Origin of the sequence: Helicobacter sp. 11-8110 (assembly GCF_003288905.1) — a bacterium.
Taxonomy (GTDB): Bacteria; Campylobacterota; Campylobacteria; order Campylobacterales; family Helicobacteraceae; genus Helicobacter_D; species Helicobacter_D colisuis.
The window spans coordinates 1-461,373 of the sequence record NZ_NHYL01000001.1; the positions used below are offsets into that span (position 1 = coordinate 1).

428 protein-coding genes, 3 tRNA genes, 2 other RNA genes, 7 pseudogenes and 2 CRISPR repeat arrays (1 of these 442 only partly in view) are annotated in these 461,373 nt (G+C 33.9%); of the genes and pseudogenes, 215 read left to right on the forward strand and 225 right to left on the reverse strand.

Annotated features, from left to right (window positions below; translation table 11 throughout):
- Nucleotides 1-158 precede the first annotated feature (158 nt).
- Nucleotides 159-931: a CRISPR direct-repeat array (repeat unit 37 nt; unit sequence ATTAACAATATAAGACCCGATTAAAGGGGATTGAAAC).
- Nucleotides 932-975: 44 nt separating this feature from the next.
- Nucleotides 976-1,407: direct repeats of the CRISPR family, unit length 36 nt; unit sequence GTTTTAGTCCCTTCTTAAATTTCTTTATGGTAAAAT.
- Between the two features lie 151 nt (nt 1,408-1,558).
- The 6 genes from cas2 to CCY98_RS00030 all read right to left on the reverse strand — a co-directional run bounded on the left by cas2 (nt 1,559) and on the right by CCY98_RS00030 (nt 8,549).
- Nucleotides 1,559-1,918 carry a CRISPR-associated endonuclease Cas2 gene (gene cas2 / locus CCY98_RS00005; protein WP_242099836.1) on the reverse strand — a complete coding sequence of 120 codons (360 nt, stop codon included), beginning with the start codon at nt 1,916-1,918 and terminating at the stop codon, nt 1,559-1,561.
- 17 nt (nt 1,919-1,935) lie between these two features.
- Nucleotides 1,936-2,826, reverse strand: coding sequence for a type II CRISPR-associated endonuclease Cas1 (gene cas1, locus CCY98_RS00010; RefSeq protein WP_112056564.1), 891 nt, complete (start codon nt 2,824-2,826; stop codon nt 1,936-1,938).
- Complete coding sequence (gene cas9 / locus CCY98_RS00015; RefSeq protein WP_258438076.1) at nt 2,813-5,839, reverse strand: type II CRISPR RNA-guided endonuclease Cas9; 3,027 nt, start codon at nt 5,837-5,839, stop codon at nt 2,813-2,815. The genes cas1 and cas9 overlap by 14 nt, the downstream gene beginning before the upstream one ends.
- Nucleotides 5,840-6,030: 191 nt before the next feature.
- Nucleotides 6,031-6,699, reverse strand: coding sequence for a YgjP-like metallopeptidase domain-containing protein (locus tag CCY98_RS00020; protein ID WP_112056566.1), 669 nt, complete (start codon nt 6,697-6,699; stop codon nt 6,031-6,033).
- The gene (locus CCY98_RS00025) at nt 6,686-7,915 is read right to left on the reverse strand and encodes a hypothetical protein (RefSeq protein WP_112056567.1); all 1,230 of its coding nucleotides are present in this window, start codon (nt 7,913-7,915) and stop codon (nt 6,686-6,688) included. Before CCY98_RS00025 ends, CCY98_RS00020 begins: the two co-directional genes overlap by 14 nt.
- Nucleotides 7,902-8,549, reverse strand: coding sequence for a uracil-DNA glycosylase family protein (locus CCY98_RS00030; RefSeq protein WP_112056568.1), 648 nt, complete (start codon nt 8,547-8,549; stop codon nt 7,902-7,904). The genes CCY98_RS00025 and CCY98_RS00030 overlap by 14 nt, the downstream gene beginning before the upstream one ends.
- Before the next feature lie 151 nt (nt 8,550-8,700).
- Between CCY98_RS00030 and CCY98_RS00035 the strand changes: the two genes are divergently transcribed.
- Nucleotides 8,701-10,101 (forward strand): hypothetical protein, encoded by a 1,401-nt coding sequence (locus CCY98_RS00035; RefSeq protein WP_112056569.1) that lies wholly within the window; start codon nt 8,701-8,703, stop codon nt 10,099-10,101.
- A 117-nt stretch (nt 10,102-10,218) separates the two neighbouring features.
- Here CCY98_RS00035 and CCY98_RS00040 read toward each other — a convergent pair whose 3' ends face one another.
- From CCY98_RS00040 to CCY98_RS00050, 3 genes are all read right to left on the reverse strand, one after another.
- Nucleotides 10,219-10,788 carry a peptidylprolyl isomerase gene (locus CCY98_RS00040; protein ID WP_112056570.1) on the reverse strand — a complete coding sequence of 190 codons (570 nt, stop codon included), beginning with the start codon at nt 10,786-10,788 and terminating at the stop codon, nt 10,219-10,221.
- Nucleotides 10,760-11,689 (reverse strand): ribose-phosphate pyrophosphokinase, encoded by a 930-nt coding sequence (locus CCY98_RS00045; RefSeq protein WP_112056571.1) that lies wholly within the window; start codon nt 11,687-11,689, stop codon nt 10,760-10,762. Before CCY98_RS00045 ends, CCY98_RS00040 begins: the two co-directional genes overlap by 29 nt.
- Before the next feature lie 66 nt (nt 11,690-11,755).
- Entirely contained in the window at nt 11,756-12,310 is a 555-nt protein-coding gene (locus tag CCY98_RS00050; RefSeq protein ID WP_112056572.1) for an rRNA adenine N-6-methyltransferase family protein, read from the reverse strand.
- A 133-nt stretch (nt 12,311-12,443) separates the two neighbouring features.
- Between CCY98_RS00050 and CCY98_RS00055 the strand changes: the two genes are divergently transcribed.
- From CCY98_RS00055 to CCY98_RS00085, 7 genes are read left to right on the forward strand one after another with little or no spacing between them, the layout of a single operon-like run.
- Nucleotides 12,444-14,375, forward strand: coding sequence for a 6-hydroxymethylpterin diphosphokinase MptE-like protein (locus tag CCY98_RS00055; RefSeq protein WP_112056573.1), 1,932 nt, complete (start codon nt 12,444-12,446; stop codon nt 14,373-14,375).
- Nucleotides 14,376-14,410: 35 nt separating this feature from the next.
- Nucleotides 14,411-14,968, forward strand: a complete 558-nt coding sequence (locus CCY98_RS00060; protein ID WP_112056574.1) for an LPP20 family lipoprotein — start codon at nt 14,411-14,413, stop codon at nt 14,966-14,968.
- Nucleotides 14,935-15,435 (forward strand): hypothetical protein, encoded by a 501-nt coding sequence (locus tag CCY98_RS00065; RefSeq protein WP_112056575.1) that lies wholly within the window; start codon nt 14,935-14,937, stop codon nt 15,433-15,435. Before CCY98_RS00060 ends, CCY98_RS00065 begins: the two co-directional genes overlap by 34 nt.
- Nucleotides 15,436-16,128 (forward strand): methyltransferase, encoded by a 693-nt coding sequence (locus tag CCY98_RS00070; RefSeq protein ID WP_112056576.1) that lies wholly within the window; start codon nt 15,436-15,438, stop codon nt 16,126-16,128.
- Entirely contained in the window at nt 16,122-16,499 is a 378-nt protein-coding gene (locus CCY98_RS00075; RefSeq protein ID WP_112056577.1) for a YkgJ family cysteine cluster protein, read from the forward strand. The genes CCY98_RS00070 and CCY98_RS00075 overlap by 7 nt, the downstream gene beginning before the upstream one ends.
- On the forward strand, nt 16,483-17,784 hold the full coding sequence (locus tag CCY98_RS00080) for a hypothetical protein (protein ID WP_112056578.1): 1,302 nt from the start codon (nt 16,483-16,485) through the stop codon (nt 17,782-17,784). Before CCY98_RS00075 ends, CCY98_RS00080 begins: the two co-directional genes overlap by 17 nt.
- A gap of 13 nt (nt 17,785-17,797) precedes the next feature.
- Nucleotides 17,798-18,550, forward strand: coding sequence for an SDR family NAD(P)-dependent oxidoreductase (locus CCY98_RS00085; RefSeq protein ID WP_112056579.1), 753 nt, complete (start codon nt 17,798-17,800; stop codon nt 18,548-18,550).
- Nucleotides 18,551-18,609: 59 nt separating this feature from the next.
- On the opposite strand, the gene rsfS is transcribed toward CCY98_RS00085, so the two are convergent.
- Both rsfS and nadD read right to left on the reverse strand, forming a co-directional pair.
- Entirely contained in the window at nt 18,610-18,960 is a 351-nt protein-coding gene (gene rsfS, locus CCY98_RS00090; RefSeq protein ID WP_112056580.1) for a ribosome silencing factor, read from the reverse strand.
- Nucleotides 18,939-19,514 (reverse strand): nicotinate (nicotinamide) nucleotide adenylyltransferase, encoded by a 576-nt coding sequence (gene nadD / locus CCY98_RS00095; protein WP_112056581.1) that lies wholly within the window; start codon nt 19,512-19,514, stop codon nt 18,939-18,941. The genes rsfS and nadD overlap by 22 nt, the downstream gene beginning before the upstream one ends.
- Before the next feature lie 51 nt (nt 19,515-19,565).
- Between nadD and CCY98_RS00100 the strand changes: the two genes are divergently transcribed.
- The 6 genes from CCY98_RS00100 to CCY98_RS00125 all read left to right on the forward strand — a co-directional run bounded on the left by CCY98_RS00100 (nt 19,566) and on the right by CCY98_RS00125 (nt 26,577).
- Nucleotides 19,566-20,288 carry an A24 family peptidase gene (locus CCY98_RS00100; RefSeq protein ID WP_112056582.1) on the forward strand — a complete coding sequence of 241 codons (723 nt, stop codon included), beginning with the start codon at nt 19,566-19,568 and terminating at the stop codon, nt 20,286-20,288.
- Nucleotides 20,289-20,366: 78 nt separating this feature from the next.
- On the forward strand, nt 20,367-21,392 hold the full coding sequence (locus tag CCY98_RS00105; protein WP_112056583.1) for an LptF/LptG family permease: 1,026 nt from the start codon (nt 20,367-20,369) through the stop codon (nt 21,390-21,392).
- Nucleotides 21,393-22,115 carry a tRNA pseudouridine(38-40) synthase TruA gene (gene truA / locus CCY98_RS00110; RefSeq protein WP_112056584.1) on the forward strand — a complete coding sequence of 241 codons (723 nt, stop codon included), beginning with the start codon at nt 21,393-21,395 and terminating at the stop codon, nt 22,113-22,115.
- Between the two features lie 84 nt (nt 22,116-22,199).
- Nucleotides 22,200-22,769, forward strand: coding sequence for a DedA family protein (locus CCY98_RS00115; protein ID WP_112056585.1), 570 nt, complete (start codon nt 22,200-22,202; stop codon nt 22,767-22,769).
- Nucleotides 22,769-26,212, forward strand: coding sequence for a methionine synthase (metH, locus tag CCY98_RS00120; protein ID WP_181566519.1), 3,444 nt, complete (start codon nt 22,769-22,771; stop codon nt 26,210-26,212). Before CCY98_RS00115 ends, metH begins: the two co-directional genes overlap by 1 nt.
- A gap of 8 nt (nt 26,213-26,220) precedes the next feature.
- The gene (locus tag CCY98_RS00125; RefSeq protein ID WP_112056586.1) at nt 26,221-26,577 is read left to right on the forward strand and encodes a methionine-R-sulfoxide reductase; all 357 of its coding nucleotides are present in this window, start codon (nt 26,221-26,223) and stop codon (nt 26,575-26,577) included.
- A gap of 47 nt (nt 26,578-26,624) precedes the next feature.
- Here CCY98_RS00125 and CCY98_RS00130 read toward each other — a convergent pair whose 3' ends face one another.
- Entirely contained in the window at nt 26,625-27,185 is a 561-nt protein-coding gene (locus tag CCY98_RS00130; protein WP_112056587.1) for a hypothetical protein, read from the reverse strand.
- Between the two features lie 291 nt (nt 27,186-27,476).
- Between CCY98_RS00130 and CCY98_RS00135 the strand changes: the two genes are divergently transcribed.
- From CCY98_RS00135 to ychF, 3 genes are read left to right on the forward strand one after another with little or no spacing between them, the layout of a single operon-like run.
- The gene (locus tag CCY98_RS00135; protein ID WP_112056588.1) at nt 27,477-28,067 is read left to right on the forward strand and encodes a DedA family protein; all 591 of its coding nucleotides are present in this window, start codon (nt 27,477-27,479) and stop codon (nt 28,065-28,067) included.
- Complete coding sequence (locus CCY98_RS00140; RefSeq protein ID WP_112056589.1) at nt 28,064-29,488, forward strand: leucyl aminopeptidase; 1,425 nt, start codon at nt 28,064-28,066, stop codon at nt 29,486-29,488. Before CCY98_RS00135 ends, CCY98_RS00140 begins: the two co-directional genes overlap by 4 nt.
- A 9-nt stretch (nt 29,489-29,497) precedes the next feature.
- Complete coding sequence (ychF, locus tag CCY98_RS00145) at nt 29,498-30,601, forward strand: redox-regulated ATPase YchF (RefSeq protein WP_112056590.1); 1,104 nt, start codon at nt 29,498-29,500, stop codon at nt 30,599-30,601.
- A gap of 24 nt (nt 30,602-30,625) precedes the next feature.
- Here ychF and CCY98_RS00150 read toward each other — a convergent pair whose 3' ends face one another.
- Together CCY98_RS00150 and rpsU are read right to left on the reverse strand one after the other, a co-directional pair.
- Nucleotides 30,626-31,108: a hypothetical protein gene (locus CCY98_RS00150; RefSeq protein WP_112056591.1), complete on the reverse strand. Its 483-nt coding sequence runs from the start codon at nt 31,106-31,108 to the stop codon at nt 30,626-30,628.
- Nucleotides 31,109-31,267: 159 nt separating this feature from the next.
- Nucleotides 31,268-31,480: a 30S ribosomal protein S21 gene (gene rpsU / locus CCY98_RS00155; protein ID WP_005020782.1), complete on the reverse strand. Its 213-nt coding sequence runs from the start codon at nt 31,478-31,480 to the stop codon at nt 31,268-31,270.
- A gap of 176 nt (nt 31,481-31,656) precedes the next feature.
- On the opposite strand from rpsU, the gene ccoG reads away from it, so the two are divergent.
- Together ccoG and CCY98_RS00165 are read left to right on the forward strand one after the other, a co-directional pair.
- A complete protein-coding gene (gene ccoG, locus CCY98_RS00160) occupies nt 31,657-33,039 on the forward strand; it encodes a cytochrome c oxidase accessory protein CcoG (RefSeq protein ID WP_112056592.1) in 1,383 nt (460 codons plus the stop codon).
- Nucleotides 33,039-34,103, forward strand: a complete 1,065-nt coding sequence (locus tag CCY98_RS00165) for an AI-2E family transporter (RefSeq protein WP_112056593.1) — start codon at nt 33,039-33,041, stop codon at nt 34,101-34,103. The genes ccoG and CCY98_RS00165 overlap by 1 nt, the downstream gene beginning before the upstream one ends.
- Here the strand turns inward: CCY98_RS00165 and CCY98_RS00170 are convergent.
- Complete coding sequence (locus CCY98_RS00170) at nt 34,100-36,739, reverse strand: valine--tRNA ligase (protein ID WP_112056594.1); 2,640 nt, start codon at nt 36,737-36,739, stop codon at nt 34,100-34,102. The genes CCY98_RS00165 and CCY98_RS00170 overlap by 4 nt on opposite strands.
- Nucleotides 36,740-36,899: 160 nt before the next feature.
- Between CCY98_RS00170 and fliW the strand changes: the two genes are divergently transcribed.
- Both fliW and CCY98_RS00180 read left to right on the forward strand, forming a co-directional pair.
- Nucleotides 36,900-37,292, forward strand: coding sequence for a flagellar assembly protein FliW (fliW, locus tag CCY98_RS00175; protein WP_112056595.1), 393 nt, complete (start codon nt 36,900-36,902; stop codon nt 37,290-37,292).
- 6 nt (nt 37,293-37,298) lie between these two features.
- Nucleotides 37,299-39,323 carry an ATP-dependent helicase gene (locus tag CCY98_RS00180; protein WP_112056596.1) on the forward strand — a complete coding sequence of 675 codons (2,025 nt, stop codon included), beginning with the start codon at nt 37,299-37,301 and terminating at the stop codon, nt 39,321-39,323.
- Between the two features lie 2 nt (nt 39,324-39,325).
- Here the strand turns inward: CCY98_RS00180 and CCY98_RS00185 are convergent, their stop codons facing one another.
- Both CCY98_RS00185 and CCY98_RS00190 read right to left on the reverse strand, forming a co-directional pair.
- A complete protein-coding gene (locus tag CCY98_RS00185) occupies nt 39,326-40,699 on the reverse strand; it encodes a methyl-accepting chemotaxis protein (RefSeq protein ID WP_112056597.1) in 1,374 nt (457 codons plus the stop codon).
- Nucleotides 40,696-41,213 (reverse strand): annotated as a pseudogene (locus tag CCY98_RS00190) (PAS domain-containing protein). The gene CCY98_RS00185 and the pseudogene CCY98_RS00190 overlap by 4 nt, the downstream one beginning before the upstream one ends.
- 242 nt (nt 41,214-41,455) lie before the next feature.
- On the opposite strand from CCY98_RS00190, the gene mqnE reads away from it, so the two are divergent.
- Nucleotides 41,456-42,511, forward strand: coding sequence for an aminofutalosine synthase MqnE (gene mqnE, locus CCY98_RS00195; protein WP_112056598.1), 1,056 nt, complete (start codon nt 41,456-41,458; stop codon nt 42,509-42,511).
- 10 nt (nt 42,512-42,521) lie between these two features.
- On the forward strand, nt 42,522-42,980 hold the full coding sequence (locus CCY98_RS00200) for a phosphoribosyltransferase family protein (RefSeq protein WP_112056599.1): 459 nt from the start codon (nt 42,522-42,524) through the stop codon (nt 42,978-42,980).
- 23 nt (nt 42,981-43,003) lie between these two features.
- Here the strand turns inward: CCY98_RS00200 and CCY98_RS00205 are convergent, their stop codons facing one another.
- Nucleotides 43,004-43,453 (reverse strand): Fur family transcriptional regulator, encoded by a 450-nt coding sequence (locus tag CCY98_RS00205; protein ID WP_112056600.1) that lies wholly within the window; start codon nt 43,451-43,453, stop codon nt 43,004-43,006.
- 189 nt (nt 43,454-43,642) lie between these two features.
- On the opposite strand from CCY98_RS00205, the gene CCY98_RS00210 reads away from it, so the two are divergent.
- From CCY98_RS00210 to CCY98_RS08730, 27 genes and pseudogenes are all read left to right on the forward strand, one after another.
- Nucleotides 43,643-43,954, forward strand: a complete 312-nt coding sequence (locus tag CCY98_RS00210) for a DUF2325 domain-containing protein (protein WP_112056601.1) — start codon at nt 43,643-43,645, stop codon at nt 43,952-43,954.
- Between the two features lie 66 nt (nt 43,955-44,020).
- Nucleotides 44,021-44,713: a response regulator gene (locus tag CCY98_RS00215; protein ID WP_112056602.1), complete on the forward strand. Its 693-nt coding sequence runs from the start codon at nt 44,021-44,023 to the stop codon at nt 44,711-44,713.
- A gap of 111 nt (nt 44,714-44,824) precedes the next feature.
- On the forward strand, nt 44,825-46,759 hold the full coding sequence (locus tag CCY98_RS00220; RefSeq protein WP_112056603.1) for a PBP1A family penicillin-binding protein: 1,935 nt from the start codon (nt 44,825-44,827) through the stop codon (nt 46,757-46,759).
- Complete coding sequence (locus tag CCY98_RS00225; RefSeq protein WP_112056604.1) at nt 46,759-48,462, forward strand: ABC transporter ATP-binding protein; 1,704 nt, start codon at nt 46,759-46,761, stop codon at nt 48,460-48,462. The genes CCY98_RS00220 and CCY98_RS00225 overlap by 1 nt, the downstream gene beginning before the upstream one ends.
- A gap of 55 nt (nt 48,463-48,517) precedes the next feature.
- Nucleotides 48,518-49,477, forward strand: a complete 960-nt coding sequence (locus tag CCY98_RS00230) for a chemotaxis protein (protein ID WP_112056605.1) — start codon at nt 48,518-48,520, stop codon at nt 49,475-49,477.
- Nucleotides 49,478-49,620: 143 nt separating this feature from the next.
- Nucleotides 49,621-52,407 (forward strand): nitrate reductase catalytic subunit NapA, encoded by a 2,787-nt coding sequence (gene napA / locus CCY98_RS00235; RefSeq protein ID WP_112056606.1) that lies wholly within the window; start codon nt 49,621-49,623, stop codon nt 52,405-52,407.
- Nucleotides 52,408-52,412: 5 nt separating this feature from the next.
- Nucleotides 52,413-53,192: a ferredoxin-type protein NapG gene (gene napG / locus CCY98_RS00240; protein ID WP_112056607.1), complete on the forward strand. Its 780-nt coding sequence runs from the start codon at nt 52,413-52,415 to the stop codon at nt 53,190-53,192.
- Complete coding sequence (gene napH, locus CCY98_RS00245; RefSeq protein ID WP_112056608.1) at nt 53,189-53,995, forward strand: quinol dehydrogenase ferredoxin subunit NapH; 807 nt, start codon at nt 53,189-53,191, stop codon at nt 53,993-53,995. Before napG ends, napH begins: the two co-directional genes overlap by 4 nt.
- Nucleotides 53,992-54,516, forward strand: coding sequence for a nitrate reductase cytochrome c-type subunit (locus tag CCY98_RS00250; RefSeq protein WP_112056609.1), 525 nt, complete (start codon nt 53,992-53,994; stop codon nt 54,514-54,516). The genes napH and CCY98_RS00250 overlap by 4 nt, the downstream gene beginning before the upstream one ends.
- The gene (locus CCY98_RS00255; protein WP_112056610.1) at nt 54,513-55,031 is read left to right on the forward strand and encodes a 4Fe-4S binding protein; all 519 of its coding nucleotides are present in this window, start codon (nt 54,513-54,515) and stop codon (nt 55,029-55,031) included. Before CCY98_RS00250 ends, CCY98_RS00255 begins: the two co-directional genes overlap by 4 nt.
- Nucleotides 55,025-55,978 carry a nitrate reductase gene (locus CCY98_RS00260; RefSeq protein ID WP_112056611.1) on the forward strand — a complete coding sequence of 318 codons (954 nt, stop codon included), beginning with the start codon at nt 55,025-55,027 and terminating at the stop codon, nt 55,976-55,978. Before CCY98_RS00255 ends, CCY98_RS00260 begins: the two co-directional genes overlap by 7 nt.
- A gap of 9 nt (nt 55,979-55,987) precedes the next feature.
- Nucleotides 55,988-56,386 carry a chaperone NapD gene (locus tag CCY98_RS00265; protein ID WP_112056612.1) on the forward strand — a complete coding sequence of 133 codons (399 nt, stop codon included), beginning with the start codon at nt 55,988-55,990 and terminating at the stop codon, nt 56,384-56,386.
- A gap of 197 nt (nt 56,387-56,583) precedes the next feature.
- The gene (locus CCY98_RS00270) at nt 56,584-56,973 is read left to right on the forward strand and encodes an NAD(P)H-quinone oxidoreductase subunit 3 (protein ID WP_112056613.1); all 390 of its coding nucleotides are present in this window, start codon (nt 56,584-56,586) and stop codon (nt 56,971-56,973) included.
- Nucleotides 56,955-57,464, forward strand: coding sequence for an NADH-quinone oxidoreductase subunit B (locus tag CCY98_RS00275; protein WP_181566520.1), 510 nt, complete (start codon nt 56,955-56,957; stop codon nt 57,462-57,464). Before CCY98_RS00270 ends, CCY98_RS00275 begins: the two co-directional genes overlap by 19 nt.
- 9 nt (nt 57,465-57,473) lie before the next feature.
- Complete coding sequence (locus CCY98_RS00280; protein WP_112056615.1) at nt 57,474-58,274, forward strand: NADH-quinone oxidoreductase subunit C; 801 nt, start codon at nt 57,474-57,476, stop codon at nt 58,272-58,274.
- A 1-nt stretch (nt 58,275) separates the two neighbouring features.
- Nucleotides 58,276-59,505: an NADH dehydrogenase (quinone) subunit D gene (gene nuoD / locus CCY98_RS00285; RefSeq protein WP_112056616.1), complete on the forward strand. Its 1,230-nt coding sequence runs from the start codon at nt 58,276-58,278 to the stop codon at nt 59,503-59,505.
- Complete coding sequence (locus CCY98_RS00290) at nt 59,502-59,732, forward strand: NADH-ubiquinone oxidoreductase subunit E family protein (protein WP_112056617.1); 231 nt, start codon at nt 59,502-59,504, stop codon at nt 59,730-59,732. The genes nuoD and CCY98_RS00290 overlap by 4 nt, the downstream gene beginning before the upstream one ends.
- On the forward strand, nt 59,732-60,559 hold the full coding sequence (locus tag CCY98_RS00295) for a hypothetical protein (RefSeq protein WP_112056618.1): 828 nt from the start codon (nt 59,732-59,734) through the stop codon (nt 60,557-60,559). Before CCY98_RS00290 ends, CCY98_RS00295 begins: the two co-directional genes overlap by 1 nt.
- Before the next feature lie 2 nt (nt 60,560-60,561).
- Entirely contained in the window at nt 60,562-63,000 is a 2,439-nt protein-coding gene (locus CCY98_RS00300) for an NADH-quinone oxidoreductase subunit G (RefSeq protein WP_112056619.1), read from the forward strand.
- Complete coding sequence (nuoH, locus tag CCY98_RS00305) at nt 62,997-63,995, forward strand: NADH-quinone oxidoreductase subunit NuoH (RefSeq protein WP_112056620.1); 999 nt, start codon at nt 62,997-62,999, stop codon at nt 63,993-63,995. Before CCY98_RS00300 ends, nuoH begins: the two co-directional genes overlap by 4 nt.
- A complete protein-coding gene (nuoI, locus tag CCY98_RS00310; protein WP_112056621.1) occupies nt 63,992-64,621 on the forward strand; it encodes an NADH-quinone oxidoreductase subunit NuoI in 630 nt (209 codons plus the stop codon). The genes nuoH and nuoI overlap by 4 nt, the downstream gene beginning before the upstream one ends.
- Nucleotides 64,614-65,177 carry an NADH-quinone oxidoreductase subunit J gene (locus CCY98_RS00315; protein ID WP_112056622.1) on the forward strand — a complete coding sequence of 188 codons (564 nt, stop codon included), beginning with the start codon at nt 64,614-64,616 and terminating at the stop codon, nt 65,175-65,177. The genes nuoI and CCY98_RS00315 overlap by 8 nt, the downstream gene beginning before the upstream one ends.
- Complete coding sequence (gene nuoK / locus CCY98_RS00320) at nt 65,174-65,476, forward strand: NADH-quinone oxidoreductase subunit NuoK (protein WP_112056623.1); 303 nt, start codon at nt 65,174-65,176, stop codon at nt 65,474-65,476. The genes CCY98_RS00315 and nuoK overlap by 4 nt, the downstream gene beginning before the upstream one ends.
- Nucleotides 65,477-65,479: 3 nt before the next feature.
- Nucleotides 65,480-67,336, forward strand: a complete 1,857-nt coding sequence (gene nuoL / locus CCY98_RS00325) for an NADH-quinone oxidoreductase subunit L (RefSeq protein WP_112056624.1) — start codon at nt 65,480-65,482, stop codon at nt 67,334-67,336.
- A complete protein-coding gene (locus tag CCY98_RS00330; protein WP_112056625.1) occupies nt 67,321-68,859 on the forward strand; it encodes an NADH-quinone oxidoreductase subunit M in 1,539 nt (512 codons plus the stop codon). The genes nuoL and CCY98_RS00330 overlap by 16 nt, the downstream gene beginning before the upstream one ends.
- On the forward strand, nt 68,859-70,340 hold the full coding sequence (gene nuoN, locus CCY98_RS00335; RefSeq protein ID WP_112056626.1) for an NADH-quinone oxidoreductase subunit NuoN: 1,482 nt from the start codon (nt 68,859-68,861) through the stop codon (nt 70,338-70,340). The genes CCY98_RS00330 and nuoN overlap by 1 nt, the downstream gene beginning before the upstream one ends.
- Nucleotides 70,341-70,486: 146 nt before the next feature.
- A pseudogene (locus CCY98_RS08730) lies at nt 70,487-71,516 on the forward strand (type I restriction endonuclease).
- Between the two features lie 44 nt (nt 71,517-71,560).
- On the opposite strand, the gene CCY98_RS00345 reads toward CCY98_RS08730, so the two are convergent.
- From CCY98_RS00345 to CCY98_RS00370, 6 genes are read right to left on the reverse strand one after another with little or no spacing between them, the layout of a single operon-like run.
- A complete protein-coding gene (locus CCY98_RS00345) occupies nt 71,561-72,931 on the reverse strand; it encodes a sodium-dependent transporter (RefSeq protein WP_112056627.1) in 1,371 nt (456 codons plus the stop codon).
- A 43-nt stretch (nt 72,932-72,974) separates the two neighbouring features.
- Nucleotides 72,975-73,904 (reverse strand): hypothetical protein, encoded by a 930-nt coding sequence (locus tag CCY98_RS00350; protein WP_112056628.1) that lies wholly within the window; start codon nt 73,902-73,904, stop codon nt 72,975-72,977.
- On the reverse strand, nt 73,904-74,974 hold the full coding sequence (gene aroC / locus CCY98_RS00355) for a chorismate synthase (protein WP_112056629.1): 1,071 nt from the start codon (nt 74,972-74,974) through the stop codon (nt 73,904-73,906). The genes CCY98_RS00350 and aroC overlap by 1 nt, the downstream gene beginning before the upstream one ends.
- Nucleotides 74,971-75,645 carry a ribonuclease III gene (rnc, locus tag CCY98_RS00360; RefSeq protein WP_112056630.1) on the reverse strand — a complete coding sequence of 225 codons (675 nt, stop codon included), beginning with the start codon at nt 75,643-75,645 and terminating at the stop codon, nt 74,971-74,973. Before rnc ends, aroC begins: the two co-directional genes overlap by 4 nt.
- 2 nt (nt 75,646-75,647) lie before the next feature.
- Nucleotides 75,648-76,079, reverse strand: coding sequence for a ribonuclease HI (gene rnhA / locus CCY98_RS00365; protein ID WP_112056631.1), 432 nt, complete (start codon nt 76,077-76,079; stop codon nt 75,648-75,650).
- Complete coding sequence (locus tag CCY98_RS00370) at nt 76,054-77,106, reverse strand: tetratricopeptide repeat protein (protein ID WP_112056632.1); 1,053 nt, start codon at nt 77,104-77,106, stop codon at nt 76,054-76,056. The genes rnhA and CCY98_RS00370 overlap by 26 nt, the downstream gene beginning before the upstream one ends.
- A 121-nt stretch (nt 77,107-77,227) precedes the next feature.
- Between CCY98_RS00370 and dnaG the strand changes: the two genes are divergently transcribed.
- From dnaG to CCY98_RS00390, 4 genes are read left to right on the forward strand one after another with little or no spacing between them, the layout of a single operon-like run.
- Entirely contained in the window at nt 77,228-78,901 is a 1,674-nt protein-coding gene (dnaG, locus tag CCY98_RS00375; RefSeq protein WP_112056633.1) for a DNA primase, read from the forward strand.
- The gene (locus CCY98_RS00380) at nt 78,879-79,856 is read left to right on the forward strand and encodes a 7-cyano-7-deazaguanine synthase (RefSeq protein WP_112056634.1); all 978 of its coding nucleotides are present in this window, start codon (nt 78,879-78,881) and stop codon (nt 79,854-79,856) included. The genes dnaG and CCY98_RS00380 overlap by 23 nt, the downstream gene beginning before the upstream one ends.
- 17 nt (nt 79,857-79,873) lie before the next feature.
- The gene (locus CCY98_RS00385) at nt 79,874-80,488 is read left to right on the forward strand and encodes a nitroreductase family protein (protein ID WP_112056635.1); all 615 of its coding nucleotides are present in this window, start codon (nt 79,874-79,876) and stop codon (nt 80,486-80,488) included.
- A 52-nt stretch (nt 80,489-80,540) separates the two neighbouring features.
- Nucleotides 80,541-81,647: a methyl-accepting chemotaxis protein gene (locus tag CCY98_RS00390; protein WP_112056636.1), complete on the forward strand. Its 1,107-nt coding sequence runs from the start codon at nt 80,541-80,543 to the stop codon at nt 81,645-81,647.
- Between the two features lie 34 nt (nt 81,648-81,681).
- Here CCY98_RS00390 and CCY98_RS00395 read toward each other — a convergent pair whose 3' ends face one another.
- The 9 genes from CCY98_RS00395 to CCY98_RS00435 are packed head-to-tail and all read right to left on the reverse strand — an operon-like array spanning nt 81,682 to nt 88,104.
- A complete protein-coding gene (locus CCY98_RS00395) occupies nt 81,682-82,251 on the reverse strand; it encodes a flagellar FLiS export co-chaperone (RefSeq protein WP_112056637.1) in 570 nt (189 codons plus the stop codon).
- Nucleotides 82,252-82,304: 53 nt separating this feature from the next.
- On the reverse strand, nt 82,305-82,517 hold the full coding sequence (locus CCY98_RS00400) for a DUF5408 family protein (RefSeq protein WP_112056638.1): 213 nt from the start codon (nt 82,515-82,517) through the stop codon (nt 82,305-82,307).
- Between the two features lies 1 nt (nt 82,518).
- A complete protein-coding gene (locus tag CCY98_RS00405; RefSeq protein WP_112056639.1) occupies nt 82,519-83,346 on the reverse strand; it encodes a metal ABC transporter permease in 828 nt (275 codons plus the stop codon).
- Entirely contained in the window at nt 83,339-84,694 is a 1,356-nt protein-coding gene (locus CCY98_RS00410; protein WP_112056640.1) for an FAD-dependent oxidoreductase, read from the reverse strand. The genes CCY98_RS00405 and CCY98_RS00410 overlap by 8 nt, the downstream gene beginning before the upstream one ends.
- Nucleotides 84,691-85,443, reverse strand: coding sequence for a metal ABC transporter ATP-binding protein (locus tag CCY98_RS00415; protein ID WP_112056641.1), 753 nt, complete (start codon nt 85,441-85,443; stop codon nt 84,691-84,693). The genes CCY98_RS00410 and CCY98_RS00415 overlap by 4 nt, the downstream gene beginning before the upstream one ends.
- Complete coding sequence (locus tag CCY98_RS00420) at nt 85,433-86,764, reverse strand: SH3 domain-containing C40 family peptidase (RefSeq protein ID WP_112056642.1); 1,332 nt, start codon at nt 86,762-86,764, stop codon at nt 85,433-85,435. Before CCY98_RS00420 ends, CCY98_RS00415 begins: the two co-directional genes overlap by 11 nt.
- The gene (locus tag CCY98_RS00425; protein ID WP_112056643.1) at nt 86,758-87,099 is read right to left on the reverse strand and encodes a Spx/MgsR family RNA polymerase-binding regulatory protein; all 342 of its coding nucleotides are present in this window, start codon (nt 87,097-87,099) and stop codon (nt 86,758-86,760) included. Before CCY98_RS00425 ends, CCY98_RS00420 begins: the two co-directional genes overlap by 7 nt.
- A complete protein-coding gene (locus CCY98_RS00430; RefSeq protein WP_112056644.1) occupies nt 87,099-87,428 on the reverse strand; it encodes an AzlD domain-containing protein in 330 nt (109 codons plus the stop codon). Before CCY98_RS00430 ends, CCY98_RS00425 begins: the two co-directional genes overlap by 1 nt.
- Complete coding sequence (locus CCY98_RS00435; RefSeq protein ID WP_112056645.1) at nt 87,418-88,104, reverse strand: AzlC family ABC transporter permease; 687 nt, start codon at nt 88,102-88,104, stop codon at nt 87,418-87,420. Before CCY98_RS00435 ends, CCY98_RS00430 begins: the two co-directional genes overlap by 11 nt.
- A 132-nt stretch (nt 88,105-88,236) precedes the next feature.
- On the opposite strand from CCY98_RS00435, the gene CCY98_RS00440 reads away from it, so the two are divergent.
- On the forward strand, nt 88,237-89,454 hold the full coding sequence (locus CCY98_RS00440) for a glycosyltransferase (protein ID WP_112056646.1): 1,218 nt from the start codon (nt 88,237-88,239) through the stop codon (nt 89,452-89,454).
- Nucleotides 89,455-89,459: 5 nt separating this feature from the next.
- Here CCY98_RS00440 and CCY98_RS00445 read toward each other — a convergent pair whose 3' ends face one another.
- Nucleotides 89,460-89,891, reverse strand: coding sequence for a hypothetical protein (locus CCY98_RS00445; protein ID WP_258437716.1), 432 nt, complete (start codon nt 89,889-89,891; stop codon nt 89,460-89,462).
- Nucleotides 89,857-92,067, reverse strand: a complete 2,211-nt coding sequence (gene purL, locus CCY98_RS00450; protein ID WP_112056647.1) for a phosphoribosylformylglycinamidine synthase subunit PurL — start codon at nt 92,065-92,067, stop codon at nt 89,857-89,859. The genes CCY98_RS00445 and purL overlap by 35 nt, the downstream gene beginning before the upstream one ends.
- A 180-nt stretch (nt 92,068-92,247) precedes the next feature.
- On the opposite strand from purL, the gene ppsA reads away from it, so the two are divergent.
- From ppsA to purH, 7 genes are all read left to right on the forward strand, one after another.
- Nucleotides 92,248-94,671 carry a pyruvate, water dikinase gene (ppsA, locus tag CCY98_RS00455; protein WP_112056648.1) on the forward strand — a complete coding sequence of 808 codons (2,424 nt, stop codon included), beginning with the start codon at nt 92,248-92,250 and terminating at the stop codon, nt 94,669-94,671.
- Nucleotides 94,672-94,895: 224 nt separating this feature from the next.
- Complete coding sequence (gene serB / locus CCY98_RS00460) at nt 94,896-95,516, forward strand: phosphoserine phosphatase SerB (RefSeq protein WP_112056649.1); 621 nt, start codon at nt 94,896-94,898, stop codon at nt 95,514-95,516.
- A 9-nt stretch (nt 95,517-95,525) separates the two neighbouring features.
- Entirely contained in the window at nt 95,526-96,530 is a 1,005-nt protein-coding gene (locus CCY98_RS00465) for a transaldolase (protein WP_112056650.1), read from the forward strand.
- Nucleotides 96,531-96,596: 66 nt separating this feature from the next.
- Nucleotides 96,597-97,133, forward strand: a complete 537-nt coding sequence (locus CCY98_RS00470; RefSeq protein ID WP_112056651.1) for a 50S ribosomal protein L25/general stress protein Ctc — start codon at nt 96,597-96,599, stop codon at nt 97,131-97,133.
- 3 nt (nt 97,134-97,136) lie between these two features.
- On the forward strand, nt 97,137-97,709 hold the full coding sequence (pth, locus tag CCY98_RS00475) for an aminoacyl-tRNA hydrolase (protein ID WP_112056652.1): 573 nt from the start codon (nt 97,137-97,139) through the stop codon (nt 97,707-97,709).
- The gene (locus CCY98_RS00480) at nt 97,710-98,777 is read left to right on the forward strand and encodes an LptF/LptG family permease (RefSeq protein WP_112056653.1); all 1,068 of its coding nucleotides are present in this window, start codon (nt 97,710-97,712) and stop codon (nt 98,775-98,777) included.
- Between the two features lie 16 nt (nt 98,778-98,793).
- The gene (purH, locus tag CCY98_RS00485; protein ID WP_112056654.1) at nt 98,794-100,326 is read left to right on the forward strand and encodes a bifunctional phosphoribosylaminoimidazolecarboxamide formyltransferase/IMP cyclohydrolase; all 1,533 of its coding nucleotides are present in this window, start codon (nt 98,794-98,796) and stop codon (nt 100,324-100,326) included.
- Here the strand turns inward: purH and CCY98_RS00490 are convergent.
- From CCY98_RS00490 to secA, 3 genes are all read right to left on the reverse strand, one after another.
- Nucleotides 100,307-101,086 (reverse strand): SPASM domain-containing protein, encoded by a 780-nt coding sequence (locus CCY98_RS00490; RefSeq protein ID WP_250643966.1) that lies wholly within the window; start codon nt 101,084-101,086, stop codon nt 100,307-100,309. The two genes, purH and CCY98_RS00490, sit on opposite strands and share 20 nt — an antisense overlap.
- A gap of 89 nt (nt 101,087-101,175) precedes the next feature.
- On the reverse strand, nt 101,176-102,396 hold the full coding sequence (locus CCY98_RS00495) for an ABC transporter permease (protein ID WP_112056656.1): 1,221 nt from the start codon (nt 102,394-102,396) through the stop codon (nt 101,176-101,178).
- Complete coding sequence (gene secA, locus CCY98_RS00500; protein ID WP_112056657.1) at nt 102,393-104,951, reverse strand: preprotein translocase subunit SecA; 2,559 nt, start codon at nt 104,949-104,951, stop codon at nt 102,393-102,395. The genes CCY98_RS00495 and secA overlap by 4 nt, the downstream gene beginning before the upstream one ends.
- Before the next feature lie 126 nt (nt 104,952-105,077).
- Between secA and hemE the strand changes: the two genes are divergently transcribed.
- The 8 genes from hemE to CCY98_RS00540 all read left to right on the forward strand — a co-directional run bounded on the left by hemE (nt 105,078) and on the right by CCY98_RS00540 (nt 113,011).
- Nucleotides 105,078-106,097, forward strand: coding sequence for a uroporphyrinogen decarboxylase (hemE, locus tag CCY98_RS00505; RefSeq protein WP_112056658.1), 1,020 nt, complete (start codon nt 105,078-105,080; stop codon nt 106,095-106,097).
- A 79-nt stretch (nt 106,098-106,176) separates the two neighbouring features.
- Nucleotides 106,177-106,692, forward strand: coding sequence for a YqhA family protein (locus CCY98_RS00510; protein ID WP_242099522.1), 516 nt, complete (start codon nt 106,177-106,179; stop codon nt 106,690-106,692).
- A gap of 1 nt (nt 106,693) precedes the next feature.
- On the forward strand, nt 106,694-107,215 hold the full coding sequence (gene lolA, locus CCY98_RS00515) for a LolA-like outer membrane lipoprotein chaperone (protein ID WP_112056659.1): 522 nt from the start codon (nt 106,694-106,696) through the stop codon (nt 107,213-107,215).
- Between the two features lie 130 nt (nt 107,216-107,345).
- Nucleotides 107,346-108,629 carry a citrate synthase gene (locus CCY98_RS00520; protein ID WP_112056660.1) on the forward strand — a complete coding sequence of 428 codons (1,284 nt, stop codon included), beginning with the start codon at nt 107,346-107,348 and terminating at the stop codon, nt 108,627-108,629.
- A gap of 81 nt (nt 108,630-108,710) precedes the next feature.
- The gene (locus CCY98_RS00525) at nt 108,711-110,063 is read left to right on the forward strand and encodes a 3-deoxy-7-phosphoheptulonate synthase class II (RefSeq protein WP_112056661.1); all 1,353 of its coding nucleotides are present in this window, start codon (nt 108,711-108,713) and stop codon (nt 110,061-110,063) included.
- Nucleotides 110,064-110,295: 232 nt separating this feature from the next.
- Nucleotides 110,296-110,967, forward strand: a complete 672-nt coding sequence (gene hsrA / locus CCY98_RS00530; RefSeq protein ID WP_112056662.1) for a homeostatic response regulator transcription factor HsrA — start codon at nt 110,296-110,298, stop codon at nt 110,965-110,967.
- Complete coding sequence (locus tag CCY98_RS00535) at nt 110,946-112,247, forward strand: HAMP domain-containing sensor histidine kinase (protein ID WP_112056663.1); 1,302 nt, start codon at nt 110,946-110,948, stop codon at nt 112,245-112,247. The genes hsrA and CCY98_RS00535 overlap by 22 nt, the downstream gene beginning before the upstream one ends.
- 26 nt (nt 112,248-112,273) lie before the next feature.
- On the forward strand, nt 112,274-113,011 hold the full coding sequence (locus CCY98_RS00540; protein WP_112056664.1) for a hypothetical protein: 738 nt from the start codon (nt 112,274-112,276) through the stop codon (nt 113,009-113,011).
- Between the two features lie 17 nt (nt 113,012-113,028).
- Here the strand turns inward: CCY98_RS00540 and murI are convergent, their stop codons facing one another.
- The 4 genes from murI to CCY98_RS00560 form a co-directional block, all read right to left on the reverse strand.
- Entirely contained in the window at nt 113,029-113,808 is a 780-nt protein-coding gene (gene murI, locus CCY98_RS00545) for a glutamate racemase (protein ID WP_112056665.1), read from the reverse strand.
- 2 nt (nt 113,809-113,810) lie between these two features.
- The gene (gene rho / locus CCY98_RS00550) at nt 113,811-115,127 is read right to left on the reverse strand and encodes a transcription termination factor Rho (RefSeq protein WP_112056666.1); all 1,317 of its coding nucleotides are present in this window, start codon (nt 115,125-115,127) and stop codon (nt 113,811-113,813) included.
- A gap of 196 nt (nt 115,128-115,323) precedes the next feature.
- Nucleotides 115,324-115,926 carry a LysE family translocator gene (locus CCY98_RS00555; RefSeq protein ID WP_112056667.1) on the reverse strand — a complete coding sequence of 201 codons (603 nt, stop codon included), beginning with the start codon at nt 115,924-115,926 and terminating at the stop codon, nt 115,324-115,326.
- 16 nt (nt 115,927-115,942) lie between these two features.
- On the reverse strand, nt 115,943-116,854 hold the full coding sequence (locus tag CCY98_RS00560) for an aspartate carbamoyltransferase catalytic subunit (RefSeq protein WP_112056668.1): 912 nt from the start codon (nt 116,852-116,854) through the stop codon (nt 115,943-115,945).
- A gap of 153 nt (nt 116,855-117,007) precedes the next feature.
- Between CCY98_RS00560 and CCY98_RS00565 the strand changes: the two genes are divergently transcribed.
- The 10 genes from CCY98_RS00565 to xseA all read left to right on the forward strand — a co-directional run bounded on the left by CCY98_RS00565 (nt 117,008) and on the right by xseA (nt 128,935).
- Complete coding sequence (locus CCY98_RS00565; protein WP_112056669.1) at nt 117,008-118,339, forward strand: UDP-glucose/GDP-mannose dehydrogenase family protein; 1,332 nt, start codon at nt 117,008-117,010, stop codon at nt 118,337-118,339.
- Complete coding sequence (locus CCY98_RS00570) at nt 118,333-118,830, forward strand: hypothetical protein (protein WP_112056670.1); 498 nt, start codon at nt 118,333-118,335, stop codon at nt 118,828-118,830. Before CCY98_RS00565 ends, CCY98_RS00570 begins: the two co-directional genes overlap by 7 nt.
- A gap of 2 nt (nt 118,831-118,832) precedes the next feature.
- Nucleotides 118,833-119,561, forward strand: coding sequence for a TlyA family RNA methyltransferase (locus CCY98_RS00575; RefSeq protein ID WP_112056671.1), 729 nt, complete (start codon nt 118,833-118,835; stop codon nt 119,559-119,561).
- Nucleotides 119,521-120,396 (forward strand): bifunctional riboflavin kinase/FAD synthetase, encoded by an 876-nt coding sequence (locus tag CCY98_RS00580; protein ID WP_112056672.1) that lies wholly within the window; start codon nt 119,521-119,523, stop codon nt 120,394-120,396. Before CCY98_RS00575 ends, CCY98_RS00580 begins: the two co-directional genes overlap by 41 nt.
- Nucleotides 120,397-121,101, forward strand: a complete 705-nt coding sequence (gene cmoA, locus CCY98_RS00585) for a carboxy-S-adenosyl-L-methionine synthase CmoA (protein ID WP_112056673.1) — start codon at nt 120,397-120,399, stop codon at nt 121,099-121,101.
- Nucleotides 121,102-121,141: 40 nt separating this feature from the next.
- Nucleotides 121,142-122,260, forward strand: coding sequence for a succinyl-diaminopimelate desuccinylase (gene dapE / locus CCY98_RS00590; protein WP_112056674.1), 1,119 nt, complete (start codon nt 121,142-121,144; stop codon nt 122,258-122,260).
- A 224-nt stretch (nt 122,261-122,484) separates the two neighbouring features.
- Entirely contained in the window at nt 122,485-125,046 is a 2,562-nt protein-coding gene (alaS, locus tag CCY98_RS00595) for an alanine--tRNA ligase (protein WP_112056675.1), read from the forward strand.
- Nucleotides 125,047-125,064: 18 nt separating this feature from the next.
- Nucleotides 125,065-125,742, forward strand: coding sequence for a putative metalloprotease CJM1_0395 family protein (locus CCY98_RS00600; protein WP_112056676.1), 678 nt, complete (start codon nt 125,065-125,067; stop codon nt 125,740-125,742).
- Nucleotides 125,743-125,897: 155 nt separating this feature from the next.
- Nucleotides 125,898-127,688, forward strand: a complete 1,791-nt coding sequence (gene oadA, locus CCY98_RS00605; protein ID WP_112056677.1) for a sodium-extruding oxaloacetate decarboxylase subunit alpha — start codon at nt 125,898-125,900, stop codon at nt 127,686-127,688.
- Nucleotides 127,688-128,935 (forward strand): exodeoxyribonuclease VII large subunit, encoded by a 1,248-nt coding sequence (gene xseA, locus CCY98_RS00610; protein ID WP_112056678.1) that lies wholly within the window; start codon nt 127,688-127,690, stop codon nt 128,933-128,935. The genes oadA and xseA overlap by 1 nt, the downstream gene beginning before the upstream one ends.
- On the opposite strand, the gene CCY98_RS00615 is transcribed toward xseA, so the two are convergent.
- Genes CCY98_RS00615 through typA form a run of 3 tightly spaced genes read right to left on the reverse strand, consistent with a single transcriptional unit; the run spans nt 128,928 to nt 134,503 of the window.
- Nucleotides 128,928-130,319 (reverse strand): PhoH family protein, encoded by a 1,392-nt coding sequence (locus CCY98_RS00615; RefSeq protein ID WP_112056679.1) that lies wholly within the window; start codon nt 130,317-130,319, stop codon nt 128,928-128,930. The genes xseA and CCY98_RS00615 overlap by 8 nt on opposite strands.
- Nucleotides 130,320-132,692 (reverse strand): ribonucleoside-diphosphate reductase subunit alpha, encoded by a 2,373-nt coding sequence (locus tag CCY98_RS00620; protein ID WP_112056680.1) that lies wholly within the window; start codon nt 132,690-132,692, stop codon nt 130,320-130,322.
- Between the two features lie 11 nt (nt 132,693-132,703).
- Complete coding sequence (gene typA / locus CCY98_RS00625; RefSeq protein ID WP_112056681.1) at nt 132,704-134,503, reverse strand: translational GTPase TypA; 1,800 nt, start codon at nt 134,501-134,503, stop codon at nt 132,704-132,706.
- Nucleotides 134,504-134,666: 163 nt separating this feature from the next.
- Here typA and CCY98_RS00630 point away from each other — a divergent pair, with 163 nt between their 5' ends.
- The 5 genes from CCY98_RS00630 to CCY98_RS00650 all read left to right on the forward strand — a co-directional run bounded on the left by CCY98_RS00630 (nt 134,667) and on the right by CCY98_RS00650 (nt 142,597).
- On the forward strand, nt 134,667-136,376 hold the full coding sequence (locus CCY98_RS00630; protein ID WP_112056682.1) for a flagellar hook-length control protein FliK: 1,710 nt from the start codon (nt 134,667-134,669) through the stop codon (nt 136,374-136,376).
- A 13-nt stretch (nt 136,377-136,389) separates the two neighbouring features.
- Entirely contained in the window at nt 136,390-137,466 is a 1,077-nt protein-coding gene (flgD, locus tag CCY98_RS00635) for a flagellar hook assembly protein FlgD (protein ID WP_112056683.1), read from the forward strand.
- A gap of 10 nt (nt 137,467-137,476) precedes the next feature.
- Nucleotides 137,477-139,774, forward strand: a complete 2,298-nt coding sequence (locus tag CCY98_RS00640) for a flagellar hook-basal body complex protein (protein WP_112056684.1) — start codon at nt 137,477-137,479, stop codon at nt 139,772-139,774.
- A gap of 133 nt (nt 139,775-139,907) precedes the next feature.
- Nucleotides 139,908-140,708, forward strand: coding sequence for a DnaJ domain-containing protein (locus CCY98_RS00645; RefSeq protein ID WP_181566529.1), 801 nt, complete (start codon nt 139,908-139,910; stop codon nt 140,706-140,708).
- Entirely contained in the window at nt 140,708-142,597 is a 1,890-nt protein-coding gene (locus tag CCY98_RS00650; RefSeq protein ID WP_112056685.1) for a WG repeat-containing protein, read from the forward strand. Before CCY98_RS00645 ends, CCY98_RS00650 begins: the two co-directional genes overlap by 1 nt.
- 29 nt (nt 142,598-142,626) lie before the next feature.
- On the opposite strand, the gene CCY98_RS00655 is transcribed toward CCY98_RS00650, so the two are convergent.
- The 3 genes from CCY98_RS00655 to CCY98_RS00665 all read right to left on the reverse strand — a co-directional run bounded on the left by CCY98_RS00655 (nt 142,627) and on the right by CCY98_RS00665 (nt 144,417).
- The gene (locus tag CCY98_RS00655; RefSeq protein WP_112056686.1) at nt 142,627-143,688 is read right to left on the reverse strand and encodes a tyrosine-type recombinase/integrase; all 1,062 of its coding nucleotides are present in this window, start codon (nt 143,686-143,688) and stop codon (nt 142,627-142,629) included.
- 158 nt (nt 143,689-143,846) lie between these two features.
- Nucleotides 143,847-144,122, reverse strand: coding sequence for a type II toxin-antitoxin system YafQ family toxin (locus CCY98_RS00660; RefSeq protein ID WP_112056687.1), 276 nt, complete (start codon nt 144,120-144,122; stop codon nt 143,847-143,849).
- Nucleotides 144,115-144,417 carry a hypothetical protein gene (locus CCY98_RS00665; protein WP_112056688.1) on the reverse strand — a complete coding sequence of 101 codons (303 nt, stop codon included), beginning with the start codon at nt 144,415-144,417 and terminating at the stop codon, nt 144,115-144,117. The genes CCY98_RS00660 and CCY98_RS00665 overlap by 8 nt, the downstream gene beginning before the upstream one ends.
- 220 nt (nt 144,418-144,637) lie before the next feature.
- Here CCY98_RS00665 and CCY98_RS00670 point away from each other — a divergent pair, with 220 nt between their 5' ends.
- A complete protein-coding gene (locus tag CCY98_RS00670) occupies nt 144,638-145,090 on the forward strand; it encodes a DUF411 domain-containing protein (RefSeq protein WP_112056689.1) in 453 nt (150 codons plus the stop codon).
- A 14-nt stretch (nt 145,091-145,104) separates the two neighbouring features.
- On the opposite strand, the gene CCY98_RS00675 is transcribed toward CCY98_RS00670, so the two are convergent.
- Genes CCY98_RS00675 through sppA form a run of 3 tightly spaced genes read right to left on the reverse strand, consistent with a single transcriptional unit; the run spans nt 145,105 to nt 147,727 of the window.
- Nucleotides 145,105-145,998, reverse strand: a complete 894-nt coding sequence (locus tag CCY98_RS00675; protein ID WP_112056690.1) for a DMT family transporter — start codon at nt 145,996-145,998, stop codon at nt 145,105-145,107.
- A 20-nt stretch (nt 145,999-146,018) separates the two neighbouring features.
- Nucleotides 146,019-146,852, reverse strand: coding sequence for a formyltetrahydrofolate deformylase (purU, locus tag CCY98_RS00680; protein ID WP_112056691.1), 834 nt, complete (start codon nt 146,850-146,852; stop codon nt 146,019-146,021).
- Nucleotides 146,852-147,727, reverse strand: coding sequence for a signal peptide peptidase SppA (sppA, locus tag CCY98_RS00685; RefSeq protein WP_242099483.1), 876 nt, complete (start codon nt 147,725-147,727; stop codon nt 146,852-146,854). Before sppA ends, purU begins: the two co-directional genes overlap by 1 nt.
- A gap of 130 nt (nt 147,728-147,857) precedes the next feature.
- Here sppA and lepA point away from each other — a divergent pair, with 130 nt between their 5' ends.
- Nucleotides 147,858-149,660: a translation elongation factor 4 gene (gene lepA / locus CCY98_RS00690; RefSeq protein ID WP_112057064.1), complete on the forward strand. Its 1,803-nt coding sequence runs from the start codon at nt 147,858-147,860 to the stop codon at nt 149,658-149,660.
- Nucleotides 149,661-149,681: 21 nt separating this feature from the next.
- Nucleotides 149,682-150,422 carry a M48 family metallopeptidase gene (locus CCY98_RS00695; RefSeq protein WP_112056692.1) on the forward strand — a complete coding sequence of 247 codons (741 nt, stop codon included), beginning with the start codon at nt 149,682-149,684 and terminating at the stop codon, nt 150,420-150,422.
- Between the two features lie 60 nt (nt 150,423-150,482).
- Here the strand turns inward: CCY98_RS00695 and CCY98_RS00700 are convergent, their stop codons facing one another.
- From CCY98_RS00700 to CCY98_RS00715, 4 genes are all read right to left on the reverse strand, one after another.
- On the reverse strand, nt 150,483-151,829 hold the full coding sequence (locus tag CCY98_RS00700) for an anaerobic C4-dicarboxylate transporter (RefSeq protein ID WP_112056693.1): 1,347 nt from the start codon (nt 151,827-151,829) through the stop codon (nt 150,483-150,485).
- A gap of 9 nt (nt 151,830-151,838) precedes the next feature.
- Nucleotides 151,839-153,245 (reverse strand): aspartate ammonia-lyase, encoded by a 1,407-nt coding sequence (locus CCY98_RS00705; protein ID WP_112056694.1) that lies wholly within the window; start codon nt 153,243-153,245, stop codon nt 151,839-151,841.
- Between the two features lie 119 nt (nt 153,246-153,364).
- Nucleotides 153,365-154,717: an MATE family efflux transporter gene (locus CCY98_RS00710; protein WP_112056695.1), complete on the reverse strand. Its 1,353-nt coding sequence runs from the start codon at nt 154,715-154,717 to the stop codon at nt 153,365-153,367.
- Nucleotides 154,710-155,405, reverse strand: a complete 696-nt coding sequence (locus CCY98_RS00715) for a uroporphyrinogen-III synthase (RefSeq protein ID WP_112056696.1) — start codon at nt 155,403-155,405, stop codon at nt 154,710-154,712. The genes CCY98_RS00710 and CCY98_RS00715 overlap by 8 nt, the downstream gene beginning before the upstream one ends.
- 36 nt (nt 155,406-155,441) lie before the next feature.
- Here CCY98_RS00715 and CCY98_RS00720 point away from each other — a divergent pair, with 36 nt between their 5' ends.
- Complete coding sequence (locus CCY98_RS00720; protein WP_112056697.1) at nt 155,442-155,768, forward strand: rhodanese-like domain-containing protein; 327 nt, start codon at nt 155,442-155,444, stop codon at nt 155,766-155,768.
- Between the two features lie 3 nt (nt 155,769-155,771).
- On the opposite strand, the gene CCY98_RS00725 is transcribed toward CCY98_RS00720, so the two are convergent.
- The 6 genes from CCY98_RS00725 to CCY98_RS00750 form a co-directional block, all read right to left on the reverse strand.
- On the reverse strand, nt 155,772-156,230 hold the full coding sequence (locus tag CCY98_RS00725) for a low molecular weight protein-tyrosine-phosphatase (RefSeq protein ID WP_112056698.1): 459 nt from the start codon (nt 156,228-156,230) through the stop codon (nt 155,772-155,774).
- A gap of 15 nt (nt 156,231-156,245) precedes the next feature.
- On the reverse strand, nt 156,246-157,271 hold the full coding sequence (locus CCY98_RS00730) for an aspartate-semialdehyde dehydrogenase (RefSeq protein WP_112056699.1): 1,026 nt from the start codon (nt 157,269-157,271) through the stop codon (nt 156,246-156,248).
- A gap of 10 nt (nt 157,272-157,281) precedes the next feature.
- The gene (locus tag CCY98_RS00735; RefSeq protein ID WP_112056700.1) at nt 157,282-158,580 is read right to left on the reverse strand and encodes a sigma-54 dependent transcriptional regulator; all 1,299 of its coding nucleotides are present in this window, start codon (nt 158,578-158,580) and stop codon (nt 157,282-157,284) included.
- A complete protein-coding gene (locus tag CCY98_RS00740) occupies nt 158,580-158,990 on the reverse strand; it encodes a hypothetical protein (protein ID WP_112056701.1) in 411 nt (136 codons plus the stop codon). The genes CCY98_RS00735 and CCY98_RS00740 overlap by 1 nt, the downstream gene beginning before the upstream one ends.
- A complete protein-coding gene (gene gyrA / locus CCY98_RS00745) occupies nt 158,990-161,485 on the reverse strand; it encodes a DNA topoisomerase (ATP-hydrolyzing) subunit A (RefSeq protein ID WP_112056702.1) in 2,496 nt (831 codons plus the stop codon). Before gyrA ends, CCY98_RS00740 begins: the two co-directional genes overlap by 1 nt.
- An 88-nt stretch (nt 161,486-161,573) precedes the next feature.
- A complete protein-coding gene (locus tag CCY98_RS00750) occupies nt 161,574-162,257 on the reverse strand; it encodes a hypothetical protein (protein WP_112057065.1) in 684 nt (227 codons plus the stop codon).
- Nucleotides 162,258-162,351: 94 nt separating this feature from the next.
- Between CCY98_RS00750 and CCY98_RS00755 the strand changes: the two genes are divergently transcribed.
- On the forward strand, nt 162,352-162,831 hold the full coding sequence (locus CCY98_RS00755) for a peptidylprolyl isomerase (RefSeq protein WP_112056703.1): 480 nt from the start codon (nt 162,352-162,354) through the stop codon (nt 162,829-162,831).
- Between the two features lie 36 nt (nt 162,832-162,867).
- On the opposite strand, the gene CCY98_RS00760 is transcribed toward CCY98_RS00755, so the two are convergent.
- Both CCY98_RS00760 and acnB read right to left on the reverse strand, forming a co-directional pair.
- Nucleotides 162,868-163,884 carry a cytochrome-c peroxidase gene (locus tag CCY98_RS00760; RefSeq protein WP_112057066.1) on the reverse strand — a complete coding sequence of 339 codons (1,017 nt, stop codon included), beginning with the start codon at nt 163,882-163,884 and terminating at the stop codon, nt 162,868-162,870.
- A gap of 329 nt (nt 163,885-164,213) precedes the next feature.
- Complete coding sequence (gene acnB / locus CCY98_RS00765) at nt 164,214-166,763, reverse strand: bifunctional aconitate hydratase 2/2-methylisocitrate dehydratase (protein WP_112056704.1); 2,550 nt, start codon at nt 166,761-166,763, stop codon at nt 164,214-164,216.
- 233 nt (nt 166,764-166,996) lie between these two features.
- On the opposite strand from acnB, the gene cysK reads away from it, so the two are divergent.
- Nucleotides 166,997-167,914: a cysteine synthase A gene (cysK, locus tag CCY98_RS00770; protein WP_112056705.1), complete on the forward strand. Its 918-nt coding sequence runs from the start codon at nt 166,997-166,999 to the stop codon at nt 167,912-167,914.
- A 74-nt stretch (nt 167,915-167,988) separates the two neighbouring features.
- Here the strand turns inward: cysK and CCY98_RS00775 are convergent, their stop codons facing one another.
- The 16 genes from CCY98_RS00775 to mltG form a co-directional block, all read right to left on the reverse strand.
- Nucleotides 167,989-169,098 carry a Cj0069 family protein gene (locus tag CCY98_RS00775; protein WP_112056706.1) on the reverse strand — a complete coding sequence of 370 codons (1,110 nt, stop codon included), beginning with the start codon at nt 169,096-169,098 and terminating at the stop codon, nt 167,989-167,991.
- 84 nt (nt 169,099-169,182) lie between these two features.
- The gene (locus tag CCY98_RS00780) at nt 169,183-170,022 is read right to left on the reverse strand and encodes a S1-like domain-containing RNA-binding protein (RefSeq protein ID WP_112056707.1); all 840 of its coding nucleotides are present in this window, start codon (nt 170,020-170,022) and stop codon (nt 169,183-169,185) included.
- Complete coding sequence (locus CCY98_RS00785) at nt 170,022-170,573, reverse strand: hypothetical protein (RefSeq protein ID WP_242099467.1); 552 nt, start codon at nt 170,571-170,573, stop codon at nt 170,022-170,024. Before CCY98_RS00785 ends, CCY98_RS00780 begins: the two co-directional genes overlap by 1 nt.
- Nucleotides 170,574-170,834: 261 nt before the next feature.
- A complete protein-coding gene (gene fdhD, locus CCY98_RS00790) occupies nt 170,835-171,617 on the reverse strand; it encodes a formate dehydrogenase accessory sulfurtransferase FdhD (RefSeq protein WP_112057067.1) in 783 nt (260 codons plus the stop codon).
- A gap of 1 nt (nt 171,618) precedes the next feature.
- On the reverse strand, nt 171,619-172,566 hold the full coding sequence (locus CCY98_RS00795; RefSeq protein WP_112056708.1) for a formate dehydrogenase subunit gamma: 948 nt from the start codon (nt 172,564-172,566) through the stop codon (nt 171,619-171,621).
- Nucleotides 172,567-172,575: 9 nt separating this feature from the next.
- Nucleotides 172,576-173,205: a formate dehydrogenase FDH3 subunit beta gene (gene fdh3B, locus CCY98_RS00800; RefSeq protein ID WP_006655699.1), complete on the reverse strand. Its 630-nt coding sequence runs from the start codon at nt 173,203-173,205 to the stop codon at nt 172,576-172,578.
- A 10-nt stretch (nt 173,206-173,215) separates the two neighbouring features.
- Nucleotides 173,216-176,041: a molybdopterin-dependent oxidoreductase gene (locus tag CCY98_RS00805; protein ID WP_112056709.1), complete on the reverse strand. Its 2,826-nt coding sequence runs from the start codon at nt 176,039-176,041 to the stop codon at nt 173,216-173,218.
- A gap of 13 nt (nt 176,042-176,054) precedes the next feature.
- Nucleotides 176,055-176,249, reverse strand: a complete 195-nt coding sequence (locus CCY98_RS00810) for a twin-arginine translocation signal domain-containing protein (protein WP_005022838.1) — start codon at nt 176,247-176,249, stop codon at nt 176,055-176,057.
- A gap of 83 nt (nt 176,250-176,332) precedes the next feature.
- Nucleotides 176,333-176,935, reverse strand: coding sequence for a molecular chaperone TorD family protein (locus tag CCY98_RS00815; protein WP_112056710.1), 603 nt, complete (start codon nt 176,933-176,935; stop codon nt 176,333-176,335).
- A gap of 9 nt (nt 176,936-176,944) precedes the next feature.
- On the reverse strand, nt 176,945-178,483 hold the full coding sequence (locus CCY98_RS00820) for a 4Fe-4S binding protein (RefSeq protein ID WP_112056711.1): 1,539 nt from the start codon (nt 178,481-178,483) through the stop codon (nt 176,945-176,947).
- A gap of 252 nt (nt 178,484-178,735) precedes the next feature.
- Entirely contained in the window at nt 178,736-179,299 is a 564-nt protein-coding gene (locus CCY98_RS00825) for a 2-oxoacid:acceptor oxidoreductase family protein (protein WP_112056712.1), read from the reverse strand.
- Entirely contained in the window at nt 179,296-180,129 is an 834-nt protein-coding gene (locus tag CCY98_RS00830) for a 2-oxoglutarate ferredoxin oxidoreductase subunit beta (protein WP_112056713.1), read from the reverse strand. Before CCY98_RS00830 ends, CCY98_RS00825 begins: the two co-directional genes overlap by 4 nt.
- Nucleotide 180,130: 1 nt before the next feature.
- Nucleotides 180,131-181,258, reverse strand: coding sequence for a 2-oxoglutarate synthase subunit alpha (locus tag CCY98_RS00835; protein WP_112056714.1), 1,128 nt, complete (start codon nt 181,256-181,258; stop codon nt 180,131-180,133).
- A gap of 10 nt (nt 181,259-181,268) precedes the next feature.
- On the reverse strand, nt 181,269-181,580 hold the full coding sequence (locus tag CCY98_RS00840; RefSeq protein ID WP_112056715.1) for a 4Fe-4S binding protein: 312 nt from the start codon (nt 181,578-181,580) through the stop codon (nt 181,269-181,271).
- Between the two features lie 72 nt (nt 181,581-181,652).
- Nucleotides 181,653-182,600: a malate dehydrogenase gene (locus tag CCY98_RS00845; RefSeq protein ID WP_112056716.1), complete on the reverse strand. Its 948-nt coding sequence runs from the start codon at nt 182,598-182,600 to the stop codon at nt 181,653-181,655.
- 145 nt (nt 182,601-182,745) lie between these two features.
- Nucleotides 182,746-183,696 (reverse strand): endolytic transglycosylase MltG, encoded by a 951-nt coding sequence (gene mltG / locus CCY98_RS00850; protein ID WP_112056717.1) that lies wholly within the window; start codon nt 183,694-183,696, stop codon nt 182,746-182,748.
- A gap of 1 nt (nt 183,697) precedes the next feature.
- Here mltG and CCY98_RS00855 point away from each other — a divergent pair, with 1 nt between their 5' ends.
- Together CCY98_RS00855 and nth are read left to right on the forward strand one after the other, a co-directional pair.
- Nucleotides 183,698-186,208 (forward strand): DUF3971 domain-containing protein, encoded by a 2,511-nt coding sequence (locus CCY98_RS00855; RefSeq protein WP_258437768.1) that lies wholly within the window; start codon nt 183,698-183,700, stop codon nt 186,206-186,208.
- Nucleotides 186,209-186,220: 12 nt separating this feature from the next.
- A complete protein-coding gene (gene nth, locus CCY98_RS00860) occupies nt 186,221-186,877 on the forward strand; it encodes an endonuclease III (RefSeq protein WP_112056719.1) in 657 nt (218 codons plus the stop codon).
- A gap of 2 nt (nt 186,878-186,879) precedes the next feature.
- On the opposite strand, the gene CCY98_RS00865 is transcribed toward nth, so the two are convergent.
- From CCY98_RS00865 to CCY98_RS00885, 5 genes are all read right to left on the reverse strand, one after another.
- Nucleotides 186,880-187,701: a cysteine ABC transporter substrate-binding protein gene (locus CCY98_RS00865; RefSeq protein WP_112056720.1), complete on the reverse strand. Its 822-nt coding sequence runs from the start codon at nt 187,699-187,701 to the stop codon at nt 186,880-186,882.
- Nucleotides 187,702-187,822: 121 nt separating this feature from the next.
- Entirely contained in the window at nt 187,823-188,944 is a 1,122-nt protein-coding gene (gene trmA / locus CCY98_RS00870) for a tRNA (uridine(54)-C5)-methyltransferase TrmA (RefSeq protein ID WP_112056721.1), read from the reverse strand.
- Entirely contained in the window at nt 188,944-189,696 is a 753-nt protein-coding gene (fliP, locus tag CCY98_RS00875; protein ID WP_112056722.1) for a flagellar type III secretion system pore protein FliP, read from the reverse strand. Before fliP ends, trmA begins: the two co-directional genes overlap by 1 nt.
- 10 nt (nt 189,697-189,706) lie before the next feature.
- On the reverse strand, nt 189,707-190,537 hold the full coding sequence (locus tag CCY98_RS00880) for an OmpA family protein (protein WP_112056723.1): 831 nt from the start codon (nt 190,535-190,537) through the stop codon (nt 189,707-189,709).
- 17 nt (nt 190,538-190,554) lie between these two features.
- Nucleotides 190,555-191,319 (reverse strand): motility protein A, encoded by a 765-nt coding sequence (locus CCY98_RS00885; RefSeq protein WP_112056724.1) that lies wholly within the window; start codon nt 191,317-191,319, stop codon nt 190,555-190,557.
- Between the two features lie 123 nt (nt 191,320-191,442).
- Between CCY98_RS00885 and glmU the strand changes: the two genes are divergently transcribed.
- From glmU to CCY98_RS00920, 7 genes are all read left to right on the forward strand, one after another.
- Nucleotides 191,443-192,750 (forward strand): bifunctional UDP-N-acetylglucosamine diphosphorylase/glucosamine-1-phosphate N-acetyltransferase GlmU, encoded by a 1,308-nt coding sequence (gene glmU / locus CCY98_RS00890; protein ID WP_112056725.1) that lies wholly within the window; start codon nt 191,443-191,445, stop codon nt 192,748-192,750.
- A 41-nt stretch (nt 192,751-192,791) separates the two neighbouring features.
- Complete coding sequence (gene thiS / locus CCY98_RS00895) at nt 192,792-192,989, forward strand: sulfur carrier protein ThiS (RefSeq protein ID WP_112056726.1); 198 nt, start codon at nt 192,792-192,794, stop codon at nt 192,987-192,989.
- Nucleotides 192,990-193,052: 63 nt separating this feature from the next.
- Nucleotides 193,053-194,063 (forward strand): N-acetyl-gamma-glutamyl-phosphate reductase, encoded by a 1,011-nt coding sequence (gene argC, locus CCY98_RS00900; RefSeq protein WP_112056727.1) that lies wholly within the window; start codon nt 193,053-193,055, stop codon nt 194,061-194,063.
- Between the two features lie 128 nt (nt 194,064-194,191).
- The gene (locus CCY98_RS00905) at nt 194,192-194,791 is read left to right on the forward strand and encodes a metallophosphoesterase (protein WP_258437772.1); all 600 of its coding nucleotides are present in this window, start codon (nt 194,192-194,194) and stop codon (nt 194,789-194,791) included.
- Nucleotides 194,791-195,756 carry a chemotaxis protein gene (locus CCY98_RS00910; RefSeq protein ID WP_112056729.1) on the forward strand — a complete coding sequence of 322 codons (966 nt, stop codon included), beginning with the start codon at nt 194,791-194,793 and terminating at the stop codon, nt 195,754-195,756. Before CCY98_RS00905 ends, CCY98_RS00910 begins: the two co-directional genes overlap by 1 nt.
- 31 nt (nt 195,757-195,787) lie before the next feature.
- The gene (locus tag CCY98_RS00915) at nt 195,788-198,172 is read left to right on the forward strand and encodes a chemotaxis protein CheW (RefSeq protein ID WP_112056730.1); all 2,385 of its coding nucleotides are present in this window, start codon (nt 195,788-195,790) and stop codon (nt 198,170-198,172) included.
- On the forward strand, nt 198,172-198,663 hold the full coding sequence (locus CCY98_RS00920) for a chemotaxis protein CheW (RefSeq protein WP_112056731.1): 492 nt from the start codon (nt 198,172-198,174) through the stop codon (nt 198,661-198,663). Before CCY98_RS00915 ends, CCY98_RS00920 begins: the two co-directional genes overlap by 1 nt.
- A gap of 91 nt (nt 198,664-198,754) precedes the next feature.
- On the opposite strand, the gene CCY98_RS00925 is transcribed toward CCY98_RS00920, so the two are convergent.
- Nucleotides 198,755-199,831: a UDP-N-acetylglucosamine--N-acetylmuramyl-(pentapeptide) pyrophosphoryl-undecaprenol N-acetylglucosamine transferase gene (locus CCY98_RS00925; RefSeq protein ID WP_112056732.1), complete on the reverse strand. Its 1,077-nt coding sequence runs from the start codon at nt 199,829-199,831 to the stop codon at nt 198,755-198,757.
- A gap of 175 nt (nt 199,832-200,006) precedes the next feature.
- On the opposite strand from CCY98_RS00925, the gene CCY98_RS00930 reads away from it, so the two are divergent.
- Genes CCY98_RS00930 through CCY98_RS00940 form a run of 3 tightly spaced genes read left to right on the forward strand, consistent with a single transcriptional unit; the run spans nt 200,007 to nt 201,299 of the window.
- The gene (locus CCY98_RS00930; RefSeq protein WP_112056733.1) at nt 200,007-200,483 is read left to right on the forward strand and encodes an acyl-CoA thioesterase; all 477 of its coding nucleotides are present in this window, start codon (nt 200,007-200,009) and stop codon (nt 200,481-200,483) included.
- A gap of 32 nt (nt 200,484-200,515) precedes the next feature.
- Nucleotides 200,516-200,803: a hypothetical protein gene (locus tag CCY98_RS00935; protein ID WP_112056734.1), complete on the forward strand. Its 288-nt coding sequence runs from the start codon at nt 200,516-200,518 to the stop codon at nt 200,801-200,803.
- A 22-nt stretch (nt 200,804-200,825) separates the two neighbouring features.
- Nucleotides 200,826-201,299 (forward strand): tRNA (cytidine(34)-2'-O)-methyltransferase, encoded by a 474-nt coding sequence (locus tag CCY98_RS00940; protein ID WP_112056735.1) that lies wholly within the window; start codon nt 200,826-200,828, stop codon nt 201,297-201,299.
- On the opposite strand, the gene hypA is transcribed toward CCY98_RS00940, so the two are convergent.
- Complete coding sequence (gene hypA / locus CCY98_RS00945; protein ID WP_112056736.1) at nt 201,277-201,621, reverse strand: hydrogenase maturation nickel metallochaperone HypA; 345 nt, start codon at nt 201,619-201,621, stop codon at nt 201,277-201,279. The genes CCY98_RS00940 and hypA overlap by 23 nt on opposite strands.
- 104 nt (nt 201,622-201,725) lie before the next feature.
- On the opposite strand from hypA, the gene argF reads away from it, so the two are divergent.
- The 9 genes from argF to CCY98_RS00990 all read left to right on the forward strand — a co-directional run bounded on the left by argF (nt 201,726) and on the right by CCY98_RS00990 (nt 211,270).
- Entirely contained in the window at nt 201,726-202,646 is a 921-nt protein-coding gene (gene argF, locus CCY98_RS00950) for an ornithine carbamoyltransferase (RefSeq protein ID WP_112056737.1), read from the forward strand.
- Nucleotides 202,625-203,053, forward strand: coding sequence for a DUF2603 domain-containing protein (locus tag CCY98_RS00955; RefSeq protein WP_112056738.1), 429 nt, complete (start codon nt 202,625-202,627; stop codon nt 203,051-203,053). Before argF ends, CCY98_RS00955 begins: the two co-directional genes overlap by 22 nt.
- An 11-nt stretch (nt 203,054-203,064) precedes the next feature.
- Nucleotides 203,065-204,435 carry an oxygen-independent coproporphyrinogen III oxidase gene (gene hemN, locus CCY98_RS00960; protein ID WP_112056739.1) on the forward strand — a complete coding sequence of 457 codons (1,371 nt, stop codon included), beginning with the start codon at nt 203,065-203,067 and terminating at the stop codon, nt 204,433-204,435.
- 8 nt (nt 204,436-204,443) lie between these two features.
- Nucleotides 204,444-205,733, forward strand: a complete 1,290-nt coding sequence (locus CCY98_RS00965; protein WP_112056740.1) for a (Fe-S)-binding protein — start codon at nt 204,444-204,446, stop codon at nt 205,731-205,733.
- A gap of 55 nt (nt 205,734-205,788) precedes the next feature.
- Nucleotides 205,789-207,432 carry a methyl-accepting chemotaxis protein gene (locus tag CCY98_RS00970; RefSeq protein WP_112056741.1) on the forward strand — a complete coding sequence of 548 codons (1,644 nt, stop codon included), beginning with the start codon at nt 205,789-205,791 and terminating at the stop codon, nt 207,430-207,432.
- An 83-nt stretch (nt 207,433-207,515) separates the two neighbouring features.
- Complete coding sequence (locus CCY98_RS00975; RefSeq protein WP_112056742.1) at nt 207,516-208,664, forward strand: bifunctional 2-C-methyl-D-erythritol 4-phosphate cytidylyltransferase/2-C-methyl-D-erythritol 2,4-cyclodiphosphate synthase; 1,149 nt, start codon at nt 207,516-207,518, stop codon at nt 208,662-208,664.
- Nucleotides 208,665-208,674: 10 nt separating this feature from the next.
- Complete coding sequence (locus tag CCY98_RS00980) at nt 208,675-209,565, forward strand: response regulator (protein WP_112056743.1); 891 nt, start codon at nt 208,675-208,677, stop codon at nt 209,563-209,565.
- Complete coding sequence (locus CCY98_RS00985; RefSeq protein WP_112056744.1) at nt 209,543-210,727, forward strand: sulfate adenylyltransferase; 1,185 nt, start codon at nt 209,543-209,545, stop codon at nt 210,725-210,727. Before CCY98_RS00980 ends, CCY98_RS00985 begins: the two co-directional genes overlap by 23 nt.
- A 9-nt stretch (nt 210,728-210,736) precedes the next feature.
- A complete protein-coding gene (locus CCY98_RS00990) occupies nt 210,737-211,270 on the forward strand; it encodes a phosphatidylglycerophosphatase A (protein ID WP_112056745.1) in 534 nt (177 codons plus the stop codon).
- Here CCY98_RS00990 and CCY98_RS00995 read toward each other — a convergent pair.
- Entirely contained in the window at nt 211,260-211,895 is a 636-nt protein-coding gene (locus tag CCY98_RS00995) for a hypothetical protein (RefSeq protein WP_258437782.1), read from the reverse strand. The two genes, CCY98_RS00990 and CCY98_RS00995, sit on opposite strands and share 11 nt — an antisense overlap.
- Nucleotides 211,896-212,002: 107 nt before the next feature.
- Between CCY98_RS00995 and CCY98_RS01000 the strand changes: the two genes are divergently transcribed.
- Entirely contained in the window at nt 212,003-212,545 is a 543-nt protein-coding gene (locus tag CCY98_RS01000) for a hypothetical protein (RefSeq protein WP_112056746.1), read from the forward strand.
- Between the two features lie 55 nt (nt 212,546-212,600).
- On the opposite strand, the gene CCY98_RS01005 is transcribed toward CCY98_RS01000, so the two are convergent.
- The 15 genes from CCY98_RS01005 to CCY98_RS01075 all read right to left on the reverse strand — a co-directional run bounded on the left by CCY98_RS01005 (nt 212,601) and on the right by CCY98_RS01075 (nt 232,306).
- Nucleotides 212,601-214,460, reverse strand: a complete 1,860-nt coding sequence (locus tag CCY98_RS01005) for a menaquinone biosynthesis decarboxylase (RefSeq protein WP_112056747.1) — start codon at nt 214,458-214,460, stop codon at nt 212,601-212,603.
- A 26-nt stretch (nt 214,461-214,486) separates the two neighbouring features.
- Complete coding sequence (locus CCY98_RS01010) at nt 214,487-215,302, reverse strand: TIGR00282 family metallophosphoesterase (protein WP_112056748.1); 816 nt, start codon at nt 215,300-215,302, stop codon at nt 214,487-214,489.
- Between the two features lie 16 nt (nt 215,303-215,318).
- Nucleotides 215,319-218,333, reverse strand: a complete 3,015-nt coding sequence (mfd, locus tag CCY98_RS01015) for a transcription-repair coupling factor (RefSeq protein WP_112056749.1) — start codon at nt 218,331-218,333, stop codon at nt 215,319-215,321.
- Entirely contained in the window at nt 218,320-218,760 is a 441-nt protein-coding gene (locus CCY98_RS01020) for a polymer-forming cytoskeletal protein (protein ID WP_112056750.1), read from the reverse strand. The genes mfd and CCY98_RS01020 overlap by 14 nt, the downstream gene beginning before the upstream one ends.
- Nucleotides 218,679-219,608 carry a M23 family metallopeptidase gene (locus tag CCY98_RS01025; protein ID WP_112057069.1) on the reverse strand — a complete coding sequence of 310 codons (930 nt, stop codon included), beginning with the start codon at nt 219,606-219,608 and terminating at the stop codon, nt 218,679-218,681. Before CCY98_RS01025 ends, CCY98_RS01020 begins: the two co-directional genes overlap by 82 nt.
- 8 nt (nt 219,609-219,616) lie before the next feature.
- The gene (locus tag CCY98_RS01030; protein ID WP_112056751.1) at nt 219,617-220,744 is read right to left on the reverse strand and encodes a Mur ligase family protein; all 1,128 of its coding nucleotides are present in this window, start codon (nt 220,742-220,744) and stop codon (nt 219,617-219,619) included.
- The gene (locus CCY98_RS01035) at nt 220,737-221,912 is read right to left on the reverse strand and encodes a diguanylate cyclase (RefSeq protein WP_112056752.1); all 1,176 of its coding nucleotides are present in this window, start codon (nt 221,910-221,912) and stop codon (nt 220,737-220,739) included. Before CCY98_RS01035 ends, CCY98_RS01030 begins: the two co-directional genes overlap by 8 nt.
- On the reverse strand, nt 221,912-222,412 hold the full coding sequence (locus CCY98_RS01040) for an LptE family protein (protein WP_112056753.1): 501 nt from the start codon (nt 222,410-222,412) through the stop codon (nt 221,912-221,914). The genes CCY98_RS01035 and CCY98_RS01040 overlap by 1 nt, the downstream gene beginning before the upstream one ends.
- A 1-nt stretch (nt 222,413) precedes the next feature.
- Entirely contained in the window at nt 222,414-224,852 is a 2,439-nt protein-coding gene (leuS, locus tag CCY98_RS01045; protein ID WP_112056754.1) for a leucine--tRNA ligase, read from the reverse strand.
- Between the two features lie 9 nt (nt 224,853-224,861).
- Nucleotides 224,862-225,203 (reverse strand): DUF6394 family protein, encoded by a 342-nt coding sequence (locus tag CCY98_RS01050; RefSeq protein ID WP_112056755.1) that lies wholly within the window; start codon nt 225,201-225,203, stop codon nt 224,862-224,864.
- Between the two features lie 11 nt (nt 225,204-225,214).
- Nucleotides 225,215-226,186 (reverse strand): protein translocase subunit SecF, encoded by a 972-nt coding sequence (gene secF / locus CCY98_RS01055; RefSeq protein WP_112056756.1) that lies wholly within the window; start codon nt 226,184-226,186, stop codon nt 225,215-225,217.
- A complete protein-coding gene (secD, locus tag CCY98_RS01060; RefSeq protein ID WP_112056757.1) occupies nt 226,186-227,763 on the reverse strand; it encodes a protein translocase subunit SecD in 1,578 nt (525 codons plus the stop codon). The genes secF and secD overlap by 1 nt, the downstream gene beginning before the upstream one ends.
- 6 nt (nt 227,764-227,769) lie before the next feature.
- Nucleotides 227,770-228,039, reverse strand: coding sequence for a preprotein translocase subunit YajC (gene yajC / locus CCY98_RS01065; protein ID WP_112056758.1), 270 nt, complete (start codon nt 228,037-228,039; stop codon nt 227,770-227,772).
- 175 nt (nt 228,040-228,214) lie between these two features.
- Entirely contained in the window at nt 228,215-229,540 is a 1,326-nt protein-coding gene (gene nhaA, locus CCY98_RS01070; RefSeq protein WP_112056759.1) for a Na+/H+ antiporter NhaA, read from the reverse strand.
- Nucleotides 229,541-232,306: a RecB-like helicase gene (locus CCY98_RS01075; protein WP_112056760.1), complete on the reverse strand. Its 2,766-nt coding sequence runs from the start codon at nt 232,304-232,306 to the stop codon at nt 229,541-229,543.
- A gap of 133 nt (nt 232,307-232,439) precedes the next feature.
- Here CCY98_RS01075 and CCY98_RS01080 point away from each other — a divergent pair, with 133 nt between their 5' ends.
- The 5 genes from CCY98_RS01080 (at nt 232,440) to CCY98_RS01100 (ending at nt 240,332) form a co-directional block, all read left to right on the forward strand.
- Complete coding sequence (locus tag CCY98_RS01080; RefSeq protein ID WP_112056761.1) at nt 232,440-233,321, forward strand: DnaJ C-terminal domain-containing protein; 882 nt, start codon at nt 232,440-232,442, stop codon at nt 233,319-233,321.
- A 9-nt stretch (nt 233,322-233,330) separates the two neighbouring features.
- Nucleotides 233,331-233,696 (forward strand): helix-turn-helix transcriptional regulator, encoded by a 366-nt coding sequence (locus tag CCY98_RS01085; RefSeq protein WP_060661812.1) that lies wholly within the window; start codon nt 233,331-233,333, stop codon nt 233,694-233,696.
- Between the two features lie 304 nt (nt 233,697-234,000).
- Nucleotides 234,001-235,263, forward strand: coding sequence for an MFS transporter (locus tag CCY98_RS01090; RefSeq protein ID WP_112056762.1), 1,263 nt, complete (start codon nt 234,001-234,003; stop codon nt 235,261-235,263).
- A 100-nt stretch (nt 235,264-235,363) separates the two neighbouring features.
- On the forward strand, nt 235,364-239,230 hold the full coding sequence (locus CCY98_RS01095) for a TaqI-like C-terminal specificity domain-containing protein (RefSeq protein WP_112056763.1): 3,867 nt from the start codon (nt 235,364-235,366) through the stop codon (nt 239,228-239,230).
- Nucleotides 239,223-240,332, forward strand: a complete 1,110-nt coding sequence (locus tag CCY98_RS01100; protein WP_112056764.1) for a RelA/SpoT domain-containing protein — start codon at nt 239,223-239,225, stop codon at nt 240,330-240,332. The genes CCY98_RS01095 and CCY98_RS01100 overlap by 8 nt, the downstream gene beginning before the upstream one ends.
- A gap of 123 nt (nt 240,333-240,455) precedes the next feature.
- Here CCY98_RS01100 and CCY98_RS01105 read toward each other — a convergent pair whose 3' ends face one another.
- The 3 genes from CCY98_RS01105 to CCY98_RS01115 all read right to left on the reverse strand — a co-directional run bounded on the left by CCY98_RS01105 (nt 240,456) and on the right by CCY98_RS01115 (nt 243,634).
- On the reverse strand, nt 240,456-240,860 hold the full coding sequence (locus CCY98_RS01105) for a heme-binding protein (protein WP_258437797.1): 405 nt from the start codon (nt 240,858-240,860) through the stop codon (nt 240,456-240,458).
- A gap of 301 nt (nt 240,861-241,161) precedes the next feature.
- Nucleotides 241,162-241,635 carry a cyclic pyranopterin monophosphate synthase MoaC gene (moaC, locus tag CCY98_RS01110; RefSeq protein WP_006655633.1) on the reverse strand — a complete coding sequence of 158 codons (474 nt, stop codon included), beginning with the start codon at nt 241,633-241,635 and terminating at the stop codon, nt 241,162-241,164.
- A 10-nt stretch (nt 241,636-241,645) separates the two neighbouring features.
- A complete protein-coding gene (locus tag CCY98_RS01115; protein ID WP_258437800.1) occupies nt 241,646-243,634 on the reverse strand; it encodes an STT3 domain-containing protein in 1,989 nt (662 codons plus the stop codon).
- A 109-nt stretch (nt 243,635-243,743) separates the two neighbouring features.
- Between CCY98_RS01115 and CCY98_RS01120 the strand changes: the two genes are divergently transcribed.
- The 12 genes from CCY98_RS01120 to CCY98_RS01175 all read left to right on the forward strand — a co-directional run bounded on the left by CCY98_RS01120 (nt 243,744) and on the right by CCY98_RS01175 (nt 261,053).
- Nucleotides 243,744-244,772, forward strand: a complete 1,029-nt coding sequence (locus CCY98_RS01120) for an efflux RND transporter periplasmic adaptor subunit (RefSeq protein WP_112056767.1) — start codon at nt 243,744-243,746, stop codon at nt 244,770-244,772.
- A gap of 9 nt (nt 244,773-244,781) precedes the next feature.
- Entirely contained in the window at nt 244,782-247,901 is a 3,120-nt protein-coding gene (locus CCY98_RS01125; protein ID WP_112056768.1) for an efflux RND transporter permease subunit, read from the forward strand.
- A complete protein-coding gene (locus tag CCY98_RS01130; protein WP_112056769.1) occupies nt 247,891-249,150 on the forward strand; it encodes a TolC family protein in 1,260 nt (419 codons plus the stop codon). Before CCY98_RS01125 ends, CCY98_RS01130 begins: the two co-directional genes overlap by 11 nt.
- A gap of 97 nt (nt 249,151-249,247) precedes the next feature.
- Nucleotides 249,248-250,675 carry a hypothetical protein gene (locus CCY98_RS01135; RefSeq protein WP_112056770.1) on the forward strand — a complete coding sequence of 476 codons (1,428 nt, stop codon included), beginning with the start codon at nt 249,248-249,250 and terminating at the stop codon, nt 250,673-250,675.
- 77 nt (nt 250,676-250,752) lie between these two features.
- A complete protein-coding gene (gene hisC / locus CCY98_RS01140; RefSeq protein ID WP_112056771.1) occupies nt 250,753-251,850 on the forward strand; it encodes a histidinol-phosphate transaminase in 1,098 nt (365 codons plus the stop codon).
- Between the two features lie 10 nt (nt 251,851-251,860).
- Entirely contained in the window at nt 251,861-253,588 is a 1,728-nt protein-coding gene (gene fliF / locus CCY98_RS01145) for a flagellar basal-body MS-ring/collar protein FliF (RefSeq protein WP_112056772.1), read from the forward strand.
- Between the two features lie 2 nt (nt 253,589-253,590).
- Nucleotides 253,591-254,625, forward strand: coding sequence for a flagellar motor switch protein FliG (gene fliG, locus CCY98_RS01150; RefSeq protein WP_112056773.1), 1,035 nt, complete (start codon nt 253,591-253,593; stop codon nt 254,623-254,625).
- Nucleotides 254,618-255,487 (forward strand): flagellar assembly protein FliH, encoded by an 870-nt coding sequence (gene fliH / locus CCY98_RS01155; RefSeq protein ID WP_112056774.1) that lies wholly within the window; start codon nt 254,618-254,620, stop codon nt 255,485-255,487. The genes fliG and fliH overlap by 8 nt, the downstream gene beginning before the upstream one ends.
- On the forward strand, nt 255,487-257,364 hold the full coding sequence (gene dxs, locus CCY98_RS01160) for a 1-deoxy-D-xylulose-5-phosphate synthase (protein ID WP_112056775.1): 1,878 nt from the start codon (nt 255,487-255,489) through the stop codon (nt 257,362-257,364). Before fliH ends, dxs begins: the two co-directional genes overlap by 1 nt.
- Entirely contained in the window at nt 257,357-258,055 is a 699-nt protein-coding gene (locus tag CCY98_RS01165) for a VacJ family lipoprotein (RefSeq protein WP_112056776.1), read from the forward strand. Before dxs ends, CCY98_RS01165 begins: the two co-directional genes overlap by 8 nt.
- 3 nt (nt 258,056-258,058) lie before the next feature.
- Entirely contained in the window at nt 258,059-258,634 is a 576-nt protein-coding gene (locus CCY98_RS01170; protein ID WP_112056777.1) for an ABC transporter substrate-binding protein, read from the forward strand.
- Nucleotides 258,624-261,053 carry an MMPL family transporter gene (locus tag CCY98_RS01175; protein ID WP_258437808.1) on the forward strand — a complete coding sequence of 810 codons (2,430 nt, stop codon included), beginning with the start codon at nt 258,624-258,626 and terminating at the stop codon, nt 261,051-261,053. The genes CCY98_RS01170 and CCY98_RS01175 overlap by 11 nt, the downstream gene beginning before the upstream one ends.
- Here CCY98_RS01175 and recJ read toward each other — a convergent pair.
- From recJ to aspS, 11 genes are all read right to left on the reverse strand, one after another.
- The gene (gene recJ, locus CCY98_RS01180; RefSeq protein WP_112056778.1) at nt 261,038-262,618 is read right to left on the reverse strand and encodes a single-stranded-DNA-specific exonuclease RecJ; all 1,581 of its coding nucleotides are present in this window, start codon (nt 262,616-262,618) and stop codon (nt 261,038-261,040) included. The two genes, CCY98_RS01175 and recJ, sit on opposite strands and share 16 nt — an antisense overlap.
- On the reverse strand, nt 262,608-264,248 hold the full coding sequence (locus tag CCY98_RS01185) for a CTP synthase (protein WP_112056779.1): 1,641 nt from the start codon (nt 264,246-264,248) through the stop codon (nt 262,608-262,610). The genes recJ and CCY98_RS01185 overlap by 11 nt, the downstream gene beginning before the upstream one ends.
- A gap of 120 nt (nt 264,249-264,368) precedes the next feature.
- Complete coding sequence (locus CCY98_RS01190; protein ID WP_112056780.1) at nt 264,369-265,001, reverse strand: formyltransferase family protein; 633 nt, start codon at nt 264,999-265,001, stop codon at nt 264,369-264,371.
- 46 nt (nt 265,002-265,047) lie between these two features.
- Complete coding sequence (pseH, locus tag CCY98_RS01195) at nt 265,048-265,512, reverse strand: UDP-4-amino-4,6-dideoxy-N-acetyl-beta-L-altrosamine N-acetyltransferase (protein WP_112056781.1); 465 nt, start codon at nt 265,510-265,512, stop codon at nt 265,048-265,050.
- Nucleotides 265,513-266,262, reverse strand: a complete 750-nt coding sequence (locus tag CCY98_RS01200; protein ID WP_112056782.1) for a cytochrome c biogenesis protein CcdA — start codon at nt 266,260-266,262, stop codon at nt 265,513-265,515. It abuts the gene before it with no gap.
- Nucleotides 266,263-266,288: 26 nt separating this feature from the next.
- Nucleotides 266,289-267,563, reverse strand: a complete 1,275-nt coding sequence (locus tag CCY98_RS01205) for a TRAP transporter large permease subunit (RefSeq protein ID WP_112056783.1) — start codon at nt 267,561-267,563, stop codon at nt 266,289-266,291.
- A gap of 9 nt (nt 267,564-267,572) precedes the next feature.
- Nucleotides 267,573-268,184 (reverse strand): TRAP transporter small permease, encoded by a 612-nt coding sequence (locus CCY98_RS01210; protein WP_181566531.1) that lies wholly within the window; start codon nt 268,182-268,184, stop codon nt 267,573-267,575.
- 19 nt (nt 268,185-268,203) lie between these two features.
- A complete protein-coding gene (locus tag CCY98_RS01215; RefSeq protein WP_112056784.1) occupies nt 268,204-269,223 on the reverse strand; it encodes a DctP family TRAP transporter solute-binding subunit in 1,020 nt (339 codons plus the stop codon).
- 164 nt (nt 269,224-269,387) lie between these two features.
- A complete protein-coding gene (gene ppa / locus CCY98_RS01220) occupies nt 269,388-269,909 on the reverse strand; it encodes an inorganic diphosphatase (protein ID WP_112056785.1) in 522 nt (173 codons plus the stop codon).
- Between the two features lie 10 nt (nt 269,910-269,919).
- Nucleotides 269,920-270,492, reverse strand: a complete 573-nt coding sequence (locus tag CCY98_RS01225; protein WP_112056786.1) for an adenylate kinase — start codon at nt 270,490-270,492, stop codon at nt 269,920-269,922.
- A 9-nt stretch (nt 270,493-270,501) separates the two neighbouring features.
- Nucleotides 270,502-272,253: an aspartate--tRNA ligase gene (gene aspS, locus CCY98_RS01230; RefSeq protein WP_112056787.1), complete on the reverse strand. Its 1,752-nt coding sequence runs from the start codon at nt 272,251-272,253 to the stop codon at nt 270,502-270,504.
- A 192-nt stretch (nt 272,254-272,445) separates the two neighbouring features.
- Here aspS and flgL point away from each other — a divergent pair, with 192 nt between their 5' ends.
- The 3 genes from flgL (at nt 272,446) to CCY98_RS01245 (ending at nt 278,541) form a co-directional block, all read left to right on the forward strand.
- A complete protein-coding gene (gene flgL / locus CCY98_RS01235) occupies nt 272,446-275,088 on the forward strand; it encodes a flagellar hook-associated protein FlgL (RefSeq protein WP_112056788.1) in 2,643 nt (880 codons plus the stop codon).
- 351 nt (nt 275,089-275,439) lie between these two features.
- Nucleotides 275,440-276,012, forward strand: a complete 573-nt coding sequence (locus tag CCY98_RS01240; protein ID WP_112056789.1) for a cytochrome c3 family protein — start codon at nt 275,440-275,442, stop codon at nt 276,010-276,012.
- A gap of 12 nt (nt 276,013-276,024) precedes the next feature.
- A complete protein-coding gene (locus tag CCY98_RS01245) occupies nt 276,025-278,541 on the forward strand; it encodes a molybdopterin guanine dinucleotide-containing S/N-oxide reductase (protein WP_112056790.1) in 2,517 nt (838 codons plus the stop codon).
- A 257-nt stretch (nt 278,542-278,798) separates the two neighbouring features.
- Here the strand turns inward: CCY98_RS01245 and ruvB are convergent, their stop codons facing one another.
- Together ruvB and panB are read right to left on the reverse strand one after the other, a co-directional pair.
- Nucleotides 278,799-279,800: a Holliday junction branch migration DNA helicase RuvB gene (gene ruvB, locus CCY98_RS01250; protein WP_112056791.1), complete on the reverse strand. Its 1,002-nt coding sequence runs from the start codon at nt 279,798-279,800 to the stop codon at nt 278,799-278,801.
- A 9-nt stretch (nt 279,801-279,809) separates the two neighbouring features.
- A complete protein-coding gene (panB, locus tag CCY98_RS01255) occupies nt 279,810-280,616 on the reverse strand; it encodes a 3-methyl-2-oxobutanoate hydroxymethyltransferase (RefSeq protein ID WP_112056792.1) in 807 nt (268 codons plus the stop codon).
- Between the two features lie 108 nt (nt 280,617-280,724).
- Here panB and ssrA point away from each other — a divergent pair.
- Nucleotides 280,725-281,096, forward strand: a transfer-messenger RNA (tmRNA) gene (gene ssrA, locus CCY98_RS01260).
- A gap of 54 nt (nt 281,097-281,150) precedes the next feature.
- Here the strand turns inward: ssrA and CCY98_RS01265 are convergent.
- The 9 genes from CCY98_RS01265 to CCY98_RS01305 all read right to left on the reverse strand — a co-directional run bounded on the left by CCY98_RS01265 (nt 281,151) and on the right by CCY98_RS01305 (nt 288,122).
- On the reverse strand, nt 281,151-281,885 hold the full coding sequence (locus CCY98_RS01265; RefSeq protein ID WP_258437817.1) for a hypothetical protein: 735 nt from the start codon (nt 281,883-281,885) through the stop codon (nt 281,151-281,153).
- Entirely contained in the window at nt 281,882-282,469 is a 588-nt protein-coding gene (locus CCY98_RS01270; protein ID WP_112056793.1) for a YigZ family protein, read from the reverse strand. The genes CCY98_RS01265 and CCY98_RS01270 overlap by 4 nt, the downstream gene beginning before the upstream one ends.
- On the reverse strand, nt 282,469-283,122 hold the full coding sequence (locus tag CCY98_RS01275) for a CheB methylesterase domain-containing protein (RefSeq protein ID WP_112056794.1): 654 nt from the start codon (nt 283,120-283,122) through the stop codon (nt 282,469-282,471). Before CCY98_RS01275 ends, CCY98_RS01270 begins: the two co-directional genes overlap by 1 nt.
- A 1-nt stretch (nt 283,123) precedes the next feature.
- The gene (locus tag CCY98_RS01280; RefSeq protein WP_112056795.1) at nt 283,124-283,951 is read right to left on the reverse strand and encodes a protein-glutamate O-methyltransferase CheR; all 828 of its coding nucleotides are present in this window, start codon (nt 283,949-283,951) and stop codon (nt 283,124-283,126) included.
- Nucleotides 283,935-285,851, reverse strand: a complete 1,917-nt coding sequence (gene ciaB / locus CCY98_RS01285; RefSeq protein WP_112056796.1) for an invasion protein CiaB — start codon at nt 285,849-285,851, stop codon at nt 283,935-283,937. The genes CCY98_RS01280 and ciaB overlap by 17 nt, the downstream gene beginning before the upstream one ends.
- Nucleotides 285,841-286,668, reverse strand: a complete 828-nt coding sequence (locus tag CCY98_RS01290) for a DnaJ domain-containing protein (RefSeq protein WP_112056797.1) — start codon at nt 286,666-286,668, stop codon at nt 285,841-285,843. The genes ciaB and CCY98_RS01290 overlap by 11 nt, the downstream gene beginning before the upstream one ends.
- Nucleotides 286,669-286,683: 15 nt before the next feature.
- The gene (locus CCY98_RS01295; protein WP_112056798.1) at nt 286,684-286,905 is read right to left on the reverse strand and encodes a cation transporter; all 222 of its coding nucleotides are present in this window, start codon (nt 286,903-286,905) and stop codon (nt 286,684-286,686) included.
- A 31-nt stretch (nt 286,906-286,936) separates the two neighbouring features.
- Nucleotides 286,937-287,013 (reverse strand) — tRNA-Ile (locus tag CCY98_RS01300).
- On the reverse strand, nt 287,004-288,122 hold the full coding sequence (locus tag CCY98_RS01305) for an FtsW/RodA/SpoVE family cell cycle protein (RefSeq protein ID WP_112056799.1): 1,119 nt from the start codon (nt 288,120-288,122) through the stop codon (nt 287,004-287,006). Before CCY98_RS01305 ends, CCY98_RS01300 begins: the two co-directional genes overlap by 10 nt.
- A 94-nt stretch (nt 288,123-288,216) precedes the next feature.
- Here CCY98_RS01305 and CCY98_RS01310 point away from each other — a divergent pair, with 94 nt between their 5' ends.
- The 11 genes from CCY98_RS01310 (at nt 288,217) to CCY98_RS01360 (ending at nt 298,652) form a co-directional block, all read left to right on the forward strand.
- The gene (locus CCY98_RS01310; protein ID WP_242099391.1) at nt 288,217-289,233 is read left to right on the forward strand and encodes an RluA family pseudouridine synthase; all 1,017 of its coding nucleotides are present in this window, start codon (nt 288,217-288,219) and stop codon (nt 289,231-289,233) included.
- A gap of 100 nt (nt 289,234-289,333) precedes the next feature.
- Nucleotides 289,334-290,599 carry a fibronectin type III domain-containing protein gene (locus tag CCY98_RS01315; RefSeq protein WP_112056800.1) on the forward strand — a complete coding sequence of 422 codons (1,266 nt, stop codon included), beginning with the start codon at nt 289,334-289,336 and terminating at the stop codon, nt 290,597-290,599.
- A complete protein-coding gene (trmB, locus tag CCY98_RS01320; RefSeq protein ID WP_112056801.1) occupies nt 290,599-291,831 on the forward strand; it encodes a tRNA (guanosine(46)-N7)-methyltransferase TrmB in 1,233 nt (410 codons plus the stop codon). The genes CCY98_RS01315 and trmB overlap by 1 nt, the downstream gene beginning before the upstream one ends.
- On the forward strand, nt 291,831-292,499 hold the full coding sequence (locus CCY98_RS01325; RefSeq protein ID WP_112056802.1) for an ABC transporter ATP-binding protein: 669 nt from the start codon (nt 291,831-291,833) through the stop codon (nt 292,497-292,499). The genes trmB and CCY98_RS01325 overlap by 1 nt, the downstream gene beginning before the upstream one ends.
- On the forward strand, nt 292,486-293,292 hold the full coding sequence (locus CCY98_RS01330) for an FtsX-like permease family protein (protein ID WP_112056803.1): 807 nt from the start codon (nt 292,486-292,488) through the stop codon (nt 293,290-293,292). The genes CCY98_RS01325 and CCY98_RS01330 overlap by 14 nt, the downstream gene beginning before the upstream one ends.
- Before the next feature lies 1 nt (nt 293,293).
- Nucleotides 293,294-294,523, forward strand: a complete 1,230-nt coding sequence (locus tag CCY98_RS01335; RefSeq protein ID WP_112056804.1) for a peptidoglycan DD-metalloendopeptidase family protein — start codon at nt 293,294-293,296, stop codon at nt 294,521-294,523.
- Between the two features lie 70 nt (nt 294,524-294,593).
- Nucleotides 294,594-294,983 (forward strand): FlaG family protein, encoded by a 390-nt coding sequence (locus tag CCY98_RS01340; RefSeq protein WP_258437827.1) that lies wholly within the window; start codon nt 294,594-294,596, stop codon nt 294,981-294,983.
- A 12-nt stretch (nt 294,984-294,995) separates the two neighbouring features.
- Nucleotides 294,996-297,074, forward strand: coding sequence for a flagellar filament capping protein FliD (gene fliD, locus CCY98_RS01345; protein ID WP_112056806.1), 2,079 nt, complete (start codon nt 294,996-294,998; stop codon nt 297,072-297,074).
- 17 nt (nt 297,075-297,091) lie between these two features.
- Nucleotides 297,092-297,472, forward strand: a complete 381-nt coding sequence (fliS, locus tag CCY98_RS01350) for a flagellar export chaperone FliS (RefSeq protein ID WP_112056807.1) — start codon at nt 297,092-297,094, stop codon at nt 297,470-297,472.
- The gene (locus CCY98_RS01355) at nt 297,459-297,710 is read left to right on the forward strand and encodes a hypothetical protein (protein ID WP_112056808.1); all 252 of its coding nucleotides are present in this window, start codon (nt 297,459-297,461) and stop codon (nt 297,708-297,710) included. The genes fliS and CCY98_RS01355 overlap by 14 nt, the downstream gene beginning before the upstream one ends.
- Before the next feature lie 42 nt (nt 297,711-297,752).
- Entirely contained in the window at nt 297,753-298,652 is a 900-nt protein-coding gene (locus tag CCY98_RS01360) for a phosphatidylglycerol lysyltransferase domain-containing protein (RefSeq protein ID WP_112056809.1), read from the forward strand.
- A gap of 18 nt (nt 298,653-298,670) precedes the next feature.
- Here CCY98_RS01360 and folE read toward each other — a convergent pair whose 3' ends face one another.
- From folE to CCY98_RS01490, 26 genes are all read right to left on the reverse strand, one after another.
- Nucleotides 298,671-299,213 carry a GTP cyclohydrolase I FolE gene (gene folE / locus CCY98_RS01365; protein ID WP_112056810.1) on the reverse strand — a complete coding sequence of 181 codons (543 nt, stop codon included), beginning with the start codon at nt 299,211-299,213 and terminating at the stop codon, nt 298,671-298,673.
- Between the two features lie 9 nt (nt 299,214-299,222).
- The gene (gene htpX, locus CCY98_RS01370) at nt 299,223-300,146 is read right to left on the reverse strand and encodes a zinc metalloprotease HtpX (protein WP_112056811.1); all 924 of its coding nucleotides are present in this window, start codon (nt 300,144-300,146) and stop codon (nt 299,223-299,225) included.
- Complete coding sequence (truD, locus tag CCY98_RS01375) at nt 300,146-301,279, reverse strand: tRNA pseudouridine(13) synthase TruD (protein ID WP_112056812.1); 1,134 nt, start codon at nt 301,277-301,279, stop codon at nt 300,146-300,148. Before truD ends, htpX begins: the two co-directional genes overlap by 1 nt.
- 26 nt (nt 301,280-301,305) lie before the next feature.
- On the reverse strand, nt 301,306-301,821 hold the full coding sequence (locus CCY98_RS01380; RefSeq protein WP_112056813.1) for a peptidylprolyl isomerase: 516 nt from the start codon (nt 301,819-301,821) through the stop codon (nt 301,306-301,308).
- Nucleotides 301,822-301,836: 15 nt separating this feature from the next.
- Nucleotides 301,837-302,703: a tetratricopeptide repeat protein gene (locus tag CCY98_RS01385; RefSeq protein ID WP_112056814.1), complete on the reverse strand. Its 867-nt coding sequence runs from the start codon at nt 302,701-302,703 to the stop codon at nt 301,837-301,839.
- 15 nt (nt 302,704-302,718) lie between these two features.
- Entirely contained in the window at nt 302,719-303,243 is a 525-nt protein-coding gene (locus CCY98_RS01390; protein ID WP_112056815.1) for an OmpA family protein, read from the reverse strand.
- A 77-nt stretch (nt 303,244-303,320) separates the two neighbouring features.
- The gene (gene tolB, locus CCY98_RS01395) at nt 303,321-304,601 is read right to left on the reverse strand and encodes a Tol-Pal system protein TolB (protein WP_112056816.1); all 1,281 of its coding nucleotides are present in this window, start codon (nt 304,599-304,601) and stop codon (nt 303,321-303,323) included.
- Nucleotides 304,602-305,354 (reverse strand): energy transducer TonB, encoded by a 753-nt coding sequence (locus CCY98_RS01400; protein WP_112056817.1) that lies wholly within the window; start codon nt 305,352-305,354, stop codon nt 304,602-304,604.
- On the reverse strand, nt 305,347-305,739 hold the full coding sequence (locus tag CCY98_RS01405) for a biopolymer transporter ExbD (RefSeq protein ID WP_112056818.1): 393 nt from the start codon (nt 305,737-305,739) through the stop codon (nt 305,347-305,349). The genes CCY98_RS01400 and CCY98_RS01405 overlap by 8 nt, the downstream gene beginning before the upstream one ends.
- A gap of 21 nt (nt 305,740-305,760) precedes the next feature.
- Nucleotides 305,761-306,327: a MotA/TolQ/ExbB proton channel family protein gene (locus CCY98_RS01410; RefSeq protein ID WP_112056819.1), complete on the reverse strand. Its 567-nt coding sequence runs from the start codon at nt 306,325-306,327 to the stop codon at nt 305,761-305,763.
- Nucleotides 306,324-306,716, reverse strand: a complete 393-nt coding sequence (gene atpC / locus CCY98_RS01415; RefSeq protein ID WP_112056820.1) for an ATP synthase F1 subunit epsilon — start codon at nt 306,714-306,716, stop codon at nt 306,324-306,326. Before atpC ends, CCY98_RS01410 begins: the two co-directional genes overlap by 4 nt.
- Nucleotides 306,717-306,725: 9 nt before the next feature.
- Nucleotides 306,726-308,129 (reverse strand): F0F1 ATP synthase subunit beta, encoded by a 1,404-nt coding sequence (gene atpD / locus CCY98_RS01420; RefSeq protein ID WP_112057074.1) that lies wholly within the window; start codon nt 308,127-308,129, stop codon nt 306,726-306,728.
- Nucleotides 308,130-308,153: 24 nt separating this feature from the next.
- Nucleotides 308,154-309,038 (reverse strand): ATP synthase F1 subunit gamma, encoded by an 885-nt coding sequence (atpG, locus tag CCY98_RS01425; RefSeq protein WP_112056821.1) that lies wholly within the window; start codon nt 309,036-309,038, stop codon nt 308,154-308,156.
- Between the two features lie 13 nt (nt 309,039-309,051).
- Nucleotides 309,052-310,566: a F0F1 ATP synthase subunit alpha gene (gene atpA, locus CCY98_RS01430; protein ID WP_112056822.1), complete on the reverse strand. Its 1,515-nt coding sequence runs from the start codon at nt 310,564-310,566 to the stop codon at nt 309,052-309,054.
- A 21-nt stretch (nt 310,567-310,587) separates the two neighbouring features.
- Nucleotides 310,588-311,124, reverse strand: coding sequence for a F0F1 ATP synthase subunit delta (locus CCY98_RS01435; protein WP_112056823.1), 537 nt, complete (start codon nt 311,122-311,124; stop codon nt 310,588-310,590).
- 1 nt (nt 311,125) lies between these two features.
- A complete protein-coding gene (locus tag CCY98_RS01440; RefSeq protein WP_112056824.1) occupies nt 311,126-311,641 on the reverse strand; it encodes a F0F1 ATP synthase subunit B in 516 nt (171 codons plus the stop codon).
- Nucleotides 311,642-311,652: 11 nt separating this feature from the next.
- Nucleotides 311,653-312,078, reverse strand: a complete 426-nt coding sequence (locus CCY98_RS01445) for a F0F1 ATP synthase subunit B' (RefSeq protein WP_112056825.1) — start codon at nt 312,076-312,078, stop codon at nt 311,653-311,655.
- Nucleotides 312,079-312,142: 64 nt separating this feature from the next.
- Nucleotides 312,143-313,036 (reverse strand): ParB/RepB/Spo0J family partition protein, encoded by an 894-nt coding sequence (locus CCY98_RS01450; protein WP_112056826.1) that lies wholly within the window; start codon nt 313,034-313,036, stop codon nt 312,143-312,145.
- Nucleotides 313,036-313,821 carry an AAA family ATPase gene (locus tag CCY98_RS01455; RefSeq protein ID WP_112056827.1) on the reverse strand — a complete coding sequence of 262 codons (786 nt, stop codon included), beginning with the start codon at nt 313,819-313,821 and terminating at the stop codon, nt 313,036-313,038. The genes CCY98_RS01450 and CCY98_RS01455 overlap by 1 nt, the downstream gene beginning before the upstream one ends.
- Nucleotides 313,822-313,839: 18 nt before the next feature.
- Complete coding sequence (locus tag CCY98_RS01460) at nt 313,840-314,472, reverse strand: biotin--[acetyl-CoA-carboxylase] ligase (protein WP_112056828.1); 633 nt, start codon at nt 314,470-314,472, stop codon at nt 313,840-313,842.
- Nucleotides 314,472-315,374: a methionyl-tRNA formyltransferase gene (locus CCY98_RS01465; protein WP_112056829.1), complete on the reverse strand. Its 903-nt coding sequence runs from the start codon at nt 315,372-315,374 to the stop codon at nt 314,472-314,474. Before CCY98_RS01465 ends, CCY98_RS01460 begins: the two co-directional genes overlap by 1 nt.
- A 21-nt stretch (nt 315,375-315,395) precedes the next feature.
- A complete protein-coding gene (proB, locus tag CCY98_RS01470; RefSeq protein WP_112056830.1) occupies nt 315,396-316,172 on the reverse strand; it encodes a glutamate 5-kinase in 777 nt (258 codons plus the stop codon).
- Nucleotides 316,159-317,271 carry a GTPase ObgE gene (obgE, locus tag CCY98_RS01475; protein ID WP_112056831.1) on the reverse strand — a complete coding sequence of 371 codons (1,113 nt, stop codon included), beginning with the start codon at nt 317,269-317,271 and terminating at the stop codon, nt 316,159-316,161. The genes proB and obgE overlap by 14 nt, the downstream gene beginning before the upstream one ends.
- A 53-nt stretch (nt 317,272-317,324) precedes the next feature.
- Nucleotides 317,325-317,582 carry a 50S ribosomal protein L27 gene (rpmA, locus tag CCY98_RS01480; RefSeq protein WP_005021000.1) on the reverse strand — a complete coding sequence of 86 codons (258 nt, stop codon included), beginning with the start codon at nt 317,580-317,582 and terminating at the stop codon, nt 317,325-317,327.
- 21 nt (nt 317,583-317,603) lie between these two features.
- On the reverse strand, nt 317,604-317,918 hold the full coding sequence (gene rplU, locus CCY98_RS01485) for a 50S ribosomal protein L21 (RefSeq protein WP_172617271.1): 315 nt from the start codon (nt 317,916-317,918) through the stop codon (nt 317,604-317,606).
- A gap of 91 nt (nt 317,919-318,009) precedes the next feature.
- A complete protein-coding gene (locus CCY98_RS01490) occupies nt 318,010-318,384 on the reverse strand; it encodes a RidA family protein (RefSeq protein ID WP_112056832.1) in 375 nt (124 codons plus the stop codon).
- A gap of 79 nt (nt 318,385-318,463) precedes the next feature.
- Here CCY98_RS01490 and CCY98_RS01495 point away from each other — a divergent pair, with 79 nt between their 5' ends.
- Genes CCY98_RS01495 through mog form a run of 5 tightly spaced genes read left to right on the forward strand, consistent with a single transcriptional unit; the run spans nt 318,464 to nt 320,484 of the window.
- A complete protein-coding gene (locus CCY98_RS01495) occupies nt 318,464-318,787 on the forward strand; it encodes a hypothetical protein (protein ID WP_112056833.1) in 324 nt (107 codons plus the stop codon).
- An 11-nt stretch (nt 318,788-318,798) separates the two neighbouring features.
- Nucleotides 318,799-319,020: a MoaD/ThiS family protein gene (locus CCY98_RS01500; protein WP_112056834.1), complete on the forward strand. Its 222-nt coding sequence runs from the start codon at nt 318,799-318,801 to the stop codon at nt 319,018-319,020.
- Nucleotides 319,020-319,475, forward strand: a complete 456-nt coding sequence (locus CCY98_RS01505; RefSeq protein WP_258437847.1) for a molybdenum cofactor biosynthesis protein MoaE — start codon at nt 319,020-319,022, stop codon at nt 319,473-319,475. The genes CCY98_RS01500 and CCY98_RS01505 overlap by 1 nt, the downstream gene beginning before the upstream one ends.
- Complete coding sequence (gene mobB, locus CCY98_RS01510) at nt 319,472-319,957, forward strand: molybdopterin-guanine dinucleotide biosynthesis protein B (RefSeq protein WP_112056835.1); 486 nt, start codon at nt 319,472-319,474, stop codon at nt 319,955-319,957. The genes CCY98_RS01505 and mobB overlap by 4 nt, the downstream gene beginning before the upstream one ends.
- The gene (mog, locus tag CCY98_RS01515; RefSeq protein WP_112056836.1) at nt 319,954-320,484 is read left to right on the forward strand and encodes a molybdopterin adenylyltransferase; all 531 of its coding nucleotides are present in this window, start codon (nt 319,954-319,956) and stop codon (nt 320,482-320,484) included. Before mobB ends, mog begins: the two co-directional genes overlap by 4 nt.
- On the opposite strand, the gene CCY98_RS01520 is transcribed toward mog, so the two are convergent.
- The 14 genes from CCY98_RS01520 to CCY98_RS01585 form a co-directional block, all read right to left on the reverse strand.
- Entirely contained in the window at nt 320,481-321,233 is a 753-nt protein-coding gene (locus CCY98_RS01520) for a pseudouridine synthase (RefSeq protein ID WP_112056837.1), read from the reverse strand. The two genes, mog and CCY98_RS01520, sit on opposite strands and share 4 nt — an antisense overlap.
- A 4-nt stretch (nt 321,234-321,237) precedes the next feature.
- Nucleotides 321,238-321,609: a translation initiation factor gene (locus CCY98_RS01525; protein ID WP_112056838.1), complete on the reverse strand. Its 372-nt coding sequence runs from the start codon at nt 321,607-321,609 to the stop codon at nt 321,238-321,240.
- Nucleotides 321,597-325,112, reverse strand: coding sequence for a DNA polymerase III subunit alpha (dnaE, locus tag CCY98_RS01530; RefSeq protein WP_112056839.1), 3,516 nt, complete (start codon nt 325,110-325,112; stop codon nt 321,597-321,599). The genes CCY98_RS01525 and dnaE overlap by 13 nt, the downstream gene beginning before the upstream one ends.
- 74 nt (nt 325,113-325,186) lie before the next feature.
- Nucleotides 325,187-327,034, reverse strand: a complete 1,848-nt coding sequence (gene rpoD, locus CCY98_RS01535; RefSeq protein ID WP_112056840.1) for an RNA polymerase sigma factor RpoD — start codon at nt 327,032-327,034, stop codon at nt 325,187-325,189.
- An 85-nt stretch (nt 327,035-327,119) separates the two neighbouring features.
- Nucleotides 327,120-327,896: a carbon-nitrogen hydrolase family protein gene (locus CCY98_RS01540; RefSeq protein ID WP_112056841.1), complete on the reverse strand. Its 777-nt coding sequence runs from the start codon at nt 327,894-327,896 to the stop codon at nt 327,120-327,122.
- A complete protein-coding gene (gene xseB / locus CCY98_RS01545; protein WP_112056842.1) occupies nt 327,893-328,117 on the reverse strand; it encodes an exodeoxyribonuclease VII small subunit in 225 nt (74 codons plus the stop codon). Before xseB ends, CCY98_RS01540 begins: the two co-directional genes overlap by 4 nt.
- Complete coding sequence (locus tag CCY98_RS01550; RefSeq protein ID WP_112056843.1) at nt 328,114-330,501, reverse strand: flagellar functional protein; 2,388 nt, start codon at nt 330,499-330,501, stop codon at nt 328,114-328,116. The genes xseB and CCY98_RS01550 overlap by 4 nt, the downstream gene beginning before the upstream one ends.
- A 64-nt stretch (nt 330,502-330,565) precedes the next feature.
- Nucleotides 330,566-331,678 (reverse strand): metallophosphoesterase, encoded by a 1,113-nt coding sequence (locus tag CCY98_RS01555; RefSeq protein WP_112056844.1) that lies wholly within the window; start codon nt 331,676-331,678, stop codon nt 330,566-330,568.
- Nucleotides 331,679-331,680: 2 nt separating this feature from the next.
- Nucleotides 331,681-332,667 (reverse strand): hypothetical protein, encoded by a 987-nt coding sequence (locus CCY98_RS01560; protein ID WP_112056845.1) that lies wholly within the window; start codon nt 332,665-332,667, stop codon nt 331,681-331,683.
- A complete protein-coding gene (gene folP, locus CCY98_RS01565) occupies nt 332,667-333,797 on the reverse strand; it encodes a dihydropteroate synthase (protein ID WP_112056846.1) in 1,131 nt (376 codons plus the stop codon). The genes CCY98_RS01560 and folP overlap by 1 nt, the downstream gene beginning before the upstream one ends.
- 22 nt (nt 333,798-333,819) lie before the next feature.
- The gene (locus tag CCY98_RS01570; RefSeq protein WP_112056847.1) at nt 333,820-334,455 is read right to left on the reverse strand and encodes a DNA polymerase III subunit delta'; all 636 of its coding nucleotides are present in this window, start codon (nt 334,453-334,455) and stop codon (nt 333,820-333,822) included.
- 1 nt (nt 334,456) lies between these two features.
- Complete coding sequence (locus CCY98_RS01575) at nt 334,457-335,002, reverse strand: HobA family DNA replication regulator (RefSeq protein WP_112056848.1); 546 nt, start codon at nt 335,000-335,002, stop codon at nt 334,457-334,459.
- A complete protein-coding gene (locus tag CCY98_RS01580) occupies nt 335,002-336,207 on the reverse strand; it encodes an aspartate kinase (RefSeq protein WP_112056849.1) in 1,206 nt (401 codons plus the stop codon). Before CCY98_RS01580 ends, CCY98_RS01575 begins: the two co-directional genes overlap by 1 nt.
- Entirely contained in the window at nt 336,207-336,680 is a 474-nt protein-coding gene (locus CCY98_RS01585) for an RNA pyrophosphohydrolase (RefSeq protein ID WP_112057076.1), read from the reverse strand. The genes CCY98_RS01580 and CCY98_RS01585 overlap by 1 nt, the downstream gene beginning before the upstream one ends.
- Nucleotides 336,681-336,845: 165 nt before the next feature.
- Here CCY98_RS01585 and CCY98_RS01590 point away from each other — a divergent pair, with 165 nt between their 5' ends.
- The 3 genes from CCY98_RS01590 to ung are packed head-to-tail and all read left to right on the forward strand — an operon-like array spanning nt 336,846 to nt 338,475.
- Nucleotides 336,846-337,493: a TetR/AcrR family transcriptional regulator gene (locus CCY98_RS01590; RefSeq protein WP_112056850.1), complete on the forward strand. Its 648-nt coding sequence runs from the start codon at nt 336,846-336,848 to the stop codon at nt 337,491-337,493.
- Complete coding sequence (gene gatC, locus CCY98_RS01595; RefSeq protein ID WP_112056851.1) at nt 337,490-337,783, forward strand: Asp-tRNA(Asn)/Glu-tRNA(Gln) amidotransferase subunit GatC; 294 nt, start codon at nt 337,490-337,492, stop codon at nt 337,781-337,783. Before CCY98_RS01590 ends, gatC begins: the two co-directional genes overlap by 4 nt.
- Entirely contained in the window at nt 337,783-338,475 is a 693-nt protein-coding gene (gene ung / locus CCY98_RS01600) for a uracil-DNA glycosylase (RefSeq protein WP_112056852.1), read from the forward strand. Before gatC ends, ung begins: the two co-directional genes overlap by 1 nt.
- Here the strand turns inward: ung and CCY98_RS01605 are convergent.
- Genes CCY98_RS01605 through truB form a run of 9 tightly spaced genes read right to left on the reverse strand, consistent with a single transcriptional unit; the run spans nt 338,472 to nt 345,223 of the window.
- Nucleotides 338,472-339,266, reverse strand: coding sequence for an OmpA family protein (locus tag CCY98_RS01605; protein ID WP_112056853.1), 795 nt, complete (start codon nt 339,264-339,266; stop codon nt 338,472-338,474). The two genes, ung and CCY98_RS01605, sit on opposite strands and share 4 nt — an antisense overlap.
- Entirely contained in the window at nt 339,266-341,887 is a 2,622-nt protein-coding gene (locus CCY98_RS01610) for a hypothetical protein (protein ID WP_112056854.1), read from the reverse strand. The genes CCY98_RS01605 and CCY98_RS01610 overlap by 1 nt, the downstream gene beginning before the upstream one ends.
- Complete coding sequence (locus CCY98_RS01615; protein ID WP_112056855.1) at nt 341,888-342,070, reverse strand: hypothetical protein; 183 nt, start codon at nt 342,068-342,070, stop codon at nt 341,888-341,890. It abuts the gene before it with no gap.
- Nucleotides 342,070-342,459, reverse strand: coding sequence for a biopolymer transporter ExbD (locus CCY98_RS01620; RefSeq protein WP_112056856.1), 390 nt, complete (start codon nt 342,457-342,459; stop codon nt 342,070-342,072). Before CCY98_RS01620 ends, CCY98_RS01615 begins: the two co-directional genes overlap by 1 nt.
- A gap of 9 nt (nt 342,460-342,468) precedes the next feature.
- Nucleotides 342,469-342,936, reverse strand: a complete 468-nt coding sequence (gene exbB, locus CCY98_RS01625) for a TonB-system energizer ExbB (protein WP_112056857.1) — start codon at nt 342,934-342,936, stop codon at nt 342,469-342,471.
- Nucleotides 342,937-342,945: 9 nt separating this feature from the next.
- Nucleotides 342,946-343,404, reverse strand: a complete 459-nt coding sequence (smpB, locus tag CCY98_RS01630) for an SsrA-binding protein SmpB (protein ID WP_112056858.1) — start codon at nt 343,402-343,404, stop codon at nt 342,946-342,948.
- A gap of 2 nt (nt 343,405-343,406) precedes the next feature.
- Nucleotides 343,407-344,162 carry a 4-(cytidine 5'-diphospho)-2-C-methyl-D-erythritol kinase gene (locus CCY98_RS01635; protein ID WP_112056859.1) on the reverse strand — a complete coding sequence of 252 codons (756 nt, stop codon included), beginning with the start codon at nt 344,160-344,162 and terminating at the stop codon, nt 343,407-343,409.
- On the reverse strand, nt 344,163-344,393 hold the full coding sequence (gene csrA / locus CCY98_RS01640; RefSeq protein WP_112056860.1) for a carbon storage regulator CsrA: 231 nt from the start codon (nt 344,391-344,393) through the stop codon (nt 344,163-344,165). It abuts the gene before it with no gap.
- Nucleotides 344,387-345,223, reverse strand: coding sequence for a tRNA pseudouridine(55) synthase TruB (gene truB / locus CCY98_RS01645; protein WP_112056861.1), 837 nt, complete (start codon nt 345,221-345,223; stop codon nt 344,387-344,389). The genes csrA and truB overlap by 7 nt, the downstream gene beginning before the upstream one ends.
- A gap of 69 nt (nt 345,224-345,292) precedes the next feature.
- On the opposite strand from truB, the gene CCY98_RS01650 reads away from it, so the two are divergent.
- Together CCY98_RS01650 and hypD are read left to right on the forward strand one after the other, a co-directional pair.
- Nucleotides 345,293-345,745, forward strand: a complete 453-nt coding sequence (locus CCY98_RS01650; RefSeq protein WP_112056862.1) for a hypothetical protein — start codon at nt 345,293-345,295, stop codon at nt 345,743-345,745.
- 62 nt (nt 345,746-345,807) lie between these two features.
- Nucleotides 345,808-346,923 carry a hydrogenase formation protein HypD gene (gene hypD, locus CCY98_RS01655; protein ID WP_112056863.1) on the forward strand — a complete coding sequence of 372 codons (1,116 nt, stop codon included), beginning with the start codon at nt 345,808-345,810 and terminating at the stop codon, nt 346,921-346,923.
- Nucleotides 346,924-347,121: 198 nt separating this feature from the next.
- On the opposite strand, the gene groL is transcribed toward hypD, so the two are convergent.
- Together groL and groES are read right to left on the reverse strand one after the other, a co-directional pair.
- A complete protein-coding gene (groL, locus tag CCY98_RS01660) occupies nt 347,122-348,762 on the reverse strand; it encodes a chaperonin GroEL (protein WP_112056864.1) in 1,641 nt (546 codons plus the stop codon).
- Nucleotides 348,763-348,794: 32 nt separating this feature from the next.
- Nucleotides 348,795-349,052: pseudogene (gene groES / locus CCY98_RS01665) on the reverse strand (co-chaperone GroES); the annotation flags it as partial.
- A gap of 293 nt (nt 349,053-349,345) precedes the next feature.
- On the opposite strand from groES, the gene CCY98_RS01670 reads away from it, so the two are divergent.
- On the forward strand, nt 349,346-350,506 hold the full coding sequence (locus CCY98_RS01670; RefSeq protein WP_112057078.1) for a pyridoxal phosphate-dependent aminotransferase: 1,161 nt from the start codon (nt 349,346-349,348) through the stop codon (nt 350,504-350,506).
- 55 nt (nt 350,507-350,561) lie between these two features.
- On the opposite strand, the gene CCY98_RS01675 is transcribed toward CCY98_RS01670, so the two are convergent.
- Entirely contained in the window at nt 350,562-350,885 is a 324-nt protein-coding gene (locus CCY98_RS01675; RefSeq protein WP_112056865.1) for an SMR family transporter, read from the reverse strand.
- Between the two features lie 3 nt (nt 350,886-350,888).
- A complete protein-coding gene (locus CCY98_RS01680; RefSeq protein WP_112056866.1) occupies nt 350,889-351,239 on the reverse strand; it encodes a multidrug efflux SMR transporter in 351 nt (116 codons plus the stop codon).
- 185 nt (nt 351,240-351,424) lie between these two features.
- Between CCY98_RS01680 and aroB the strand changes: the two genes are divergently transcribed.
- From aroB to CCY98_RS01705, 5 genes are read left to right on the forward strand one after another with little or no spacing between them, the layout of a single operon-like run.
- Nucleotides 351,425-352,447, forward strand: a complete 1,023-nt coding sequence (gene aroB / locus CCY98_RS01685) for a 3-dehydroquinate synthase (RefSeq protein ID WP_112056867.1) — start codon at nt 351,425-351,427, stop codon at nt 352,445-352,447.
- Nucleotides 352,444-354,105, forward strand: coding sequence for a mechanosensitive ion channel domain-containing protein (locus CCY98_RS01690; RefSeq protein WP_112056868.1), 1,662 nt, complete (start codon nt 352,444-352,446; stop codon nt 354,103-354,105). Before aroB ends, CCY98_RS01690 begins: the two co-directional genes overlap by 4 nt.
- A gap of 9 nt (nt 354,106-354,114) precedes the next feature.
- Nucleotides 354,115-355,386: a tRNA (N(6)-L-threonylcarbamoyladenosine(37)-C(2))-methylthiotransferase MtaB gene (gene mtaB / locus CCY98_RS01695; RefSeq protein ID WP_112056869.1), complete on the forward strand. Its 1,272-nt coding sequence runs from the start codon at nt 354,115-354,117 to the stop codon at nt 355,384-355,386.
- Nucleotides 355,373-357,040 carry an ATP-dependent metallopeptidase FtsH/Yme1/Tma family protein gene (locus tag CCY98_RS01700; RefSeq protein WP_112056870.1) on the forward strand — a complete coding sequence of 556 codons (1,668 nt, stop codon included), beginning with the start codon at nt 355,373-355,375 and terminating at the stop codon, nt 357,038-357,040. The genes mtaB and CCY98_RS01700 overlap by 14 nt, the downstream gene beginning before the upstream one ends.
- On the forward strand, nt 357,027-357,350 hold the full coding sequence (locus CCY98_RS01705) for a hypothetical protein (protein WP_112056871.1): 324 nt from the start codon (nt 357,027-357,029) through the stop codon (nt 357,348-357,350). The genes CCY98_RS01700 and CCY98_RS01705 overlap by 14 nt, the downstream gene beginning before the upstream one ends.
- Here the strand turns inward: CCY98_RS01705 and CCY98_RS01710 are convergent, their stop codons facing one another.
- Nucleotides 357,351-357,686: a DUF5666 domain-containing protein gene (locus CCY98_RS01710; protein ID WP_112056872.1), complete on the reverse strand. Its 336-nt coding sequence runs from the start codon at nt 357,684-357,686 to the stop codon at nt 357,351-357,353.
- Nucleotides 357,687-357,852: 166 nt separating this feature from the next.
- Here CCY98_RS01710 and CCY98_RS01715 point away from each other — a divergent pair, with 166 nt between their 5' ends.
- Nucleotides 357,853-358,806: a tRNA-dihydrouridine synthase gene (locus CCY98_RS01715; RefSeq protein ID WP_250603292.1), complete on the forward strand. Its 954-nt coding sequence runs from the start codon at nt 357,853-357,855 to the stop codon at nt 358,804-358,806.
- Here CCY98_RS01715 and CCY98_RS01720 read toward each other — a convergent pair.
- Nucleotides 358,803-360,398 (reverse strand): methyl-accepting chemotaxis protein, encoded by a 1,596-nt coding sequence (locus tag CCY98_RS01720; protein WP_112056873.1) that lies wholly within the window; start codon nt 360,396-360,398, stop codon nt 358,803-358,805. The two genes, CCY98_RS01715 and CCY98_RS01720, sit on opposite strands and share 4 nt — an antisense overlap.
- Before the next feature lie 146 nt (nt 360,399-360,544).
- Entirely contained in the window at nt 360,545-361,867 is a 1,323-nt protein-coding gene (locus CCY98_RS01725; RefSeq protein WP_112056874.1) for an ATP-binding protein, read from the reverse strand.
- Nucleotides 361,868-362,003: 136 nt separating this feature from the next.
- On the opposite strand from CCY98_RS01725, the gene glyS reads away from it, so the two are divergent.
- From glyS to CCY98_RS01800, 15 genes are all read left to right on the forward strand, one after another.
- Nucleotides 362,004-364,046, forward strand: coding sequence for a glycine--tRNA ligase subunit beta (gene glyS / locus CCY98_RS01730; protein WP_112056875.1), 2,043 nt, complete (start codon nt 362,004-362,006; stop codon nt 364,044-364,046).
- Nucleotides 364,047-364,055: 9 nt separating this feature from the next.
- The gene (locus tag CCY98_RS01735; RefSeq protein WP_181566521.1) at nt 364,056-364,676 is read left to right on the forward strand and encodes a hypothetical protein; all 621 of its coding nucleotides are present in this window, start codon (nt 364,056-364,058) and stop codon (nt 364,674-364,676) included.
- 83 nt (nt 364,677-364,759) lie between these two features.
- Nucleotides 364,760-365,011 (forward strand): YfhL family 4Fe-4S dicluster ferredoxin, encoded by a 252-nt coding sequence (locus tag CCY98_RS01740; RefSeq protein ID WP_112056877.1) that lies wholly within the window; start codon nt 364,760-364,762, stop codon nt 365,009-365,011.
- Nucleotides 365,011-366,468: a Ppx/GppA phosphatase family protein gene (locus CCY98_RS01745; RefSeq protein WP_112056878.1), complete on the forward strand. Its 1,458-nt coding sequence runs from the start codon at nt 365,011-365,013 to the stop codon at nt 366,466-366,468. The genes CCY98_RS01740 and CCY98_RS01745 overlap by 1 nt, the downstream gene beginning before the upstream one ends.
- A complete protein-coding gene (gene waaC / locus CCY98_RS01750; protein WP_112056879.1) occupies nt 366,462-367,463 on the forward strand; it encodes a lipopolysaccharide heptosyltransferase I in 1,002 nt (333 codons plus the stop codon). Before CCY98_RS01745 ends, waaC begins: the two co-directional genes overlap by 7 nt.
- A complete protein-coding gene (locus CCY98_RS01755; RefSeq protein WP_112056880.1) occupies nt 367,460-368,368 on the forward strand; it encodes a lipid A biosynthesis lauroyl acyltransferase in 909 nt (302 codons plus the stop codon). The genes waaC and CCY98_RS01755 overlap by 4 nt, the downstream gene beginning before the upstream one ends.
- Nucleotides 368,365-369,441 carry a glycosyltransferase family 9 protein gene (locus CCY98_RS01760; protein ID WP_112056881.1) on the forward strand — a complete coding sequence of 359 codons (1,077 nt, stop codon included), beginning with the start codon at nt 368,365-368,367 and terminating at the stop codon, nt 369,439-369,441. Before CCY98_RS01755 ends, CCY98_RS01760 begins: the two co-directional genes overlap by 4 nt.
- Before the next feature lie 68 nt (nt 369,442-369,509).
- Nucleotides 369,510-370,721: an amidohydrolase family protein gene (locus CCY98_RS01765; RefSeq protein WP_112056882.1), complete on the forward strand. Its 1,212-nt coding sequence runs from the start codon at nt 369,510-369,512 to the stop codon at nt 370,719-370,721.
- Nucleotides 370,721-371,578: a mechanosensitive ion channel domain-containing protein gene (locus CCY98_RS01770; protein WP_112056883.1), complete on the forward strand. Its 858-nt coding sequence runs from the start codon at nt 370,721-370,723 to the stop codon at nt 371,576-371,578. Before CCY98_RS01765 ends, CCY98_RS01770 begins: the two co-directional genes overlap by 1 nt.
- On the forward strand, nt 371,578-372,801 hold the full coding sequence (locus CCY98_RS01775) for an aminofutalosine deaminase family hydrolase (RefSeq protein ID WP_112056884.1): 1,224 nt from the start codon (nt 371,578-371,580) through the stop codon (nt 372,799-372,801). Before CCY98_RS01770 ends, CCY98_RS01775 begins: the two co-directional genes overlap by 1 nt.
- 8 nt (nt 372,802-372,809) lie before the next feature.
- Nucleotides 372,810-374,174, forward strand: a complete 1,365-nt coding sequence (locus CCY98_RS01780) for a phosphomannomutase/phosphoglucomutase (RefSeq protein WP_112056885.1) — start codon at nt 372,810-372,812, stop codon at nt 374,172-374,174.
- Nucleotides 374,175-374,176: 2 nt separating this feature from the next.
- Nucleotides 374,177-375,181 carry a dihydroorotase gene (pyrC, locus tag CCY98_RS01785; protein WP_112056886.1) on the forward strand — a complete coding sequence of 335 codons (1,005 nt, stop codon included), beginning with the start codon at nt 374,177-374,179 and terminating at the stop codon, nt 375,179-375,181.
- A complete protein-coding gene (coaD, locus tag CCY98_RS01790) occupies nt 375,182-375,682 on the forward strand; it encodes a pantetheine-phosphate adenylyltransferase (RefSeq protein ID WP_112056887.1) in 501 nt (166 codons plus the stop codon). It abuts the gene before it with no gap.
- Nucleotides 375,666-376,250: a dTMP kinase gene (gene tmk, locus CCY98_RS01795; protein ID WP_112056888.1), complete on the forward strand. Its 585-nt coding sequence runs from the start codon at nt 375,666-375,668 to the stop codon at nt 376,248-376,250. Before coaD ends, tmk begins: the two co-directional genes overlap by 17 nt.
- On the forward strand, nt 376,238-376,810 hold the full coding sequence (locus tag CCY98_RS01800; protein WP_112056889.1) for a ComF family protein: 573 nt from the start codon (nt 376,238-376,240) through the stop codon (nt 376,808-376,810). Before tmk ends, CCY98_RS01800 begins: the two co-directional genes overlap by 13 nt.
- Here CCY98_RS01800 and CCY98_RS01805 read toward each other — a convergent pair.
- From CCY98_RS01805 to CCY98_RS01815, 3 genes are all read right to left on the reverse strand, one after another.
- Entirely contained in the window at nt 376,807-377,511 is a 705-nt protein-coding gene (locus CCY98_RS01805; RefSeq protein ID WP_112056890.1) for an SIMPL domain-containing protein, read from the reverse strand. The genes CCY98_RS01800 and CCY98_RS01805 overlap by 4 nt on opposite strands.
- A gap of 34 nt (nt 377,512-377,545) precedes the next feature.
- A tRNA-Arg gene (locus tag CCY98_RS01810) sits at nt 377,546-377,622 on the reverse strand.
- Nucleotides 377,623-377,667: 45 nt separating this feature from the next.
- Nucleotides 377,668-377,958 (reverse strand): HU family DNA-binding protein, encoded by a 291-nt coding sequence (locus CCY98_RS01815; RefSeq protein WP_112056891.1) that lies wholly within the window; start codon nt 377,956-377,958, stop codon nt 377,668-377,670.
- Nucleotides 377,959-378,193: 235 nt separating this feature from the next.
- On the opposite strand from CCY98_RS01815, the gene gap reads away from it, so the two are divergent.
- The 4 genes from gap to CCY98_RS01835 all read left to right on the forward strand — a co-directional run bounded on the left by gap (nt 378,194) and on the right by CCY98_RS01835 (nt 382,757).
- Entirely contained in the window at nt 378,194-379,189 is a 996-nt protein-coding gene (gene gap / locus CCY98_RS01820) for a type I glyceraldehyde-3-phosphate dehydrogenase (protein ID WP_112056892.1), read from the forward strand.
- On the forward strand, nt 379,186-380,454 hold the full coding sequence (locus CCY98_RS01825) for a glucose-6-phosphate isomerase (RefSeq protein WP_112056893.1): 1,269 nt from the start codon (nt 379,186-379,188) through the stop codon (nt 380,452-380,454). Before gap ends, CCY98_RS01825 begins: the two co-directional genes overlap by 4 nt.
- An 86-nt stretch (nt 380,455-380,540) precedes the next feature.
- Entirely contained in the window at nt 380,541-381,542 is a 1,002-nt protein-coding gene (gene pta, locus CCY98_RS01830) for a phosphate acetyltransferase (protein WP_112056894.1), read from the forward strand.
- Between the two features lie 9 nt (nt 381,543-381,551).
- Complete coding sequence (locus CCY98_RS01835; protein WP_112056895.1) at nt 381,552-382,757, forward strand: acetate kinase; 1,206 nt, start codon at nt 381,552-381,554, stop codon at nt 382,755-382,757.
- Between the two features lie 32 nt (nt 382,758-382,789).
- Here CCY98_RS01835 and CCY98_RS01840 read toward each other — a convergent pair whose 3' ends face one another.
- On the reverse strand, nt 382,790-383,563 hold the full coding sequence (locus tag CCY98_RS01840; RefSeq protein WP_112056896.1) for an ATP-binding protein: 774 nt from the start codon (nt 383,561-383,563) through the stop codon (nt 382,790-382,792).
- 8 nt (nt 383,564-383,571) lie between these two features.
- Nucleotides 383,572-384,933, reverse strand: a complete 1,362-nt coding sequence (locus CCY98_RS01845) for an MFS transporter (protein WP_112056897.1) — start codon at nt 384,931-384,933, stop codon at nt 383,572-383,574.
- A gap of 77 nt (nt 384,934-385,010) precedes the next feature.
- Here CCY98_RS01845 and rdgB point away from each other — a divergent pair, with 77 nt between their 5' ends.
- Nucleotides 385,011-385,628, forward strand: coding sequence for an RdgB/HAM1 family non-canonical purine NTP pyrophosphatase (gene rdgB / locus CCY98_RS01850; RefSeq protein WP_112056898.1), 618 nt, complete (start codon nt 385,011-385,013; stop codon nt 385,626-385,628).
- Here rdgB and CCY98_RS01855 read toward each other — a convergent pair.
- The 5 genes from CCY98_RS01855 to rplI are packed head-to-tail and all read right to left on the reverse strand — an operon-like array spanning nt 385,614 to nt 389,860.
- A complete protein-coding gene (locus CCY98_RS01855; RefSeq protein ID WP_112056899.1) occupies nt 385,614-386,609 on the reverse strand; it encodes a L,D-transpeptidase family protein in 996 nt (331 codons plus the stop codon). The genes rdgB and CCY98_RS01855 overlap by 15 nt on opposite strands.
- Nucleotides 386,610-386,620: 11 nt before the next feature.
- The gene (gene era / locus CCY98_RS01860) at nt 386,621-387,505 is read right to left on the reverse strand and encodes a GTPase Era (RefSeq protein ID WP_112056900.1); all 885 of its coding nucleotides are present in this window, start codon (nt 387,503-387,505) and stop codon (nt 386,621-386,623) included.
- Nucleotides 387,506-387,513: 8 nt separating this feature from the next.
- Nucleotides 387,514-388,836: an HslU--HslV peptidase ATPase subunit gene (gene hslU / locus CCY98_RS01865; RefSeq protein WP_112057080.1), complete on the reverse strand. Its 1,323-nt coding sequence runs from the start codon at nt 388,834-388,836 to the stop codon at nt 387,514-387,516.
- A 41-nt stretch (nt 388,837-388,877) separates the two neighbouring features.
- Nucleotides 388,878-389,414, reverse strand: a complete 537-nt coding sequence (gene hslV / locus CCY98_RS01870; protein WP_006655486.1) for an ATP-dependent protease subunit HslV — start codon at nt 389,412-389,414, stop codon at nt 388,878-388,880.
- Nucleotides 389,414-389,860, reverse strand: coding sequence for a 50S ribosomal protein L9 (gene rplI, locus CCY98_RS01875; RefSeq protein WP_112056901.1), 447 nt, complete (start codon nt 389,858-389,860; stop codon nt 389,414-389,416). Before rplI ends, hslV begins: the two co-directional genes overlap by 1 nt.
- Before the next feature lie 197 nt (nt 389,861-390,057).
- On the opposite strand from rplI, the gene CCY98_RS01880 reads away from it, so the two are divergent.
- From CCY98_RS01880 to CCY98_RS01930, 11 genes are all read left to right on the forward strand, one after another.
- Nucleotides 390,058-391,203 carry an MFS transporter gene (locus CCY98_RS01880; protein ID WP_112056902.1) on the forward strand — a complete coding sequence of 382 codons (1,146 nt, stop codon included), beginning with the start codon at nt 390,058-390,060 and terminating at the stop codon, nt 391,201-391,203.
- A 4-nt stretch (nt 391,204-391,207) separates the two neighbouring features.
- The gene (locus CCY98_RS01885; protein WP_112056903.1) at nt 391,208-393,484 is read left to right on the forward strand and encodes a dynamin family protein; all 2,277 of its coding nucleotides are present in this window, start codon (nt 391,208-391,210) and stop codon (nt 393,482-393,484) included.
- Nucleotides 393,477-395,522 (forward strand): dynamin family protein, encoded by a 2,046-nt coding sequence (locus CCY98_RS01890; protein ID WP_112056904.1) that lies wholly within the window; start codon nt 393,477-393,479, stop codon nt 395,520-395,522. The genes CCY98_RS01885 and CCY98_RS01890 overlap by 8 nt, the downstream gene beginning before the upstream one ends.
- Nucleotides 395,523-396,338, forward strand: a complete 816-nt coding sequence (locus CCY98_RS01895) for a J domain-containing protein (RefSeq protein ID WP_112056905.1) — start codon at nt 395,523-395,525, stop codon at nt 396,336-396,338.
- 1 nt (nt 396,339) lies between these two features.
- Entirely contained in the window at nt 396,340-397,029 is a 690-nt protein-coding gene (locus CCY98_RS01900) for a hypothetical protein (RefSeq protein ID WP_112056906.1), read from the forward strand.
- Complete coding sequence (locus CCY98_RS01905; protein ID WP_112056907.1) at nt 397,026-397,874, forward strand: NAD(+)/NADH kinase; 849 nt, start codon at nt 397,026-397,028, stop codon at nt 397,872-397,874. Before CCY98_RS01900 ends, CCY98_RS01905 begins: the two co-directional genes overlap by 4 nt.
- Nucleotides 397,874-399,424, forward strand: a complete 1,551-nt coding sequence (locus tag CCY98_RS01910; protein WP_112056908.1) for a DNA repair protein — start codon at nt 397,874-397,876, stop codon at nt 399,422-399,424. The genes CCY98_RS01905 and CCY98_RS01910 overlap by 1 nt, the downstream gene beginning before the upstream one ends.
- The gene (locus tag CCY98_RS01915) at nt 399,369-400,754 is read left to right on the forward strand and encodes an NFACT family protein (protein WP_258437864.1); all 1,386 of its coding nucleotides are present in this window, start codon (nt 399,369-399,371) and stop codon (nt 400,752-400,754) included. The genes CCY98_RS01910 and CCY98_RS01915 overlap by 56 nt, the downstream gene beginning before the upstream one ends.
- 10 nt (nt 400,755-400,764) lie before the next feature.
- A complete protein-coding gene (locus tag CCY98_RS01920) occupies nt 400,765-401,091 on the forward strand; it encodes a hypothetical protein (RefSeq protein ID WP_112056910.1) in 327 nt (108 codons plus the stop codon).
- A 77-nt stretch (nt 401,092-401,168) separates the two neighbouring features.
- Nucleotides 401,169-401,795, forward strand: a complete 627-nt coding sequence (locus CCY98_RS01925) for a superoxide dismutase (protein WP_112056911.1) — start codon at nt 401,169-401,171, stop codon at nt 401,793-401,795.
- A 264-nt stretch (nt 401,796-402,059) separates the two neighbouring features.
- On the forward strand, nt 402,060-404,738 hold the full coding sequence (locus CCY98_RS01930; RefSeq protein ID WP_112056912.1) for a calcium-translocating P-type ATPase, PMCA-type: 2,679 nt from the start codon (nt 402,060-402,062) through the stop codon (nt 404,736-404,738).
- A gap of 13 nt (nt 404,739-404,751) precedes the next feature.
- Here the strand turns inward: CCY98_RS01930 and CCY98_RS01935 are convergent.
- The 8 genes and pseudogenes from CCY98_RS01935 to rpmE all read right to left on the reverse strand — a co-directional run.
- A pseudogene (locus CCY98_RS01935) lies at nt 404,752-404,880 on the reverse strand (cytochrome c); the annotation flags it as partial.
- A gap of 30 nt (nt 404,881-404,910) precedes the next feature.
- Nucleotides 404,911-407,313: a heavy metal translocating P-type ATPase gene (locus CCY98_RS01940; protein WP_112056914.1), complete on the reverse strand. Its 2,403-nt coding sequence runs from the start codon at nt 407,311-407,313 to the stop codon at nt 404,911-404,913.
- A 7-nt stretch (nt 407,314-407,320) separates the two neighbouring features.
- On the reverse strand, nt 407,321-408,532 hold the full coding sequence (locus CCY98_RS01945; protein ID WP_112056915.1) for an LL-diaminopimelate aminotransferase: 1,212 nt from the start codon (nt 408,530-408,532) through the stop codon (nt 407,321-407,323).
- A 10-nt stretch (nt 408,533-408,542) separates the two neighbouring features.
- A complete protein-coding gene (locus tag CCY98_RS01950; protein WP_112056916.1) occupies nt 408,543-409,370 on the reverse strand; it encodes a hypothetical protein in 828 nt (275 codons plus the stop codon).
- Nucleotides 409,364-410,284 (reverse strand): hypothetical protein, encoded by a 921-nt coding sequence (locus tag CCY98_RS01955; protein ID WP_112056917.1) that lies wholly within the window; start codon nt 410,282-410,284, stop codon nt 409,364-409,366. The genes CCY98_RS01950 and CCY98_RS01955 overlap by 7 nt, the downstream gene beginning before the upstream one ends.
- Nucleotides 410,271-410,957, reverse strand: coding sequence for a 23S rRNA (guanosine(2251)-2'-O)-methyltransferase RlmB (gene rlmB / locus CCY98_RS01960; RefSeq protein ID WP_112056918.1), 687 nt, complete (start codon nt 410,955-410,957; stop codon nt 410,271-410,273). Before rlmB ends, CCY98_RS01955 begins: the two co-directional genes overlap by 14 nt.
- A gap of 35 nt (nt 410,958-410,992) precedes the next feature.
- Nucleotides 410,993-411,811 carry a 16S rRNA (cytidine(1402)-2'-O)-methyltransferase gene (gene rsmI / locus CCY98_RS01965; protein ID WP_112056919.1) on the reverse strand — a complete coding sequence of 273 codons (819 nt, stop codon included), beginning with the start codon at nt 411,809-411,811 and terminating at the stop codon, nt 410,993-410,995.
- Nucleotides 411,812-411,821: 10 nt separating this feature from the next.
- Nucleotides 411,822-412,025 carry a 50S ribosomal protein L31 gene (rpmE, locus tag CCY98_RS01970; RefSeq protein WP_005020629.1) on the reverse strand — a complete coding sequence of 68 codons (204 nt, stop codon included), beginning with the start codon at nt 412,023-412,025 and terminating at the stop codon, nt 411,822-411,824.
- Between the two features lie 161 nt (nt 412,026-412,186).
- Here rpmE and hisS point away from each other — a divergent pair, with 161 nt between their 5' ends.
- Nucleotides 412,187-413,488: a histidine--tRNA ligase gene (gene hisS, locus CCY98_RS01975; protein ID WP_112056920.1), complete on the forward strand. Its 1,302-nt coding sequence runs from the start codon at nt 412,187-412,189 to the stop codon at nt 413,486-413,488.
- Between the two features lie 18 nt (nt 413,489-413,506).
- Here the strand turns inward: hisS and tsaD are convergent, their stop codons facing one another.
- Nucleotides 413,507-414,508 carry a tRNA (adenosine(37)-N6)-threonylcarbamoyltransferase complex transferase subunit TsaD gene (gene tsaD / locus CCY98_RS01980; RefSeq protein WP_112056921.1) on the reverse strand — a complete coding sequence of 334 codons (1,002 nt, stop codon included), beginning with the start codon at nt 414,506-414,508 and terminating at the stop codon, nt 413,507-413,509.
- Between the two features lie 31 nt (nt 414,509-414,539).
- Nucleotides 414,540-415,157: a hydrogenase-4 component G gene (locus tag CCY98_RS01985; protein ID WP_112056922.1), complete on the reverse strand. Its 618-nt coding sequence runs from the start codon at nt 415,155-415,157 to the stop codon at nt 414,540-414,542.
- A 64-nt stretch (nt 415,158-415,221) separates the two neighbouring features.
- On the opposite strand from CCY98_RS01985, the gene CCY98_RS01990 reads away from it, so the two are divergent.
- The 12 genes and pseudogenes from CCY98_RS01990 to CCY98_RS02050 all read left to right on the forward strand — a co-directional run bounded on the left by CCY98_RS01990 (nt 415,222) and on the right by CCY98_RS02050 (nt 428,579).
- Nucleotides 415,222-416,280, forward strand: a complete 1,059-nt coding sequence (locus tag CCY98_RS01990; protein ID WP_112056923.1) for an agmatine deiminase family protein — start codon at nt 415,222-415,224, stop codon at nt 416,278-416,280.
- Nucleotides 416,281-416,338: 58 nt separating this feature from the next.
- Nucleotides 416,339-416,423 (forward strand) — tRNA-Leu (locus CCY98_RS01995).
- A 107-nt stretch (nt 416,424-416,530) separates the two neighbouring features.
- Entirely contained in the window at nt 416,531-416,944 is a 414-nt protein-coding gene (locus CCY98_RS02000) for a YbgC/FadM family acyl-CoA thioesterase (RefSeq protein WP_112056924.1), read from the forward strand.
- An 8-nt stretch (nt 416,945-416,952) separates the two neighbouring features.
- Nucleotides 416,953-417,201: a DUF493 domain-containing protein gene (locus CCY98_RS02005; RefSeq protein ID WP_181566522.1), complete on the forward strand. Its 249-nt coding sequence runs from the start codon at nt 416,953-416,955 to the stop codon at nt 417,199-417,201.
- A gap of 102 nt (nt 417,202-417,303) precedes the next feature.
- A pseudogene (locus CCY98_RS02010) lies at nt 417,304-418,038 on the forward strand (type I restriction enzyme HsdR N-terminal domain-containing protein); the annotation flags it as partial.
- Nucleotides 418,039-418,040: 2 nt separating this feature from the next.
- Nucleotides 418,041-419,522, forward strand: a complete 1,482-nt coding sequence (locus CCY98_RS02015; RefSeq protein WP_181566523.1) for a DUF2779 domain-containing protein — start codon at nt 418,041-418,043, stop codon at nt 419,520-419,522.
- Nucleotides 419,523-419,762: 240 nt separating this feature from the next.
- A complete protein-coding gene (locus CCY98_RS02020) occupies nt 419,763-421,424 on the forward strand; it encodes a DUF262 domain-containing protein (protein ID WP_112056927.1) in 1,662 nt (553 codons plus the stop codon).
- A 173-nt stretch (nt 421,425-421,597) separates the two neighbouring features.
- Nucleotides 421,598-424,883, forward strand: a pseudogene (locus tag CCY98_RS08735) (N-6 DNA methylase); the annotation flags it as partial.
- 285 nt (nt 424,884-425,168) lie between these two features.
- Nucleotides 425,169-426,329: a PLP-dependent aspartate aminotransferase family protein gene (locus CCY98_RS02035; protein WP_112056929.1), complete on the forward strand. Its 1,161-nt coding sequence runs from the start codon at nt 425,169-425,171 to the stop codon at nt 426,327-426,329.
- 9 nt (nt 426,330-426,338) lie between these two features.
- Nucleotides 426,339-427,112 carry a transporter substrate-binding domain-containing protein gene (locus CCY98_RS02040; RefSeq protein ID WP_112056930.1) on the forward strand — a complete coding sequence of 258 codons (774 nt, stop codon included), beginning with the start codon at nt 426,339-426,341 and terminating at the stop codon, nt 427,110-427,112.
- 1 nt (nt 427,113) lies between these two features.
- Nucleotides 427,114-427,830 (forward strand): amino acid ABC transporter permease, encoded by a 717-nt coding sequence (locus CCY98_RS02045; protein ID WP_112056931.1) that lies wholly within the window; start codon nt 427,114-427,116, stop codon nt 427,828-427,830.
- Complete coding sequence (locus CCY98_RS02050; protein WP_112056932.1) at nt 427,827-428,579, forward strand: amino acid ABC transporter ATP-binding protein; 753 nt, start codon at nt 427,827-427,829, stop codon at nt 428,577-428,579. Before CCY98_RS02045 ends, CCY98_RS02050 begins: the two co-directional genes overlap by 4 nt.
- 13 nt (nt 428,580-428,592) lie before the next feature.
- On the opposite strand, the gene CCY98_RS02055 is transcribed toward CCY98_RS02050, so the two are convergent.
- From CCY98_RS02055 to purD, 5 genes are read right to left on the reverse strand one after another with little or no spacing between them, the layout of a single operon-like run.
- Nucleotides 428,593-430,740 carry a polyribonucleotide nucleotidyltransferase gene (locus CCY98_RS02055; protein ID WP_112056933.1) on the reverse strand — a complete coding sequence of 716 codons (2,148 nt, stop codon included), beginning with the start codon at nt 430,738-430,740 and terminating at the stop codon, nt 428,593-428,595.
- Nucleotides 430,741-430,755: 15 nt separating this feature from the next.
- On the reverse strand, nt 430,756-431,433 hold the full coding sequence (locus CCY98_RS02060; protein WP_112056934.1) for a phosphoribosyltransferase family protein: 678 nt from the start codon (nt 431,431-431,433) through the stop codon (nt 430,756-430,758).
- A gap of 17 nt (nt 431,434-431,450) precedes the next feature.
- Entirely contained in the window at nt 431,451-433,586 is a 2,136-nt protein-coding gene (locus CCY98_RS02065) for an LptA/OstA family protein (protein ID WP_258437888.1), read from the reverse strand.
- A 9-nt stretch (nt 433,587-433,595) separates the two neighbouring features.
- A complete protein-coding gene (locus tag CCY98_RS02070; RefSeq protein WP_112056936.1) occupies nt 433,596-434,051 on the reverse strand; it encodes an RDD family protein in 456 nt (151 codons plus the stop codon).
- Entirely contained in the window at nt 434,051-435,310 is a 1,260-nt protein-coding gene (gene purD, locus CCY98_RS02075) for a phosphoribosylamine--glycine ligase (RefSeq protein ID WP_112056937.1), read from the reverse strand. Before purD ends, CCY98_RS02070 begins: the two co-directional genes overlap by 1 nt.
- A 371-nt stretch (nt 435,311-435,681) precedes the next feature.
- On the opposite strand from purD, the gene CCY98_RS02080 reads away from it, so the two are divergent.
- A complete protein-coding gene (locus CCY98_RS02080) occupies nt 435,682-436,179 on the forward strand; it encodes a c-type cytochrome (protein ID WP_112056938.1) in 498 nt (165 codons plus the stop codon).
- A 65-nt stretch (nt 436,180-436,244) separates the two neighbouring features.
- On the opposite strand, the gene CCY98_RS02085 is transcribed toward CCY98_RS02080, so the two are convergent.
- The 6 genes and pseudogenes from CCY98_RS02085 to CCY98_RS02110 form a co-directional block, all read right to left on the reverse strand.
- A complete protein-coding gene (locus tag CCY98_RS02085; protein ID WP_258437893.1) occupies nt 436,245-437,006 on the reverse strand; it encodes an AAC(3) family N-acetyltransferase in 762 nt (253 codons plus the stop codon).
- A gap of 47 nt (nt 437,007-437,053) precedes the next feature.
- Nucleotides 437,054-437,773, reverse strand: coding sequence for a hypothetical protein (locus CCY98_RS02090; protein WP_112056939.1), 720 nt, complete (start codon nt 437,771-437,773; stop codon nt 437,054-437,056).
- Nucleotides 437,773-438,003, reverse strand: a complete 231-nt coding sequence (locus CCY98_RS02095; RefSeq protein ID WP_112056940.1) for a phosphopantetheine-binding protein — start codon at nt 438,001-438,003, stop codon at nt 437,773-437,775. The genes CCY98_RS02090 and CCY98_RS02095 overlap by 1 nt, the downstream gene beginning before the upstream one ends.
- 1 nt (nt 438,004) lies before the next feature.
- Nucleotides 438,005-438,274 (reverse strand): winged helix-turn-helix domain-containing protein, encoded by a 270-nt coding sequence (locus CCY98_RS08565; RefSeq protein WP_258438088.1) that lies wholly within the window; start codon nt 438,272-438,274, stop codon nt 438,005-438,007.
- Nucleotides 438,251-440,971, reverse strand: a pseudogene (locus CCY98_RS08510) (DUF4910 domain-containing protein); the annotation flags it as partial. The gene CCY98_RS08565 and the pseudogene CCY98_RS08510, both read right to left, overlap by 24 nt.
- A gap of 9 nt (nt 440,972-440,980) precedes the next feature.
- Entirely contained in the window at nt 440,981-442,576 is a 1,596-nt protein-coding gene (locus tag CCY98_RS02110) for an ABC-F family ATP-binding cassette domain-containing protein (protein ID WP_112056941.1), read from the reverse strand.
- A 335-nt stretch (nt 442,577-442,911) separates the two neighbouring features.
- On the opposite strand from CCY98_RS02110, the gene CCY98_RS02115 reads away from it, so the two are divergent.
- The 6 genes from CCY98_RS02115 to CCY98_RS02140 are packed head-to-tail and all read left to right on the forward strand — an operon-like array spanning nt 442,912 to nt 448,585.
- Nucleotides 442,912-443,739, forward strand: a complete 828-nt coding sequence (locus CCY98_RS02115; protein WP_112056942.1) for a substrate-binding domain-containing protein — start codon at nt 442,912-442,914, stop codon at nt 443,737-443,739.
- A complete protein-coding gene (pstC, locus tag CCY98_RS02120; RefSeq protein WP_112056943.1) occupies nt 443,739-444,587 on the forward strand; it encodes a phosphate ABC transporter permease subunit PstC in 849 nt (282 codons plus the stop codon). The genes CCY98_RS02115 and pstC overlap by 1 nt, the downstream gene beginning before the upstream one ends.
- Nucleotides 444,584-445,414, forward strand: a complete 831-nt coding sequence (gene pstA / locus CCY98_RS02125) for a phosphate ABC transporter permease PstA (protein ID WP_112056944.1) — start codon at nt 444,584-444,586, stop codon at nt 445,412-445,414. Before pstC ends, pstA begins: the two co-directional genes overlap by 4 nt.
- Nucleotides 445,414-446,172 carry a phosphate ABC transporter ATP-binding protein PstB gene (gene pstB / locus CCY98_RS02130; RefSeq protein WP_112056945.1) on the forward strand — a complete coding sequence of 253 codons (759 nt, stop codon included), beginning with the start codon at nt 445,414-445,416 and terminating at the stop codon, nt 446,170-446,172. Before pstA ends, pstB begins: the two co-directional genes overlap by 1 nt.
- Before the next feature lie 41 nt (nt 446,173-446,213).
- Nucleotides 446,214-446,882, forward strand: coding sequence for a response regulator transcription factor (locus tag CCY98_RS02135; protein WP_112056946.1), 669 nt, complete (start codon nt 446,214-446,216; stop codon nt 446,880-446,882).
- Nucleotides 446,822-448,585: an ATP-binding protein gene (locus CCY98_RS02140; protein ID WP_258437899.1), complete on the forward strand. Its 1,764-nt coding sequence runs from the start codon at nt 446,822-446,824 to the stop codon at nt 448,583-448,585. The genes CCY98_RS02135 and CCY98_RS02140 overlap by 61 nt, the downstream gene beginning before the upstream one ends.
- A gap of 121 nt (nt 448,586-448,706) precedes the next feature.
- On the opposite strand, the gene guaB is transcribed toward CCY98_RS02140, so the two are convergent.
- From guaB to CCY98_RS02160, 4 genes are all read right to left on the reverse strand, one after another.
- Nucleotides 448,707-450,158 carry an IMP dehydrogenase gene (gene guaB, locus CCY98_RS02145; protein ID WP_112056947.1) on the reverse strand — a complete coding sequence of 484 codons (1,452 nt, stop codon included), beginning with the start codon at nt 450,156-450,158 and terminating at the stop codon, nt 448,707-448,709.
- Nucleotides 450,155-451,510 carry an Asp-tRNA(Asn)/Glu-tRNA(Gln) amidotransferase subunit GatA gene (gene gatA / locus CCY98_RS02150; RefSeq protein ID WP_112056948.1) on the reverse strand — a complete coding sequence of 452 codons (1,356 nt, stop codon included), beginning with the start codon at nt 451,508-451,510 and terminating at the stop codon, nt 450,155-450,157. Before gatA ends, guaB begins: the two co-directional genes overlap by 4 nt.
- Before the next feature lie 94 nt (nt 451,511-451,604).
- Nucleotides 451,605-451,702: signal recognition particle sRNA small type (ffs, locus tag CCY98_RS02155), an RNA gene on the reverse strand.
- A 90-nt stretch (nt 451,703-451,792) separates the two neighbouring features.
- Nucleotides 451,793-453,556 (reverse strand): TonB-dependent receptor, encoded by a 1,764-nt coding sequence (locus CCY98_RS02160; RefSeq protein WP_258437903.1) that lies wholly within the window; start codon nt 453,554-453,556, stop codon nt 451,793-451,795.
- A gap of 507 nt (nt 453,557-454,063) precedes the next feature.
- Here CCY98_RS02160 and zupT point away from each other — a divergent pair.
- On the forward strand, nt 454,064-454,933 hold the full coding sequence (gene zupT / locus CCY98_RS02165) for a zinc transporter ZupT (protein WP_005020897.1): 870 nt from the start codon (nt 454,064-454,066) through the stop codon (nt 454,931-454,933).
- A gap of 6 nt (nt 454,934-454,939) precedes the next feature.
- Here zupT and CCY98_RS02170 read toward each other — a convergent pair whose 3' ends face one another.
- The 6 genes from CCY98_RS02170 to CCY98_RS02195 all read right to left on the reverse strand — a co-directional run bounded on the left by CCY98_RS02170 (nt 454,940) and on the right by CCY98_RS02195 (nt 459,428).
- Nucleotides 454,940-455,533: a pyridoxamine 5'-phosphate oxidase family protein gene (locus CCY98_RS02170; RefSeq protein WP_112057084.1), complete on the reverse strand. Its 594-nt coding sequence runs from the start codon at nt 455,531-455,533 to the stop codon at nt 454,940-454,942.
- Between the two features lie 13 nt (nt 455,534-455,546).
- A complete protein-coding gene (locus CCY98_RS02175) occupies nt 455,547-456,527 on the reverse strand; it encodes an iron-sulfur cluster assembly scaffold protein (RefSeq protein WP_112056949.1) in 981 nt (326 codons plus the stop codon).
- 12 nt (nt 456,528-456,539) lie between these two features.
- Nucleotides 456,540-457,712 (reverse strand): NifS family cysteine desulfurase, encoded by a 1,173-nt coding sequence (locus CCY98_RS02180; RefSeq protein ID WP_112056950.1) that lies wholly within the window; start codon nt 457,710-457,712, stop codon nt 456,540-456,542.
- A 254-nt stretch (nt 457,713-457,966) separates the two neighbouring features.
- Nucleotides 457,967-458,707: a 3-deoxy-manno-octulosonate cytidylyltransferase gene (gene kdsB / locus CCY98_RS02185; protein WP_112056951.1), complete on the reverse strand. Its 741-nt coding sequence runs from the start codon at nt 458,705-458,707 to the stop codon at nt 457,967-457,969.
- Nucleotides 458,708-458,710: 3 nt separating this feature from the next.
- Nucleotides 458,711-458,962, reverse strand: a complete 252-nt coding sequence (locus CCY98_RS02190) for a zf-TFIIB domain-containing protein (RefSeq protein ID WP_112056952.1) — start codon at nt 458,960-458,962, stop codon at nt 458,711-458,713.
- Between the two features lie 73 nt (nt 458,963-459,035).
- A complete protein-coding gene (locus CCY98_RS02195) occupies nt 459,036-459,428 on the reverse strand; it encodes a hypothetical protein (RefSeq protein WP_112057085.1) in 393 nt (130 codons plus the stop codon).
- A 117-nt stretch (nt 459,429-459,545) separates the two neighbouring features.
- Between CCY98_RS02195 and CCY98_RS02200 the strand changes: the two genes are divergently transcribed.
- Nucleotides 459,546-460,751 (forward strand): 2,3,4,5-tetrahydropyridine-2,6-carboxylate N-succinyltransferase, encoded by a 1,206-nt coding sequence (locus CCY98_RS02200; RefSeq protein WP_112056953.1) that lies wholly within the window; start codon nt 459,546-459,548, stop codon nt 460,749-460,751.
- A gap of 31 nt (nt 460,752-460,782) precedes the next feature.
- Here the strand turns inward: CCY98_RS02200 and CCY98_RS02205 are convergent, their stop codons facing one another.
- Nucleotides 460,783-461,373 carry the 3' portion of a polyphenol oxidase family protein gene (locus tag CCY98_RS02205; protein ID WP_112056954.1) on the reverse strand. 87 nt of this gene lie beyond the right edge of the window, so the window shows 591 of its 678 coding nt (coding positions 88-678); the start codon falls outside the window, past its right edge — the gene reads right to left on this strand; the stop codon is at nt 460,783-460,785.

Sequence of the window (461,373 nt, forward strand, 5' to 3'; positions counted from 1 at the left end):
TCATTGTCAAAACCATGAAGTTACTTTTTGAAAATACCATTATATTTGCGAACTTTTTATAATAAAGAAAGAAAAAGTAAGTATTTATAAGACTTTTAGTAAAGTAAATTAATAATACTTGTTTTATTTCTCTATGGCAAAGATTGCTATTATTGGCTATTAACAATATAAGACCCGATTAAAGGGGATTGAAACTTTTAACTTCACCAGCAACTTCAGCTTCTTGTCTGCTATTAACAATATAAGACCCGATTAAAGGGGATTGAAACCTATTTCACTAACAGCTCTATTTGCCTCTTTTACTTATTAACAATATAAGACCCGATTAAAGGGGATTGAAACATAAGTATTATCCATAACATTTTAACTCCTTTATAATGAAATTAACAATATAAGACCCGATTAAAGGGGATTGAAACCTCATTAGACATTTCTATATTTTGTTCTTTTACTTTATTATTAACAATATAAGACCCGATTAAAGGGGATTGAAACCAAAGCGAAGTGTGTGATGAGCATCATTGCCTACCATTAACAATATAAGACCCGATTAAAGGGGATTGAAACAAATACATGTAAAATAATTTACCTAAAATTTCTTTTATTAACAATATAAGACCCGATTAAAGGGGATTGAAACGCTAATTGTAATCCTAGTATCACCTTCAATCTCTTCTTATTAACAATATAAGACCCGATTAAAGGGGATTGAAACTCTATTCATACCATTACACTCTATTTTGAGTGTAGCATTAACAATATAAGACCCGATTAAAGGGGATTGAAACTTATTTCTGCAGCCACCCTTTCAATGTAAGCGTTAACATTAACAATATAAGACCCGATTAAAGGGGATTGAAACATTTTTATCGTAAAGCCCTGTGAATAATTCTAATTAACAATATAAGACCCGATTAAAGGGGATTGAAATCTATTACTAATTATCTATATTACAAAATGTAGCAAACCAAATTCGTTTTAGTCCCTTCTTAAATTTCTTTATGGTAAAATAATTTTCTCTTCATAGATAATACACTCGCTGTTTTAGTCCCTTCTTAAATTTCTTTATGGTAAAATGCACCTTCCATTGATACATTTGCCACTTTTGTTTTAGTCCCTTCTTAAATTTCTTTATGGTAAAATATAATCGCATTTTGTAGCACTTTTGCTTAAGTTTTAGTCCCTTCTTAAATTTCTTTATGGTAAAATCTCCAACTATCTTGTATGTTGGATTTCCAAGTTTTAGTCCCTTCTTAAATTTCTTTATGGTAAAATTAAACATTGTTATAAGTAGGTCTATGAATGGTTTTAGTCCCTTCTTAAATTTCTTTATGGTAAAATTTATGCTACAGAAATAAACGATTTTGTAGCGTTTTAGTCCCTTCTTAAATTTCTTTATGGTAAAATAGATACCCCAAAAACCAAGAAATTCAGGGATTTAAGTAGAAAAATTAGTGAAAAATATGCTAAAATTTTGCTAGAGAAATTTAAAAAGGGACTAAAATAAGTGGTTTTCGGTAAGCCACGCAGGATTAAAATTCCTTTTAAAACCGAATCTTTATTTTATGCTTTCTTTAGAATATTTATAATCTTGTGTATTTTCATTCCATTCAAAAAGCGTTAAGTTTTTGTTATTATTTATTTGCTCATTGAAAGATGCTTCTCCTAAAAGTATTTGCATATTATCAAATTGCTTTTCTGTTATTATTAAAACCCTTATATTTCCACAAGGTGGTAAAATCTTTTCTATAGATTTTATGGTGCTTTTGGCAGACATTAACCCTTTGCAGATTCTTACATAAACGCTAAATTGCATCATAAAAAAACCAAGCTTTATTAATGCGTTTCTAAATTTTGTAGCATTTTTTTGATCTTTTTTGCTTTTTGTTGGCATATCAAACATTAGTAATATCCGCATAAATTTATCCTTCACCATTAGAATTTAACCTTTATGAGATTTTCATTTTCTAATAAAGCATTTTTAAAATTTTGAACATAGAAATTTATAGCTCTATTTAATGGGTAGGTTTTATTTTCTAATATTACTTCTTTTTGCAATATGTTGATTAGTTTTTGCTTATTTTCTTTGTCTAAAAATTCACAATCTTTCGGAGCTTTTAAATGCAATACATAAAAATCTACTAATGGTCTAAAAACTTCAATTAAATCATCGCAAAGATTAAAATCATTGTAGATATTATCATGTTTTATTCCATACCAAGGTAGAAGCCCACTTATGCAAACTGCTCTAATAATATTAGCCCTTACAATGGCATAACCATAATTAAGTGCAAAATTAATAAAACATATCTTTTCTCTTGTGAAGTCTTTTCCAAATAAAGTTTTAAAATATAAAATTGCAGCTTTTGCTTCTATATTCTTAGCATCATTTAGGGTAACATCTTTTGCTAATTTAAAAAGATCATCAGATTCTGTTGCATGATGAGCTTGTCTTAGGATATGGGCTTGATTGGAGATTTTATTTTTGATAATTTTTTGCCATAAAATCGCTTTTCTCTGCAAACTGACTTGTATTTGCATTTTGGCGACTTTTGCACTCATAAAATGCCCTAGAAATGGAGAAAATATCCCATTAATATGATGAAATTCATCACAAGTTAAAAGGATAATTTTATGTTTTGCTAAAGTGCTAAGCAGTTTTGAAGTAAGGGTTGCTTGGAGTGATTCTAATATAATGAAATTAATATCTTTAAGAAAAATTTTGGCTATATTTTTATCTTGTTGAATCACAAGATGTTCAAGTTCAAGGCTTAATTTAGCCTTGCTTGAAACCAAAATACTCTTAAAAGCCTCATCGTAAGCCATGTTTTTTTCTTGGTTGGATATTTTGTCTTGCTTCAGTTCTTGCTTCTTGAATCTCCCCTAGCGGTGTTACCATATATTTTTTAAAGACTTTTAAACCTTGTATTCCTATACCTCTTACTTCGACATTCCCTTCTTTGGCTTTTGGGAATAGGAGTTTTTGATTTTCTGTTAAATTTTCAAATTTATTGTCGTGTTTTTCTAGGGAGATACTTGCATTTGAAATATCAAAACCATTATAATAAGCAAATTCTGACTCTTGCATTTCCTTTTTTTGAACCAACACTAAATCTCCTTTGTATAAAGAAAAGCAAAATTCATAGGTTTCATCTATGGTTTTCCATTCTTTTTGGATTTTGTCTTTGTCTGTTCCAATGGTAACTACCTTATTGGGTAACACTCTTAAAGCAAAGTCCATTGTATAGATAGGTATTCCATAGAATTTATTATCCTTTGTAAAAATATCTAGCCTTACCATTCTGTCATTAACGACATATTTTGTCCCTATTTTTCTTACTTTGCCACATTCTAAGGCTCTTTTTAGTCCTTCTTGTGTTTTGTATTCCTTTAAAATATCTTGATAACTATAAAAAGTTTGCTCATGCAATGCGCCTTTTGTGTTTTTATTAGGCGGTTTGGAGACAAAGATTGAATCAAGCTTTTCTAGTATCTTAGAGCGATATTTTTCAAATCCAGTAAATTTGGATTGATTTTTGTATTCTTCGCTTGTAAGCTTTTTGGCATACAATTTTGCTTTTAGGATTTCTTGATTTTTCTTAAAGTCTGAAAATGCTTTGATAATGGAGTTTGTGCTATAAGCAATAATAATTGCATCTAAGGCGTGATGAAGGTGGTTGTTTCTATCTTTTTGTGAAAATCCCCAAGCGTGTCTTAGCACAGAAGTAAGCATTCCATTCATAGTTTGCACATGCGCTTTGCTTCCTTTTTCCCCACTTCTTAAGCTTATATCTTCATTATCACTTAGGGGTAAAAACTCTAAATACTCTTTTGTGTATTTAGCTATAAGGGAAGTGGCATATCTTGTGTCATTTAAATTTCTGCTGATAAATTCAATTTGATCTTTGTTTTTAAAATTTTCATCTAAGATTCTGATTTTCTTTTTGTAAGGAAGTTTTTGAGCTAAGACTTGAATCTTGCTCCATTTTTCTTGATTAGAACCAAAAGCTTCATAAGGGGTTTGATTTAATTTGAGTTGATTCTCCCTTACAAAAACTAAGACTTTATTATTATAAGAATCATCATAGCTTCTTGAATAAGGATAAATATGATCGACTTCCAATGCCTTATCTTCTTTTAAATCATCAATGGTAATTTTTTTGCCACTATAGGCACAAATTTCACCTTGTTCTCTCCAAAGTTTGATTTTTAGGATATTTTTTGCATTGGGTTTTAAGCCAAATTCTGTGCAGGTTTTTTCTGCATTGTCATTGATATTTTTGTTTTCTTTTTGTTCTTTTTCTATTTTATTTCTTGCTTCTTTGCTTAAACCCGCATCTCTTGCTAACTCAATGTGGATTTTATGCATTTTCCCATATTTTTTTAAAAGCCTATTTAAAACTTTTCTGTATTCGCTAATTGCACGATTGACAATAGGATTTGTGAGTTCTTGAGCAAAAATAGAATCATAAAAGGCTAGTAAAAATTCACTTTTTTGATTGCTAGTTTTAGCTTTCAAGCCTAATTCATTACAAGCTTCATCGTATCTCTTTCCCTTTTCCATTAAAGGTAGGATTTTATAGAGTGCTTTAAAGCTAAGATTAATATGATCGTTAAAATCAAGTTCTACAAGGGTGTTAATTTGGTTTTGTGATAGTGCATATTGTTCTAGTTGTTTTTTGAGTTGATTTTCATCTTTTATGAGTGTTATGTGTGTTGCAATTTCATCAAGAGTTTTTCTCTCTAAGTTGTGCTCTCCTAATGCTTTTTTAAATTCTTTTAATTTTTTAAATTCTATTAGATTAGTTTTTTCTACGCTTTCTTTATCGTATTTAAGCCCTTTGAATTTCACTTTTTCATCTAGATTTATCATTTTTCTAAGTTTTGTGTAGCTTAGACTTCCTTTGTCTAGAACTTCACTTAGAATCTGTGTAAGAATTTCATTAGAAAATATTTCTCCTGTGTCTTTTCTGATACTTTCTAAAGAGTTGATGATTTTTCCTAAGGCAATAAACTCCCAAGCACTATATGAATTCTTGCATGCTCTTTTTTCGTTTTCATAAAAAGTGCAAGAACCTACCAAGTGTGAAAAATCCTTTAGCGGTCTTTGATAAAAAGCTATCTCCAAAACTTCTTTGATAAATGTATCGCTATAGTTATGATAAGCTTGTTGCTTCTCTAAAATCAGCTTCAATTCTTTTTCTAAATCACTTGCTAAAATGGTATTGTAATAAGTTGTTTCCATATTGCCTGTTTTTTCGTTTTTCATTGTTTTGTTGCGGATATTTTTAAATTCCTTAGTTCCATCTCTTAGGTTTTCAAAAAGTTCTTTGTAGAGATATTCCCCAGCAGTTTGGTAGTGTTTAATCTTGTTTGAATTTTCTTTTATGGCGCTTAAAATAGCACCTTTTTCGTTATCTTGTGATGTCTTTTGATTTTTATTCATATAACCACGATGTTTGGCAATGTGTAAAATCACTCTTGCTAAATCTTCTTTGCTAATTGCTTGGCTTAGGGCTTCATATCTTAGTTTGTAAATGCTCTCTATCTTTCCTGTATAAGCCTTGGGTAAATTCCCATCTAAGGCTATGTAATCTCCATAGTGCAATCCAAATTCTTTAGAAATAATGTGTTTTAAAGAAAGAAGCCGACTTCTTCTTCTCCTTAATCGCACACGACTGCTTCTTGCATTTCTGCGTGGAAGTGCTAGGGATTCTTTGGTTTTTGGATTTTCTGCCTTAGTAAATAGTCTAACACCGCAATCTTTTAATTCATTATTTTCCACAAATGCCCAACCAATGGAATTAATACCAATATCAAACCCCAAAACTTTCATTATTAATCCTTTTTTGTTTTGTAATTTTTATCTTTTTAGATATTAACATAAAAATTAAAGGAAAAAAGCAATTGGGATTGTATTTACCTAAAAGTGATGAGAGCTTTGCTAATTTTGCACAAGTGTTAGATTCTTGCTATTATTAAAACCCTTATATTTTTACAAGGTGGTAGAATCTTTTTATAATATTTTTACTAAGCTTTAAAGATTTTTTGATACAAAAGAAGTAATAAATCCTGATGTTCTCTAAGCCAAATGTGAATCTTTTGTGGATTTTGATCGTGAGTGTTTATGAGATTCCAAAAATCTTTTTGGTGATTGGGGTAGCGAATATGAGCTAGTTCGTGGATAATAATTGAATTAATAAGCCATTTTGGTGTGAATGCAAGCCTTAGGCTAAAACGAAGATTTTTGGTTTTGTGGTAACAGCAAGCAAGTTGATTGTAGCTTTTGCCATATAAGATTCTATTAGGAAAAAGTCCCATTTGCGTAGAGAAAAGTGGTATTTGGACTTGAATATAAGAATCAAGCTCGTTTTGATAAAAATTTATCAAAGTTTTTTGTGCTTTTTGGATTGGGGAGTGGTGCAATTCTCTCCAAGCATTTTGGATTTCCACATTTTGGATATTCTGCCATTCTCCAAAAAGAAATATTTGATGATTAGGTAGCTTTAGATTTAGCCTTTGATTCCAAAGTTGTTGTTGTTCTTCTATCCAGCTTTGATTTTGCTTTAAAAACTCTAAACATTTCTTTTTGGTAAAGTGTTTTGGGGCACTAATTAGCAAGGTAGAAGAATCTCTAAAAGACATTCTTAGGTTTTTGTAATTGTGCTTTTGAATAATCTTAAGCTTAAAAGGAAGCATTAGAATTTACAAAGCGATTGTTAATGGGCGATAGGATTTCAATTTTATATTGAACTTGATTGTCCTTGATATTTTCTTTGAAATAATCCTTTGCGCTAGGGGTATTTTTGCGATAAAAATATTCAATCCCAAAAGCAGTGGCGTAATTAATCCAATCGTATTCTAAATCCACATTAAGCATTTTACTCTCTTCGCTTAGTAAATCATCTAAAGGTTGAATTGAGTTTGCAATATACATTTTTTTTCTATCTTTGGGTTGTGTGATGGAGAGAAGTGTTGGGCTGTAGTTGATTTGTGTGGAATAGACACCTTCAGTTGCGATGCTATAATAAGTGAGTTGTGAAAGGACAATGCTTGAATTAATCACAGGTGTATTAAGAAAAATTCGTGAATGCTCTAGTAAGGGCTTGAGTGTTCTTGCGGTTTTTGTAAAATTGGAATTATCTTTAAGATTAAAAGCAGTTGAATAAACAATGTTGGGATTATATTTTAAGACGCTTTGGTGGATTTGATTGCCTATGTAGCTAGAATCATAAAAACTAGCCGCTTTGCTTTGTGGATTAAATCTGGAGAGTTCTTGGATTTGCTCTTCATAGCTAATGCCCCCATAGATAATGTTTGGAAGTGGGGTGGTTGTGATTTGAGAGGAATGCACACTGGGTATAAAAATAGGGGTTTGAATTTTAAGTGTGTTAAGATTATTAGCGCCATTGTAAGTTAGAATTGCGATGATTTGTCGGTAACCTTTAGAGTGAATCGCATCAATAGCAACTTGCAGATCTTGTGCAGATTCGCTTTTGCTATCAAAGACTTCGAAGTTAAAGGGCTTGTTTTGGTGCAGTAGATAACTTAGAATCACATTAGTAGTTGAGGCTGAATAAGCACCAATGTCTTTGCGAGAAAATAAAAGTGCGATATTAAAAAATGATTGTTTGGAATTTTCAAAATAAGGAATTTGAGAAATATCTAAAGCACTCATTAGCGCATTAAGCGATTCAAGTAGGGTTTGATTTTGGTTGTCTTGTGTGAAATTAGCAATAAAAGAAAAGACTTGTCCTTGTTCTAATAATCTCTCCAAACAGCTTGTGTTGCATTTTTGGGTTTCAATATTTAAAATTTCTGTGCTAGGAGTGGGGAGAGGTGATGGGTATCTTCCACTTGCAAAAATAAGGCTTGGTAAAAGCCATAGCAATAAGATTTTATTAATTGTTTTCATAGAAATCCTTTTTGAGGGTTAAAAATTCCTTATGAGCTTGTATTTTAAACTCTGGTTGCCTTAAGAGCTGGGTGAGTGAAAAGGTCGGAAAAAGTTTTAAGCTGTTCCATTTGAGTAATTTGCCTTGTATGTTTTTGTAGGGAGTTTTGTCTTGAGTTAGGGCACTATAGACTTCTTCGCCTAAAATTACAATGATTTTGCTTTGAGAAAATTCTAATTGCTTAAGGAAATAGCCCATGCAGTTTTTAGCGCATTTATCTTGTGTATTTTTGGGAATCTCACATTTAAGAAGTGAGAGAATGGAGACTTCCTGCAATTGGAGTGCAAAGACATTTTCAATAATTTTTTTTAACATTAATGCACCTTTAGAGACAAAGCGCATTTGCAAATCTAAAAGAGGCATCATAGTTAAAAAAAGCAGTTTTGAGCATGGATTGCAAAGTCCTGTGTGTGGTGGGGAGAGTTTTTGTGGGCAGAGTTGGCATTCTTTGATGATTTGATTAAGATTCTTTGGGCTTTGGCTTGGGAATTGAGTTTGTAAGGGTTTTTGGAATTGCAAATTACAATAATTAAAACCAATGGATTTTAATAAATAAAGTTTTTGTAAAAGTAATGCCCTTTGAAGTGTTTGCACTTAAATCCTAAAATTTTGAAATAAAAGTAGAATTATAAAGTTAAAAAAATTAAAGGTAGATAATTTTTGAATAAGGAATAAAAATTGCTTGTAAAATGCCATAGGAACGAAATTTATTTCTCAAGGATAGAGTAACATTTGGGAGAAAACAATGTATTATATTGATGCACGAGGAAATTATTCTTCTTATATTAAAGGTGTAACTTTTTCACAAGAGATTCAGCAAAATTGGGCTTCAAGAAGCAAAGAAAACAAAAGACTAAGCACAACTTCAAGTCAAGATAAATATTTTGAGAAACAAAAATTAATGCAGGAGGCGATTTCGCAACTTAAGCAAAACGGAAGTATTTCGCCTAAAATTGCCAAAGAAATTAATGTAGAGGCTTTGAAAAATAGCTTAGAGAGTGCCAAAGAGGGGCAGTCTAGTGCATTATCAATGTTAGGGCAGGGAGGAGAATCGCAAGAAGCAGCAAAAAATAGTGTATTTGATTCTAAAAATGCAATCCCAAATCCACTTGCCTTAGATGAAGAAATGCAAAATAGCCAACACCTAGCAACACTTGATAAAATAGCATATGAGGCAAGTAAGGCTAAAGAAAAAGAAAAAATCAAGCAAGAGATTAAGGAAAGTCTTACAAGTAAAAATCAAGAATCTACAATGGCAACTTCCACTTCTGTGGGGGTATTTTTGGAAAAAACGATCGTTCAAACTAGCACAAAAGTTCCACAAAATGTGAGTGAAGAGGTCAAAAATGCTTATAATCCTCTAGAAATCAATGCAGAGGAGAGTGTGGAGGAGAATGCAATAAGCTTTATTGATGAGGTAAGTGGAAAAAAGGTTGCTATTCCTTTAAGTGAAGCAAATGCTAAAAAACTAAATGAAAAGTTTGGAAGTTTAGAAGCAGCAAGTGATTATGTAAAGGGTTGGTATTATGATGCTGCTTATGGTATGGGTTATTTAGAGGGCGATGTAGATGGTGATGGAAAAATTAGCTTAGAAGAGGGAATTCACTTAAATAGCCTTGTTTCTTTAAAAGATGGGCAATACCATTCTATAGCTGAGCAGATTCCAGGTAGTGTAGATGAACAAATGAAGTTCTTAGAACAAGTTGGTTTTATTGATAATTTGGGAGATTATATTAATCATTCTATCTCGCAAGATAGTAACTTAGATGGTGCTTTAAGTCTTAATGAAATTATGGGGGATAAAAATGAAATTATGCTTTTTCAAACTAGCAAAGATTCTAAAAGCCTAGATATTTTTGTGATACAAAAATTCAATCTTGAAGTTGAAAATATTGAGGAATCGCTTAATAATATTTTGCTAAATTTGGGTGCTAAAGAAGAAACAAAAGAGCCAAAGCAAGAAGAAAAAGATGAAGTCAAAGAAACACAGGCAAAAATTGCAACTAGTGATGAAGAAATTCAAGAATGGTTAGAAGTCGCTAGAGATTTACAAGATGAAAATTATTTAGATTCTTTGGAGTTTTCTAAGAGAGAGAATTTGCTTAAAAGTGATAAAATTTTACAAAATCTTTTATTGAATGTTTAAAATGGAAAATTATCAAAATCTCTTGATAGAAATTGTGTTTTTTGCTGTGGTAATGGGAATTTTATTGCTTTATAAAAGAAAGCTTAAATAGGGGAATTATTTAAGCTTTTTTGTGGATTATTGAATAATATAAGCCTTAATGATTTTTTGCTCTTTGAGGGGCTTGTCTTGAGAATTAGTGGGAGAATATTCAATTTTTCTTAGAGTTTTGAAGCTTTCTTCTTGATTGTCTTTGCTAATTTCTCCAAAGATTGTGTGTAGTCCATTTAAATGGGGTGTTCTTGTGGTGGTGATGAAGAATTGACTTCCATTGGTATTTGGTCCTGAATTTGCCATAGCTAAAATCCCCGTTCTATCAAAGGCATAGCCTTTAGCAATTTCGTCTTCAAAATCTTCTCCCCAAATGGATTCTCCACCACTGCCTGTTCCTGTTGGATCGCCACCTTGAATCATAAATTTGCGAATCGTGCGATGAAAAATTGTGCCATTATAATATCCATTATTAATATGTGTTACAAAGTTTTCCACAGCTTTTGGCGCCACTTCTGGGAATAAGTCTAGAGTAATTTTTCCTGAAGTTGTTTCTAAAATGGCTTGAATCTTTTTAGATTCTGCAGCATTGAGTGAAACTCCCAAAATAAAGTAGCAAAGAAAAAGCTTAAATAAAAAGTGAATTAACGCTTTCATTGTGATTGATCCTTCTAATAACTTCAGCAAACAAAGGTGCTACGCTTACGACTTTAATTTTTTCTATTTTTTCTTTAAGAGGGATAGTATCTGTAATAATAATTTCATCAAGGGAGCTTTCTTGGATTCTTTGGTAAGCAGGACCGCTAAAAACTGCGTGTGTGCCTAATGCAATCACACTACTTGCACCATTTTTCTTAAAAGCTTCTGCAGCCTTTATGATAGTCCCTGCAGTGTCAATCATATCGTCAATTAAGATGACATTTTTGCCTTCTACATTTCCAATAATATTCATCACTTCACTTTCATTTGCCTTTTCGCGTCTTTTATCTACAATAACAATTTCTAGTCCTAAAAGTTTTGCAAAGTATCTTGCGCGAGCTACTCCGCCAATGTCAGGACTAGCAATGATTGGGTTTGGGAAGTTTTTGGAAGCAACATAATTTTTTAACACAATAGAACCATAGAGATTATCCACAGGAATATTAAAAAAGCCTTGAATCTGCCCTGCATGTAAATCCATTGTAATAAGGCGCGTGATTCCAGCACATTGCAACAAATCCGCGACTAATTTTGCGCTAATTGGCACTCTTGGAGCAGCCTTTCTATCTTGTCTTGCATAGCCAAAATAAGGCATAATAACATTAATAGAACCCGCAGAACTTCTTTTGAGTGCATCAACCATAATAAGTAGCTCCATTAAATTATCATTAGTGGGCGCACAAGTGGGCTGAATCACAAAGACTTCTTTTCCTCTTACACTCTCACAAAGCCTAATATTAATTTCTCCATCGCTAAAACGCGTAATTTCAGCATTAGACAATTCCACATCAAGACTTTTTGCGACTTTCTCGGAAAACTCACGATGCGCATTCCCACTAAAAATTTTAAAATTTTGCATTAGATACCTTTGAAAAGATTTAAAAGTGTAATTATAGTCTTTTAAAATTTAAAAAACTAAGAAAAATTACTTTTTACAATAATAAACAAAAGCAGGTGGTAGATTATTCCAAATAATAGGGGAAGTTTTGACATGAGAAAAGTATTTTCGAAGTTTCTTTTTAAAGCTTAAGGCTTTAGGAGTGGGGAGCACATAAGCAAAGGTAGAAAAACTTCCTCCCTTTTTTAGGGCTTGATGAATATTTTTTAAAAGCAAATCTTGTTCTTTTGATTTAAGCAAACTCCATGGAATTCCAGAAACAATAACATCAAGATGTTGAATATCTTTATTGCGCATAATTGAAAGGATTCTGTTGGCATTTTTGTGTTCTATTTCAATATGGGGAAATTTTTCTTGGAGTTTTTTAACAAAGTGAGGATTAATTTCAATGGCAAAATAATGAGATTCTTTAGATTTGAGATTGAGAATCTTTTGAGTAAAAGCGCCTAAGCCTGGACCAATTTCGGCAATGTAATTTGCGTTTTGAAGATCTATGTTGCTAACTATAGCTTGACTTAGGGCTTGGGAACTAGAATAAAGAGAGCCTGTGTGCTTTGGGTGTTTTAAAAATTCTAAAAGCATTGATTGCCTTAATATTTATAGTGTAAAATTGTATTTTTCAGAAACTATGTTGTATTATAACAAAATTATTGTTATGAATTTGTCAAGAAAATATAAAGTTTTTAAAGTAAAATAATCTTCAAATGAGTAAAGAATGGGAATTATAGAATTTTTAGAAAAGAGTAGTTGTGAGGAGATTGAAGCATTTTGCTCTCAAAGATTTAAGGAAAATTTGAATTTTTTTCAAGTTAATTATCCTAATCTTTTTGCAGCTTTGCAAGAGCCCTTTAAAGAATATCAGCTCTACATTGGTAAAGAAGGCTTAAATATCATTAACACACTTAATAATTCTTTGATGTTTCCCTTAGATAAGGGTTATTCAACGATGCTTTTGGTGCATAAAAATTGTGCCTTTAATCCGCCAATTAATGAAAAGTGGAATCGTGTCTATGGTAGCGATATTTCTATAATGAATGAAGATTTTCCTTATAGTTCAATTTTGGTTAATGGAATTTTGGATTTTGTAGCCCAAAATGGCGGTGTTGATTCTTATCACTTGCCTTCAGATTTTTTGCCCAATATTAGTCTTTTTGGGCTTGGGGGTGGAATCTTCTTGCAAGCATTAGTGGAGAAATACAATAAATTTAACAATTTTTTTATTTTTGAAGAATCACTAGATTTGTTTAGAATTGCTTGTTTTTTTGTAGATTTTGCAACTTTATTTTACAAGACAGAAAATAAGGGTGGATACATTTTTATTGAAAGCTTGATGAAAAAAGATTATGCTCTAAGCTTTTTTTTGATGCGAAGAATCAGCACTTCTGTGATGCGTTTAGAATTAATGATGTATCAAACTCCTCTTAATATGAGTGCTCGATCTATTGTGCATGAATTGCACTTGCAATCTCTTAGGGGTTGGGGGACTTATGAGGATGAAATGATAGGAATTAGAAATAAAAAAAGTTTTCCACTTTTGCCTATGTTAGTGGAGCCAAAACGCATTAATGCTCCTATTTGCGTGATTGCTAATGGACCAAGTTTAGATTATTTACTCCCTTTTATTAAGACTAATCAAAATAAAATGATTCTTTTTAGTTGTGGAACAGCGCTAAAACCACTTTTGGCTGCTGGAATCAAACCAGATTTTCAAATTGAAATTGAAAGGCATCATTATTTGGGGGAGGTTTTAAGGGAAGCTCCACTTGGTGATATTCCCTTGCTTTGTGCTTCAGTGCTAACTAAAGAAGCTAAAGAATTAGCAAAAGAAATTTATTTGTTTGAAAGAGATGGTTCTAGTGCTGCAAATTTAAATGAGCCCAAATTTAAAGTCAAATTTACAGCACCGCTAGTGGGGAATGCTGGAGCCTCTTTGGCAAGTTATTTAGGTAGTGATGTAATTTTGTGTGGGCTTGATTGTGGGTATAAAAAGGGCGCTAAGAAACATGCCAAAAATTCTTATTATGGAGAAGAAAAAGAAGAGATTCCACAAGGCGCTTATCAAGTAAGGGGTAATTTTAGTGAGGATATTTATTCAGATGCTCTTTATTCCCTCTCAAGAAATGCGCTAGAAGAAGCCTTTAGAACCCTTAAGCCTTTTAATATTTTAAACTTAAATGATGGTGCTTATATTCAAGGGGCTACACCCATACATTATGAAGATTTTGAGTTAAAAGAAATCAACAAAAAGGAGGCTTTGGAGCAACTAAAATCACTTTTTAAAGATCCTAAAGCAGAGAAATTTTATACTAGAGATTCTCAGCTTTATATTTTTGAGATTCTTGCTTTTAAAAACACAATTGGAGATTTATTTAAAGCAAAAGTAAGTAACAAAAAAAGTCTTTTTAGTGCGGTAGATAAAATCTTTGAGGCAATCGCACAAACTTCCCAGAAAAATGCTTTTGTAGGGATTTTATTTGGAGGGACTTTAAGTCATTTTCTTTATCATTTGGTGTTGGGTAGTTTGCATTTGCCTTATGATAATATGGAAGATCTTTGGAGAAAAGCAGGAGAATTGTATGGTAAGGCAATGGAAAAAATGGTGGAGAATCTAAGGGAAACAATAATTGGAACGCAGATTGCTTTATAGGGTAATGTATTTTAAATAAAATTCAAAGGATTGAAATGGTAACAAAAAAAACGATTTCATTAGTTTTAGCAGGAATGCTTTTTGGGACAAGTTTGTTTGCTGCGCAAGTTAATACAGCTACAACTACAACAACTGAAGTTAGCCCTATTGGCAATGTAAGTTTGCAGACAAATAGAAATTCTAATGTGCCAACAAATTTACAAGGTATAGAAGTTGGTGGCGATGATATTGTGATTCCAAATGCACCTATTATCACACCTTCTAGTATTATTGAAATTAGCGCAATAGGTATGGGTGTTGCTCCAGAATCAACACTTTCTCCTGCACAAGCCTTAGCATTAGCTAAAAGAGCGGCAATTGTTGATGCATATAGACAGATTGGTGAGAAAATGTATGGGATCAGAGTAAATGCACAAGATACCGTTAGAGATATGGTATTAAAGAACTCTACGGTAAAAACTAAAGTAATGGCAGTGATTAGAAATGCTGAAATTATCGAGACTATTTATAAAGATGGTTTGTGCCAAGTTAATATGGAATTAAAGCTTGATGGAAAAAGATGGTATCGTATTTTAACAGGCGAAAATTTTTAATTTTCTTATTACTTGTAGTGCTTGGGGGGTGTGCTAAGCCCTCTTTAAGCCTAGAGAAAACTACTCCTAAAATTATCTTTTTTTCTACAAAAGATTTTCGATTCTATGATGCGGGATTGATAAAATCTTATTCTAATGGCGACATTTCTTTGGAAATTTTTAATGCAGGGCATTTACTTTTAGAATTTTTGGTTTTTAAGAATCGTATTTGCCTTAATCAACAATGTTATGCAAAAAATACGATAACTAGAAAACTTTTTGGCAATGATGGGTTATTGGAATTAGATTTTAAAGCCATTTTAGAAGGCAAAGAGATCTTAGGAGGGAAAAATAAAGTGGTTTTTAATGAAGGCTATGAGCAAAGAATAAATGATATAAATTATCAAATAACCTATCAAGTTACAGCCCAAATGATCTCTTTTAAAGAGCTTAATAGTGGCTTTACTCTTATTATTTCAGGAATCTAAATGCAAATTTATCAGCCCAAAGAGGGATATTGTTATAATAGTGATACTTTATTTTTGTATGATTTTGCATTAAAATCTCTTAAACCTAAAAAGCAAGTTTTGGAAGTAGGTTCTGGTAGTGGTGTGCTTGGACTTCTTTGTGCAAGAGAAGTGGAAATGGATTTAGCTATGATTGAGAAAAATCCCAAAATGCTAGAGCTGTGCCAACATAATCTTAGAGTAAATAAAATTAGAGCTAATTTGATAGGCGGGGATTTTTTAGAATATGATTTTTTAGATTTGAAGTTTGATTATATTCTTAGTAATCCTCCCTTTTATCATAATGGCGTGATTCGAAGTAAAAATAGTGATATTTGCCTTGCAAGATATGAAGAAAATCTACCCTTTAGCGCTATGGTTAAAAAAATAAATACCTTGTTAAAACCGCAAGGGGAATTTATTTTTTGCTATGATAGCAGGGAAAGTTTTAAGGTTTTTGGTATATTATTTGAATTTAAAATTAGACCCATTGTGGTGCGCTATGTGCATCCTAGAGAGAGCGAGGAAGCAACACTGCTACTTTGTAGGGCAAAAAAGAATTCTAAAAGTCAGATGCGAATCTTGCCTCCTCTTTTAACGCATTGGAATAATGAATTTTCAAAAGAAGTGCAAGAAATTTATAAGTGCGCTCATACTTGGAGTATTAAATGCTAAAGGCAGAGGGATTTTTATTTGATTTTGATTTCACAAAATGTCAAGAGTGCGGTGGAAAATGTTGCAAGGGAGAAAGTGGTTATATTTTTGTAACTCCAAATGAAATTCAAAAAATAGCAAAATCACTCCAAATGGATTTTGAGAGTTTTGCTCTAAAATATGTTAAAAAGGTTGGCTATCGTTATTCTTTAATTGAAAAAAAGGAAGCAAAAGGAGAAGGTTATGCCTGTATCTTTTTTGATGAAACAAAAGGACAATGTCAAATTTACGAGAATCGCCCAAAACAATGCATCAAATTTCCATTTTGGGATTGTTATAAAGAAAATTTTGAAACTTTGATAGAGGAATGTATCGGTGTTATTAAAAAATAAAATTTTAATTATTTTGGTAAGTGGAATCTGTTTGTTTTTAGTTTTGGTGGGTTGTTTGCCTAAAATGCAAATTGATTTTTCTAATAACACTTATAAGGAAGTTGAAAATTTAGAAGATATGTATATTATGCAAGCTTATGCAGCTTTGGATCTAAAGCTTCATGATTTAGCTAAAGAAAATCTAACTAAGGCTTATAAATTAACACAAGATAAAGCCTATTTAAAAGAAATCATTGGAATCTTAATGCTTAAAGAAGAGTGGAATGAGGCTAAAAAAATAGCTTTGGAATACCAAAAAAAATACCCTAAAGATGAGGAAATGCAGCAAGTATTGATTGAGATTTTAGGGAATATGGGAGACTTTAGAGCAGCTAATCAAGAGATTCAAGACCTACTCAAACAAGATAGAAGCGCTCAAAATTTAGAAATTGCATCTTCGATTTATTTTTTGCAAAATGATTATCAAAAAGCTATTGCCTATTTAAGAGAATCTTATTTGCTAAGTGGAAATGAACAGATTGCTAATAAGCTTGCTTCAATTTATTTACTTTTTTTGAAAGATAAAAATAAAGCAATTGGAGTTTATGAAGAACATATTAAAAAATATGGAATTTCACAAAATATTGGAGAGAGACTAGCTTTAGTTTATTTAGAAGAGAAAAAAGTTCTTGATGCAGCAAGAATCTATCAAAATCTCTATAAAGCAACTCACGATTCAAAATATGCTCGTTTTGTTTTAGAGATTTATTTTAAAGGTAATTATTTTAATCAAGCAAGAAAATTTTTGGAGCAAAATCCAAATATTCAATCAAGAGATGAATTTTTATTGGAAATTTATCGCCTTACAAAAGAACATAAAAAGGCTATAGCGCTATTGCAAAAACTCTATGCAGAAAATGGTAATGTAGATTATCTTGCCCTAGAAGCAATGTTGATTTATGAAAATGCGCAGAATCGCAATAACATAATACTTTTAAGGCAAGTAACTAATAAATTTGAAGAAGTGGTAAAAAAATCCAATAATGCTTTATATTGGAATTATTATGGATATTTGCTAATTGATCATAGTTTGGATATAAAAAAAGGGATGCAATGTGTGCAAGAAGCTTTGAAGCAAGAACCAAAGAATCCTTATTTTTTAGATTCTTTAGCGTGGGGTTATTATAAACTTAATGATTGCAAAAATGCTCAAATAGTTATAGGTGAAATTGCGCAAGAGGATATTCAAAAAGAAAAAGAGATTTCTGAGCATTTTAAATTAATACAGCAATGTAAAATTCAATAAAAAGGAGTGTAAAATGGTTGTTTTAGTAACAGGAGCTTCTGTTGGTTTTGGTAGAGAGATTGCAAAGATTTTTGCAAAAAATGGGCATAAGGTAATTGCTCTAGCAAGACGCAAAGAAAAATTAGAATCATTGCAAAAAGAAATTGGGAATTGTGCAATAATAGCTTGTGATATTTGCGATAGAGAAGCCTTGAAATTAGGATTAAAATCACTACCTAAAGAATATCAAGAAATTGATGTTTTAGTGAATAATGCAGGATTAGCATTAGGACTTCAGAGAGCAAGTGAATGTAATATTGAAGATTGGGATCAGATGATTGAAGTAAATATTAAGGCTTTGACATATATAACGCGTCTTGTATTGCCACAAATGGTGGAGAGAAAAAGCGGTCATATTATTACTATAGGTTCGATTGCTGGTAGATATCATTATCCTGGGAGTAATGTTTATGGGGCAAGTAAGGCTTTTGTGCGACAATTTGCGCTTAATTTGAGAGCAGATTTAGCAGGAACAAATGTGAGAGTAAGCGATATTGAACCTGGACTTACTAGTGATAGTGAATTTTCTTTGGTGCGATTTAAAGGGGATATAAAGCAAGTAGAAGCACTTTATAAAGATTCTAATGCACTTAAACCACAAGATGTTGCAGAGGCAGTTTTTTGGGTGGCAACTTTGCCAAAACACGTAAATATTAATACTTTAGAGATGATGCCAACTTCGCAAAGTTTTGCGGCATTAAATGTTTATAAAGATAACAAAGCCTAATTGACTTAAGATTAAAAAGCTTATAAGAAACTAGAATCTTAGATTGCAAGTAGCTTTTTTTAAGATTCTTGATTCTTTTGTGTTGCCATTTTAGAGAGAAATTCTTCTAAGTTAAATTTTTTGCGTTGATTTTCTGTGAAAATATGCACAATAATATCGCCTAAATCTGCAACAATCCATTCTGGATTTTCTTCATCAACATGGAAAAAAGTTTCATCTTTTTGTTTTAAATCTTTTTTTAATGAATCAAGCAAGGCAAGGGCGTGTTTATCTACAAAAGCAGTTGTGATGATAACATAATCTACAAAATAATCAGTATTTTTTAAATTAAAGACTTCAATATTTTCGCCTTTTTTATCTTCTAGGATTTGTATGATATTTTCTATAACTAGTTGTCTATTTTCTTGCAATGGAATTCCTTTAAAATATCTTGAGCAATAGCTTTTGGAATTGATTTTAGAATCTTAAAATCTTGCTTTTGCAAAGAATTTCTTACTTGTGTTGAGCTAATGGAAATAGTTTGCATAGGCAAAATTTTAAAATTAGAATCAATTTTGTAATTTAATCTTGGAATTATAACAAATTCTACTTGATTTTTTAATTTTTCGTAATGATACCATTTAGGGAGATTCTCTAGATTGTCTGCGCCAATGATGAGGTAGATTTTTTTTGGTTTATAGGTTTGTTGAATGAAGTTTATTGTTTCATAGGTTGGAGTTGGCTTGTTTTGTTGGATTTCAAAATCTAAAAGTGTGATGGGTAAAGTTAAATCTTGAACTAAAATCTTAATCCACTCTAGGCGTTTCTTCGGGGAAAAAAGGGATTGGCTTTTGAAGGGGTTTAAAAAAGCAGGGACAATAAAAAGTCTCTCCACTTCTAAGGAATTAAAAATGGTTTGTATGACTTTTAAATGCCCTAAATGTGGCGGATCAAAAGAGCCACCAAAAACTGCAATTGTTTGCATGAAATCCCCAAAAATTAATGTAAAATTGTAGCATATTTTAAGGTTGGTTGTATGGAGATTGTTTTTACTTTTGTTTTAGGTGCTATTTTTGGGTCTTTTGCTAATGTTTTGATTTTTAGGATTCCACAAAATATGAGTATTGTTTTACCTTTTTCTTTTTGCCCTAAGTGTAAGAAAAATCTTTATTTTGCAGATAAAATTCCTATTGTTTCTTATCTGATTTTAGGCGGGAAATGTCGCTATTGTAATGAGAAGATTCCTAAGTGGTATTTGCTTAGTGAAGTTTTGGGTGGAGTTTTTGGAGTTTTTAGTTTTTATTATTTTGGAATCTTGGGTGTGATTGGATTTTTCTTATTTTTATTTTTTTATGTTTTAAGTGTGATAGATTGGCAGTTTTTAGAAATACCTGATAGTTTAAATTTTTTAAATCTTGCATTGGCAATTTGTTTTGGTGGATTTTTTGGGGAATCTTTTTTTGTTAAAAAGCTTTTTGTTGAATCTTGCCTAAATGCACTTTTGTTTATGGGGTTTGCAAGTTTCTTGCGGTTGTTTATAGGGAGTTTATTGCAAAAAGAAGTGATGGGGGAGGGCGATATTGTTGTTTTTGGAACACTTGGAGCGAGTTTGGGTGTTTTGTTGGGGGGATTGTCTATTGTGATTGGGAGTTGTTATGGGCTTATATGGATTTTGTTAAGCAAAAAATCAATGTTGCCTTTTGTGCCATTTTTGTTTTTGGGATTTTGTAGTGCGGTTTTATTAAAATATGTATTATAATCTTTTGATGTTTTTTTGTAAATTTTTAGAGTATTTTGTGTAAAATATGGACTTTTAAAACTTAAATTAGGATATTTTTTGCGAATCAAAAATTATTTATTCCATAGCTTTGCACAAATTTTCTTTCCTATTTTCTTTGTGTTATTTTTCATTGCTTCTGTGGTGATTTTTATTCGCATTGCGGGTGTTACTTTTGTTGTGAAAATTAGCTTTTTTGAGCTACTTTCTTTATATTTTTATACTTTGCCATTAATGATTTTTTTTGTGATACCTTTAAGTTTTTTTGTGGCTTGCACGCTTTCTCTCTCAAGGCTTTCTTTTGATTATGAATTACCAGTTTTATTTGCTTTGGGAATGAATCCAAGTAGAATTATTAAGATTTTTTTACCCATTGCTATTTTAGTGAGCTTTTCACTTTTTATTCTTTCCTTGGTTTTAACTCCTTTAAGTGATACAGCCTATAGGCAGTTTTTAGAAGAGCGTAAAAATAGCATTAATATTAATCTTCAAGCAGGAGAATTTGGGCAGAAGCTTGGAGATTGGCTTGTGTATGTGCAAAAGAGTAAGGAAGATTTGAGCTATGAAGATATTGTTTTATTGTCTTTTGCCAAAGAGGGCGGAATGATCTTTTCGGATAATGCAAAGATTGTTAATCAAATGGGGGTTGTGGAGGCAATTTTAGAAAAAGGATCGATTTATCGCCCTAAGGAAGATTTTGTTGAGAAGATTTTGTTTGATACTTTGATAATTCGTAGTAGCATTACTGCTATTGATGAAGTGGATTTGGGAGTGATTGGTTATTGGAAGAGGGCTTTTTATGAAAATGAACGACAAAAAAAGACTTTAAGAAATTTAAGTATGTATGTTATAATGTCTTGTTTTCCGCTAGTTAGTTTATTTTTCTTTCCGCTTTTGGGAATAAAAAATCCGCGTTATCAAAAAAATTATACTATTTTACAAGCAATGGGAGTGATTGGGATTTTTTATGCATTAATGTATTTAATGGCAAATTATTTACCGCTTTTAGGAATGTTTATATTTCCAATAATATGGCTTTTGTTGGGTTATTTGCTTTTTGAGAGAGTGATTAAAAAGTATTATTAGATGATAAAAGTTGCAATGCGGATTGCTTATTATGGCGGAGATTTTTTTGGTTTTCAGCGACAAAAGGATCAAGTTACAATTTGCGGAGTCTTAGAAGAAGTTTTTAGAAGCATTGGGATTTTTGATCTTTGTGTGGGGAGTGGGAGAACCGATAAGGGTGTGCATGCTAGTGCGCAAGTTATTTCTGTTGATATTCCAGAGTTTCATAGGGATTTTGATAGATTAAAACAGCTTTTAAATACAAAACTTTATCCTAGGATTAAAATTAAGCAAATTTGGCAAGTAGAGAGCGGATTTCATGCGCGCTTTAGTGTAAAGAGAAGAGGGTATTGCTATGTGCTTTCTCAAAAGTATTCACCTTTTTGGGTTTTGTTTTCACATTTTTATCCTTTGAAAAATCCATTATTGGTGCAAGAATCTTTGAATGCTTTTAGGGGCGTTTATGATTTTGGAGCTTTTATGAAAAATGGTGGTAGTGGGTGTGAGAGTAGTGTGCGAGAGATTTTTCACGCAAAGCTTGTAAAAAGAGGAGATTTTTATTTGATTTCTTTTTGGGGAAATGGGTTTTTGCGCTCACAAATTAGGCTTATGGTTGGATTTTTGCTTGAAATTGATAAGGGGAATTTGGGAATAGAGGATTTAAAGAGACAACTTCTTGGTGAGAAAATCTTTAGTGTCCCTGCACCTTCTAATGGCTTATTTTTGAGTCGCGTGGATTATTAAAATGATAAGAATTGTTTTTAGTATTCACTAAAAACAATAAGGATTTGTTATAATTTAAAATTGATTTAAAAAGCAGAGGAAAAAATGCAAGAAACGATTGATTTAATTGTGAAATATGGCTATGTAATTTTGTTTTTGTATTCTTTAGGCGGTGGATTTGTGGCGCTTGTTGGAGCTGCTGTGCTAAGTTATGCGGGTAAAATGGATTTAATAGCAAGTATTGCAGTGGCAATTGTGGCAAATTTTTTGGGTGATTTATTGCTTTTTTATTTGGCGCGTTATCAAAAGCAAGGAATGATGCCTTATCTCTCAAAACATAGGAGAAAACTCGCTTACATTCATTTATTGATGCGAAAATATGGCTCAATTATTTTGATAGTCAAAAAATATATTTATGGTTTAAAAACGCTTGTTCCTTTTGCTGTGGCGCTAACAAATTACGGCTTTATGAAATTTAGCCTTTATAATGCTTTGGGTGCGATATTATGGGGTGTTAGCATTGGACTTGCTGGGTATTTTTTAGGAGAGGTGATTCTTAGGGGAATGGATTTACTAGGACAATATCCATATTTAGCGCCAATATTTATTTTTATTTTATTTGGTGGAATCTGGATTTGGCTCAAAAAAGTAAGCACAAAAAGTAAGGGAAAATAATGAAAATAAGATTGCAAGAGATTGTTAAGAAACAGGTTTTAATTATTGATGGAGCAATGGGGACGGAGATTCAAAAAAAAGAAAAGGTAGAATGGGGCAAAAATGCCAAAGGAGAGAGTTTGGCAGGTTGCACAGAAGCTTTAAATCTCTTTAGTCCTGAAGTAGTTAAAGAAGTTTATACAAGCTATCTTCAAGCAGGTGCTAATATTATTACGAGTAATACTTTTGGGGTTATGGAGTGGGTGTTGGCTGAATATGAAATGCAAGAGCACTCTAGGGAGATTGCTAGAATTGGTGTGCAATTAGCAAAGGATTGTATTAAAGCACACACGCCATTGGAGAATCAAAAAGATGCCCTATTTGTGGCAGGTTCTTTGGGGCCTGGGACAAAGTTACCAAGTTTGGGGCATATTGATTATGATTCTATGTTTTTGGGCTATTGTGAAGCTGTAAGAGGCTTTAAAGAAGCTAATGTGGATTTGGTGCTTTTAGAAACCGCGCAAGATCCTTTGCAGATTAAAGCAGCCTTGCACGCTATTAAAGAGATTGATGAGAATTTGCCCATTATGGTTTCAGCCACAATTGAAACAAATGGAACTATGCTTATTGGAACAGACATTGTAACTCTTTTTTATATTTTAGAGCCTTTTGAGATTTTTTCTTTAGGGATTAATTGTGGTTTGGGTCCAGATTTAGCAAAAAAATATCTAACAGAATTAAGCAGGGTTAGTAAATTTCCTATTTCTATTCATGCAAATGCAGGATTACCACAAAATAAAGGCGGAATAACTTATTATCCTATGGAAGCAGAGGAGTTTAGTGAGATTGAGAGTGATTTTTTGAATATTGCTGGAGTTGCTTTGCTTGGAGGTTGTTGTGGGACAACACCACGCCATATTTCAGCTCTTGTTGCTAAAACAAGAGGCAAGATTCCACTTTCTCCACAAGGAGAATATCAACCAAGTGTAGCTTCCTTGTTTGGAGCTTGTGAGTTGGCGCAAGAACCTGCACCATTGCTTATAGGTGAGAGATCAAATGCAACAGGTTCTAAAGCCTTTAGAGAATTGCTTTTAAAAGAAGATTATGAGGGAGCTTTAGGCGTTGGGAATGAGCAGGTTAAGCGGGGTGCGCATGTGCTTGATGTGAGTGTGGCATTTGCTGGTAGAGATGAAAGTAAAGATATGCAAGAGCTTATTATGCGATATGCCACAAAAATCCCTCTGCCTTTAATGCCTGATTCTACGCAAGTGAATGCTTTAGAGATTGGCTTAAAGCTAATTGGTGGGCGTTGCATTATTAACTCAGCAAATTTAGAAGATGGTATTGAAAAATTCGATAAAGTGGCTAGTTTAGCTAAAAAGTTTGGTTGCGTGCTTGTGTGCTTAACCATTGATGAGCAAGGAATGTGTAAAACTAAAGAGAGAAAAGTAGAGTGTGCCAAAAGAATGATGCAAAGAGCTATTGAGATTCATCATTTAAGAGAAGAAGACATTATCTTTGATCCACTCACCTTTACTATTGGTAGTGGAGATGAGGAATATTTCACAGCGGGGATTGAAACGCTAGAAGCTATTGCAGAAATTAGAAAGCTTTTTCCTAAAGCAGGAAGCACTTTGGGGCTTTCTAATATTTCTTTTGGATTAAGTAAAGAGGGTAGGGTTTGTCTTAATTCTGTTTTCTTGCATCATGCAATCAAAAAGGGCTTAAGCACTGCTATTGTAAATGTTGCGCATATTATTCCTTATGCAAGATTGGAGAGTGAGGATATAGAAGTTTGTGAGAATTTAATCTTTAACACTCAAAAAAGTCCGCAGGTTTTATATGATTTTATTAGCCATTTTGAAAAAAAATCTGGATTAGGCTTTGAAAAAACAGAAGAGGATTTTTCTTTGAGCACACAAGAGAGAATTGCAAAATATCTCATTGAAGGGGATTTAAGCGCAATGCAAAAGATTCTGCCAAGCGCAAAAGATGAGATTGATCCTGAAGTAATTGTCAATGAAATATTAATTGATGCGATGAAAGTAGTGGGCGAGAAATTTGGAAATGGTGAGATGCAGTTGCCTTTTGTTTTGCAAAGTGCAGAAGTAATGAAAAAAAGTGTGGATTATCTTAATGAATTTTTGCCTAAAAAAACTAATACACATAAAACAACTATAGTGATTGGGACGGTTAAGGGTGATGTGCATGATGTAGGCAAGAATCTTGTGGATATTATTTTAAGCAATAATGGATTTAATGTGATTAATATTGGCATTAAGGCAGAATTGGAGAAATTTTTAGAAGTCATTAAAAAAGAAAAAGTGGATTGTATTGGTATGAGTGGGTTGCTTGTAAAATCCACTTTGATTATGAAAGAAAATTTAGAAGAATTAAAAAAACTTGGAATCACAATTCCTATTATGCTTGGTGGAGCAGCCTTGAATCGAAACTTTGTAGATGAGTATTGTCGCCCTAATTATGATGGAATCATTTTTTATTGCAAAGATGCCTTTGATAGTGTAGCGGCAATGCAGATTATTCAAAGTGGAGATTTTAGTGATATTACATTGCCCTCTCAAAAAGGAAAAAGTGAAGATTCTAGGTTAGAGCAAAGAATGGCAAAAAAACTAGAAAAGTTAGAAGAAGTAAAACAAGAGATTTTTTACTCTATGGAATGTGAATTGACTTTTTCTTATCAAAGCTACAATCCACCATTTTTTGGAAGAAAAGCTTTAAAATTAAGTAACGATGAGATTCAAAGTATTTTTGAGTTTATTGATAAAGACTTGCTCTTTAAACACCGATGGGGTTATAGTAAGCTAAAAAAAGAGGAATATTTAAAGCTTAAAGAAAAGGAATTAGAGCCACTTTTTCAGTCCCTAAAAAATGAATTTATTGAAAAAAATATTTTTGCTCCTGTGGTGCTTTATGGTTATTATCATACGCGCACTAGGATTCCTGATGATAAAAAAGAGGGTTTGATTTTGGAGTTAAGTGATCGTGCAGATTTTAGTAATGCAGAATCTTTTTTATTTCCTAGGAGCACTAAAAAGCCTTATTTGTGTTTAGGGGATTATTTTAATAAAGAAGGTGATATTTGTGCCTTGCATTTAGTTTCAAGTGGATTAAACTTAGCACCTTTTGAAGAAAAACTCTATAAAGATAATCAATACCATAAATACTATCTCACACATGCCTTGGGTGTGGAGTTAGCAGAGGCTTTGGCTGATTTTGTGCATCAAAGAGTAAGGCGTGAGCTTGGATTAGGAGAGAAAGAGGGAGAGAGATATTCTTTTGGTTACCCAGCGTGTCCTGATTTAGCTTTAAATAAAGGCTTGTTTAATTTATTAAAACCACAAGAATTTGGCATTATACTTAGTGAAACTTATCAAATGAGTCCCGAGGCAACAACTTCGGCTTTGATTGTTCCACATAAAGAAGCGAAATATTTTGCAATTTAAGGATGAAAATGTATAAAAAACTAAATGAACAAGAGCAAAGGGTAATTCTCCATAAAGGCACTGAAGCACCTTTTAGTGGAAAATATGAGAATTTTTTTGAAAAGGGGATTTATTGTTGCAAACAATGTGGTAGCGCTTTATATGAATCTAAAGATAAATTTCATTCGGGTTGTGGTTGGCCTAGCTTTGATTCTTGTATTAAAGGGGCAGTTAGAGAGCAGCTAGATAAGGATGGCAGAAGAATAGAGATTGTTTGCGCAAAATGTGGTGGGCATTTGGGGCATATTTTTAGGGGAGAGGGATTTACTGCTAAAAATACTAGACATTGTGTTAATTCTATTGCTTTAGAGTTTCAAAGCGATTAATAAAATCATTATTTCTTAAGTAGATAAAAAATCTACTTAAGGTTTTGTTATTTCATATCGGCACTAAAAACAATTTCAACTAGAGGCCAACTTATGCCTTTGTGTCCTGGTGCAACATCGCTTAATGCTTTTAAGGCTTTGCTGCTATTTTTAAAGGCATGCAAATCAAGATCTCCCTTTGCCACAAGTTTGCCATCGTTAATTTTATAGGTCATAGGAACTAGGTCACTTTCCTTTCCGATGGTTACTTTAGCAGTAATTACGCCCATATCTTTACCTTCAACTACATTTTCAAAACTTACATGAATGTCTGAATTAGCATTTAAAACCTCAAAAAATGTCTGGACAATATTTGTAGTAATGATGCCATTATCATCGTGCATATCTATATCTTTTGTAGAAAGCACTGCCTTGGCATTTTTTAGTTGTGAGCTAATAGAAGAATTATCTTTTCCAAACATGAATTTACCAGTCTTAAAGACACCCTTTGTGCCTACCATTTCTGAAGTTTTATAGCCTTCAAATTCCACTTTTACACTCTCTGTGTCAATTCCATTTGCACAAAGAAAACTAAAGGCAGCTGATAGCAAAAACACATATTTTTTCATTTTTGAATCCTTTACATAAATTGAAATTAAGACTAATTGTATTTTTAAAAAACTTAAATAAAAACCAGTCTAAAACTAATTATATGCTATTTTACATTAAAATAGAATAATTTTTTATGGAGAAAAAATGTGTGAAATTTATTGTTAATGGCATTTTAAAACAAAATCTCTCATATAGAAAAAATATCAATTTACTTGCATTAATAGAATCTCTTTGGGTAATTTATATAACTGGGTTTATTAAGCAAAGTTTTGATAGAATCCAAAAATTTTTATTTAAAGATTTTTAAAATGGAAGCATTATTTACGCAATGGATTCAAGAGTATGGTTATATTATTTTGTTTCTCTGGAGTATTTTAGAAGGAGAGCTTGGGCTTATTATGGCAGGAATTATGTGCCATACTGGACATATGACAATTCCCATTGCAATTTTAGTAGCTGGATTTGGTGGGTTTGTGGGAGATCAGATTTATTTTTATATTGGGCGATATAATAAGCAATTTATCTACAAACAACTTAAAACTCAACGAAGAAAGTTTGCCTTTGCGCATTTACTTTTACAGCGTTATGGTTGGCCCATTATTTTTGCGCAGAGATATTTATATGGAATGCGAACAATCATTCCTATGAGTATTGGAGTAACACGCTATAGTGCTAAAACTTTTGCTCTCATTAATCTTGTTAGTGCGATGGTGTGGGCTGCTATTACAATTTTATTGGCTTATTTTTTTGGAGAGCAGCTTTTGGCATTGGTAAATTATGGTAAAGAGCATTATTATGTTGCTATTCCTTTTGCAATTCTGCTTGGAGGTGGTATTTATTATTATTTACATAAAGTTACGCAAAAAGTGGAGCGAAAAATTACAGGAGAGAAAAAATGAAAATCATAGCAAGTCAAAAACAAGGGGAAGTAAAAATCATACTTTTAAAGGACAGAGTGATTCCAAAAGATCTTAGCAAAGATGAAAAAAAGGAATTAGAGTTTTATGGTTTTGAGGGCGAAGGGAGTTGCTTAGTTGGTCAAAGTAAGAAGTTTTTTATAGGATTAGAAAAGTATGATTACGAATTTCCTAATGCCCTAAGCGATGCGATTGCCAATGCGATTTGTAGTTTAAAAAAAATGAAAATCAAATCGATTTCTATAGAAGTAGAAAAAGAAGAAGAGATTAAAAAAATATGCCTTGGAATCTTGCTTGGAGCTTATAGTTATGAAGAATTTAAAAGCAAGAAAAATGAAATAACTCTCAAAGAGGTTTATCTAAATTCGAATAAATTAGATGAAAAGATTTTACAAGAGCAGATTTTAGAATCAGAAATCTTGGCTACAAGTATAAATCATACTCGAGATTTGATTAATACACCACCTCAACAAGCTACTCCAGAATATATGGCAAAATACGCAGAAAATCTTGCAAAATCGATAGGCTTTGAATGTCAAATCTATGATGAAGAGTTTTTAAAAAAAGAAAAAATGGAAGCTTTTTTGGCAGTTGCAAGAGCAAGTGTGCATAAGCCTTATTTGGTGCATTTAAGCTATAAACCAAAGGATACCAAAGGACAAAAATTGCCTAAATTTGTTTTTGTGGGTAAGGGGCTTACCTATGATAGTGGTGGGCTTAGCTTGAAGCCTGGTGATTATATGACAACAATGAAAGCCGATAAAAGCGGTGCGTGTGCAGTTATTGGAATCTTAGAAGCTGTAGCAAAATTTGGAATTAAAGCAGAAGTGCATGGAATTTTAGGGTTGGCTGAAAATATGATTGGAGGTAATGCTTATAAGCCTGATGATATTTTAAGGGCTAGGAATCAAAAAACAATTGAAGTGCGCAATACAGATGCGGAAGGAAGATTGGTTTTAGCAGATTGTTTGAGTTTTGCAAGTGATTTAAAGCCGGATTTTCTCATTGATTTAGCGACTTTAACAGGAGCTTGTGTTGTAGGATTGGGCGATTATACAAGTGGAATCATGGGGTATAATAAAAAACTTCAAGAGGAGTTTGCCAAAGTAGCCTTTAGGGTTGGAGAATTAACAGGAATCTTGCCTTTTAACCCTTATTTAAGGAAACTCTTAAAATCTGAAGTTGCAGATTTATGCAACATTCCATCAAGTCGTTATGGAAGTGCAATTACTGCTGGAATGTTCCTAGGAGAATTTGTTGAAGAATCGCTTAAGGATAAGTGGTTGCATTTAGATATTGCAGGTCCTGCATATGTGGAGAAAGCTTGGGGGGTGAATCCTTTTGGGGCAAGTGGGATTGGAGTGCGCGCATGTGTAGAATTTATCAAAAGCAAAGTAAAATAAAGGATAAAAATGGGATTATCAATTGGGATTGTGGGGTTGCCTAATGTTGGCAAATCAACGACTTTTAATGCATTAACTAAAACACAAAATGCTCAAGCAGCAAATTATCCTTTTTGCACTATTGAACCAAACAAAGCTGTTGTGCCAGTTCCTGATAAAAGACTACAGGAGTTAGCTAAAATTGTAAATCCAGAACGCATTCAGCATTCAGTGGTGGAATTTGTGGATATTGCAGGTTTAGTAAAGGGTGCAAGCAAGGGAGAGGGGCTTGGTAATCAATTTTTAGCTAATATTAGAGAAACAGAAGTGATTTTACATATTGTGCGGTGTTTTGAGGATTCTAATATTACGCATGTAGAGGGAAGTATTGACCCTTTGCGCGATATTGAGATTATTGAAACAGAGCTTTTGATTGCAGATATGCAGACTTTGGAGAAACGCATTGAGAGGCTAACACGAATGGCTAAAAGTGGAACTGATAAGGAAGCAAAGGCAATGCTAGAAATCTCACAAATGCTTTTAGCGCATATTGAACAAGGAAATCCTGTAAGAAGCTTTCAGGATAAAGATGAAAGATTTTTTGCTTTGGATAAAGAATTGCGATTCTTGACTAACAAAGAAATTATCTATGGTGCTAATGTTGATGAGAGTGGTCTTGGACAAGATAATAAGATGGTAGAGGGTTTGCGTGAATATGCTAAGGAAAATGGTTGTGAGGTAATCAAGCTTTGTTCTAAGATCGAAGAAGAATTAGTGGGATTAAGTGATGAAGAGCAAGAAGAGTTTTTAAATGAGCTAGGAATTAAAGAGAGTGGTTTAGATTCTGTGATTCATTTGGGATTTTCTAAGCTTGGACTTATTAGCTATTTTACAGCAGGTGTAAAAGAAGTGCGAGCTTGGACAATACATAGAGGAGATAAAGCTCCTGTGGCAGCTGGTGTTATTCACAATGACTTTGAAAAAGGTTTTATTAGGGCTGAAGTTATTGCTTATGAAGATTTTATCAAGTATGGTGGAGAAACTAAGGCTAAAGAAGCTGGTGCTATGCGAGTTGAGGGTAAGGATTATGTGGTGAATGACGGAGATGTGATGCATTTTAGGTTTAATGTATAAAATACCAAAAAACAAAGGAGGAAATTAAAATCCTCCAAAGTATCTAACAGCGCTAATTTTTTTATCCACATTAGCAAGTAAATTACGATTTTCATCGCTTAAATTTGAGTTATCTAATAGATTTTGAGTGGTTTTGGAATCAAGATTGGGGTTGAGCTTGGAGAGAATATCGAATCCCATTTTTTCTTCCTTATTAAGAAGTTTATTTTCAAGCATAGCATCTCCAAGTTCTTCTAGATTCCCTGAAAAATTAGTCGCAAAATTTTGAATGGTAGATAATTCTTGACTAATTTCTAGCGTATCTTGTATTTGGCTTGGTGCATAGAAGTTGCCTTCTTGGTTAAATAAACTAGAATCTGTTTTGGAGACTTTTTGGGTGCCAAAAACAGAATCACTTTTTAATGGATTAGAATAGCCTGAAATGTTATTGTTCGCATTGTTATTTTGCGCATCGTACGATTGGCTTAAGAGACCCCACATTGAACTATTTTTATCGGTTATATTCATTTTATTTCCTTGAGACTAGAAATTTATATGTAAAAATAAAAGCAAATAGCATTCCATAAAATATTAAAAAAGATTGATAGAAGATCTGAATGGAATTTTTGGAGTTTAAAAGAAATCAATTAGTATAACTTTTGGGAGATTCCCAAAAGTTAAGTTAAATTAGAGCCTTGATTCGTAGCGTCTAAGCATATAAAGGCGTTTTAGCATTTTTTTGCGAGCGCTAATTTTTTGCTTTTTACGCTTTTCAGTCATTGGTTCAAAGAATCTTCTTGCGCGACTTTCAGTTACAACAAGATTTCTATCGGCTTGTTTCTTGAACTTTCTGTAAGCATCATCAAAAGATTCATTTTCCCTTACTTTTATTCCTGGCATCTAAATCACCACCTTACATATAAAATTTTGTTAGGAATAGTATTCTATCTAAAAATAGTTTGATTTGCAAGATTTCTAGCTATTTTCATAAAAGGTTATATATTAAATTGAGAATATTTTTAGCGCGTTTTGCGGTGAAATTGTAGTATAATATCCGCAAAAACAATGGAGTCTCTATGGAGTTACAATCAAATATTAAAGCGCATTTTTATCGCAAAAAGCGTTATTGGGTTTATCTCATAACCACTATCATGGTCCTTTGTATTCCTTTTATTAAGATTAATGGGAATCAAATTTTTCTTCTTTCTTTTGATCACAAACAATTGCATCTTTTTGGCATCGCTTTTGATATGCAAGAATTGTATTTAATGCCATTTTTGTTGATTTTGCTTTTCTTGATAATTTTTTTCTTGACAACTCTTGCAGGTCGTGTGTGGTGTGGTTGGGCTTGTCCTCAAACGATTTTTAGGGTTTTGTATCGAGATTTATTGGAGACAAAGATTTTAGGGTTGCGCAAAAGAATGGAGAATCGCCAAATAGATCCGGATATGTCTTTGGGAATAAATAAGCTTAAAAAGATAGTCGCTTTTGGGATTTGGGTAATTTTAGCATTGATTATAGCAGCTAATTTTATGTGGTATTTTATTCCTCCTAGTGATTTTTTTGCTTATATTCAAAATCCATTAGAGCATAAATATCTTTATATGTTTTGGCTTGGAATCGCGATTTTTTTGATTGCAGATATTATTTTTATTAAAGAGAATTTTTGTATTTATATGTGTCCTTATAGTCGTGTGCAAAGTGTTTTGTATGACAATGATACTATTATGGCAGTTTATGATTATAAGCGCGGTGGAGTTGTGTTTGATTCTAAGGGGATTAAATTATGGAAAAAGCCAGAAACTCCAAATGCTGAATGCACTGGTTGTGAAGCCTGTGTGAAGATTTGTCCAACGCATATTGATATTAGAAAAGGTATGCAACTAGAATGCATTAATTGCTTGGAATGTTCGGATGCTTGCACCAAGGTTATGACAAAACTAGGCAAACCAAGCTTGATTTCTTGGACAAGCCCACAAGCTATTGAAAAACAGCAAAAAGTTCGATATATGCGATTTAAAACCATTGCTTATCTTGCAGCATTAGTGATTGTGTTAGTAGGGCTTTTGTATATGAGTTCAACCAAAGAGAGTATGCTTTTAAATATTAACCGCAGTGAGCTTTATACAATGAGAGATAATTATAGAGTGGAAAATTCTTATATCTTTTTATTCCAAAATACTAATCGCAATGGATATGAATTTTATTTTGAAATAGAGGGTAATGATATGATAAAGATTAAACGCCCATCTAAGCCATTTTATATTAAATCTGGTGAGAAACTTAAGCAAGTTGTAGTGCTTTATACAGATGAAAATTTAGCCAAAGATTCTGAAAAAGATACTCATATTCCTCTAAAGATTAGGGCATATGCGCTTGATTCTGAAGAAAAAATTGAAGTAATTAGAGAGAGTGTTTTTATTTATCCGCCCAAAAATGTAATGAATAACGAGAAATAATGAAAGAATCTTTTAAGGGGATTTATTTTTTTTTCACAGCTTTTATTTTAACGCTTATTGCGTTGCTTAAGCTGTATTCTCCCTTTTTAATGAATATTTTAATAGCATTTTTGCTATTTATTGCAACACATAATATTTTTCAAATTATTTTCAAAAAAATAAAATCCACTTTTTTAACTTCACTATTAATGACCTTGCTTTTGCTTATTTTATGTTTTGTTCCCATCTTTTATGTGGCAATTAATCTAGCTTCCTTTGTGGGTAATATAGATTTGGCTAGTTTGCAACAATTTTTTACAGATATGCAAGTAAAAATATCAGTTGCAGGGAAGGATTTTTTGGAGTATTTACCTGTAGTCTTTCAGCAACAAATTAATGATTTATTAGCAAGTGTTAATAGTATTAATTGGGCAGAATTTTTCAAAAAAGCACTTAGTATTGTTGCAAAAATTTCTGCAAATAGTGCTTATTTTTTAAGTGATGCTGTTTTTATTATTGTGTTTTTGTTTTTCTTTTATTATTATGGCAATGCCTTAGGAAAATATTGCTTAGAGATTATTCCCATTGAAAAGCAGCAGATTAAAACTCTTTATGATGAAGTCAGTGCAGTTATTAGTGTAGTGTTTTATTCATCGATCTTATCTATGGTTTTACAAGGTGTGCTTTTTGGAATCTTAATGGCTTTTTATCATTACGATTCAATTCTTTTGGGTGTTTTTTATGGATTTGCTTCGCTTATTCCTGTGGTGGGTGGGACTTTAGTGTGGCTTCCAGTTGTGTGTTATGAAATATATTTGGGGAATATAACAAATGCCATAGTTATCACTTTGTATTCAATCATTGTTATTGCTACTCTTGCAGATAATGGAGTGAAGCCTTTTATGATTGCATTTATTAATCGAATTTTAATAGAAACTCCAGTGAAAATTAATGAAATGTTAATTTTCTTTGCTATTATTGCAGGATTATCTAGTTTTGGATTTTGGGGTATCGTATTGGGTCCTGCTATTACAGCGCTTTTTATTGCAATGTTAAGAATTTATCAAAATCTCTACAAGCACTAGTTTTGTAGAGAATTTAATTCTAGCTGTATTTTTTGAAATTTTTCTTGTTGTTCAACAAGGGCTTTTTGATTGCTTTTGAGCACTTGTTGTGGTGCATTAGCAAGGAATTTTTCATTATTTAGCATAGATTGTAATTTACTTATTTCTTTTTGGGTTTTTTCTAATTGTTTTTGTAATTTTGTGATAATTGGTGTTAAATCAATATCTTTTGTAGGGAGATAAGATTCAAGATTTTGTGTAATATCCACAACGCAATGAGGTATTTTTTTTGTTGTGATTTCTAATTCTTCAACTTTAGCAAGTTTGCAAACATAATTTTTAAAGGTTTGAATGAAATCTTGTGGTAGAATAAAGCTTCCTTTAATGTAGGCTTTTGGAATCTTTTGATTGGCTAGATCGATAGTGGTTTTAGCGCGGCGAATAGAAACAATAGAATTTAAAATTAATTCAAAGGTTTTGAAATTTTGTGTGTTTTGATAATGGAAGTTTGGATAGTTTTTAATCATGATAGATCCGCTTTCTTCTAGGGTGCTACCATCAAGCTTGTGCCACAAGTAATCGCTAATAAAAGGCATATAAGGATGTAATAAAAGCATTGATTCTTTAAAGATTGCACCTAATTCTACAATAGAATCTTTATCAGCTTTGCCAAGCTCAATACCCCAATCGCAAAATTCTCCCCACAAGAAACGATAGAGTGCATTTGCTCCATCATTAAAGCGATAAGCATCAAGATAGCCTCGCACTTCTTTTGTGGTGTTGCTTAGAAGTTCTGCCATATATTTCCCTAGTGGAGTTTTTGGTTCTCCTATTTCAGAGAGATTGGGGAAATTTTGTGTATTAAGAAGCAAGAAGTTAGCAGCGTTATAAAGTTTATTGGTAAAATTTTTGCTAATTTCAAGCTGATTGCTTGAGAGTTTTACATCTCTACCTTGCGCACAAAGAATTGCTAGAGTAAATCGTAAAACATCAGCGCTGTAGTTTTCAATTATTTCCAAAGGATCAATAACATTACCCTTGCTTTTGCTCATTTTTTGTCCATTTTCATCACGGACTAGGGCGTGGAGATAAATATCTGGGAAAGGTAGTTTAGAGAGAAGGTGTTCTCCCATCATTAACATTCTAGCTACCCAAAAAAATAAAATATCAAAGCCTGTAATCAAAAGAGAATTAGGATAAAACTCTCTTAAGTCATCTTTTTGCCACAATGTGCCCTCTCCCCATTCTCCATTTCCAAATCCAAGCGTAGAGAAAGGCCACAAAGCCGAGCTAAACCAAGTATCAAGCACATCTGGATCTTGATAAATTTGTGTGTTTTGGCATTGTGGGCATTTGGTTTGTGGATTTGTGCTTGCCCATTGATGATTGCAAGAATCACAATAAAACACAGGAATTTGATGTCCCCACCAAAGTTGTCTTGAAATACACCAATCGCGCAATTCTCTCATCCAAGCATTGTAATTATTTTTCCATTGTGGTGGGAAAAAGTTACTTATATTAGCATTAATTTTTTCAATGGCTTTTGCTGCTACTTCTTTTTTTAAAAACCACTGCTTAGAAATATAAGGCTCTACAACATTTCCACAGCGATAGCAATGTCCCACTTGATTCTTATAATCTTCAATTTTTTCAATAAAGCCTGATTCTTGGAGTTTGGCGATAATTTTTTCGCGTGCTTCTAGTCTTTCTAACCCTTTAAATTCACCAGCAAACTCATTTAAGATTCCATTTTTATCAAAAATAGTAATTTGTTCTAGATGATGTCTTTTTCCAACTTCATAGTCATTTGGATCGTGTGCGGGAGTTACTTTAACAGCACCACTTCCAAACTCCATATCAACATGGCAATCAGCAATAATGGGAATGGATTTATTAAGGAGTGGGAGTATTACTTTTTTGCCAATGAGACTTTTGTAGCGGGAATCTTGTGGATTGACCATAACAGCAGTATCCCCAAAGTAGGTTTCTGGACGCGTTGTAGCCACGATAATATAATCTTTAGAATCTTCTAAAAAATAGCGTAAGTGGTAGAGTTTTCCATTGTTTTCTTTGTATTCAACTTCAATATCTGATAAAGCACCATCGTGTGTGCACCAATTAACAAGGTATTTTCCTTGCACAATAAAGCCTTCATTGTAAAGTTTTACAAAAGCTTCTTTAACAGCATTTTGCAAACCCTCATCCATAGTAAAGCGGGTTCTGCTCCATGCAGGAGAACTTCCAAGTTTGCGCATTTGTTTTAATATTGCTCCCCCACTTTGTTCTTTCCACTCCCATACTTTTTGTATAAATTTTTCCCTTCCTAATTCCTCTTTTTTGATGCCTTGTGCTAGAAGTTGCTTTTCTACAACATTTTGTGTTGCGATTCCGGCATGATCAAGCCCTGCTTGCCAAAGTGTTTTATACCCATCCATTCGTTTATAGCGGACAATAATATCTATAAGTGTATGATTGAGCGCGTGTCCAATATGAAGACTTCCTGTAACATTTGGGGGTGGTAGCATAATACAAAAGTTTTGATTTTTTTGTATAGTGGCGTTGCCATTGATTTCAAAATAGCCAGATTTTTCACAAAAATCATAATATTGCTCTTCAATTTCTTTGGGGTTGTAGGTGGTATTTGTTTTTTCCTGCATAAAAGCCCTTTTGTTAATGATATAAAGTTGGAATAGTTTTTGCTAATGAAAAATAAATTTTGAATTTTACCAAAAAACTAGAGCTTTATAAATGGAATTTGAGTTTTTAGAGTTAAAAAAGTGGTAAAATGATAAAATTAATTTACAAAAGGAGTTTGATATGAAAGGTGAAAAGTTTATTGTTAAATCTCATATTTTAGGATTTGAAGATGTAAATGAAGTGGAGTTTGCTGAGATTGATGATGGAAGTTTGGCATTTTTGTCATTGAAAGGAAGAGATACTGAATTGCTTTTAATTAACCCTTATAAAGTGCGAGAGTATTCTTTTGAAGTTCCTGCAGGTATTCAAGCTTTGTTGGATATGAAAACAGATTCTAAAGTAAAAGTTTTTTGTGTGTTTGTGAGAGAAAAGCAAACTGAAATTCGCATTAATTTCCTAGCGCCAATTATTTTAAACTATGACAATCACACTTTAGCGCAAGTGATTCTAACAGCAAAAGATTACCCAAATTTTGGTGTAGCAGAATCAATTAAAGATTATATTAAAGAATAATTTAGATTGCCTCTCTCTAAGCTTAATGATCAACAAAGGGAAGCATCACTAGCTCCTAGTGGGCATAATCTAATCATTGCTTCAGCAGGGACTGGTAAGACCTCTACAATTGTAGGCAGAATCTCTCATCTTTTGGAAAGTGGGATTTTGCCTAATGAAATTTTGCTACTTACTTTTACCAATAAAGCCGCACAAGAGATGCTAAACAGACTGGAATTGAGATTTGATTCTAAAATTGTTAAACAAATTGAAGCGGGCACTTTTCATGCGGTGGCTTATCGTTATTTGAAAAATAAAAATTCAATCATTTTAAAACAACCAAGAGAGCTTAAGGTGCTTTTTAAGAGTCTTTATGATAAAAGAATATTTACGCATATCTCTCAAACTCCGCCTTATGGAGCGAATTATTTATATGATATTTTTTCTCTGTTTCAAAATGCAACAATAAGCGATGATTTTTTAACTTGGTTGCAAAATAGAAATTCAGAACAAGCGCCTTATGTGGAGATTTATTTGGATGTTTGGGAAGAATTTAAGAATCTTAAAAAAGAATATCATTATGCTGATTACAATGATTTACTGCTTTTTTATAAAGAAGAGGTAGCGCAAGATAAGCTTTGCTTTAAAGAGATTTTAGTTGATGAATACCAAGATACTAATCCATTACAAGATTCGATTTTGCAAACCCTTAACCCCCCATCTATTTTTTGTGTGGGAGATTATGATCAAAGTATTTATGCCTTTAATGGTGCAGATATTAGCATAATTGGGAGTTTTAAAGATCGCTATCCCAATGGAAATATTTATAGTTTAACAAAAAATTATCGCTCAACAGCTCCGATTTTAAACCTTGCTAATCGCGTGATTGAAAAAAACCCTAGAATCTATCCTAAAACTTTGGAAGTTGTTAAAACACAAAATTTTGGAATGCCAACTTTGCTTGTTTATGATGAATTATTTTTACAATATCAAGGTATTGCCAATAAAATTAAACTTTCTAATCGTCCTTATAAGGATGTGGCAGTTATTTTTAGAAATAATTCTAGTGCAGATGGAATTGAAGCAAGTTTAAGGGAAGTTGGGATTCCAACACGCAGAAAAGGTGGTGTTAGTTTTTTTGATTCTAAAGAAGTGGCGTATATTTTAAACCTTTGTTCATTGCTTTATAATCCTAAAGATATGATGTCTTTTATCCATGTTTTAAGTCATGCTAAGGGGATTGGAAATGCTATGGCAAAGGATATTTATGAGGCTTTGTTGATTTTGGGTGAAGGCAATGCTATAAAGGGGCTTTTAAAGCCAAATCAAAATATCAAAGAGCCATATAAAAAAATCACTCAAAATACTCAATTGGGGCTTTTTGATGAATTTTTTGCAATGGGGAATGTTGAGCGATTTAGCTACTTGGAGAGTGATTTTAAGCATAATTCTATTTTAAGCCATCCTAAGCTCACTAAAGAGGGGGCTGAATTTCTCGATTCGCTTTATTTCTTTTTTAGTAGTTTTAATATGGGCGATAAACCTGCTTTTTTGATTGGTAAAATCATTCAATTACCTATCTTTAAAAAGGTGGCACAAAAGTTAGCAAAAGAGCGCTCAATAAACAAAGATGGCAGAATCAGTGAAGAAAAATTTCAAGAATCGCTAGAGAGAATTGAAAGAAAAATATTTTTGTTGAGGGATTTGGCAAGCCATTATCAAGAAATTGGAAGATTTTTAAACGCTATGATGCTTGGTTCTAGCGAAATGAGTGAAGGGGAGGGCGTGAATTTGTTAAGCATTCACGCAAGTAAGGGCTTGGAGTTTAGTGAAGTGTATATTGTTGATTTAATGGAGGGGAGATTTCCTAATAAAAAATTAATGAATCAAAGTGGAAGTTTAGAAGAAGAAAGAAGACTTTTTTATGTAGCAGTAACACGCGCAAAAGAAAACCTATATCTTAGCTATGCCAAAAAAGATGTGATGAGAAATATTTCCTATGAGGGTTCAATTTTCCTTTATGAAGCTGGATTGCTTCATAAAGGTAATTGATTTTAGTTATTTTGCAAAAGGTTAATTACTTTTTTAGAATCATCTTCAATTTCATCAAAAGTTTGAATGATTGCATCAACACTTTCTTTGGTAAGCGGTTTTTTTAATTCTTCTAATGCAATGTTTGTATTTTGGATTAATTTTTCTTTTATATTGTTGAGAGATGATATATCTAGATGGATTGCTTGAATTTTCTCTTGATTATCTAGATGTTTGGAGATGGGGTTAATTTGATTAAAATTACAAGTTTGCTTTTTAAAATTAAAACTCAAATAAAGATTAGATTTATAGACAATATGCTCTAACTTTGAAACACTTAAAATGAATTTGTTAGAAAGATTCTCAAAAACTTCTTTGAGTGTTTTTGTGGTTTGTTCCATATAGCTAAAGATGGAATTAAAATGCATAATATGACTATGTGTTGAGTTTGCAAACTCTGAAACTTGTTTAAAATTGTCTTGAATACTAGCAATTTCTTGTTGCATAGTTTGCACCACAATAGAAATATCATTGGTAGCTTTATGTGTCTTTTCCGCAAGCTGTCTAACTTCATCAGCTACCACTGCAAACCCCCTTCCATGTTCCCCAGCCCTTGCTGCCTCAATGCTAGCATTGAGTGCCAAAAGATTGGTTTGATTTGCAATATCGCTAATGATTTCAACTACTGAATCAATATCTTTTGATTTTTGAGCAAAACTTTCGATAGTAATAGAGTTATCATTGATAATTGTCGTAAGCTCATCAATGGATTTAGTGATGGAAACAACATCCTCTTGAGAATTTTTTGCCGAAGTTGTGATGCTTGTTATATTTTCATCTACAATACTCATATTTTGTATGTCATTATCTAAATCCAAAGAAATTTTTGTTAAGTTTTCATTTTGACTGCCTAGGCTCATATCCATTAGAGATTTAGCAAGGAAATTAGAGAGATTTTCTTTGGCATTTTCTTCAATTTTCATTAAGGCTTTATTGATATTTTCAATATTTGCAGCAAACGCATTATTTAATCCTTGCGGAAAGGCTAAGCGATAATATTTGCCTTCTTGCGAACATCGAATGGCGGTAGAAATTTCACGCATAAAGGCTTCAAGATTATCAATGACACTATTAATATTATTAGCAAAAGTGCATAAGTCATTGTCTCCTTTGATATGGATGATTCTTGCTTCAAATTTTCCTTGTTGCCAAAGTGCTGATATTTTAATAATTCTTTGGAGAAAATTTAATCTTTTTATTAATTTAAAATAAATAAATATAAGAAGAATAGTTAAAACTCCAAAAGCAATAAGGCTAATAGATAAGCCAACAAAAATAGCTTCTAAAACTAATCCAATAATGCTTAAAAGAATAGAAATAATCAAGAGATTTTTCATCTATATCCCCCTGTTTTTCCTTTGTTTTGCAAATTAATAATGAATTCATCCCAAGTTATGTTATTTTCTTTTAGGAAATTTAAAGTGAATTGAATAGCTTGATTAACCCCTTGTGTTTTTTCTATTTCAAGAAGTTTGCTATAAATTTTACTGATAGTCTCTACGCCTTCTTTGCTTGGGCGTCTTCGCACAGAATAATAGCCTACCACTTCATCTTTTTCATCATAGGAGGGTGTAACATTGGCAAAGACCCAATAGGTTTTTCCTGTTTTGGAGAGATTGCATACAAAAGCAAAAAATTCCTTTTTTCTTTAAGAAAATCCCATAAAAGTTTGAATGCTGTTTTTGGCATTTGTGGATGACGAACAAGACTATGAGGTTTGTTTAAAAATTCCTCTTCTTTATATCCTCCATAGTGAATAAAATCTTTGTTGCCATAGGTTATTTTACCTTTTAAGTCTGTTTTGGAGGTAATGAGTGTATTATCTTTTAAAAAAAGTTCATTGGTGGGCATATAGATATTCCTTATAAGAATTTTAGTAAAAGCCAAAATTCTATAAAACAAAGAGTTAAAAGATAATTAAAAAATAATTTTTTAATTTATGTAATTTGCTAATGATTTAGGAAGTTTAGCATTTGATTATTTTTATATAGAATTATCTATTTTGATTTATTATTATTTTAAATAAAGCAAGAAACTTTGTGTATAATTCTATATAAAATTTTAGTTTTTGGTAACTCTGATAAAGGAAAAAAATGAGTAAAAATGAAATATTAAAGTCATTTTTAGTTCCAAAAGAAGCATTAAAGTTATATGATTTAGATATTTTTACTTTGGGAAAAATGGCAGGAGCTATCAGAGAAGAGTATTTTGGTAAAAAGACTTTTTTTAATTCCAATCGCCATTTAAATCCGACTAATGAATGTTCAGATATTTGTAAATTCTGTGCTTTTTCGGCACATAGAAAGAATCCAAATTCTTACACTTTAAGCAAAAAAGAAGCGTTAGATCAAGTTCAAATGGCAGTTAATAATGGTGCATTGGAGATTCACATTGTAGGTGCGCACAATCCAAAGTTGGATTTGGAATGGTATTTAGAGCTTTTTAGAACGATCAAAGAGAAATATCCACAAATTCATATCAAAGCACTTACAGGCGCGGAAGTTAATTTTTTGTCCAAAATTTCTAATAAATCTTATCAAGAAGTCTTGGAGCTTATGGTTGAAAATGGCGTAGATTCAATGCCTGGTGGTGGAGCGGAGATTTTTGATGAAGGAATTAGAGAAAAAATTTGCAAAGGAAAGGTGGATTCAATAAGGTGGCTTGAGATTCATGGGTATTGGCATTCTTTGGGAAAAAAATCTAATGCAACAATGCTTTTTGGGCATATTGAAAGTAGAGAACATCGAATTGATCACTTATTACGTCTTTATTATCAGCAAGAAAAATCTCAAGGTTTTAATGCTTTTATTCCTTTGGTATATCAAAAAGAGAATAATTTTTTGAAAGTTAAAAATTTTCCTAGTGGGCAAGAGATTTTAAAGACAATCGCCATTAGCCGAATCTTACTTCCTAATATTCCCCATATCAAAGCTTATTGGGCGACTTTAGGTTTAAATCTTGCGTTGGTGGCGCAAGAGTTTGGAGCTGATGATATTGATGGAACAATCCAAAAAGAAGCTATACAAAGTGCAGCAGGGAGTAAGAGTGCTAATGGAATTTTAAGAGATGAATTGATTTCACAAATTAAAGATTCTGGTTTTATTCCAGTTGAACGTGATAGTTTGTATAATGAGATTAAAATTTATTAAGGAGGAGATGATGCAATATTATAGTTATGAGATGTTTAAAGAGGATATAAAAGAATTGATTTTAAAAATTGATTTTAATCCCGATGGAATTGTGGCAATTTCAAGAGGTGGCTTGACAATGGCTCATTTTTTGGGAATCGCATTGGATTTGCGAATGGTATATAGTATTAATGCAGCTTCATTTTTCAATAGAGTGCAACAAGAAGTGAGAATTTCTAATATTCCAGAACTTTATGGAAATCAAAGGGTTTTAGTAGTGGATGAAATTATTGATAGTGGCACAAGTATGATAAAAGTTAAAAATATTTTACAAGAAATCAATTCCAATATTGACTTTAAAACAGCATCTATTTTTTATAAACCAACAGCAAGTTTTAAGCCGGATTTTTATTTGCGCGAAACAAAAGACTGGGTGGATTTCTTTTGGGAAGTGGATATTGTAAAAGAGATTAGGGAGCGTAATCTCTAAAACATAAGAATCTCTCTATAAAATTATTTTTTTAGGCAAGATTCACACACAACATACAAAAGCATATCGTGTCCTACAAGCTTTGTTTTGTGGGATTGTGCGACTTCAATTTGTAAATTCTCAATTTCTTCATTGCAGAATTCTTCAATTTTTCCACATTCTACACAAATAATATGATCATGGTGCAAACCACTTGCTATCTCATAGCGTTTGCCACTTTTATCTACTTCAATAGAATGCACAAAACCTTCTTTTTCTAAAAATGACAAAATGCGATAGATTGAGGAAATACTAGCGTTTTTACAGGTTTTTTTGATGGCAATAAAAATATCTTCAGGACTTAAATGTCCCCCATCCTCATAAATTACTTTTAGGATATACTCTCTTTGTTTGGAGTTTTTAAGATTGTTTTTTTTGATAGAAAGATGCAATCTATCTATAATTGTTTTAAGAGATTCTTTGTATTTTTTCATAATTAATTCCTTTTAAATAGTTTTATTCAGAATTTTAGGGATTATAGCAGAATCATAGCATTAAATCAAAAATAAAATGATATTTGTTTTTATTAATTATTAAGATAATAATGATTATTATTTTATTTTTATATCACAGGAGTGTAAATTTCGAAAATTTAGTTAATTTTTATTTTATAAGGATTTATCATGTCAATTTTGGTTATCGGTGGAGATGAAATTACTTCTATTAGGGCTGTTTTGAGTAATTTTGGTTGCAAAAAAGTTACACATTGGGATGCTAGAAAAGAGAGCATTAATCACAAAGATATTCCTCAAAATACAGATTGTTTGGTAATGCTAACTAATTTTTTAAACCACAACACAATGAAAAAATTTCGCAATGAAGCAAAAAAGAAAGAAATTCCTATTGTTTGCACAAAAAGAAGTGTGAGTTGTCTATATTGTGAATTTATGAAAACTTTTGGAAAAAATTGTTGTAATTGTGAGGGTAAATGTTGATATTTTAAGCCTTTTTTAGTATCATTTTTCCAGCTTAATTTTATTAATTTTTGGGAGAAAGAAATTATGTCTCCAGATTTATTAGAGCCGCTTGGTAGTCTTACGATTTTGATTGTTGAGGATGATGAGATTGCGCTTGATTTATTGAAAATGCCATTGGAGCGTAGGTGTCGTAAAATTCTAACTGCAAGCAATAGAGAAGAAGGCTTAAAGCTGTTTAAAAACAATGTGGTTGATATAGTAATAACAGATATTAACTTAGAAGGTAAAATTGATGGCATTACAATGGTGGAGTCAATGCGAAAAGTTAATTCCACATTTCCGGTTATTTTTATGACTGCTTATAGCGATGAAGAAAAGATTTCTCGAATTGTTGGACTAAATTCTGCTTATTTTATCAAAAAGGTAGTGGATTTAGAAGAGTTATTTGTTTTGTTGCTTTCCATCAACAAACAGCTTTGTAAAGAACAAATGATTGATTTGGGGCAAGGTGTGTTTTATCGCAGAAAAGACAAGTCTATTGTGAAGGGTTATGCAATTTTTGAATTAACTGAAAGGGAATGTCGCATTTTAGAATTGCTTATTAAAGCTGAAAATTTCCCAGTAACTTATGATGAATTCCGCAAAAAAGTTTGGAGAGGGCAGCAAATGACAATGGATTCTTTGCGTATGCACATCAATAATTTGCGTAGAAAGACTTATTATGATTTGATTAAAAATCACTCTAGAATGGGCTATAAAATTACAAAAATTCTCTAAAATACAAACAAATAGAGGGCTTTATCTCCTAGGAGTGCGCAAACTTTTCTTAAAAAAATGTATGCTAGAATCTTTTTGAAATATTTATCTTTTGTCTAAAATGGAATTTTAATGAAAATTTTTTTAAGAATCTTTTTTGCTTCATGCATTATCGCTTTTATTGCAATTATTATTTTTGTTTCACAATTCTACTATGAAATTCATAAAGACACTGACAAGATTGTGGAATACAATCCTCCCATTACAACGCAGATTTTTGATAGAAAAGGGCGTTTGATTGCTAATTTATTTGATAAAGAGTTTCGTTTTTATGCAAAATTTGAAGAGATTCCACCGCGCCTTATTGAAGCGCTTTTAGCCATAGAAGATACTTTGTTTTTTGAACACCCTGGGGTTAATTTAGATGCGATTATGCGCGCTATGTTAAAGAATATCAAAAGTGGTGGTTATGTGGAAGGTGGTAGCACTATTACTCAACAGCTTATAAAAAATGTTGCTTTAACAAGGGATAAGACTATTGAGCGCAAACTCAAAGAAGTGTTGTTGGCTTTTCAATTAGAGACAATTTTAAGCAAAGAACAAATTTTAGAGCGTTATTTGAATCACACTTATTTTGGGCATGGATTTTATGGAATCAAAACTGCCTCGCAGGGATATTTTCGTAAAGAAATGGATGAATTGACCCTAAAAGAAATTGCAATTCTTGTATCTTTGCCTAGAGCGCCTAGCTTTTATGATCCTACAAAAAATTATGATTTTTCTTTGGCAAGGGCAAATAATGTTTTGCAAAGAATGGAAGAGTTGGGCTGGATTAGTAAAGAGCAATTAGATAAAGGTATTGCAGAATCTCCAAAAGTGTATGATGATACTTTGACGCAAAATATTTCTCCTTATGTAGTGGATGAAGTGCAACGGCAGCTAAAAGATGTCGCTGATTTAAAAAGTGCTGGTTATAAAATTTATCTCAATATTGATTTGGATTATCAAGAGATTGCCCAAGAATCTTTACTTGTTGGATATGAGCAGATTTTATCTCGCCATAAAAATGATGAGAAAATACAAGAAAAACTCAATGGTGCTTTTGTTGCGCTTGAAAATAAAACAGGCAAGATTCTTGCATTAGTTGGTGGTGTAGATTATCAAAAAAGCCATTTTAATCGAGCAACACAAAGTAAAAGACAAATTGGCAGTAGCGTAAAGCCTTTTTTGTATCTTAGTGCTTTGAATTCGGGACTTGGACAAAACTATAGGATTCCAGATATTACAAGAACTTACGAATACAGAAATGGTGGTGTGGGCAAAAAATGGCAACCTAAGAATTATACGCCTAATATCAATGGTTATGTAACCTTAAAAGAAGCTTTGCGGAAATCATTAAATCTTGCAACCATTAACTTAGTGGAGGAAGTTGGGTTTGATAAGATTTATGGGGAAATTTTAAATTATGGATTTAGTAATGTCCCAAAAGACTTGACAATTTCACTCGGAAGTTTTGGTTCATCGCCTTTGGAGATGGCAAAAAATTTTATGGTATTTTCTAATTATGGTCGAGTGATTGATCCTAGATTAATAGATAGAATAATTGACAATCAAGGAAATACCACCTATTTTCAAGAGGAAATAACTGATTTAAACACTCCACAACAAAGTTTTTTGGTGGTGGATATGTTAAGAGATGCTGTGAGAAATGGGACAGGGAGACGAGCTAAGGTTAATGGAATTGAGCTTGCAGGTAAAACAGGAACAACAAATGAGAATGTTGATGCGTGGTTTTGTGGATTTTCACCTAGCATCGAAGTAGTGGTTTGGTATGGTAAAGATGACAATACTGCAATGGGAGCTGGAGAAACAGGGGGGATTGCACCTGCATCAACCTTTGCATATTTCTTTGAGCGGATTTTGACAATTGATCCTGGATTGGAACGAGAATTTAAAATACCAGAGGGTGTGAGAAGTCAAGTGATAGAGGGTGAAATGATTTATTATACCGATAAATCACCTTTGCGATACAATCCAAATAAAAATCAAAATGGGATTATTTTTTAATGAAGATTTTTTTAAGAAGATTTTATCCTTACATTAGGGAATATAAACTTTATTTTTTTTATGCTATTGTAGGGACAATTATGGTGGCAACTGCAAGTAGTGCTAGTGCATACCTAGTTAAGCCCGTTTTAGATGATATCTTTATTAAAAAAGATATTACTATGTTGCAGATTCTGCCTTTTTTTGTAGTTTTAGCTTATTTTACTAAGGGACTTGGCGCTTATATACAAACCTATTATATGAGTTTTGTAGGTCAAGACATTGTTAGGCGGTTAAAAGAGATTTTATTAAGTAAAATGCTAACTTTTGAAATGGAATTTTTTAATCGCTATCGCAATGGAGAGTTAATCTCTAGAATTACTGGCGATATTGGAGCGGTGCAGGGTGCGGTGTCAAATTACTTTATTGAAGGCATTAGAGAGAGCTTGACTATATTGGGGCTTGTTGGGGTGGTGATTTATCAAAGTCCTGAATTGGCTTTTTATGGGCTCGTAGTTATGCCTTTAGCGCTTTATCCTATCGCGCTTATTGCAAGAAAAATGCGCTATGCTTCTACAAAAATGCAACAAAAAAATGCTGATTTGTCTGCAAAATTAATAGAAATTTTTAATAATATTGAGCTTATTAAAGCAAGTTCGGGAGAAACCATAGAAAAAGAAGAATTTTCAAAACACAATAAGGAGCTTTTTAACCTTTCCATGAAAACGGTGCGTGTTTCAGAATTAACTTCGCCATTAATGGAAACTTTAGGGGCAATCGCAATTGCTGTGGTGATTTTTATTGGGGGGCATAAGGTTATTAATAATGAGATTTCCACAGGGGCGTTTTTTTCTTTTGTAACAGCACTTTTTATGCTTTATACTCCCTTTAAGCGCGTAAGTGGTCTTTATGCTAAAATCCAAGTAGCTTTTGCTGCAGGGGATAGAATCTTTGAAATGCTAGATAGAAAAGCCAAAATCAAAGATGGAAGTAAGATATTACAAGATGGAGTAAAAGAGATTATCTTTAAAGATGTGGATTTATTTTATGGAGAAAAACAAGCTTTAAGTAAAATTAATCTTACAATTCACAAGGGTGAGAGTATTGCTTTAGTGGGAAGTAGCGGAGGGGGTAAAAGTTCGCTTGTTAATTTGCTACTGCGTTTATATGAACCAAATAAAGGAAGTGTAAATATTAATGGCTGTAATATTCAAGATTTTACTCAAGCAAGTTTAAGATCAAAGGTGGCAATTGTTACACAGAGAATTTTTATTTTTAATGATAGCATTGCAAAAAATATCGCTTATGGAAGTGCCATAGATGAGACAAGGGTAAAAGAAGCTCTACATAGAGCTAGAATTTTGGATTATGTAGAATCGCTCCCTAATGGAATCCATACGATTTTAGAAGAGTTTGGGGCAAATCTAAGTGGAGGACAGCGACAGAGGATTGCTATTGCAAGGGCACTTTATAAGAACCCAGAGATTTTAATTTTGGATGAAGCCACAAGTGCGCTAGATAATAAAACCGAGGAGGAATTTAGAGATGCGCTTAGTGAGATTATCAAAGATAGAATCGTAATCATCATTGCTCACAGATTCTCTACAGTTTCTTTGGCTGATACGATTTATTTCTTTCAAAGTGGGAGAATTATTGCACATGGTTCGCAAGAAAAATTATTAAAAGAATGTGAATCTTTTAGGGAATATTACAAAAATCAGTAATTTTCTTATTTTAAATTATGTTATAATTAAACAAAATTTTAAGTAAGGCGCTAAAATGTCAAATCTATCAAATGTTGATCAAATAACCAATCTCCATAGAAATAATGAATTACAGCTTCTTTGTTTTAGGCTAGAAAAAGATAAAGATTTATACGCAGTGAATGTTTTTAAGATTCGTGAAGTGGTGAAATACCGAGGTGAAATTACGATTGTTTCTCACGGGGGGAGTTCGTTGGTAGAGGGGTTGATTACGATTAGAGAATTAACTATTCCGCTGATTGATTTGAAAAAATGGTTTTATTATGATTCAAGAGATAAAACAAAAAACCTTGAGCCTTATGGAATTAAACGAGAAGAGGGCGATGATGAAGTCATCATGATTTGTGAATTTTCTAAATGGACGGTGGGTGTTAGAATCTATGAAGCCGATCGGATTTTAAATAAAAAATGGACAGAGATAGAGCAAAGTGCAGGCATTGGGAATTCTGGATTAAATAGCAAATTAGTAAGCCGAACACGCTATTTTGATGGACGCTTGGTACAAGTGGTGGATATTGAAAAAATGCTAGTTGATGTATTCCCATGGATTGAAGATGAGAAGAATGATGAGATTGATAAAATCAAACAAATCGTAACAAGTAATGAAGTTTTATTAGCAGATGATTCTCCAAGTGTTATTAAAACAATGCAAAATATTCTTAATAAACTTGGTGTGAATTATAAAACTTTCCCTAATGGACAGAGATTGTTAGATTATATTTTTGCTAAAGATACAGATATTTCCAAAATAGGAATTGTGATTACTGACCTAGAGATGCCAGAGGCAAGTGGATTTGAGGTTATTAAACAAGTAAAAAATAATCCACTAACGGCTAATATTCCCGTTGTTGTTAATTCTTCGATGAGTGGGAGTAGCAATGAAGATATGGCGCGTTCTTTAAAAGCTGATGAATTTATCTCCAAATCTAATCCAGTAGAAGTGGAAGATGCCTTAAGACGCTTTATGATTAAATAATCTTTCTTATTCCAAAAGGGCTTTTAGCCCCCATAAATACGAAATATACAAATATATATATTGACTTAAATCAAATCTTTTATCTTCCTTAAGTGCTATAATTCTTTTGCATTAAAAATGCTAAGCAAATTAAGGAGGCATATATGGCGCAAACAAGACGCGAGTTTTTGAAGACAGCAGCAGCTGTTAGTGCGGCAAGTGTTGCAGGTATTGCAGTTCCAGCACCTCAAGCTTTGATAGCAAAAGAAATTGAAGGTGGTTGGAAATGGGATAAGGCAGTTTGTCGATTTTGTGGAACAGGCTGTGGAATTATGGTTGCTACTAAAGATGAGCAAATCGTAGCTATCAAAGGCGATCCAGCAGCACCCGTAAATCGAGGTTTGAATTGTATTAAAGGTTATTTTAATGCCAAAATTATGTATGGGCAAGATAGATTAACTCAACCTCTTTTGCGTGTCAATGCACAAGGTGAATTTGATAAAAATGGTCGATTCCAACCAGTGAGTTGGCAAAGAGCTTTTGATGTTATGGAACAAAAGTTCAAAGAAGCTTATAATGAGCTAGGTCCAACAGGAATTGGTGTTTTTGGTTCTGGGCAATACACGATTCAAGAAGGCTATGCGGCAGTAAAACTCATCAAGGGTGGCTTTAGAAGTAATAATATTGATCCTAATGCTCGACATTGTATGGCAAGTGCGGTTGTGGGATTTATGGAAACTTTTGGAATTGATGAACCAGCTGGTTGCTATGATGACATTGAATTAACAGATACTATTGTAACTTGGGGTGCAAATATGTCTGAAATGCATCCGATTCTTTGGGCTAGAGTTACTGATAGGAAACTATCTTCACCTAATAAGGTGCGCATTGTTAATCTTACTCCTTATTCTAATCGCACTTCAGATTTGGCAGATACAGAGATTGTTTTTACTCCACATACGGATTTGGCTATTTGGAATTATATTGCAAGAGAGATTGTTTATAATCACCCAGAATCAATTGATTGGAACTTTGTGAAAAAGAATTGTATTTTCACAACAGGTTTTGTTGATATTGGTTATGGTATGAGAACAGATATTAAACACGCCAAATACGATTCAAAAGAGCTTGATATAGCAGCAAAAGAGAAATCTAAAGTTTTAAGTGAGAATGAAGGAGTTACTTTACGCTATTTGGGTATGAAAGCAGGTGAAGTAATGGAAAATAAACACGCTGCTAGTGCTGGGAATCACTGGGAAATTTCCTTTGAAGATTTTAAAACAGCCCTAGAACCTTATACGCTTGATTTTGTTGCTAAAATTGCAAAAGGTGATTCAAAAGAAAGTTTAGAATCCTTTAAAGAAAAATTAAAAACACTAGCAAGTTATTATGTAGATAAAAATAGAAAAATCGTTAGCTTTTGGACTATGGGTATGAATCAACACACAAGAGGAACTTGGGTGAATGAGCAAAGCTATATGGTTCATATGTTGCTAGGAAAACAAGCTAAACCCGGAAGTGGTGCATTCTCTCTCACAGGGCAACCTAGTGCTTGTGGAACAGCAAGAGAGGTGGGGACATTCTCACATAGATTACCAGCAGATATGGTAGTAGGAAATAAAAAACACAGAGAGATTACAGAGAAAATTTGGAAACTTCCAAGTGGAACTATCAATCCTCAAATTGGGGCGCATTTTATGCAAATTATGCGCAATTTAGAAGATGGTAAGATTAAATGGGCTTGGGTGCAAGTTAATAATCCTTGGCAAAATACTGCTAATGCAAATCATTGGATTAAAGCAGCTAGAGAAATGGATAATTTCATTGTGGTTTCAGATGCTTATCCGGGAATTAGTGCAAAAGTAGCAGACTTAATTTTGCCAGTTGCAATGATTTATGAAAAATGGGGTGCGTATGGAAATGCTGAACGCCGCACACAACATTGGAAACAACAAGTCTTGCCACAAGGAAATGCAATGAGCGATACTTGGCAGATGATGGAATTTTCAAAACGATTCACTCTAAAAGAAGTATGGGGTGAAAAGAAAATCAATGATAAATTTACATTGCCAAATGTGCTAGAAGAAGCTAAAGCAATGGGATATAGTGAAGATACAACACTTTATGAAGTGCTTTATGCTAACAAAGAAGCAAAAAGCTATAAAACCGATGATAAAATATTGGAAAATGAATTGAACTCTGAAGTATTTGGCGATAAAAGACAAGTAATTGGCAGTGATGGCAAAGTTTTTGAAGGTTATGGATTTTTTGTGCAAAAATATCTTTGGGAGGAATATCGTAAATTTGGTATCGGACATGGACATGATTTAGCAGATTTTGATACTTATCATAGAGTTAGAGGTTTAAGATGGCCTGTAGTAGATGGTAAAGAAACACAATGGAGATTTAATAGCAAATATGACTATTATGCAAGAAAAGCAAATAATGGAGAGTTTGCTTTCTATGGAGCTTTTGCAAAAGAATTGCCAAGGGGAGATCTAAAATCGCCCAAAACAAGTGAAAAATATTCACTCAAAAACAAAGCAAAAATCTTTTTCCGCCCTTATATGGATCCACCAGAGATGCCAAATGCAGAATATCCATTTTGGCTAAGCACTGGTCGTGTGTTAGAACATTGGCATAGTGGAACAATGACGATGAGAGTGCCAGAACTTTATCGTGCAGTTCCAGAAGCATTGTGCTATATGAATCCAGAAGATGGAGAGAAACTAGGTATTCAGCAAAATGATGCAGTTTGGGTTGAATCAAGACGAGGAAAAGTCAAGGCAAGAGTGGATATGAGAGGTAGAAATCGACCTCCAATGGGCTTAGTGTATGTGCCTTGGTTTGATGAAAAGGTGTATATTAATAAAGTTTGTCTTGATGCGACTTGCCCAATTTCTAAGCAAACTGATTTTAAAAAGTGTGCAGTGAAAATTTATAAGGCATAAAATCTATGGAGAACAAAAATCCAAGAAGAATTTTCTTTATTCAAGCAGCACAAGCAGTCGCAATGACAATGGTGGGTGGATTAGTTTGGAGTGCTTTTTTAAAGGAAAGCAAAGCTAATCCTCTTATTTTACGACCACCGGGTGCTTTAGAAGAAAAAGAATTTTTAAAGCATTGTGTTAAATGTGGGCTTTGTGTTGAAGCTTGTCCTTTTGATACCCTAAAGCTTGCAAGCGCAGGAAGTGGGAAGCCCATTGGAACGCCTTATTTCATTCCACGAGAGATTCCTTGTGAGATGTGTCCTGATATTCCTTGTGTAGCTATTTGTCCTACAAAAGCCTTGGAGCCGAAGTTGGTGCAGAGTGATGGAATATGGGAGATTAATAAAGCAAAAATGGGTGTGGCTATTGTGGATAAAGAGCATTGTGTGGCTTATTGGGGGATTCAATGTGATGCGTGTTACCGCGCTTGTCCTTTGATAGGCGAGGCGATTAAATTAGAGTTAAAACGAAATGAGCGAACTGGAAAGCATTCTTACTTGCTACCTGTTGTTGAAAGTGAGGTTTGCACTGGTTGTGGTAAATGTGAAAAAGCCTGTGTAACACAAGATGCAGCCATTATTGTAATGCCTAGGGAAATTGCTTTGGGAGCAGTAGGCACAAATTACATTAAAGGCTGGGAAAGGCAAGATGAAAATAGATTGGAAAATGCGACATTGCACCATTTAAAAAAAGATAAAGAGAATTTGCAAGAAGTGCAAGATTACCTTAATAGTGGGGAGCTATGATGAAAAAGTATCGTTTTTTGGTCTTAAGACGCATTGCTCAAATTGGCTTATTGTGTTTATATGTTTTGGGTAATTATGCAGGGATTAAGATTTTGCAGGGCAATCTTAGTGGCTCTTTGCTTTTTGAGATGATTCCATTGAGTGATCCTTTTGCTATTTTGCAACTTTTATTTAGTGGAGCGATAGTTGGAATCAATGCTTTAGTGGGTGGATTAATTATTCTTGTCTTTTATGGTTTGATTGTTGGGAGAGCTTTTTGTTCTTATGTTTGTCCTATGAATCTAGTTACGGATTTGGCAAATTATTTGCGCAGAGTTTTAAATATCAGCTATGCACCGCTTTATTTAAGCAGAAGAATACGCTATGTTGTTTTGTTTTTGACTTTGATTCTCTCAAGCTTATTTGGAATGGCAGCTTTTGAAGCTATTAGTCCTATTGGAATGATTCATCGTGGAATTGTTTTTGGTATGGGCTTTGGAGCTTTTGCAGTGCTTTTAGTGTTTTTGTTGGATTTATTTGTTGTATCTCATGGATTTTGTGGTCATTTGTGTCCGCTTGGAGCTTTTTACTCGCTAGTAAGTAAATTTGCTTTTTTGAAGGTGAAATATGATTTGGATTCTTGCACACATTGTATGGAATGCAAAAAGATTTGTCCAGAAAAGCAAGTGCTTGGATTGATTGGAAAAGAGAGTGGAAAGGTTATAGGTGGAGAATGCACTCGATGTGGAAGGTGTATTGAAGTTTGTGGGGATAATGCCCTTAGATTTAATCTTTTAGATTTTGCAAAAAAGGAAATAAGATGAATTTTAAAACAATAATGATCGTGGGAGTAAGCGCACTCTCCTTAGCTTTTATTGGTTGCAAAAGTATGCAGGGTTATTCTGCTGAAGAAATAGGTTTGAGAAAAACGACACTTTTTAATGAGGAAGCACAAATTCAAGCTTATGATTATGAAGGTAAGGTAGCGGGTGAATCAGAACTAATTGAGCGTGCTTTTGAAAATGCCCCTCCTATGATTTCACACAATCTTGATGGAATGTTGCCTATTACAAAAGACAATAATTCTTGCACGGGTTGCCATTTGCCCGAGATTGCAGAAGCAGTAGGAGCAACAGCTATGCCTAAATCTCATTTCTATGATTTAAGAAATAATAAAGACTTGCATGGGGAAATGGATGAGAATCGCTTTAATTGTGTGATTTGCCACACAACACAAGTAAATGCAGCACCTTTAGTTGAAAATAACTTTAAGGCTGATTTTCGTCAAGAAAATAGTAATACAAAATCTAATTTGCTTGATGTTTTAAATGAAGGTGTGAAGTGAGAGAAAATCGTAGAGATTTTTTTAGCTTTTTATTAAAAGGTGGGAAGAAAAAGGAAGGTGATTTTTGGCTTCCACTCCCCCCTTATAATCAAGATAAATCTCTTTTTGAGAAAATGTGCAAAGATTGTAAAAAGCCTTGTGTAGAAGCGTGTGAAACAATTTGTCAAAAAGGGATTATAAAGGTGTGTGATGAAATTCCTTATGTGGATTTTAGCTTGGAGGGGTGCAAGCTTTGTGGTGAGTGCGCAAAGGCTTGTCCTAATGAAGTTTTAAAAGAAGAGAGTGAGAGTCATTGGAATTTTGAAGTATGTATTGATGAACTTCAATGTTTAGGTTATCATAAAACGATGTGTTATACTTGCAAAGAAGTTTGTCAAAGTGTGCTTGGGAGCCAAAAAGCCATTGATTTTATAGGAATGTTTTATCCTGTAATTAATAAAAATTGCATTGGTTGTGGGTTTTGTCTTGGTGTATGTCCAACTAAAGCTATTACTCTAAAGGAAAGAAAATGCTAAAAATAATTTTTTTATTCTTGTGGTTTTTGGGGAGTGCTTTTGCGGTAAATCCCTTTTATCAATTAAGTTTAAAAAACAATATTATTGATATGAATTATATAGATAATAGACTTTTTGTGGCAACAGATTTTGGTGAAGTGGTGGAGATTAACTTTGATTCTAAGTTCCAAAATATTTCCCAAAAAACCCTTATAGAGCTACCTCATATTAGTAATTTTTTTGGCGATTCTTATCCGCCTAAGGTGTTTTCTGTGGATTTTTTTGATCAGCGATTCTTGATTGATAGCGAGGGGAGTGATGGAAAAAAGAATCTTTTTATTTTTGAAGAAAAGCTGGAAAAATTACCTTTAGTCTTAAATGTCAAAAAAGCAGCTTTTGTAGATAAAGATAGGATTTTTTTAGGATTAATGAGTAATGAGATTGTATTGTATGACTTAAAAGATAAAAAAGTGATTTATCAAAAACAGCTTTCAGAAGCGACTTTTTCGGATTTTATTTTAAGTAAAGATAGGACAAAGTTTCTTGTTTCTTGTGAATCTGGAATCTTGTATTATGGGGAAGTTTTAAGTGGAGAAGTTTTGGAAGAATTAAGCGGAATAAATAAAGATAATGTTTATGAAGCCAAGATGGCTTCCACTTCAAATGGACTAGTTGTGATTACAGCAGGACAAGACAGAAAAGCAGGGGTGTATTTAAAGAATTCGCAAAGCTATGCTAAGGAAGCGGAGTTTTTGGTGTATAGTGTAGGGCTAAGTGCGAGTGGAGAGTTTGGGGCTTATATGAAAAATGAGATGAGCGATATTGTTATTTTTAAGATTTCAAGCAAAGAAGAGGTCGCTATTTTGCAGGGGCATAATAGCTTATTAAATAGTATTATTTTTGTGGATGACAAAAGAATCATAAGTGCTGAAGATGAAAAGAATATTTTGTTTTGGAAATTGCCTTAAAGGAAAAGTATGCAAAATGAGAAAATAGAAGATTTTAATGTTTCAAGTTTGGTGGTGATGTGTAAGGGGGGAGATATTCAAAGGCTTTGGGGGGAGATTGAAGAGATTCCACAGACACAATGTCATTACAAAGATGAGAGTGGTAAGATTGTTGTTACTATTGAATCAAGTAGTGTTGATGAAGAAATACGAACATTAAAAAAGATTGAAGGCTTAAAAGGTGTAATATCTACACAAATGATTTATGCTTATCATAATTTTGAATTAGAAGTTTTGCAAGAGAATATTCAAAGGCAAGAAGTGGTGCCTGAAATCCTTAAAAATGATAAGCTAAAAGCTGAAGAAATAGGATATAGCGGGGATGTTCAAGATAAAATTGATAGCATTTTAAATCCAAAAAATAAATAAGATTGCACTATTTGCAGTCTTAAATTATCTGTATTCTAAAATAATCAAAGTTAATTTTTTGTGTTTTTGTGGAGATTGAGAAAAAATAGAATATTGGCAAAACTTTAGTGTTTAAAAAAGTTAAACAGATAGATTCTTGTTCTTATTTTTAAGAAAAGTTTGATAATATAAAAGGATATTTTTTAGAAGGAATGTAAATGTTTCATTTGGATGTAGCGCACCCATATTTTGGTGTTTTTGTAATTTTTATTTTTACTTTTGCTCTTTTTTTGACTATGACATTTCTTTCTCGTTTTATAGGAAGAAAAATGGCAAGCAAAAATACACAAAAACTGAAATTAGCCCCTTATGAATGTGGATTGGCTCCTACTAAGCAGCCTAACCGAATCTCATCGCAATTTTATTTAATGGCGTTATTGTTTATTTTGTTTGACATTGAGATTATTTTTATGTTTCCTTGGGCAGTAGATTTTAAAATTTTGGGTATTTTTGGTTTTGTTGAGATGATTTTGTTTCTTTTGTTATTAGTTGTGGGATTTGTTTATGCATGGAGAAAAGGAGCATTGCAATGGCAGAGCATGAAGTAGATTATTTAAGACATAAGGGGCTTCCTATTGCGCTAAGCAGTGTGGATAAGTTAGTTAATTGGGGTAGAAGTAATTCGTTGTGGGCTATGACTTATGGGCTTGCATGTTGTGCTATTGAGATGATGGCAACGGGGGCTAGTCGGTATGATTTTGATAGATTTGGGACGATTTTTAGGGCTTCTCCAAGACAAAGCGATGTGATGATTATTGCAGGAACAGTCACCAAAAAACACGCACAATTTGTAAGGCGACTTTATGATCAAATGCCTGAACCTAAGTGGGTAATTTCTATGGGAAGTTGCGCTAATACGGGTGGAATGTTTAACACTTATGCCACTGTGCAAGGGGTAGATAGAATCATTCCTGTGGATATTTATTTGCCTGGTTGCTCACCGCGACCTGAAACACTGCAATATGCCCTTATGGTATTGCAACAAAAAATCCGCAAACAAAAAGCCAATCATAAAAAAATGCCAAAGCGGCTAATTTAGGGAATTAAAATGAGAGAATATAAGCCAAAAACTAATGCACAAAAGCAGGTTTATTACAAAGATCGTTTTTATGTTTCACCGCAGATTCCTAAAGAAAATATCACTGATGAATCGGTGCTAAAAGAGCTAAAAGCTCTAGAGGAAGTTTGCAGGGTTGCTGAAGCTTATGTAATGCGTGGAACTCCAATTGTTTGGGTGGAAGCGGAGATGATTTATGAATGTTTGGAAAAATTAAAAGCTTTGGGTTATGAAGTTTTAAGTGAAATGAGTGCTATGGATTATTTGGAGCAAAAGGGAGGATTTGAGATTTTTTATCAATTGCTTAATATAAAAGAAAAGAGGCGATTGCGCGTGAAAATATTCTTAAAAAAAGGCGAAAAAATCCAATCTGTTAGTGGGCTTTTTAAAAGTGCTAATTGGAGCGAGAGAGAAATGTATGATATGTTTGGAATCTTACCTCAAAATCATCCTTATCCAAAACGAATTTTAATGCCAGATGATTGGGTGGGTCATCCGCTTTTAAAAAGTTATCCTTTGCAAGGTGATGAAAACGCCCAATGGTATGAAGTGGATACGATTTTTGGTGAAGAATATCGTGAGGTTATTGGCAGGGAACAAAGAGATTCAGCTAGAATTGATCGCTACGATACGACAAGATTCTCGCGACTTGGTTATGAAGTTGGCTATGGAGAAGAGATTGATGGAAATAAAGAGAGAGAAAAGCCTATTTGCTACCAAGAAGAAGATGGAGTGCTTTTTGTATCCAAACTCGATCCTAAAAATTCCAAACAATTAGAAAAAAGGAAATAAAATGCAACAACCAAATAAGCTAATGCCTTTTTATGAAAATGTTGCTTTTGATAGAATTAGCGATAATGCGATGGTGTTAAATTTTGGTCCTCAGCATCCAAGTTCACACGGACAATTGCGGTTAATTTTGGAATTAGAGGGTGAGAAAGTTATTAAAGCAATTCCAGAAGTTGGGTATTTACATCGCGGAATGGAAAAAATGGCAGAAAATATGATTTATAATGAATTTTTGCCAACAACAGATAGAATGGATTATATTGCTGCAAGTTCAAATAATTATGCTTTTGCTTTGAGTGTTGAGAAGTTACTTGGAGTAAGTGTTCCTCGCAGGGCGCAAGTGATTAGAACAATGCTTTTGGAGCTTAATCGAATCATTTCTCATTTATTCTGGCTTGCCACGCACGCCCTTGATGTTGGAGCGATGAGTATTTTTCTTTATTGTTTTAGAGAGAGAGAATTTGGAATTGACTTGATTGAGGATTATTGTGGGGCTAGATTGACACATTCAAGTATTAGAATTGGGGGGGTTCCATTAGATTTGCCGCTAGATTGGTGTGATAAGCTTAAGGTATATTTGGATTCTTTGCCAAAACAAATTGCTTTGTATGAGGGGATTTTGAGTGAGAATCGTATTTGGAGGATGCGTTTAGAAAATGTGGGCGTTGTTAGTCCTGAAATGGCAAAGAGTTGGGGTCTTAGTGGAGTTATGTTGCGTGGTAGTGGAATAGAGTGGGATATACGAAAAGAAGAACCCTATGAGCTTTATAATGAATTGGAATTTGATATTCCAGTGAGTTATAGTAATGATAGCTATGGGCGTTATTTGCTTTATATGGAAGAAATGAGACAAAGCATTAGAATCTTGTATCAGTTGATTGAAAAATATAAAGAGACAGATTCTTTATTAATGTGTGAAGATGCGCGTTATTTTTCTGCACCAAAAGAGCAAATTATGACACAAAATTATTCATTAATGCAACATTTTGTTTTGGTAACACAAGGTATGCGTCCCCCTGTTGGTGAAGTATATGTGCCAACAGAATCGCCTAAGGGAGAGCTTGGATTTTTTATTAGATCTGAGGGAGAACCTTATCCTTATAGGGTAAAAATGCGAACTCCTAGCTTTTTTCATACTGGAGTTTTACAGGATTTATTGCCTGGGCATTATTTGGCAGATGTGGTAACAATTATTGGTAATACAAATATTGTTTTTGGAGAGATTGACCGATGAAGCGTTTTGATTTAAGGCATTTAAAGAATGATTTTGGGGGGCGTTTGGAAGAGATCTTGAAAACACAGCTAGAAATGGGGGAAGTAGGGATTTTTTTGTTTGAAGTCTTGGAATTTGAAAATGTGCAAAAAAGTGCGGATATTGTAGCAAAAAGTGGAAATGAATTGTTAAATTCCTTGCGTTTTAATGAAGTGGATTGGACAATTGTAGTAAAGAGGGTTTGTTAATGTTAAGAGAGTTTTTTGAGATTTATTGCCAAAATGGCGGAAAAATTACTCCCCTTAGTCAATATTTAAAAGAAGAGCAAAAAGGTGCAGCGGTTTTACTAGGCGGATTTATTTTGGATTTTTTAGACAAAATTCCAACTTTGGCAACACAAAAGAATGTTTTTTTATTAAGCCCTTTAAATTTTAATCCAAACTCCAATATAAAGCAGTTTTTATACGAAGTGGGTTGTGAAGAATCAGTTTTAGCTCTTTTAGCAGAATTCTTATTGCAAGATGAAGTTATCAAAAATCAAAGCTTTATTAAAGAGCTTGATATTGGATATTTGGCTTCAGAAATTAATTTGGCAGAAGAAGAAATTTTTGAGATTCAAAAAAGCTTTGGAGATAATTTGAAAAATACTTTAATTATCGGAAAAGATGTTGTTACTCATAAAAATGCTAACAATATTGCAAAGATACTTGCATTATTTTCACAAAGTAAATCTTTAGAAGTAGTTTTTTTAGAAGAAGAGAAGGTGTCTGTTTTGCCTCATTATGAAGAAATTTCTAAAATAGGAGAAGTTGGGAGTTTTGATGGTTTAGTCGCGTATTTACACTATGAACATTTAATAAAAACTCCCATACTAAAAGCTTCAAAACAATTTGGGTTAGTTGGAAAAGTAGGAAATGGGGAGAAAATCAAAGTAATTTTTGATAGTTTAGAGGCGTTAGAAGTGGAGTTTTGTGAAAATAAAGAGATTAAAGGAATGGTTGGGATTTTGTCATTACCTAAAAAAGAGAATTTTTGTTTTTGCTATCAAAAAATTAAGCTAGATAAGGTTATGTAATTATGGAAATGATTCAAATTAAAATAGACAATCGTGAAATACTTTGCAAAGAGGGCGAAACTATTTTAAATGTGGCACGCGCTAATAATATTTTTATACCTGCGATCTGCTACCTCTCTTGCTGTTCTCCAACTCTAGCTTGCAAAATGTGTATGGTAGAGGCTGATGGTAAGCGAGTGTATGCTTGTAATGCTAAGGTAAAAGAGGGTATGGAAGTGGTCGTAAATACTCCTGAGATAGAAGAGGAGAGAATTGCGATTATGCAAACCTATGATGTCAATCATCCTTTGCAATGTGGTGTGTGTGATAAGAGTGGGGAGTGTGAATTGCAAAATTACACACATTATGTTGGAGTAAGAGAGCAAAAATACGCACTCAAAGATGATTATAAAGCTTTTAATCATTGGGGGCAAACAGTTTATGATCCAAATTTATGTATTGTGTGTGAGCGATGTGTAACATTATGTAAAGATAAAATAGGCAAAGCTTATATTAAAACCATCAAAAGAGATGGGGAAATGCCTGATAAAGAATACAAAGAAACAATGCCAAAAGATGCTTTTGGAGTTTGGAATAAAGCAAAAAAATCACTCATAGGACCAAGTGGCAGTGGAGATTGTAAGGATTGTGGAGAATGTGCGAGTGTGTGTCCTGTAGGAGCTTTGGGGATTGGGCATTTTCAATATCAATCTAATGCATGGGAGCTAGAAAAGATTCCTAGCACTTGTGTGCATTGTGGAAATGGCTGTCCTTTGACTTATGAAGTCAAGCAAGAGAGCATAAGTGGAGAAAAAAGAAAAATCTATCGTGTTACAAGTGATTGGAACTTTGCAACTCTCTGTCCAGCAGGACGCTTGGCTTTTGAAACTAATCATCAAGAGATTCCTTATGAGACTTTAAAAAACAAAGACGCCTTTAATGCAACCATCGTAGCTTTTAAAGAATCAAAAACCATTCGATTTTTGGGGAATGTTACTAATGAAGAAGCTTTGATTTTGCAAACTTTAAAGCAGAGGTATAATTACCGCTTGGTGTGCGATGAAGTGTTTGCCTTTCAAGAGTTTTTGGCAGAATTTGCTAGTGGCAGTGGAAGTTTGGGCAAAGCCACGCAAAAAGAAATAACTCAAAGCACCTTTGTAATGTGTTTTGGTGGAGCAATGAGCTATGATATGCCAGTGGTAACACATAGCATTAATAATGCTATGAAGCAAAACAAAGGTGCTACTTTGGCATATTTTCATACGATGAGAGATTGTGTGGCAAGTGGGTTTGTTAAACCTGCAAATTTGGTAGAAGCATTTTATAAGCCTCAAAGTGAGGAAGCATTTGCGCTTTTGTTAGCTAGTATTTGTATCCCAGAGATTCCACATTCTCTAAAAGATCAAATCCAAAAATATGAGAAGAAAATCTTTAAAGAAATTATTCAAAGTAATGAAAAATCAGAAACAGCAGAGGAGATCAAAGAAAATAAAGAAATTCTAAGTAGCGAATTGGTGGAATATTGTCTTTTAGAAGAAGCTAATTGTGCTTTTAAAAAGGATAATCTAGAGTTTGATATTGAGGCTTTAAGGAAAATGGCTTTGAGTGCTGAAAATCCGATTTTGATTGTTGGGCTTGATGTGTATCGTGCAAAAAATGCTAAAAATATTGCTCGCATTTTAGCTTTGATTGAAAAATATTCAAAGTTTAAAATTATGCTTTTGCCACCTAGTCCTAATGCACTAGGAATCTCTTTGATTTGTGAGTTAAGCCAAGAAAAAGAAGGCTATACAATAGGCTATAACACAAAAGGAGATTTTAGAATCGGTACAGAAAGTGATAATGTGCTTATTATGCCTTATTTACAAGAACAAGAAGGAACTTTTGTTAATGTAGATAAGCGAGTTGTTCCGCTCTCTAATGCAATTCCCTACAAGGGTTATGAGCTTAATGACATTGCAAAAGAGCTTGGTTTGGACTTGGAGCATACCATTGACTACACGCAAGAATTGCCTATGCAAAAGGGTTTTAGATGTGTGGAGTATGATAGTTTGAAATATGGCTTTTTAAATGATGGGACAGAGATACGCGGTTATTTGCTTAACCCCTTAATTGAAGAAAAAGAGATTAAAGTAGAAGAAGTACGACTAGATCTGCTAGAATCCTATAATCTCTATGCAAGAGATGCTATGGCGCATTTTTCTAGAGAAACGCTTCAATCACAGCTTTTGTATTCTAAAAATGGATTACAGGTTTCAGAGGCTTTGGCAAAGAGCTTGGGAGTAGAATCAGGCAATCTTGTAGAAGTGATTTTTGATGATTCTAAGGTATTAGCAGTGGAAGTTGTTGTTGATAAAGAAATGGAAGGCGGAATTGCAGCGCTTGGAGTGTGTGGCTTGGAGAAGTTTGAATATTTCCCTCAAAGTCGTTATGCAAGAGCGCAAATAAAGGTTATAAAATGATGGGATTTGTGATTGAGACTTGTATTAAAGTTTTGTTGGTAGTTTTAATATTTTTTGCATTAGCAGGATTTTCAACTTATATTGAGCGTAAAGTTTTGGCTTTTTTTCAAAGAAGACTTGGACCTGCAATAGTGGGACCTTTTGGGATTTTGCAGATTTTAGCAGATGGAATCAAGCTTTTTACAAAAGAGGACATTGTCCCAAGTGGTGCTAATTCTTTGATTTTTAGAATTGCACCAGTGATCACTGCTGCTACAGCTTTTATTGCAATGGCTCCCATTCCATTTTTTCCAGAATTTGAGCTTTTTGGTAGGGTGATTCAGCCGATTATTTCAGATATTAATGTTGGTGTTTTGTTTGTGCTTGGAGTGGGAGCTGCTGGACTTTATGGACCACTTTTAGGGGGGATTAGTGCAAATAGTAAATATTCACTTTTGGGGGCTGCTAGGACAGCAATTCAGCTTTTGAGTTTTGAAGTAGTTTCTGGATTATCGCTTTTAGCACCTATTATGCTTGTTGGTTCTTTGTCGCTTGTAGATATTAATCAATATCAAAGCAATGGAATCACAAATTGGCTTATTTTTTCTCAACCTTTAGCTTTTGTTTTGTTTTTGTTTGCAGGCTATGCGGAGTTAAATCGAACGCCTTTTGATTTGTTGGAGCATGAAGCTGAGATTATAGCAGGGTATGCCACAGAGTATGCAGGAATGCGTTGGGGAATGTTCTTTATTGGAGAGTATGCAAATATGATTACTCTTTCATTTCTTGTTTCGTTGTTATTTTTGGGTGGCTTTAATCCGCTTTGGTTTATTCCTGGTGGGATTGCCATTATCTTAAAAGTAATGTTTTTTATTTTTCTGTTTATGTGGGTTAGAGCAGCATTTCCACACATTAGACCCGATCAACTTATGGGAATGTGCTGGAAAGTCTTGTTTCCTTTGGCACTTTTGAATATTTTAATTACAGGAATTGTTGTTTTAGGTGGTGGTCTATGAGTCGATATGTTAAATTGGTGGATCAAAATCCAAAGCTTAACTATACACAGAAGTTTGTAAAGTTTTGGAATCGTGCATTAAAGGGCGAGTTGTTTGTGGGACTTTGGTTGGTATTAAAGGAGCTTTTAAAAGCACAAATTCACACGGTGCAGTATCCACTAGAAAAACTACCCTTAAGCCCAAGGTATCGCTCTGTGCATGAATTAAAGCGATTATTGGAGAGTGGAAATGAGCGGTGCATTGGTTGTGGGTTGTGTGAAAAGATTTGTGTTTCTAATTGTATTCGTATGGAAACAGCTTATGGGGAAGATAAGCGCAAGAAAGTTTTAGAATATACCATCAATTTTGGTCGTTGCATTTATTGTGGGCTTTGTGCAGAAGTTTGTCCTGAGTTAGCTATCGTGCATGGCAAGCGCTATGAAAATGCAAGCGAACAGCGAGCCTCGTTTTCTTTAAAAGAGGATATGCTAACGCCTATGGACAAAATACTATCTGGCTTAGATAGTGAATATGAAGGAGTGGGAAGTGTTAGCATAGATGCTGATAAAAAAATCAAAGCAACTCCATTAAAGTATTTAGAAAAATTAGAGCAAAAAGATGAAGAAAAAGGGGTTGAAAATGTTTGAGGCTATTGCTTTTTATGTTTTTAGTGCATTAACTTTAGCAATGTTTTTGGTTGTGGTAAGCACAAGCAGTATTCTTTATGCTTTGAGTGCTTTGGCAGCAGGAATGATTTTTATTTCTGGCTTTTTCTTTTTGCTGGGTGCAGAGTTTTTAGGGGTTGTGCAAATTGTTGTTTATACAGGGGCTATTATCGTGCTTTATGCTTTTGCAATTATGTTTTTTGATGTGCAAAAATTGCAAACTGAAAGGGTTGAAAATCCTCGTGTTTTATTTTTATTAACAGGACTTAGCGCCTTACTTTTGGTAGTGGTTGTAGTTGTTCCCATTGTAAGTGAAAATCTCACTCAACTCTCACCACAGATTCCAATCAATGAAGAAATAGGAAATGTGCAGATGATAGGGTATATGCTTTTCACAAAATTCCTAATTCCTTTTGAAATTGCTGCTATTATGCTTTTGGTGGCAATGATTGCAGGAATTATTTTGGCGGGTAAGGGCATGCAGCATTCTCTTACTTTAAATGAGAGCGAAGAAATACAAGCAAAGGATAAAGAATGATTACACTAAATCATTATTTGATTGTATCGGTTTTAATGTTTGTAATTGGTGTGTTTGGGATATTAAGGCGCAAAAATCTTTTAATGTTATTTTTTTCAACAGAGATTTTGTTAAATGCGGTGAATATCGGCTTAGTTGCCATTGGGTATTACTTGGGGGATTTAAAGGGGCAGCTTTTTGCTTTTTTTATTCTTGCAGTTGCAGCAAGTGAAGTTGCTGTTGGGGTTGGGTTATTGATTGCTTGGCATAAAAAATATCATACGCTTGATTTAGATTCTTTACAAACAATGAAGGGCTAGAGTATGGAATGGATTTTATATATGGCTTTGTTTTCGCCTTTAGTGGGTGCATTTTTTGGGATTCCCTTTGCTTCAAAAAGTAAATTCTTATTTGTAGGAGTATTTGCAACTTTAATGCTAGGGGTTTCGTTTGTAGCCTCTTTAATGCTGTTTGTTTATGCTTTTCAAGGCGGAGTTTTAAAAGTCGTGCTTATGGATTGGATTGGGGCTGGGGGGCTTTATATTCCTTTTGGTTTTTTGATTGATAGTGTAAGTGCGACAATGGTGCTTGTAGTAACGCTTGTTTCTTTATGCGTTCATTTATATTCAATTGGTTATATGAAACACGATGAAAGTTTTAATCGCTTTTTTGTTTATTTGAGTGCTTTTGTGTTTTCTATGCTGATTTTGGTGATGAGCGATAATTTTGCTGGATTGTTTATTGGCTGGGAGGGTGTAGGACTCTGTTCTTGGTTGCTGATTGGCTTTTGGTACGGAAGAGATTCGGCTTCTTTTGCCGCCAATGAGGCGTTTATTATGAATCGGATTGCTGATCTTGGAATGTTGCTTGGAATCTTTTTAATTTACTGGGTGTTTGGCACTTTAAATTATGAAATTGTTTTAAGCAATATTTATGAAGCGCCTTATGGGATTTTAGTAGCAATTGGAATCTTGCTTTTTGTGGGTGCAATGGGTAAGAGTGCGCAGTTTCCGCTTCATACTTGGCTTGCCGATGCGATGGAGGGACCAACTCCTGTTTCTGCGCTAATCCATGCTGCAACAATGGTAACAGCTGGGGTTTATCTTGTGGTTAGAGCAAATCCCCTTTATGCGATGATTCCTGAAGTGAGTTTTGCTATTGCTTCTTTAGGGGCTTTTGTAGCTGTTTTTGCAGCGAGTATGGCACTTGTTAATAAGGATTTAAAGCGCATTATTGCTTATTCAACACTCTCGCAGTTGGGGTATATGTTTGTAGCAGCTGGGCTTGGTGCGTATTGGATAGCACTTTTTCACTTAGCCACTCACGCATTTTTTAAATCTTTGTTGTTTTTGGGAGCTGGAAATGTTATGCATGCTATGAATGATAAATTGGATATTACTAAAATGGGAGCTTTGTATAAACCGCTAAAATACACTGCGATTTTAATGATTCTAGCTTCAATTGCATTAGCAGGAATCTATCCTTTCTCTGGCTTCTTCTCCAAAGATAAAATTTTAGAAGCAGCTTTTGGAAGCGAAGCTTATGTGCTTTGGGGAATGTTGCTCGTGGGAGCATTTTTAACCGCTTTTTATAGTTTTAGATTGATTATGCTTGTATTTTTTGTGGAAAAAAGGCACGAAGAAACTCCACACGAAGCTTATCCTTATATGATTTACGCAATGATTCCACTTGGTATTTTGGCGGTTTTTAGTGGTTTGTTTGAATCAAATTTTCACCATTTTATCTTAAAGACTCTGCCCGATTTTGATTCTAATTTAAATCAAAAAGTAATATGGATTTTAATTGGAGCAACAACTATTATCGCACTTAGTGGAATTTTATTCGCGATTTTTAAATATAAAAATGGTGGTTTTTCTAAAAAGTGGGAAGAAACTTTTGTTTATAGACTTTTATCGCAGCAGTATTACATTCCTAAATTTTATGAAATTGTTTTTATACGTGGTTATGAAAAAATATCACAATTGATGTGGAGTATTGATAAAAAGGTGGTTGATTTTGTGGTGGATGCGATTGCTTATTTGTTAAGTGATAGTGGAGAGAAGTTGCGCGTGATTCAGAGTGGAAATCTATCTAAAATGTTGCGCATTATGTTTTTTGGGTTAGTGTTTTTGTTAGCACTTGTATTTGTTTATAGGGAGAACTTATGGATTACATTCTAACGCTGCTTATCTTTTTTCCTTTTTTGGGTGCTTTGCTTGCAGTTGGGATTAAGGAAAACCTAAAAGCTTATGGGGTTATGATTAGTTTTATTGAGTTGCTTTTGGTTTTATTAATGTGGTTTATGTTTGATAGTGAGATTGAGGGCTATCAATTTATAAACTTCTTCCCATTGGTGTCGAGTTTTGGTGTTAGTTATTTGGTTGGACTTGATGGCATTTCATTGTTTTTGATTGTTTTAAGCGCCTTAATTAGCTTTTTGGCTTTTATTTATCTTAATGAACAAAAAGAATTAAAAAAGCTAATCATTTCTCTTTTATGTTTAGAAGGTATTATGATAGGCGTTTTTTGCGCTTTGGATGTTATCTTGTTTTATGTTTTTTGGGAGCTTTCTTTGGTGCCTATGCTGTATATTATTGGTGCTTGGGGAAGTGAAAATAGGGTGTATGCGGCTGTAAAATTCTTTTTATATACCTTTTTAGGGTCGCTTATTATGTTGGTTGGAATCTTATTTTTAGCTTATTATTATTTTAATGTGAGTGGTATTTGGACTTTTTCGCTAATAGAATGGTATAGTTTTGGGGCGATTACAAAAGATGTTCAAATATGGCTATTTCTTGCATTCTTTTGTGGATTGGCTGTTAAAGTTCCAATGTTTCCTTTCCATACTTGGTTGCCTTATGCGCACGGACAAGCGCCAACAATTGGTTCGGTGATTCTAGCGGCAGTTTTGTTAAAAATGGGAACCTATGGATTTGTTCGTTTTTCTCTACCCTTGTTTCCTGATGCAAGTGTGTCTTTGATGATTCCTATGGCGATTTTGGCGCTAATTATGATTGTTTATGGATCATTGGTAGCTTTTGCGCAAAAAGACATTAAGCAGGTCATTGCTTATAGCTCTATTTCGCATATGGGTGTGATTATGATTGGAATCTTTGCGCTAAATTTAGAGGGGATTGCGGGGGCAATATTCCTTATGTTAAGCCATGGAGTGATAAGTGGAGCATTATTTATGCTTGTGGGTGTGATTTATGATCGGCGACATACCAAACTAATGAGTGAGTTTGGTGGATTGGCAAAGGTTATGCCAAATTATACTATGGTTTTTGGAATCATGATGATGGCTTCAATTGGGTTGCCACTTACAATGGGCTTTGTTGGGGAGTTTTTGTCTTTGTTAGGATTTTTTAAAGTATCGCCTATTATGACAGGAATTGCTGGGCTTAGTATTATTGTTGGAGCGGTTTATATGCTCTATTTGTATCGAAAGGTTTTTTATGGAGTTTCACGCAATGCCGCAAATCAGAAGTTAAAAGATTTGGATTCTAGAGAATTGAGTGCATTGTTACCATTGGTAGTTATTGTGATTTGGTTGGGGGTTTATCCAAAACCGCTTTTAGAGCCCATTAATAAAGGTGTGGAGAATATGTTTGCTGTGTTGTATTCGCATATTGATTTAGAAGAGACTAAAGATTTTTTTAATTTTGAAAGCTTAGAAAATCCCTTAACTTGGGAGGGTAAATAATGTTAGAGTCTTTTAGTATAACTTTTGGTGAGTTGAATTTTTTTAGCATTATCCCAATGGTGATTGCCATTGTTGGTGCGATTTTAATCATTGGCTTGGATTTGTATATTCAAAAGGCAAACAAACAACTATATGCGATGTTGGCTATTGTCTTTTTGGTTTTAGATTTGGGCTATGTTGTGTTGTTTGGTGGATATGGTAGGGCATTTTTTGATTTGGTGTTGATTGATGGAATATCTATGCTTGGGCAAATTATTATCTTAGTGGGCGCTATTTTGTTTTTGCCATTAACTCTAAGTTATAATAAATTCCATGAATTTCAATATCCAGAATATTATGCTCTTTTTTTATTGATGTGTGTTGGATTTCAATTTATGGTAAGCAGCGATCATTTAATTGTTATTTTTTTGGGGCTTGAAACAGCTTCTTTATCGCTTTATACACTCATTGCAATGCACAATCGTAAAAATTCCCTTGAAGCAGCGATTAAATACTTCACTATGGGGGCTCTCTCGGCTGCTTGTTTTGCCTTTGGTTCTATGCTTTTGTACGCAGCAAGTGGTTATTTGGATTTAGAAAATATTAAAAATGCCCTTGATTACAGCAATTATCAGCCGTCTTATTTGATATTAGCTGCAGTGGTGTTTTTTATTGCTGCTATTGGATTTAAGGTTTCATTGGTGCCTTTTCATACCTGGATGCCAGATGTTTATGAAGGATCTAATTCTTTCTTGGCAGGATTTATATCTGTTGTGCCAAAAATAGCTGCTTTAGTGGTGGCGATTCGGATTTTTAGCATTTTCCAAGATTTGATTTGGGTGCATAATATTTTTTATTTGCTTGTGATTGTAACAATGACTTTGCCTAACCTTGTGGCACTTGTGCAAAAAGATGTTAAAAGAATGTTAGCATATAGCTCTATTTCGCATGCAGGATTTGTTTTTAGTGCGATTTTGATTGCAAGTTTTCAGTCTTTTAGCGCACTTTTTATGTATTGGATTTTGTTTTTGTTTGCTAATTTGGGGATTTTTGCAATGCTTTGGATTACTAGAACTAAAGAGCAAAAATGGGATAAACGCTATGATCACCCTTATGAAAAATTTTCTGGACTTATAAAGCTTTGTCCTTTTATGGCGGTTATTATGGCTTTGTTTATGCTTTCACTTGCAGGAATCCCTCCCTTTTCGCTTTTTTGGGGCAAAGCTTATTTAATGAGTGCAGCCATTAATAATGGCTATTTATTTTTAGCAGTTGTAATGGCACTTAATAGTGCAATTGCGGCTTATTATTATTTAAAACTCATTGTGTATATGTTTTTTAAAGAGCCTCTTGTGGAAAATGGTGCAATCTATCTGCAAAATGTAACTTTGCCACTTAAAATAGTAGTGGGAATCGCTGTGGCTTGTGTTTGTCTTTCTAGTCTTTTTGTGGATGATATTTTGTATTCTGTTTATTATTTTTTAGAATCAAGTGCTATTTAAAATAATAGCATTGTGCAGGATTTGTTTGTAGTTGAAGATAAATAACACACATAGGGATTAAAAATATACTTTATGATTAAGAAAAAAATTATTTAACCGAAATATAAAGTATTTTTTTGTAGAATTTAGCGATCTTTAAGGTTAAAATGGATTTTGAAAATCAGTTAAGTGCAATTATAGAGACTATTTCAGAAAGAAAGGCGTTAGTTAATACAGAAGAAGCTACCAAGATGACTTTTATTATACCATTTTAAAAGCTTTAGGTTATGATGTTTTTAATCCTAGTATAGTTGTGCCAGAATATACGGCGGATATAGGGATTAAAAAAAGGTGAAAAGGTTGATTATGCAATATTTAAAGATGGTAAGCCATTTATCCTAATAGAAGCAAAGAATCATACAGAAAATTTAAATAATCATAATAATCAATTAGTGAGGTATTTTAATACAGATTCTAGTATTAAGTTTGCTATTTTGACTAATGGGATTGAGTATAGATTTTTTACGGATATTGAACAGCCAAATTTGATGGATAAAGCACCCTTTTTGGTTGTTAATCTTGAAAAACTAAAACCAAGAGATATTAATAATTTAAAGCAGTTTATCTACACAAATTTAAATTTAGATGAAATTTTAGATATTGCTATAAAAAAGAAGTATTATCGTGGTATTCAGGAGATTTTTAAAAGTGAAATAGAAGACCCTAGTAACGAATTTACAAGTTTCTTTGCTAAACAACTTACCGAAAAACGAATGACTACTGCTGTGCTAGAAGAGTTTAAAGGATATATTTCAAAATCTTTTAAAGAAATTATTAATGATTTAGCTTATGAAAAAATTACAAGCATTAAAAATAATCTTCAGTCAATTAATGATGATGAGCAGGAAGTGCAAGAGGAAGAGGCAAAGGAAATTAAGAATTGCAAGGCTTTTACATTGTTAAATCTATTTTGGGTAGCGCCAAAGTAGATTTAAATGATATTTCTTATAAAGATACTTTGAGCTATTTTGGGATTTTATATCAAGGTAAAGTTACTAAGTGGATCTGTAGGTTATATTTGACAAACACCAAAAAAGTATTAGTTTTCCAAATGGGCAAACTTATAATTTAGAGAAGTTGGAAGATATTTATAATTTAAAAGATGAAATTATGAATGCATATGAAAGTAGGAAGTAATGTTTTATAGGCAAAGATATTTGTAAATATCTTTGCCTATAAAATCAAATTTTTATCACAAATCCGCCAATAAAAATTGCAAGAATAATGGGTGGTATGATGTATTTGATGTAATAAAACCAAATAAGACTAAAAAGTGAGGATTTGGAAGAGTGATTATTGATTTCTTTAATCGCACTTTTATCTAAAACCCAGCCAACATATATAACAGAACCCAAAGCAGTAAGCACAAAGAATATATTTCCGCTGATAAAATCAAAATTGTCAAAGATATTTCTGCCAAAAATGATAATATCACTCCAAGGTCCATAAGCAAGAATACAAGGAAGATTCCCCAAAATAAAAACTGCTATTAGTGTAAAGCTAACTGCTTTATTGTGCGAGAGTTTAAATTTCTCTTCTAAAATACTAATGATAACTTGATAAATGGTCAATGAAGTTGTAAGTGCTGCAATTAGCAACAAAACAAAAAATACAATTGCAAAGAAACCGCCAAAAACCATATGTGAAAATGCAATGGGAAGGCTTTTAAAAACTAGTGAAGGTCCAGAATCAGGAGCTAACCCAACACTAAAGAGTGATGGAAAGATAATAAAACCTGCTAGGATTGCCACAAGTGTATTAATAATTCCAGTAATGCAAGCGGTTTTGACAAGTTTTTCATCTTTTCTAAGGTGAGAAGAAAGTGTAATCATAACCCCAAATCCAAGAGAAAGTGCAAAGAAAACTTGTCCCAAAACATACAAAAAGAGCTTTGGTGTAATGGCAGAAAAATCAGGAATGAGATAGAATTTAATCCCCTCCATTGCGTTTTCTAGTGTAATATTGCGCGCTATCATTCCCAAAAGACATAATAATAAAAGTGGCATAAGCCACTTAACAGATCTTTCAATTCCATCAATAATGCCTTTTTTAAGAATAATGTAGTTTATGACAACAAAGATTAAAGTGTAAAAGCCGATTAACCAAGGTGAATTTTCTATATTTTGAGAATAGAATTCTGAAGTGATTTCTTTTGTAATGGGGCTTGATAGATTAAGTCCAATATCCCCAAAAAAGGAAGTAAAAATATTAGCAATATAAGCAATAACCCAACCCCCAAGCACCATATAATAAGCCAAGATTCCAAAAGCACCTATGGCTCCCATATAGCCTATGATTTTCCACGCACTTTTGTTTGTGTTCTCTTCAAAGGCATCAATAGAGTTTTTGTGTGCCATTCTGCCAATCACATTTTCAACTAAGATAATAGGGATTCCAACTAAAATCATCGCAAGAATAAAGATAAGCACATAAGCGCCACCACCATTTTCCCCCACAAGATAGGGGAATCTCCAAGTCGCCCCAAAGCCAATAGTGGCACCTGCAATAGTTAGAATATAAGTGATGTGATTAGTCCAAGTTTGTCTTTGCATTTTTGTGTCTTTAAGAGTGAAATCTAGGCTATTATATAGGATTTTAGCTTGATAAAGTATAAAGATTTTTTAAATTTTGTAAAAATGAATCCCATTTTGTAGATTGGTTTAAAATCGCGATTCCTTGTAAGATTTGTTGTGCTTGTAAGTTTGGGTTTTCAATGGCTTTTAAATGACTAAGAAGTTGCGATTTAAGAGAATTGTGGTTTAGATTCCATACTTCTTGTATGGGTAAAATCGCTTTGGCATAGCTTGTGAGATTGGCATTTTGGTTGGGGGCGATTTCTAGTGCGATTCTTGGGGTTTGAGAAGCAATGATTTCCATTAAAGTTTGCCCGCAAGCACAAATGCAAAGATCCATTTTGTAAAATAAATCTGCCATTTCTTCTTGTGTTAATCCATAATATCCTTTTGCTTGGCTAGTGAGTTTGGTGTTTTTGTGGATATAGTGGATTTCATAATTGGGATTATATGTTGTTAGTGTTTCTATAATAAAATTAGTAAGATTTAAAATATCTTCACCGCCTAGTGTAACTAGAATCTTTTTTATTTTTGGGTGTGGAGATTTAATGGGTGTAGTGTTGAGCTTTTGCAAAAAGGGCTTTTGAAGAAGTCGATAATCTCCACCTAAGAGAAGTGTGTGGTTTGGATAATGAGATTGATAAAGCGTTTTTTGAGCATTAGGAGCGTTGTTTAGTAAAATTGCATTAGGGTAGGGCAAACGCAAGGTGTCATCAAAAAATAAGCAATGTGTGGCAAAGGTGGTTGCTTTTTGGTAAGATTCTAGCTCTAAAACATAAGAATCAATAACAATTAAATCGCATTTTTTTAACTCCAAATCCAAAAGACTAGCATCAAGCAAGTAAGCTTCAAATCCATTACTTTTTAGAATCTCTAAAAGTGCATTGCAACGGCTAAAATGCCCTAGTCCAATTCCAAATTTTTTGTCTGCAAAAAGGAGTGCTTTTGGCATTAATAGATTTTTTTAAGGTTTTCTAGCTTGGAAGTGGCGTTTAAAAGTAGCATATCTGCTAGAATCAAGGCTAGCATTGATTCACACACAACGCTACCACGAATGGCAATGCAAGGATCGTGGCGTCCTTTGATTGCGCAAATGTGTTTTTTATTTTGGATATTAATGGTTTCTTGAGGTATAAAAATGCTTGGTGTAGGTTTAAAATGTACTTTAAAGTAGATTTCCTCACCATTACTTATTCCGCCTAAGATTCCGCCACTATGATTGCTAGAAAAGCCATTTGGTGCGATAGAATCATTATGAAGTGAGCCTTGCATTTTTGAGGCTTTAGTTCCGCTACCAATCTCTACAGCCTTAACACCATTTAAACCAAGCATTAAAGCCCCAATAGCTGAATCAAGTTTGTAATAAAGTGGTTCTCCAAGTCCAATAGGGACATTAATAGCGCTAACTAATGCCACCCCCCCAATGCTATCGTGCGAGTTTTTAGCCCTTAAGATTGCTTCTTTTTGAGATTCTTCCTTATCTTTGTCTAAAGAAAAAATTTCACTCTCTTTGGCAAAATTAAAATCAATTCTTTGACATTCTATCTCCCCTATGCTAAAAATTCCACTTCTTAGCGTGATTCCAAACTCGTTTAAAAGGCATTTGGCAATCGCTCCCGCTGCTACCCTAGCAGAAGTTTCTCTTGCGCTTGATCTTCCGCCACCGCGATAATCTCTGATTCCATATTTATGGAAATAGGTAAAATCTGCATGTCCGGGACGAAAAATATCTTTTATATTAGCATAATCACTACTTTTATTAGCACTATTGTGAATGAAAAAACCAAGGGGAGTGCCTGTTGTTTTGCCTTCAAAAACTCCACTTAGAATCTGAACTTTATCAGCTTCTTTTCTTTGAGTAGAAAACAAATTTCTTCCCCCTTGCCGCCTTTGCATCTCTTGAGCAATAAAGTCTTCATCAATGGTTAAGCCTGCTGGAAGTCCATCAAGCACACCCCCAATCCCTGCTCCGTGGCTTTCGCCAAAAGTTGTTAGTTTAAGGGCTTCCCCAAAAGTATTCATTGTTTATCCTTTAAAATTTTAAGTGCAATTTTGGCGCAATTTTGCTGGGCTTCTTTTTTGCTTTTTCCTTTGGCTTTTGCGTATTCTTTGTTTTGAATAAAAACTCCCATAAGAAACTCTTTATTATGATCAGGACCTTTAGAATCAAGCACCACATATTCTGGCGTGATTCCAAATAAGGCTTGGGTAAGTTCTTGTAAGCTTGTCTTATAATCATAAAAAAGATTTTCTAAATCAATTTTTGGGTATAAAATATCTAAAATTTTCAAAACAATAGTTTGCACTTTTTCTAAGCCACTTTCTAGATAAATTGCCCCCACAATTGCCTCAAAGGCATTAGAGAGAATTGAATCTTTTTCTCTGCCATTGTTTTGTTCTTCAGAATGTGAGATATAAAGACATTCTCCGATATTTAAATGCCTTGCAATTTTTGCAAATGCTTTTTCATTGACCATTGAAGCGCGCATTTTGGAGAGTTCACCTTCAGGAGAATGGGGGAACTTTTTGTATAAAAATTCTCCAATAATCAAATCCAAAACAGCATCGCCTAAAAATTCCAATCGCTCATTATGGGTCGATTTTTTAGCACTCTTGTGAGTGAGAGCTTCTTGGAGCAGGTTTTGATTGGAGAAGTGATAGCCTAAATATCGCTGAAAATCATTTAAATTCACTTTTATTCCTTTTGATTTTTAAGTTTTAATGCTTCTTCTTTAGCAATTTTATCACAAAGTTCATTTTCTTTGTGTCCATTATGTCCTTTTACCCACGCCACTTGAATTTTGTGAAGTTTTGAAACTTCTAGATATTGCTTCCAAAGTTCTGGATTTTTGACATTTTTAAAATTTTTAATAATCCAGTTAGGAAGCCATTTAGAAAGCCCGTCTAAGACATATTTTGAATCACTAATCACTAAAACCTCGCAAGGTTCTTTGAGAGCTTTTAAACTAAAGATAAGGGCGGATAATTCCATTTGGTTATTGGTGGCATTTTCTGCACTACCTTTGATAATTTTTTCTTTGTCTTTGTAGCGCAAGATTCCACACCAGCCACCATAGCCTGGATTCCCCAAAGAAGATCCATCACAAAAGAGAGTAACGCGTTTCATCTTGTTTTTGCTTTAAGGTAATAATAGTCTTAGCACTTAGCAATGTGCCACAATGCGGACAAGTTTCAAAAGGTAATGGCATATTGGCTTTACAAGCTGTGCAATGATAGGTGAATTTTAAATCCCCAGTGTAATTTTTGTTCTTATTTAAAAGTGAAAGCACTTCTAGCTCAAAACTCTCTTTTTTGTTATCAGTGGTTGGGTAAAATCCTTTGGCTTCTAAAATATTTTGGAGTAGTTTGTTTTTAATAGGGCTAGTTGGGAGTTCATTTGGATTGCAATTCCATAAAATATCTAGTATTTCTAAAAGATTTGTCGAATTAAGATTTTGGATATTTTCCCAAAATAGGGCAGGGTGAAAGTCTTTTAAAAAAGAGAGTATGATTCGTGAGAGTTTGGGTTCTTTTTGAAAAAGCATTAGAATTTTTTTGATTTTATCTTGATTGTCATCTTTGTGAAAGATTAGAATCTTGACTTCTAAATAATGTCGATGCAGGGTTGTGCCACCTTCAATTTCTTCTAGGCAATCTAGGGCTTCTAGGGCTTCTTTGTAGAGATTCAAATCTTCATAGATTTTAATAAGGGATTTGAGAATCTTTTGGGAGCGTGGATAATGGTGTAAAATTTCCAAATAAATCTCTTTAGCCCTTAGGGGAAATCCTGCTTTATAATAAATATTTCCAAGCGATTCTAAAATGGGAATTTTATCAATGGGGTTTTTAATGTGATCTAGTAAAGTTGTATAAAGGCGAATGGCTTTTTCATAGTTAGCACCTTTTTGATACATATTTGCCATAAAAAGAATAGAAGGGATTGGGTTTTGGCTAAGAGCTAGGAATTCTTTGATTTCTTTATCAAAGCCAATATAATCAAAACTCTCCATAAATTTAGCAAGGGATTTATGTTGTTTTTTGCTGATGATATAATTCCAATAATAAGCAAAAAGACTAATAATTCCAATGCCAAAGATTAAAATAACAATCCCAAATAATGGATCGTGATAATCAATATTTTCTAAAAAATCCAAACTAAACCTCGTAAGAATAATAAGAATAAAATAATCTTGCAAGAATTATAGCAAAACTTATAAGGGGAATTTAGAAAAAGTTTAGTAAAATTTGATACTCTCTTAAGGACTAGGAAAAATTGTGATTGCAGAGCAAAGCATTGAAGCATTAAAAAATCAGCTTGATATTATTGAAGTGGTTTCGCATTATATTGAATTAAAGAAAATAGGGGCTACTTTTAAAGCTTGTTGTCCCTTTCATCAAGAAAAAACTCCTAGTTTTGTTGTAAATCAAAATAAAGGTTTTTACCATTGCTTTGGTTGTGGGGCAAGTGGAGATAGTATCGCTTTTGTGATGCAATATGAAAAGCTTAATTACAAAGAAGCTATAGAAAAACTAGCACAACTTTACAACTTTACACTAACCTATGAGAAAGATAAAAACTCTTTTCAAGAAGATTCTTATAGAATCATGGAATTTATGAAAGAGTATTATCAAGACTCACTTACAAAAGAAGTGGAGTCATACATTCAATCGCGCGGAATCACATTGCCCACGCAACAAAAATTTGAGCTTGGATATGCAGGTCAAAATTATGAGATTATGACTACACTCCAAAAATATTCTATTAATATTCAAGAAGCTTTGAATCTAGGCATTTTGGGTGCGGATAATGAAAATGGAGCGAAGCGGTATTATGCTAGGCTTACACAAAGGTTGATTTTTCCTATTCGCTCACCACAAAATAAGATTGTGGGCTTTGGTGGGCGCACTTTGGGGAATCATCCAGCAAAATACATTAACTCTCCACAAACTAAGCTTTTTAATAAATCACAGATTCTCTATGGATATCCACAAGCCAAAGAGACAATTTACAAAAAAGAAGAAGTGATTGTAACAGAGGGATATTTAGATGTTATCATGCTGCATCAAGCGGGTTTTACAAACGCAGTAGCTACACTTGGGACGGCTTTAACTAAAGAGCATTTGCCACTGCTTTCTAAAGGAAATCCAAAAGTGATTCTTGCCTATGATGGTGATAATGCGGGAATGAATGCGGCTTTTAAAGCAGCTTCTTTATTGTCTTTGGCTAACAAAGAGGGTGGTGTTGTGCTATTTGATGGAGGTTTAGATCCTGCTGATATGGTAAAAAATGGAGATATTGCAAGATTAAAAGAACTTTTTTTATCTTCGATTCCTTTTATTGATTTCGTGCTTGAGGGGATTATAAAGAAATATGATTTGGATAATCCACTTCAAAAAGACAAATGTTTGCAAGAAGCTTTGGGTTATTTGCAGCATTTTTCTTTGGTGATTCAAGAAGATTATAAGGGTTTTTTGGCGCAGAGATTAAAACTACCTAGTCATCTAATAAAAATCAAAAGAAATAATCAAAAAAAGCAGGTAAAAGAGCCAATTAGAGGTGAAGAGAGCTTTGATTTAGCAGAAAAGGCGATTATTAAAAGTGTGCTAGAGGATATGAATCTTTTAGAATTTGTGATGGATTTTTTAGAACCTGCAATGTTTTTAAACCAAAAGGAAGCTTATTTGAAGCTTTTAAAAGGAGAGTTAAAAGACCCTAGCTTGATTCGAATTTTGCTAGACAATAAGATTAAAGCTCAAGACAAAGAAAAATTAAAGCAACAAATGATTATGATTCTATACCAATACTATGAAGAACAAAAACAAAAGGTAATCAGCAAAAAACAGCTTTCTTTAAGGGAAAAGTCGTTTTTAATACGGAAATACCAAAAATATTTAGATAATTTAAAAAAAGGAGACTTGATCGTTTATGAAGGCTTTGGCGCTTTTTAGCGGTGGTTTAGATAGTTTATTAGCCATTAAAATTATCAAAGATATGGGCATTGAAGTGTTGGCTTTGCATTTTGATATAGGATTTATCGGAAAGAATGATAAAAGTGAGGCTTTGAGGGCTATTTTAGATCAAATTGAAGTGCCTTTAAAAGTAGTGGATATTAAAAGGCAATTTTTTGATGAAGTTTTATTTGAGCCTAAATATGGTTATGGTAAATATTTTAATCCTTGTATTGATTGTCATGGAAATATGTTTTCACACGCATTTTCTATGTTGGAGAGTGAGGGGGCAAGTTTTGTTATTAGTGGAGAAGTTTTGGGGCAACGCCCCAAAAGTCAAAGAGCTGAAGCACTTTTGCAAGTAGAAAAACTTTGCAATGCACAAGGATTGGTAGTGCGTCCTATGAGTGCTAAGCTATTACCTATTACCATTCCTGAACAAAAAGGTTGGATTGATAGAGAGAAGTTGCTTGATATTCACGGCAGAGGTAGAGAGAGACAGCTTAAGATGGTAGAAGAATATGGGATTAAAAACTTTGCAAAGCCTGGCGGTGGTTGTCTTTTGACTGAAATTTCTATTGCTAATAAAATCAAAGATTTAAAATCTCATAGAGAAATTGTGTTTGAAGATATGGAAATGGTAAAATATGGACGCTATTTTGTTTTACCTGATGGAGGGCGTTGTATTGTTGCTAGAAATGAGGAGGAGAATCATAAACTCTCTTTTGAGCATCCCAAAATGAGTAAGATTGAATTGATAGATTGTGTTGGACCTTTGGCATTGGTAGAAAAAAATTCAACAAAGGAGGATAAAGAAATGGCGATTGCTTTAGCGTTAGTGTATGGTAAGACTGAAGCTAATCAGACCTATAAGGTTCGATTTGAAGGGAATGAAAGAGAGGCTAAGCCTTTTATTTCTAGAGAAAAAGCGCAGAAATTTTTATTGCTATCTTAAAAATCAAAAGAGTAAATATGCAAAAAGAAGCTTTTAGTAAAATTATAAATCAGAGATACTCTTGCAGAGAATTCAAAGAAAGTCTTTTAAAGAGAGAAGATTTAGAGTATATCTTGGAAGCTGGGAGATTATCACCGAGTTCTTTGGGATTAGAGCCTTGGAAGTTTTTGGTGGTGCAGGATTCTAATAAAAAAGAGGAAATTTCAAAGATAGCTAATTATCAAGGGCATGTTAAAAAATGTGGAGCTATTATAATTATTTTAGCTAGATTAGATTTTGAAGAATATTTTATTCCTAAACTTCAAGCAAGAGGAATGAAAGAAGAAGAACTACAAAAGCGTATCAATCTCTATAAGCCTTTTATTGAAAGCATGAATGAAGATGAAAAATTGCATTATGCTAAAGAGCAAACTTATTTGGCTTTGGGGAATCTTGCTAATGCTGCTTGTGCTATTGGGCTTGGATCGTGTATTGTTGGTGGATTTGATTCTAAGGCTTTGGATTGTTATTTAAAGCTAGATACCACAAAAGAACGAAGTTCTATTATGTTGATCGTGGGAGAATATGAAAATAAAGCAATTTCACAAAAAGCGCGTTTTAGCAAAGAAGAGGTGATTACTTTTCTTGATTAGTGGATAATTGATTTTCTAAGGGGTAACTAAAAATTTAAAAAAGGAGTATAGGATGTTTGGGAGTTCTAAAAGGGAGAAGGAATTAGTAGCAGAGAATAGTGATCTTAAGCGCAAAATAGAGCAGTTAGAAAAAGCATTGCATCATTGTAGTTTAAAAAATGAAGAATACCAAAAAGCTCTAGGGAAACCACAAAAAGATGAAGAAAAGAGTGAAGTTTTTAATGAAATGTTTGGAATGATGACACAATCTTGCGCAAAAAATCTTAAGATATTGCAAGATGATTTTTCAAATTCTGTGGAGATGTTACAAGAATCAGAAAAAATCTCGTTTCAAAATTACAAACAAACACAATCGCTTGAAGAATTAATTGGTGGGACCATATCAAGTGTGGTAGAGAAGTTTAATAGCTTCCAGATGATGATTGCTCAAGTTTATCAGGATTTGGATTCGATTACTAATGTAATTAATCTAATTACAGATGTTAGCGATCAGACTAATCTCTTAGCGCTTAATGCAGCTATTGAAGCAGCAAGGGCAGGTGAGCATGGTAGAGGATTTGCAGTTGTAGCAGATGAGGTAAGAAAACTTGCAGAGAGAGCTCAAAAAGCAACAAAAGAGATTGAAATGAATATTCAAGTTTTACGCCAAAATTTCTCAGAGGTGCAGAGTTCTACAGAAGAAATCGTTAGCGATATGGATAATGTGAATGGAGAAGTTTTGAAATTTGCAGAGATAGGTCAAACTTCAATGGCAGTTCGAGAAGATGTGGCAAATGTTTTAGATACAACTTTTATTGCATTAGTAAAACTCGATCACTTGCTTTTTAAGATCAATAGTTACAAAGCAATTATTGAAGATAACAAAGAAATAGAATTAGCCACACATCGTGAATGTCGTTTGGGGAAATGGTATGATGCAGGAATTGGAAAAGAATATTTTAGTCAATTAGGTAGTTATGCTAGTTTAGAATCTCCACATTCTGGAGTTCATGATTCCTTTAGAGCGGCTTTAGATATTTTTAAAGAATCAGGATTGCAAAAAGGTAGTGAGATAATTAAATTTATTAAAGAGGGTGAAGTGGCTTCAGATAATGTAGTCTCTGTATTGGATAATCTTTTAAAAGAGAAAATGACAGAAAGAAAGAATGAGCACAAATAAGTTTAGAATATGAGGATTAAAACTCCTCATATTACTATCTAAAAAGACTCTTAAAAGAATTAGAATCAAAGTTTTCAAAATCGTAATTTTGTGTAGCGCCACCAAGTGGAAGACTTGCTTTTTCTATAAGTGAGCTGATTTTTGACATTTTTTCGCCAATTTCATTGTGTTTTTGCGATAAACTTTCCACTAAAGAATCTTCTTTGTTAATTTGGCTTGGCAAAGGTAGGGAGAGAGAGACATTTTCACCTGCAAGATTAAGTGTTAATTCTTTTCCAAAGAGTGGTTCGTTTTTGAATTGCGCTGCTTTTGCCACAGAATCAAGAGTATCAAGGTTTGTTGTATTGATTTCCATATCTTTAGCTTTTGCGCTTAAAGCATTTAGAGTAATATCGGCAATCTGCATTGCCCCAATCATTTCATTAGCGCCTTTGATTCCATCGCTAAATTTGCGTATTTCTAAAGCTTCTTTGGAGAGATTGGGTAATTCTTGTGTTTCTTGTGTTGTTTGCACTTGCGATTTTACTTCTGCTTCTTTTGGAAGTGAAGTTGGTTTTTGTGAGTAGATATTTCCTATTCCATAGGGATTAACAGATGTTAACATTGAAACTCCTTTTAAATTTTAAAGGACTAAAGCATTTTTTGTTCCAAAAAAACCTATTGTTTTTGCTGTTTTTCTAGTGCAAGTATTTTTTGTTCAAGTATTTTTTGATTTTTACTTAGATTGGCAGTAGCTGTGATTTGATTGAGTAAAACCCATAAGCTAAGTGTTGCAAAAATGATAGTTATCACGCAGCACACAAGAGCAATTTTGACAGCTTTTGTGGCGGTTTTGTTAGAATGATTGATTTCTTTATTTAAGTTTTCCATTTTAAAGATCCTTTTTGGGATAGAATTTGTTTAAAACATAATAAACAAGTGCTAATATAAAAGAAAAAAGTGAAAGTAAAATCACAATACTAGCACCTGCTTGAAAGTCATAAAAATAAGAAACACTAATACCGCCGAGTATGCAAACAAAAGAAATAAGACTAGAAACAAGCATCATTTTAACTAAGGAGTTGGTTAAAATTTCGCTACAATAAGCAGGAATGCTTAGAAGTGCGATGATTAAAATAATTCCTACAGAGCGCATAGTAATCACAATTCCAATGGCGATTAATATCATTAAGACTATGCTAAAAATATGAGTATGGATTCCTTGGAGTTGTGTAAATTCACTATCATAAGAGATTCCGATAATTACGCGGTAATTTAGCGCAATAAAGAGAATAAGAAAACAAGCAAAAATAACCATATATTGAATATCATTATGGGTAATACTTAAAACGCTCCCAAATAAATACCCCATAAAATCTTTATTATAACCAGGAGTTAGTTCTACAAGAATAATCCCTAAAGCCATTCCAAATGCCCAAAGCGATCCCACAAGTGCATCTAATCTCTCTTTGGCATAAAGTAACATATAAGCAAGAATAATCGCACAAAAGACACTAAAAAGTGTCGCACCTAGTAAAATAGGCAATCCCCAAAAAGCAGCAATCCCCACACCACCATAAATGCTATGGGCGATTCCACCAGAGATAAAAACCATTCTGTTGGTTACTGCAAGTGTGCCTATAATGCCACAAATAATGCTTGTAAAAAAAGCACCAATAATAGCATTTTGTATGAAGCTATACTCCAAGATTTCAGTCAATCAACCATCCTAAATCTTCTTCGTTTAATTCTTCTTTGATTTTATCCATTTTAATTTCAGCTTTAAGATATTCTGTGATTTCTAACATATCAATCAAAGCGTTTCTTAGACAGCTTGTAGCTCCAGGGCTTGGTGTCATATTAAAGGTAATACCTTGATTACTCTTGATTTTTTTCTCACCCAAAATAAGCTTTTTTTGTATTTTGTCTAAAACTTGTGGGCGGATTCCACCAAATCCAGATGCGTAAGACAATTCATGTAATTGAATAGAGGGGATAATTTTTTTGGCTTCTTCCCAAAAGTATTTTTTTCCAATGCTTGGAATCTCGTAGATAAAATTTCTAAGAATATAATTTCGGATTTCACTATCAGAAAGCAAATCCCACATAATTTTTGTAGTGGAACTTCCAAAGCCAAAAGATTTTAGAAAATCAACGAAAGTTCCGCTTTTAAAGCGTTCTAGCTTTGGCAATGCAAGGGCAGTTGGTCCTAATCTGTTTTTGCCCTGTGCTACCACATCAGGATCTCCATGGATAGCCGCAAAAGGAAGTTTTGGATTTTGGACTGTATAAACTTTACCTTGAAGTTTATTTCCAGGAATAAAATAAAAACTTCCAGATACAGGTAAGCAACCTAAATCTAATCCATAACCCATATTTTGAGCTAAAAGCAAAGAATGCGCACCAGCATTAACTAACACAAAAGAGGCTGTGATGGGCTCTTGTCCTTGTGATTGTATCGTGTAAGCACCATCGCCTTGTCGAATGATTTTGGTAACTTTGTGATTAAAAAGTGCTTTGTGTTCACCAAAAATACTTTGTTCTATCATATGGGTGGCAGTAGCACAGAAATTCATAGCACAGAAGCTTTTTCTTATTCCAGATCCAACAACAGGTTCAGGTCTATCGCTACCATCAAGCATTTTGATTACATTTGGCTCGATTTGCTTAAGTGTTTCTTTGTTAAAAAATTCCAATTCAGGATAGATTTCTTTAAACTCTTCGTGTCGTTTTGTCATAAACTCAACTTCTTTTTCGCCCACACCAATAGCCATTTTTTGGTATTCAAAAATACTTTTGTTTTGCAATTGATGATGAAAAGCGTAAGAGACAAGTAGCTTTGCACCCCTAGAGACTTTTTTTGCTTTTTCAAAAGTGTAGTTGGTTTCAATATCTCCTGCATGAATAGTTTGTGAGTTATTATTTCCACTTGAGCTTAATGTTGCTGGTTGAGAATATTTCTCTAGCAAAACGACCTTTTTTAAATTCGTATAATGTGTGAGTGCATAAAAAAGCGCACTACCTGAAATACCAGCCCCAATAATGGCGACATCATAAGTTTGTTTCATAAACGACCTCCTAAATTTAGATTTTGGGAATATTGAGATTGCAATAACATTTCCACTTCACAAAAATGTTCTTGGATACTTTGATCGCTTATTTTTGGAAGTTCGTGCTCTGTAACCTCGCGATTAACATATAAAACCTTTTTGGCATAGCCTAATAAAATTGAAATATCATGACTAATTATAATTATAGTCTTTTCTTTATTGATTTTTTGCAATAAATCATAAATTTCTCTTTGATTTTTTTGATCTACACTGGCTGTTGGCTCATCTAAGACCAAAAAATTTGGATTTCCACACAATGCTCTTGCAATTAAAACCCTTTGTCTTTGTCCGCCGGAGAGTTCTCCGATTTTTTTATGAGCATAAGCTTCCAAATGGAACTGCTCTAAAAGTTCTAAAGCAAGCTTTCTTGCGTTTTTGGGTAAGAATCCTCCCAAAAATCCTGGTTTTAAAAATCCCATCATAACAACTTCTAGAGTTGATATGGGAAAATGACGATTTAAAAAAGTGTTTTGTGGGACATAGCCAACGCGTAATATAGGGCTTTTAATAATCTTGCCTTCTGTTGGCTTTAATAACCCTATTAAAAGGCGCGCTAGTGTGCTTTTTCCACCACCATTTGGTCCAATAATAGCCCAAAAATCACCTTCATAAATTGTCCAATCCACATTATACAAGATTCGTTCTTTGGTGAAAGAAAAATTAACATTTTTATACTCAATTATTTTGTGAGAGTTACTATTTTGCATAATTAGCCTTATCAAATAGATTTCTCATTCCATAAATGCGTTTAATTAATAATGTATTTTGATTGATTCCCTTGGTATTTTCGCCAATGTTTAGTGGAGTAAGGGCAATTTTACCAATAATACTCCTGCCTTCTTCTCCATTTTGAAGTGTTTTTAAGCCCCAAATATCATGCAATACAAAAATCTCTCCACCAAAACTTCCCACATAAAGCATAATATGCCCTTTCATTCCAAGCAAAGTAGCAAAAGGAATGGCGTTGTTTTGGATAAAAAGCTTTTTTTGATTAGGATTCATTTGGCTTAAATCAAAATAAAGAGATTTATTTAAATTATTTGGGAGAATCTGAGCTTGTGAGTTTCTTTGGAGATAGAATCCAAAATTACCAAGAGTATCCCTTAGAAACATTGAACAATCGCGATTCCCAAACATTCCACCCCAACCATATTTCTCACCCATAAGATTTTGAGCAAGGGAAGCGTAATTTTTTGAGGAAAAAGGCATGGGAAATCTAGTAAAATCCTGGCTGTGGAGATGAATTTTTATTTTTTTGGCATAACCCCTTTGTGTGCGTGTAAAAATGAAACTCTCATAAGCTTTTTTTGTGCTTCCAAGCAAAGGAAGTAACATGCCAATACGAGCTGTTTCTAAAAATTCTTGGTGGGTGTTATAAATGGGAATATTATCTTTTTTAGCTACTAAAAATTCTTGAGTTTGCCTAAGTTCTTGAGTTTGCTTTTGATTTAAAATTGCAATATTAAGCACTTCTATCCATCCGCTAACAAAGCCACTCTCAACAAAAGCCCATTTTTTGGACTTAGAATAATGAGTGATGAGAATGGGCGTCCCTAAGTAAATATAAGAATTTTGCCAATAATCAAAAGGAAAGCCTTCTCCTGCTGTTTTGGGGTTAAAGAATCTTGGTTTATTAGTGGGCAAAACCCTAAGATTGCTAGATTTAGTTATAATGGCAGGTTGTTTTAAGCTAGGAAAGTTTTCAAAGTTTGCTTCTTTGGCTAATTCCTCGATTTCTGATAAAGAATAGGGTAGTAGATTCTCACCATAACCTAAATTTGTTAAGGCTTGTTGCAATCCCCATTGAGCTTGAATAGAATCATTTTTTGGAATTTTGCTAAAAGGGGAGAAAAACTGCTGTAAATATTTATTTTTAAGATTTTTTGTGGAGGGAGGCTTGAGTGCTTCAAGTGATTCATTAGAAATATATGACTGTAAATCTTGCTTGGGTAATTCAAGCTTGGTTAGTTTTGAAGCGCAGCCATAAAGCAGAGCTAGAAAAAAGATAAAAGTGAGAAATCTCACCATTTAAATTCCTCATATTCTTCTTCTTTAAAACCCACAATAACTTGATGATTAGCTTCAACAACTGGGCGTTTGATTAAATTGGGTTCTTTGATTAGATATTCTTTAATCTCTTCTTCGCTAAGATTCTTATCCTTTAGGGAAAGTTTTTTGTAAGTGGTGCCTTTAGTGTTAAAAAGTATTTTAAGTGGGACACTTTGGAGCCATTTTCCAAGTGTTTCTTTATTAGGTGGAGTTTTTTTAAAGTCAATAAATTCATAGGGAATCTTTTTTTGCTCTAAGAAATTTAAAGCTTTTTTAACGCTACCACAATTTTTGATTCCATAAACCTTAACCATTAAAAAATCCTTGTAAGAAAAATATAAAAAATAATTCCTGTAAATATACTAAAAACTGAATTTTTAAACCATAAAAAACATAAAATTGCAGAAAAAATTCCACCAAGTTCATAAAGCCCATAGGTTTCACTCCAAGGAGTGTTAAGCAAACTAAAAAAAATAAGGAGTGTCATAATAAAAAGCGGCATTGTATCTTGCAGGTATTTTAAAAGCTTATTATTTGTTGCATTTTTGAAAATAAAAAAAGGCAATAATCTTGTAAGGGCTGTCCCAATGGTAGCTGCTAAAATAGCGCCGATGAGATAAAATGTATCAAAATTATCTTGCATTTTCTATCCATTTTCTGCCAAAGAGCAAAATAAAGATTCCACAAAAAATGCTAAGGAGCAAAAAATATTGACTAGGGAAAATGATAAGTCCTATGATGCCTAATGATAAGCCTATATAAAAAGGTTTTTTATTAGGAGAATTTTGTAGAAGCGAAAGAGTTAAAACGCTAAAAAGAGCTGTTAGTGCAAATTCTACACCATCTGGCTTAAATCCTAAAGTATTTCCTAGAAAAATCCCGATTCCACACCCCAAAACCCAGTAGCAATGATCAAAAAAAGTAATGTAAAAATAACTTTGTTCTAGCTCTTTTAAAGAGAGATTAAAGGCGGCTTTATTGGCTTTTAAGACTGCAAAAGTCTCATCAGTTAAGCCAAAGAGAATATAATATTTGGTGATTCCAAAGTTTTTGATTTCATTGGTAATAGCAAGGGAATAAAAGAGATGACGAATATTTAATAAAAAAGAAGCAATGGCTATTTCTAGGAATCCAGCATAAGAAGCAATAAGAGAAACAAGTAAAAATTGCCCAGCACCTGTAAAAACCAAAATAGCAATTAAAACACCATAATACCAATCAAGCGATAATTCTTTGGAAAATAAAATACCAAAGGCAATTCCAAGGGGTAAATACCCCATTAAAACAGGCAATGATTGAATAAAACTTCGATAAAACACCTAAAAACCTCAAGAATTTATAAAAGAGCGCAATTATAGCAGAATTTATGCTCTAAAAAATATTCCATTTACGGAATCTTTAAAATTGAAAAATGTTTAAAAATATAGTAAAATCAACCTTTTGGAGAAGGAATGAAAAAGCACAAATTTGGGATTTTATTAGCAGCAACAAAAGATTCAAGCTTTACCTTAGGTGTTATGATTGCCAACATTAAGGATAAAATGGGTAGTTTTGTTGATGTTTTTTATATTGTTCATGATGGATTTAGCCCAAAAGATAAAGAGGCAATGGAAAGATTGGCTCAAGATAGCAAGGTGGTTTTTTGTGAATTCACACAACAAACTTTTTTAGATAATTTTAAAAAATTCAATCAGAATAATTTAAAAATTGATTTTTCTTGCTCTAGGGGTTTTTTGGGGCGTTGGACGCATATGGTGTATGCGTGTTTTGAAATTTTTAGATATTTAGAAGAATGTGAAAATATTTTATATTTGGATTTTGATATTTTGCTTTTAAAGGGATTAGAGCATTTACTTAAGCTTAAAGAATCAGGAATTACAATAGCAGCAGAAAGAGGCAAAAAGCAGCTTAAGGAAGTGTATCCTAATTATAATGGAGAGTTTAGGGATTTTAGAATCTACCGCTCACCGATTATCTTTGTAAATGATTCTTTGATTAATCCTGCGGAATGTTATGCTTTTGTTTATCAAAAGAGTATTGGAGTGGGACTTAATGATCAGGGGGTTTTGTCTTTGTTAATATTTGAAAAAAGTATTAAGGTAAAGGACTTGGGGAAAGATTATGTAGGGAGTGTATTGTGGATAGCTAATGATGATTCATATTTTATTCATTCTTATGGGAGAGAAAATCGATTTTGGAATAATCAGCTTTGTCATCAAATATGGAGAGAATGGGGTGAGTATTATGAGGTTTGGCTTAATCAAGGCGGTTTGCCTTATTTAAAGGGATTTGTTGCTAAGACAACTTATGGATATGAGAGAGTGCGATTTTCCTTAGCTTATAAAGTGGGTTATGCGATTGTGGAATGCTATTATCAAACAAGCAAAATAAAATATCTAAAATTACCCCTTAAAATAGCACAAGTGATTTTAAAGCATAAAAGAAAACTAAGAGAATATCGTAGAATCTGTAAAATATCTCCCCATTTAAGATTACCTATGTTTTGTCAATATGAGGATTACCAAAACGCTTTAAAAGAAAAACAAAGCATTCCTTACAAGCTAGGTGAAGCTGTTTTGGAGTTTTGTAAGGAATGGTGGAAATGTAATATTATAAAATTGTATCGCAAGATTTATCTTATTAAAAAACAGGCTGCGAAAAAATCCTAGCTTTTTTAAAAGGATTCATATCCTAATAAAATACATTTGTCAAAAAAGGGTAAAACACACATTGCGTAAAATTCTCCTCCAATGCCAATATCTTTGAGTGTTTCATAATATTTAATATCAAATTGAAGATGAGAGTTCCTTTTTGTTGAGATTCCAATACCACTTAATTCATTAAAATAAATAAAAGATGCAATTTTTTCATGAATTAAAACCAAGGAATATTGCACTGCCATTTTTTCTTTTTGATTTAAAAGATGATAAGAATCAATGCTTAAAAGGTTTCTTCCGCGAAATTTCACATAGTTTTTTTGTAGGCTTTGTGTATGGACTTGCTGATAAAAGTTAGCTAAATCCAAACAAAAAGCAGGATAAGATAAAATTGCCCCCAAAAGAGCAATTTTTCTAAAGAGTTTGAAGGATATCATCAAAGCTTTCAAAATAGATTCTTTTGGCTTCACTAAGTGTGATTGAAATATTGCCAATTTCAATCTTTTCACCCCCTAATGTCGCAATTTTTTCTAAATGCAAATTAGAGTTTTCAAGTAAATTTTGCAAAGTTGAAACATTTTTAGAATCTAGAGCAATTAAGACTTGCGTTGGGGATTCGCCAAAGAGTGCTTGATTATCAAAGGCTTTAACACTTTTACAACCAATATTGCCCTTGATGCAAGCTTTAGCTAGAGCAATGGCTAATCCACCTTGATAAATATCAACAGCTACTTTTAAGATTCCGCGCTCTTTTGCACTAGCTAATACACTCCATAAAAACAATTCATCGTTAAGATTGATAGATGGAATTTCACCTTTAATGCTATTGGCAAAGTATTTTGCAAAAAGACTAGCGCCAAATTGTGGAGTAGTATTTTTAGATTTGAGCAAATAAACTTCGGTGTCTTCTTGATTAAACTCACTGCCTAAGAGATGATAAATATCATCAATAACTCCAACTCCTGCAATACTTGGAGTGGGGTAAATATCGCTATTATTAGTTTGATTATAAAGGCTTACATTTCCGCTAACTACAGGAGTATTAAGAGTTTTGCAAGCTTCTTTAATGCCCTCACAAGCTTCCTTGAATTGCCACATTACTTCAGGATTTTCTGGATTTCCAAAGTTTAGACAATCTGTAATAGCTAGAGCCCTTCCACCTCTTAGAGCAATATCTCGACCGACTTTTGCAACGGCTTGTTTGGCACCTTCTTTGGGATTAAGGTAGCATAATCGGATAGGACAAGCCACGCTCATTGCTATTCCTTTGCCATTTTCTTTAACCCTAATTGCACTTGCGCCACCACTTCCAATTTTTGTTAGAGTATTAGTTTGAACTGTGCTATCATATTGCTCATAAACCCAAGCTTTATCGCTGACATCAGGACTTTGAAGGAGGGTTTTAAAAATTTCATTAGAATCTAATTTTTGGAGTGCTTCTTGATTAAGCGATTCTATTTTGTCAAGATAAGTTGGATTCTCACTCACAGGTCTTTTAAGAATCGGTGATTTTTCGCTCAAAGGAGCAATTGGGATTTCAGCGCATTTTTCATTATGCCAATATAGTTCCATTTTTCCACTATTAGTAACTTCACCTACAATAGCGCAGTCTAATTCCCATTTTGTAAAAATCTCTAAAATTTCTTTTTCGCAACCTTTTTTAGCACAAATCAACATTCTCTCTTGCGATTCGCTTAGCATTAATTCATAAGGTGTCATATTGGCTTCGCGGGTAGGGACTTTATCAAGATGCATGACCATACCACTTCCGCTACGCCCTGCCATTTCAAAACTAGAGCTTGTAAGTCCTGCTGCACCCATATCTTGAATCCCAACAATTAAATCTTTTTTAAATAATTCCAAACACGCTTCTAAAAGTAGTTTTTCAGTAAATGGATCGCCCACTTGCACGGTAGGACGCAAAGATTTAGAATCTTCATTAAAGCTATCAGAGCTCATTACCGCACCACCCAAACCATCGCGTCCAGTTTTAGAACCTACATAAATAACAGGATTCCCAATTCCTTCAGCCTTGCCATAGAAAATTTCATCATTTTTAACAATTCCTAAAGTGAAAGCATTAACCAAAATATTGCCCTCATAGCAATCTTCAAAGCTCATTTCACCACCAATAGTTGGCACCCCCATACAATTTCCATAACCTCCAATTCCTGCGACAACTCCGCGTAATAAATAGCGGTGTTTTGCCCCTGTGGAATCTTTTTTGGCGATATTGCCAAAGCGAATAGAGTTAAGACTTGCAACGGGTCTAGCGCCCATAGTAAAAATATCGCGCATGATTCCGCCAACTCCCGTGGCAGCGCCCGCATAAGGCTCAATAAAGCTAGGGTGATTATGGGATTCCATTTTAAAAACCGCCCCATAACCCCCACCAATATCAATAATTCCTGCATTTTCTCCTGGACCTTGGATAACCCAAGGTGCGCGTGTGGGGAATCCATTGAGATAAATTTTGCTAGATTTATAGCTGCAATGTTCGCTCCACATAGCAGAAAAAATCCCAATTTCTACCAAATTAGGCTCTCTTTTTAGGATATTGAGAATATTTTGATAGTCTTCTTGGGTAAGTTTATGTTGCCTTAGAATCTTTTCTAAATTTTCCATGCCTTTTCCTTAGTTGTTTTAAAGTGAGTATTTTTTACAAAAAAAACTTTTATAAATGGAAGTTTATCAAATTGTCCTTTAAAGTATGGATAAACTAAGATTGAGATAAAGTTATTTTTAGTAGAATAGTGAGTATTTTTTAAAAAAATGGTCTAAAAGGAATTAAGGAGAAAAGACAAAATGAAATACATCAAGTTTTTCAAGGAATTAAATAATAGAGATGTGCCTGTGGTGGGCGGTAAGAATGCAAGTATCGGAGAAATGTTTCAAGAGCTTGTGCCTATGGGGATTAAAGTGCCTAATGGTTTTGCAATTACAAGTGAGGCGTATTGGTATTTATTAGATAGTGGTGGAATCCGAGAAAAAATCAAAGAATTACTTGAGGGAATTGATGTAACAGAGATTGATGTTTTAAATGTGCGTTCTAAAAAGATACGCGATATGATTTTTGGCACTCCATTACCTGCGGACTTAAGGGAAGAAATTTTGGAGGCTTACAAGATTTTAAGTCAAGAATATAATATGGAAGAAGCCGATGTGGCAGTAAGAAGTTCGGCTACAGCAGAGGATTTACCTGATGCTTCTTTTGCAGGACAGCAAGATACTTATTTGAGCGTTCAAGGACAAACTGAACTTATTCATTATATTAAATCTTGTATGGCATCACTTTTTACCGATAGAGCGGTAAGCTATCGTGCTTCTAGGGGATTTGATCATTTTAAAGTCGCTCTTTCTGTTGGGGTGCAAAAAATGGTGCGATCAGATAAGGGAAGTTCTGGGGTAATGTTTAGTATTGATACAGAAACTGGCTTTAGAGATGCAGTTTTTATTACTTCAGCTTGGGGTCTTGGGGAGAATGTTGTAGGTGGAACTGTGAATCCTGATGAATTTTATGTTTTTAAACCAGCTCTGGAGTTAGGCAAACGACCGATTCTAAAAAGACAACTAGGGTATAAAAACATTAAAATGGTCTATGCTGCACCTGGCGCTAAACATCCTACTAAAAATATTGAAACTACAGAAGAAGAACTTAAAAGTTTTTCTTTGAGTGATGAAGAGGTTTTAACTCTAGCGCGTTATGCGGTTTTGATTGAAAAACATTATACAAAAGAGGCAGGAGAATACCGCCCTATGGATATGGAATGGGCAAAAGATGGTAATAGCGGTGAAATCTTTATTGTCCAAGCGCGACCCGAAACGGTGCAAAGCCAAAAAATGAAGAAACAAAATAATACTTTAGAAAAATACTTCTTTAAAGATAAAAGTGAAAAAGAGATTTTACTAAGTGGAAAAGCCGTGGGTGGAAAAATTGGAACAGGAAAAATTCGTGTTATTGATAATATTGCTAATATGGGCGAGTTAAAAAGAGGTGAAATTCTTGTAACAGATAATACTGATCCAGATTGGGAGCCTGCTATGAAAAAAGCAGCAGCTGTGATTACAAATCGTGGGGGTAGAACTTGTCATGCAGCTATTGTGGCAAGAGAAATTGGAGTGCCTGCGATTGTTGGCGCAGTTGGAGCAACAGAAAAACTAGAAACTGGTATGGAAGTAACGGTTTCGTGTGCTGAAGGGGAAGATGGATTTGTTTATAATGGAATCTATGAATATGAGGTTGAAAAAGTTGATTTAAGCTCATTAGAGCAACCTAAGACAAAAATCTATATGAATATTGGGAATCCTGAAAAAGCCTTTACTTTTTCTATGATTCCAAATAATGGTGTTGGGCTTGCAAGAATGGAATTTATTATTAATAACTATATTAAAGCTCATCCACTTGCGCTAATGGATTTGCATAATGGAAATAAAGAATTTGATGGTGTTGAGGGCGTAAAAGAGATTATGTCTGGTTATGCTAATCCTAAGGATTTCTTTGTAAAGAAAATTGCTGAGGGTGTGGGAATGATTGCAGCGGCATTTTACCCTAAGCCTGTTATTGTTAGGACAAGCGATTTTAAATCTAATGAGTATTGTCGTATGGTAGGGGGGAAAGACTATGAGCCACACGAAGAGAATCCTATGCTTGGTTATCGTGGCGCTAGTCGGTATTATTCTGAACAATACAGACAAGCTTTTGAGTGGGAATGTCAAGCTTTAGCAATGGCGCGTAATGAAATGGGATTTTCTAATATGAAAATTATGATTCCATTCCTTAGAACTCCAGAAGAGGGTAGAAGAGTTTTAGAGATTATGCGTAAAAATGGATTGGTGCAAGGCGAAAATGGATTGGAAATTTATGTTATGTGTGAATTGCCAGTGAATGTAATTATGGCAGATGAATTTTTGCAACTTTTTGATGGTTATTCAATTGGCTCAAATGACCTTACGCAATTGACTTTGGGTGTTGATAGGGATGGAGAGCTTGTTAGCCATGTTTTTGATGAAAGAAATCCTGCGCTTCTTAAAATGTTTAAAATGGCAATTGATGCTTGTAAAAAACATAATAAATATTGCGGAATCTGTGGGCAAGCACCTAGTGATTATCCAGAAATTGCAGAGTTTTTAGTGGAAAATGGAATCACTTCTATTTCATTAAATCCCGATTCTGTGATTGAAACTTGGGATCGAATCGTAAAACTTGAAAAGAAACTTGGAATCTCTTAATATACCTTTATAAAATGCACATTTTGTGTGTTTTATAAAAATTCTATCTTTTGCTTCTTGTGCTAAGTAAAATTTAAAGCAATATGTTAAAAAATAATTCTAGTGATTTTTTGTGGAGAAAACTTAAGAAAAAATATTATTAATAAGTTATTTTTTTATCTTAGATTGCTTTTATAATAAAAATGTATAATGTTTGGTTTTGAAATTTGCGCTAAAGGATGTTTTTGAAACTGGCAGTTTTTGATTTTGATTCTACACTAATGGATGGAGAAACTATAAATTTACTAGCAAAAGCCTATGGAAGTGAGCAACAAGTAAGCGAGATTACCAAAGAAGCTATGGCAGGAAAATTGGATTTTTACCATAGTTTAAGAAAACGCGTAAAGACTTTGGAGGGAATGCCACTAAAGCAGGTTTGTGAAGTTTGTGAAAATCTTACTTATAATCCTGGTGCTAAGGAAATTATTAGTTTTTTAAAGGAAAATGGTTATAAGGTGGTGGTGTTTAGTGGGGGGTTTGATGAAGGGGTGAGTGCTGGGCAAAAAGCACTTGGCTATGATATTCATTTTAGTAACACTTTGCATCACAAAGATGGACTTTTAACAGGAAAAGTTGGTGGAGAGATGATGTTTTCTTACTCTAAAGGGAGAATGCTTGAGAAGATTCAAGTTTTGCTAGGTGTGGATTCATCTAATACTCTTGTGGTTGGAGATGGGGCTAATGATCTTTCAATGTTTCAATATGCGCAAAAAAAAGTGGCATTTTGTGCCAAAGAAGTTTTGAGAGAGGCTGCAAATATCATAATTGATACAAAAGATTTGTCATTAATAAAAAATTATCTATAAGGAACAGCAATGCAAAATAATATTTTTTTTTCTTTGTGGTGTGATTTTATTGAAAGAGATTTTTTGGAAAATGATTTTATCAAAATGATTGAGGGTGGAATTATTGAAGGGGCGACAAGCAATCCTGCTATTTTTCAAAAATCTTTTTTAGAAGTGAGTTACAGAGAACAAAAAGAATCCCTAAAGGGCGAAAATCCAAAAGAGATTTATGAGGCTTTAGCAAAGAGTGATATTCAAAGGGCTGCAGAACTTCTTATGCCAATTTATACTAATAATACAAATGACGGCTATGTGAGTATTGAAGTAGATCCTAATTTGTGTCAAGATTCTAAGGGAACTATTGAAGAGGGTATTAGGTTGTTTAAAGAGATTGGCTATCCCAATGTAATGATTAAGATTCCAGCCACTAAAGCAGGATTTGTTGCAATGGAGGAATTAATCTCCCAAGGGATTTCGGTTAATGCGACTTTGGTTTTTACAAAAGAACAAACCATTGGATGTATGGAGGCTTTTAAAAGGGGGTATGAGAATTTCAAAAAAATAACAAAAAAAGAATCTAAGGATTTCCCAAGAGCGGTGGTGAGTATTTTTGTATCAAGATTTGATAGAAAATGCGATTCTATTTTAAAAGATAATGGCATTCCTGTGGCGACTTTGGGTATTAAAAATGCGCAATATTTGTATCGTGTTATTAATGATTATTCTTTGCCTTGCGTGAGAGCGCTTTTTGCAAGCACAGGTGTAAAAGATGATAGTTTAGAGTCCGTTTATTATATTAGAGAGCTTTATCATCAATATGCTATTAATACTGCACCATTAGCAACCATTGAAGCTTTTATGAAAGTTGAAGCCTTGGAAGAAGCTTATTTACCAAGCTATGAAGAATTAGAAGAATATTTTAAGGTGGTGGCAGATGCTGGTGTGGATTTACAAAAAGTTTCTAGTGAGTTATTAGAGCAAGGATTAGAAGACTTTAAAAATGCTTTTGCAAAAATTTTAGAGAGTTTGTCTTAATTTAAAAGAAGTTTTAAGAATTTTAGCTATAATTGCAGGTTTTATTTTATTTTTAAGGATTTTTAAATGTTAAGTGGAATAATTAGAGAGAGTATTTCAAAAGCAGATACAAAGGCTTTAAGAAAAAATGGTTATCTAATTGCCAATATCTATGGTAAGGGTAAAGAGAATATTCATTGTGCGTTTAAACGCAATGATTTTATCCGAGAAGTTAAAAACAAAACTGATTTGATTTTTGAAGTAGAAGTTGGCACACAAAAATATCCAGTTGTTATCCAAGAGTATCAAAAAGATCCAATTACTAGCGAAATTATCCATGTGGATTTGATGCTTGCACAAAAAGGTGTAGAAGCAAAATATTCTGTTAAGGTGAGAATCGAAGGTGTCGCAAAAGGACTTAAAAACAAAGGTGTTTTGATGATTTCCAAAAAACGCATTAAGGTTAAGGCTACTCCTGAAAATCTACCTAAAGATTATGAAATCAATGTAACAAACTTGGATGTGGGTGATGTTGTATTGGTGCGTGATTTACCGCAAAACAATGGTGTTAAAATCGTAGAAAGAGATGATGTTGCAATTGTTGGTGTGATTAAATCTCGCTAAGAAATGTTTTTAATTGTAGGCTTAGGTAATATTGGCGAGAAATATAAAAATAATCGCCATAATATCGGCTTTTGCGTTGTTGATTCTTTGATTGCTTCTTTAAATGCTACTAAGCAATCTAGTAAAGATTTCTTTGGGGAGCTTTATAAGGCTTCCCAAATCCTTCTTTTAAAGCCCTCAACTTTTATGAATCTTTCTGGAAAATCAGTTTTAAGTGTTAAAAATTTTTATAAAATAGACAAAATGCTTGTGATTCATGATGATCTTGATTTGCCTTTTGGGGCAGTGCGATTTAAATTTGGCGGAGGCAGTGGCGGACACAATGGCTTAAAATCCATTGATGAATTGTGTGGTAAAGAGTATTATCGTTTGCGTTATGGGATTGGAAAACCCCTTTTGAAAAATCAAGTGATTGATTGGGTTTTAGGGGATTTTAGCAAAGAAGAATCAATAAAAAATGAAGAAATAATTAAACATTGCATTAAACCAGCATTGGAAATAGCAAAATTAGAGAATCCAAGTGAATTGGCAAACAAAATTTCTAGTCTTTATACTTTAAATCCAAAAGATAAATAAATGAATTTATTTTCGCGTTATATTATTACTTTATATTTAAAGTATTTTTTTATTCTTTTTGTATCGCTAGAATGTTTTTTTGTTTTAATTGATTTGGTGAAATACCTTGATGAATTGCCACAATCTGCAAATTTAATAGTTTTGCTCATTTTTTATGATTTTGTCTATGCAAGCAATTATATTTTGCCTCTTTCTTTGGTGTTGGCTCAGATTGTCTTAGTGATTTCTATGTTAAGAAATTCGCAATTTACAGCATTTTTAGCACTTGGATATTCAAAGCTTAGAATCTTTTTACCTGTTTTTATGGTGTCATTTTTGATTACTTTATTATTTGTCTTACTAAATGCAACTCCTTTTGCTTATGCTAAAGAAAGGGTGGATTTGATTATTGAGCGCGGATATTTGGGAAGTTACAAAAATGATTTATTTATCAAATACAATGATAATTATATTTATTTTGAAAAAGTTTTTCCTCTTTTAAAGACTGCAGAAAATGTTAAGGTTTATGAAGTCTTTAATAAGCAAGTTATTAAAATTATTGAAGCACCTAGAGCTGTTTTTATTCAAGATAAATGGAGATTGGAGAATGCTAAAATTACCACTCTTGATTCTAATCTTGAAATAGGCAAGAATCCTCTTAAAATTGAAGAGCAAAAGACTTATGAAACACTACAAGGCTTTAAACCTAAGATTTTAGATAATATCTATGAAAAGCAAGGTAGTGTTTCTATTGTTGATGCATTAGAAGCAATTTGGCTTTTAAAAGAGCAGGGGGTTAATACTCAAAAACTTCGTAGCTCTCTTTATAGTCTAATATTTTTTCCATTTTTTGCTCCCTTGGTGATGGTGTGTTTGGCTAGATTTACTCCAAACTCTAATCGTTATGCAAATATGAGCGGTATTACTTTGGGAATGATTCTTGGAGTTTTGATTGTATGGGGTGTATTTTTTAGTTTTTCTAGGCTCTCTATGAGTGGTTTTTTATTGCCAGAAGTTAGCATTATTTTGCCTATTGGAATTTTGGGTTTAGTGAGCTTATGGCTATTTTTAAGGTTATTTAAAGAATAATTAAAAAGGAGAAAATATGACGGCATTATTAAGTGTAAGTGATAAAAAAGGTATTGTTGAGTTTGCAAAAGGGCTTGTGAGCTTGGGTTATGAGATTTTATCTACAGGTGGAACTTTGAAAATCTTAAGAGAAAATGCGATTGAAGCACTAGAAGTGAGTGAATACACACAAAGCCCAGAAATGTTTGATGGGCGCGTTAAGACATTGCATCCCAAGATTCATGGTGGAATATTGCATAGGCGCAATAATCAAGATGATAAACAAAAGGCTTTTGAATTTGGGATAAAAGACATTAGTTTGGTGTGTGTGAATCTTTATCCTTTTAAAGAAACGATTGAAAAAACAGAGGATTTTGGGGAAATTATAGAAAATATTGATATTGGTGGTCCATCAATGGTTAGGGCAGCAGCCAAGAATTTTGAATCAGTATTGATTGTAACGGATTGCAATGATTATGAAAGGGTGCTTGAAAAGCTTAAAGACAAGCAAAATACTTTGGAGTTTCGTCAAGAGTTAATGATTAAAGCCTTTGAGCACACAGCAGCTTATGATTGTATGATTGCAAATTACATGAATAAACGTTTTAATCATGGCTTTGGCAAGAATCATTTTATTGCTGGGAGACTTGTAAGTCCTACAAGATATGGAGAGAATCCTCATCAAAAAGGGGCATATTATGAATTTGGCGATTTCTACTCTAAGCACTTTAGGGCACTTAAAGGTGAGATTAGTTTTAATAATCTAACAGACATTAATAGCGCAGTTAAAATTGCTTCAAGCTTTGAAGATAAGCCTTGTGTATGTATTGTCAAACACGGGAATCCTTGTGGTTTTGCAATGAAAGAAAATGTTTTAGAATCATATGTTGCAGCTTTGAGGTGTGATAATATTTCTGCTTATGGCGGTGTTGTTGCAGTTAATGGCGAAGTGGATGTGGATTTGGCTAATGAAATTAATAAGATTTTTATTGAAGTGTTAGTGGCGCCAAGTATCACAGAGGAAGCTTTGAGTGTTTTTGAAAATAAAAAAAAGATTAAAATCTTTGTTTGTGGTGGAGAGAAACTTTGTTTTCCAAAAGATGGGCAAGATTTTAAACATATTGAAGGGGGATTTGTTTTACAAGAAGCAGATAGTGTAGCGGCTAATGAAGTAGAAAATGCAAAATGCGTTAGTCAAAAACAAGCTACTAAAGAGCAAATGAAAGATTTGGAAATCGCCTATAAGGTGGCAAGCTTAGTAAAATCAAATTGCGTAGTATATGTTAAAGATTCTGCTATGGTAGCTGTTGGAATGGGAATGACAAGTCGCGTTGATGCTGCAAAGGCTGCCATTAGAAAAGCAGAAGAAATGGGAATTGATTTAAGGGGTTGTGTGTTAGCAAGTGAAGCGTTTTTTCCTTTTAAAGACAGCATAGAGGAAGCTTATAAAGTTGGTGTGAGTGCTGTGATTGAGCCAGGAGGAAGCATTCGCGATGAAGAGGTGATTGAATGTGCAAATCAAAAAGGTATGGCACTTTATTTTAGTGGATTTAGACATTTTTTACATTAAGATTAGCAAGATAATCGGGGTAGTTGCAGTGCTGACAAAGCTCCTCGATTCTCATTCCATTTTTAAAACCTTCAACTAGCTTTTTTAGGCGTGGATTTTCTAGAATCTTTAGCATTGAATCTTGAAAGAGATTGCCAAAATTAATCACTCCTTTAGTATCAAAACAACAAGGCACTACATCACCATTGCACAAAATACCAAGTTGCTTACTACCACCATAGCAAAACCCATTTTGTGAGATTGTTTGAGATTCTAAGCTAACCCATTCAAAAAAAGGTTGCTCAAGTAGATGGATTTTGTAAGCTAAGCGCGTTTTTGGTGTTGTAATGGGAGTTTGAAAAAAATTATACAAAACTTGATAGATAGGGGAATTTTTAAGCGGTGGAGTAAAATCTTTTTTGAGATTCCAAAGCCTTAAATTAATAAATTTTTCACTTTTTATTGCTTGGTGCTTGAAGAGCAGAGCTAAGATAGAGCTAAGATAGGATTTAAGATTAATTTGTTTTTTTTGATAAAGAGAGCTTGTGAGTGAAATGTTAATTTGATGAACGCAAGAGTTTTGCAAAAGAAGATTGATTTTTTTGTTATTTAGGTAAAAACCGCTAGTTGTAATGTCAATTTTAAGTTGATAGGTTGTTGCGATTTTAAGATATGATTCAAGATTATCAAGTGTTAGTGGATCTCCCAAAATATGCAAAGCGCACAAATGTGTAAAAGGAGCAATTTCACTGCATATTTTTTCAAAATTTTTTAAATCCATAGAATCTTTGGCTTTGTTAGGTGTGCAAAAGGAGCAAGAAAGCCCACAAAAATTTGTGATTTCAATAAAAATTTTTTGAAAGGGCTTCACTATTCGTTACGCAAAACTTCCAAAGGATTAATTTGAGTAGCTTTTTTGGCTGGATAATAAGAAGAAAAGAAAACAATCGCAAAAGAGCCACACAAAATTGAAAATAAATCAAGTAAGGAAAGTTCTAAGGGTAGTTTTGAACTCCCATAAACATCTGCAGGTAGTGAAATAATAGGGAAGCTTGAAAGCAAGTAAAGAATGATAAAAGCCAAAATACTACCACAGATAATGCCGCTAACACCTATGAAATTTCCCAAATAAAGAAAAGTTTTTTGGATTTCTTTAGAGCTTGTTCCCATAGTGAGCAATAGGGCAATTTCTCGCCTTCTATTCATAACAGTCATCAAAAGAGAGCTGATGATATTAAGAGAAGCCACTAGAATAATTAGCATTAAAACAATAAATAGTGCGCGTTTTTCTAGTGCTAAGGCTGCAAAAAAGTTTCCATTTTGTTCCCACCAGCCAACGATTTGCATTTGTGGATATGATTCTTGGAGAGAAATAATATCTTTTTGTGGATTGTTGGAGTGAATGTGAATGCCATCATAAGTATTTTGAGGGAGATTTTTGATAATTTGCATTGCTTCAAGGCTGGTATAAATATAGCCCTTATCATAAGCAATCAATCCTGATTGAAAGAAGCCATCTACCACAAAGCGCTTCATAGTGGGGCTTAGTTGGATTGCATTGGGAATAAAATCAGTAAAAATCAAAAGTAAATTTGATTGATAATCAAGCCCATAAGAATCTTTAAGGCTTTTGCCAATAATCACACTAAAGATTTCTTTGGATTGATTTTGGTACTGTTGGGATTGGAGATAGGCTTCTTTAAAAATGGGATTAATTTTGCTTTCAAGATTAAAATCCACTCCAAAAACCATAGCACCTTCCATACGATTCCCTATTTTTGAAATTGCTTGAGTTTGGATAAAGGGGCTAAATTGTAGTTGCGGAAAATTGTTTTGCAAATCTTCTAAAGTTTTTTTGGTGATTTTTTCTGGACTACCTTGAATCATAGTGAGTGGATAATTCATAATAAAGAGTTTGCGCTCAAATTCTTTGTCAAATCCATTCATAAGTGCCATTGCAACAATTAAAACCATAACTCCAATACAAACCCCTAAAAATGCTAAAATAGCAGCAATAGAGATGAATGGCTGGTGTTTATTAAATCGTAAATAACGGAATAACAAAAAAGAAATGATTCCTTTTTGTGTCATTTGGCAAAAACTCCTTTTTTAGGACCACTCATTCCGCAACAATTTTTATATTTTTTACCACTGCCACAAGGGCAAGGCTCATTTCTAATGGGCTTCTTTTTAAAAATTGGGGGATTTTCGTGATTAGTTTTCAAGTTTTGATTGCTATTGTTAAGCTTTTGTAGAGCGTTTTTGGCTTCCTCTTCACTCTCTTGATTTGTTTTAAGCTGCACTTTATAAAGCATTTTAATAGTAGTGTATTTGATTTGACCTACTAATTCCAAAAAGAGATTGTAGCTTTCTTTTTTGTATTCTACTAAAGGATCTTTTTGGTTATATCCACGCAATCCTATGCCAGTTTTGAGTGTGTCCATCACATATAAGTGATCTCGCCATAAATTATCTAAAGTTTGCAAATAAACAAGCTTTTCAATTTCGATTCGAGTTTGACTATCTAAAATTGACATTTTCTTATCATAAATTTGCTTCATTTTTTCATCAATTAAGGTTTCAAAGTTATTGTTTTTTTGATAGGAATCTTTTAATTCTTGGATGTCAAGTGTTACATTAAAGTCTTCCAAAGCCATAGCGCAAAGCGATTCTAAATTATCAGAATCATTAAACACTTCAGCTTTTTCTAAAAGCATTGTAATAGCATCATGGCGATTTTCAATGATTTTATGTGAGACATCTTGTGTTGGGTTTAGCAATTCATTTCTTAAGCGATAAATAGCTTTTCTTTGTTCATTTGCGACATCATCGTATTCCAACAAATGTTTTCTAGCTTCAAAATGCATACTTTCAACTTTCTTTTGGGCATTTTCTACAGATCGCGTTACAAGCTTTGATTCAATATGCTCTCCATCATCAAGCCCTAATTTATCCATAATGTTTTTAATCTTGTCACTACCAAAAATACGTAACAAAGGATCTTCTAAACTCAAATAAAATTGACTAGTCCCAGGATCACCTTGTCTTCCGCTTCTACCGCGCAATTGATTGTCAATTCTGCGCGATTCGTGTCTCTCTGTCCCTATAATATAAAGTCCGCCAAGCTCCCTTACTTCATCATTGATTTTTATATCCACACCACGCCCTGCCATATTTGTGGCAATCGTTACAGCTCCCTTGTTTCCAGCATCTTTGATAATTTCGGCTTCTTGAGCGTGATTTTTAGCATTTAACACAGAATGTGGAATCCTTTTGGATTTAAGCAAATCGTGAATCTTTTCGCTTTTTTCAATGGAAGCTGTTCCAACTAAAATTGGTTGCCCCTTTTTGTTTAATTCAATAATTTTTTCTACAAGCGCGTTAAATTTCTCCCTTTCGGTTTTGTAGATTAAATCATTCAAATCCTTTCTTTGAATAGGAAGGTTTGTTGGAATTGAGACAACTTCAAGATTGTAAATTTGTAAAAACTCACTCGCTTCAGTTTGTGCAGTTCCTGTCATACCAGCAAGTTTTTGATAAAGCCTAAAATAGTTTTGATAGGTAATATCTGCAAGTGTTTGGGATTCTTCTTTGATTTTGACACCTTCTTTGGCTTCTAGGGCTTGATGTAATCCTTCGCTAAAACGTCTCCCTTCACTAAGTCTCCCTGTAAATTCATCTACTATAACAACTTCTCCATCGCGTAAGACATAATCTTTGTCTTTTTTGAAAAGTTTATTGGCTTTAAGGGCTTGATCTAGGTGATGAGCAAGAATCGCATTATCAACACTATAAAGATTATCAATTTCAAAAAGTTTTTCTGCGTGGTTGATTCCACTTTCTGTGAGTAGAATCACTTTGTTTTTTTCATCAATAGTATAATCTTCATTTTCTTTGAGCTTTAAGGCAACATTATTGGCAATTTCATAGTTTTTTAAGACGCGGTTTGCTGGTCCAGAGATGATAAGAGGTGTCCTTGCTTCATCAATAAGAATTGAATCTACTTCATCAACGATAGCAAAATAATGCTCTTTTTGCACTTTTTGATTAAAGTCGTATTTCATATTGTCGCGCAAATAATCAAAACCAAATTCATTATTTGTTCCATAAGTAATATCACAAGAATATTGAGCCAAGCGGTGCGAATCATCATAAATTCCACTTACAATTACTCCCACACTATATCCTAAAAATTCATAAAGTGGTCGCATTGTTTCTGCATCTCGTTGCGCAAGATAATCATTTACTGTTATGATATGCACACCCTTTCCTAGCATCGCATTAAGGCAAACAGGCAAAGTAGCAACTAATGTTTTTCCTTCCCCTGTTTTCATTTCTGTAATCTTACCTTCGTGTAAAACCATTCCACCAATAAGCTGAACATCAAAATGTCGCATATTTAAAACCCTTTTGCTAACCTCACGCGTGATTGCAAAGGACTGATAAAGAATTTTGTTCAACTCTTCTTGTGGATTCTTGGAAGCTTGGACTTGATTTTTGAGCTCTTGAAATGAATTTTTAAGCTCTTCATCACTTAAAGTAGCATATTTTGATTCAAGCTCATTGATTTTTTTAATTTGTCTTTTATAATGCCCAACTAACCGGTCATTTTTACTATTTAGAATCTTTTTAATTAGTGAAAACATTTACTCCAACCTTAGCTTCAATTTTTGTCTAAAGCTTTATAAAATAAAAAATAATTTCAAAAATTTTAGCATAAATGGAATTTTACTTAGATAAAATGCGAAAAATATTTTAGGTAAAGGAAAAAAATGATTTTTATTGATGCGTGTTTTGGTAGAGAAACCCCTTACACACCTGTTTGGTTTATGCGACAAGCAGGGAGATATTTAAGTGAGTATAGAGAAACAAGAAAGCAAGCGGGCGATTTTTTATCCCTTTGCAAGAATCCTAAACTAGCTTCAGAAGTTACCTTACAACCCATAGAGATTTTAGGAGTTGATGCGGCAATTCTTTTTAGTGATATTTTAGTGGTGCCAATGGAAATGGGAATGGAGCTTGGATTTTTTGCTGGAGAAGGTCCGAAGTTTGCACAAACTATTCAAAGCGATAAAGATTTAAAAGGGCTTAGTCAAGATTCGCATTTATCGCTAAATTATGTCTATGACACGATTTCAATGACGCGTCAAAAACTTGCTAAAGACAAAGCATTAATTGGATTTTGTGGAGCACCTTGGACTTTGGCAACTTATATGATAGAAGGGCAGGGAAGCAAGACTTATAATGAAACCAAAAAATTACTTTATTCTAATCCGCAATTTTTGCATAATTTACTAGAGTTAATTACACACAATCTCAAAAATTATCTTGAATCGCAGATTAAAGCAGGAGTGAATGCGGTAATGATTTTTGATTCTTGGGCAGCGGCTTTAGAGGAATCAATGTATTTGGAGTTTGGATTTGAATATTGTAAAAAAATCGCTTCTTTTATCAAGCAAAAATACCCAGAAATACCAGTTATTTTATTTCCTAAAGGAATTTCGGGCTATTTAGATAAAATTGATGGAGAATTTGATGTTTTTGGAGTGGATTGGAGCACTCCACTAAGAATTGCTAAAGAGAAATTGGGAGATAAATATGTTTTGCAGGGTAATTTAGAGCCTTGTAGAATATATGATGAAAAATCAATGCTTGAGGGCGCTAAGGAAATCTTAAATTTAATGCAAGGCAAAAGGCATATTTTTAATTTGGGGCATGGAATGCTGCCAGATTTACCACGAGAAAATGCCATTAAATTAGTCGATTTTATTCATCAATATCATTTTAAATAAAAACAATCCAATTGTAGAGGCTTCTTTAAGTGGATTGTCGCTATAATAAAATAATTTTAATTTGTAAAGGAATAGTATTTTGGAAGCATTGCGTATCATTTTTGAAAAGTTAATGTGGAATGCCCGTTTATTTATTATCTTTGCTGTCGTTCTATCTTTAATTGGAGCTATTTTACTTTTTGTTGTGGCAAGTGTGGATATTATCAAAGCAGCTAAAAATACTTTTTTGTATTATATGCATCTTTTGCCTGCAGGATCAGATATTCATACTATTTTGCTCAATACCATTATTATGGCAATTGATTTGTATTTAATTGCAGTAGTATTGTTAATTTTTGCCTTTGGATTATATGAGCTTTTTATTTGTAAAATTCAAATCAAAGATGAAAGTAGCTCTAAGGTCTTAGAGATTCATACGCTTGATCAACTTAAAGATAAATTAGCTAAAGTGATTGTAATGGCACTAATTGTAGCCTTTTTCTCTAAAGTTCTTAATATGGGAATGAAAAATACACAAGATATGTTATATTTTGCTATCTCTATTTTAGCTTTATCAATTGGTTTGTATTTTTTGCATAAAGATTCAAAGCATTAAAATGTTGTTAAGATTTTTATTGATATTTTTTCTTTACTTAAGCTCTCTAAATGCACAAGAAATTAAGGCATTACAATCTATGCAAGCCTATTTTACTCAAAGGCTTTTCACTCAAGACAACACCCTTCTTTATAAAGGAGAGTTCTTTGCTCTTGCGCCACATTTTGTGCTTTGGAAATATAAAAGCCCCATCCCCAAAGAGATTTATATTAATAAAGATTCAATGATTATCTATGAGCCAAAGCTAGAACAAGCTATTTATAGCACCTTAAAAGAGAATCTGGATATTTTAACCCTGATTAAAAAAGCTAAATTTATTAAAGAAAATCACTACATAGCAGAACTTTTGGGACAAAAATATTATTTATTCTTTGAGGAAGGCATTTTAAAGCAAATTTCTTTTGTGGATGCAGTGGGGAATTCTGTTGAGATTCTTTTTGAAAATATACAAACTAATCATTCAATTAATCCAGAAATTTTTAAATTCAAGCCAACAAGCAATCTTGATATTCTTTATAATTAACTTTTTAGTAGAAATGTGTAAAAAAATAGCAATAGCCTTTTTTTTCTCCCAAAAATTAATTTTTTTTTGACTTTTATCAAAAAGTGCATTACAATACTTAGTGACCAAGAAAATGATTTAAGGAGTGAATATGGCAACAATAACGCTAATCAATAACGAAACTGGTGAAAAATTTGATTTTGATTTAATAGAATGCACAAGAGGACCCAAAGCGGTTGATTTTAGTAAATTATTTGAAAGAACTAATATTTTTTCTTATGATCCAGGATATGGTTCTACCGCAGGTTGTGAATCAACTATTAGCTATGTTGATGGCAAAAATGGTAAATTGCTTTATAAGGGCATACCTATTGAAGATATTGTAAAAAAATATAAATTTACTGATGTTGCAAAGCTACTTATTACAGGTGAAGCCCCTAAAGATGAAAAGGAATCAAAAGAATTTGATTTGGAATTGCGACATCGATCATTTTTGCACGAAGGGTTGATTAATATTTTTAGTGCCTTTCCTGATAATGCTCATCCAATGGCAAATTTAAGTTCTGCAGTGGCAGCATTATCTACTTTTCATTTTGATCATAGGGATATGGATGATGAGGGAGACTATCAAACAATGGCGCGCAGAATCATTGCAAAAATTACTACTTTAGTAGCCTTTTCTTATCGTAATTCTATCGGAGCACCTTTGATTTATCCAGATATTGAGCGGGGTTATGTGGAGAATTTCTTATATATGTTGCGCGCTTATCCGGGTGGAAAGCTCAAACATACCTTAAATGGTAGTGAAGAGATTTCTGATCTAGAAGTTGAAGCGCTTGATAAAATCTTTATACTTCATGCTGATCATGGTCAAAACGCTTCAACAACAACCGTTCGTAATGTTGCCTCTACAGGTGTGCATCCTTATGCAGCGATTTCTGCTGGAATTAATGCACTTTGGGGACCTGCTCATGGTGGTGCAAATGAAAAGGTTTTGGTGCAACTTGAAGAAATCGGAGATGTAAAAAATGTAGATAAGTTTATCGCACGCGTTAAAGACAAAAGTGATCCATTTAGGTTAATGGGCTTTGGACATCGTGTTTATAAAAGCTATGATCCACGCGCAAAAGCAATCAAAGCACTCAAAGATGAGCTTAATCAAAAGGGTATTAAAATGGACGCAAGATTGAGTGAGATTGCCGAAAAACTAGAAGAAGTGGCTTTGAATGATGATTATTTCAAAGAAAGAAATTTATATCCAAATGTAGATTTTTATAGTGGAATTATTTTAACAGCACTTAAGATTCCAGTCGCATTATTTACGCCAATTTTTGTTATAGGAAGAATGCCAGGTTGGTGCGCACAAGTAATGGAACACATCAAAAATCCACACGCAAGAATCACACGACCAAGACAGGTTTATTTGGGAAAATAATTTAAAAATACCCTTAGGGTAAGGGCAATTTTATTTTGGGTTTGCTAAGATACGAAAATATTTTAAAACTAGGGAATATCAATGTCTAATAAAGAGTGGAACCCACAAAGTTGGAGACAAAAGATAGCGCTCCAACAGCCTATTTACAATGATTTAGAATTTTTAAAAAGCGTTGAAGAGCAATTAAGCAAATATCCTCCATTGGTTTTTGCTGGGGAAGCACAACGCTTAAAAAGTCATCTAGCTAAGGTTTCAAGAGGTGAGTCTTTTTTGCTACAAGGAGGGGATTGCGCAGAAAGCTTTTCCGACTTTAACGCTATAAGAATCAGAGATTTGTTTAAAGTGATTCTGCAAATGGCAGTAGTTTTGACTTATGCAGGGGCTTGCCCCATTGTTAAGGTGGGGCGTTTAGCAGGACAATTTGCCAAACCAAGATCAAGTGATACAGAAACAATTAATGGAATCACTTTGCCAAGCTATCGTGGTGATATTATTAATGATATTCAATTTACAAAAGAAGCAAGGGAAGCTGATCCAATCCGAATCTTGCAAGCTTACAATCAATCTGCTGCAACTTTAAATCTCATTCGTGCTTTCGCACAAGGCGGATTGGCAGATTTAAACCAAGTGCAAAAATGGAATTTGGATTTTGTTCGTGGAGCTTCAAGTGAGCGCTATAAGGAAATGGCAGATAAAATCACTCAAGCATTAGCTTTTATGGAAGCGTGTGGACTTAATTCAAGTAATACCCCAATTCTTCATGAAACTGAATTTTTTACTTCTCACGAGGCATTGTTGTTAAATTACGAAGAAGCTTTGACGCGTAGAGATCATTTAAGTGGTAAATGGTATGATTGTTCGGCACATATGCTTTGGATTGGAGAGAGAACACGCAATCTAGATGGTGCACATTTGGAATTTTTAAAAGGTGTAGAAAATCCCATTGGAGTAAAAATTGGACCTAATGCTACAAAAGAGGACATTTTAGGAATCTGTGAGATTTTAAACCCAAAAAATGAAGCCGGAAGATTGAATTTTATCATCAGAATGGGAGCTAATACCATCAAAGATAAACTTCCAAAACTACTTCAATCTGTTAAGGGCGAGGGTAGGGAGATTGTATGGAGCATTGATCCGATGCATGGAAATACAATCAAGGCTAGCAGTGGTTATAAAACGCGCACTTTTGATAGCATTTTAGAAGAAGTTAAAAGCTTTTTTGAGATTCATAAAAGTATGGGAACTTATGCAGGTGGAGTGCATTTAGAGATGACAGGTGAAGATGTTACAGAATGTATAGGTGGTATGCAAGCTATTACTGAAGAAAATTTAGGATGTAATTATAACACACAATGCGATCCGCGTCTAAATGCTAGTCAAGCTATAGAATTGTCATTTTTGATTGCCGATGTTTTAAAGAATCGCAAAATTTAAGAAGCGATGCTAATCAATAAAATGAGTAGATTGGAAATTTTGTTGATTGGCAAAAGCACTTGGATTTGTGTGAGTTAGTAAAAGTTTTTGCCATATTGGTTTGTTATCTTGGGAAAATAAGATTGGTAAAATATTTTTATTAAATTTTTATAAAAGTTTTTTTAAAAATAGCTAAATATTATGTTATAATTTTGGCAAACTTTAAAAATCTATTGAGAGATAAGGATATTAAATGCGAATCTTGATTATTGAGGATGAAATCAGTCTTAATAAAACGATGACAGAGGGATTAAATGAGTTTAATTACCAAACAGATGTGGCAGAGAATCTAAAGGATGGAGAATACTTCATTAGCATTAGAAATTATGATTTGGTTTTGGCAGATTGGATGCTACCTGATGGTAGTGGTTTAGAAATTATCAATCAAGTCAAAAGTAAGTCTCCACGCACTGCTGTTGTGATTATTTCTGCTAGAGATGATGCTGAAAGTGAAGTTGAAGCGTTAAGAGCAGGTGCTGATGACTTTTTGGCAAAACCTTTTGATTTTAATGTTTTAGTAGCTAGAATTGAAGCTAGATTGAGATTTGGTGGCACAAACTTAATTGAAATTGAAGATTTGATTATCAATCCTGATGAAGAAAAAATTACTTACAAAGGGCAAGAAATTGAACTAAAAGGGAAGCCATTTGAAGTTTTAACGCACCTTGCAAGGCATAGAGATCAAATTGTCTCTAAAGAGCAGTTGTTAGATGCAATTTGGGAAGAGCCAGAATTAGTTACACCAAATGTCATTGAAGTAGCAATTAATCAGATTCGACAAAAAATGGATAAGCCTCTAGATATTGCTACAATTGAAACGGTTAGACGAAGAGGTTATAGATTTTGCTATCCCAAAGGAGCGTAAGAGGTGATTATACGCGACAAATTACTATTTCCTTTGTCGTACTTTTAATTGCCTTTTCATCTGCGCTTTATAATTATCTCTACTTTAAGGTTTATGATAACATTAAAAATGAATTACAAGCTAAAGTGCAACATATTTTAGCAAATAATATTAATTATTCAACAAAACAAACTTTTTACATTCAAAGCACAAATATTTTAGAATCTTCTACGCTACAATTATCAATTATTCCACAGAAAATCACTAATATGCAGTATATAGAAGAAGAAGAATCAAAGCAAGTCTATTATTCTATTTTAAGTCCTTACAAAAATAATAAAGCCATTAAAATCACAAAAAATATCACTAAAGAAAAGAATTTCCTAGATTATTTATTTAATGCGATAGTTCTTTTGAGTTTTTTTGCTTTAATCTTGATTTTGCTTTTTGCTTTAGCGTTTTCTAGTATCCTTTATAAGCCTATTCAAAAGCTTTCATTTACCTTGCAAAGAATTAAAGAAAATGACCTTGAATTGCTTGATAGCAAAGAGCTTCCTTTAGAATTTCATCCTTTAGTTCTCTCTGTGAATAATCTTTTGGAGCGAATCAAAAATTACCTCGGCAGCCAAAAACAGCTTTTTATCGGTATTGCTCATGAGTTAAAAACTCCATTAGCGGTTATGAAAACTAAATGCGAAGTTACTTTGATTAAAGAAAGAGAAAAAAGCGCCTATATTGAAGCTTTAAAAGAGAATATTCATAGTATTAATGAAGCCAATGCAATTATTAAAACGCTTTTGGATTTAGGAAGACAAGAGAGTGCCCAGTTTGAAAAATCAAGCCTAGTAGATGTCAATAAAATACTAAAAAATATTGCCAATAATTTTCAAATTTTAAGCAAAAAAGAGGGTAAAAAATTTTTGGTGGAGATTCCACAAGAAGAAATAATGATTACTTTAAAACCAACGCTTTTAACACAAATTGTGCAGAATTTTTTGCAAAATGCTTTTAAATTCACGCCCCAAGGCAAAAGTGTGTTGTTAAAAAGTAGTTTTGATAATGAAGTTTTAAAAATTATTGTGATTGATGAGGGTTGTGGGATTGATTCAGAATTAGATGATATTTATGCACCATTTAGGAGAGCGGGTAATAAAAGTGGTGCTGGACTTGGATTGTTTTTGGCTAAAAATGCAGCCAATACGCTAGGTGGAAGTATTTCGTTACAGAATCGTTTAGATAGACAGGGTAGTATTGCCACTTTTGAATTAAGAATCAGTAAATCTTGGAACAGAAATTGCTAAATATCTTGTGAAAACAAGGAGTGTTTATGCGATGGATTATTTTATGTTTTTTTATTACCTTAGCTTTTGGGGCACCAAAGGTTGAATTTAAAAATTCTTGTGTCCCTCTCTCTCAATTTTCCAATGCTCAAAAAGAAATATTATTCCGCGCTTATTTGGCGGGTAAAAATGATGGGTTTGGCTATACGCTTGCAGCAATTGCGTGGCAAGAATCTTGTGCTGGAGAATATAAAATGAATTTTCAAGATCCAAGCGCAGGGATATTTCATGCCTATATTCCTGGTGTTATTAATCGTTATCCTAAATTAAAACAAAATGGTTTCACGCAAAATATGGTTGGTGCAATGTTGGTTGAAGATGATGAATTTGCCACGCAAATTGCCATTTCAGAATTAAAATTCTGGGAGAAACAACACAAAGGAAATTGGCGTAACATTATTAAATCTTATAATAAAGGCTATAGCTGGCAAAAAAATCAACACGCTAATTTTCAAGCAGAAAAATATTATCAAAATATTACAGCTAAAGTAAAACAACTCCAAAAATATTTTCATTTTGATTTTGTCTATGAGGCTGCCACTACTCAAAAAAGCAATTTAGAACGCCCTAGTAAAAGTGAAAAAATGAGTGAATATTATGCCAATGCCTCAAAAGAAAGTGATTTTATGCTTTTACCTATTTATCAAAGAGACAATGAATTTGCAAGTCCTCTAAAGCAGAAAAAAACTATTATTCAAGATTTTGAGTTAATGGAGAGCTATTAAGAATATGTCGGTTATATTTATTTGATTGTCTGAAGCCATAAGTCTGCTGTTTTCTTGAGCTTTTCTAAATTATCGCTCGCATAAAATGTAACTTTTGAATGGGTTTTAGAAGTTTGTAGTGTGTATTTTGTTTTAAGATATTCCATAATCGCAATCCCTGAATGAATTAAAATTGATTTTTCAAGCTTGGGGAATTGATTTTGAAAATAATTGGCAATTGCTTTAGAAATTAATGGAAAATGTGTGCAACCAAGAATGATTGCATCGGGCTTTTCTATGTAGTCTTTAAAATAATACTCCATAACTGATTCTAAAATTTTCCCATCAAAAATCCCTTCTTCTACAAGTGGAACAAAAAGACTTGTTGCAAGTCCATTTATACAAGAATAACCTTGATCTTTGAGTAGTGTTTGATAAAGTTGGCTTTGAATTGTGGCTTTTGTGCCAAGCACAAGAATCTTGGCATTTTTATTTTGTAGATTATTAGTTAATGCTAAAACTCCCGGTTCAATAACACCAATAATTGGATAATCTGTGGCTTTTTGCATCGCTCCTAAACCATGAGCACTAATGGTATTACAAGCTACAACAAGCAAATCCAATTTAAATTGTTTGAAAAAATCTAGAGCTTCTAGGGAGTATTGTATGATAGTTTCTTTACTTCTTGTCCCATAAGGCACTCTAGCAGTGTCGCCATAGTAGATAATTTCATCAAAAGCTTTGGAATCAATGAGATTTCCAAGAACGCTAATGCCACCCACTCCGCTATCAAAAACTCCAATTCTCTTTGGAATCATTTTTAATCCTTAGCGCTATCATTCATCATATTTAAAAATTCTTCATTATCTTTGGACTTTTGCATTTGTGAGTAAAGGAAAGTTAAGGCATCAATTTCATTATTCATTTGATGAATGGCATTGCGCAAAACCCATACTTTTTGAAGTTTGTCGTGTCCTAATAACAATTCCTCTTTTCTTGTTCCGCTTTTTAAAATATCCATAGCTGGATAGATTCTGCGCTCTGCAATATGTCTAGCAAGAACAATCTCACTATTGCCTGTTCCCTTAAATTCCTCAAAAATTACTTCATCCATTCTTGAACCTGTCTCAATCAATGCAGTTGCAATAATAGTAAGAGATCCACCTTGTTCGATATTTCTTGCAGCACCAAAGAAGCGCTTTGGTTTGTGTAATGCGTTGGCATCTACTCCACCACTTAGCACCTTTCCGCTACTTGGAGTTGCAGTATTATAAGCTCTTGCAAGGCGTGTAATTGAATCAAGTAAAATTACGACATCTTTGCCCATTTCTACCATTCTCTTGGCTTTTTCGACGACTAGTTCAGCCACGCGAGTGTGATTGTTAGCAGGCATATCAAAAGTAGAGCTATACACTTCACCCTTTACACTTCTTTCCATATCAGTAACCTCTTCAGGTCTTTCATCAACAAGCAAGACAATGAGTTCTATTTCGGGATGATTTTTTGTAATTCCATAAGCGAGTTCTTTCATTAGCTCTGTTTTACCAGTTCTTGGAGGTGCAACAATCAAAGCGCGTTGCCCTTTTCCAATAGGTGCAAAGAGATCCAGCATTCTTCCTGTGATTTTAAAGCTATTGTATTCAAGTCTGATTTGTTCTGTAGGGAAAAGTGGGGTGAGATTGTCGAACAAAGGACGATTCTTCATCTCTTCAGGAGATTGATAATTAATGGCTTCTACTTTTAAAAGCGCATAATACCTTTCTTGATCTTTTGGGGAGCGCACTTGCCCTGTTACAATATCTCCATTTCTTAGTGCAAAGCGCCGAATCTGCGTGCTACTCACATAAGCATCATTTTGAGATCCTGAGAAGTTTTCATCAATGGCGCGTAAAAATCCATAACCTTCGCCTGTGATCTCTAAAATCCCAGTAAAGAGAATAAAACCACCTTGACTAACTTGGGTTTTTAGAATCTCAAAAATTAAGTCCTGTCGCAAAAATTCTTGAGGATTTTCAATTCCAAGTGATTTTGCAATTTCTGCGAGTTTATTGATAGGCTTAGCCCTTAAATCTTCAATGGTATAGCCTTCAACGGGAGTGTGAGTTCTCATTTTTTGATCTTTTTTGTTTTGAGACATTTAAAACCTTTATTAAACGCAAAAACTTTGCAAATTTCAGCAATTTTAAAGATAAAGTGGGGATTAAAGTAATTCTTGGGTTTCCCTTAAAATGTAGTTTTCAAAGTTTTGCAGAAATGAAATTTAGATAGGGAATTTTATTCTAAAAGCTAAGAGTTGTCAAGATAGAATCTTATCTTTTAATGCTAGATTTGATTTATAAAAGTGGCAATATGGTTTGAAAGCTAGAATAAAGCAACCAAATTCCAAAGCATAGAAAAATAATACTACAAATTTTATCAATTTTATCAAAAAGGGTATTGGTAATAAAGCGCCTAAAAAATGTCCCCACAAGAATCACGCTAAAAAAAGCCAAGGAAAGTGCAGATAAAAGAATAATAAAGCTAACTTCTAAATTATTTTGAATAAAGGGCGAGATGATAGTGGCAAAAAATAAAAAGGCTTTAGGATTAGAAAGATTAATCAATAAGCCCTTTAAATAAAGTGAAAAACTTTTTTGTTGGCTTTGGGAAAAATTAATGTGATTTTTGCTCTTTTTAAATAAAAGATAAGCAAGATAGATGAGATAGATTCCGCCAATACTGCTGAGTGTAACTTGAATAAATGGGCTATTAAAATAGCTTGTAAATCCCAAATAAATTAAACCTAAAAAAATCAACCAACCGCTAAAGATTCCTAATAAACTAATCACTCCTTGCTTAAAACCCAAGGTAAGGGTGTTTCGTAAAACAAATAAAATGTCGGGTCCTGGGATTAATGCAGCTGTAAAACCAAGGACAAAAAGCAGAGCTAATTCCATAAAATCTCCAAATATTTTAAAAATAGGGAAAATTTTGGACTTTTGGTGTGTCACTTTGAGTGATAAGTGTTTCTAAGACAGCCATTCTTATTGCAACTCCATGAGTAACTTGTTCTAAGACTTTGCAACGCGGATCTTTTAGCATTTCATCACTAATATCAATATTACGATGAACTGGTCCTGGATGAAGCAAAATAATATCTCGCTCACCTAACATTTCTCTGGTGATACAATAATCATTAGCGTAGTCTTTTAAACTAGAATAAACGGGCAGATTGTGTCGTTCTGTTTGTGTCCTTAGGCTCATAACCGCATCAACCTCATCAATAACCTCTTTTAAATAAAGATGGTGCCTTAACTGATTTTTAGGGATAAAATGGGGTGGTCCTATTAGAATTACTTCCATGCCAAAACGACTTAAAAGCTCGATGTTGCTATTAGCAACGCGCGAACTTTTAATGTCTCCTACAATCGCGATTTTTTTTCCCTCTAAATTGCCCAAATGTTTTTTGAGTGTTAATAGATCCAAAAGAGCTTGAGTGGGATGAGCGTGTGCGCCATCACCTCCATTAACAATACTGCAAGAAACATAGCGTGAAAGAATATTTGGAACTCCTGAGCTTTTATGTCGCACAACAATAGCACTAGGACTCATTGCATTAAGATTGGCAGCGGTATCAAAAAGTGTCTCGCCCTTTGAAGTGGAGCTTCTTGAGACATCAAGTCTAACAACGCTACCGCCAAGTCTTTTGGTAGCAACTTCAAAGCTAGAAAGTGTGCGGGTGGAGTTTTCAAAAAAAATTGTGATAATAATATGATCTTTTAGAGTATTTCTTATTTTACCATCTAAAAATTGTTCGGCTAAATCCAAAATTTTTTGTATTTCTTGTTTGCTAAAATCAGTAGTTTCAATCAAATGTCGTGGCATTCTTACATCCTTGAAAAAAAGAATTGGATTGTAGCTTTTAAACTTAAAAATATAGGCTAGATTTTAACTTTAATTTCCTTTAAACTTCCTTTGTTTTGTGGGCTGTTTTATGATAGAATCCGCTCAAAATATTTGACTTTAGGGTTTATTTGTATGAATATTGCAGTAATTGGGACAGGTTATGTTGGGCTTGTAAGTGGGACTTGTTTTGCTGAAATGGGAAATAAAGTGTATTGTGTTGATGCTATAGAATCAAAAATTAAAGGCTTGAAACAAGGCAAGATTCCCATTTATGAACCTGGATTAGAAGAACTTGTGATAAAAAATTATCAAAGTGAAAATTTGCATTTTACCACTTCTGTGTGTGAAGCTCTAAAAAGTGCTGAAATTGTCTTTATTGCTGTTGGGACACCTATGGGTGAAGATGGTAGCGCGGATTTACACTTTGTAATGGAAGTGGCAAAACAAATTGGGCAAACTATGCAAAAGCCATTGATTGTGGTTAATAAATCAACTGCACCTATAGGAACGGCACAAAAAATTAAAAGTATTATTACAGAAGCACTCCAAGAGCGAAATTTGGAAATAAACTTCAGCGTGGCAAGCAATCCTGAATTTCTTAAAGAAGGTGATGCTATTAATGATTTTTTAAAGCCTGATAGAGTGATTATTGGAGTAGAAGATTCTTGGAGTAAAGAGATATTAAAAGAGCTTTATGCACCTTTTAGTAGAAATCATGATCGATTGATTATTATGGATATTAGGAGTGCTGAAATGACAAAATACGCTGCTAATGCAATGTTAGCTACTAAAATTAGCTTTATGAATGAAATTGCTAATATTTGCGAAGCAGTGGGTGCTAATGTCAATGAAGTGCGAGTGGGGATTGGCAGTGATAAGCGCATTGGATATAGCTTTATTTACCCTGGTTGTGGTTATGGCGGAAGTTGTTTTCCTAAAGATGTAAAAGCTTTAAGCAAGATTGCTTATGATGCAGGAATAAATCCTAGAATTATCAATGCAGTAGAGCAGGTTAATTTAAAGCAAAAAAAGATATTGGGTGATAAAATTATTAAGCATTTTGGCGAGGATTTAAGTGATAAAAGTTTTGGAATCTGGGGGCTTAGCTTTAAGCCTGAAACTGACGATATGAGAGAAGCTACTTCGCTTGTATTGATTAATGAGTTAATTGCGCGTGGAGCGATTGTTAAAGTATATGATCCAAAAGCAATGGAAGAAGCAAAGAATTTTTATTTCAAAGATACACCTAATCTTTTATATGCTAAAAACAAATACGATGCTTTAAACTCTTGTGATGCTTTGGTGTTAGTTACAGAGTGGAAAGAATTTAGAAGTCCTGATTTTTTGGAAATTAAGCAGCGATTAAAAGAAGCAATTATCTTTGATGGCAGAAATCAATATAATGCTAAAAGGCTTAAAGAGTTGGGATTTATTTATTATGAGATTGGAGTGAAACAATGTTAAAGGGAATGCTGTTTTTTGTGGTTTTGTTGTTTTTTGGGTGTGAAGCCAAAAAGAGCGGTTTGATACCCGAAAAATTAGAAGAATCTTATATACAAGCCACAAGAAAAACAGAGTTAATCGCCAAGGGAAACACTCAAGTGGTGGTTATCGCAACACATTTAAATGAATATGATTCTCAAAAATATTCAAGAGATGAGGGAGAAGTTTTCTTTTTGGATATTTATGAAGCCAATGGTAAAAGAAATATTTTAAAAAATGGTTATGAATTAACATTAAATAATGGCGTGAAACCTACAAAAATTATTCAATTAAAAAAAAAGGACTTAGAGGGATTAATATTGCAAAATGCAACGCAATGGGGGGAATATTATCGTATAGAGTTTCCAAAGCAAGATAAACGCACACAAGATAGATTAATGCTTATCTTATCTCACAAAGATTTTGGAGAAAACACATTAAGATTTGGTTTTAAAAAAATTACAAGACCTTAAACATGCGTTTAGACTTATTTTGTGTTCAACAGGGTTGGTTTTACTCTAGAAATAAAGCGCAAGAAGCGATTCAAAAAGGCGCTATTTGGGTTGATAATCGTGCAGTTTTAAAAAGTTCTTTTGAAGTTTTGGAAAATACCAAAGTTGAGTTGAAACAAGAAAAATACTTTGTTAGCAGGGCAGGTGAAAAGCTTTGGAATTTTTTAGAAAATAATCCCATAGAAATTACAAATAGTATTGTACTAGATATTGGTTCTAGCACGGGTGGATTTACGCAAGTAATGTTGCAAAAAGGTGCAAAGGAAGTTTATTGTGTTGATGTTGGCAAGAATCAACTTCATAAAGACTTAAGAGGGGATTCTAGGATTTATCTTTTTGAAGAAACGGATATTAGAAAATTCACCCCTAAAGAAAAGAACAAGATTTTTGATATTATTGTGTGCGATGTCTCTTTTATTCCCATTCAAAAAATCTTTCACTCTCTTAAAGATTTGATTGGAAATTGGCTAATTTTGCTTTTTAAGCCACAATTTGAAGTGGGAAAAGAAGCTAGGCGCAACAAAAGAGGAGTGGTGCTTGATGAAAAAAAGATACAAGAAGCCCTTTGGCAAACTATTATTTTTTTGGAAAAACAGGAATTAAAGGTTATTAAATATGAAGAATCTTCAGTTAGAGGAAAAGAAGGAAATATTGAATTTTTTATCACTTGTCAAAGAAAAAGAAAAAGCTAAGCATTTCACAAGCGTTGCTTTAGGGAAGTTTGATGGTATGCACATCGCTCATCAAGTAATCTTTAAGGCTTTAGATTATCAAGGAATGATTTTGTGTATTGAATCAAATAGGGGTGAATTGCTTCCTAAGCCTTATAGGGATTTTTATACACATTTTCCTATTTACCACCTTGCTTTGGATATTGTCAAAGAAAAAAATGATATTGAGTTTGTGGAGTTTCTTATGGAGATTCTGCCTAATCTCAAACAAATAGTGGTGGGATATGATTTTCGTTTTGGGAAAAATAGAAATTATTATACTTTTGATTTAAAAAAACATTTTAAAGGCGAAGTGATTGTAATTGGTGAAGTGTTTTATAAAAAACTCTCTGTGCATAGTGGATTAATTAAAGAATTATTGATTAATGGTAATTTAAAATTAGCCAATAAGCTTTTGGGGCGTGAATTTGAAATAAGAGGAAAGATTATCAGCGGACAGGGCATAGGAAAAAAGCAGCTTTATGCCACGATTAATTTAGAAAATGATGGTTTTTTGCTTCCTCAAGAAGGTGTATATGCAGGGTTTATTCAGCTAGGCAAACAAAGTCATATAGCTCCTAAGTATCCTGCAGTTATTTTTGTTGGAAATCGTATTAGCACTGATAAGAGCTTTGCAATTGAAGGGCATTTGCTAGGTATTGAATTAGAAGTCCAAGAAGCAGAAGCCGGTTTTTATTTTTATAGAAAGATTCGAGAAAATGAATATTTTGATACTTTGGAAGCATTAAAAGATCAAATCAAACAGGACATTAGCCAAGCCTATAAGCTCTTAAAAATCAAGCCAAAGGAAATTTAAATGGATAAGATTTTTACAGAATCACCACAAAAACAATTTGAATTTGATGAGAAAGTTGCAGGAGTTTTTGATGATATGCTAAGTCGCTCTATCCCGCATTACAAGGAAGTTTTATCTCTAAGTGCGGATTTTGCTTTAAAGTTTGTTAAAGAAGATTCAAACCTTTTAGACTTAGGGACTTCCACAGGTGCGATGCTAATAGAAATTGCCTCCAAGGCGGATTTTAAAGTCAATCTTTTTGGGATTGATAATTCTAGCTTTATGTTAAAACACGCTAGAAATAAATTAGAAGCTTATGGAATGCAAGCAGAGCTTATTTGTGGTGATATTTTAGAGGAAACTTTTCCTAAATGCGATTGTATTATTGCTAATTACACTTTACAATTTATTCGTCCATTGCAACGAGAAAAATTAGTCCAAAAAATCTTTGATTCGCTTAATGATGAGGGTGTTTTTATTTTGTCTGAAAAAGTGATTTGCGAGAATAAGCGGCTTGATTATGAGATGATTGATTATTATCTTAAGACTAAAAAAAAGCAAGGTTATAGTGACTTTGAAATCGCAAAAAAGCGAGAGGCTTTGGAGAATGTATTGATTCCTTATAGTGAAAATGAAAATAAAAAAATGTTGCAAAATTGTGGTTTTAAATATGTTGAAACCTTTTTTAAATGGGTGAATTTTGCGAGTTTAATTGCAATGAAATAAAAATTAAATAAGCTATAATCTAAATTTTAAAGGATTTTAAATGCAGAGTATTGAAATGTTAAAAAAGCTTGTAAGTTATCCTACTATTACTCCAAAAGAATGTGGAATTTATAAATACATTAAAGATTTTCTCTCTGATTTTAAGGTTTTGGAATTTGAAAAGGAGGGGGTAAAAAATTTATTTTTATACAAGGAATTTGGAGAATGCAAAACGCATTTGTGTTTTGGGGGGCATATTGATGTGGTCCCAGCAGGAGAGGGTTGGGAGAGTGATCCATTTATTCCTATGCAAAAGGGTGAGTATCTTTTTGGTCGTGGAGTGCAAGATATGAAAGGCGGAGTGGCTGCTTTTTTGTGTGCAATAAGGGAATTTGTAGATAAAAAAGGCTACTTTAATGGAATTTTATCTGTCTTGCTAACAAGTGATGAAGAAGGAGATGCGATTTTTGGAACAAAATATGTTTTAGAAGAATTACAAAAACTTGATTTACTTCCTAAATATGCAGTTGTTGCAGAACCAACTAGTGTTAATAGATTTGGGGATATGATTAAAATTGGTCGGCGTGGATCCATTAATGGAAAACTCACGATTTATGGAAAACAAGGTCATGTAGCTTATCCTAGCAAATGCATTAATCCAGTGGAGCTGATTGCACCTATCTTATCTAAAATAGCAGGTTTTAATATGGATAGTGGGAGTGAGGAATTTGAGCCAAGTAAAATAGTTATTACTGATATACGAGGGGGAATGGAAGTGGTTAATGTAACTCCCAATGATTTGAAAATAATGTTTAATATTAGAAATTCTCCCCAAACAAGCTTACAAGATGTAGAAACTTATCTAAAAAATATTTTAGGAGACATACCGCATTATTTAGAATTAAAACAAAGTTCAAAGCCTTTTTTGACAAATTCGAGTAACTTTATTGTAAAAAAACTTTTAGAATCACTGCAAAATACATTAAAAATAACACCCACTCTAAGCACAAGTGGGGGAACAAGTGATGCAAGATATTTTGCAGAATATGGTGTAAAAGTCGTGGAATGTGGAGTTTGTAATGATACGATTCATTCGGTTAATGAAAGAGTTAAAATAAGCGAGGTAGAGGAGCTAAAATCGGTTTTTGTTGAATTGCTACAAAGGTTTAATGGGGAATAAAAATGAACAATTTTAAAGTATCTTTAGAAGTTGCAAAGGGAAATAAAATATTTTATTTCGCTATTGGTTTAATTGTTGATGCAAAAAGGATTTAACAACATATTATTTGCTTGCTTGATTCTTGTGTTAAGGAAGTAAAAAACTAAAAAATTAAAGAAAGATTTTAATACAAAAAAAGTAGAATTGTGAAAATATTTCTTTATATATTTGTTAAAGGTTTCTATATGAAAAAAGATGTTCGTGCTTTATTCTTGGAGTTCTTTCAAAGCAAAGGGCATAAGGTTTATGAATCAATGCCTTTGGTGCCTGATGATCCCACTTTGCTTTTTACCAATGCAGGAATGGTGCAATTTAAAGATGTTTTTACCGGAAAAGTGCCTACTCCAATCCCAAATATTGCTACAAGTGCTCAACTTTGTATTCGTGCGGGTGGAAAACATAATGATTTAGAAAATGTCGGTTACACTTCAAGGCATCACACGCTCTTTGAAATGCTAGGAAATTTTAGTTTTGGTGCTTATTTTAAAAAAGAAGCTATTGCGTATGCGTGGGAATTTGTAACGGAAGTTTTAGGTTTTAGCAAAGAAGTGCTTTATGTTACGATTCATGAAAGTGATGATGAAGCGTTTGAATTATGGAAAGAACATATTGATTCTAGTCGTATTAAAAGAATGGGCGATAAAGATAACTTTTGGCAAATGGGTGATACAGGACCTTGTGGTCCTTGTAGTGAAATTTTTGTAGATCAAGGTGCAGAAAAATTCAATGGTCCAGAAGATTATTTTGGGGGTGATGGTGATCGATTTTTGGAGATTTGGAATCTTGTTTTTATGCAATATGAAAGAGATGTTGAAGGGAATTTAAAGCCTCTTCCAAAGCCAAGCATTGACACAGGAATGGGATTAGAGCGCGTTATGGCATTATTAGAGGGCAAGAGTAGCAATTTTGATTCTTCTATTTTTATGCCTTTGATTGCGAGAGTTGAAGAAATTGTTGGACAAAAGTATTTTTATGAAAGTGGCGCGAGTTTTCGCGTTATAGCCGATCACGCTAGAGCGGTTGCATTTTTACTTGCACAAGGTGTAAATTTTGATAAAGAGGGCAGGGGCTATGTGCTAAGAAGAATCTTGCGTCGTGCTGTTAGACATGGGTATTTATTGGGAATGAGAAAACCATTTGTCTATGAAGTTTTAGAAAGCGTGTGCGAGAATATGGGTAGTCACTATCACTATTTAAAAGAAAAAAAAGAAATCATAAAAACACAATGTAAAGCTGAAGAAGAGCGGTTCTTTGAGACTTTGGAAAATGGTATGAATCTTTTTGGCAAAGAGCTTGAAGCACTCAAAAAAGAAAAATCAAAGGCTCTCTTTAGTGGAGAAATTGCCTTTAAACTCTATGATACTTATGGTTTTCCGCTTGACTTAACACAAGATATGCTAAGAGAAAATAGCTTTGGTGTGGATATTGATAGCTTTGAAGCGTGTATGCAAAAACAAAAAGAGCAAGCCAAAGCAAATTGGAAAGGAAGTGGAGATAGTATTCAAGAGGGTGATTTTAAAGCATTGCTTTCAAAATTTGGAGAAAATGTTTTTATTGGTTATGAATGTGCAGAATCTAAATCCAAAATTTTAGCTTTGCTTGATGAGAGTTTTAAGGAAGTTAGAACCTTGCAAGGTAAGGGCTATGTGATGTTTGATAAAACACCGCTATATCCGCAGTCTGGAGGTCCTATTGGTGATAAAGGAAGAATCTTACAGCAAAATGAAATTGTAGCAACCATTACAGATACCAAAAAATACTTTGGATTAAATATTTCTATGCTAGAAACTCTAAAGCCTCTAGAAGTAGGGCAAGAAGTTTGGATAGAAGTAAGTAAAGACAGATTAGAGATTGCCAAACACCATAGTGCAACTCATTTATTACACAAAGCCTTAAGGGAAGTCTTGGGAGAACATATCACACAAGCAGGAAGTTTGGTTGAATCTAATCGTTTGCGCTTTGATTTTTCTCACCCCAAAGCACTAAGTTTTGAAGAGTTAAATAAAATTGAATCATTAGTAAATGAAAAAATCCTTGAAGCTAATCCACAAATTTGCGAAGTTATGGGTATTGAAGCTGCCAAATCCAAGGGGGCTATGGCACTTTTTGGAGAAAAATATGGAGAAAATGTAAGGGTTATTAGTTTTGGTGATTCAATTGAGTTATGCGGCGGTATCCATGTGGAAAATACGGCTAATATTGGAAGTTTTTATATTACCAAAGAAAGTGGTGTAAGTAGTGGAGTTAGAAGAATCGAAGCGGTGTGTGGTAAAGCAGCATACTACTATGGAAAAGAAGCTTTGAGTGAAATAGCCGCTGCAAAAGAGGTGCTAAAGACGCAAAATTTGCTAGAGGGTATCAAAAAGCAAAAAGAGCAAATTAAAAACTTAAAATCTCAAGGCGGTAATGCCAAAAGTGAAATTAATAATCTAAAAATCCAAGAGATTAATGGAATTTCTATGGTGATTCAAAGCTTTAGTGGTGGTAATATTAAGGAAATCATTGATGAAATTAAAAATAAATATGAAAAAGTGATTATTTTGCTTATTGATGATGCTGGTAAAATCGCTGCTGGGGTTAAAAATGCTCCTATTAAAGCAGGAAATTGGGTTAAAGAAGTCGCTAAGGTAATGGATGGTAATGGTGGCGGTAGAGATGATTTTGCCACAGCCGGTGGTAAGGCGCTAGATAAGATAGAAGAAGCACTAAAAAAAGCAAAAGAATTTGTGCTACAATACCTATCATAAAGTTTTCTAAGGAAAAAAATGCAAATAGGGAATTTTGGATTTTATTCACAAAACAATCTTAATGTTTGGAAAGAAAAAACAAATATTTCTCAAAATTTAGAAACTAGTTCAAAATTTAATAAAGATTCTAGTATTCAAAATACAAATGAAGACAAAGAAAAAAATAAAAATAAAAATACGCAAAATATCAATGGCAAAGAGCTTGAAGCTGATGAAGTGCAGTATGTGCGCGAACTAGAAAGCATTGATAGAAATGTTAAAGCCCATGAAGCAGCGCATATTGCAGCAGGAGCAGGTGTAGTTAGTGGGGGAGCAAGCTATGGATACACAAGAGGACCTGATGGCAAAATGTATGCTACTTCTGGAGAGGTGCCTATCTCAATAAAAAAGGGTAGCACTCCTGAGGAAACTATTCAAAATGCAAGACAGATTGTAGCAGCCGCTATGGCACCTGCTGATCCAAGTCCGCAAGACTATAAAGTCGCAGCTAGTGCTATGCAGATGGAAAGCCAAGCTCGAACAGAACAAGCTCAAGAACGAGCAAAAGAAAATGAGGAGCTTCTTAAAAAACAAGAAGAACAAAAACAGCAAGAGGATAAAAAAACATTTTTTAATGATAAAAAAAGAGAATACGCTCTGCAGATTTACACACAAAACCAAAGCGCCTATCAACCTAGAGTTGAAATTGCAGGATAAATATAATATACTTTTTAGCTTTTAATCCATTGTTTTAATAAAAGTTACATTTTAGCCTTTTTTTTGAAGTGTTTTTTAAGTATATTTTGCACTAAGCTAAATACAAAGAAAGAATATATATAATCTAGGAAATTTTAAATTTTGGGGATAGTGAGATGATAAAAATTACCGAAAATAGTCTAAGAGATGGGCACCAATCTTTGCTTGCAACAAGAATGCGAACAGAAGATATGATAGAAGCTGCTAAGATTTTTGAGCAAATAGGTTTTTATAGCGTAGAAGTATGGGGAGGTGCGACTTATGATACTTGTTTGCGCTACCTTAAAGAAGATCCTTTTGAGAGACTTGCTACTTTTAAAGAAATTTTCAAAACCACTCCCATTCAAATGCTTTTAAGGGGGCAGAATCTTATTGGTTATCGCCATTATGCTGATGATGTTGTTTGTGAATTTATTAGGCTTAGTGCGCAAAATGGAGTAGATATTTTTAGAATCTTTGATGCACTTAATGATATAAGGAATCTTAAAACTTCCATAGAAGAAGTTAAAAAGCAAGGCAAACACGCACAAGGTGCAATTTGCTATACTACTTCTCCTGTGCATACCATTCCAAATTTTGTAGAATTTGGCAAAGAACTTGCAAAAATGGGATGCGATTCTTTAGCTATTAAAGATATGGCAGGATTGCTTACTCCAAATATGGCTTATGAGCTTACCAAATCTTTAAAAGAAGAAGTGGGATTGCCTTTAGCGCTTCACACTCATTCTACAGCTGGTTTTGCATTTGGATCTCATCTTAAAGCAATAGAAGCAGGAATTGATATTGTAGATTTGTCCAATTCAGCACTTGCTGAGGGCACAAGCCATCCTTGCACACAATCAATGGTTGCCACACTCAAAGACACTCAATGGGATAGCAAATTAGATTTGTCTTTAATGGAAAAGGCAGCTGAAATCCTAAAGAAAAACCGCAAAAAATACAAAAAATTTGAATCACCTTATAATCAGATTGATACGCGTGTGCTTGTTAATCAAATCCCTGGTGGTATGATTTCTAATATGGCCAATCAATTAAAAGAGCAAAATGCTTTGGATAAAATGGATGAAGTTTTATTAGAGATTCCAAATGTGAGAAAAGATTTTGGTTATCCACCACTTGTTACACCATCAAGTCAAATTGTAGGAACTCAAGCTGTCTTAAATGTCCTTACTCAAACGCGCTACAAGACGCTTACCACAGAATCAAAAAATATTATCAAAGGCTATTATGGTAAAACTCCTGCACCAATTTCTCAAGAATTAATTCAAAAAATTAAAGCCGAAGGTGGAGAGATTATTACGCAACGCCCAGCAGATAAGCTACTCCCAGAAATGCCAAAAGCCATAGAAGAATCCAAAGGATTTGCAAAAAGTCCAACTGATATTATTTCTTATGCGATTTTTGGAGGAATTGCAAAAACCTTTTTAGAAGAGAGAAACCAAGGAAGTTTATTACCAGAAGCCTTAAGCACTTTTGAAGATGAGAATAATCCTATGCCAAAAGACTTTATGATTAACTTGCATGGAGAGAGTTATCATATAAAAGTTGAAGGAAGTGGTTCTAAAGATGAAGAAGTGAGACCTTTCTTTGTTCGCGTTAATGGGGATTTACGAGAGGTATTTATAACTTCTAATGAAATTAGCACAGAAAAAAGAATTAATAAAAATGGCGATTCTTTGCCACAAGCAAGTTTGCCTGGACATATCATCTCTCCAATGCCTGGGAATCTCACAAAATTAAGGGTAAAAGTGGGGGATATTATTAAAGAGGGTGATGTGGTAGCCATTGTAGAAGCAATGAAAATGGAAAATCAAGTTCTTGCCACAAAAGGTGGGGAAATCAAAGAAATCTATGCTAAAGAAGGGCAACAAATCGATGCCAATTTAGCCATTATGCTTGTGGAATAATGCAAACGCTAAGTGTTAGTGAATTAAACTCACAGATTAAAGGTTTGCTAGAAGCGACCTTTTTGCAAGTGAGCGTGTGTGGAGAAGTGAGTAATTGCACTTATCATTCTAGCGGACACATTTATTTTTCAATTAAAGACAAAGATTCCATACTCAAATGTGTGATGTTTAGGGGAAATGCGCGTTATTTAAAATTCAAAATTGAAGATGGTATGGATTTGACTTTAAATGGGGGTATTACTCTTTTTATTCCGCGTGGAGAATATCAGCTCAATTGTTTTAGCGCAACTCCAAGCGGAGTAGGTGAGCTTACACTAGCTTATGAACAACTCAAAAAAGAATATGAGAAAAAAGGTTATTTTTTAAACAAAAAACCTCTTCCAAAATTCCCCAAAAAAGTAGGGCTAATCACTTCTAAAAGTGGTGCGGTTTTGCACGATATGCTAAGGGTTGCAAACAAGCGATGGAATCTAGTGGAGTTTATTTTATTTGATACTTTGGTGCAAGGGGAGGGTGCTAAAGAAAATATTGTCAAAAATATTCAAATAGCCGATTCTTTAAATCTTGATTGCCTTATCTTAGCTAGGGGTGGTGGGAGTTTGGAGGATTTATGGGCTTTTAATGAGCCTTTGGTGAATGAAGCAATTTTTTTAGCAAAAACCCCTATTATCTCTGCCATTGGGCATGAGCCAGATGTAGTTTTGAGTGATTTTGTTGCTGATTTGCGCGCACCAACGCCTAGTGCTGCTATGGAAATATTATTGCCCGATAAAATAGAATGGCTTATGCGGCTTGATTCTATGCAAAAAATTATGGAAGATAAAATTAAAGGTTTTTTGGAGAAAAAAAATAAAAAACTAGAGTATTTGAGAGTTTTATTGCAAAAAAACTCTTTTTTTGAAAAAATTAAAAATCACAAACAGCAACTTTTAACTTTGCAAAAATTTCTTACACAAGCCATTGAATCAAAAATAATTCCGCATCGCTATGCTCTAGAATCAACCCCTTTAATTTTGGATCAAAAAATAACCAAAATTCTAACAAATAAGATTAATCAAATTACACTTTTAAAAACAAAACTAGAATCTAAAAATCCACAAAATCAAAAAAAGGGATATGTTTATGCGAGTTTTCAGGGCAAACCTATTTTGAAACTTAGCAAAATCAAGCCAAATTGTCTATTAACCCTAGAAGATTTGAGTGCAAGTGTGGAAGTTCAAGTTTTAAATAAAAAGCTTATTACTTAAAATTATCTTCAAACCAAGCAGCAATTTCACTTCGTATAGTTTGCTTAAGCGTGATTCCAGCTAGAAAATCAGAATTTTTAGCCTTATTTAGCAAAGTTACCAAGCCATTACGATATTTGCTTAAATAGGGGTGATCAATTTGTGCAGGATCACCTAAAAAAACAATTCTAGAATCTTCTCCCATTCTTGTCCCAACAAGTTTAATAGTTGCATTAGAAGCGTTTTGTGTTTCATCAAAAATTACAAATTTTTTAGCAATACTTGTTCCACGCAAATGCGCAATATCCATAACTTCAATATTATGTTTTTGAATAAAATATTCTGTTGCTTCCTTGTTTAATACGCTATTGGCGTTACCTTTGTATTCAATTCTTTTAGCCAAAGATTCTTTTTGCATTTTGGTAATCATAAAATTAATAGCGCTAAAGAGAGGATACATAAAATAATTTAATTTTTGTCCTTCATCACCTTTGCGAAATCCAAGTTCCGCTTCTTTGTCATTAGCAGTAATAGTATTTCGCATATAAACAATTCCATTAATTTCCCCCTTTTTTAGTAAATGCAATCCTGCTTGAAGTGCAATGAGTGTTTTCCCACTCCCTGTAGCGCCACTGCAAATAGTTACTTTGTTTTTAGGGTGAGTTAAAAGAGAATAGAGAAATTTTTGCTCTAAATTGATGGGATTAATATAAAGCTTATCTTCTAAAATTTTATCAAAATTTAATTCCACAAATTCATTATTCAGCTTCACTCCATAGTGTCTCTTGCCAGTTTCATAAAGAGAGTTATCGGTATTATCTTCTTCAGTGATTTCAAATAAACTCCAATTTTTAAGCATTAAAAATTTAGAATCTCTCTCCAAAGAATCTCTAATGGAATTTTTGTGTGCTTTAAAGGAATATAGAAAGTTAATATCTTGTGGATTGTCGATTCTATCGCGCATAAGAGATTGAGAAATAAGATTATTGGAAATTGCATAAACTTTAAGGGAAATGTCATTAGTCAATAAAATTAAATTATAATCTTTAGCGATTTCTAGAATCCTAGCATCATTAAGTCCATAATCTAGGGCGTAAGTTTTGTATTTTGGACGATGAATGATATGTAGGGGAATTTTAATATTATTAGATAAAAAAGAAATGCAATGAATCTTGTCTTGATTAGTAGCTAAAAGTTCAGAATCTTTTGATTCATCACTTAAAACATTCCTAAAAAATTCTCTTGCAAAAAAACCACTTTGATTATTCAAATCTTTCTTTTTGTCTAATTCACTTAGGGTAACATCGCAAATAGCAATATGATTCTCGCCATTTTGATAGAGAAAATAGAGATTTTCTATATCATCTAAAATGATAGAAGTATCAATAAGGTAAGTTTTATTCACTTATTGACAACCCTCACATTCAATGCTTCTATCAATTGCTCCAGTGCTAGTTTCTGCCTCAACGCTTTGGGATCTTAGATAATAAGTTGATTTTAGTCCCAATCTCCAAGCTAAGCTATAAATTTCATTAAGATAGCGACCACTTGCTTTATCTAAAGAAATAAAGATATTCATACTTTGCCCCTGATCAATCCATTTTTGACGAATTGCTGCAGCCTTAACAATAAGGGTTTGATCAACTTCATAAGCAGAAGTATAATAATTCCAATTTTCCAAACTAAGATTTGGTGCCACCACAGGAATTAATCCACTTAAATTTTCTTCAAACCATTTGCGCTTGTAAATAGGTTCAATAGTTTGAGTTGTTCCAACTAAAATAGAAATAGAGCTTGTAGGTGCGATTGCCATAAGATAGCCATTACGAATTCCTTTAGTTTTAACTTCCTCTCTTAAGTGATCCCAATCATAAACAAAGCCAAAAAGACCGCCTCTATCTACCAGTGCTTTTGCTTCAGAATTAGCTTTATCAAAAGGGAAAATTCCTTTTGACCATGAAGAATTTGCAAAATCATTATAAACACCTTTTTCTTGTGCAAGTTTGCAACTTGCATTAATTGCATTATAGCTAATCATCTCCATAATCTCATCAATTTTTTCTAGGTGCTTTTGACTACCCCATTGGATTTTACTTTCAGCAAGCATTTGCGCTTCACCCATTACTCCAAGTCCAATGGCACGAGTATCAAGGTTAGTTACTTTAACCTTGCGATTAGGATAAAAATTTAAGTCAATTACATTATCAAGCATTCTAATAGCCACAGGGACAATGCGTTCAATATCTTCTTTAGTATTGATTTTAGAAAGATTAATAGAAGCAAGGTTACATACAGCAGTTTTGCCATCTACAGATTCTCTTTGTGCGATGAATACCTTTTTGCCATTGATGCTATCTGTAGAAGTGATTTTATTAGATAGCTTAACAATACCACAATCTGTTCTAACTTCTTGATTCTCTTCATAATCCTCAATCGTGCCATCTTCAAATTCAATACGAATAAAACATTTATTAGGTTCAGTATTTTGAAAAATCTCTGTGCAAAGGTTAGAGCTTCTAATAATTCCAGTGTGTGAGTTAGGATTTGCCCTATTGGCATTGTCTTTAAAACACAAAAATGGAGATCCCACTTCAAAATAATTAGTTAAGATTCTTTTCCACAAATCTTTTGCTTTGATAGTTTCTTTGGGAATATCCGGATTATTTTCATATTCTATATAGCGCTTTTCAAATGCTTCACCATAAAGATTGGTTAAATCCGCACAAGTCAAAGCATCAAAAAGATTCCATAAACCATCTTCTGCAACACGCTTCATAAACAAATCTGGAATCCATAAAGCAGGGAATAAATCGTGAGTTCTGCGCCGCTCTTCTCCGCTATTTTTCTTAATATCTACAAAATCAAAAATATCACTATGCCAAGGCTCTAAATAGACTGCAATAGCACCTTTTCTAGTGCCTAGCTGATCCACTGCAATAGCAATATCATTAGTGATTTTCAAAAAAGGTATAACACCACCTGCGGCGTTTTTGTGTCCATCAATAAAGCTTCCCAAACCGCGAATCTTAGAGAAATCCCAACCAATTCCACCACCATATTTACTTAAAAGCGCCATTTCTTTATAAGAATCAAAAATTCCCTCGATATTATCAGGCGTGCTTCCAATATAGCAAGAGCTTAATTGGTGGCGCGGTGTTCGTGCATTAGATAGGGTAGGGGTGGCTGCCATCACTTCAAATTTTGAAAGTAAGTCATAAAATTGCTCTGCCCAATAAGTTGGATCTTTTTCGTTTTGTGCTAGAAACATTGCAATTGCCATAAACATATGTTGTGGCAATTCAATAGGCTGTCCTTTTTTATCTTTGAGCAAATATCTATCATAAAGTGTTTTGATACCAAGATAGGTAAATTGCAAATCTCTTTGAGGATCAATTTTTAAATTAAGCTTCTCAAGATTAAATTTTTCTTTCATTCCCTTGATGATTCGATTTTCTTTTTCACCAATCTCTAGATATTCTTTAAGGCTTTTATAACCATTAAATCCATTTACTCTATGATAAAGATCGTATAAAAACAATCTAGCCGCAACAAAAGTCCAATTAGGACAATCAATATCAATTTTATCTACGGCTGTCTTAATAAGCGTTTGTTGAATCTCTTCTGTGGTGATTCTATCGCGAAAATGTAATTTAGCATCAACTTCCAATTCACTTTGAGAAACCCCCTCTAATCCCACCACAGAATCGCGCGTATATTTTTGGATTTTGGTGACATCTAGTGGTTCGATTCTCCCATCTCTTTTAATAACTGTTAGCATACCTCCTTCCCCTATTTATTTTTTCTTTTTCTTTGTGTTGGATCAAGCACTTTTTTCCGGATTCGGATATTTTTAGGAGTAACTTCCAAAATCTCATCTTCTTCAATCCATTCCAAAGCTCTCTCTAAATTCAAATCCCTTGGTGGAGTAAGCTTAATAGCATCATCACTTCCGCTTGCACGCATATTAGTTAAATGCTTAGCTTTAACAGGATTAACATCTAAATCATTTTCCCTTGAATGCTCTCCAATAATCATTCCCACATATACTTTAGTTTGTGGTGGTATAAATAAGATTCCTCTCTCTTGAATATTTCCTAGAGAAAATGGAGTGGCTTCTCCATTTTCCATAGAGATTAAAGCACCATTATTGCGCGTTTCAACATTGCCACTAAATGGGCGGAATTCTAAGAAACTATTATTCATCACGCCTTCCCCTTTCGTGTCTGTTAAAAACTCACTTCTATAACCTATTAATCCTCTTGCAGGAATTTCAAATTCTAACCTTGTATAGCCTTCCCCCATTGGATTCATTGCTTTAAGCTCGGCTTTTCTGCGCCCTAATTTTTCAATCACACTTCCAGAATAATCTTGAGGTGTATCAATCACTAAAGATTCAAAAGGCTCACATTTTTGTCCATCAATTTCTTTAACAATAACTTCAGGGCGTGAAATACTAAACTCATAATCCTCGCGTCTTAGATTCTCTGCTAGAATCGTGATTTGTAGCTCACCTCTACCGCTTACCTTAAACTTCCCTTCACCAAGCTCTTCAACTTTCATAGCGATATTTGTTTGCATTTCTTTTTCTAGCCGCTCTTTGAGTTTATTAGCTGTAACATGCTTACCCTCTAATCCAGCAAAAGGCGAATCATTAACTGCGAAATTAACACTCATTGTTGGTTCTTCTAAATGCATAGGATCAAGTGGAATAGGGTTGTTAGGATCAACAATAGAATCACCCACATTAATAGAATGAAAACCTGCTAAAGCCACAATATCACCTGCTTGCGCTTCATCAATTTCGGTTCTTGCTAAACCATAAAAACCAATGAGTTTGGTAATTTTTCCTGTGATTTTCTCTCCATTGCTTTTTGCAAGCATTACATTTTCGCCTTTTTTAACTTTACCATTAAAGATTCTAGCAATCCCAATCTTACCTACATAATTATCATAATCTAAAGTAAAAATTTGGATTTGCAAAGGATTTTCTTTGTTTCCACTAGGAAGTGGCACATGCTCTAAAATTGCATCAAAAAGTGGTCCTAAGTCTTTTTTTTCATCTTCTAAGTTTTTGATTGCATAACCATCTCTTGCAGCAGCATAAACTACCGGAAAATCTAGCTGCTTTTCATTAGCTCCCATAGCAGCAAATAAGTCAAAAACTTCATCAATCACTCTATCTGGTTGCGCTGCTGGTTTGTCAATTTTATTTACAACTACAATAGGGCAAATTCCTAATGCAAGTGCTTTTTTGACAACAAACTTAGTTTGTGGCATTACCCCTTCTTGCGCATCTACTAGCAACAAAACACCATCAACCATTTTTAAAACACGCTCAACCTCTCCCCCAAAATCGGCGTGTCCGGGAGTGTCTATAATATTAATCTTGGTATCTTTATATCTAATAGCGGTATTTTTAGAGAGAATGGTGATTCCTCTTTCTTTTTCTATATCATTGCTATCCATTACGCGCTCATCGATTTGTTCGTGACTCGCAAAAGTCCCTGATTGTCTAAGCAATCCATCAACTAAAGTGGTCTTTCCGTGATCAACATGCGCGATAACTGCGATATTTCTTATTTCCTGCATACATTTCCTTAAACAATTGATTCTAAAAAGTTTTGGAATTCTAATTTAAAAATTCTTAATAAAAAATATTAAATTTTTGTAATTTAATAGTCTCTAAAAATGGAATATAAATTGCTTACTTAAAGACAATTAAATCTATTTTATGAATGGTTAAAGTTTAGCAATGATACCTACAATTAAAACAGAAAAAAGCGAACAAACAAGCCTTTTATCAAAACATTCCAAAGATAAAGAAGATAAAGGAGATTTTGCAGAACTTTTTGGTTTATTAACACAAACACCAAAAACAGAATTACCTAATAGCAAAATCTCTAAAGTTACTAATAAAAAAGAAGCTACAACGCAAAATGTAATGCTTCAAGAATCCAATCTTAAAAATACAGATAAAAAATTACTTAAAACTACACAAATTCCCAACCCTAAAAATCCAAAGGAATTATTAGAATTTACCAAAGCACAAAATATTCAATCTAGTGTAAAAACCCTAAAAGACATTACCCAAATAGCCAATAAACTTCAACTTAATTTACAAAAAATAAGCATAATAAAAGATGAAGCCAATAAAGAAGTTTCTATTAAAAATATCATCAATCCACAAGAAGTGCAAATTTCACAAAAATCTACAAAAACTTTGCCAAGCAAACAGGCAAATAACCTTTTAAATATGATTTTGCAAGATAAAGAGTTGCTATCAAAATCAAATAAAAAAACAGACACAACTTTAAACCCTAGCACAAAAGAAATAAAAGTTAAATCTACAATTTTAGATAAAGAAATATTGCCAAAATCTACCAAAAATGTGGAATCAAATAAAAAAGCAGACACAACTTTAAACCCTAGCACAAAAGAAGAAAGCGATAAAATTACATTAAAAGTAAATGATTCTAAAAGCAAGGGTGATGAAGTCATAACTGATTCTTTTAAGATTGATAAAGCCAACAAAGCATTAGATGCCAAAGAAAGCATTCAAAAAAATAATTTTAAGCAAGAAAATATTTTAGAGACTAAAGAAAAAATAGAGCTTACCCAAGAATCAAGAGAAAAAAATCAAATAAAAGCTCAAAAAATAGTTCAAGAAGAAAAACAATCACCAACAATTTTCAATAAAACAAAAAAAGACAAATTTGAAACTTCTTTTGGAAAACAATCTCAAAAAACTACCCAAGATTCAAGCAACAAATATGCTTTAGATGAAAAAGAGATTAAACAAAATGATGCCCAAAAAGTAAATTCTACTTCTATAGATCCTTCCAATATAGAAATGCAAAAAACTCAAAATTTCATAGACAACTTATTGAAAATCGAGATTCCGCAAAAAACAAAAATTTTAAAATACGAAGAGTTTGAAAAAGAAACCAAAGAGAAAAAAACAGAAAAAATGCACCAAGAAATTTACCAAAACATTTTGCAAAATCAAAATAATTTATTACTAAGCCCTAGAGAAACCTTTTTGCATTTTAGTGATAAATTAAGAGATGCATTGCAAAATTATAAACCACCTATTACTAAAATTTCTTTGGAGTTAAATCCAGAATCATTAGGTAGTGTAGAACTCACCATTACTAAAATGGGTGATAAGATTAATGTGCAAATTAGCTCTAATCAAAATGCCTTGCAACTTTTTATGCAAAATATACAAGATTTTAAAAATCAGCTTAACAATGTTGGTTTTAGCGAAGTTACAATGGATTTTAAAGATATGAGTGGTAATAGTTTTTCGCAAAATAGTGGAGGAAATTTTAGTGATTCTAGACAACAAAACCCTAAGCAACAGCAAAAAGGGAACGAAAATGGCTTACAAATTTATCAACAAGCCGAGGAAACCAATAGGGAAATTTCTCATTTGGATTTAAGCTTTTCATATTATGCTTAAAAAGGAGCACAAAATGGCCATTTCAAGTATGAACAACTATTTAAATTATGCCTCTAGCGCAACTGCAAGAACAGCACAAACCAAAACAGGTGAAAATGATACCATACAAAACAATACAAACACTGATAATTCTACAGACAATAGCACAAATACCGATAACTCCACAGATAATAGCACAGGCAATACTAATAACAATAACAATACTAATAACAATAACAATACTAATAACAATGGAAGTTCAGGTGGCAATGGTAATTCTGGGACAGGTGGTACAGGTGGAGTATTCCCCGGTGATACCCCTACTAAAGGGGAAGAGGATGATAACAATGGATTAGGCACAGAAGCCTTTATGAAATTGTTTTTAGAGCAACTTAAAAATCAAGATCCAACTGCACCAATGGAAACTCAAGAAATACTCACACAAACCGCGCAATTAACTCAAGTAGAGGCGCAAACTCAAATGAAAAATGCTATGGAGCAAATGACAACCACAATGCAATCCATGCAAAGCACCAATGAAAAAACAATTGAAGCGCAACAAAAACTAATTGAAACGCAAGAAAAAATGCTAGAAACAATGGGTGTTTTAGCAGGAAGCATTCAAGATAGCAGTATTCTTGGTGGATACAATACTGTTGGTATGATAGGTAATATTGCTGAAACCCCTTACACTGCCCTTAATGTAGAAAAAAATGAAGCCATTAAATTTGAACTTTATTTTGATGAGCCTATTGATCCAACCAAAGGACAACCAAAGATTACAATTACCGATAAAGATAATAATGTGATTCGAGAGATTGACTTAGCACAAAAAGATGAAAATGGAAATTACATTTACCTTAACAAAGAAGGTTATGTAGAATTTGAATGGGATACAAGAGATAGCAAGGGTGCTTATGTGGGCAAGGGAGACTATGTAGTCAAAGCAGAATACAACCTAGAACCCAACACTAATCAATACAAAGAAACTCAACTTGGGAGAGGTGAAGTGCAAAGTATCTTGTTTGATTCTGGAGTGCCTTATGTGAAGTTAGGAGATCACTTAACAGTGCCAATTATTCATGTAACTTCTTATTATAAAAAAGACTAAGGGGGAAGCAATGGTAGGATCACTTTATAGCGGAATCAGCGGAATTAAAACTCATCAAACTGGTATTGATGTAACTTCTAATAATATCGCCAATGTTAATACTACAGGCTTTAGAGCAAACTCTCCAGAGTTTAAAAGTCTTTTTTCAACATATTTAAACCACATTAACTCTAATTCTCCTGTGTCTAATGACTATAACTATGGGACAACAATTAGTTCTAATGCAATTAATACCAATGATGGAACTTATGTTAGTGCTGATGGAGATTTCAATGTCGCTTATAGCGGAAAAGGTTGGTTTGTTGTAGGTTTAAATAAAAATGGTGAATTTGATGTAAAAAACCCTAATTATACTGGAGCACAACAAAATTATTTTACTCGTGATGGTTCTTTTAGCTTAGATGGAGAAGGGTATTTGGTTAATTCAAGTGGCTATTATATGTATGGGATTAATTTGGGAAAAATAGCTGCTGATGGCGCTTTAACAGGTGTGAATAATCTTGAGCAAGATTATGCTAATTTGGGCGGTTCTGTGTTAGAACCCATTAGAATCCCAAAAGAAATGCACTATCAACCAACACTAACAACACAAGTTAATCTCTCAGTAAATCTAAACCGCGCTCAAAACCCTAAAGGGATTACAATTTTACAAGATGAAAATGGCAATTTTAGTATGGATAAATTCCTAGCACTTGATATGAATTCTCTAATGGATTCAAGCGGAAAACTACTAGATGCCAAAAATTACAAAGATATTACTTTTAGTATCGAACAAAATGGAGAAATAATAGATTATACTTTCACTTATGGCGCAGAGGGTGAAAACGGCTTTAAAACTACAGGCGAGCTAATCACACTCATTAAAGAAAAGACTGGACTTGACTTAGCTTTGAAGCTTGATGAGCTAGGGAATCCGAGTGATTGTTCTTTGTATCTTAGTAATAACACTATGCAAGAAATGAATTTAAGCATTAGTGGAAGGTTAGCTCAAAAACTAGGATTAAGCACCAATAATGAAACTCTAGAATCTGCTCTTCAATCTCAAATAGAGACTTTTAGAGATGACAAAAACTATCCTAATGGTGCTTATGTAAATTACAATGGAATCATTTTTCAAAGAAATGGAGAAGAGCAAGATGCAGGAAACCCTATTGATAATCCAGATTCTTGGACTTTAGTTGATTCTACTAAAGTAGCTAATTATAAAGAAAATTCGGAATACAATGAAGGAGACTTTATTGTTTATGAGGGCAAAATCTATCAAAGAACTGATATGCCAACTACTGAAGTAATGGACCCAGAAACAGGAGAACTTATTGCTCAAAATCCCGCAGAAGACACAAATGCGTGGAAAGAAATCGGAGAAAATACAAGAGGAATGATTACAGAATATGAAGCGGGGACTACTTATGAAGAAAATGCAATGGTTACTCTCAATGGAATTCTCTATCAAAAAACAAATGGAGCAGGTGATACAAATCCTTTAGAAGATGTAAGTGGCTGGAGAGTCTTAATGACTGATTCCCTAGATAGCACACAGCTTAATGTCGCTACTTATGAGACTAACACAGAAGTTTATAGTGATTCTGGTGAGAAGTTTATACTCAAAAGTCAATATGTTTTACTAGAGCAGGGCGATCAAACAGCAACTCCACCTATTAATGAAAGATGGGAAGTAAAAAGTGCAATCTATGATAGCACTGGCAAAACAATGATAAGCGAGAATCCAGTTTTTAGCGAAATCTCTTTCAACGCAGATGGCACTCCTAATGCCGCACCTTTTGAAGTCGCTTTTCAAAATGGCAGCATTCAAGTCAATCTAGCTCAAAGTGATGATGGAAAATTTTCTAGCAATTTTGCTTATACAGATTCAGCACTTAAATCTGCTACACAAGATGGAACATCTTCAGGAATTATGAATAATATTGTTATTAATGAAGATGGAATTATCTTAGTAAATTTCACAAATGGAAAAGTTGAACCTATTGGCAGAATAGGAATCGCTGCTTTTGTAAATGACCAAGGCTTGAGCAAAATAGGGGGAAATCTCTTCAAAATGAATGCAATGACAATCAATGGAGAAACTTCCGTAGTAAGCGGACCGCCTTTGTTAGCGTGGGAAGAAACAGGCAATACAAGCTTAAAATACGGACAAGTGCTTGATCATATGCTTGAAACAAGCAATGTGGATACAGGAACAGCACTCACTGATTTAATTGTCTATCAAAGAGGCTATCAAATGAGTGCAAAATCAATCACCACAGCCGATCAGTTAATGCAAGAAGCTATCCAGCTCAAACGCAGTTAATCCCTAAAGCAATGAAATAATAAAATTTTAAAATTTTATTATTTCTATCGCCCAAATCTTAGCTTTTATTTTCTCTCAAATATTAATGCAAATTTATGCTAGAATCACTTTTACAAGATTAAACTAAAGGCTTATTTTGTTTTTCAAATTCAAACTCCAAAATTACAAGCGTTGTGAAAATTGCTCTAAAGAAAGCCCAGAAGATGATGCGAAGTTTTGCATATTTTGTGGAAAAGAGCTAAATCACCCAGCCAAACAAAAGCTACTTTATATTTATGATAAAAATCCGGCAATCATAGCGGCATTTCTAGCCAAAATGGCAAAACTTGATAACGCTTCAATCTCACGCGATTTATCTAGATTCATCTCTTCCTTGCTTGATAAGATTGACTTGTTTTATTCCAAAGATTATGGCGATTTTAGAAGCTCTTATGCAGAGATTTTTGCACTTGAAAAAAGCGGTGGTAGAAGCATTAGCAAACTTTGTTCTTGTATGCGTATTTCAAGTCAGCAAGAAGTGGATTTTTTGATATGTATTTTGCTTGATCTTGCCTATTTTGACAAACAAATGAGTGATAGTGAAAACACCCTAATAGAGAGCATCATCATAGGGCTTGGACTAAATCTCATAGTTTTTAGAGAGCTAAAGATAAAATACGAGCAAATCTATCATTTTACTTCAAAAGAGCAGAATCGCCAAAAGCAAGAAAATGATTCTAAAATGACTTTAAAACAAGCCTATGAGATTCTAAAATCACGCGAAGATGATGACTTTGAAACAATCAAGAAAAACTATAGAAAACTCGCTAGAGAATATCACTATGACAATCTCTATTCTAAAGAACTTCCACCCGAGCTTTTAAAAATAGCCCAAGAAATGATGAAAAAGATTAATCTAGCCTATGAAATCATAAAAGAAGCAAGGGGAGTGTGATGCTTATTTGTAGTCGCTGTCATACCAGAAATTTGGATATAGCTAGTTTTTGCAAAGAATGCGGAAGTAATGATTTATACGATCCACAAGCAGAAGAAAAACGCGAAAAAGAAAGGCAAAGGCAAGAAGAGCTAAAAAGAGCAGAAGAAGAAAGACAAAGGATACAAGAAGCAAAAAGGCAAAAGGCTAGGGAAGAAAGAGAAAGAAGAATCAAACAAACCAAAGAATTTTTCAAACAAAATAAATATAAATTCTTAATTAGTGGCTTTGTTTTGGTTTTAGCGATTCTAGTGAGTTTGTATCAGTATTACTATGGCGGAAAATACAGCAGGGTTTATATGAGTAACCTTGAGAAACAATGCTACGCTAATGATGAGAAAAGCTGTGAAATGCTCCGCAATATCTACAAAGAAAAATGCGATGGGGGTGAAAAAGGGGCTTGTCTCAATGCCTTTATACGCAATCACAAAGATTTAAAAGCTATCAAAGTCAATGATAAGTGGAATCTTGTCAATGAAAACAACGAAACCATAGCTAATAATACAGATTTAATGCAAAGCTATGCAAGGGTTGAACTCAATGGGAAATATGGCTATATAGATAGAAATAAAAAAATTACAATTAAGCCAAAATTTGATTATGCTGGATCTTTTAGCGAAGGACTTGCGCCGGTTGAACTCAAAGGGAAATGGGGTTATATCGATAAAAATGGGAAATTTGCCATCAAACCACAATTTGATTTTGCTCGGGATTTTCGCGAAGGACTTGCTAGAGTTGAACTCAATGGAAAATGGGGCTTGATAGATAAAAATGGAAAATTTATTATAGAACCAAAATTTGATTGGATTGAGGATTTTAGTGAAGGACTTGCTAGAGTTGAACTTGATGGGAAATGGGGCTTAATAGATAAAAATGGAAAAATTGTAGTAAAACCAAAATTTGATGAGATTGGATATTTTCGCGAAGGACTTGCTAAAGTTAAGTTCAATGGAAAATGGGGCTTAATAGATAAAAATGGAAAAATTGTCATCAAACCGCAATTTGATGAGATTAGAGATTTTAACAAAGGACTTGCTGGGGTTAAGCTCAATAAAAAATGGGGTTTTATAGATAAAAGTGGAAAGTTTGTAATAAAGCCACAATTTGTTTTTAAAACTCCTTGGGACAATTGGAAAATGTTTAACGAGGGATTTATCGCAATTTATCTTAATAATAAATGGGGAGTAATAGACAGGAAAGGAAAGTTTGTAATAAAGCCACAATTTGATGAGATTGATGAATTTGGTATTGATAATTTTGATAAAGAACTTGCTAAGGTTAGACTCAATGGGAAATATGGTTATATCAATAAAAATGGGAAAGTTATCCTAGAGCCACAATTTGATGAGATTAATGAATTTGAGATTTATAATAAAGAACTCGTTGAGGTTAGACTCAATGGAAAATGGGGCTTTATAAATAAAAAAGGGGAAATTGTCATCAAACCACAATTTGATTTTGCTTGGGATTTTCGCGAAGGACTTGCTGTAGTTGAACTCAATGGGAAATGGGGCTTAATAGATAAAAATGGAAAAATTGTTATAGAGCCAAAATTTGATTATGTCAGTGATTTTCGCGAAGGACTTGCAGGGGTTAAACTCAAGGGGAAATGGGGTTATATCGATAAAAATGGAAAATTTGTCATCAAACCACAATTTGATGGTGTTAGTGGTTTTAGCGAAGGACTTGCTAGAGTTGAACTCAATGGAAAATATGGCTTAATAGATAAAAATGGAAAAATTATCCTAGAACCACAATTTGATGAGATTGGCGATTTCACACCCATTGGAATCCAAATCAATGGAAAATGGGGCACAATAGATGAAAATGGAAAATTCATCGCTGAATAAGGCTCTGTAAGCCTTATTTTATGCCACTATTACATTATTTCAGTGGTGGCTTTGAGCTTTTGTTTATCAAAGTGCGTATAGATTCTTGAAGTCTCTACACTTGCGTGTCCTAGGGCTTCTTGGACTAGCACCAAATCTTGGCTTTTTTGATAGAGCAGGGTAGCAAAGGAATGTCTTAGCATATGCGCGCCATTTTTCTCTTTACGGATTCCATTAGTTAGCAAAACCTGCTCAACAATGCGACTAACATAGGCTTGTGTGAGTTTTTTGCCTTTGTGATTACAAAAGAGCAAATCATTTTCAACTTCATTAGGGCGCGAATTAATCCACAAAGAAAAATCATTGCTAATGTTTTTTGCCTTTATCATCACAACACGCGGTTTATTGCCTTTGCCACGCACTTGAATCACATAAAAATCACCATCTAGTGTAATGTCTTTGATTTTGAGATTTAATGATTCTCCCACGCGGATTCCGGTGTAAATAATCACTTTTAGCAACAAGCGATTCCTAGCCCCTAAATCTTGGTGTTTAAAGGGATAAGTATCAATGCCTTTTAAGAATCTCTGCACTTCCTCTTCTATCATATAAGAGGGGAGTTTTTGTCCGCTTTTTCCGCGTAGTCCTCCCCAGTTTTTTAACTCAATCCTAAAGATATAAGAAGTGCCATCATCATCTTCATTTTGCTTATCAATAAAGCCAAAAAAGTTAATGAGCGCGACACGATAGTTTTTTTTAGTAGCATCTGATAGTGAGCTTGTATTGATAGTCAAAAACTCTTTAAGCGTTTCTTCATCTACTTCTTTTAATGAAGCCAAACCCAAATAATTCAAATATTCATACAGCTTTAATAGCGGAATAATATAAGTGTTGATTCCGATTAATCCTGCATTGCGACATTGTTTGCAGATTTCTTGGATTTCTTGAATGCTTTTAACGCCTTTACGCAAAGAATTAAGTGGCATAATAATATCTTTTTTGTTTTGCACTTGATGATTTGAGAGACTATTGAGTTTGCTATACACAAAGCGTTCAATCCAAAATAACAAGTTTTCTGCAAAATCATCTTTAAAGTCAATGGGATAACGCATATCTTTTCCTTAAGAATATTTTAAATCCTGATTCAAGCTTAATCTTAAGCAAGGTTAAGATTCATGGAAACGGGATTTTGTAAGATTTCTACAAACTGCAATTATATCAAAAGATTCTAATATTTTGTATTGAAAACTATAATTTTCAAACTTTTATTTTAATAGCCCTTAAATAAGTCTCGGTGTCTTCCTATTCGATAATAATTAACCTCTTTATTGTCTCTTTTGTAGATTAAAACCAAATCTCCAAAAATATGGCATTCTCTAAAATCTTTAAAATCTCCTTTTAATGCGTGATCTTTGTAAGCTCGAGGCAATATATCTAATTTTGCTAAATCCTCAACGCATTTTTTGATTGCTTCAATATCCCATTGCTGTTTTCTAATCAGCTTTAAATCTTTCATAAAACTATTTTGAAAAACTTGATTACGCATTTTCTGCCTTGATTTCTTTATCAATAGCATTGAGCAAATCATCAAAGTTTTTATAAGGTAAAGGTTCATTTTTAGCCAAAATCTCTTTTGTCGCCTTGGTTGGTTCTTTTGGCAAATATTCTTTCTTTCTTTTTTTTACATTAAGAGAGTTTTTTAGTTTTTCATTTAAAAACTTAAAAAGTTCATTGTTCTCTTTTGTTTGTAATTCTAGCTTTTTAGCTCTTTTCTCTACCAAAGAAAGTGCGTTAATTAATTGTTTTGGCGTGGCATTTTCGTATTTAGAATAATCATACATAGATAACCCCCTACTTACTTTTAGCACAATTATATACTATTTTGCCCTATTAATAAAATTATATTGCCAAAAATTACTTTTAAGATTCTCTGCCCTTTATAGAATCTTTTAAAATGTAATTTTCAAACTTTTATTTTTAACCGCTTCTCAAAGTGCCTTTTGCACTCTTTACTATTATTTCCAAAAAATGATAGAATCCGCAGAAAATTAAAGGCGCAAAATGAAAAATAAAAAACTCTTATTTTTAGCTTTTTTAGCACCACTTTATTTACTAAGCAAAGAAGTTGAAATCTATAGCAGTCCATTTTGTGGGTGCTGTATTAAATGGGGAGATTATTTACAAAACAATGGCTATCAAGTAACGCACCACAAAAATGGTGATTTTATGGCAGTCAAAGAAAAATACAAAATCGCACCACAAAATCAAAGTTGTCATACTGGCGTTATTGAGGGCTATGCCATAGAAGGACATGTGCCATTAGATGCAATTAATTGGCTTTTGGAAAACAAACCTGAAAATGTCGTTGGAATCTCAACACCAGGAATGCCAATAGGAAGCCCCGGAATGGAACAAGGTAATATGCAAGAAGAATATCCAGTTGTGTTGCTTTATAAAAATGGCGATTCAAAAGTTTTTGGAATCTATAAGGGCGAAACACTTATTAAAAAGTAGCTTTAGTCTAGTTTTTAGACCTGCCCTATTTTCTTTGGCTTGTGGATATTGATTAAATAAGTAGCAAAAATAGCTAAAATACCACCAAAAATCGTTAAAAGGCTTGGTATTTCTCCCAAAATCAAATAACTACTTCCTAAAGCCATTGCAGGAACTAAAAGCTGATAAGAACTAGCCCTAGTCGCACCAAGCTTAGCAATACCCATATAATAAATGCTTGTCCCAATGGCTGTTGAAAGCACAGCAACTACAAAAATCATAGACCAAAATTTCATATCATAATGAAAAATCTCAAGCATTTGCGGTTTGAAGAAAAACAAAGGCGAATAAAAAAGCATACTCAAAAAAGTAATATAGAAATTGATTGCCAAAGGATGAATGCGAATCCTTTGACAAACTAGAGTTAAAATCGCCCAATCCAAAGCACAGAACAAGAAAAATGTATTAAATTTACCAAATAACTCTTCAAAACCTCCAAGATCAAGCAGACAAATCCCAGAAATAATGCCAATTCCAAGCCCTAAAATTTCATTGGCTTTGATGCTTTTGTTTTCCTTGCGAGAAAAAAAGTAAGCTAATAAATATGCAAAAATAGGAATCAGGGTAGTAACAAGCACACCGCCCTTCCCTGCACTACCATAATTTAAGCCCATAAAAAAGAAAATAGAATATATCCCATTTAAACAAGCCGCTACCAATAAAAATTTCAAATTTTCTGTGTTAATCCGCAAAGGTACCTTCAATAACATAATCAAAGGAATAGAAGCAATAAAGGCAAAAAAGAATCTCCAAAAAGCTATAATATCTGCACTTGCATACTGCACTAAAACCTTTCCACAAGCCCAAGAACTCCCCCAAAAAGCCATTGCTATGACAATCAAAATAGAAAAGATAAGATTCTTTTGCACTTAAATTCTCTTTTATCTCTTTAAAACACAATCGTTTTATTGCAATAAACAAAAATTTTCTCTTCTAAAGCTAGATTTAGTGCCTTAGATAGCACGATTTTCTCCACATCTCTGCCGTGTTTTTGCATTTCTTTCCAATCCATTGTGTGATTGACTTTAGTAATATCTTGATAAATAATTGGACCCTCATCAAGCTCATTATTGACAAAATGCGCTGTGGCACCAATGATTTTTACGCCTCTTTCATAGGCTTGTTTATAGGGGTTTGCTCCCACAAAAGCCGGTAAAAAACTATGATGAATATTAATCAATTTCCCCTCAAACTCTTCAACAAAATTGGGGCTTAAAATCCGCATATATTTTGCCAAAATAATATAATCACTTGGATATTGTTTTAAAACTTCAATGATTTGTTTTTCGTGATCTTCTCTGCTTTTTCCTTCGTGGCTAATGCAGATAAAAGGCAAGTTAAACTTTTGACACAAAGGCTTTAAAACTTCATAATTAGAAATCACCGCCAAAATATTCGCATTTAGCTCATTGCTATCATAACGGATTAGCAAATCGCCTAAACAATGACTCTCTTTAGTGCAAAGAATCACAATTTTCTTTTTTTGGCAAGGAAGTATCTCTACTTGACTAGATTCATCATTAATAGCAGCTTTTATCTTTTGCTTTAAAATCGCAATTTCACACTCCCCCTCAATCTCGCTACGCATAAAAAAAAGATTATTTTCTTTATCAACAAATTCATCATTTTTTAAAATATTTAAATTAAATTGAAAAATAATCTGTGTAATTTGAGCAATCAAGCCTTTTTTATCTGGAGTTTGTATCTTTATAACAAAACGCATTAATACCCCTTTAACCACCCTAAAGATATATTATAAATACCTTCTTGAATACCAAGTGCAATATTCTCACCTATAATTTTTTCTAAATACATTTCCATTTCACTTTTTTGAAGCCAAATAGGATTTTGAATCTTGCCTAGCTCAAAAAGTATTTTTTGCGCTTCATAAATGCTTCCAATGCTATCTACCAATCCTAGCTTTAAAGCATTACTAGCACTAAACACCCTACCCTGTGCAAAATCTCCTTCTTTTGTGATTTCCAAATTTCTTGCAGCCACGACCTCACTTACAAACATTTCATATTGCTCTTTAATTAATCCCTTTAACATTTCTTCTTCTTGCTTATTCCAAGGACGCATAAAAGTTCCTGCTTCTTTGTAGATTCCAGCTTTTAGAATTTGTGTTTTGATTCCTAGTTTTTCTGCTAACTCACTTACATCTACTCCATTTAAAATCACACCAATAGAACCTACTAATGCACCCTTATTGGCAATAATTCTATCTGCCCACACTCCTGCTAGATAACTACCACTTGCCATAGAACCTTGCGCATAAACAACAATAGGCTTTTTGCTTCGTATCCTCTTAACCGCTTCTGAGATTTCAACACTTGGTGGAATAGTGCCACCAGGAGAATCAATAACTAGCAAAACCCCTTTAATATTAGGATTGTTTTCCAGTTTTGAGAGTTCTTCTAAAAAACTATCGCTTTGGATTATCATTCCTTTTAAATCAATCCTAGCTACATTTGCTAAGCTAGAATTCCCACTAGAACTTGGCATAAAAATCAAAAAAACAATCAATAAAAACACCAAAGCCTTAAAATATTTCATAATAAAATCTAAAGGTGCTAACAAGATTCTAATTATTTTCAATCTCACTTCCTTACTAAAAATTAAAGCAAAATTATAGCACCATTCTCAAATGAAATTAGATAAGATTCTAAGCCTTTTTAGCAAACTTTTGATAGAATTTTGCCCAAAACTTTATTTTAAAAGGTATGTTGTGAAAGATTCACTCTCCAAAATTCGTAATTTTTCTATTATTGCACATATTGATCATGGTAAATCCACTCTTGCGGATTGTTTAATTCAAGCTTGTGGAGCAATTTCTGAGCGCGAAATGAGTGCGCAAGTAATGGATACAATGGACATTGAAAAAGAACGCGGAATCACCATAAAAGCCCAAAGTGTAAGATTGAAATATTTTTACAAAGGCGAACCTTATATTTTAAATCTCATTGACACCCCAGGGCATGTGGATTTTAGCTATGAAGTTTCACGCTCACTTGCTTCTTGCGAGGGAGCTTTATTAGTTGTTGATGCCTCTCAAGGTGTGGAGGCTCAAACCATCGCAAATGTTTATATTGCATTAGAAAATAACCTTGAAATCATTCCTGTTTTAAACAAAATCGATTTACCAGCAGCTGCACCAGAGCGCGTAAAATCAGAAATAGAGCAAACTATTGGGCTTGATTGTAGCCACGCTTTAGAGGTTAGCGCTAAAGCAAATATTGGAATTACTGAATTGCTTAATAGAATCATTGAATTAGTTCCACCACCACAAGGGGATTTAGAAGCTCCTACTAAAGCTTTAATCTATGATTCTTGGTTTGATAACTATTTGGGTGCTTTAGCTTTGGTGCGTGTCTTTGATGGTTCAATCAAAGTTGGTCAAAACATTTATATTATGGGAAGTGGTAAGAATCACGAGGTTTTGGGATTGTTTTACCCTCATCCAATCAAACAAGAAAAAGCAAAAAGTATTCAATGTGGTGAGGTTGGGATTGTTGTTTTGGGATTAAAAAATGTTACAGATATAGCCGTCGGCGATACCATAACAGATTTTAAAAATAAAACCAAAGAACCTATTGCAGGATTTGAACCAGCCAAGCCTTTTGTTTTCGCAGGAATTTATCCCATTGATACAGACAAATTTGAAGACTTACGCGATGCGCTAGAAAAACTTAAACTCAATGATTCAAGTCTTAATTTTGAATCAGAAACCTCTGTGGCTTTAGGCTTTGGATTCCGTGTTGGATTTTTGGGACTTTTGCATATGGAAGTTATCAAAGAAAGATTGGAGCGAGAATTTGGGCTAGATTTGATTGCCACTGCTCCAACGGTTGTTTATGAAGTTACCCAAACCGATGGTGAGGTAATTATGATTCAAAATCCAAGCGAATTACCACCTGAACAAAAAATCGCAGGAATTAAAGAGCCTTATGTTAAAGCGACCATTATTGTGCCAAGTGAATTTTTAGGGAATATCATTACGCTAGTAAGCAAAAGGCGTGGAATCCAAAAGAAAATGGAATACTTACAAGAAACAAGAGTATTGTTAGAGTATCATATTCCTACTAATGAAATCGTAATGGATTTTTATGATAAATTAAAATCTTGCACAAAGGGTTATGCGAGTTTTGATTATGAGCCAATTGGCTATCAAGAGGGAGATTTAGTTAAGCTTGATATTCGCGTGGCAGGAGAAATTGTAGATGCGCTTAGCATTATCGTGCCAAAAAGCAAAGCTTATGAAAAAGGAAAAGAACTTGTAGAAGCTATGAAAGAAATTATTCCAAGACAACTTTTTGAAGTAGCGATTCAAGCAAGTGTAGGGAACAAGATTATCGCCAGAGAAACGGTTAAATCAATGGGCAAAAATGTAACTGCAAAATGCTATGGCGGAGACATTACTAGAAAACGAAAGCTACTTGAAAAACAAAAAGAAGGGAAAAAGCGTATGAAAGCCATTGGTAAAGTCAATTTACCACAAGAGGCATTTTTAGCAGTTTTAAAAATTGACTAATATGACTTAAGAGTCTTAAAAATGTTTATTTTAAAAAAAATTTATTGGCTTGTTTTAGCATTGCTAATTTGCGCTTGTTCATCTACAATCTACACTAATCGCACTCAACTTATGCTTCTTAATGAGCAGCAAGAAAAAGCCTTAGGGGAGCAAAGCGCTCTTGCAGTTTTAAAAGAATCAAAACTAAGTCAAAACACCACACAAACAGCTATGGTAAAACGCATAGGACAAAAAATTGCTTCTATCGCCAATCGCCCTGATTTTAATTGGGAATTTTATCTAATAGAAAACAAAGCCCAAAATGCCTTTTGTCTCCCAGGTGGTAAAGTTTTTGTTTATACGGGCTTAATGGAATTAATCAGCAACGATGATGAACTTGCTGTGGTGATTTCACACGAAATTGGGCATACAATTTTAAGACACGGCGCTGAACGAATGAGTATGCAAACCTTACAACAATTAGGTGGAAGTATCCTTGAAATCTTTGTTGGCACACAAAATCCTGAATACAATAATCTTTTTAATAAAGCTTATAATGTCAGCAGTAATGTTGGAATCATGCTACCCTTTAGCCGTCATCACGAGCTTGAAGCTGATGAAGTCGGAATCATACTTATGCAAAAGGCAGGTTACAATCCACAAGCCGCTTTAAGCTTTTGGCAAAAAATGTCTCAAGGCAACAAAGAAACTTCAGATTTTTTCTCCACACATCCAAGCGATACAAAAAGAATACAAGAAATAAAAAGAATTCTAGCAAAGTAGAGTGAGTTGTTTTTTTTATAGAGTATTTTCTATCCCGAAAAAATGGGGATAGAAAAATTCTTAAAAGAGCGAAACCGCTAAAAATCCGAGAATAACGCTAAAGACAATTGCCAAAACTCCCGGAATTAAAAAGGCGTGATTGAAAATATACTTTCCAATCCTTGTAGAACCTGTGTCATCCATCTGCACAGCACCTAGCAAAGTAGGATAAGTTGGAAGCACAAAAAGGGCTGAAACTGCTGCAAATGAAGCAACAAGCATATAAGAATCTCCTGGATTTGCCGCTGTAATTCCTAATGCTGCGACAACTACTGGAGTGATAGCTTTAGCGGTTGCTGCTTGAGAGTATAGAAGCATAGCCGCAAAGAAGAATATAACAGCAAGTAGTGATGGAACAGCCTTAACCCAATCACCAGCTAGAGTTTTAATCTCTTCTGTATAACCACCAACAAATGTATTACCAAGCCACGCAACACCCAAAACACATACGCACGCTACCATACCTGATTTGAATACGCTTGTATCGGCTACTTTGCCAACTTCAATTTTACAAAAGATTGTAATAAATGTAGCCACACCTAGCATAAAGCTCATAATAGCAGCATCTCTAGGGACAATGACATTTTCTATAAGAACCGGTTTGCCACCGACTTTTGAGATAGCAGTAGCATAAAGCACCACACAAAGCACTCCAATAATAAAGATTCCAACAGAAAGCTTTGCACCTTTTTTTAATTCCATATTTTGTGAGCCAATAGGAGCTTGAACTAATCCTTGAGCTAACCTTTCTTGATAGACAGGGTCTTTGCTTAAATCAAGATCAGTAAATAGAGTTATTACAAAAGCAGTTAGCATACAACCAATAAAAGTAGTAGGAATCCAAATTCCAAGTAAAACTGGATAACTCCAACCAAGTGGCTCTAACACACCACTCATATACACCACAGCCGCACTAACAGGACTTGCAGTAATTGCAATTTGACTAGAAACAACTGCAATAGAAAGTGGCGCTGATGGCTTAATGTTTTGTTCTTTCGCCACTTCAACAATAACAGGAATCATAGAAAACGCAGTATGGCCTGTCCCTGCAAGAATTGTTAAAAAATAAGTTACCGTTGGGGCTAAATAGTTGATGTATTTTGGATTAGAACGCAAAATTCTCTCAGCAATTTGAACCAAATAATCCAAACCTCCTGCAAGTTGCATTGCAGAAATAGCCGCAATTACAGACATAATAATCAAAATAACATCCCAAGGAATAGTGCCTGGTTTCATACCAAGACAAAGACCTAAGATAACAACGCCGATACCACCAGCGTAACCAATACCGATACCACCAAGTCTAATACCAACAAATATTGCACCCAAAAGAACAATAATTTGCAAAATCAACATAATCATTTCCATTAGCAGACCTTATTTCTTTGCTTTCATTTGTGGATTAAGCATATTTTTTGGATCTAATATTTCACTAATTTCTTCTTTAGATAAATATCCTCTCTCCAAACAAATATCTCCCACTGATTTTCCAGTTTGCAAAGCTTCTTTTGCAATACTTGCGGATTTTTCATATCCCAAAATTGGATTAAAGGCTGTTACAATCCCAATAGAATTAAGCACAGATTGCTTGCAAGCCTCAGGATTTGCAGTTAAATGCTTAATAGCTTTTTGCGCTAAAGTTTTCATAGCGTTTTCTAACACAACCAATGAATTAAAAAGCGCATAGGCAATTCCAGGTTCAAATGCGTTAAGCTCAAATTCTCCTCTCTCGCTACAAAGCATAATAGTTACATCATTGCCAATTACTTCATAGCAAGCTTCACCGACAGCTTCACAAATCACAGGATTTACCTTACCAGGCATAATAGAACTTCCAGGCTGCATTTTAGGTAAATTAATTTCGCCTAATCCACATCGAGGTCCTGAATTCATTAATCTTAAATCATTAGCAATCTTAGAAAGTCTTACTGCAGCAGTCTTTAAACAACCACTTACATAAACAAAATCAGCAGTGTCTTGAGTAGCTGCAATCAAATCTTCTGCAGGTCTAAAATTTACTCCAGTAATTTCTTGCATTTTTCTTTCAACAACATTTTTATAATCTGGATGGCAATTAATTCCTGTTCCAATTGCTGTTGCACCAAGATTTAAAACTTCCATAACCTCTCTTGCAGCTTTAAGTTTTGCAATATCACTTTTAATGTAACTTGCAAAGGCATTAAAAGTATTTCCCAAAGTAGTTGGCACAGCATCTTCAAGCTCCGTTCTTCCCATTTTAATATAATCTTTATATTCCTTAGCTTTTTTAAGAAGCTCTTCTTTTAATTCTTCCATTGCTTCAAGCAAATCCCCTAGCTTCTTATGTGCTGCAACTTTAATAGAACTTGGATAAGTATCATTAGTAGATTGCCCCAAATTTGTGTGATCGTTTGGATGAAGGTATTGATATTCACCTTTTTTATGTCCCATACTTTCTAGTGCAATATTAGTTAGCACTTCATTAACATTCATATTAGTAGAAGTTCCAGCACCACCTTGAATCATATCAACAACAAATTGCTCAATAAACTCTCCTGCAATCAATCTATCGCAAGCAGCCGCTAAAGCATCTGCCTTATCCGCATCTAAAACCCCTACTTCTTTATTAGCCAAAGCAGCAGCTTTTTTGACTTGTGCAAAAGCTTTAATAAAAAATGGATAGTCTCTTAATTTACGCTGTGTCATATGAAAATTATCTACTGCGCGATAAGTTTGCACTCCGTAATAAACATCTTCTGGTATTTCAAGCTCTCCTATAAAGTCGTGTTCTTTTCGAGTTGCCATAAACTACCTCCTAAAAAAATAATTTTTGAGTAAATACCTAACTCATGAAGACAATACTACTCTTACTTTTATAAACATTTTATTAATAATTTAAATTAATCAAAAACTTAAATTTTTTATTAATATTTGATTTTTAAAATCCCAAATCTTTGTTCATAAAATATAACTACCAAAGAAACAAAACTTGCACACAAAATCCCAAGAGGATAGGAAATAATCACTCCTATAAATCCATAAATTTTTGATAATATCAAAACAAAAAACAAAGCAAAAAATAAAGTATAGGAAAAAGTAATAATAAATGAACTTGTTGTTCTTTGAATGGATTGAAAGAAAATTGCACTGACAATATTAACCCCCAAAAGAACATAACCTAAAAAATAAATATCCATAGCTACTTTTACATCATTAATCAAACTAGGATCGCGCAAAACAATATTATCTTGCAAAAACAAAGGAACAATCAAAGGCGACAGACAATAAAAACTAATATAAAGCGCCACTCCTCCCAATAAACTAAACCCCAAACCAAAATAAAAAACTTCTTTTACTCTTTTAAAAAGCTTAGCCCCATAATTAAAACTTGCAATAGGCTGAATCCCTTGAGCCATTGATAATAAAATGGTAAAAGGTATGATACCTACATACATTAAAACACTATAAATCGCCAATCCCCTATCTCCAGCAATTCCAACAATAGTATGATTAAAAATTAACATCATCATACTTACACTAATTTCAGAGCTACTTTGAGGGATACCATTTTTGGTTGCCATCAAAATTGCATAAATATCAAAAGCTTTGATTAAAAATAAATCTCCCTTTTTGCGTAAAAAATGTTGTAATAAAATACACATTCCAATCCCATGCCCCAAAATTGTAGCCAAAGCACTTGAGTGAATCCCCCACTCTAAAACAAATAAAAAAAGATAATTTAAAACAATATTCATCAAAGCCCCAACTATCATTGCTATCATCGCCAAAATAGGCTGTTTATCATTGATGGCAAAAATATCAAGCATTGGGTGTAAGACAATAATAAAAGCCCCCAAATAAATAATCTCTGTATATTCTATAACCAAAGGCAATAAAGTCTCACTAGATCCAAGATACAAGGCAATCGTATCGCTAAAACAATAGAGTATGATTCCGCCCACCAAAGAAGTAAAAACTGCAAAATAAAAAACGGAGCTAAAGATGATTCTAGCCCTAAAAGGCTTTCCTTTTCCCAAAAAATAAGAACTCATCGCTGCAGCGCCTACACTAAAAAGCAATTCAAAGGCAATAAGGATGGGAAAAATGGGCCACGCAATCCCAATGGCAGCTAAGGCATTTTCGCCTAACTTTTTACCCACAAAGATTCCATCAATAGTGGAATAAGTTGATAAAGCTAGCATTGCAACCAATGAGGGTAAAAAATAAGTGAAAAATAATCTTGGAATTGTGGCTGTTTTTAAATCAATTTTACTCATTATTATTTTCCATAGCAAGTTCTTTAGCAAATTCTAATGAATTTTCTATGTCAATTTTAGGCGAAAGCAATATTTTTGCTTTTTCCCCTAAAAGTTCCTTTGCCACTTTAGCAGTGCTTTTACCAATACAAAGTGCCAAGTAGCTATCTCTCCAAGCATAATTTTTTAAAAAAGCCTTAAGACTTGAGGGGGCACTAAAAAAGAAAATAGAATCATCGCTAATTCTCTGTTTATCAACCTCAGGAATCGATAAAATTTTAGTCTCATACAAAATTGATTCACTCACCAAAATCCCTCCATTTCTTAAAATTTCTACGAGATTAGAAGCGACTTTTTTAGCGCGAATAAAAAGCACTTTTTTTTTCTGTAAAATCTCTACTAATTCCTTACCAAATAAATCCCCATAAGCAGTAGAAGCTACAAATTCTACCTTGCCACCAAAACTTTCCAACACTTTTTTACTTCCCTCTCCAATCACATAACAAGGCAGATTCTGGCATTCTTTAGGAGCAAAATGCTCTAAGGCAAAAACGGCATTTTTGGAAGTAAAAAGCAAACCATCTACTTCTTTAATCTTTTGTTTAAGCGCAGAATCTTCTATAAAGCAAATTTCTAAAAGCTCCAAATATTCCACTGCTTTGATTGTTTTATTTGTATTTTTTTTTGTGATATAATAAACTCTTTTCATTCTTTGATTCTAGCTAAAATTTCATAAAGGGTACAAATGTATATTAAAAATAAAAGCTTAGCTAAGCCAATTGATTTGCAAAATGATAAACTTGATAATTGCATCATTATTGACTTACGCTCTAGAGGATATTTTCTCATTAGTCATATTTCCAATGCGCTTAATCTTGTTTCTCTTTCGCGAATTGGTTTTATTGCGCAAGAAAATCCCGATAAAAGAATCGTGCTTTATTGTCATAGTGGAGCAAGCGCAGCGGATTTTGGGAGTAAATTAGTTGAGATGGGATATAAGAATATTTATTATTTAGATGAAAATTTCTTTAATCTCCCCAAAATGGGAATTTCTATTCAATACAACACTTAAAGACTAATCTTTAATCGTGCTATAAAGTGCTTTAATCGCCACTTCAAGCATAGTATAAATTTTCTCAAATCCTTCTAAATTTTTATAATGATAGGGATCAGGTATATCTTGACCCTCTAGCCCAAAATCTCCCATAAGTTTGACTTTTTCTTTTTTAAATCCCATTGAAAGCAAGTCTTGATAGTTTTGCCTATCCATTGCTACAATATAATCAAAAGAATCATCACCATAAACATTAACCCTTCGCCCTCTTAGCTGTGAAATATCAATTTTATATTTTTTGGCAATCGCAATAGAATAAGCACAGGGTGGTTCATCAATATGCCAACCACTTGTTCCTGCCGAATCAATCTTGAGATTCAAACCCTCTTTTTGCGCCAAATGCTTTGCAATCCCCTCTGCCAAAGGAGATCGGCAAATATTTCCCAAACAAACAAAAAGAATTGAATGGACTTTTTGCATCAATTTTTCCTTGATTTACTTTTGCATTTCTGCCCATTTTTGCGCAATTCTTACTGCATTAGTAGCTGCGCCAACGCGAATTTGATCTGCCACGCACCAAAGGTGTAAAATCTTTTTATCATAATTATCAACACGGATTCTACCCACATAAGTCTCATCAGTATCTGTTGCCAAAGAAGGCATAGGGTAAGATTTTTCTTTAGGACTATCAATGACAACTACTGATTCTGCTTTTCTTAAAACTTCTCTAGCTTCCTCTGCACTCACTTCTTGTTCAAAAGCAATGGTGATAGATTCGCTATGACTTCTTAAAACAGGCACACGCACACAAGTTGCACTCACTGCAAATTCACTATGCATAATCTTATTGGTCTCATTAACCATTTTCATTTCTTCTTTTGTGTAATCATTATCCAAAAACACATCAATATGTGGAATAAGATTAAGTGCAATTCGATGAGGGAATGCCTTTGGCTCTACTGAATCCATATTAAATTCAAAAAACTTCTGCATTTGCAAGACTAATTCCTCCATTCCCTTTTTGCCCGCACCTGAAACAGCTTGATAAGTGCTAACATCCACTCTTTTGATTTTAAAAGCATTGTGTAAAGGTGCTAGAACTTGCACCATTTGTATGGTTGAACAATTAGGGTTTGCGATGATTCCAACTTTCTCCCACAATGCAATATCCTGCGGATTTACCTCAGGCACAACCAAAGGCACATCTTTTTGCATTCTAAAATGACTAGTATTATCAATCACAACAGCCCCAGCCCTAGCGGCACTTGGCGCAAATTCCGCACTCACACTTCCACCTGCAGAAAAAAAGGCAATCTCAATTTCTTCTTCTTCAAAAACACTATGAGTAAGCTCCTTTACCTTATAGGCTTCATCTTTATAAGTAATTTCTCTCCCCACGCTTCTTGCACTCGCCAAAGGCACAAGTTTATTAATAGGAAAATTTCTTTCTTCTAGAATCTTAAAAATCTCTTCACCAACAGCTCCAGTAGCCCCAACAACAGCAACATTAAACTTTTTCATAAACAACTCCTTAAAAATTAATATGGTAATGTTTTATTTTTTCTAACAATACTTGCTTTTGCATTCCCAAAAGCTCAGCTGCACTATCTATATCCGAATCAGACACCTTTAGCGCTTCATAAATCAATTCTTCCTCTAAATTAGCGATTTTTTTAGCTCCACCACTTTCTCTAGAACTTAAAAACAAATCCTCAGGCATAATAGTGTCATCTTCACACAAAATCGCAGCCCGCTCCACAACCGACAAAAGCTCCCTAATATTTCCAGGCCACCTATAAGAAAGCAATTGTTCTTTTGCTCCTTCTCCCCATTTTTTCTTTCCCACTCCATATTGCTTATCTACTTCCTCTAGTTTCCATTCACAAAGCGGAATAATCTCCTCTGTCCTTTCGCGTAATGGTGGAATATGAATAGGAATTGTTTGTAGTCTAAAAAATAAATCTTCCCTAAACTCACCCTTTTTAATCTTTTTTTGAATGTCTGCATTAGTGGCTGCAATAAAGCGTATATCCACTTTAATTGGCTTACTACTCCCAAGTCTTACAATCTCTTTTTCTTGCAAAACGCGCAAAAGCTTTGCTTGGAGACTAGCAGGCATTTCTCCAATTTCATCTAAAAACACACTTCCGCCATTAGCACTTTCAAACTTCCCTGCTCTCCCTTCTGTTGCATCTGTAAAGGCACCCTTTTCATAACCAAAAAGCTCTGATTCAAGAAGATTATCAGGAATTGCTGCCATATTAATTGCAACAAAAGGCGCTTTTGCTCTAAGAGAATTATTGTGAATATAATTAGCAAACACTTCTTTTCCAACCCCGCTCTCTCCCAACAATAAAATTGATGCATCAGTTTTAGCAGCTTTATTTGCAAGCATTAGAGCTTTTTGCAATGCTGGAGAAGTGGAGATAAAGCTTTGCCCTTCAGCTTCTTCACTTTTTTTAGGGATTTTAGCGATTATTTCTTTGGCTTTTTTAGCACGATGAATCGCTGCCACCAGAGTTTCAATATCAAAAGGTTTAGTTAGAAAATCTTTCACTCCAAGCCTAATTGAATCAATTGCCTTATTTAAAGTCGCATTACCCGTGATAATCAAGGCTTCATAACGCCCATTTAATTCCCTTAAAAACTCAATTCCATCCATTTGTGGCATATTAATATCAGTGATAATTAAATCAATGCTATCATCAAGTTTTTTGAGTGCATCTTTAGCGTTTTTAAAGCTCACAACTTCAAATTCTTCATATTCACCAAGGGCAATCTCTAAAGACTTCCTCATATTAATATCATCTTCAACAATAGCTAACTTCATCACTTCTCCTTTTTATTTGCTACAAGATGATAGATTGTAGCAATCCCCCTTTCATATTCAACTTTAATGCGCGTTGCAGGGATTGATAAAAGGCTTACAAACTCGCCTTGATAATTAGAAGCTTTGCTTCTATCTTCTAGCTTCACACCCCATTTAAAAAAACATTCTAAAATTTCCTCTTTTGCAAAATCTAAAAATTCTCTTTCGCTTTTACTATTATGCACAATCTCGCATTTTTTATAAGGATTTTTAATTTTATCCAACAAATTAGCGCTCAACATTGCAGGAGAAAAATAATATTTTTCATTCAAAATAATTCCATTTTTAATAGCTACCCTATAAGAAAAGATATACTCTGCAGCCCCTGCAACAATACTGCAAATCATAATTCCAAAGAATATTTTATGCATTATTCCCCATTGTTAAATTCCAATAATCCATTATCCCCTTCTGGTAAATCTTCTTCTATTTCTTTTTCTTCTTTAGGGCATCTTGCAATAGAGACAACTTTATCATCATCTACATTAACGATAATCACACCACTTGTAGCACGTCCTGCTTTGCGAATTGTCTGCATATCAACACGAATCATTTTTCCGCTAGAAGTCAAGACCATTAAGTCCATATTCTCATCTACATTAACTACGCCCACAAGTTTTCCTGTCTTGCTAGTGAGCTTCATTGCAATAACACCCTTACCGCCACGATTAGTAATGCGATATTCATTAACTTCCGTGCGTTTTCCTATACCTTTTTCGCTAACACTTAAGATTTCTTCATTTTCGCTAGAAACCACGGTAGCACCGATTACATAATCTTCTGGAATCTTGAATTTAATAGCTGTAACCCCTCGCGCTACCCGACCAATCTCACGGACATTATCAACGCCAAAGCGCACACACATTCCTTCATAAGTAACCACAAGTATCTGCTGAATCTCTGGATGAATGATTTTTGCTGTTACAAGCTCATCATCACCATCAAGATTGATAGCCTTTACCCCAACACTACGAATGTTTTTAAATTCACTTAAATTAGTGCGTTTGATGATTCCATTTTTTGTAAAAAATGCAATAGACTTATCTTCATTAAAGTCTTTTGTTGTAATAGTAGCCATAATCTTTTCATCAGGTGCAAGGTTAATTAGATTCACCACTGCTTTTCCAATGGCGGTGCGACTTGCTTCTGGAATTTTATAAACCTTTAACCAATACAACTGCCCTTTGTTAGTAATAAACATAATCGTATCATGTGTGTCAGAGACAAAAAAGCTTTCAATAAAATCATCATCATGTGTATTAGCAGAAATTTTCCCCTTGCCTCCGCGATTTTGTTTTTCATAAGTCCTAACTGGCACTCTTTTGACATATCCACGATGACTCATTGTAACCACTACAGCTTCATTTGGGATTAAATCCTCCACATCAATACTCTCATAATCCTCTTCAATAGCTGTCAAACGCTTTGTGCTAAATTTTTCTTTAATTTCAAGCAATTCTTCTTTGATAATTTTATTAAGTAATTCCTCACTTCTTAGAATTGAGCTTAAATATTCAATCTCTTTAATTAATTCTTGATATTCATTTTCAATTTTATCTCTCTCTAAGCCTGTTAGGCGTTGCAAACGCATATCCAAAATCGCTTGTGCTTGTATCTCGCTAAGATTAAACTTCTCAATCAAACCCTCTTTGGCAACTTTTGGATCGCTACTAGAACGAATCAAGGCAACAATTTCATCAATATTTTCCAAAGCAATTCTCAAGCCCTCTAAAATATGCGCTCTAGCCTTTGCCTTTTCAAGTTCAAAAATTGTGCGCCTAATAACCACACTCTTACGATGAGAAATAAACAAACCAAGCAATTCCAAAAGTGTAAAAATCTTAGGCTCTTTATTGTAAATAGCAAGTAAAATAATCCCAAAAGTGCTTTCCATTGGCGTAGATTTAAAGAGATGATTAAGAACAATCTCGCTCATTGCTTCTCTTTTTAATTCCACGACCACCCTTATTCCATCTCTATCAGATTCATCTCTTACTTCTGCAATGCCTTCAATCACTTTCTCTTTAGCTAATTCCGCAATTTGCTCTACTAATCTTGCTTTATTGACTTGATAGGGTATCTCATCAATTACAATAATATCTTTTGTTTTAGTTTTTTCAATATGGATTTTAGCGCGAATCTTGATTCGACCACGCCCTGTTTCATAAGCTTCTCTAATGCCATTTCTACCATAAATGATTCCACCTGTGGGGAAATCTGGTCCTTCAATGAATTGTAAAATTTCATTCAACTCTGCTTTTGGGTAATCAATTAAATACACCAAAGCATCAATAATTTCATCAATTCTATGTGGAGGAATATTAGTAGCCATACCCACAGCAATTCCATTTGAACCATTAACAAGCAAATTAGGCAAACGACTAGGAAGAATATCAGGCTCTTTTAGTGTGTCATCATAGTTTGGGAGAAAATCCACTGTATCTTTATCAATATCCCTCAAAACCTCTTCGGCTGCTTGAGTCATCTTTGCTTCAGTGTAACGCATAGCTGCTGCACTATCACCATCAATACTTCCAAAGTTTCCTTGCCCATCAACTAATTCTAGGCGCATAGAAAAATCTTGCGCCATTCTTACTAAAGCATCATAAACCGCCGTATCTCCGTGTGGATGATATTTACCAATAACATCTCCAACGATTCTTGCAGATTTTTTGTATTTTGCTTTTGAAGTTACTCCAAGCTCATACATTGCATATAAAATTCTTCTATGAACTGGCTTTAATCCATCTCGTGCATCAGGCAAAGCACGCCCCACAATTACACTCATTGAGTAATCAAGATAGCTCTCTTTAATAGAGTCTTCAATATTTACATTCTGTATATCTTGGTTTAACAAATCAGACATTTATTCCCTTTTGCTTTATAAAAAAAGTTTTAGATTATATCCTTATTTAACTTTAATTCCGCTAATAATAAGCATTAGCATAAGTGCTTTATTGGCAATACTTTTTCTCATCTAAATAGAAATCTAAAATAGAAGTGGTTTGATGAATTTTGCAAATAAACTTTAAAATTTCTTGACCCCCCAAAACACTGCCCTTTTCTTGTATAATTCCTACAAATTTTTCTTCAGCAAACAAAGGCATTCCTAACATTTCTTCATTTTTGTCTTGAGGGAGATTTTTAATCGCCCCTAATATAGTTTGTTCAGTGGCAAAATTAGACCACTCTTGTTCATAAAAATACTCTATTTTTAAAGAATTATCCAAAGTCTTTAAATAAGAATTATTAAAAATATCAAAAGATTTTTCTCTAAAATTTAAAGCTCGTAAATTTGGCTCTGGAAGAATATTGCAATAAATATCTGTGAATTTTTGTGGCTTTAAAATTGCTAAGTCTAGATTAGAATCTAAAGCTAATATTTCTGCATGACTAAGACAGGCAACTACATAGCTAGGCGATTGGCTATCATAGAGTAAAATATCTTTTGCCTTAGATTCTCTATAAACTAAACTCGCACTTGTAATAATTAAACCTTCATTAATAATTAAGCCATAACCCTCTTTATAATCTTGTATTCCAAAAGAAGAAACAATTTTCAATCCGCTATCTAGCCACTTGGGTGATTGCGCATACAAATTTAACACACACAACAAACTCAATAATATCTTAAGCATATTAAAAATAGACTCCAAAATTATTTATCTTTAATTCATAAAATACTACAATAAAAACCCTTTAAAAACAAAAATTAAAATTCAAGGAATTAAAATGGAATTAAAAGAATTCAATCTTTCAAAGGAAGAATTAAAATCACTTCAAAATGCTATCATTCATACAGAAAAAGGTGATATGAAAGTAAAACTTTTCCCCAATGAAGCACCCAATACAGTAGCCAATTTTGCTTCTTTAGCTCAAAATGGATTTTACAATGGATTAAATTTTCATCGCGTTATTGCAGGTTTTGTTGCACAAGGAGGTTGCCCTAATGGCGATGGCAGAGGTGGTCCAGGCTATGCTATTAAATGCGAGTTACAAAACAATCCCCATAAACATTTAAAAGGAACACTCTCAATGGCACATGCTGGTCGTAACACAGGAGGCAGTCAATTCTTTATTTGTTTTGCTCCACAGCCTCACTTAGATGGAGAGCATACAGTGTTTGGGCAAATAGAAGATGAAGAAAGTTTAAAAGTCCTCGATTTAATTAAACAAGGAGATAAAATCCTAGGAATTGAAATTTGTCAATAAGCTAGAATCTAGCTTATTGATGATTTATCAGATTACTTAAAGCTCTGGCTTTGGAGTTTTATCTGTAGAAATAGGGAGCTGTGGATAAGTAACAACTGGTTTTTCACCTGTGAGAGATTTTAAGAATGTAGAAATTTTTTCTGCTTCTGCTTTAGAAATTTCAATTCCAAGTTGCACACTTCCCATTTCTTGAATTGCATCATTAAGAGACCAAATTGCTCCATTATGGAAATAAGGTGCTGTCTCAGCAATATTTCTTAAAGTAGGAGTTTTAACCATTCCATTAGCATCACCTTTGAAATCCCCTAAATTTGCAAATTTATATTGTCCAGCTACTTGGAAAGCCTGCATAGTTCCCCCCAAATTAATTCCATTATGACAAGCTGCACAACCTTTATCTAAAAATACTTGCAATCCCTCTTGCTCTGCTTTGGTTAATGCTTTTGTATCTCCCTCTAAAAATTTATCAAATCGAGAAGGTGTAATAAGAGTTCGCTCAAAATTTGCAATTGCATCAGCGATATTATCAAAAGTTACCCCTTCTTTTCCGTATATTTTTTTGAATTCATTTACATATTCAGGTAACGAAGCAATTTTTTCAACAGCAAGCTTTGCAGGTGTTGCCATTTCAGGCTCTGCTTCAATAGGTCCTTTGGCTTGATCAGCAAGTGTCCCTGCTCTTCCATCCCAAAATTGAGAAGCATTTAAGACTGAATTATAAACTGTTGGGGAATTTAAATGGTGTGGATTTACTGTCCATTTATGACCTACTGCTGCTGAAATTCCATCTGTTCCGCCCATTCCTAAATTATGACAGGTATTACAAGAAATAATTCCACTTTTAGATAAACGAGGTTCAAAATACAATTTTTTACCAAGTTCAGCTTTAGCTTCAGTAAAAGGGCTAAATTCCACTCCCATTTCTCGCAATACTTTATCGACCTCTTTTTGGTTTTTTGGTAAAGGTACCAATCCATTATCTTTTGCACTTTGAATCAAAGGATTAGCATTCAAAGTAAGACTACAAGCCACTAATACTGAAGATAATGACAAAAACCACCTCTCCATTTAATACTCCTTATAAAATAAAATTATGATTACCACTGCAATCCCAAAAATTTTATCTTTTTTTTTATTAAATAAAAATTAACAAAAAATAAAAGTTATCTTTTGAACTTTAAAGTCCAAAATCACAAAATAACAAAAATCATCGATAAAAAGGATGAACCCTTAAAAAAAGAAAGATAAAAAAACTTAAAAAGTATTTGCAAACATTTGTAACAATAAAGCAGAATCAACTTTGTTTTAAAAATAACCCTAAATATTAAATTTATTTTAAGGCAAGATAGCGATTCTTTAATACAATCTTGCCTTAAATTTTATTAATCTAGTTCCCAATTTTCCAAAAGATTAAAATTCAAATAACGATAAATTTGATTTTCCTTTCCTTGCAGTTTTTTAGGAATTAAATCCAAATATTCTTGTTTTGTTGGGATTCTTCCAAGCAATGCACAAAGTGCCGCCAATTCCGCACTCCCCAAATAAACTTTAGCACCTTTCCCCATTCGGTTATCAAAATTTCTTGTGGAAGTTGAGAATACAACTGCATTATCTCTAACACGCGCTTGATTTCCCATACATAAACTACAACCAGGAAGCTCAATTCGCGCTCCAGCAGCCCCAAAGACTGAATAATATCCCTCCTCTGTAAGCTCTCTAGCATCCATTTTTGTTGGTGGCGCAATCCAAAGGGTTGTAGGCACCATTCCCTCGCCCTTCAAAACCTCCCCTAAAGCACGATAATGCCCAATATTTGTCATACAGCTTCCAATAAAGACTTCATCAATACTATGTGGGCGATTTGGATCATTTAAAATTTCACTTAGCGTTGCCACATCATCTGGATCATTAGGACATGCTAAAATTGGTTCCGTAATTTCATCGAGATTAATCTCAATAACAGCAGCATACTGCGCGTTAGAATCAGCTTTTAAAAGCACAGGATTATCAATCCACTCTTGCATTTTTTGCGCTCTTCTTTTTAGAGTTGCACTATCTTGATAACCAGCTTTAATCATAGCTTCAATCAACGAAATATTGGATTTTAAATATTCAATAATGGGCTCTTTGTTTAAGGCAACCGTGCAAGCTGCTGCACTTCTCTCTGCACTCGCATCACTTAACTCAAAAGCTTGTTCAACTTTCAAATCTGGTAAGCCCTCAATCTCCAAGATTTTACCGCTGAAAATATTTTTCTTTCCTTTTTTTTCTACACTTAATAATCCTTGCTTGATTGCATAATAAGGGATTGCATTAACCAAATCTCTTAATGTGATTCCAGGCTGCATTTTGCCACTAAATCGCACAAGCACTGATTCAGGCATATCAAGTGGCATAGAACCAGTTACAGCTGCAAATGCTACAAGCCCACTTCCTGCAGGAAAACTAATTCCAATGGGAAAACGCGTATGCGAATCCCCACCTGTCCCAACGCTATCTGGCAATACCATGCGATTAAGCCAAGAGTGAATAACACCATCACCCGGTCTCAAAGCCACCCCACCGCGACTACTCATAAATTGTGGCAAAGTTGCATGGAGTTTAACATCTGCGGGTTTAGGATAAGCTGCAGTATGGCAAAAACTTTGCAATACAAAATCTGCGCTAAATCCTAAAGAAGCGAGTTCCTTAATCTCATCGCGTGTCATCGCTCCTGTAGTGTCTTGACTACCAACGGTGCTTACTCTAGGCTCACAATAAGTTCCCGGCAAAATCCCTTCAATTCCACAGGCTCTACCCACCATTTTTTGCGCAAGTGTAAATCCTTGTGTGCTCCCTTTTGGCACTTGAGGTTTTGCAAAAATTTCTTCTTTTGGCATTCCCAAAAACTCTCTTGCCTTAGCGGTTAATCCTCTACCAATAATGAGATTAATTCTGCCTCCAGCACGAATTTCATCAGCAAGTGTATTAGGCTTTAAATCAAATTTTGAAACTACCGCTCCATTTTTGCAAATCTCACCTTTATAGGGATAAATCTCTATAACATCACCTTCATTAAGCTCACTTACAGGTGCAACAATAGGCAAACAACCACTATCTTCACAAGTGTTAAAGAAAATTGGTGCAATGACACTACCAATCACCAAACCACCTGCCTTTTTGTTTGGAATATAAGGAATCTCTCGCCCCATATGCCATACTAAAGAGTTGCAAGCTGACTTTCTAGAACTTCCTGTCCCTACGACATCACCCACATAAACAAGCGGATATCCCTTCTTCTTAAGCTCCTCAATTCTACCAAAGGCATTTTGGGTGCGACTTTTTAACATAGCTTGTGCGTGCAAAGGAATATCGCTTCGCGTAAAAGCATCACTTGCAGGACTTAAATCATCAGTATTTGTCTCGCCATCAATCTTAAAAACTACAGCTGTAATCTTTTCTGCTAAAGGTTCTTTAGAGAGAAACCACTCTGCATTAGCCCATGATTTTAGCACTTCTTTGGCATAGGTATTACTCTTGCTTAGTGTTGCAATTTCATTAAAGGAATCATAAACAAGCAAAGTATGCTTTAAAGCCTCCGATGCTGCTTTAGCCACTTTTACTTCACGAGAATTTAAAGCTGTTACTAAAGGAGTAATATTGTAGCCTCCAAGCATAGTGCCAAGTAATTTTACTGCCAAAACTTTAGAAATACCACTAATATTGACTTCACCTTGCACAATCTGGTTTAAAAATTCTGCCTTAACCTTAGCTGCTTCATCAACACCCGGCGAAACACGATTAGACAATAAATCGATTAACTCCTCTTGCCTTTCGCCTTTTTTTAATAATTCAATCACTTCAATTACTTGTTCTTTTGTTAAAGGAAGTGGAGGAATATTTTGCTCTGCTCTTTGTTTGACTTGTTCTTGATATTCTGTGAAAAAACTCATTGACTACTCCTTAAAATACTTTTATAATATTCCAAAATCATACAAAAAAAATCTTAAAAAATAGGCAAAAAAAATTTAAACTTTCTTTTTTTGTCTCTAATGTTTGCTTTTGAAACAACTAAACACAAAAAATATAATCATCCATTGACAAAAAATATTTTTTTTTGTATAAATCAATACACTTATTTTAAGTATTTAATTTTTTTATTTTAGTATGTCTTAAGGAGTTTTTCATGAAGGTTATGCAGTCTATTAGTGAGGGTATAGGCAATACCCCTCTTTTGTTTATCAAATCACTTTCCAAAGAAAGTGGGGCTAATATTTATGGTAAGTGTGAGTTTTTTAACCCAAGTGGATCGGTTAAAGATCGGATTGCGCTTAATATGATTGAAAGTGCGATACGCGAAGGTAAGATCAATGAAAACACAATTCTAATCGAGCCAACAAGCGGGAATACAGGTATAGGCTTAGCCTCTGTGTGTGCAGCTAAGGGCATTAAGCTTATTCTTACAATGCCAGAATCTATGAGTATTGAGCGACGCAAGTTGCTTAGCGCATTTGGTGCAAAATTAGAGCTTACTCCAGCACCACAAGGTATGAAAGGCGCTGTGTCTCGCGCTTTGGAATTGCAAAAAGAGATTCCAAACTCTCTTGTATTGCAGCAATTCCAAAACAAGGCAAATCCTGAAGTGCATCGCAAAACTACCGCGCTAGAGATTTTGGAGGCAATGGATGGCAAGATTGATGTATTTGTGAGTGCAGTTGGGACAGGCGGGACTTTAAGCGGTGTAGGATCTGTCTTAAAGCAAAAAAATCCCAATGTAAAGATTATTGCCGTTGAGCCAATAAATTCGCCTGTTATTAGCGGTGGCGCCCCCGGACCTCACAAGATTCAAGGTATTGGAGCAGGGTTTATTCCTGAAACTTTGGATACAAGTTTGATTGATGAGGTTTTGCAAGTTGATGCAGAGTGGGCAGCACAAGAAGCAAGAAAAATTGCAAAAAATGAAGGTGTGTTGGTAGGAATTTCAAGTGGTGCAAATCTATGGGGTGCAAAAGAAATTGCTAAAAAATATCCTAATGCTAATATCGTAACGATTTTATGCGATACAGGTGAAAGATACCTTAGCACAGATTTATTTGAAGTATAATGCCGATTCTAAGATAGAGCAATCTATCTTAGAATCTAACCCCATTCTCCTAATAATGCCAAAATTTCTAGAATCTAAGCTTTTTGCTTACTTACAATATCAACGATAGTATCACCCACCATAAGAGCGATTTTTTCCATAAATTCTGCTGGAGAAGTAAAGCCTACGCACGAGCAATTAATTTCACCCAAGACATATTTATCCTTGCCTTGTGAATCTGTATCAAGAATAAAATCCGCTGTCCAAATAAGTGGTAAATCATAATTTCCTAGCTTGGATCGAATCTCTGGAAGTTGGGCTAAAAACCAATCAATAAGGCTCTGCCAATCTCTGGGTTCATCATAGCGATATTTTGCTCCACTAAAAAGTGTTGCAGAAAAGGCATCGCCACCTTCAGCTGGTTTTTTATGCACGACATATACAGGGGTTTTGTATAACATAAGGATTCTAATTTCCCCTTCTTTGATACGCGGTAAAAATGTCATATCCACAAGCATACCATTATCGCCTACCAAATAATGCTCACAAAAATCCATAAATTCTCCCAATTTTCGCTCTTCTGTGTGGTTATCTTTGGCTTCTGTGCAGATTATTTTTGTATCAAGCGGCAGTGAATTAACCTTGCCATAATCATTTGGAGATTCTAAACGCACACGCCAAATTCCCTCGCCTGTAGATCCACGATTTTGCTTTAGGACACGCTCACCCTTAGCTAGAGTTTTTGGAAATGTTTTTTTGAAATCATGTATATCACTCCATGTTATCCCAATGCGTTTGGCTTCTGCTGGATCATAATACGCATAGGTATCGCTAGGCACAAGCTCTGTATCTGCAAGTTTTGTGAGTGCATCTTTGGCTCCATAGCCTATCATTGCATCAGGATGAGGCATACCTACAAGCCCATCATCACAAAGCTTACGCAATACATCAAAATACAATTTTTCTTCCTTGAGATTCCCTGGATTGACGCGTGAGACATAGCCATCAGCAGTATTCTTGACATACTCATAGATTTTGTTGCGCTCTGTTTGGTCTCGCAAAATATCATCAGTAAAAAAGATAACTTCCGCATTCCAACCCTTGGCTTTGAGTGCATTAACCATAGGCATAGTATCTTTTCTATAACCATCAGGTCCTTTATCGCTTCCGCCTCTTGCTTCAAAAAACACAATGTTCTTTTTCATACCCTCTCCTTTTTTAAAGAATTGTTTCGTAGAATAGCAAAAATTATCTAAAATCTAACTCTATCTGAAAAAATTTATATTTTTTCAAACTTTTAGCCAAACTCCTTCTTTGGCTTTCAGTATTATTTTATCTTGTTCTATTAAGGAAGTTAAAGCTTTTTTAAAAGATTTTTTACTCATTTTAAAAATCTTTGCAATCTCTTTTGGATTGCTATCATAATGCATTTTTAAATGTCCTCCACTCTCTTTTAGCTTCTTTAACACTTCTTGTACTTCACTAGCAGAATCTTTTTTAGTCAAAGGTAGCTTGAGAGACAAATCACATTTTCCATTAGGATAGATTCTTTTAATATACCCTTCCCTTTTAACAAAAAATTCAATGCCACCAAATACTTCATTTTGATGCAAAAGCCCAAGATACTCTCCATTAATAACACATTCATAGCCCAATTCACTTTTTCTAAAAGGGAATATTTCTACCTTAGAAAAAGCCCTAAGTTCTTGATTATTACAATCTCTTAAGTCCTTTAAATAAGACTTAATATTCCCCTTAGCTATCAAACGCCCTTGTTTATCTGTGGTGATAAACACTAGCACTTGAGAATTTATACTAAATTTTTGTGGATTTTGAGTGGGCATAAATAAATCTTTGGCAATTCCTAAATCCAAAAAACAACCCAAATAATTCCTATCCACCACTCTTAAAACAGCAATTTCACCCCTTTGCGCTTTAGGCTTTAGCGTTGTGGCAATCACCCTCCCTTCTGAATCATGATACAAAAATACTTCAATCATATCATTTATTTTAGAATCTTTTGGCAAATATTTCTTAGGCAACAAAACCTCTTCATCTTTATCTTGTAAGTAAGCTCCAAATTCCACAAATCTAGCAAGCTTCAGCTTTTTAATAACACCAACTTCCATCAATCAATAATCTCCATAAAAGTTTCAAACAAACTTCTCCCTAAGGGCATTCCATAAAATTCAGAAATTTGCCACCCCACAACAAAAACCATAACCATAAAAACAATAAACCCTAGGCAAGTTAAAACAAGTAAAGCTTTAAACAATTTAAGATAAAAATTTTCATCCAAAGAATCATTGAGAACTTTGTGATAGAGTAGCCAGTCCATAAAAAATCCAAACCAAAAGCTAAAAATCATAAACAAAAGCACACACACTATGCCAAAAATCAACATTGAAACATATGGAGACCACAAAGAATCATTATAAGCATAAAGATTTGCTTCCCATAGTAAAATAGTATAGCCAATGTGGATTCCAAGCAAGATAAATCCAATTAGCAAAACTGCAAAAATAACTTGTATGATTTTTTCTGGTGTTGTAGAATATTTATTAAATTCTCCACGAATCTGTTTTTTAATCTCCTTATCGCTCTTTCCAGCGCTATACAAACCCATAATTTGGCTTTTTAGATTCCTAATCCATTCTTTGCGACTATGTATTTTTTCCATTTAAAATACCTTTAAATAATTTTCTACATGAAATCTTGCCCAAAAAATGCCAAGAATATCTTAACAATTCTAGAATCACCACTTTACTAAAGCTTTTTGGGCAATCAAAAATCCATAAAACAACTCTTGCCTCACCCTTTATTAAATTAAACCTAGAGCTATTTTGCAAACTTTCATTTGTTTTTTAAATTACTTTTTTACACTTCTATTTACTTTTTTTGGTTTTCTTTAAAAACACTCAAAAGTTATTATAGGGCTTTGTTATCTGATGATTCTGCCACTATGTGTATAGACATTTGCCTTTTTACCTCTAGCAAAGCCAATAAGTGTTACTCCTGTTTCTTGAGCAGCTTTAATCCCCATAAAAGTAGCCGCAGCCTTAGAAACTACAATAGGAATATTATGCATAACCGCCTTAACAATCATCTCCAAAGACAATCTCCCGCTTACAAAAAGTATAGAATCGTGCGTCTCAAAACCCAACATCCTTGCCTTGCCCATAACCTTATCAATTGCATTATGCCGACCAATATCTTCTGAAATAAAAATCTTATCTCCCAAAACCAGCATCGCCTTATGCACACAACCTGTTTTAGAAAAAAGCTCTGTATTTGTCTCAAAAAAACTTAAATGTTCAAAAATTTTTTCAGTCGTTACTTTATAGGGACTTTCAATAAATTTAGTAATGACATTGCCTTCTAAATTACCAGCAACACCAACGCAACAACCCGAAGTTAAAGTTTTTTCTCTAAAAAGACTTTTCAACATTTTTTTATCTATTTTTGCCTCTAATCGCACAGATTTTCCATCTTTTGCAATTTCAACATAATCAATACACGAAAGATTGCTAATCACGCCTTCACTTAATAAAAAACCAATAAAATGATAATCTTGCTCATAAGGGATACTCATTACAGAGAGTAATTTTTGACCATTAAGATAAAAAGCAATGCGCTCTTCTTTAACAACACAATCCTCTCTAGTGGAACTAAATCCACTAGGAGAAATTTGCTCTATCTGTAAATTTTGATAAAATTGATTCATCTTAGGCTTTATTGATTTCTTGATAATAATAGCTATGTAAAATAGCAATTTCTTCTTCACCCATATTTCCATCAATAATAGAGCTTAATGCGCCTTCAATAGCAAAAACAGCCATATAAATATGAGTAATCAAAAGTGCTATAATAAGAAATCCTATCACATTATGCACCAAAGCCATAATTCTTAGCGTTTCAATATCACTAAATTGGAAGAACATAAAAACACCAGAAATAATCATCATAAACCCACCAAGTGTGCAAACCCAAAACCACATTTTTTGACCAGCATTAAATTTACCAGCAGGAATAGGACGCTTTTCTTTGCTTAAATAACCTCCCATAATCATTAGCCATTTAATGTCATAAAGTTTGAAAAGTGCAGGTTTTACCCACATTAAAAACATCAAAATACCAAAAATTGCAAACAAAATCGTTACAATTCCATGCACATCTCTAGCAAATCTAACAAAGCCACCTCCGCCAAGTTTATCACCAAAGACCATAACCAATCCCGTTAAGCACAAAATTACAAAAGGGATTGCAGCGCACCAATGCACTATAATGTTATAACGCGAGAAAACTTTAATTTTTCGACCATGAGAAAATTTTTTCTGCCCTACAACAATAAAATGGGCTAAAAAAGCTAAAGGAACTAAAATAACAATAACTGCAAAAATAGTCGCAAAATAATGCCCTTGCAAAAGAGTGAAGATCTCACCCCAACCTGTAGCGTTTGGAGAATTCACTCCCCAGTCTTTAATTGCTTCTACTTCAGGTCCCCCATAAAGTTTTGTGTTCATAGGATTTTGCATTAAAGCATTATTTCCTTCAATCACTTCTGCATATTGCTTGCCTCCTTCTTGTGGAACGCTTGGATTTGCCGCCCATAAAGTCAAAGCAAATCCCATTAAAATTACAAAGATTCTAAAGAAATTTTTATAAGCTTTCATAGAATCCTCCTAATTTCCATAAGCGGTTTTCCACACATTTGGCACAGCATTTGGCATATTTTCGCCTCTCACGGTTGCACGATGCGTAATAATATTAGACACTTCTTCGCTACTTCCTGCTAAAAGCGCTTTAGTAGAACACATACTTGCACACATTGGCACTTTACCCTCAGCGATTCTATTTTGTCCATAAAGTCTGTATTCTTCTTCGCTGTTAGTTTCTTCTGGACCACCTGCACAGAAAGTGCATTTATCCATTGCACCACGACTTTCAAATACACCATTTTTAGGGAATTGTGGAGCACCAAAAGGACAAGCATACAAACAATAACCACAACCAATACAAGTCTTTTTATCGTGTAAAACAATTCCATCTGCACGGATATAAAAACAATCTACGGGGCAAACTTGCGCACAAGGTGCATCAGCACAATGCATACAAGCTACTGATACAGCGCTTTCTTTGCCTACTTGTCCTTCATTGAGCACAACAACTCTACGGCGATTAACGCCAACAGGCAAATGATGTGCCTCTTTACAAGCTACATCACACCCATGACATTCTATACATCGATTAGTATCACAATAAAATTTGATTCTTGAGAAATTTGCAAGTATTTCTTGATTAGTATTACTCATTTTTCACTCCTTATTGTGCTTTTTCAATTCGACATAAACCGCATTTTGTCTCTGGACAAGCAGAATTATAATCAAATCCATAACTTGAAATCATATTAGCTGATTCGCCGATAGCATAAGGCTTTGTGCCTTCTGGATAATTTTCAAGTCTTGATTTACCTTGATCTAAACCAGAGAAGTTTTGCGGTAACCAAATGCTGTTGTAATCTACTCTTGTAGAGATTTTTGCAGGCACTAAGATTCTAGCACCATTAGTTCCATAAATCCAAAGCTTATCACCATTTCTAATATTCATTTCAGCAGCTTTATCTGGATGAATCTCTGCAAACATTTCGCCCTCAACTTCAGCCAAATATTTTGCACTTCTTGTTTCTGCACCTGTTCCCATATGTGCCACAAGTCGCCCACTAAGCATATTAACTGGATAATCTTTTACCCAATCTTTTTCTGTTTGGCGAGAAATATACTTAATATTTGCTCTAAAGTGATTTTTCTTATCAGGAAAGCTTGGGTATTTGCTTACCAAATCTCCGCGCACAGAATGCAATGGTTCTCTGTGCAATGGAATTTGATCATACCAATTCCACACTTTTGCTCTTGCTTTACCATTTCCATAAGGACAAAGTCCTGCTTCAAGGGCTTTTTCTACTAGGATATTATTTCCAATTCCCATAGCAAAAGTAGTTCCTGCTACTGCTTGTTTTTCTTCTTCGGTGAGCTTAATGCCCAAAGATTCAGCATTTGCAGCACTTACAGGAGCGTACCCACCTTGGTGTTTAGCATTTGGCAGAGTTCTTTCAGTTAGCATACTTTGTCCATCTGGGCTTGTAACTCCCCAATTCACACGGAATCCCATACCACCACGCATAACTGGAATGTTGTCATCATACATCACAGGAGTTCCAGGATGCTTATCACTCCAACAAGGCCATGGCAACCCATAATAATCACCTTTAAATGGACCAGTTCCTTCCAAAGTTACTTTATCAAACATATGCCAATTTTCTTGGTGTGCTTTTAATCGCTCTGGGCTCATTCCTTGCAAACCAATACTGCGAATACTTTGGGTTAATTCTGTTGTTGCATCATCAGGCCAAATAAATTGATCTCTTCCTTTGGATTTTGCAATATCATACAATCTCCATTGATATTCTTTTAAGAATCCTAGTCGATCGGCTAAACCAAACAAAAACTCTTCATCAGGACGACATTCAAAAAGCGGTTCCATAACCTTACTTCGCCATTGATAACTTCTATTTGTCGCTGCTACAGAACCTGCTGTTTCCATTTGAGATGCTGCAGGTAGTATAAATAGATTATCGGTTCTATCGCTATAAATCGCCAAATCATTCACATAAGGATCAACAAAAACAACCAAATCAAGCTGATCCATTGCTTTCTTCTGTAAATCAAGCAAAGAAACCGTTGTCATACCAGAACCAATTACAACCAATGCTCTAAGCTTTGTTCCTCCATTATTTGCCATATTTTCTTCATCTAAAACACCAAATTTCCAAGTTGAATGCGCAAAACCTGTTGCACCCATCATTTCCTTGTTTTTAAAGCGCCCTAGCATCCATTCATAATCAACACCCCAGTGTTTGCAGAAATGTCTCCAAGCCGGCTCACCCAAACCATAATAACCAGGCAAAGAATCAGCAAGATTGTTCATATCTGATGCACCTTGCACATTATCATGACCTCTAAGGATATTTACACCCCCACCATTTTTACCAATGTTGCCTAAAAACATTTGCAAAATAGGCATAATTCTTGTATTAGAAGTTCCAACTGTGTGTTGAGTAAGACCTTGATTCCAAATCAAACTAGCAGGTTTAGCTGCTGCCATTTCTTCAGCAATATGTCTAATCTCATCTGCTGGGATTCCACAAATATCTGCTGCCACTTCTGGAGAGAATTTTTGTGCTTCTTTGATGATTTCTTCATAGCCATAAACACGCTCTTTTAAGAATTTCTCATCATAAAGATTTTTAGCAATAATGTGATTAAGTAATCCGTATGCAAAGGCTATGTCTGTCCCACTTCTTATGCGGTGGAATTCATCACATTTTGCTGCTGTTTTTGTAAATCTAGGATCAATACAAACAAGCTTAGCACCTTTTTCTTTGGCTCTTAAAATATGAACCATCGATACAGGGTGATTGACAGCTGGATTTGCACCAATAATTAAGATATATTTTGAAAACATCATATCGCCAAGATGGTTTGTCATTCCACCATACCCAAATGTATTTGCCACACCGGCAACTGTAGGGGAGTGTCAAACTCTTGCGCAATGATCTATATTATTAGTTCCAAAAAAAGCCGCAAATTTTCTAATGTAGTAGCTTTGCTCATTTGAACATTTTGCACTACCTAAAAACATAACCGCATCAGGTCCGCTCTCTTCGCGAATTTCTTTAAGTTTAGCAGCAATTTTATCCATTGCTTCATCATATTTTAATCGTGCCCATTTTCCATCTTTTTTCTCAAGTGGATAGCGCAATCTTGTTTCACTTCTTGCTCTATCAATCAAATCAGCACCCTTACAGCAATGCCCACCTTGAGAAACAGGGTGATCTTGTGCAACCTCTTGGCGAACCCACACACCATCAACTACTTCAGCAATGATTCCACAGCCCACTGAACAATGGGTGCAGATTGTTTTGATTTTTTGAGAGTTTGGATATTTTTCCTGTAACTCTTGAGTAGTTGCAGGACGCATAGTTTTTTGACTATCAGCACCTAAGGCTACACTAGCCCCAGCCAAACTTCCAAGTGCTGTCATTTTCAAAAATGCACGCCTTGTTTGACGTCTTTTTAATGTCTCACTCATAGCTTAACCTCCTTTATTTTGCAACAGAATAATACATATCCCATTGTTTTGTCTTTTGATAAAGAATCTCTGTCTTGGGCGACTTCCCACGAACCAGATTCTCACTGCTTCCCTTTTTGCTACAACCTGCTAATGCAACACTCACACCAGCGACAGCTATTGAAGTTTTAGTAGCGTTTTTTAGGAATTCACGCCTACTCTTCTCCATTCAAGCTCCTTAAATTCGAGATTTGGGATAATCCCAAAAAGACTTTTTTAAACAAAAAAGTCTTTGTGAGATTACTCATGCTTTTATGTATAAATCTCCTCTTCAAACTTCAAAAAGCTCTCTAAAATTCTTGCTAATGCCAAATAATACTTTGAATCTTCTCTTTCATTAATCTCCTTTACTAACTGAAAAAAAGCTTGATTAGCATACAAAAATACTTCTTTAGCCAAAGTTTCATCATCATTTTCTACAAGATATCTCATAAAGCCAAATAAAAAACCTAGATGCTCTTCTGTTTCTTTAAACTCTTTAGAATTCACACGAATATCACTTTTTTTAACAATCCCTCTCATTTTCAATAGGCTATCTCCACCCACACAACCCTCATAGTAATGCGATAGGTGCATTCCAACTTGCTTTCCCCCAAAAGGCAAGGCAAAAAGCCTAGAAAACTCTTCTTTAATATTTTCCATTCCATTTTGATTAATCTCATTCTCTAAAAGCAAAAAATCTGCTTCCACCACTTCATTCAAAGAAGATTGTTTAAGAATATTAATCTGTTTTTTAGCAACTGTAGCTCTATCTCCAAGCACTTCAAATACAAAGAATCCATAAAAAAAATCATAATATAAGATTCTTGCATTTTTTATGCTTATTTGCTCTTCTTTAGATAGTTTATTTAACATCTTTTACCCTTATTTTTCTGCAAAATGCTGCGCTACTTGATCTTGAAACATCACTTTTACTTTACAATCCGCACAACATTCAATAGTTCGTAATTTCTTAGGATTAGCACTAAAAGAAGCACTAAGCATTGTTTTGATTTTTTCAATAGATTTCTTTGTAGAGAAAGGCTTTTTGCATTCTACACATAAAAATGGTACATCTTTGGCAAGTTCCCTACTTTTAAAATAGCTTGATTCTAGTCTCATTCCCTCGCGGCTAACTTCCATAATCTTTTCAGGACAAGAATCAACACAATACCCACAGGTCGTGCAAAGCGAAGGATTAAACCGCAAAGAAAAATCATCACTTTTGGCAAAAATTGCATTCACATTACAAGCCCCAACACAAGACAAACACAAAGTGCATTTATCGGCTTCTATTTTTAAATCCCCATAAAATACCGGCGCAACACTCTTAGCAATCCCAAAATTATTGTCTTTTATCATGTATTGGATTCTTTGAGCAAACGATTCACGATGTGATCTTGAATAGCGATTCTTATACAAATATGTCTCAAATGTTTGGAGCTCTTTAGCACAGGTATTAATTTTCTCTAAAGAATCCACAACAACAATACAATCTCTTTTGTAAATTTGCTGTGTAATATTATTAACAAAACTAATTGCCTCACTACTCTCCCCAAACACTATCATTTCATTTTGAGTGGTTTGAAGCAACATCAACAAATCATTTTCATTTAAAATTTTCAAAGTAGGCAAAATAAGCGGTGTAAGACTACTATCTAATATGATTTCTTGATTAACTAATTCTTTGTAACTTGCCACATCACACAGAAAAACTTTATGACCTTGGTATAACTCCACGATTTCTTCCAAGCCCTCTTTGGGTAATTCTTCATATTCCAAAGAACTCGTAGGACATACCCCCACACAAGCTCCACAGGCTACACAATCTACAGGCGAAAACACAAGCTCCATCAAACTATCATTAGCTCCCACACCAAAAGTAGGACACGCATCTACACATTTAGTGCAATACTTTTCGCGTCTGTGATGATATTGACAAAAATCATCCCTATAACTAATGATTTCTTTGTAAGAATATTCTCCTAGATTCTGCTTTAAAGCACTCATTAGTGAATCAGGATTATCAAAATCAGCCACACTAAAAAATCCATTAAAACGCAAAAGATTCTCATCATAGACAAACATTACCGCTTGAGAAAAGTTGTGTATTTCGCCATTTTCTAACTCAGCTTGAAAATTTCCTAAATAGCCATTAACTCTATTAATGCTACTAATCTCAAATAAAGAAACTTCAAACTCTTGACTTGCTTGTTTTTCAAAGCCTAAAACCGATGCTGCAATCCCCTCTTCTCCATCATAAAAAATAGCAAGCTTATTATCAAGCTCCAAAATTTTGCTAGAATCCAACTTAAAGTCGTCTAGAATTTCTTGTGTTTGATTGAGAATTTTCATTTTTTGTTCATAATTAATATCTGCTTTATCCAAAAGCAAATTCCCAAAAGGCAATCTTTCAATATCCATTGTGAGAATCCTAAAATTTTATTCTTAAGGCGCAAAAATAAAGTTTTGCTCTGTTTTTTTATTGAATAATTTTACATTGATACAACCTCTAAAGTCAATATTTTTTTAACATTTCAAATATATATATTTTTATATAATCACTTTAAGAAACTGATTTTTAGCTGATTTATCTTTTGAATACAGATTTTTAAGATTTGAAGTATAAATATTCTCTCCTTATTTAAAACAAGGAGAGAATATCAAAAAAGAAAATTACGAAGAACCTTTTTCTAAAGCTTCTTTGGCATATTTTTCGCCCAATTCAAAAGCTTTTTTGTTAAGCTCTATCACTTTTGCGGGAACTTTGCTAATCATTGTATCATAAACCAAATCCCTATCCACACATTTTGTTAATGTAATAGTGATTGCTAATGCTACTACAGATTGCGTAACAACATTTCCAACTTCCTCTTTAGCAATTGTAATAATAGGAATAGGATAAATTTTGTATTTTTTCCTATCTTCATCGTTTGGAGTTACAAGATTAGGTTCAATCACAATTGTCGCCCCTTCTTTTAAACCACCTTTGAATTGATCATAGCTTATTTGAGCAGTTGAGAGCATAAACTCCACCTCCCCATCATTAGCATAAGGATATAAAATCTCCTCATCATCTAGCAAAATATCTACTTTTGTTGGACCTCCACGCACCTGTGAAGTATAAGTAGCTGCCTTAACCCCATAACCACCATTGCGGATTTGAGCTTCTGCTAGGATCTCACCTGCAAGCAATACCCCTTGCCCACCTACACCAGTAAAACGAAGTTGCTTTCTCATTTAGCACCTCCTTTTTTAGCTTGTGCTTTTTCTTGCACCTGCTTATAAGCTTTGCAATATTCTATCTTATTTGTATCATGCAATAAAATACCAGTAGGATATTTTCCTAATTTTTCTTCATCGCTTAGATCATCATATTTTTTCTTAGAAATAATCATATTTTCAATCCATTTAAGCGTATCAACTGCCTCACCCATTTTATTTTTTCTACCAAGATTCACATGGCAGTTACTAAAAATATCAAAAAAGCTAAATCCTTCATGTTGGAATCCTTCCACCAGAACTTTTTCAAGTTTCTTAGGATCCAATACTGATTCTCTGGCTACAAAACTTGCTCCTGCTGCACTTGCTAGATTACATGCATCAAAAGCAGGATCGACATTTCCATACTGCGCAGTAACTGTCCACATTCCCTTTGGAGTAGTAGGTGAAGTTTGTGAATTTGTCAATCCATAAATAAAGTTATTAATCAAAACATAATTAATATCAATATTCCTTCTACATGCGTGAATAGTGTGATTCCCGCCAATTGCCAAACCATCACCATCACCACCCACTACAATCACTTTTTTAGTTGGATTTGCAAGTTTAATTCCAGTGGCATATGCAAGCGTTCTACCATGAGTTGTATGAACTGTGTTACAATTAACATAAGAGGAAACACGCCCACTACAGCCAATACCACTAACTAGACATACATCATCCATATTCCAGCCCAATTTATCAATAGCTCTAACAATCGCTTTTAAAATTACACCATCTCCACATCCCCAACACCATAGTGTTGGCATTTTATCCACGCGCAAATATTCATCATAATTAAATGCCATATTATAACTCCTTTATTTTATTTGCAATTTCAATTGGTGAAAGCGGTCGCCCATTTGCTTTAGCTAGAAGTTGCACTTCTTTTTTCATTGAATGCTCAACTTCAACTACATATTGCCCCTTATTAAGCTCTGCAACCAAAATCTTATCAAATCTCTTCCCTAGCTTTTCTAATTCTTTTCTAGGAGAAGGCCATAGTGTAATAGGTCGGAATAATCCAACTTTAACTCCCTCTTTTCTTAGTCTATCAACTGCCTCTTTTGCACTTCTTGAAGTTGAACCATACGCAATCAATAAAATCTCAGCATCATCTAAGCAATATTCTTCATAAGTTACAATTTCATCTCTTTTGCATAAAATTTTATTAAACAATCTATCAATGAGGTTTTGAGAAAGAGTTGCATCTTCTGTTGGAAATCCTGTTGGTCCATGATGAAGACCCGTAATATGATATCTATATCCTTGGAAGAATGGATTTAAAATAGCTGGTTCATCTTGTGGCACATCATAAGGCTTATAAGTATTCTTGTCGCCACTAAAAGTTCTGCGATTAACAATACTTTTTTGCACTTCTGCCAAATCCGGAACAACTGCTTTACCATGCATATGCCCTAAAGTCTCATCTAGCAATAAAAATACTGGGGTCATAAACTTTTCTGCTAAATTAAAAGCTCGAACTGTTTCAGTATAAGCTTCTTCTAAGCTACCAGGACACAGAGCGATAGATTGATAATCTCCGTGAGTAGGATGAGCTGCTTGAGCAACATCTCCTTGTGCAACGCGTGTAGGCAATCCAGTAGAAGGACCACCACGCATAACATTAACAATTACTAAAGGGATTTCTGCCATAAAACCATAGCCAATTTGTTCTGATTTTAATGAAATGCCAGGTCCAGAGGTCGCTGTCATTGATTTTGCGCCACTCATAGATGCTCCAAGCGCAACAGAGATTCCTCCAATTTCATCCTCCATTTGAATAAACGATCCTTCTTCTCTTGGTAAAAGAACGCTCATTTCATGTGCTACTTCGCTTGAAGGTGTAATAGGATAACCACCAAAAAACTTACAACCTGCATCAATTGCTGCATGGGCAACCAATTCATTTCCACTTGAAATAAATTCTCTACTCACTTTAATCTCCTTATAATGCCATAAAACCATTGGCTTTAATTGCTTCAGCTTTTTGTCTTGATTCATCAGTTAATTTTGCAAACTTAAACTCTTTTCTATCGGCAACTGCAATTGCAAAATCAGGACAATGCAACTCACATTCACAACAACCAATACAACTTTCTGGGTTAATAACTTCTACCATTTTACCCAATACTCTATGTTCATCTAAACGCATAGCAAGTGTGCCACTAGGACAAACACTTACGCACAAATCACATGCCTTACAGCGACTTTCATTAACCCAAACTGGTGTATTTTCAGGTGCTTTTAATAATCCCATACTTAACTCCTTAGAAAAATTTATTAAAATTGGCATTCACAAAATTTATTATAACCTATCATCGCCTCCTTATTAGGAATTAAAATATTCTACTTTAAGTGCATCAATCAAATCTTGGACAGATTGGATTGATTTATCAAATTGCTGTTTTTCTTCTGGCAATAATTTCAATTCTACCACTCTTTCAATTCCATGGATTCCAAGCTCTACAGGCACTCCTCCAACCACATCACGATAACCATACTCGCCTTGCAATAAAACAGAACAAGGTAAAATCTTATGACTATCACTCATAATTGCACAAATCATTTCTGCAGTCGCTCTAGCAGGAGCAAAATAAGCCGATCCCTTTTTAAGACAAGAGACAATCTCTGCTCCAGCATTTCTTGTGCGTTGAACTACTTCTTGAATCTGACTTTCTTCTAAAAGCTCACTCAATGGAACTCCATTTACCATACAAAAGCGAGGCAATGGCACCATATCATCGCCATGACCACCCATTACAGGCGCTACAATTTGTCCTGGTGCACATTGTAATTTTTCATAAATAAAACTAGCCATTCTCGCACTATCCAAAATCCCTGCCATTCCTAGAATCTGCCTTGGATTAAATCCCGTTTCTTGCAACATAGTATAAACCATAGCATCCAGTGGATTTGTTACCAGTATTACAATAGCTTCAGGAGAATTTTCCTTAATATCTTTTGCGATTTCACTAATTACCTTTGCATTAGCAAATAACAAATCATTTCTGCTCATTCCTGGTAATCTAGGAGATCCTGCAGCTACAACAATCACATCACAACCACCCAAATCTTTAGGCGAAGCAATCACATCTAATTTTGCAAATTTTTCTCCCACGCAAGAAGCTTGAAACATATCTAGCAACATACCCCTTGCCCTATCTTTGTCTTTATCTCGCAAAACAATTTGATAAGGTGTTGTAGCCGATAAAATGTAAGCCAAAGTTGAACCTACATTTCCCGCTCCAATAATGCCTACTCTTTTTACTCTTTCCATTCTCTTTCCTTGTGACAATATGCTTTCGATATCGCCAATGATGCACTAAGCTAAAAAGCAAAGATTTCTTTAACTTTTTATTCTGTATTTTTGATTATTTTTTCTTAAAGAAATCTTATTTTTAAGATTTTTCTTTTTATTTTTACTATTGTGAGAAATTATTTAAATGTTCCTTGTAGGTTTTTGAGAAAGAATGTGTACCATTTTTATTTCTCACAAAATACAAATAATCAACATTAGCAGGAAAAATCGCGGCTTGGATTGCCTTAAAACTAACACTTCCAACTGGCGTATTTGGTATTCCATTATAACGATAAGTGTTGTAAGAGGTTGTATCATTTCGTATCATTTCTGGGGTAACTTTAGTATGAGAAAATCTACCATAATTTAACGCACCATCCATTTGCAAACGCATCTTTAATTTTAAGCGATTGTGAATCACAGCTCCAACCAAGGGCATTTCTTCTGTATTAGCCGATTCTTTTTGAATAATAGAAGCAATCGTCACATATCTAAACCACTGCTTTTGATCATATTCTCCCAAAAACTTAATTGCCCATTTTTTATGCTCTTTAAGCGAGGTATTAACCAAATAATACATTAAGTGCTTTTCGCTAATACCTTTGGGGATTTTATAGGTATTAGCCAAAATAACTCCATCTTCATAAGGTGCATATTGTCTATAAAATAACTCCAATTTTTTAGAATCAAGATTTAATTGCTTAGCAACTTCATCAATAAAAAAATACAAAGTCTCACCTGGAATCAAAGTAATATCCTCTAGTGCTGCTTTTGAGTTCATCAAGCCATACAAAAAATCCCCTTTTGTAAGTCGTGTTTGACCAATATTAAGCCAACCACTTTGCAAATAACCAAAAAAATGCAACATATACCCATCAAATCGATTGACATCAAAATTATTTTTATCTAAATATGTTATAATCTCATTCGTTCCTCCTTGCGGAATATAAACGATTCTGCTTGAGTTAATAGGGATTTGCAAATAAAAACATAAGACTATCACTATCATGAAAAAAACATCAACTAAATTACTAAAAATTATCTTTTTCTTATCTTTTATACTAGGAGCATTCATTTTGCTCTACACCTTTCTTTATAACGGAATTAAAATTCAGCAATTAAATATTGCTGGAATTCAAATCGAGAAATTCTATCTAAGATTAGATAAAAAACTCATTTTGAAAATACAAACTTTAAATCTATCAGACATCCAAAGTTCAAGTTCCACCTCAAACGATTTAGAAGAACAAATTCAATACCTAAAAAATTTCCACTTACTTTTACAATACTTCCAAACAATCAAAATCGATCATATTATTTTCAATGATTATCAGGCTAATTTGTCTTATGATGGAGAACATTTTCTTGTCAATCTCCCACAAATTTATGCTAAATTAAATATTTTAGAAAGTTCTTCGCAAATTACAATAAATTTTGAAGATATTTATTTAAAAGAATATGGAATCTACTATCATGGTAGCGGTCAATATAATCTTATTAAGAATAATTTCGATGTTCAAGGGGAACTAAAATTCCTAGACAAGAAATCCTATAAAATCCTCGCAAATTTAAATCTAAATCTTAAAGGAGATTTCAACAAAATCACCCTAAATGGTTTTAGCGATACTTTTGAAAATATTAATTTTCTACTCCCCTTACTGCCACCTTTTAAAAATCAGATGCTTAAAGAATGGATTTTTGATAACTATCAAATTACTTCTGCTAAAATAAAAGAATTCTCCCTTGAGCTCCCCCTAAACTCTAAAAATCTCATTGACGATTCTTTAGAATCTCTTTATGTTTTAGGAGAAATTCAAAATGCTAAAGTAACTTTTCAAAAAGGGCTATCCCCCATTCTCTCTCCCAATATTCAGCTTACTTTCAAAAACAATACACTGGAATTTCACCCTAATCAGCCAACCTACAAAAACATTAATCTACAAGGTAGCCAAGTTGCTATTAGTAATATTTTTCAATCCCCTACTTTAGAAGTATTTATTCAAACAAAAACTCCTTTAGATGACACTATTTTAAGCCTTTTAGAGAGCTATCATATCTCACTTCCTATTAAAGCTCCAAAAGCAAAAATTGACACCAACCTAGCTTTAAAGGTTAATCTAAAAAATGATTCTGTTACTTACAAAGGCATATTCAAAGCCGAAGATACCCAAATACTCTCTAATGCTCTAACATTTAATTCTGAATCTTTGCTTGTTAGCGCAGAAGATAATCTTATTAAAGTCTCTGCAAAAAATGTATTTTATGGAGATTTTTTGCGAGCGGATCTTAATTTTATTATAAATACCAACCAAAAGACGATTAATGGAGATTTATTAACCCATTCCTTCGTGTTAGACAAAAATTCTCCCGAAATTCTTGCGTTTCAAAATCAATTACTTCCTTTTGAAGTTGATTTTAGTAGCAATTCACAAACCTTCATAAATCTTCCCACTATCAATTTTCAAGGAATTTTGCAAGAAAACTCATCTCTAAAAATCACTAATCTCTCCTCCTTACTTCCTTTTTCCAAAATACTTAAAGAATATCAAATTTCAGGCGGTGAAATTCAAATTAACACTAAAGATTTTAAAGAGTTTGAGGGAAAATTTTTAATTCATAGCAATCAGCAATTCCTACAAGATAAAAACAATAAACCGCTAGAAACTATGTTACTAAATTTTCATTACACTCCTGATAATTTGCAATTAAATAGCGATGATTCAAACTTTAAATTCCATAAAACCAAAGAAAAACGCCAACTTGAATTAACAAATCTTATTGTTGTGTTAGATAATATTCAAACTAACACTAATTCTAATGTAAATTCTCCACTTTTTGTGATTGGAAAAAATAGCCCTTTACATTTTAAGAATCACACCATATTAAACGATAATTTTTCTCTTTCAATGGTGGGAGATGAACTTAAATTCACGCTTAAACACAAAAATGGCGAAGCTCAAGTCTATAAAAAAGAAGATTATATTACAATTGATGCAAAAGAATTTGGTGATGCTTTTATAAATGCTTTAGCTAATAAAAATATTGTTACACAAGGTAGATTTTCCATTAACGCCAACACCAACCCAAAAGGTGCTTTAATAGGAAAACTTAGAATCTTAAATGCTAATATTAATCAACTTAGTGTTCTACAAAATCTTATGGCTTTTATAGACACAATCCCTTCCTTACTTACTTTTAAAGCCCCAGGATTCAACAATCAAGGCTATTATCTTAAAGAGGGAAATATCACTTTTGGCTATAATCGAGATTTTTTGGCAATTGAAAATCTAGATTTTAATGGCTCATCTATTGATATTCAAGGCAAAGGCATTTTATCCTTAAAAGATCAAAAAATTGATTTTTATGCTCAGCTCATTACAGCAAAATCCCTTACTGGAATCATCAATAAAATTCCCATTGTTAATTATATTACATTAGGAAAAGAGGGAAAAATATCAACTGGTTTTTCAATCACGGGTGATCTTGAAAATCCAACTATTACAACCAAAACTGCTCAAGATATTCTCCTTTCTCCTTTTAATATTTTAAAACGAGTTATCACCTCTCCATTTGAAATTTTCAATTAACAGGAATCTATTATGCAAGATAAAAAAGTAAAAAAAGCCACAAAAAAGGAGATTCAAGCCATTAAAGCTCTTTTTTTAGAACATTATAAAAATGCCAAAACAGAATTAGTTTATCGCAATGATTATGAATTACTCATTGCTGTGATGCTTTCAGCACAATGCACCGATAAGCGTGTTAATCTCATCACCCCTGCTCTTTTTGAGCAATATCCAACTCCACAAGCTCTAAAAGATGCTTCTTTAGAGGATATTAAAAATCTAATCAAAAGCTGCTCATTTTTTAACAATAAAGCCACCAATCTAAAAGCAATGGCAGAAGTGGTTTGTGAAAGTTTTAATGGAGAGATTCCCCTTGATAGAGAGGCACTCAAAAGCCTTCCGGGTGTGGGACAAAAAACCGCCAATGTCGTTTTAATCGAATCTAAAGAAGCCAATTTTATTGCTGTTGATACGCATGTTTTTAGAGTTTCTCATCGATTAGGATTAAGTAATGCCAACACACCTTTAGGGACTGAGGAGGATTTAACAAAAATCTTTGTGGATAATCTTGCTACTTTACACCAAGCTATGGTGCTTTTTGGGAGATATATTTGCAAAGCGCTCAATCCGCAGTGTCAAAACTGCTTCTTAAGCCACCTTTGCAAGAGCAAAAAGAGCTATAAATGTTAATATTATTCTGCAAATATAACAGAACTAAGCTTGTCCTCACCATAAATAGGCGTTAAAGTCTCTTGATAAGCTTCTTTCATAAAGCCATTTTTATTTAGTGTTTCAATTTCTTTATTAAGCCATTCTAGCAATTCTTTATCTCCTTTTTTAACCGCAGGAGCGATTACATCTTCATTGCCAAGCTTTGCAATCCCAACTTCAAATCCCGGATTTTCTTTTGCCCATGCAAATACCAAAAGATTATCATGCGCCAAAGCGTCTCCTCTACCATCTTTTAAGGCTAAAAAAGCTTCTGTATTTTGATCATATTTTAAAAGCTCAATTTCTGGGTGATTCTTACTAAAATAAAAATCAGCTGTTGTTCCTTTATTAACAACAAGTTTTTTACCCTTTAAGTCTTCAATGCTTTTAATAGCTCCATCTTTAGAAACTACACCCAATGCTACTTTCATATAAGGTGAAGCAAAATCTACCACCGCTTCTCTTTCAGGAGTTTTTGTGAAATTTGCCATAATCACATCAACTTTTCCACTTTTTAAAAACTCAACACGACTAGCTGCTTCAACAAGCTCAAATTTTACCTTACTAGAATCACCTAATAAATCCTTAGCAATTTGTCTAGAAACTTTCACATCAAATCCGTCATTATCGCCCTCTTTATTAATAAAACCAAAAGGTGGTTTATCACTGAAAACTCCTATTGTAATAACGCCTTTTTGCTTAATGGTCTCTAGTGAATTACTTGCATTTTGTTTAGTATCACTGCAACCTACCAATCCAAAGCCTAGAATTCCAAGCATTGCAATAAGAAATATTTTTTTCATTTTTACCTTCCATTTAATTTTTTTTTGGAAATGGTATTTTCTTTAAAAAATGCTTTAAATTTTATTAATAATTAATATTTTAATTTATTTTTAAAAATTAAGAGTAGCGATTCTTTAGTATTTAATATATCTGCGAATCAATATCATTTTTTTGCAATAAAATCCCTGTCTCTAAATGTAGAGTATGTGGAAATTGATCAAAAAAAGCCACTTTGACAACCCTATGTGTCTGATTTAAAATCTCCAAATCCTTAGCCAAACTTAAAGGATTGCAAGAAATATAAAGTATAGATGGAAAATCCTGCAAAAATTGACACACCTCTTCACCTAATCCCGCTCTTGGTGGATCAACCAAAACCATAGAAAAGCAATATGTCTCTAAGTTAATTTGCCTTAATCGTTCAAACTTCCTTAAACCCTTTATTGCTTCAATGCATTCTTGACCACTTAAACGAACAAAGGCAATATTATCACTTCCATTTTGCTCACATGCAAATTTTGCTGCCCGTATGGAAACTTTGGAAATTTCTGTGGCAAGAACTTTTTTAAATTTTTGAGAAAGTGGAATCGTGAAATTACCACAACCACAATACATTTCAAGCAAATCTCCACTGCTTGATGGAATGCTCTGTAATACCCATTCAATCATTTTTTCATTAATTTTGGGATTAGGCTGAGTAAAAACCCCCTCATCATAACGATAAAAATACTTTTTATCAAAAATCTCTAATGTCTCAACAACATAATCTTTATCCACAATCAATTTCACACCCTTGCTACGCCCCATAATCTCCACTTGAAAATTTTGCAAAGATTTTTTTAAAGCCTTGGCTTTTTCTAGCCAAAACTCATCAAGCTTTCTATGATAAATAAGAGTGAGCAAAATTTCATTATTTTGTGTGCTAAGCACCTCAATAGCAAAGAGCTTCTGCCTAAAATCTCTGAAATTTTCTTGATTAAGCTTTTCTTTTAAAGTTGGCAAAAACTTCTGCAAAGTTTCTAATAAATTACAACAATTCTCAATGCAAACAAATTGCCTATCTTTGCGCATTACATAGCTTATGCTATCATCTTTGTGAAAGATTCCAAGCTCACAACGAGCTCTAAAAGAATCTTGTTTTAGACTAATAACATCACATTTATTGATTCCCAAAAGTTGCTTAGCATAAGCAACTTTGGCTTCTAAGCCACATTCCTCCAAAATACTGCAACCACCGCAAACTCCAAGATATTCACAGAACACTAGCGAAAACTCTCCACCAGATTCATTGTAAGCAAATTAAAGCCATCAACCAAAATAAAAATCAAAATCTTAAAAGGCAATGAAATCATTGTTGGAGGCAACATCATCATACCCATTGCCATAAGAATTGAACTAATTACCATATCAATTACTAAAAAAGGTAAATAAAGCAAAAAGCCAATTTGAAAGGCTGTCTTCATCTCACTGATAATAAAGGCTGGCAAAGCAATAGTAAAAGGCACATCCTGCGCAGTTTGTGGATTCTCCATTCCTCTAATTCGATAAAACAATGCCAAATCTTTAGGGCGCGTGTTGCGAATCATAAAATCCTTAAAAGGTTGAGAAGTTCGCACAAAAGCCTCTTGATAGGAAATCTCTTTTGCAACATAGGGCTTTACCCCCTGCTCATACCCTTCTTTAAATACTGGCTCCATAATAAACATAGTCAAAATCAAAGCAAAGGAAACAAGTAGTTGTGTAGGGGGAGATTGTTGTGTTCCTAATGCTGTGCGCAAAAATGAAAAAACAATCAGAAGTCTTGCAAAACTTGTTGCCATCAAAATCAATGAAGGGGCTAAAACAAGTAGAGTTAAAACAATAACGATATTTAAAATAGCCACTAGATCTGCTGGTTCGTTAGGACCGCTAAGTGTTAAATCAATTGTTGGAATAGTTGGACTTTGTGGCAATTCAGGTGGAGCTGAAAATGCGACCACTGCAAAAAACCCCAACCACAACAACACACGCAACATCAAAAAACCCTTATTTTTCATTATTTTGCAATGTTGCTGGGATATTTTTTTGAGATTGCTCATAAAGCTTTTGTTCCCTTGTCTTATCTAGCACATTTTTTACGCGATGCAAATGTCTATCTTGTGGATAAAAATGAAACTCGACTCGGCGATTTTGCGCACGATTCTCTGCATTAATATTTGGTAATAAAAAATTTGTTGCGCCCCCACCTAGAGAAGTTATTTTTTGCGGATTAACTCCATTATCAATAAGAATCTTAGCAACACTTGAAGCCCTCAAGGCACTTAAACCCAAACTATCTCGGTATTTTAAATTAGCTTTTCCCTCTACATTATCAGCATATCCAATGATATCCAAATGAATCGCTTGAGGCATTTTTTGCAAAATTAAAGCCAGCCTTTTTAAAAATAAAATTTCATCAGCATTTTCAATTATTGTTTTTTCTTCATCAAAAAGCAAACGACCATTGAATCGCAAAATAAATCCATCTTTTCCATCATCATCAATCACAGAAGGACCCAAAGATACTCTAGCATCTTCTTTAAATTCTAAAATTTCACTCTCCACTTTTATTATCTCTTCAGCTGTTTCTGGGTCAGTGGTAATGTCTGCTTGTTGTTGAATGCGATTTTTACTCTCTTCAGTTTTAATTCCCCCTGATAACACACTAAGACTACCGCGGATACTCCCCTCTGCTTCTGTAAGCTTTTTGGCATCAAAAGTAACCATTGTTAAAAGAAGAATGAAAAAAGTAAGGATTAATGTAACCATATCTCCATATGTCCCAAGCCACAAAGGCATTACTTGAGGACAATCACAGGAAGGACAACGCTTTGCCATACAACAAATCCAAACAATTATTCAAATTGACTAACGCGTTGATTTGGAGGTAAAAAAGTTAGCAACTTTGCTTCTAGGGATCGTGGATTATCTCCTGCTTGAATCGACATAATCCCTTCAATAATCATTAATTTTACTAAAGCTTCATCATTGGCTCGTACATTCAAAATATTAGCTATGGGCGCACCAACAATATTACCCACCATCGAACCATAAAGAGTTGTAATCAAAGCAACTGCCATCGCAGGACCAATAGAGCTTGGATCTGACATATTAAGCAACATTGCCACCAATCCAATTAAAGTCCCAAGCATCCCATAAGCCCCAGCATATGCTGCCCAAGTATCAAAAATCCCTGCATTTGCTTTATGTCTCTCCAAAGTTCGATCTAAATCTGTTTCCAATAAGCTTCGAATGCTATCGGGCTCTGCACCATCAATTGCCATATTTAAACCGCGCTTTAAAAAATCATTTTCTTCTTGATTAGATTGTTGCTCCAAAGACAAAATACCATCGCGCCTTGCTTGTGTAGAGTAATCAACCAACTTTTTAACCAATGCTGGAACATCAAAAGTCTGTGGCTTAAAAGCAACAAGAAAATAAGAGAAAATTTTTTTCATATTCTCCATCTTATAACCAATAAACAAACTCGTAATTGAACCTCCAATTGTAATTAGAGCCGATGGAATATCAATATAAGGACCAACCCCAACCCCAAGCATCATAGCCGTTCCAATCAAAATAAAAGACAAAGACATACCAATAATAGTTGCTAAATCCATAACTTTGTTGTTCCTTATTAAAAAGTTAAAGCTTTAATTTCAAGTTTTTCGAAAAATATTTTAAATTCTAAACTTTATTGTGTTAAAATTTTATTAAAATCTTCAAAATACACGGATATTTTTATGGAAACCATTCAATTATCAATTGTTATTTTAGCTGCAGGCAAAGGAACGCGTATGAAGTCGCAGACTCCAAAGGTTTTACACCAAATCTGTGGCAAAGAAATGCTTTATTACACCATCAAAGAATCTTTAAAGCTCAGTAATGATGTAAGTGTTGTGCTAGGCTATGAGGCAGATAAAATTAAAAAATCGATGGAAAAATATTTTTTAGATAAAATCAACTTCATCTTTCAAGATACAGAAAATTATCCTGGCACTGGGGGGGCACTAAAAAACTATCATCCAAAACACCAAAAAATCCTTGTTTTGAATGGAGATATGCCGCTTATTCAATCAAGCGAATTACAACAATTTCTCATTGCTAAAGGTGACATTATTATGAGTGTGATAGATCTGCCCAACACTAATGGTTATGGGCGCGTTGTAATACAAGACAATCAAGTCCAAGCCATCATTGAAGAAAAAGATGCTAATTCTGAAATCCTAGCCTTAAGCACTCTAAATGCTGGAGTTTATTGCTTTCAGAGTGAAATTTTACAAACTTACTTACCTAAGCTTAAAAACAATAATGCACAAAAAGAGTATTATCTCACCGATATTATCACTTTAGCTAAACAAGATTCTAAAAATATTATTCCTTTATTTGTAGAATTAGAAAATTTTAAAGGCGTGAATGATAAGGCAGATTTGGCTGATGCTGAAGTAATTTTGGGCAATCGAATCAAAAAAATGCTAATGAAGCAAGGCGTAATTATGAAACTACCCCACACAATTTATATTGAAGAGGGAGTTAAATTTAAAGGTGAATGCATTATTGAAAATGGAGTTAGTCTCTATGGGGATACAGAAATTATTAATTCTCATATTAGATCCCATAGCGTTATTGAATCAAGCCATGTTGAAAACAGTGATATTGGACCTATGGCACATTTGCGCCCACAAAGCATTTTAAAAAACACCCACATTGGCAATTTTGTTGAAGTAAAAAAATCCACACTTAATGGAATTAAAGCTGGACATTTGAGCTATCTTGGCGACTGCGAAGTAGATGAGGGGACAAATATTGGGGCTGGCTTTATTACTTGCAACTACAATGGAAAAGCAAAATTTCAAACCAAAATTGGCAAAAATGTTTTTATTGGCAGCGATTCTCAAGCAATCGCACCCATAACAATTGAAGATAATTGCATTATTGGCGCAGGAAGCACTATAAGGGAAAATATTAAACAGGGTGAATTATTTTTAACTCAAGGAGAAAAAATCAGAAAAGAAGGTTTCTTTTATAAATTTTTCAGCAAAAAAACATAAAAATTGCGTTACTTATTTTTAAAAATCTAAGGTTAAAATCAATGGAATTAAAGCTTAATGGTCAATTCATTGCTACCCATTCTAAAAATCTTTTAGAATTATTAAAAGAATACAAAATTGAACAAAAAAGCGTTGCAATTGCAGTTAATCTTGAGGTTATCAAACAAGATCAATGGGAAAGTTATATGCTTAAAAATGGCGATGTTATTGAATGCTTCACATTTTTAGGTGGTGGCTGATTCTTGCTAAACTCTTTTTCTTGAATTCACAAAACAAATATATTTTATTACTGAGGGTTATCAATGAAAATTAAAGTTGGAATAGTTGGCGTAAGTGGTTATACTGGTTTAGAACTCGTGAAAATATTGATTAATCATCCTATTTTTGAGCTTCATACACTCTGTGCTACAGAAAGTTACAGCGATATTGCCCTACTTCACCCCTCTTTAAAAAACACTCTTAGTATGCCAATTCAAGAAGCTAGAATCGAGCAAATTGCAAAAGAATGCGAGCTAGTTTTTCTAGCTCTCCCCCACCAAAAGGCAATGGAATATGTCAAAGCACTCTCTGCTAAAAATATTAAAATCGTAGATTTATCCGCCGATTACCGCTTATCAGCTGAAAAATATGAAGAATCTTACTGCCCTCATTTAGATAAGGAAAATCTTAAAAACGCTGTGTATGGGCTACCTGAATACAATCGACATTTAATTAAGAATACCAATCTTGTTGCAAATCCAGGCTGTTATCCAACTGCCTCATTGTTAGCTATTTTACCTTTTATGTCTTACTTAGATCCCTCTCAAACACTCTATATTGATGCTAAAAGCGGTGTAAGCGGTGCTGGAAAAAAACTTACTCAAACTTCTCATTTTGTTACTATCAATGAGAATCTTTTTGCTTATTCTCCTATCACACATCGCCATTGCCCTGAAATTAACGAACAAATCAAAAAAATTAGCAAAGTTGATTTTAAAACCCTTTTTGTCCCACATCTTGTTCCTATTACACGAGGAATGTTAGTTTCTGTTTATGCAAAACTCAAAGAAGAAATTAATCCATTAGAGATTCTTAATCAACACTATAAAGATGAATTCTTTGTCCGCATCACTAAAAATTGCGCACAAATTAAAAATGTTGCAGGAACACATTTCTGCGATATTTATGCCAAAAATGATGGTAAAGATTTATTTATCAACTCCAGCATTGATAATCTCTTGCGTGGCGCTAGTTCTCAAGCTGTTGCAAATGCAAACTTAATGTTTGGCTTGGATGAAAAATTAGGCTTACCCCAAATTGCTTATATCCCCTAATGCAACCTATTTCCATTCAGCAAGATGCCATTTTTATAGCCGATTCCCATCACCATTCTCTTTATAATAATGTCTTAGATGATTTTTTGATCTCTCTATTAAAATCAAAAAAAAGACAAATTTTTTTTATGGGTGATATTTTTGATTTTTTAGTAGGGGAAGTATCTAGAAGCATCACCGATAATCAAAAAACACTAGAAATACTTAAAAAACTCTCTTTAAAGCATGAATTACATTATTTTGAAGGTAATCACGATTTCTCTTTACAAAATCTACCTTTTTTTAAAAATATCCATTATTATCCACTTGCCAAACAACCTATTTGCTTTCTTTTTAATCAACAAAAAGCATATCTTGCGCATGGGGATATTTTTTTAAATTGGCATTATCATTTTTATGCGCACTTAATTAGAAACCACTTTATTCTCACTTTTTTAAATTGTTTTAATTCCATTTTATATCCAAAAATTCTCTCTTATCTCCAAAATAAAAATAAAATAAAATTTAATTATCCTAAAGATTTTATCAACAATAGAATCCGCAAATACCAAAAAAAACTTGGCATACATAGCGATTCTTATATTATAGAAGGACACTTTCATTTAGGGGAAATAGCAAAATTAGATTCAATTAACTATATAGGATTGCCCCTTTTTACTTGTAAAAAAACATATTTTATTGTAGAATCCAACAATTATTCTTTATCCTTCAAAACAAAGGAGTTTTAGTGTCAAATCTCGAAAAAACCGATACTTTAAAAATTGGCACCAATGAAATGGAATTAGTCGATTTTAGAATCTATAAAATCGAAAAAGGTAAGCTTTATGAAGGTGTTTATGGAATCAATGTTGCTAAAGTCAATGAAATCATACGCCTACCTGAACTCACTGAACTTCCAGGGGTGCCAGAATACATTGAAGGTATTTTTGACCTGCGCGGAGTAGTCATACCTGTAATCAATCTTGCAAAATGGATGAATGTCGAAACTCCAAAAAATAAAAAAATCAAACCCCGAGTTATTATCGCAGAATTCAATAACATTATGATTGGCTTTATCGTGCATGAAGCTAAGCGAATCCGTCGTATTAGCTGGAAAGATATTGAACCCGCGCATTTTAGCTCTTCTGCAAGTGAAAATTTAGATAAAAGCAGAGTAACAGGAGTTACAAGGATTGAGGGCGATCAAGTTTTGTTGATTCTTGACTTAGAAAGCATTGTGCAGGATTTAGGTTTTTACCACCCAGAAATTGGCTCTGATCACACTTATAATAAATTTGATGGATTAGCACTTATCTTAGATGATAGCTCCATTGCAAGAAAGATTATCAAGGATTTCTTGGAGAAAATGGGCTTTAATGTTGTGGAAGCAAATGATGGGGCAGCCGGATTGCAAAAACTAGAAAAATTATATGAAAACTACAGCGAAAATCTTGCTAAGCAGCTAAAAATTATCATATCCGATATTGAAATGCCACAAATGGATGGTTTTCACTTTGCTGCCAAAGTCAAAGAAGATCCGAGATTCTCAAAAATCCCTATTATTTTCAGCTCTTCAATTAGCGATCAATTTAGTGAAAGTCGTGGCAAGGAAGCAGGTGCAGAATCGTATCTTGTTAAATTTGATGCCAACAAATTCCATGAAGAAGTTTCGCGGATTGTTAGCAAATACAATCAAGAATTAAATAATGCTTAAAATTTCAAATCTATCAAAAAAGGAAAAATAAATGGATGAAATGCAAGAAATATTAGAAGACTTTTTAATCGAAGCTTTTGAGATGATAGAGCAACTAGATCAAGATTTGGTGGAACTAGAAAACAGACCAGAGGATTTAGAATTGTTAAATCGTATCTTTAGAGTAGCACACACTATTAAAGGTTCGGGATCGTTCTTAAACTTCTCAGTCCTAACCCATTTAACACACCATATGGAAGATGTTTTAAACAAGGCAAGACATGGGGAGTTAGTCATTACTCCTGATATTATGGATGTTGTCTTAGAATCAATTGATTTTATGAAAAAATTGCTTAATGCAATTCGCGATGCAGGAACAGATGCTAACACTGGATTAGATTCAGATATTGCTAATGTTGTAGCGCGTCTTGATGCAATTTCTAAAGGAGAGTCTCCACAAGAAACAGCACCAGTTGCACAAGAAGCTCCAAAAGCAGAAGAATCCGCACCGCAGACCGCACAAGAAGATGAAGAAGAATTAGATTATTCTAATATGTCCCCTGAAGAAATTGAAAGCGAGATTGAAAGGCTACTTAATAAGCGCCAAGAAGAAGATAAGAAAAAACGAGAAGAAAAAAAAGCTAAAGGTGAAGTTAGCGATGTTCAAGCTCCAAAAGAAATTACAGAAACTCCAGCGGTAGCCACACAAGCCCCAAAACCCTCTCCAAAACCTGCCGAACCAAAGCCGCAGGCAAAGTCAGCGCCACGACAAGATGATAATAAAACACTTGCCACATCTGTAGAGCAAACTATCCGCGTTGATGTTAAGCGATTGGATAGCTTAATGAATCTAATTGGTGAATTAGTCTTAGGTAAAAATCGCTTAATTAAAATTTACAATGATGTTGAAGAGCGCTATGAGGGAGAAAAATTTTTAGAAGAGCTTAATCAAGTCGTTGCTTCCGTATCTATGGTAACAACAGATATTCAACTTGCGGTTATGAAAACAAGAATGTTACCTATTGGAAGGGTGTTTAACAAATTCCCTAGAATGGTGCGCGACCTTTCAAGAGAACTTGGAAAAAATATTGAATTAGTTATTAGTGGTGAAGAGACAGAACTTGACAAGTCTATTGTAGAAGAAATTGGGGATCCATTGGTGCATCTAATCCGAAATGCTTGCGATCATGGAGTTGAATCCAAAGAAGAAAGAATTGCAGCTGGCAAAAAGGAACAAGGAACTGTTGAATTAAAAGCCTATAATGAAGGAAATCACATTGTCGTCGAAATCACTGATGATGGTAAGGGAATGGATCCAGTAATCCTTAAAGCCAAGGCTGTTGAAAAGGGGATAATTAGCGAAAGAGAAGCAGATAGTATGACTGATAAAGAAGCCTATTCTCTTATTTTTAAAGCCGGTTTTTCTACAGCAAAGGTTGTAACCAATGTTAGCGGACGCGGTGTAGGTATGGATGTTGTAAAAACAAACATTGAAAAACTTAATGGAATTATTGATGTTGATAGCACTTATGGAGAAGGAACTACCCTAAAGCTAAAAATTCCTTTAACACTTGCTATTATTCAATCCTTGCTTGTTGGAGTGCAAGAGGAATATTATGCTATTCCGCTTGCCTCTGTTATAGAGACCGTTAGAATCTCTCAAGATGAAATCTACACTGTTGAAAATAAAAGTGTATTGCGCCTAAGAAATGAAGTGTTGCCTTTAGTGCGTTTAGCGGATATTTTTGGGGTTGATTCGGTATTTGACAATGCAGAACAAGCCTATGTTGTCGTTATAGGATTGGCAGAAAATAAAATTGGGGTGATTGTAGATTTCCTCATTGGTCAAGAAGAGGTTGTTATTAAGTCGCTTGGTTCTTATCTAAAAGGAACAGAAGGTATTGCAGGTGCTACAATCCGCGGAGATGGTAGAGTAACGCTTATTGTAGATATTGCTGCAATGATGCAAATGGCAAAACAAGTTAAAGTTAGTATTAGCAAGCTTGCTCAAGAAAGTGAAACTAAAAAAGAAAAAAATTCACCTAGTGATTACCAAGTTTTAATTGTTGATGATTCAATGACAGATCGAGCGATTATGAAAAAATCTCTTAAACCATTAGGAATTAGTATCTCAGAAGCAACAAACGGCATGGAAGCTCTTGAGATTGTTAAAAATGGTGATAAAACCTTTGATGCTATTTTGATTGATATTGAAATGCCAAAAATGGATGGATATACTCTAGCAGGAGAGATTAGAAAATATGCTAAATTCAAAAACCTTCCTCTCATTGCTGTTACAAGCAGGACAAGTAAAACCGATAGAATGCGCGGAGTTGAATCAGGAATGACAGAATACATCACTAAACCTTATTCACCAGAATATTTAATGAATGTTGTTAAGAGAAATATTAATTTAACTATGGAGGTAACCGAATAATGAGCAATCAATTACGCGATGTTCTACAAAAACAACAAGAGCAAAAAAAACCAGCATCTGAAGCTGAAAATATTATTCAGCTTGTTGCCTTTGTGGTTGGATCAGAAGAGTTTGCTGTGCCAATCCTAAGTATTCAAGAAATTATTAAACCATTAGAATACACAAGGGTTCCGGGGGTTCCAAACTATGTTTTGGGTGTCTTTAATATGCGTGGATGGGTTGTGCCACTAATTAACTTGCGCTTGAAATTTGGACTACCTTATGAAAAACCAACTGAGGATACACGCTATATTGTTATACGCAATCAAGAAGAAAGAGCAGGTTTTGTAATAGATCGTCTCACAGAGGCAGTTAGAATTAAAGAATCTGACATTGATCCAACTCCAGAAACCATTAGTCAAGATGAAAATCTCATCTATGGAGTTGGAAAACGAGATGATAGACTCATTACAATTTTACGCCCAGAAGAACTCCTTAAGCGCACTTTTTAATGCAGAATCTCTTTTTTTCTGCATTATCTGCCTTTATAACTCACTCAATCACTTCTCATACTTACTTTTTATAGCTTCTTGTATGGAAGAATTATCTCTTCAAAGTTTTCTCCACACAATCAACCATTTCTCTTACTGCATTGATACTACATTCATTTTGCAGGGATTGACTAATTTGCTTTATATTCTGTTGAGATTGTAATAAAATATCCCACAAAACTTCACAAGATAAATCTTTCTCTTCGCACAAAAATCCCAAATTCTTTTCTTTTAAAAAATTTGCATTAAAATATTGGTGATTTGCAGCTGCATAAGGGTAAGGAATAAAGAGTGTCATCAAGCCATTAGCACACAATTCCCACAATGAGCTAGCCCCTGCCCTTGAAATTGCAAAATCACAAGCCCCAAAAATCTGTGGCATAAATTTACAAAAATCAAACACCGCCACATCAAAATCACCCTGTAGATCTTTTGTGTTAGTTATATGGACAACTTTTAGAGGCATTTTTTTATACCCATACAACACTCTTTGAAAATCACTTTTTCCGCATTGATGATAGAGTTTAATGCCTCTTTTTTTTAGCTCTAGGGCAACTTCTAAAGCAAAATTATTAATCGCTTGTGCTCCTTGTGATCCACCCATAAATAAGATATTTTGTATTTTATCTCTTACTCTAAAATATTTAAAAAAATCTTTTTGTACGGGATAAAATTTAATCAAAGAATCCTTTGAATAAGAAGAAAAAAAAAGCATCGCATAAGGCTTTAAAATTTTATTTAGGCGACCTATTTTAGCATTTTGCTCATGAATTACCAGTGGGATTCTTAAAAAAACTGCACCAAAAGCTGCAGGTGCTGCGGAATATCCCCCAACAGAAAAAACAAAATCAATCTTTTTGGATTTTAGAATCTTACTTGCTAATAAAAAAGCTTTAAAATGCGAAAATAAAGCAAAGATTTTTTTAAATCCTTTTTGATTCACCACTCCACCTGTTTGCAAAAAAAACTTTTTGGCAAGCCTTTTATCCTCTTCAAAATAAGCCCTATCTTGACCCCTAATAGATCCCATAAAAAAACAAGTGTAACCTCGCTGATGAAATTCATCCAAAAACGCTCTAGCAACACTTAAATGACCGCCTGTTCCACCGCCTGTAATCATAATATTCATAATAATAACCTAATACTTTTTTGTAATTCTAACACAGCTCAAATTAAAGATTTTATAGTAATAGTGTATCATTTTATTTGATTTTTTCTAGAAAGTTTAAAAAATTTAATACTTTATGGTAATAATTCTCTTAAAAAATGATATGATAGGGTATTTTAATTTTAAGGAATAAAGAATGGATAATTTAGAAAATGTCTTTGATATAAAATCTCTTACTATGTCTGTCTTAATGACTCCTACTATGGCAAACTTCAAAGGAAGAGTGCATGGTGGTGATTTACTAAAATTGCTTGATCAAGTTGCCTATGCTTGTGCATCAAGATATTGTGGTGAATATGTGGTTACACTTTCTGTTGATAGTGTTACCTTTAAATATCCCATTGAAGTGGGAAATCTTGTTACTTTTCTTGCTTCAGTTAATTACACTGGCACTAGTTCTCTTGAGGTGGGAATTAAAGTCATTGCAGAAGATATTCACAAAAGAATCGTAACACACACTAATAGCGCCTATTTCACAATGGTTTGTGTCGATAAGAATGGCAAACCAATTGCTGCTCCAAAACTAGAACCCAAGACACCAGCTGAAATTCGTCGCTACAATAACGCAAAGAAACGCAAACAAGCAAGAATTGAGCTCTCCAAAAAAAATTAAATATGCTATAATTCCCCTTTTAGGGGAGATTAATGCCAAAAAAACAGCAAATCAATGATATTCGGATCAATATTATTAAATATCAATTTAGCAATTTTTGTAAACATAATCCTAAAGCATTAGCACTGATCTTTAAAGCACTCATTAAGAGCGAAAGTGTCGCGCAAGACAATAAAAAATCAAAACCCCAAAACAAATCAACAAATTTAGCAGAATCTAAAATAGTTAATCAAAAGACCAATCAAGAATCAACCATTCATCTTGATGATCTAGAGTTAGATATACCCCTACCAAAACCACCTTTAAATATAGAGGGCTAATTTTATACACCAAGGAAATAAAATGCAGTTTCATATTGTTTTACACCAACCAAGGATTCCACAAAATACCGGAAATATTGGGAGACTATGTTTTGCTAGCAATAGTATTTTGCATTTGATTCATCCACTGGGCTTTAGCATCACACAAAAAGAACTTAAACGCGCTGGAATGGATTATTGGGATCATCTTAAGGTTTATGAATGGGAGAATCTCTCAAGCTTTGTAGAATCAAACCTTTTAGAAATTCCACATTTCTATCTTACTACCAAAAGTCAAATACCCTATTACAATGCCCCTTTAAAAAGAGGCGCTTATTTGCATTTTGGGCGTGAAGATGCAGGATTAGATTCTGCTTTGCTTTCACGCTATCAAGATTATTGTTACACCATACCTATGCAAAATAACGCAAGAAGTCTAAATCTAGCAACAAGCGTTGGAATCGTGCTTTATGAAGGGATTCGCCAAAGAGATTTTATTCCATCACCAATCGCTTAATAAGCATTTCAGTTCCTTTTACAATTTTTACTCCCTCATTTTGACATAGCGGACATTTGGTGTAGCAAATCTCTACAACTTGACTTTGCTTTTTGCAAAACTCGCAAAATACTTCCACTTCTACTTCCTCTACCAAAAGCTTTGCTCTCTCACACACGCTTCCAATCTTAAACTCCTCAAATGCCCTCTGCAACAACACCGCATTAACCCCACTGCGCCGCCCAATCTCCAAATAAACTTCCACAACTAACTTAGCATCATTTTCTTTGGCAATTCTTTCACAATTTTCAATCAACGAAGACACAATAGAAAACTCGTGCATAAAGATTCCCTAATATTTTTATTTCATTTTAAAAATAAATTTTAGCTTCTTAAGTGTAAAATATCGCTTTTATTTTTCAAAAAACACTCCAAAGAGGGTAATATATGAGACATTTTTTAACTTTGGCAGATTTCAGCAAACAAGAAATTTTAGAAATCTTAGACATAGCAAAATCTCTTAAAAAAGACTTAAAGGCAGGAAAATATAGCAATTTATTAGAGAGAAAAACGCTTGGTATGATTTTTGAAAAAAACTCCACAAGAACTCGCGTTAGTTTTGAAACTGGAATCTATCAATTAGGCGGACAAGGGATTTTTCTCTCCAGCAATGAAACACAACTAGGAAGAGGAGAGCCCATTAAAGATACTGCTAGAGTGCTTTCATCTATGGTGGATTTGATTATGATGCGAACACACGAACACGCAAGATTAGAAGAGTTTGCTCATTACTCTAGCATCCCTGTAATTAATGGTTTAAGTGATAGTTTTCACCCTATGCAACTTTTGGCAGATTATCTAACTATGCAAGAATGCCAAAAAGATAAAGACCCTATCGTAACTTATGTAGGAGATGGAAATAATATGGCACATTCTTGGCTTATGCTTGCAGCAAAAATGGGATTTGAGTTAAGAATTGCTTCTCCTAAAAATTATGAAGTATGTCCAAATATTTACCAAAAGGCTCAAGAATTTGCTAAAATTTCAGGCGCAAAATTAATTTTAACCAATAACCCGCAAGAAGCACTTGAAAATGCTGATGTTATCACTACTGATACTTGGGCTTCTATGGGGCAAGAAAGCGAAAAAGAGGCGAGAAAAAAAGCTTTTGAGGGCTATTGCATTACCAAAGATTCAATGCAATTAGCAAAGCCTGATTGCATTTTCTTGCATTGTTTGCCTGCATATCGCGGACAAGAAGTTAGTGAAGAAGTCCTAGAATCTTCACAAAGTAAGATTTTCTTAGAAGCAGAAAATCGCTTACACGCACAAAAAGGAGTTATGGTTTGGCTACACCAAAACCGCTAACAAAGCACAAAAAGGCTAATGGCTATCAAGAATTAAAGCAAGTATTAATGGAAGCAAAAGAGAATATCTTACCCCTTCCACAAACGCTAGAACTTTCTAGAGAAAAAGATTTTGTAGCTTGTTGCTTTAGGGATTCTAATAACAAAAAATACTATCTTCTTTCTGATTCTTGCATCAATTCTCTTATAGAATCAGCCAAAGAGCTTGAGAAAAACAAATATCTTTTTAAACTAGAGCAAGAAATATACAAAAATATGCCTATTGATTTTGAAGATGTATGGTGCATTGCCCTAAAAGAATTGGCAGGGAATTTTAATAAAAATCCCAAAAATCTTATTAAAAATATCCGAAAACGCTACCCTTATTTGTTTATGGATTTTAATCTATCATTAAACCAAACTTATTGAAGGTTAAAAATTTGAAAGAAACTATTGATTTTAAAAAATTTGCTAAATTTTCCAAACCAGGTCCTCGCTACACAAGCTATCCTACTGCCGTAGAATTCAATCAAGACTACACCTATGATTCTTACATACAAGATTTACAAAAAGATACAAATCCCCTTTCGCTTTATGTGCATTTGCCTTTTTGTCGCAGTGCTTGTTATTTTTGTGGTTGCAATGTGATTTACACAAGTAAAGAAGAAAACAAAACACTCTATTTAGAAATTCTAAAAAAAGAACTACAAATCCTAAAGAATACATTGGATTGCACCAAGGAAGTTTGTCAACTACATTTTGGAGGAGGAACACCTACTTTTTTTCATGCTAAAGAGCTTGAAGTTTTAATACAAATGTTAAAAGAGACTTTTCCAAACTTCCATAACGATGCAGAAATCGCCTGTGAAATCGATCCAAGATTCTTCAACAAAGAACAAATGCAAGTGCTTAAAAATGGAGGCTTTAACAGACTTAGCTTTGGGATTCAAGATTTTAATCCCAAAGTGCAAGAAGCAATCCACCGAATCCAGCCTTTCTCGTTAGTTCAAGATGCCATTAGCATTGCTAGAGATTTTGGCATTAGCTCAATTAATTTTGATCTTATTTATGGATTGCCTTATCAAACACTTGAAACTTTTCAAGAAACTTTGTCCCAATGCCTTAAGCTTAATCCAGATCGCTTTGCGATTTTTAATTATGCTCATGTGCCTTGGATTAAAAAAACAATGAGAAAAATAGATGAGACCACACTTCCAATACCCGAAGAAAAGCTTAATATCCTAAAAAGCACCATACAACATTTACAAGAAAATGGTTATAAAATGATTGGTATGGATCATTTTGCAAAACCTGATGATGAGCTTTTTAAATCCATTCAAAAAGGACAATTGCGGCGCAACTTCCAAGGCTACAGTACCAAAGGAGGGACCCAAACTATTGGGATTGGCTTAACTTCTATTGGAGAGGGCATGGATTATTATGCTCAAAACCACAAAGATCTCCCCTCTTACAAAAAAGCCATTGATTTAGGTATTTTGCCATTCTCCAAAGGAATCAAGCTAAGCCTTGATGATAGGATTAGAAAGTCCGTTATTATGCAGCTTATGAGTAATTTCAAATTAGATTTCTCAGCCATTGAAAAGCAATTTGATATTAACTTTAAAGAATATTTTAGTGAATCTTTAAAGGAATTAGAGATTTTTGCAGTAGAAAATTTAATTACAATTCACAACAATGGTATTGAAGTAAGCCCAACTGGCACTTTGCTTATCCGAAATATTGTAATGGCTTTTGATGCCTATATTAAAAAGTTTAGCCCCAATCAAAAAATCTTTAGCAAAACAATCTAAGGCGTAAAATGAAACATTTTAAGGATTATAATTATTTAAAAACAAGTGATGCCTGCGTTAAATGTGGCAAATGCCTTCCAGATTGCACAATCTTTAATATCAATGGCGATGAAGCTACTTCTCCAAGAGGTTTTATTGATTTATTGGGTGCTTATCAAAGAAAAGAGATTCCGCTTGATAAAAATGCTAAGAATATTTTTGAGACCTGTTTTTTGTGCACCACTTGTGTTAGTGTATGTCCAAATTCTCTCCCAACAGACACACTTATTGAGAATATTCGCTATGAAATTGCCCAAAAATACGGAATTACTTGGTTTAAGAGAATATTTTTCTACCTTTTAAAGCATCGTAAAATAATGGATTTTAGTATGAAATTAGGTGCATTTTTTACACCCTTGCTTTTCCAAAAAACAAGCGATAATCATTCTATAAAACCACGTTTTAAACTCCCCTTTATCTCTAATAGAATCTTTGGAGCCATTCAGACTAAAAGTTTTTTAAATTCCCACAAAGAAAATCTCATTTATAACAAAGACAACCCCAAAAAAGTTGCCATATTCATTGGCTGTTTGGGAAATTATAATTATAAAAGCGTGGGAGAATCGCTTGTATTTATACTCCAAAAGCTAGGGATTAACACAATGATTCCAAAAAAACAAAAATGTTGTGGTGCTCCTGCTTATTTTACAGGTGATTTTGAAAGTGTCAATCAACTCATCATAGAAAATGTCGCCTACTTTGAAAGCTTCATTAATGAAGTAGAGGCGATTTTGATTCCTGAAGCTACTTGTGCGGCAATGATTTTGGAAGATTGGGAAAGGTTTATGGAGAAAAACCCAAACTACAAACAAAGAATCCAAAAATTACTACCTAAAATCCATATGGCAACCCATTGGCTTATGCACAATACAAATCTCAAAGAGTATCTCTCCACTCTTCCAAAGTTACAAGAAACATTCACTTATCACGATCCATGCCATGCCAGAAAAGTGCTTGGTATCTGGAAAGAGCCACGCGAATTACTTTGTCAAAATTACAACTTAATTGAAATGGAAGATTCTAATGCTTGCTGTGGTTTTGGTGGTGTCACAATGCAAACAGAAAAATTCAATCTAGCAAGTAAAGTGGGAAATAAAAAGGCTCAAATGATTAACAAAACACAAGCTAAATATGTTGTAGCAGAATGTAGTGCATGTCGTATGCAACTCAATAATGCTCTCCATCAAGAAAAAGTCAAAACGCTTTTTGCACATCCTTTAGAGCTAATTCAAAAGATTATTAAAGCCTCTGCGATTTAATTTTTTTTAAATTATTTTATATTAGAATTTTGCACTTTATATAAAGGAGTTATTTATGATAGGAAAAAATTTATCCCTTAAGGGTCAGCTTTTCATTGGCTTTGGTATCATTTTGGCTTTTATTATTATCATTGCAGCTACAGGTTATATAAAAATCAAATTTGTAGATAATACACTCACAAAAATCAGTGATGATAATGCGGTTAAACAACGCTATGCAATTAACTTTAGAGGGAGTGTGCATGATCGAGCAATCGCTGTTAGAGATGTTGTTTTATTAGAAGATACAGTTGAGCTTGAAGCAACACTTAATCAAATCAAGAAGCTAGAAAGCTTCTACCGCGATTCAAGTGAAAAAATGGATCAAATCTTTCAAAATCCTGTTATGGTTGATGACAAAGATAAAGAGATCTTAAGTCGTATTAAAAAAGTAGAAAGCATTACGATGCCTTTAATTCGCAATATTATCGAACTTAAAGCAAATGGGGATCTAACAGCTGCACACAATATACTTCTTTCCCAAGCAAGGGGTGCTTTTGTTCAATGGTTAGCAGTTATAAATGAATTTATTGATTACCAAGAATCAAAAAATCAAGCTCTTACTATCAGTGCTAGAGAGGAAATAGGAAACTATCTTAGCCTTGTTTTATGGTTGGCTGGAATCTCTTTTGTAATTGCAATTTTAATCGCTATTTATATTACAAAGCTTATTATTTCATCATTAGGTGGTGAACCAAAAGAAGCAGTTAAGGTAGTTTTAAGTATTGCTAATGGAAATTTAAATACTCCTATTCATACCAATTATCAAGAAAGCATGTTGGCTTCTGTCGAACAAATGCAAAGGAAGCTTAAAGAAATTGTTTCAGAGGTTATGAATTCTTCAAGAGAGCTTAATGAGCGAGCTAGTGAAGTAGCCAATAGTTCTGAAGAAGCAAAAGCTTCCTCTTATAGACAACTCAATAGCTCTGAAGATTCGGTTCAAAAAATTGAAGAAGTTGTTGATGCAGTAGCTTATGTCTCACAAATAGCAAAACAAACAGAAGAAAACTCCGGAATCACTACAAGCCTTTCTAATAAAGGTATTGAAGCAATGAAAACAACTATTAACGAAATTGAGAAAATTACCCAAACCGTTTCCTCATCTTCAGAACATATTCGAATGTTAGAAAAACACTCTCAAGAAATTAGCGGTAGTGCTGAACTAATCAAAGAAATCACCGATCAAACTAATCTCCTTGCACTTAACGCAGCTATTGAAGCTGCAAGAGCTGGTGAGGCTGGAAGAGGATTTGCAGTTGTTGCTGATGAAATAAGAAAACTCGCTGAACGCACAGGTGTTGCCACCTCTGAAATTGCACGCATGATAGAAGTAATTCAAAATGAAACACAAACCGCAGTTGAAGCTATCCAAACTGCTGTTCCACAAGTTGAGAAAGGAATGCAGTTGGCTAATGAAGCAAGTGAGATACTAGATCAAATTAACTCCCAAGCAACCGATTCACTCAACAAGGCAAGAGAGGTAACTAGTGCTGCAGAAAAACAGACTGTAAATATGGAAAATCTTGCCAATGATTTAAAAGAAATTTCTGAAACTTCAAGAAATACGGCTAATTCTATGGAAAATAACACAAAATCTGCCCAAACACTAAAAGAAATTTCATCGATCTTAAAAAATCATATCAATCACTTTAAACTATAAACTTTTTTCTCCCATATTTATGGGAGATTTATAAAATTTCACTATAATTTCATTTTTTAAATCATAAACAAGAAAGGCTAAATTTGCGTAATGTCGCTTTGATACTCTTGGGCGCTGGTGATAGCAGTCGTTTTAAGTCTCAAAAAAGCCCCAAAAAACAATGGTTGCGCATTGATGAGATTCCGCTTTGGCTCAAAGTTGCCAAAGAAGTTACTAGCTATTATCCTTTTAGCAAGTGCATCTTAAGCATTAAAGAAGAAGAAAAAAGATACACACAGAAATATCTTGATTCTTATAATTTGGATTTTATTCTCACCAAAGGTGGAAAAACGCGACAAGAATCATTACAAAATGCTCTTTTAAAAGTGGAAGAGGAATGGGTTTTGGTAAGTGATATTGCTCGATGCAATATGCCAAAAAGTATTTTCACTAAAATACTCTCCTCTACTAACCAATCTGATTGTGTTGTGCCCTATTTAAGTATTCCAGATACCATTGCTTATGATGATAAGACTTTACAATACCTAAAAAGAGAAAAGCTTAAAATCATACAAACTCCACAGCTTAGCAAAACCAAAATCTTAAAAAAAGCCTTACTTAAAGGGGATTTTACTGATGAAAGTAGTGCCATTTCTTCTTATGGCGGCTTGATTACTTTTGTAGAAGGCTCCAAAGAGGGCAATAAGCTTACATACCTTGAAGATTTAAATTCCCTTCCACTTCCCTCACCAAGCCCTAAAAACATTATAGGGTTAGGAAGCGATATACACGCTATGAAATCAGGAAATGGTATTGTCTTAGGCGGAGTTATGATTCCTTGCGAATATCAACTCATAGCTCACAGCGATGGTGATGTTTGCTTACACGCCTTAAGCGATGCCATTTTGGGCGGGATTGGAGCGGGAGATATTGGCGAATGGTTTCCTGATACCGATGATGCCTATAAAAATGCTGATTCTGCACAACTACTACAAAAAATCGCTGATTTCGCTCTAGATGTAGGATATAGCATTAAGCAAGTCGATCTCACTATCTTTGCACAAAAGCCAAAAATTTCACCCTACAAACAAGCTATAGAAAAGCGCATTGCAGAGATTTTGGGTATTCCGCTTTTTTGTGTTAATGTTAAAGCCACTACAACAGAAAAACTTGGTTTTGTTGGTAGAGAAGAAGGTATTATGGTTCAAGCTAATGTTGCTTTAGAATACTTTAATTGGAAAAAATTATTATAATGAGGTTGTTATGGAAATTTTAATTGTAGAAAACGAAGTCTATTTAGCACAAAGCATTGCTTCAAAATTAAGTCACTTGGGCTTTAATTGCGAAATTACTTCAAGTATACAAGAAGCATTAGATCGAGATAAAGCCGATATTGTTTTGTTATCCACAAGTATTTCTGGGCAAAATTTTTATCCCCTTATTGAAAAATTTTGCAATTCAATTATCATCTTAATGATACCTTATATTAATGATGAAACTGTAACACGACCATTGCAAGCTGGAGCAAACGATTATATTGTAAAGCCTTTTATGATTGATGAATTAGTAAGAAAAATTGAACAGCACAATAGCTTTAAGCACTCTCAAAAAGAAATTGCCTTTTATCGCGATTATCTTTGCAATTCTTTATTGACTTCCTCCTATGCTATTAATTCTAAAATTTCATTTCCCCTTATTATTAAGAGCACTTCTCAAAAAACTATTGATATGTGTGTGGCTAATTACGCTATCCACAAAAAACTTCCCATTAATTTTCTTTCATTTTATGAAATTCCTGACTATAACAAATTAATCAAGGCAATTTCCAAGCAGAAGTTAAACTATGTTATTGGCTTTGAAACTCTTTCTAGGGAAAACAAAGAAAATTGCATTAGACTCTTAAAAAATATTCCAATTATTTTCTCATCTCTCAATGGGGATATGTCAGATTTTGCCAATGTTTATGAAATTGAAACCAAAGATATTTCTCAAGGATTCCATGAAGAGATTTTAAGTGTTGATGAGTATGTTAAAGCAATGATTTTAAACTTTGAAGACAAATACCCTGATACAGAATTAAGCAAAAAGCTAGGAATGTCAAGAAAAAGTCTATGGGAAAAAAGAAAAAAATATGGAATCACCAAGAAAAAATAAATCTCTCTTTATAGATAAGGAAGCTTTGTTTGCGCTGTATTTATGCAAAGAAGGACTTTTAGCGCCCATTAATCATCTTATGAATGAAAATGAAATGCAACAGAGCGAAAAGAATCAAATTCTTCCTCTTTCTTTTATTTTAGCTCCCGCTGGAAAACGCAATCAAGAAATTCTACAAAATGTTTCCAAAGGAGAAACTTTAAGTCTCATTTGTGATCATCAAGTGTGTGGTGAACTTGTTGTTGATTCTACTTTTTGTATTGACAAAAAACAAAGACTTATGCAAATCACAGGTGGCGATATTTACTCTAAAAAAGCACAAGATATTTATAAAAGGCTTGGAGATTTTGCAGTTTGTGGAGACTATGAGCTTTATCCTCAAATCACATACCCTATAAACAAAGGTATAAAAGAAACCATTTTGCAAATTAAAAAAAATATCCAAGCTTCTAGTATTACTGCTATGATGCTTGATGTCTCTCCTATTACTCGAATCCATGAGAGAATTTTTCGACTTATTTTAGACGAAAATGAACTTTTAGTTTTATTTTTATTTAAAAAGCAAAAAGAAGACTTACTAAGCTTCCAAATCCGAAAACAATGCTTAGAGTATGTCATAGAAAATTATCTCCCAAAAAATCGTATTATTATTTTCCCCCTTAATGATATTTATCTCTTTGAAGGAACACACGGAATCTTGCTTAATGCAATTATTTCTCAAAACTTAGGTTGCGATAAAATGGTTATCGGCGAAACTCACCCCAATCTCGCCTTTTATTATGAAAAGCAAAAAATATATTCTGTTTTTGATACCACCAAAGAAATCAAAATAAGAATTAAATTTTTAAGTGAATTTGTTTATTGTCAGCAATGCAAAACTATCGTAAGCGTCAAAACTTGTCCCCATGGCAAACACCATCACATTAACTATCACACAAGATTCATTCAAGGTATCTTGCAATCCGGACTTATTCCGCCAACTATTCTTGTGCGCAAAGAAGTTTCAGCAAAAATTCTTGCTTACCTTTTCCCAAATCGTTTTAGCAATCTCATTAAGCAATTTGGAACAATGTTTGCAGACAATGGAATCATCACTGAACAAAACGAGGAAGATTTCTATATCAAGCTCTCTTTACTCTATCAAACTCATTCTCTCAATTAGGACTTTTTCATGCAAGATAAGAATTTCTTTTTACAATTCCAAAATACCAAAGATTTTTTATGTAAAATGTATCTCACCCTTTTTTTTAGCGGTTTAAGCAAAAAAGCTCCCGGCACTCTTGGGACACTAGTAGCACTTCCTTTTGGCTGGGCTATTGCTTATTTTATTGCACCCAGCACTTTATTTTTACTTGCCTTACTTGTAAGCGTGATTGCTATTAAAATAATTGATAACTATGAAAATCAAGGCTTAAATCACGATAGGCAAGAAATAGTGATTGATGAGCTAGCTGGGGTTTGGATTAGTATTGCTATGATAGGACACACTTATTTTGCCCTTATGCTTGCATTTATTCTCTTTCGCATTTTTGATATTTGGAAGCCCTCAATCATTGGTAGAATTGATAAAAATACTAAAGGCGGTCTAGGGGTTATGGGGGATGATTTATTAGCAGGTTTTTTTGCAGGATTATTAGGATTAATTCTTATTAAACTTCTCTCTCAATTCCAAACTTTTGAAAACCTGCTAAAGCTTAGCTTTTAGATTTTTTAAATAATAAAAAAATCTCCAAAACAATAAACAAAAAGATTCCATACAAAAAGTAGCTAATCTTTTTTTCCGAATCTTTTAATATATTTTGTGCATAAAATTGCTGACTTAAGGTGGCTAATTCCAAACTTGTCAATAATCCATTATCCCCTTCTAATGCCACCAAAAGCTTTTGATTATTTTCTAAAAATGCTTCAACATTACGCAAAATAAAAGTTTGATTAGCATCATTTAAAAAACTCTCCATTTTTACCACAAGATTTCCACTTCCAAAATAAATATCATCAAGCGTTGAATTATCTTTATTTTGCACTACCATAGAAACAGCAAAGTCTCTCAAAACATTATGGATTGTTAAAAGCTGATTAATACAAAATCTAAGCTCCATAAAATTTTCGTAATTATTTCGTTTTAAGACATAATTTGTTGCAGCAACTTGCGATAAAAATACTATGCGTTGTGCTAAGAATCTTTGTTTTCCACTAATATTAATATAATACAGCAAAGTATCTTGTTTTTGTGAAATTTCTTTTATATAAAAATAACAATAAACTGCACTGCCACACAAACAACACAAAAGCGCCAAATGCGCTAATAAATTTTTCTTACAATTACCCAAAAATACCCTTTTTATTTCAATCTTAGGAATTGTATCAATCTTAAAAATAATTATCAATAAAATATGATAAAATTAACTTTACATTTATATTTATTAAAGGAAAAACCATGTTTAAACATTGTTTTATGGCTACTCTTATTGGACTTTTATTAGTTGCTTGCGCTCAAAAACAAAACACAATTCAACCAGTTACACTTCAAAAATCTTGTCAAACTCCCATTATTGCTTATCAATTAGAAAATATTAAAATAGGGGAATTTAACGATTTGCAAATTCCAAAAAAGCAAGTTCTCTCTTTAATAGAAAATGCCTTACAAAACAGCGGATGCTTTATAAAAGCCAAGCAAAACACACCAAATATTTATATTCTAGAATCTATTTATGGAAGTATCAATCAACAAGCAAAACAAGGAGGATTTTGGAAATCCACTTCGCATAATACTGCAATCATTGAAGTTTTACTCGCTTTTAGCAATGATAAGGAAACAAGATATTATAAAAGCAAGGCATCTTTTAAAAATACCACCGATAAATTTCTAGGAATCGGAAATGATTCAAATCTAAATCCACCCCATATACAACTAGCCTTAAATAATGCTATTTACTCTGCAATCAATCAAGCAACACAAGATTTTATAAAGCAAAAATAATCCTCACAAATGTCTAGTTTATTGACCTTATATCAATGAGCTAGATTCTTTGTTTTTAAGTTTTTGTTGCATAAGATTTATCGATGTGAAACTTGCGATAAAATTCCTCCAACTCTTTATCACCAAAATCCTCTAATAAACCTTTTTGTTTTAATGATTCTAAAATCTTTATATCACAATCTGTTTCTTTTGGCCACTCACGCCTATAACCATCTGCAATATTTTTATCCGTTGCATCGATGATAATAATATTCCCAAAAATACGAATATCTCGTTTTGAATCAATATTATTAACCACGCGCCACAAAATCATATAAAGATTTTCAAGATCGTTTTTCTCCCAATCAAGCAACACAAGAATCCTCATATGCTTTTGCAAAGCTTGAAACAAAGTTTCATTTAAATACTTTTGCAAACACTCGTCTGCTTTCTTTCTAACCCCAAGCAAAGTAATTGGATTTTTTGTTTCTTTAAAATATTGTCTTAAAATTTCAGCCTTAGGGAAAATCTCCTTTATTTGTTTTAGCAATATTTCATTTTCTAAAATCTCTAATTGAAGATTTTCAATTTCTTTGCCTGTGCAATCAACTCCTAGCTTACCACCCTCTGCAAAATTAGGGGAAGCATGATCAAGCGCATCACAAACCCCCTCGCTAAAAAGGCAATTTTTCACATTAAAACGATTTAAAATATAAGGCACAATCTCTTTTGATTCTAAGCTTGGTGCATCCTCTCCTACAAAAATAGCATGCTTAACAAAACTCATCTGCCCTACTCCCCAAAAAGAGTGCATACTCTGTTTAGCGGCACTTGGGAATCGTGCTTCAATTTTGGCTAAAATTAAATTATGAAACACACCATTTTCTGGCATAAAATAATCTATTAAACTTGGAGTGGTCGTCTGCAAAAGTGGTAAAAAAATCCGCTCTGTTGGATAGCCCAAATATTTATCTTCCAAAGGAGGCTTGCCTACAACTGAAGCAAGATAAATAGGATTTTTCTTGTGCGTAATTGCACTCACTTCAAGCACTGGATAAGGCTCAATAGGCGTATAAAACCCTGTGTGATCTCCAAATCTCCCCTCATCTCTTAGTTCATCAGTATCCACAAAACCCTCAATCACAATATCACTATCATAAGGCACACAAAGTTCATTACTTACGCATTTTACAAGTCTTGCTTTTTGCTTTTTAATAAAGCCATAAAGCATTAATTCAAATATGCCATAAGGCAAAGGTGCAGTTGCACACCAAGTATAGAGCGGATTCCCCCCTATTGCAATACTAACTGGCATTTTTTGATTTGCTTTTTTGTATTCTTCAAAGATTCCAACTGAATCCTTATGAATCTGCCAATGCAATCCTAAATGATTTTTATCATAGACTTGCAAACGATACATTCCAAGATTCCGCACGCTACCATCAAGACTTTGTGTATAACATTGCCCCATTGTGATAAAAGCACCCCCATCTTCACTCCAAGTTTTTAAAATAGGCAAAGATTGCAAATCTACTTCATTGCCAGTCTTAATCACTTCTTGACATAAACTACCACTCTTAATAGCTTTTGGAGACAAATAGCGTAAATTTAAAAGCTTAGGGAGTGTTTGCATTATTTCTTTGAAATTTTTAGGAGGTTTTAATTTTAGCAAAAATGCAAGATCATTTGCAATTTGTCGCGTATCGCCAATTAACAACTCCACACGACTAAAACTTCCAAACAGATTCATCAAAACTGGAATTTCAAAGTTAATCCCGCGTTGTTTATCAATAGGGTTAGTAAAAAGCAATGCCTTAGAATTAGACTTTTTAACTTCCAAATACGCAAGATGGGGAATCTCCAAATTAATATCCAAAGGCTCAGAGATGATTTTAACTTCATTATGTGCTTTTAATAAATCTAAAGTTTGTCGCATTTTTATCTCCTAATTTCACTTCTTAATTAAAAAGCTATCAAGGTTTGTTTAATCTCACCATTATCCAATGCTTTGAGTTTAAAAGCTTCTTTGCAAAATCCATTTTCCAACTCAAAAACAACCATTTGAAAAATACTAGGAATCCCCTTGCCTTCAGGAATCCTAAGACGATTTGGCACACCTGTCAAAAACTTTTCAATAGGTTCTTGCATTTCCATTCCAATCACACTTTTTCTTGCTCCACTCATACCCACATCACTCACCCCAAAAGTCCCCTCAAAAATCTCCAAATCATCAGTCCCAACATGCGTATGTGTCCCAAGAATTGCGCTAATTTTTCCCTTTAGCATCATAAACATTGCGCGTTTTTCACTTGTTGCTTCAGCATGAAAATCAACAATAATATTCTTAATTCCCTCTTCTTGCAAAGATTCTACAACTTCTTTAGCACAAACAAAAGCATTATCGCATTGCGGCATTCCAAAACTTCCCATAAGATTTAACACCGCAAACTTCTCTTCTTTTATTTCTCCTTTATAGATTCCACTTCCCATTACACCTTTTGGATAATTATGCGGACGCAAAATCACTGAATCATCTTGAGATAAAAGTGGAAAAATATCTTTTTTATCCCAAATGTGATTCCCGCTTGTAAAAATATCCACTCCATAGCCTTGAAGTTCCAAAAAAGTTGAAACACTCAAGCCAAATCCATGACTAGCATTCTCTCCATTAGCTATTACGCAATCAATTGCATATTTTTTTCGCACTTCACCCAAATAATCTCCAACCAATCTCCGACCAACTTTTCCTACAATATCTCCAATAAATCCAAAACGCATTTATCTATCCCTTTAACTACTTCAAATATTCCATAACCGCTTCTAAAATATCTTCTTCATCTTTGCTTTTTGCAACGATAGTTTTTTTCTCACCCTTTGAATCCATAAAAGTAATATTTTGCTGATAATTTAAAACACTCACAATATCACGCATTCTAGCTTTAATTTTAATAATAATTAAACCAATAAATTGTTTTGTGTAAATATCCAAACTTCCAAATCTCTCTTCAATCTCTGATTCTATACCATAAACTGCGCTTTCTTCCTCGCATCTTGATAATCTGCGATATATCTCTAAACGCAATTTCTCTGAAGCAATCAACTCGGGATTTAAAAATGCTGTTACACTTAACTTCACATCAATATTAGTCTTTTCTTCTTTTACATTTCCGCTTAACTGATAAATAGCTTCTTCTAGCATTCTTAGATATAAAGAGTAACCAATATTTTTTATATGCCCACTTTGAGCCTCACCAAGCAAATTACCCCCACCTCTTATTTCCAAGTCATGATAAGCCAAAGCGCCACCACTTCCCAAATACGCATTTTTTTCTAGCGCCATTAAGCGTTTTTGTGCTTCTTGAGTGATTTTATTTGAATCTTCAATCAAAAAATAACAAAATCCCTCTTTACTGCCTCGCCCTACACGCCCCCTTAGCTGATGCAAATCCGCAATCCCAAAACAATCACTTCTATCCACCAAAATCGTATTTGCATTAGGAAGATGAATTCCTGATTCAACAATAGAAGTGCAAAGCAAGAGATTAAATTCTCCTTTTGCAAACTCCATAATAATATCTTCAGATTCTTGAGCTGAAATTTGCGAATGTAAAATAGCAATCTTTAAATGCGGTATTACACTTAAAACTTCTTCTTTTCTTTGGTTAATAGAAGTGATATTATTATGAATATAAAACACTTGACCTCCGCGTCTTAATTCCCTTAAAACCACTTCCTTAAGCAATGAATCACTATAAGTTTTTACAAAAGTTCTTGTAGGCAATCTCTGACTTGGAGCTTCTTTTAATTCACTCAAACCCTTAATGTGTGAAAGTGCCATATTAAGTGTTCTTGGAATAGGAGTAGCAGACATTGAAAGCAAATGAATATTTTGACTTATTTCTTTAATTCTTTCTTTTTGCTTCACTCCAAATTTATGCTCTTCATCCACCACAATGAGAGCTAATTTTTTAAAAACTACGCTTAAAAGCGCGTGAGTTCCAACAACAATATCCACACTCCCCTGCTTTAATCCCTCTAAAATAGACTTTTTCTCTTTGGCGCTAACATATCTATCTAGCCTTGCCATTTTCACACCAAAGTTTTCAAAACGAGCTTTTATTGTTGAGAAATGCTGATAGGCTAATAAAGTCGTTGGAGCAATAATAGCCGCTTGATAGCCACTTAAAAAACAAGCCAACATTGCATTCATAGCTATTTCTGTTTTACCAAACCCAACATCCCCACTTAACAATCTATCCATCACTCTACCACTAGAGAGATCCTTAAAAATTTCTTGGATAGCTTGACTTTGATCTTTTGTATAAACAAATCCACTTTGCCCTTGAAAAACTAGAATCTCTTCTTTATTAGTATCAATGATAATCCCATCAATCAATTCTCTTTTAGCTGCTAGAGCAATGATTCCATTAGCAATAACAAAAAGCTTTTCTTTGATTTTTTCTTTAAGCTTTACAAAAGAACCCTTGCCTAGCCTATCAAGTATCGGAATGCCACCATCTGCAATATACCGATCAACCCTATCTAAATTTTCAACAGGCAAAAGTAATTTATCTTCACCCAAATATTTTAGCTCAATAAAATCCCGCGTTGCGCCAAAAATATTAGCTTGAATGATTCCATTAAAAACTGCCACTCCATAATCAATATGCACAACATAATCCCCAGTCTTTAATTCATCAATTAAAATTTTATTAGGGCGCTTTTTAGTTTGTTTTTGTTGAACATTGAGTGAGAGTATTAATTCCTCTTTACCTAAAATCCAAACCCCATAATCTTTTCCCAACACAAATTCATAATCTTTATGCTCACTAGGCGTGATTCCAGCTTGTCGCACTAGCGCTTCAGTTTTGGCTATTAGCGTGATTTTTTTGTGTTTATGAAATTCCAAAAAGCTCGGAATATTTCTAAAAGCGTATTCAAAATCCTCATAATTTTTACTAATTTCTAGACTTGAATGCTCTAAGATCTGATGTAACAAACCTTGATTCTGCTCCTTAAATTCCAAAAGCTCATTAAGTAAATTTTCTAAATTGGGCGCTTTAATATAAGGATATTCTTCTAAGAGATTCTGTGTGCCTTCCACAAACCAAAGCCCATATGAAGCAATACTATTCCCCTCAAGCTGCAAAGCATTTTGCAAATGCGATTCTTCTATTTTTTTAACAAGCTTTTCATAAGTTTCTTCATTGAGATTAAAGAAAGCAGGTAGAATCTCTATTTGTTCTAATTCTTCTTGTATGCAAAGTTGTGTTTGCACATCAAAAAATCGCATACTCTCAATCTCATTATCAAAAAGAGAAATGCGAATGGGATTTTCAAAATTAGGCAAGAAAAGATCAATAATATCACCCCTTATTGAAACTTCTCCTTTGACTTCAACAAGCTCCACAAACTCATAGCCAAAATATAATAACTTCTCTTGAAATGACTTAAGCTCTAAACATTCTCCAAATTCAACACTAAAACCCTCTAACAATTCTAGTTTTGGCATAGGATTAAGCAAAGTTTGCAAAGGCGTTAGCAAGATTTTTTGCTCTTTTGATTCATAAAACCTTTTAAGCGTTTTAAAAATCTCGCCAAGCTCATCTTGATAACTTCTTAAATCCTCTCCAAAAACTGCCCTAAAATCCTCTAATACATAAGAATCAAAGCCCAAAAAACTAGCAACATCCGCCATTCTTTGCGCTTCATTTTTATCCTTAGCTAAACCAATCAATCCCTTAGAATAAGTCTTAGCAAAACCATCTTTTTTGGCTTTTAAAAACTCATAAAAGCTACTTTGAACCAACTACATTCTCAACTTTTTTGGAAATATCATTGTGTGGCTTATTTTTTTCAAAAGCACTTCTAATTTCATTATTTTTGTGTGTAATGCTATGCCCAACAAACTCACCTGTTTTTTCAATTATAAGTTCTTTAGCGTTGATTTCTCCATCAATTCTACCTTGAGGTAGAATCTCAACAATACTGCACTCACAATTCCCCATTAACTTTCCGCTAACTACCAAATGTTCGGCATTAATAGTGCCATTTACATTCCCACTTTTGCCAATAACGATATTGTTCTTAGTAATAATGCTACCTTCTAACTCACCATCAATATGCAAATTGCACTCACTAACAATATCTCCCTTTATTCTTGTGCCCTGCGCAATAATACTGGTGTTTCCCGAATTTCCGATAGTTTGTTTATCATTGTTAGCAAAGATTGCCATTTTATGTTTTTCTCCTTTTCAAAAATTTGCGTATAATCACGCATAGTCCATTCTATAAATGGTTTTGGATCTAAATCTCTCCCTAAATAGCGAATTTCATAATGCAAATGCGGACCGGTGCTTCTCCCAGTATTACCCGAATAAGCAATCAACTGCCCTCGCCTTACAAACTCACCCCTTTTTACAACAATTTTACTCAAATGTGCATAAAAAGTCTTAAAACCAAAAGAATGTTCTAATTTTACCATAATTCCATACCCACCATTATAACCTGTCCCCGTAAAATCAGCCACCCCATCAGCAGGTGCATAAATAGGTGTTCCAATTGGCATTCCAAAATCAATACCCGTGTGAGAGTGAGAGCGCCTAAGAATTGGATGTAATCTTGTTCCCCAAGCAGCTGTGATGCGATAATCTCCCTTAAGTGGAACACCATTTGGGATAAGTTGCATTACAAACGCCTTTTGAGCACCTGTAATACTAGCCAAATCAACTCTTTCTATCAAACTCAAATCTCTTTGGCTAGTTTGCTCCCCTAGTCCAACAATTCCTTCTAAATCCTCAATCTTATCAGAAACTTTTACTAATTCTTCAGTTTTTTCATCAATTAAAGCTTGTAATTGCTCATTTTTTTCATTGATTTTTAAAAATTCTTGCTGCATTAAGTCACGCTTATTTTTAATTTGTTTAACTTCGTTTAAAAGTAGCCTAATAGAAATAGCACTAAAGAAAAAAACAGCCACAATAAACAAAACAATATACAAGATAATCTGCTTAACATACTGATGAATATTGTACTGCTTAGAACCAGCAATATCTGTAATTGTTACTACAAAGCGATTCTTTATTGCCATTGCTATCTTCTTTTTAAAAACTCTGCGACCACACAAAAAGATCCACACACAAGGTATTTTTCATCTTTTTTAATGTTGCAAAAATCTGTAAATTCCAAATCTAATCCTCTTAAAATATCTTCTAGTTGCATTTTTGGAATCCTACGCGAACTTGAAATTTCAATAATCTCAACACGCTTAATAATAGGCTTTAAAATTTTTAAAATCTCTTTTGGATTCTTATCAAGATAGGAATTATAAACTAAAATATATTTTTCTTTACTAAAATTTTTCAAAATCGCCCTAGCACCATTTGGATTATGCAAAACATCAACCCAGATATTAGGTGCAATCTGCTGTGCCCTACCTTGCAAATCCAACGACTTAAGCTCTTTAAGATTCATATCAAACCCTAGGGCTTTAAATCCAGAGTATGCTAATGCTAGATTTTCTTCTTGGAATCTCGCATAATGATGTTTTTTGCAATATTCCTTAATAGATGGTGAAATACTTTGAATATCTAAAATTTCTAATTCTATTTGTTTTTCTTGAGCAATTTTTTGTGCAATCTTAATTACTTCAAAATGACTTTGAATCCCCAAAATTGCTTTTTTTGCCATTGCATTAAGTTTAGTTTTTGCAATAGATTCCAAGCTCTCTCCTAAAAACTCTTGATGATCTATATCAATAGCACTAAAGAGTGTTAAATCCCTTTTAACGCAAGTTGTTGTCGAATCAAACTCCCCGCCAAGTCCAGCTTCTAGCACCAAATAATCACACTCACCAAAAACTTTAAGGGCTAAAAAAGTTAAAATCTCAAAATAACTAGCCTCCTTTAAAAGTGTTAAATCAAATTCTAAAAATGCATTTTCTAAAGTTTCTAGTGTAATATTTTTTCCATTACGCCAAAAGCGCTCTTCAATACTAAATAAATGCGGAGAAGTAAAATGCCCCACATCAAGCCCTTGTTGATGAAGCATTAGTGCTAGAAACCTCCCTGTGCTACCCTTACCATTTGTGCCAACAATATGTATTACCTTAGGTTTTAAAAAAGGAATCTTAAGAGTTTCTAAAATCTTTGGAGCGCGTTTAGGATCAAAAGGAGCGTATTCAACACCCTTTTTTTCTAAAAATTTTTTTAACTCATTCATCACCAATCACACCTTGAGTGTTTTTGGATTCTTGAAAATCCGCTAAAAGTTTCATTAGCATATATTCCAAACTTGTCTGATTAGATCGTTGCAAAACTTGCGCACTAAGCTTAATTTTAAAGTGCATTTGCTGATATGCAAAAATGCTCTTTTTAACTACCAAGTCCAAATTTTTAATAAATTCAATCGCATCATTCTTTTGACTATCCAACAAACAAGCTACAAACTCTTCCCTACCATAATATGAAATCCAATCACTTGGACCGCTGTATTCTTTTAAAAGTCTTCCTAAAATGGATAGAATCTTTTTCCCAGCCTCACTGCCAAAATCCTCTACAATCTTATCATAGCCCACAACCCCAAAAACTACTAATGCGTAGTTTTTATCTTGCCTGCAAAATGCTTCTTCTGCAAATCCCAAAACTTTTTGCATTCCCTCTTTGCTAACCAAAGTTGTCATCGAATCTATAGGCAAAGAACTTGCTTCTTGATATTTTATTCTTTCTTTTGGTGAGTTTTTAATTTCTTCTTGTTGCGAAATTTTTTGTATAACAAGCTCTTGGTTTAAAATTTTCTCCAAGTTTTTTAATAAATATTCTTCTTTGAAATTTTGTGGAAATTTTAGAAACTCTTTCACTTCTCCCTGCCATTCCTGAAAGGCTTGATTATTGATTTTAAAATCACTTAAAATCTCTAATACACTTTTATTTTTTTGGACTTCTAGACCTTTTTTTAATAATTCATTCCATTTTTCTTTCCAAGTCTGCATAATCTTAGGATTAGATTTGTCAAATTCCAAAAGCTGACTTTTAGCAAGTGAAGAGATAGACTTTTCAGGATAAGTCGCCAAAATACGCAAAAGAATTTTGATAATTTCCACATAAAGCGCAAAATTTTTCTTATAAAAATACATATGATTTAATGCCACAATCAAATGAATCGTTAATTCATCTTTATTTCTAAATTCTTTATTAGCTAAATTGTCTCTAACTTCTGCATCAATTTTTTCTAACATATTTTTTAAGCTAATATAATCCCCATAGGATTTTAAACCCATTTTTTTGGCTTGTCTGCAAAAATAATCAGTGTAAGCCTCTGGCGTAGGATCACTGCCCTCTTGCATCAATTCTTTCAAAGCTTCTTTAGCAATCTTTTGAATTATCTGCATTAAAAAGTCTCAATTCCCACTTGCGAAATAAACCCATCAAGTGCTTGAATCACTGCCTCATTAATCGCTTCCATACGAATAGAATCGGTGATATTAGATGAGTTTCCAAGTGAAAAATTATAATAGCCCTTTTTGCTAAAAATTCTTGTGCTTTGTGTATAGCGATTAGTATATTTAAAGCGCACATTCACTTCACAGCGATAAAAGGTTGCAAATCCAGTTTTATTCTCTGCTAGAGTATGAAACAATACATTTTGCAATTCCACTTCCACCACCGAATCTGCTTCTTGCTTATCCACCACTCTACTATGAAAACGCTCAAAAATACTTCGCGAAACAGAATCTTTTAACTCCACACTATTTTGAGGATCTCTTAAGCTGATTTTAACTTCTACAAATACTTTACCACCAAGCGCTTTATTGGCTTGGTGAGCGATAGGCTGATAACCGCACCCCGCCAAAAATACACAAACCACTAAGAACAAAAAAAGCTTTTTCATTTTACTGCACGACAAAATTTACTAACTTATTTGGAACTACAATTTCTTTTATAAGTGTCTTACCCTCAAGCCATTTAGATACTTTTTCTCTAGCAAGCGCCAAAATCTCCTCTTTAGAAGTTTCCAAATCCACTTCAAGCTCATCGCGACGTTTTCCATTAATAGTGATTGCTAAAGTAATTGAATCTTCTTTTAAAGCTTCATTATCCACTACAATAGTTTGAAAATTTTTTAAACCAAAATACTGCTGACTTAACTCCCAACAAATATGTGGAATAATTGGCTCTAAGATATTCAACAAAATAAAATATCCCTCACTCCAAATTTCTCTATTTTCTTGCTCACTTAAAGCATTGATTGCTTCCATACAAGCAGCAATTAGGGTGTTAAAAGCATAGCCATTTTCATGCACAAAAGTTTCATTAGATTTTTTTAAGGCTTCATAGACTTTTTTTCTAGCATATTTTTCTGCTTTAGAGAGCTTAGCAGTATCAATCTTTGGAAGCCCTTGCACAGAATCAATGTTCTCCACTTTTGCACACAACCGCTTAATAAATCTAAAAGATCCCTCCAAAGCAGAATCATTCCATTCTAGCTCTCTTACAGGCGGTGCTGCAAAAAGAATAAAAAGTCTAGCCGTATCTGCTCCATAAGTATCAATAATCTCTTGAGGATCAACTACATTGCCTTTAGATTTACTCATTTTAGCACCATCTTTAGTTACCATTCCTTGCGTTAGCAAATGCGAAAAAGGCTCACTAATATGCGTATATCCCAAATCCCTTAAAACTTTAGTAAAAAATCGCGAATACAGCAAATGCAAAATTGCGTGTTCAATACCCCCAACATATTCATCTACACTCATCCAATATTTTTCATCTTCCAAACTAATAGGCGTTTTATCGCGCAATTGCTGTGGAGTGGTATAGCGCAAAAAATACCAGCTTGATTCCACGAAAGTATCCAGAGTGTCTGTCTCTCTTAGAGCCTTTTGACCACATTTAGGACAAACACAATACTTCCAAGTAGAATGTTTATCAAGCGGATTTCCTTCTCCATCGATAATAACATCTTCTGGCAATGCTACAGGAAGTTTGTCCTTGCTCTCTGGTAAAATACCGCAAGCCTCACAATGGACAAGTGGAATAGGAGTTCCCCAATATCTTTGCCTAGAAACTCCCCAATCACGCAATTTAAAATTCACCACAGCCTTGCCTAGATTCTGTGATTCAAAGCTTTTAATAATCGCCTCTTTAGCCTCATTGCTTTCCATTCCGCTATATTCTTTAGAATTTATTAATTCCCCACTCTCACAATAAGGCAAAGGTGCATTAGGATCTTTTTTATCTACAATCACTTGCTTAATAGGCAAATGATATTTTTGTGCAAAATCAAAATCTCTCTCATCGTGCGCAGGAACACTCATAACCGCACCACTTCCATAATCCATTAAAACAAAATTAGCCACCCATAATGGAATCTTCTCTCCACTTAAAGGATGAATGGCAAAAATCCCCAAAGGCACACCACATTTTTCTTGCTGTGATCGCTCTCTTGCAGAAGTATTTTGCATTTTAAGAATCTCATCTTTAGCTTCTTGACTCAATCCATCGCTCTCAAGCATTTTTTTAACCAAACTATGTTCAGGCGCCAAAGCACAATAGCTTACACCAAAGATTGTATCAGGTCGCGTTGTAAAAACTTCAAATTCCTTAATACCTTGACATTCTTGTTCTAATTGAAAACAAAAGCTCAATCCTTGAGATTTTCCAATCCAATTGCGCTGCATTGTTAGCACTTGATTAGGCCATTTGCCATCCAAGCTCTCTAAATCTTGCAATAATTCTTCTGCATAATCTGTAATTTTAATGTAATATTGATACATTTCCTTTTGGATAACTTGCGTATCACAACGCCAACACTTACCCTCAATCACTTGCTCATTAGCCAAAACCGTTTGATCATTAGGACACCAATTTAAATAGCCTTTTTTACGATAAATCAATCCCTTTTCCCACATTTCTATAAAGAGCAATTGCTCCCATTTAGAATATTCTAAATCACAAGTCGCAAGCTCACGAGTCTTAGAAAATGAAAAACCCAGAGAATAAAGTTGCTTTTTCATATGTTCAATATTGCTATAAGTCCATTGTTTTGGGTGAGTTTTATTTTTAATCGCAGCATTTTCAGCAGGCATTCCAAAGGCATCCCAACCAATGGGGTGTAGCACATTATAGCCTTGTTTTCTTAGATTCCTAGCAATTGCATCACTAATACAATAATTTCTTACATGCCCCATATGGATATTTCCACTTGGATAAGGAAACATACTTAAAATATATTTTTTAGGCAGACTTTTATCTTCTTTTGGTTCATACTCACCGCTATTTTCCCAAAAATTTTGCCATTTTTTTTCAATCCCTTTTGCATAATATTCCATTGCTAACCCTTAATTAAAATCGTTGTAATTTCTTATGCTCTCAATAGCCACAAATACAATTGAAACAATATTAGCCACCAAAGCACCAAGAGCCAATGCTATAGCAACATTAATATTATTTAGCACTTGCATATAAATAAAAGCCGGAATCAAATGCAAATCCGCTACAAGAGAGGCTGCCATAAGTTCAGCAGACATATAATTTCTTACCCCAACTTTCAAAATGGTAGAAATAATATTTACACCCCCAGCAATAAAAAGCATTATGATATTTTGCTCGCACAAAAATCCTATGGTAGAAGTCAAACTCATTAATATAAAAAAGACATAAATTACTTTTCCCCAGTCCATCTTGATACCTCCTAAACTCTTCCTCTTTCATACATTTCGCGCATTTTCTTTTTCTCTAATGCTTTGCGTTCTTGATCTACTAATTTTTTATGATATTTTCCCAAATCAAATCCCAAAATCATTACAAGCTTACTTGCAACAAAAATAGAGCTATAACTCCCCACAATCGAACCAACCAACATTGGCAAACTAAAGCCTTTGATAATCTCTCCACCAAATAAATAAAGTGTTAAAACAACAAAAAATACCGTAAGAGAAGTGAGCATTGTCCTAGATAGTGTTGCAGAAAGTGCTTCATTAACTACTGCTTTTAAATTATTACTTGCTCTTATTCCAATTGTTTCGCGAATACGATCAAAAATAATAATAGTATCATTGATGGAATAACCAATCAGTGTTAAAAGCGCAGCAATCACCTCCAAACTCAAATCCACATCAAACAAAATCACCGCACCAGCAGCAATCACAATATCGTGAATCAAAGCCAAAATACTCGCTAAAGCAAAGCGCCACTCATAGCGATATGCCACATAAGCCATAATAGAAATAATTGCAAAACTTAAAGCCAAAATCCCTTTTTCTCTTAGTTCATCTCCAACTTTTGGTCCTACAATATCCACACGCCTAATCTGAAAATCTCCAGTATCTTTCAAAAGATTCGTAACTTCCTCACCAATATCTTGATTAACACTAGAAGTTGCCGTAGCAAGTCTAATCAAAATCTCTTCAGGGCTTCCAAATTCACTTACTTGTGCGCCTTGAAACTCTTCAACACTTTCTAACCTTTGGCGTATTTCCGCTAAAGGTGCTTCTTTTGAATATTGTATTTGAATAATTGTTCCACCTGCAAAATCCACACCCAAAGTAAAACCAGGCTTAATAAACAAAACCAAAGATCCAATAAATAAGATTAAAGAAAGCACAATCCCATAATTAGACATTTTAACAAAGTCATAAATTTTGTTGTGTTTAAAAAAATCCATTAAGCACCTCTTTTCTTATAACCAAACCAAAGAGAATAATTGCCTGATTTGATGATTCTATTTTGCAATAATCTAAAGATTCCGTGAGTCCCAACAATTGCTGTAATCACTGAAGCAATAATCCCAATACTCATTGTGATTGCAAAGCCCTTAATCGCGCCTGTTCCAAACATATAAAGTAAAACTGCAGCAATTAAAGAAGTTAAGTTTGAATCAAAAATCGCCCTTGAAGCATTGGCATAACCATTTTCCATTGCCTTAATGAAATTTTCCCCTGCTCTAAAGCCCTCTCTAATCCGTTCATTAATAATCACATTAGCATCCACTGCCATACCCACGGTTAAAATAATTCCAGCCATTCCAGGTAAAGTCAATGTCGCGCCAAAAAGCGCCATTACCGCAATTACCAATAAAATATTAATCACCATTGCAATATTAGCGATAATTCCTGCAATGCCATAATAAAAAATCATAAACACCACAACTAGCACCGCTCCACTAGCTAATGCAATCATAGAAGCCTTAATGCTATCAGCACCTAGGCTTGGACCAACACTGCGTTTTTCTAGCAAAGTAATAGGTGCAGGCAAAGCTCCACTACGCAATGCAATAGCAATATCGCTTGCTTCTTGCACACTAAAGCCCCCACTAATTTGTCCGCTACCTCCTCCAATTCTCTCACGAATCACTGGCGCAGAATAAACTTTGCCATCTAGCACAACTGCCATACGATTCCCTACATTTTTTCCAGAAAAATCCCCAAAGATTTTCCCTCCCTGTGCATTCAAGGTAAAATTAATAATAGGTTGCCCATTTTGATCATAAGCCGCCCTTGCATCAGTAAGCATTGCACCATCTAAAATCGGAATAGCTTTAAGCAAGATTTTTTGATTGGGATCGTTAATAAAGGGCAATATCACATCACCATAAGATTCTGCTTCTAGCTCTGTTATAGTATGCACTCGTGCATTTCTTGATTCATCTACTGCCATCATCTGTAAATGTCCGCCCTTAGAAATCAAATCCAAAGCCCTTTGCTCATCTTCTTGAGTTTTGATTCCGGGCAATTGCACAAGAATTGAATCAGTTCCCTGCTTTGTTACGCTAGGCTCGGATAATCCAAATTGATCCAAACGATTACGGATATTACCAATTGCTTGTTCAATTGCATAATTTTCAATATTGATAATTTCTGCTTCTGTGAGGGTAATAGTATATTTTAAACCATTTTCTATGACATTTAAACCTTGAATCTCTTTAAGATAATTGTCAATTTTTTCTTTTTCATTAGAATCAAGCAACTCAAACACGACACTTTCTAAATCTACTTTTAAGCCATCTAGTAAAATCTGCTCTTCTATGGCATAGTAGTTTATACCTGAAGCCAAAGAAGCATAGCGCGTCTTAACCGCTTCTTCAGTTTTAACGCCCAAAAGCAAATTCAAGCCTCCTTGCAAATCAAGCCCTAGTGTAATTTTAGGTCCTTGAGTTTGAAACAAAGAGGGAATTGATAAAATAATCCCAAATAATGCTGCTATGATAAAAGAAAATAATTTAGTATTAAAACTCTTTTTCATTTTATTTTATTCGGCTTTTTTGGCAACATAATCTTTTGCTAATTTTACGATAGTATCTTCATTCAAACGCACCATAAAATAATCTTCCTCGCGTTTAACCACTTCTGCAATAAATCCGCCAGTTGTAACAATCTTATCCCCTTTGCTCAAAGAAGCAATCATTTCTCTATGATTTTTGGCTTGTTTTTGTTGCGGACGAATAATCAAAAAATAAAAAATCGCAATTAAAACCACCAAAGGCAAAAGTTGTGTAAAGATATTTCCAGCATTTTCCATAAGTGCTAACCTCTCTTAAATAAAATTAAACGAAGATTCTACCATTTATTTACTAATGATTTGCTAATAAATACCATTGTTTTTATTTTTTAGATAACTTTTTGATTAAATTTTAACTCCAATCCAATAAAAAAATTATCTCTAAGCTAAGAATCCAAAAAAGGATTCTTTTTGCTTAATGGTGTGTTACTTTATCTCTAATAAAAAAGAAAATACTTCCTAAAATACCAGCTGTAAGAGAAGCAATCAAAATAGAAATTTTTGCCACATCCGTTGCTACAAGAGCGTGTTCGCCACTAAAGGCAAGGTTAGTTACAAACATTGACATAGTAAATCCAATTCCGCCTAAAGCCCCAGCACCAAAGATTTCTACCCAAGTAACACCTTTTGGACGCGCTGCGATTCCAAACTTTTCTGCCAAGAAAGTAAAAAGGAAAATACCCAATGGCTTCCCAATAACCAAACCACAAAAAATACCCAAAAACACATGATCCACACCAAAATCAATATTAGACCCAATACTAACCCCTGCATTTGCAAAAGCAAAAATAGGCATAATAAGATAATTAGAATAAGGTGCTAAAGCGTGTTCTAATCGCAAAAGTGGATTTTGCACTGCATTTTTGTGTTGGGCGATATGATGCAAGGCTTCAATTTGTTCGTTTTGCAATAAGATTCCATCTTTTTTCTTTTGCGCTTCTTGGAAATTACTAATCACTAATTTAATTTTATCCATAAAATCTAAAGTATCCATTTTGGGCGCAACAGGAATAGTAAAGGCTAAAACAACCGCTGCAATAGTCGCGTGAATACCACAATTATGAACAGCAAGCCACAGACCAACACCCAAAATCATATAAGGGGTTAGTGCTTTTACTCCCATTTTATTAAGCATAACCAAAACCGCGACAATCCCAGCAGCAACTGCCAACCAACCAAAACTAATCCCACTAGAATAGAACAATGCAATCACAATAATCGCACCCAAATCATCAGCCACCGCTAAAGAAACTAAAAATACTTTAACAGAAATAGAAACTCTTTTGCCAAGCGCTGATAAAACTCCCAAAGCAAAAGCAATATCTGTCGCCATTGGAATTCCAAATCCGTGTTCAGAAGCACTTCCAGCATTTAGAGCAAAATAAATAATCCCAGGACCAATCATACCCCCTAAAGCAGCAATGACAGGCAAGGCTGCTCTTTTAAACCCTGCTAACTCACCAAACAACACTTCGCGTTTGATTTCTAAGCCCACAACCAAAAAGAAAAATGCCATTAATACATCATTAATCCAATGCTCCAAGCTCATTCCAATAAAAGTGCCATTAACATCAAATCCCACTTTACTTTTCCAAAGTGCCGCATAACCCTCTGCTAAAGGTGAGTTTGCAACAATCATTGCCAAAACAGCACAACAAAGCAACAAAACTCCCGCAAACGATTCACTTTGAGTGATTTTTTTTAGGCTAGACATAAAGCCATTTTGATTTTCTGCTTCCATTTATTCCCCTATAACTTCAACTAATCTTCCTTCACCCTCTGTATAAAAGACAAAACCTCTCACAGGTTTTTGCAAAATTTCTCCCACACTTTGCATATACTCTAGCACTTGCGTCGCATAAGATTCCCTTTGCGCTCCGCTTTTATAGTCAATCACAAACGCCTCGTTTTCTCCGATAATCAAGAGATCCAAGCGTTTTTGTCTGCCATTGGATAAAAAAGGAATTTCACATTTTACCTTTCCTTTAGCTAGAATTTCAATAAAATGAGAATTTTTTAAGATTTTTTTACAATGTTTAATCACATTTTTTAAGCTTTCTCTCTCCATTAAAAAGCCCATTTTATTGCACAAAATCTCCAAAAGCACCGAATCATCTAAATTATTTTTTATTTTTTGCTCCATTACAAAATGCAACGCCACACCATAATAAATCCCTTGAATCTTACCTTCTTGCACTTCTTTTTGAATCACCTGCATTTTCTTTTGTGTGCCCAAAGACACCAAACTCTTTTTACAACTTGCTTCTTCAAAAAATACTTGTTCTTCTTTTTTGGGTAAATTTGTAGCTTCTTTGACTTCTTGTAATGCTTTTTTTAAATCCCCTCTTTGTAAATTTTCTAATTCTAAAGAATCAAAGCGCCCTTTTTCACTCAAAAGCATAATATGCATCGTATTTTTAGCGCGTGTCAAAGCCACATAAAGCTGATTTTTTAAATCCTTTTCTTTTAAAATCTCTTCCTTAAAAATCGCCTTTTGATAGGTTTTATCCAAGCTTTTTCTTAAATCATTGCTTTTTTGAAACACCCTTTGAATCTCCACGCCATTTTCTTTGAATTCAAAAAAGACATTATTATAACGACTTCTAGCCTTATTATCATCAATCACCAAAACATGATTAAATTCCAAGCCTTTAGATTTATGGATTGTCATTAGCCTAATCCCTGAACACTCACTTGAAACAATATCTGCTTGTAAGCTTTCAACTTTTTCTAGTAGCTCCCCCACACTTGCAAACCCCAAGGCATATTCCAAAAACTTCTTAGCACTCAAACTAGAAATCTTAAAACTTTGCATCACTTGTAGCAAAATCACTGCTGGTGGATTCTCCAAAATTTCAAAATGCCGATCCAATGATTCTTTTTCTAATCCCAATAGCATAAAAAATTCCTCACAAAACAAGGGATTTTTAGAATCTAAATATTTCAAAAACTCAATCAAAGCGCGCACTTCATTATGAAATACTAGCTTTGCACTCGTATCCATTACGACCTTAAAACCACTAGTTTCCAAGTATTCTGCTAACTCCACCACCCAATCATTATCAAAAAGCAAAATAGCAATCTCTTCTTCTTTAGCACCAAGCTCCAAAAGCTCCCTTAAGCATTTTGAAATCTCTTCTTTATCTGATTCATTTTTGACAACCCTCACAAAGCCCTCTTGATGGCTATTAGCTTCTTGAGAGACAAAGCCATCTATTTTGTTGCTAAAGACTTCATTGACAAACTCCACAAGATTCTTAGCACTCCGATAATTCTTTTGCAAACTCTCTTGCTTCATTCCATCAGCAGCAATTTTAAAAAGATTTGGATTACCACCCCTAAAGCGATAAATAGACTGCTTAATATCTCCCACATAAAAGAAACTACGCAAAAACTCTTTAACACCCTTACCGCTTTTGATTTCATCAATCATAGGCTTTAAAATCTCATATTGCAAAATACTTGTATCTTGAAATTCATCAATCAAAATGTGGCTAATGGTGCTATCAAGTCTAAAATACAAAAATTCCTTATCAAAGTTTTTTTGTAGCAAAAGCTCATAAACCTTTGAAGTTACCGCATTAAAACTCAAAGTATTGCTTTGTTTATAATACTTCTCTTTGGCTTCTAAATAAACTTGAAAAATTTCATACAGATTCCTAAGATATTGCGATTCTTCATCTAAATACACTCCCAAAAGCGCTTCTTTTAGACTTTCAAAATCTCTCTCATCAAAAGGAATCTTTCCAAATCCCCTAAAATCAGTTATTTTCTCTTTTGTAAGCCAAGTTTTACCCTTATGCAACAAAGAATTAAAATCGCTAAAATCCATCGGATTAGAAGTCTTACTCTCACTCTCACTCTCACCCTTACTCTTTTTATATTCTCGCTGAAGTCTATAAGCATATTCCATTGCTTGTTCTTTATCGCCCTTTTGTGCTTCATAGACAAAAAATCCCTTTTTAAGCATTTCTTTAAAAGAATCAAGAAAAGAACAAAGCGACAAAACACTATCGATACTCTTTCTCCCTTGGGCGCAAAAAAGCACGATTCTCTCAAAGGCTTCATCACTCAAAAGTTCCAAAAAAATCTCTGTAATTGCTTCAAAATCCTCATTTTGAATTTCAAAATTATTTTCAACCCCCACATACCAGCAAAAGCTCTTTAAGATTCTCTGAAAAAACGAATCAATTGTCGTAATTTTCAAATCTTCACGCAAAAAACTATAATAAATTTTTGTAATCTTTTGCTCAATTCCCTCCAAATCATTTATACTAATAAACTCAAGTTGTTTAATATATTCTCTATCATTTTTTCTTTGATAGATTTCTTGAATGCTCTTAACAATGCGTTCTTCCATTTCCTTTGCTGCTTTTTTAGTAAAGGTCAAAGTCAAAATTTCTGAAGGCTTAGCACCCAAAAAAAGCAGTTCAAGATAACGCGAAACCAAACGATAAGTTTTCCCACTCCCCGCACTTGCATTCAAACACAATAAGGCACTTTCCATTGTATTTCCTTATAAAATTTGCATCATTATAACATTAATTTAAGAATCCTAAAAGTTGATTGACATATACTAAAGATTTGTTATATAATATGCTAAAAGTTTATAGAATTTATTATTTTTTAAGGAATGGCAAATGTCAAAAAGTCTTTATGAAACACTTGAAGTCTCTTCAAATGCAACAAGCGAAGAAATAAAAAAGGCTTATCGTCGCTTAGCACGAAAATATCACCCAGACATCAATAAAGAAAAAGATGCCGAAGAAAAATTCAAAGAAATCAACGCAGCCTATGAAATCTTAAGCGATGAGAAAAAACGCAAACAATACGATCAATTTGGCGATTCAATGTTTGGCGGACAAAATTTCCACGATTTTGCAAGAGGGCAAGGCAATGTGGATTTAGATGATATTTTAAGTCAAATCTTTGGCGGAGGCGGATTCTCTCAAGGCACAGGAAATTTTGGCGGTTTTGGTGGATTTAGTAATTTTGGCGGTTTTGGGGGATTTAATCAAAAAAGCCAACCCAATCTTGACATTACCGCACAAATCACTATCCCCTTTAGCACCGCGATTCTTGGAGGCAAACACAATGTAAGCCTACAAAACCAAAACTTTGATGTTAAAATCCCAGCAGGAATTAAAAATGGCGAAACCATAAGGCTAAGAGGAAGAGGCAATACAATGGGAAATCAAAGCGGTGATGTTTTGCTAAAAGTCTCTGTTGCTCCACACCCACAATACACCCAAGAAGGCGACAATCTCACCAAAAAGTTTGATTTACCTCTAAAAACCGCACTTTTTGGTGGCAAAGTCGAGATAGAGACACTTTATAAGCCTATCACACTAAAAGTTCCTAAAAACACCAAAAACAACCAACGATTCCGCGTAAAAGAGCTTGGAGCTTATAATCGCAAAAGCAAAATCTATGGAGATTTATACCTAGAAGCTAATATTATTTTACCTGACATTGATTCACTCCCAAAAGAGCTTGTTGAATCGCTTGAAAAATACCTATAAGGAGCGCCAATGTATAGCTATGATGAACCCGTTTATCTCATCAGTGTAGTAGCAAAGATTCTCTCAATCCACCCCCAAACGCTACGACAATATGAGCGTGAGGGCTTAATAGAACCAGGCAGAACCGATGGCAAAATGCGCTTGTATTCCCAAAGAGATATTGACAAGATAAAAACGATTCTAAGACTAACGCGCGATTTAGGCGTGAATCTAGCAGGAGTGGATATAATCTTGCGCCTTAAAGACAAGCTTGATGAGCAAGATAGAGAAATTGAAGAATTGCAAATCCACCTAGAAAAACTCAAAAGCAATCAACCAAGTAGATCCGTTACCAAAAAGCAAAGTTCTTATGAAATCATCATTTTCAAAGAATAATGCCAAGCATTAAAGCAACAACAAAGGCAAATACACCACACATTGCCTTTGCAAATCTTACAATCACTCAAATTCCACTCTACAATAAATATTGCTTTTAATCTCACTCTACCGCTTTTTCACAAGAATCACTGCAAAACACCAAAAAGACGCACCAAGAAAAATAGATTGTTACAATAATTACTAGAAATTAAAAAATCTCCATACAATTATATATGTTATGTTGCATCTCATTTTATTTAAGTGTAAGATAGATAGCATAAATAATTTAAATTATTTATCATCTTTGATTTAAGGATTAGATATGCAAGAAAATCTTACAAGATCACAAAGGATTCGATCTATCATCGCTGCAAGTAGCGGAAATTTGGTAGAATGGTATGATTTTTATATTTACGCATTTAGTGCAGTGTATTTTGCACACAAATTCTCTGGATCACAAGATCCAACAATACAGCAAATTTCAGCATTTGGGATTTTTGCCCTTGGATTTTTGATGCGACCCATTGGATCTTGGGTTTTTGGATCATTAGCAGACAAAATCGGTCGTAAATCTTCTATGGTTTTTTCTGTTATCCTTATGGCACTAGGATCTTTTATGATAGCCGCTATCCCCTCCAAAGAAACAATAGGTGATTTTGCTATTTTATTATTACTTGTCGCAAGATTAATCCAAGGCTTGAGTGTCGGAGGCGAATATGGCATAGCCGCCACTTATCTAAGTGAGCTTGCAAGTAAGGGCAATAGAGGTTTTTATTCCTCTTTTCAATATGTAACTCTCATAGGCGGACAGCTTTTAGCGGTAGCTAGTATTTCTATTATGTTGCTATTTTTTACCAACGAGCAAATGAATGACTATGCGTGGAGAATCTTATTTGTAATTGGGGGCTTATTAGCACTTGGATCGTTGTTTGTGCGATCTATTATGAATGAGAGTGCGACAAAACTACACCATCACGAAGACAGAGGGACGCTAAAAGCACTTTTTAAAACCTCTTGGAAACAATTTTTATTTGTTGTAGGGATCACCGCAGGAGGTTCTTTAGCGTTTTATACAATCACAACTTATGTAAAAACCTTTATGATTAATAGTGCAGGAATCGATGCAACCACTTCAAACCACATTATGCTTATTGCATTATTCCTTTTAATGGTTATGCAACCAGTTTTTGGGGCCTTGGGAGACAAAATAGGACACAAAAACTTCTTAATGATTTTTGCAGTCCTTGCCTTATTCCTACTCTATCCTTTATTTTCAGCCTTAAAAGGCACACAAAATAGCATACTCATCTTTTTAGTTGTTATAGCACTTTTTACAATCTTGAGCTTTTACACTTCAGTAGCAGGGATTTTCAAAGCCAAGCTTTTTCCAGAGCATGTCAGGGCTTTAGGAACAGGATTTGGTTATGCGATACCCAATGCGATTTTTGGAGGTTCTGCACCTTATGTGGCATTACAATTCAAAAACGCCGGTATTGAAAATGGATTTTTCATCTATCTAGCAGTGATGATGTTCTTTATCTTAGTCGTTTCTATCTTTATCCCAAAAGAAAGTGAGCTAGAATGATTATACTTGAGGGTTTTTCAACCCTCGCTAAACCATTAAACTTACTTCACACAAATATACGATATACTAAGCTACACATTACATACCACAAAGGAGGCGTATGCACTACATTTCTAAGCCATTACAAGAATTTTTACACACATATACATTACCAAACCCCACGACACAATCCCTTAACACATTTAAAGAACACTTAGATCATTTTTTAGCCCAATGCCACAAACACACCGCGCAAGATACAAGCGAGAGTGAGGAATTTCAAAAGAACCTTATTGCAGATTTTTTAAAACAAGCATTTAGCTACCCAAAAATCAACACAAAACATAAAATCGATCTTGCCATATACGAAGATGATGAAGTCAAGACATTTTTTGAAGTCAAATCCATAGCCAACAAAAGCGAATTCCCCAAAAGCACCCAATCCCTAGATTCCAAAGCCTTGTATGAAGCCCTGCTGTATTATATGAGAGAACAAAACGAGGGAAATAACAACCTCAAATGTATTCTCTTATGCAATGTAGAATCTTTTTATCTCATCAGTGCCAAAGAGTTTGAGAAACTCTCCCAAAACAAAGAATTGCAAAAAGCCTACAAAAATGTCGACAAAAAGCAAGGCAACGACACAAGCACAAAAAAATTCTATCAAAAAGCCCAAGAAATCCTAAGCACACTTGATATGGAGATGACTTTTACACATTTTGGGATTAAAGACACCGAGCCTGTCTTGCTATATCAAGTCTTTAGCCCACATCTGCTACTTGGCTACAAAACCCACATCGATAGCAATGTGCTAAACCAAAACTTCTATGAAGAGCTACTATATATCTTGGGATTAGAAGAAACAAAAGATGGCGCCAACAAACTCATCAAACTTAGCGACACGCCAAACACCCTAAGCTACGCGATAAGAGAAAATTTAGGGCTAGATTGCGTGCGAGATTTTGAGAGCATATTTGAGCTTATCATCACATGGAATAACCGCCTTTTATTCTTGCGTTTGTTAGAATCTATGCTGCTAAGCTTCAAACATATCCCAAAGCCCTTTTTGGATTCAAGCGTGATAGAAAGCTTTGCCAAGCTAAACACACTCTTTTTTGAGATTCTCGCACTTAGAGAAAATGTCCGCAAAAGCATACCAAAAGAGCTAGATTCTATCCCTTACCTGAACTCAAGCCTATTTGACAAAACCGAGCTTGAAAAGCAAGGCAAAGAAATCAAGCTTTTAGATTCAAAGCCATTAGCACTTTATAAAAAATCAATCCTCAAAGACACCAAAAAGCCCCTGCCACTTTTAGAATATCTCTTTGACTTCCTAAACGCTTATGACTTCACCACCACCCCAAAAGACATACAAGACAATGTCAAAATAAACCACGACAAACTTATCAACGCCGCCGTATTGGGGCTAGTCTTTGAAAAGCTAAATGGCTATAAAGAAGGCAGTTTCTACACGCCAAGCTTTATCACAAACTATATGTGTAAGCAATCCCTGCAGCAAGTCGTGATACAGAAGTTTAACACCGCCAAAAATTGGGATTGCAAAGATTTACAATCCCTAAAACTAAGGCTAGATAAACTCACAGATTCACCTGATGGCTACAAAGAAGCAAATGAGATATTTGATTCCATAAAAGTATGCGATCCAAGCGTAGGAAGCGGACATTTCCTCGTTTCTATGCTAAACAATATGATAGAGCTAAAATTCCACCTAAAAATCCTTTGTGATGAAAACTTTGAACGCCTAAAAGACATACAACTACGCCTAGAAAACGATGAGATTGTGCTACAAGATTCTACAGGCAACCCACACATCTACCAAATCCCAAGCCACCAAAACATAGAATCCCACAAACTCCAAAAAGCCATATTCCACAACAAACGCACACTTATAGAATCTTGTCTTTTTGGCGTGGATATAAACCACAATTCTTGCGAAATCACAAAGCTAAGACTTTGGATAGAGCTACTGAAATATAGCTACTATATCTTTGAAAATGGCAAAAACACAAACACCCTCCAAACCCTCCCAAACATAGACATCAACATAAAATGTGGTAATAGCCTTGTAAGTAATATAGCCCTAGATATGACAAAAGAAAGCCTAGAAAAAGATTTAAAAAATAGACTAAATAGTAATGCCACTCTAGAATTTGCAAATGAGATTTTATCCACAATCAATGATATACAAAATAAGCTCCCAAACACCATACAATCTTATAAAGATGCCGTAAATGCTTACAAAAATGAGACAAATGCTGAACTAAAATCACTCCATAAGCAACAAATCCAAGATACACAAAAGTTTATCATCTCTATATTTCACAAAACAAGTAAGGCTTACCAAGATTTCAAAAATACCTTATCTAGTTACCTGCAATGCTATGGCTACAATGGTATTGATAATGCTACTTTACAAGGTAAAAGCTTAGATTCTGCCTTGAAAACAACTCTAAATGAATATATAATCGCCTTTAATTTCCATAAGAGCCTAGACATACCCAAAGAACCAAAAGGTTTTGTAGAAAAAGAGCTTATAACCCTTATAGATTCTATGCAAGAATATGAAAATCTCACGCACGATACAAACACCTTTGAATGGCGCTTTGCATTCCCAGAAGTGCTAGATAACAATGGCGATTTTTTGGGCTTTGATTTAGTCATCGGCAACCCACCTTATATCCGCCAAGAAGAGATAAAGCACCTAAAGCCACATCTAAAAAAAGCCTTTAGTATCTACAAAGGCACGAGCGATATTTACACCTACTTTTTTGAGCAAGGCTACAAGATTCTAAAGCCAAAGGCACTCCTATCTTTTATCACGAGCAACAAATACACGCGTGCAGGCTATGGCGAACCTTTGAGGGCATTTATCCTAGCAAACACACAGATTCTACACTACATTGACCTAAATGGCTTAAAAATCTTTGATTCTGCCACCGTGGATACAAGTATCATCACTTTTGCAAAGACACCGCCAAGCCAAGATAGCTTTGACTACCTAGCACCTACACAGCCTAGCCTAGATACAGATGAGCTACACGCACAGCCTTTGCACCAAAGTAGCCTAAGCAAAGATTCTTTTATATTCCAAGACCAAGCAAACCAAGCCCTAAAGGCAAAGATAGAAAGCCTTGGCACACCGCTAAAAGAATGGGACATTTCTATAAACTATGGAATCAAAACAGGCTACAATGAAGCCTTTATCATAGATAGCGCAAAAAGAGAGGAGATTCTAAACAACTGCAAGGATAAAAGCGAGAAGACACGCACAAGCAAACTCATCAAAAAAATGCTACGAGGTAGAGACATCAAACGCTATGGCTATGAATGGGCGGGATTGTGGCTTATAAATACGCACAATGGCTACCAAGATTCCAAAGGCAATAAGATTCCGCCTATTGATATAAAGGATTATCCAACGCTAAAAGCTTATTTTGATGAGATAGGAAAGAATCACAAAGGAAAAGGCAAGGGGCTTTTTGATAGAGAGGATCAAGGTATCACGCCTTATAATCTTAGAAATTGTGCATATTTAGAGGAATTTGAAAAAGAAAAGATTGTATGGGCAGAAATGACAAATGCACCATCTTTTATATACGATAATAATAGTTTCTTTATTAATCAAACTTGTTATTTTTTGATTCACGAACACAATAAATATTTATTAGGAATCTTAAATAGTAACCTGATTCATAATTATATGAAAAGCATATCATCAAATTTAGGCGATGGTGCTTTTAGATGGATTAAACAATATATAGAAAAACTTCCTATTCCCAAAATAGATTCTACAAACAAAGCCCTAAGCGATGAGATAATAAGCCTAGTAGAGCAAATTTTAGATTCCAAAGCCAAAGACCCTACAAAAGACACCAAAGAGCTAGAATCTCACATAGATTCTCTAGTCTATAAACTCTACAATCTAAATGAAAAAGAAATAAAATTATTGAAAGGGATAAATGATTAATATAAGCGAGGATAAACTTAAAACTATAAGTGGGAATAAACTTAAGACTATTGGGAGAAAAATAAAGAATAACGAAGAACTGACAAATGAGGAACAAGATTGTTTGTCTTATTGGTTAAATTTACATTTTAAAGTTATGAAAAAGATGAACAATCATTTATCGATTAAGTTAAAAAAACTAAAGATAAGAAATTACATTATAGCTAAAAGAACCAAAAGATTAGAATCTATTTCCTTTAAATTGCAAAGATATCCAAATTTGGCTCTTGATAGAATACAAGATATAGCTGGAATGAGAATTATATGTGATAGTATAGAAGATGTTAATTTAATAAGAGATGAACTAAAAAAACATTATCAAAAAAATACTAATGTTTTTAAATATAATAGCATGAGTGATGATATAAATAAACCCAAAGATGATGGTTACAGATCATGCCATTTGATATTTACAAATATTGAAACGAAATGCAAAGTAGAAATTCAGATTAGAACAAAATTACAACATTCATGGGCAACAGCTGTTGAAATTATAGATATGGGAAATAATTCTAAAATTAAACAAGGTAATGGAGGGGCTGTCTATAAAGATTTTTTTAGGTTAAGCAGTGTTTTATTCTCATATCTAGAAAAAACAAATGTTATGGAGCAATATAAAAGTTACGATTTAAAAAAAACATATTATTTTTTAAAAAAATTATATACAAAACACAATATATTAGAATTTCTCTCCGCATTAGTGATTTCAAATGAGCATATTATTAGAAATGCTAGTAAAAAATTTTATTTTGTAATTAGTTTGAATTATAGTGAAAAAAAAATTCATATTGATGGCTTTTCAAAAGATAACTTAGATAGCGCGAGAAAACATTATAACGATCTAGAAAAAAATAACAATATTGATGCAGTATTGGTTTCTTTGGATAATCAAAAAAAAATTAAACAAGCCTATCCTAATTATTATCTTGATAGTAGTGTTTTTATAGAAAATATTACAAAAAATGAAGATACTATAAAATATTCCTTTTACGAGAAGTTGTGCTACCATGTCTCGTATATTTATAAATATATTAAAACTCCAAATATAAAGCAAATCTTATAAAAGAAGTAAAATTGGTTATCAAAAAGCTAAAAGTTTATATTATGAAAATAAACTACACAAGAAAACCGCACAAAAAAACTCCATAGTGCCAAACTAGCCTTTGGCTAGACAAACAAGCAAAAGCTATTTGCTAAGAAACTCCAGCCTAGCCTTTGCCACAGCCACATCCTCAGAGCCATGCGCACCACCGACACCGATACCACCGACCACGACACCATTAACAACGATAGGCACACCCCCATCTAAAAACGAAAAATTTTCATCCAAAAACTTCAAATCCTCAGGAATCTTGCCCTCTCTAATGCCCTTTGCAATATCAGCGGTTTCTTTCTTTTGAGAATTCGCAGTGTAAGCCTTTTTGTAGCTAGATCGCAGAGTATGCACACCAGCATTATAATCCCTAAAAACAGCCAAAACTTGACCCGACCTATCCACGATTGTTATGCTTACTGCGTGATTATGTTGCACCGCAAACGCACTTGCTTTTTGCAAGATTCCCTGCACCGCCTCATTAGACAATACAGGCACTTGGACAAAAGAATCTGCAGATATTTACGAGGCACACAAACCTGCAATCAACAAAAGTTTTTTAAACATTTTATCTCCTTTAAACTCTAAATTAATAAAAAGTTTCGCATATCAACTAAAATATAAATTTCCTATGCCAAACTCCACATTTATGGCATCATACAAGATTCTTATGGATTTTCACAAGCATTGCAAACGCCCTTACCCCTAGCACCAAGATTCTACACAAAGCACCAATATTTATTGCGCTTTGCTTTATGGGTTTATGAGAGATTTTTTACACTCTTTTTAGCATTCCAAATCACTCACGCACAAAATGTCCGCTTTTGCCCCCCTCTTTTTCAAGCAAATACACTTCACTAATCACCATTGCTTTATCAATAGCCTTAACCATATCATAAATTGTCAAAAGCCCTATATTCACACCCATTAGCGCTTCCATTTCCACTCCAGTTTGCCCATAGCTTTTTGCCCTTACCTCTAGCACAAAGGCATTTTCACTTTCTATTTCTTTAATCTCACATTTGACAGAACTAAGAAAAATCATATGGCACATTGGAATCAACTCTGAAGTTTTCTTTGCCCCCATAATCGCCGCTGTAATCGCAGTTTGAATCACCGCTCCCTTTTTACCACTTTCATTAATCACAGCCAAAAAGGCTTCCCTAGACATCGTTATCTTACCTCTAGCCACAGCCACTCTATTAGTCAAATCCTTACTTGAAACATCTACCATTTTAGGATTTCTTTTTTCATCTAAATGGGTAAATTCCATATCTTTTCCTTTATTGCTTTAGTTTGTAAATCGCTATTTTCTCATTTTTTGCCACTTTTTGGAATAAATTTTCATCTAAATTATCAAAAAACATTCCCCTAAAATAAAAAGAATCCAAATAAGCCCTATCACACAAAACATACGCTTCATTACCCAAATCAAGCAAAACAACAGGACTTTGAGAGTTAAATGTAACACCTCTAGCAGAATCTTTTAAAACCAAAATTTCTGCAATATCCATAGCAAACTCTTCCCCCAAAATCCCTATTTTACCCTTATTTTTATCCACATAAACCCTAGAATCAAAAAAGATTCTATTCCCTATTTTCTTTTGAGAAAGCATTAAAACCTTATCCAAAAAAGCCTCCCCACTCTCTAAATCCCGATTGCTAAAACGCACAATAGCCGAAAAAATAGAAAGCATTCTATAAGGCAAAATAAAATACAAATCTTGATTCTTAGGCTCTAAGTCCAAATCGCCCTTTAGCACTTCTAAAGCTTCTTGAAAAGACAAATTTCTAGCCTTAGCAAACTCTTCAAAGCTAAGATTATTTAAGAGCAATTTTGCTATATTATAGCTTTGTTTTTGATTGGTGCTACTTAGAATAAAACTAATAGGAAAGTTATCCCTCCCACTATGCTTCCCCCCATCAATAAATACATTAAGTTTCGCAAAATAGCCTATCCAATACCCATAATCCCACCAAGCTAACGCATAATCCCCACTCTTAGCAGGAATCTCACTCAAACTCTCTACTTCTTGCTTTTCTAAAATTGGCAAAGGCAGATAACTCTTAATATGCGCCAAATGAGGAAATAATGATGCCACACAATAAACCCCAATTAATCCATAAGCCAATGCTTTCTTAGGCTTAAAAATCTCTAAAACCACAAAGAGCAAATAACCCACACCTAAAGCATAAATTGGCACAGCATAAAAGGTGAATCGCAATCCCTTAAAATAACCAAAAAATCCAATAACCAAGAAAGGTAGAAAAATTAAAAATCGCTTATCTTTTATAAACAAAAGCAAGATTCCAAAACTTCCCAAAATAAACCACGCAAGATTCCCGCTAATGCGATACACAAACTCTAAAAACCCTAAACTTGAAACCTCAGCAATACTCTTCATAACATCTAAATAATGAAAATCTACATTGCTAACATTCCCAACAACATAAACACTTCCAAAAATTTCAGGTAAAATCTTTATTGCTAACACCACGCTAAAAGCCACCAAAAGCGCATAATAAATTCTCCCAAAAAACTTAAATAAAGAATCATTAAACAACAAAACCAAAGCCACACAAACAATAATCCATAAAATCAAGGATTGAGGAAACAAACTAACACCCAAAAGCACACACAATAAGATTCCATTAACAACCCTAGCCCTACTCCCAAAAAATCCAAAAAGCACCAAAACGCCACTATACCCTATCAACACATAACGCAAAGAAGGATAATAAACCAAAGCCACTCCACTACAAACTAACAAACAAATCCCTTGAATCTTGCTAGTTTTCTCTAGCATATCAAAAATAACAACCCCCACTAACAATCCCAAAACCACCACAAGCATATCGGTATCATAATATCCAAACATCGTGCGATTATAATAACTTACCCCAATACCACTAAGCACACCACACAAAAAGCTTATAATTCCACCAAAATGCCTAGTAAGATACACGATCAAAAACACAATAACACACCCAAAAAATCCCGACATATAAAAAATAATCTGCTCCAAAGACAAAGGAAGAATCCAAGCCAAAAAGGCAGTAATTTGAGAAAGCATTTCATTAATAGGCGAATGCAATGTAGATTTTACTCCCAACAAAAGATCCCTTGCACCTTGTGCATAAAAATAACCATCATTAGTATTAAGCAACCAACCCTTATAATAATACAAATCTCCAAGCAAAAAAGGATAATAAAAACGCAATAAAAGCGACACAATATAAGCCAAAACAGCCCACCAAAACCACTTTTTCAAACCACAAAACCTTTTTAAAATTTGACACTTTTAAAATTGTATCGAATTTCACAAAAACTTAACACTTTTATGTTAGCATTGCGCCTCAATATAAACTAGGGAGCTTTTAATGAGCAGGATTTTGCTATTATTGTTTTTTCCATTTTTTTTATTTTCACAAATCCTTGTTACTTCACAACCAATACAAAGTGGATTCTTAAGTCAAAACCACACTTATGTGGGATCGCTTTATTTTAGCGAAAGGGCTTTACTAGCCTCTGAAGTTTCTGGAGTAATTGAAGAGCTTTTTGTTCAAGAGGGGCAAAAGATTACTGCAGGACAACCCCTAGCAAAACTCAATAGCGACTTGCTTATAAAAGAAATAAAAGCCAAAGAATCCCTGCTTAAGCAATCCACCGCACTTTTAAAAAAGAGCAAAAAAGACTTTGAACGCTACAAAAGCCTTTATGAGAGTGATTCTATTGCTTATAAAGAATACGAAGATGCTCTCTTTAATCTCCAAGCCCAAGAGGGAAACACAGAATCAATTGCCGCAGATTTAGAACACTTAAAAGCCCAAAAAGATAAAAAAATTCTCAAAGCCCCTTATGATGGCGTAATACTCCAAAGACTTCTTAAACAAGGCGAATGGGTAAGTGCTGGTGCAAGTATTTTTAATATTGCCAAACTAAGCCCACTAGAAGCTAATATTGAAGTTCCCTTTAGCATTTTGCGCTCTTTAAAAATCGACGATTTAGTGCAAGTTAATATCGCTAATAAAACCTATTCTGCTAAAATTATCGCCCTTATTCCATTGGGCGATTCCAAAGCAAGAACTTTTCCTATCAAACTCTCCATTGATGATAAAAAGGGCGAATTAATTGAGGGCTTAGAAGTGAGAGCAAATCTCAATATCACTAAATCCCAAGAAAGCCTTCTAGTGCCTAGAGATTCTATACTTCCTACTCAAAATGGAGATTGTATTTTTATTATTAAAGACAATAAGGCAAAACAAGTATTTATTAAAGTCAATGGCTATGAGGGCTTAAACGCTTCTATCACACCTGTTAATGCCACTCTCTCCACAAAAGACAGAGTAATCACTCAAGGCTTTGAGAGATTAAGAGATAATCAACCCATTAAAGAAAATAATAACTAGAGTAACCAAATGGTAGAAAAAATTATTAATCGCCCTGTTGTCGTTATTGTTGGAATGATTCTTGTTACACTCTTTGGTATTTTAAGCCTAAAAACAATGCCCTACCAACTCACCCCCAAAGTAACTCGCCCGATTATTTCAATCTCTACAACTTGGGATGGTGCAACGCCTTATGAAATTGAAAGAGAAATTATTGAAAGACAAGAACAAGTCTTAAAAGGAATTGATAATCTTGTTTCCTTAGAATCACGCTCTAGAAATTCAAGAGCTAATATTACTTTAGAGTTTAATATTGGCACAAATCTCACAGAAGCCTTGCTTGATGTGAGTAATAAACTTGATGAAGTCAAAGGCTATCCTGACAATATAGATAGACCTATTATCCGCGCCACAGGTGATGATACCTCTCCAATTATTAGAATGTCTTTAGTAAGCGATTCTAAAAATGTTCGAGAATACCGAACTTTTTTTAATGAAAAGGTGATTCAGTATTTTGAACGCATTGATGGAGTGGCTGAAGTGTTTTTTCCAAGCGGTGATGATAGGCAAATGCATATTATTTTAGATTATCAAAAACTTGCTGCTTATGACTTGACTATCGATACACTTATTAATGCCCTAGAGAGAGAAAACATAAACATTTCCGCAGGCACAATGAACTATGGAAGAAAAGCCTATCGAATCCGAACTACTGCTGAATACAAAACACCAGAAATGATTGCAGAAACAATCATTTGGAGCGATGGAGTTAAAAGAGTTAAAATCAGCGATGTTGCAAAAGTGCAAGAAGGCTTTAAAAACAAAGTGGCAGTTTCTTTTTATAATGGGCAAAATTCTCTTAATATCTTTATTAAACCAACTGCTGATGCAAATACACTTGAATTAACCAATAAAGTCGAAGAAGTTTTTAAAAATCTAAATGAAGACATTCTTAAAAAAGAGGGTTTAAGACTAGAATGGGTTAGCGATCAAAGAAACTATATCACACAAGCTATTGATTTAGTAAAAGGCAATATTTTAGTGGGTGCATTCCTAGCTTGTGGGATTCTCTTTGTCTTTTTGCGCTCCATTACTTCCACGCTTATTATTGCAATCTCAATGCCTCTTAGTGTATTTGGGACTTTTATTATTATGGCAACCCTAGATAGAACACTAAATGTTGTTTCTCTAGCAGGGATTTCCTTTGCAGTGGGTATGTTAGTTGATTCGGCTATTGTGGTGCTAGAAAATATTGATCGCCACAGAAAAATGGGAAAATCTCCTATTCAAGCTGTTAGCGATGGGACAACAGAAGTCGTTGGCGGACTAATTGCTTCGGTTTTAACCACTGTGGCGATTTTTATTCCTATTATCAATGTTCAAGAAGAAGCCGGACAACTTTTTCGCGATATTGCCATTGCATCAAGTAGTGCTGTGGGACTTTCTCTTTTTGTCTCTGTGCTTGTTATTCCCACTCTAAGCTATCAAGTCAATAAACGCACCATTAGCTTAACTCCACCAAAATTCCTTCTGCTTTTAACGCAGAAATTTGTAGAGTTTGGTAATTATTGTGTAAAATGGATTATGTTTTTTGTTAATAAGTCAATGCAAAATACAAAAAATAAAATTTTAACAATCACAAGCTTGACTTTTATCTCCATTGCTTTTGCTTATTTTTTATTTCCCAAAATGGAATATTTACCCCAAGGAAATCAAAACTTCATCTTTGCCAAACTCAATCCCCCGCCGGGTTTATCCTATGAAGAACGCGTTAAAATTGGACAAACACTCTATCTTTGCCTTAAAGATTACTATGCCTCTAGCGGTTATCAAGGCAGTGCTACTTTACCCCCTATTGCAAATATGTATTATTTTGCCAATGAAACAAATATACAATTTGGTATGCGTTCTGCTGAAGAAACAAGAGCAAGTGAGTTAATTCCTCTAGCAAAAACTTGTATGGCTCAAATCCCAGGCATCACAGGCAGTGCTTCCCAACAAGGTATTTTTGAAAGGCGTGGAGGGCAAGGCAGAAGCATTGATGTGGATATTAGTGGCACAGATTTAGACAAAATTATCATTACTGCTTTAGAGCTTCAACGCATTACCCTAGAAACCTTAGGCAAAGAAACCCAAACTTCACCACGCCCAAGCCTAGAAATGCTCTATCCTGAAATAAATCTTTACCCAAACAACGAAAGACTAAAAGCAGTAGGCTTAGATGCACGAAGTTTTGGAGTTACTATTGATGTGTTAATGGATGGGAGAAAAATTTCTGAATACAAAGAAGAGGGGCGAGAAAAAATTGATCTCATACTCAAAACCCAGCAATCACAAATCACTTCCCCAGAAGAACTTTATAATGCCTCAATCTATACTCCAGAAGGTGGAATCTTGCCTATCTCCTCTCTAGCAATCCAAAAATTAGAATATGGGATTAATGAGATTCGACATTTAGAGAGAGATAGAACAATCACTCTACAAATCAATCCTCCCAAAAATATCACGATTCAAGAAACAATGGAAATCATACAAGGCGAAGTTTTAGAAAAGCTAAAAAATAGCGGTGCTTTAAATGACAATAAAATCACCCTAAGTGGAACTGCTAATCAACTCACTAAAATTAGAATAGCTTTGGAGGGAGGATTTATTTTGGCTGTTTTTATTACCTATCTTTTAATGGCTGCTTTATATGAAGATTTTATTTATCCTTTGATTATTCTCTTTACAATCCCACTTGCCCTTGGAGGAGGAATTTTGGGATTATGGCTTACTAATCAATTCATTGCCGACCAACCCTTAGATGTCTTAACTATGCTTGGCTTTATTATTCTTGTAGGAACCGTGGTCAATAATGCAATCTTAATTGTTTATCAATCCTTACACAATATTAGACTTTATGGTATGGATTATCAAGAAGCTATTTTAAATGCAGTGCAAGTTAGGATTCGCCCTATTTATATGAGCACACTCACTTCACTTTTTGGTATGCTACCACTTGTCATCGCACCAGGCGCTGGTAGTGAAATCTATCGGGGACTTGGAGCGGTTATTTTAGGCGGATTAGGATTATCCACATTTCTTACTATTTTCCTAATCCCTTGCTTACTTTCATTTTTCATCAAAAAAGAGGTAAAAAATGTCGCTTAAAACACTATTTTCTTTATGCTTTTTTATAAGCTTTGGCTATTCTCTTACTTTGCAAGAAGCGATTGATTTAACACTCAAAGCAAATCATACTATCAAAGAGCAAGAATTTCTTTTGCAAGAAGCACAATACAATTACAAAACCTATCAAAGCCCATTTTACCCCTCTATTAATGCCACTTATTCAACTGATAGAACCAACCGAATCTCAAGCCAACGCACTAGAAAAACTTCAGGGAATCTAGGTGCAAACATACAGCTAAATCTTTTTAATGGTTTGAGTGATTATTATAATCTTGCGAGTTACAAATCTCTCTCAAAAGCGCAAGAACACCAACTCCAAGCTACTAAAGAAGATATTATTTTGCTTGTTAAAACCGCATATATCAATGTCTTAAGACAAAAGCAAAATGTCATTGTTGCTGAACAATCCAAAGCACTCCTAGAAGAACAAAGGCGCGAAAGTGCAGAATTTTATAGAGTGGGCTTGATTCCCAAAAATGATTTATTAGAAGTGGAAGTTGAGCTTAATAACTCTATTCAAACCCTACTAAGCACTAAAAGCAATCTAGCCTATTCTCTAAAAAATCTTGAACGCTACACGCGCACTAAAATTAACCTAAAAGATTTAGTTGAACTTAGACTTCACCAACCTACTCTCATAGAATCAACACTCAAAAATTTAATGTATCAAAAACGCTCTGAATTACTTTTTTTAGATTCAGTAATCCAAAGCAAAGATTACTTGGTTAAAAGCGCTAAGGGGAATTTCCTACCTAATATCAATGTTATTGGAGATTATATGCGCTATGGAGAGGATTACAAGCTTACTAAAAGAACTAATAAATATAACGACGAAACAATGATTACTCTGCAAATTAATCTCAATCTTTTTAATGGATTTAACGACAAATATACCTTAGAATCAACTAAAGTCAATAAACTTGCCTTTGAGAGCCAAAGAATCACTTTATTAGAAGATTTAGATTTGCAACTTTTCTCCGCCCTAGAAACCTACAATCTCTCACTAAATGCTTACAAAGTCGCTTTAAGCGCTCTTGCTCAAGCTGAAGAAAACTATCGTATTTCCCAAAATCGTTACAAAGAGAGAATCCAAAGCACCAGCGACTTTTTAGATGCAGAATATTTATTAACTCAAGCAAGAACTAATGTGGTTTTAAATCGCTATGCGATTCTTCAAGCCTTGGCAGAAATCGAAAGAATCACACAAACTCCACAAGTTACTAATTGATTTTTCCTTAATATTTTTTTAAGGTAGATAAAATCTACAAAAAGTTAAAATTATAGTTTCTTAGACATTTTTTTAATTCACTTAGAGTGAGGGATAAATGACAGGTTATTTGGTTGCCATTAATGCCAAAACAAAACGCGGAGCAATTGAACAAGCCAACAATAAGCGCCGCTACGAATTTGATTTACATATTTGGAAAGGAAAATTAGATGAACTAACACCTAATAGAGAAGTTGAATTTGAAGTCTCTGATTCTAAAGAAGTTATCTTTGTTAAACCAAAATTCATTAAAGAAAATTTTGAAATCCACCAAACCAAAAGCATCAAAGATTGCATTTATGATTATTATGGGAGAGTTGAAGATATTATCAAACGCTACCAAAAAGATATTAAATCCAAAAAAGAATTAGATTTTTTACGCATTAAACGCTTTTTATTCACAGCTTATAATGATCTCTTTGAACTAGATAGCACGATTCCAAACCTTGCTTTAAGCAATCTCAAATCCGAACTAACTGCTTTGGATAAAACCTATGAAATCTTTATAAAAAAAGCTTCTTATCCTCCCATATATTCTTATGAAAAAATTTTTTTAGCAAAGCAAATTGAATATGTTAAAACTGAAGAACTCATTCAAACCACACAATCTATCATCAAAAGCGCCACAATACAACAAGTCTCTATGGGAGAGGCACTTAAAAGACTTGAAGAACAATTTGCCAAACGCAATGATCAAAACTCCGCAAACTATATCCAAGCACAATCTTATCTTAAAAATTTTCGTAAAAAATATGTTGATTTACTCCATTATCTTTCCTTACAAAAGGAGAAATTAGCTAAAATCACTAAGGCTAAGGAAGAATTTTATGATAAATTCTATGAACCTTTTTTAAAAGGCTATCTCCCACTCATCAAAGCTTTTAAAACAGATTTTATCAAGCTCTTAAACACTAAAGCTTTTGACTTAGATTTTTTATTATGGCAAAGAGCTAAGGGAAGTTTAAGTGTTCGGCGTTTCTTTATTGAAGCAGGTATCACAGGAACTTATAGCTCAAAGACTTTTTTAAAATACTTTCTTAGAAGTCTTGATAAAACAAAAATTCGCAAAGAAACACAATCACTTTTTGATTTGCTTAAATACTTAGAAGCTTTTAGTAAAAAAAATATTTTACTAATCCAAAATTCAAAAGAAGATAGCAAGCGCTATCAAGAATACCTAAAAAAATTTGACAATGATTTACAGATTACAACCTCTAACAAACCCCAAAACAATCTCAATCCAACTTTACAATCTCATTATGATGTTATTGTGATGGAATGGGTAGTCAATGAAATGAGCCTTTTAGAGTTTATCCAAAAATATTATCAAACCTTTAAAGCAGAAAAAGAAATCAATTTTTGCGCTATTGTGCCTAAAAACTTCGATAAATCTCTTATGGAAGATGCTAAGAAAAAGGGAATTATTTATTTTATCACCCAAGGAGATGTAGATCAATTTATTGATATGATGCGCATGATTTTATAAAATCCCAAACTTCTTTAATAGAAATTTTGCTACAATAGCAAAATAGTTTTTACTTTTTTATTTTAGGGTATTTGAATATGACTTTTAATTCCACTTTAGATTTAATCCAGACCTATGAAGCTGGAAAGCCAATAGAGTTAGTTGTAAGAGAATTTGGTATCGCTTCAAAAGATATTGTTAAACTTGCCTCCAATGAAAATCCGCTTGGTGCAAGTCCAAAAGCCATAGAAGCAATTACAAAAAATGCCGCAAATGCGCATTTATATCCAGATGATTCAATGTTTGCCTTAAAAGAAGGCTTAAGCAAACACTATCAAGTCAATTCAAAGCAAATCATTATTGGAGCAGGAAGCGATCAAATCATTGAATTCTGTATCCACGCAAAAGCTAATAAAAATAGCAAAGTCTTAATGGCAAAAACCACATTTGCAATGTATGAAATTTACTCTAAAATGGTGGGTGCAACTATCATCAAAGCACAAAGCCAATTTCATAACCTTAAAGAGTTTTTAGAACTTTATAAAACTCACAATCCATCTATCATCTTTCTTTGCGTCCCAAACAATCCCTTAGGTGAGTGTTTAGGCAAAGATGAAATTTTTGATTTTCTAAGTAAAATCGATTCAGAAACACTTGTAATTATTGATGGTGCCTACCAAGAATACGCAAAAGTCAAAGACACAAGCAAAGCCATTAATCCAAAAGAACTCATTCAAAGTTTCCCTAATACAATTTATTTAGGAACTTTTTCTAAAGCTTATGGATTAGGCGGTATGAGAGTTGGATATGGAATTGCCATGGAAGAAATCATACAAGCACTCTTAAAAGTGCGTCCGCCCTTTAATATCACCACCCTTTCTCTTGCAGCTGCCATTGAAGCACTAAAAGACCAAGAACATATCAAGCAAACTACCAAAAACAATTTAGAGCAAATGAAACTCTATGAAGATTACGCCAATAAAAAAAGTATTTCATACATTCCATCTTATGGGAATTTCATTACTTATCTTTTTGAAAAACCACTTGATTCAACTTTTATTGCTGATTATCTTCTCAAAAAAGGAATGATTATTCGCAATCTTGCTTCTTATGGATTGAATGCTGTTCGTATTACCATTGGGACAGAAAGTCAGAATCAACGCTTTTTTGTTCTTTTTGATGAATTCTTGGGATAGTAAGTAAAAAATGGATTTAAAAGTATTATTTGAACAAATAAGAAGCCTTTACAAACGCCTTAATAAAAAACAAAAAATTGTTATTTTAGCTACTATTGTAGCCATTGTTGCTTTTATATCGGGCTTGATTGTTTGGAATTCTATGAACAATAAAGCTGGGGTAATGTATCCGGGGTATGCTGTTTTGTTTGAAGGAGTTAGCCCAGAAGATGGAGCGTTAATTATCCAGCAACTCCAACAAGACAAAATCCCTTATCGCATCCCTAAGGACAATACAATTTTAATCCCACAAGAGCTTGTTTATGAGCAAAGAATGAAACTTGCAAGCAATGGGATTCCAAAAAGTAGCAAAGTAGGCTTTGAAATCTTTGATACAAAAGATTTTGGCGCCACAGATTTTGATCAGAGAATCAAATACCTCCGCGCCATTGAGGGAGAACTTGCAAGAACTATTGAAAGTCTCTCTCCAATCCAAAAAGCAACCGTGCATCTTGCGCAACCCGAAAGAAGCGTTTTTGTAAGTGAGCAAACTCCACCTACTGCTTCTGTTGTTTTAGCGTTCAAACCAGCACAAACTCTTACCCCTAAGCAAATCTCCGGTATCAAAAATATTGTTTCTTCTGCAGTGCCTAATTTAACCATTGAAAATGTGGAAGTTGTCAATGAAAAAGGTGAGCCTCTTAGCGAACTAGATGAGCTAGGTGGCGCAAGGGAATTAGCTGCTGCGCAATTGCGTTATAAAAATAACTTTGAGCAATCTTTGGAAGAAAAGATTATCAATATTCTAGCTCCTATTGCAGGTGGAAGAGAGGGCGTGGTAGCCAAGGTAACTGCGGAATTTGATTTTGCTCAAAAAGAAAGCACACAAGAATACTATGACCCAAGCAATGTCGTAAGAAGCGAACAAAACCTTGAAGAAAAACGCGAAGGTTTTAAGCCCAAAGAAATAGGTGGAGTCCCAGGAGTAGTCAGCAATATCGGACCTATCCAAGGTTTAGAAGATGAAGACAATAAAGAACGCTATGAAAAATCACAAACTACTACAAACTATGAAATTAGCAAAACTATCTCTAATATCAAAGGAGAATTTGCCACAATTAGACGTCTTTCTGCAGCCGTAGTTGTTGATGGTAAATACCTAAAACAACTTGATGAAAATGGCGTTGAACAGCTACAATACACCGCACTAAACCAAGGTGAAATGGAGCAAATCTCTGCACTTGTAAGACAAGCTATTGGCTTTAACGAACAAAGGGGCGATGAAGTCTCTGTAAGCAACTTCCAGCTTAATGGACAAAATTCAGGCTTTAAGGCTAGAACTCCGCTAGAGCGTTTCTTAGAAACTACACAAAATCTACTTGCACCTTTTATGCCGCTTCTTAAGTATGTCATTGTGGGGATTATTTTATTCTTGTTCTACAAAAAGGTCATCTTGCCTTTCAGCGAGAGAATGCTTGAAGCCAAAGCTGATGAAGAAGAAGAAATCGAATCGCTTCTTAAGATTGATGAAGATGAAGAAGAAAGTAGTGATAAACTTAATGAAGTTAGAAGACGCATTGAAGATCAACTTGGCTTTGGCAATGGAAGCAATGAAGATGAAGTTAAATACGGAGTTCTTTTAGAAAAAATTCGTGAAATCGCCCAAGAAAAACCAACCGAATTAGCCAATTTATTTCAAACTTTGGTGCATGATGAATTAGGAATTGATAGTATTGGTGCGCCAAGAGGAGGTAAATAATCATGCCATCTATCACATTAAATCCGAGACAACAAGCGCAATATGACGAATTCTCTATGGCGGAAAAAATTGCTATTTTATTAGTTCAGTTAGGTGATGAAATTACTGGGGAAGTTTTCTCGCATCTTGACTTAGATTCTATTACTGAAATCTCAAAATACATCGCCCAAAATTCCGGTGTAGATAAAACTATCGCTGCGGCTATTTTAGAAGAATTTTATGCTATTTTTCAATCCAATCAATACATTTCAACAGGTGGTTTTGAATATGCTAAAGAATTACTCTATCGCACACTAGGTCCAGAAGCTGCCAAAAGAGTTTTGGATAAACTTGCAAAATCAATGCAATCTTCACAGAATTTTGCTTATCTTTCGCGTGTGCGCCCACAACAACTTTCAGACTTTATTATTCACGAGCATCCGCAAACTATTGCTTTAATTCTTGCACATATGGATCCTACTAATGCTGCAGAAACATTAAGTTTCTTTTCAGATGATTTGCGTGCAGAAATCGCCATTCGTATGGCTAATCTTGGTGATATTTCACCCAATGTTGTCAAGCGCGTTTCAACCGTTTTGGAAAATAAACTCGAATCGCTTACAAGCTACAAAGTAGAAGTGGGTGGTGTGCGTGCTGTTGCAGAAGTCTTTAACCGCTTAGGTCAAAAAGCCGCTAAGGCAACTATTGCTTATATCGAACAAATTGATGATCAATTAGCAGGTGCGATTAAAGAAATGATGTTTACCTTTGAAGATATTGAAAAGCTTGATAATAACGCCATTAGAGAGATTCTAAAAATTGTCGATAAAAAAGACTTGATTCTAGCACTTAAAGCTTCTCCAGAGGAGCTTAAACAAAAATTTATGTCCAATATGTCTCAAAGGGCTAGTGATCAGTTTTTAGAAGAAATGCAATTTTTAGGCGCTGTTAAGGTTAAAGATGTTGAAGCTGCACAAAGAAGAATTGTAGAAACCGTGCAATCACTCTCTGAACAAGGCGTAATACAAATTGGCGAACAAGAGGATACCATTGAATAACATTAACGAACACAAAAACATCATCACAGAAGAAAGAAAATCAAAACACGATATTCAAAAATATAGTTTTAGAAATATGGAAGTTGCCAAAAAACAACAAACTTTAGATACAAAAAAAGATTTTGCACAAAAAGAGCCAGAACCAACTATATCACAAACCTCTCCTATATCTCAAGATTTATCAGAAGAGCAAATTCAAGAAGTGCAAAAAATAGAAGAAATACCAGTTCAAGTAGCTCCTTCACTCAAACTCTTTGAAACAGAGGTTGTTGATAAGATTCTCCAGAAGAGTGATGTTCTAGCGCAATCTTTGCAAAAACTCCAAGAACAATTTGATAAACAAGAAAAAGAAATTAGCCAAAAAGTTATTGAAGCCAAAGCTGAAGCCAAAGAACAAGGATTTAATGAAGGCTATCAAAAAGCCAAACAAGAATTAGAAGCGCAAATCAATAGCCAAAAAGAGCTTTATTCTTTAAGCATTAAACGCATTGATGAGCATATTAGTAATGCCAAAAATCACATTATTAATCTTGAGAAAGAATTGAGCTCTATCGCACTTGACATCGCCAAAGAAGTCATCACCAATGAAGTCAATACTAATAGCGCTAAAATCGCTACTTCTCTAGCAAGAAATCTCCTGCAAAATCTTGCAGAAAATACACAAGTTACACTAAAAGTTTTCCCAGGGGACTTAGAAGAGCTAAAAGAAACATTGCAAGATTTAAATAATGTAAGCATTCAAGGAGATCCAGCAATCGCCAAAGGAGGTGTAATTATTTTAAGTAATGAAGGCAATATTGATGGAGATATTTATATGCGTTTTGAAGCCCTTAAAAAATCCATTTTAGAAAGTAGATTCTAATGTCTCTTGATCCAAAATACTTAGAAATTTTAAAAAAAGATAATTTTAACGAGGATGATTATATCACACTCAATGAGTTGGCACAGGCTATACGCCAAAGAATCTTAGAGGTTGTCTCCAAAAATGGTGGTCATCTAAGCTCCTGTTTAGGATCTGTAGAATTAATTATAGCAATGCATTGTGTTTTTGATTCGCCAAATGATCCTTTTATTTTTGATGTTAGCCACCAAGCTTATGCGCACAAACTTCTAACAGATCGTTGGGATAGCTTTGAAACCTTGCGTCAAACCAATGGTATTAGTGGTTTTACAAAACCTCAAGAAAGCAATCACGACTATTTCATAGCAGGACACAGCTCCACTTCTATCTCCCTTGGAGTAGGAGTAGCAAAAGCTTTTTTACTTAATCACTCTAAAAATATTCCCGTTGTTTTAATTGGAGATGGCGCAATGAGCGCTGGATTAGCTTATGAAGCTCTTAATGAGCTAGGTGATAGAAAATATCCTATGGTTATTATTTTAAATGATAATGAAATGAGTATTGCAGAGCCTATTGGTGCAATTAGTAAGTATCTTTCCCAAGTCATTGCAGGAAGTTTTATTCAAAAAATCAAATCAAAAGTGAGTAATGCTTTTAACAAAATGCCAAATGCTACTTACCTAGCTAAACGATTTGAAGAATCCCTTAAACTTATCACCCCAGGATTACTCTTTGAAGAACTTGGGTTAGAATACATTGGTCCTATTAATGGACATAATCTTAAAGAATTAATCAATGTATTCAAACTTGCCAAAAATTTAAAAAAACCTATTGTAGTGCATACTCAAACACTAAAAGGCAAAGGCTATCCTTATGCAGAAGGTCATTTAGAACATTGGCATGGTGTGAGTCCTTTTGATATGCAAAAGGGAGTTTCTCTTTCACAATCAACTTCCAAAAGCCCAACTCAAATCTTTGCACAAACGCTTTTAGAATACGCACAAAATGATTCAAAAATAGTGGGTATCACCGCAGCAATGCCAAGCGGAACAGGGCTTGATTTACTTATCAAGCACTTTCCTAAACGCTTTTGGGATGTTGCTATTGCTGAACAACATGCCACAACACAAGCAAGCTCTTTGGCAAAAGAAGGCTTTAAGCCCTTTGTTGCTATTTATTCCACCTTTTTGCAACGCGCTTTTGATCAGCTAATCCATGATGTAGGCATTATGAAAATGCCAGTTAAATTTGCTATTGATCGCGCAGGAATTGTGGGTGAAGATGGAGAAACTCATCAGGGCGTTTTTGATATTGCCTATCTTAAAATAATCCCTAATTTTACACTTTTTGCACCACGCGATAATGCTACTTTAAAAGAAGCCATTACTTTTGCAAAAGATTTTTCTGATGGACCTTGTGCTTTCCGCTATCCTAGAAAATCATTTTTGCTTGAAGATAATCTCATTCAGCCCACTCCTTTTATCTATGGCAAACTAGAGATTTTACAAGAAGCTAAAAGCGATATCTTACTTATTGGTTATGGCAATGGGGTTGGTAGAGCTATAAAATGTGCTCAGATTCTAAAAAAATCAAACCTAGAATGTGGCATAGTAGATCTACGATTCCTAAAACCACTTGATGAAGTGTCCTTACAGAATCTTGGACAAAGATATTCTTGTTGGTTTATCTTTAGCGATAGTGCCAAAATGGGTGGAGTTGGCGAATCACTTTGCACCCTAGCCCAAAATTACAATCTTTCAATCAAAATTCATTCTTTTGAATTTGAAGATACTTTTATTCCTCATGGCATAACACAAGAAATAGAATCTCTAATGGGAGCTAATCCGCAAAATATTGCCAAAGAAATTTTAAAGATCATAGGAAAAGAAAATGTATAAAATCTTATTTTTCTTGTGTTTTATGTTTTCACAATCCATTTTTGCGCAAGATGACTTTTTAAATGAATTTGAATCTGAATACGCTTCAACAGCCATCAACGATCCTTTTGAAACTTATAATCGCTTTATGAGCAATGTCAATTGGGGGATTTATGATTATGTTTTTAGCCCTGCCCTAGAGAGTTACAACGCCGTTACTCCACTTGGATTAAGAATTGGTATTTATAACTTTTTTGACAACCTTGCTTCCCCCTTGCGTTTTCTCTCGCAATTATTAACTTTACATTTTAAAGAAGCAGGTAATGAGTTTGCAAGATTCTCGCTTAATAGCACCTTTGGAATTGGAGGAATCTTAGATATTGCAACCCCAAATGGCTTGTATTCTAAGCGTTCTGACTTTGGAATCACCTTTGGGAAATGGGGGCTTGATGGAGAATTCTACTTTGTTTTGCCATTACTTGGTCCCTCAAATTTTCGCGACATTCTTGCAATGCCTCTTAATGCTCTTGCTTATCCTGCTACTTATATTGATTCTTTTTGGACTTCGAGCGCCATTTACACCTTAAAAGAATTTAACTACACTGCAAGACACAAAGACACCATTGATACAATTAGAAGAGATGGTCTAGATTCTTATATCTTAATGAGAAATGCTTATGAGCAATTTAGAAATGAATTAATCAAGGAGTAACCTATGAAATTTGTTTTAAGCTTTTTATTTTTGGTGTTTTCAAGTTTTGCGCTTGAATTTAACCAAATCGATAAAACTATGGAAAACAAAATCAATAAAACCTTACAAATCCTACAAACTTCTAATCAAAGCATAAACACTATTGCACAAGAAATTTTTAATCTTTTTGATATGGTCTTTGATTATGAACTTATGGCAAAACTCTCCCTCTCAAAAAAATACAAAGATTTAACAAAAGATCAGCAAAATGCTTTTAATAAAGCTTTTGAAGCAAGTCTAAAACGCAGTTTTACTGATAAACTTCATCTTTACAAAGATGAAACAATAAAAGTCTTAGGTGGAGAAAAAATCAAAAATAATCGCTACAACCTTAAAACTTCTATTATTTTAGATGGAAAAATCAACTACATTATCTTTAAATTCAGAGAATTAAATGGTGATTGGAAAATCTATGATGTTGATGTTTTAGGTATTAGCGTTATCCAAACTTACCGCTCACAATTTGCTGATATTATTGATCAACAAGGCTTTGAAGCCCTGCTAAAAAAAATAGAAAGTGAAATTATCTTTGAAAATTAATATAGATTTGCTTTTTGTTTTTAAAAACATTTTAAGATACCCCAAAAGCATTTTATCTTTATGCTTTTTGGTTTTCTTAATCTCTCTTTTTTATACTCTCAAACTCCCTATTGATGCAAACTCTGAAAGTTTAATCGCAGAAAATAATAAAGATTTTAAAATTTATGAGGAGATTCTACAAAATTATCAAAGCAAAGACTTTTTAATTCTCTCTTTTAGTCCCCAAAATGATGATATTTTTAATCCACATTCCCTTAAAACACTTGAAAATCTTATTGATGATATTCAAAAAATTCCGCAAGTAGAGAGCACCCTAAGCATTCTTAATGCCCCATTGCTAAAAAGCACTCCAACCCTAGAGCTTCAAGATATTTTAAAAATCAATCCCACCTTGCTTTCCCCGCAAACTGACAAAAATCTAGCCAAACAAGAAATCTTAAACCACTCCTTTTATACACAAAACATTATTTCCAAAAACGCAAAAGTAGCTGGGATTCTTATCTTTTTAAAAGAAGATTCCAAACTCAAAGAACTCTTATTGCTCAAAAAATCTGCCACACCCCAAGAATCTCAACAAATACAAGAACTTATACGCACTCATAAAAAACAAATTCAAGACCAAAATGCAGAAATTATTCATTATCTAAAATCACTCCAAAGTCAATATCAATCCAAAGGCGAGATTCATCTTGGGGGAATCACTCTTATAACTAATGATATGATTGAATATGTCAAATCCGATCTCATCACTTATGGCACTATTTTAAGTATTATTCTAGCTCTGATGCTTTGGATATTCTTTAGGCAAATGTATTTTGTTATTCTTAGCTTTGGTGTTTGTCTCTTTGTTTTAATTGTAAGCAGTGGAATCTTTTCATTTTTAGGCTATCAAATTACGATTGTTTCTAGTAACTATGTCTCTTTGCTTTTGATTATTTCTGTTTCTTTAATTGTGCATTTAATTGTTTCTTATTTGGAATTTTACAAGAAATTCCCCAAAGCCTCACAAAAAAACTTAGTCTTTGCTGTAATGCTCAACAAATTTTCACCAAGCTTTTTTGCAGTCTTAACAACTATTATAGGATTTTTAAGCCTAATATTTTCTCAAATTCTCCCTATTATTCATCTAGGCATTATTATGAGTATTGGAGTTAGCGTTGCTCTTATATCCACCTTTATTCTTTTTGGGACAATTCTTGTGCTACTGCCAAAACCAACTCAACATAAAAATATTCCCAAATGGCATAAAAATCTACTAAGCAATTGCGCCAACATTGCAATCAATAAACCAAAACTAGTCTATGGTATTGCTTTATTTTGCATTCTCTTTAGCATTTATGGTATCTTGTCTTTAAGAGTAGAAAATAGCTTTGTTAATTATTTCAAAGACAAGAGCGAGATTAAACAAGGCTTACTTCTTATTGACAAAGAATTAGGTGGCACCATTCCACTGGAAATTATTGTTACTTTTGATGAAGAATCTAATAGCCATTCTACAAGTTTTGAAGATGAATTTGAAGCAGAATTTAATGCTTTAGAAAAGGAAGATTCTTATTGGTTTGATAGTCAAAAGCTACGGATTGCCAAAAATATCCATAATTACCTAAATAACAAAGAATTCATCGGCTCTATCTTAAGTCTCCATAGCCTTTCTATTTTGGTTGAATCTTTAGGCTTAGGTGCTGATGATTTTATGATGGCTTTTTTATACAAAAATTCCCCCCAAACCCTCAAAAGTCAGCTTTTTACACCTTATGTAAATCTTGAAAAAAATCAAATGCGCTTTGTTTTTCGCACTTTTGATTCCAATCCCAATCTTAAGCGCAATGCCTTTATTCAAGAAATTCAAAATGATTTAACACAAATCCTGCAAAAAGAACCTGTTAGTTTTCAAGTTAATGGCGTAATGGTGCTTTATAATAATCTTTTGCAAAATCTTATTGCCTCTCAAATTGATACACTTAGTCTTGTTATTGGTGCAATCTTTATCGTATTTATTTTGATTTTTAGAAGCCTAAAGCTTTCCATTATTGCCTTATTAACCAATCTTATTCCCTTGGGCGCTATCTTTGGATTTTTAGGGATAAGTGGGATTCCGCTAGATTTAATGGGTGTTACCATTGCGGCAATCTGCCTTGGTATTGGCGTTGATGATGTGATTCACTACATTCACCGCTACAAAGAAGAATTAAAATTCTACCCTATAAAAACAGCCATTAAAAACTCCCATAACTCCATCGGCAATGCAATGTATTACACAACTTTAATTATTGTTATAGGATTTTGCTCAATGATGAGTAGCAATTTTATTCCCACTATTTATTTTGGATTACTCACTACTCTTGTTATGCTTTTAATGCTAATAAGCTCACTTATTTTACTTCCGACACTTTTAATGACTTTTTATGCTAAAAAATAATCTTCTATTTTTAAAATCACATCAGAGCTAAAACAATCCCACTGCAAAGAATACACAAGCTCCATTTCTTGATTCTCATAACCTTGAAGATTTTCAAAAAATCTCAAAGCTTCTTTTGTAATTCCTTCTTGCTCCAAAATTACTTTACTATTATTTCCTCCAAATAGCTTTACAGATAATACTTTTGCCCTTGTTACAAATTTTGGGATAGCATTACCCTCTCCATAAGGCTCAAATTCACTTAAAGTTTTAAAAATTTCTCTATCTATTCTCTGAAGCGGCAAGATTCCAAGCACATCATTTTGATTTTTTTGTTTGCTATAAATCTCCATATTCATTAACGCACTTTTAAAATCTATAAATTTTTCTTGCAGTAATCCAAGACCAGCTGCCTTAAAATGCCCACCAAATTTTTCCAAAAATTCCTTATTTCTCTCCAAAACTTCAACACAATCTATGCTGTTAGAACGCATACTTCCCTTCAACCTACCCTCATTGCTAGTTAAAACAATGCTAGGTCTCTCAAACTCTTCACAAAGTTTTGCTGCAACAATCCCAATAACCCCTTCATTCCAATTCGGATTACACACTACTACAAAAGGCAAAGTTTCAAAGTTCTCTTGACGCATAAATTCTTCTTTTGCCTCCAAAAAAACTTGATTTTGTATAGCTTTTCTTTGCCAATTAAGCTCCAAAAGTTCCTCCAAAATTGCACAGGCTACTTTAAAATCATCTTGTATCAAAAACCGATAGGCAAGTTCAGCACTTCCTAGCCGACCAGCACAATTCAAAAGTGGGACAAAATAATATCCCAACAACCGAGAATTAAGTGGATATTTCTTAAAATGATTCCTTAACAAACTTAAAGACACTCGTTTATTTTGCTCTAAAATCTCTAGCCCTTTTTTTAAAAGCACCCAATTAATGCCCCTTAGAGGCATAACATCACTCACAATAGCCAAAGCCAACAAATCCAAAAATTCAAGCATTGAAACTTGCAAATTCATTTCTTTTTTAATAGCAGCGCACAGATACCACGCCACACAAGCTCCACAAATTTCAGATTCTGGGAAATTTGGAGAAAGCTTAGGATTGCAAATTAGTGCATCTGGTAGAATCTCTTGGGGGGTGTGGTGATCAGTGATAATTAACTCAATCCCTTTTTTTTTGCAAACTTCTGCAGCTTCTATGGCATTAATCCCATTATCTGCTGTGATAATCATATCACACTCTATTCTTTCTACCAAAGCACTAGAAATTCCATATCCATCACTAAAGCGATTAGGTATAACAATTGCAATCTTATAGGGTATTCTTTTAAAAAAATCTTGTAATATCGCACAAGACACAACACCATCCACATCATAATCCCCAACTACAACTATTCTTTTTTGTTCTTTTATGGCTTGGGCAATTTTTTGGGCAATTTCTGAAAGATTATTTAAAGTGCTTGGCAAGGGGAGATTTTGTAGATTTAAAATCTCCGTTGCACTAAAGCGCGTAGTAAGTTTCTTGCTAATAAGTTCTTTGTTAAGTAAAGGTAGATTCTGCAAATCAATTGGCATTATACTTTAAAGCCTGTTTAATAAACTCCAAGATTACCAAATTAGGTGCCTGCAATCTTGAAGTGAATTCTGGATGGAATTGAACAGCAACAAACCAAGGATGATTTTCTAACTCAATCACTTCAATAAGTCCTTTTGATTCCCCTGAGATAATCAATCCATTTTTTTCTAAAATCTCTTTGTATTTAGGGTTTGCTTCATAACGATGACGATGTCTTTCTTTGATAGTTTTTTGTCCATTATAAGCTTTTTGTAGCCTACTACCCTCTTTAGTTTGACACTCATACTCTCCAAGTCTCATTGTCCCACCCATAGGAGAAGTGTGCGTACGAATCTGCTTTTCCCCATTTTGATCAATGAAATTCTCAATTAAATAAATAAAAGGCTCTTTTGTTTCTAGATTAAACTCCATTGAATCAGCTTCCTTAATTCCCAATACATTACGCGCAAACTCCAAAATTGCCAGTTGCATACCAAGACAGATTCCAAGGAATGGAATTTTATTTTCCCTTGCAAATTTAATTGCTTCCATTTTGCCCTTAATCCCACGCTCACCAAATCCACCGGGCACTAAGATTCCATCAACATATTTTAATTGCTCTAATAGTTCTTGATTCCGTTCTAACTCCTCACTATCAATCCATTGAATATTCACTTTAGTGTCTAAATTTGCCCCTGCATGCACCAAAGCTTCAATAAGAGACTTATATGATTCTTTAAGGTTAAGATATTTACCAACAAAAGCAATACTTACTTCATTTTGAGGGGCTAAGATTCGCTTAACAAGACTATCCCATTCTTTCATATTAGGTGTAGATTGTGGTAATTTCAAAAACCTTGAAATTGGAACCAAAACCCCCTCTTTTAGGAAATTTAAAGGCATTTGATAAATGCTTTTAGCATCTTGAGCAGTAATCACACAATCATAATCCACATCACAACCCATTGAGAGCTTATTTTTTAACTCTTTTGATAATTCTTTTTCTGTGCGTGCAATAATAATTTGCGGAGTAATACCAATGCGTCTTAACTCCTGCACACTATGTTGCGTGGGCTTTGTTTTTAATTCTCCTGCCACACGAATAAGTGGAATGAGTGTAACATGCACACTAATTACACGCTCTATCCCATATTCATGCTTAATCTCGCGCATTGCCTCCAAAAATGGTAATCCTTCAATATCGCCCACAGTTCCACCAAGCTCGACCACCAAAATCTCCTTGCCCTCACCTGCAAGTTTAATTCTTCTTTTAATCTCATCAACAATATGTGGAATCACCTGAATAGTCTTACCCAAATACCCACCTTTGCGCTCTCTATCAATAACAGAAAGATACACTTGCCCAGTTGTAAAGTTGTTTTTGGAAGAAAAATCCATATTTAAAAACCGCTCATAATGCCCAATATCTAAATCAGTCTCCGCACCATCTCGCGTAACAAAGACTTCTCCGTGCTCTAAAGGACTCATTGTGCCAGGATCGACATTGATATAAGGATCAATTTTTAAAATCCCCACTTCAAAACCAGAATGTTTTAATAAAGTTGCAATAGATGAAGAAGTGATCCCTTTACCAAGAGAGCTTAAAACCCCTCCTGTTACAAATATATATTTTGTCTCTATCTTAGACATAGCAAAACCTCTAAAAAATATTTTGGAAATTATAACGCCTTAGAAGTTAATTTTCACTTTTTTATAAGCTTGTTTTTTCTCTTAAGATATTTTATAACTTTTTTATTCACTATTTTAATTTTATTTTTCATTAAAATCATAAATCTTTAAAATGAATTTTTTACCCTCTTTACAAAAAAATGCTGGAAATTCTTCATTACTCACAATTCTTAACAAATTAAATTGTTCCTCTAAACTTTTTGTCAAATCCAATTCACTATCTTTTGGGCTTCTTTTAGGATAAAAACTCTCACTCCCTTCTTGTTTTTTAGGGGAAATATTGGGATATTTTTCCAAAAATTCCAAACACATTGTTTGACACATTTTAGCCTGTTTATCTCTTAACTCTTCGTATAACTCTACCCCATTTAACTTTAATATTTTTTGCAAATAAATCTCACCATTATCGGCTTTTTCATCTGCTTCAAACAAAGAAAAAATAATCTCATTTTTACCCTCTAAAATTTGCCAAAACATTGGAGACCAACCTTTTCCTTTAGGTAAATTAGAAGCGTGAATAACAAGATTATACTTATTTTTCACCAAAAAAGTTTTAGGGATAATTTGATGATAAGAAAGAATAAAAATGATCTCATAAGCTTGTTTAATTTCTTGATGCGAGAAATACAAATCACTTTTAGGAATCTTAGCACGCAACTCTTCTGCATAAGGAATAAACCATTGATTGGGCGAAGTTAAAATTGCTACTCTCATTAACTTGCCTTTCTTTGAAGAATAGGAAAACTAATAAAACTATTATTTAGCCCCCCCCCCCCCGATAATATTTAAAATAACTCATTATCTCATCCTTTTTTGTTAAAATAAAGCCAAATCTTAAATAAAGATTAATAGCCTTGATATTCTCATTAAAAGCACAAGCATAAAGATTCTTAACAGCCAATTCCTTTAAAGCATAATCCATAAGAATCTCCATAAGTTTTGCACCATAGCCTTTTAAATGTGGATTTTGGTATAATCCAAACTCACACGAATTGCCTCTTTTTAAATCCACAAAATCAATCACACCAATAGCCTCTTGATTTAAAAAAACTAAAAAATACAATTTTGTAGAATTATTTTTTAACCCTTCAATAAAACCCAAATGCTCTTCCCAAGAAATTACCTTATTTTTCATAAAGCAAGAAATTTTTGGGTTATTTCTCCATTCCCAAATCTCTCGCTTTTGACAATCATCAAGCTCAACAAAATTCTTTAAAATTACCACTTAAGCAAAAACTCCTACAAGATAATTAGATAGCCAAGCCATTTTTCCACTCATTATCAAAATTCCAATTGTAATTAATAACCCACCAGCAAACCACTCAATCCATTTAAAATATTTCTTAATGTGATCCAAAAATGCAAAAACATACCCAACCAAAAAAGCACAAAGCAAAAAAGGCAAACTAAATCCTAGAGTATAAACCACCATAAGCTTAATCCCATCACTAGCTTCCAAACTCGCTAGAGAAATAATTCCTGCTAAAATAGGACCCACACAAGGTGTCCAACCCAACGAAAAACTCACACCTAACAAAAAAGGAGTAAAAAAATCACGAAAAAAATTAAAAGAGATTGTTTGAATGGAAAAAGTTTTTTGGTAATTCAAAAAAGGAATCTGAATAATTCTAGCCGTATGCAACCCAAAAACTATTAAGATCCCTCCAGCAAAATACGCCACAATAGGACTAAGCAAAATACCTCCACCCAAGATTCTAGCTGCCACAGCCCCTAATAAAACAAAAACAATTCCCATCCCTAAAACAAAAAATAAAGCATTACGAACAATCACTAAGCGCATTCTCAAATCCAACTTCTTATAAGCCTTAAGCTCACTGATAGATACTTCTGAAATATAAGAGAGGTAAGCAGGAATAAGTGGCAAAACGCAGGGACTAATAAAAGTTAGAATCCCTGCAATAAAGCTGATTAAAAGTGGTGCCTTGTCAAAAAAAACAATCAACCATTCTTCCAAAAGCAATCCCTATTACAAAAAAGTTACTAATCTAGCAAATTAGGTAGCCACAAGGAAATTTCTGGAACATAAGTTGTCAAAATTAAACCAAATAGCAAAACACATAACCAAGGAATAATAGAAATTGTTACATCTTTTAGGCTTAAATTTGTCAATGAACTCGCCACAAAAAGATTCAAGCCAACAGGTGGCGTTAGCATACCAATCTCCATATTTACAATCATAATAATACCAAAATGAATAGGATCAATTCCAAGCTGCAATGCAATTGGCAAAAGCAATGGCGTCATAATCATAACAACCGAGCTTGGCTCCATAAATTGCCCCATTATAAAGAGAATGAGATTAACTAGGATCAAAAACATCCACCAAGTCATATTCATATCCACTAAACTCTCAGCAATAATATGTGGTATCCTCTCACTTGTTAAGAAATGTGCAAAGACAACTGCAAAACCAATAATAAAGAAAATCATCGCTGTTGTGATGGCAGCATCCAAAAATACACCATATAGATCTTTAATTTTAATGTCTTTATACACAAAAATTGAGACAATAAAAGCATACACTGCGCTAATTCCTGCTGCTTCAGTGGCAGTAAAGATTCCTGCATAGATTCCGCCAATTACAACAAAAACAATCAATAACGCCCAAAAAGCTTCTTTAAACTTCATCCATCGTTCTTTAAAGCTTGCTGGAGTTGTTGATTTAAATCCAAGTCGCTTAGCACCAATATATGCATAAAGCATCATCGCTCCACCAATCATTAAACCAGGAATGACTCCCGCCATAAAAAGCTTTTCAATAGAAACTTCCGCTGTTACACCATAAACAATCATTACAACAGAAGGTGGAATCAAAATCCCAAGACTACCCGCTGAAGTAATTGCGCCCACAGAATAGCTCTTAGGATATCCTGCTTCGTTTAGTGCAACAAACATAACCGAACCAATTGCAACAACAGTAGCAGGAGAACTTCCACTTACAGCAGCAAAAATAATACAAGCCAAAATCGCACTCATAGGAAGCCCACCTGGCAAATGCCCCACGATGCTTTTTGCAAAATCAACAATTCTTTGTGCGGAACTTCCTTTACTCATCAAAGAACCCGCTAAAATAAACATTGGAATCGCCATTAACGCTGGTTTTAAACCATTAAGCATAATCTCTGGAACTCCCATAATATCATAGGAACTAAATAAAATCATCGTGCATACCGCACTCACTCCCAAGGAAATTGCAACAGGAACACCAAGCAACAACAATCCAAACAAAACAATTAGCAAAAATGCAACACTCATAATCTCCCCTTAATCCTTAATCACCGAATCATGTATCATTTCTTCTTCTGCATTTTTAACAACTTTATCAGCATCCATCCAAGAAACTTCATAAATTTTTTCTATACTGCGGTAAGTTGCCCCAAAAAATGCAATTGGCAAACAAAGAAGGAAAATCCATAAAGGGACATTATGAAGTGCCTCACTCATATAGCCTATTTCGTAATTCAACACGCAAACCATCAAACTTGCATAAAACATAAATCCTAAAAAAATAGAATTCAAGATATGTGTCCCAAGAACACAAGCTTTTGCCCAAGATGGAGAGAATTTTTCAAGAAGCATTGTTACAGAAATATGAACACCTTTTCTAAAGCCATAAGCTGCTCCAAAAAAAGCCGACCACAAAAAACAATATCGTGCCACTTCCTCTGCCCAAGTTAATGAGCCAATCTCCGGGAAAAACCCGGCGATATATCGCATAAATACATTAATTGCTGTAATCACAATTCCAATCACCATTCCACACACAGCAACATTTTTATTAATTCCTGCAATAATTACATCTAAAATTGCAAAGAATTTGTTGATTTCAGGACTTTTGTGCGCATATAAAAACGGCTTTTGAATTATTAATAACAATCCTTTCAAATCCAACCCTTTATTTAGTATTAATTGTCTTTTCGATTAACTCTTGACTAACTAAATCATAAAACTTTGGATAAATTGCAACCATCACATCTTTCCATTGTTGCTTTTGATCTTCAGTAAGCTCAAAAATCTGCGTTCCTGTTTTATCATCTGCTTTAAGTTTATCTAAAAGCATCGCTTCTTCTTTTGCACTCTCTTCTCTTTCATAAGCAGTCGCTTCTTTCATTGCTGCAACAAATTTCTCCTGTAAATCTTTTGGCAATTCATTCCAAAACTTCTCACTTGCAACTACCAAATAGCCTAAATATCCGTGATTAGACATTGTAATAGAGCTTTGCACTTCATAAAATTTAGAATTATAAAGGTTTGAAAGCGGATTCTCAGCTGCATCAACAACACCAGTTTGCAATGCTGAATAAACTTCTCCAAAAGGTAAAACTTGTGGAATCCCTTTAACTGCTTTTGTTTGTTCCTCTAACACTTTAGAACTCATAATACGCATTTTTTGTCCTTCCACATCACTTGGCAAAACAATTGGCTTTTTATTAGTGCTAAATTGCTTAAACCCAGCATCCCAATAATCCAATGCCACATAACCCTTAGCAGTAACCACATCTTTTAGAATTTGCCCTACTTCTCCATCCATTACTTTATGTAAATGCTCTGTATCGCGAAAAATAAAAGGAATATCCCATAAATTAAACTCTTTAGCAAAAGGGGTAAATTTTGAAAAGCTAGGTGCAGCTAATTGCACATTATTACGCTTAAGTTCTTGAAAAACCTTGTCATCATCAACAAGTTGTGCTGATGGGAATACATGCACCACGATGCGACCATCTGTCATTTCATTGACTCGTTTTGCAAAAAAATCCGCCGCCCTTCCCTTTGGGGTATTAGCACTCACAACATGAGCAAATTTAACCTCATACACTTTGTTTGGATCATCAGTGGCTACAGATTCTTTGTTGCCACCTCCACAACCTACCAAAGCAAATGTAGCAAATATTGAAGCTAAAATGATTTTCTTCATTAATCTCTCCTTTTGGAAAATAAAAATATAAAAACTTACACTTAAGCGTAAGATTTCATATTTTACAGAGTTTTGCTAAAAGTATAGTTTATTTTTGTTTCTTTATTTGAAATCCTAATTTTAAGGCTATAAAAATTACTTTTTGAAACAAAGTATTTAATTTATTATGATTTATAATTTGCAATCGCCTTATCCAAAATCGCCTTAGCACTCTCCAAATCGCAATACTCTTTAACTTTTACCCATTTATTTGGCTCTAGCATCTTGTAAGTTTCGAAGAAATTTTTGATTCTATCAAGTGTAATTTTTGGCAAATCTTCTAGTGATTTAATATTGTCATACCTTGGATCAATCTTTGAAACTGGCACAGCAATCAATTTCTCATCTATTCCACTTTCATCTTCCATAATCAAAACACCAATTAATCTCGCCTTAATCACACTTCCTGCTTGTAAAGGATATTCATTGATTACCAGCACATCAGCAGGATCACCATCATCACTCAAGGTATTTGGCACAAACCCATAATTAGCAGGATAAAACATCGCACTATACATCACTCTATCAACAACAACTGCGCCACTCTCTTTGTCAATTTCATACTTTATATTGCTTCCATAAGGAATCTCAATTACAACATTTAATTTATCCGGATTACTTCCTACTTCAATTTTGCTTAAGTTCATATTTTCTCCTTTAGATTTTACTTTTAATAAAGCTTTCCATTTCGCTTACAATTTCTTCAATGGTTCTTTCCCCATTAATTTTATGCAAAATGCCCTTGCTTGTATAAAATTTCTGAATCTCCGCCAAAGGTTCTAAATATACTTTCATTCTATTATTAAACACTTCGACATTATCATCTGCGCCCCTAGCACGCCCTAGCACTCTATCACAAGCAACTTTTTCACTCACCTCAACTTCAATCACACTCTCCAAAATGATTTCTTCCTTTTGTGCTAGAATCTTATCTAGCTCTTGCATTTGCTCCACGCTTCTAGGATAACCATCAATAATTACAACATTTTTAGGAGCATTAGAAATCGCATCAACAATGGTTTTAACTACAATATCCAAAGGAACAAGATTTCCCCTACTTGTAAAGCTATCAATCAGCTTCCCTAGCTCACTCCCACTTGCCACTTCAGCGCGTAGTAATTCACCTGTAGAATAATGCACCATAGAATCGCTATTGTTTTTACTAATAATCTCTGCATCTGTGGTCTTACCGCTTCCTGGCGCACCAATCACCAAAAATAACTTCTTCATAAATTCTCCTTATTTTTTTGTTTCTCTTACTCTAATGTGTAATTCTCTTAATTGTTCTTCATTAGCAGGACTTGGAGCTTCTGTAAGCGGACAAGTCGCTTTTTGAGTTTTAGGGAATGCAATAACATCTCGGATAGAATGCGCTTTGCAAAGCAACATAATAATTCTATCCAAACCAAAGGCAATTCCTCCATGTGGTGGCGCCCCGAATTGTAACGCTTCAAGTAAAAAGCTAAACTTATCTTGCGCTTCTTCTTGGCTGATTCCTAAAAGTTCAAATACCTTGCTTTGAATCTCTTGCTTATGAATTCTAATACTTCCACCACCAATTTCAAATCCATTTAACACTACATCATACGCCACAGAATTAATCTCTTCAATATCTTGCACTTCTAGATTCTTTGGCATTGTAAAGGGGTGGTGCAATGCAGAAATACTGCCATCATCATTGCCTTCAAACATAGGAAAATCTACAACCCAAAGGAATTGATAAACACTCTCATCAATCATTCCCATATCACTAGCAATTTTTTGGCGCAAACGACCCATATAATCCCAAACGATTTTTTTAGCCCCAGCGCCAAAGAAAATAATATCGCCAACACTAGCGCCAACACGCTCCAATAAAACTTTAAGATTCTCTTCCTTGATGAACTTAACTAAAGGTCCTTTGATCCCATCTTCTTTGATTTGCAAATACGCCAAGCCTTTTGCTCCAAACTTTCTCACAAACTCTTCAGCTTCACCTAGAGTTTTGCGGCTAAAGAAATTATCTCCACCTTTAACACAAAGTGCTTTAAAGCGATTTTTCTTGGAATCTTTAGCAATGGAGGCAAAAATTTCATTACTTGAATCAACAAACAAATCCCCCACTTCAACAAGTGGTAATTCATAGCGTAAATCAGGCTTATCACTACCATACTTCTCCATAACTTCATTATAAGCATGGTGCGGAAAGGGCGTTTGAATAGTAATACCACAAGCTGCAAAAATAGATTTTAAAACTTCCTCTGCCACCCCTATCACATCTTTTTGCTCACAAAAACTCATTTCAATATCAATTTGTGTAAATTCAGGTTGTCTATCTAGTCTTAAATCTTCATCTCTAAAACATTTTGCAATTTGAAAATATTTATCAAATCCACTCACCATTAAAAGTTGCTTAAAAAGTTGCGGACTTTGCGGTAATGCATAAAATTCTCCATGATGCACACGACTTGGCACGAGATAATCTCTTGCGCCCTCTGGAGTAGCTTTAGTTAAAATCGGAGTTTCAATCTCTAAAAACCCCAGATGACTTAGAGTATTTCTCACGGCTTGAGCGACCTTGCTTCTTGTGATAAATATCTCTTGTAAGCGGGGATTACGCAAATCCAAATAACGATACTTTAATCTTACATCTTCTCCCACACTCTCATCACCCACAGCAATAGGCGGAGTTAAGCTTTTGTTTTCAATGGTTAATTCATCAATCAAAACTTCAATTTTACCGGTTTTAAGTCTTGGATTCTCTAAGCCCTCTCCTCTCTTTCTTACCTTGCCTTTTGCAACTAGCACATACTCATCTCGCACTTCACTAGCGATTTTGTGAGCTTGCTGTGAATCTTTTGGATCAAAAACAAGCTGCACTATTCCACTTCTATCGCGCAAATCAATAAAAATAATTCCGCCGTGATCTCTATAAGTATTACACCAACCGCATAAAGTTACTTCCCTACCAATATCTTTTTCATCTAAATCTGTGCAATAATGGCTTCTCAAAACGCTTACTCCTAAATTTTATTGTTACCAAAAAGTGGATTCTATCAAAAAAGTTATAATATAACATTTAAAAGAATTAAATTTAATTTTATAGCCACTATCTCTTGATATTTGTCGCTCTTTTAGGCAAAAAAGGAATAATTTTTGCTTTAGATCTTCAAAGTTTTAAAAACCTAATTTTAAGGAATGCTAATGAGAATAGGGACGAACTCTAGCTATACAATGTTACAATATTATCAAGGAAAAACACAAAATAGCTTAAATGGAATCTTAGCCCAAATGAATGGCTTAAAGATTCAATATGGCTATCAAGATAGTAGTATTTTTAATAAAACACTTGAACTAGACTACAACCTTACAACTTTAACCCAAAGCAAAGAACTTGCTAATAATGCACTTACTTTTACTCGACACACCGATACTGCCTTGAGTGAATTAGTCAAAAATATGGATAATTTCAAAAGCAAACTTGTCCAAGGAGCCAATGATATCCATAGCGAAACTTCACGCCTAGCTATTGCTCAAGATCTACAATCCCTTCGCAATCACTTTTTATCCATTGCTAATACCTCCATTGGTGGAGAATTTATCTTTGCAGGAACCGCAACAACTTCTAAGCCATTTAATAGCGATGGAAGCTATAATGGAAACAATGCAACACTTAATGCACTTCTTAGTTCTAGCAACTCTGTAGCTTATAATATAACGGGTTATGAGTTATTTTTCGGTTCTGATAATGATACTAATCGAATCATTTCAACTAATGTCCCCAAATTCAACCAAAGCGCTCTAAACCCTCAAATTATGGATCCAAATCACCCAACCGGAAATAGCGAAGAAGTTTATATTACCGCTGAAGATACCTTGCGCGATTTAGTGGGCGATAATGATTCTGATACTAACAACAATGATCCAGAAGTTTTTTATATTACAGGTCGCAGACCAGATGGGACAGCCTTTAAATCAAAATTTGAGATGGAAGTGGCTTACAACGATGAAGATCAAGCTGTCAAAGTGCAAGATCTACTTGATAGAATCGGAAAAGAATTTGGTAACACAGAAACTAGTCAATCTGTAGAAGTTACTCTTAATGAATGGGGAGAAATTGAAATAAAAGATCTCACAGGAGGGCGATCTAATATTGAATTTTATATGGTATCAAGTAGCTATCAAGATCCAAACAATCGACCTCCAATTAACCCAAATGGCGATGGAGTAGGCACGGCAGATATTGATACACTCTTAAATAGCGGAGCAAAGGTAAATACCTATGTTCAGAGTCCTTATTTGGGTAGTTTTTCAAATTCTCAAATCACTTCTGTTGAAGACTACAATGATCATAGACTTCACACGATTCCAACCACTTTTAGGAATCACAACAACGAGATTGCAAAAACTTCAACTTTGCTAACAGATATTTTTCCTAATGGCGTTACACAACTTGATTTAAGAGGAATCTCCGCCAATGATGCAGACAAAAATCCAACCAACAATAACTTAAATTCTACTTTTAATATCACTCCAACTTCCACTGTGCAAGATTTAATGGATTCTATCAAAACAATGTATAACAATCAACAAGGTGCCAATGTTGAAGTGCAATTTAGCAATGGAAAAATTACTATTATTGACAATAATGTTTCCCAAAAAACTCCACCCGATCAATCTCAAGATAATCTACCTTTCACAGGAGAAAGCTCCCTAAGCTTAACCATTACTGCTCAAAATGCAGGGGGTCGTGTCAATGGATTCCGCAATGATTATAGCGTGGAATACGATAGAGTAGGTTTTAGTAAAGAAGGTTCTACTCTAACTTCCAATGTCTCACAAATTGTTCGCGATACCAATGAATATGCCACAATGAGCACAAAACTCTCAGAAGTTTCAGGAGTTGGACTTAATGGGCACACTTATAACTTTGAAGTCAAAGATGTCAATGGAACTCCAATTAGCGGTAGAATAGAGTTTAGAGATGCAGGAAGTGTGATGATTATTGATTCTCCTGCCACAATTAATGGGGTGGATATTGATGGAATTGAAATCCCTATCTTAAATCCCAATGGAAATCCACCCCAAGTCGCAGGTGATCCAACTCCTGCTGATGAAGTTACCTACCAACAATTAGCCGATACTTTAGGTATCGTAATGAATTTATCCAATTCAAGCCAAGCAGATTTGCAAAATATCTTTGTTCAAGGTGGTGCAGACTTCAACGATCCAGATGTCAAGCTTTCTTATGAAACACTCATTAGCAATGCTAAAAATAATGTCTCCATTAGCCTTGATTCAAGCGGACAAATGCAGCTCAAAGATCTTAATAATTCTCCTACAAGAATGGAATTTATGTTTTATGATAACCAAAGTAGCAACTTTGCTCTTGATGCTAATGGCAGAGTAAATACAACAGGACACCCTGCACTAACTTTCCAAGCCAATAATGCCATTATTGCTGATGATCCACATGTGGATTTTTTCAAACAAATCGACACAATCATTCAAGCACTAGAAGATGGCACTTATAGACCTGGAGGTAGCAATGAGTATGATGATAGTATGCGAAATCCTGGTATCCAAAACGCACTTTTAGTGTTTGATCATCTAGCCGATCATGTCAATAAAGTACACACTAAAAATGGGGCACAAGGCAATTCATTTAAATACTCTATTGAACGCACTGAATCACTTATCGTGCAAGTTAAAACCTTACGTTCTGAAACAATTGACACTGATTTTGCAGAAGCATATTTGCAATTTTCTACTCTATCTTTAAACTATCAAGCAATGCTCTCTTCTATCGGAAAGATCTCGCAACTCTCGCTAGTAAATTACATATGACAAGCTTTTAAAGCTTGGCATTTTAGGATTGCTTTAATATCTTATTCTAAATAATGTTTTATAATTACTCTAAACCATTCTATTAAGTCATACAAACTTTGACCACAAAATACAACATACAAAGCCTTAAAATCCTTAAAAAATCGTAAATTTACCATTTCTCAAGTAATTAATTTCTCAATGTTTTTTTAACATCGTTAATCTAAATAAACTCAAAAAAAAAGATAACTATAAATTTACCAAATAATCAAGCTATAAAATCAAGCTATAAAATCAAGTATAACCCATTAATAAACAATTAATATTTCGCACACTAGAATCATACTGTATCTGAATATTAAAGGATTGGTGATGAAATTTTTCATTTCTTTGTTTGTTTTAGTGGCATCTTTATGGGCTAAAGAGATAGCTTATACAGATGAAGTTGTGTCGCTTTACCTTAATAAAGATGACACTAAAGTTACAGGAAGACTTTTGCCTACAAACGCTTTTGAGATTCTAAAAAGCGATAAAGACAGAGTTTTAATCAAGCTTGATGGATATGTAAATCCAAAATCTCCTTCTGTAGTTTATTTTAACGATTCTCAAAGAATCATTGTTGCTGCTTTTTCCAAGAATACAAAGCTTAATTTCTTACAAAAAACTGCGGGGAAAAATGGCAAATGGGATAAAGTTAGTCTTGAAGTTTGGGCAGATAAAAAAGATTTTGCTAAAGACAACAAAAAAATGTTAAGTTATGCAAAAGATCTTTTTGCTAACAATTGCGGAATTTGTCACGCTTTACACCCCGAAAAAGAATTTACAGCTAATGCTTGGCCAGCAGTTTTTCGCTCTATGGCAGATAGAACGGGGATTGACAAAAAAGACAGATGGCTAGTAATACAATACTTACAAAAAAATGCAAAAGATTTTAAAGCAAAATAAAAAGGAAGGCTTATGTTAGATAGAAGAAAATTTTTAAAGGTTGGCGCAGCATTAACAGCTATTCCACTTATTCCATCTATAAGTGCAGCAAAAAGTGTAGAGGCTACAAAAGTTAGTTTTGGGCTTATTAAAAATGGTGAAGTTATCACAGCAGCTCACTGGGGAGCTTTAAAGCTTACTATTAAAAATGGCAAAATCATTAAAAGTGAGCCTTGGGAAAAAGCCACTAACATGGATAACCCATTACAACACTACACTGCAGATATGGTTTATAAATCTCGCGTTAAATATCCTTATGTGCGCAAATCTTACCTTGAAGATCCCGATAATCCCAAACCTGAACTTCGCGGGAAAGAAGAATTTGTGCGTGTAAGCTATGATGAGGCTATAAAACTTATCGCAAAAGAACTCAAAAAAACAAGAGACACTAAAGGCACAAGTGCTGTTTTTGGTGGAAGTTATGGTTGGAAATCTAGCGGTAATATGCAAAATGCAAGAATCTTACTACATAGATTCTTAAATGTTACAGGTGGTTTTGTTGGTTCTACTGGGGATTATTCTACAGGAGCTTCTCAAGTTATCATGCCTTATGTAGTTGGATCAATTGAAGTGTATGAACAACAAACTTCTTGGGAAAATATTCTAGGAAATTCTAAATATGTTGTTATTTGGGGTGCTGATCCAATTTCAACTTTGCGTATTGCTTGGACTTCGTCTGATCAAAGAGGTTTGGCTTATTTTGAAAAACTTAAAAAAAGCAAAATAAAAGTTATTTGTATTGATCCAGTGAGAACTGATACAGCTAAATTCTTAAATGCAAAATGGATTTCACCACGACCAAATACCGATGTGGCTTTAATGATTGGTATGGCAAGTCATTTAATTGCCAAAAATAAAGTTAATTACGACTTCTTAGATAACTATACTACTGGTTTTGATAAATTCAAAGATTATATTGATGGCAAAGAAGATGGTGTTAAAAAAGATGTTAAATGGGCAAGTAAAATTTCTGGTATCAGTGAAAAAACAATCAGAGAATTAGCAGAAACTTTCTATGATAATCCTACTATGATTATGAGTGGATGGGGAATGCAAAGAGCTCATTATGGTGAGCAACCACACTGGATGCTTGTAACTCTAGCTTCTATGATAGGACAAATCGGCACCAAAGGTGGTGGTTTTGGACTTAGTTATCATTATAGCAATGGCGGTGTGCCAACTTGCAAAAGTGGTGTAATTGGCGGTATTAATGCAGGAAGCTTGGGAATTTGGGAAAATGGCAAATTCAAAGGCTTAGCTAAATCAAATCAAGCAGCTGGTGGTGCAGAATGGCTTCAAAATGCTGCAAGTGCTTCTTTCCCAGTGGCAAGAATAGCAGATGCATTGCTTAACCCTGGCAAAACTATCGACCATAATGGTGGTAAAATCACTTATCCTGACATTGATTTTATCTACTGGGCAGGTGGAAACCCACTTGTTCATCACCAAGATACTAACAACAATGTAAAAGCTTGGAGAAAACCTAGAACTATAGTTGTAAATGAAATTTACTGGACTCCAACAGCCAAAATGGCAGATATTGTAATGCCTGCAACTTCATCTTATGAAAGAGATGATATTACTATGACTGGGGATTATTCTAATATGAATATTGTACCAATGAAACAAGCAGTTAAGCCAGTGGGCGAGAGTAGAGATGATTATGTGATTTTCTCTGACATCTGCAAAGTTTATGGCAAAGATGTATTTAATGCCTATACAGAAAATGGCAAAAAGGCAAAAGATTTCATTAAAGAATACTACAATAGTGCTTTAAAACAAACTCAAAGCTTTGGTGAAGTTTTTGCAACTCCTATGCCAAATTTTGAAGAATTTTGGGCAAAAAATGAACCTATTACTTTTGATGCAACTGCAGAAAGTTACGAATGGACACGCTTCTTGGAATTCATAGAAGATCCAATCCTTAATGCACTAGGAACAGAATCAGGCTTAATTGAGATTTACTCTGAAACAATTAAAAATTACAACTATGATGATTGCAAAGCACATCCAACTTGGTTTGAACCAATTGAGTGGCTTGGAAACGCTACAAAAGAAGCACCTTTTCACTTGCTTACAAACCACCCAAAAGATCGCTTGCACTCTCAACTTTGCCACACAAGCTTAAGAGATACTTATGCAGTAAAAGACAGAGAGCCAATTTTAATCAACACTAAAGATGCTAAAAAACTTGGTATTAAAAATGGCGATGTTGTAAGAGTATTCAATAAGCGCGGAGAAGTTCTAGCAGGTGCAGTTGTAACAGATGATATTATGCAAGGCGTTGCAAGACTATGTGAGGGTGCTTGGTATGATCCTAATGAAAATGGACTTTGCAAATGCGGAAATGCGAATGTTTTGACTATGGATATTCCAACTTCAAAACTTGCAAATGGTAATATTTCTCATACAGGTCTTGTAAATATCGAGAAATTTAAAGGTGATCTTCCAGCACTTAGTGCTTTTGATGCTCCAAAGGGCGCTAATTAACCCACTTTTCAAAGAAAGCTCTAAAGCTTTCTTTGCATAAAAAATCAATCTTAAAATATAAATCAAAACACAAATTCAATTAATTTTGATTTATAAGATTTTTATATTAACTTTTTTAGATTCTTAAAATTGCGATAGTTATTAGAAAATATCAAGTATTAAAAAAATAGCAACACAGAAATTTTCTTAAAAATAATACGCTTTAAAGTATGTGCGGTTTTTAGCATTAACAGCTTTTTATTTGCTATCCTGCAATTTTAAAACAAACTCTCTATATTTCTAAAAGAAAATAATTCATAAGTTTTTTGAGTGGCGATTCTACCTCTAGCGGTGCGCTCCAAAAATCCATTTACCAATAAATAAGGCTCGATAACATCTTCAATAGTTCCCTCATCCTCACTCATTGCTGCAGCAAGTGTGCTAAGCCCAATAGGACGCCCCCTGCTCTCACAAATAATTTTCAAAAAACGCAAATCTAATTCATCAAAACCATATTCATTCACCCCAAGCTCATTTAAAGCATATTGTGTTCGCTCTTTTGTGATGATTTCTTCCTCTGCTACCTCTGCAAAATCTCTCACACGCTTTAACAAACGCAAGGCGATTCTAGGCGTTCCACGCGAGCGCTTAGCAATCTCTAATGCCCCTTCACTAGAACATTCTTTTTGTAGCTTAATGGAAGCAATTTGTGCAATTCTAGCCAATTCTTCTTTTTCATAAAACTGCATTCTAAACTGCATTCCAAACCTATCTCGCAACGGATTACTAATCATTCCTGCTCTTGTTGTCGCTCCAATAAGCGTAAAACGCGGTAAATCAATCTTTACCGTTTGGGCTGCAGGACCACTGCCAATAATAATATCCAATCTAAAATCCTCCATTGCAGGATATAAAATCTCTTCAATAGCAGGAGATAACCTATGAATCTCATCAATAAAAAGTATCTCTCCCTCACTTAGATTAGTCAAAATAGCTGCTAAATCACCTGCTTTTTCAATCATAGGTGCTGCTGTAACTTTAATTGGTGCATTCATTTCGCCACTAATAATGTGTGCCAAAGTCGTTTTGCCAAGCCCTGGTGGTCCAAAAAGTAACAAGTGATCTAATACATCTTTTCGTTTTTTAGCCGCTTCAATAAAAACTTTTAGATTCTTTTTAAGCTTTTCTTGTCCTATGTAATCATCCCAATGGCTTGGGCGAAGTTTAACCTCTTCATCACCCTCTAATTCCATTTTTTCAATTTCAACAATTCTCTCCAAACCTTCCCCTTAGTAACTCTCATTTATTTTAGGAAAATCTCCGTTCTTTACATCTTTTACATATTGTTGCACTGCTTCTCTAACCAACTTTGCTCCCTCCAAATATTGTCGCACAAATTTTGGCTTAAAAGCTTCAAAGAATCCTAGCATATCACTCCATACAAGCACTTGCCCATCAACATTTACTCCACTACCAATGCCAATGACAGGAATTTTTAAGTTTTGTGTAATCACTTGCCCAACTTCACTTTTAACCCCCTCCAAAACAAGACAAAAAGCCCCTGCCTCTTGGAGTTTAATAGCATCGCACAAAAGCTCTTGAGCTTCCCTCTCACTCTTCCCCTTGACCTTATAACCCCCCTCACTTCTTACTAATTGTGGCTTTAATCCAATGTGCCCCATCACTGCAATTCCATTTTCAACAAGCTTTCTAATTGTTTCATACATTTCTGCTCCACCTTCAATTTTAACCGCTTGAGCATTGGTTTCTTTGTAGATTCTAATTGCTCCTTGTAAAGCTATCTCTGGAGTAACCACACTCCCAAAGGGCATATCACACACTATAAGGCTTTGTTTGGCTCCATTACACACAGCTTTTGTATGATAAATCATCTCATCCAAACCAATTCCCAAAGTATCCTTTGCTCCAAAAAAACTCATATGCAAACTATCACCTACAAGTATCATATCCACTTCGCTATCAAAAATCCCTGCAAAAAGTGCATCATAGGCTGTAATCATTGTAATTTTTTCTTTATTTTTTTTCTCCAATATCTGTGTAATTGTTGTTTGTTTTATGGTAGATTGAATGCTCATTTTCTGCCCCCAAATAATCTAAAAACAAATTCTACTATATTTTCACATTAATTTTTCTTTGATAAAAACTTGACATTTAATTAAAATATCATTAAAATTTCAGGATTTGGGGCTGACATGAATTTCGACGGGAGTTAGATGGCTCTAGTTGCATACCGACTTGTGCTAAGTCGTAAAACTGGCTCTTAAATATAAACGCAAACAATTCAAATTACGCTCCTGCTTACGCTAAAGTCGCGTAAGTTTATTAACTCTTTTGGAGCTGTTTTTAGTTAAGATTCTAGCTATTTTCTAAAAGCATCATTTCTGCTAGATGCGGTTTTATCTACCTAGAGTAAAACTTAAGCTAAATAGGTTGCCTTGTTTATAGATTTTTGGGAGTTTTTATAGACAAGAAAGATTCTAAACCCAAGGAAGTATGTATATCAGCTGTGTTGGTCTAGTTTTCGGACTGGGGTTTGATTCCCCACAGCTCCACCATTTTATCTTTATTTCCCACAAGAGTCTTAAATCACTTAAAAAATCATTAAAGAATCAAAACAAAAATCTATATCGTATTCCTGCTTTTGTATTATCTTCTTGAATTCTATTATTCTCTCTTTGTAAAAAAAGCTTAATAGATTTGAAAGGTGAATACTCTACACCATAATTCCAAGTTTGCTCATTAACAACTTCATTATTCTGCACCACAGATTGCATTAAAACTAGATTTTGCAACAAAACATTTTCAACTTGATGTTTTATTCCATATTTTTCACCCCAATTAAGTGTTTGAGGATCTCTGGAGAATCCACCCACTAAAAGCAAAGAAAAATCTTCATATTCTAAAATCGGCAAATTCAGATTAAAATCTCCACCTATATTTTGATCATCACGCGTAAAATAAGAATTAAGATTAACTTTAAATTCCACCTTGGGTATATAAATCCCTGCTACATTATTTAGCTGCTCACTAAAAATAGGAGAAGCTGCTTTTAGAGTTGAATTAAAAACCTTATTACTCAAGCTATAAGCATCCCATTCAGCATTTTCATCAATAAGGCTCTTTACTTCTTCTTTTTCTTTATAAAAAGGCTGTTTGTAGTGCTTTGGTATTTTCTCTTCAATTACAGGCAAAGGGACTCCAAACATATCACCAAATTTCTTATAATTATTCAAAGGATTTTGATGATGAATCTCTTTACGAAGATAGTTAGATATTGCCGTTTCTTCCACTCCAAAGAGCATAACATTACAAAATAAAATAAGAATTAATCTAACAAATATCAAAAGTTTAAACTCTTCACTTTCAACACAAAAGCACTCAAATAATCTTTATGTGCTTGAATATCTAATTTTACACCTTTATCCAAAAACTCTTTTTTAAGAATTTTGACTTCCATTTTCTTAGCCAAATATTCCACTTGCGCTAGTAGCGAAAAAGAAACAAAAAGTGTTTCTTTGGATTGTGGAATATAGGCTTTAAGAATATTCTGCTCTTGTGCTTGCAAAATAGCTCCTTTTGCCCCTTGGGTATAAGCGCGCACCAATCCGCCTGTTCCAAGCAATGTTCCGCCAAAATACCGCACACTAAGCAATGCACATTCTATCAAATCATATCCTCTTAGCACCTTTAAAGTTGGCATACCTGAAGTGCCTTTTGGCTCACCATCATCACTAAAAGATTCAACAATTTGAGATTGTGCATTGAAATATCGGCTTGCTGTTACAAAATGCACTGCTTTTGTGTGTTTGACTCTTGCTTCGTTTAAAAATTCTTCAAAACACTCAATAGGAATAAGAAAAGAGAGAAATTGCGAACCTTTAGCCTCAAAAATGCTTTGAGCAACTTCAGTTGGATAATACAAATCCACTACTTCCCTCTTTTAAGATTCCCTTGTGAAAATTGTATAATCCTCTCTGGAATCTCATCTAAACTAACCACTTCACACACTGCTCCTCTAGCAATTGCTTGTTTAGGCATTCCAAAAACTACACAACTACTTTCATCTTGTGCAATCGTGTAAGCTCCATTGTCATAAAGTTCTTTAATTCCAATGCTACCATCATCGCCCATTCCTGTCATAATAATTGCCAAAGCATTTTTACCAACAACATTATTAACACTGCGAAACATCACATCTACACTTGGTTTATGGCGAGAAATCCTCTCTCCATCAACGCTTTTGATAAAATAATCATTGCCTACCTTATCCAAAAGTAAATGTTTTCCACCCGGTGCAAGGTAAGCACAAGAATTATGCAAATGCATTTTTTCATTTGCTTCAAAAACATCAATGACCGCAAGGCGATTAAGACGATTAGCAAAGGAAGTTGAAAAGCCTTCGGGAATATGCTGAGTAATAACAATAGGTGGTAAATTAGGCGGAAGCCTTTGAATAATCTTAGAAATCGCTTCCACCCCGCCCGTGCTTGCCCCAATAGCAATAAGCTTTTTCCCTTCGCTCCTGCAAGGATTAGACTTTAAGATTAAATCGGGATGATATTTTTCATTATGATTAATCACATTAGTCCTTTATTTTAATAAAGGTATTCTGCCCTAAACGATCAACTTTAGAAGCCAATCCTAAAATACTTTCAGAATGACCCAAATAAAGAGTTCCACCAACTTTCAAACAATTAAAAAGCTTTTGCAAAATCTCCTCTTGATCGCTCACTTTAAAATAAATCAAAACATTACGACAAAAAATAATATCAAATTCATTTTTCCCAAAAGGATAAGTCTTGGCATACAAATTATGTTGTTTAAATTTAATAATATTTTTTAAGCTTGACTTAGCGTCCATTAAGATTTCTCTTTGACTTTTTGGCGTCATATCAAAAAAATCTTTTAACTCCAACCAAGTTGGAAGTGGATTTAAAAAAGTATCCACGATATATTTACCTCTTTTAGCAAACTCCAAAACTGAAGTATCAATATCTGTAGCTAATAAACTTATAGGGGTTTTGGAATGATAAATTTCTTTTGCATAAAGCAAAGTTGCAGCAATAGAATAAGGCTCTTCTCCAGTAGAGCTTGCCGAGCAATACACCTTAATAGGTTCACTTTCTTTAAATCGATGGGGCAAGATTCGATTAATCATATCCAAAAAATGGAACCCCTCGCGAAAAAAATCTGTTTTGTTAGTGGTAAAACTATTGATAAATTCCTGCTTAAATCGCCCACTCTTAAGCTGTATAAAAAAATTATCAAAATCATCTATTCCTAAATCACGCGCCAATTTATCAAGGCGATTTTTTATTGTAGAATCTTTATTGCTTGGCAAATAAATCCCAGCCATCTCATAGATTAAATCTCGTGCTTTATCGATTTCATTGCTACTGATGAGTGGCAAGTTTCTTACCTTTTAAATAATTTTCTTTCCACTTAGCTACGCTTAAAGTATCAACCACTTGCCCTATGGCATTATATTGTTCATAATAATCTCTCACAAAAGCACATACCTCTTTCCTTAAGGGCATAAAATACCCCTCTTTATCCTTTAGAGCATACCTTGAGAGAAACTCTAGCGCATCTGCTTTATTTAAATAAATCTCAATAAGCTCATCGTAAGTTTGCAAATACTTTTCAATCAATTGTGGTATTTTTTCCTCATGAATCTCTAAAGCCACCGATTCAAAATTTCCAACATATTCCAAAATTCCAGCGCTAAAGAGAATATCAAGGTGTATCAATCCCTCACAATAATAAGGCAACACTTCACCCTCTTTTTTCCAAGCCATTAATCCAACAGCCCTTGAAATAGTATTAAACACAAGTTCTTTTAGTAATGGTTGATTCTTAGCAACAAAATAATAGGCTAAACCACCCATTGTAGCTTTAAACTCTTCAATATTCTTAAATTGACCACTTCTATTAATTTGCAATTCACTATCCAAGCTAACCCACAAAATATGTCCAAACTCATGTCCTATAGTAGAAATCTCATAAACTTTATACCAATCTTCTTTGCGATAATAAAGCATCTCGCGATTAAAATCCAAAAACTCTTCAGGAAAAGTTTTACGGCTTAAAAGCATAAAAGGCTTAGCACAAGAAATCTCCCATACTCTATCTGGAAAATAAAAAATCTTTTTGCCATATTTAGAGCTCACACTCTCATCATTTGGCACAACTTGCGCACTAAACAAACCATTTAGCTCTGCACCATAAAACAACAAAGGCTGCCCGCCATAACTTTGCGTTTTTGCCAAAGATTCTTGAACGCAAAAATCAATTTCTTCTTTATATGAAGTTTGTGGCATTTTTGCTGTATATTGAGAATAAAATTCCACAAAAGCCTCTTTATTGACTTCACTAGTAGAAGCCAAATCAAGTAAATCTTTTCCCTCATAGATTCTAGCGATTCTTAAATCCCACTCTGGCGCCACTGCTCTTCTATAATGATCTTCATAATACTCCAAAGGATGCCCCACTTGCAATGGCGTTGTGATTTTCATCCAAGCCCTATCCACATCACGCCAAGATTCTAAGAGTTTTGCGGTATCTTTTTCCATCAAAGCTTTTTGTAGTGTTTTAAAATATGCAAGATAAGAATCTTTTTGTTCAAATTTTGGGCAAACTTCAGGAATGAGCTCAAGACTTAAAAGCATTTTTTCAAAAGTAGTTTGAAATAACTCAAAATCCTCTTTAAAAAAATCTGCATAAGCGATGGCTTGATAGGCATTTTCTTTTAATACAGGCACCGAGTAGCTTCTATCGCTTACTTCGCCATTTTGTGAAACTTCCTCAGCGCTCTTTAAAGCCTCAAGAATACTAGGCAAATTATCATTGAATTTTTGACTCAAATCTTTATTGATTCCTAAAATTAGTTTTTCTTGCCAATTTGCAAAAAAACTATTAAAAACCAAACCCACTTGATGAACGCTTACTAATAATTCTCGTAAAAAAGGTGTTAAAAGATTCTCATTTCTAACAAATTCCAAAAGTTTTTGATGTTTTTTTACATAAAAATTTTCTGTGATATGCAACATTAAGGCACGAACTTCTAAAATATCCTCTTCCTTGAATTGAAGTTTATTTAAAATATTTAACAAAGCGCCTTCTTTTAGGGCTACAACTCTATCAATGAGTGCTAACAAAACTTCTTGATTATTGGGCAGTTTTTCAAAAACTGGTTTTAGAAATTCTGGAACATTACTTTTAATATTTTCATACAAAGCATTAGTTTTTTTATTTTCTTCCTCTAAATAGCGATAAAGCCTAGCAATATCTAAAAGAATCTTATTCTCCATCTTGCTCTCTTTTATGATTCTTAACCACTTCATAAGCTGCATTGATTTTTTGTAGTTTTTCGGTGTAGGTTTTAATAATTGATTCTTCTAATCCCTTATGGTGCAAAATATCAGGATGATATTGACGCACTAAATCCTTATAAGCCCTTTTGATAGTCTCCATATCTGAATCTTCGCTAACACCCAAAGTAGCACAAGCTTCTTTATAGTCTTGATATGCCATTTCCCTAGAATAAAATTCTACAAAAGAATCATACAAAGCATTAAAATCATCATTTTGAATTTCCAAGTAAGCAGCAACATCTAAAATAACCTCACGCTCTTTTTCACCCAAAACCCTATCAGCATAAGCCAAACTCAACAAATATTCTACAAGTTTCAAACGAGTTTTATATTGCCCCTTGGTAAGTTCTGCATAAGCCAAACTCAATGTTTCAACATCTTCTGCGGTATTTTTAAAAATAGTATGCAGAATCTCTAAAATTTCTTGCTTTTGGTTCATTGCGCTTTGCAAAAGAATTGCTTGAGCAATATCTTCAATTGTACTTTCCATTAACTCTTCTTCTAATTCACAAATCTTTCCATCGCTTTGTGCTAATTTAGACATCAAGCTAACCATAATCCCATATTCGCTTTTTTTAATCTTTTCTTCTTTGCTTAAAGCTTTATAGGGATCTTCATAATTTTGGAACTCTTCCTTAAAATTATAGTTAGAATCTTGTATTTGTGGGCGCTTATGAGGATTGGATAAATAATCTTTAAAATTAATAAACGCAACTGCAATAATAACAATAGTAATTAATAATAAAATTTCCATTTTACCCCTTAAAAATTATTTAAAAAATCCTTTTAGTTTCCCCATTATTCCTTCAGCAGCTAAGAATCCTAATTCTTGTAATTTAGCTTTAATTTCTTTAATCCCTTCTTCATTAGCTTCAACTTCTACGCTTTGAGAGGGGATATCAACTTTTAAGCTAGGATATTTTTGTCCTAAAGATTCTTGAATCTTATTAACACAACCTTGACATTTAATATTAATACATTGGATTTTCATAAAGTATTCCTAAAGAATGAAAGATAGTAAGTGGTGGGTCCTATAGGACTTGAACCTATGACCAATCGGTTATGAGCCGAGTGCTCTAACCATCTGAGCTAAGGACCCTTCTTTAAAAAATTTTTGGAAGCGTAATTATATACAAAATTATTCTTAAAAGCAAGTAAATGTTCTAAAAGCCCAAAAAGTATCATAAAAGTAATAAAACTACTCCCACCATAACTAAAAAGTGGTAATGGAATACCCACAACTGGCGCCAAGCCAATTGTCATTGCTATATTTACACCCGAATAAATAAAAACAAGCAGACCTGCACAATAAGCAATAACTCTTAAAAAATAATCCTTAACATCAATGCTCCCCATACTAAAAATATGAAAAATAAGAAACGCATACAAAATAAACAACCCTATAATTCCAACAAATCCAAAGCGCTCTGCAAAATAAGGAAAAATAAAATCACTTGTAGCAATAGGCAAAAAACGATAAATCGTCTGCGTGGCTTCTTCCTTTTCTTTGCCATCAAGCCCACCTGCCCCAACTGCGATAATAGATTGTCTTACCTGATAATCTGGTTCTTTAGAGATAAAATCTTCAATACGCTTTTTTTGATAATCGTGCAAATTTGCGTATAAAATAGGCGAAAGCAAACACATCCCAACAAGCAAAGTAAGCCATATTTTATAATTCACTCCAATCAAAAACAAAACTCCAAAACCCATAATCAAAAGCACAAGTGCAGTCCCCAAATCTGGCTGTTTTAAAATCAACACAAAAGGCAATAAAATATAACAAGAAAACTTAAGAAAACTAAAAATCCTATAACCATCTCCCTTGGGGGGATTCTTCGCAATTAAATGCGCTAACATCAAAATCAAAGCAGGTTTCATTGTCTCAGAGGGCTGAAAAGTAAAATGCACAAAAGGAATCTCAAGCCACCTTTGCGCACCAAGTCGCACATCACCAAAAAAATCTACCGCTACAAGCAAAACAATATTAACCCAATAAAATATCACAATCGCCCACGACATACGCTTAATAGGCAATAAAAAAGTTACTGCAAATACCAAAACTCCAATAAACACATAAACCAAAACTTTATCACCCAAAAAAGCATTATTTTCATTAATTAAAAACCACGATAACATTACAAGTGGGATCACTAATAAAGGTAAAGTAAAATCAAAAGATGATAAAATATTCCTATTAAATCTCAAAAGTCAAATCCATTTCTTTAAAAATTATGATGATAAGCTATTAAATTAAAGCTTTAATTTTAGCATAATTTCTAATAAAAAGAGAGAGTAAAAATTGCAAATAAACAAACAAAACAAGCACGATTCATTAACATTTTATGTCCAACAAGAAGAATCAAAAATGCGACTTGATAAATTTCTTGCACAGAAGCTAGGATTATCGCGAAATCAAATTAGTAAAATAATCCAGGAAAAACAAATCACCCTCAATGGAATTTTTATTCAAAAAAATGGCACTTCCCTTAATTATAACGATCAAATCACTCTGACTCTAACTAATAAACAAGCAAAAATAAAACCAAGCAATCTTAATATTCCTATTTTATATGAGGACGAGGACTTACTAATCCTTAATAAGCCCATTAACCTAATCGTTCATCAAACTCATCAAGAAGATTCTCAATACACACTGCAAGATTGGTTGCAAGAAAATAATTTTCCACTCTCTAATCTAGGAGATTCTTGCAGACAAGGCATTATACATCGCCTTGATAAAACTACAAGTGGCGCAATTGTGATTGCCAAAAATAATCACGCCCACGAAATTCTAAGCCAACAGCTCAAAAGCAGGGAAATGGGTCGTTATTATCTTTGCGTGATTGATTCACCCCTTAAGCAAAATATTCTTATTGATACCCCCCTTATAAGACACCCTAGAAATCGACTTAAATACATCCCCACTACAAAAAACACTCCCCTTAGTAAAGAAGCAAAAACCGCTTTTTATAAAATAATCAACAACAATAAGATAGAGTTAATTGGTGCCAAGCTTTTTAGTGGAAGGACACATCAAATCCGTGCACACCTTAGCAAAATACAACGACACATTTTGGGCGATGCTTTTTATGGCTACAAGGGAAATTACACCACTAGAATACTGCTACATTCTCACCTACTCTATCTCACACACCCCACTACCAAACAACGCCTAGAAATCTATGCTCCCTTTTGGGAAGATATGCTATTATTTTTGCACCAAGAATTTTATCCAACGCAAAATCTTGAATATTTCAAAAAAAACTTCAAAATTCCACTTGATCAACTTTATCATTCAAGTTTCTCAAATTCCTAACCCCTCTTGAAATATAATGTATTTTTTTGCTTTTTTATGCTATGATAGGCACCTTTCAAATAAACTTGACATAAATAGATAATTTTCAAAGGGTTTTTATATGGTTAATTTATCCTATTTTTCTAAGCTTGATTCATTATGGGCAAAGATTCTGCTCTTTTTTACTCTTGTATTCTTTAGTGCTTGTAGTAGCTCAAATCTTAATTTTGGCTCCACCCCTTCAATTAATCCAAATATCACTCCTCCTAGTAATATCCGCACACTTAGCGATGTTAATACCATTGCTTTTGAATGGAATCTTATCCAAAATCCAGAAATTGCAGGGTATTATATCTATCGCAAAAAACCAAGTGAGCAAAGCTTTAGCAAAATTGCCACTTTAGATTCTCGTTTTATTACGCATTATGCGGACAACAAGCTTGAATCAAACACTGAATACTTCTATCAATTCGCTTCTTTTGATGCACAAAAAAATATTTCACAATTCTCAGCCCCTATTAGCGCAAAAACACAATTTATTGAAGCTATTAATTATATTGAAGCCATCAGTAATTACCCGCGCAAAGTCAAGATTATTTGGAATCCTCACCAAGATACTCGCGTAATCGGTTATGTGATTGAGAAAAAAAAGACAAATGGACAATGGAGTGAATTAGCAAATATTAATAGTCGTTTGCTTGTAGAATACCTTGATACAGGACTTGAAGACAACACTTCTTATGAATATCGTGTTTTTGCTTACAATGCTAATAAAACCTATTCACTCCCTTCTAAAAGCGTTAAAGCTGCTACCAAGCCTAAACCAACTCTAATTTCAAACTTTACTGCCACTACCAATGTTCCAAAGCAAATTATGCTCAAATGGGATCTTCATCCAAACCCAGAAGTAACCCAATACACTCTTTTCCGATCCAACTTCGAATCAAGCTTTTTTAGTAAACTTGCTACTCTCCCAAACAGCACCAATTCTTATCAAGATGCCATCAAAGATGATGGAAAACAATATTACTATAAAATCACTGCTACTGATAAAGATGGCATTGAAAGTCTTGAAGTTGGTCCCATTATGGGTATGACCTTAGGGATTCCAAGCACTCCAGTGATTACTTATGCGCAAATTGAAGGTAATTCTGCGGTTTTACGATGGATGCCTCAAGATGATCGTGCTACAGAATATATTGTTTATAAAAAAGATTCGCGTTTCTTTGGAGAAACTTTGCGTTACAACAAAGTCTTAACACCGGAATTTATTGATCGTGAAGTTACTCCGGGAGAAAAATATTACTATCGTGTTAGCGCTGTTGATGCCAATGGCTTAGAATCAAAACAAACACAAGAAATTATGCTTTTCTTACCTGCACAATAATGCCGCACTTTAAAACTAACTCCCTAGCTCTCCCAAGCCTTCCCTTTTCTCTAACAACTAAGGAGGGGAAGTTCTCATTTTTAGAGCTTTTTACTTCAGTCAATCAGCCTAATTTTTCTCTATTGCAAGTGCATTTTACCCCAAAAGATTCTCATCTTAAAAATAAAGATTTTTTTCTAGAAATCAAAAAAAATGAGCAAGAAACTATTGTTAAGTGCGATAAAAACTCAAAAATCGCACCCATTGGCATTATCAAAAAATCCCTAGAAATCCTAGCAACCTATCAAAATTCACTTAACACCCACAATCTATATAGCAAAAATACACTCCACACCAATAAACTTCCCTTTATTAAGCATATTGAAGATTTCCTAGACTTTGATTCATTGCTTACAAATCAAGATTTAAAAAACCCAAAAATATGGCTTGAAATTGGTTTTGGTAGCGGAAGACATCTTTTATATAATGCCAAACAACACCCACAAATACTTCATATTGGATTAGAAATCCATTATCCTTCTTTAGAGCAAGTTGCACGACAAATTGAACTCTCTAATTTAAAAAATATTTTAATTCTAGCTTATGATGCGCGTATTTTTTTAGAGCTTCTTCCCTCTAATGTGCTTGAAAAAATCTTTGTGCATTTTCCTGTGCCTTGGGATAAAAAACCCCATAGAAGAATCTTTAGCGCACCTTTTCTCTCCCAATCCTCAAGAGTTCTAGTAGCGCAAGGTCATTTGCAATTGCGCACCGATAGTTTGGAGTATTTTAACTACGCAAAGGATTTGGCATTTGCTAATCCCAACTTTACTCTAGAGTATAGCAAAAACTCCCAAGAAGCTATCATTAGTAAATATGAAGCAAGATGGCTTAAACAAAAAAAGGATATTTATAATTTAGAGCTTTTTGCCACTCAAAATAGCCCCCAAATCTCACTAGATTACAACTTTGATTTTCCAAACAAAAGCCATATTCAAATCCCTTTTAAACCAATTAAAATTATCAAAGAAGACTATTTTTTACATCTAGAAGATCTTCTACTCTCTCCAAGTCATAAATTATTTAAAGTCTCTTTTGGGGATTTTAACTATCCAGAAACGCGCTATATTTTAGAAGATTCCTCCTTGCACTATTTTAGGGAAAATCCACTCCCCACGCAAATTAATCATCAAGCCCATCAGCTCTTAAAGGGGCTTTTAGAAACCCATTTTATAAAGGAAACTAAACAATAATGGATGCAATTATCAAAGCAGAAGGAATTAACCTAGGCTATAAAGATGAAATGATTATTAAAAATGCTAGTTTTAATATTTTTCCCCAAGAATTTGTTTTTATAAGTGGTCCTAGCGGAAGTGGTAAAAGCACCTTGATTCGCTCCATTTATGGAGACTTACCTCTTAAAAGCGGCTCTCTAGAAGTATGTGGAATGGAAATGTTTAAAGCCGGAAAAAAAAATATAGAAACTCTACGCCGCCACCTTGGAATTATCTTTCAAGACTATAAACTCATCAAAGACTTCAATGTTGAAAAAAATGTAATGTTGCCAATGATTATTGGAGGTTTCACCAAAGAATCATGCAAAGCCCAAACCGATCGATTACTCGCCCACATCAAACTTTCACACAAAGGCAATAAATATCCACTAGAACTAAGCGGTGGAGAACAGCAAAGAGTGGCAATGGCAAGAGCACTTTCGCACAATCCACTTCTAATTCTTGCAGATGAGCCAACTGGAAATCTTGATGATTATTCCAGTGAAGTTATTTGGAGTTTATTAAAGGGTGTAAATGAGCAGTTAGGAATCACAATTGTGGTTGTAACACACCGAATCCCAGAAGCATTTGGCATTAGATACCGCCATTTACATATTGAAGAAGGAGTGATTTATGAACTCTCTTAAAAATCATCTCTCGCTAATTATTCCATTAGTTGCCCTTCTTTTTGCTTTAGAGAGTATTTTGCTTGTTAATAGAACTCTTAGCGACTATGAAAGCAAACTAGGAAAAAACTACGCCATTGTTCTTGCTTCAAACAAGGAATTAAAACTACAGGATTTAAAAGAAAAAATCTCTGAAGCCAAAACTCTGGCTCCTATTGATTCAAAAGTTATTTTAGAACGCCTAAAAGACAATATCAGTCAAGCTAATCTTATTGTTTTAAAAAATACTCTGCCTTATTTCTATTCTTTGAATCTTGATTCTTATCCTAGCACTTCTCGCTTAGAGGTTATTGAAAAAACCTTAAAATCCATTGATGAAATCATACGCATAGAAACTTTTACAAAAAGCCATAGTCAAATTTACCAACTCCTTTTAATCATCAATAGTAGCGTGATAATTTTTTCAGGCTTAATTGCACTTATTAGCCTACTTTTAATGTTTAAGCAAATTGAAATTTGGAAATTCCAACATTTAGAGAGAATGGAAATTATGACTCTACTTGGCGCACCTTTGTGGATGCGTTCGCAAATCCTTTTTCGTCTTGCTTGTTTGGATACCATTATCGCCACTGCTTTGGTTTGTGTTGGATTATTTTATCTCTCTCAAAACCCAACTTTACTTATTTTTATGCAAGAATTAGGACTAGATTCTGCAATCTTTTCGCCCTTTTATGATTCTGTTATTTTATTGCTTGTTGGCTTAAGTGTCTCATTAATCGCTGTTTGGATTGTAAGCTTACAGCAAAAGGACTAGTATGTTGCGATTGTTTTTTGTTTTTTTGTGTTTAATTCAACTCCAAGCTAACCAAGAAATCAATCAAAAAATCTCAAAGAACAAAACTGCCTTAGAAAATCAAAAGAAAAAAGAAGCACAAGTCAATCAAAAACTCCAAGAATTAGGCAAAGAAATCAATAAACAAAAAGAAGAACTTAGCACCATAGAAAATATCATCAAAGAAAGCGAAAAAAATATTTCTAAAAATAAACAAGAATATTCCAAGAAGGAAACCCTTATTAAAACGCTTTCATCTAATCAAGAATCACTCTACCAAAAACGCAAAGACATTGAGCTTGCCATTATTGATTTGGTGGCCAAAGATATCTCCTTTGCAATTTTACTTAATGATTTTCAACCAGAATCAATTAGGGATTTAATCACAGAAGAGAGTTTTAAAGTTTTAAATAACACCACCAAAAAAGAACTTGCCAATCTAAGCCAACAACAAACCCAAATCATACAAGACCTAAAAACTTTGCAAAAAGAAATCGCACAACTACAAAGTTTCATTGATTCAGAAAACAAAAAAAGAGCTAATCTAAAAGATCTCCAAGCCAAACAAAAAAAGGCGCTTAATGCTTACCAGAAAGAAATTGACAAATACAATCAAGAGCTTCAGCAAATTACCAAAGAGCGTGATAGTTTGCAAGAGATTCTAGTGCAACTTAATATCCTAAAAAGTCAAGAAGAAGAAAAACGCAAAAAACGAGAAGAATTGGCAAAAACCGAAAATACCACAACCCCCAAAAGCACTCAAAGTGATTTTGATGTGCGACAAGTTGCTAGCTCCTACCACAACATTAGCACTACCAAATATAAAGGCGCTAAAACCATTGCGCCTCTGGATAATTTCAAGATTGATAAGCGTTTTGGTCCCTACTATGATCCTGTATATAAAATGAAAGTTTTTAATGAATCTATTACTCTTATCAGCACCGGAGATGATAAAGTCAAAAGTGTTTTAGATGGGAAAGTTATCTTTGCTAAAGACACTCCAATTCTCAAAAAAGTTATTATTATTGAACATCAAAATAATATGCACACTATTTATGCCCAACTTGATAAAATCGCCCCCACCATCAAACCAGGGAGCATTGTCAAAAAAGGTTACACCATAGGAAGAATTAATAATGCATTAAAATTTGAAGTAACCTTAAAAGACAAACATATCGATCCTTTAGAATTAATTTCTGAAAAAAATTTATAATTTTTGCTACATTTTTTTGTAAAATATCCGATATACTTTTAAAATAATTTCATCTATCAACAAGGAGGTTATGGTGAATATTTCAGAAAATGGAATGAATATTGCTAGCATGCAAATAAATCCTTATCAACAAGGAAATAATGCAAGTCAAAGAAATAATGCAAATCAAACAAGTTCTTCAGAGATTCAACAACAAAGGTTGCAAGCTCAAGAAGAAAAAGACAATACTGAAGAGCAAAAACAAAAGCTTAATGAGCTAGCTCAACAGCTTAATAAAGAATTAAGCCCTTTAAACACCAGTATCGCTTTTAATTTTAGCGAAGATATTGAAGGGCTATACATTACCGTAAGCGAAAAAGACACTAATCGTTTAATTCGCAAGATTCCAAGCGATGAGGCAATGCAGCTTATGGCAAAGATGAAAGAAATTGTGGGAATGATTTTTGATAAACAAGCCTAAAAAGGAGAGAGTATGGCACTAGGAACACAATCTGTATTAGGAATCTCAAGCAACCTTACTTGGGATGTTATCGAACAAATGAAAGAACTTAATGTACGCCAACAAATCGACCCAATCACTAAAAAAATTGAAAAAAATATGGAGCAGCAAACTGAGCTTACTTCATTGCTAACCATGATGACTTCACTCAATACGAGCTTTAAAAATCTTTCTGATTATAGCACTTATCAAAGAAGACAAGCAAGTGTAGAAGGTAGTGGAGTTAAAGCAACTGCTGGAGATGGTTTAGCTATTCAAGACATTACAATCAATGTTTCCCAACTTGCACAAAATGATGTCAATCAAGTTGGATTGAAATTCGCCTCAAGAGATAGTGTTTTTAGCAATGAAAACACAACTTTGGATTTTTATCACAATGGAACAAACTATAACATTGATATCAAAGCAGGTATGACTCTCTCAGATGTTGCACAAAGCATCACAGATGCAACCAATGGAGAAGTAATGGGAATCATTATGAAAACAGGAGGAGACAACCCTTATCAATTAATGATTCAATCCAAAAATTCTGGTGCAGACAACAAAGTCTATTTTGGTAGCACCTTAGAAAGTGCCGCTACTCCAGGGGGTAAAATTACCGAAGGAAAACTTGAGATTGAAATTGGCGGTGAGAAAATCAGTGTTGATATGAGCAAAATCGGAAGCAATTATGGAAATACAGCTGAAGATAATGCAAAATTAATTGTTGATGCGATTAAAAATCAAATTGATACTGATCCTAATCTTGCCGTTCTAAAAAAGAAAGTCGATAGTGGCGAAATCACTATTGGCTTAAATAATAGCGGCAAAGGCATTATGCTTAATGATTCTTTAGGAGGAGCGATTAATGTTACCACAAATGGTATTAAAGTAGAAGCTGCTCAAGGCACGAGTGCTGTCGATACAGACTTAGGATTTTCAAAAAAAACTGTCGGTAGCGATACAGGTCTTGTGGATATGAAAATTACAGCAGGTGCTCTTACAGGGACTTTTACAATCAATGGAAGAGAGTTTGATTTAAGCAATTTAACAAAATCAGGTAATACCGCCGAACAGAACTTTACTTCCATTATGGATGCCATTAATAATGATGCAGATTTACAGAAGGCAGGAATCACCGCTAGTGGAGATCCAACCAAAGGAACTCTTACGCTCAATTCTAATAATGGGCAAACTATCAATATTGCTGCTAAGGGAGCAAATGCATCTGAACGACAAAAAGTCTTAGATTCTATTGGTTTAACAGCGGGATCTTACACTTCTAGCAAAAGCTTTTTAGAGAAAATGGACATTACCAATATCCAAAAAGCACAAGATGCTAAACTCACTTACAATGGTATCCCAATTGAAAGAGATACAAATAGTATTGATGATATTGTTTCTGGATTGTCTTTAGAATTAACTTCGGTAACCGAAACAGGAAAAGATGTAATTGTGAGAATCGCTAGAGACGATGAGGGAATCGCTGAAGAAATGAAAGCATTTGTAGAAAGTTATAATGAAATGTATAACAAACTCCAAGAACTTACCAAATACGATGAAGAAACCGAAATTGCTGGAGTTTTCAATGGAAATAGTGAGATTAGAAGTATCACAAGGCAACTTAATTCTATTATCAACTCCACTGATGCAAATCGAAATAGTCTTGTTAAATATGGTGTTTATATGAATGAAGATGGGACACTCACTTTTAAAGAAGATACTTTTAATACCACCTTCAAAGAAGATCCAGATGCAGCTGTAGAGTTTTTTAGAAGCTCTACCAAAACGGTCAAAGGCGAAAGTGTTGAGATTGATGGGGTTTTCACGCAACTTAGAAATACAATGGATTCTTTAATCACAGGTAGTAATTCCACTCTAAAAATCCTAGAATCAACGCTTGTGAATGAGCAAAAAACACTCAATAGTGACAAAACTTCCACCCAAAAATCCATTGACAACAAGTATGATATTATGGCTGAGCGATGGTCAGCTTATGATCAAATGATTGCACAAATGCAACAATCTTCAAAGACCATTACTCAGCTTATCAATCAAGCAATGAATTCTTAAAAAATAAAGGTTAGATGATGAAAGGTAATTTAGCTTATAGTTCCTATCAACAAAATTCTGTCGCAGTCGAATCTCCTGCAAGATTAGTTGAAATGCTTTATGAGGGTATTTTGCGTTTTGCTTCAATGGCAAAGAGATGCATTGATGCTAATGATATTGAAAAGAAAATTTATTATATCAATCGCACAACAGATATTTTTGTGGAGCTTCTTAATTCTTTAGATTATGAAAAAGGCGGACAAGTTGCCCATTATCTAACAGGGCTTTACACTCATCAAATCAAACTTTTAACTCAAGCAAATATGGAAAATAGTAAAGAAAAAATTGATATTGTTATCAAAGTAGCTAAAGGCTTACTTGAAGCATGGAAAGAGGTGAATCAAAATGAATTGGCTTAATGAACTCAAAATAGCATATCTCAACAAAAATGATGCAAAAATTACAGAGTTGATGGCAAATACTCCTATTTTAAAAACTCGCGATGAAATGTTTGAAGCCTTGGCTGTTTTAGAGCAAATTGGAGAATACGCACGCGCCCAAAAAGCTAAACTTGCTGAAGAAATGCGAAAGCTCAAGCAAACCAAAAAATTCTTGCCCAAACAAGAAAGAGTGCAAAAACTTAATTTATCTTTTTAATTCTTTGTATTAAAATTTCTCTTTTAAAACTAAGGAATTACAATGCAATGGAAACCAATTGGCATAGAAGACAAGGAAATTCTTGATAGCTTCTTTGCAAATAATAAGATTCTTGTTTCAGATTTAACTTTCACAAACCTTTACTTATGGCATTATTCAAGACATATTAGCTATATTATTTTTAATGATTGTCTTGTTATTAAGACCCAATACCCTAATGAAAATCCCTTTATTTTCTATCCCCTTCACAAAGAAAATAATCCAGAGGCTAAAAGGCAATGTATCTTAGATATGATGTCATATTGCAAGGCAAATGGCTTGAACTTCTCTATCCATTCTCTAAGCGAAATAGATAAAAAAGAGCTAGAATTTCTCATGCCCAATACTTTTACCTTTATCTATCGTGAGGACCGAAGCGATTATGTTTATTCAATTCCCGAACTCATTGAGCTCAAAGGCAAAAAATATCACAAGAAAAAAACGCATCTCAATCGTTTTATAGAACGCTATCCTTTTAGCTACGAATCTCTAAACCAAACCAATGCCAAAGAGCTTATTCACACTTATCAAGAATGGTTTGGAAGGATTAGTGATAATGCAAGTAATGGCTTAAAAAATGAATACATTGGTATTATCGAATCACTTAAAGCACTAGAGTGTTTAAAGTTTGATGGTGGAATCTTACGCGTTGATGAAAAAATCATTGCTTTTAGTTTTGGAGAGCCACTTAATGACAATACCATTGTAATTCATATTGAAAAAGCAGATATAGAATATCAAGGAGCTTATCAAGCTATTAATCGTGAGTTTTTAGCAAACCAATGGAAAGACTATGCGCTTGTCAATCGCGAAGAGGATTTAGGGATTGAGGGCTTAAGAAAAGCCAAGCAATCTTATCAGCCACTTTTCTTACAAAAAAAATTTGATGCTTCTTTAAGGTGATTTTTCAACACTTTAAAGCTAATTGTGTATATGCCCCATAAACTCTTCCCTTGTGCGATGATCACTTTTGAAAAGCCCACGAACAGCACTTGTTATCATTATACTATTTTGCTTTTCTACCCCACGCATTACCATACACATATGTTGTGCTTCTGCAACCACCATCGCTCCCTTAGCTTGTAAGACTTCCATAATTGTATCAGCAATCTGCCCTGTCATTTTTTCTTGAATTTGTAATCGCCTTGAAAACACCTCTACAAGTCTTGCAAGCTTGGAGATGCCAACTACTTTTGAATTAGGAATGTAACCAATAGAAATCTTTCCAAAAAAAGGCAAAAGATGATGCTCACACACCGAATAAAACTCAATATTTTTTAAAACCACCATTTCATCACAAGCCCCATCGCTAAAACATTTACCCAAAATTTCCTTAGGATCGCTTTTGTATCCACTATATAAATGTTCCCAACTCTTTATAACTCGCTTTGGCGTCTCTAGCAACCCCTCTCTTGCTTTATCCTCTCCAATATAATCAAAAAAAGATCTAATGCAATCTTCCATTATTTTCCTTTATTTTCCAAGTAAAGCTTTGATTCGATTTTCAATACTTGGATGTGTGCTAAAAATCTCTTTAAATCCAACAATATAAAGTGCCGACCTTGTAGGATTTGTATCAACTTCACTAAAATCAGATTGCGCATAGCTACCACTAATCTTTTGCAATGCGCGAATCATAGGCATACTATCTCCCATAAGATAAGCAGCCCCAGAATCAGCCATATATTCACGACTTCGACTTAAAAACATTTGCAAAACAAGTGTCAGCAAAGGCAAAACAAATTGCAAGATCATAAGAATGTTTCTTGCTGTATTTGCGCCTCTCTCTCTGGAATTTCCTAAAAACATATAAACTCCATAATTTACCACTAAAAGCATAATATTACTCAAAACTCCTACTACAAGAGTAAGGCGAATATCTTCGTGTCTAATGTGGCTTAATTCATGCGCCATAACCGCTTTTATTTCATCTCTCTTGAGATTCCTAACCAGAGTCGTCGTTAATGCAATCAAAGAATTATGCGCACTCCAACCACTTGCAAAAGCGTTCATAAAGGGAGCTTCCATTAAGTATAATTTAGGTCTAAAATCCAAACACGCTTCCCTAACTAATTCATCTAAGATTCTGCTTAATTCCCTTTCTTGCGAAGTCTCCTCAAAACCTTTAACAATCTCTTTGTATTCATTTCCACTTAATAAAATACCCTTAAAATGACCAATGGTATAATAAACAATCCCACACGCTACTAACAACAAACAAAGTGTAACAATCGGTAACTGCTGAAAAGTAAGCAAGGCATAAAATCCACCCAAAAGACTACTAGCATTTATCCGAACAATATCTACTAACAAACCAATAACAATAAAAATAGCCACATAAAGAATAATTACACATTGTGTTTTAAAGCGATTCTCTTGGATAATTTTGTCAAACATTACTCTTCTCCCATAATTTCACTATGCGCCAATTCTCTTAATAAATTAGTTGCATATGCACCTTTAGGCAATAAAAATGCTAATTCACCTTGAGCTTCTTCTTCTTTGTAGCACAAAATTAATTCCTCTGGAAAAATCCAAGCATAACGCCTTTGACCAACACTTTTAATTTTTTCATCCACAAAATTTTTTTCAAAAAATCCTGCTTCATTCTCTGAAATTTGTGCTTTTATACCACTTAATAATCCTGTTGGGACAACATCCTTTTTTGCAAACCTTTGAGAATCATTTAAAATCGTCTCTTGTTTTGTAAGAAAATTTTTACCAAAAGGGTAATGGCATAAATAATCGCCACTTAATAGTTTAAAAAAATGACTCTGCTCTTTTAGCGTTTTACAATATTCTTTATCTAAAAAAATCTTTGGTATTATTTGATTTTCAAATTGCAAACTCAAAGCCCTATAAAGATCTTTTGAATCAATTTTCTCAATCAAATGAGAGAGTTTGATTCTTAGCGACAACCACTCATTAAAGAGATGGCTTTGATAGGCACTAATAAAAAAATTTTGCATTTTTTTATCGCGAATCTTTTTTTTGCCATTGACAATTTCTTGCCCCAATAAATAGTTATCTAAAGTTTTACCAAAGCGTTGATAGCTAAAATAATTTGGAATCCCCAGCTGTTTAATTTTTTCCACAACTTGTTGTATTTTTTGATAATTTAGCTTATCTAGCTTTTTTAATCTTATGAAAAATTTATTCCCCTTTAAATGTCCGATTTTAATCTTATTATTATGCGCAGTAATCTCTAAAATCTTGATTTCTGGATGCTCAAAAGATTCTAAAAGGCTTTTATTAATAAGATGTTTTGGGAAGCTAAGGTATTGAATGGTTAATGCATTTTTATCTTTCAAACCTGCATAGCCAATCTCACTTGATTTGACTCCAAAATACGAAGAAAAAAAATTAATTAATTCAAAAGTTGTCAGGTTTTTTTTGCGAACTTTTACAATCCAATGCGCTCCCTCCCCATCAAAAGAATAGAGAGGAATCTCTTCTACTACAAAATCACGCGGACTTTGCTTGAAGTAAAAAACTATCTTTGAGTGCGTATAGGCATAGGAATAATCCACTATTTAGCCTTTTTAGTTTTAATTCTCTAGTGGCAACCGCACCCTCCACCACAGCAACCACCGCCTTGACCATGTTGTTCTTGATGATGTAATCCACAAGCCAATTCCTTTTCAGTAGCCATTCTCACACCAAGAATTGTTACAGAAAAATCTAATTCTTTCCCTGCTAAAGGATGATTGTAATCTACAATAACCACTTCATCATTAAAATCTTTTACAATCACTTGTACAGTTTGACCATCTTCTCCCTGACCAAAAAGCGTCATACCCTCTTGCAAATCAATACCCACAAATTGATCTCTTGGAACCTCTTGGATATAATCTGATACATATTCTCCATAAGCATTTACTGGAGCAATAATAACTTGCTTTTTATCCCCTACAGACATTTCCGCAACTGCTTCTTCAAGCCCTTTGATAATCTCGCCTGCTCCCATAATAAATTCTAAAGGCTTACCACCAATATTAGAATCTAAAATCTCTTCTTTGCCATTTTCTCTTACTTCATATTCAATACTAACAACTTGATTTTTTTCTATCATAAAATTCTCCTTAAATTACTTAAATAAAAGTTTTTTTGCTTCTTGCGATTCTTTAGAATCTGGATAGAGCGCCACCAAAGATTCTAAAAACTTCAAAGCATTTTCATTATTATTGAGTTTTTTAAAAGCTTGTGCGGTATGCAACATCAATAAAGGCATATAATCCGCCTTATCGTAGCGCTCCGCACTGATTTTATAATATTGAATTGCTTCCTCATATTTTCCTTGATAAAAAGCCGATTCTCCTAACAAATAATTCCCTCGAGCAGGCTTGTAATGCCCATCAACTGCTTTTTTAAAATACTCACTTGCTATTTTATATTGCTTTTGTTCTAGCAATTTTTCACCCTCTGCAAACACTTCTGCTAATGGCTTATCTCTTAACTCTTCTGCCACCTTAGCATCAGTTTGTCTTGGATTTGAATTATTTTTTTTAACTTCTTTTTTTTCTTGCTGCCCCTCATCCAAAAGCATTTTTTTAATAACATCAATTTCAGATTTAGTCTGCATATCAACCTTTTGAATCAACTCTCCAAGAGCTGCAATGCTTTGTTGTAACTTTTGAATATTTTCATTTTGTGTAGCAAAATTTGCTTCCATATATTCTTTTATGTTAGCAATTGTTGCATTATTTTCATCAACTCGCGTATTTAACTCACGAGAAACCTCTTGAATTCTTTGAAGCTGACCTTCAAAAACACTTTTCAATCCCTCTTGTGAGACTTCAAGATTTTTTACTTTACTAGAAAGATTAAAAAGTTTTTCATCTATAATTTGTTCTTTAGTTTTCATTAGAGTATCGCCACCGGCATTAAAAGCCGATGGCTCCTCAGCAAAAAGCAAATTAGCTAATACTAAAACTACACCAATTTGTTTTAACAAGCACTTTCTCCAAACTTATGGCAACATTTTAAATGTTACTTTTCTATTCTCTGCCCAACATTCTCTAGTTTTCTCTGTGCAGGTAGGTTTGCTTTCTCCATAGCTTACAAGCACAATTTTGCTTTCACTAACACCCTTGGATACCAAAGCATCTTTTACAGCAACTGCTCTTTTTAAGCCCAATGCATAGTTATACTCATCAGTTCCCCACTCATCAGTATTTCCCTCAACTCTTACATTCAAAGGCGCTGCACTTATGTCTTTTAGAACATTTGCATCATTATCAACTGCACTTTGCATATCTCCACGAATCACAAATTGATCAAAATCAAAAAAGATATTTTGCAAACCACCTTCTACATACTGAATTCTCTCTTCTAGATTCACAAAATTATCCCGACCACTTACAAAACCTTGAGAAATACTTTGCTCTGCAACAGAATCTTGAGTGTTACTTGTATCTACATTGCTACTTTTTTGGCTACAACCTACCATCAATAATGCAGCCAATAAAGAACCAAAAACTAAACTTTTTTTCATAGATTTCTCTCCCTATTATTTAAAATGATAAAACATTGTAGCATATTTTTTGCTAAAGTGCTATAAAACATAAAGTTTTACCAATCCATAGATTGAATAACCCCTCCGCGAAGCGGAAATAGTAAGGTTTTGTTGTAATTTAAACGAATAATTCCCAAAGCACTTTGATTGCTTTCGTGTTTAATATACATAATTGTTTCTCCATCTTTTGCAAAACGCGGTAACTGATTAACCCCATTAGCGCTTAATCGCCTAATAAAATCACTTTGGGTAGAAACAAGATAAAGATTAAAAGTATTTCTACTAAATTCATCGCTCGTTTCCCTGCTAGAATAAACAATATAATCTCCATGCGCATTTGCCGCATTGTTATTTTTTCCATGAAAAACCATTTGCTCTACACTTCCCGCGCTCTCTCCATTTACAGAAACAGCAAATACATTTGGATAACCCAGACGATCTGAAATAAACATAACGCGTTTTTCATCTTCAATAAAATTTGCACTTACATCTATTCCGCGGTAATTAGTTAATTTTTTTAATGCTCCATTTGTTAAATCATACAAGTAAATATCAGCTTGTTCATTGGGCGCCATAGTCAATAGAATCTTATTTGAATCCTTGCTTACATCAGAAGCCACTAACATACCCTCGCTACTAAGAATCTGCTTATTCTCTCCTGTAAGTAAGTCAAATTTAAAAAGTGTAGGCTTGTCTAAATACTTCGTATAATAAAATGCACTTTGTTTTTCATTTGCCCATTTAGGGAAAATATTTAAACCACCGCTAATAAGAGTGTTTTTATAAGTTAGCGTATAATCACTAGAAATAATATCGCTTTCGCCAGGTTTTGTATAATATGACACAATTACCATTCTTTGCATCCAATCTACACTTGGCGCTTTAATATAATCATTAATATCCACCGCTAATTTATGAGCTAAAAACGGATATGTCGATAATTGGGTGCTTTTGTATTCTTTATTTAATGCTACATTTCCAGCATTAACATCATAAAGTTGCAAATTCACAACCAAATCATCTCGTATCGCCTCTGCACTCACTCGTGCTACCAAATCCACTTTAGACTTACGGTACTCATCAAAATTAATTGCCATTGCCCCAGAAAATCCCTCGCCCTCTTGCACTGCAAAATGCCCAGTAACCTTCAAATCAGCAATCAGCATCTTAAATATTTTTAGCGTATATTCTCTTTGGGTATAATCTTTTCCAGAATACTGAACCAAAATATTAGGGAGATTGTCAAATTTTTTAACAACCTCCAAAGTTGCATCAACATTTGGATTACCAAAAATAAAACTCAAACTCATTAAAAATAAAAAACAAATCTTTTTCATTTACACCTCTGTCTTAAAAGTTACAATAATATTAGTTGAATCTCCACCCTCATATTTTGGAAATTCTTTATTTTGCATTATATCCAAAAACTCTTGCAAAGCCTTATCAAATTCTAAATTTCCCGATAATTTTATAACCTTATAGGAAAATTTTCCCTGCCAATCAATAGTAATTTGTATTTCAGATTGATTTTCATTTTGTGTTTGTATTGGATTCCAATTTTCATACAAAATTTCTTGCACTTTTGCATAAAATTCATCATACTCGCCCTTTGGAGTTAGGAATCCCATTGTTTTTTTAATTTCAAGATTAGAAACAATTTTTTCAATATTTTCTTTTAAATTGTCTTCTCTTTTTTGCATACTCTCCAAAGCCTTTTTACGCCTTGCTATTTTATCATTTTGACTTTGTGGCTTTAGAGCTTCTTTGGGAACTTCTCTTTTAGTTTCAACTTGCTGAAACAATTTGTTGATACCCAAGCCTACATTTGCAGTTTTTGAAGCATTTTCCTTTTTGATAGGAATCTCTTTTATTTTTTCTTTTTCTTTATTTTTTTGCGTTTGATTGACTTTTTTTGGAGCTTCTTTTTTTTCTTCAATCAACGCTACATTAAAACTTGTCTCTTTATAAGTTGTGTATTGCTTTGGCGAATCTTTGAAAACATAAAAATGCCATAAAAATATCCCCACAACAAACAAATAGGTAAAAATAGCGACAATACCACTTAAAAAAAGAAAAAATATTCTATCCATCAGTAACTAATGAAACTCTGCTAAAACCGCTTTGTTTGGCAATTTTTAAAATATAAATCACATCATCGTATTTAAGATTTTTATCCGCTCTGATATAAACTTGCGTGTTTCTATCATACCCATTAGCAAAAACAATAAAGACATCAGGAAAACTCCTAAAATCTAAAATATCATCTTTTAAATAAATTTTTCTTTGAGAATCAACACGGATTTCAATCTTAGAATCTTCTTGAACTTTGCTAGTTTTAGAGCCTTGAGGCAAAGCAATCTCTTCTTGATAAACAATTACTGGTGCTGTTACCATTAAGATAGCCAACAAAACCAGCATAATATCAACCAGTGGTGTGATATTAAGCTCTGGATTCTCATCCCAATTAAAATTCACCGCGTATTTTCCTTTTGTCTTTTATTCTTTGTCTTTTGAGTAAGCCAAGAGATTAACTTGTAATTGCAAATAAGTATTTAGCTCAAAGACTTTTCGCTTTAAAAACAAATTAAAGGTATAAGCAGGAATCGCCGTTAAAATTCCAGCAGCTGTTGCAATAAGAGCTTTTGAAATAATAGGAGCTATCACATCTAAAGTTGCTTTAGATTCCATACCAAGCTTTGAAAAAGCTTCCAAAATCTCAACTACCGTTCCAAATAATCCGATAAAAGGAGCTGTTGAAGCCACAATGCCCAAAAAAGTCAAACCCATTGTAGCTTCCTTGATTGTTTTATTAAGAAAATATTGCAATAAAGATTCGGATTTTTTTCTATCGATTCCATTCAGATTAAATGTAGATTCGCGCAACACAATATTTTTGCCTTTCAAAAGACATTCCACATTCTTTTTTTCTCTTTGAATCATAGAATTAAGAGTAAAATAACGATACAAAAAAATCCAAACAACCAAAATAAAATAAAAAGAAAGCCAAGAGAGAACAACTATGGTTGTCATTCCATAGTTGCCAGTTAAATTCATTAAATTCATAAAACGCTCTTTGCTGCATTTTCAATGCGAGAAACAACCATTGAAACTGCAACTTTATTATCTGATGATTCTTCAAGAAGTTTTTTAGCGCTTGCAATAGCTTGTGCAATTTCACTTTCACTATCACCATTAATATCCACTGCACCCTCTGCTAAAATATCGACACTTCTCTCATCAACCTTAGCATAACCCCAGTTGATAGCCACTATTTCTTTTTTTCCATCTTGTTTTTCAATCTCAATAACACCACTATCAAGTGTAGTTACAATCCCAACGTGTCCTGGGAGAACCCCAAATTCCCCCTCGCTTCCAGGAAGTGTTACACTCTTGACATTATTAGAAAATATCTTCCCCTCTGGCGTTACAATATCTAATTTCAAGGTTTCCATTAAAGCTCCTTACGCGCCCGCCTTCATTTTTTCAGCTTTTTCAAGAACTTCATTAATATTACCTACCATATAGAAAGCATTTTCTGGAATGTGGTCATATTTTCCTTCCAAGATTCCTTTAAATCCTTCCAATGTTTCTTGTAGTGTAACATATTTACCTGGGCTTCCTGTAAAGACTTCAGCAACAAAGAAAGGTTGAGAAAGGAATTTTTCAATTTTTCTTGCTCTTTCAACGACTTTTTTATCTTCTTCAGAAAGCTCATCCATACCCAAAATCGCAATAATATCTTGCAAATCTTTATATTTTTGCAAAACTTGTTGCACACTTGTAGCCACTTTATAGTGCTCTTCACCAACTACTTGTGGATCAAGGATTCTAGAAGTTGAATCAAGTGGATCTACCGCTGGATAAATCCCTTTTTCTGCAATTTTTCTATTTAAAACTGTTGTTGCATCAAGGTGAGCAAAAACAGAAGCAGGAGCAGGGTCAGTCAAGTCATCTGCAGGAACATAAACTGCTTGAACAGAAGTAATGGAACCTTTTTTAGTTGATGTGATTCTCTCTTGCAATTTGCCCATTTCACTTGCCAATGTCGGCTGATATCCAACTGCAGAAGGAATCCTACCCAACAACGCTGACATTTCCGCACCTGATTGAGCATATCTAAAGATATTATCAATAAACATCAATACATCTAGACCTTTTTCATCACGGAAATATTCCGCCATTGTAAGTCCTGTGAAAGCAATTCTGTTTCTTGCACCCGGTGGCTCATTCATTTGACCATAGCACAAGGCAACTTTATCTAAAACACCCGATTCTTTCATTTCATGATAAAGATCGTTTCCTTCTCTTGTTCGCTCTCCAACACCCGCAAACACAGAATAACCGCTGTGTTTAAATGCTACATTGTGAATAAGCTCCATAATAACAACAGTCTTACCAACACCTGCACCACCAAACAATCCTACTTTACCACCTTTTGAATAAGGAGCTAACAAATCTACAACCTTAATTCCCGTTTCAAACATTTCAGTTTTTGTGCTTTGGTTTTCAAAAGTTGGTGCTTCCCTATGAATAGACCATTTTTCTGGATTATTTAAACCTTCACCACCATCAATCACATCTCCTGTTACATTAAAGATTCTACCCAAAACTTGCTCTCCAACAGGAACCATAATAGGATTACCTCTTGCAACAACCTTTTCGCCACGAGTTAAGCCCTCTGTCATATCCATAGCAATCGCCCTAACACGATTATCACCAATATGAGCTGCAACTTCTAAAACTAATTTGCGAGATTGTCCATCAATAGAAAAATCAATATCTAACGCTTCATTGATTGCTGGAAGATATGATTCAAAATCAATATCCACAACAGGACCCATTACTTGAACTATTTTCCCTATCATATTTTCTGACATTTACTATACTCCTTATTTCATAGACTCAACACCGGTATTAATCTCTACCAGCTCAGTCGTAATTGCTTCTTGTCTTGCTTTGTTATAAGCAACCGTTAAACTTTTTGCCAATTCTCCAGCGTTATTAGTTGCAGCATCCATTGCTTGCATTCTTGCGCTGTGCTCTGCTGCTAAAGAATCCACCAAAGCATAATACATGCTAAATTCAATATATTTATTAGCTAGTTGATTTAAAACTTCATTTTCTTGTTCATTTGGTTCAACTTCCAAGACAGAACTACACTCCTTAGATAATTCAATACTATTAATAGGTAAAAGTTGTGAAACCTTCATTTCTTGAGAAATCATATTTTTAAAACCATTATGCACCAAAATAATCTTTGAAGTCATGCCTTGCAAATAATCATTCACTGCCTTATTGATAAATTCTGCAGCTTGAGCATAGTTAGGCGTTGCACTTAAACCCACCGCACTATCTAAAATCTCTATTTCATTGAACTTAAAGTATTCAATTGCTTTTTTGCCAATAACGCGCAAACGAACTTTTGCATTTTTAGCTTTATGCTCTAGAATAATCCGATTAACTTCTTTAATTGTGTTAATATTAAAACCACCACATAAGCCTTTGTCTGCTGTCACCAAAACAATATCTACAAGCCCTGTCTCTTTAGCTGGTATAAAATAGGGATTGTCTTGCGCATTTTCCCCACCTGCTACCTTTGCTTTGATCTCTCCAAGCACCTCTACAATTTTATTTGCATAGGTCTTAGATCGTCTTGCCATCTCATCAGCTTTTTTAAGCTTGGAGGTTGAAACAAGCTTCATTGCTCTTGTAGTTTTTTGGGTGTTTAGAACACTTGATATCTGCTTTCTAATATCTTTTAAGTTGTTTCCCATAACAACTCCCTACTTATGCTATAAAACTAGCTTTAAACTCTTCTAAAGCTCTACTTAGAGTTTCCTCAATATCCTTATCAAGCATTTTCTTAGATCGAATATCTTCAAAAATTTGTGGATATTTTGCCTCTAAGAATGGATATAAATCTGCTTCAAATTTAGTAATATTAGCTACAGAAATATCATCCATAAAGCCTCTTGCTCCTGCAAAAATAACTACAACTTGTCTCTCAATTGGCAATGGAGAATAAGGAGGTTGCTTTAAAACTTCCACCATTCTTTGTCCTCTATCAAGTTGTTTTCTACTTGATTCATCAAGATCTGAAGCAAATTGTGCGAAAGCTTGTAATTCTCTATATTGAGCCAAATCCAATCTCAAAGTTCCTGAAACTTGTTTGGTAGCTTTGATTTGTGCAGCACCACCCACGCGAGATACAGAAAGACCCACATTAATCGCAGGGCGAATACCCGAGTTAAACAAATCTGTTTCAAGGAAAATTTGTCCATCAGTAATTGAAATAACATTGGTAGGAATATACGCAGCCACATCTCCTGCTTGTGTTTCAATAATTGGTAAAGCCGTTAGAGAACCAGCACCCAATTCATCACTTACCTTTGCAGCTCTCTCCAATAGTCTTGAGTGCAAATAGAAAACATCTCCAGGGAAAGCTTCACGACCTGGAGGGCGTCTTAGAATTAATGACATTTCACGATAAGCAACTGCATGCTTACTTAAATCATCATAAACAATCAAAGCATGTCTACCATTATCTCTGAAATATTCTCCCATAGTTACACCCGCATAAGGCGCAAGATATTGCATCGCAGCAGAATCAGAAGCAGGTGCATTAACAATAATTGTATATTCCATTGCTCCATGTTCTTCTAGTTTTCTCACCACTTGCGCTACTGTGGATTCTTTTTGTCCTATGGCAACATAAATACAAACAACATCTTGTCCTTTTTGATTAATAATAGTGTCAATTGCAACTGTTGTTTTACCTGTTTGTCTATCACCAATAATCAACTCTCTTTGACCCCTACCAATTGGCACTAATGCATCAATTGCCTTAATACCCGTTTGAAGTGGCTCATGAACTGATTTTCTTGCCATAATCCCAGGAGCTTTTTCTTCCATGAATTTAAATTCTTTTGCTTCAATTGCTCCCTTACCATCAATGGGCTCACCTAAAGCATTAACCACTCTTCCCATCAAGTCATCTCCAACAGGAACACGCAAAAGCTTACCGAGTCTCTTAACTGAAGTGCCCTCTTTAATCTCTTTTCCAGCACCCAAGACAACAACACCCACGCTGCCTTCTTCCAAGCTTGATGCAAGACCTTTGTCCCCTGTATCAAACTCAACCATTTCATAGCTCATAGCATCTTTAAGTCCATAAACTTTTGCTACACCATCAGCATATGCAATAACCTTACCAGTTTGCGCAATATTTAAATCCAATTCGAAATTATCTATTCTTTCTTTAATAATAGAACTAATTTCATCAGCTTGTAACTTTGCTATCACTCTTACTCCTTCATAAAAAAATTAAAATGCTTTCATAATATGACTTCTTAAGTCTTGAATAAATTTCTCTTGGGAAAAGGAAATTTCAACGCCTAAATCCTCCACAATCAATTTGATTCCAACTTCATCTACAATCTCCTGCTTCAGAATCAAATTAACGCCTAGTTTTTTGCTAAACTGACCTTGTATATCCTTTAATACTACTTCATCGTATTTCTCATTTACTTTTAGATTGGCAATATATTCCTTATTTAAAGAAGCTATATAAGAAAACAATTCAGCATACAACTCTTGGAACAAGTTCAAGCGCTTATGTTCTGCCAAAACTTTAACAAAATTAGAAAATCTTTGTGTTGCCTTATTTTCCAAAATAACTTGCAAAACAAACTCCACCTTTTTAGAAATCTCCACATAAGGCGATTCGATGATTTCTTTAAATTTAGAAATTTGATAAGCATTTGCAAGAATGCTTAAAAATTCTAAATCCTTTTCCAGTTCATTTTTTAGCGCATCCTTAGAAAATGCCCTAATATATCTTTTTGCTATCAATTCTTTCATCTTAAGCAACCTTTCTCAATAAAGCTTGAGTTAAGACATCTTTAGGCAATACTGCAGAATCTTTGCTTAAAAACTCTTTTAAAACTTCATCAATAATCAGCTTTTCCATTTTTCTTCTCTCAAATGTCATACTCTCATTAAATTGACGAATCAAGTTTTCAATTTCTGCTTTTGTATTTTCCTCTGCCTTCTGCAAAATAATTGCTGATTCTTTGTGTGCTACTTCTACAATATCTTTTGCAATTTTTTTAGCTTCGTCTAATTCATTAACTGCTTTTTGTCGCTCTTTTTTCGATTCTTGAAGTTTTTCTTGAATCTTGGCTAAAGAATTTGCAATACCCTCTCGCCTTTCTTTGAAAACACCTTTAATCCTTTCTGCTGCAAAGTAATAAACTAGCGCAAAAAAGATAACAAAGTTAATCGTTCTCTCAACAATATCCACTTCACCACTACCAGATGCCGCCAACAATATGCAAGGAGAAAACATTGCCATCAAAAACAAAAAACTTTTTTTCATTATTTCCCCTCCTACAATTTCGCCATTTTAGCTTTTAAGCTTTCTTCAAAAAGAGGAATTTTAGACAACAATGTTTTCTTAAGTTCTTCTCTCTCTTCTTCAAGAATTGCTGTAAATTCATTGTATTTTAGATTCAACTCTTCCCTTTTTTGCGTAATTTTTGCATCTGCCATCTGTTTAGCATTTTCTTGCGCCTTATTTTTTATAAGACTTGCTTCCTGCCTTGCATTTTGCAAAATCACCTCTGCCTCCGCTTTTAATGCTTTTACATCCGCCGCATTACCTTCTATACCTTCACTATCCTTTTTTATTGATGAATCTCTTGCATCCATAAAACCTAACAAAGGTTTGTACAAAATGCGATTCAGCAAGTAAATCAAAATAAGGAAAGTAAAAAAAACTAGCGCCATTACCCAAGGAGTTGGGATAATAGTCATTTGCACTCCTTTATTTAAATATAAATAACATTTTTATTCTATCACGACTTTTTCTAAGTTTTTCTTAAAAACTTAAATTTGGTAAAAATTTAATAAACCTTTCCACCTCCTCATCGTTACTAAACTCCACAATAAAATATTTTTTTTGCAATTTTACCTTTAATTTATTTTCTTGCATCATTTGACAGATTTTCATTAATTCATTTTGAGATTGCAAACTTATTACATTTTTTTTTGATAAATCCTTCTTTGCCTTATCATTAGACTTAATACTTTTAATATTCCTTACAATCGCTTCAGTTTCATGAACACTCAACTTCTGTCCTACAATCGAATCAGCCACCATTAATTGCTTCTCTTTTGGCAGGGTAATCAGAATCTTAGCGTGTCCTTGTGAAATTTTGTTTTCTATAATATATTTTTGGACTTCATTTTCCAAATCCAATAGGCGCAGAGTGTTTGTAATCTGTGCTCTTGACTTTGAGAGTCGCTTGGCAACTTCTTCGTGCGTGATTCCATACTCATCAATTAATTCTTTATAAGATTGTGCCAAATCAATCGGATTTAAATCTTCCCTTTGGATATTTTCTATCAAAGCCAATTCGCGTAACTTTTTCTCTTGCACATCTACAACAATAGCTTTTATTGTTTCTTTTTTTGCAATTTTGCTTGCGCGCAAACGCCGCTCACCTGCAATCAAAAAATATTCATCAGATTTTCCACTATCCTCATAGACCAAAATCGGTTGCAAGAGACCATATTCTTGAATTGAATCGGCTAATTCTTGCAAACTCTCATCATCAAATACTTTGCGAGGCTGCAAGGGATTGGCTTTTATTTTATCAATATCAATTTCAACTACCAAACCTGAATTATCATTTAAATTATTCTGATAAGCCTCTTCTACTTCCCCCAAAATAGCGCTTAATCCACGCCCTAAGCCTGCACTTTTTGCCATTAAGCCCTCTTTAAAATCGCTCTTGCAAGACTTTGATAAGCAATATTACCTTGAGAGCGCACATCATATAAAATAACAGGCTTCCCAAAACTAGGTGATTCGGCTAACTTAATATTCCGTGGAATTGCAATCACATCTTTGGTATCATTTTTGATTAGTTGCCCTTCAAAATGCTGCAACAAATCTGTAAAAACCTGCCTTGAAAGGTTGTTTTGTCCGCTATACATCGTTGGCAAAAGCCCCTTGATTTTTAAGTCTGGATTAATCTCTTTTCTTAAAAGCTTAATAGTATTAAGCAATTGTGCTAATCCCTCAAGCGCAAAAAACTCACACTGAATAGGAATAATCACAGAATGGGAAGCACTTAGCGCATTAATCGTTAAAGGTCCTAAGGCAGGTGGAGAATCAATGATAATATAATCATACAAACTCCCCACTTCTTCTATTTTCTTTTTTAATAATAATTCCCTTCCATTACGCTTTTGGCTATAAAACTCTTTTTCAATTCCTACTAAGCCAATATTTGAAGGAGCTAAAAAAAGTGTCGGGATTGAAGTTTTTTGAATAATTTGCGAAAGCTGTTTGGTTCCGATTAAAACATGATAAATATTATACTCTATGTCATTTCTGTGGAATCCTAAACTCGTTGTTGCATTGGCTTGAGGGTCAGCATCAATTAGCAAAACTTTCTTTTCTTCTACCGCTAAAGAAGCTGCAAGATTCACTGCTGTTGTCGTTTTTCCAACCCCACCTTTTTGATTTGCTATACAAATCACTTCACACATTTTTCGCTCCGTTTATTGTTATCTTAGACTATAGATTCTTCTACCCTTTAAAAGTATCGAACCATCTTCCAAAAGCTTGGCATCTTTTAGAGAAATCTGCTCACCTTGATAGTGAAAGTTATAATAAAAATTTCTAGAGAATTCTAACTTATATTTACTAAAAATTTGCTTCCATGTGTAAATTTTTATCTTCTCAATAAAAAGAAAAAGTATTTGTTCTTTGGAGACTGAAATGTCCAAAGCGCCGAATGCAGAATCCTCTACCACTAAATTTAAACCAATTCCCACTAAAATATTTTGTGAAATTTTTGTGCAAAGAATACCACCGATTTTTTTTTCACCAAGATATAAATCATTAGGCCATTTCAAAAAGACTTGAGAACCAAGCTCTGCTAAGACTTCCTTAAAGAGATAACCAAAATAAATCGAAACAGATTCAATAGCCAAATCATTAGGTAATTCCCTCTCTGTAATCGCAAAAGAAAAATACAATCCCTCCTTTACAGCGCTCCATACATTTCCACGACTACCAATGCCTGAATTTTGCTGATGAGCTACGACCAAAATAGGAGCTTTTAGCTCTCCAGTTTTAATTTTCTCACTCAAAAATAGATGCGTTGAGGGCAAAGATTCAAAAGTTAGAATTTTCATTATTCTAAAATATCACCCTTTTTTAGCCTTCTACCTTGCAAATATTCATAAGCATTTACCATCTTTTTAGAGGGGGCTTGTAAAGCTTGAATCCAAATACTACCCCTAAGGCAACCCACCAAAATCTTATCTTCTAAAATCTCTAGAATCTCACCTGCCTTATTAGCGCTTTCATTTTCATTTAAAAAGACTTTTTTAAGTTTTAAGCCACTTTGCAAAAAAATCTCTGGCCACCCTTCATAAGCTAATGCTTTAAGATAAAGCGATTTTGCTTCGCTAAAATCCACCATTCCCATTTCTTTTTTGATTTTCTTGCAATAACTTGCATCAGCATTACTTTGCTTTAGGGGGACAATTTCTTTCCATTTCTCAAGATAATCCAAAGTCAATTTTGCAGCTGCTTCTGAAAGCTCACCAAATAGCTCCCTTGCATTCTGTCCCCTATTTTTTAAGATTCTAAAACCTAAAATATCTCCACTATCTAAACCCTCTTCCATTTGCATTAAAGTTACGCCAAAAAACCTCTCATTTTCTAAAATACTTTCTTGAATCGGACTAGCACCACGAAACTTTGGCAATATTGAAGCGTGCAAATTAACACAAGGGGCAAGCTCCAAAATACTTTTGGGCAAAATCTTTCCAAAGGCTGCAACAACAATCACATCAAAATCAATTTGCTTTAATGCTTCAAGAAACCCTTCATCTAAAACTTCAGGCTGAAAAATAGGAATCCCCAAATCTCTTTGCAATAATAATTCCTTTGTAGCAGGCATTTTTAAGTGCATATCTCGCCCTGCTTTTTTATCTGGCTGACAAACAAGTGCTTTAAGAGTATGTTTTTTTAGTAGCGATTCTAAAATCGTCGCAGCATACAAAGGAGTTCCCATAAAAACAATATTCACTATCTAATTCCCCCTTTATGCTTATTTTTCAAACAAAGTCCCACTTACTTGAATTCCCTCTAGTAAAAACTTTTCTAAAACCTCCAAGCGTTTTCCACTTGAGAGAAACATTTTGCGATGATTCTGTAATAAAAAATCCGCCGCTTTTAGCTTAGTGACTATCCCACCTGTTGCAAAAGCATTGTTGGGTGTTGCTTGTTCTTTTAAGGTTTCTGCAGAAATTTCAGAGACTTTGGGATAGATTTTTGCTGCTGGATTAATACTTGGATTTTCATCATAATAACCTTCAATATCACTCAAAATCGCAAGAATATCCGCATTAAAAAAATGCGTAACATGGGCAGAGAGTTGATCATTATCCCCAAATTCCAAAAGCAAGGACAACTCACCTGTTGCTGTTACATCATTTTCATTGATAATGGGTAAAATTTCATTTTGCAATAAGACTTCCATCGCATTTCTAGCGTTTTGAGTTCTTTTGCGCGAATCAAAATCATAAGCAGAAAGCAAAACCTGCGCTGTAGCAATCCCAAAAATAGCAAAATTTTCAGCATAAGTCTGCATTAACAAAGGCTGTCCTATGGCTGCCAAGGCTTGTTTGTTAGCCAAATCTCCTTTGCTTAGCTTTACTTTTGTAAAACCTGCTGCAACTGCACCCGAACTTACTAGAATCACTTCATATTTTTGGCGCAATTTAGCAATCAAACTTGCTAAAGCCTCCATTCTTTCTTTATCAATTAGTTGATTTTTAACTAAAAGGGCGCTACCAACTTTAATCACCACTCTACTTTTCTGCATTAGTGCATTCCTTTTTTACTTCTTTTAGCGATTCATAAAGTAAATGCTTAAGCGGTCTAATATTCTCCCCATTTACACTAGAAGCCAATATCACAAATATCGGCTTTAAATAATCATGTTCTTCGAAATTCTCTTTGCTTTTTTGCACATAGCAATCAGGAATTTCTTGATGTGGCTTTAAAGCTATATTTAAATGCGCTAAAAAATCAGTCAAAATAGCGGTCTTTTCTCCTTTTGCATTGCTTTTAGCATCACTCTTTGAGAGCATAATTCCAAAAGGTCGCTTAGCAAGTTGTGTGCTAAATTCTTCTAACTCTTCTTTTAAAATCATAAATTGCTCTTCTATTGAACGATAATTAGCTATATCAAGCACAAAAAGCAAGAATCGCGTTCTTTCGATATGCCGCAAAAACTCTAACCCCAAACCTCTCCCCTCACTTGCTCCACTGATAATTCCAGGAATATCTGCTATTACAAAAGAATGATAATCTCCTAAATTTACAATCCCCAAAGAGGGGGCTAAAGTGGTAAATTCATAATTGGCAATTTCGGGTTTAGCATTAGAAACCACTGAAACAAGAGTGGATTTACCAACATTAGGAAAGCCAACTAATCCAACATCGGCAATTAATTTTAACTCTAGACGAATCTTTTTTTCAGTTCCAGGCATTCCTTTTTGCGCATAAGTTGGGCGTTGATTGGTAGCACTTTTAAAATGCACATTACCCAAACCACCCTTGCCGCCTTCTAAGAATAAAATCTTGCTAGATTCTTCAACCAAATCCAACAACAACTCACCACTCTCAATATCAAACACTTGCGTTCCAGGTGGAACACTAATCACTAAATCTTCGCCCTTTTTTCCATATTTATTTCTTCCAAGCCCAGGCTTTCCATTTTGCGCTTTAAAATGTTTGTGTCCTCTAAAATGAGAAAGTGTATCAGTATTGCGATCTACTATAAAATAAACATTTCCACCCTTACCGCCATCTCCACCATCAGGACCACCATTGATGACAAACTTCTCCCTATGAAAAGATACGGCGCCTTCTCCACCTTTGCCTGAGGATACAAAGATTTCAACTCTATCAACAAACATAAGAAAACCTTAACTGGAAAATTCAATCCCCAAAAGGGGATTTATGAAGTATTTTAAGAAGCAGGGTAAATAGAAACTTTTTTACGATTTCTATCTTTTCTCTCAAAAGAAACAATCCCATCAATTAATGCAAAAATAGTGTGATCTTTACCCATTCCCACATTATTTCCAGGATGAACTTTTGTGCCTCTTTGGCGAATAATAATATTTCCTGCACGAACGAATTGTCCGCCAAATTTTTTCACACCTAAACGGCGTCCTGCTGAATCGCGATTATTCTGGGTGCTCCCCTGACCTTTCTTGTGTGCCATTTCTACTCCTTATGTAGCAATCTATGCCGCAATTTTAATAACACGAACACGCGTAAAATCTCTTCTAAAACCTCTTTTGGTTTTACTATCTTTTCTTCTACGCTTTTTAAAAGTAATAACCTTTTTACCTCTTCCTTCATTGATAACTTCTAATTCCACTTTAGCGCCACTTACATAAGGGCTTCCAAGTTTCACATCTCCGTTATCAAAAAGAGCTAAAACTTCATTGACTTCAACTTTTGACTTTGGCTCAAGGTTTAAACAATCAAGCAATAAAATATCGCCTTCGCTTACCTTGTATTGTTTGCCTCCATTCTGAATGATTGCATACATAATACAATTCCTTTACATTTTATTTTGAAGTTTTTGTTTTTTATTAAAGAATAATAAAAGCTCGGATTCTACTCTTTCTTTTATTAATAAAACATTAATTTTGTAATGCAATACACTCAATCTCAACCAACGCATCTTTTGGTAAAGTTTTTACAGCCACCGTGCTTCTAGCTGGTTTATGATCTCCAAAAAATTCCGCATAGATTTCATTAACAATACCAAAATACTCCATATCGCTTAAAAAAATAGTTGTTTTAATAACTTGCTTTAAGCTACTATTAGAAGCCTTTAAAACCTCGCTAAGATTCTCTAAAACTTGCCTTGTTTGAGCTTCAATACCTTGAACTAATTCTCCACTTGGTGTAAGCCCAATTTGACCTGAAGTATAAACCATTCCATTTGCGCTAATTGCCTGCGAATAAGGACCAATTGCTTGAGGTGCTTTTTTGGTTGCTGTAATCTCTAACATTATGGTTTCTCCTTTACTTTGTTCTTAAAATATTATAGAATTATAACAAATTAATTTCAAAACAAAAGGAATTTCGGAAATGAAATCAACTTTTTTAAAGCCCTTAATTCTATCATTTTGCGCTACTGCATTATCCTCTTATCTTTATGCTGATACCTTTGTCAAATTCCGTCCCAAACCAAAATTACAAATTACTCCACTAGATAATTTTGACAAATCACTTCAAAGAGAAATGCAAAAATATCCAAAAGGAACGGCTTTTATGGTGGATGCAAGAACAGGAAAGATTGTCGCAACAACACCACAAAGAAAACAAACACCAAAACCCCAAGCGCCAAACCCCCCCAAAAAAGAGAAAACGCCCCCCTATCATATGAATGAAGAATACATCGAGCTTTTATAGAAAGGATTTTAATGATTGAAGTTGAATTACTAGGACCACTTGGAAATCAAAAATTCACAAGCAATGCCAAAGATTTTTATGCCCTAAAAAAAGAATTACAACAAGATTCTGCAATACAAAATTGGCTTAAAGATTGTGCTATTGCTTTAAATGATGAAATTGTACAATCTCTAGATACCCCCTTAAAAGATGGAGATAAAGTAGTGATTTTACCTCCAGTGTGTGGTGGATAATGCTCACTAAAATAATGGGTTTAGAAATTTTTGATGGGGCTTTAGATACAGCCAAAATTTATCAAAAATGGTATGATTTTGCTTCTCAAAACAACCTAGGTGCCAATAGTATTTTTACAGGGATTGTGCGCGCAGAAAATGGGTGTGATGGATTAAGTTTTGATATTTATAAGCCACTTTTGGAGCAGTGGTTTTTGGATTGGAATAAGAAAGTTTTAGAAAATGGCGTATTTTTAAAAATGGCACACTCTAGGGGCGATGTTTTTAATCATCAAAGCTCTTATATGGCTGGAATCTTTAGCGCAAAAAGACGCGCTTGTTTAGAAGTTTTTGAAGATTTTATCGAAGATTTTAAACATAAAGCTCCCATTTGGAAATATGATTTAAAAAATGGAACAAGAATCTATGCAAAAGAGCGAAGTTATAAATTACCTTTTAGTGGAATCTTACAATGAAAGCCATTGCCTTTAGCGGAAACTCCAACAGCGGAAAAACCACACTTATCCAAAAACTTTCTCTTCTTTTACCCCCTACAAAGCGCGTTTGCATTGTCAAACACGATCCAAAAAATAAAGCTTCCATTGACACAGAAGGCAAAGATTCTGATATTTTTTATAAAACAGGTGCGGATATTGCTATCTTAAGTCCTACACAAACCACACTAAGATTCCATCAAAACTTAAGCCTAGAATCATTAATCCAAAAGTTTGGAGATTGCGACTATCTTTTTGTGGAGGGATTAAAGGAATTGCCTTTACCTAGAATCTGTGTTGCCAGAGAAGTCTTTGATGAGCGCTTTTTGCCCTTTAGCAATGCTTTAGCCATTGATGATTCAATCAACAAAGATTCATTGCCCAAAAATATTCCACTTTTGAATTTAAACAACCCTCAAGAAATTCTAGATTGGATTAACATAAATATTAAGGACTATAAATGAATCAAGCAAAAATAGGTATTCTAACTCTTTCAGACAGAGCAAGTACAGGAATTTATGAGGATATTTCAGGACAGGCTATTATTGACACGCTCAAAGAATATCTTACTTCCCCTTGGGAGAGTGTCTATCGTTTAATTGGCGATGATTTAGAACAAATCAAATCTCAACTCATAGAATTAGCCGACATTGAAAAATGCGATTTAATCGTTACTACAGGTGGAACTGGACCTGCAATAAGAGATGTAACGCCCGAAGCCACAGAAGCCGTATGCCAAAAAATACTACCAGGTTTTGGAGAGCTTATGCGACAAACTAGCCTCAAATATGTCCCAACAGCAATTCTATCACGCCAAACAGCAGGAATCCGCAATCAAACTCTAATCCTCAATCTGCCTGGCAAACCAAAATCAATCCGAGAGTGTCTTGATGCAGTTTTTCCTGCTATCCCCTATTGCCTTGATTTAATTGGTGCTACTTATTTGCAAACTAACCCCAACATCATTAAAGCTTTCCGACCAAAATCTTAATCTTCTCCTAAAAATTTATGCAACTTATTATACTCTCCCCTCTCCAAAAAACGCACTTTTTGTGTGGGGAGATTATTTAGCGAGACAAACCCATAAGCAACACGCTTTAAATCCAAAACCCTTAAATTAAAATGGGCAAAAAAACGCCTTAATTCACGATTCTTACCCTCACTGATAGCCACTTTAATTTTAGAAAATTTTGCCGTATTTTTTAGCACCCAATATCCAAGAAAAGGCGAAAACTCCATTGCTTTAATTTTGCTCTTTTGATGCCCTCCTAGTGTTGCATCTTGCAAACTCAAACCATTTTCCATAGCTTCAAACACCTCTTCTTTAATCTCACCTGAAAGCTTTAAAAGATAGGTGCGTTCTAGCTTACTTTCCATTAGTTTTGTCGCCACCTCCACTTTATCTGTCAATAAAAGCAACCCTTCGCTAGCAAAATCAAGCCTACCAACAGGGACAAAATCCTTAAAACGCCTAGGCAATGATTCATAAATTACTTTGCGCCCCCTATCATCTTTTTTACTAACCAACTCACCCTTTGGTTTATTATAAACAATAACTGTGTATTCTTCCTTTTCTCTCAAGCATTTTCCATTAACATACACCTTTGTGCGATTATCTACTTGATATGAAAAGTCTTTGATAATTTCTTTGTTAATTGAAACTTTACCCTCTTTAATTAACCGATCTGCTTCTCTTCTTGAAAACTTAGAATGATGAGCTATATATTGATTTAATCGCATATTTTTACTTTTTAAATTTAAATTTTTCTTTTTTCAAAAAAGCTTTAAGCTTTTCTAGATGCTTCCCTTGAAATTCCAAAATATATCCTCCTAAATCCTCTTTAAAGCTACCACCACAAGCCAAAGTTTTTTTAATTTCCTTCAACATTTTTACAATTGTTTCATTTCTTTCATAAACAACACCACAAAGCGTAATATCCTTTCCCTTGCACTTCTCTTCCTTAATCCATAAAAAATAAGAATCCCTCTCCCTTATTTCTTCTTTCTTTTTACAAACGCATTGACTTTGGAGATTCTCGCACTTCTTGCAAAGCACATCAATAGCATCTTCAAAGTTAGCGCCTATTGACAAATGACTTAAATCTAATCGATCCATTCTAACTCTTTAAATTCTTCTTTAATTTGACTATGTACAAAAAACGCACTTGCCATTTCTAACTCTTGAGTTTGTGTTTTAAACAAAATCCTTAATTCCCTTTTGCCTTGATGCTTGATTGCTGCTTCCCTTAAATTTTGGAGTATTTGCTTGTTGATTTGTGAATTAATTAATAAAATCAAAGGATCGCTTGTATCAGCTTTTTGCACTACAAATTCCACTTTTTCTTTTTGCGCTTCTTCTAAACTTAGAATCTTTTCTGCTTTAAGACTTTTTGAATCATTTTGCTCTTGAACCATACATTTAACGGCAATTGGAATATCTTTATCCATTTCCTCTAAAGCCAAAAGTGTTTTTTCGAAAATAGTCAGCTCTACACTTCCATACAAATCTTGTAATTTCAAAATACCATAGCGCTTACCTGTTTTTGAAAACTTAGTAATCACATCTTCAATGCTACCTATTAGCAAAATATGGCTATTTTCTGCAATGTCTTGAATCTGATTAGTATAAACACAATCAATTGATTTTATAATCTCTTTGTAATTTTCAAGTGGATGCCCTGAAGCATAGAATCCTAAACTTTCTTTTTCAAACTCTAAAATCTGCTTTTTATCAAACTCTCCTTTGTTTTCAAGCTCCAATGCAACACTTGTAAATTCCTCGCTATCTCCAAAAAGAGAATTTTCTGCTTCTTTTCTAGCCGTTTGTGCCACTCTTGCACTTTCTGTTAGAATCTCCACCTGTTCTAAAAGCGTTTTTCTTGTATAATTAAAGCAATCCATTGCTCCACTTTTAATAAAAGATTCTAAAGATTTTTTATTGACTTTTTGAGGATCAATCCTTGCTAAAAAGTCTTCTAAATCCTTAAATTCGCCATTATTTTTACGCTCTTCTAAGATAATATTAATAGCCACTTCCCCTGCGCCTTTAATAGCCCCCAATCCAAATAAAATACATTCCTCACCCTCAATCTTTGCAACGCTAAATTCTAACTCTGATTTTTGCAAGTTAGGTGGAAGCACTTTGATGTCCATTTTATTGGCTTCTTCAATGTATTCTACAATCTTATCTGTAGCATTCTTTTCTGAAGTAAGTAAAGCTGCCATAAATTCCTTAGGATAATAAGTCTTTAAGTAAGCCGTCTCAAAAGTAATCAACGCATAAGCTGCTGAATGTGATTTATTAAACCCATATCCTGCAAATTTAACAATTAATTCCCAAAGCTCTTCTGCTTTTGCCTTATCAAAGCCTTGCTTTTGCGCACCTTGAGCAAATTTGCTTTTATTATCCGCCATAATTTGCGCATCTTTTTTTCCCATCGCTCTACGAATCAAATCCGCCTCTCCAAGACTAAAACCACCGATTCTTTGCACTATTTGCATAACCTGCTCTTGATACACAATCGTTCCATAAGTAGGCTTTAAAATTGGTTCTAATTCAGGAAACATATAGACAATAGGTGCTTTTCCGTGCTTTCTATCAATAAAATCACTCACCATTCCTGATTCCATAGGTCCAGGTCTGCCTAATGCAATGATTGCAATAATATCTTCAAAAGTGCTTGGCTTTAAGCGTTTATTAATTCCTTGAAACATACTTGATTCAATTTGGAATATTCCAAGCGTGTTACCGCTTTGCAAGGTTTCATACACTTTCTTATCATCTACATCAAGTTTTAAAAAATCAATCTCTAAATGATGGCGATTTTTAATTAATTTCAAAGCATCATCAATCAAAGTCAATGTCTTTAAACCCAAAAAGTCAAATTTAATTAAATCCACATCTTCAAGATATTTCATTGAATACTGCGTCGCAATGATTCCATCCCTAGAAGATCGATACAAAGGTGCTTTATGCCATAGTTCATTTTCTGAATCAATAACAACTGCTGCAGCGTGAGTTCCTGGATTTCTCTTGGTATTTTCTAAAATAACTGCAAAATCCCATATTTTCTTAGCTAAAGGATTTTTTTCAATTAATTCTTTAATCTTAGGTTCTTTTTCATAAGCTTTTTCCAAAGTAATATCAAGATCTTTTGGGATAAGTTTAGCAAAGGAATCTGCTTCTCCATAAGGCATTCCCATAACCCTTGCCACATCTCGGATAACAGCCTTTGCTTTCATCATACCAAAAGTAATCACTTGCGCAACATTATGACGCCCATACTTTTCTGTCACATATTCCAAAATCTCTTCACGCCTACTTTGGCAAAAGTCCATATCAATATCAGGCATACTTACGCGTTCAGGATTTAAGAATCGCTCAAAAAGTAAATCATATTTCATCGGATCGATATTAGTAATCTCTAAACAAAAAGCTACCAAACTCCCTGCTGCACTTCCACGACCTGGTCCAACTGGAATCCCACGCTCTTTTGCAGCACGCACAAAATCCCATACAATAAGCATGTAGCCTGGGAATTTCATTTTGTTAATGATTTCAATTTCTCTCTCTAATCTCTCTTGATATTCTTGATGTTTTTCTTGAGGGATATTTAAAAGACGCTTTTTTAGTCCTTCTCTGCACTTATAAGCAAAATATTCACTATCTTGAGTGAAATCCAAATTTTCAGCTTTAGCATATTCTGCAGTGAATTTAAAACTAGGCGGAGTGGGATCACCTAAGTGTAATTCCAAATTACATTTATTAGCAACTTCTTGAGTATTTGCTAATGCTTCTGGAAAATCTGCATACAATTTTGCCATCTCTTGGGGGTTTTTAATGTAAAATTCCTGCACAGTGTGTCGCATACGATTGGGATCATTAAAATCTTTTCCAAATCCAATACAAAAAGCCACTTCTTGCGCAGTGGAATCGCTTTGCTTGGTATAATGCGTGTCATTGGTTGCAATAATCTTAATGCCTGTTTCCAAAGAGATTTGAACAATTTGATTATCAATAAGCTGCTGCTCTTCAATTCCGTGGCGCATAAGCTCCAAATAAAAGTCATCTCCAAAAATATCTTTATATTCTAGGGCAACTTCTTTTGCCCGATCATAGCCCTTTCTACCCTTATTGTCATCTTTTTTTAGATTAAGATGCCATTGCACCTCTCCATTTAAACAAGCAGAAGAACAAATCAAGCCTGCACTATGCTCACGCAACATTTTTTTACTAATTCGTGGTTTCATATAATACCCATACAAACACGCTTGTGAGCTTAGATACATTAGATTTTTATAACCCTCTAAATTTTTAGCATACAAGCATAAATGGAATCGTTGATTACTTTTATCGCTAATTTCTTCAGCATTATGCAAATAAGCTTCCATTCCTAAAATTGGCTTAATTCCCTGCTCTTTCATTGCCTTGTAAAACTCAATAGCACCAAACATATTTCCATGATCTGTGATAGCAACGCTATCCATTCCTAGCTCTTTAATTTTCTTAGCAAGCACTTTGATTTTATTTAAGCCATCCAATAAAGAATATTCTGTATGTAAGTGCAAATGAGTGAAAGAAATTTGTGGAGTTATGATTTCATCTGGAGTCTTGCTCATTCTAAGACCTTTTAATGCTAAAAATAAGCAAGATTTTAGCGCATTTATACTAACAAAGGCATTAAGTATAAAAATTAATCTTCAATGTAGTTTTTAAGCTTTCGCCCAACTTTGGGATGTTTTAATTTTTTAATAGCACTTGATTCAATTTGCCTTACCCTTTCCCTTGTTACATTTAGTTCTTTCCCAATTTCTTCTAAGGTTCGATCTGATTCATCTTCTAAAAGCCCAAAACGCATTCGAATAACTGCTTTTTCTCGCTCATTTAGCTGATCTAAAACATCATCAATTTGTTCTTTCAAATCCTCTTTTAAAATGCTATCCATTGGTCCAACAGAGCCCTTATCTTCTACAAAATCACCAAACTTTCCATCTTCTCCATTTCCAATAGGTGCTTCAAGACTAATGGGTTCTTTAGTGATTTTAATCACATTTTTAACTTTATCAACAGGCAATCCAACTTCCTCTGCAATCTTGTCAATATCAGGCTCTTTACCCTCTTCTTGCAAATACTTACGCATAATTTTATTGATTCGATTAATGGTTTCTATCATATGAATAGGAATCCTAATTGTTCGCGCCTGATCAGCAATCGCCCTTGAAATAGCCTGTCTAATCCACCAAGTCGCATAAGTAGAAAATTTATAACCTTTTTTGTATTCAAACTTATCAACTGCTTTCATAAGCCCTATGTTACCTTCTTGAATCAAATCCAAAAATGGCAATCCACGATTCGTATAGCGCTTAGCAATGCTCACCACAAGACGCAAGTTTGACTTTGCCATTTTTGTTTTTGCTCTATCAGCGATATCTTTCCCTCGTTTAATCTGCTCTAGAATCTGCTTTAGCTTTTCAGGCTCTAAATCAAAGCTTCCCTCACTAGCTAATTTCGTTTGAAAAAGCTTCTTGATTTCCATATAAGTAGAAACCATAGTCGCTTCAGGGACAGCTGCGACAATATCTGCCTTGCTCATTTCTGTGATATTATCCAGAATCTTTTTGTGGTTGCCAAGCAAAATATCGTTAAACAAAGGCAAACGATATTCCAAGCGCTTAAGCTCTCTATCAAATCCTTCATCACTTTTAATAGTGTTCTCCATTGCCTTAACTAGCTCGGTAATAAGCTTACTTGTAGGTCCTAAATCAAGAAGTTTTTCTTTTAAAAATTGTTTTTTGTGTGCAAGAGTTAAAAGGTATAACATATCTCCACTTTCTTCACCTTGCTCTTGCTCCCAAGTCTTAAGCCAATCTTTTTTGGCTTTTTCTAATGCCTTAAAACTTACAAGCACCTTTTCAACGCGTTTTTGATCTTTTTTGCTAATTGGTTTTTTGCCTGACTCTTCTTCTTCTTGATCTTCTTCTATTTCCTCTTCATCGCTTTCACCACCCTCTTCATCCTCATCATCAAAACTTTTAAAAAGCTCTTTAACGCGTCTTTCACGATTAATTAAAGCTTCCTTGTAGTCTAAAATAAAATCAATCAAATAAGGCACAGAACAAATGGCATCTAATATAATATTTTCGCCAAGCTCAATATTTTTACTTAATTCTACCTCATCTTCACGAGTTAAAAGAGGTATTTGTCCCATCTCTCGCAAATACATTCTTACAGGGCTATCACTTCTGCTCCATTCTAATAACTCTCGCTCTTTCATAAAGTCAAATTCTTCTTCTAGTTCTTCATCTAAAAGACGCTTTTTATCCTCTTTGATTTTTCTTGCTTCATCTTGATTGAGCAATTTTGCAACTTCTGAAGCTGACATAAGCTGTTTTTTGTATTTTTTTGCTAACTCAGATACTCTTTTGGCTTGTGCGGCTGTTGGGAGTTTGGTTAAAACTTGTGCTATTTTCTCATAAGAAACATATTTAGAATCGGACTGAAATAGCTCTTCGAGCTGCTGATTGATATTTTTTACAGACATTTCACAACTCCAAAAAAGTAAAAATTAAAAGTAGAATATTTTATGAAAAATTTCGGATTATACCCAAAATTATTGAATCTAAGCTTTAGCGGAATTTCCAACATTCCTTAATTTCTTTTAAGTATTTCTTATCTAGCGTAGCAATAAGCAATTCTTCTCTATCGCCTAGACAATCATCAATTTCTCCATTAGGATTTGCCAACAAAGAATCACCATAAAAATTCCATAGAGTTTGTGTGATAGTATCTTGATATTGTCCTATGCGATTTGCCCTTAAAATATAGCTACTATTTAAAAAAGCGCGCATCTTAATGATATTTCTCCAACGCAATGATGAATCAAAAGTAGAAGCACTAGCCAAAAGTACGCAATCTACATTGTTTTGCTTAAATTTCAACCAAAATTCATCAAAATGCAATTCATAGCCAAAAAGCACCGAAAATTTAAATCCACCTACATTAAAAATAGGGGGAGTTTTGATAAGCTTAGGCAAAGTATTTGCAAAAAACTTTGCTTCATTCCAATGCTCATAAGGCATCAATCTCTGTGCTCTGTATTTTAACACCTTTCCTTTATTGATAATTGCAATACTTTTATAAATCTTTGCCCCAACAATCTCTAAAATAGGCGCAACAAAAATCATTGGATACTCATTGGAAAGAGCTATAAGATTTTTATTTTGACTTTCTATTTTTGAAATAAGCTGACCTTTTTTACTTTGCTCTAAAGTCTTAAAAAAAGACCCAAAAAAATATTCACCAAAAAGAATCAATTTTACTTTTTGCAAATGTGCAACTTCTAAATAATTTTTGATTTCCTTTTGCGATTTCTCCAAAGAGAGTTGCAAGGCTGCAATTTTCATTCTTCTTCCTTTGTTTCAAATTGCATTTTAATTTCATTACATTGTATTTGCGCATTTTCAAGCATTTTTTGTGCCTCTTTTAAAGTTTCCATTCCTTTTTTATAAATCTCCATACTCTCGTGCAAACCTATATTCTCATCATTTAATTTTTCCAAACATTCCTCAATCTCTTTAAGATTCATTTCAAAATCTTTTTTTTCATCTACCGCTTTATAACTCATTTGTTTTCCTTTGTTGTATTCTCTGCTTCTAAAAGCTTCTTTGCTTCAATGCACAGATTTCTCCAATTTGATTGCACGTTAATAGCTTCACACTGCCCATAAAAAGAAATAGCTTCTGCCTTTTGATTAAGCTTATCGCTCAAATATCCTTGCAAATATAAAATCCTTATCTTATCATTAGGCGTAGCAATATGCGCTTGAGACTTTTGTAATACCTCCAAAGATTCTTTAAATTTCCCCTCTCTATTTAGCGCTTCTACCAAACTCAATTCCACCCAAGGGGAATATTCATATTTTTTATGCTGTTCTTGTAAATCCATTAACTTATTAGCATAGATTCTAATAGCTGTATCATCCTTTCTCCCCAAAGCATCTAAAAGCATGATTCGATAGACTTCTATCATTCTGCTATCTGCCCCCAAACTCTCCTCCATTTTAGGCAAAAGTTTAAAGGCTTCTTCTTTTCTATTCTCTTTGTCCAAAGCCATAAACAAAACCCAAAGGCTGTCTTTATGGTTTGGATTCTTAGAGATTTCAACCACATCGCGAGAAGCCAAAATTGCTTTAGGATAATTTTGCATATGATATTCCACCCACCCCAAACGATACAGCCACTTCTCTTTTGCTTCAGAATTCTTCGCATTTGATGATTCTTCTTGCGCGATTTTTAGCGCAGGTTCAAACTGCTGATTTTCATAAAGACAATCAAACAAATCTATTTTTCCTGATGAATCTAAAGGGATTTTTTGTGCGTATAAATTCCCATAATATGCCGTATTCTTACAATCACGCTTAGCAATTGATTCTTGAGTGAGCACTCCAACTGATTGAAGCAATACAGAATCATCCTTTGGTAAAAGATCTCTCATTTCAAAAACTGCTTGATAATTTCCTATTTCATAAAGTGTTTGTGCTTTTTTTAGTAATGCTTCTTGCTCCTCTGCTTTTCCTTTGTAAGTCTTAATCACATAATCATAATGCTCCAAACGCTTTGTGGCATTGCTTTCTTTGTCATTTAAGAGCAAGGAATCATCTAAAGCTTGAATCTCCCTCTCTTCTTGAATATCTTTTGGTTTTTTAAGTAATAGTTGATAATATTGATGCGCTTTGGAGACATTACCCGCTTTATCATACCACTCTGCCATATCTCTTAGCAAAGGACGATAATAAGGCAACGCATCATCGCTAAGTGATAAAAACATCACTTCTGCAACCTCTGCTGGAGTTTCATAAATTCCTAGATCTGCCCATTTTTGCAATATTGCATAATGCTTTGGAATATCGTTTAAGAAATAATTTGGATTAGCATCAAGCACTTTTTTAAGATATTCTTCTGCCCTTTTTTTGTCTCCCACTTCTTGATAATATTCTCCAAGCAACAAAGCTGCCAAAGAAGCAACTTCTAAATCTTGCGTTTGATCCAATACTGATTGATAAAGCTCTAAAGGCATTTTTCTATCACCGCGCTCAAAAACTTTCTGTCCGTAGCTTAATCTTGCTAAAAGCTCACTTTTATCATTTTTGTATTCTTTGAAAATACGATCATAATAATAACTTGCTTCCTCAAAAAAATTCATCTTAGCATAGTTTTCTGCTAAAAGCAACAAAACTTCTGGAATATGAATATCTGCTGGATACGCGCTTAACCACGCCTTTCCCAAAGAAACAATTTCTTCATAGTTTTCCTCACCCCCAATGCCCTCTAAAGCTTTTAACTTCATAAAAAGCACATCGTGCTTAAAAATAGTTTCTGGGTAAATTTGCAGCATTTCATTAATTCTAGCTAAAGCCTCTTGATAAGATTTGTTTTTTAAAAGATTCTGAATTGCCAAAAAAGTGTCCTTATCTTGTCCAACTTCATTATCCATAGGACGCATTCCAAAATCTAAAACTCCAACTCTTGGATATGAAGAATCTCCATTAAAAGAAATAGGAAAATTAAGCCCCTCATTCTCTTCCTCTTCTAAAAAAGGAATCTCACCCCCATAACCAATAATTTGCCACTTACTAGATTTTTGAGCTTTTTCTTGAAAAATAGGCTTTGATGATAGCAAATCTTGACCCACATTAAAAAGCCTTATTTTATGTTTTGGGGTGATTCTCAAATAAAATCGCTCTTTTGTAATTTCTGGATTAATGCTAAAAAAAAGCGTGTTAGTTTTTGAAAAATGCGAAATGAGATTTGATTCAAATTCACAAACTATCTCTTCCACTTCTGATTCTCTATTGAGTTTTTCCTTGCAAGAAAAAGGCTCAGAATCAACAATATTTAAAACAGCAAAATCTCTTGAATCTTCTCTTCCACTATTAACATAAAACTCCAAACTAAAGGTGAAATCCACCCCCAACAGCAGCAAAAGAGTAATTTTTTTAATAATCTTCATTGCATTCCAAAAATTTTGATTTCACATTATACTTTTTTTGCACTAAATTTTTTATCAAACCTTTTTATCCTGTCACAAATTTAAAATGAGTAATCTCTGATCTTGCCAAAATCCGCATCGGAGGTCCCCAAAAACCCGTTCCACGATTCACATAAACTTTAGTTTTTGTGGAGTGTTGATACAACCCTGCTAGATAAGGCTGATCAATCATCACTAAAAAGCGAAAAGGGAAAATCTGCCCTCCATGAGTATGTCCGCTTAAAATCAAATCCACACTTTTAGAATCATCAACTTCCAAAGCAAATTTTGGCTGATGTGCCAACAAAATTGTAGGCAAAGAATCATCTCTTTTATCTAAAGCCTTTGTTAAATCTGGCTCCAATACCCCCACTCTTCTACCAAATAAATCATACACCCCAGCTAAATTCACCAATTTTTTACCATTTTTTACCAAAACAATATTTTCATTTTCCAAAACGCGTATCCCATAGCCCTTAAGCGTTGCTAATAACTCGCCAATATTATGAAAAAATTCGTGATTCCCTGTTACAAAATACACTCCAAGTGGTGCTTTAAGCTTTGATAATTCCTCCATTGCCCTAGGAACATTAGAAACTTCTGTATCAATAATATCTCCAGTTAAAAAAACAACATCTGCTCCTAGAGAATTAACCTGATTTACAATCTTTCTCACAATATTTTCTTCAATCAATCCTCCAATATGCAAATCACTAACCTGCACCGCACTAAAGGGCGTTTTAAGATTTTTTAAGGGGAGATTAATTTGCTCTACTTTTGGCTGCATTCCCCCCTCAATCAAACCAAACCCCAAATATCCTCCTGCAAAAAATCCGCTAAAAACATTGATTCCATTGCGTAAGAATGTCCGCCTCTTTTTGCTAAAATAGGGTATTAAAGATAAAGGCTGATAAAGCAAACTTGCTACTAATAAAATAAACCCAACTCCAATAGAAAGTGAAACCAAAAAATATAAACTTTGTGGCATATTCCAATAATAACGCCCCAAAAAGTAGCATACAACACCTAGATAATTAGCTATCAAAAAATATTTGAAAACCAAGAGTGGAATCTTAGGTTTAATGATTCTTTTAATAAAGAAAAAATAAATAAAAAAATGAAAAATCAAAAAAACTGATAATACAATAAGAGGAAACATTTTCATTCCCATGAACGCCTAGATTCTTTAATTAAGACATTAAATTGCTGGATTAATATGGGATTGCTTGAAATATCAAAACTTAACACAATACGCCTTACATCTCGCTCATCAAGCTTATCTAATGCTTCTTTTACCACACTACTAAACTCATATTCATCTTCGCTTACAATAGCTTCCCCAATTTGCTTAGTGAATTTTTTAATCAAACTTTTCTCTTCTTTTTCTCTTTCTTTATCTTCTAGCAGAACCCTTTCAATATGTTGCAAAACCTGCCTTTTTTTCTTTTTTAAATCAGGTCTTTTATAAGCATTAGTTAGCTTCATAATCCTCTCTATAATCTTATTTTTTTCTTCCTCATCTTCATAATACACTTCATAATTTTCATACAGAGAATCAGGAAAATAATCTTTAATGATTCCATATTTTATTTGAGCTATTTTACTTAGACTTTCTTTTTCTTTTTGATTTTCTAAAACCTGTATTGTTTCTCGCAAAAATTGAATATCCTCTCGCCTAGATCCATAAAACTTCATTTGCTCCATTCTCTCTTGCTGTGGATAATCTTCAAATAATTTTTCTAAGGTATCTAATAACTTTTCTTGGTAAGCTCGATAAGCTAATTCCACAATACGCGTAACTTGCTTGTATCTCCCATCTCTAATTTGCGTCAAAACTAATTCTATTGTTTCATGCAATCCATATTGTGCAAAGATTTTCTCAACACTTCCATACAAACCCTTAAAATCAATAATTTCACCGCTAATTGCAAGGTGAATTTCTGCTAATTGTGCTTCAATTAAAGCTTCATTATCTTCAATCACATTCTCAGTTTGCTTATCTTCCTTGGCTAATTGCATATAATTCAAAATTGCTTGCTTACTTTCTTTTTTAAACAATTTAATTAAATCATTTAAAGGCATTGCTTCTAATGAATCTTTAGAATGTCCGTGCTTCCCTAATTGCCAAATTAGCTCTTTTCTCTCCATTACTGCAATGCGCTCCAAACTTTAAGGGCTTGTATATGTTCTTTGGTATCATGACATCTTATGATGCTTGCTCCATTTTTTAGCGATTCTAGATGAATTGCCAAACTTCCTGCCAATCGCTCTACCACATCACAAGGGGTGATTTTATCTATCATAGATTTCCTTGAAGCCCCTACAAGCAAAGGATAGCCAAAATGCGCAAAATGCTTAAGATTTCTAATTAATTCACAATTATGCTCCAAAGTCTTGCCAAATCCAATCCCTATATCTAAAATAATTTTTTTAACATTATGCTTTAGTAATGCCTCAATTTGCTGCTTAAAAAAGTTATCAATCTCACAAAATAAATTCTTATAATGAGGATTCTTTTGCATTTCTTTTGGATTTCCTTGCATATGCATCACCACACATTCGCAATCATAATCCCCAACCACTTCAATCATTTTAGGATTTTGGAATCCAGTAATATCATTTACCATAGCAAAACCATTTTTTAAGCAATAATCTGCTACTTCTGGCGTATAAGTATCAATACTAAAGGCTATGCGCTCATAAATTTTTTCGCAGGCAATAAAATCCGCAATAGGCTTAATGCGCGCCATCTCTTCTTCCCTGCTAACCCACTCACTTCCAGGACGCGCAGAAGCTCCCCCAATATCAATAATATCCACTCCTTCTTCTATCATTTCAAAAATCCGCTCATAGGCTTCTTGAGTGCTTTTTTGCGAATCTTTATAAAAACTATCAGGAGTAGCATTAATAATGCCCATAATTTTTGGCTTAAAATTCTTTCTTTGCCAATGTTTTTCTAGACTTTCTGCAACTTTTTTTAATCCAAAAGGCTGAATCTTTAGCTTTTTAAGCAACACTTTACTTTGTGCTTTATTAAGCATTAAGATTCCATTATAAGTATCTTGTTGATACAAAATGGCATCTTTAGGAAGCGCAAAATCTCCACCACAAGCCAAAGCTTCCTGTTTTAAAATCTGTGCTGCAGGAGTTTTTAAGTTATAAACATAAAAACAATCTGTTTGTATTTTGTTTTTCATAATCCCAAAACCAATCTCCTCGCAACCTAGCTCTTTTAACTCTTTTAATGGATTGTTCAAAGCCTTGATAAAAGTTTCCATTTAACAAATCTCCTTTAGCGCCTTATACCTTGATATTTTGTTGCATTTTTTCTTTCTTTTTGTTAAGAATCATCAAAAGTAAAACCAAGAAAATATGCTGAATCCTTTCATAATGTCCAGCCCAAAACAAAGCCTCTTCAAAAAGCTGCATTTCTTTTAAATTAAAGTTTAAGCCTTCTTTAATACAATCTAAATATAAACTTTGAATTTCAATTTTAAGCTGTGTTGGATTTGTGCCAAATTCTTTAGATTTTTCTTTTAAAAAAGGATAAATATCTCTTAAAGAAAGAGTGCTAATTGACAAAGAAAAGGGTAAAAGCTTTTCTTTTTTAATCTGATTAATAATTGGCATTCTTGAACGAATAGTGGGAAGAAGTTGAGATTTCATTCTTGCAAAAAGCACAAAATAAACCTGATTGGGTGGCTCTTCTAAAATTTTCAAAAGTGCATTTTGCGCATAGATATTAAAAGAATTTGCCGCAATCAATACTAATTTATAGCTAGATGCTGCAATATAACTCTCATCAATAATCTCTCTTGCCAACTCAATACTTAATTCCTCAGCACAAAAAAGTCGGCAATTTTGATGGTTCTCACTCTCGTAATGTTGATTTGCAACTGCAATAGGATCATTGACTAACAAAATATGATTTTGCATTTTATTCCATTGTAATTTGTCCAAACAAAGCCGCTTCAATGGTTAGATTAAAGATTCGATACATTTGCATTAATTTAATATCCACCAAAGGATCAGTTGATTGCAAAGTAAAGCTATTTTGCAATTCAGTGTCAAAAATCCACAAAAAGCAATCCTCATGACTCAAGGCAAGTTTAGCGCGCAAGGCATCATTTTTGCCAACATACCAAAAGAAATAACCTTGAGAAAAAATATTATTCAAATAATCACTAATTAAAAGCACCTCTGAATCATCTTGCTGATTCTTATCAATTTGAGGGAAGAGCGCATTAATGCTTACAACAGGGACATAAGGGCGATTATTAGTTCTATTAATAGAAAAAATCACATAATGCGCAAACCACTCCCTATCCCTATCAGTAATCAAAATCATACTCTCACCATTAAAGATTCTTTGCAGGGCGCGTTTAATGAGTGGAATCCACTCAAACTTGCGCTCTTCAAGCCAAGTAGGGCGACTAGCATCATGCCTTAGAATCTGCGTAGTCCAGCTAACAATATCTTGCATTATTTATCTAATTGATACACACTATGGAGAGTTCTAATGGCTAATTCTGCATATTTTAAGCGAATCACCATTGAAATTTTAATCTCGCTTGTGCTAATCATCATAATATTAATATTATCTTCTGCTAAAGCTTGGAATGCTCTTGCAGCCACTCCACTATGAGATTTCATACCCACGCCCACAATGGAAACCTTTGCAATATCTGAATCATAATCAATACTCTCCACACTTCCTTCAAATGCTTTTAAAACGCGTTTTGTGTTTTCAAGCTCCACTTCTGGAATTGTAAAATCTAAATCTGTCTTGCCATCTCTGCCAATTGTTTGCACAATCATATCAACATTGATATTTGCCTCACTCAAAGCCCCAAAAATTTCTGCTGCAATCCCCGGTCTATCTTCTACATTGCAAATGCTCACTCTTGCTTGATTTTTATCTAATGCGATTCCGCTAACAATTGGATGTTCCATAATTTCTTCTTCCTTTGTAATTAATGTGCCTTCATTGTAATTAAAACTACTTCTTGTAACCAAATTAACATTGAGTTTTTTTGCCATTTCAACTGAACGATTTAATAAAACTTTAGCTCCCATTGAAGCAAGCTCCAACATTTCATCATAGCTAATTTTATCTATCTTTTTTGCCTTAGGTTCAATTCTTGGATCGGTGGTATAAACCCCATCAACATCTGTGTAAATCTCACACAAATCTGCTTGCAATGCTCCAGCAAGTGCCACTGCAGAGAGATCGCTCCCTCCCCTGCCTAGCGTGGTTACCTCACCTTTTTCTGTAACCCCTTGGAACCCTGCTACCACAACAATATAATCTTTAGCTAGTAGCTCATTGAGATAGGTTGTATCAATTTCTTCAATTCTTGCTTTGGTATGCGAAGTGTCTGTAACAATCCCTGCCGCACGACCACTCAAAGAAATTGCTTTATAACCCATTTCCTCTAAAGCAATAGCCAAAAGTGCGCTTGTAACTCTCTCACCTGCGCTAAGCACCATATCCACTTCCCGCTCTTTTGGGAGTCTTGAGAAAAACTTCGTATAGCCCAATAGCTTATCAGTCTCTCCACTCATAGCAGAAACCACTACAACAAGGCTATTCCCCTTTTCTTTTGATTCCACGACACGCTTGGCGACATTTTGAATCCTTTCGCAATCACCAACGCTAGTGCCACCATATTTTTGAACAATTAGCATTACAAATACCCCTTTCTTTTAAAATATTCTAAGACTTGACGATAAACCGGACGCTTAAAATAAGTAATATGACTAAATAAATCCTCAAATGTTACAAATTTATACTCATCAAACTCTGGCTCCTCTGTGTTAATGTCTATAATTCCATTTTCTTGTAAGCGCACCAAGAAATACTTTTGTATCTGTCCATCATAAGGATACATTCGCTTTACAACAGAAGGTGGAAAATCATAACTAATCCACTCTGGATATTCTGCAACAATATCCACCTTATCTGTTCCAATCTCTTCCTTAAGCTCACGAAACAAAGCTTCTCTAGGCGTCTCTGATTTATCAATTCCGCCTTGCGGGAATTGCCACGCATTCTTAACATCTGTGCGACTTGCGATAAAAACCTCACAAGTTAATGGATATTTTGGAGAAAGTATGATAGCAGCAACATTGGGTCGATAAGTTTTTGTTTCTTTTCTCACCAAATAACTCCTATAAGTCAAAATATTTTTAAAATAATAATTGAAATGTTTTTAAAGAGTTTTTAAATGCAGTAAATATTAAGTCAAAATTTTATAGAATTCCAAGACTTAAAGTAAAAATAGATTTTAAATAACATTTAAATTTTAGCTTTCTAAAGGAATGTTTTGGAAGCACAAAGACTTGCAAGAGGCGCTCAAGAAAAATATCAAAAAACACTCAATATTGCCTATCAACTTTTTTTGAAATACGGCTATGAAAAAACTAGCTTACAAATGATCATCAAAGAAAGTGGTGGTTCTTTAGCGACTATTTATAAACTTTTTGGAAATAAAAGGAATCTTTTTCAAAAGGTCATTGAACAAGAAAATAGCGATTTTTTTCAATCTTTAGCAGAGCATTTTACGCAAGTAGAGCAGTCTGAACTTTGTTTGCAAGATTTTCTTATTTTCATTGGGAAAAAACTTCTTAGTGAAATTTTCACACCAGAAACCATTGCGCTAAACCGCCTTATTTTTGTTGAAGGTTATAATGATTCAGAGTTGTTACAGACTTTTCAAGTTTCGTGTGTTGATAAAATCCTTTCTTATTTTTCAAAATGCCTTGAAACTTATGCTAAAAGGGAAAAAATCTACATTCAAAACTTACAAGAAGATGCGAAATTTTGCATTGATCTTATTGTTAGTCCTTATTTATTGCATTCTCTTTTAGATTCTAATTACATTCCCCCAAACAATGAAGAAACAGAAAGAATCGCAAGAAAAGCTGCACATGTATTTTTGCTTTATCTACAACACAACAAGGAGACATTATGAACAACATTGACAATCAATTACTAGCGCGCCTACAAAATTTGGCAAGTCTTGAAATTAGCCCAGAAAAATTAGAATCAACCAAAGAAAATCTTAATGAAATCGTGCATTTTGTTGAAAATATCAATGCGCTAGATTTGAGCGAGATTCCTGCTTCTTTCAATACGTTTCATTCAACACTTCCTATGCGCGAAGATGTAGTAGAAAATAAACCTGAAATTGCGGCTAATGTTCTTAAAAATGCGCCCAAGGGCGAAGAGAATTTCTTTATTGTTCCAAAAATTATTGAATAATGCAAGATATTAATATTTCACTTGAAAATATTAAAATTGAAGAATCATGGAAACTCGCACTAAAAGATGAATTTTTAAAACCCTATTTTTTAGAGATTAAACGCCATTATCTAAAGGCTAAAAATGCAGGAAAGATTCTCTATCCACCCGCAAATCTTATCTTTAACGCCTTTAATCTCACGCCCTTTACTTCCCTAAAAGTTGTCCTTTTAGGGCAAGATCCTTATCACAACCCCAATCAAGCCATGGGATTATCTTTTAGTGTGCCAAAGGGGATTTCACTTCCTCCCTCTTTAAAAAATATTTATCAGGAATTATATGAAGATTTAGGGATTCCACCAAGCCACGATGGAGACCTAAGCAAATGGGCAAAACAAGGTGTTTTGCTACTTAATAGCGTTTTAAGTGTAGAGCAAAACAAACCTGCTTCGCATCAAAATTTTGGCTGGCAGACTTTTACTGACAATGTTATTAGCACCATTTCTTTACAAAAAGAGGGGATTATTTTTTTGCTTTGGGGCAATTATGCCAAAGCCAAAAAAAAACTCATTGATTCAAAAAAACATTTTATCCTAGAAGCAGCACACCCTTCTCCTTTAGCTCGTGGTGCTTTCTTTGGTTGCAGACATTTCTCAAAAACCAACAAGATTCTAAAATCACTTCACAAAGATCCCATTGATTGGCAAATCTAATTTTTGCTTATTGTTTTACTTTCTTTTGTAGATTCTAGTTCATCTTTAGCAGGTTTAGTTTGCGTTTCTTGCGTTTCTTTATTAATATTTAAAATTTTTAGAATCTTTTGATTGCTCTTAGTTAAAACTTTAAACTCAACCCTGCGCGAAAGCTCAGCACTCTCAAGCGGTTTAGCAAAGGACAATCCATTAGCACGCAAAACGCTAATTAGCCATTCCTTTTCTTTGGCAATTTCTTGATTATTAAAACAATATTTCAAAACCTCTAAAGCTCTTGCTTGAGATAATTCTGCATTTCCCAAATATCTATCCTCTAGGCTTTTTGCATTTTTCCATTCTTTAGAAGTGTGTCCCTCAATCCGAATCTCTTCAATATCTTCTTTGTATTGAGGGCGATTTAAAATTTTAATATAACGAGGAAAAAAATCATCTAAAATTTCTTTAAATCTTGATTTCACTTCCTTTTCACCTTGATCAAACAAAATATCTGGTTCTCTAAAACGCACTGTGTTGCCCTCATCAATTTCCGCATTCCATTTTCCCAAATCCTTAGAAAATTCTGCTATTAAATCCTTATAAAGCTCTGTTTGAAGATTCTGATGAGTTTTGGCAACATCACTCATTTGTCTATTTAATGCCAAAAGTTCCGCATTTTGCAAGGCGAGCTCTTTTTGCGTCTTACTAATAACTACCATATAGCCCACAGCTACAAGCAGGAATATCATCATCACCCCTGCCATCATATCAGAAATGCTAATCCACTCATTCCCTCTATTGAAGTCATTTGCCATTAGCTTCTAGCTCCCATAAGCTCTCTAATTCGCCTTAAAAACCATTCATAATCCTGCCTAAATCCCAAAGTAATATTAGACAATGCATCATCTAAATCCCCTAGGGAGCGACAAAGATTCTCATTAAGATTAGCTGTTTTAGAAAGTGAAGTATCGACATTGCTTTGAATAATTTTTAAAATCCCTTCAATTTCTTTACGATTACTTTCCAAAGCCATATAGGCTCCACTCAAAGATTCTCCTAGATTCTTTTGCAATTTATTAAACTCACCTAAAAGCTCGGTGCTAACATTTTTGGGTATCTCCAAACTTTGTTGTGTTAGAGTAGAGAGCATCTCCAAATAGTGCTTTGCCATTTCTTGTAATATACTCTTCACTTTCTCCTCTAAAGTGCGATATTGCGCTATGACTTTTTGAGAATGACTATCTAAATGCTGACTAGAAAACTGCAACAATTCCTTAGATAACCCCTCAATTGTCCCTAGAATCTGCTTACTTCCCAAACCAAATTTCTGTGCAATCTCACTTAAACTTTTTTGCAAATCTTGCTGCATTCCTTGGTGGCTTTGCAAACTCTCTAAATGATGTTTTTGTAAGGTTTCTAGGCTATTTTGTGAGAGTTTAGAGAGTTGATTTTGATAGAGATTAGAAGAATTTTTAAGATAAGCTCCAAGGGTTTCTATTGCATTTTTATACGATTCTCCAAAGCTTGATCGCATTTGGTTTTGTAATTCTTCATAGTGTTCTTGTGCATTTTGCGACATTGTTTGGAGATTCACATTCAAATCTTCTAAATTTTGCTCCATTAACTTATGAATATCTTCTGATTTAGATTGATTATAAGCAAGCAATCTATCTACACTTTGTGAAATATTTTGCGTAGTTTTAGAAAAACTATCCTTAAGATTTTGAGTGGTATCTACTAATGATTCTTCAATATTTTGTGCGCTTTTACTAAGAGAATTAGCAGTTTCATTTAACATCGAATCAAGGCTTTTTGTAACCACTAGCATAGAATCTTCAATATCTTTAGACATTTCTTTTAGGGTTTCTTTGGATTCTTGAAAATTTTCTTGTAGCGTTTTAGTGGTATTGCCAAGCAAAGAATCAAATCCCAAAACCGCATTAGCAATATGTTCTTCTAATGCATTAGTATTTTTAAGCAAACTCTCTTTAGCTTCACTTCCCATTTGCTCAAGAGTCCCGCTCGTATTTTTTAAGATATTTTCCAATTCTAGTCTATGTTGCTCCAAAATAGCATCACTTTTTTGTGTTTGCCCCTCAAGTAGCAAAAGCGATTCTTTTTGTGTCTTATCTAGCTCTCCTAAAGCTTCTTTAAAACTACCACTTACTTTTTTCAAATATTCTGCAATATTTTCTTTAGCACCCTTTAGCATTTCAAGATTCTGATTATTTAACTCAACATTGCTTTTTTGTATATAATCCAGGCATTTTTCTGATTTTTCTTGAACTTGAATTAAAAATTGATCCATACTTTCTTTATTTTGCACCAAATAACCTTGGGCAAATTCTCCCAAATCCTTTTGGAAATTACTCAAATTTCCACTTAATTCTAAATAATCCTTTTGCAAGACCTGTAAATTACCGGTTAGAATTTCTTGGGTTGCATTTTTATGCTCTTGCACACTTGTTTGCAAGTATCCACGCACTTCTTGTAAATTTTGTTTTGTTAAATCCATTGCTTGTATGTGAGATTCTTGCATAATGTGAGTTAGGCTCTGCACTGATTCTAAAGCGTTTTGTGCGTTTTTGTGCATATCTTCAAAGCCTAATAACATTTCAGAGAGCTTTTGATTTTCAATCCTTGAAGCTTCAATACTATGGGCTAAAGCATTATAAACTTCTAGCACTTCACTATTGCGCTCTGCTACCATTTCTAAAACTTCTTGGGAGTTTTTAAAGACTTCTAGTGTATTCTTTAGATTTTCATCTAAGCCCTCAAGAGTGTTTTTATAATTTTCTTGCCACAATATCATCTGCAAAACAGCAGCATTCAGCTCTTTAAAATTATCTCCAAATTGATCAGTAATCTTTTGATTAAAATCCCTAATCACACTCTCTAATGCCGAAATAAGCTCCTTAGAGGCACCTTGCACTAGATATTGCATTGCTTCTTTTAAGGTGTGATTAGTTGCATCAAAATGATTGCTAATTTTTAAAAAATTCTCTTCTTGGGCAAGACGATATTTTTCTTGAAAATCTTGCAATTTAAGATTTTGATCTACAATGGTTCTTAAATATTTTAAATCATCAAGTTTGGAGGCTTGCAATGAAAAATAATCCATCATATTTTCAAAATCACTTTTAACAGCTTTACCTTTTTGAACAATTGCTAAAAGAATCGCCAAAGACATACCTAAAATAGAAGTATAAAAAGCAGTCTTAAGCCCCTCTAACAAAAAAGGGACAGAATTTTCAATCTCATTAACATTAAAATCTTGTAACCCAATAAAAATCCCCACAAAGGTCCCCAAAACCCCTGCACTCATAATAATAGACTTAAAATCCCTGTGTTTTTGCTTCCCATAGCTCAAGAAATCCCATAATGCAAGCCCCAACATAACTATTGTAAAAACAATATTAACAAGGATATTTTCCATTTATCGCCCTTTTTTTCTTTTTTTAACTTCAAATCGCTCATCACCCTCTAGCCAATCTGGTTTTTGTATCTGACTACCTTTGCGATTAACTATAAAAAGTATAAATCGAATTGCTAATAAAACTATTAAAAAAGTAACAACTGCCGAAATAATCGTTGTTAAATCATAATTTTCTTTTAACATTATTGTATTTGCTCCACTTGTATATCAACATTCACACGCCCAATTTCATTTAACATTCCAACAAGCGCAATAAATTTTTCAAAATAGCTTTTTTGATCCCCCCTAAGCAAAATTGGAGTGTCTTTTGACATCTCCAAAAGCGCTTCTTTGATTGCTTCAAGACTAGCTTGATTCTTATCCAAAAAATACTCCCCTTGTGCATTAATAGTAATTTCCACACTTTTTAATTCTTCTTTTATAGTCTCAGAACCTTGTGCTTTAGGGATTGCAATGGGTATCTTGCCTTGCGCAATAAAAGTCGCACTTGTTAAAACAATAACTAATAAAACAAGCATAATATCAATGAAGGGGACGATATTAATACTATCCATTCGCTTAGAATATCTCATTACAAAACCTTAAAAAGATTCAACTTCTTTTGAACGATTGCGTTGTTTTTTCTCTTGCAAAATCTCCCATTGCGCAATCAAAACCTCACTTTTTCTCATCAAAAGATTATAAAAAATAATGGATGGAATTGCAACCAAAAGCCCACCTGCTGTAGCTTGTAGAGCCAATGCAAGTCCTGTCATAATATTTGCAGTATCCACCATTCCTAATTGCCCTATTTGCACAAAAGTCATAATAATTCCAAACACCGTTCCCAAAAGCCCAACATAAGGCGCATTTGAACCAATAGTAGCAATCAAAGTTAGATTCTTAGAGAGATCAATTTCTAACTCTGTTTTATTTTCATACAAAACAAGCTTGATATAGCGGTAAAATAAAAATCGCTCAAAAACTGCCCATAGCGCAATGATGCTCATTAGTATCAAAATCCCCATCACACCATATTCTACTATTTCTTTTAAGTTTAATCCAAACAAAACAACCCCCTATCTTCGCTGAAATTCTTTTAGTGTTTGTGCAATTTCTCTATTTTGTATTTTTTCTTTTAGCGTTTCTCTCTTATCGTGCAGATTCTTTCCTTTTGCTAAAGCGATTTCTAGCTTAACTTTATTACGCTTATTAAAATACAATTTTAAAGCCACAATGCTCATTCCTCCCACTTGACTTTTACCAAAAAGCTTATCAATTTCCTTTTTATGCAATAGCAACTTTCGTGGTCGTTTCTCATCAGGCTTATAATGGCGATTTGTCGTTTCAAGCACTGAAATATGTGCTTGAAACAAAAATGCTTCACCCTTAATAATTTTTATAAAACTATCTTTAAGATTCGCTCTCCCTGCTCGAATCGACTTGACCTCACTGCCCTCTAGTGCGATTCCTGCTTCATATTTTTCTAAAATAAAAAAATCATACAAAGCTTTTTTGTTAGTGGCAATTATTTTCATTTTTATTCTTTTACCTTCCAAAAGCTACTTCCGCTTCCGCTTAAAAAATAGCCTTGTTGCGCATATTCTTTTAGGCTTGGATAAAGCTTTATGGCAGAATTTAATAAATCATTATTTTCATAGGGCGATTGCCCTAGAATCTTTGCATTACTAAATTCTAACCAATTTTCCTGCGTGGGCTCATAAAAGTCTTTTGCATAGGTTTGATAAACTTTTGTGGTATCGCAATGTATCTTTGGCGTAACAATCTCTACTTCTAAAGCTTTCTCTCTGCTCTTAAAAATCTTTTCCCCACGCCCACTTACATCTGCTACTTCATATTGACTTACAAAAAATGGAACATCACTGCCCACTTTTTGAGCAATTTCATTTAGCTTTTCAAAACTCCATCGTAATTCTAATACCTCATTAATCCACAATAAAAAAGCCGCTGCATTAGAACTTCCACCGCCCAATCCTGCACCACTTGGTATTTTTTTTTCAACTTCTATTTTTTGATGAGATAAAAATTCTTGTCTTTCTTGATTTAAAAGAGGAAGCACCACTTCATAGACTTTATAAATAGTATTTTTCTCCATAGGACAATCAAAATCTCCAAGAATCTCAAACCCTACTTTACTTTCTTGTATCTCCAAACAATCAAAAAGATTCTTAACTAACATAAAGCGTGAATACAGCGTATGGTATTTAACCGATTCTACGACCACCCTGCCTGTAATCTTTAAAAAAATATTAATCTTAGCGCAACTCTTTATCATTTAGCTTTTCTTTTTAGCATTCACTAACCAATCAATTCTATCTTCTTTATGAGAAAGGGATTTTTTATTGGTTTCCAAAATAGCTTGTTTTAACTCTTCTCTTAAGATTGTCAAATGAGGTGGCGCCTCAAAACCTATTTTTACACTTCCCTTATCGATGCTAATAATCTTGATTGTAATATCCTCTCCAATACTAACACTTTCATTTTCTTTTCTTGATAAAATCAACATAAAGGAATCCTGTTTGCTAAATATTCTATTTTATTTTCTTGATTTGAAATTATAGAAAAAAATTCCTCAAATTGCACTATATATTTTCCATCTTTGGCGATTTGCAATTCATCTTGTGTAATTTTTTTTCCATTTTTTACCTTTTCCTTCAAATCTTTATTATTTATCCCAAGCACTTTGGGTAGCTCCAAAATCTCCAAAGGATCCAAAAGCTTTTCGCCCTCATAACACAATCCCCCTTCACTCAATCTCTCCAAATAACTAAGCCCCCCCAAACAATCTAGCTCTTTTGCGATCATCTCACCTAAAGTTCGTATATAACTTCCCTCGCTCACCCACACTTTAAAACTCAAAAAAGGGTGAGAGTAATTTAAAAATTCAATCCTAAAAATCTCCATAGTTTGCTCTTTTAGTAGCACTTCTTTTCCTGCTCTTGCAAGTTCATAGGCTTTTTGCCCATTGATTTTTTTAGCACTATATTTTGGAGGAATGAAGCGAATCTTTCCACAAAATTTCTGCAAAACTCCCTTTAGGTGATCTTCAGAAAATACTTTGGTTTGATGAATTTTTTGGATATTTTCAAGATCTAAAGAATCACTCTCCAAACCAAGCCAAAGTGTCGCTTGATAAACTTTTGGAGTTTTTTTAAGAAAAGGAAAAAGTCGTGTATATTGTCCATAAGCCACCACCAAAACTCCACAAGCAAAAGGATCTAAAATCCCGCTAAATCCAGCTTTTTTAACTCCATCGCGTCTTTTTAAAAACCCTAAATACCCATTTGAAGAAACAAACAAAGGCTTTTTTGCCACAAAAATACCATTCAAAACCATACCTTTAAAATTTTTGTGCTAAACTATCGCAATTTTTACCTGCTTTGATGATAACTTAAGGATAATCAAATGAAAAATAGAATTCTAACATTTTTTGTTTTAAGTTTTACGCTTTTGTTTATTGTAAATTGCAATCAAACTGCCCTTGCCCCAAATAATCCAACACCCCCTTATCCAAAAATTATCTATGATAAAACTCTAGACACTAGCATTATTCCTACAGATTTTTCAAAAACACTAGATAATCGCATCAAAATCCTTTTTAATCAAAATCCAAATCCAAAAATTCAAGCCATTCATTATCATTTTACACATTTTTACAATGAATCTCAAGGTGATCGCTCTCCAAGCATTTCTTTTAGCGCATATCCTCGCTATCTGATACAACTCAATCTTAAAGTTATTACTCAAGATACCACTTCTTTTTATAAACAAAACTATGAAATCCCAATAGCTTTGTTTAATCCAATGTATGATCAACATTTTGATTCTTTAATCTCAAAAGCCTTAAAAACACCATAATTTAAATTTTTTCATACACAAAAAATGGCATAATTTCTACTATTTTAAATAAAGAAGGTTTGATGAATCCCTATATTGACACCTATCGCAATCCACAAAAAATTAAAGAAGCCTTTAATGCTATCAAAACACTAAGCAAGAATCTCGCAAAACCCCTTAAGATTATGGAAGTATGCGGGGGACATACACATACCATTATGAAATACGCACTCCCTCAACTCCTCCCAAAAAATATTGAATTTGTGCATGGACCAGGCTGTCCTGTGTGTGTAATGTCTAAAGGGCGCATTGATTGTGCTTACAAAATCGCTTCACAAAAAGATGCGATTCTTGTAACGCTAGGAGATATGATAAAAGTTCCAGGAAGTTATGGGAGTCTCCAGCAAGCTCGTGCTAAAGGATTGAATGTTATTTTTGTTTATTCTCCCCTAGAGATTCTAAAAATTGCCCAAAATAACCCAAATAAAAAAGTCGTTTATTTTGCAATAGGTTTTGAAACCACTACGCCAATGACTGCTGCACTCTTACAAAAAGTGATTACATTAAATCTTAAAAATGTCTTTTTTCATATCAATCATGTGCTAGTTCCCCCGCCTCTAGATATTATCTTAGGGGATGAAAATTGTCAAATAAACGCACTTCTAGCTCCATCACATGTAAGTGTTATCACAGGCTCTAAAATCTATGAAACTTTGATTAAAAAATATCATATTCCCATTGTAGTTTGTGGTTTTGAACCAGTGGATGTTGGAGAAAGCATTCTATCAATCCTCAAACAAAGCCTTGCTAATTCCCCAAAAGTAGAGACACAATATGCAAGAAGCGTTACTTATGAGGGGAATCTCAAAGCACAAAGCCTAGTTGAACAATACTTTACCTTGGAAAAAAGTTTCTATTGGCGCGGACTTGGAGAAATCCCACACTCTTCACTAAAACTCAAAGAGGAATTTGGTGAATTTGATGCAGCGCTTATTTTTAAAGATTATCTTGGTGGAATCCCAAAAGAAGAACACAAAAATTGCCTTTGTGGTGAAATTTTAAAAGGAAATAAAAAACCTTATGATTGCAAACTTTTTGGTAAGGCTTGTAACCCTCAAAATCCATTAGGTAGCTGTATGGTAAGTAGCGAGGGAGCTTGTGCGGCATACTTTAAATACCAAGGAATCCAACCCACATAATCCCCTTTTACGATACAATTCTAATTCCTTAGACAAAGCAGTTAAACTCAAGAATATCTACAAGCTTTCATTTGCTTATGCTTAATTAACACTGACAATCTTATTGGGGGACTTAAAAACGATTTTAAAGGAAATACAAAAAAATCCACTTAACCTTAAAGGCTAAGTGGATTAAAGATAAAAAAGTGAGGGGGGGGATTACATCATTCCGCCCATACCTCCCATTCCGCCCATACCACTCATATCAGGCATTGCAGGCTTATCTTCTTTGATTTCATGCACTGTAGCTTCAGTTGTGAGTAACAAGCTTGAAACAGAAACAGCATTTTGTAATGCGATTCTTGCTACTTTTAATGGATCAATGATTCCTGCTTCAAACATATCAACATATTTACCACTTGATGCATCAAATCCATTGTTTGCATTAGAATCTTGTTCTACATTATTAACCACTACACCATCATCGAAACCTGCGTTTGTTGCGATTTGTTTGATAGGTGCAGAAATAGCGCGTTTAATGATTTCATAACCAATTTTCTCATCACCCTCTAAACTCAAGCTCACTTTTGCTGCTGCACGAATAAGAGCTGCACCACCACCGATAATAATTCCTTCTTCTACAGCTGCTTTTGTAGCAGAGAGCGCATCATCTACTCTATCTTTTTTCTCTTTCATTTCAACTTCACTTGCAGCACCTACTTTAATAACTGCTACACCACCACTTAGTTTTGCTAATCTTTCTTGTAGTTTTTCTCTATCATAATCACTTGTTGTAGATTCAATTTGGGTTTTAATTTGTGCAATTCTTGCATTCACTGCATCTTTGCTTCCTACTCCATCTACAATTGTTGTGTTATCTTTATCAATAACGATTCTTGAAGCTTGTCCTAGATCTGCAATAGTTGCATTTTCTAAAGTTTTGCCAAGCTCTTCGCTAATCACTTCGCCACCTGTTAGAGTTGCGATGTCTTTTAACATTTCTTTTCTTCTATCGCCAAATCCAGGAGCTTTAACTGCAGCAACATTTAAAACACCTCTTAATTTATTCACTACCAAAGTTGTTAGTGCTTCACCTTCAATGTCTTCAGCAATGATCAATAAAGGCTTTCCGCTTTTCATTGTTGATTCTAAAAGTGGTAAAATATCTTTCATTGAAGTGATTTTTTTATCTGTTAAAAGAATATAAGGATGCTCTAGCTCTGCTTCCATTTTATCGCTATTAGTTACAAAGTAAGGACTCAAGTAACCTCTATCAAACTGCATACCTTCAACTACGCTTAGTTCATCATTGATTCCCTTAGCTTCTTCAACTGTAATAACACCATCTTTACCTACTTTTTCCATTGCTTCAGCGATAAGCTCACCTACTTTTGCATCAGAGTTTGCAGAAATAGTTGCAACTTGTGCGATTTCTTTTTTACCAGAAACTGGCTTTGAAATCTTTTTTAACTCTTGAGTGATAGCCTCTGCTGCTTTATCCATTCCTCTTTTTACTTCAATCGGATTTGCACCAGCAGTGATATTTCTTAAACCTTCTTTGAAAATACTATAAGCCAAGACAGTTGCTGTTGTTGTTCCATCTCCTGCTGCATCTGCAGTTTTACTTGCGACTTCTTTAACAAGCTGTGCACCCATATTTGCAATAGGATCAGCTAATTCAATTTCTTTTGCCACAGACACACCATCTTTTGTAATGCTTGGAGCACCAAAGCTTTTTTGAATTAACACATTTCGCCCTCTTGGTCCCATTGTTACTTTAACTGCATCGCTTAATTGCTTTACACCCTCAAATAATCTATTTCTTGCGCTATCTGAAAAATTAATCTCTTTACTTGCCATTTTTTACTCCTTATTTTAAATATATTGAATTAGGCAATAACGCCTAAAACATCTTCTAATTTTAAAATCAAATACTCTGTCCCATCAAGCTTTACTTCAGTGCCAGAATATTTTCCAAATACAACCTTATCATCAACTTTTACTTCTTTAACTTCGCTCCCAATTGCTTTTATAACACCCATCAAAGGCTTTTCTTTTGCGTTATCAGGAATGATAATTCCAGAAGCAGTTTTTGTATCTTCCTCAAGTCTTTCTACTAAAACTCTTTCACCAAGTGGTTTAAAATTCATAGGATTACCTCCATAATTTAAAAAATCTTTATAAAAACGAGTGAAATTATAATCACTTTTTTTATGCTTGTCAATATCTTTAGTAAAAAAAGTCATTAATTCTTAGTCTATATGACTAAATATTAATTAGCTCATTAAACTTAATATTTAAATTGCTACTTTAATTCTCTGTAGAATCTAGAAATATTCACTACAGATTCTTACTTTAATTTTTTAATAAAGAAAAAATGGATAAACTTTTTGATATTGTCAAAAACAATAAATTAAGCTTAATAAAGGCGCAAGGAAATAAAATGTATGCATCTAAAGTTACCAATCTATCAGAATCTATCACTATTGCCATTAGCTCTTTAGCCAGAGAACTCAAAGCACAAGGACGAGACATTCTCTCTTTTTCTGCAGGAGAACCTGACTTTGACACTCCGCAAATCATCAAAGATGAAGCCATCAAAGCTATTCAAAATGGCTTTACCAAATACACTGCGGTTGCAGGGATTCCTGAATTACTCCAAGCTATTAGCTACAAACTCTCAAATGAGAATCATCTTACTTATTCTCCCGAAGAAATTATTGTCAATAGTGGCGCTAAACATTCCTTGTTTAATGTTTTTCAAGCACTCATTGAAAAAGATGATGAAGTTATTATCCCAAGTCCTTACTGGGTAACTTATCCCGAACTTGTTACTTATAGTGGTGGAAAAAATGTCTTTATTCAAACCACGCAGGAAAACCGCTTCAAAATCACTCCAGAGCAACTCAAATCCGCTATCACGCCAAAAACAAAAATCCTTGTTTTAACTACCCCATCAAATCCAACGGGAATGGTGTATTCTAAAAGCGAATTAGAATCTATTGCAGAAGTTCTAAAAGGCACAAATATTTGGGTAATTAGTGATGAAATTTACGAAAAACTTGTTTATGACAACGCTTTTACTTCTTGTGGGAGCATTAGCCAAGATATGCTAGAGCGAACCATTACTATTAATGGACTAAGCAAGGCTGTTGCTATGACTGGCTGGAGAATGGGATATCTTGCTACCAAAGACAAAAAGTTACGCCAACTCATTGTTGGCTTACAAAGCCAATCTCTTTCCAACATTAACTCAATCACACAAAAGGCTTCAATTCCAGCGCTAGATGGCAGAGCAGAACAAGATATTCAAAAAATGTGTCAAGCCTTCAAAGAAAGAAGAAATGTTGCTTGCGAACTTTTCAATAAGATTCAAAATCTAAGCGTGGATTTGCCTGATGGTGCTTTTTATCTCTTTGTAAATTGCAAAAATGTTAATCCTAATTCTATGGAATTTTCTAAAGCGTTGCTTGAAAAAGAAGGGGTAGCTGTAGTGCCAGGAATTGGTTTTGGCGCAGAAGGGTATTTCCGCTTTTCTTTTGCCACCGATCTTGATAGCATTAAAAAAGGTATTGCTAGAATCGCAAACTTCTGCCAATCTTAAAAAGCCTTCTTTAGCTTTGCTTTTTGGAGCAAAGAGCAAAGCCATTCATCTCATTTTAAGCAGTTTTTAACACAATAACTGCAATAACAATAATAAAAATTCCAATCCATCCTATAGGCTTAAGTCTCTGATTAAAAAAATACCAACCTCCCAAAGTTGTCCCAAAAATACCTATACAACCCCAAAGCGTATAAGCAATTACCAAGCTCATACCCCCCTCCACACTCAATGCAAGCAAATAAAATGCTAACCACACAAGAGCAATAGAAAATAATCCCCACTTTAACTTTCTAAAACCCTCTGATTTATTTAAAGCTAAATTAGCAACAATATCTAAAATGGCCGCTAAAATCACATAGATAAAATAGACACTAAACATTATTTACCGCCCCAAATCATCTTGACTAGAGTGTTTCTCGCCTAAATTTACTAAAATAATCCCAATTAATGCCAAAGTAAGCCCAATATACTCCTGTGTATTTAAATGATTGCCAAAAATAAAAACCGAAATAATCGTAATCAATGATAAACCTACAATTTCCCAAATGGCATACGCCGTGCCTACATTAATTCTTTGGATAGCCAAAGACATAAAATAATACGAAATTCCCAGCATAAAAAACATACAACCATAAGCAAAAAACTTATTAACTTGCCCAGAATAATTCATAACAGAAACCCCAAATACCTCACAAAAAATAGCCATTATTAAAAATAACCACGCACGAAACATTTCTTAAAAACCCTTTTGAATTAAAAATATTTACAAAAATTAAGTCGTAATACAGAAAAATTAACAACAAGGAGGATCGATGGTTTGTTGAAGTTTAAAGACTTTCATAGCAAAATTATAGCATAAAAGCTTTTCTAAAAATAAAAAGTGTTAAAATACAGAACTATTTTTCAAAGGCAATTTAAGTGGAAATTACACTACCTAGTTACACAATTTCTTTTGGTGCTCTACCTAAAATCAAGCACAGGGGTAAAGTTTTAGTTATTACAAATCCAAAAATTGCAGGCTTACATCTACAAAAGCTGCTTGCTAACCTTGAAGCTACTGAGGTATATTGCATTTGTCTCCAAGATGGAGAATCTTATAAAAATTTTCAAAGTATTGAAATTATTTTAGAGGCTGCTTTTAACCATCGCCTTGATAGAAATTCCTTAATGATCGCTTTTGGCGGAGGAGTAATTGGTGATATGGTAGGATTTGCCGCAGGAATCTTTATGCGCGGAATCCACTTTATTCAAATCCCTACAACCTTGCTTTCACAAGTGGATTCAAGTGTTGGAGGCAAAACAGGAATTAACAATCAATTTGGGAAAAATCTCATTGGGCTTTTTCATCAACCCAAGGCAGTTTATATTGACACAGAATTCTTGCAAACTTTACCGCCAAGAGAATTTAGTGCCGGAGTTGCAGAAATTATTAAAATGGCTATTTGTTTTGATAAGGACTTTTTTAATCAGCTTTGCACCTCCAATCTCAATGATTCAAATACCCTTTTACAAGTCATTTACAAAGCTGTATCTATCAAGGCAAAAGTTGTTGCAGAAGATGAAAAAGAAAAAGGAATTAGAGCAGCTCTAAACTATGGGCATACCTTTGGACATATTATTGAACTACAAAGTGGCTATGGGACTTATCTTCATGGAGAAGCCGTAAGCTTGGGAATGGTTATGGCAAATACCCTTGCTTTAAAACTCAATCTCATCACACAAGAAGAATCTAAGCTTATCTTAAAAACCCTTCAAAGATTCCATTTGCCTACAAGCTACAAGATTAAAAATACAGAATCATTTTATCAAGCCTTTTTCTTAGATAAAAAAAGCCAAAACAATCAAATCACCTTTATTTTGCCTAGTGGCATTGGTAATTTTTCTTTCCAGACTAATATTCCAAAATCTACGATTATTGAGGTCTTAGAGGAATTTGCATGAAAAAACTTCTGCATTTAATTTCTCTCCTGTTTTTATTTCTAACTCCGCTATTTGCAGAACTCAAGGATGATATTCAGCAAATTAAACAAATCGATTCACAAATCACAAAAATTAACAATTTTCTTAATCACCAAAATAATATTTGGATGAAAAAATATTCAAACTATCAAGCTTATCAGCAAGTGAGCTTTAATCTCAATCAAACCAAAAAAGAAATTCAAGCACTTCAAGAATCCCCAAACACACTTGAAAATCAAACTCAACTCAATAACCTTAAACGAAATCTCATAGCTCTCCAAAACCAAAAAGATCTGCTAGGGCACTACAAAGATGCGCCCTTTAAAGAACTTATCGAGCCTAATGAATTAGAAAAAACTACCAATGTTACTAATCCTATTTTGATTATTAATGCTCTCTCTCGTATCAAAAAAAATAATGAGGAGCTAGGGAATCTCCAAAAAAATTATGAAACTCTTGAAGAAAATATCTCGCAACTCCGACAAAAAGAGCAACTACTTAAAAATTTACTTGTTCTTTATGAAACTTCTAAAGATAAAACAAAGATTCAACAAATTTGTGCCGCAAATTACTGCATTTTTAGTAGCATCAATCAAATCTATGAGGAAATCAAAAACACCACCAATGCATTAAAAATCCTAGAAAATACCAAAAATATTTTTGCCACAACTTTACAAATTTTTTCTAAAGAGATTGAAGAAGTTAATAATCATCTAGCCTCACAAATCAAATCCCAGATCATTAAGGGAATTACAATTGGTGTTAGCATTTTAATTCTTTTGGGAATTGCTTTTTTTATCAAACTTGGAGTGCGCAAATACATTCACGATAACGAAAGAATCTACACTACCAACAAAATCATTAATTTTTTAAATATTTCCCTTATTATCCTTATTTTACTTTTTTCCTATTTAGATAATGTGGGTTACCTTGTTACTGTGCTTGGATTTGCCTCTGCTGGTTTGGCTATTGCAATGAAAGATCTTTTTATGTCTGTTTTGGGCTGGATTGTTATTGTTGTGGGTGGTTCTGTGCATGCAGGCGATAGAATCAAAGTCGTCAAAGAAGGGGCTGTGTATGTAGGCGATGTGCTTGATATTTCAATTTTACGCATTACCTTATATGAAGACATCACACTCACAACTTATACCGAAAATCGCCGAGCTGGGCGTGTCATTTTTATCCCTAATAACTTTGTTTTTACCACTATGTTTTCAAACTACACCCACGGAGGAATCAAAACCGTTTGGGATGGTATTGACTTTACTATTACCTTTGATTCAGATCACGCTAAGGCTTGTCATATCGCTAGAGAATGTGCAAAAAAATACGCCAAAGGATACACAGAATCCACAAGAAAACAATTCAATAAATTGCGCGATCGCTACACCTTTAAAAATACCAATGTAGAACCGCGCGTATTTAGTCTTTTAGAGCAAAATGGGATTAAAATATCTGTATGGTATCTCACCAATGCCTATGCCACTCTAGCTCTTAGAAGCACCATAAGCTCTGAAATTATTGATCTTATTTTAAAAGAAGAAAATATCAAAATTGCTTATCCAAGCACCACAATTTATGAGGGCAATAAACTCTCTAGCACATTGCCTAAAACCAATGGCTCAATCCCACTTACATGAAAGTTCCCTATGCAAAAACCTAAAGTATTTTTTAAAACCTTTGGTTGTCGCACCAACCTTTTTGATACACAAGTTATGATTCATTCCCTAAAGGATTTTTCGCAAACCCCTTATGAAGAAGATTCAGATATTATTGTAGTGAATTCTTGCACTGTTACTAATGGCGCTGATAGTGGAGTTAGAAACTACATTAATCGCCTTCAAAATGAGGGTAAAAAAATCTTTTTTACCGGTTGCGGTGTGAAAACTCAAGGACAAGAATTATTGCAAAAAGGACTTATTATCGGTGCTTTTGGTCATTCTTATAAAGAATCAATCAATGAAATTTTAAAGCGCACCCAAAATTTTTATTTAGAAGGTGATTTAGAGAGTTTAGATCGCAACATTATTAGTGATTTTATTGGTAAAAGTCGTGCTTTTATCAAGATTCAAGAAGGTTGTGATTTTGCATGTTCTTATTGTATTATTCCTAGTGTAAGGGGAAAAGCAAGAAGTTTTGAGAAAAATAAAATTATCAATCAAATTGCCAAGCTCACACAAAATGGCTTTAGCGAATTTATCTTAACTGGCACTAATATGGGAAGTTGGGGTAAAGATTTAAATGAAAGTTTAACTAACCTATTAGAATCAATTTGCGCAATTCCCGAAGTCAAACGACTGCGCCTAGGGAGTCTTGAACCCTCACAAATCACACAAGATTTTTTAGATTTTCTAGATCACCCAAAGATTGAAAAACACCTACACATTGCACTACAACATACTTCTCCTTTTATGCTAAAGCTTATGAATCGCCAAAATACTTTTGAAAAAGATTTAGAGCTTTTTAATGCCTTAGCCAAAAAAGGCTTTGCATTAGGAAGTGACTTTATCGTTGGACACCCACAAGAAAGCCAAAAAATTTGGGAAGAAGCTTTTAATAACTTTGTTTTATTCCCCCTTACACATCTTCATAGCTTTATTTATAGTCCTAGAACAGGGACTTTTTCAGCTTCACTAAAAGAAATAGTTTCTGGAGATATTTCAAAAATCCGCAAAAAACAAATCGAATCCAAAGTTGCAGAAAACAATTTTGCTTTTAGGAAAAAACTCTCAAAAGACAATAAGTCTCTCAATGTCTTGATTGAAGAAGTAAAAAGCAATGAAAATTCTTATCTTGCTAGTGGTTTTGATGAATATTACAACAAGATTCAAATCACTTCTAAAACCCCATTAACCAAAGATTCGTGGATTACAATACCACACTTTATACCACAAATGGATAAAAACTATGCAGAAATTTAAAACTCTCTATTTTGGAATTTTTACCCTAATATTTGCAATTGTTATCTTTAGTATTTTTGTTCTAAAAGACAATGCTATCTTAATTAGCACAACCCATCTAGATAAAATACTCCAAGACTCCCTACCCACACAAGCAAAAATCAAAGGAGACTATCTTTATTTTAATCTTGATGGCAAAAACTATAAAATTGCTAAAGACACGATTGATTTAAAAAGTTTTGGACAAACAATACCTTTAGAAATTACGCAAGAAAATGGTATTTTAGAAAATTTTGCTTTATTTTTGTTAGCGTTGTTATTGATGCTTGTAATTTTATTCTTTTTAACTAAACCCCAAAAAAACCTACAAAACAACTCCCAAAAAGATTCTGACTATCAAAAACAAGCACGAGCTATTGCTTCTGAAGCCTTTCTTTTGCATAATATTAAGCCCATTACTTCTCATCTTGGCTTTGAAGATGTAGCAGGAATCTCAGAAGCCAAAGAAGAGCTAAAAGAGATTGTAGATTATCTAAGATTCCCAAAAAAATACCAAGATTTTGGTGTGAAACTCCCCAAAGGCGTGCTTTTAGTAGGACCCCCTGGTGTTGGGAAAACACTCATCGCAAAAGCATTAGCAGGAGAAGCAAAGGTTCCCTTTTATTACCAAAGTGGTGCAAGTTTTGTGCAAATTTATGTGGGAATGGGCGCTAAGAGAGTGCATGATTTATTTACCAAAGCCAAACTCAACGCACCTGCGATTATTTTTATTGATGAAATTGATGCCGTTGGCAAGGCGCGTGGTGGAATGCGTAATGAAGAGCGCGAAACCACACTCAACCAACTCTTAACAGAAATGGATGGTTTTGAAGATAGTAGCGGAATTATTGTCATTGGGGCGACTAACAACATAGAATCAATGGACGAAGCTCTACTTAGAAGCGGGAGATTTGATCGACGAATTTTTATAGAATTACCCAATTTGCAAGAACGCATTAAGATTTTAAAAGTGCATACAAGAGACAAAAATTGTGATTTTAACTATGAAGAAGTCGCTAAGCTTTGCGTGGGGTTTAGTGGAGCTGCACTTGCTTCTTTGGTCAATGAAGCGGCACTTTTTGCTATCAAGCGAAACTCTAATATTATCCAAAAAGAAGATATTTTAAATGTTCGCGATAAGGTAATTGTAGGGATTAGAAAAAAATTAAGCTATGATGAGAAAGAAAAAGAAATCCTAGCGTATTATCAAGCCGCAAAGGCGTTTAGTGCTTATTGGTTTGAAATTCCTTTTGAAAAAATTACTTTAATGAGCAACACTCTAAAATACCTTGATAAAGAGCTCTTAAGCAAAAATGAGCTGGAAAATCAAATCAAAATTCATCTATCTGGAATTGCTGCATTAGAGTTACTTTATAATGAAAGCTATTCTTATGCTAAAGATGATTTGAATGAAGCCAAAAAATTAGCTCATAAAATGGTAGAATCTTATGGTATGGGAGAATTATTGCTTGGTAGCGAAAAAGATATGGTAAGAATACTAGAAGATTGCAAAAATGATCGCCTAAGTTTCTTTAAAAACTATAAATATCTTTTGGAGAAAATCCAAAAAGAACTCTTAACTAAGGAAAAATTAGAATACCACGAAATTAGAGATTTAATCCATGCAGAATTATAAGATTTTTGGAGAATCTTGCACTCCACACTTTATTCCAAAAGAACTTTTAAATCCTTTTAGTGTAATTGGAATCCAAAAAGAATGGCAAAAATCTATTGATTACACACTCTCCACACTCAAAAAACACCAACGCATTCAAAGTATTCTTTTGGTTTTTTTTACTCATTTGGATTTATCACTAATTTATCAGCGCAAACTAACGGAAATTTTAAAATATAAATGTAAAATTTATTTTTTTATTTCAAAAAATTCTTTTAATTTTGAAGAATGCAACCACCTAAGCCAATTTGGCTTAGTGATTGCCTTTTAATTAGTAAGCTTTTCTGCCACATTGCCATTCAATTTCTTTTGCTCCAAGCATACCTTGTGCTTGTGGAATCGCATCAACACTCACAAACATTCCCACTTTTAAAGCACTAAATTTCTCATGAGTATCCCATGCACCAAACATACCACAATCATCTCCTTTTAACTCTGTATAAGGAAACACTTGTATTTCTACATTTCCACTTGGTCCTGCAATTGTAATTGTTTTTTTAGCATCATTAATTTGAGTAATTTGCCCATCAATATCAAAATCTGCCACTGCTGGAAGACTAAACAAACCCACTGCTAACAATCCTGTAATAATTTTCTTGATTTTCATTTTTAATCCTTTCTTGTAAAAATTCATTTAGAATTGTAGTAGTTTTTTGTGTATTTTTTGTCAAGATTAATAAAATTTTTCTTGAAATTTCTATCAATCGCAAAACTACATTCCATACCAAGATTCTAATTTTTATGATAAAATCCCACGCTAAAAAGGCTTATATTTGAAAGAACCTATTATTAAGCAAAACACTCTCATGTTAGCTCCATTGGCAGGTTATAGCGATTTACCCTTTAGAGAAGTTGTTAAAAAGTTTGGTGCAGATATTACTGTGAGTGAGATGATAAGTGTCCATGCTCTTGCTTTTCAAAATAAAAAAACCATTAAAATGATAGAAAAATCTCCCCTTGAAAATCCCTTTGCATTGCAAATTGCAGGGAATGATTTCCAGATTATCCAAAGGGCTGTTGAATTTTTAAATCAATTCAAAGATTCTATTCAGATTCTTGATCTAAACTGCGGCTGTCCTGCTCCAAAAGTCTCAAGTCATGGGAGTGGAAGTTCTTTGCTTAAAGACTTAAATAAGCTAGTTAAGATTCTAAATCTTTTAAGAAAAACTAGTCTTTTCCCCTATCTTAGTGTTAAGGTTCGTTTAGGATTTGATAAAAAAATCCCTTTAGAAATTGCCAAAGCTCTTAGCGATTCTCCTATTGATTATGTTGTGGTGCATGGCAGAACTAAGAGCGATGGTTATAAAAAAGACAAAATTGATTATGATTCAATTAGAATCATTAAAGAAAATATTCCTCACCCACTTATCGCAAATGGTGAAATTAATTCCCCAGAAACAGCAAAAAAAGTGAAAGAATTCACAGGGGCTGATGGTATTATGATAGGAAGATCTGCTATTGAAAAGCCATGGATTTTTACACAAATTAAAAATAATCTAGAAGAATCAGTTGCGCTAAGAAAACAAGTTGCCCTAGAACATTTTGATAGAACAATTGAATTTAGAGGGGATTATGGAGCCATTATGTTTAGAAAGAACCTCCACGCCTACTCTAAAGGACTAAAAGGTGCTAGTGAGTTTCGCAGCAAAGTTAATGCTATCACCAACCCAACTACTATGCGTGAGGAGATTTTAAATTTCTTTTCGCATAGCGATTTTGAAAATTAGCATTTAAAAGAATCAAGCTGATCATTTAGTCCATTTGCTTTTTCTGAAATTTCTTGCGTAATTTCATTAATCAAATCTACACTTTGTGTATTTTCTTGTGTAAGTTTTTCCACTTCTCCTACTTGTTTTAAGACTTCACTTACATTAGAAAAGAGATCTTGCATTTTCTGCATTGTCTCCAAAGATGCCTGCACAGAACCTTCCAAAGCCTTAACATTACTTTCAAGGATTCTAGTGCTATCCATAGAAGAATCAGAAACCCTGCTAATTTTTTGAACATTATCGCTCATTGCACTATTAGAATCGCTAATAGACTGAATAATAGTATTCACAACTGCATTAATTTCACTCAAGCTTTTTTGCGTTCTTTCTGCTAGTTTCCTTACCTCATCAGCTACTACAGCAAATCCCCTGCCTGCTTCTCCAGCCCGTGCTGCTTCAATATTAGCATTAAGTGCCAATAAGCTTGTTTGATCAGCAATTTCAGAAATTATACTCAAAACATCTTTGATTTTGTCTGTTTCTTGTGCGCTCATTGCCAATCCATCTGCAATATGATGCTCTGCATTAACATTTTCTTGCACATCATTAGCTACTTGGATAAGCATTTCTTTTGTTTGCAAAAGTTGCTTAGTTGTTTCTTGGATATTGTGAGTATTTCTTTGCACCAATTCCATTGAATCGCTTAGCATACTCTCAATATTTTTCCCAAGCTTGGTGCTATTTTGGACTACTTCTACAGACTTCCCTATTCTTTCATTAATCTCTTTAGAAGCCACAAAAAGCCTGTTGGCTTGAGCAATGTTTTGATGACTTAGCTCTTTAGCATTTGAAACCATATTTCCAATTTTTTCTATAAAATCATTAATATAAGAATTTGCTCTAGATATTTCATTGCCATTTTTTGCAGGCAAACGCTTAGTCAAATCCCCATCGCCTTGAGAGAGATCATAAGCCATATTAGATAAATTAGAAATTGGATAAAAAACCCAACGATTAATAAAAAACAAAAGCAACAACAATAAAATAACACCCACTAACACTATATAAAATACAATTTTATATTTTATAACATTAGAATTTTCAACTAATTCTTTACTTGAAACTTGCATTTCAGCAACTCCAAGCACATCGCCTATTTGCGAAGTAGCATGACACATAAGACAAGACTCTTCTGCGATAATTGGCTTTGCCATTAAATAACCCTTGTCTTTATTAGCTTCATAAGGTCGTAACAATTCTTCTTTACTAGCAAAAACATCTAAAATCTCTTGCTTATTTGTATATTCTTTATCAAGCCCCATAAGTTCAATAACATTTTTAGCAGGAAAAACTTCCATATTCACAATTCCAGGAACTTTTTTAGATCCCTCAATAAAGCTACCTATAATTATGGGATCTCCTGTATTCATAGCCACTTCCAATCCCTCAAAAAGCATTGCATTAAGTTTGTTTAGCTCCTTTCTAAAGCTATCTTCTACAATGTTCTCTAGCCCCCTGTTGAGATTAAAATGCACCAACCCCAAAAGCACTGCCAAAAATACTACAATAAGCGCAATAATTTTAGATCGAATTGTTTTGAATATTTTCATGTCCTATAATCCCCAGCTTTCTAAAAAGAGTTATCTAAAAAACTTTAGGTGGCATTATACACCATTTACTTTTTTAATTTCATTAAATGTACTTTCAAAAACTTTTTCATCTCCTATCGCAATCTAAACCTTCATATTTTTTATCATTACAAATTTATATCATCTCTAGCAAAAGGCATTTTGATTTGAAACTCCACCCCATCTTTGCAGTTGCTATAAGAAATGCTGCCACCCATTTTTTCCAAAATCACAAAAACCATGGCAAGTCCAATCCCACTACCATTTTCTTTAGTTGTAAAATAACTCTCAAAAATTTTCTTTCCTATCTCTTCGCTAATACCACCACCATTATCTCTAATCTTTAAAAAACAAAGTTTATTTTTCTGATCTTTATCACAAGAAATCACAATCTTCCCCTCATCAATCTCATTTTTTAAAAACCTTGCTTTAATCGCATCAATAGCATTATCCAAAAGCACCACAATAATTTGCTGAAATTCATTTTTACTAGCCAAAATACTCGCTTTTTCATCTATGTTAAGTTCTATTGTAATTCTTTTGTCTATAAGCTGATAAAACAACTCTAAAATATTCTTAATTGCCTCATAAGCCCCAAATCTCTCCATATCCTTTGATGGTTTAAAAAATTCTCTAAATTCATCAATAGTTTTTGACATAAATCGAATTTGTTCAGACATAATTTTAATATACTTCTCAAACCTCTCTTTATCAAGCTCTCCATATTGTCTCATTTCTTTAAGATTTTGGCACAATAAATAAAGTGAATTAAGTGGCTGCTTCCACTGATGCGCGATATTTCCAAGCATTTTCCCCATTTCTTCCATTTTGCTTTTTTGTATCAACATAGCCTGCCTATTGCGTAATTTCTGCTCTAATTCCACAATCTCTGAAATATCTACAAAAGCAAAATATAATGCCTTTTTGCCTTCATAAACAAAAGCATGAACCGAAACAATCACAGGCAAATTTTTGCGCTCATTTTTTATAATAGTTTTAAAATTTTGTTTCTTTTTGTGCTCTAATGCTTCATTAATCTTTGATAAAACAAAATTTTGCGATTCTAAGTCCCCAAATAACTCCAAAAAACATTCTTTCATTGCTTTTATATTTAAGATTTCTAATGCGCTTTGATTGTATTTTAAAATCTCAAACCTTTCTACTTTGGAATATTTCGCAATCACAATAGGATTTAAACTATTTTCAAATAAATATTCTGATAAATGATCGCTGTGTATTCTCTTAGCTACTTCATATTCAAGCTGCATAGCTAATTCTTCACTTAAAATTTTGATTTTTTCTTGCTTTTCTGTTAGTGTTGTTTCTAGCTTTGTTTTGTCTTGCAAGATTTTTCTATAATTAAAAACAAAAAATAACAAAAGCCAAGTTATCGCAACCAAAATTCCAAAGATTAAGATTCCAATTGAATAGTTTTCATTCCACTCTAGCATTTTAATCCACAAATTTAATTTTATCTAAGATTATAACAAAATTATTCCAAATCAAAATCAATTAATCATGCTATTAAAGCTTTTTATTGTATTAGTTTTGTTAAAATTCCGTTCATTTTTATTTTAAGGCATTGTAATGACAACGACTTTTTTACTTGAAATCGGAACTCAAGAGCTTCCTGCAATCCCGCTTCTAACAGAGCTTCCAAATATTAAGCCTAAATTTGCAAAAATTTTAGAAAAATATCGCTTATTATGCGACTTTGATTTTTTCTACACACCAAGGCGTTTAGTTCTCATTGCAAAACAATTCCCAATTACACAAAAATCTCAAACACTTGAATTTTTTGGACCGCCTTTAAATATCGCTTACAAAGATGATGAACCAACACAAGCTGCGCTAGGTTTTTTTAAAAAATGCGGAATCACTCAACAAGAAGCCACCACTCTCATAAAAGATGGTAAAGAAATCTTATATTTCAAAAAAGAATCTCCGCAAACACCTGCACAAGATCTGCTCCAAACTATTACACAAGAATTTTTAGAATCACTAAACTTTGGAAAAAGTATGCGTTGGAGCAATCACAGAGAATCTTTTATACGCCCTATTTCTTGGATTCTCTGTTTACTAAATGACACTCTTATCCCCCTTCATCTTTATGGCATAAACTCTAAAAGTCAGACTTTTATTCATCGTAATATCAGCTTTGATGCCAAAGAAGTTGCAAGTTTTGAAGACTACTTCCAAGTCTTACAAGAAGGCAAGATTATTCTCAAACAAGATCAAAGACGCGAAAAGATTTTGCAAGAAATCCAAGCTATCCAAGCCCAAAAAGGGATTAAAGTTGAAATTGATGAGGGGCTTTTAGAAGAGATAGTTAGTATTACTGAATACCCAACAGCACTTTTTGGTGAATTTAGCGAATACTTTTTAGAGTTACCACCACCTTGTATCATCACTTCAATGAAAATCAATCAGCGCTATTTTGCAACCTACAAAAATGAAAAACTCCACAATGGCTTTGTAATGGTTTCTAATAGCCTTTCAGAAAAAAATCAAATCATCATTGAAGGCAATGTTAAAGTTTTAAAAGCTAGATTAGAAGATGCACTCTTTTTCTACCATAATGACTTAAAAAATGGCTTAAATCCAGAAAAACTCAAAGAGGTTACTTTTGTTGAGGGATTAGGGACAATGTGGGATAAAGCCCAAAGAGAGAGACAAATTATCAAGATACTAGCACCGCTTTATCAAACAAATTTCAATTCACAAGATTTTGGGCTTACTTTAGAGATTCTAGACCAAGCCTCTAGCCTTTCTAAAGCAGATTTAATGAGCGAAATGGTCTATGAATTCACCGATTTGCAAGGTATTATGGGTTATTACTATGCCAATGCTTTAGGTTATGAGAGCAATGTCGCTTTAGCAATCAAAGAACAATACTTGCCAAACTCTGAAGAAAGCCCACTTCCAAGCAATCTTATTAGCGCTTTTGTTGCCCTTGCTTACAAACTTGATAATCTTTTGGGATTATTTAGTGTCAAAAAAATCCCAAGTGGCTCTAGAGATCCATTTGCCCTAAGACGCGCAGCAATCGGAATCATTAAGATTATTTTACATTTTAACTTACCTTTTAATCTCAAAAAGATTTTTTCTCTTCTTGCACCACTTTATCGCCCTTTTGACTTGCAACAATTAGAAAGTTTTATTTTAGAGCGACTAGATTCTATGCTTTCTTTTAATGTTTCATTACTTCGCGCGGTTTTAGCCACCGGAGAGAGAGATTTATTGCAAATCTATCAAAAGCTCTCTGTATTAGATTCTATCCTAAAAAATCAAGATAAAACCCTATTAACACAAACTTTCAAGCGAGTAGCAAACATCACCAAAGAGATTAATTTAGATTCTAATCTTTCTATTAAAACTGACAAACTTTTAGCTAGTGAAGAAATAGAACTCTACAAAGCTTTTTGTGCTTATGAAGAAAAGTCTGCAACTTTAAATTACCAAGAACAATTAGAGAATCTCTTAGCATTAAATCCACTTTTAAGTCGCTTTTTTGATAAAGTTTTGGTTAATGCGCCTGATGAAGATTTTAAAAACAATCGTAAAAATCTTATCGCTAAAATCTACAAAGCTTTCCTTGAAATCGCAGACATCAAAGAAATTAGCTTTTAGGAATTGTTGTTGAATTTTTTTAACTCTTTAGATCTTACCAAACTCAAAAAAGAAATTGATAGAAAAAAGCAAGACTACCCCCAAGAGTGGCTAGGCAGAAGCCTAGCCTACACGCCATACCAACCACGCCCCATTAAAACAATCCTAACAAAAACCAAAGATTTCAATCCTAAAAATATCTATCAAATCCCTCTAACCAATGATTTTTTACAAATTGCTAAAACCAACGAAACTCTAGCTTCTTGTTTTTCGGTTTATTCTTTAGAGAATCTAACCTTTATCCGACGCTATGTCCAAATACCCCTTATCTTTAATTATCCCATAGTTGATTCTTATCAGATTCTAGAATCACTAGTTTTTGGCGCTGATTGTATTATTTTAAATCCTGCCATTTTATCTCAAAAAGAACTTAAAGAACTTAATGATTTCACCATCAAACTTGGATTGCAAAGTATTTTTAAAATAACCACTAAAGAAGATTTGCGTAAGGCTATTTTTGCTGGTGTGGAGATTCTAAACATACAAGATTCTATTGATTTAATCCCCCTTATACCAAATAACAAAATCATTCTTGCCAATCAAGCATTCCAAAAAACAAAAGGGGTTGATTCTTGCTTTGTTTTTCTTTAAAAACATAAAAAAATAAAAAATTAAGCATTATTTTAGAATCTTTTGGTTAAAAACTTTGATTTAATTTTCCTTAAGGAGCGTCCATGTCTTTAATGATTAATGAAGAATGCATTGCTTGTGATGCCTGTCGTGAAGAGTGTCCAAATGAAGCGATTGATGAGGGAGATCCTTATTACATTATTGATCCTGAGCTTTGCACTGAATGCTATGGTTTTTATGATGAACCTGCTTGTTTATCGGTTTGTCCTGTAGATGCGATTGTCTCTGATCCTGACAATATCGAATCACTTGAAGAATTAAAATTCAAACATTCTCAAATCCGCAAAGAAGATTAATGGCAAAAATTACTGCAATCATTGATATTGGTTCCAACTCTGCAAGAATGGCTATTTTTGAAAAAACAAGCCATTTAGGATTCCACTTGCTTTATGAAACTAAAAGCAAGGTTAGAATCTCCGAATCCACCTATGAACACAATGGCTTTTTACAAGAAATTCCAATGCAGCGGGCTATCGATGCTTTGCGAGATTTTCTATGGATTGCCAAACTCCATAAAGCACGAAAAATTATTTGTGTTGCCACTTCTGCCCTAAGAGATGCACCAAACCGAGATATTTTCTTGCAACAAGCTAGAAAAATTGGTCTTAATATTAAAGTTATCAATGGGGAAAAAGAAGCTTATTTTGGGGCAATTGCTGCCTTAAATTTATTACCTTACAAAGAGGGTATCACCATTGATATTGGCGGTGGAAGCACTGAGTGCGCATTAATACAAAATCGCAAAATTATTGATAAAATCTCCCTTAATCTTGGGACAATCCGCTTAAAAGAACTCTTTTTTGACAAAGGCGATTATAAAGGTGCAAGAAACTTTGTCTTAGAGAGTTTAAAAAGTGTTCCTAATCATTTTAAAAATGCTAGAATCTTTGGAATTGGTGGAACTGCAAGGGCACTAAGCAAAGCCATTCAAAAACAAATCAATTATCCGCTAGACACACTCCATGGCTTTGAATATTACTTCAAAGATTATCATCATTTTTTCAAAACAATCTACACAAGCTCACAAGAGGATTTATTGCGCTTAAATATCAAAGAAGACCGCTTAGATTCTATTCAAGGAGGGGCTTTAATTTTTCATTTAGCTTTAGAGCTTTTTGAGGCTAAAACTATCGTAACAAGCGGAGTTGGAGTGCGAGAAGGTGTATTTTTAAATGATCTTTTACGCAATCATAATCAACACTTTCCTGATAACTTCAACCCAAGTGTGAGAAATCTCAAAGATCGATTTATTAAAAATCATCAGCAATCTAGTATCACCAAAAAATTAGCTCTAAAGCTTTTTAGAGCACAAGAATCCTTAAAACTCTTTAGTCCAAATCTTAAAAATCACCTTAGTGTTGCCGCAGAGCTCTGTAATATTGGCATTGCACTTAATTTTTATGAAAAAAATCATCATAGTAATTATATTTTATTAAATGCGCTAAATTATGCGCTAAGCCACGAAGATAGGCTAATTATCGCTACACTTGTGCGCTTTAATGGCAAAAAAATCCCTGAAGATTTAGCTTTCAAAAATCTCTTGCCACCCCTAGATACCTTACGAGTTTTGAGCTTTTTTGTCGGACTTTCAGAGATTCTTAGCTACAACAAACAGCCCGAGCTTTTTTCTTTTAATTTCTTAGAAAACGGGAGTCATACTCTCCAAATCACTCACCCTAGTGTTTCTTATCTCACAAAAGAAAAACTCAAAAAACTAACACTCCCAAAAACAATACAAATAGAACTATGCTAAAACCTCTTAAAATAGCCTTTGTGCGACTCACTGCAATGGGAGATATTATTCATAGTGCCAGTGTTTTACCTCTTTTGCACCAAACACTCTCTCAACACTATCAGCCTATATTTCATTGGTATGTTGATTTAGAATTTCAAGAAATCTTGCAAGATTCGCCTTATCTTAACAAAATCATTGCACTCCCACTTAAAAAAAGTCTAAAAAATAAAAACCTTAAGGCTCTCTATGCTATCTATCAAACCCTAAAGCTTGAATCTTATGACATCGTAATTGACTTTCAAGGATTACTTAAATCAGCTATCATCGGTAAGCTTTTAGATTCCAAGCAATACATTGGCTTTAGCTTTAAAAGCACTAAAGAATCTCTAGCTTCTTTATTTTATAAAAAAACCATACAAATCCCCTACCAAAAACATATTCTCTTACGCAATGCCACACTTGCTTTTAGTGCTTTTAATCTCCCTATTCCTGATATTCAAACACTTCTAAATCCAAAGTCTTTTTTAGGATATAATCCAAATTTAACCCCAAAGCTCAATCAAGATTCTGCTAAGATTCTCCTGGTGCTTGAAACCTCAAAACCCAACAAAACCTATCCGCAACATCTTTTTTTAGAGCTTACAAAGCTTTTTAATATTGCCAATCTCTCGCCCATTCTCCTAAGCCACAAAAGCACCATAGCTGATTCTGCGCTTAGTTTTCAAGCCCTTAACAATCTTAGCTTAGATTCCATAAAAGCTCTTGTAGCGCAAATGGATTTAGTTATCGGTGGAGATACTGGAATCACTCATTTAGCTTGGGCTCTAAAGCGTCCCTCTATCACACTCTTTGGTGCCACGCCTCCAAGCCGATTTAATCTCCAAACCAAGCAAAATCACTATCTTATGGCAAATCCTAATGCTAATTATGCTAAGCAAGATTTTAGCATTCAAAAGATTTCACCAAAAGAAATTTTTAACCTAGCAATCACTCTCCTAAAGGGAAAAATATGAAAAGATTCCTGTTGTTTTCTTTTTTAAAATGTCTTGGTTATCTTTTCTTATATATGCCTCATTTTTTACGCTTAGGCTTTGCCAAAACAATCGCTCTAATCCTTTTTTTGCTTGATAGAAGGCGTAAATTTGATCTTCTTACAAACCTTGATTTTGCCTATAATCATTCTCTCCCACCCTCACAAAAAAAGGAAATCTTAAAAACCAATTATCTTAATTTAGTCTATAATAGCATTAGCTTTTTTATGCTATCTGTTAGCAATAAAACCCAAATTTTAAATACAATTAGAATTGATAAACCTGAAATCATTCATAAGCTTCTTGAAACTAACACCAAGATTGTTTTTGTAACTGCTCATTTTGGGAATTGGGAATACACTACTCCAGCCTTTTCTTGTTATTTTAATCACAAAATCACTGCTGTAGCGCGTATGACTCCCTATCCACTTATCAATGAATATCTCATCAAAGTTCGCTCTAAATTTAATATCACTATCCTAGATAAAAAAGGAGCTGCAATCCCTCTTGCTAGGGCGCTTAAGAAAGATAATGTAGTGGGAATCGTAACCGATCAAAACACCACTTCTAAAGAGGGTGAGTTAGTGGATTTCTTTGGCAAAAAAGTGCGCCATACACCCATTGCTTCACTGCTTGCAAGAAAATTTGATGCAAAAATCATTCATTTTATTGCTTATTATTCCAAAGATTACAAAAAGATTCTTATTAAGATTCTACCCCCCATTGAATTCCAAAAAACAGATGATGCACAAAGCGATATTCATAACCTCACTCAAATTCAAAGCGATATTTTAGAGCAAATTATCAGAGAAAATCCAAAAGAATGGTTGTGGTTTCATAAAAAATTCAAGAATCAATATCCAGAAATATACAAGGCTAAAAAGTGAAAATTTTAATTATCAAAATCGCCTATATCGGAGATGTTTTACTCACTACCCCACTTTTTTATAATCTCAAGCAACATTATGGAGAATCTTGCACTTTAGACATACTTGTTAATGAAGGAACTCAAGGTATTCTTTCTATGCAATACCTAAATACAATACATACTCTAAAAAGAAGTCGAAATAAACTCCAAAGAATCAAGGATGATTTAAAACTTCTAAAAGCCATAAAAAAAGCAAAATATGATAGGGTGATTTCGCTAACTGCCGGTGATAGAAGTGCCTTTTTAGCATTTTGGAGTGGCGCAAAAATACGCGTTGGATTCCCACCCAAAGCCTTTTGGGCAAAAAATATCTACACACTAAAACTCACACAAAAATACCAACACGCCTTAGAAAACAATCTTGAAGCTTTAAAAATCCTAAACATTCCTATTTTATCAAAAAAAGTTCTCCCCCCCACTCCACAAAAAACAGAAAAACTTCAAAATCTACCACAAACTTTCATTCATCTGCATCTTTTTAGTCGCTGTTTTTACAAATGTCTTAGCGATTCTTTTTGTGCTAAAATGATTGATTTTATCACATATAATTATCAAACTCATTGTATCTTGACTGCTGCTAATGACTCTAAAGAATCCAAAAAATTACACAATATCCTAAAACTCTGCCAAAGCAAACCACTCTTCTTTGATGGGACATTAAACTTAGCTGAAGTTACTTTTTTAAACTCTAAGGCTTTGGCTTTTATCGGAGTTGATACAGGCATTATGCATCTCTCTGCTGCAAACGATACCCCTACTTTTGCCTTTTTTGGTCCAAGTTATGTTAAGGTTTGGGGACCATGGGATAATGCCTTAGAATCTAACTTTTATCCCAATTCTAATGGAATTCAACAAATGGGCAAACACCTTGTTTATCAAGAAACCTTGCAATGCGTTCCTTGTGGCAAAGAAGGCTGTGATGATTCTCAAAAAAGCGATTGTTTATTAATCAAACTTAATGAGGCAAAGGCACTGCAAAGTTTAAAGGATTTTTTAAATCCTTTATTTCAAAAAAAATTAAACAATAAATGAATATTTTTATTCGCTTTTATTATTATTTTTGCCATAATTAGTAAATTTTTAACACAAAAAGGATTTGTATGCTGATTAAAGGGGCGATGATTTGTGATGCAAATGGTGAATACAAAGGTGACATTCGCATAAAAGATGACAAAATTATAGAAATAAATCGCAGTATCATAGCTCACGATTCTGAGGAAATTTTAGAGGCAAATGGCTTAGTGGCTATGCCAAGCGCTATTGATTTAAATGTGCAACTTCAAAGCTTTAATAAAGAAAATCTCATTAATCTTTCACATAAAGCTGCATTAGGGGGAATTAGCCTTTTAGCTCTTACACCTAATTTTCCAGATTCCTTTAGCGCAGAGCTTGGAATAGAACTTCTTAATACCTTGCAAGATTCTTTTGAAGCGCAAATTTTGGGGCTTATTCAAAATGGCTTTGAAAACATTTCTGCTCTCCACAAAAAAGGTGCAAAGGGAATCTATGCAAAATCTAGCCAAAATGGAAATGCTTTGCGCATTGCTTGTGATTTTGCCTTAATGTTTGATATTCCAATATTCTTTGAATGCGAAGATGTTTCACTAAGTGCCAATGGTGTTATGAATGAAGGAAAACTTAGTAGCAAACTTGGACTCTTAGGGATTAACGAACTTAGTGAAACTAAGGAAGTAGCTATGATTAGCGAACTAGTACGCTTTATGGGAACTAAATCTATTTTTAACTCCATTGCTTCAATTAGAAGTCTTGAAATACTAAAAAATATCAAAAAACTGCATTCTAGTCTTTTTATCCAAACTTCTATCCATCATTTAATCTTAACAGAAAATCACTGCAATAATTACAACACTCTTGCAAAAATCAAACCCCCTTTAAAATCTGAAGAAACTCGCTCAAAATTAGTTAATTATCTAAAAACGATGGATATTGATTTGCTTACCTCCTTGCAATTCTCTCAACCCCTAGCCCAAAAAGATTTGCCTTTTGATGAGGCTGCCTTTGGGATTGATATGATTGAATATTTTATACCAATGTGCTACACGCTAATGGTTAAAACAATGCATATGAGTTTAAAAGATCTTAGCAAAATTCTTTCACTCAATCCTGCTAAAATCATGGGATTAGATAATTATGGACTTCTTAAGGAAGGTTATTATGCGGATTTGGTTCTTTTTAATCCAAAAGAATCGCAAGTGATTAACAACATAGAATCACCTTATTATGATTGGGTTTTCTCTGGAAAAGTAAAGGAACATTTTATCAAAGGAAAAAGAGTTATTAAGGAAAATTAATGCAAGAGAAAATAGAAGCAAAAATTATTTTATTAACCGATAAATTCATAGAATGGTCTATTGATTTTATCCCTTATTTAATTAGTGCTATTGTAATCATGGTTTGTGGCTATTACATTGCGCGTATTCTCTCAAAATACACAGAAAAAGCCATCATCAAAACTACCAAAGATGAGACTCTAGGACTTTTTTTAAAAAATGTTGTCTTTGCAGGAATCTTGCTACTTACTTTCATTACCGCTCTAACCAATCTTGGTGTAAAAACAACTTCCATTATCGCTGTTTTAGGAACTGCTGGTTTAGCAATCGCTCTTTCTTTAAAAGATTCTCTTTCTAATCTTGCTAGTGGAATCATTTTAGTTACCTTAAGAAGATTTAATCGTGGCGATACTATCAATGTGAATTCTATCATAGGAAAAGTTGATTCAATTAATCTCTTTGAGACCAAACTCACAACCCCCGATAATCAAGTAATTATTATGCCAAATTCTTTACTTGTTTCCTCGCCTATTATTAATGTCAATATCAATTCTACAAGGCGTATGGATTTGATTTTTGGGATTGATTATGGGAGCAATTTAGCCAAAGCCAAGCAAATTTTAGAGGAAATTTTTACCCAAGATGAACTAGTTTTAGGAGATCCAATGCCCGTTGTTGGTGTGCATGCCTTAAATGCTAGTAGCGTAGATTTACTCGTGCGTTTTTGGGTTAAAACCGAAAACTACTTTGAAGCCAATATTACACTTCCCCAAAAAGTTAAAGCCATTTTTGAACAACAAGGCATTGAAATTCCTTACAACAAACTTGATATTAATATTAATCCCACACAAACACCTTTGCTTGAAGGCAAAAAATAATGTATTTAATAGGGGCTGATTCTTTATTGCTTTGCAATGAAGACTTTACAACATTAAAAAAAGGCGGAATCTATTTCAATGAAAAAGAAATTTTAGAAATTGATTTATATGAAAAACTACAAAACAAACCCGCAAAATATCAAAAATACTATCATAATTGCGTTATTACCCCGACTCTCTCTAACCTTCATTTGCATTTAGAGTTTAGTCAAAATAAGGGAATTTTGGAGTTTGGGAATTTTGGAGTTTGGCTTGATAGCGTGATAGAAAACCGCGATTCTTTAATGGATGATTCACTTCAAACACAAATGGAGCAAGAAATCCAAAATTTGCTTAAAAGTGGTGTGGGCTTTGTAGGAGCAATTTCAAGCTATGGTTATGATTTAATAGCACTTGCTAATAGTCCTTTGCGCACAATTTATTTTAATGAAGTCATTGGCTCTAAGCCTGAAATTTTAGACGCACTTTATCAAAATCTCCTTGCAAGGCTAGAAGAATCTAAAAAATTTGCTTCTCAAAAGTTTTTTCCTGCTCTTGCCATTCATTCACCTTATTCTGTGCATCCTGCCTTGCTTAAACAAACCCTTAGCTTAGCAAAAACACAGAATCTGCCACTAAGCATTCATTTTTTGGAATCCAAAGAAGAGAGAGAATGGCTAGAATCTAAAACTGGATATTTTCAAAACTTTTTTAAAAAATTTTTCAATGCTCAAATGCAACCCTTTTACACTCCTAGTGAATTTTTAGAATCTTTTAAAACACTAAAGCCTTATTTTGTGCATTGCTTAGAAGCCACCTATCAAGAATTAGAAGTCATTGCTAAAATGCAAGGACATATCATTTCTTGTGTGAAATCAAATCGTCTTTTAAACAACAAAGTATTAGATTTAAATCTTTGTAAAAAACTTGGAATTAATCCTATTTTTGCTACCGACGGTAAAAGCTCCAATGATTCACTCTCACTCCTTGATGAGCTCCGCACTGCTTTATATATTTATGCTAATGAAGATTTAGAATCATTAGCTAAAACTCTACTTTTAGGAGTTACTTATTATGCTCACAAAAACAATCCTTTAAAGATAAAAACAGGCTCACTCCAAAAGGGCTTTTTACCTGATTTTGCTATTTTTAAACTAAATACTAAACGCCAAAGCGCACTTGATCTTTTACTTTATGTAAAAGAAGCTAAAGCCCTTTATATTGGCGGAAAACAAATCATTTAAGGAGAGATATGGAAAAATTAACCATTTTTAGAGAATATGATATTCGCGGAATTTATAATCAAGACTTAACTCAAGATAATGTTGTTAAAATTGGCTTTCTTTTGGGGAAAGAGCTTAAAAAAAGAGGAGGAAAAACTCTAGGGGTGGGCTATGATGCAAGGGTGCATTCTCCCATTATTTTTAATTGGCTATGCAGCGGGATTGGTGCAAGTGGAATCACAACCTATAACCTAGGTCAGATTCCAACGCCAGTTGGCTATTTTGCACTTTATACTGATTTTGATGGATTAAGTCTTGATGGTAGCATTATGATTACAGGTTCGCATAACCCCCCACAATATAATGGCTTTAAAATCACTCTCTTAAAACAGCCTTTTTTTGGAGAAGATATTTACAAACTCGAACAAGACTTCTACTCCCTGCAAACCCCAAAAGTCAAAACAGAAACACCCCAAAAGCTCAATATACTTGAAAAATACATTGATTTTCTCTCTCAAGAGTTTCAACACCTAAAAGGCTTAAATATCCCCATTAACCTAGATTGCGGAAATGGAATTGCAGCTGTTGGGATTGCTGAGATTCTAAAAAGACTAGAACTCAACTTTGAAGGTTTATATCTTAATCCTGATGGAACTTTTCCAAACCATCACCCAGATCCAAGTGAAGAGAAAAATTTAGAGGACCTTAAAAAATTAGTAGCAAAAAAGGGTGGAATTGGTTTTGCCTTTGATGGAGATGGCGATAGATTGGCACTCATCAAGGGTGATAAAGTTTATAAGGGCGATGAATTAGCAATTATTTTTGCACAAAAAATCCCAAATCCTATCATCATTGGAGAAGTTAAATGCTCTTTAAATATGTTTGAATCTATCAATAAAATCGGACAAGCAATTATGTATAAAACAGGGCATAGTAACCTTAAAATCAAACTTAAAGAAACAAATGCTCACCTTGCCTTTGAAGTAAGCGGACATATTTTCTTTAATGATCGATACTTTGGCTTTGATGATGCAACCTATGCAGCTTTGCGTGTCTTAGAGCTTATTAAAGAAGATGGGTTAGAGTTTGATAAAATTCTTCAAACACTCCCAAAACTCTATTCCACCGATGAAATAAAAATCCCAACCACCGAAGAAAGAAAATTTCAAATCATTCAAGAGCTCAAAGAAACACTCAAAAATCCTCCCAAGGATTTTCCAGAAATTATAGAAATTATTGATATTGATGGATTAAGAGTGATTTTTAAAGATGGTTGGGGGTTAATTAGAGCAAGTAATACAACACCCGTGCTAGTAACGCGCTTTGAAGCCAAAACCAATCTTGCAAAAGAAACTTACCAAAATGCCCTTTTGGGATTACTTAAAAAGGATTAATAATGGATACAATCACCTTGCAATCTCCCTTTGATATGCATTTGCATTTGCGAGATGGAGAAATGTTGCAAAATGTCATAGAATACACAGCTTGTTGCTTTAGCTCCGCACTTGTCATGCCAAATCTCAATCCGCCTATTTTAGAAGTTAAATCTGCTTTGGCATACAAACAAAGAATTTTACAAGCTTCACAATCAAAAGATTTTGAACCTTTAATGTCTCTATATCTTAATGAAAACCTTAGCAAAGAAGAATTACAAATTGCCAAGGATAACGGAATCTTTATTCTCAAGCTCTACCCAAAGGGATCAACCACTGGAAGCGAAAATGGCGTAAGTGAGATTCTAAGCCCAAAAATTCTAGAAATCTTAGAAATAGCACAAGAAATGGGAATGATTCTAAGTATCCACGGAGAAAGCAATGGATTTGTGCTAGAGCGAGAGGTGGAGTTTCATTCTATTTTTGAATACCTTGCAACCAATTTCCCAAAACTCAAAATTATTTTTGAGCACCTTAGCGATAGGCGCTCAATTGCCCTTGTAGAAAAATACGAAAATCTTTTTGCTACGCTTACTTTGCACCATATTTTACTTAACTTAGATGATGTAATTGGGGGTATGCTAAATCCACATTATTTTTGCAAACCTATTTTAAAAACTAAAAAAGATCAAGAATCGCTACTTCAAGTTGCACTTAATGCGCATAAAAAATTCTCTTTTGGAAGCGATTCAGCCCCCCACCTTAGAATCAATAAAGAAAGCAAAAAAGGGGCTGCAGGAATTTTTAGCGCTCCTATCTTGCTTCCTGCTCTTGCACAGACTTTTGATACACACAATGCACTAGAAAACTTAGAATCTTTTGTTAGTCTTAATGCTAGTAAAATCTACAATCTAGTGCGCACTAACAAAAAAATCACCCTTGTTAAAAAACCTATGCAAGTTACCGAAGAGATAAATGGCATTGTGCCTATGTTTGCAGGAAATACTTTAGAATGGAGTTTAGCTTAAATGGCAAAAATTGCAATCTATCCTGGCACTTTTGATCCAATTACCAATGGGCATTTAGATGTTATTCAAAGGGCTTGTAAGCTCTTTGATGGCTTAACCATCGCGGTTGCAAAAAGCGATAGTAAAAAGCCCCTTTTTACACAAAAAGAGCGCATAGAAATGGTTTTGTTTGCCATTAGTGAGCTAGAAGAAACTGCATGTGCACTTGATGTTAAGGGTTTTAACAATCTTGTTGCGGATTTTGCCAAAGAACAAGAATCAAATATCCTTATTAGAGGACTTAGAGCTGTTAGCGATTTTGAATACGAGTTGCAAATGGGCTATGCCAATGCCTCCCTTAATAAGAAATTAGAAACAATTTATCTCATGCCCTCCTTGCAAAACGCTTTTATTAGCTCAAGTGTTGTGCGTTCTATCCTGCTTCACAATGGAGATATTTCTCATCTCGTGCCAAAAAGTGTTAATAACTTTATAAGGAATCACCATGTATGTTGCCATTGAAGGAATTGATACAAGTGGAAAAAGCACTCAGATTCAAGCACTTAAGTTTTTTTTAAAAAAAGCTATTTTTACTTTTGAGCCTGGCGCGACCAATCTTGGAGCAAAGCTAAGGGAAATTTTATTACAAGATTCGATACAATTAGATAGTAGAGCTGAAATGCTACTTTTTCTTGCTGATAGAGCGCAACACGCAAATGAGATTTTAAAATCTCACGCCAATAATCTTATTATTTCTGATAGGAGTTTAATTTCTGGAATGGCATATGCAAGAGACTTTAACTTTGATACACTTAAAGCCTTTAATCTCTTTGCCACTCAAGGAATCTTGCCTAATAAAGTTATTATTCTGGAATTACAAAAGGATGATTTGCAAAAACGCTTAAATTCCAAAGGAAATGATAAAATCGAGCAAAGGGGCTTAGAATACCTTCTATCTTTGCAAGAGAGGATAAAATCCATCACTCAAAAACTATCTTTAGAACACCACATTATCGATGCTAATTTACCTAAAGATTCCATTACAACAGAAATAATTGATTTCATAGGCAAAGAAAATTGCGTTGTTTAATTTGTGGAAATTTTACCTTTAAAACCCTCTGCAATCCTTGTTTTCAAACAATCACAATTCAACCTAGAGTAAGAGACTTAGGAAATTTTAAAGTTTATAGCTTTTATGATTACCAAGAAATCCAATTTCTCTTGCATGCTAAATACCAAATTATCGGAAGCAAAATTTATCACTTATTATCCAAAAAGGCTTGTTTATTTTTAAAACAAACACTAAAATCTCCACTAAAAGCTTATGGAATAGGAATTGATGATAAAATTAGCAAACAAGGCTATGCACACAATGCCATCTTTCTTAAACATTTCAAAAAACTAGGTATTATCCCGCTGTATCACACGCTATTAGCTCAAAATTCTGTTTCTTATGCAGGAAAAGATTTGAAATTTCGCCAAAATAATCCACGCAATTTTTATTTAATGCGCAACATTACACACAAAAAAATTATTTTATTTGATGATCTCATCACCACAGGATTAACACTCAAAGAAGCCCAAAAGCTTCTAGCAGAGAAAGGTGCAGAAGTGCTTATGGCTTTTGTTTTAAGCGATGCAAAATATTAGTCTTTTAAATAATATTCAATTGTAGAAACTACACGCACTTTTTTAATATGAGATGTATTTCTATCGCGGTTTAATACACTAAATTGCCCTTGCGAAGCCTTTTTGATTTTACCTAATGTGCTTTGAGAATCTTGTGCAAACTTCTGTGCCACTTCTCTTGCATTAAAAGTTGCTTCTTCAACCATTTCTGGTTTCACTTCATTAAGCTTGGTATAAAGATATTCGATTTCATAATCTTCCACTCTAACCACTGTGCCCTCTTTGCCAAGTTCTGTAAGTTTTTCTAAAGCTTTTCTACCTAAATCAATCTTATTAGTATAAACCAAAACCCTACCCTCACCTGAATAGCGATAAACTATGCTTTGTGATTCACCATAAGCACTCCCTACTTTATCGGTGATTCTTGGTGCTTCTATTCTAATTTCCTGTGCTTGAATGCCTATTTTTTGTAAAAACTCTATGATTCTTTTAGAATCATTTTCTAATTCTTGATACAAAACATTCAAATCACTACTTGCACGCGTAAAATTGATAGGAAAAATCATCACATCCGCTAAAACCTCTCTTTCGCTCAAACCCTTAACAACAACACTCCTCTCTTTTGATTTAATATCTACAATAGCCTTACTAACCCCAAAGCTAACAATAGCGCTACAAATAACAAAAAATATTCCCAAAATAATTGCACTTGTTTTACTCATAGATAATCCTTAAATTTTTCTAATCTAACTGAAGTGGTGTCCACGATGCGATTCGAACGCATGGCCTCACGATTAGGAATCGTGTGCTCTATCCAGCTGAGCTACGAGGACTTAAAAATAAAAAACCCCAAAAAAAGGGGAGAAGCAAAGCAGAAGTTATTTTTTTGCAGCTGCAACAGCGTCTTTGAAACCTTTTCCAGCTTTAAATTTTGGAACAAATTTATCTTTTGTTTTATATTTCTTAGTTGTTCCAGGAACGGTTCCCTCTTTACCTTTTTGAAGCACAGTTTCAAATTTACCAAAACCTACAAGCTCAACACTTCCATCTTTTTTTGAGAGTGCTTTTTCAATTGCAGCAGTAAAAGCACTGATTGCTTTTTCAGCATCTTTTTTTGTTTCATACTCACCAACTTCTTTTACCAAGTCAACAAATTCAGATTTGTTCATTTAGAACCTCCATATTTTTATTTTAAACGCCATTATTGTAGCATAAATTATTAGCTTTGCAAGGCTTTTAGCAGAAAAATGAACTTTTTTGCGCGTATTTTACAGCTATTTTTAATCATTCTTATCCAATAAAGCAAACTTCTTATATTAAAATCATTATAAAATGGAGTTTATTAAGCTTTTTTTGAATAGAATCTAGCACAAAAAATTAACAATAATTTAAATAGGAGAGATTATGTCAATTAAAGTAGCAGTGAATGGGACAGGGAGAATTGGATTGTGTGTTTGCAAGATTCTTGGACAACGCGATGATTTGGAGCTAGTAGCCATTAACACCACTATGTCCATTGATACTTTAATCCACCTTTTAAAATACGATTCTGTCCATCAAAGTAGCGAAATTACTAAGATTAGCGAAAATCAAATTTGTATTGGCAAACAAAAAAATATCCAAATCATTAGCACAAGAAATATTCAAGAAACACATTTTGGTCAATACGGCGCTGAAATTGTTATAGAATGCACAGGGGCTTTTAATGATGTTTCTAAAGCTTCACTACATCTCTATGATGGTATTAAGCGCGTTGTTATTTCAGCACCAGCTACTGATACTCCAACTTTTGTTTATGGGGTTAATCATCTAAGTTATGCTAATGAGCCTGTTATTTCTAATGCTAGTTGCACCACAAATGCCCTAGCACCACTCACCAAAGTCTTACACGAAAATTTCAAGATTCTAAGTGGTTTAATGACAACTATCCATAGCTACACCAACGATCAAAACTTACTTGATTCAAAGCACAAAGATTTGCGTCGTGCAAGAGCCGCTGCGCTTAATATGATTCCAACCTCCACTGGGGCTGCAAAGGCTATTGGACTTGTCATGCCAGAGCTTAAAGGCAAACTCAATGGCTTTGCAGTTCGCGTCCCAACCCCTGATGTAAGCTTGGTTGATTTAACTTGTGTGATAGAAAAATCTGCCACTAAAGAAATCATTAATGAAACTTTCAAAAAAGCCTCTCAAGAATCAATGAAAGATTTGATTTTTGTTGATGAAGAAAAACTTGTTTCGGGTGATTTTATCGGATCTCCTTATAGCGCGATTTTTATTCCTGATTGCACCACTATTGTCAATGAAAATCAAGTAAAAATTGTTGCTTGGTATGACAATGAATGGGGTTATTCCACGCGCTTAGTAGATATGGTGCATTTTGTTGGGCAATCTCTATGATTCATTTAGAAAATACCTACCAAAGCTCCCCAAACTATGATTCTAGCTTTTTATCTAAAGAATCCTTGCAATCTTGCTTTGAAAAGATTCAAGCAGAAAAAGAGAATGGGGTAAGCGGATATTACCACTTGCCCTTCCAAGAAAATTCAGATATTTTTACCTATCTTAGAGAATATCACTGCTTTTTGGATAATCTTAAAAATCTCGTGATTATAGGTATTGGCGGTAGTTCTCTTGGCACAAAAGCCATTGACGCTCTACTTTCACACCAACACAATCGCAGAAGGCTTAAATTACGCTTTTTAGAGCACACTGATCCTATTGTAATTAACAAAGAGCTTCAACGCATCAAATGGGAAGAAACATTATTTATTGTAATTTCAAAGTCTGGATTAACTATTGAAACCACTTCCCTTTTTAAATATGTTTTAAAACATTTCAATCTCTTAGATTCTAAGAGAAAAAATCACCTCTTAACAATCAGTGATGAAGATTCTCCACTTTTTCATTGGAGCAAGGAACAAAAAATACAAAACTTCACCATAAAGCCAAATATTGGTGGTCGTTTCTCTGTATTAAGCACCACAGGATTGCTCCCACTTGGTATCTTAGGCTACAATCTCCAAAGCCTTCTTAAAGGTGCACAAAATATGAGTCAATATTTCTTTAAAAACCCCACTAATGAGATTCTAAAAAAAGCAGCATTTCTAGCTCATTGCGAAACAAACTACCCCATTAATGTGCTTTTTTCTTACAGCAGTGTTTTTAGACATTTTAATGCTTGGTATGTGCAGCTTTGGGGAGAATCTTTAGGAAAGCTAGATTACACAGGGCAAAAAAGGGGTTTAACTCCCATTGCCCTTATTGGCAGCATTGATCAACATTCCTTTTTGCAGCTTATTATGCAAGGTCCGCAAAACAAAAGTGTTACTTTTTTGAGTGTTGAAAAATTTTCTCAAAAGCCACTTTATATCCCTAATATTAAACTAAAGGGTTTAGAATCAACAGATTTTGTCAATGGCACCTCCTTTAATAAACTCTTGCAATTACAATGCATTTCCACCAAAGAAAGCATTATTGCAGAAAATGTCCCCACTGATTCTATTACTCTAGATATTTTATGTGAAGAAAGCGTGGGTGAGCTTATTTTTTATTATGAATTACTTACTTCTTGCGTGGGAGCATTGCTACAAATTGATACATATAATCAACCAGGTGTTGAATTTGGAAAAAAAATATTGAGAGAAAAATTTACACATATTTAAATTTTTCTTCACTTTTTTTCTTTTATTTATACTCTTTTTCACAAAAAAAATTTAAAATATCCATAAATAGACAAAAAGGAGTATAAATGGGCTTTATTGAAACAATTAAAGAAAAGGCAAAGGCAAATCAAAAAACTATTGTCCTACCTGAAACTAACGACATACGCACTCTTGAAGCTGCTCATAAAGTTTTGAAAGAAAAAATTGCAAATCTCATTTTGTTGGGAGATGAAGCTACTCTCAAGGCAGAAGCAGCAAAAGCCAATTTGAATTTAGATGCGGCAACTTTTATCAATCCCGTTTCCTGTGATGAACTAGAAAACTATGTGGAGCTATTTGTTAAGCTTCGAGGACATAAAGGTTTGAGTGAAAAATCTGCTAGAGCGTTGCTTTTAGAAAATCCACTTTATTTTGGAGTGGCTTTGGTCAAATCCCAAAAAGCAGATGGAATGGTAGCAGGAGCTATTAACTCTACTGCTGATGTGTTGCGTGCAAGTTTGCAGATTTTGGGGACAAAAAAAGATTCCAAGCTTGTCTCTGCTTTCTTTTTAATGGTAGTTCCCAATTGTGATTATGGTGAAAAAGGAATTTTTATTTTTGCTGATAGTGGTTTAGTGCAAAATCCAAATGCTCAAGAACTCGCCTCAATTGCTATTGATTCAGCCAAAAGCTTTCAATCTCTTGTGGGTAAAGAACCCATTGTAGCAATGCTTTCTCACTCAACCAAAGGAAGTGCTAAACATCTCGATGTTGATAAAGTCATAGAAGCCACTAAACTCGCCCAAAGTCTTGCTCCACAAATTGCCATTGATGGAGAATTTCAGCTTGATGCAGCCATTGTGCCAAGTGTTGGTAAATCAAAGGCTCCTGAAAGCAAAATCGCAGGATATGCTAATGTTTTAGTTTTCCCTGACTTGGATTCAGGAAATATTGGTTATAAACTCACACAAAGACTAGCCAAAGCTGAAGCTTATGGACCAATCACACAAGGGATTGCTGCGCCTGTGAATGATCTCTCAAGAGGTTGCAGCAGTGATGACATTGTTGGAGTTGTTGCTATCACAGCACTCCAAGCACAACAAAATTAGGAGGAAAATATGGATATTTTAGTTATTAATTGTGGAAGCTCTTCTCTTAAATATCAACTTATCAATACTGATACAGAAGCTGTTTTGGCAGCTGGAATCTGCGATAGAATCGGTATTAGTGGAGGGCAATTTACTTATAAGCCACAAGGCGGTGAAAAATCTATTCAAAATACTGAAATGAAAGACCATGAAGTCGCAATAAAGCTCGTGTTAGAAGCACTTACCAATCCTAAAACAGGCATTATTAGCTCTTTAGATGAAATCAAAGCAGTAGGGCATAGAATCGTGCATGGCGGAGAACACTTCACACATTCAGCTATTATTACTGATGAAGTGATTTCACACATTAAAGAATGCGCCGATCTTGCACCTTTGCACAATCCCGCACATTTATTGGGAATCCGCGCTTGTCAAGCTTTAATGCCAAGCACTCCAATGGTTGCAGTCTTTGACACAGCATTTCACCAAACTATGCCACCAAAGGCTTTTATCTATGGACTTCCTTATGAATACTATGAAAAATACAAAGTTCGTCGCTATGGATTCCACGGCACTAGTCATAGCTATGTCTCTAAACGCACTGCAGAATTTTTAAAAATCCCACTTGAAAATTCCAAAATTATCACCTGTCATTTAGGTAATGGATCTAGTATTTGTGCTATAGAAAATGGAAAAAGCATTGATACAAGTATGGGATTAACTCCGCTTGAAGGCTTAGTTATGGGAACAAGAAGTGGAGATCTTGATCCTGCAGTTATTGATTATATCGCCCAAAAAGAAAATTTAAGCACAAAAGAAATTATGAATATTTTAAATAAAAAATCTGGTGTTCTTGGAATCTCTGGGCTTTCAAGCGATTTTAGAGATTTGTTGGCAGCTGATGAAAATGGAGATTTAAAAGCCCGTTTTGCTAGAGAAGTCTTTGCTTATAGAGTGGCAAAATACATTGGATCTTATACTGCTGCGCTAACTGGAGTTGATGCTATTGCCTTTTGTGCTGGAGTGGGAGAAAATGCAAAATTTATTCGCGGTAAAATCGTTTCCCACTTACAATTCTTAGGAATCACCTTAGATGAAGAAGCAAATCTTGCAACCGTTGGTGTTGAGGGAATCATCTCTACCCCTGATTCTAAAGTCAAAGTATGTGTAATCCCTACCAATGAAGAACTAATGATAGCACGCGATACCAAAGCGCTCGTGTCCAAAATGAAATAATCTCATTCCACCTCTTTTGGTGGAATTTGCTCTCAATCCTGCTTATCTAAATATTTTTTATCAAACAAACTATTAAGATGCACATTTCCTAACGCTACTTTTAAAGAAGTGAAAAAATCTGGATTAGCTTCTTCCATTTCTTTTAGCATTTGCTTTGTTTTTTCTCTTGCATAAGGGCGTTTATCATCACTTTGCCACATAATAGGACAATTGCAATCTGGAGCAATATAAATATTGTTTTTGGCAATAAAGTCAATAATCTGCCTTTCTCTTACAAAAATTAATGGACGAATCACATACAAACCATTTTGTGCCTTATAAATAGGTGGCATAGAGCGCAAAGCACCATTATAAGTCAGATTCATCATAAAACTCTCTACTGCATCATCTAAATGGTGGGCTAAAGCAATTTTATTAAATCCTCCCTCCAAAGCCTTAGAATACAAAGCCCCTCTTCGCATACGCGAACAAAAGCTACAATACACACTACCCTCTCGGCGATTTTCTTCTAAAATTTTATAAATATCTGTGCGATAAAGCTCATAGGGAATCCCTAATTTTTCGCAATATTCAAAAATATATTCATATTCCCCCCCTCTGCCATAATCCACCGTGAGTGCCTTAAACTCAAAATCAAAGGGAGCATATTTTTTTAATCTTGCTAATAGGGTTGCTAAAAGTATCGAATCTTTTCCGCCACTCAAACCCAATAAAACTCTATCACCCTCTTTTATTAAGCCAAATTCAGCATTTGTGCTACCTGTAATCTTAAGAATTTTTTTACTAATTTCAATCTTATTTTCCATTTCTACTCTTAATTTTCTTTAATTTTTTCTTGAAGATTTGTAGCGATAAATTCTTTAATTTCTTGCTCTAAAATTAAGTTTTTATCATATTTGATGACTGCTACTTTTTCATTTTGATTAATAAACCATTCCAAAACTCCCTTAAGTTCTACTAAAATCTCCAAATCTTCATTTTTAACACTTTCCCTCAAAGGTAAATAGAAATTTTTCTGGGAAGTTGGACTAGCCAAAAACACCAAAAGTAAAATCCACAAAAACGAAACTAAAACCACAAAAACACTAATAGCAAACATACCAAAATACTCATACAATAGCCCGCCAATAAGCGCACCAATAAAAGAACCAAAATATCCAAAAGAAGTAAAAATTCCTAAGGCACTACCTTTTTGATGCGCTTTACAATAGCGACTAGCAAGACTCTGCATAACGGGCTCATGCACTGAAAACCCAATAAAAAATATTAAAACCCCAACAACAAACAGCCAAATATTTTGACTAAGCATTAAAAGATATGCCAACATAAAAAGCAAGATTCCAAGCACCAAAACATTTTTAAACTTGCCCTTTTTTTCTGCAAAAATAGCTGCTGGAATCATCGCAAAAAACCCCAAAAGACTAGCTGGAATATAAACTTGATATAAATCTTCTTTAGGCATTTCAAAGCCTTTAGTTAGTGCAATGGGAATAATTAAAAACGCTAAAGTCATAAAACTTTTTTGTAAAAAGTTGGTGATATTCATAATTTGTAGATTCTTATTTTTTAAAATTGTCATATAATTATCTGAACTTGAGATAAAACTATAATGAATCTTGGGGGCTTCTGGCACAAATAAAATCAAGATTCCTAAGCTCAAAACTCCCAAAACAGCCGTAATCCAAAACAAACTTGATACACCAAAATAAGCCCCCAAAATAGGACCTAAAATCAAAGCGGCTGTAAAACTAAGAGAAATAGTAGCGCCCATTAATGCCATAGCTTTAGTGCGTTTTTCTTCACGCACCAAATCTGCAATCATCGCACTTACTACTCCTCCAATCGCTCCTGCTCCTTGCAAGAATCTCCCTACAATAAGCATATAAATATTATCACTCATCGCACAAACAATAGAACCTAAAACAAAAATCAGTAATCCAAGAGCAATAATACTTTTGCGCCCAAATTTATCACTCAAAAAACCAAAAGGTATTTGAAATAAGACTTGAGTAAGCGCATAGCCACCTATAGCAATGCCCACCAAAGTAGGATTCATTCCCTCTAAAGAGAGGGCATATAAGGATAAAAGTGGCATAACAACAAATAAACCAAAAAATCGTCCTGCCAAAATAATACTTAAAGGTATTGTTTGTTTTATTAAAGAATGCTCTTTCATAGATTCTCCATTTTTTTGCTAAAATTACAAAAACAGAAAGCTAATTCTACCTAAAATACCATAAATAAGGCAATACAATGCGACTAATTTTAGCCACCTCTAATCAAGATAAAATCAAAGAAATTCAGGCAATTTATCAAAACTTAAAAGACAACCTAGAGATTCTTGCTTGGGATGCACTTATCTCTCCCTTTGAGATAGAAGAAAATGGGCAAACTTTCCAAGAAAACGCGCTTATTAAATCCAAAAGTGTTTTTAACGCCCTCAAAGAAAAGAATCTCTTAACACAAAACGATATTATTCTCTCTGATGATAGCGGAATCTGTGTGGATGCACTTGGTGGTAAGCCAGGAATCTATAGTGCTCGATATAGCGGAGGAGATTCTCAAGCCAATTTAGAAAAACTTTTAACAGAAGTTGCCAAACTTCCCAATCAAACTTCAAGTGCTTATTATTGTGCAAGTATTGGAATTAGCCATTTTTACGGAGACTTTAGCACTCATGGATTTATGTATGGCGATGTGATTGCGCATAAACGAGGCAAAAATGGGTTTGGCTATGATCCTATGTTTATCCCCAAAGGCTTTAATCAAACCTTAGCAGAACTTAGCGATGAAGAAAAAAATTCAATTTCGCACCGCACCATCGCTCTAAAAAGAGCGGAATTTATTCTAAAATCCTTACTTTTCGGCTAAAATTTGCATTTTCCCTTTTTTTAGCTCGATATAAAGCTCCTTGTCTCCATTTGAAGAATAATTAAGCTTTCCATTTAAATAAGCTTTGTAGTCTTGATGATAGCTGATTTTAAAGAGATTCTTACCCTCTTCGTTAGGATAAGGCGAGATATTAATTTTACTAAATTGTATATTTTTCTCCTCTCTCTTATTAAAAATTTGTCGCTTCACTGCAGCAAATGCATTGTATTGTTGCCCATCATAGCGAATAAAATCTTCACCATAAAAAGAAAGATACTCATCAATGGCATTATTTTTCCAAGCTTCTTTCCACTGAAATAAATCTGATAAAATAATCTCTAAGTCCTCTTTTTTGGCTTCTTTAATTTCATTAGCAAAAGTAATTAACAAAGAATCGCGATGATTAACAATTTGATCCACTTCTTTTAAAAGATTATTCTCAATAGCAATACAACCGCGTGTATTAAGCTCTTCTCTGTTTCCATTAAGTGGCATTCCATGAATCCAAATTCCATAACCTGTGCGTTTTTGCAATCTATCATAAAGGTTAGGATAAGAAGTTGTCAAAGCCAAAGGTCCATAATATTGATTTAAACCAACTAATCTTTGCTCTAGCGTATAAACCCCAATAGGCGTTGCCAAATCTCCCTCTTTTTGTTTATTTCCGCCTTTAGATCCAACCAAACTATTTGCATTTAGTCTCTCCGCCCACTTGCCATTTTCCAAAACATAAAGTTTTAGTTTTGGAGATTCTAGCTTTGGCGCATCTTTTGAAGCAATAAAAAGATATTTTAAATTCTCATAATAACCAAAGCGCGTATCTTGGTTTTTAAGCATTTCTTTCCAATAATCTCGTGTTTGTAAAATCTCATCAATCTTTTTTTCTAGTGCTTCCACTCCTTTTTCTCTATAAAGCCCAATCCACTCATACTCATTAGCATAACTCAAAACCGCTATTAACAATAACCATATAACTTTCATTTTCTCTCCATTTAATCTTCAAAATCATAGCCGACTTTCTTTAAGCTTTCTTTTTGCTTACTCCAGCCTGACACAACTTTAACCAAAAGCTCTAAATACACTTTTTTCTCAATAAACTTCTCTATTTTCTCTCTTGCGCTTTTTCCAATTCTTTTTAAAGTTTTACCCTCTTTGCCAATTACCATTGCTTTTTGGCTTTCTTTGTGAGTAACGATAGTTGCTTTGATATAATCCAAATCCTTTTTTTCTTTATAAAGATTGACTACAACATCACTTTCATAGGGTAGCTCATCACTAAGATTTTCAAAACACGATTCTCTAATCATCTCTTTTACAATCTCTTTGGTGCTATTTGGACTTAAAATTTCTGGATTATAGTAATAAGGATTTGGTGGCATCATTTCTGCTAATTTTTTCACAACATTTTTTAAAGAGCCCAAATCCTTATAAGAAATAGGTATCAATGCTTTATAGAAATCTTGATATTTTTGATATTCTTGTATTTTGCAAAACAACTCTTCTTTACTTATACTATCACTCTTAGTTAAAAGTAGCAGATGGGGTTTATTTTTTGCACTTTGCAAAAACTCTTCATAAAAACCAATCTTATCGCTAACTGGTGCTAAAAAAAGCAAAAAATCGCAATCTTGCATCGCCTGCATTGCTTCTTTTAACATATACTGATTGAGTAATTTTTCCTGTTTATGAATCCCAGGAGTATCCACAAAGACAATTTGCACCCCTTCGTGCATTAAAACCAAATTCATTCGCTTTCTTGTTGCATTTGCCTTATGTGAAACAAGCGCTAATCTCTCACCCAAAAGCGTATTTAAAAAAGTGCTTTTCCCTGCATTTGGTCGTCCCAATACCGCTACAAATCCTGCTCTACTTTCCAAGAAAAACCCTATAAAATATATCGTGCAATATCACTATTAGCCACAAGATTATCTAGCTTTTCTTTGACAAGAGATTCTGTGATTTCCACTTCCTGACCCTTGTAATTTTCTGCTTCAAAGCTAATTTCTTCAATAACCTGCTCTACAACCGTGTGCAATCTTCTAGCCCCAATATCCTCTGTTTTTTCATTAGCTAGTTGAGAATAATGCGCCAAAGCCCTAATGGCTTCTTCACTAAATTTTAAAGTTACTTCTTCAACTGCTAAAAGTGCTTCATATTGCTTTAAAATTGAATTTTTAGTTTGAGTTAATATTTTATAAAGCACTTCTTCATCAAGGCTATTTAGCTCAACGCGCAAAGGAAATCTTCCTTGTAATTCTGCAATCAAATCACTAGGCTTACTCAAACTAAAAGCCCCTGCAGCAATAAATAAAATATGATCAGTTTTAATACTTCCATATTTGGTATTTACAATACTTCCCTCTACAATAGGTAGTAAATCTCTTTGAACTCCTTCTTTGCTTGGATCTTGTCTGCCTTGAGCATTAGAGCTCACAGCAACTTTATCAATTTCATCAATAAAGATAATACCGCTATTCTCCGCTCTTTTTAGCCCCTCTTGCTTAATGCCTTCTAAATCCAATAGGGCTTCACTTGCTTCAATCTTTAGAATCTCTTTTGCCTCTTTGATACTCACTTCTTTTTTGGGATTTTCTTTAGGCGAAGCAATAAAAACCCTAGCAATAGTCTCTTGCACTTTTGCAAACTCTGCTGGCATATTTCCATCTTCAATCTCAAAGGCGCGTTTTGGAACTTCAATCTCAATTTTTAGATGATCGACTTCTCCATTTTCTACCTTTTGTCTCATCTTTTCTGAAGCTTTTTCATATTCTTCTATTTTTTGCTCACTAGCACCTTTAGGAAGCGGAGGGATTAATTTTTCTACAATCTTATCTAAAACATATTTTTGAATCCCTTGTGCATTTTTTTGGCGATGCTCTTCTTTAACCAGATTGATAGAAGCCACCACCAAATCTCTTACCATTGATTCAACATCTCTTCCCACAAATCCCACTTCCGTGTATTTGCTAGCTTCTACTTTAACAAAAGGCAATCCCATCATTTTAGCCATGCGTCTTGCAATTTCAGTTTTACCAACTCCTGTTGAACCAATCATCAAAATATTTTTGGGCATAACTTCTTCTTGAATCTCTTTTGGAAGTTGCAATCTCCGATAACGATTTCTCAATGCAATAGCGACAATTTTTTTAGCATCATTTTGCCCAATAATATATTCATCCAAATAACTCACAATCTCTTTTGGTGTCATCGCAATGTAATTTTCCATTTTTCCTACTTTTGTTCCTTATTTTAAAGTTCTAAAATCTTAATATTCTGATTAGTATAAATGCAAAGCTCTCCTGCAATTTTAAGCGATTCTAAAACCAAATCTTTTGGTTGCATTTGCCCACCACCAAATCTATCCAAAGCTCTAGCAGCCGAGAGTGCATAATTTCCGCCACTACCAATAGCAGCAATTCTTCCATCTTCTGGCTCTACCACATCGCCTGTGCCACTTAAAATAAAAATTTTCTCTTTATTTAAAACAATCATCATCGCCTCTAAACGCCTTAAATACTTGTCTTTACGCCATTCTTTAGAAAACTCTATCACTGATTTAAGCAAATCCCCTTTTTTGTTTTCTAAGATTCCCTCAAACATATCAAAAAGGCTAAAAGCATCTGCTGTACTTCCTGCAAAGCCACTTAAAATCTGTCCGTGATAAAGTGTGCGAATCTTAGTAGCATTACCCTTTAAGACACAATTTCCAAAAGTAACTTGTCCATCTCCGCCAATGACTGCCCCATTTTCTGTTTTATAGGCTAATATCGTTGTTGCTTCAAACATTACAGCGCCTCTACATCAATTTTCAAATTTGCGTGGATTCCACCGCCTAATTTAATTTCTACTTCATAAACCCCTGTAGATTTAATGGGACTTTTAAGCTCAATACTTTTTTTGTCAATCTCCAAACGATGCGCTCTAGCAAGCTCTTCTGCAATATCTTCTTTGGTAATTGCACCATAAAGAGATCCATTTGCACCAACTTTTTGAGAAATTTTTAGAGTAATTTCCTCAATCTTCTTGGCTGCCATTTCCATTAAAGCTCTATTTTCTGCTGCTTGTTGTGCTATCTTTTTTTGTGTTGCTTTGTAGCGATTAATCACTTCATTAGTTGCAAAATCTGCCATTCCCTTAGCAATTAAAAAATTCTTTCCATACCCATCTTTTACTTCGCAAATTTCACCTTTTTTTCCTAATGCTTTCACATCTTGTAATAATAATACTTTCATCGATACTCCTTAAATTTTTGAAATTTTAACATTTTTTATTAAATAAACAATAAGAGAATATTTCAGTTTTTTGCTTTTATTACCAAAAATAAAAAATAGTTTAATTATTTTATACTTTTTTAAAGTTTCTAAGAATATGATACAAAAATTTTTTAACCCTAAACCTAAACCTAAACAAAATTGATAAAGAATTTCTTATGCAAAAAAACTATCATCTTTTTATCATTATGTTAAGTGCAATGGTTACTATTTCAACACTTTATATCACACAGCCCATACAGCCTTTATTAATTAAAGAGTTTTCTATTTCTACCACTCAAGTTACCCTTTTTACTTCCATTCCCCTTTTTATGTTAGCCATCGCGCCTATTTTTTATGGTTATTTATTAGAAAAGTTTGATACTCGACTTATTTTAATTATTTCACTAGCCTTGCTTGGAATCTTTCAATGCCTTTTGTGTTTAAGCCAACAATATAGCAGTTTTCTAATCCTTAGAATTGGAGAATCACTTGCTATTCCTGCGGCACTTACAGCAACCGTTACTTGCCTTACACGCATTGATTCTAGCAATAAATACATTGGCGCCTATATTGCTTCTACAATTTTTGGCGGTGTTCTCTCTCGCGTTGGTGGCGGAATTTTGACGACTATTTTTTCTTGGAAATTCACTTTTTTAGCCCTTGGAATTACAAGTCTTGTGATTGCAGCACTTATTACAAAGCTCCCAAATACTAACAAAAAAATTAAAAATACAAAAATCACCTTTAGAATCTTTTTAGATTTTTTAACAGACAAACGCTTTTTCTTGTTGTATTTTGCAGCATTTTTAATCCTCTTTTGTTTTCAAGGCACTCTTAATTTTATGCCCCTTTATGTTTCCTCCCTTGATCCAAGCACTACTGCAGCACAAATTGGCTTTATGTATCTTGGATATATCATTGGTATTCTAGCTGCTCTTTTTTCACAAAAAATTATCAAATTTATTGGCGGAGAAATAAAAACTATCAGCATCGGTTTTGTGATTTTTTCTTGTGCGTGTCTTATGATGCTTTATGGAGATTTTTGGCAACTCTTTTTTGCAGTGTTTGTGTTAAGTGCCGGTATGTTTATCATTAACTCCACTCTTTCTGCATTAATCAACACAATCTCCACCAAGCAAAAGGGAATCATCAATGGCTTGTATCTTGCTTCATACTATGCAGGTGGCGCACTTGGGACAACATTGCCCACTTACATTTATCGCCCTTTTGGCTGGAATACTCTTTGTTTGATTCTAGGGATTATTTTGTTTGTAAGCGCTTTGATTTTTTATCAATCTAAAAAACATTTTATCAAAGGATAAATCTATGGAATGGCTAGAAGAAAATTATGATCAAATAAACCCTTTAGGTAATCTAAATATCCTTAACTTACCGCCAAATTCTTGCAGTGATATTTTAGCTATTTTACTTAGCCTTAGTCTAAAAAGTTTTAATCTTTTTTGGCAATCCCAAACCCTGCAAAATATTTGCCAAAATTATCTCCAAGAAATTTTAAGCTTTAAGCTTATTAAACAAGCCCAACTTAGCCTATTATTTCAGCTACAACACTCATCTAATAACCCAAAAATCAAAACCATTCTCCAAGAAACTCTAAATAAACTTAAAATTCTCAATCAAAATCAAATCATTGAAGAAGCCCACTTCAAACATCTTTTGCAATTTCTCTCAAAAATCCCTTTAGATTCTCAACAAACCAAAACTACCCCACCCACTTCTTCCATACAACATTTTGAAAATTTCTTTGAAGAAAGCCTTGCAATTTTAGAAAATCAAATGCACTCTATCCCTATGTTTGCAGATATTCAAAAATCATTACAAAATCTTTTAACAAAAACCAAGTCTCAACATTTCTCCATAGGAATCACAGGAGTGTTAAGTGCAGGCAAAAGCACTTTATTAAATGCGCTTTTAGGCAAAGAGATTCTAGGTAGCTCCACTATACCAGAAACTGCAAGTCTAACAACTCTCAAATATAACGAAACTTCCTATGCAAAAATAAATTTTTGGAGCAAACAAGAATGGGAAGATTTAAAAAATACCCTAGAACCAAACTATCTTGAATCTTTATTGCAAAACCAAGAATTCCAAAGCTTTCTTTCTCAATATATTTTAGATTCTAATCCCAAACAAAGCCTTGAGATTCCACTTGAAGAGCTACCAAAATTCACTTCTGCGAACTCTCCTAGCAAACTTTGCAATCTTATCAAAGAAACCACGCTCTTTACGCCCTTGCAATTCTTGCAAAATCAAGTGGAAATTGTTGATACTCCAGGACTTGATGATCCTATTATCCAAAGAGAAGAAATCACCAAGAATTATCTTTGCCAATGCGATTTGCTCATTCATGCGATGAATGCCTCACAAAGCGCCACCCAATTAGATATTAACTTTATTTTAGAAGCTTTGCAAAACTCCAATATTTCAAGGATTCTTATTATCTTAACCCACGCTGATTTACTCTCAAAAAAAGATCTACTTCAAGCTCTAGATTACACTAAAGAAACTATACAAAGCCAAATCTCTACACTCCAAGATGGTGCTCTGTTGATAAAGCGCCTAGATTTTCTTTGCCTTGCAAGCTATCCTGCACTTCTTTGCCAAACTAATCCCCAAAAAGCTAAAGAGTTAGGATACACCCTCCAAGAATCCAATTTTAATGCTCTCATTGAATATTTACAAAAAACTCTCATAGGAAGCAATAGCACCAAAGCAAAAGATCTCATTTATCTAGCTACGCAAGGCTTTAAAAAAGCCTTTCTTGCTTTGCAAGAAAATCTCAATCTTGAAAAAACACTGCTTTTTAGCTCAAGAGAATCCATTCTCTCTCTTATTGAAAGCACTAAACAAGAAGCACAAAAAGCTAAAGATGAGCTAAACTCCACCAAGCAAAAACTACAAGCCATACAGCAACAATTACAAGATTATGCCAACACAGCAACAAACCTGCTCTCCCAAAAGCTTCTTGAAGCACAAAACATACTCATTGAACGAATCTTTGAAGACATTATGTATGATTACAATCAAAACAAAACACCAAGTAAAGAACGCGTAGAAAAAATTCTCCTGCAAGGCTTAAAAGATTTTTTAATTGATATTCTAAGAGTTTATCAGTATAATTTTTCTCAAAAAATCTCTCAACTCATCAGCCAATTTACCCTAAATCACAGCTTAAAACTCTCACAAATCAAGCTTAATGAGACTTTGATTCTTAAGGTTAAAATACAAATTTTAAATCATATTTCATTAAAACACAAAGATGCAAAACTCTTAAATTCGCTACAAAATGCTTTTTCTTTAGGCTTTGAATCTTTTAAAGAATCCATCTATAACCAAAGCAAAACTATCCAATCGCAGCTCTTTTTAAATCTCCAAAATCACTTTAATGAGATTTTAGAAGAATCAGAACTTATTTTGCAAACTAAAGAAAAGATTCTCCAAAAAAGCCTTGAAGATTCACAAAATAATTCAGAAAACAAAGTCAAAAAAGAACAAGAAATTCTTGCCCTTCAAGAACAAATCAAAAATCACCTAAACCAACTCCAAAATATCCAAGAATACGCAACAAGGATTTCCAATGCTTAAACAATTCCTAAAAGAATGCCAAGAGATTCTACAAAAAAACTCACAAACCACCCCAATCCAAAAGTTACTTTTAGATTGCCAAAACAATCTTAATCCAAATGACTACTCCCTAGAATTTTTTCGTGATCTTTATGATAAAAATCAAGAATCTATGCAAATTGCTATTATTGGGCAATTCTCAAGCGGTAAAAGCACCTTTTTAAATGCTCTTTTGGGTGAAAATATCTTGCCAACTGGAATCACACCAATAACTTCAAAAGTCTGTAAAATCTGTTATGGAGATGAATATATTTTGGAGGTTGTTTATAAAAATGGGCATAAGATTCCACAAAATATTGATTTTCTCCACAAGCTTACAAGACAAAATTCTCAAAACATTGATTATTTTTGCCTTTATGCACCTATTTTACTCTTAAAAGAAATTAATTTTCTTGACACTCCAGGGTTTAACTCCCAAAATCAAGAAGACACCAACACAACTTTAAAAATTCTAGAAAATGTGGATGGAATTATTTGGCTAACGCTTATTGATAATGCTGGAAAAAATAGCGAAAAACAGCTCCTTAAGGAATTCATCAAACATTATGCACAAAAAAGCCTTTGTGTTTTAAACCAAAAAGATCGCTTAAAATCTCAAGAAGAAATCAATTTAAGCGTTCAATATGCCAAAGAAGCCTTTAATGGAATCTTTGCAGAAGTCATTCCAATTTCTGCAAAAATAGGACTTCAAGCCAATCTAAACTCCCCTCAAAAAATCCTAAAAAATCTTCTCTCCAATCTCTCTTCAAAGATTCAAAATCTCATTCACATAGAAAATAAAGAAACACTTTTAAGCACCTTAGAATCTGATTTTCAATTCACTTCAAAATCCATTCAAAGCACAAGCCAAAACAATACTGATTATATAAACCTCATCAAACAATCCAATATGCAAGCTATCTTTGATTTCATAACACATACTATCAAGCCCAAAGCAACCCTTTCTAAAGAATACAGCACTCTTAAAAAACTTAAAGAAATGCATATTTTACTTCATTACCAATACCACAAAACTTTACTTTGCTACAAATCTTTAACTAAAATATTTATTAATCATCTCCACAATACCACTCTAAAAAGCCAAACTCACCAAGAAAAGCAACAGCAAATTTTCAACAATCTCTATAAAACCTTAGATTTGCTTTTGGATTCTCTTGCACAAAATATCTATAACAACCTAGAAAAAATCACTCTTAATTTTCCCATTAAACAAAAATCACTTTTTAAAGAAAAAATTATTTTACAAAGCAAGGAAGTTGTGTCGCTACCATTAGAGCAAATTAAAATCCGCCTCCAAAATCAAGATTCACCTTTTCAAAAAGATTTCAAAGCCTTAAGCGCACAAATCCATAATTTTTGCAATTTATTCCGAGATTTAGTGGAAGAATTCTCAAAAGATTTAAAATCCAAAACCAAGCAATGGCAAGACAAAGAAGTTCAAAAACAAGAGATTTATAAATACGCCCCAAATAGCCAAAGCTTCAAAGACTTGCAACATTTTTCACAGCAATATTACGAATGCCTTATAACTGATTTTGATAAAAATGACTTACTAGCCACCTCCAATCTCCAAAGCCAACTTCACTTCTTAAGCCATTTTCTAACACTAAATTATAATAACGCAATTGAATCGGCACTCAACAAGCTTGATTTAAAACTTAAAAACTCCATTGCCAAACATCAAGAAAATCAAGATTTTGCAATTTTTTCACCCACCCTAGAAAATATCCGCGATTATCTTAATGAATCTTTTTGTTTTGAACCCTTACAAGCTCAATTATTTGGACCTATGAATCTACTTAAAAAAACCCATTCTCAATTTTTAAAAGGCTTGGAGAATCTCACGCGCGATAAAATTCAACTCATTAATGATCAAATGACAAATCTTAAGACAGAAATTGATAAAATTATAAAAAATCTACAAATTATCAAAAAATTTATGAATATGGAACCAGAGTTGCTTATAAGCAGACAAGACACTAAAAACAAGGAAGTTTAAATGAAAGTAGAGCTCTTAGAGCCATACATTCAAATTAGCATTGAAAAAGAATCGCGCTTTTTAAAACGCGCTATTGATTTTGCATACAAGCACTTCTCCAAAGCCTATCGCCTCTCTAGTTCAGTATTGATTTTAGATGATGGGGAACGCTATAAAAAGGATTATTTTTTAAATTGGGCTTATCATGTCGCTATGCAAGAAGAAAATAAAAAAGACAATCCAAGCTTCCAATCCATCATCGATAGTAGCCACCTTCCAATCCGCATTAAAATGATTGAAAACAAGGCTATTTTAGAGCATATCATTGTTTCTTTGCAAATCCTGCATAGTAGCCTAGCAAGAGCGCAAGTTTGTTTGCGACTAAATCGCCCAAATCGTCTTGCAAGACGCTATTTGACTTCCTTATTTCAAGATTTTCTTATTAGCTACACTAAGCAAGAAATTTTTTTAGATTCAAGTAGCTCTTATTTTTGGGAAAAACTCATTGCAATGCTCTCTCAAAAAATTATCCACAATGTTGTTTTGGATTTTGATTATGAAACTTTCAAAACCAACAACACTTTTGAATGCTTTGAGCCCTACACTACCAAGGAAGAAAGATTGCTTAAGAGAAGTTATAGAATCTTAGGTTGCAGAGAAGACGATGAGTTTGAAAGTGTAAAAAATCGCTACATTGAACTTGCAAAAATTTATCATCCTGACAATGTTTATGGACAAGATTCCAAAATCATTGAGGGCTATTCTGAAAAATTTCGTATCATCAATGAAGCCTATGAAAACATTAAATCAAACTTTAAATGCTATTTAAGGAGCTAAAATGTCGCAAGAAAATGAATCTGTTGAATTAAATCTTGAAGAAAAACCTAAAAAAAGCCATTTTTTAACTTATCTGTTATTGCTAATCTTGCTTATTGCCATTATTTTTAGCCTAGGTTACTATTTCCTTAATAACGGAGTGGGCAAAAATATCATCAGCAATCTACAAAACTCACTAAACAAAAAAGAAATGCAACCTGCTAATCAAAAACACACACAAGAATACGCCAAAGATGAAGAGATTAAACGCCTACAAAACGCTCTTATTCAAAAAGAAAAAGAGCTTCAAAAACTCTCTCAATCTCTAAGCAACTCAACACAAAAGCCAACAACACTGCAATTACGCTATACCATCAAACCTAAAAAACAAATCATAGCAGAGTGCTTTTCAATGCAAACTGGAAAATGGGAGATTCCACAAGGTTGCCTTTTATCTCTTACTACCAAAATTAACAAAGAATTAGAAAATGACAAAAAAGTTGTTGCCTTTGAAGTGCAAGGAATCGTTGATAACAACCCCTATAAAGGTCTTTCTCCTGAACTCAAGCAAGAAGGTTTAGCTAGTTTTAGAGCGTGGAATGCAATTAGAGAAATTAACAAAAAGCTGCCAAATGTTACTGCCTTTGAAGGTCCAAGTTTAGAATCAAAAGACAAACGAGGCTATAGAATCAAAGCTTATTTCGTAGAATGAAAGAAATTCACACTTTAGGTGTAATCTTACGCCCCTCAACCCCCGAACTCAAAGAATATTTTTTGGAGTTTCAAAGCCTTGCCCATTCACTTGGCTTTGAAGTTTTGCTAGATTCTATTAGTGGTGGTATGATTAATAGAAATGGTTTAAACTTCCAAGATCTCTGCCAATATTGCGATGCTTTAATTTCTATTGGAGGTGATGGCACGCTCATCTCCACTGCTAGACGATCTTTTTCATATCAAAAGCCAATTTTGGGAATCAATATGGGGCATTTAGGGTTCCTTACAGATTTACAAAAACACGAAGTTCAATCTTTTTTGCCAAATCTTAAAACTGGAAACTACAATATCACCAATCATATGATGCTTGAAGGAAAAATTGATGATAAAACAAGCTTTTTTGCACTCAATGATATTATTTTAGCCCGTCCTAATGATGCTTCTATGATTCATCTCAAAGCCTATATTGATGGAAATTACTTTAATTCTTACTATGGAGATGGTTTGATTCTTGCTACCCCAACAGGCTCTACAGCTTATAATATTAGCGCGGGTGGCGCCGTTGTCTATCCTTTCTCTCACAATCTACTTTTAACCCCTATTTGTGCGCATTCTTTAACCCAAAGACCTCTAATTCTACCTGCAAATTTTACCATTGATATAGAGCTTGGAGAACAAGGGATTTGCAATATTGTTATTGATGGACAAGAAAATAAAACTCTCAAATCCGGGCAAAAAATCTCCATAAAAACCCAAAAAGATGGAGCCAAGCTCATTCACAACATTCATTGGGATTATTTTAAAATTCTCAAAGAAAAATTTCATTGGGGAGATTATGAATAATGCAAAAAATCTTAATCAAAAAAATCGTTATCAAAGATTCTCCTGCCTTTAAAGTTGCTTGTTTTGAACCCTCACCCTTTTTTAATGTTTTTAGTGGAGCAAGTGGGGCTGGAAAGTCTGTTTTAATGGAATCAATCCTAGCTCTTTTTGGATTAAAAGAAAGCAACGCACAAACCCTAGAAGCCACGCTAGAACTCTATGGAATCCCAGAAGAATTTCAAGGCTTAATTGATGAGGGCGAAGTTATCTTAACACTTACCAAAAAAGACAAAATCCGCTATTTTTTAAACGCGCAAAATATTCCTAAAAAGAAAATTACTGAAATCTTTGCCCCATTTTTAAAACACTTAGGCACAAAATCTTATAATTCTTTTAAAGAAGAGAATCTTTTTTTTGCTTTAGATTCATTTTGCAACGCTCAAGATTCAAAACACAAAAACTTTTTAGAGGACTACCAAAATGCCTTTGGCGCATACCAAAATGCTAAAAATGCACTCAAAAAACTCCAAGAAGAATCGCTCAAAGTCAATGAACTCAAAGAATTTTTGCAATTTGAAATCCAAAAGCTAGAAACGCTTAATCCCAAAAAAGGCGAATATGAAGAGCTTTTGATGCTTAAAAAAGAATTTTCCAAAAAAGAAAAAATAGCCCAAAGTTTGCAAGAGATTCAAAGTTTCTTAAGTCAAACCCACAAAATCTCTAATTTTCTAAACCTTATTGATTGCAAAAACGATTCTATTTTAAATGCACTCAATGAATTAGAAACAATTTGCCAACAAGAAAGTGAGCGATTAAACGAAATTGAATCTATTGATCCTGAAATGATTCTTAATAGAATTGAAGCTTTAAGTGCTTTAAAACATCGCTATGGCGGAGTAGATGAAGCCATAGAAACTTTAAAAAACAAAAAACAAGAACTTGCCAAATATGAAAACTTAGACATTCTCTTAAAAGAATCTCAAAATACCTTAAACCAATGCCAACAATCACTCAAAAAAAATGCCAAAACACTCTTGGAATCAAGAAATACTCATCTTGCTTCTTTCACTCAAGCCCTAAATAACACTTTAAAGAATCTAAAAATGCCCCCTGCTAATATCTCACTTCAAGAAATTTCACCTGATTTATGGGGAATTTTGGGGAATGTTAATTTTAATATCACCCTTAACACGGAATTAAAAAATTTAAGTGCTGGGGAATTCAATCGATTCTCCCTAGCCCTTTTGCTTACTCAAAACACACAAGCAAAAAATCAATCTATTATTATTTTAGATGAAATTGATGCAAACTTAAGTGGAGAAGAATCTCAAGGTGTTGCAGAAGTCCTATATCAACTCTCACAAAACTATCAAATCTTTGCTATCTCTCACCAATCTCATATGCCAAGCCTAGCGCACTCCCACTTTCTCGTCCAAAAACAGCCCCAAGGATCGCAAATCACCTTGCTTAATAAGGAAGGCAGAATCCATGAGATTGCGCGAATGATTAGCGGTAGTGAAATCACACAAGAAGCCATCGATTTTGCCACCAAACGACTTCAAAATCTCTAAAAGACAAGCTATGAATCTAAACACTCTAAAAAAATTTGCCATTTATCTCAACGATTCTCCCAAAAAACTCCGCTCCATTAAGCGCATTGGGGATAATCTTTTTAAGCTTGATATTAGCGGAGAAATCTTTTATTTTGATCTAAGCAAGTCTAAAAGTAGCATTTATCTCACACAAGATCAACTAATCCCTCCTAAACTCTATAATGCTCCTTTTGATAAAAGTCTCCAAAAACTCTGCTATAACGCTCAAATCAAAAACGCCAAAGTTGATGGAGACAATCGGATTTTACAGCTTTTCTTAGAAACACAAAATAGTTACAAAACCAATATCACTCTTTTGCAAGCTGAATTTACAGGCTGTTATACCAATCTTATTTTACTTACTCCAGACTTCATTGTTATTGATGCTTTGCGACACATCACAAAAGATCAATCTTTCCGCGAAGTTAAAATCTCACGCCCTCTTTTACCTCTCCCACAGCCCAATAAAAAGCCAATTTTAAAAGATGAAGGTGAGCTTTTAGAAACTCTAAAGAATAATTTTTTAAAAATTAAAGAAAACGAATTAAAGCAAAAAATCCAAAAATCAAGCACCCATATCACTCAAAAAATCAAGCAACTTCAATATTTTTTAAAAAATTTAGAAAACAAACAAGAGCTAGAAAAAACCGCGCAAAACGAATCAAATTATGGAAAACTCATTCTCCAAAATCTCTATCTTTATCCCAATTTCAAAGGCACAAAAATTATTCTCCAAGATACCAAAATCACGCTTCCACCAAAAGCCACTTCTCTAAGCCATGCCGCACAAATTTTCTTTGAAAACTCCAAAAAACTAAGCAAAAAAGCACAAAATATCCATCTTCAAGAAGAGAATTTGCAGGATAAAATCACCTTTTATTCTAAACTTTTAGAAATGGTTCAAAATGTAACAAATCTCAATGATTTGCAAATTTTGGATTCAAACTCCCAAAAAGAAATCAAACAAAAAAAAATTTCCAAGTCCTTTGAGAGCTTTTTTATCGAAGGTTTTAAAGTCTCTATTGGTAAAAGTGAAAAAGAAAATATCGCTTTACTTAAAGAAGCAAAAGCCGATGATATTTGGATGCATATCCGCGATATTCCAAGCTCTCATCTTATTATTCATTGTGGAAAAAATAAGATTCCTGATATAATCTTGCAAAAAGCTGCTAAGATTTTAGTAGGCTTTTTGAAAAGCTTTAGTGGGAATTATGAGGTGGATTACACCAAAAGAAAATTTGTAAAAATTACTCAAGGCGCAAATGTAATCTACGGAAAGGAACAAACACTCCAAATCATAAAGGAATAAAGGAGAAAAAATGGCAGTCTCTCCAATTAGCAATGTAAATTTTATTAATCAAAACTCACAAGTTGGCTCAATTCAACAAGCAAATAATCAAGTTAAATTAGATTTTCAAGCTATGATTAGTCTCCAAGAAATGCAAGATAAAGAAAATGAAATCCAAGAAGTGCGCCCAACTGAAGAAACCCTAAAAACCAATGAAGATAAAGAAGATAATGGTAAGGAAGATCAAGAAAAAGAGAATCAAGAAACAACAAAAACACTAGAAACACAAGAAGATTCTCAAGATGAAATTCAAACTGATGAGAATGGATTGATTCAGCACTTAAATATTTCAATTTAATGCATTTTTTTATTTTTATTTTGTAAAATTCTAACTGACTTTAAAAGTCTAAAATATTAAAAAATTAAAGGAAAAATATGTTTAATTTACGCGCATTACCTTTTAATGAAATCCAAGGCTTTATTAGCAAAGAAACCTGTGAATTCCATTATGGAAAACACCACCAAACTTATATTAATAATCTTAACAATCTTATTAAAGGAACAGAATTTGAATCGGCTTCTTTATTTGAAATTGTTACAAAAGCACAAGGCGGAATCTTTAACAACGCTGCACAAGTTTATAATCACGATTTTTATTGGGATTGCCTCTCACCCAAAGAAACTCCATTAAGTAGCGAATTGCAAGAAGCTATCAATGAAAGCTTTGAAAGTTTTGATAAATTCAAAGAAACTTTCTTGCAATCTGCCACTACACTTTTTGGTTCTGGTTGGTGTTGGGTTGTGTATAATCCAAACTCTAAAAAACTAGAAATTGTTCAAACAAGCAATGCACAAACTCCTGTTACACAAGGCTTGATTCCTATTTTAGTGGTTGATGTTTGGGAACACGCTTATTATGTAGATTACAGAAATGCTAGACCTGCTTACTTAGAAAAATTCTTTAGCCACATTCACTGGGATTTTGTTTCTAAATCATTAGAATGGGCAAAAAAAGAAGGATTAAACTCTGTAAATTTCTATATGAACTCTCTCCACGCTTAAAAAATCTTAAAGCAAAAGTAGCCTTTAGGGGCTACTTACAATATTCTTTCATATTTTCTTTTGTTTTCTTAAATTTTTTTTTGCTATAATTTTGAAAACATGAGGGAGTAGTAAGCAAGTTTTTTACTTGTGGCAAACCAACATACTGATGATTCTCATCTGGTTTTGCCTTAAATTATGAGACTCATATATAACTTATATAGCTATATATGATTCTTAAAACTTCCTAAAATTTAGCTTCATATATAGCCAAAAAGGAGCTAAATGTTTCACAATATTCCACTACAAGAACTCTTTACCAAATTTCAAAGTGATCAAGAAAATGGATTAACTTCCACACAAGCCCTAGAAAACAAACAAAAATTTGGTGCAAATATCTTTGAAAAATCCCCTCCACCTACACTTACAAAGCAACTCTTAGAAGCACTCAAAGAACCTATGGTTTTATTGCTTATTTTTGCTGCCCTTCTTGCTCTTGGAATTAATACCTATGAATATCTCTACCACAATCAATCAAACTTTTTAGAATGTATTGGCATCTTTATTGCTATATTTATTTCTGTAGCTATTACGCTTATTATGGAGAATAAAAGCCAAAAAGCCTTTGAAACTCTCAATGCTATCACTCAAGGCAATACCATAAAAACTTTGCGTGATGGAGAAGTTAAGCTTATCCCGCAAGAAGAGATTGTCAATGGCGATATTTTACTTTTGGAAACTGGCAATAAGATTCCCTGCGATTGTCGCATTATACATTCTCAAAGTCTAATGTGCAACGAATCAAGCCTTACAGGTGAAAGTATGCCAAGCATCAAAAATCCTATTCTCTCTAATCACACTCCTAATAATACTTATGAAAATATGCTTTATAGCGGTTGCTTTATTACTCAAGGCAATGCAAAAGCTATTTGCGTAGCTGTTGGAAATCACACTGAATTTGGAAAAATAGCAAAAGCTCTTGATCAAACAATCCAAACCATAACACCCTTACAAGAAAAACTCCAAAAACTTAGTAGAAGAATCACAATTTTTGGAGCAAGTGCTGCATTTTTAGCCTTTCTCATACAGGTTGTCTTTTTTGTCCTAAGAGACACTATTAGTTTTGAAAACATTACACAAGCTTTTATTTCAAGCGTTGTTCTTATTGTTGCCTCTGTCCCTGAAGGTTTGCCTACCATTGTAGCCATATCATTAGCTCTTAATATTATTAAAATGTCTAAACAAAATGCCCTCATTAAAAAACTTATTGCTTGTGAAACAATTGGCTGTGTTAATATTATTTGTAGTGATAAAACTGGAACACTTACTCAAAATCAAATGAGTGTAGAACATTCCTTTATTCAAGATAGAATCTTTGAATTCCATTCTCACTCTCTACAAAATCTCCAAACAAGCCCCATTAAAGATTCTGCTTTTTTTATGCTTCATAATGCCGCATTAAATTCCACTGCCGATATTAGTCAAAAAGGAGAAAAATACGATTTCATTGGCAATCCAACCGAATGCGCTCTACTTGTTTTTGGAGAGAAAATAGGATTCCACTATAAAGAAATACGCAAGAATTTTAAAATCTTACATTCCTTTCCTTTTTCTTCCCAAACAAAAAATATGACAAGCCTAGTAGAATTCAAAGGAAAAGTTCTTTGCCTAAGCAAAGGAAGTCCCGAAAAAATCCTAAGTCAATGCAAGATGATGCCTTGCCAAGATACACTAAAGATTAACAAACAAATTCTTTACTTCCAAAATCTTGCCTATCGGGTTATTGCCTTTGCACACAAAGAAATTGCAGATGATGGGGATTTTAAAAATAGAGAATTGCTTGAATCTGAAATGATTTTTGATGGCTTTGTAGCGATTTCTGATCCATTACGTCCTGAAGTATATGAAGCTATTATGGACTGCAAAAAAGCAGGAATTGATGTTAAGATTCTAACAGGAGACAACCTATCTACTGCTAAAGCCATTGGAAATCAACTACATTTACTAGATCATAATTCTATTGCCATTGAAGCTAGTGAACTAGAAAATTTAAACCAAAAAGAATTACTTCAAATTCTCCCAAAAATCAAAATCATTGCGCGATCCACACCGGATACCAAGATGCAAATTGTTAATATTCTAAAATCTCAAGGTAATGTTGTAGCGTTAAGCGGAGATGGAATTAACGATGCTCCAGCCCTTAAAAATGCCGATGTTGGAATCGCTATGGGAATTAGCGGGACAGAAGTCTCCAAAGCAGCTAGTGATATTATCTTACTTAATGATAGTTTTGCAACTATTGTTAAAGCTATTGAATGGGGGCGAGGCATCTATCAAAATTTCCAACGCTTCATTCAATTCCAACTCACCGTCAATCTTTCCTCTGTAATAATTGTTTTGTTTGCAGTTATCGCAGGATTAACAGCACCCTTTAGTGCTTTGCAACTTTTATGGGTAAATCTCATTATGGATGGACCACCTGCGCTAACCTTAGGATTAGAGCCTATTTCAAAAAACCTTTTAGCCCAAAAACCTATTAAGCGAAATGCCAATATTATAACTAAAGATATGCTAATTCTTATTATAATTAATGGAGTATTCATTGCTTTTGTATGCCTCTTGCAATATTTTACAAATTTCTTAGGCGCAACTCCTAAAGAAAAAAGCTCTGTTCTTTTTACGCTTTTTGTTATTTTTCAACTCTTTAACGCATTTAACGCAAGAGAACTGCATAATCAAAGTATTTTTAAAAACCTTACCAACAATCGCCTTATGCTTGGAGTTTTTATTCTTACTTTTGCTTTGCAAGTCTTAATTGTAGAATTTGGAGGAGAAGCTTTCAAGACAACACCATTGGATTTGATAATGTGGATAAAAATATTATTTGTAGGTTTTAGTGTTATTATTGTGGGAGAAATTGTTCGCTTTTTACTCAAAATTTCTAGGAAAAATAATCTTTCCTAGAAAGCTTTGTATTTTATTTGTAATTTCTACTGAGATATTCTCCTAAATATTGCAATTCTTCATCGCTAATTTCAGTTTTTCTAAAAAATGGCATAGAGTGCTTACCATAACGCACAAACACCTTAACCAAATCCACACTTAAAAAATCTCAAAAAAATATTCAAACTATAATTTATCTTTTTATTCGCAGACTATTACCCACAACAACAAGAGAACTTAAAGACATAGAAAGCGCTGCAACAAGTGGAATAACATAACCTAACATTGCAAGTGGAATCATAAAGGCATTATATAGCAACGAAATCCAAAGATTTTGTTTGATAAATTTAAAGGTTCTTTTTCCGATTCTAAAAGCCTCAGCAATACCACCTACCCTATCATCAAGCACCACTATATCGCTAATGCTAATGGCAACATCAATCCCACTGCCCATTGCAATAGCAATATCACTTCGCCCAAAAGCAATAGAATCATTAATCCCATCCCCTGCCATAACCACCACCTGACCTTCTTTGTGAAGTTTATCAATAAAATCTGCTTTGTTAATAGGGTTTTGCTTAGCATAATATTCGCTAATCCCAAGACTTTGCGCTACCCTTTGGCAAACACTTCTATTATCACCACTTAGCAAAATTACTTTGATTCCCATTTTTTGAATCTTTTCTATGGATTCTTTTGCATCTTTTTTGAGTGTATCTTCCAATGAAAATTCCGCCAAAAGGCGATCCTCTCTAGCAAAATAAAAAACACTATTTTGCGATTCTTGCAAATCCTTTGGCAATGCCACACCACTTTCTTTAAGTAGCTCTAAATTTCCACCTACATAGCATTTACCATTAATTTCTGCTTTAATCCCCCTAGCGCTAATTTGCTCCACACTCTCTATCTGTGCTTTTTTATACGATTTTTCAAAATACCCTAATAACGCCACACTAATTGGATGAGAGCTTTTTTCTACCATTCCATACAAAATCTCAAAATCACTCATCTCTGCACCAAAATCCCTTAATCCAATAACTCGCAATTTGCCTTCTGTTAGTGTGCCTGTTTTATCCACCACTAAAGTATTTGCCTTAGCAATCACTTCTAAAAATCTTGCTTCCTTAAAAAGCACCTTTTGTTTAAAAGCCTCTCCAAGTCCAACCAAAGAAGCAATAGGTGTAGCCAAAGCCAAAGCACAAGGACAAGCAATGATAATCACAGAAATCATCACCATTAAACTTTTATCAAAACTCACTTCCCAAACTAAATACCACAACCCAAAAGTTATCAAAGCAAACAAAAGAATCACAGATGAAAAATAACGCGAAATCTTATTTGCCACTTCTTGAATTTTTGGACGCGCATTTAAAGAATCTTCAACTAAATTCACAATTTTTGTCATTAAAGATTCTTTAAAAACCTTAGTAACTTCATAAATAAAGCTTTTATTTAACGCCAAAGAACCAGAATAGATATTTTGTCCTTTTATTTTTTCTTGCGGTAATGATTCCCCACTCAAAGCACTCTCATCACACAAGGCTTCTTTGGAGAGTAAAATCCCATCAAGTGCTACCCTATCACCCACTTTAACTTGTATAACATCTCCTACTTCCACTGATTCTATGGATTTTTCTTGAAAATTTTCACCCACTTTCACCATAACACTAAATGGTATTTGCGCATTAAGTTTATCTAAGCTATCTATGGCACTTTTTTTACCCCGAATCTCCAAAAACTTCCCAATCAAAACAAAAGTAATAATCATCGCCACTGATTCAAAGTAAGTTTCTCCACCCCTAAAACTTGCATAAATTGAATAAATATAAGCCAAAGTAGCACCACTAATAACAAGCAAATCCATATTGGGAGACTTGTATTTAAAAGCCATATAAGCCCCACGCCAAAATACTCCGCCACTAAAAAATAATACAGGAGTTGCTAAAATAAATCCGGCAATGTTTAAAATATTTCGCATTTCTTGTGAGATTCCTGAAAAATACCCTGCATATTGCGCCACAGCAATCCACATAATATTCATCACGCAAAAGATTCCAACGACCATTTTTATATAATAGTCTTTTTTTTCTTTTTTGGCATAGGTTTCTTGCAATCTTGAATCATAAAAATGCGCATCATAACCGATTTGTTGAATTATTTGGATAATTTGTGAGACTTTTATTAAAGTAGGATCAAATAAGATTGTTGCTTTATTGTTCGTATAATTAATATGAACTTCAACAATCCCTTCTTGTTGAGAGAGAATTTTTTCATTTAGCCATACACAAGCAATGCAGTGAATCCTTTCCAAAATCAAAGAGATTTCAAAAAAATCCCCCCTTTTTTCTCCATAATGCTCCAAAAAAGATACCGAATCATACTGCATAAAATCCGTGTTTTTATTTTCTTGAATGGGTTCTAATTTTTGATCGCCTAGTTTGGAGTAAAAATCCTCCAAACCTTGAGTTTGCAATAATCTATAAACCCCCTCACAACCCCTGCAACAAAAATATTTTTTTTGATTAGCAATTTCTGTTTGAATTAAAACTGATTCATCAAACTCTAAACGACAATGATCACAATACCTTTTAGTCATCGCCTATTTATGCTTTAAATTGTGATAAAAACTTTTTGAGATTTCTAGCAGCTTGGCGGATTCTATTTTCATTTTCAATCAATGCAATTCGCACATAATTATCCCCTTCATGCCCAAATCCAATCCCTGGACTTACAGCAATTTTTGCTTCTTGCAATAATTGTTTAGAAAACTCCATACTTCCTAAATGCTTTACACATTCAGGAATTTCTGCCCAAATAAACATGCTTGCTTTAGGCTTTTTCATTTTCCATCCAGCTGCCCCAAAACTCTCTATTAAAACTTCCATTCTCTTTTCATATTTATCTGCAATTTCTTTAACACATTCTTGATTCCCATTAAGTGCGATAGTAGAAGCAATTTGAATAGGAGTATAAATCCCATAATCTAGCCAACTTTTAATTTTTTGTAATGCGCCAATTAATCTTTCATTCCCCACAAAACAACCCACACGCCAACCTGCCATATTATAACTTTTTGAGAGTGTATAACCCTCAACAGCAACATCCAAGGCTCCATCCACTTCAAAAATAGAAGGCGCCACATAGCCATCAAAACTCAAATCCGCATAGGCAATATCATTAATAATATAAAATCGCTCTTGTTTGGCTAATGCTACCAATCTTTCATAAAACTCCTTATACACTACAATAGTCGTTGGATTGTGTGGAAAATTTGTTACAACAAATTTTGGCTTAGGCATTGTATTGTGTAGTGCGTTTTTGAGCGATTGAAAATATGATTCCATATCCAATTCATAATCCTCATTCCATTTTAACCCAAAAGTTGCAACATTTGCACCCGATAAAATAAAGGCATAGTAATGAATAGGATAAGCTGGCTCTGCAACAACTGCTGTATCACCTGGATTGGTAATAGCTTGCACCAAATGCACATAACCCTCTTTAGAACCCATTGACACGCACACTTGTGTATCTGGATTTAATTCCACCCCATATTTACGCTTATAAGTATCCGCAATTGCTAGTCGTAACTTATAGATTCCTTTGCTTGCAGAATATCCGTGGTTTTTTGGCTTATGGGCTGCTTCACAAAGCTTTTCAATAATATGATTTGGAGTGGGACCATCAGGATTTCCCATACTAAAATCAATGACATCTTCACCATTTTGTCGCATTTGCAACTTAATCTCATTGATAGCGGCAAACACATATTTTGGTAATCTTTTTATTCTCTCAAACTCAATTTCATCAAACATTTAAACTCCTTTATTCTAAAGTTACGCTCAAACCACCCTTAATAACAATCGGTAAATAGTTATCACTAATTTTAACAAAAGCCGTCCCACTTGGAATCATCACACTTGTTCTATTAACTGAATCTTCCAAAGAATCCACTTTGATAATCCCCAAATTCTCATCAAAAAAAACAATCTTAGGATACCACAAAACATTGCCCAAGCTACTTATGGATAATTTACCCCCCTCTTTTAGAGAATACCAATATTCGCCTTTAAGATTTGCATTTTTTTGAACTATCCCCTTTTCTAACAACACAGCCTTAGGGTATTTTAAAATATCTTGAGTAATCACATACACCCACTGCTTAACATTTTGTCTCTCAATTTTTGAAACATTATACCCATAATCACGCAACTTTTCTTGCAATAACACAGGGTCAATGGCATATTCTGTATTCATCGACAAAACAAAACGATATTTCTCACTATCAAGCATGCTTTGCTTTACTAAAAAATAATAATATCCCATCGCTCCCAAAACATCAGAAAGCACACTCATAAAAGCTGCTGGATTTTGCCTAATCTCAAATGAAACTTCAAGTTCCATAGGTGTTCCAAAAGTCAGCTTTAGCAATCCATTTTCTTTGAGAACTTTAGAGATTTTATACAAATTAGGCTGTCCAACTCCATCTAAAAATTCATCTTGATTATCAAAAAGCCTCTGTATGAATTTTTGATTCACACGATAATCCTGCACTCCAACAAGTGAGATAATGTGAAAATCTAAAGAATTACAAAAAAGTTTAGAATTAGCAAAAAAAATCAATAATAAAGCAAAAAAGATTCTTTTTACCACTCCAAACCTCCGCTATATTGACGATATTGAGCGCTATTAATCTCCACAAACTCCCCCTTATCATTCACCATAAAATACATTCGCCTTGCTAGATTATAGTTATCCATCTTGTCTTTATTTTTCACCTCTAGCATTCCATGCCCTGTAATAATAGTTTGTGGTCTTTTTAAATCCACTTTAAAAGTCTTATCCACAATCATTGTTTCTCTTTGTTTAGTGTCTAAATATATAATTCCCATCCACACATTAGACAAGGGATGAATTTCAACTTTAGCCTCAACTTGTGGTGCTACTTCTTCTAAAGGATTTTCTTCAGTAAGAATTTCTTGGTTGCTATTTGTTTTAAGGGTATCTTCTAAAGGCGTTGAAGCAGAGGAATCAAGATTGAGATTAGGTGCAATTTCTAAATTTTGCGTTGCATTGTTTTCTACTTCTGTATTTTCCTGTATTATTCTTTTATCCATCACTTCATTGCGTGATTCTTTCATATCTAGTTCTTGTGTGCTATTTTGCTCTACAGATTCAACAGAATTATTCATGAAATTAAAATTAAAATAAAAATAAAAATAAGCTCCAATTGCAAGTAGAATGACTACTACCGCAGTGATAATCAAACCATTGTTAAAATCATTTTGCTGTGTTGCTTCGTGCATAATTTTAAAATTAATATTTGCCTCTGTCTTTTCTTTTTCTTCTTTGTTCTCTTTTAAGAAATTCTCATATTCCTCACACCATTTTTGCAAATCAATCTGATATTCGCGCTCTAAAATATGAATTAAACCAATGGTAGTTACTCTATCTCTTAATCCTTCAAAATCCATTTTTAAAATCTTTTCGATTTTATTTAATGCGATATGAGTTTTGTTAGCGATTTCCTTTGCGCCAATTTGTTTTAACTTTTCAATCTCTTCCATTGATTATCCTATCTATTAAAATTGCTCCCGCTACGCCCACATTAAGCGAATCAAAATCTCTTTTCATAGGGATTGTAAGATTATAATCCATTTTTGCTAAGACCTTTTTTGAAAGCCCTTCACCCTCATTACCTAAAACTAATGCTTTTTTACTCTCTAAAGAAATCGGTAAATTTTGCCCTTGCAAACTTGTCCCAAGCAATGCAAAACCTGCCTGTTTTAGTTCATGAAAAACATCCAAAGGATTGTATACCACGCAAAAAGGCATTCCAAGCATTGCCCCTGAACTCACTCTCAAAACACCTTCTTGCTTGAAGTCATGAATCCCACAAATCACAATACCATCCACGCCAAGCCCATAAGCACTACGAAACAAAGAGCCCAAATTCCCAACATCGCTAATTCCACATAAAACAAGCACAAAATCCATAGACTTAATGGAGCGAAATTCCACTGGCTCTAGGGCTTCAATCTCTAGCAAATACCCTTGGTGATTCCCGCCCTTTGCCATTGCTTGTGCTTTTTTAGAATCCAACCTTAAAATTGGTTTTTGTGTTTTTTTTAAGCGATTGAAAAAAGCTTTATCAATTTCTTTAGCCAAATAAATATTAATAATTCTTTCTTGATGCTGCGCCAAAATTAGCTCAACAATACGCTTTCCATAAACAACCATTAATTTTATCCTATTTTCATTGTTTTTCTACTTATTTATTTTTGACACAGCAAATCATAATATTCACTTGCTGGTTTATTGTTTAATTTTGACAATATTTTTGCTTTGATTTTTGGAGGTATGTCTAATAAATAAATCATTTCTTGAGTGAGTGTTTTTTCTTTTTCTATCTCTTTTTTATTTTCTAGCACCACAACCCATTCTCCCTTAATAGAAGTTTTTTGTAATTCTTTTAAAACTTCTTGAAGTGTGCCTTTATAAGTTTGTTGATATTTTTTAGTGAGTTCTTTTGCCAAAAAAACCACTCTTTGACTATCCACTTCGCACATCATCTCTAGTGTTTCTAGCAAACGATGAGGCGATTCATAATAAATAAGTGGGTAAGCACTTTTAAAATTTTCTGCAAAATTTTCTAAACGCTCCTTTTTCTTATGAGGGGGGAATCCCAAAAAAGTAAATTCTTTCTCTACAATTCCACTAAAAGCCACCGCCAAAGTTAAAGCGCTAATACCACCTACCACCTCATATTCCAAAGCATTGATTTGTAAAAATCGCACCAACTCCACTCCAGGGTCGCTAATACAAGGCATACCTGCATCACTCAAAAAAGCAATGTCTTGTGAAAAAAAATCCAAAGAAACTTGTTTTAAAAATTCAGCTTGATTGTGTGTGTGAAAGGGAATATATTGATAAATTTTGTTTTTTAAAAAACCACGCTCTACCAGCAAAGAGAGAAGTTTTTTAGTAACTCTTGTATCTTCACACAAAAGCACTTCACATCTCTCTAAAACCTCTAAAGTACGGAATGAAATATCTTGTAAATTTCCTATTGGAGTAGGAAGAAAAGTAACCATTTTAATATGGTTATTTAAGATTATATCTTTGTTTAAACTTCTCTACCCTACCTGCAGTATCTACAACTTTATCAGAACCTGTATAAAAAGGATGGCAAAAAGAAGAAATATCAATTCTCAACTCTGGCTTAACACTCATTACTTCAATCTCTTTTCCGCTTGTAACACAAGTTACTTTACAAGGCACATATTCTGGGTGAATTCCTTTTTTCATTCAACTAACCTTTCTTTATGTTATGTTTTCAAATACAAATTAAAGCTGTAATCATAGCATATTTTTATAAAATTTTATGTAAAACCATTCTTTTTTATTTTTTATTCTTTTTTTTCTTGCTAAAATTTCTGTTTTAAATTCTATCGAATTTGGAGTGTAAAATGCCTATCACACCTCGCACACTTAGCGGTTTTAAAGACAGACTTCCCAAAGAAGCTTATGCTAAATCACAGATGCTAAAAAGTATTGTAACTTCCTTTGAAAAGTTTGGCTTTACCCCTATTGAAACCCCACATTTAGAATATGCCGAGATTCTAAAAAAACAAGGAAGCGATGAAATCCAAAAAGAAATGTATCATTTCATTGATCATGGCGGTCGTGAAGTGGCATTGAGATTTGACTTAACTTTGCCACTTGCTCGATTTATTTCTCAATACAAAAATGAACTTGGGTTACCCTTTAAGCGCTATTGTATTGGAAATGTCTTTCGCGGAGAAAGAGCACAAAAAGGGCGTTATAGAGAATTCACACAATGCGATTTTGATTTCATTGGAACACAAAGCATCGGAAGTGATGCAGAGATTATACAAGTAATTTTCCAAAGTTTAAGTGATTTGGGCTTAAAAAACTTCACAATCCACATCAACAATCGCAAAATTTTTAATGGCTTATGTGAATCGCTAAATGCCAAAGAGGATACCACTGAAATCCTAAGAATCATTGATAAAATTGATAAAATTGGGCAAGATTCCGTAAGCAAAGAGCTCCAAGAAAAAACTTCGCTCACCCCAACTCAAATCCAAACTTTGCTTGAATTTATTGCACTCAAACAAGAGGGCGATTCTCTTAAATTCCTTTCCTTGCTTTCTCCTTATAAGACTTATAATCAAACACTCAAAGAAGGCTTAGAAGAATTAGAAGCACTTTGTGAGATTCTAGCCTCCCTAATCCCTCAAAACTTTTATCAAATTAATCTTTCTATTGCAAGGGGTTTAGGCTATTACACAGGAATTATTTATGAAACTACATTAGGGGATTTACCCTCTTTGGGTTCGGTTTGTTCTGGAGGTAGATATGATAATCTCACACAAAACTTTTCTAATGAAAAAATGAGTGGAGTGGGCGCAAGCATTGGACTTGATAGGCTTTTAGCGGGATTAGAAGAATTAGGACTGATTACTTCTAGCACACCTGCCAAAGCCATTTTAATCCCACTTGACAATCTCCAATATGCTTATGCCACTGCAAAAAGCTTGAGAGAACTTGGAATAAAAATTGAAGTTTATCCAGAAATTATTAAACCACAAAAGGCTTTTAAATATGCCAACAACAAAGACTACAAATGGGTTATTATAACTGGAGAAAGCGAACAAGCCACCCATAGCGCTTCACTAAAAAATATGCAAAACGGAGAACAACAAAATCAACTTTCCCTAGAAAAAATTGCAGATATTCTTAAGTAATTTTGTTTTTAATTAAATCTAGAGACTTGACACTCTAGGTTTCACTTGCAAATTAAAATCACTCCACTCACCTCTAAGGTATGATTCTAAGGCAACTCTGCCTATCATTGCTGCATTATCCGAACAATACTCCAAAGGCGCTAAAAGCAATGTAACTCCATAATAATCACATATTTTTTGAATCTCATTGCGCAACACAAGATTTGCACTAGCCCCGCCAATAACTCCAAAATATTTCCAAGAATCAGCACTTTTAGAATTTTTCTCAAAAAATATTTGAGTTTTTTTACTTAAATGTTCAATTGCCACTCTTTGAAAACTTGCACAAACATCTCCCATAAAAGCTTCATTTGGCGATTCTTGTTTTTGTATGACTAGTCGCACAGCATTTTTTAACCCAGAGAAACTAAAAGCAAAATCCTTTTTGCTTTTGAGGGGTAAAGGCAATTCAAAAGCCCTATCATTACCTTTTTTTGCATAGCGCTCCACAATAGGACCTCCAGGATAACCAAGCCCAAGCATTTTTGAAACCTTATCAAAGCTTTCTCCAAAGCTATCATCAATAGTTTGTGCAATGATATTAATTTCATTAAAACTTCTTGCTTCAAGTAGCATTGTATGACCACCAGAAACCAGCAAAGCCCCCAAGGGAAAAATCGCTTCTTGCTCTAAAAAGAGCGAATACAAATGTCCTTTAAGGTGATTTACGCTAATAAGAGGAATTTCAAGTGCAAAGCTTAGGGTTTTTGCCATCATTAAGCCTTCCATTAAAGTAATATTTAACCCCGGCTCTGTCGTAACTGCAATGGCTTTTAAGTCTTTAAAATAAGGTTGAGTGTGCTCTAAAATTTGCGGAAGAATCTCTGCATGCAAACGACTTGCGATTTCAGGGACCACTCCTCCATAACTAGAATGCTCCCTTTCTTGTGAGATTTTTTGATGAAAAACAATCTTTTTATCTTCGATTTGCGTGATAGCAATCGAACTATCATCACAACTACTCTCAATACTTAAAATCAAATACTTACCCCTTATTTTTGTTAAATTAACTCTACACTTCCTGCTCTAAGACATTTACACCAAGCTCTGAAAGTTTTTTATCAATTTTTTCTAAAGCTTTTTGCAGGGTTTCTTTACTAATATCTGGTAATTCCCCACCCCAAGTCTTTTCTGCTTGTTCATAACCGCGTATAATTCCCTCTCTCCCCGCTTGAAGTTTTTTGACATCATCACCTGCACCCGCCAAAACAAAATCAGCAATTCTCTCTGAAGTTTGACTAACCCCAAAAAATCCCTCTTCACTAATTAAATCTTTGGCTTCCTGCGTCGTTAAATCTTGCAATGCCTTACCATCATAGCCAATCTCCTCTAAATCTAATCCACTTAAAATGCTATTGAGCTTAGCAGGATCTTCAGAGGCACTTGTCCCCATAAACCCAGTGGCGCCTTGCGCACCAAAATTATTTTTAGCTACTATGCTTATTTCCATTTGAAATTGCACAATATAGCCAGTCATTACTGATTTTGCATCAACCTTTGAAGCGACTTCTTGAATCTTTTTTTGTCTCTCTTCTGCGCTAGAAATTTCCTTTGATAGCGGACTAGAACTCATTGCTGATTGTAATTCTTGTGTATAATCAACACCACTTTTAAGAGATTGTATTGACATATTGTCCTCCTTGACCAAAAATTTGTATATAATAATATCGACATTTTTTTAAAAAAGAGCAACAATGAAAAAATTTTATGCCGAATGGACTAAACAAGATGGTATTCTCCTAGCTTTCCCTCATCAAGATTCTGATTGGAGAGAATATTTGGCAGAAGTTAGGGAAGTTTATTGTCAAATCATTTATGAAATCATTCAAATCCAATCCTGTCTTGTTTTATGTCAAAACAAAGAAGAAGTAAAGCAAATTATCAAAAGTTATGCCAAAAACTCTCAATGGAATCTTAAATATTTAAAAAATCTTTATCTTATAGAGATACCAACTAATGATACTTGGGCTAGAGATTTTGGGGGAATCACCATTAACTATCAAGGGCAAAATCTTGTGCTAGATTATGGGTTTAATGGTTGGGGATTAAAATTTGCAGCCAATTATGACAACAACATCACCAAACAACTCCATAAACTAGGGATTTTTAAACAAATTAAAACCAAAAAAATCATCTTAGAGGGTGGAAGCATCGAATCAAATGGCGAGGGAATCATACTTACAAACACCCAATGTCTCTTAGAATCAAATCGCAATCCAGCCTATTCCCAAAACAAGATTGAAAAAATCCTTAAAAAAGATTTTGGAGCCAAAAAGATTCTATGGCTTAACTACGGCTATTTAGCAGGAGATGACACCGATAGCCATATCGATACCTTAGCTAGATTTATTGATAAAAACACCATTGCTTATCTCAAATGTGAAGACAAAAATGATGAACATTATCAAGCCTTAGCCAAAATGGAAAAAGAACTAAAAAAACTAAAAAATCTCAATCAAAAGCCCTTTAAACTTGTCTCTTTACCCTTTTGTGAGGCTAAGTATTTTCATAATGAGCGACTTCCTGCAACCTATGCTAATTTCTTATTTTTAAATGGTGCTGTTTTATTGCCAATTTATCACGACAAAAATGACAACAAGGCAATTAAGATTCTCCAAAAAGCACTTCCAAAGCATAAAATTATCCCCATTGATTGTTCTGTCCTAATCCGACAACACGGAAGCCTCCATTGCATTTCTATGCAATTCCCAAAAGGCACTCTAAATTATGAAGCGCTCAAAAAATTTCAATAATTTTTTGGCTTTTCATTTTAGATTAAGTTATTTTAGATAGAATTTCATTCTCTCAATTGCGGAAATGGCGAAACTGGCAGACGCACCAGACTTAGGATCTGGCGCCGCAAGGCATGGAGGTTCAAGTCCTCTTTTCCGCACCATCTAGCTTTTAAAATCCATTTTCAAATTTTCTAGTTTTCAAACTTCTCAATTTGCTTTTAAACAACCAAAAAGATAAAATACCCTTTATTAAATGGAAGGAAGCCAAATGTATCAAACAAGAATCTATTATGAAGACACAGATTGTGGCGGAATTGTCTATCACTCAAACTACCTTAAATATTGCGAAAGAGCAAGGAGTGAATGGTTTTTTTCTCAAGGCATTTTGCCACAACAAAACAATATCGGATTTGTAGTAAAAAATATGGCTTTAGAGTTTCTTTCTCCAGCCAAACTTGGAGATTTACTAACAATTCACACCGAGATTCTAGAGCAAAAAAACGCCTCTATTACTCTAAAACAGACTATCTTTAGAGATTCTTTGCAAAAAAATAGCCTTGAAAAATCAGATTCTAAGCCTATTTTTACTGCCATTATCACGCTTGTTTGTCTTGAAACCACCACTCAAAGAATCACTAAGATTCCACAATGGGCAAAAGAAATCTTTCAAATCTCACACTAGGAAATTTTATGGAAAACAAAAACGAAATTCAATACCCTTGCGCTTGGCATTATCGAATCATCGGTAACAGCAAAGAAGAACTCATAGAAGCTGCTTTTGAAATCATTGAAAAAGAATTCATTCACACGCTAGGCAAAGAAAGTAGCGGTGGAAAATACCATAGTATCAACTTAGAAATTAATGTAGAAACCAAAGAAGAAAGAGATAAAATCTTTGCGGATTTACAAAAAGATTCTCGCATTAAATTTGTGCTTTAAAGCAAAATACAAATATTCATCTATTTACACCAAAAGAATCTCTTTTCTAAGCAACAAAAAGTTAGAACTAACACTTTATGCGGTGAATGCAAAAGGTGCGAAATGATTACAAAACAAAATATGGAATCACTTTTAGATTCTCTAGGATTTATACAAAATGACAAGGTTTATACAAAAACCATAGGCGATATAACCATAGGGGTAGATTGTGCCAAACAAGAAATCATCTACCCCACGCAAATCACAATCCACGACAAAACCACCTCAAACTTTTCTCACCCAGAAAATTTCGTCGTTTTTGAATGTGTGCATAGGCTATTACAAAAGGGTTATAAGCCAGAACACTTAGAGCTAGAGCCAAGGTGGAATCTAGGGCGAGAGGCAAAAGGTGGGAAAGCAGATATTTTGGTGCGAGATCATCAAGGCAGTCCTTATTTACTCATCGAGTGCAAAACCACAGATTCTAAAAATAGCGAGTTTGCCAAAGAATGGGCAAAAATGCTAGAAAATGGCGGACAACTTTTCTCTTATTTTCAACAAGAAAGAGGCGTGAAATATCTATGTCTCTACACAAGCGACTTTATAGATGATACTCTCAAATATCAAAACTACATCATACAAGCCTTTGATAACCAAGAATACCTAAACGAAAAAGAATTAGAAAAATCCTATACAAAAGCAACCAACAATCTTGAACTTTTTTCTGTATGGAAAGAAAGCTATGAATTTCACCACGAAAAGCAAGGTATTTTTGAAAACAATATCAAAGTTTATATGCAAAATGACATTAAAGTTTCTCTTAGTTTCTCTGGCAAACAAATCTCTACAAAAGGACAGCTATGAATCTCTCAAAATCTCGCTTTATCAAAGGTATGCAGTGTCAAAAGCTACTATGGCTTTTAACTCATAAAAAAGAAGCCCTAAGTGAGCCAGATATGCAGCAAACAGAGCGATTTAGCGTAGGTGAAGATGTAGGGATTTTAGCGTGTGAGTTATTCCCTAAGGGAGCTAGAATCCACTTTTGTGATGGTATAAGTTATAACGCTAAACGCACAAAGGAATTGCTAGATTCTGGCACTAACGTGATATATGAAGCGACTTTTATATATGAAGGCATTGTTGTAATGGTAGATATTTTACAAAACACGCCACAAGGGCTTATCATCAATGAAGTGAAAAGCTCCACAAGCCTAAAGGAAGTATATATCTATGATTTAAGCGTGCAGCACTATGTCATCACGCATTGTGGATATAGTATAAAGGAAGCGAATCTTATCCATTTAAACACAGACTATAAAAGGGGTAAATCACTTGATTTAACTAGGCTTTTTGTAAGTGTGCCTTGCTTAGAATCTGTGCAAGAATTTACACCAAAGATTCCAACAATTTTAAGTGATTTTAGCGAGATTTTAGAGACAAAGAATGAGCCAAATATTGATATAGGATTACATTGTGATAATCCTTACTCTTGCGAGGCAAAGTCATATTGCTGGGAAGCCCAAAGGAATATAACAGGAGAAGATTGCATATTTAATCTTGCTTGGCTTAATGGCGATAAAAAGCTAGGGCTATATAGACAAGGGATAGCACGATTTAGTGATATAAAAGATATAGATAGCTTAAACTACAAGCAACAACTACAAATAGAATGCTTTAAGAATAAATCCGTGCATATACAAAAGGATAAAATCAAGGAGTTTTTAGGGAGTTTATCCTACCCCATTTATCACTTAGATTTTGAGACATTTCAACCTGCTGTGCCTAGATTTGTAGGCACTTGTGCGTATGAGCAAATCCCTTTTCAATTCTCACTCCATATCCAGCATAAAGATGGCAAGCTAGAGCATAAAGAGTTTTTAGCCAAAAGTGGCATTGACCCTAGAGTTGAACTTATTCAAACCCTGCTAGATTCTATCCCGCCAAATGCCTTTATCCTAGCTTATAATGCGAGTTTTGAAAAAGGTGTCATTACAAGACTTGCTGCAAGTTTTCCACAATATGAAAAAGAGCTTTTGCATATTGCTTCACAGATTGAAGACTTAATGTATCCCTTTGCCGCTAGGCATTATTATCATTATAAGCAAAATGGTAGCCACTCTATCAAAGTCGTGCTACCAGCCCTTGTGCCACAAATGGAATCCGCTTATAAAGAGCTAAGTCTCGTGCATAATGGTGGCGAGGCGATGGAGTGCTTTGGGGCATTAGAATCTATGCCAAAAGAAAAGCAGATAGAATATCGCAAAGCCCTTTTAGCATATTGCAAACTTGATACACTTGCTATGGTGGAGATTATAAAGGCGTTGGAAAAGCTAGTGGGCTAGGCGATATTTAGTCTTGTATTTTTGATTGTAATATACATTTATATTTGTAGCGATTAATCTTTACTACATTAAATTTAAAGAAAGGGTAAAAGCGTGGAATATAAAGACTTTTTTGAAAAAGTAAGCGGCTTTTTAAAACAGGCAGAGATTCACAAAAGGCGTGGGAATAATGACTTTAATCCCTTGCTTTATTTTTTTTGATTATAATACGCATACACATATTACATTTAAGGAGCGATAATGGCAAATGATTTCAAAGTAGAAGGTTTCAATTTAGAGGACTTATTGGCAAATAAAAAGATGTCATATCAAATCCCATCGTATCAACGACCTTATGCGTGGGATAAAGATCAAATTAGCGATTTAATCGAGGATTTGACAGAATCTTATTGCAATGGCAAAGAAGGACAATATTTTTGTGGTTCATTAGTGATTGCAAAAGGTGCAAATAGTGAGCGATATGATATTATAGATGGACAACAAAGACTTACAACTTTTACCATTTTAGCCTGTGTGATTAGGGATTTTCACATAGACAACTTGGGAGCTGAAAACAAAGATCGCATACAAGATAGCATATATGATAAATATGATAAAGACAAACACAAGCTAAAATTTTTAACAGATGAAAAGTATCAAATTGCCTTTGAAAATAGTGTATTAAGAGAAAATGTTTTACAAGAAAAGCTAAAAGATATTAAAAAAGCACAAGATATAAAGGATAATAGATATTTGCAAAATGCGTATTATCTAAAAGAAAGGCTTAAAGGAGCAATTGACGAAAATAGTATTGATATAGACGATTTTGTGTCGTGGCTTTATACAAAGGTGATTTTAACAAGAATTGAATGCCCTGATGAAGAAAGTGCGATTAGAATCTTTAATGTTTTAAATGATAGGGGTATGCCACTTAGCCCTGTGGATATTTTAAAATCTTCTCTTATGCAGTCATTAGACAAAGAGCGTAGAGAAGCTTTTAAAACAACTTGGCAAGAGATTATGTCAAATTTGGAAACAATGGGATTTTCTATGTATGACACATTAAATGCTTATCTTTACTATGCGATAGCAGACAATCCTAAAGGAAGGCTTGATAAAGAGCTTAAAACTTATTTTGAAAAAACTAAGCAAGATTCAACAGCCATTATTGAAGAGATAAAAACATTTGCAAACCACTACATTGAGATAATTAACACTAAGGATAAACATATCTATTGCTTAAGGTATCTGCCTAATCAAATCTATTGGCGAAGCATTTTGTGTGCTGCAAAAATGGTGGATTATAAAGATTACAATAAGCTAAAAGAATTGCTTATGGCTTACTATTACCAAAACCTTATAGGTATGGCAACAGCTAATAGATTTAAGCAAGTTTCATTTAATATCCTTAAAGCAGTCAAGGATATTAAACCAATAGATGAGATAAAAAACATTATGCGTGAAAATCTCAAAAAATATGGCACAACAAAAGATTATAAAGAATGGCTAGATGATGCAGATGTTTATGATTTGAAGTGGGTAAAACCAACATTACTTTTGCTTGAATACTTTTCTAAAGATGATGAAATTGGGTTTATAGAAATGGACAATAAGCTTCATACAGAGCATATCCTACCAAGAACTCCCAACGACGATTGGAAAAAAATCTTTAGCAATGAAGAAAGGGATAGCTGGACAAATGCCATAGCTAATCTAACATTGTTAAGATTTAAAAAGAATACTCAAGCTCAAAATAAAAGCTATGAAGAAAAACGCGAAGTCTATCTCAACAAGGATAATGTCAGCACAAGCTTTACTATCACACAAGATATTTTTAAGCATAAGCAATGGAATGTAGAAGCGTTAAAAATGCGAGATAATGAGGTTAAAACTAAGATAGAAAAAATTATTGATATTTTTTAAAATCTCATTGGAATCCTAACATATATAAACAATGCGATTAAGGTAGCTTTAGCTTAATCGCATTTTGCAACCTATATCTAGTCTTTTTGCTTTACATTGTTTAAAATATGTAATTTTTCCATCACATTTCAATCCTTTGTCATAACGCTGTCAAGAGATCATGTTAATATTACAACGCTTATAAGATTCTACAAACAACTCCAACCTTTGAAAACCTCAAAGAGCTCAAAGAAGAGGGCAAATACCACGAATTTGCCAAAATCTTACGCAAACACAATATTTCAGGCAAAGAAAATGCCTTTGATAAACTAGTCAATATTTTTCTTTGCAAAATTTATGATGAGAGTTTTTATAAAGACAATCTAAAATTTGGTTATCGTGGCGTAATGGCAGATACTTATGCGAGTATGCAAGATAGGTTAATGTGGCTTTACAAAGAAGCAATGAGAGAATTTTTGGGCGAAAAAATCACTTTTGTCTCTAATGAAGACATAGAAAAAGACTTCAAAAAACTCAAAGTCAAAGCCCTCAAAGCAACAATGCAAAACTACATCAAAGAACTAAAATTCTACTCTAACAACGACTTTGCATTCCTTGAAGTGCATAACAAAGAATTATTTTTAAAAAATGCCCTTGTTTTAAAAGAAATCGTTGAGCTTTTTGCACCCTACAAACTCACACAAAACTCTACCAATCAATTTTTAGGCAATCTCTTTGAGCTGTTTTTACAAAAAGGTATGAAGCAAGATGAGGGGCAGTTTTTCACACCTATGCAAATTTGCGAATTTATCGTGTATTCTCTCCCCTTAGATTCTATGCTAAGCACAAAACCTCTAAAAGTCATTGACTATGCGTGTGGTGCAGGACATTTTCTAAACACTTATGCCAATGAGATTAAACGCTACATCAATACACAAGATTTAAAAGAGCATTACAAAAATATCTATGGCATTGAAAAAGAATATCGCTTAAGCAAAGTCGCAAAAGTCTCAAGTGCTATGTATGGACAAAATGAAATCAATATCCTCTACGCCGATGCCCTCTCAAGCTTTGAGTTAGCCAACACAAGAGTTTTGGAAGGTCAAAAGCCAAAACCACAGATTCAATCACACAGCTTTGATTTACTCATCGCCAATCCACCCTATTCTGTCAAAGGCTTCCTAGAAACGCTAAGCCCAAAATCTAGAAAAACCTATGAACTTTTTAATACCGACATCAATATAGAATCTAACAATTCCATTGAATGCTTTTTTATCGAGAGAGCCAAACAGATTCTAAAAGACAATGCAAAAGCCGCTATCATTTTGCCAAGCTCCATTTTAAACAAAGATTCTATCTACAAATCCACACGAGAAATACTTTTCCAAAACTTTGATTTTATCGCTATTGCAGAGCTTGGAAGCCAAACCTTTGGAGCCACAGGCACAAACACTATTATTTTATTTTTACGCAAAAAAGAAACTTTTAGACAAGAAGAAAGGGTTGTCTCCCAAGACTACAGCCTTATAAAAGAACGCTTAGAATCAGAAAATCTACAAGACAATGATGATTTTTATCAAAACTATCTAAGTGCATATTGTGATTGTAGAGAGTTTAACAAAGAGCATTTTTTAAGCTTTTTGGAGGGAAATCTTAATGATGAGATTCTAAAGCTTGCTACTTTCAAAGAATATCTCAATGCGTTTAAGCAAACAAGTGAATACAAAAAACTTACCGAATCTAAAGCCTATAGAAATTCTAAAGATGAAGACAAAATCTCCCTAGAACGCACACATTTTATAGCCTACGCCCAAAAGATTGAAAAAGACAAATTGCTTTATTTCTCTCTAAGTCTCAATCAAGAAGTGCTTATCATCAAAGCCCCAAGCGATATAAAAGAACAAAAGCGATTCTTAGGCTATGAATGGAGCAATCGCAAAGGCGATGAGGGCTTAAAAGAATTATCAAACCCTTATGAAAGCCCACTTTTTGAACGCGACAATCCACACAATGATTTTAAACTAAACACCTTGATACGCAAATCTTTTGACAATACGCTTGATTCTATCCCACAAGAATTGCAAACCTACGCCACAAAGACAAGACTAATTGATATGATAGATTTTAGCAAAGTGGAGTTTAATAAAGCGATAAGTCTTAATCCGCATTCTAACGATTCTCATAGTGTGCAATCCAACCCTTTTGCAAATTCTAAATATGAGTTGGTGAAACTTGGGGAGGTTATTTTAGAGAATCCAAAATCTAAAATCCAAGTAAGAGAGGCAAAAGAAAATACAACGGGAGCATATCCGTTTTATACGAGTGGGGTAAATATTTATCGCTATGATGAAGCTCTAACAAGTGGAGAAAACATTTATCTCTCAACAGGCGGCAATGCACTTGTGCAATTTTACAGAGGAGAGAGTGCATACTCTACTGATACTTACGCGATTAAAGCAGATTCTAAAAAAATTGCTTACGAAATTTCTTTTTTATGTTTTACAAATGCAACAAGGCTATATCAATCAATTTCTTTTTAAGGGTTCAGGCTTAAAGCATTTACAAAAACCAGAATTTAAGAATCTCAAAATCCCCTTGCCACCTTTAGAAATCCAAAAACAAATCGTAAGCGAATGTGAAAGCCTAGAATCACGATGCAACACAATAGAGCAGAGTATCAGGGCATACCAAGAACTCATTAAAGCAATTCTTTGGCATTGTGGGATTACTACAGAATCTACAAAAGATTTTGATTCTATCCTAATGTCTTTAGCAGAGTTAGAATCCAAACTTGACTTTGAGCTTTTAGGAAAGACAAAACAAGATTCTAAAGCATTTTTGCAGAATCTAACAAATATCTTAAACACTCTCCCAACTCCACCAAGCAATGGATGGGAAAGAATTTGGTTAAAAGATACGAGATTTATTGATTTAAACCCAAAAAAAGAAATCAATAATTATGATGAAAATATGCTTGTGTCTTTTGTGGAAATGGCAAGCGTTTCAGACAAAGGATACATTGAAAGAAAGATAAATAAACCTCTAAAAGAAGTTAAAAAGGGTTATACCTATTTTATAGAAAATGATGTCTTGATTGCAAAAATAACCCCTTGTATGGAAAATGGTAAATGTGCAATTGCAACAAATTTAACAAACAATATAGGTTTTGGTAGCACAGAGTTTCACATTTTTAGAGCCAAATCTGGCTTGAAACCCAACTTTTTATTTTACAATTTAAATCAAGAAGCCATAAGAGAGCAAGCTGCGATTGCAATGACTGGAGCAAGTGGGCACAAAAGAGTTCCCATAAGCTTTTATGAAAATCTTACAATCCCCCTCCCGCCACTAGAAGCCCAAGAAAAAATCACACAAAGCATTGAGACAATCCAATCTCAAATTTCTTTTTTAGATTCTGCACTTCCGCTTTTACAATCCCAAAAACAAGAGGTATTGAAAAATACCTTTTTTAAGCATTTCTAGGCAGATTCACAAAACAAGCCTAAAAATTTTAGGCTAGAATCTACAATAATTTTAACTCCACTTTGTTTTTACTAAGCGATAACACTTCAACTTCCACATTATCGCCCTCTTTTAAAACATCAGAAACTTTTTGTTCTTAGTTTTAATCTGAAAAATAACTAAGCAATATTATCACGCAATACCTTTTATATTTAATTGAATCTTAAATTTAAGTTTATATTTATTTTCTATTAATATAATTTCAGTCTATTTTAAACATTATAGATTATAAACAAAAGGTTTTTTATGAACTTTAGTACCAAAGCTATTACTACAGCTGAAAATCCAAATCTAAGCGGATACACTTCAAGCGATGTTATTTCTCCCATACATCTCTCTAGCACTTTTGCAAAACCTGATTATGAAAATAATATTAAAGGCTTTAGCTACTCCAGACTAACAAACCCAACAAGAGAAGTCTTAGAAAAAAAGGTGGCGGCTTTAGAAAATGCAAAACATTGTATCGCCTATGCTAGTGGTCAAGCTGCAGAAAGTGTAGCTATTCTTAGTTTTCTTAAAAGTGGCGATGAAGTCATTTGCTTTGATGATATTTATGGCGGAACTAGAAGATTGCTTAGTTTTGTGTTTAATCATTTTGGCATTAAGGTAACTTATGTCGATATGACAAAGATAGAAAATATCAAAAACGCTGTAAATGCAAACACTAAAGCCATTTGGCTTGAATCGCCTACAAATCCGCTCTTGCAAATATGCGATATTAAAGCAATTTGCAATCTTGCAAAAGAACACAATGTCTTAAGTATAGTTGATAATACCTTTGCTACACCATTTTTACAACGACCATTAGATCTTGGCGCTGATGCAGTTTTGCATAGCTTGACCAAATATATCAATGGACATAGCGATAGCATTGCTGGCGCTATTTGTCTTAATGATGAAAAACTTTATGAAAAACTTCGCTTTGTTTCAAACAGCACAGGAATGATTTTAAGCCCTTTTGATTCTTATCTCAATGCAAGGGGTGTTAAAACTTTAAAATTGCGTGTGCAAAAACAATGTGAGAATGCCTTTGCTGTGGCTAGTTTCTTGGAGAAACATAAAAAAATTAAAAAAGTTTTGTATCCAGGCTTAGATTCTCACCCTCAACATACTTTGGCTAAAGAGCAAATGAATGGCTTATTTGGTGCTGTCGTAAGTGCCTATTTGGATACAGATGAAGAAGGAATGAAGCGTTTTGCGCAAAACCTAGATTTATTTATTCTAGCAGAAAGTTTGGGTGGCGTTGAGAGTCTTTTTGGTTGCCCTTATTATATGAGTCATGGTAGTGTTGATGAAAATATCAAAAAGCAAATGAATATTACTAAAAATCTCCTAAGATTCTCAGTGGGATTAGAAGAGGAAGAGGATTTAATATCAGCCCTAGACTTTGCATTAAATAAAATTTAAAGGAATTTTATGAAAATTAAATTATTACTAATAGCATTAATCGCATTTCTTTTAAATGCTTGTTCTAATACAGAAAACCAACAAAGCATAAAAGTAGGTAGTGAGGGCGCTTATAAACCCTTTTCTTATGTGGATAAAGATGGAAAAATAACAGGCTATGATGTTGAAGTTGTTAGAATCTTACAAGAAATTGATCCATCTTTGAATTTTAGTTTTAATTATGCACCTTGGAATGCTCTATTTTTGGGCTTAGATTCTGCTAGATTTGATATGCTTGCTAACCAAATCATCAAAACACAAGAAAGAGAAGAAAAATACCTCTTTAGTAAAGAGAGCTATTTTGTAAGCACTTCGCAATTTGTTGCTAGAGCTGATAATACAGATATTAACACAACCTCAGATTTAAAAGGAAAGATTGCAGGATGCGTTGTAGGATCTGCACACACAAAAATCCTTGAAGAATGGAATAATAAAAATGGAAATGTCTTAGAAATACGATATTACAAAGATTTAATACCACTTCTACAAGATTTAGTTAATAAGCGCATAGATATTCATTTAAATGATCCTGCCTCTATTGCTGATATCATCAAAGAACAAAAATTGAATCTTAAAGTGCTTGATGAGCGTATCTCTCAAAGTCCAGTTTATCTCACTTTCAGAAAAGAGAATCAATCCAAAGAGCTCATTGAAAAAGTAGATGCTGCGCTAACAAAAGCAAAAGAATCAGGAAAACTACACGATCTTTCCATAAAATACTTTGGGGTAGATCAAAGTCAGTAAAATGCAATTATTTGACTTCGACTATGCTCTAGGTGCCATTCCCACTTTATTAAAAGGAGTTCCAATCTCCTTAGCCATCGCCATTATTGGCTTTATATTGGGCGCTATTTTAGGATTAATCTTAAGTTTAATAAGAATTTATAGAATTCCTATTTTATTTCAATTGGCAACACTTTATATTTCTTTTTTTAGGGGAATTCCTGTCTTAGTTCAAATCTTTCTAGCCTATTATGGTATCCCCTTAGTGCTTAGGTATTTTAATTATCAATATAATTTAAACATTGATATTTCGGGTATCGATGCTATTTATTTTATGTATCTTGTGTATGCGTTATATTGTTCTGCATACCTTAGTGAGATTTTTAGAAGCTCTATCTTAAGCATAGACAAAGGACAATTAGAAGCCGCTTATAGCGTTGGAATGAGCACCACCCAAGCATTATTTATTATTATTCTACCACAAAGTATGCTTTTAGCCTTGCCTAATATTTTAAATTTTTTTATTATGCTTATCAAAGAAACTTCGTTGGTATTTGCTGCTTCAGTTCCAGAAATAATGGGCATAGCAACATTAGAAGCTGATAGAAGTTCTAAATTTTTGGAAGTCTATATCATAGCTGCACTTATTTATTGGGTTATTAGCATTGTTTTGGAAAAAAGCTTTGCCATACTTGAAGCAAAACTCATCTCTTATAAAAAAGTTATGGGGAAATCATGATAAGCATTCAGAATTTAACTAAGAGCTTTCATAGTCATTTAGTTTTAAAAGATATTTCTTTAAATATCCAAAAAAATAAAACTTATGCTATTTTAGGACCAAGTGGATCAGGAAAAAGCACACTTTTAAGATGTATCAATCTCCTTGAATGCGCTGATAGTGGAACTATGCTTTTAAATAATATTAAAATTGACTTCTCCCATAAAATCAAAAAGCAGGACTTAATTAAAATTAGAAAAAATACGGGAATGGTTTTTCAAAATTACAATCTTTTTGCTAACAAAACTGCACTCCAAAATATCACACAATCTCTAATCACAGTGCATCAATACAGCAAGGCTGAAGCAGAAAATATTGCTTATGGATATTTAAAAATGGTTGGTTTAGAAGATAAAGCTAATCGCTATCCTAGTATGCTAAGTGGAGGACAGCAACAAAGAATAGGCATAGCTAGAGCTTTAGCTTTTAATCCTGAGGTTATACTCTTTGATGAGCCAACTTCCGCACTTGATCCTGAGCTTGTAGATGAAGTCTTAAATGTTATCAAAATGATTCAAAACAAAACAATGATTCTAGTAACGCACGAGCTTAATTTTGCAAGGAAAATAGCAGATAGAATCCTCTTTATGGCTGATGGGGAGATTCTAGAAGATGCAACTCCCGAAGAATTTTTTACAAAACCCAAAACACAAAGGGCTAGGCAATTTTTGGATAAATTTACAAAAATGGATTGTGAATATATTATCTAAGCCCAAAATGAAATTAGGCTAGAATCTGCAATAGTTTTAACTCCACTTTGTTTTTACTAAGCGATAACACTTCAACTTCCACATTATCGCCCTCTTTTAAAACATCAGAAACTTTTTGTTCGCGATTATTCGTGATTTTTGAAATATGCAATAGTCCATCATAGCCTTTTGGCAACTCCACAAATGCACCAAACTCCACGATCTTTTTCACTTTACCTTGATAAATATCACCAATCTTATAAAGCTCTTGAGGATTTTTTATGATTTTTAAAATGTGCATTTTAGCCGCTTCTACTTTTTCTTTATTGCTTCCACTGACTTTTACTTCACCATTTTCACGATTCAAATCCACTGCAACGCTAAATTTTTCAATAATTTCTTTAATCGTTCTCCCTGCTTGTCCAATCACATCAATAATTTTGCTAGGCTCAATTGAAAAAATTTGCAAGCTTGGCAAAACCGATTCATTAAGTACGATTTTTTCTTTTGCCTCTTCCATTAAATCCAAAATATGATTTCGCGCTTCTTTGGCTTGTGTTAATGCCCTTTGCAAAATTTCACTCTTAAGCCCACCTAGCTTAATATCCATTTGCATTGCTGTGATTCCTCTCCTAGAACCAGCAATCTTAAAGTCCATATCACCATCGTGATCTTCTAAACCCATAATATCAGTTAAAATCGCATATTTATCATTCTCACACACAAGTCCCATTGCCACTCCGGCAATTAAACTTGTGCATTTAATCCCAGCAGCAGCTAACGCTAAAGATCCACCACAAACCGTTGCCATAGATGAAGAACCATTGGATTCTAAAATTTCAGAAACAAGGCGAATCGTCTTTAAATCTCCATTAATCACACTTGCTTCCAAGGCTCTTTTAGCAAGATTCCCGTGTCCTAGCTCTCTTCTACCAGGCGCAGAAATACTACTTGCCTCCCCAACGCTAAAGGGCGGGAAGTTATAATGCACCATAAAACGCTCTTTTAGTGGTGCTTTATCCGTAAGTAATTCATAACTTTGTGCATCCATTTCTCCACCCAAAGTAGCCACCACCAAAGCCTGCGTTTGCCCACGCGTAAAAAGTGCACTTGAGTGTGCATTAGGCAGAAAATTTGTTTCAATGCTAATTGGACGCACTTCTTTTAATCCTCTCCCATCAGCCCTTTTGGATTCTTCTAAAATCATTGCCCTAATAATCTCTCGCTTAATTTTTAACACACTCTCTAACGCACATTTTTCAAGCGATTCTATCTCTTTTAGATTCTTCTCTTCCCATTCTTTTTGGATTTTTTTGGCAAAAGCGTGTAAAAGGCTATTGCGTTCTGTCTTAGAGAGACTTTGAATAATACTTTTTAGTTCTTCTAAATGTGATTCTTTAATGTATTCCACAATCTCACTTGAAACAAAACTTTTTCTTTTATTTTCTAAAACTATTGGAGTTTTCACAAATTCTTTAAAAGATTCCTCAAGCGCTTGACTTCTTTGAGAAATTGCCTTTTTAGCCATTTCCAAAACTTCAATCATCTCTTCTTCGCTCAATTCATTAGCACTAAACTCTGCATTCTCTCGATGAATAGCAACTCCCCCAAAACTTCTCATTTCAATCATCAATAATTCTTCTCTAACGCCACTTACAAATAAATCCAATGTGCTCTCTTCTAGCTCTTTTAAGCTAGGATTTATCACAAACTCGCCCCCTATTCTCCCAATCCTCACAGCACTCACAGGAAAACTTAGCGGAATCTCGCTCACATAAAGTGCTGCACTTGCAGCATTTAGCGCTAAAAGCTGTAAATCCGCATCTTCATCAGCACTCAAAACCATAAGGGTAATTTGTGTAGGATAACAATAATCTTTTGGGAAAAGCGGTCTTAAACTTCGATCTACAATTCTAGCACTCAAAGTTTCAAAATCACCAGGCTTAGCTTCTCTTTTGATGTAACCACCAGGAAACTTCCCTGCTGCATAAGCTTTTTCAATGTATTGAACTGTTAAGGGCAAAAAATCTTCTTCTATAACTTCTTGCGTGTCAATGGCTATAGTTGCCAATACAACATTATTTCCACTTTGCAAATAAACACTACCACTGCATTGTTTTGCAAACTTATCAAAAATATATTTTTCTTCTTTTTCTAAAAACGATAAAGTTACTTGTCCCATTTTTACTCCTTAGGCTTATGATTGTATTTTTGAAAAAATTTCTTCTATCATACTTGGTTTAACAGGCGGATAATCCTTGTAGTAATAGTCAATATCTACAAATGTTTTAGTTTTATAAAGACAAAATACCCCATCAGTTACTTCCTCCATTGCCTTAGCAACTTCATAGGGCGCCACTGGTGTTGCAAAATAAATTGTTTTTGCTTGTAAAGTCGTAACAGATTTTATTGCAGAAAGTGCTGTTAAACCACTATCAATCCCATCATCTACTAACAAAACACGCTTATTTTTAAGTGAAATAAGCGGATTTCCCTTGCGATATTGATAGATAAGTGGAAGCATTTTATCTTCATATTGCCGTTGCACTTCCCCATAAATATAATCCAAACTAATCCCAAAAGAACGCACTAATGCTTCACTAATAACAACATCGTGAGTTTCTGTTGCCATAGCAATTTCACACTCAGGATTATTAGGAGCAAGAATTGGGGCAGTAAAGAGAAATGCCAAAGGTGCTTTGATAGCTTGTGCTAAGGAGTTTGCCAACAAGATTCCATTAAAAGAGATTCCAACCACAATACAATCTTGATTTTCAAAAAAGCTAAGTGGCATATTATTGAGTAATTTTTGCAATGCATCATTGCGATTTTCAAACAATGCCTTGCGCATTAAAGAATGTGTCATACCGCCCATAATTTCTCCATTACTAGCTAATTTCCTAATTTCACATCACTGCTTAAGAGCGGAACAAATTTGATAGTTAAGAGAACATATTTATCATCTCTTGCTTCAGCCCCCCTTGAGGTTAGCACAGGATAAATTTCACTCACATATTTTATTCCAAAGGAAAAGCACCGAATTTGCGTATCAATTCCAACCTGCCAAGTTTTAAAATAGCGTTCTTTATAGTCATAACCAGCACCTGCAAACAAATCAAAACTTTCAAATTCTTTTCTAAAATTCACATTAATATAATTTGCCTCTCCGAACCTGCCATTTAACAAATCCTCATGCGCAAAATCCTCTCGCATAAAGTGTCCAAAACTTGCACTAACATAATCACTTTCATAGTTTATTTGATGTGTTGCTTCAGAGATTCTTCCCTTTTTGTGCGAATAAAAAATATCACTTAAAAAGCTCCATTGATAATCTAAAAAATACTGAACTTCATTTTCTAGTTCTCCTAATTTTTCTCCACCATCTTTCAAATAAAAATATTGCTCCATCTTGTGAGATAAAATCAAAGAATTATCTAAAGTATAAAAATGCTGCTTTCCACTTACTCTTAGCTCTTGTCTCTCCCCAGGCAAAGTAAAAAAGTTTGTAAAATCACCTGCCTTATTTTCAAATCCAGGCAAAATATATTCTGCCTCCAAGCTAAGCGTGTGCCCAAAATGATCGTATTTTTTAACCAAATCTGTATTGAGTTTGATTTGATAATATTGACTTAAATACCTGCCATCTTTTAAATGCAACCCATTTCCCACATTAGAATAATCCACACTCGTGCCATAAAAAGTAGGTGAAAGCGAAAAATTAGCAAAATCATTCCACAAACTCTGTGTGTAAATAATAGGCAACTTGGCTTCTTGCTGGATAGCACGATAACCAATAGGACGCGTAAAATGATTTGCTTTGTAATCAAAAGTGTAGTATAAATTATCTATTAAAATATTTTCAATTTGACGATGGTATTGAATCTGCGGTAAAGTTTGCAGAGTTCTAGCATTACTTGTTTGCTCCAAATCCGAATAATATCTCGCAGAAAATCCCAAATAATCTTCACTGCTTTTAAGATAATAATTCATTCTAGAAGTGAGTAAATTTCCTTGTAAATCCGCTGTATTTTGAGCATTCTTATCTTGCAATCTAAAATAATCAATATCTGAAATCTGTGAAATATCAAGATATAACCCATCTTCATAAAAATAATCAGATTCTTTAGAAAAAAGATTCTCGCGACCATATTTTAATTGAAATCCATAATGCTCACGATTCTCTAAATCATAGGTTTGTTGATAAGATTTACTATTAGCAAAAAACCCTAAATTAGCCCATAAAATCTCATCTTTATCATCAATAATGCGAAATTCATTATAAAATCCACCACCCCTTTTAGTTCGAATCTGTGGTGCAAAAGTCATATCCCAATTATCATCTGGGGCTATGAAAACAGGTTGCGAATAAATCAATCCATCATCACTAGAATTCCCAACAATAGGATAAAGCAAACCTGATTTTCTTTTATAGCCTAGCGAAAAAGACAAATAAGGAAAATAAAGCACAGGCACATCATAAACGCAAAGGTATGGATGCCAAATTGTTAGCCATTCTTGATTAGCATCATATTCTCCCTCTTTTGCCTTGATTTTCCATATGGGATTATTCACGCTACAAGTAGAAACATTAGCTTCTTTAATTTGATAGACATTGTTATTAAATTCCGCACTTTGAGAATCCACCCACAAACCACTCTCAGAATCCTGCAGATAAAAAGGCTCTAAAAACGAATAATCTTCTTGGAGTTTAATTTTAACTTCTTCAGATTTTAGATAAAGTGAATTTCCTTTATAAGCATTAACATTCCCACTTAAAATAATTTCTTGATTTTGTGTATCATAAACAGCCTTATTTGCCGTAACAAAATAATCAAGATTGATAATAGTTACATGCCCTTTACCGATAATTTCCGTTTTGCTATATTCCATATCATCGGCTAAAAATTCAAAAATTGATTCTTGTTTATTATTAAATTGTTTGATAGCCGCCCTTGCTTCCACATCACTTGAAATCAAAGCAAGAGCTGCAACCAAACTTAATGTAAAAATTTCCTTTTTTATTATCATTAACATACTTTAGAGACTAACTACAATAGTTTTTGCAACCTTATCGTGCAAAGCTTGTCTGATTCTATTTTCAAAAATCAACAAAAAGGGTAAATACATTAAAATTTCACTCAAAAGCCTAAAAAATGATCTAATAAAGGCTTGTTTCATCTTAGGATTATCCAGCAATTCAACTTCTATAACGCGGATTCTTACTACTATTTTTCCTATGGTAGCTCCATAAAAATGCACAAAAAACCATTGATAAAGAAGTTTAATGAGATACAGCGCCATCCAAGAGCTTGAAACAATACTTAACATTACCTCTGTGTCTTGCGCATTTTGTGCGATTCTATCCCAATTAATCCCTATAAGAATCATAGAAACCAATAAATCATCAACCATAAAGGCAACAAATCTTTTCCACAAGGGCGCAAGCTTTATCTCTTCTCTTGCAAGTGTTTCTTCAATTTTTTCAATATCCATTACTTTCCTAACACTTGATACGCAATATCTTTACGATATTGCATACCCTCAAAATGAACTTCACTTACTTTAGCATAGGCATTCTTTACTGCTTCTTGGACACTTTGACCCTTTCCTACACAAACCAAAACTCTCCCACCACTAGCAATAAGCTCTCCATTCTCACTATTCACTCCTGCAAAAGAAATAAGAGAATCTTTGGAATGATTTTCTAAAATCGTAATTTTTGCTTTTTTAGAGCTTTTATAAGGATAATCTTTAGAAGCCACCACAACCCCCACACAAACACTATCTTCTAATTCATAATGGACAGATTTTAAATCCCCACTTGCACAACCCAAAAAGCAATCTAGCAAACCACTTTTAAAAAGTGGCATTAGCACTTCACACTCAGGATCGCCAAAACGAACATTAAATTCTAACAAATAAGGCTTATCTTTAACTACCATAATCCCACAAAACAAAGCACCACTAAAAGGATTTCCCTCCTTTTCCATTCCTGCTAAAGTTGGTAAAATAATGCTCTCTTTTACTGCTTTAATTAATTCAGAACTAGCAAGTGGAGAAGGCGCATAAGCCCCCATTCCACCAGTATTTGGACCTCTATCTCCATCTAATAATCTCTTATGATCTTGCGCAGCAGGCAAGACAATAAAATCCTTGCCATCACACATTGCAAAAACCGATAACTCAAAACCATCTAAAAATTCCTCAATCACCACCTTTTTGCCAGAATCTCCAAAACTCTTGCCCTCAAGCATATCTTGCACTACACTTTTGGCTTCCTCATAACTTTGTGTGATTACCACACCTTTTCCTGCACACAAGCCATCTGCTTTTACAACAATAGGCAAATTTAAAGAATCAATAAAATCACACGCTTCCTCATAGTCTTGCGTTTGAATAAATTGCGCTGTTGGGATTTCATATTTTTTTGCAAACTCTTTCATATAAGCTTTAGAACCCTCCAATCTAGCAGCTGCTTGACTTGGACCAAAGGTTAAGATTCCATTCTCTCGCAATTTATCTGCCAACCCCTCCACTAAAGGCGCTTCAGGTCCAATAATCACCAAACCAATTTTCTGCGTAATTGCAAATTCAACAAACTCATCATCATCTTTAAAATCAATATTTTTGCCAAGCTTACTTGTCGCTCCATTTCCCGGATAAAAATAAATCCCATCGATTCGACATTCTCTCTGCAACGCTAAACCAATAGAATACTCTCTGCCACCACTTCCAACAATAACGATTTCCATCTTTTACAACCCTTAGAATTTGATTTTTACAATACCTAAAAACTTAGGAATTATAAAAAGCAAAAACCCAAGTGGGCGCTTATAATTGTGTAAGCCCTAAAAAATTTAAGGATTCTAGCCATAAGTTCTTTATTAGGCGGCAGATTCTCGTCTCAACTTAAGAGACTAATAGCGAAAACACCATCACACAAAAGAATCTATACAACTAGCAATATTTGATGTGTTGGACTCCAAAAAAATAAATCGCGTTCCACTCAGGCAATAAAATTATAAAACATCCTAGCTAAAAGTAGCTTTTAATTTTTAACAATTAACTACAAAATTAGTATTTTTTTGGCACAATACCTTAACTAAAATCTTAGGAGAATATTATGATAAAAAAAATTTTTGCTTCTACCCTTTTAAGTCTTAGCTTACTTAATGCAAATGAATGTGTATGTTTTGAACTAAAAGGGGAATTTGGGGAAGAAATCAAAGCGATTTTAAAAAAATATTCCAAAAATTTAGGTTCTAAAGATATTCAAGTTATCAGAGAAGATGCGGATTTAACCATTCAAGAAAAAAGCTTTTTAGAGAGTCTTATTGGGACAGGTGAAGTCGCCTCCTCTAACCAAAAAAATGATCTTGAAAATGGCAAAAAACTTTATAATCGCGATTGTGCTAGTTGTCATGGAGAAAAAGGAGAAATTGCAGTTGCTAAAAAAACTCCTATTAACACTTGGAGCGCACAAGATATAGCTGATGAAATCAAAAGCTATCAAAATCAAGACTTCCAAGGACAATCTCGCTTTATTAAAAATCAAATCGCCCAAAGATACACCAAAAAAGATATGGAAGATGTCGGTGCTTATGTGGAGAGCCTAAAATAATTTAGCTCTCCATTTTTGCTTTTATTTCTTTTAATCTTTATCTAATGAATTACTTCATAGATAAATCAATCCACTTCCGCCAAAATTACTTCTTTACCATCTTTAAAAACATAATTTCTTCTAGGCGCATTCTGAAGTAAAATATAAGGCGATTCTAAAAGCCTTTGTGTAATATATTTAAAAAAAGGTTGCGCATAAAAATGATAAATTTTTCCACCCCCAAAATCAATCACTTTAATAATGCCCTTAGCAATCATTTCATCTTGAACGCGAAAAAAATTTACCTTTAATGTTTCGCCCAAAGGAAGGCAAAAATGATAAAAACTATCCTCTACCTCCCCAAAATTCCCAATAACTTTTCCAAAAAAAGGCTTAAAATATCTATATTTTACCCCAAATATCGCTTCAACAAATACCATAAAAGTGCAAACCCTAATATCTATTCCCAAAAACATCATCAACGCATTTTGCTCCAAAAGTCTTCCATAAACGCTATTTTTGCAAAAAGGATTATTTTCTATTTCATTTGGCATAAGTATCTCTTGTATATCTTGACCCATGCCACAAAAACCAAACATTGGATGAGTGCTTCTTGTAACACCATGGCTTCTAAAAGTTTCACTCAAGATTCCAACCTCGCTTTTTAGTGTCCTTAAATCTGCAAATTTAGTTTTTGGAAAACTATAATTAAAACAAGGCATTATTAAATTATTTGAATATTCGCTTAAAATATTAAGCCAAATTCTTGGTATATCTCTAAAATTTTCTCCCTCTAATTTTCCAAGATTTTGCAAAGCGCTATGACAAAGAATAATTTTATTATTCAATAACAAATCCTGAGATAATTGCCTTATTTCATTTTGAGTATATTTTCTCACAAAAACTCTCCATAATGTGCTACTATTTCTTTATAGATCCGATAAGTTTCTTCTTTGAATTTTAATTGCTTCCAAGGCTTTCTGCTCAATAAATTCCACTCTATTTTTTTTAAGAAATCAACTTTTTCTTTTTCACTTAATAGATCAATGCATTGATGATTTAATGAATCGCGCAAAGATCTTGCCAAGATTTCCATAAGTTGAAAAATAAATATAAACAAGGGATAGCACAAAAGCTCTTTTAAACTTTCACTCAACTGTTTTTTTAAATCATCTTGATACTCGCGAACTAAAGTGCATCGATGGTTAGCACTAGAGCTAAAAAATAAATCCATTAGGCTAACAGGATAAAAATCTAAAATATCTCCATAAATATTTACTATAGGAAAATAAGGATAAATTCTACAAATCAAAGGTCTCAAGTAATGCGGGTTACACAACCCCCCACACTCACAAGAAAGATAATACAAAACTAATTTCTTATCTCCAAAACTAAACTCTTCTTTTCTATATTTTTGTGTAATATTCTGTATCCCACCTTGACTTTTGTAATATAAAAATTCACCCTCAAGCATAGGCAATATTACAGCTTTCTTATGAAGCAACTTAAAATAATCTCCAAAAAAATTCTTACAGCAATAACCATCGCAAGTCAAATAACAATCTTTAAAAGAAACAAAATCTTTGCTATAAATACTATTCCAATTAATTTCCATTATTTTGCCTCTTTAATATTTCTGACAATTTCACAAAACCCATCAAGACTACTAAATTCTTCTGGTTCATATTCACTTAAATCCAAGTCAATTCCAATCCTCTCTTCCAAAAATTCAAGTAACTCTAAAAATCCAATAGAATCAAGTCCTTCATTACCAAAAAGCTTCCCATCTTCACATTTTCTATCACATTCTTTTAAAAACTCCAAAACAATTTGCTTTATTTCCATTTTAATCCTTTTTTATCAATCCATTCTCTACAAATTTACAAATCCAATCTTCCATATCCAAAAGATAAAAACCACATTTTTCAGCAATCTCTATCAAATCTAGCTTACCATCACAATACATCAATAAATTCCTCATATCCTTAATTGTATTAAAAGTTTCTTTGGTGGAAAGATTTGGATAAAGCCCCCTTTTGCCAAGTTGGGGTTCGCATAAAATAGTATTTTTATAAACACCATTAAGCTCAATAAGCTTCAAAATATCCCTAACCATCTCAAATCCACCCTGCAATCCTTTAGAACTAATAAAAGATAAATCATCTAGAGAAGTATGGTATTGAGGGTATTCCCCAAACTTACTCCGCATTAGAGTGCAAAAAGGCAAATCCACACCTGGAGCACAATATTGCCTCTCATCACTACCTCTTTGCAAATAAGAATAATGTTTATAATTTGGGTATTTTGTTTTTAAAAAATGCTTTGCTGATCTGTCTGCTAAATTATTACCTTCTCTTGATTCAAGATAAGAATAATCGCCTTCATCACCTATACAAGTCAAGACAAATCCTGCTATACATTTTTTCTTTAATGCTTCTAAATGTTAGCTTAAATAATAAATAGCACCAATAGTTTCTGGCAAAAATAAAATGCGATAAGTATAGTAATTTTGAATCTGATTTAAATATTTTGCCAAATAAGTCGCCACACAAATTCCAGAGAGTTCGTTATTTGCCATTTGTGGATGACAGATATAAGTGCTAAGCACAATTTCTTTCTCACTTTTTCCTTTTATTACTACTTCTCCATAACTCATAGATCCAACCTCCAAGACAGAATCAATCACTACTTCAAATTTCTCTTTAGAATCGCCAAATTTATTTTCTAACTCTTCTCTTAGCTCATCACTCAAGCAAAATCCCCAATATTCTTTATAATAAGAAGTAACATAAGGGATAGCTCCTCTTTGATCCTTTAGGCTGTGTAAATGTAAATCTAACTCCCTAAAATTCAAATACTTTCTCACTGGAATTGAATACCCAACTAAATGCAAATTGTTTTCTTTGAAATCACAAATTTTATCTCCATTTGGAGTTACAATATAAGCTTCTTTTACATTCCATTCCTTTGGAATCTCCCAATCAAAAGCTTTAGTTCCACTTGGAATCTCATAAACTTTTAACTTCCCATTTAAAATTTTATTAACCTCTTTTAAAGTCTCTCTATTTCCATTCCCACTCAAAGATCGCGGAATCTTAAAAATATCGCAAGCAAACCCATACATTAGATCTCCAAACTCTAAATTCTCATTATTCTGACATTGCAAATCTTTTTGATTGATGGATTGATGTAGATTTTGCCCTTTTAGTTTGCAATTCTTAGCTTCCATGCTTTTTTGATCTGTGCTTAAAATAACTTCAACTTGACTTCTAATTTGCTCTCTATCTATTTTCCCATTGCTATTAAGGGGAAATTTTTCAAGACCAATAATTTTGACTGGAATCATATAATTTGGAAGTTTTTCTTTACAAAAATCCAATATTTTTTGACTTTCTGCTAAATTTGATTCTATTACACCCACAATATTTGTAAGTCCATCTTTTTTGATTACCACGCTCACACTTTGATTTTTACTAGCCTCTCTTAAAACATTGTCAATCTCCAAAAGCTCTACGCGAAAGCCTTGAATCTTCACTTGAAAATCAACACGACCCAAAAAGCAATACACTTCCTTATCGCAAACTTTTTTTAAAACCCCTAAATCACCTGTTTTATACCACCAAATACCTTCTTCATACACAAATTTCTGCCTAGTTTTTTGAGCATCATTTAAATAACCTTGTGCAATTTGATTCCCACCAAGCCAAATTTCCCCCTTCTGTCCCTTTGGCACCTCTTTACCCTCTTTATCTCTTAAACTCGCATAAAGCCCACTAAAAGGAATCCCTAGAGGAACAATAGATTCTTTACAATCTCTATAATTATAAGACATAAAGGCTATTGTTGCTTCTGTTGGACCATAAAGATTTTCTACTACACTTTTTGGACAAGCTTCGCTCCAAAGTTTTGCATTTAAGTTTGGAAACTCCTCACCACAAAAAAGAGACAATCTAAGGTTTGGCATACTATTTGGCTTAAGAGCCTTAAACTTCACAAGGTAAGAAATAAGAGAGGGCACAGCAAAGAATACACTCAAATTTTTTTGAACAATAAACCTGATAGGATTCAACAAAGATTGCTTGGGAATCACACACAAAGTCGCTCCGCTTAAAAAGGCGCAAAAAATATCGTGCATTGATAAATCAAAAGTAATATCAAAAAAATTAGAGATTCTATCATTGCTATTAAAACAATATTTTTCAAGCATTCTCATGGTATAAACAAAAAGATTATCACGGCTTACCATAACACCCTTTGGCTCTCCAGTGCTACCTGAAGTAAAAAGCAGGTATGCAGTAATACTAGAATCGTTGTTAAAATTTAATTTTTCAAATATATTTAATTGTTTTTTTAGGGCTTTAGGAATGGCTATAAAATGTAATTTGGGAAATCTCTTGGGTAAATCTCCTAACTCCTCTACCAAAATCACCATTGATTCTAGCTCTTTTGCAATCACAATAAAAGAATCATAGCATTCCTTTCCCAAAAACATTACCGAAGCTTCACTTCGCCTTATCATAGACAAAAGTCTTTGGCTTGGAAATTTTGGATTTAATGGGACATAGGTTTGATAAGCTAAAACACAAGCAAGAATAGAAGTATAAACCAAAATGCTTCTAGAAGCAAAAATTAAGATTCTAGAATCATTTGCTAAAGTCCCACCCCCCTCCCGCACATTACAAATCAATGAAGCGAGAATTGTAGCTTCAGAATATAATTCCTTATAAGTTATCTTTGTTTTTTCTACTTCTAGGGCAATATTATTAGAATTTTTTTGAAACGATTCTTTTAAGACTTGAGACAAATTATCCATAAACTTCCCTTATGCTAAGCCTTGTGAAGCAAGATATTCTTCATAACTTCCACGGAAATCCACCACCTCATTGTTTTCTTTAAATTCAATAATACGATTTGCAAACGCATCAATAAGCTCTCTATCGTGGCTAACACAAATCACATTGCCACTATACTTATAAAGCGCTTCACCCAAAGCAATAATCGCCTCCAAATCCAAATGGTTTGTTGGCTCATCGAGAACTAAAAAGTTTCCCCCCTCAAGCATTAATTTACTAAGCATAATGCGATGTTTCTCACCACCACTTAGCGATCCTACGCTTTTTTCTTGCTCTTCACCGCTAAATAGCATTCGCCCCAAGGCATTGCGAATCTCTGTAGCTTCTCTTTTTTTATCAAATCCACGCAAATATTCATAAAGCGTTTCTTCTCCTCCAATCACTTCGGTAGTATTTTGAGGGAAATATCCTCTCTCAATTGTTGCTCCCCATTTAATCACACCACTTTGAGGTTTGAGTTTTTCACAAATGAGATCACAAAAGGTGCTTTTTCCAATCCCATTTCTGCCAATTAAAGCAATTTTATCGCCGGGTAAAATATCAAGCGATAAATCCTTCAACACGCACAAATCACCATAGCTAAATTGAAGTTTCTCTATATTTAAGGCTTCATTACCAATTTGACGATTCACCCTAAAGACAATGCTTGGGTCTCTGCGACTAGAGACTTCTAGGGCTTGAATATCTAGCTTTTCTAGCTGTTTTTGACGGCTTGTAGCTTGTTTGGCTTTAGAAGCATTAGCTGAAAATCTTGCAATAAAAGATTCTAATTCCTCTTTTTCTTTGAGCTTTTTATTTCGCTCCATTTCTTGTTGTTTGGCAATCAAAGTTGATGCAATATACCAATCATCATAATTCCCACTAAATTCCCTAACATTTCTAAAATCTAAATCCAAAATATGAGTGCAAACACTATTCAAAAAATGCCTATCATGGCTAATAACCACTAAAGTCCCTTCGTGGCGTTTTAACTGCTCTTCAAGATAGCTAATGGCTCTTAAATCAAGATTGTTAGTTGGCTCATCTAAAAATAAAATGTCAGGCTTAGGGAATAAGACTTGCGCTAAAAGCACTTTAAACTTATCTCCACCCGTGAGTGTTTTCATTAAATCATTGTGAATCTTAGCAGGAAATCCTAAGTCTTCTAAAATCTTTTCAATCTGCACATCATATTCATAAGTAGGATCTTCTTCAGCGCAGATAATCTCTAATTCACCTAAACGCTCATTAACCTCATCGCTAAAGTCTCCCGCTTCATAAAGCTTTTCTTTTTCTTTAATAGCTTCATAAAGGCGTTTATTTCCATAAAGCACACAATCTTTGATACTAAAATCCTCAAAAGCAAACTGATTTTGTCCCAAAACCCCGAGTCTAGTACCGGCATTAAAGGCAATATCCCCGCTACTAGGCTCAATTTCACCACTTAGAATCTTCAAAAAAGTAGATTTACCAGCACCATTAGCACCTATAAGCCCATAGCGCTTCCCTTTGTCTAGTTTTAAATTGACATTTTCAAATAATTTTTTAGTTGCATAATGCATTGAAAGTCCAGTAATTTGAACCATAAAAAAATCCTTAAATTTATTAGAATAAAATTATACTATTTATTTTTGATAGGAATAATTTCTCCTTTGCAATTTTACAAAATAATTTTAAAACTTCTTTGTTTGATAATATCTTTTAAAGCCTTAAAAATTAAAGCATTACCCTAATTACCTTTAATATGCAGATTGTTATTACGCAAAAACCATACAGGATATTCATTTGAGTATGAATGTTCATAAAAATAAATATAGATATTGTAGTATAAATCTTAAACTTTACAAAATCTTTACATTCTTAAAAATTAGATTTTACAATACTAGTTTATACTTCTAAATATTTTTATTTAGGAGTAAAAATGAAAAAGCATTTATTAGGAGTATTGGTAAGCTGTGCACTAAGTGGTGTATTAATGGCGCAAAATATTTTTCCTATTTCAAGAGAAATGGGTTCTGGGACAAGAGGAGCTTTTGTGGAGATTTTTGAAATTCATAAGGAAGTGAGAAATAAAAAAATCGATGCAACCACCAAAAAAGCAGAGATTACAAACTCAACAGGAGTGATGATAACAACTATTGCAAATTCTAAAAATTCCATTGGCTATATTTCCCTTGGTTCTCTAAATAACACAATTAAAGCTGTAAAAATCAATGGGGTATCGCCTAGTGTGCAAAATATCAACAACAAAACATATGCAATCTCACGCCCTTTTAATGTTGTTACAAAGGCTATGAATCCTGTAATTGAAGATTTTTTGAAATATGCCCTTTCAAAAGAGACTAAAGGGATTGTAGAAAAAGCAGGATATATTTCAATAGCAAAAGATTCCTATACTAGCATAAAACCTAGTGGGAAAATCATCATTGCAGGTTCTAGCTCTGTAACACCATTGATGGAAAAGCTCAAAGAATCTTATGAAAAAATCAATCCAAATGCAGAAATCGAAATCCAACAATCTGATTCAACCACAGGAGTAAATTCTGTAGTCGAGGGAATTGCAGATATTGGTATGGCTTCACGTGAGATTAAAAAAAGCGAGCTTAAAAAGGGGATTGACGCACAAGTTTTGGCTATTGATGGTCTAGCTGTGATTGTGAATAAGGAAAATCCGATTGATAATCTCAAAAAAGAAGAGGTGCAAAAAATATTTTTAGGCGAAATTACTTCTTGGGGACAAATTAAATAATGTATTTAAAAGAAAAGATTTTTAAAGGAGTTTTTGCCTTTTGTGCAATCATTTCTATTCTAGCAGTGGGAATGATTTGTTTGTTTTTGTTTGCTAATGCAATCCCCACAATCCATGAGATTGGATTTATTTATTTTGTTTTTGGAATGGATTGGTATCCAACAGAGGAGATTTTTGGAATCTTCCCTATCATTATAGGGAGTTTTTATGTGACGGCTTTAGCAATCTTTATTGGAGTGCCTATAGGTGTTTTAAGTGCTATTTATATCTCTGCATTTTGCCCCAGAACACTTAAGAAAATCATTATCCCAGCAGTAGAATTATTGGGCGCGATTCCTTCTGTTGTTTATGGATTTTTTGGATTAGTTGTTATTGTTCCGATTTTGGCAAATATTTTTAGCGGGATTCCAGGCAAAAGTGTTTTGGCAGCTTCTATTATTTTGGCAATTATGATTCTCCCAACGATTATTCTAGTCTCAAAAGCCGCTTTAGATTCTGTTCCAAAAAGTTATTGTGAGGGTGCATTAGCACTTGGTGCAAGCAAAGAGAGAAGCGTTTTTTTTGCTAGTCTTCCTGCTGCAAAAAGCGGAATCCTCTCATCGATTATTTTGGGTGTTGGGAGGGCTATTGGCGAGGCAATGGCAGTGATTATGGTTGCAGGTAACCAAGTGCAAATTCCAGAAAGTGTGCTTGATGGGGTTAGGACATTAACCACAAATATTGTGCTTGAAATGGGCTATGCAACAGATTTACACAAAGAAGTTTTAATAGCAAATGCGGTGGTTTTATTTGTGTTTATTTTATTAATCAATGCTTGTTTTAATGCACTAAAAAGGAAGACAAGATGAAAAAATCCAAAAGAGTGGATTATCTCTCTATTTGTTTATCGTGGTTGCTTAAGATTTCAATATTTAGCGTTTTATTTGTATTTTTTATTTTAATAGGATTTATTTGTTATAAAGGCATTATGTATTTGTCTTGGGATCTTTTTGAATGGGAATACACTAGCACCAATATTTCTATGATGCCAGCAATTATCAATACGATTAATATGGTGCTTTTATCCTTGGTGCTTGCCTTACCTTTGGGAATTTTTGGAGCTATTTTTTTAAGCGAATATGGGAATAAAAAAAGCAAGATTTTAAACTTAGTGCGAATCGCTTCAGATACTTTAGTTGGGATTCCTAGCATCGTGTATGGACTTTTTGGGTATTTGGCATTTGTAATTTATTTTGGCTTTAGGACAAGTTTTTTAGCTGGAGTTTTGACCTTGTCTATTATGATTTTACCTTTGATTTTGCGAAGTTCTGAGGAAGCATTAAAAGGTGTTCCTATGAGTTTTAGGGAGGCAAGTTTTGCCCTAGGGGCAGATAAGCTTAGAGTAATTTTTGCCATTATCATCCCTGCAGCAATCCCAGGAATCTTAGCAGGTGTAATTTTAAGTATTGGCAGAATCGTAGGCGAGAGTGCAGCACTACTTTATACTTCAGGAAGTGTAGCAAAAGTCGCTGGAATTATGGAATCTGGGAGAACCTTGAGTGTGCATATGTATGCAATTTCAAGCGAAGGCCAACATATCAATCAAGCTTATAGCACGGCAATGGTTTTGATTTTAATTGTTCTTGTGATTAATGCACTATCAAATCTAATAGCTAAAAAACTAACAAAGGGATAATGATGAAAGAAGAATGTTTTGATATTAAAAAAATGAATTTATATTATGGGAATTTTTTAGCCCTAAAAAATATTAATATGCAAATCAATAAAGGGAAAGTTACGGCTTTTATTGGTCCTAGTGGTTGTGGAAAATCAACTTTTATTAAAAGTCTTAATCGTATGAATGATTTGATAGAGGATTGCAAGATTGAAGGAAAAATACTTTTTGATGGCAAAAATATTTATAAAGATTACGATGTTAATATCTTACGCAAACGCGTTGGAATGGTATTTCAAAAGCCAAATCCCTTTCCGATGAGCATTTATGACAATATTACCTTTGGACCAAAAACACATGGGATTAAAAAAAAATCCAAGCTAGATGAAATCGTGGAGCAATCTTTAAAAGACGCAGCTTTATGGGACGATTTAAAAGACAGGCTTGATAAAAGTGCCTTAGAGCTTAGTGGAGGGCAGCAACAGAGGCTGTGTATTGCTAGGACACTTGCGGTGAATCCGGAAGTTATTTTGATGGATGAGCCAACAAGTGCGTTAGATCCTATCTCAACTTTAAAGATTGAAGAACTAATTATGCGACTTAAAAAAGAATACACCATTATAATTGTTACACATAATATGCAGCAAGCAGCTAGAATCTCTGATAAAACAGCTTTTTTCTTGCTTGGCGAAGTGATAGAATATGATGATACTAATAAGATTTTTAACAAACCAAAAAACAAAAAAACACAAGATTATGTAAGCGGAAGATTTGGATAATATGTTAAAATTTTGTTTTAAAAACAAGGTAAATAAAAGAGATGATTTATGTGCTAGAAGATGATAATTCTATTTTGGAATTAGTTTTGTATGCGTTAAAATCCCAAAATTTGAAAGCTAAAGGATTTAGTGAGCCATTAGCATTACAAGAGGCTCTAAAACAAGAAATACCACAAATCCTGATTTTAGATGTAATGTTGCCTTGTATGAGTGGATTTGAAATCTTAAAAGAAATCAAAAAAAATAAAAATACAAAAGAGATTGCAGTTTTAATGCTTAGTGCTTTAAATGGTGAATTAGATAAAGTAAAAGGCTTGGATTTTGGTGCAGATGATTATATTACCAAGCCTTTTGGCATAATGGAGCTTCTAGCGAGAATTCGAGCTTTATTGCGCAGAAAAGAAAATGGCAAGGATGAAATTATTTTGGGGGATTTAGAATATTCTTATTCTAAACACAGCGTAAAACTAAAAGGTAAAAAAATTGTTTTAACCCTAAAGGAATTTGAGATTTTAGGATTATTACTTAAGAATATAGAACGCGCTTTTAGTCGAGATGAGATTCTAGAGATTTTGTGGGGGGATAGTTTTAGCTCGGAAAGTCGCAGAGTGGATATTCACATCAAAACTTTGAGGCAAAAATTAGGGGATTGGGGGGATCATATCAAGACGATTCGTGGCTTGGGTTATCAATTCGTGCGGGAAGTTTAGATTCTATGCAAAAAAAGATTTTTTACTCTATTTTTAGCACTTGTTTTTGTTTGCTTATTTTGGTGAATATCTTTTTTGTAATAGCTTTAGAACAATTTTTACAAAAAGAAATGTTTGTAGAGCTAGAAAGGCAAGCAAAAAAATTAGAGCCCTATTTACAAAAAGGATTACAAAAAGATTCGCGAATTTTCTTAGATTTTCTTGGAAAAAATCCTTATCGTTTAAGTTTAATTGATATAAAAGGAAAAGTTTTATACGACAATCAAACTGATATTTTAAAAATGGATAACCACGCTAAGAGAGAAGAAATAAAACAAGCAATTCAAAATGGCATATCTAAGGAAATTCGCCATTCAAATACTTTAGGAGAAAAGACACTATATTTTGCACTTTTTTTAAAAGAACAGAATCTTGTTTTGCGTCTATCAAGCACACAAAGTTACATTATGGGATTATTAATAGAATTCGTGCCCTATTTTGTATTAGAAATTCTTATTTTACTTGTAGTTTTATATTTTTTAGCACATATTCTTACGAAAACAATTTTAAAACCAATTTTAGAGATTGATTTGGAACATTTGAATGAAGATTCTTTATATAGCGAATTACATAGCTTTGTTAAAAAAATTAAAACACAAAATAAAACTATCAAGAATCAATTCAAGCATCTACGCCAAAAGCAACAAGAAATGCTTTTATTAACAGAAAATATGAGTGATGGCTTGATTTTACTCAATCGTTATGGAAACATTTTAAATACTAATAAAAGCGCACAAACTTATTTTACAAACCTTGAAAATATTAGTAGTATTTATCAACTAGAAGATTCAAGATTTTTAAAAATGATTTTAGAATCTTTGAAAGAGTTTAAAAAAAGCAAAAACTTGGATAATCAAATTTTACAAATACAACTTGCAAAATACGAATGTGAAGTGGTAATTTCACCTGTTTTTTCAAAAAATAAAAAGCTTAAGGGTATGGTGATTGTTTTGCGAAATATCACAGAAAAAAAGCTTGCACAAAATTTGCGTAAAGAATTCAGTGCGAATGTAACCCACGAACTTAAAACCCCACTTACTTCTATTTTAGCGAGTAGCGAGATGATTAAAAATCATTTGGTAGCTAAAGAAGATTTGATGGATTTTATTAATAGGATTGCTCTTGAATCCAAAAGACTCTTAGAGATGATTGATGAAATTCTAATGATTTCTTTTTTAGATGAATGTAAAGAAGAATATTTTAAAAAAACCAAAATTAATCTAAAAAATATTGTGCTAAGCACAATCAAAAGATTACAATTTATCGCAAATAAAAATGAAATAAAGATACTCAGCAATCTTGAAGATTGTTATATTTTTGGAGTAAATGAGCTTTTAGAAAATTGTATTTTTAATCTCTGTGATAATGCTATTAAATATAATAAAAGGGGAGGATTTGTAGAAATTATCTTACAAAATGAAGAAGATAAGATTTTGCTAAGCATCAAAGATAGTGGCATAGGAATCCCTGAGGAATATTTATCAAGAATTTTTGAGAGATTTTTTTGTGTAGATAAAAGTAGAAGCAAAAAAATTGGTGGGAGTGGGCTTGGGCTATCTATTGTCAAATCAGCCTTAAAATACAATAATGCACAAATATCAGTCAAAAGTCAGATAGGTGTTGGAAGTGAGTTTATTGTATATTTCAAAAGAGAAGAAAATTGAATGATAAAAGCAAGAATCTTAACTTTACCTCTTATTGCACAAGTAATCCATTCTGAAATAAAGATAAGTTTTGGAAAATAAAAGATTCTAGTCTATTAAAATAAACTAGAATCACACTAAATTAATTGCTAATATGGTAATTTGGAGCTTCTTTGGTAATCATTACATCATGCACATGCGATTCACGCAATCCACTTTGTGTGATTTCCACAAATTCTGCTTTCTCCCACAAAGTGGTAATGTCCTTAGCTCCCAAATATCCCATTGAAGATCGCAATCCACCAAGCATTTGATGAATCACATCAGAAATCCTTCCACGATAAGGCACTCTACCCTCAATGCCCTCTGGGACAAGTTTTTCTTGTGCGGTGCCTTCTTGAAAATATCTATCTGCACTCCCCTTATTCATCGCTCCTAAGCTACCCATTCCGCGATAACTTTTATACTGTCTGCCTTGATAAATAATTGTCTCACCTGGAGATTCTTCAGTCCCTGCCAACATACTGCCTATCATTACGCTACTAGCCCCTGCTGCAAGTGCTTTTGCAATATCACCTGAATATTTAATCCCACCATCGGCAATCAACGGAACTCCCATTTTATGACAAACTTCAGACACATCAGCAATGGCTGTAATCTGTGGCACACCTACACCTGCTACAATACGAGTAGTGCAAATACTTCCGGGTCCAATACCCACTTTTACACCATCAGCTCCCGCATCAATTAGCGCTTGAGCACCTTCTCTTGTCGCCACATTTCCTGCGACAATATCCACAACTAAATGCTTTTTAATCTCTTTGATTGTTTCTAAAATCCCACGACTATGCCCGTGTGCTGAATCAAGTACCAAAACATCAACTCCTGCTTCTACTAATGCTTTTGCTCTATCATATTGAAAAACACCAATAGCTGCTCCCACGCGCAATCTGCCAAAATCATCTTTATTGGAATTTGGATATTCAATTCTTTTTTGAATATCTTTAATAGTAATCAATCCTTTTAAAATTCCTTTTTCATTGACAATTGGCAATTTTTCAATTTTATGCTTATTCATAATATTACGCGCTTCTTCTAAGCTTGTGCCAACTTTTGCAGTAACCAAAGGCGCTTTTGTCATAATTTCTTTAACAGGGCGACTTAAATCTGCCTCAAAACGCATATCGCGATTAGTCAAGATTCCAATCAAACTACCATTATCATCAACTACAGGGACTCCTGAAATCTTATAATTATCTGTGATGGCTTTGGCTTGCATTAAAGTTGCATCTGGACTAATGAAAATTGGATCGATGATTACTCCACTTTCACTCTTTTTTACCTTTTTAATCTGTGTTACTTGAGAGTTAATATCCATATTTTTATGAATGATACCAATTCCACCAACCCTTGCCATAGCAATGGCTGTGCTGTATTCTGTAACCGTATCCATCGCTGCAGAAACAAGCGGTGAGTTTAAAGTGATATTTTTACTAAACTTTGTTCCCAAAGAAACTTCTTTAGGTAAAATTTCTGAATAAGCTGGAACCAACAACACATCTTCAAAAGTCAATGCACGCGCTCTAATTTTCATAAGCTCTCCTTAATAAGATTTTCCAAATTTAAGCCCAAATCGAGCAACTTTTGCTCTTCAAAAGCCGCACCAATTAATTGCATTCCAATAGGCATTCCCTCACTCTCTCCAACTGGTAAAGAAAGCGCTGGAAGTCCTGCAAGATTTACCCCAATTGTATAAATATCTTCTAAATACATTTGCAAAGGTGTTTTACATTCATCAAATCCAAAAGCAGTGCTTGGTGCTACTGGAGAGAGAATCGCATCACAATCTTTTAAGATTTCATTGTATTGTCTTGCAATAAGAGTGCGCACCTTTTGAGCCTTGATATAATAAGCATCATAATATCCGCTACTTAATACAAAAGAACCAAGCAAGATTCTACGCTTCACCTCATCACCAAAGCCTTGTGATCGGGTTTTTAAATACAATTCTTTAAGATTATTAACATTTTCTGCCCTATTCCCATAGCGCACTCCATCAAAGCGTGCTAAATTTGAGCTTGCTTCTGCTGTGCAAATCACATAATATGCCGCGATAATATAGCTAGTATCAAGCATTTCTTTTTCAACAATAGTGTGTCCATTAGCACTTAAGAGATCAATACTTTTTTGGTATGCATCTTGAATATTTTTATCAGCATCTTTTAATAGACTAGGCAATATTGCAATTCTCATCTTACGATTTCCATTAAGATTATCATAAGTGTTTGTAGATGAAAAATTTGCAGAAGTAGAATCCATTTTATCATATCCGCTAATAGCATCAAATAATATCGCACAATCTGTGATATTTTGTGTAATAGGTCCGATTTGATCAAGGCTAGAACTATAAGCCACCAACCCATAACGACTAACCCTACCATAAGTGGGCTTTAATCCCACACAGCCACAAAAACTAGCAGGTTGGCGGATACTGCCTCCTGTATCACTGCCTAATGCAGCAATTGCAATTCCACCAGCGACTGCTGCAGCACTCCCCCCACTACTTCCACCTGGGACTTTGCTTGGATTTTTTGGGTTAAGCGTTTTGCCATAGCAACTACTTGCAGTTGTGCTTCCCATAGCAAATTCATCCATATTAGTGCGCCCAAAAGGTGCCATTTTATGTTTTGCTAGATTCTCTACTGCAGTAGCATTATAAGGTGCGATATAGCCTTGTAGAATCTTACTTGCACAAGTAATCTCCCAACCTTTAACATTAATATTATCTTTAATAGCTATAGGGAGACATTCTTTATTATAATCTTGCAAATCTCCCACATAAGCATTAAGATTGCTTTGCTTAATTGCTTGTGTTAAATTTGCTTTTAACTCTCTAATTCCATCTTTATCGAGTTTCAATGCTTCTTGTAAAGTAGGGATATACATTTAATACTCCATGAATTTTAAAAAATTTTAGAATTATAAAAAAATATTTTTGATAAAAGGGTTAAAGTAGTAAAAAAATGAAGTTTTTTAAAACCCTTCTTAAGATACTTGCGGCACATAAGTATTTTGAAGGCTCTGCTGTGTTCCCACCCTGAAGCATTATTCAAAAAACCCATTGCACAAGTCTCAAAAAGGGCGACTGAAATTATATTTATTTTTTTTAAAAAAAGCAAATTAATTTTCTCTAGGTGAAAGTTTTTTACTTTTTATTTTTTTTAATCCTTAAAAATCTATTTTAGCTCTTATCCAAAAATTTCTTCCCATTTCGTAAATTCTAGAATTAACAGGATTGTCTGCTACACTCAAATCAATGCTATTTTTAGAGAGGTGGTAGCTATAGAGTTTATCTGTGAGGTTTTCAACCCCTGCAAAAAGTTTGATATTATCATAAGTGTAACCCACATAAAAGTTTATAATACCAAATCCACTTGAATCGCCAAAATCTTGACCCACCACATTGCCATAGCCTTCTAAACTTCTAGTTTGTTTTGCATGCGCGATGATTTCACCTTTAATAAAATATTTATTGTCATCATATTTTAGCGCAAAGAGTGTTTGCAAAGGCGCAATTTGCGCTAGTGGTCTATTTTCTTTTGTGTCTTGTCCATAGGTATAGCTCATTTGAGCTAATGCAAATGTATTAGGCAAAAATTCATAAGAAATCTCTGCTTCTCCACCCAATAATAACGCATCAGTGTTAAAGCCTGTAGTGGTAGCTGTATTGTAATTTAACATAATATAATCTTGAATATAAGAAACATAGCTAGACACACTAAAGTTAAGCTGCTCTTTGTGATAAGTTGCCCCCAAATCTAATTGCGTGTTTTTTTCTTTTTTTAGATTCAAGCCATTTCCCTTAGAAACTTCCCAGAAATCAGGAATCCTTTGTGCATAGCCCAAACCTGCATAAAGCGTGTAATCACCCAAATATTTTTCAGCTCTTCCAAAACCACTTAGGGCATATTTTGTATTAGAAGTATCTAGCTTGTGGGCTGTCATATCCACCCTATCGCCCCTTATACCTGCAAAATATCCCATATTAGATGAAGTAAAGGTTTCTATTTGCGAAAAAACCCCATAACTTTTAAAAGTATAATTAGGCGCATAAGGGCTATTTAGAATCATTTCTGCTTCTTGTGCGCTATTTTGATTTGCAATAGCCCTAGATTTGTGCTTATCTAAATTATAATTTCCACCAAAGTAAATCTTAGAGAGATCAAACTTTTTTTGATATTCTAATCTTCCGCCCGTATTTGTCCTATTGGGATTGCTAATTTGATATTTATTTCCTATTTTTGGCATACCATTAGTTAGGCTAAAATTATCCATAATATGATCAATCTCGTGATGATAAATATGAAAATCCAGCTTATCATCATTGAAAAATTTAACAAGATGTGCTTGATAAGATTCTCTATCAAAAGTTCTCGCATCCATTGTCCTATCTGCATAAGCAGCTTCTCCCCTGCCAATATCAAAACTAAGTTCTAGCTTTAAATCAGGACTAGGAGTTAAAGCGCCAACAAAAGTCCCAGATTGTCTTTTGTATGCAGAATGCACCCTATCTCCCCTGCCACTTTCATAATCATCACTTCTATAGTTTGAATAAATAGCCTGTAAGCTACCTAGTTCATTTCCGCCTATTAAATGCGCATTAGCATCAACCCTTCCAAAACTTCCATAAAGTGCATCCACACCACCATTAAAGCTTGGTTTTTGAAGTGTTAGAATCTCTCTATCAAAAAGCATTCCCCCAGTAATCAAAGATCCATATCTTACATCTTGAGGACCTTTTATAATGGTAATAGAATTATAATTTTGCGGGAACACATAGGTTAAAGTCGTATCCATTCTACCACCACAACCTCCTAATAAAGTCCCTCCATTTACGACAATTGGCAATCTACCTCCACCAAGCGATCGAAAAAACGCTTCTGTTCCACCTCCGCCTTTTTTAGCGACTGAAAACCCAGGAATCTGCTGCAAACTCTTTGCAATATCGCTACTATTTAAAAGCGAATCTTTACCTAAAATATCAGTGTAATCAATTTGCGTAGGATTTGCTAGGGGAGAATTAGCATATTGTATCGTAACTTGATTGCCTTGAGAATAAAGCAGAGTTGAGAGAGAGATAAGAATGCAAAAGCTTTGTGTTTCATGAAATATCTCCTTAAAAATTATTATCTTATTTTAAAAAGAATCTAATGGCTTACTTGTATCAATATCTCACTCACAGCCTCAATTAAAATAAGCTAACTAACAGGATTATAACACGATGCTTTAAATAAAACTTGCACTTAAACTAGATTCTTATAATTTGGTTTGCTTTATTGATTTTATAATTACATATTGTAACATTTTATATATCACAAAGAAAAATAAACTATTTACTTTTAAATCATTAAAAAAATACAATTATATTGTTAATATTATTCTCTTTATCTTATTAATACAAAAAGTGCTACAATTTGGTTTTTATTAAAGGAATTAATTATGGAAATTTTATCTTGGCAGGTTTTTTATGCCATCATGCTAACATTTTTTGCAGGTGCCTCAAGTGCAATTGGAGCTTTAATTGCTTTCTTTTCATATGCAAATAATACTCGATTTTTATCTTTTGGGCTGGGTTTTTCTGCGGGAGTTATGATTTATATTGCTTTTGTAGAGATTCTACCCTCTTCATTGCTAGATTTCAAAACCTATTCTAAAGATTTTGGCGAAATAATAGGTTTATTATGTTTTTTTGGAGGCTTATTAATCAGCCTACTTATCGATAAACTAATCCCAAAAGAACTTAATCCACACAATCCTAAAGATAATGATGAGTTATTAGAGTTAAAAATTTGCCCCATTCCTAGTGGCAAACAAAAACCAAGCTATCATCCTGGAATCTCACAAAGAGAAACTTTAAAACTTAAACACATGGGGATTTTAACAGCCATTGCCATTGGAATACATAATTTTCCAGAAGGCTTTGCAGTCTTTGCTTCAAGCTTAGATAATCTTTCATTTGGTATTATCATCGCACTTGCCATTGCCATTCACAACATTCCTGAAGGTATGGCGGTTTCCCTACCTATTTATCACGCCACAGGCAACAAAAAGAAAGCTTTCTATTACTCTGCTATTTCTGGACTTGCAGAACCCTTAGGAGCAATCATTGGTGCATTATTTCTATTACCTTTTATGGGAGATTTAACTTTAGCAATTACTTTTGCCTTTGTAGCTGGAATTATGGTATTTATCTCACTAGATGAATTACTTCCCGCTTCAAAAAACTATGGAGAAGCACACGATAGCTTATATGGATTAATTCTAGGAATGGTAGTCATAGCCTTTAGCCTATTAATTTTAAATCACTAACAAACCTCAAGGTTGGGGGCTAAAATAGCGCATCATTTCAATAGTTTCTTGATCTAATAAAGTGCCTCTATTAGTCAAATCTCTGATTATTTGTTCTCTAACTTCCTGTTTTAAGTTTTGCCCAAATTTTGCTTTTATGCTTTGATTTTCTACCTTTATTACTCCAACAAATACACCCCTTTCTTGTCCTTTAAATTGACCCAAATCCATATCCAATGAATCATTATGAGATTCATACTTTTGCACTAACGACTTTAAAATGCACTTTTTTCTTTGATAATCTGTAATTGTCTCAAAAGTGCCACTTAGATAAACAGAAAAGAAAAATTGCGTAGGAATCATTGTGTTATTTAAAAAATAAGAAGGAATATAAGAATAAATTTTTGTAGCACTAAAGGAGACTTTTGGATTCTCCTTTAACAAATGATATTTTCTGCCACTTTTTGCTCCATGAAAATAGATCTCACCTTCTTCATAGCAAAAACTAATAGGCACTCCATAAGGCTCACCATCAGGGATGACCATCACTCCAAACTCAATTTTTGCTAACATTGTCTGTAGCATTTGAGAATCAAAACACTCAAATTCACTGCGACGCATTAGCATTTACTTCTCACACAGGGAAAACGCGAATACTAGAATCAAGCCCTTCTTGCAAAACTGATTCAATGGCAAAAAGCGTTCCTGTCGCACCGCTAGCACAGCCACTGCACGCACCAAGATAGCGAATATAAACATCAGTATGTCCATCGCTAGAATTTTTAAGCTCGATGATCTCCATATTTCCGCCATCCATCATTAGCATTGGGCGAATTTTTTCATCAATTAAACTCTCAATGGCTTTAATTTTTTGAACCAAAGTCATATCAGCAAACTTCAAATCTCCCTTTGATTCTAAATCTGCTTTGTTTTTTAGCGCTTCTTCTTCCATTTCAGCGCGCACATCACGCAAAATATCTACAAGATAATATTCTCTCTCTTCGTGTCCTCCAGGTTTAATACAGCTTTTACAGAAAGCCCCTGCTTTAGTGTATTCTGTGATCTCTTCCACACTTTTTAAATCATTGAGTTTAATCACTTCTTTAATTGTTCCAAGGCTTACTCTAGCGCACTCACACACGATAATTTCATCTTCAAAATCTTCTGGATTCTTACCCAAATATAAAGCTGCTGCCTTTTTAATAACATCATAAGCCATAACAGAACAATGCATTTTTTGTCCTGGAACTGCTGGAGTATCAGGATCATCGCGCAAAGCCTTTTCAACATCAATGTTTGTAATCTTAACTGCCTCTTGCACTTTTTTACCCAAGCAAAGCTCAACCATCATATCACTACTTGCAATAGCAGTCCCACAGCCAAAGCTTTTAAACTTAGCATCCACAATCACATCATTAGAATCCACAAGCCAATATAGCCTTACTGCATCACCACAAGCCTCTGCGCCATAATCTGCCACAATCAGCTTTAAGCCACGCTCATCAGCTTCTTTTTGCGTGATAACTCCCAAATGAGTTGGATTATCCATTCTCTCGCTAACTTTTTTACTATAAGCATCCCACAATGCTCCACCAAGTAATTCATTTTTTGCCATATTTAATCCTTTTTAATAGCTACTTGAAATCGCTCTTAGGCGTTCAATTGATTTTTTAAAAATAGTGATTGCATAGTCAATTTCTTCTTGCGTTGTAAAACGACTTAAAGAGATTCTTACTGCAGTATGCGCTAATTCCTTATCTGCACCAATGGCACTCATAACTGGATTTGCCTCCAAATCTTCACTCGCACAAGCACTTCCTGTTGAACAAGCAATACCATTTTTATTCAAATCCCAAAGCATTGCTTCCCCTTCAACTCCACGAATACTCACCAAAATCGTATTAGGCACACGCAACGCTCTATCTCCCACAACAAATACATCAGGAATTTCTAGTAGTGCATCTTCTAGTTTATCACGCAATCGTCTTACATTATTGCGTTCAAAATCCAAATACAAACAAGCTTGTCGCATTGCCTCTCCCATTGCAACAATATAAGGCACATTAAGCGTTCCACTGCGTCTTCCACCCATATGCTCACCACCATGGAAAAGTGGAGTTAATTTCACACCTTTTTTAATATAAAGCCCACCAATTCCTTTAGGTCCGTGGAATTTATGCGCACTAAAGCTTAGAAAATCCACATTAGCCTTTTGCACATCAACAGGAATTTTGCCGATAGCCTGCACCGCATCAGTATGAAATAAAACACCCCTTTTTTTACAAATTGCACCAATTTCTTCAATAGGAAAAATGATTCCTGTTTCATTATTTGCCCACATAATGCTAACTAACGCTGTTTTATCTGTAATGGCTTCTTCTACTTGCTTAGCATCTAATGTCCCATTTTCGCCAATGGAGAGGTAAGTTACTTCCACTCCAAGACTTTCTAAAAATCTACAGGTTGCCAAAACCGCTGGATGCTCTACATCTGTAGTAATAATATGATTCTTTTCACCAAAGCGTAAAACATCAAAATACACACCTTTTAACACCCAGTTATTTGATTCTGTAGCACAAGAAGTGATGATAATATCATCTTCATCTCTTGCATTAATACCCTCATAGAGATGATTAAAGGCTTCCCTAATGACTTTGTGCGTTTCTGTTCCAAAAATGTGCAAGGAATTAGGATTACCATATTTTTCACAAAAATAAGAATCCATTAATTCCTTAGCTTTAGGGTCTAACATTGTTGTTGCATTATTATCCAAATAAACCCTTTTGTTAGCCTCACTCATTTTATTATCCTTTCAAATTATTCAAATAAATTTATAAAATCTTTCATTTTCTAAAAAATCAAAATGAATTTAGCTTTTACTCTAAAAAACCTTAAAGATAATTAAAATCTATAGCTTTATTTTCTTTAGAATCAATTACTTTCACAAAAGGTAAATTTTATCATTTGGTTAAAAATAAATTATTCACAAATACCACTTAAGCTTTGCAGATTCTAAGCCTTTAGTCAGACAAACTAGAATCTACAAATTTTATTCTAAAGAGAAAAAATTTCTAAAGCCCTTTTTAAATCTTCTTTAGTATCAATCCCAAAAGATTGACTACACACTTCCACCATTACAATTGTTTTTTTATTTTCTATGGCTCTTAACTGCTCTAATTTTTCAATTTCTTCTAGCGCCAACTTAGGTAGATTACAAAATTCTTGCAAACTCTTTCCACTAAAAGCATAGATTCCTAAATGCCCAAAATACTGCCACTTATCATGCGAATCAAGAATATTTTCTCTATCATAAGGAATCCTAGCGCGCGAAAAATAAATCGCTTCTTTTTCTTGATTTATCACAACTTTAACTAAATTAGGATCTTCTGCCTCCTTTTTTGAAACCACTCGCATACAACTCCCCATAAAAGGGATTTCCCCTTTTTCTTTTAGCTTAGATTCCATAAGACTTTTTAATTTTTGTATCACTTCTTTTTCAATAAAGGGCTCATCTCCTTGCAAATTAATGATAATTTCATCTTGTCCTAAGCCCAAAATTCTTGCACATTCTGCGATTCTATCTGTGCCACTCTCATGCTCTTTGCTTGTTAGAATAGACTTGAAGCCATATTGCTCACACACTTCTTTTACGCTAGCATCATCACAAGCAATCACAACCTCATCCACTTCTTTTGCTATTTTTGCAACTCGAATCACCATAGGAATCCCGCCAATGGGAGCAAGAATCTTATTAGGGAAGCGTGTAGATTTTAATCTAGCAGGAATAATAATCATAGTCTAAAAATCAAATAATTCACCCAAAAAACTTTCTCGTTTTTTAGGCTTATAGTTTTCTTTGTATCTTGTATCCCCATATTGCCTTCTTTCCTCATACCTTGGAGTTTGCATATTTTGAGTAGAACGCTCAATAATTTTATCTAATTCACCCCTATCAAGCCAAACTCCACGACATTTAGGGCAATAATCAATCTCAACACCACTTCTCTCACTCATCACTAAATCTACGCCACTACAAACTGGACACTGCATTTTTTACCTTTTTTTTGAAGAAATTATATAGAAATTAACTTAAATTTCTACAGATTAAATTAAAAAACTGCTCTCATTTTCGGTTTGTTACTCCAACTTCTAAAGCTTTATCTACAATCTCTTTGCGACTAGGATTAGCACTTTTAAAATACGATTCAATCTCTAAAAGCAATTTTGCATTGACTGCTCTATGCGTTGCAAGCAATAATACAAATTGCACATCAAAATCTAAAATTTCTTCCATATAAGCATTATAGTAAATCTTAGCCAAATTTACACACTTTTTTAAATCCTCCAAACTTTTATCTTTTTGCTTTAAAGCTTCTAAAATCTCTTGGGCTCTAGGAAAGTTTTTTGCCTCCTTAGCCACCTTAGGTTTTTTTAGCAAAAAGGCAGCCAACAAACCCAAAAATAAAATCCCTATCACCGCACCCATTAATACTAAAAACAAAAAATCTTGTTGCATTTTCAAATCTACTCCCTCTAATCTCTAGACTTCAATTATATTCTAACTTCACTTTAATTTTTGTAGAATTGTTAAACTTTGGTTATAATAGCAAAATAAAAAATGGAAGGAATTTATATGAATACAAACGATTTTAAACAAAAAGTAAGTGAGATTCAAGCAAAAAGTAATTATAAAACGCCTCTTGGCTTTGGAATCTGCTATGCTGATGTCGGAGTAATGAGCAACAAAGTTTTACAAGCCACTTACCCTGTTTTAAACTGGCAAGAAAATTTTGGTAGTTATGCTATTTTTTGGGATTTGCGCGAAGAGTGTGAAATCTTAGAGGATTGTGAAAGCGAATTGGTTTTTGGTATCACAGAAGAGTTTGTTATCAAAGCCTTAGAAGCTTTCTCTCCTTATTTAGCAGAAACTCAAAGCAATCCTAACGCACATAAAAATGTAGCAGTAGTCTTAGAATTACAACGCGCTTTACAAGAGGATAGAATCTATACTGAAAATGGCGATTTTAGATACCGATTCTGCGCCATCTATGAAGATAAGCAATGTAAAAGTGTTGAATCTGCTTATATGAAACTCCTTGCACTCTCTTTGGGCAAAGCACCTCTTAGAAGTTTATATCTAGATGGAATCTTTGGGCTTTTAAGCAATGTAGCGTGGAGTGGAAATGTGCCTTTTGAGCTAGATTGGCTAAGAGAAAATGAAATTGCTCTTAAAATGCGTGGAGAATTCCCTGCAATTGATTTTGTCGATAAATTCCCACGCTACTTAATGCAAGTTATTCCACAATATGACAATATCCGCCTTCTTGACACTGCAAAAACTCGATTTGGTGCGTATTTAGGAACCGGTGGTTATACACAAATGCCTGGAGCAAGCTATGTGAATTTCAATGCCGGTGCAATGGGCACGTGCATGAATGAGGGCAGAATCTCATCTAGCGTAATTGTTGGGGAAGGTAGTGATGTTGGCGGTGGTGCAAGTATTTTAGGTGTGCTAAGTGGTGGTAACTCTGATCCTATTAGCATTGGTAAAAACTGCCTACTTGGCGTAAATAGCTCTACAGGTATTAGTTTGGGCGATGGGTGTATTGTAGATGGTGGAATTGCGATTTTAGCAGGAACAATTTTCCAAATTGCTCCGCAAGAAGCTCAAAAAATTAAAGAAATTAATCCAGACTTTGAAATCAAAGACAATGGGCTTTACAAAGGCAGGGAACTTTCAGGCAAAAATGGAATCCACTTCCGATGCGATTCTAAGAGTGGTGTTATGATTGCTTTTCGCTCTAACCGAAAAATAGAACTCAATTCAGCTCTACACTAAAGACTAGATTCTGCTTTATAGCAGAATCGCCTTACTTTTCAGTCAAACTTGCGAATATTCCAAATCTCCCACAATTTCTATCCCTACGATAAGAAAAATATCGCCCACTGCAACAAGTACAAAGCGGATCAATCTCATAATCACAAATACCAATTTCCTTAAATTGTTCTTTTAAAACTTCTATTAAATCTAAATATATTTTTCTTTCTTTAGCAATCTTGCCCCTCTCTAGCGCTTGGCTTAAGACTTCTATGCCCACTTCATAGCAACATCCTCTAATTGATGGACCAATATAAACAAAAAGATCGCTCAAACAACTTTGATATTCTCTCTGCAAAAGAGAAAATGCCTTAAAAACAATTCCTTTTTCTACACCAAGCCTACCTGCATGAAGCAATACTAAAACTCGCTTAGCCTTATCAAACACAACAATAGGATTACAATCTGCCACCATAATTAAGCCAACTAAGCCGATTTTATCCAAAACAATTCCATCTCCATCGCCAAGCAATCCACCACTAGAAGCCTTTAAAATATTATCCCCATGCACTTGATTTAAAAAGCACAATTGCTCTATAGAATAACCACGACTTTGTAGCTCTATACTTTGATTTTGCTTAAC

Bases quoted from the DNA above. Each gene is read 5' to 3' on its own strand.
- CCY98_RS00470 (WP_112056651.1), top strand. From the start codon at position 96,597: ATGTTAAGTGGAATAATTAGAGAGAGTATTTCAAAAGCAGATACAAAG.
- mobB (WP_112056835.1), top strand. From the start codon at position 319,472: ATGAAAGCCATTGCCTTTAGCGGAAACTCCAACAGCGGAAAAACCACA.
- CCY98_RS01120 (WP_112056767.1), top strand. From the start codon at position 243,744: ATGAGCAGGATTTTGCTATTATTGTTTTTTCCATTTTTTTTATTTTCA.
- mtaB (WP_112056869.1), top strand. From the start codon at position 354,115: ATGCAAAAACCTAAAGTATTTTTTAAAACCTTTGGTTGTCGCACCAAC.
- CCY98_RS01340 (WP_258437827.1), top strand. From the start codon at position 294,594: ATGGTGAATATTTCAGAAAATGGAATGAATATTGCTAGCATGCAAATA.
- CCY98_RS00965 (WP_112056740.1), top strand. From the start codon at position 204,444: ATGAAACATTTTAAGGATTATAATTATTTAAAAACAAGTGATGCCTGC.
- CCY98_RS00395 (WP_112056637.1), bottom strand. From the start codon at position 82,251: ATGTTAACATCTGTTAATCCCTATGGAATAGGAAATATCTACTCACAA.
- CCY98_RS00185 (WP_112056597.1), bottom strand. From the start codon at position 40,699: ATGAAAAATCTCTTGATTATTTCTATTCTTTTAAGCATTATTGGATTA.
- CCY98_RS00795 (WP_112056708.1), bottom strand. From the start codon at position 172,566: ATGAAAGCTTATAAAAATTTCTTTAGAATCTTTGTAATTTTAATGGGA.
- CCY98_RS00230 (WP_112056605.1), top strand. From the start codon at position 48,518: ATGTCAAATCTATCAAATGTTGATCAAATAACCAATCTCCATAGAAAT.
- CCY98_RS01130 (WP_112056769.1), top strand. From the start codon at position 247,891: ATGTCGCTTAAAACACTATTTTCTTTATGCTTTTTTATAAGCTTTGGC.
- CCY98_RS00210 (WP_112056601.1), top strand. From the start codon at position 43,643: ATGTCAATTTTGGTTATCGGTGGAGATGAAATTACTTCTATTAGGGCT.
- CCY98_RS00170 (WP_112056594.1), bottom strand. From the start codon at position 36,739: ATGCAGGAAAAAACAAATACCACCTACAACCCCAAAGAAATTGAAGAG.
- pth (WP_112056652.1), top strand. From the start codon at position 97,137: ATGTTTTTAATTGTAGGCTTAGGTAATATTGGCGAGAAATATAAAAAT.
- CCY98_RS01500 (WP_112056834.1), top strand. From the start codon at position 318,799: ATGATTGAAGTTGAATTACTAGGACCACTTGGAAATCAAAAATTCACA.
- CCY98_RS01700 (WP_112056870.1), top strand. From the start codon at position 355,373: ATGCAGAAATTTAAAACTCTCTATTTTGGAATTTTTACCCTAATATTT.
- gyrA (WP_112056702.1), bottom strand. From the start codon at position 161,485: ATGTCTGATTTGTTAAACCAAGATATACAGAATGTAAATATTGAAGAC.
- CCY98_RS01720 (WP_112056873.1), bottom strand. From the start codon at position 360,398: ATGAAAATATTCAAAACAATTCGATCTAAAATTATTGCGCTTATTGTA.
- pta (WP_112056894.1), top strand. From the start codon at position 380,541: ATGGGCTTTATTGAAACAATTAAAGAAAAGGCAAAGGCAAATCAAAAA.
- CCY98_RS00085 (WP_112056579.1), top strand. From the start codon at position 17,798: ATGGTTGTTTTAGTAACAGGAGCTTCTGTTGGTTTTGGTAGAGAGATT.
- guaB (WP_112056947.1), bottom strand. From the start codon at position 450,158: ATGAAAATTAGAGCGCGTGCATTGACTTTTGAAGATGTGTTGTTGGTT.
- CCY98_RS00730 (WP_112056699.1), bottom strand. From the start codon at position 157,271: ATGAAAAAGTTTAATGTTGCTGTTGTTGGGGCTACTGGAGCTGTTGGT.
- CCY98_RS01670 (WP_112057078.1), top strand. From the start codon at position 349,346: ATGTATGCATCTAAAGTTACCAATCTATCAGAATCTATCACTATTGCC.
- CCY98_RS00915 (WP_112056730.1), top strand. From the start codon at position 195,788: ATGGATGAAATGCAAGAAATATTAGAAGACTTTTTAATCGAAGCTTTT.
- mog (WP_112056836.1), top strand. From the start codon at position 319,954: ATGAATCAAGCAAAAATAGGTATTCTAACTCTTTCAGACAGAGCAAGT.
- CCY98_RS00520 (WP_112056660.1), top strand. From the start codon at position 107,346: ATGGCAACAATAACGCTAATCAATAACGAAACTGGTGAAAAATTTGAT.
- pstB (WP_112056945.1), top strand. From the start codon at position 445,414: ATGATGAAAGAAGAATGTTTTGATATTAAAAAAATGAATTTATATTAT.
- rplI (WP_112056901.1), bottom strand. From the start codon at position 389,860: ATGAAAGTATTATTATTACAAGATGTGAAAGCATTAGGAAAAAAAGGT.
- CCY98_RS00990 (WP_112056745.1), top strand. From the start codon at position 210,737: ATGCAAGATAAGAATTTCTTTTTACAATTCCAAAATACCAAAGATTTT.
- rdgB (WP_112056898.1), top strand. From the start codon at position 385,011: ATGCGACTAATTTTAGCCACCTCTAATCAAGATAAAATCAAAGAAATT.
- CCY98_RS00215 (WP_112056602.1), top strand. From the start codon at position 44,021: ATGTCTCCAGATTTATTAGAGCCGCTTGGTAGTCTTACGATTTTGATT.
- CCY98_RS00810 (WP_005022838.1), bottom strand. From the start codon at position 176,249: ATGGAGAAGAGTAGGCGTGAATTCCTAAAAAACGCTACTAAAACTTCA.
- hslV (WP_006655486.1), bottom strand. From the start codon at position 389,414: ATGTTTGAAGCAACAACGATATTAGCCTATAAAACAGAAAATGGGGCA.
- CCY98_RS00840 (WP_112056715.1), bottom strand. From the start codon at position 181,580: ATGGGATTATTAAAAGCACCTGAAAATACACCAGTTTGGGTTAATGAA.
- CCY98_RS00620 (WP_112056680.1), bottom strand. From the start codon at position 132,692: ATGCTAACAGTTATTAAAAGAGATGGGAGAATCGAACCACTAGATGTC.
- CCY98_RS01575 (WP_112056848.1), bottom strand. From the start codon at position 335,002: ATGCAAGATATTGTTAGCTGGACTACGCAGATTCTAAGGCATGATGCT.
- CCY98_RS00315 (WP_112056622.1), top strand. From the start codon at position 64,614: ATGTTTGAGGCTATTGCTTTTTATGTTTTTAGTGCATTAACTTTAGCA.
- xseA (WP_112056678.1), top strand. From the start codon at position 127,688: ATGCAAACGCTAAGTGTTAGTGAATTAAACTCACAGATTAAAGGTTTG.
- CCY98_RS00755 (WP_112056703.1), top strand. From the start codon at position 162,352: ATGGAATTAAAAGAATTCAATCTTTCAAAGGAAGAATTAAAATCACTT.
- obgE (WP_112056831.1), bottom strand. From the start codon at position 317,271: ATGTTTGTTGATAGAGTTGAAATCTTTGTATCCTCAGGCAAAGGTGGA.
- CCY98_RS01050 (WP_112056755.1), bottom strand. From the start codon at position 225,203: ATGGACTGGGGAAAAGTAATTTATGTCTTTTTTATATTAATGAGTTTG.
- hisS (WP_112056920.1), top strand. From the start codon at position 412,187: ATGCCTATCACACCTCGCACACTTAGCGGTTTTAAAGACAGACTTCCC.
- CCY98_RS01770 (WP_112056883.1), top strand. From the start codon at position 370,721: ATGCAAGAGAAAATAGAAGCAAAAATTATTTTATTAACCGATAAATTC.
- mqnE (WP_112056598.1), top strand. From the start codon at position 41,456: ATGAGTAAAAATGAAATATTAAAGTCATTTTTAGTTCCAAAAGAAGCA.
- CCY98_RS01840 (WP_112056896.1), bottom strand. From the start codon at position 383,563: ATGGAAAATAAGATTGAAATTAGTAAAAAAATTCTTAAGATTACAGGT.
- CCY98_RS01205 (WP_112056783.1), bottom strand. From the start codon at position 267,563: ATGAGTGTTGCATTTTTGCTAATTGTTTTGTTTGGATTGTTGTTGCTT.
- napG (WP_112056607.1), top strand. From the start codon at position 52,413: ATGGAGAACAAAAATCCAAGAAGAATTTTCTTTATTCAAGCAGCACAA.
- CCY98_RS01005 (WP_112056747.1), bottom strand. From the start codon at position 214,460: ATGCGACAAACTTTAGATTTATTAAAAGCACATAATGAAGTTAAAATC.
- CCY98_RS02045 (WP_112056931.1), top strand. From the start codon at position 427,114: ATGCAATTATTTGACTTCGACTATGCTCTAGGTGCCATTCCCACTTTA.
- groL (WP_112056864.1), bottom strand. From the start codon at position 348,762: ATGGCAAGTAAAGAGATTAATTTTTCAGATAGCGCAAGAAATAGATTA.
- CCY98_RS01450 (WP_112056826.1), bottom strand. From the start codon at position 313,036: ATGGCAAAAAGTGCAGGCTTAGGGCGTGGATTAAGCGCTATTTTGGGG.
- zupT (WP_005020897.1), top strand. From the start codon at position 454,064: ATGGAAATTTTATCTTGGCAGGTTTTTTATGCCATCATGCTAACATTT.
- secD (WP_112056757.1), bottom strand. From the start codon at position 227,763: ATGAAAAAGAGTTTTAATACTAAATTATTTTCTTTTATCATAGCAGCA.
- CCY98_RS01550 (WP_112056843.1), bottom strand. From the start codon at position 330,501: ATGAAGATTATTAAAAAAATTACTCTTTTGCTGCTGTTGGGGGTGGAT.
- CCY98_RS00540 (WP_112056664.1), top strand. From the start codon at position 112,274: ATGCGATGGATTATTTTATGTTTTTTTATTACCTTAGCTTTTGGGGCA.
- CCY98_RS01330 (WP_112056803.1), top strand. From the start codon at position 292,486: ATGAACTCTCTTAAAAATCATCTCTCGCTAATTATTCCATTAGTTGCC.
- CCY98_RS02020 (WP_112056927.1), top strand. From the start codon at position 419,763: ATGGCAAATGATTTCAAAGTAGAAGGTTTCAATTTAGAGGACTTATTG.
- CCY98_RS00440 (WP_112056646.1), top strand. From the start codon at position 88,237: ATGAAAAAGCACAAATTTGGGATTTTATTAGCAGCAACAAAAGATTCA.
- CCY98_RS00270 (WP_112056613.1), top strand. From the start codon at position 56,584: ATGTTTCATTTGGATGTAGCGCACCCATATTTTGGTGTTTTTGTAATT.
- CCY98_RS00885 (WP_112056724.1), bottom strand. From the start codon at position 191,319: ATGGATTTAGCAACTATTATTGGTATGTCTTTGTCTTTTATTTTGATT.
- fdh3B (WP_006655699.1), bottom strand. From the start codon at position 173,205: ATGAGTAATACTAATCAAGAAATACTTGCAAATTTCTCAAGAATCAAA.
- CCY98_RS00430 (WP_112056644.1), bottom strand. From the start codon at position 87,428: ATGCAAGATAATTTTGATACATTTTATCTCATCGGCGCTATTTTAGCA.
- CCY98_RS00655 (WP_112056686.1), bottom strand. From the start codon at position 143,688: ATGCGTTATCCCATTGACTTTAAAGATGATTTTGCAGAAAACTTGTTA.
- CCY98_RS02090 (WP_112056939.1), bottom strand. From the start codon at position 437,773: ATGGAAATTAATTGGAATAGTATTTATAGCAAAGATTTTGTTTCTTTT.
- leuS (WP_112056754.1), bottom strand. From the start codon at position 224,852: ATGGAATATTATGCAAAAGGGATTGAAAAAAAATGGCAAAATTTTTGG.
- dapE (WP_112056674.1), top strand. From the start codon at position 121,142: ATGCAGAGTATTGAAATGTTAAAAAAGCTTGTAAGTTATCCTACTATT.
- CCY98_RS01525 (WP_112056838.1), bottom strand. From the start codon at position 321,609: ATGGATCGATTAGATTTAAGTCATTTGTCAATAGGCGCTAACTTTGAA.
- truB (WP_112056861.1), bottom strand. From the start codon at position 345,223: ATGGTTTTGAATGGTATTTTTGTGGCAAAAAAGCCTTTGTTTGTTTCT.
- folE (WP_112056810.1), bottom strand. From the start codon at position 299,213: ATGGAAGATTGCATTAGATCTTTTTTTGATTATATTGGAGAGGATAAA.
- pstC (WP_112056943.1), top strand. From the start codon at position 443,739: ATGTATTTAAAAGAAAAGATTTTTAAAGGAGTTTTTGCCTTTTGTGCA.
- CCY98_RS00280 (WP_112056615.1), top strand. From the start codon at position 57,474: ATGAGAGAATATAAGCCAAAAACTAATGCACAAAAGCAGGTTTATTAC.
- CCY98_RS00705 (WP_112056694.1), bottom strand. From the start codon at position 153,245: ATGGCAACTCGAAAAGAACACGACTTTATAGGAGAGCTTGAAATACCA.
- CCY98_RS00025 (WP_112056567.1), bottom strand. From the start codon at position 7,915: ATGAAAACAATTAATAAAATCTTATTGCTATGGCTTTTACCAAGCCTT.
- CCY98_RS00630 (WP_112056682.1), top strand. From the start codon at position 134,667: ATGATACCTACAATTAAAACAGAAAAAAGCGAACAAACAAGCCTTTTA.
- typA (WP_112056681.1), bottom strand. From the start codon at position 134,503: ATGCAGGAAATAAGAAATATCGCAGTTATCGCGCATGTTGATCACGGA.
- atpG (WP_112056821.1), bottom strand. From the start codon at position 309,038: ATGGGAAACAACTTAAAAGATATTAGAAAGCAGATATCAAGTGTTCTA.
- CCY98_RS00720 (WP_112056697.1), top strand. From the start codon at position 155,442: ATGTATATTAAAAATAAAAGCTTAGCTAAGCCAATTGATTTGCAAAAT.
- CCY98_RS01020 (WP_112056750.1), bottom strand. From the start codon at position 218,760: ATGGCAATCTTTGCTAACAATGATAAACAAACTATCGGAAATTCGGGA.
- napA (WP_112056606.1), top strand. From the start codon at position 49,621: ATGGCGCAAACAAGACGCGAGTTTTTGAAGACAGCAGCAGCTGTTAGT.
- CCY98_RS00480 (WP_112056653.1), top strand. From the start codon at position 97,710: ATGAATTTATTTTCGCGTTATATTATTACTTTATATTTAAAGTATTTT.
- CCY98_RS01895 (WP_112056905.1), top strand. From the start codon at position 395,523: ATGAAAGTAGAGCTCTTAGAGCCATACATTCAAATTAGCATTGAAAAA.
- CCY98_RS01435 (WP_112056823.1), bottom strand. From the start codon at position 311,124: ATGAAAGAATTGATAGCAAAAAGATATATTAGGGCATTTTCTAAGGAT.
- waaC (WP_112056879.1), top strand. From the start codon at position 366,462: ATGCTAAAACCTCTTAAAATAGCCTTTGTGCGACTCACTGCAATGGGA.
- CCY98_RS00775 (WP_112056706.1), bottom strand. From the start codon at position 169,098: ATGAAAAAGAACATTGTGTTTTTTGAAGCAAGAGGCGGAAGCGATAAA.
- CCY98_RS00225 (WP_112056604.1), top strand. From the start codon at position 46,759: ATGAAGATTTTTTTAAGAAGATTTTATCCTTACATTAGGGAATATAAA.
- CCY98_RS01985 (WP_112056922.1), bottom strand. From the start codon at position 415,157: ATGTCAATACAATCTCTTAAAAGTGGTGTTGATTATACACAAGAATTA.
- tolB (WP_112056816.1), bottom strand. From the start codon at position 304,601: ATGAAAAAGATTTGTTTTTTATTTTTAATGAGTTTGAGTTTTATTTTT.
- CCY98_RS00265 (WP_112056612.1), top strand. From the start codon at position 55,988: ATGCAAAATGAGAAAATAGAAGATTTTAATGTTTCAAGTTTGGTGGTG.
- CCY98_RS01380 (WP_112056813.1), bottom strand. From the start codon at position 301,821: ATGATAGAAAAAAATCAAGTTGTTAGTATTGAATATGAAGTAAGAGAA.
- ung (WP_112056852.1), top strand. From the start codon at position 337,783: ATGCAAGATATTAATATTTCACTTGAAAATATTAAAATTGAAGAATCA.
- CCY98_RS01925 (WP_112056911.1), top strand. From the start codon at position 401,169: ATGTTTAATTTACGCGCATTACCTTTTAATGAAATCCAAGGCTTTATT.
- CCY98_RS01170 (WP_112056777.1), top strand. From the start codon at position 258,059: ATGAAATTTGTTTTAAGCTTTTTATTTTTGGTGTTTTCAAGTTTTGCG.
- CCY98_RS00220 (WP_112056603.1), top strand. From the start codon at position 44,825: ATGAAAATTTTTTTAAGAATCTTTTTTGCTTCATGCATTATCGCTTTT.
- CCY98_RS01635 (WP_112056859.1), bottom strand. From the start codon at position 344,162: ATGATAAAGAGTTGCGCTAAGATTAATATTTTTTTAAAGATTACAGGC.
- CCY98_RS00525 (WP_112056661.1), top strand. From the start codon at position 108,711: ATGTCTAATAAAGAGTGGAACCCACAAAGTTGGAGACAAAAGATAGCG.
- CCY98_RS01520 (WP_112056837.1), bottom strand. From the start codon at position 321,233: ATGCGATTAAATCAATATATAGCTCATCATTCTAAGTTTTCAAGAAGA.
- CCY98_RS01095 (WP_112056763.1), top strand. From the start codon at position 235,364: ATGCACTACATTTCTAAGCCATTACAAGAATTTTTACACACATATACA.
- CCY98_RS01000 (WP_112056746.1), top strand. From the start codon at position 212,003: ATGTTTAAACATTGTTTTATGGCTACTCTTATTGGACTTTTATTAGTT.
- CCY98_RS00135 (WP_112056588.1), top strand. From the start codon at position 27,477: ATGGAAGCATTATTTACGCAATGGATTCAAGAGTATGGTTATATTATT.
- nuoN (WP_112056626.1), top strand. From the start codon at position 68,859: ATGTTAGAGTCTTTTAGTATAACTTTTGGTGAGTTGAATTTTTTTAGC.
- panB (WP_112056792.1), bottom strand. From the start codon at position 280,616: ATGAGCATTCAATCTACCATAAAACAAACAACAATTACACAGATATTG.
- CCY98_RS02135 (WP_112056946.1), top strand. From the start codon at position 446,214: ATGATTTATGTGCTAGAAGATGATAATTCTATTTTGGAATTAGTTTTG.
- CCY98_RS00710 (WP_112056695.1), bottom strand. From the start codon at position 154,717: ATGAGTAAAATTGATTTAAAAACAGCCACAATTCCAAGATTATTTTTC.
- CCY98_RS01920 (WP_112056910.1), top strand. From the start codon at position 400,765: ATGGCAGTCTCTCCAATTAGCAATGTAAATTTTATTAATCAAAACTCA.
- folP (WP_112056846.1), bottom strand. From the start codon at position 333,797: ATGGAAACTTTTATCAAGGCTTTGAACAATCCATTAAAAGAGTTAAAA.
- CCY98_RS00345 (WP_112056627.1), bottom strand. From the start codon at position 72,931: ATGCAAAGACAAACTTGGACTAATCACATCACTTATATTCTAACTATT.
- CCY98_RS00150 (WP_112056591.1), bottom strand. From the start codon at position 31,108: ATGAATATAACCGATAAAAATAGTTCAATGTGGGGTCTCTTAAGCCAA.
- CCY98_RS00410 (WP_112056640.1), bottom strand. From the start codon at position 84,694: ATGAAACAAACTTATGATGTCGCCATTATTGGGGCTGGTATTTCAGGT.
- CCY98_RS00980 (WP_112056743.1), top strand. From the start codon at position 208,675: ATGGAAATTTTAATTGTAGAAAACGAAGTCTATTTAGCACAAAGCATT.
- CCY98_RS02000 (WP_112056924.1), top strand. From the start codon at position 416,531: ATGTATCAAACAAGAATCTATTATGAAGACACAGATTGTGGCGGAATT.
- nuoL (WP_112056624.1), top strand. From the start codon at position 65,480: ATGGAATGGATTTTATATATGGCTTTGTTTTCGCCTTTAGTGGGTGCA.
- thiS (WP_112056726.1), top strand. From the start codon at position 192,792: ATGGAATTAAAGCTTAATGGTCAATTCATTGCTACCCATTCTAAAAAT.
- CCY98_RS01085 (WP_060661812.1), top strand. From the start codon at position 233,331: ATGTATAGCTATGATGAACCCGTTTATCTCATCAGTGTAGTAGCAAAG.
- nadD (WP_112056581.1), bottom strand. From the start codon at position 19,514: ATGCAAACAATTGCAGTTTTTGGTGGCTCTTTTGATCCGCCACATTTA.
- ciaB (WP_112056796.1), bottom strand. From the start codon at position 285,851: ATGGAGAATAAGATTCTTTTAGATATTGCTAGGCTTTATCGCTATTTA.
- nuoD (WP_112056616.1), top strand. From the start codon at position 58,276: ATGCAACAACCAAATAAGCTAATGCCTTTTTATGAAAATGTTGCTTTT.
- CCY98_RS00935 (WP_112056734.1), top strand. From the start codon at position 200,516: ATGCCAAAAAAACAGCAAATCAATGATATTCGGATCAATATTATTAAA.
- CCY98_RS00060 (WP_112056574.1), top strand. From the start codon at position 14,411: ATGGTAACAAAAAAAACGATTTCATTAGTTTTAGCAGGAATGCTTTTT.
- secF (WP_112056756.1), bottom strand. From the start codon at position 226,186: ATGGATTTTTTTAAACACAACAAAATTTATGACTTTGTTAAAATGTCT.
- CCY98_RS00290 (WP_112056617.1), top strand. From the start codon at position 59,502: ATGAAGCGTTTTGATTTAAGGCATTTAAAGAATGATTTTGGGGGGCGT.
- CCY98_RS00390 (WP_112056636.1), top strand. From the start codon at position 80,541: ATGTTTGGGAGTTCTAAAAGGGAGAAGGAATTAGTAGCAGAGAATAGT.
- CCY98_RS00640 (WP_112056684.1), top strand. From the start codon at position 137,477: ATGGTAGGATCACTTTATAGCGGAATCAGCGGAATTAAAACTCATCAA.
- dnaE (WP_112056839.1), bottom strand. From the start codon at position 325,112: ATGAGCAAGACTCCAGATGAAATCATAACTCCACAAATTTCTTTCACT.
- CCY98_RS01075 (WP_112056760.1), bottom strand. From the start codon at position 232,306: ATGGAAAGTGCCTTATTGTGTTTGAATGCAAGTGCGGGGAGTGGGAAA.
- gatC (WP_112056851.1), top strand. From the start codon at position 337,490: ATGAACAACATTGACAATCAATTACTAGCGCGCCTACAAAATTTGGCA.
- hisC (WP_112056771.1), top strand. From the start codon at position 250,753: ATGACTTTTAATTCCACTTTAGATTTAATCCAGACCTATGAAGCTGGA.
- CCY98_RS00820 (WP_112056711.1), bottom strand. From the start codon at position 178,483: ATGGATATTGAAAGATTGCCTTTTGGGAATTTGCTTTTGGATAAAGCA.
- CCY98_RS01495 (WP_112056833.1), top strand. From the start codon at position 318,464: ATGAAATCAACTTTTTTAAAGCCCTTAATTCTATCATTTTGCGCTACT.
- CCY98_RS00725 (WP_112056698.1), bottom strand. From the start codon at position 156,230: ATGCAAAAAGTCCATTCAATTCTTTTTGTTTGTTTGGGAAATATTTGC.
- alaS (WP_112056675.1), top strand. From the start codon at position 122,485: ATGAAAAAAGATGTTCGTGCTTTATTCTTGGAGTTCTTTCAAAGCAAA.
- CCY98_RS01440 (WP_112056824.1), bottom strand. From the start codon at position 311,641: ATGAAAAAAAGTTTTTTGTTTTTGATGGCAATGTTTTCTCCTTGCATA.
- rpoD (WP_112056840.1), bottom strand. From the start codon at position 327,034: ATGTCTGTAAAAAATATCAATCAGCAGCTCGAAGAGCTATTTCAGTCC.
- rpsU (WP_005020782.1), bottom strand. From the start codon at position 31,480: ATGCCAGGAATAAAAGTAAGGGAAAATGAATCTTTTGATGATGCTTAC.
- CCY98_RS01815 (WP_112056891.1), bottom strand. From the start codon at position 377,958: ATGAACAAATCTGAATTTGTTGACTTGGTAAAAGAAGTTGGTGAGTAT.
- CCY98_RS01355 (WP_112056808.1), top strand. From the start codon at position 297,459: ATGAATTGGCTTAATGAACTCAAAATAGCATATCTCAACAAAAATGAT.
- CCY98_RS00940 (WP_112056735.1), top strand. From the start codon at position 200,826: ATGCAGTTTCATATTGTTTTACACCAACCAAGGATTCCACAAAATACC.
- CCY98_RS01125 (WP_112056768.1), top strand. From the start codon at position 244,782: ATGGTAGAAAAAATTATTAATCGCCCTGTTGTCGTTATTGTTGGAATG.
- CCY98_RS00780 (WP_112056707.1), bottom strand. From the start codon at position 170,022: ATGGAAGTTGGTGTTATTAAAAAGCTGAAGCTTGCTAGATTTGTGGAA.
- CCY98_RS02060 (WP_112056934.1), bottom strand. From the start codon at position 431,433: ATGGGCGGTATGACACATTCTTTAATGCGCAAGGCATTGTTTGAAAAT.
- CCY98_RS01325 (WP_112056802.1), top strand. From the start codon at position 291,831: ATGGATGCAATTATCAAAGCAGAAGGAATTAACCTAGGCTATAAAGAT.
- atpC (WP_112056820.1), bottom strand. From the start codon at position 306,716: ATGGAAACCTTGAAATTAGATATTGTAACGCCAGAGGGGAAGATATTT.
- csrA (WP_112056860.1), bottom strand. From the start codon at position 344,393: ATGTTGATTTTATCAAGAAAAGAAAATGAAAGTGTTAGTATTGGAGAG.
- CCY98_RS00600 (WP_112056676.1), top strand. From the start codon at position 125,065: ATGCAAATAGGGAATTTTGGATTTTATTCACAAAACAATCTTAATGTT.
- CCY98_RS00275 (WP_181566520.1), top strand. From the start codon at position 56,955: ATGGCAGAGCATGAAGTAGATTATTTAAGACATAAGGGGCTTCCTATT.
- CCY98_RS00985 (WP_112056744.1), top strand. From the start codon at position 209,543: ATGGAATCACCAAGAAAAAATAAATCTCTCTTTATAGATAAGGAAGCT.
- CCY98_RS00560 (WP_112056668.1), bottom strand. From the start codon at position 116,854: ATGCCACGACATTTGATTGAAACTACTGATTTTAGCAAACAAGAAATA.
- ychF (WP_112056590.1), top strand. From the start codon at position 29,498: ATGGGATTATCAATTGGGATTGTGGGGTTGCCTAATGTTGGCAAATCA.
- CCY98_RS02040 (WP_112056930.1), top strand. From the start codon at position 426,339: ATGAAAATTAAATTATTACTAATAGCATTAATCGCATTTCTTTTAAAT.
- CCY98_RS01315 (WP_112056800.1), top strand. From the start codon at position 289,334: ATGGTTAATTTATCCTATTTTTCTAAGCTTGATTCATTATGGGCAAAG.
- CCY98_RS00825 (WP_112056712.1), bottom strand. From the start codon at position 179,299: ATGAGAAAGCAACTTCGTTTTACTGGTGTAGGTGGGCAAGGGGTATTG.
- hypA (WP_112056736.1), bottom strand. From the start codon at position 201,621: ATGCACGAGTTTTCTATTGTGTCTTCGTTGATTGAAAATTGTGAAAGA.
- CCY98_RS01215 (WP_112056784.1), bottom strand. From the start codon at position 269,223: ATGAAGAAAATCATTTTAGCTTCAATATTTGCTACATTTGCTTTGGTA.
- CCY98_RS01775 (WP_112056884.1), top strand. From the start codon at position 371,578: ATGTATTTAATAGGGGCTGATTCTTTATTGCTTTGCAATGAAGACTTT.
- metH (WP_181566519.1), top strand. From the start codon at position 22,769: ATGAAAATAAGATTGCAAGAGATTGTTAAGAAACAGGTTTTAATTATT.
- cas2 (WP_242099836.1), bottom strand. From the start codon at position 1,918: ATGCGGATATTACTAATGTTTGATATGCCAACAAAAAGCAAAAAAGAT.
- CCY98_RS00065 (WP_112056575.1), top strand. From the start codon at position 14,935: ATGGTATCGTATTTTAACAGGCGAAAATTTTTAATTTTCTTATTACTT.
- CCY98_RS00845 (WP_112056716.1), bottom strand. From the start codon at position 182,600: ATGGAAAGAGTAAAAAGAGTAGGCATTATTGGAGCGGGAAATGTAGGT.
- CCY98_RS01945 (WP_112056915.1), bottom strand. From the start codon at position 408,532: ATGTTTGATGAAATTGAGTTTGAGAGAATAAAAAGATTACCAAAATAT.
- CCY98_RS00140 (WP_112056589.1), top strand. From the start codon at position 28,064: ATGAAAATCATAGCAAGTCAAAAACAAGGGGAAGTAAAAATCATACTT.
- CCY98_RS00115 (WP_112056585.1), top strand. From the start codon at position 22,200: ATGCAAGAAACGATTGATTTAATTGTGAAATATGGCTATGTAATTTTG.
- purL (WP_112056647.1), bottom strand. From the start codon at position 92,067: ATGGAAAATTTAGAAAAGATTCTAAGGCAACATAAACTTACCCAAGAA.
- fdhD (WP_112057067.1), bottom strand. From the start codon at position 171,617: ATGAATCAATTTTATCAAAATTTACAGATAGAGCAAATTTCTCCTAGT.
- CCY98_RS01505 (WP_258437847.1), top strand. From the start codon at position 319,020: ATGCTCACTAAAATAATGGGTTTAGAAATTTTTGATGGGGCTTTAGAT.
- argF (WP_112056737.1), top strand. From the start codon at position 201,726: ATGAGACATTTTTTAACTTTGGCAGATTTCAGCAAACAAGAAATTTTA.
- hslU (WP_112057080.1), bottom strand. From the start codon at position 388,836: ATGACACCAAAAGAGATTGTGAGTTATTTGGATGAATATATTATTGGG.
- CCY98_RS01445 (WP_112056825.1), bottom strand. From the start codon at position 312,078: ATGACTATTATCCCAACTCCTTGGGTAATGGCGCTAGTTTTTTTTACT.
- CCY98_RS01705 (WP_112056871.1), top strand. From the start codon at position 357,027: ATGCAGAATTATAAGATTTTTGGAGAATCTTGCACTCCACACTTTATT.
- CCY98_RS00035 (WP_112056569.1), top strand. From the start codon at position 8,701: ATGTATTATATTGATGCACGAGGAAATTATTCTTCTTATATTAAAGGT.
- coaD (WP_112056887.1), top strand. From the start codon at position 375,182: ATGGCAAAAATTGCAATCTATCCTGGCACTTTTGATCCAATTACCAAT.
- CCY98_RS00650 (WP_112056685.1), top strand. From the start codon at position 140,708: ATGCTTATTTGTAGTCGCTGTCATACCAGAAATTTGGATATAGCTAGT.
- trmB (WP_112056801.1), top strand. From the start codon at position 290,599: ATGCCGCACTTTAAAACTAACTCCCTAGCTCTCCCAAGCCTTCCCTTT.
- CCY98_RS00815 (WP_112056710.1), bottom strand. From the start codon at position 176,935: ATGTTAAATAAACTATCTAAAGAAGAGCAAATAAGCATAAAAAATGCA.
- CCY98_RS08565 (WP_258438088.1), bottom strand. From the start codon at position 438,274: ATGGTTAGGGATATTTTGAAGCTTATTGAGCTTAATGGTGTTTATAAA.
- CCY98_RS01610 (WP_112056854.1), bottom strand. From the start codon at position 341,887: ATGGAAAATATCCTTGTTAATATTGTTTTTACAATAGTTATGTTGGGG.
- CCY98_RS01745 (WP_112056878.1), top strand. From the start codon at position 365,011: ATGGCAAAAATTACTGCAATCATTGATATTGGTTCCAACTCTGCAAGA.
- yajC (WP_112056758.1), bottom strand. From the start codon at position 228,039: ATGGAAAATGCTGGAAATATCTTTACACAACTTTTGCCTTTGGTGGTT.
- CCY98_RS00880 (WP_112056723.1), bottom strand. From the start codon at position 190,537: ATGGCAAAGCGTTGTCCTTCCTGTGATTGTCCTCAAGTAATGCCTTTG.
- atpD (WP_112057074.1), bottom strand. From the start codon at position 308,129: ATGATAGGGAAAATAGTTCAAGTAATGGGTCCTGTTGTGGATATTGAT.
- fliP (WP_112056722.1), bottom strand. From the start codon at position 189,696: ATGTTGCGTGTGTTGTTGTGGTTGGGGTTTTTTGCAGTGGTCGCATTT.
- hypD (WP_112056863.1), top strand. From the start codon at position 345,808: ATGAATCCCTATATTGACACCTATCGCAATCCACAAAAAATTAAAGAA.
- CCY98_RS01555 (WP_112056844.1), bottom strand. From the start codon at position 331,678: ATGTTTCCTCTTATTGTATTATCAGTTTTTTTGATTTTTCATTTTTTT.
- CCY98_RS00565 (WP_112056669.1), top strand. From the start codon at position 117,008: ATGAATATTGCAGTAATTGGGACAGGTTATGTTGGGCTTGTAAGTGGG.
- glyS (WP_112056875.1), top strand. From the start codon at position 362,004: ATGACAACGACTTTTTTACTTGAAATCGGAACTCAAGAGCTTCCTGCA.
- oadA (WP_112056677.1), top strand. From the start codon at position 125,898: ATGATAAAAATTACCGAAAATAGTCTAAGAGATGGGCACCAATCTTTG.
- CCY98_RS01930 (WP_112056912.1), top strand. From the start codon at position 402,060: ATGTTTCACAATATTCCACTACAAGAACTCTTTACCAAATTTCAAAGT.
- CCY98_RS00830 (WP_112056713.1), bottom strand. From the start codon at position 180,129: ATGGCATTTAATTATGATGAATATTTGCGCGTGGATAAAATGCCAACA.
- purH (WP_112056654.1), top strand. From the start codon at position 98,794: ATGACGGCATTATTAAGTGTAAGTGATAAAAAAGGTATTGTTGAGTTT.
- CCY98_RS02115 (WP_112056942.1), top strand. From the start codon at position 442,912: ATGAAAAAGCATTTATTAGGAGTATTGGTAAGCTGTGCACTAAGTGGT.
- CCY98_RS00295 (WP_112056618.1), top strand. From the start codon at position 59,732: ATGTTAAGAGAGTTTTTTGAGATTTATTGCCAAAATGGCGGAAAAATT.
- cysK (WP_112056705.1), top strand. From the start codon at position 166,997: ATGAAGGTTATGCAGTCTATTAGTGAGGGTATAGGCAATACCCCTCTT.
- CCY98_RS01245 (WP_112056790.1), top strand. From the start codon at position 276,025: ATGTTAGATAGAAGAAAATTTTTAAAGGTTGGCGCAGCATTAACAGCT.
- CCY98_RS00040 (WP_112056570.1), bottom strand. From the start codon at position 10,788: ATGAAAGCGTTAATTCACTTTTTATTTAAGCTTTTTCTTTGCTACTTT.
- CCY98_RS01650 (WP_112056862.1), top strand. From the start codon at position 345,293: ATGAAAAATAGAATTCTAACATTTTTTGTTTTAAGTTTTACGCTTTTG.
- CCY98_RS01755 (WP_112056880.1), top strand. From the start codon at position 367,460: ATGAAAAGATTCCTGTTGTTTTCTTTTTTAAAATGTCTTGGTTATCTT.
- CCY98_RS01955 (WP_112056917.1), bottom strand. From the start codon at position 410,284: ATGGAAGAGATTGAAAAGTTAAAACAAATTGGCGCAAAGGAAATCGCT.
- CCY98_RS00660 (WP_112056687.1), bottom strand. From the start codon at position 144,122: ATGCGTAATCAAGTTTTTCAAAATAGTTTTATGAAAGATTTAAAGCTG.
- pstA (WP_112056944.1), top strand. From the start codon at position 444,584: ATGAAAAAATCCAAAAGAGTGGATTATCTCTCTATTTGTTTATCGTGG.
- nuoH (WP_112056620.1), top strand. From the start codon at position 62,997: ATGATGGGATTTGTGATTGAGACTTGTATTAAAGTTTTGTTGGTAGTT.
- CCY98_RS02170 (WP_112057084.1), bottom strand. From the start codon at position 455,533: ATGCGTCGCAGTGAATTTGAGTGTTTTGATTCTCAAATGCTACAGACA.
- CCY98_RS00970 (WP_112056741.1), top strand. From the start codon at position 205,789: ATGATAGGAAAAAATTTATCCCTTAAGGGTCAGCTTTTCATTGGCTTT.
- CCY98_RS02180 (WP_112056950.1), bottom strand. From the start codon at position 457,712: ATGAGTGAGGCTAACAAAAGGGTTTATTTGGATAATAATGCAACAACA.
- CCY98_RS01900 (WP_112056906.1), top strand. From the start codon at position 396,340: ATGTCGCAAGAAAATGAATCTGTTGAATTAAATCTTGAAGAAAAACCT.
- CCY98_RS00555 (WP_112056667.1), bottom strand. From the start codon at position 115,926: ATGGAATTAGCTCTGCTTTTTGTCCTTGGTTTTACAGCTGCATTAATC.
- CCY98_RS02050 (WP_112056932.1), top strand. From the start codon at position 427,827: ATGATAAGCATTCAGAATTTAACTAAGAGCTTTCATAGTCATTTAGTT.
- CCY98_RS02195 (WP_112057085.1), bottom strand. From the start codon at position 459,428: ATGCAACAAGATTTTTTGTTTTTAGTATTAATGGGTGCGGTGATAGGG.
- glmU (WP_112056725.1), top strand. From the start codon at position 191,443: ATGGAAACCATTCAATTATCAATTGTTATTTTAGCTGCAGGCAAAGGA.
- CCY98_RS01100 (WP_112056764.1), top strand. From the start codon at position 239,223: ATGATTAATATAAGCGAGGATAAACTTAAAACTATAAGTGGGAATAAA.
- CCY98_RS02200 (WP_112056953.1), top strand. From the start codon at position 459,546: ATGAATACAAACGATTTTAAACAAAAAGTAAGTGAGATTCAAGCAAAA.
- CCY98_RS00570 (WP_112056670.1), top strand. From the start codon at position 118,333: ATGTTAAAGGGAATGCTGTTTTTTGTGGTTTTGTTGTTTTTTGGGTGT.
- CCY98_RS00920 (WP_112056731.1), top strand. From the start codon at position 198,172: ATGAGCAATCAATTACGCGATGTTCTACAAAAACAACAAGAGCAAAAA.
- napH (WP_112056608.1), top strand. From the start codon at position 53,189: ATGATGAAAAAGTATCGTTTTTTGGTCTTAAGACGCATTGCTCAAATT.
- CCY98_RS00200 (WP_112056599.1), top strand. From the start codon at position 42,522: ATGCAATATTATAGTTATGAGATGTTTAAAGAGGATATAAAAGAATTG.
- CCY98_RS01030 (WP_112056751.1), bottom strand. From the start codon at position 220,744: ATGAATGAGTTAAAAAAATTTTTAGAAAAAAAGGGTGTTGAATACGCT.
- aroC (WP_112056629.1), bottom strand. From the start codon at position 74,974: ATGAATACTTTTGGGGAAGCCCTTAAACTAACAACTTTTGGCGAAAGC.
- moaC (WP_006655633.1), bottom strand. From the start codon at position 241,635: ATGGAATTTACCCATTTAGATGAAAAAAGAAATCCTAAAATGGTAGAT.
- fliF (WP_112056772.1), top strand. From the start codon at position 251,861: ATGGATTTAAAAGTATTATTTGAACAAATAAGAAGCCTTTACAAACGC.
- ppsA (WP_112056648.1), top strand. From the start codon at position 92,248: ATGAAATACATCAAGTTTTTCAAGGAATTAAATAATAGAGATGTGCCT.
- CCY98_RS00925 (WP_112056732.1), bottom strand. From the start codon at position 199,831: ATGAATATTATGATTACAGGCGGTGGAACAGGCGGTCATTTAAGTGTT.
- CCY98_RS01675 (WP_112056865.1), bottom strand. From the start codon at position 350,885: ATGTTTAGTGTCTATTTTATCTATGTGATTTTAGCGGCCATTTTAGAT.
- CCY98_RS01905 (WP_112056907.1), top strand. From the start codon at position 397,026: ATGAAAGAAATTCACACTTTAGGTGTAATCTTACGCCCCTCAACCCCC.
- CCY98_RS02055 (WP_112056933.1), bottom strand. From the start codon at position 430,740: ATGGGACAAGTAACTTTATCGTTTTTAGAAAAAGAAGAAAAATATATT.
- CCY98_RS01880 (WP_112056902.1), top strand. From the start codon at position 390,058: ATGCAAAAAAACTATCATCTTTTTATCATTATGTTAAGTGCAATGGTT.
- nuoK (WP_112056623.1), top strand. From the start codon at position 65,174: ATGATTACACTAAATCATTATTTGATTGTATCGGTTTTAATGTTTGTA.
- CCY98_RS00300 (WP_112056619.1), top strand. From the start codon at position 60,562: ATGGAAATGATTCAAATTAAAATAGACAATCGTGAAATACTTTGCAAA.
- CCY98_RS00020 (WP_112056566.1), bottom strand. From the start codon at position 6,699: ATGCTTCCTTTTAAGCTTAAGATTATTCAAAAGCACAATTACAAAAAC.
- CCY98_RS00865 (WP_112056720.1), bottom strand. From the start codon at position 187,701: ATGAAAAAAATATTTCTTATTGCAATGCTTGGAATTCTAGGCTTTGGA.
- CCY98_RS01035 (WP_112056752.1), bottom strand. From the start codon at position 221,912: ATGCAGATAATTCAAAAGATTGCTAAAGAAGCTTTGAAAGAATTGATG.
- lolA (WP_112056659.1), top strand. From the start codon at position 106,694: ATGTTGTTAAGATTTTTATTGATATTTTTTCTTTACTTAAGCTCTCTA.
- CCY98_RS00750 (WP_112057065.1), bottom strand. From the start codon at position 162,257: ATGCTTAAGATATTATTGAGTTTGTTGTGTGTGTTAAATTTGTATGCG.
- CCY98_RS01135 (WP_112056770.1), top strand. From the start codon at position 249,248: ATGACAGGTTATTTGGTTGCCATTAATGCCAAAACAAAACGCGGAGCA.
- CCY98_RS01040 (WP_112056753.1), bottom strand. From the start codon at position 222,412: ATGAAAAAGCTTTTTTTGTTCTTAGTGGTTTGTGTATTTTTGGCGGGG.
- dxs (WP_112056775.1), top strand. From the start codon at position 255,487: ATGTCTCTTGATCCAAAATACTTAGAAATTTTAAAAAAAGATAATTTT.
- CCY98_RS02080 (WP_112056938.1), top strand. From the start codon at position 435,682: ATGATAAAAAAAATTTTTGCTTCTACCCTTTTAAGTCTTAGCTTACTT.
- CCY98_RS01455 (WP_112056827.1), bottom strand. From the start codon at position 313,821: ATGTGTGAAGTGATTTGTATAGCAAATCAAAAAGGTGGGGTTGGAAAA.
- CCY98_RS01765 (WP_112056882.1), top strand. From the start codon at position 369,510: ATGCTGATTAAAGGGGCGATGATTTGTGATGCAAATGGTGAATACAAA.
- CCY98_RS01360 (WP_112056809.1), top strand. From the start codon at position 297,753: ATGCAATGGAAACCAATTGGCATAGAAGACAAGGAAATTCTTGATAGC.
- rlmB (WP_112056918.1), bottom strand. From the start codon at position 410,957: ATGGTTGTTTATGGAAAGCGTATTGTTGAGCTAATTTTGGCGCAGCAT.
- CCY98_RS00400 (WP_112056638.1), bottom strand. From the start codon at position 82,517: ATGGAAAACTTAAATAAAGAAATCAATCATTCTAACAAAACCGCCACA.
- proB (WP_112056830.1), bottom strand. From the start codon at position 316,172: ATGCAGAAAAGTAGAGTGGTGATTAAAGTTGGTAGCGCCCTTTTAGTT.
- CCY98_RS00350 (WP_112056628.1), bottom strand. From the start codon at position 73,904: ATGCCAAAAGCACTCCTTTTTGCAGACAAAAAATTTGGAATTGGACTA.
- secA (WP_112056657.1), bottom strand. From the start codon at position 104,951: ATGTTTTCACTAATTAAAAAGATTCTAAATAGTAAAAATGACCGGTTA.
- CCY98_RS01740 (WP_112056877.1), top strand. From the start codon at position 364,760: ATGTCTTTAATGATTAATGAAGAATGCATTGCTTGTGATGCCTGTCGT.
- CCY98_RS00165 (WP_112056593.1), top strand. From the start codon at position 33,039: ATGAAAGAATCTTTTAAGGGGATTTATTTTTTTTTCACAGCTTTTATT.
- CCY98_RS00055 (WP_112056573.1), top strand. From the start codon at position 12,444: ATGGGAATTATAGAATTTTTAGAAAAGAGTAGTTGTGAGGAGATTGAA.
- CCY98_RS01570 (WP_112056847.1), bottom strand. From the start codon at position 334,455: ATGCAAAATCATATTTTGTTAGTCAATGATCCTATTGCAGTTGCAAAT.
- fliW (WP_112056595.1), top strand. From the start codon at position 36,900: ATGAAAGGTGAAAAGTTTATTGTTAAATCTCATATTTTAGGATTTGAA.
- CCY98_RS00130 (WP_112056587.1), bottom strand. From the start codon at position 27,185: ATGAAAAAATATGTGTTTTTGCTATCAGCTGCCTTTAGTTTTCTTTGT.
- CCY98_RS00100 (WP_112056582.1), top strand. From the start codon at position 19,566: ATGGAGATTGTTTTTACTTTTGTTTTAGGTGCTATTTTTGGGTCTTTT.
- gatA (WP_112056948.1), bottom strand. From the start codon at position 451,510: ATGTATATCCCTACTTTACAAGAAGCATTGAAACTCGATAAAGATGGA.
- rpmE (WP_005020629.1), bottom strand. From the start codon at position 412,025: ATGAAAAAAGGAATTCACCCAGAATATGTGCCTTGTAAAGTAACTTGT.
- gap (WP_112056892.1), top strand. From the start codon at position 378,194: ATGTCAATTAAAGTAGCAGTGAATGGGACAGGGAGAATTGGATTGTGT.
- CCY98_RS01805 (WP_112056890.1), bottom strand. From the start codon at position 377,511: ATGAGTAAAACAAGTGCAATTATTTTGGGAATATTTTTTGTTATTTGT.
- CCY98_RS00695 (WP_112056692.1), top strand. From the start codon at position 149,682: ATGTTTATTTTAAAAAAAATTTATTGGCTTGTTTTAGCATTGCTAATT.
- CCY98_RS01885 (WP_112056903.1), top strand. From the start codon at position 391,208: ATGGAATGGCTAGAAGAAAATTATGATCAAATAAACCCTTTAGGTAAT.
- CCY98_RS02110 (WP_112056941.1), bottom strand. From the start codon at position 442,576: ATGGTTCAAATTACTGGACTTTCAATGCATTATGCAACTAAAAAATTA.
- CCY98_RS01890 (WP_112056904.1), top strand. From the start codon at position 393,477: ATGCTTAAACAATTCCTAAAAGAATGCCAAGAGATTCTACAAAAAAAC.
- flgL (WP_112056788.1), top strand. From the start codon at position 272,446: ATGAGAATAGGGACGAACTCTAGCTATACAATGTTACAATATTATCAA.
- cas1 (WP_112056564.1), bottom strand. From the start codon at position 2,826: ATGGCTTACGATGAGGCTTTTAAGAGTATTTTGGTTTCAAGCAAGGCT.
- CCY98_RS01835 (WP_112056895.1), top strand. From the start codon at position 381,552: ATGGATATTTTAGTTATTAATTGTGGAAGCTCTTCTCTTAAATATCAA.
- rnhA (WP_112056631.1), bottom strand. From the start codon at position 76,079: ATGAAACGCGTTACTCTCTTTTGTGATGGATCTTCTTTGGGGAATCCA.
- CCY98_RS02005 (WP_181566522.1), top strand. From the start codon at position 416,953: ATGGAAAACAAAAACGAAATTCAATACCCTTGCGCTTGGCATTATCGA.
- CCY98_RS00205 (WP_112056600.1), bottom strand. From the start codon at position 43,453: ATGAAAAAATACAAAGAATCTCTTAAAACAATTATAGATAGATTGCAT.
- CCY98_RS00415 (WP_112056641.1), bottom strand. From the start codon at position 85,443: ATGCAAAATAGTAACTCTCACAAAATAATTGAGTATAAAAATGTTAAT.
- CCY98_RS00420 (WP_112056642.1), bottom strand. From the start codon at position 86,764: ATGGTGAGATTTCTCACTTTTATCTTTTTTCTAGCTCTGCTTTATGGC.
- CCY98_RS01620 (WP_112056856.1), bottom strand. From the start codon at position 342,459: ATGAGATATTCTAAGCGAATGGATAGTATTAATATCGTCCCCTTCATT.
- CCY98_RS01615 (WP_112056855.1), bottom strand. From the start codon at position 342,070: ATGTTAAAAGAAAATTATGATTTAACAACGATTATTTCGGCAGTTGTT.
- CCY98_RS01225 (WP_112056786.1), bottom strand. From the start codon at position 270,492: ATGAAGAAGTTATTTTTGGTGATTGGTGCGCCAGGAAGCGGTAAGACC.
- CCY98_RS00575 (WP_112056671.1), top strand. From the start codon at position 118,833: ATGCGTTTAGACTTATTTTGTGTTCAACAGGGTTGGTTTTACTCTAGA.
- CCY98_RS01725 (WP_112056874.1), bottom strand. From the start codon at position 361,867: ATGCTAGAGTGGAATGAAAACTATTCAATTGGAATCTTAATCTTTGGA.
- rpmA (WP_005021000.1), bottom strand. From the start codon at position 317,582: ATGGCACACAAGAAAGGTCAGGGGAGCACCCAGAATAATCGCGATTCA.
- CCY98_RS02175 (WP_112056949.1), bottom strand. From the start codon at position 456,527: ATGGCAAAAAATGAATTACTTGGTGGAGCATTGTGGGATGCTTATAGT.
- ccoG (WP_112056592.1), top strand. From the start codon at position 31,657: ATGGAGTTACAATCAAATATTAAAGCGCATTTTTATCGCAAAAAGCGT.
- CCY98_RS01780 (WP_112056885.1), top strand. From the start codon at position 372,810: ATGGAAAAATTAACCATTTTTAGAGAATATGATATTCGCGGAATTTAT.
- nhaA (WP_112056759.1), bottom strand. From the start codon at position 229,540: ATGGAAGCAGAAAATCAAAATGGCTTTATGTCTAGCCTAAAAAAAATC.
- CCY98_RS00045 (WP_112056571.1), bottom strand. From the start codon at position 11,689: ATGCAAAATTTTAAAATTTTTAGTGGGAATGCGCATCGTGAGTTTTCC.
- CCY98_RS01540 (WP_112056841.1), bottom strand. From the start codon at position 327,896: ATGAAAATTGCAGCCTTGCAACTCTCTTTGGAGAAATCGCAAAAGGAA.
- CCY98_RS01845 (WP_112056897.1), bottom strand. From the start codon at position 384,933: ATGAAAGAGCATTCTTTAATAAAACAAACAATACCTTTAAGTATTATT.
- CCY98_RS00330 (WP_112056625.1), top strand. From the start codon at position 67,321: ATGGATTACATTCTAACGCTGCTTATCTTTTTTCCTTTTTTGGGTGCT.
- ppa (WP_112056785.1), bottom strand. From the start codon at position 269,909: ATGAACTTAAGCAAAATTGAAGTAGGAAGTAATCCGGATAAATTAAAT.
- CCY98_RS00075 (WP_112056577.1), top strand. From the start codon at position 16,122: ATGCTAAAGGCAGAGGGATTTTTATTTGATTTTGATTTCACAAAATGT.
- CCY98_RS01690 (WP_112056868.1), top strand. From the start codon at position 352,444: ATGAAAAAACTTCTGCATTTAATTTCTCTCCTGTTTTTATTTCTAACT.
- CCY98_RS01490 (WP_112056832.1), bottom strand. From the start codon at position 318,384: ATGTTAGAGATTACAGCAACCAAAAAAGCACCTCAAGCAATTGGTCCT.
- CCY98_RS01580 (WP_112056849.1), bottom strand. From the start codon at position 336,207: ATGCTAATTGTTCAAAAATATGGTGGCACTAGCGTTGGTGATTGCGAA.
- htpX (WP_112056811.1), bottom strand. From the start codon at position 300,146: ATGTTTGACAAAATTATCCAAGAGAATCGCTTTAAAACACAATGTGTA.
- fliD (WP_112056806.1), top strand. From the start codon at position 294,996: ATGGCACTAGGAACACAATCTGTATTAGGAATCTCAAGCAACCTTACT.
- CCY98_RS00785 (WP_242099467.1), bottom strand. From the start codon at position 170,573: ATGGAAAAAATACATAGTCGCAAAGAATGGATTAGGAATCTAAAAAGC.
- nth (WP_112056719.1), top strand. From the start codon at position 186,221: ATGCAAGATAAAAAAGTAAAAAAAGCCACAAAAAAGGAGATTCAAGCC.
- flgD (WP_112056683.1), top strand. From the start codon at position 136,390: ATGGCCATTTCAAGTATGAACAACTATTTAAATTATGCCTCTAGCGCA.
- CCY98_RS01940 (WP_112056914.1), bottom strand. From the start codon at position 407,313: ATGACTAAAAGGTATTGTGATCATTGTCGTTTAGAGTTTGATGAATCA.
- purU (WP_112056691.1), bottom strand. From the start codon at position 146,852: ATGCGTTTTGTTATAAAGATACAAACTCCAGATAAAAAAGGCTTGATT.
- CCY98_RS01680 (WP_112056866.1), bottom strand. From the start codon at position 351,239: ATGTTTCGTGCGTGGTTATTTTTAATAATGGCTATTTTTTGTGAGGTA.
- cmoA (WP_112056673.1), top strand. From the start codon at position 120,397: ATGGATAAGATTTTTACAGAATCACCACAAAAACAATTTGAATTTGAT.
- CCY98_RS01855 (WP_112056899.1), bottom strand. From the start codon at position 386,609: ATGAAAGTTATATGGTTATTGTTAATAGCGGTTTTGAGTTATGCTAAT.
- CCY98_RS01290 (WP_112056797.1), bottom strand. From the start codon at position 286,668: ATGGAAATTTTATTATTAATTACTATTGTTATTATTGCAGTTGCGTTT.
- CCY98_RS01560 (WP_112056845.1), bottom strand. From the start codon at position 332,667: ATGGAGAGAAAAGAGCTAATTTGGCAATTAGGGAAGCACGGACATTCT.
- CCY98_RS01400 (WP_112056817.1), bottom strand. From the start codon at position 305,354: ATGGATAGAATATTTTTTCTTTTTTTAAGTGGTATTGTCGCTATTTTT.
- CCY98_RS00125 (WP_112056586.1), top strand. From the start codon at position 26,221: ATGTATAAAAAACTAAATGAACAAGAGCAAAGGGTAATTCTCCATAAA.
- CCY98_RS01010 (WP_112056748.1), bottom strand. From the start codon at position 215,302: ATGCGTTTTGGATTTATTGGAGATATTGTAGGAAAAGTTGGTCGGAGA.
- CCY98_RS00740 (WP_112056701.1), bottom strand. From the start codon at position 158,990: ATGCATAAAATATTCTTTGGAATTATGATTTGCAGTATTGTTGCAGGG.
- CCY98_RS02065 (WP_258437888.1), bottom strand. From the start codon at position 433,586: ATGATAATAAAAAAGGAAATTTTTACATTAAGTTTGGTTGCAGCTCTT.
- CCY98_RS02035 (WP_112056929.1), top strand. From the start codon at position 425,169: ATGAACTTTAGTACCAAAGCTATTACTACAGCTGAAAATCCAAATCTA.
- CCY98_RS01605 (WP_112056853.1), bottom strand. From the start codon at position 339,266: ATGGCAAATGACTTCAATAGAGGGAATGAGTGGATTAGCATTTCTGAT.
- CCY98_RS01910 (WP_112056908.1), top strand. From the start codon at position 397,874: ATGCAAAAAATCTTAATCAAAAAAATCGTTATCAAAGATTCTCCTGCC.
- nuoI (WP_112056621.1), top strand. From the start codon at position 63,992: ATGAGTCGATATGTTAAATTGGTGGATCAAAATCCAAAGCTTAACTAT.
- CCY98_RS01825 (WP_112056893.1), top strand. From the start codon at position 379,186: ATGATTCATTTAGAAAATACCTACCAAAGCTCCCCAAACTATGATTCT.
- CCY98_RS02095 (WP_112056940.1), bottom strand. From the start codon at position 438,003: ATGGAAATAAAGCAAATTGTTTTGGAGTTTTTAAAAGAATGTGATAGA.
- CCY98_RS00700 (WP_112056693.1), bottom strand. From the start codon at position 151,829: ATGGAAATGATTATGTTGATTTTGCAAATTATTGTTCTTTTGGGTGCA.
- hsrA (WP_112056662.1), top strand. From the start codon at position 110,296: ATGCGAATCTTGATTATTGAGGATGAAATCAGTCTTAATAAAACGATG.
- CCY98_RS02070 (WP_112056936.1), bottom strand. From the start codon at position 434,051: ATGGATATTGAAAAAATTGAAGAAACACTTGCAAGAGAAGAGATAAAG.
- CCY98_RS00495 (WP_112056656.1), bottom strand. From the start codon at position 102,396: ATGACACAAAAAGGAATCATTTCTTTTTTGTTATTCCGTTATTTACGA.
- CCY98_RS00050 (WP_112056572.1), bottom strand. From the start codon at position 12,310: ATGCTTTTAGAATTTTTAAAACACCCAAAGCACACAGGCTCTCTTTAT.
- CCY98_RS01090 (WP_112056762.1), top strand. From the start codon at position 234,001: ATGCAAGAAAATCTTACAAGATCACAAAGGATTCGATCTATCATCGCT.
- truA (WP_112056584.1), top strand. From the start codon at position 21,393: ATGATAAAAGTTGCAATGCGGATTGCTTATTATGGCGGAGATTTTTTT.
- CCY98_RS00930 (WP_112056733.1), top strand. From the start codon at position 200,007: ATGGATAATTTAGAAAATGTCTTTGATATAAAATCTCTTACTATGTCT.
- rho (WP_112056666.1), bottom strand. From the start codon at position 115,127: ATGTCTCAAAACAAAAAAGATCAAAAAATGAGAACTCACACTCCCGTT.
- CCY98_RS01460 (WP_112056828.1), bottom strand. From the start codon at position 314,472: ATGAAAATTCTAACTTTTGAATCTTTGCCCTCAACGCATCTATTTTTG.
- CCY98_RS00735 (WP_112056700.1), bottom strand. From the start codon at position 158,580: ATGAAGTTAGCTATTGTTGAAGATGATATTAATATGAGGAAGTCTTTA.
- CCY98_RS00380 (WP_112056634.1), top strand. From the start codon at position 78,879: ATGAAGGCTTTGGCGCTTTTTAGCGGTGGTTTAGATAGTTTATTAGCC.
- tmk (WP_112056888.1), top strand. From the start codon at position 375,666: ATGTATGTTGCCATTGAAGGAATTGATACAAGTGGAAAAAGCACTCAG.
- CCY98_RS00905 (WP_258437772.1), top strand. From the start codon at position 194,192: ATGGGTGATATTTTTGATTTTTTAGTAGGGGAAGTATCTAGAAGCATC.
- hemE (WP_112056658.1), top strand. From the start codon at position 105,078: ATGATTTTTATTGATGCGTGTTTTGGTAGAGAAACCCCTTACACACCT.
- CCY98_RS01335 (WP_112056804.1), top strand. From the start codon at position 293,294: ATGTTGCGATTGTTTTTTGTTTTTTTGTGTTTAATTCAACTCCAAGCT.
- CCY98_RS00425 (WP_112056643.1), bottom strand. From the start codon at position 87,099: ATGGTTAAGGTTTATGGAATCAAAAATTGTGGTAGCGTTAAAAAAGCT.
- acnB (WP_112056704.1), bottom strand. From the start codon at position 166,763: ATGAGTTTTTTCACAGAATATCAAGAACAAGTCAAACAAAGAGCAGAG.
- xseB (WP_112056842.1), bottom strand. From the start codon at position 328,117: ATGAGTTATAAAGCGGTAGATGAAAAAAAAGATTTTGAAATGAATCTT.
- CCY98_RS00250 (WP_112056609.1), top strand. From the start codon at position 53,992: ATGAATTTTAAAACAATAATGATCGTGGGAGTAAGCGCACTCTCCTTA.
- CCY98_RS00670 (WP_112056689.1), top strand. From the start codon at position 144,638: ATGAAAAATAAAAAACTCTTATTTTTAGCTTTTTTAGCACCACTTTAT.
- CCY98_RS01080 (WP_112056761.1), top strand. From the start codon at position 232,440: ATGTCAAAAAGTCTTTATGAAACACTTGAAGTCTCTTCAAATGCAACA.
- fliG (WP_112056773.1), top strand. From the start codon at position 253,591: ATGCCATCTATCACATTAAATCCGAGACAACAAGCGCAATATGACGAA.
- CCY98_RS02015 (WP_181566523.1), top strand. From the start codon at position 418,041: ATGAATCTCTCAAAATCTCGCTTTATCAAAGGTATGCAGTGTCAAAAG.
- CCY98_RS01410 (WP_112056819.1), bottom strand. From the start codon at position 306,327: ATGAATTTAATGAATTTAACTGGCAACTATGGAATGACAACCATAGTT.
- CCY98_RS02190 (WP_112056952.1), bottom strand. From the start codon at position 458,962: ATGCAGTGTCCAGTTTGTAGTGGCGTAGATTTAGTGATGAGTGAGAGA.
- CCY98_RS00260 (WP_112056611.1), top strand. From the start codon at position 55,025: ATGCTAAAAATAATTTTTTTATTCTTGTGGTTTTTGGGGAGTGCTTTT.
- pyrC (WP_112056886.1), top strand. From the start codon at position 374,177: ATGGATACAATCACCTTGCAATCTCCCTTTGATATGCATTTGCATTTG.
- recJ (WP_112056778.1), bottom strand. From the start codon at position 262,618: ATGCCAATTGATTTGCAGAATCTACCTTTACTTAACAAAGAACTTATT.
- CCY98_RS01240 (WP_112056789.1), top strand. From the start codon at position 275,440: ATGAAATTTTTCATTTCTTTGTTTGTTTTAGTGGCATCTTTATGGGCT.
- CCY98_RS00070 (WP_112056576.1), top strand. From the start codon at position 15,436: ATGCAAATTTATCAGCCCAAAGAGGGATATTGTTATAATAGTGATACT.
- CCY98_RS01990 (WP_112056923.1), top strand. From the start codon at position 415,222: ATGAAAAAATTTTATGCCGAATGGACTAAACAAGATGGTATTCTCCTA.
- CCY98_RS01710 (WP_112056872.1), bottom strand. From the start codon at position 357,686: ATGAAAATCAAGAAAATTATTACAGGATTGTTAGCAGTGGGTTTGTTT.
- mltG (WP_112056717.1), bottom strand. From the start codon at position 183,696: ATGAATGCTCCTAGTATAAAAGATAAGAAAAAGATAATTTTTAGTAAT.
- CCY98_RS00465 (WP_112056650.1), top strand. From the start codon at position 95,526: ATGCAAAATAATATTTTTTTTTCTTTGTGGTGTGATTTTATTGAAAGA.
- purD (WP_112056937.1), bottom strand. From the start codon at position 435,310: ATGGAAATCGTTATTGTTGGAAGTGGTGGCAGAGAGTATTCTATTGGT.
- CCY98_RS01390 (WP_112056815.1), bottom strand. From the start codon at position 303,243: ATGAAAAAAAGTTTAGTTTTTGGTTCTTTATTGGCTGCATTATTGATG.
- argC (WP_112056727.1), top strand. From the start codon at position 193,053: ATGAAAATTAAAGTTGGAATAGTTGGCGTAAGTGGTTATACTGGTTTA.
- rsmI (WP_112056919.1), bottom strand. From the start codon at position 411,811: ATGGTTACTTTTCTTCCTACTCCAATAGGAAATTTACAAGATATTTCA.
- kdsB (WP_112056951.1), bottom strand. From the start codon at position 458,707: ATGATTATTATTCCTGCTAGATTAAAATCTACACGCTTCCCTAATAAG.
- smpB (WP_112056858.1), bottom strand. From the start codon at position 343,404: ATGAAAATAATTGCCACTAACAAAAAAGCTTTGTATGATTTTTTTATT.
- CCY98_RS00385 (WP_112056635.1), top strand. From the start codon at position 79,874: ATGCAAAAAGAAGCTTTTAGTAAAATTATAAATCAGAGATACTCTTGC.
- CCY98_RS00490 (WP_250643966.1), bottom strand. From the start codon at position 101,086: ATGGATTTAAAAAATTTTGAAAAAATATGCAGTGAAATTGCTCCTTTT.
- murI (WP_112056665.1), bottom strand. From the start codon at position 113,808: ATGATTCCAAAGAGAATTGGAGTTTTTGATAGCGGAGTGGGTGGCATT.
- CCY98_RS00715 (WP_112056696.1), bottom strand. From the start codon at position 155,405: ATGAAAAGAGTTTATTATATCACAAAAAAAAATACAAATAAAACAATC.
- CCY98_RS01165 (WP_112056776.1), top strand. From the start codon at position 257,357: ATGTATAAAATCTTATTTTTCTTGTGTTTTATGTTTTCACAATCCATT.
- CCY98_RS00665 (WP_112056688.1), bottom strand. From the start codon at position 144,417: ATGTATGATTATTCTAAATACGAAAATGCCACGCCAAAACAATTAATT.
- CCY98_RS01295 (WP_112056798.1), bottom strand. From the start codon at position 286,905: ATGAAAATCCAATGTATTAATATTAAATGTCAAGGTTGTGTTAATAAG.
- CCY98_RS01185 (WP_112056779.1), bottom strand. From the start codon at position 264,248: ATGTCTAAGATAGAGACAAAATATATATTTGTAACAGGAGGGGTTTTA.
- fliS (WP_112056807.1), top strand. From the start codon at position 297,092: ATGAAAGGTAATTTAGCTTATAGTTCCTATCAACAAAATTCTGTCGCA.
- CCY98_RS01190 (WP_112056780.1), bottom strand. From the start codon at position 265,001: ATGAGAGTAGCAATTTTAACTTCGCCCAATCAATGGTTTATTCCTTAT.